Source organism: Pseudomonas sp. G166 (assembly GCF_037027455.2).
Classification (GTDB): domain Bacteria; phylum Pseudomonadota; class Gammaproteobacteria; order Pseudomonadales; family Pseudomonadaceae; genus Aquipseudomonas.
On record NZ_CP146985.1, the window covers coordinates 632,452 to 1,093,824 of the forward strand.

Annotated in this window: 385 protein-coding genes, 7 tRNA genes, 3 rRNA genes, 1 other RNA gene and 1 pseudogene (2 of these 397 cut by a window edge); 213 read left to right on the top strand and 184 right to left on the bottom strand. The window is 60.1% G+C overall.

Annotation, left to right across the window (positions count from 1 at the left end; translation table 11 throughout):
* On the top strand, positions 1–1,477 hold the 3' portion of the coding sequence (locus SGN16_RS02760; RefSeq protein ID WP_210642594.1) for a methyl-accepting chemotaxis protein. The gene continues 458 nt to the left of window position 1, outside the view; 1,477 of the gene's 1,935 nt are visible here — the last part of the coding sequence; the start codon falls outside the window, past its left edge; the stop codon is at positions 1,475–1,477.
* A gap of 481 nt (positions 1,478–1,958) precedes the next feature.
* On the opposite strand, the gene SGN16_RS02765 is transcribed toward SGN16_RS02760, so the two are convergent.
* The 4 genes from SGN16_RS02765 to SGN16_RS02780 form a co-directional block, all read right to left on the bottom strand.
* Positions 1,959–3,524, bottom strand: a complete 1,566-nt coding sequence (locus tag SGN16_RS02765) for an iron ABC transporter permease (RefSeq protein ID WP_335943830.1) — start codon at positions 3,522–3,524, stop codon at positions 1,959–1,961.
* Entirely contained in the window at positions 3,524–4,534 is a 1,011-nt protein-coding gene (locus tag SGN16_RS02770; RefSeq protein ID WP_210642596.1) for an extracellular solute-binding protein, read from the bottom strand. The genes SGN16_RS02765 and SGN16_RS02770 overlap by 1 nt, the downstream gene beginning before the upstream one ends.
* Before the next feature lie 308 nt (positions 4,535–4,842).
* Positions 4,843–4,929: transfer RNA gene (locus SGN16_RS02775), tRNA-Leu, on the bottom strand.
* A 176-nt stretch (positions 4,930–5,105) separates the two neighbouring features.
* Positions 5,106–5,192: transfer RNA gene (locus tag SGN16_RS02780), tRNA-Leu, on the bottom strand.
* Positions 5,193–5,419: 227 nt separating this feature from the next.
* On the opposite strand from SGN16_RS02780, the gene rnr reads away from it, so the two are divergent.
* The 14 genes from rnr (at position 5,420) to SGN16_RS02850 (ending at position 24,231) form a co-directional block, all read left to right on the top strand.
* The gene (gene rnr / locus SGN16_RS02785) at positions 5,420–8,056 is read left to right on the top strand and encodes a ribonuclease R (protein WP_335943831.1); all 2,637 of its coding nucleotides are present in this window, start codon (positions 5,420–5,422) and stop codon (positions 8,054–8,056) included.
* Positions 8,053–8,814, top strand: coding sequence for a 23S rRNA (guanosine(2251)-2'-O)-methyltransferase RlmB (gene rlmB / locus SGN16_RS02790; RefSeq protein WP_335943832.1), 762 nt, complete (start codon positions 8,053–8,055; stop codon positions 8,812–8,814). Before rnr ends, rlmB begins: the two co-directional genes overlap by 4 nt.
* 307 nt (positions 8,815–9,121) lie before the next feature.
* Complete coding sequence (gene rpsF / locus SGN16_RS02795; RefSeq protein ID WP_025211554.1) at positions 9,122–9,550, top strand: 30S ribosomal protein S6; 429 nt, start codon at positions 9,122–9,124, stop codon at positions 9,548–9,550.
* Positions 9,551–9,578: 28 nt separating this feature from the next.
* Complete coding sequence (gene rpsR / locus SGN16_RS02800; RefSeq protein WP_002551829.1) at positions 9,579–9,809, top strand: 30S ribosomal protein S18; 231 nt, start codon at positions 9,579–9,581, stop codon at positions 9,807–9,809.
* A gap of 36 nt (positions 9,810–9,845) precedes the next feature.
* On the top strand, positions 9,846–10,739 hold the full coding sequence (locus SGN16_RS02805) for a hypothetical protein (protein ID WP_210642599.1): 894 nt from the start codon (positions 9,846–9,848) through the stop codon (positions 10,737–10,739).
* Between the two features lie 18 nt (positions 10,740–10,757).
* Positions 10,758–11,204 (top strand): 50S ribosomal protein L9, encoded by a 447-nt coding sequence (gene rplI / locus SGN16_RS02810; RefSeq protein WP_008157007.1) that lies wholly within the window; start codon positions 10,758–10,760, stop codon positions 11,202–11,204.
* 122 nt (positions 11,205–11,326) lie between these two features.
* A complete protein-coding gene (dnaB, locus tag SGN16_RS02815; protein ID WP_027911801.1) occupies positions 11,327–12,724 on the top strand; it encodes a replicative DNA helicase in 1,398 nt (465 codons plus the stop codon).
* A gap of 250 nt (positions 12,725–12,974) precedes the next feature.
* Positions 12,975–15,275 carry a YgiQ family radical SAM protein gene (locus tag SGN16_RS02820; RefSeq protein WP_176688725.1) on the top strand — a complete coding sequence of 767 codons (2,301 nt, stop codon included), beginning with the start codon at positions 12,975–12,977 and terminating at the stop codon, positions 15,273–15,275.
* A gap of 143 nt (positions 15,276–15,418) precedes the next feature.
* Positions 15,419–16,345 (top strand): NAD synthetase, encoded by a 927-nt coding sequence (locus SGN16_RS02825; protein ID WP_335943833.1) that lies wholly within the window; start codon positions 15,419–15,421, stop codon positions 16,343–16,345.
* On the top strand, positions 16,342–16,803 hold the full coding sequence (locus tag SGN16_RS02830; RefSeq protein WP_210642601.1) for a hypothetical protein: 462 nt from the start codon (positions 16,342–16,344) through the stop codon (positions 16,801–16,803). Before SGN16_RS02825 ends, SGN16_RS02830 begins: the two co-directional genes overlap by 4 nt.
* 174 nt (positions 16,804–16,977) lie before the next feature.
* Positions 16,978–20,253, top strand: a complete 3,276-nt coding sequence (locus SGN16_RS02835) for a transglutaminase family protein (RefSeq protein ID WP_210642602.1) — start codon at positions 16,978–16,980, stop codon at positions 20,251–20,253.
* 88 nt (positions 20,254–20,341) lie between these two features.
* Positions 20,342–22,828, top strand: a complete 2,487-nt coding sequence (locus SGN16_RS02840) for a circularly permuted type 2 ATP-grasp protein (RefSeq protein WP_210642603.1) — start codon at positions 20,342–20,344, stop codon at positions 22,826–22,828.
* Positions 22,828–23,721: a transglutaminase family protein gene (locus SGN16_RS02845; protein ID WP_335943834.1), complete on the top strand. Its 894-nt coding sequence runs from the start codon at positions 22,828–22,830 to the stop codon at positions 23,719–23,721. Before SGN16_RS02840 ends, SGN16_RS02845 begins: the two co-directional genes overlap by 1 nt.
* A 132-nt stretch (positions 23,722–23,853) precedes the next feature.
* Positions 23,854–24,231, top strand: coding sequence for an NUDIX domain-containing protein (locus SGN16_RS02850; protein ID WP_335943835.1), 378 nt, complete (start codon positions 23,854–23,856; stop codon positions 24,229–24,231).
* A gap of 72 nt (positions 24,232–24,303) precedes the next feature.
* Here SGN16_RS02850 and SGN16_RS02855 read toward each other — a convergent pair whose 3' ends face one another.
* Together SGN16_RS02855 and SGN16_RS02860 are read right to left on the bottom strand one after the other, a co-directional pair.
* Positions 24,304–24,495 (bottom strand): hypothetical protein, encoded by a 192-nt coding sequence (locus SGN16_RS02855; RefSeq protein WP_210642606.1) that lies wholly within the window; start codon positions 24,493–24,495, stop codon positions 24,304–24,306.
* 68 nt (positions 24,496–24,563) lie between these two features.
* Positions 24,564–25,151: a TIGR00730 family Rossman fold protein gene (locus SGN16_RS02860; RefSeq protein ID WP_210642607.1), complete on the bottom strand. Its 588-nt coding sequence runs from the start codon at positions 25,149–25,151 to the stop codon at positions 24,564–24,566.
* A 342-nt stretch (positions 25,152–25,493) separates the two neighbouring features.
* On the opposite strand from SGN16_RS02860, the gene azu reads away from it, so the two are divergent.
* Entirely contained in the window at positions 25,494–25,940 is a 447-nt protein-coding gene (azu, locus tag SGN16_RS02865) for an azurin (RefSeq protein WP_210642608.1), read from the top strand.
* Between the two features lie 169 nt (positions 25,941–26,109).
* Here azu and nadE read toward each other — a convergent pair whose 3' ends face one another.
* The 3 genes from nadE to SGN16_RS02880 form a co-directional block, all read right to left on the bottom strand.
* Positions 26,110–26,937 (bottom strand): ammonia-dependent NAD(+) synthetase, encoded by an 828-nt coding sequence (gene nadE / locus SGN16_RS02870; protein WP_210642609.1) that lies wholly within the window; start codon positions 26,935–26,937, stop codon positions 26,110–26,112.
* A gap of 4 nt (positions 26,938–26,941) precedes the next feature.
* A complete protein-coding gene (gene pncB, locus SGN16_RS02875; protein ID WP_335943836.1) occupies positions 26,942–28,168 on the bottom strand; it encodes a nicotinate phosphoribosyltransferase in 1,227 nt (408 codons plus the stop codon).
* A gap of 144 nt (positions 28,169–28,312) precedes the next feature.
* On the bottom strand, positions 28,313–29,224 hold the full coding sequence (locus SGN16_RS02880; RefSeq protein ID WP_210642611.1) for a LysR family transcriptional regulator: 912 nt from the start codon (positions 29,222–29,224) through the stop codon (positions 28,313–28,315).
* Between the two features lie 177 nt (positions 29,225–29,401).
* On the opposite strand from SGN16_RS02880, the gene SGN16_RS02885 reads away from it, so the two are divergent.
* From SGN16_RS02885 to SGN16_RS02920, 8 genes are all read left to right on the top strand, one after another.
* Positions 29,402–30,892 carry an aldehyde dehydrogenase family protein gene (locus SGN16_RS02885; protein WP_335943837.1) on the top strand — a complete coding sequence of 497 codons (1,491 nt, stop codon included), beginning with the start codon at positions 29,402–29,404 and terminating at the stop codon, positions 30,890–30,892.
* Positions 30,893–31,061: 169 nt separating this feature from the next.
* Positions 31,062–32,345: an FAD-binding oxidoreductase gene (locus SGN16_RS02890; protein WP_335943838.1), complete on the top strand. Its 1,284-nt coding sequence runs from the start codon at positions 31,062–31,064 to the stop codon at positions 32,343–32,345.
* Between the two features lie 370 nt (positions 32,346–32,715).
* A complete protein-coding gene (locus SGN16_RS02895; RefSeq protein WP_210642614.1) occupies positions 32,716–33,849 on the top strand; it encodes an ABC transporter substrate-binding protein in 1,134 nt (377 codons plus the stop codon).
* Positions 33,850–34,050: 201 nt separating this feature from the next.
* Complete coding sequence (locus tag SGN16_RS02900) at positions 34,051–34,965, top strand: branched-chain amino acid ABC transporter permease (RefSeq protein WP_058546549.1); 915 nt, start codon at positions 34,051–34,053, stop codon at positions 34,963–34,965.
* 3 nt (positions 34,966–34,968) lie between these two features.
* Complete coding sequence (gene livM / locus SGN16_RS02905) at positions 34,969–36,252, top strand: high-affinity branched-chain amino acid ABC transporter permease LivM (protein WP_210642615.1); 1,284 nt, start codon at positions 34,969–34,971, stop codon at positions 36,250–36,252.
* Positions 36,249–37,121: an ATP-binding cassette domain-containing protein gene (locus SGN16_RS02910; RefSeq protein ID WP_210642616.1), complete on the top strand. Its 873-nt coding sequence runs from the start codon at positions 36,249–36,251 to the stop codon at positions 37,119–37,121. Before livM ends, SGN16_RS02910 begins: the two co-directional genes overlap by 4 nt.
* Positions 37,118–37,834 carry an ABC transporter ATP-binding protein gene (locus SGN16_RS02915; protein ID WP_210642617.1) on the top strand — a complete coding sequence of 239 codons (717 nt, stop codon included), beginning with the start codon at positions 37,118–37,120 and terminating at the stop codon, positions 37,832–37,834. Before SGN16_RS02910 ends, SGN16_RS02915 begins: the two co-directional genes overlap by 4 nt.
* Positions 37,835–38,690: 856 nt before the next feature.
* Positions 38,691–39,455: an SDR family oxidoreductase gene (locus tag SGN16_RS02920; protein ID WP_335943839.1), complete on the top strand. Its 765-nt coding sequence runs from the start codon at positions 38,691–38,693 to the stop codon at positions 39,453–39,455.
* A gap of 5 nt (positions 39,456–39,460) precedes the next feature.
* On the opposite strand, the gene SGN16_RS02925 is transcribed toward SGN16_RS02920, so the two are convergent.
* From SGN16_RS02925 to SGN16_RS02955, 7 genes are all read right to left on the bottom strand, one after another.
* On the bottom strand, positions 39,461–40,594 hold the full coding sequence (locus SGN16_RS02925; protein WP_335943840.1) for an AGE family epimerase/isomerase: 1,134 nt from the start codon (positions 40,592–40,594) through the stop codon (positions 39,461–39,463).
* Positions 40,595–40,872: 278 nt separating this feature from the next.
* Positions 40,873–41,445 (bottom strand): HupE/UreJ family protein, encoded by a 573-nt coding sequence (locus SGN16_RS02930; protein ID WP_210642620.1) that lies wholly within the window; start codon positions 41,443–41,445, stop codon positions 40,873–40,875.
* Between the two features lie 31 nt (positions 41,446–41,476).
* Positions 41,477–42,091, bottom strand: a complete 615-nt coding sequence (gene ureG / locus SGN16_RS02935; protein ID WP_210642621.1) for an urease accessory protein UreG — start codon at positions 42,089–42,091, stop codon at positions 41,477–41,479.
* Between the two features lie 9 nt (positions 42,092–42,100).
* Complete coding sequence (locus SGN16_RS02940) at positions 42,101–42,775, bottom strand: urease accessory protein UreF (RefSeq protein ID WP_335943841.1); 675 nt, start codon at positions 42,773–42,775, stop codon at positions 42,101–42,103.
* Positions 42,772–43,272, bottom strand: coding sequence for an urease accessory protein UreE (ureE, locus tag SGN16_RS02945; protein WP_210642623.1), 501 nt, complete (start codon positions 43,270–43,272; stop codon positions 42,772–42,774). Before ureE ends, SGN16_RS02940 begins: the two co-directional genes overlap by 4 nt.
* 282 nt (positions 43,273–43,554) lie before the next feature.
* Positions 43,555–44,187, bottom strand: coding sequence for a TetR family transcriptional regulator (locus SGN16_RS02950; RefSeq protein WP_210642624.1), 633 nt, complete (start codon positions 44,185–44,187; stop codon positions 43,555–43,557).
* Positions 44,188–44,343: 156 nt separating this feature from the next.
* Complete coding sequence (locus SGN16_RS02955; RefSeq protein WP_335943842.1) at positions 44,344–44,811, bottom strand: hypothetical protein; 468 nt, start codon at positions 44,809–44,811, stop codon at positions 44,344–44,346.
* Between the two features lie 376 nt (positions 44,812–45,187).
* Between SGN16_RS02955 and SGN16_RS02960 the strand changes: the two genes are divergently transcribed.
* Positions 45,188–47,263: an AsmA family protein gene (locus SGN16_RS02960; protein WP_335943843.1), complete on the top strand. Its 2,076-nt coding sequence runs from the start codon at positions 45,188–45,190 to the stop codon at positions 47,261–47,263.
* A gap of 113 nt (positions 47,264–47,376) precedes the next feature.
* Here SGN16_RS02960 and SGN16_RS02965 read toward each other — a convergent pair whose 3' ends face one another.
* The gene (locus SGN16_RS02965) at positions 47,377–47,907 is read right to left on the bottom strand and encodes a ferritin-like domain-containing protein (protein ID WP_210642627.1); all 531 of its coding nucleotides are present in this window, start codon (positions 47,905–47,907) and stop codon (positions 47,377–47,379) included.
* A gap of 57 nt (positions 47,908–47,964) precedes the next feature.
* Positions 47,965–48,906, bottom strand: coding sequence for a LysR substrate-binding domain-containing protein (locus SGN16_RS02970; protein WP_335943844.1), 942 nt, complete (start codon positions 48,904–48,906; stop codon positions 47,965–47,967).
* A gap of 135 nt (positions 48,907–49,041) precedes the next feature.
* Between SGN16_RS02970 and SGN16_RS02975 the strand changes: the two genes are divergently transcribed.
* The 4 genes from SGN16_RS02975 (at position 49,042) to SGN16_RS02990 (ending at position 52,394) form a co-directional block, all read left to right on the top strand.
* Positions 49,042–49,680, top strand: a complete 639-nt coding sequence (locus SGN16_RS02975; RefSeq protein WP_210642629.1) for an NAD(P)H-dependent oxidoreductase — start codon at positions 49,042–49,044, stop codon at positions 49,678–49,680.
* A gap of 93 nt (positions 49,681–49,773) precedes the next feature.
* On the top strand, positions 49,774–50,664 hold the full coding sequence (locus SGN16_RS02980; protein ID WP_335943845.1) for a triacylglycerol lipase: 891 nt from the start codon (positions 49,774–49,776) through the stop codon (positions 50,662–50,664).
* A 206-nt stretch (positions 50,665–50,870) separates the two neighbouring features.
* Complete coding sequence (locus SGN16_RS02985; protein WP_210642631.1) at positions 50,871–51,161, top strand: PsiF family protein; 291 nt, start codon at positions 50,871–50,873, stop codon at positions 51,159–51,161.
* 219 nt (positions 51,162–51,380) lie between these two features.
* Positions 51,381–52,394, top strand: coding sequence for an AI-2E family transporter (locus tag SGN16_RS02990; protein ID WP_210642632.1), 1,014 nt, complete (start codon positions 51,381–51,383; stop codon positions 52,392–52,394).
* A 130-nt stretch (positions 52,395–52,524) separates the two neighbouring features.
* Here the strand turns inward: SGN16_RS02990 and SGN16_RS02995 are convergent, their stop codons facing one another.
* Complete coding sequence (locus SGN16_RS02995) at positions 52,525–53,799, bottom strand: Hsp70 family protein (protein WP_210642633.1); 1,275 nt, start codon at positions 53,797–53,799, stop codon at positions 52,525–52,527.
* A 297-nt stretch (positions 53,800–54,096) separates the two neighbouring features.
* On the opposite strand from SGN16_RS02995, the gene SGN16_RS03000 reads away from it, so the two are divergent.
* Both SGN16_RS03000 and SGN16_RS03005 read left to right on the top strand, forming a co-directional pair.
* The gene (locus SGN16_RS03000) at positions 54,097–55,035 is read left to right on the top strand and encodes a DnaJ C-terminal domain-containing protein (RefSeq protein WP_335943846.1); all 939 of its coding nucleotides are present in this window, start codon (positions 54,097–54,099) and stop codon (positions 55,033–55,035) included.
* Positions 55,036–55,090: 55 nt separating this feature from the next.
* A complete protein-coding gene (locus SGN16_RS03005) occupies positions 55,091–55,393 on the top strand; it encodes a chaperone modulator CbpM (protein WP_335943847.1) in 303 nt (100 codons plus the stop codon).
* Positions 55,394–55,465: 72 nt separating this feature from the next.
* Here the strand turns inward: SGN16_RS03005 and SGN16_RS03010 are convergent, their stop codons facing one another.
* From SGN16_RS03010 to cbiE, 23 genes are all read right to left on the bottom strand, one after another.
* Positions 55,466–56,353 (bottom strand): RHS repeat-associated core domain-containing protein, encoded by an 888-nt coding sequence (locus SGN16_RS03010; protein WP_335943848.1) that lies wholly within the window; start codon positions 56,351–56,353, stop codon positions 55,466–55,468.
* Positions 56,354–56,479: 126 nt separating this feature from the next.
* Complete coding sequence (gene ureC / locus SGN16_RS03015; protein WP_134922658.1) at positions 56,480–58,180, bottom strand: urease subunit alpha; 1,701 nt, start codon at positions 58,178–58,180, stop codon at positions 56,480–56,482.
* Between the two features lie 141 nt (positions 58,181–58,321).
* Complete coding sequence (locus SGN16_RS03020) at positions 58,322–58,627, bottom strand: urease subunit beta (protein ID WP_014336352.1); 306 nt, start codon at positions 58,625–58,627, stop codon at positions 58,322–58,324.
* On the bottom strand, positions 58,624–59,157 hold the full coding sequence (locus SGN16_RS03025) for a GNAT family N-acetyltransferase (protein WP_210642636.1): 534 nt from the start codon (positions 59,155–59,157) through the stop codon (positions 58,624–58,626). The genes SGN16_RS03020 and SGN16_RS03025 overlap by 4 nt, the downstream gene beginning before the upstream one ends.
* A 5-nt stretch (positions 59,158–59,162) precedes the next feature.
* On the bottom strand, positions 59,163–59,696 hold the full coding sequence (locus tag SGN16_RS03030; RefSeq protein WP_335943849.1) for an N-acetyltransferase family protein: 534 nt from the start codon (positions 59,694–59,696) through the stop codon (positions 59,163–59,165).
* 9 nt (positions 59,697–59,705) lie between these two features.
* Positions 59,706–60,008, bottom strand: coding sequence for an urease subunit gamma (ureA, locus tag SGN16_RS03035; RefSeq protein ID WP_047227360.1), 303 nt, complete (start codon positions 60,006–60,008; stop codon positions 59,706–59,708).
* A 151-nt stretch (positions 60,009–60,159) separates the two neighbouring features.
* Entirely contained in the window at positions 60,160–61,011 is an 852-nt protein-coding gene (locus SGN16_RS03040) for an urease accessory protein UreD (protein ID WP_210642638.1), read from the bottom strand.
* A gap of 30 nt (positions 61,012–61,041) precedes the next feature.
* On the bottom strand, positions 61,042–61,740 hold the full coding sequence (gene urtE, locus SGN16_RS03045; RefSeq protein WP_335943850.1) for an urea ABC transporter ATP-binding subunit UrtE: 699 nt from the start codon (positions 61,738–61,740) through the stop codon (positions 61,042–61,044).
* A 131-nt stretch (positions 61,741–61,871) separates the two neighbouring features.
* Complete coding sequence (gene urtD, locus SGN16_RS03050; RefSeq protein WP_135843475.1) at positions 61,872–62,732, bottom strand: urea ABC transporter ATP-binding protein UrtD; 861 nt, start codon at positions 62,730–62,732, stop codon at positions 61,872–61,874.
* Positions 62,729–63,808 carry an urea ABC transporter permease subunit UrtC gene (gene urtC, locus SGN16_RS03055; protein ID WP_335943851.1) on the bottom strand — a complete coding sequence of 360 codons (1,080 nt, stop codon included), beginning with the start codon at positions 63,806–63,808 and terminating at the stop codon, positions 62,729–62,731. The genes urtD and urtC overlap by 4 nt, the downstream gene beginning before the upstream one ends.
* A complete protein-coding gene (gene urtB / locus SGN16_RS03060) occupies positions 63,808–65,310 on the bottom strand; it encodes an urea ABC transporter permease subunit UrtB (RefSeq protein ID WP_335943852.1) in 1,503 nt (500 codons plus the stop codon). The genes urtC and urtB overlap by 1 nt, the downstream gene beginning before the upstream one ends.
* A gap of 160 nt (positions 65,311–65,470) precedes the next feature.
* A complete protein-coding gene (gene urtA / locus SGN16_RS03065; protein ID WP_025211599.1) occupies positions 65,471–66,736 on the bottom strand; it encodes an urea ABC transporter substrate-binding protein in 1,266 nt (421 codons plus the stop codon).
* Positions 66,737–67,060: 324 nt separating this feature from the next.
* Positions 67,061–68,071, bottom strand: a complete 1,011-nt coding sequence (locus tag SGN16_RS03070) for an iron ABC transporter permease (protein ID WP_210642643.1) — start codon at positions 68,069–68,071, stop codon at positions 67,061–67,063.
* A complete protein-coding gene (locus tag SGN16_RS03075; RefSeq protein WP_335943853.1) occupies positions 68,068–69,015 on the bottom strand; it encodes an ABC transporter substrate-binding protein in 948 nt (315 codons plus the stop codon). Before SGN16_RS03075 ends, SGN16_RS03070 begins: the two co-directional genes overlap by 4 nt.
* Complete coding sequence (locus SGN16_RS03080; protein ID WP_335943854.1) at positions 69,012–69,800, bottom strand: ABC transporter ATP-binding protein; 789 nt, start codon at positions 69,798–69,800, stop codon at positions 69,012–69,014. The genes SGN16_RS03075 and SGN16_RS03080 overlap by 4 nt, the downstream gene beginning before the upstream one ends.
* A 200-nt stretch (positions 69,801–70,000) precedes the next feature.
* On the bottom strand, positions 70,001–71,380 hold the full coding sequence (locus SGN16_RS03085) for a PepSY domain-containing protein (RefSeq protein WP_335943855.1): 1,380 nt from the start codon (positions 71,378–71,380) through the stop codon (positions 70,001–70,003).
* Between the two features lie 161 nt (positions 71,381–71,541).
* Positions 71,542–73,668, bottom strand: a complete 2,127-nt coding sequence (locus tag SGN16_RS03090) for a TonB-dependent copper receptor (protein WP_335943856.1) — start codon at positions 73,666–73,668, stop codon at positions 71,542–71,544.
* 83 nt (positions 73,669–73,751) lie between these two features.
* Entirely contained in the window at positions 73,752–74,156 is a 405-nt protein-coding gene (locus SGN16_RS03095) for a DUF2946 domain-containing protein (RefSeq protein WP_335943932.1), read from the bottom strand.
* Between the two features lie 57 nt (positions 74,157–74,213).
* Entirely contained in the window at positions 74,214–74,693 is a 480-nt protein-coding gene (locus tag SGN16_RS03100) for a copper chaperone PCu(A)C (RefSeq protein ID WP_210642649.1), read from the bottom strand.
* Between the two features lie 45 nt (positions 74,694–74,738).
* Complete coding sequence (locus SGN16_RS03105; protein WP_335943857.1) at positions 74,739–75,137, bottom strand: DUF2946 domain-containing protein; 399 nt, start codon at positions 75,135–75,137, stop codon at positions 74,739–74,741.
* 245 nt (positions 75,138–75,382) lie between these two features.
* Positions 75,383–76,105: a cobalt-precorrin-6A reductase gene (locus tag SGN16_RS03110; protein ID WP_335943858.1), complete on the bottom strand. Its 723-nt coding sequence runs from the start codon at positions 76,103–76,105 to the stop codon at positions 75,383–75,385.
* A complete protein-coding gene (locus SGN16_RS03115) occupies positions 76,102–77,199 on the bottom strand; it encodes a cobalt-precorrin-5B (C(1))-methyltransferase (protein WP_335943859.1) in 1,098 nt (365 codons plus the stop codon). The genes SGN16_RS03110 and SGN16_RS03115 overlap by 4 nt, the downstream gene beginning before the upstream one ends.
* On the bottom strand, positions 77,192–78,403 hold the full coding sequence (gene cbiE / locus SGN16_RS03120) for a precorrin-6y C5,15-methyltransferase (decarboxylating) subunit CbiE (RefSeq protein ID WP_335943860.1): 1,212 nt from the start codon (positions 78,401–78,403) through the stop codon (positions 77,192–77,194). Before cbiE ends, SGN16_RS03115 begins: the two co-directional genes overlap by 8 nt.
* Positions 78,404–78,753: 350 nt before the next feature.
* Here cbiE and cobG point away from each other — a divergent pair, with 350 nt between their 5' ends.
* From cobG to SGN16_RS03145, 5 genes are all read left to right on the top strand, one after another.
* Positions 78,754–80,073 (top strand): precorrin-3B synthase, encoded by a 1,320-nt coding sequence (cobG, locus tag SGN16_RS03125; RefSeq protein ID WP_335943861.1) that lies wholly within the window; start codon positions 78,754–78,756, stop codon positions 80,071–80,073.
* On the top strand, positions 80,066–80,692 hold the full coding sequence (locus SGN16_RS03130; protein WP_047227378.1) for a precorrin-8X methylmutase: 627 nt from the start codon (positions 80,066–80,068) through the stop codon (positions 80,690–80,692). The genes cobG and SGN16_RS03130 overlap by 8 nt, the downstream gene beginning before the upstream one ends.
* Positions 80,689–81,423: a precorrin-2 C(20)-methyltransferase gene (locus SGN16_RS03135; protein WP_185057686.1), complete on the top strand. Its 735-nt coding sequence runs from the start codon at positions 80,689–80,691 to the stop codon at positions 81,421–81,423. Before SGN16_RS03130 ends, SGN16_RS03135 begins: the two co-directional genes overlap by 4 nt.
* The gene (gene cobJ / locus SGN16_RS03140) at positions 81,423–83,117 is read left to right on the top strand and encodes a precorrin-3B C(17)-methyltransferase (RefSeq protein WP_335943862.1); all 1,695 of its coding nucleotides are present in this window, start codon (positions 81,423–81,425) and stop codon (positions 83,115–83,117) included. The genes SGN16_RS03135 and cobJ overlap by 1 nt, the downstream gene beginning before the upstream one ends.
* Before the next feature lie 221 nt (positions 83,118–83,338).
* Positions 83,339–90,394, top strand: a complete 7,056-nt coding sequence (locus SGN16_RS03145; RefSeq protein ID WP_335943863.1) for a TcdA/TcdB catalytic glycosyltransferase domain-containing protein — start codon at positions 83,339–83,341, stop codon at positions 90,392–90,394.
* On the opposite strand, the gene SGN16_RS03150 is transcribed toward SGN16_RS03145, so the two are convergent.
* Positions 90,395–90,991: a MarC family protein gene (locus SGN16_RS03150; RefSeq protein WP_335943864.1), complete on the bottom strand. Its 597-nt coding sequence runs from the start codon at positions 90,989–90,991 to the stop codon at positions 90,395–90,397. It abuts the gene before it with no gap.
* Between the two features lie 252 nt (positions 90,992–91,243).
* Here SGN16_RS03150 and SGN16_RS03155 point away from each other — a divergent pair, with 252 nt between their 5' ends.
* The 3 genes from SGN16_RS03155 (at position 91,244) to SGN16_RS03165 (ending at position 93,498) form a co-directional block, all read left to right on the top strand.
* Entirely contained in the window at positions 91,244–92,053 is an 810-nt protein-coding gene (locus SGN16_RS03155; RefSeq protein WP_335943865.1) for a hypothetical protein, read from the top strand.
* Positions 92,054–92,116: 63 nt separating this feature from the next.
* Positions 92,117–92,821 (top strand): hypothetical protein, encoded by a 705-nt coding sequence (locus SGN16_RS03160; RefSeq protein ID WP_335943866.1) that lies wholly within the window; start codon positions 92,117–92,119, stop codon positions 92,819–92,821.
* Positions 92,818–93,498, top strand: a complete 681-nt coding sequence (locus SGN16_RS03165; protein ID WP_335943867.1) for a hypothetical protein — start codon at positions 92,818–92,820, stop codon at positions 93,496–93,498. The genes SGN16_RS03160 and SGN16_RS03165 overlap by 4 nt, the downstream gene beginning before the upstream one ends.
* 37 nt (positions 93,499–93,535) lie before the next feature.
* On the opposite strand, the gene SGN16_RS03170 is transcribed toward SGN16_RS03165, so the two are convergent.
* The 7 genes from SGN16_RS03170 to prmA all read right to left on the bottom strand — a co-directional run bounded on the left by SGN16_RS03170 (position 93,536) and on the right by prmA (position 103,242).
* A complete protein-coding gene (locus SGN16_RS03170; RefSeq protein WP_210642660.1) occupies positions 93,536–96,313 on the bottom strand; it encodes a hybrid sensor histidine kinase/response regulator in 2,778 nt (925 codons plus the stop codon).
* 99 nt (positions 96,314–96,412) lie between these two features.
* Positions 96,413–97,708, bottom strand: coding sequence for a phosphoribosylamine--glycine ligase (gene purD / locus SGN16_RS03175; protein WP_335943868.1), 1,296 nt, complete (start codon positions 97,706–97,708; stop codon positions 96,413–96,415).
* A 188-nt stretch (positions 97,709–97,896) separates the two neighbouring features.
* On the bottom strand, positions 97,897–99,504 hold the full coding sequence (gene purH, locus SGN16_RS03180; RefSeq protein ID WP_210642662.1) for a bifunctional phosphoribosylaminoimidazolecarboxamide formyltransferase/IMP cyclohydrolase: 1,608 nt from the start codon (positions 99,502–99,504) through the stop codon (positions 97,897–97,899).
* Between the two features lie 83 nt (positions 99,505–99,587).
* Complete coding sequence (fis, locus tag SGN16_RS03185) at positions 99,588–99,908, bottom strand: DNA-binding transcriptional regulator Fis (RefSeq protein ID WP_025211617.1); 321 nt, start codon at positions 99,906–99,908, stop codon at positions 99,588–99,590.
* Positions 99,905–100,912 carry a tRNA dihydrouridine synthase DusB gene (dusB, locus tag SGN16_RS03190; RefSeq protein WP_123345044.1) on the bottom strand — a complete coding sequence of 336 codons (1,008 nt, stop codon included), beginning with the start codon at positions 100,910–100,912 and terminating at the stop codon, positions 99,905–99,907. Before dusB ends, fis begins: the two co-directional genes overlap by 4 nt.
* Before the next feature lie 185 nt (positions 100,913–101,097).
* Positions 101,098–102,333, bottom strand: a complete 1,236-nt coding sequence (locus tag SGN16_RS03195; RefSeq protein WP_335943869.1) for a DUF3426 domain-containing protein — start codon at positions 102,331–102,333, stop codon at positions 101,098–101,100.
* Between the two features lie 30 nt (positions 102,334–102,363).
* Positions 102,364–103,242, bottom strand: coding sequence for a 50S ribosomal protein L11 methyltransferase (gene prmA, locus SGN16_RS03200; protein WP_210642664.1), 879 nt, complete (start codon positions 103,240–103,242; stop codon positions 102,364–102,366).
* Between the two features lie 191 nt (positions 103,243–103,433).
* On the opposite strand from prmA, the gene SGN16_RS03205 reads away from it, so the two are divergent.
* The gene (locus SGN16_RS03205) at positions 103,434–107,408 is read left to right on the top strand and encodes a DUF6543 domain-containing protein (RefSeq protein WP_335943870.1); all 3,975 of its coding nucleotides are present in this window, start codon (positions 103,434–103,436) and stop codon (positions 107,406–107,408) included.
* Positions 107,409–107,483: 75 nt separating this feature from the next.
* Here SGN16_RS03205 and accC read toward each other — a convergent pair whose 3' ends face one another.
* The 5 genes from accC to gcbA form a co-directional block, all read right to left on the bottom strand.
* Entirely contained in the window at positions 107,484–108,845 is a 1,362-nt protein-coding gene (accC, locus tag SGN16_RS03210) for an acetyl-CoA carboxylase biotin carboxylase subunit (RefSeq protein ID WP_210642666.1), read from the bottom strand.
* 17 nt (positions 108,846–108,862) lie between these two features.
* Positions 108,863–109,327, bottom strand: a complete 465-nt coding sequence (accB, locus tag SGN16_RS03215; protein WP_025211623.1) for an acetyl-CoA carboxylase biotin carboxyl carrier protein — start codon at positions 109,325–109,327, stop codon at positions 108,863–108,865.
* A 48-nt stretch (positions 109,328–109,375) separates the two neighbouring features.
* On the bottom strand, positions 109,376–109,828 hold the full coding sequence (gene aroQ, locus SGN16_RS03220; protein WP_210642667.1) for a type II 3-dehydroquinate dehydratase: 453 nt from the start codon (positions 109,826–109,828) through the stop codon (positions 109,376–109,378).
* Positions 109,829–110,096: 268 nt separating this feature from the next.
* On the bottom strand, positions 110,097–112,043 hold the full coding sequence (locus SGN16_RS03225) for a methyl-accepting chemotaxis protein (RefSeq protein WP_335943871.1): 1,947 nt from the start codon (positions 112,041–112,043) through the stop codon (positions 110,097–110,099).
* Positions 112,044–112,095: 52 nt separating this feature from the next.
* Entirely contained in the window at positions 112,096–113,766 is a 1,671-nt protein-coding gene (gene gcbA / locus SGN16_RS03230) for a diguanylate cyclase GcbA (RefSeq protein ID WP_335943872.1), read from the bottom strand.
* A gap of 285 nt (positions 113,767–114,051) precedes the next feature.
* Between gcbA and SGN16_RS03235 the strand changes: the two genes are divergently transcribed.
* The 6 genes from SGN16_RS03235 (at position 114,052) to SGN16_RS03260 (ending at position 120,684) form a co-directional block, all read left to right on the top strand.
* Positions 114,052–115,119: a DUF2333 family protein gene (locus tag SGN16_RS03235; protein WP_210642670.1), complete on the top strand. Its 1,068-nt coding sequence runs from the start codon at positions 114,052–114,054 to the stop codon at positions 115,117–115,119.
* A gap of 4 nt (positions 115,120–115,123) precedes the next feature.
* The gene (locus tag SGN16_RS03240) at positions 115,124–115,681 is read left to right on the top strand and encodes an NUDIX hydrolase (protein WP_210642671.1); all 558 of its coding nucleotides are present in this window, start codon (positions 115,124–115,126) and stop codon (positions 115,679–115,681) included.
* Between the two features lie 170 nt (positions 115,682–115,851).
* Positions 115,852–116,223, top strand: coding sequence for a translation initiation factor Sui1 (locus SGN16_RS03245; RefSeq protein WP_025211628.1), 372 nt, complete (start codon positions 115,852–115,854; stop codon positions 116,221–116,223).
* A gap of 211 nt (positions 116,224–116,434) precedes the next feature.
* Positions 116,435–118,348, top strand: coding sequence for an arginine decarboxylase (gene speA, locus SGN16_RS03250; protein ID WP_210642672.1), 1,914 nt, complete (start codon positions 116,435–116,437; stop codon positions 118,346–118,348).
* Positions 118,349–118,582: 234 nt separating this feature from the next.
* Complete coding sequence (locus SGN16_RS03255; RefSeq protein ID WP_335943873.1) at positions 118,583–119,890, top strand: contractile injection system protein, VgrG/Pvc8 family; 1,308 nt, start codon at positions 118,583–118,585, stop codon at positions 119,888–119,890.
* Positions 119,887–120,684, top strand: a complete 798-nt coding sequence (locus tag SGN16_RS03260; RefSeq protein WP_335943874.1) for a DUF4123 domain-containing protein — start codon at positions 119,887–119,889, stop codon at positions 120,682–120,684. Before SGN16_RS03255 ends, SGN16_RS03260 begins: the two co-directional genes overlap by 4 nt.
* 4 nt (positions 120,685–120,688) lie before the next feature.
* Here SGN16_RS03260 and SGN16_RS03265 read toward each other — a convergent pair whose 3' ends face one another.
* Positions 120,689–122,038, bottom strand: a complete 1,350-nt coding sequence (locus SGN16_RS03265; RefSeq protein ID WP_210642675.1) for an MATE family efflux transporter — start codon at positions 122,036–122,038, stop codon at positions 120,689–120,691.
* Positions 122,039–122,231: 193 nt separating this feature from the next.
* Positions 122,232–122,525, bottom strand: a complete 294-nt coding sequence (locus tag SGN16_RS03270) for a hypothetical protein (protein ID WP_123345032.1) — start codon at positions 122,523–122,525, stop codon at positions 122,232–122,234.
* 164 nt (positions 122,526–122,689) lie between these two features.
* Between SGN16_RS03270 and SGN16_RS03275 the strand changes: the two genes are divergently transcribed.
* From SGN16_RS03275 to SGN16_RS03290, 4 genes are read left to right on the top strand one after another with little or no spacing between them, the layout of a single operon-like run.
* Positions 122,690–122,995, top strand: coding sequence for a MazG-like family protein (locus SGN16_RS03275; protein ID WP_335943875.1), 306 nt, complete (start codon positions 122,690–122,692; stop codon positions 122,993–122,995).
* Positions 122,992–123,741 (top strand): methyltransferase, encoded by a 750-nt coding sequence (locus tag SGN16_RS03280; protein WP_210642677.1) that lies wholly within the window; start codon positions 122,992–122,994, stop codon positions 123,739–123,741. Before SGN16_RS03275 ends, SGN16_RS03280 begins: the two co-directional genes overlap by 4 nt.
* Positions 123,742–123,766: 25 nt before the next feature.
* Positions 123,767–124,375: a DUF4136 domain-containing protein gene (locus tag SGN16_RS03285; protein WP_210642678.1), complete on the top strand. Its 609-nt coding sequence runs from the start codon at positions 123,767–123,769 to the stop codon at positions 124,373–124,375.
* Between the two features lie 20 nt (positions 124,376–124,395).
* On the top strand, positions 124,396–124,953 hold the full coding sequence (locus SGN16_RS03290; protein WP_335943876.1) for a DUF4136 domain-containing protein: 558 nt from the start codon (positions 124,396–124,398) through the stop codon (positions 124,951–124,953).
* 232 nt (positions 124,954–125,185) lie between these two features.
* Here the strand turns inward: SGN16_RS03290 and SGN16_RS03295 are convergent, their stop codons facing one another.
* Positions 125,186–126,040, bottom strand: coding sequence for a MaoC/PaaZ C-terminal domain-containing protein (locus SGN16_RS03295; RefSeq protein ID WP_335946025.1), 855 nt, complete (start codon positions 126,038–126,040; stop codon positions 125,186–125,188).
* A gap of 2 nt (positions 126,041–126,042) precedes the next feature.
* Positions 126,043–127,395 (bottom strand): 3-oxoacyl-ACP reductase, encoded by a 1,353-nt coding sequence (locus SGN16_RS03300; RefSeq protein ID WP_210642681.1) that lies wholly within the window; start codon positions 127,393–127,395, stop codon positions 126,043–126,045.
* Between the two features lie 269 nt (positions 127,396–127,664).
* Here SGN16_RS03300 and SGN16_RS03305 point away from each other — a divergent pair, with 269 nt between their 5' ends.
* Entirely contained in the window at positions 127,665–128,942 is a 1,278-nt protein-coding gene (locus tag SGN16_RS03305) for an acetyl-CoA C-acetyltransferase (protein ID WP_335946026.1), read from the top strand.
* Here the strand turns inward: SGN16_RS03305 and SGN16_RS03310 are convergent.
* Entirely contained in the window at positions 128,929–129,957 is a 1,029-nt protein-coding gene (locus SGN16_RS03310) for a bile acid:sodium symporter family protein (RefSeq protein WP_335946027.1), read from the bottom strand. The genes SGN16_RS03305 and SGN16_RS03310 overlap by 14 nt on opposite strands.
* Before the next feature lie 79 nt (positions 129,958–130,036).
* Between SGN16_RS03310 and SGN16_RS03315 the strand changes: the two genes are divergently transcribed.
* Together SGN16_RS03315 and SGN16_RS03320 are read left to right on the top strand one after the other, a co-directional pair.
* Positions 130,037–130,828, top strand: coding sequence for a helix-turn-helix transcriptional regulator (locus SGN16_RS03315; protein WP_210642684.1), 792 nt, complete (start codon positions 130,037–130,039; stop codon positions 130,826–130,828).
* A gap of 224 nt (positions 130,829–131,052) precedes the next feature.
* Positions 131,053–131,946 carry a PA4780 family RIO1-like protein kinase gene (locus SGN16_RS03320; RefSeq protein ID WP_072410317.1) on the top strand — a complete coding sequence of 298 codons (894 nt, stop codon included), beginning with the start codon at positions 131,053–131,055 and terminating at the stop codon, positions 131,944–131,946.
* Between the two features lie 187 nt (positions 131,947–132,133).
* Here SGN16_RS03320 and cueR read toward each other — a convergent pair whose 3' ends face one another.
* The 3 genes from cueR to SGN16_RS03335 all read right to left on the bottom strand — a co-directional run bounded on the left by cueR (position 132,134) and on the right by SGN16_RS03335 (position 135,428).
* A complete protein-coding gene (gene cueR / locus SGN16_RS03325; RefSeq protein ID WP_210642685.1) occupies positions 132,134–132,547 on the bottom strand; it encodes a Cu(I)-responsive transcriptional regulator in 414 nt (137 codons plus the stop codon).
* Complete coding sequence (locus SGN16_RS03330) at positions 132,544–134,937, bottom strand: heavy metal translocating P-type ATPase (protein ID WP_335946028.1); 2,394 nt, start codon at positions 134,935–134,937, stop codon at positions 132,544–132,546. The genes cueR and SGN16_RS03330 overlap by 4 nt, the downstream gene beginning before the upstream one ends.
* Positions 134,938–135,044: 107 nt before the next feature.
* Positions 135,045–135,428 (bottom strand): hypothetical protein, encoded by a 384-nt coding sequence (locus SGN16_RS03335; RefSeq protein ID WP_210642687.1) that lies wholly within the window; start codon positions 135,426–135,428, stop codon positions 135,045–135,047.
* Between the two features lie 147 nt (positions 135,429–135,575).
* Here SGN16_RS03335 and SGN16_RS03340 point away from each other — a divergent pair, with 147 nt between their 5' ends.
* On the top strand, positions 135,576–135,773 hold the full coding sequence (locus SGN16_RS03340) for a cation transporter (RefSeq protein WP_210642688.1): 198 nt from the start codon (positions 135,576–135,578) through the stop codon (positions 135,771–135,773).
* 95 nt (positions 135,774–135,868) lie between these two features.
* A complete protein-coding gene (locus tag SGN16_RS03345) occupies positions 135,869–137,071 on the top strand; it encodes a multidrug effflux MFS transporter (protein WP_335946029.1) in 1,203 nt (400 codons plus the stop codon).
* A 1-nt stretch (position 137,072) separates the two neighbouring features.
* Here the strand turns inward: SGN16_RS03345 and SGN16_RS03350 are convergent, their stop codons facing one another.
* Together SGN16_RS03350 and SGN16_RS03355 are read right to left on the bottom strand one after the other, a co-directional pair.
* Positions 137,073–137,243, bottom strand: a complete 171-nt coding sequence (locus tag SGN16_RS03350; protein WP_210642690.1) for a hypothetical protein — start codon at positions 137,241–137,243, stop codon at positions 137,073–137,075.
* Positions 137,244–137,498: 255 nt separating this feature from the next.
* Positions 137,499–138,512: a zinc-binding alcohol dehydrogenase family protein gene (locus SGN16_RS03355; protein WP_335946030.1), complete on the bottom strand. Its 1,014-nt coding sequence runs from the start codon at positions 138,510–138,512 to the stop codon at positions 137,499–137,501.
* Positions 138,513–138,624: 112 nt separating this feature from the next.
* Here SGN16_RS03355 and SGN16_RS03360 point away from each other — a divergent pair, with 112 nt between their 5' ends.
* From SGN16_RS03360 to SGN16_RS03370, 3 genes are all read left to right on the top strand, one after another.
* Complete coding sequence (locus SGN16_RS03360; RefSeq protein ID WP_335946031.1) at positions 138,625–139,554, top strand: LysR family transcriptional regulator; 930 nt, start codon at positions 138,625–138,627, stop codon at positions 139,552–139,554.
* Between the two features lie 181 nt (positions 139,555–139,735).
* On the top strand, positions 139,736–140,470 hold the full coding sequence (locus tag SGN16_RS03365) for a helix-turn-helix transcriptional regulator (RefSeq protein ID WP_210642693.1): 735 nt from the start codon (positions 139,736–139,738) through the stop codon (positions 140,468–140,470).
* A gap of 98 nt (positions 140,471–140,568) precedes the next feature.
* Positions 140,569–141,951, top strand: a complete 1,383-nt coding sequence (locus SGN16_RS03370) for an MFS transporter (protein WP_335946032.1) — start codon at positions 140,569–140,571, stop codon at positions 141,949–141,951.
* A 121-nt stretch (positions 141,952–142,072) separates the two neighbouring features.
* On the opposite strand, the gene SGN16_RS03375 is transcribed toward SGN16_RS03370, so the two are convergent.
* The 3 genes from SGN16_RS03375 to SGN16_RS03385 form a co-directional block, all read right to left on the bottom strand.
* On the bottom strand, positions 142,073–143,026 hold the full coding sequence (locus tag SGN16_RS03375; RefSeq protein WP_335946033.1) for an adenosine deaminase: 954 nt from the start codon (positions 143,024–143,026) through the stop codon (positions 142,073–142,075).
* An 83-nt stretch (positions 143,027–143,109) separates the two neighbouring features.
* A complete protein-coding gene (locus SGN16_RS03380; RefSeq protein ID WP_335946034.1) occupies positions 143,110–144,075 on the bottom strand; it encodes a 2-oxoglutarate and iron-dependent oxygenase domain-containing protein in 966 nt (321 codons plus the stop codon).
* Between the two features lie 145 nt (positions 144,076–144,220).
* Positions 144,221–145,303, bottom strand: a complete 1,083-nt coding sequence (locus SGN16_RS03385) for a BMP family ABC transporter substrate-binding protein (protein WP_210642696.1) — start codon at positions 145,301–145,303, stop codon at positions 144,221–144,223.
* Between the two features lie 291 nt (positions 145,304–145,594).
* Here SGN16_RS03385 and SGN16_RS03390 point away from each other — a divergent pair, with 291 nt between their 5' ends.
* Positions 145,595–146,686, top strand: a complete 1,092-nt coding sequence (locus SGN16_RS03390; protein ID WP_335946035.1) for a calcium:proton antiporter — start codon at positions 145,595–145,597, stop codon at positions 146,684–146,686.
* A 105-nt stretch (positions 146,687–146,791) separates the two neighbouring features.
* Here the strand turns inward: SGN16_RS03390 and SGN16_RS03395 are convergent, their stop codons facing one another.
* The 3 genes from SGN16_RS03395 to SGN16_RS03405 all read right to left on the bottom strand — a co-directional run bounded on the left by SGN16_RS03395 (position 146,792) and on the right by SGN16_RS03405 (position 149,479).
* Positions 146,792–148,150, bottom strand: coding sequence for an 8-oxoguanine deaminase (locus SGN16_RS03395; RefSeq protein WP_335946036.1), 1,359 nt, complete (start codon positions 148,148–148,150; stop codon positions 146,792–146,794).
* A 269-nt stretch (positions 148,151–148,419) separates the two neighbouring features.
* A complete protein-coding gene (locus SGN16_RS03400) occupies positions 148,420–149,106 on the bottom strand; it encodes an SDR family oxidoreductase (RefSeq protein WP_210642699.1) in 687 nt (228 codons plus the stop codon).
* 22 nt (positions 149,107–149,128) lie between these two features.
* Complete coding sequence (locus tag SGN16_RS03405; RefSeq protein WP_210642700.1) at positions 149,129–149,479, bottom strand: MerR family transcriptional regulator; 351 nt, start codon at positions 149,477–149,479, stop codon at positions 149,129–149,131.
* A gap of 81 nt (positions 149,480–149,560) precedes the next feature.
* Here SGN16_RS03405 and SGN16_RS03410 point away from each other — a divergent pair, with 81 nt between their 5' ends.
* Positions 149,561–150,001, top strand: a complete 441-nt coding sequence (locus tag SGN16_RS03410; RefSeq protein ID WP_210642701.1) for a hypothetical protein — start codon at positions 149,561–149,563, stop codon at positions 149,999–150,001.
* Between the two features lie 66 nt (positions 150,002–150,067).
* On the opposite strand, the gene SGN16_RS03415 is transcribed toward SGN16_RS03410, so the two are convergent.
* The 6 genes from SGN16_RS03415 to SGN16_RS03440 all read right to left on the bottom strand — a co-directional run bounded on the left by SGN16_RS03415 (position 150,068) and on the right by SGN16_RS03440 (position 156,486).
* A complete protein-coding gene (locus tag SGN16_RS03415) occupies positions 150,068–150,994 on the bottom strand; it encodes an ABC transporter permease (RefSeq protein WP_210642702.1) in 927 nt (308 codons plus the stop codon).
* On the bottom strand, positions 150,994–152,100 hold the full coding sequence (locus SGN16_RS03420; protein WP_210642703.1) for an ABC transporter permease: 1,107 nt from the start codon (positions 152,098–152,100) through the stop codon (positions 150,994–150,996). The genes SGN16_RS03415 and SGN16_RS03420 overlap by 1 nt, the downstream gene beginning before the upstream one ends.
* A gap of 11 nt (positions 152,101–152,111) precedes the next feature.
* Complete coding sequence (locus SGN16_RS03425) at positions 152,112–153,665, bottom strand: ABC transporter ATP-binding protein (RefSeq protein WP_335946037.1); 1,554 nt, start codon at positions 153,663–153,665, stop codon at positions 152,112–152,114.
* Between the two features lie 528 nt (positions 153,666–154,193).
* A complete protein-coding gene (locus SGN16_RS03430; protein WP_335946038.1) occupies positions 154,194–154,781 on the bottom strand; it encodes a YigZ family protein in 588 nt (195 codons plus the stop codon).
* Positions 154,782–154,788: 7 nt separating this feature from the next.
* Positions 154,789–155,439, bottom strand: a complete 651-nt coding sequence (locus SGN16_RS03435; protein WP_335946039.1) for a TetR/AcrR family transcriptional regulator — start codon at positions 155,437–155,439, stop codon at positions 154,789–154,791.
* Positions 155,440–155,565: 126 nt separating this feature from the next.
* Positions 155,566–156,486: a LysR family transcriptional regulator gene (locus tag SGN16_RS03440; protein ID WP_335946040.1), complete on the bottom strand. Its 921-nt coding sequence runs from the start codon at positions 156,484–156,486 to the stop codon at positions 155,566–155,568.
* A gap of 123 nt (positions 156,487–156,609) precedes the next feature.
* Between SGN16_RS03440 and SGN16_RS03445 the strand changes: the two genes are divergently transcribed.
* The 13 genes from SGN16_RS03445 (at position 156,610) to SGN16_RS03505 (ending at position 177,236) form a co-directional block, all read left to right on the top strand.
* Complete coding sequence (locus SGN16_RS03445; protein ID WP_135843544.1) at positions 156,610–157,959, top strand: aspartate aminotransferase family protein; 1,350 nt, start codon at positions 156,610–156,612, stop codon at positions 157,957–157,959.
* A 71-nt stretch (positions 157,960–158,030) separates the two neighbouring features.
* The gene (locus tag SGN16_RS03450; RefSeq protein WP_210642708.1) at positions 158,031–159,524 is read left to right on the top strand and encodes a CoA-acylating methylmalonate-semialdehyde dehydrogenase; all 1,494 of its coding nucleotides are present in this window, start codon (positions 158,031–158,033) and stop codon (positions 159,522–159,524) included.
* Between the two features lie 638 nt (positions 159,525–160,162).
* A 16S ribosomal RNA gene (locus SGN16_RS03455) occupies positions 160,163–161,699 on the top strand.
* An 81-nt stretch (positions 161,700–161,780) separates the two neighbouring features.
* Positions 161,781–161,857, top strand: a tRNA-Ile gene (locus tag SGN16_RS03460).
* A 30-nt stretch (positions 161,858–161,887) separates the two neighbouring features.
* Positions 161,888–161,963: transfer RNA gene (locus SGN16_RS03465), tRNA-Ala, on the top strand.
* A gap of 247 nt (positions 161,964–162,210) precedes the next feature.
* Positions 162,211–165,104 (top strand): 23S ribosomal RNA (locus tag SGN16_RS03470).
* 149 nt (positions 165,105–165,253) lie between these two features.
* Positions 165,254–165,369: ribosomal RNA gene (gene rrf, locus SGN16_RS03475) — 5S ribosomal RNA — on the top strand.
* The 16S, 23S and 5S rRNA genes sit together here with 2 tRNA genes alongside, the layout of an rRNA operon.
* Positions 165,370–165,524: 155 nt before the next feature.
* The gene (gene recC, locus SGN16_RS03480; protein ID WP_335945859.1) at positions 165,525–168,977 is read left to right on the top strand and encodes an exodeoxyribonuclease V subunit gamma; all 3,453 of its coding nucleotides are present in this window, start codon (positions 165,525–165,527) and stop codon (positions 168,975–168,977) included.
* Entirely contained in the window at positions 168,974–172,663 is a 3,690-nt protein-coding gene (recB, locus tag SGN16_RS03485; protein ID WP_335945860.1) for an exodeoxyribonuclease V subunit beta, read from the top strand. Before recC ends, recB begins: the two co-directional genes overlap by 4 nt.
* Positions 172,660–174,750: an exodeoxyribonuclease V subunit alpha gene (gene recD, locus SGN16_RS03490; RefSeq protein ID WP_335945861.1), complete on the top strand. Its 2,091-nt coding sequence runs from the start codon at positions 172,660–172,662 to the stop codon at positions 174,748–174,750. Before recB ends, recD begins: the two co-directional genes overlap by 4 nt.
* A gap of 139 nt (positions 174,751–174,889) precedes the next feature.
* A complete protein-coding gene (locus SGN16_RS03495; RefSeq protein WP_210642712.1) occupies positions 174,890–175,465 on the top strand; it encodes a YfiR family protein in 576 nt (191 codons plus the stop codon).
* Positions 175,462–176,730: a diguanylate cyclase gene (locus SGN16_RS03500; RefSeq protein WP_210642713.1), complete on the top strand. Its 1,269-nt coding sequence runs from the start codon at positions 175,462–175,464 to the stop codon at positions 176,728–176,730. The genes SGN16_RS03495 and SGN16_RS03500 overlap by 4 nt, the downstream gene beginning before the upstream one ends.
* 2 nt (positions 176,731–176,732) lie before the next feature.
* Positions 176,733–177,236 carry an OmpA family protein gene (locus SGN16_RS03505; protein WP_335945862.1) on the top strand — a complete coding sequence of 168 codons (504 nt, stop codon included), beginning with the start codon at positions 176,733–176,735 and terminating at the stop codon, positions 177,234–177,236.
* On the opposite strand, the gene SGN16_RS03510 is transcribed toward SGN16_RS03505, so the two are convergent.
* Positions 177,233–178,180, bottom strand: a complete 948-nt coding sequence (locus tag SGN16_RS03510; RefSeq protein WP_210642715.1) for a LysR family transcriptional regulator — start codon at positions 178,178–178,180, stop codon at positions 177,233–177,235. The two genes, SGN16_RS03505 and SGN16_RS03510, sit on opposite strands and share 4 nt — an antisense overlap.
* Before the next feature lie 138 nt (positions 178,181–178,318).
* Between SGN16_RS03510 and SGN16_RS03515 the strand changes: the two genes are divergently transcribed.
* From SGN16_RS03515 to gntB, 8 genes are all read left to right on the top strand, one after another.
* Positions 178,319–179,845, top strand: a complete 1,527-nt coding sequence (locus tag SGN16_RS03515; protein ID WP_210642716.1) for a CoA-acylating methylmalonate-semialdehyde dehydrogenase — start codon at positions 178,319–178,321, stop codon at positions 179,843–179,845.
* 10 nt (positions 179,846–179,855) lie between these two features.
* Positions 179,856–180,743, top strand: a complete 888-nt coding sequence (gene mmsB / locus SGN16_RS03520; protein ID WP_335945863.1) for a 3-hydroxyisobutyrate dehydrogenase — start codon at positions 179,856–179,858, stop codon at positions 180,741–180,743.
* A gap of 323 nt (positions 180,744–181,066) precedes the next feature.
* On the top strand, positions 181,067–182,029 hold the full coding sequence (locus SGN16_RS03525; protein WP_210642718.1) for a proline dehydrogenase family protein: 963 nt from the start codon (positions 181,067–181,069) through the stop codon (positions 182,027–182,029).
* An 11-nt stretch (positions 182,030–182,040) separates the two neighbouring features.
* Positions 182,041–183,102 carry a GntG family PLP-dependent aldolase gene (locus SGN16_RS03530; RefSeq protein WP_210642719.1) on the top strand — a complete coding sequence of 354 codons (1,062 nt, stop codon included), beginning with the start codon at positions 182,041–182,043 and terminating at the stop codon, positions 183,100–183,102.
* Positions 183,099–184,403 (top strand): hypothetical protein, encoded by a 1,305-nt coding sequence (locus SGN16_RS03535; RefSeq protein ID WP_210642720.1) that lies wholly within the window; start codon positions 183,099–183,101, stop codon positions 184,401–184,403. The genes SGN16_RS03530 and SGN16_RS03535 overlap by 4 nt, the downstream gene beginning before the upstream one ends.
* Positions 184,400–185,608 carry an MFS transporter gene (locus SGN16_RS03540; RefSeq protein WP_210642721.1) on the top strand — a complete coding sequence of 403 codons (1,209 nt, stop codon included), beginning with the start codon at positions 184,400–184,402 and terminating at the stop codon, positions 185,606–185,608. Before SGN16_RS03535 ends, SGN16_RS03540 begins: the two co-directional genes overlap by 4 nt.
* 3 nt (positions 185,609–185,611) lie before the next feature.
* Complete coding sequence (locus SGN16_RS03545) at positions 185,612–186,727, top strand: aminotransferase class V-fold PLP-dependent enzyme (protein WP_335945864.1); 1,116 nt, start codon at positions 185,612–185,614, stop codon at positions 186,725–186,727.
* Between the two features lie 195 nt (positions 186,728–186,922).
* Positions 186,923–187,909, top strand: a complete 987-nt coding sequence (gene gntB, locus SGN16_RS03550; RefSeq protein ID WP_335945865.1) for a guanitoxin biosynthesis L-arginine gamma (S) hydroxylase — start codon at positions 186,923–186,925, stop codon at positions 187,907–187,909.
* 74 nt (positions 187,910–187,983) lie between these two features.
* Here the strand turns inward: gntB and SGN16_RS03555 are convergent, their stop codons facing one another.
* Both SGN16_RS03555 and SGN16_RS03560 read right to left on the bottom strand, forming a co-directional pair.
* Positions 187,984–188,328 carry a cupin domain-containing protein gene (locus tag SGN16_RS03555; protein WP_135843561.1) on the bottom strand — a complete coding sequence of 115 codons (345 nt, stop codon included), beginning with the start codon at positions 188,326–188,328 and terminating at the stop codon, positions 187,984–187,986.
* A 98-nt stretch (positions 188,329–188,426) separates the two neighbouring features.
* On the bottom strand, positions 188,427–189,308 hold the full coding sequence (locus SGN16_RS03560) for a LysR substrate-binding domain-containing protein (protein ID WP_210642724.1): 882 nt from the start codon (positions 189,306–189,308) through the stop codon (positions 188,427–188,429).
* Positions 189,309–189,538: 230 nt separating this feature from the next.
* Here SGN16_RS03560 and SGN16_RS03565 point away from each other — a divergent pair, with 230 nt between their 5' ends.
* Positions 189,539–190,303: a sulfite exporter TauE/SafE family protein gene (locus SGN16_RS03565; protein ID WP_210642725.1), complete on the top strand. Its 765-nt coding sequence runs from the start codon at positions 189,539–189,541 to the stop codon at positions 190,301–190,303.
* Here the strand turns inward: SGN16_RS03565 and SGN16_RS03570 are convergent.
* Positions 190,293–190,607 (bottom strand): putative quinol monooxygenase, encoded by a 315-nt coding sequence (locus tag SGN16_RS03570; protein ID WP_210642726.1) that lies wholly within the window; start codon positions 190,605–190,607, stop codon positions 190,293–190,295. The genes SGN16_RS03565 and SGN16_RS03570 overlap by 11 nt on opposite strands.
* Positions 190,608–190,808: 201 nt before the next feature.
* Between SGN16_RS03570 and SGN16_RS03575 the strand changes: the two genes are divergently transcribed.
* The 3 genes from SGN16_RS03575 to SGN16_RS03585 all read left to right on the top strand — a co-directional run bounded on the left by SGN16_RS03575 (position 190,809) and on the right by SGN16_RS03585 (position 193,423).
* Entirely contained in the window at positions 190,809–191,399 is a 591-nt protein-coding gene (locus SGN16_RS03575; RefSeq protein WP_335945867.1) for an NAD(P)H-dependent oxidoreductase, read from the top strand.
* 115 nt (positions 191,400–191,514) lie between these two features.
* Positions 191,515–192,426, top strand: a complete 912-nt coding sequence (locus tag SGN16_RS03580) for a LysR family transcriptional regulator (protein ID WP_335945868.1) — start codon at positions 191,515–191,517, stop codon at positions 192,424–192,426.
* A gap of 103 nt (positions 192,427–192,529) precedes the next feature.
* Complete coding sequence (locus SGN16_RS03585) at positions 192,530–193,423, top strand: NAD-dependent epimerase/dehydratase family protein (protein WP_335945869.1); 894 nt, start codon at positions 192,530–192,532, stop codon at positions 193,421–193,423.
* Positions 193,424–193,567: 144 nt separating this feature from the next.
* Here the strand turns inward: SGN16_RS03585 and SGN16_RS03590 are convergent, their stop codons facing one another.
* On the bottom strand, positions 193,568–195,013 hold the full coding sequence (locus SGN16_RS03590) for a SulP family inorganic anion transporter (RefSeq protein WP_335945366.1): 1,446 nt from the start codon (positions 195,011–195,013) through the stop codon (positions 193,568–193,570).
* 257 nt (positions 195,014–195,270) lie between these two features.
* On the opposite strand from SGN16_RS03590, the gene SGN16_RS03595 reads away from it, so the two are divergent.
* The 4 genes from SGN16_RS03595 to SGN16_RS03610 all read left to right on the top strand — a co-directional run bounded on the left by SGN16_RS03595 (position 195,271) and on the right by SGN16_RS03610 (position 199,481).
* Positions 195,271–196,620, top strand: coding sequence for a gluconate:H+ symporter (locus tag SGN16_RS03595; protein ID WP_210642731.1), 1,350 nt, complete (start codon positions 195,271–195,273; stop codon positions 196,618–196,620).
* 22 nt (positions 196,621–196,642) lie between these two features.
* On the top strand, positions 196,643–197,503 hold the full coding sequence (locus SGN16_RS03600; protein ID WP_210642732.1) for a MurR/RpiR family transcriptional regulator: 861 nt from the start codon (positions 196,643–196,645) through the stop codon (positions 197,501–197,503).
* Position 197,504: 1 nt separating this feature from the next.
* Positions 197,505–198,977 (top strand): D-aminoacylase, encoded by a 1,473-nt coding sequence (locus tag SGN16_RS03605; RefSeq protein ID WP_335945367.1) that lies wholly within the window; start codon positions 197,505–197,507, stop codon positions 198,975–198,977.
* A 135-nt stretch (positions 198,978–199,112) separates the two neighbouring features.
* Entirely contained in the window at positions 199,113–199,481 is a 369-nt protein-coding gene (locus SGN16_RS03610; RefSeq protein WP_335945368.1) for a glyoxalase superfamily protein, read from the top strand.
* 86 nt (positions 199,482–199,567) lie between these two features.
* Here the strand turns inward: SGN16_RS03610 and SGN16_RS03615 are convergent, their stop codons facing one another.
* The 4 genes from SGN16_RS03615 to SGN16_RS03630 are packed head-to-tail and all read right to left on the bottom strand — an operon-like array spanning position 199,568 to position 208,362.
* Positions 199,568–202,396, bottom strand: coding sequence for an RHS repeat-associated core domain-containing protein (locus SGN16_RS03615; RefSeq protein ID WP_335945369.1), 2,829 nt, complete (start codon positions 202,394–202,396; stop codon positions 199,568–199,570).
* Positions 202,393–204,171, bottom strand: a complete 1,779-nt coding sequence (locus SGN16_RS03620) for a toxin TcdB middle/C-terminal domain-containing protein (protein ID WP_335945370.1) — start codon at positions 204,169–204,171, stop codon at positions 202,393–202,395. The genes SGN16_RS03615 and SGN16_RS03620 overlap by 4 nt, the downstream gene beginning before the upstream one ends.
* On the bottom strand, positions 204,123–205,799 hold the full coding sequence (locus SGN16_RS03625; protein WP_335945371.1) for a neuraminidase-like domain-containing protein: 1,677 nt from the start codon (positions 205,797–205,799) through the stop codon (positions 204,123–204,125). The genes SGN16_RS03620 and SGN16_RS03625 overlap by 49 nt, the downstream gene beginning before the upstream one ends.
* 34 nt (positions 205,800–205,833) lie before the next feature.
* The gene (locus SGN16_RS03630) at positions 205,834–208,362 is read right to left on the bottom strand and encodes a Tc toxin subunit A (RefSeq protein WP_335945372.1); all 2,529 of its coding nucleotides are present in this window, start codon (positions 208,360–208,362) and stop codon (positions 205,834–205,836) included.
* 135 nt (positions 208,363–208,497) lie between these two features.
* Between SGN16_RS03630 and SGN16_RS03635 the strand changes: the two are divergent.
* Positions 208,498–208,614: pseudogene (locus tag SGN16_RS03635) on the top strand (VapC toxin family PIN domain ribonuclease); the annotation flags it as partial.
* A gap of 56 nt (positions 208,615–208,670) precedes the next feature.
* Here the strand turns inward: SGN16_RS03635 and SGN16_RS03640 are convergent.
* Positions 208,671–210,590: a methyl-accepting chemotaxis protein gene (locus tag SGN16_RS03640; protein ID WP_210642739.1), complete on the bottom strand. Its 1,920-nt coding sequence runs from the start codon at positions 210,588–210,590 to the stop codon at positions 208,671–208,673.
* A gap of 239 nt (positions 210,591–210,829) precedes the next feature.
* On the opposite strand from SGN16_RS03640, the gene SGN16_RS03645 reads away from it, so the two are divergent.
* Together SGN16_RS03645 and SGN16_RS03650 are read left to right on the top strand one after the other, a co-directional pair.
* On the top strand, positions 210,830–211,522 hold the full coding sequence (locus SGN16_RS03645) for a histidine phosphatase family protein (RefSeq protein WP_335945400.1): 693 nt from the start codon (positions 210,830–210,832) through the stop codon (positions 211,520–211,522).
* Positions 211,523–211,546: 24 nt separating this feature from the next.
* Positions 211,547–212,395 (top strand): phosphatase PAP2 family protein, encoded by an 849-nt coding sequence (locus tag SGN16_RS03650; protein WP_210642740.1) that lies wholly within the window; start codon positions 211,547–211,549, stop codon positions 212,393–212,395.
* A gap of 151 nt (positions 212,396–212,546) precedes the next feature.
* On the opposite strand, the gene katG is transcribed toward SGN16_RS03650, so the two are convergent.
* Positions 212,547–214,811, bottom strand: coding sequence for a catalase/peroxidase HPI (gene katG, locus SGN16_RS03655; protein ID WP_335945373.1), 2,265 nt, complete (start codon positions 214,809–214,811; stop codon positions 212,547–212,549).
* Positions 214,812–215,182: 371 nt separating this feature from the next.
* On the opposite strand from katG, the gene SGN16_RS03660 reads away from it, so the two are divergent.
* Complete coding sequence (locus SGN16_RS03660) at positions 215,183–215,773, top strand: hypothetical protein (protein ID WP_210642742.1); 591 nt, start codon at positions 215,183–215,185, stop codon at positions 215,771–215,773.
* 50 nt (positions 215,774–215,823) lie between these two features.
* Here SGN16_RS03660 and SGN16_RS03665 read toward each other — a convergent pair whose 3' ends face one another.
* From SGN16_RS03665 to SGN16_RS03690, 6 genes are read right to left on the bottom strand one after another with little or no spacing between them, the layout of a single operon-like run.
* Positions 215,824–217,338: an ABC transporter substrate-binding protein gene (locus SGN16_RS03665; RefSeq protein WP_335945374.1), complete on the bottom strand. Its 1,515-nt coding sequence runs from the start codon at positions 217,336–217,338 to the stop codon at positions 215,824–215,826.
* Between the two features lie 29 nt (positions 217,339–217,367).
* Positions 217,368–218,339 (bottom strand): ABC transporter ATP-binding protein, encoded by a 972-nt coding sequence (locus tag SGN16_RS03670; protein ID WP_335945375.1) that lies wholly within the window; start codon positions 218,337–218,339, stop codon positions 217,368–217,370.
* Complete coding sequence (locus SGN16_RS03675) at positions 218,336–219,322, bottom strand: ABC transporter ATP-binding protein (protein ID WP_134922755.1); 987 nt, start codon at positions 219,320–219,322, stop codon at positions 218,336–218,338. The genes SGN16_RS03670 and SGN16_RS03675 overlap by 4 nt, the downstream gene beginning before the upstream one ends.
* Positions 219,319–220,176, bottom strand: a complete 858-nt coding sequence (locus SGN16_RS03680) for an ABC transporter permease (RefSeq protein WP_335945376.1) — start codon at positions 220,174–220,176, stop codon at positions 219,319–219,321. Before SGN16_RS03680 ends, SGN16_RS03675 begins: the two co-directional genes overlap by 4 nt.
* Positions 220,173–221,120 carry an ABC transporter permease gene (locus SGN16_RS03685; RefSeq protein WP_135843585.1) on the bottom strand — a complete coding sequence of 316 codons (948 nt, stop codon included), beginning with the start codon at positions 221,118–221,120 and terminating at the stop codon, positions 220,173–220,175. Before SGN16_RS03685 ends, SGN16_RS03680 begins: the two co-directional genes overlap by 4 nt.
* 3 nt (positions 221,121–221,123) lie before the next feature.
* A complete protein-coding gene (locus SGN16_RS03690) occupies positions 221,124–222,011 on the bottom strand; it encodes a proline iminopeptidase-family hydrolase (RefSeq protein ID WP_335945377.1) in 888 nt (295 codons plus the stop codon).
* 164 nt (positions 222,012–222,175) lie between these two features.
* On the opposite strand from SGN16_RS03690, the gene SGN16_RS03695 reads away from it, so the two are divergent.
* The 7 genes from SGN16_RS03695 to SGN16_RS03725 all read left to right on the top strand — a co-directional run bounded on the left by SGN16_RS03695 (position 222,176) and on the right by SGN16_RS03725 (position 235,206).
* The gene (locus SGN16_RS03695) at positions 222,176–222,937 is read left to right on the top strand and encodes a LuxR family transcriptional regulator (RefSeq protein ID WP_135843586.1); all 762 of its coding nucleotides are present in this window, start codon (positions 222,176–222,178) and stop codon (positions 222,935–222,937) included.
* 90 nt (positions 222,938–223,027) lie between these two features.
* Positions 223,028–223,927, top strand: a complete 900-nt coding sequence (locus tag SGN16_RS03700; RefSeq protein WP_210642745.1) for a proline iminopeptidase-family hydrolase — start codon at positions 223,028–223,030, stop codon at positions 223,925–223,927.
* A gap of 234 nt (positions 223,928–224,161) precedes the next feature.
* Entirely contained in the window at positions 224,162–225,868 is a 1,707-nt protein-coding gene (locus SGN16_RS03705; protein ID WP_335945378.1) for a ShlB/FhaC/HecB family hemolysin secretion/activation protein, read from the top strand.
* A 24-nt stretch (positions 225,869–225,892) separates the two neighbouring features.
* Positions 225,893–233,257: a DUF637 domain-containing protein gene (locus SGN16_RS03710; RefSeq protein ID WP_335945379.1), complete on the top strand. Its 7,365-nt coding sequence runs from the start codon at positions 225,893–225,895 to the stop codon at positions 233,255–233,257.
* Entirely contained in the window at positions 233,247–233,882 is a 636-nt protein-coding gene (locus tag SGN16_RS03715) for a hypothetical protein (RefSeq protein ID WP_335945380.1), read from the top strand. The genes SGN16_RS03710 and SGN16_RS03715 overlap by 11 nt, the downstream gene beginning before the upstream one ends.
* A 257-nt stretch (positions 233,883–234,139) precedes the next feature.
* A complete protein-coding gene (locus SGN16_RS03720) occupies positions 234,140–234,544 on the top strand; it encodes a hypothetical protein (protein WP_335945381.1) in 405 nt (134 codons plus the stop codon).
* Positions 234,545–234,762: 218 nt separating this feature from the next.
* Positions 234,763–235,206: a hypothetical protein gene (locus tag SGN16_RS03725; RefSeq protein WP_335945382.1), complete on the top strand. Its 444-nt coding sequence runs from the start codon at positions 234,763–234,765 to the stop codon at positions 235,204–235,206.
* 165 nt (positions 235,207–235,371) lie between these two features.
* Here the strand turns inward: SGN16_RS03725 and SGN16_RS03730 are convergent, their stop codons facing one another.
* Together SGN16_RS03730 and SGN16_RS03735 are read right to left on the bottom strand one after the other, a co-directional pair.
* On the bottom strand, positions 235,372–235,941 hold the full coding sequence (locus SGN16_RS03730; RefSeq protein WP_335945383.1) for a hypothetical protein: 570 nt from the start codon (positions 235,939–235,941) through the stop codon (positions 235,372–235,374).
* A 163-nt stretch (positions 235,942–236,104) separates the two neighbouring features.
* Complete coding sequence (locus tag SGN16_RS03735; RefSeq protein ID WP_122569099.1) at positions 236,105–236,377, bottom strand: hypothetical protein; 273 nt, start codon at positions 236,375–236,377, stop codon at positions 236,105–236,107.
* Between the two features lie 155 nt (positions 236,378–236,532).
* On the opposite strand from SGN16_RS03735, the gene SGN16_RS03740 reads away from it, so the two are divergent.
* From SGN16_RS03740 to SGN16_RS03750, 3 genes are all read left to right on the top strand, one after another.
* Positions 236,533–238,014 (top strand): leucine-rich repeat domain-containing protein, encoded by a 1,482-nt coding sequence (locus SGN16_RS03740; protein ID WP_335945384.1) that lies wholly within the window; start codon positions 236,533–236,535, stop codon positions 238,012–238,014.
* 100 nt (positions 238,015–238,114) lie between these two features.
* A complete protein-coding gene (locus tag SGN16_RS03745; RefSeq protein WP_335945385.1) occupies positions 238,115–238,948 on the top strand; it encodes an oxidoreductase in 834 nt (277 codons plus the stop codon).
* Between the two features lie 21 nt (positions 238,949–238,969).
* A complete protein-coding gene (locus SGN16_RS03750) occupies positions 238,970–239,905 on the top strand; it encodes an AraC family transcriptional regulator (RefSeq protein ID WP_335945386.1) in 936 nt (311 codons plus the stop codon).
* Between the two features lie 33 nt (positions 239,906–239,938).
* On the opposite strand, the gene SGN16_RS03755 is transcribed toward SGN16_RS03750, so the two are convergent.
* Entirely contained in the window at positions 239,939–240,967 is a 1,029-nt protein-coding gene (locus SGN16_RS03755; protein WP_335945387.1) for a GlxA family transcriptional regulator, read from the bottom strand.
* A gap of 14 nt (positions 240,968–240,981) precedes the next feature.
* Between SGN16_RS03755 and SGN16_RS03760 the strand changes: the two genes are divergently transcribed.
* The 7 genes from SGN16_RS03760 to SGN16_RS03790 all read left to right on the top strand — a co-directional run bounded on the left by SGN16_RS03760 (position 240,982) and on the right by SGN16_RS03790 (position 247,257).
* The gene (locus tag SGN16_RS03760) at positions 240,982–241,995 is read left to right on the top strand and encodes an ABC transporter substrate-binding protein (protein WP_335945388.1); all 1,014 of its coding nucleotides are present in this window, start codon (positions 240,982–240,984) and stop codon (positions 241,993–241,995) included.
* 78 nt (positions 241,996–242,073) lie between these two features.
* On the top strand, positions 242,074–242,862 hold the full coding sequence (locus SGN16_RS03765; protein WP_335945389.1) for an amino acid ABC transporter ATP-binding protein: 789 nt from the start codon (positions 242,074–242,076) through the stop codon (positions 242,860–242,862).
* The gene (locus SGN16_RS03770; protein ID WP_335945390.1) at positions 242,862–243,518 is read left to right on the top strand and encodes an amino acid ABC transporter permease; all 657 of its coding nucleotides are present in this window, start codon (positions 242,862–242,864) and stop codon (positions 243,516–243,518) included. The genes SGN16_RS03765 and SGN16_RS03770 overlap by 1 nt, the downstream gene beginning before the upstream one ends.
* The gene (locus SGN16_RS03775; RefSeq protein WP_335945391.1) at positions 243,515–244,198 is read left to right on the top strand and encodes an amino acid ABC transporter permease; all 684 of its coding nucleotides are present in this window, start codon (positions 243,515–243,517) and stop codon (positions 244,196–244,198) included. Before SGN16_RS03770 ends, SGN16_RS03775 begins: the two co-directional genes overlap by 4 nt.
* A gap of 4 nt (positions 244,199–244,202) precedes the next feature.
* The gene (locus tag SGN16_RS03780; protein ID WP_335945392.1) at positions 244,203–245,630 is read left to right on the top strand and encodes an amidase; all 1,428 of its coding nucleotides are present in this window, start codon (positions 244,203–244,205) and stop codon (positions 245,628–245,630) included.
* A complete protein-coding gene (locus SGN16_RS03785; RefSeq protein WP_335945393.1) occupies positions 245,630–246,862 on the top strand; it encodes a D-amino acid dehydrogenase in 1,233 nt (410 codons plus the stop codon). Before SGN16_RS03780 ends, SGN16_RS03785 begins: the two co-directional genes overlap by 1 nt.
* A 26-nt stretch (positions 246,863–246,888) precedes the next feature.
* Positions 246,889–247,257, top strand: coding sequence for a RidA family protein (locus SGN16_RS03790; RefSeq protein WP_335945394.1), 369 nt, complete (start codon positions 246,889–246,891; stop codon positions 247,255–247,257).
* Between the two features lie 30 nt (positions 247,258–247,287).
* On the opposite strand, the gene SGN16_RS03795 is transcribed toward SGN16_RS03790, so the two are convergent.
* Complete coding sequence (locus tag SGN16_RS03795) at positions 247,288–247,797, bottom strand: Lrp/AsnC family transcriptional regulator (RefSeq protein ID WP_210642758.1); 510 nt, start codon at positions 247,795–247,797, stop codon at positions 247,288–247,290.
* 202 nt (positions 247,798–247,999) lie between these two features.
* Here SGN16_RS03795 and SGN16_RS03800 point away from each other — a divergent pair, with 202 nt between their 5' ends.
* From SGN16_RS03800 to mdeB, 4 genes are all read left to right on the top strand, one after another.
* Positions 248,000–249,016, top strand: a complete 1,017-nt coding sequence (locus tag SGN16_RS03800; protein ID WP_210642759.1) for a 1-aminocyclopropane-1-carboxylate deaminase — start codon at positions 248,000–248,002, stop codon at positions 249,014–249,016.
* A gap of 129 nt (positions 249,017–249,145) precedes the next feature.
* Complete coding sequence (locus SGN16_RS03805) at positions 249,146–249,610, top strand: transketolase (protein WP_210642760.1); 465 nt, start codon at positions 249,146–249,148, stop codon at positions 249,608–249,610.
* Positions 249,611–249,670: 60 nt separating this feature from the next.
* Positions 249,671–250,093, top strand: coding sequence for a hypothetical protein (locus tag SGN16_RS03810; protein ID WP_335945395.1), 423 nt, complete (start codon positions 249,671–249,673; stop codon positions 250,091–250,093).
* Positions 250,090–252,789, top strand: coding sequence for an alpha-ketoglutarate dehydrogenase (gene mdeB / locus SGN16_RS03815; protein WP_335945396.1), 2,700 nt, complete (start codon positions 250,090–250,092; stop codon positions 252,787–252,789). The genes SGN16_RS03810 and mdeB overlap by 4 nt, the downstream gene beginning before the upstream one ends.
* Before the next feature lie 14 nt (positions 252,790–252,803).
* On the opposite strand, the gene SGN16_RS03820 is transcribed toward mdeB, so the two are convergent.
* The 7 genes from SGN16_RS03820 to SGN16_RS03850 form a co-directional block, all read right to left on the bottom strand.
* The gene (locus tag SGN16_RS03820; protein ID WP_335945397.1) at positions 252,804–253,958 is read right to left on the bottom strand and encodes a M20 family metallopeptidase; all 1,155 of its coding nucleotides are present in this window, start codon (positions 253,956–253,958) and stop codon (positions 252,804–252,806) included.
* Positions 253,955–255,379 carry a M20 family metallopeptidase gene (locus tag SGN16_RS03825; RefSeq protein WP_210642764.1) on the bottom strand — a complete coding sequence of 475 codons (1,425 nt, stop codon included), beginning with the start codon at positions 255,377–255,379 and terminating at the stop codon, positions 253,955–253,957. The genes SGN16_RS03820 and SGN16_RS03825 overlap by 4 nt, the downstream gene beginning before the upstream one ends.
* Positions 255,376–256,365 (bottom strand): oligopeptide/dipeptide ABC transporter ATP-binding protein, encoded by a 990-nt coding sequence (locus SGN16_RS03830; protein WP_210642765.1) that lies wholly within the window; start codon positions 256,363–256,365, stop codon positions 255,376–255,378. The genes SGN16_RS03825 and SGN16_RS03830 overlap by 4 nt, the downstream gene beginning before the upstream one ends.
* Positions 256,362–257,378, bottom strand: a complete 1,017-nt coding sequence (locus tag SGN16_RS03835; protein ID WP_210642766.1) for an ABC transporter ATP-binding protein — start codon at positions 257,376–257,378, stop codon at positions 256,362–256,364. The genes SGN16_RS03830 and SGN16_RS03835 overlap by 4 nt, the downstream gene beginning before the upstream one ends.
* 15 nt (positions 257,379–257,393) lie before the next feature.
* Positions 257,394–258,296: an ABC transporter permease gene (locus SGN16_RS03840; protein ID WP_210642767.1), complete on the bottom strand. Its 903-nt coding sequence runs from the start codon at positions 258,294–258,296 to the stop codon at positions 257,394–257,396.
* Between the two features lie 9 nt (positions 258,297–258,305).
* Positions 258,306–259,223: an ABC transporter permease gene (locus SGN16_RS03845; protein ID WP_116834141.1), complete on the bottom strand. Its 918-nt coding sequence runs from the start codon at positions 259,221–259,223 to the stop codon at positions 258,306–258,308.
* Positions 259,224–259,326: 103 nt separating this feature from the next.
* Entirely contained in the window at positions 259,327–260,847 is a 1,521-nt protein-coding gene (locus SGN16_RS03850; protein ID WP_210642768.1) for an ABC transporter substrate-binding protein, read from the bottom strand.
* 183 nt (positions 260,848–261,030) lie between these two features.
* Between SGN16_RS03850 and SGN16_RS03855 the strand changes: the two genes are divergently transcribed.
* From SGN16_RS03855 to SGN16_RS03865, 3 genes are all read left to right on the top strand, one after another.
* The gene (locus tag SGN16_RS03855) at positions 261,031–261,948 is read left to right on the top strand and encodes a LysR substrate-binding domain-containing protein (RefSeq protein ID WP_335945401.1); all 918 of its coding nucleotides are present in this window, start codon (positions 261,031–261,033) and stop codon (positions 261,946–261,948) included.
* Between the two features lie 723 nt (positions 261,949–262,671).
* Positions 262,672–263,505: a hypothetical protein gene (locus SGN16_RS03860; RefSeq protein ID WP_335945398.1), complete on the top strand. Its 834-nt coding sequence runs from the start codon at positions 262,672–262,674 to the stop codon at positions 263,503–263,505.
* Positions 263,506–263,602: 97 nt separating this feature from the next.
* Positions 263,603–264,529 (top strand): hypothetical protein, encoded by a 927-nt coding sequence (locus SGN16_RS03865; RefSeq protein ID WP_335945399.1) that lies wholly within the window; start codon positions 263,603–263,605, stop codon positions 264,527–264,529.
* Positions 264,530–264,700: 171 nt separating this feature from the next.
* Here SGN16_RS03865 and SGN16_RS03870 read toward each other — a convergent pair whose 3' ends face one another.
* Complete coding sequence (locus tag SGN16_RS03870) at positions 264,701–265,162, bottom strand: NUDIX domain-containing protein (RefSeq protein ID WP_339101706.1); 462 nt, start codon at positions 265,160–265,162, stop codon at positions 264,701–264,703.
* Between the two features lie 122 nt (positions 265,163–265,284).
* Between SGN16_RS03870 and SGN16_RS03875 the strand changes: the two genes are divergently transcribed.
* Positions 265,285–266,715: an IS1182 family transposase gene (locus SGN16_RS03875; protein ID WP_339101707.1), complete on the top strand. Its 1,431-nt coding sequence runs from the start codon at positions 265,285–265,287 to the stop codon at positions 266,713–266,715.
* 515 nt (positions 266,716–267,230) lie between these two features.
* Here SGN16_RS03875 and SGN16_RS03880 read toward each other — a convergent pair.
* Both SGN16_RS03880 and SGN16_RS03885 read right to left on the bottom strand, forming a co-directional pair.
* Entirely contained in the window at positions 267,231–267,941 is a 711-nt protein-coding gene (locus tag SGN16_RS03880) for an HNH endonuclease signature motif containing protein (protein ID WP_335943925.1), read from the bottom strand.
* 664 nt (positions 267,942–268,605) lie between these two features.
* Complete coding sequence (locus SGN16_RS03885) at positions 268,606–269,415, bottom strand: hypothetical protein (RefSeq protein WP_335943924.1); 810 nt, start codon at positions 269,413–269,415, stop codon at positions 268,606–268,608.
* A gap of 293 nt (positions 269,416–269,708) precedes the next feature.
* Here SGN16_RS03885 and SGN16_RS03890 point away from each other — a divergent pair, with 293 nt between their 5' ends.
* Entirely contained in the window at positions 269,709–270,635 is a 927-nt protein-coding gene (locus SGN16_RS03890) for an FRG domain-containing protein (RefSeq protein WP_335943923.1), read from the top strand.
* A 254-nt stretch (positions 270,636–270,889) separates the two neighbouring features.
* Here the strand turns inward: SGN16_RS03890 and SGN16_RS03895 are convergent, their stop codons facing one another.
* From SGN16_RS03895 to SGN16_RS03915, 5 genes are all read right to left on the bottom strand, one after another.
* Positions 270,890–271,360, bottom strand: a complete 471-nt coding sequence (locus SGN16_RS03895) for a hypothetical protein (RefSeq protein ID WP_335943922.1) — start codon at positions 271,358–271,360, stop codon at positions 270,890–270,892.
* Between the two features lie 356 nt (positions 271,361–271,716).
* Positions 271,717–273,075, bottom strand: coding sequence for a DUF4041 domain-containing protein (locus SGN16_RS03900; protein ID WP_335943921.1), 1,359 nt, complete (start codon positions 273,073–273,075; stop codon positions 271,717–271,719).
* A 593-nt stretch (positions 273,076–273,668) separates the two neighbouring features.
* Positions 273,669–273,995, bottom strand: a complete 327-nt coding sequence (locus SGN16_RS03905) for a hypothetical protein (RefSeq protein ID WP_335943920.1) — start codon at positions 273,993–273,995, stop codon at positions 273,669–273,671.
* A gap of 346 nt (positions 273,996–274,341) precedes the next feature.
* Positions 274,342–275,205, bottom strand: coding sequence for an integrase domain-containing protein (locus SGN16_RS03910; RefSeq protein ID WP_335943919.1), 864 nt, complete (start codon positions 275,203–275,205; stop codon positions 274,342–274,344).
* Positions 275,206–276,189: 984 nt separating this feature from the next.
* A complete protein-coding gene (locus SGN16_RS03915; protein WP_335943918.1) occupies positions 276,190–277,056 on the bottom strand; it encodes a DUF5677 domain-containing protein in 867 nt (288 codons plus the stop codon).
* Between the two features lie 320 nt (positions 277,057–277,376).
* Between SGN16_RS03915 and SGN16_RS03920 the strand changes: the two genes are divergently transcribed.
* The 4 genes from SGN16_RS03920 to SGN16_RS03935 all read left to right on the top strand — a co-directional run bounded on the left by SGN16_RS03920 (position 277,377) and on the right by SGN16_RS03935 (position 278,865).
* The gene (locus SGN16_RS03920; RefSeq protein WP_335943917.1) at positions 277,377–277,934 is read left to right on the top strand and encodes a hypothetical protein; all 558 of its coding nucleotides are present in this window, start codon (positions 277,377–277,379) and stop codon (positions 277,932–277,934) included.
* 132 nt (positions 277,935–278,066) lie between these two features.
* A complete protein-coding gene (locus SGN16_RS03925; RefSeq protein ID WP_339102106.1) occupies positions 278,067–278,381 on the top strand; it encodes a type II toxin-antitoxin system YafO family toxin in 315 nt (104 codons plus the stop codon).
* Positions 278,382–278,439: 58 nt separating this feature from the next.
* On the top strand, positions 278,440–278,661 hold the full coding sequence (locus SGN16_RS03930; protein WP_335943936.1) for a hypothetical protein: 222 nt from the start codon (positions 278,440–278,442) through the stop codon (positions 278,659–278,661).
* Positions 278,662–278,691: 30 nt separating this feature from the next.
* A complete protein-coding gene (locus SGN16_RS03935; protein ID WP_335943915.1) occupies positions 278,692–278,865 on the top strand; it encodes a hypothetical protein in 174 nt (57 codons plus the stop codon).
* Positions 278,866–279,047: 182 nt separating this feature from the next.
* On the opposite strand, the gene SGN16_RS03940 is transcribed toward SGN16_RS03935, so the two are convergent.
* From SGN16_RS03940 to SGN16_RS03990, 11 genes are all read right to left on the bottom strand, one after another.
* Positions 279,048–284,126: an AAA family ATPase gene (locus tag SGN16_RS03940; RefSeq protein ID WP_335943914.1), complete on the bottom strand. Its 5,079-nt coding sequence runs from the start codon at positions 284,124–284,126 to the stop codon at positions 279,048–279,050.
* 332 nt (positions 284,127–284,458) lie between these two features.
* Positions 284,459–284,704, bottom strand: coding sequence for a hypothetical protein (locus tag SGN16_RS03945; protein WP_335943913.1), 246 nt, complete (start codon positions 284,702–284,704; stop codon positions 284,459–284,461).
* A 307-nt stretch (positions 284,705–285,011) separates the two neighbouring features.
* Entirely contained in the window at positions 285,012–286,157 is a 1,146-nt protein-coding gene (locus SGN16_RS03950) for an STY4528 family pathogenicity island replication protein (protein ID WP_335943912.1), read from the bottom strand.
* A 165-nt stretch (positions 286,158–286,322) separates the two neighbouring features.
* The gene (locus SGN16_RS03955) at positions 286,323–287,579 is read right to left on the bottom strand and encodes an integrase domain-containing protein (RefSeq protein WP_335943911.1); all 1,257 of its coding nucleotides are present in this window, start codon (positions 287,577–287,579) and stop codon (positions 286,323–286,325) included.
* Between the two features lie 183 nt (positions 287,580–287,762).
* Positions 287,763–288,161: a transfer-messenger RNA gene (gene ssrA, locus SGN16_RS03960) on the bottom strand.
* Positions 288,162–288,255: 94 nt separating this feature from the next.
* Complete coding sequence (locus SGN16_RS03965; protein WP_335943910.1) at positions 288,256–288,534, bottom strand: hypothetical protein; 279 nt, start codon at positions 288,532–288,534, stop codon at positions 288,256–288,258.
* Between the two features lie 127 nt (positions 288,535–288,661).
* Entirely contained in the window at positions 288,662–291,472 is a 2,811-nt protein-coding gene (locus SGN16_RS03970) for an FAD-binding and (Fe-S)-binding domain-containing protein (RefSeq protein ID WP_335943909.1), read from the bottom strand.
* Positions 291,469–292,140, bottom strand: coding sequence for a lactate utilization protein C (locus SGN16_RS03975; RefSeq protein ID WP_335943908.1), 672 nt, complete (start codon positions 292,138–292,140; stop codon positions 291,469–291,471). Before SGN16_RS03975 ends, SGN16_RS03970 begins: the two co-directional genes overlap by 4 nt.
* Complete coding sequence (locus SGN16_RS03980; RefSeq protein ID WP_210642782.1) at positions 292,137–293,594, bottom strand: LutB/LldF family L-lactate oxidation iron-sulfur protein; 1,458 nt, start codon at positions 293,592–293,594, stop codon at positions 292,137–292,139. The genes SGN16_RS03975 and SGN16_RS03980 overlap by 4 nt, the downstream gene beginning before the upstream one ends.
* A complete protein-coding gene (locus SGN16_RS03985; protein WP_335943907.1) occupies positions 293,591–294,415 on the bottom strand; it encodes a (Fe-S)-binding protein in 825 nt (274 codons plus the stop codon). The genes SGN16_RS03980 and SGN16_RS03985 overlap by 4 nt, the downstream gene beginning before the upstream one ends.
* A 151-nt stretch (positions 294,416–294,566) precedes the next feature.
* Positions 294,567–296,261 (bottom strand): lactate permease LctP family transporter, encoded by a 1,695-nt coding sequence (locus tag SGN16_RS03990; protein ID WP_210642784.1) that lies wholly within the window; start codon positions 296,259–296,261, stop codon positions 294,567–294,569.
* Positions 296,262–296,522: 261 nt separating this feature from the next.
* Here SGN16_RS03990 and SGN16_RS03995 point away from each other — a divergent pair, with 261 nt between their 5' ends.
* Entirely contained in the window at positions 296,523–297,290 is a 768-nt protein-coding gene (locus tag SGN16_RS03995; RefSeq protein WP_335943906.1) for an FCD domain-containing protein, read from the top strand.
* 120 nt (positions 297,291–297,410) lie between these two features.
* Here the strand turns inward: SGN16_RS03995 and smpB are convergent, their stop codons facing one another.
* Positions 297,411–297,893, bottom strand: a complete 483-nt coding sequence (gene smpB / locus SGN16_RS04000) for an SsrA-binding protein SmpB (protein WP_047229073.1) — start codon at positions 297,891–297,893, stop codon at positions 297,411–297,413.
* Between the two features lie 117 nt (positions 297,894–298,010).
* On the opposite strand from smpB, the gene SGN16_RS04005 reads away from it, so the two are divergent.
* From SGN16_RS04005 to SGN16_RS04015, 3 genes are read left to right on the top strand one after another with little or no spacing between them, the layout of a single operon-like run.
* Positions 298,011–299,414, top strand: coding sequence for a sodium-dependent transporter (locus SGN16_RS04005; protein WP_210642786.1), 1,404 nt, complete (start codon positions 298,011–298,013; stop codon positions 299,412–299,414).
* A 7-nt stretch (positions 299,415–299,421) separates the two neighbouring features.
* Positions 299,422–299,865 carry a type II toxin-antitoxin system RatA family toxin gene (locus SGN16_RS04010; RefSeq protein ID WP_210642787.1) on the top strand — a complete coding sequence of 148 codons (444 nt, stop codon included), beginning with the start codon at positions 299,422–299,424 and terminating at the stop codon, positions 299,863–299,865.
* Entirely contained in the window at positions 299,862–300,164 is a 303-nt protein-coding gene (locus tag SGN16_RS04015; protein WP_335943905.1) for an RnfH family protein, read from the top strand. The genes SGN16_RS04010 and SGN16_RS04015 overlap by 4 nt, the downstream gene beginning before the upstream one ends.
* Before the next feature lie 59 nt (positions 300,165–300,223).
* Here the strand turns inward: SGN16_RS04015 and SGN16_RS04020 are convergent, their stop codons facing one another.
* On the bottom strand, positions 300,224–300,751 hold the full coding sequence (locus SGN16_RS04020; protein ID WP_210642789.1) for an outer membrane protein assembly factor BamE: 528 nt from the start codon (positions 300,749–300,751) through the stop codon (positions 300,224–300,226).
* A gap of 97 nt (positions 300,752–300,848) precedes the next feature.
* On the opposite strand from SGN16_RS04020, the gene fur reads away from it, so the two are divergent.
* Positions 300,849–301,253 carry a ferric iron uptake transcriptional regulator gene (gene fur / locus SGN16_RS04025; RefSeq protein ID WP_210642790.1) on the top strand — a complete coding sequence of 135 codons (405 nt, stop codon included), beginning with the start codon at positions 300,849–300,851 and terminating at the stop codon, positions 301,251–301,253.
* Between the two features lie 76 nt (positions 301,254–301,329).
* On the opposite strand, the gene recN is transcribed toward fur, so the two are convergent.
* Entirely contained in the window at positions 301,330–303,003 is a 1,674-nt protein-coding gene (recN, locus tag SGN16_RS04030) for a DNA repair protein RecN (protein WP_210642791.1), read from the bottom strand.
* Positions 303,004–303,243: 240 nt separating this feature from the next.
* Here recN and grpE point away from each other — a divergent pair, with 240 nt between their 5' ends.
* From grpE to SGN16_RS04070, 8 genes are all read left to right on the top strand, one after another.
* Positions 303,244–303,810 (top strand): nucleotide exchange factor GrpE, encoded by a 567-nt coding sequence (grpE, locus tag SGN16_RS04035; protein WP_210642792.1) that lies wholly within the window; start codon positions 303,244–303,246, stop codon positions 303,808–303,810.
* A gap of 101 nt (positions 303,811–303,911) precedes the next feature.
* Positions 303,912–305,828, top strand: a complete 1,917-nt coding sequence (dnaK, locus tag SGN16_RS04040; RefSeq protein WP_210642793.1) for a molecular chaperone DnaK — start codon at positions 303,912–303,914, stop codon at positions 305,826–305,828.
* Between the two features lie 322 nt (positions 305,829–306,150).
* Positions 306,151–307,275, top strand: a complete 1,125-nt coding sequence (gene dnaJ, locus SGN16_RS04045; protein ID WP_003177841.1) for a molecular chaperone DnaJ — start codon at positions 306,151–306,153, stop codon at positions 307,273–307,275.
* A 10-nt stretch (positions 307,276–307,285) separates the two neighbouring features.
* Entirely contained in the window at positions 307,286–308,092 is an 807-nt protein-coding gene (gene dapB, locus SGN16_RS04050; RefSeq protein ID WP_335943904.1) for a 4-hydroxy-tetrahydrodipicolinate reductase, read from the top strand.
* Between the two features lie 255 nt (positions 308,093–308,347).
* A complete protein-coding gene (gene carA / locus SGN16_RS04055; RefSeq protein WP_210642795.1) occupies positions 308,348–309,484 on the top strand; it encodes a glutamine-hydrolyzing carbamoyl-phosphate synthase small subunit in 1,137 nt (378 codons plus the stop codon).
* A gap of 105 nt (positions 309,485–309,589) precedes the next feature.
* Positions 309,590–312,811: a carbamoyl-phosphate synthase large subunit gene (carB, locus tag SGN16_RS04060; protein ID WP_123342831.1), complete on the top strand. Its 3,222-nt coding sequence runs from the start codon at positions 309,590–309,592 to the stop codon at positions 312,809–312,811.
* A 2-nt stretch (positions 312,812–312,813) separates the two neighbouring features.
* Positions 312,814–313,290: a transcription elongation factor GreA gene (greA, locus tag SGN16_RS04065; RefSeq protein ID WP_210645098.1), complete on the top strand. Its 477-nt coding sequence runs from the start codon at positions 312,814–312,816 to the stop codon at positions 313,288–313,290.
* Between the two features lie 28 nt (positions 313,291–313,318).
* The gene (locus SGN16_RS04070; RefSeq protein WP_210642796.1) at positions 313,319–313,723 is read left to right on the top strand and encodes an MFS transporter; all 405 of its coding nucleotides are present in this window, start codon (positions 313,319–313,321) and stop codon (positions 313,721–313,723) included.
* Positions 313,724–313,732: 9 nt separating this feature from the next.
* Here the strand turns inward: SGN16_RS04070 and SGN16_RS04075 are convergent, their stop codons facing one another.
* Entirely contained in the window at positions 313,733–314,041 is a 309-nt protein-coding gene (locus tag SGN16_RS04075) for a YhbY family RNA-binding protein (protein WP_003197704.1), read from the bottom strand.
* Positions 314,042–314,147: 106 nt separating this feature from the next.
* Between SGN16_RS04075 and rlmE the strand changes: the two genes are divergently transcribed.
* The 16 genes from rlmE (at position 314,148) to SGN16_RS04155 (ending at position 329,691) form a co-directional block, all read left to right on the top strand.
* Entirely contained in the window at positions 314,148–314,798 is a 651-nt protein-coding gene (rlmE, locus tag SGN16_RS04080; protein ID WP_210642797.1) for a 23S rRNA (uridine(2552)-2'-O)-methyltransferase RlmE, read from the top strand.
* A gap of 192 nt (positions 314,799–314,990) precedes the next feature.
* Positions 314,991–316,901 (top strand): ATP-dependent zinc metalloprotease FtsH, encoded by a 1,911-nt coding sequence (gene ftsH, locus SGN16_RS04085; protein WP_335943903.1) that lies wholly within the window; start codon positions 314,991–314,993, stop codon positions 316,899–316,901.
* Positions 316,902–316,909: 8 nt separating this feature from the next.
* Entirely contained in the window at positions 316,910–317,761 is an 852-nt protein-coding gene (gene folP / locus SGN16_RS04090; protein ID WP_210642799.1) for a dihydropteroate synthase, read from the top strand.
* A gap of 16 nt (positions 317,762–317,777) precedes the next feature.
* The gene (gene glmM, locus SGN16_RS04095; RefSeq protein ID WP_335943902.1) at positions 317,778–319,115 is read left to right on the top strand and encodes a phosphoglucosamine mutase; all 1,338 of its coding nucleotides are present in this window, start codon (positions 317,778–317,780) and stop codon (positions 319,113–319,115) included.
* Positions 319,116–319,181: 66 nt separating this feature from the next.
* Entirely contained in the window at positions 319,182–319,937 is a 756-nt protein-coding gene (gene tpiA, locus SGN16_RS04100; RefSeq protein ID WP_210642801.1) for a triose-phosphate isomerase, read from the top strand.
* A gap of 4 nt (positions 319,938–319,941) precedes the next feature.
* A complete protein-coding gene (gene secG / locus SGN16_RS04105) occupies positions 319,942–320,325 on the top strand; it encodes a preprotein translocase subunit SecG (RefSeq protein ID WP_210645100.1) in 384 nt (127 codons plus the stop codon).
* A gap of 21 nt (positions 320,326–320,346) precedes the next feature.
* Positions 320,347–320,432: transfer RNA gene (locus SGN16_RS04110), tRNA-Leu, on the top strand.
* A 97-nt stretch (positions 320,433–320,529) separates the two neighbouring features.
* Positions 320,530–320,606: transfer RNA gene (locus tag SGN16_RS04115), tRNA-Met, on the top strand.
* Positions 320,607–320,746: 140 nt separating this feature from the next.
* Positions 320,747–321,205: a ribosome maturation factor RimP gene (gene rimP, locus SGN16_RS04120; protein WP_013692254.1), complete on the top strand. Its 459-nt coding sequence runs from the start codon at positions 320,747–320,749 to the stop codon at positions 321,203–321,205.
* A 59-nt stretch (positions 321,206–321,264) separates the two neighbouring features.
* On the top strand, positions 321,265–322,746 hold the full coding sequence (gene nusA / locus SGN16_RS04125) for a transcription termination factor NusA (protein WP_003197716.1): 1,482 nt from the start codon (positions 321,265–321,267) through the stop codon (positions 322,744–322,746).
* Between the two features lie 27 nt (positions 322,747–322,773).
* Entirely contained in the window at positions 322,774–325,296 is a 2,523-nt protein-coding gene (gene infB / locus SGN16_RS04130; protein WP_210642802.1) for a translation initiation factor IF-2, read from the top strand.
* A gap of 159 nt (positions 325,297–325,455) precedes the next feature.
* Positions 325,456–325,857, top strand: coding sequence for a 30S ribosome-binding factor RbfA (gene rbfA / locus SGN16_RS04135; RefSeq protein WP_003177871.1), 402 nt, complete (start codon positions 325,456–325,458; stop codon positions 325,855–325,857).
* A 3-nt stretch (positions 325,858–325,860) separates the two neighbouring features.
* On the top strand, positions 325,861–326,778 hold the full coding sequence (truB, locus tag SGN16_RS04140; RefSeq protein ID WP_060739216.1) for a tRNA pseudouridine(55) synthase TruB: 918 nt from the start codon (positions 325,861–325,863) through the stop codon (positions 326,776–326,778).
* Between the two features lie 143 nt (positions 326,779–326,921).
* A complete protein-coding gene (gene rpsO / locus SGN16_RS04145; RefSeq protein ID WP_003197723.1) occupies positions 326,922–327,191 on the top strand; it encodes a 30S ribosomal protein S15 in 270 nt (89 codons plus the stop codon).
* 193 nt (positions 327,192–327,384) lie between these two features.
* Complete coding sequence (gene pnp / locus SGN16_RS04150; protein WP_058543783.1) at positions 327,385–329,490, top strand: polyribonucleotide nucleotidyltransferase; 2,106 nt, start codon at positions 327,385–327,387, stop codon at positions 329,488–329,490.
* 125 nt (positions 329,491–329,615) lie between these two features.
* Positions 329,616–329,691: transfer RNA gene (locus tag SGN16_RS04155), tRNA-Thr, on the top strand.
* A gap of 10 nt (positions 329,692–329,701) precedes the next feature.
* Here the strand turns inward: SGN16_RS04155 and SGN16_RS04160 are convergent.
* Positions 329,702–330,250, bottom strand: a complete 549-nt coding sequence (locus SGN16_RS04160) for a hypothetical protein (RefSeq protein ID WP_335943901.1) — start codon at positions 330,248–330,250, stop codon at positions 329,702–329,704.
* 303 nt (positions 330,251–330,553) lie between these two features.
* Between SGN16_RS04160 and SGN16_RS04165 the strand changes: the two genes are divergently transcribed.
* The gene (locus SGN16_RS04165) at positions 330,554–330,859 is read left to right on the top strand and encodes a DUF6388 family protein (RefSeq protein WP_335943900.1); all 306 of its coding nucleotides are present in this window, start codon (positions 330,554–330,556) and stop codon (positions 330,857–330,859) included.
* Positions 330,860–330,898: 39 nt separating this feature from the next.
* Here the strand turns inward: SGN16_RS04165 and nadC are convergent, their stop codons facing one another.
* Positions 330,899–331,747, bottom strand: a complete 849-nt coding sequence (gene nadC / locus SGN16_RS04170; protein WP_210642804.1) for a carboxylating nicotinate-nucleotide diphosphorylase — start codon at positions 331,745–331,747, stop codon at positions 330,899–330,901.
* Positions 331,748–332,061: 314 nt separating this feature from the next.
* On the opposite strand from nadC, the gene SGN16_RS04175 reads away from it, so the two are divergent.
* The 4 genes from SGN16_RS04175 (at position 332,062) to SGN16_RS04190 (ending at position 337,984) form a co-directional block, all read left to right on the top strand.
* Positions 332,062–334,275 carry a DUF1631 domain-containing protein gene (locus SGN16_RS04175; RefSeq protein ID WP_335943899.1) on the top strand — a complete coding sequence of 738 codons (2,214 nt, stop codon included), beginning with the start codon at positions 332,062–332,064 and terminating at the stop codon, positions 334,273–334,275.
* A 63-nt stretch (positions 334,276–334,338) separates the two neighbouring features.
* Positions 334,339–334,899: a 1,6-anhydro-N-acetylmuramyl-L-alanine amidase AmpD gene (gene ampD / locus SGN16_RS04180; protein ID WP_210642806.1), complete on the top strand. Its 561-nt coding sequence runs from the start codon at positions 334,339–334,341 to the stop codon at positions 334,897–334,899.
* Positions 334,896–335,732, top strand: coding sequence for a regulatory signaling modulator protein AmpE (ampE, locus tag SGN16_RS04185; protein WP_210642807.1), 837 nt, complete (start codon positions 334,896–334,898; stop codon positions 335,730–335,732). The genes ampD and ampE overlap by 4 nt, the downstream gene beginning before the upstream one ends.
* Before the next feature lie 221 nt (positions 335,733–335,953).
* Entirely contained in the window at positions 335,954–337,984 is a 2,031-nt protein-coding gene (locus SGN16_RS04190) for a methyl-accepting chemotaxis protein (protein WP_335943898.1), read from the top strand.
* A 119-nt stretch (positions 337,985–338,103) separates the two neighbouring features.
* Here SGN16_RS04190 and SGN16_RS04195 read toward each other — a convergent pair whose 3' ends face one another.
* Together SGN16_RS04195 and cra are read right to left on the bottom strand one after the other, a co-directional pair.
* Complete coding sequence (locus SGN16_RS04195; protein WP_335945674.1) at positions 338,104–338,880, bottom strand: TatD family hydrolase; 777 nt, start codon at positions 338,878–338,880, stop codon at positions 338,104–338,106.
* Between the two features lie 20 nt (positions 338,881–338,900).
* On the bottom strand, positions 338,901–339,896 hold the full coding sequence (cra, locus tag SGN16_RS04200) for a catabolite repressor/activator (RefSeq protein ID WP_210642810.1): 996 nt from the start codon (positions 339,894–339,896) through the stop codon (positions 338,901–338,903).
* Positions 339,897–340,185: 289 nt separating this feature from the next.
* On the opposite strand from cra, the gene ptsP reads away from it, so the two are divergent.
* From ptsP to SGN16_RS04220, 4 genes are all read left to right on the top strand, one after another.
* Positions 340,186–343,050: a phosphoenolpyruvate--protein phosphotransferase gene (gene ptsP / locus SGN16_RS04205; protein WP_335945673.1), complete on the top strand. Its 2,865-nt coding sequence runs from the start codon at positions 340,186–340,188 to the stop codon at positions 343,048–343,050.
* Positions 343,050–343,991, top strand: a complete 942-nt coding sequence (gene pfkB / locus SGN16_RS04210) for a 1-phosphofructokinase (protein WP_335945672.1) — start codon at positions 343,050–343,052, stop codon at positions 343,989–343,991. The genes ptsP and pfkB overlap by 1 nt, the downstream gene beginning before the upstream one ends.
* Positions 343,992–344,004: 13 nt before the next feature.
* The gene (locus SGN16_RS04215; RefSeq protein ID WP_210642813.1) at positions 344,005–345,747 is read left to right on the top strand and encodes a PTS fructose-like transporter subunit IIB; all 1,743 of its coding nucleotides are present in this window, start codon (positions 344,005–344,007) and stop codon (positions 345,745–345,747) included.
* A 200-nt stretch (positions 345,748–345,947) separates the two neighbouring features.
* Positions 345,948–347,489: an alkaline phosphatase D family protein gene (locus SGN16_RS04220; protein ID WP_335945671.1), complete on the top strand. Its 1,542-nt coding sequence runs from the start codon at positions 345,948–345,950 to the stop codon at positions 347,487–347,489.
* Between the two features lie 146 nt (positions 347,490–347,635).
* Here the strand turns inward: SGN16_RS04220 and SGN16_RS04225 are convergent, their stop codons facing one another.
* From SGN16_RS04225 to SGN16_RS04250, 6 genes are all read right to left on the bottom strand, one after another.
* Positions 347,636–350,161 carry a sulfite reductase flavoprotein subunit alpha gene (locus tag SGN16_RS04225; protein WP_335945670.1) on the bottom strand — a complete coding sequence of 842 codons (2,526 nt, stop codon included), beginning with the start codon at positions 350,159–350,161 and terminating at the stop codon, positions 347,636–347,638.
* A 327-nt stretch (positions 350,162–350,488) separates the two neighbouring features.
* Positions 350,489–351,652, bottom strand: coding sequence for a type III PLP-dependent enzyme (locus SGN16_RS04230; protein ID WP_018611340.1), 1,164 nt, complete (start codon positions 351,650–351,652; stop codon positions 350,489–350,491).
* Between the two features lie 489 nt (positions 351,653–352,141).
* Positions 352,142–353,299: an ABC transporter ATP-binding protein gene (locus SGN16_RS04235; RefSeq protein ID WP_335945669.1), complete on the bottom strand. Its 1,158-nt coding sequence runs from the start codon at positions 353,297–353,299 to the stop codon at positions 352,142–352,144.
* Entirely contained in the window at positions 353,296–353,949 is a 654-nt protein-coding gene (locus tag SGN16_RS04240) for an ABC transporter permease (protein WP_210642817.1), read from the bottom strand. Before SGN16_RS04240 ends, SGN16_RS04235 begins: the two co-directional genes overlap by 4 nt.
* Positions 353,950–353,964: 15 nt before the next feature.
* Positions 353,965–354,867 (bottom strand): glycine betaine ABC transporter substrate-binding protein, encoded by a 903-nt coding sequence (locus tag SGN16_RS04245; protein ID WP_210642818.1) that lies wholly within the window; start codon positions 354,865–354,867, stop codon positions 353,965–353,967.
* A gap of 26 nt (positions 354,868–354,893) precedes the next feature.
* Entirely contained in the window at positions 354,894–355,610 is a 717-nt protein-coding gene (locus SGN16_RS04250) for an ABC transporter permease (protein ID WP_210642819.1), read from the bottom strand.
* A gap of 331 nt (positions 355,611–355,941) precedes the next feature.
* Between SGN16_RS04250 and SGN16_RS04255 the strand changes: the two genes are divergently transcribed.
* Together SGN16_RS04255 and SGN16_RS04260 are read left to right on the top strand one after the other, a co-directional pair.
* Entirely contained in the window at positions 355,942–357,525 is a 1,584-nt protein-coding gene (locus SGN16_RS04255; RefSeq protein WP_210642820.1) for a peptide chain release factor 3, read from the top strand.
* A gap of 477 nt (positions 357,526–358,002) precedes the next feature.
* On the top strand, positions 358,003–358,281 hold the full coding sequence (locus tag SGN16_RS04260; RefSeq protein ID WP_335945668.1) for a hypothetical protein: 279 nt from the start codon (positions 358,003–358,005) through the stop codon (positions 358,279–358,281).
* A gap of 228 nt (positions 358,282–358,509) precedes the next feature.
* Here SGN16_RS04260 and SGN16_RS04265 read toward each other — a convergent pair whose 3' ends face one another.
* From SGN16_RS04265 to SGN16_RS04305, 9 genes are all read right to left on the bottom strand, one after another.
* Positions 358,510–359,490, bottom strand: coding sequence for a peptide ABC transporter ATP-binding protein (locus SGN16_RS04265; RefSeq protein WP_335945667.1), 981 nt, complete (start codon positions 359,488–359,490; stop codon positions 358,510–358,512).
* Positions 359,490–360,458, bottom strand: a complete 969-nt coding sequence (locus SGN16_RS04270; RefSeq protein ID WP_210642823.1) for an ABC transporter ATP-binding protein — start codon at positions 360,456–360,458, stop codon at positions 359,490–359,492. The genes SGN16_RS04265 and SGN16_RS04270 overlap by 1 nt, the downstream gene beginning before the upstream one ends.
* 10 nt (positions 360,459–360,468) lie before the next feature.
* The gene (locus SGN16_RS04275) at positions 360,469–361,380 is read right to left on the bottom strand and encodes an ABC transporter permease subunit (protein WP_210642824.1); all 912 of its coding nucleotides are present in this window, start codon (positions 361,378–361,380) and stop codon (positions 360,469–360,471) included.
* 10 nt (positions 361,381–361,390) lie between these two features.
* Complete coding sequence (locus SGN16_RS04280; protein ID WP_210642825.1) at positions 361,391–362,401, bottom strand: ABC transporter permease subunit; 1,011 nt, start codon at positions 362,399–362,401, stop codon at positions 361,391–361,393.
* Positions 362,402–362,475: 74 nt separating this feature from the next.
* Positions 362,476–364,071 carry an ABC transporter substrate-binding protein gene (locus SGN16_RS04285; RefSeq protein ID WP_335945666.1) on the bottom strand — a complete coding sequence of 532 codons (1,596 nt, stop codon included), beginning with the start codon at positions 364,069–364,071 and terminating at the stop codon, positions 362,476–362,478.
* A 75-nt stretch (positions 364,072–364,146) separates the two neighbouring features.
* Positions 364,147–365,562: an OprD family porin gene (locus SGN16_RS04290; protein WP_335945665.1), complete on the bottom strand. Its 1,416-nt coding sequence runs from the start codon at positions 365,560–365,562 to the stop codon at positions 364,147–364,149.
* 171 nt (positions 365,563–365,733) lie between these two features.
* The gene (locus SGN16_RS04295) at positions 365,734–367,335 is read right to left on the bottom strand and encodes an ABC transporter substrate-binding protein (RefSeq protein ID WP_210642828.1); all 1,602 of its coding nucleotides are present in this window, start codon (positions 367,333–367,335) and stop codon (positions 365,734–365,736) included.
* Between the two features lie 398 nt (positions 367,336–367,733).
* Positions 367,734–369,359 (bottom strand): ABC transporter substrate-binding protein, encoded by a 1,626-nt coding sequence (locus tag SGN16_RS04300; protein WP_210642829.1) that lies wholly within the window; start codon positions 369,357–369,359, stop codon positions 367,734–367,736.
* Positions 369,360–369,615: 256 nt separating this feature from the next.
* A complete protein-coding gene (locus SGN16_RS04305; protein WP_335945664.1) occupies positions 369,616–371,217 on the bottom strand; it encodes an ABC transporter substrate-binding protein in 1,602 nt (533 codons plus the stop codon).
* Between the two features lie 1,390 nt (positions 371,218–372,607).
* On the opposite strand from SGN16_RS04305, the gene SGN16_RS04310 reads away from it, so the two are divergent.
* Positions 372,608–372,994, top strand: a complete 387-nt coding sequence (locus SGN16_RS04310; protein WP_335945663.1) for a DUF6124 family protein — start codon at positions 372,608–372,610, stop codon at positions 372,992–372,994.
* Between the two features lie 88 nt (positions 372,995–373,082).
* On the opposite strand, the gene SGN16_RS04315 is transcribed toward SGN16_RS04310, so the two are convergent.
* Positions 373,083–373,799 carry an SIMPL domain-containing protein gene (locus SGN16_RS04315; protein ID WP_335945662.1) on the bottom strand — a complete coding sequence of 239 codons (717 nt, stop codon included), beginning with the start codon at positions 373,797–373,799 and terminating at the stop codon, positions 373,083–373,085.
* A 239-nt stretch (positions 373,800–374,038) separates the two neighbouring features.
* On the opposite strand from SGN16_RS04315, the gene SGN16_RS04320 reads away from it, so the two are divergent.
* From SGN16_RS04320 to SGN16_RS04360, 9 genes are all read left to right on the top strand, one after another.
* Positions 374,039–375,301 (top strand): ATP-binding protein, encoded by a 1,263-nt coding sequence (locus tag SGN16_RS04320; protein WP_335945661.1) that lies wholly within the window; start codon positions 374,039–374,041, stop codon positions 375,299–375,301.
* On the top strand, positions 375,294–375,854 hold the full coding sequence (locus tag SGN16_RS04325) for a response regulator transcription factor (protein WP_047229017.1): 561 nt from the start codon (positions 375,294–375,296) through the stop codon (positions 375,852–375,854). Before SGN16_RS04320 ends, SGN16_RS04325 begins: the two co-directional genes overlap by 8 nt.
* 92 nt (positions 375,855–375,946) lie before the next feature.
* Complete coding sequence (locus tag SGN16_RS04330) at positions 375,947–377,674, top strand: ABC transporter ATP-binding protein/permease (protein ID WP_335945660.1); 1,728 nt, start codon at positions 375,947–375,949, stop codon at positions 377,672–377,674.
* Between the two features lie 277 nt (positions 377,675–377,951).
* A complete protein-coding gene (locus tag SGN16_RS04335; protein WP_003197797.1) occupies positions 377,952–378,698 on the top strand; it encodes a FadR/GntR family transcriptional regulator in 747 nt (248 codons plus the stop codon).
* A 631-nt stretch (positions 378,699–379,329) separates the two neighbouring features.
* Entirely contained in the window at positions 379,330–380,241 is a 912-nt protein-coding gene (kdgD, locus tag SGN16_RS04340) for a 5-dehydro-4-deoxyglucarate dehydratase (RefSeq protein ID WP_063322936.1), read from the top strand.
* Between the two features lie 127 nt (positions 380,242–380,368).
* Positions 380,369–381,814 carry an aldehyde dehydrogenase family protein gene (locus SGN16_RS04345; RefSeq protein WP_335945659.1) on the top strand — a complete coding sequence of 482 codons (1,446 nt, stop codon included), beginning with the start codon at positions 380,369–380,371 and terminating at the stop codon, positions 381,812–381,814.
* An 85-nt stretch (positions 381,815–381,899) separates the two neighbouring features.
* Positions 381,900–383,264, top strand: a complete 1,365-nt coding sequence (locus SGN16_RS04350) for an MFS transporter (protein ID WP_210642835.1) — start codon at positions 381,900–381,902, stop codon at positions 383,262–383,264.
* Between the two features lie 13 nt (positions 383,265–383,277).
* A complete protein-coding gene (gene garD, locus SGN16_RS04355; RefSeq protein WP_210642836.1) occupies positions 383,278–384,831 on the top strand; it encodes a galactarate dehydratase in 1,554 nt (517 codons plus the stop codon).
* Between the two features lie 274 nt (positions 384,832–385,105).
* Positions 385,106–386,047, top strand: coding sequence for an AEC family transporter (locus SGN16_RS04360; protein WP_210642837.1), 942 nt, complete (start codon positions 385,106–385,108; stop codon positions 386,045–386,047).
* A gap of 136 nt (positions 386,048–386,183) precedes the next feature.
* Here SGN16_RS04360 and SGN16_RS04365 read toward each other — a convergent pair whose 3' ends face one another.
* From SGN16_RS04365 to gatC, 6 genes are all read right to left on the bottom strand, one after another.
* Complete coding sequence (locus tag SGN16_RS04365) at positions 386,184–386,564, bottom strand: carboxymuconolactone decarboxylase family protein (RefSeq protein WP_210642838.1); 381 nt, start codon at positions 386,562–386,564, stop codon at positions 386,184–386,186.
* The gene (locus tag SGN16_RS04370; protein ID WP_335945679.1) at positions 386,561–387,622 is read right to left on the bottom strand and encodes a calcium/sodium antiporter; all 1,062 of its coding nucleotides are present in this window, start codon (positions 387,620–387,622) and stop codon (positions 386,561–386,563) included. Before SGN16_RS04370 ends, SGN16_RS04365 begins: the two co-directional genes overlap by 4 nt.
* Before the next feature lie 49 nt (positions 387,623–387,671).
* Positions 387,672–388,049, bottom strand: a complete 378-nt coding sequence (locus SGN16_RS04375) for a septal ring lytic transglycosylase RlpA family protein (RefSeq protein ID WP_335945658.1) — start codon at positions 388,047–388,049, stop codon at positions 387,672–387,674.
* Positions 388,050–388,198: 149 nt separating this feature from the next.
* Positions 388,199–389,644 (bottom strand): Asp-tRNA(Asn)/Glu-tRNA(Gln) amidotransferase subunit GatB, encoded by a 1,446-nt coding sequence (gene gatB, locus SGN16_RS04380; protein ID WP_210642840.1) that lies wholly within the window; start codon positions 389,642–389,644, stop codon positions 388,199–388,201.
* A 10-nt stretch (positions 389,645–389,654) separates the two neighbouring features.
* Entirely contained in the window at positions 389,655–391,106 is a 1,452-nt protein-coding gene (gene gatA / locus SGN16_RS04385; RefSeq protein ID WP_335945657.1) for an Asp-tRNA(Asn)/Glu-tRNA(Gln) amidotransferase subunit GatA, read from the bottom strand.
* Between the two features lie 16 nt (positions 391,107–391,122).
* Entirely contained in the window at positions 391,123–391,410 is a 288-nt protein-coding gene (gene gatC, locus SGN16_RS04390; protein WP_003197816.1) for an Asp-tRNA(Asn)/Glu-tRNA(Gln) amidotransferase subunit GatC, read from the bottom strand.
* Between the two features lie 214 nt (positions 391,411–391,624).
* Here gatC and mreB point away from each other — a divergent pair, with 214 nt between their 5' ends.
* From mreB to tldD, 8 genes are all read left to right on the top strand, one after another.
* The gene (gene mreB / locus SGN16_RS04395; protein WP_002555108.1) at positions 391,625–392,662 is read left to right on the top strand and encodes a rod shape-determining protein MreB; all 1,038 of its coding nucleotides are present in this window, start codon (positions 391,625–391,627) and stop codon (positions 392,660–392,662) included.
* Between the two features lie 142 nt (positions 392,663–392,804).
* A complete protein-coding gene (gene mreC, locus SGN16_RS04400; RefSeq protein ID WP_335945678.1) occupies positions 392,805–393,935 on the top strand; it encodes a rod shape-determining protein MreC in 1,131 nt (376 codons plus the stop codon).
* Positions 393,932–394,420, top strand: coding sequence for a rod shape-determining protein MreD (gene mreD, locus SGN16_RS04405; RefSeq protein ID WP_003197820.1), 489 nt, complete (start codon positions 393,932–393,934; stop codon positions 394,418–394,420). Before mreC ends, mreD begins: the two co-directional genes overlap by 4 nt.
* Before the next feature lie 37 nt (positions 394,421–394,457).
* Positions 394,458–395,054: a nucleoside triphosphate pyrophosphatase gene (locus tag SGN16_RS04410; protein ID WP_335945656.1), complete on the top strand. Its 597-nt coding sequence runs from the start codon at positions 394,458–394,460 to the stop codon at positions 395,052–395,054.
* A 55-nt stretch (positions 395,055–395,109) separates the two neighbouring features.
* On the top strand, positions 395,110–396,567 hold the full coding sequence (gene rng, locus SGN16_RS04415) for a ribonuclease G (protein ID WP_025211842.1): 1,458 nt from the start codon (positions 395,110–395,112) through the stop codon (positions 396,565–396,567).
* Positions 396,568–396,627: 60 nt separating this feature from the next.
* Complete coding sequence (locus SGN16_RS04420) at positions 396,628–400,431, top strand: YhdP family protein (protein ID WP_335945655.1); 3,804 nt, start codon at positions 396,628–396,630, stop codon at positions 400,429–400,431.
* A gap of 137 nt (positions 400,432–400,568) precedes the next feature.
* The gene (locus SGN16_RS04425; protein WP_210642845.1) at positions 400,569–401,432 is read left to right on the top strand and encodes a carbon-nitrogen hydrolase family protein; all 864 of its coding nucleotides are present in this window, start codon (positions 400,569–400,571) and stop codon (positions 401,430–401,432) included.
* 5 nt (positions 401,433–401,437) lie between these two features.
* Complete coding sequence (gene tldD / locus SGN16_RS04430; protein ID WP_135843693.1) at positions 401,438–402,880, top strand: metalloprotease TldD; 1,443 nt, start codon at positions 401,438–401,440, stop codon at positions 402,878–402,880.
* Between the two features lie 45 nt (positions 402,881–402,925).
* Here the strand turns inward: tldD and yjgA are convergent, their stop codons facing one another.
* Positions 402,926–403,450 carry a ribosome biogenesis factor YjgA gene (gene yjgA, locus SGN16_RS04435; protein ID WP_003197830.1) on the bottom strand — a complete coding sequence of 175 codons (525 nt, stop codon included), beginning with the start codon at positions 403,448–403,450 and terminating at the stop codon, positions 402,926–402,928.
* Between the two features lie 108 nt (positions 403,451–403,558).
* Between yjgA and pmbA the strand changes: the two genes are divergently transcribed.
* The 6 genes from pmbA to SGN16_RS04465 all read left to right on the top strand — a co-directional run bounded on the left by pmbA (position 403,559) and on the right by SGN16_RS04465 (position 408,940).
* Positions 403,559–404,905, top strand: a complete 1,347-nt coding sequence (gene pmbA / locus SGN16_RS04440; protein ID WP_210642846.1) for a metalloprotease PmbA — start codon at positions 403,559–403,561, stop codon at positions 404,903–404,905.
* Between the two features lie 269 nt (positions 404,906–405,174).
* Positions 405,175–405,570, top strand: coding sequence for a FagA protein (locus SGN16_RS04445; protein ID WP_210642847.1), 396 nt, complete (start codon positions 405,175–405,177; stop codon positions 405,568–405,570).
* Positions 405,563–406,939 carry a class II fumarate hydratase gene (locus tag SGN16_RS04450; RefSeq protein ID WP_210642848.1) on the top strand — a complete coding sequence of 459 codons (1,377 nt, stop codon included), beginning with the start codon at positions 405,563–405,565 and terminating at the stop codon, positions 406,937–406,939. The genes SGN16_RS04445 and SGN16_RS04450 overlap by 8 nt, the downstream gene beginning before the upstream one ends.
* A 26-nt stretch (positions 406,940–406,965) precedes the next feature.
* A complete protein-coding gene (locus tag SGN16_RS04455; RefSeq protein ID WP_335945654.1) occupies positions 406,966–407,406 on the top strand; it encodes a hypothetical protein in 441 nt (146 codons plus the stop codon).
* 2 nt (positions 407,407–407,408) lie between these two features.
* Positions 407,409–408,020, top strand: coding sequence for a superoxide dismutase (locus tag SGN16_RS04460; protein WP_335945653.1), 612 nt, complete (start codon positions 407,409–407,411; stop codon positions 408,018–408,020).
* A 29-nt stretch (positions 408,021–408,049) separates the two neighbouring features.
* Positions 408,050–408,940, top strand: a complete 891-nt coding sequence (locus SGN16_RS04465) for a ZIP family metal transporter (RefSeq protein WP_210642851.1) — start codon at positions 408,050–408,052, stop codon at positions 408,938–408,940.
* 86 nt (positions 408,941–409,026) lie between these two features.
* On the opposite strand, the gene SGN16_RS04470 is transcribed toward SGN16_RS04465, so the two are convergent.
* From SGN16_RS04470 to SGN16_RS04515, 10 genes are all read right to left on the bottom strand, one after another.
* Positions 409,027–409,302: an HPr family phosphocarrier protein gene (locus SGN16_RS04470; RefSeq protein WP_335945652.1), complete on the bottom strand. Its 276-nt coding sequence runs from the start codon at positions 409,300–409,302 to the stop codon at positions 409,027–409,029.
* 15 nt (positions 409,303–409,317) lie between these two features.
* Entirely contained in the window at positions 409,318–410,175 is an 858-nt protein-coding gene (gene rapZ / locus SGN16_RS04475) for an RNase adapter RapZ (protein ID WP_210642853.1), read from the bottom strand.
* Between the two features lie 2 nt (positions 410,176–410,177).
* Positions 410,178–410,642 carry a PTS IIA-like nitrogen regulatory protein PtsN gene (ptsN, locus tag SGN16_RS04480; RefSeq protein WP_210642854.1) on the bottom strand — a complete coding sequence of 155 codons (465 nt, stop codon included), beginning with the start codon at positions 410,640–410,642 and terminating at the stop codon, positions 410,178–410,180.
* Between the two features lie 12 nt (positions 410,643–410,654).
* Positions 410,655–410,963, bottom strand: a complete 309-nt coding sequence (raiA, locus tag SGN16_RS04485) for a ribosome-associated translation inhibitor RaiA (RefSeq protein ID WP_210642855.1) — start codon at positions 410,961–410,963, stop codon at positions 410,655–410,657.
* A gap of 76 nt (positions 410,964–411,039) precedes the next feature.
* A complete protein-coding gene (locus tag SGN16_RS04490) occupies positions 411,040–412,533 on the bottom strand; it encodes an RNA polymerase factor sigma-54 (protein ID WP_025211857.1) in 1,494 nt (497 codons plus the stop codon).
* Positions 412,534–412,696: 163 nt separating this feature from the next.
* On the bottom strand, positions 412,697–413,422 hold the full coding sequence (gene lptB / locus SGN16_RS04495; protein WP_335945651.1) for an LPS export ABC transporter ATP-binding protein: 726 nt from the start codon (positions 413,420–413,422) through the stop codon (positions 412,697–412,699).
* On the bottom strand, positions 413,422–413,970 hold the full coding sequence (gene lptA / locus SGN16_RS04500; RefSeq protein ID WP_210642856.1) for a lipopolysaccharide transport periplasmic protein LptA: 549 nt from the start codon (positions 413,968–413,970) through the stop codon (positions 413,422–413,424). The genes lptB and lptA overlap by 1 nt, the downstream gene beginning before the upstream one ends.
* Entirely contained in the window at positions 413,957–414,526 is a 570-nt protein-coding gene (lptC, locus tag SGN16_RS04505; protein ID WP_210642857.1) for an LPS export ABC transporter periplasmic protein LptC, read from the bottom strand. Before lptC ends, lptA begins: the two co-directional genes overlap by 14 nt.
* Before the next feature lie 7 nt (positions 414,527–414,533).
* Entirely contained in the window at positions 414,534–415,058 is a 525-nt protein-coding gene (locus SGN16_RS04510) for an HAD family hydrolase (protein WP_210642858.1), read from the bottom strand.
* A complete protein-coding gene (locus SGN16_RS04515) occupies positions 415,059–416,033 on the bottom strand; it encodes a KpsF/GutQ family sugar-phosphate isomerase (RefSeq protein WP_335945650.1) in 975 nt (324 codons plus the stop codon).
* Positions 416,034–416,308: 275 nt separating this feature from the next.
* Between SGN16_RS04515 and SGN16_RS04520 the strand changes: the two genes are divergently transcribed.
* From SGN16_RS04520 to hisC, 10 genes are all read left to right on the top strand, one after another.
* Complete coding sequence (locus SGN16_RS04520) at positions 416,309–417,118, top strand: ATP-binding cassette domain-containing protein (RefSeq protein WP_210642860.1); 810 nt, start codon at positions 416,309–416,311, stop codon at positions 417,116–417,118.
* Complete coding sequence (gene mlaE, locus SGN16_RS04525) at positions 417,118–417,915, top strand: lipid asymmetry maintenance ABC transporter permease subunit MlaE (protein ID WP_210642861.1); 798 nt, start codon at positions 417,118–417,120, stop codon at positions 417,913–417,915. The genes SGN16_RS04520 and mlaE overlap by 1 nt, the downstream gene beginning before the upstream one ends.
* Positions 417,915–418,382 carry an outer membrane lipid asymmetry maintenance protein MlaD gene (gene mlaD / locus SGN16_RS04530; protein ID WP_210642862.1) on the top strand — a complete coding sequence of 156 codons (468 nt, stop codon included), beginning with the start codon at positions 417,915–417,917 and terminating at the stop codon, positions 418,380–418,382. Before mlaE ends, mlaD begins: the two co-directional genes overlap by 1 nt.
* Positions 418,383–418,393: 11 nt before the next feature.
* Positions 418,394–419,047: an ABC transporter substrate-binding protein gene (locus tag SGN16_RS04535; protein WP_335945649.1), complete on the top strand. Its 654-nt coding sequence runs from the start codon at positions 418,394–418,396 to the stop codon at positions 419,045–419,047.
* An 8-nt stretch (positions 419,048–419,055) separates the two neighbouring features.
* On the top strand, positions 419,056–419,361 hold the full coding sequence (locus SGN16_RS04540) for an STAS domain-containing protein (protein ID WP_210642864.1): 306 nt from the start codon (positions 419,056–419,058) through the stop codon (positions 419,359–419,361).
* A gap of 114 nt (positions 419,362–419,475) precedes the next feature.
* Positions 419,476–419,715, top strand: coding sequence for a BolA family protein (locus SGN16_RS04545; protein ID WP_135843715.1), 240 nt, complete (start codon positions 419,476–419,478; stop codon positions 419,713–419,715).
* Between the two features lie 22 nt (positions 419,716–419,737).
* Entirely contained in the window at positions 419,738–421,003 is a 1,266-nt protein-coding gene (gene murA / locus SGN16_RS04550) for a UDP-N-acetylglucosamine 1-carboxyvinyltransferase (protein WP_025211869.1), read from the top strand.
* 127 nt (positions 421,004–421,130) lie between these two features.
* A complete protein-coding gene (hisG, locus tag SGN16_RS04555; protein WP_210642865.1) occupies positions 421,131–421,766 on the top strand; it encodes an ATP phosphoribosyltransferase in 636 nt (211 codons plus the stop codon).
* Positions 421,767–421,889: 123 nt separating this feature from the next.
* On the top strand, positions 421,890–423,233 hold the full coding sequence (hisD, locus tag SGN16_RS04560) for a histidinol dehydrogenase (RefSeq protein ID WP_210642866.1): 1,344 nt from the start codon (positions 421,890–421,892) through the stop codon (positions 423,231–423,233).
* Positions 423,230–424,282, top strand: coding sequence for a histidinol-phosphate transaminase (gene hisC / locus SGN16_RS04565; RefSeq protein ID WP_335945648.1), 1,053 nt, complete (start codon positions 423,230–423,232; stop codon positions 424,280–424,282). The genes hisD and hisC overlap by 4 nt, the downstream gene beginning before the upstream one ends.
* Before the next feature lie 251 nt (positions 424,283–424,533).
* On the opposite strand, the gene SGN16_RS04570 is transcribed toward hisC, so the two are convergent.
* The 3 genes from SGN16_RS04570 to algW all read right to left on the bottom strand — a co-directional run bounded on the left by SGN16_RS04570 (position 424,534) and on the right by algW (position 428,847).
* Entirely contained in the window at positions 424,534–425,253 is a 720-nt protein-coding gene (locus SGN16_RS04570; protein ID WP_210642868.1) for a DUF4198 domain-containing protein, read from the bottom strand.
* Positions 425,254–425,266: 13 nt separating this feature from the next.
* Positions 425,267–427,369 (bottom strand): TonB-dependent receptor, encoded by a 2,103-nt coding sequence (locus SGN16_RS04575; RefSeq protein WP_335945647.1) that lies wholly within the window; start codon positions 427,367–427,369, stop codon positions 425,267–425,269.
* Between the two features lie 317 nt (positions 427,370–427,686).
* Entirely contained in the window at positions 427,687–428,847 is a 1,161-nt protein-coding gene (gene algW, locus SGN16_RS04580) for a Do family serine endopeptidase AlgW (RefSeq protein WP_210642870.1), read from the bottom strand.
* 104 nt (positions 428,848–428,951) lie between these two features.
* Between algW and SGN16_RS04585 the strand changes: the two genes are divergently transcribed.
* The 3 genes from SGN16_RS04585 (at position 428,952) to cysN (ending at position 432,789) form a co-directional block, all read left to right on the top strand.
* On the top strand, positions 428,952–429,710 hold the full coding sequence (locus SGN16_RS04585) for a Nif3-like dinuclear metal center hexameric protein (protein ID WP_335945646.1): 759 nt from the start codon (positions 428,952–428,954) through the stop codon (positions 429,708–429,710).
* 253 nt (positions 429,711–429,963) lie between these two features.
* Positions 429,964–430,881, top strand: a complete 918-nt coding sequence (cysD, locus tag SGN16_RS04590; protein ID WP_092329398.1) for a sulfate adenylyltransferase subunit CysD — start codon at positions 429,964–429,966, stop codon at positions 430,879–430,881.
* 9 nt (positions 430,882–430,890) lie between these two features.
* The gene (gene cysN / locus SGN16_RS04595; RefSeq protein ID WP_135843723.1) at positions 430,891–432,789 is read left to right on the top strand and encodes a sulfate adenylyltransferase subunit CysN; all 1,899 of its coding nucleotides are present in this window, start codon (positions 430,891–430,893) and stop codon (positions 432,787–432,789) included.
* A gap of 182 nt (positions 432,790–432,971) precedes the next feature.
* On the opposite strand, the gene SGN16_RS04600 is transcribed toward cysN, so the two are convergent.
* The 3 genes from SGN16_RS04600 to SGN16_RS04610 are packed head-to-tail and all read right to left on the bottom strand — an operon-like array spanning position 432,972 to position 436,377.
* Positions 432,972–433,880: an acyltransferase gene (locus tag SGN16_RS04600; RefSeq protein WP_335943364.1), complete on the bottom strand. Its 909-nt coding sequence runs from the start codon at positions 433,878–433,880 to the stop codon at positions 432,972–432,974.
* Positions 433,881–435,980, bottom strand: coding sequence for a phosphate acetyltransferase (pta, locus tag SGN16_RS04605; RefSeq protein WP_210642873.1), 2,100 nt, complete (start codon positions 435,978–435,980; stop codon positions 433,881–433,883).
* A gap of 58 nt (positions 435,981–436,038) precedes the next feature.
* Positions 436,039–436,377 (bottom strand): DUF3565 domain-containing protein, encoded by a 339-nt coding sequence (locus tag SGN16_RS04610; protein ID WP_210642874.1) that lies wholly within the window; start codon positions 436,375–436,377, stop codon positions 436,039–436,041.
* On the opposite strand from SGN16_RS04610, the gene SGN16_RS04615 reads away from it, so the two are divergent.
* From SGN16_RS04615 to SGN16_RS04625, 3 genes are all read left to right on the top strand, one after another.
* Positions 436,346–436,831: a peptidylprolyl isomerase gene (locus tag SGN16_RS04615; protein ID WP_003205467.1), complete on the top strand. Its 486-nt coding sequence runs from the start codon at positions 436,346–436,348 to the stop codon at positions 436,829–436,831. The two genes, SGN16_RS04610 and SGN16_RS04615, sit on opposite strands and share 32 nt — an antisense overlap.
* Before the next feature lie 115 nt (positions 436,832–436,946).
* On the top strand, positions 436,947–437,429 hold the full coding sequence (locus SGN16_RS04620; RefSeq protein ID WP_210642875.1) for a glutathione peroxidase: 483 nt from the start codon (positions 436,947–436,949) through the stop codon (positions 437,427–437,429).
* 211 nt (positions 437,430–437,640) lie between these two features.
* The gene (locus SGN16_RS04625) at positions 437,641–438,744 is read left to right on the top strand and encodes an NADH:flavin oxidoreductase (RefSeq protein ID WP_335943365.1); all 1,104 of its coding nucleotides are present in this window, start codon (positions 437,641–437,643) and stop codon (positions 438,742–438,744) included.
* 138 nt (positions 438,745–438,882) lie between these two features.
* Here SGN16_RS04625 and SGN16_RS04630 read toward each other — a convergent pair whose 3' ends face one another.
* Positions 438,883–440,079, bottom strand: a complete 1,197-nt coding sequence (locus SGN16_RS04630) for a glycosyltransferase family 1 protein (protein ID WP_210642877.1) — start codon at positions 440,077–440,079, stop codon at positions 438,883–438,885.
* 40 nt (positions 440,080–440,119) lie between these two features.
* Complete coding sequence (cysZ, locus tag SGN16_RS04635) at positions 440,120–440,875, bottom strand: sulfate transporter CysZ (RefSeq protein ID WP_210642878.1); 756 nt, start codon at positions 440,873–440,875, stop codon at positions 440,120–440,122.
* A 312-nt stretch (positions 440,876–441,187) separates the two neighbouring features.
* On the opposite strand from cysZ, the gene trxB reads away from it, so the two are divergent.
* Positions 441,188–442,150 carry a thioredoxin-disulfide reductase gene (trxB, locus tag SGN16_RS04640; protein ID WP_030139882.1) on the top strand — a complete coding sequence of 321 codons (963 nt, stop codon included), beginning with the start codon at positions 441,188–441,190 and terminating at the stop codon, positions 442,148–442,150.
* A 185-nt stretch (positions 442,151–442,335) separates the two neighbouring features.
* On the opposite strand, the gene SGN16_RS04645 is transcribed toward trxB, so the two are convergent.
* From SGN16_RS04645 to SGN16_RS04675, 7 genes are all read right to left on the bottom strand, one after another.
* On the bottom strand, positions 442,336–443,586 hold the full coding sequence (locus SGN16_RS04645; RefSeq protein ID WP_210642879.1) for an aspartate aminotransferase family protein: 1,251 nt from the start codon (positions 443,584–443,586) through the stop codon (positions 442,336–442,338).
* A gap of 187 nt (positions 443,587–443,773) precedes the next feature.
* Positions 443,774–444,112 (bottom strand): HopJ type III effector protein, encoded by a 339-nt coding sequence (locus tag SGN16_RS04650; protein ID WP_335943366.1) that lies wholly within the window; start codon positions 444,110–444,112, stop codon positions 443,774–443,776.
* Entirely contained in the window at positions 444,105–444,401 is a 297-nt protein-coding gene (locus tag SGN16_RS04655) for a DUF1244 domain-containing protein (RefSeq protein WP_063324421.1), read from the bottom strand. Before SGN16_RS04655 ends, SGN16_RS04650 begins: the two co-directional genes overlap by 8 nt.
* Positions 444,402–444,505: 104 nt before the next feature.
* The gene (gene folX / locus SGN16_RS04660; RefSeq protein WP_003178065.1) at positions 444,506–444,877 is read right to left on the bottom strand and encodes a dihydroneopterin triphosphate 2'-epimerase; all 372 of its coding nucleotides are present in this window, start codon (positions 444,875–444,877) and stop codon (positions 444,506–444,508) included.
* Positions 444,878–445,438 carry a GTP cyclohydrolase I FolE gene (gene folE, locus SGN16_RS04665; protein ID WP_210642881.1) on the bottom strand — a complete coding sequence of 187 codons (561 nt, stop codon included), beginning with the start codon at positions 445,436–445,438 and terminating at the stop codon, positions 444,878–444,880.
* A 20-nt stretch (positions 445,439–445,458) separates the two neighbouring features.
* Positions 445,459–446,169: a dihydromonapterin reductase gene (gene folM / locus SGN16_RS04670; RefSeq protein WP_210642882.1), complete on the bottom strand. Its 711-nt coding sequence runs from the start codon at positions 446,167–446,169 to the stop codon at positions 445,459–445,461.
* A 184-nt stretch (positions 446,170–446,353) separates the two neighbouring features.
* Positions 446,354–446,914, bottom strand: coding sequence for an antibiotic biosynthesis monooxygenase (locus tag SGN16_RS04675; RefSeq protein WP_210642883.1), 561 nt, complete (start codon positions 446,912–446,914; stop codon positions 446,354–446,356).
* Positions 446,915–447,134: 220 nt separating this feature from the next.
* Here SGN16_RS04675 and SGN16_RS04680 point away from each other — a divergent pair, with 220 nt between their 5' ends.
* The gene (locus tag SGN16_RS04680; protein WP_335943367.1) at positions 447,135–448,094 is read left to right on the top strand and encodes a MerR family transcriptional regulator; all 960 of its coding nucleotides are present in this window, start codon (positions 447,135–447,137) and stop codon (positions 448,092–448,094) included.
* Between the two features lies 1 nt (position 448,095).
* Here SGN16_RS04680 and SGN16_RS04685 read toward each other — a convergent pair whose 3' ends face one another.
* Both SGN16_RS04685 and SGN16_RS04690 read right to left on the bottom strand, forming a co-directional pair.
* Entirely contained in the window at positions 448,096–448,701 is a 606-nt protein-coding gene (locus SGN16_RS04685) for a hypothetical protein (protein ID WP_210642885.1), read from the bottom strand.
* A gap of 54 nt (positions 448,702–448,755) precedes the next feature.
* Positions 448,756–449,232 (bottom strand): PAS domain-containing protein, encoded by a 477-nt coding sequence (locus SGN16_RS04690; protein WP_335943368.1) that lies wholly within the window; start codon positions 449,230–449,232, stop codon positions 448,756–448,758.
* A gap of 160 nt (positions 449,233–449,392) precedes the next feature.
* Between SGN16_RS04690 and SGN16_RS04695 the strand changes: the two genes are divergently transcribed.
* From SGN16_RS04695 to SGN16_RS04710, 4 genes are all read left to right on the top strand, one after another.
* Positions 449,393–449,848, top strand: coding sequence for a flavodoxin (locus SGN16_RS04695; protein WP_335943369.1), 456 nt, complete (start codon positions 449,393–449,395; stop codon positions 449,846–449,848).
* A gap of 169 nt (positions 449,849–450,017) precedes the next feature.
* Positions 450,018–450,800 carry a class II aldolase/adducin family protein gene (locus SGN16_RS04700; RefSeq protein WP_210642888.1) on the top strand — a complete coding sequence of 261 codons (783 nt, stop codon included), beginning with the start codon at positions 450,018–450,020 and terminating at the stop codon, positions 450,798–450,800.
* Between the two features lie 6 nt (positions 450,801–450,806).
* The gene (locus SGN16_RS04705; RefSeq protein WP_335943370.1) at positions 450,807–451,703 is read left to right on the top strand and encodes an alpha/beta hydrolase; all 897 of its coding nucleotides are present in this window, start codon (positions 450,807–450,809) and stop codon (positions 451,701–451,703) included.
* A 340-nt stretch (positions 451,704–452,043) separates the two neighbouring features.
* The gene (locus SGN16_RS04710) at positions 452,044–452,955 is read left to right on the top strand and encodes an SDR family oxidoreductase (protein ID WP_210642890.1); all 912 of its coding nucleotides are present in this window, start codon (positions 452,044–452,046) and stop codon (positions 452,953–452,955) included.
* A gap of 43 nt (positions 452,956–452,998) precedes the next feature.
* Here the strand turns inward: SGN16_RS04710 and SGN16_RS04715 are convergent, their stop codons facing one another.
* On the bottom strand, positions 452,999–453,766 hold the full coding sequence (locus tag SGN16_RS04715) for an N-acetylmuramoyl-L-alanine amidase (protein ID WP_335943371.1): 768 nt from the start codon (positions 453,764–453,766) through the stop codon (positions 452,999–453,001).
* A gap of 781 nt (positions 453,767–454,547) precedes the next feature.
* On the opposite strand from SGN16_RS04715, the gene SGN16_RS04720 reads away from it, so the two are divergent.
* From SGN16_RS04720 to SGN16_RS04735, 4 genes are all read left to right on the top strand, one after another.
* Positions 454,548–456,341, top strand: coding sequence for a DUF1302 domain-containing protein (locus SGN16_RS04720; RefSeq protein ID WP_210642892.1), 1,794 nt, complete (start codon positions 454,548–454,550; stop codon positions 456,339–456,341).
* A gap of 22 nt (positions 456,342–456,363) precedes the next feature.
* Entirely contained in the window at positions 456,364–457,731 is a 1,368-nt protein-coding gene (locus tag SGN16_RS04725; protein WP_210642893.1) for a DUF1329 domain-containing protein, read from the top strand.
* A gap of 202 nt (positions 457,732–457,933) precedes the next feature.
* Positions 457,934–460,486 (top strand): LuxR C-terminal-related transcriptional regulator, encoded by a 2,553-nt coding sequence (locus SGN16_RS04730; protein ID WP_335943372.1) that lies wholly within the window; start codon positions 457,934–457,936, stop codon positions 460,484–460,486.
* A 129-nt stretch (positions 460,487–460,615) separates the two neighbouring features.
* Positions 460,616–461,317 carry a hypothetical protein gene (locus tag SGN16_RS04735; protein ID WP_335943373.1) on the top strand — a complete coding sequence of 234 codons (702 nt, stop codon included), beginning with the start codon at positions 460,616–460,618 and terminating at the stop codon, positions 461,315–461,317.
* Here SGN16_RS04735 and SGN16_RS04740 read toward each other — a convergent pair.
* A protein-coding gene (locus tag SGN16_RS04740) for an IclR family transcriptional regulator (RefSeq protein ID WP_335943374.1) crosses the window boundary here: on the bottom strand, positions 461,282–461,373 show its 3' end. It continues 730 nt past the right edge of the window; 92 of the gene's 822 nt are visible here — the last part of the coding sequence; its start codon lies beyond the right edge, outside the window; the stop codon is at positions 461,282–461,284. The genes SGN16_RS04735 and SGN16_RS04740 overlap by 36 nt on opposite strands.

Here is a 461,373-nt window from a genome sequence, read left to right on the forward strand (position 1 = left end):
CGCTAACGGTGAGCACCTGACCCGCTACCTGAACCGGGAAAACCCGGTCAACAAGGCTCTGCTGGAAAAAGGCAAGGGCGAGCGGGCGTTGGACAAGGTATTGGATGCGGCGAAGAACGATCCGTCGGTGTATTACCTCGAAGCCTCGATCAACCCCAACGGCGTGGAGATCGGCAAAGTACTGATGGGGGTTTCCACGGCTTCCGTTGAAACCGACCTGAAGGCGCTGGATCAGCGCTTCTCGGCCTTGATCGCCAGCAGCGACCAGTTGGTTGGCGACAGTCTCAAGGGGGCGGCGGCCGACAGTGCCACCGCCATGCGTGGTCGCCTGGAGTCGGCCCAGGCCACCGCCACGAAAATGCAGGCCAACACCGCCAGTACCGTGCAGGAAGCGGCTGGCACCTTGCGCTGGCGCATCGGCATGGGCTTGGCCCTGGTGGGCTTTGGCGTGCTGGCGCTGCTGGCTGTGGTGCTGGGACGTCGGGTGGTCAATCGCTTGAAGTTGCTGATAGCTGCGATGAACGACCTGGCGGCGGGCGAAGGTGATTTGACCAAGCGAGTGCAGATCAGCAGCAAGGATGAAATTGGCGACATGGCCTCGGCGGTCAATCGCTTTGTGGATAAGTTGCAACCAATCGTGCGGGAGGCGGGTGACGTAGCCCAGCGCACTGGCCTGGAAATAGGTGCGATGACCTTGCGTAACTCCGGTGCCGATGCGGCGGCTGGCATGCAGCGTGATGAAGTGGCCGAGAGCCTGCGGGCGCTGTCGCAAATGGCTGATGAAGCGCAGTCGGAAAGCCAGGCGATGCAGGCGGCCTTGCAGCAAGTGGTGGAAATTCGTAAGGCCACCGACGAAAACACCCGTACCTCGGCCAAAGTCGGCGGTTTGATCGAAGCATTGGCCGGACAGGTCGACACTGGGGCAAAAGTCATCGAGCGGCTGGCCCAGCAGAGTGAGCAGATCGAAGTGGTACTGACCGTGATTCACGGTATTGCCGAGCAGACCAACCTGTTGGCCTTGAACGCGGCCATCGAAGCGGCGCGGGCTGGGGAGACCGGGCGCGGGTTTGCGGTGGTGGCGGACGAGGTGCGGGCGTTGGCAAGCAAGACCCAGAGTTCGACGGGCGATATCCAGGCGCATATCGTGGCCTTGCAGCAAGGCGCCCGGGAGGCGGTGGCTGCTATCGGCCAGGCTGGGCGCCAGGCCAACGAGGGCTTGGTAGTGTTGCGTGACAGCGCACGCTTGCAGCAGTCGGTGCAGGCGTCCGTGGAGCAGGTGCATGCGGCCATTGGCCTGGCGACTCAGGCGGCGGCTCATCAGGCCCAGGGTGCACAAGCGGTGCGCGGGCGGGTGGAAACCATTCACGCCCAGGCCGAGAAAGCGGCCCAGGCTGTGGTCGAGACTACGGCCAGCGGTAAGGTGCTGGATGGGTTGGCGGCGCAGTTGAAGGCGAGTTTGGGGCAGTTCAGGGCGTAGTCGCTGGGCTGGCCGGGATTTTGTTGGCTGGGTACATATCCATTACTGCGGTAACGGCTACTTAGGGTTCCGCCCTTACGGCGGCTCACTTTTGAAAAGCCCGGAAGCCGGCCCAGTCAAAAGTAAGCAAAACGCTTTTGCCCCACCACTCGGCACCTCGCCTAGGCTCGGTGTGCCCGAACGAAGGCATTGCTCCGTGGGCCCGCCGCGAAGGGCCATTCATGGCCCAGCGCGGCTATCCCGGCATCCATGCCGGGATGCCCACTGCGCAATGCCTGCGTTCGGCCATCGTGGTTAACGGGCGCCCGAGATCAACGTCCGTCGCGAGGCGGCCTGACAGCCGACCTGTCTCTCCCGGGTGTATCCCGATCCCATTGTGGGAGCGGGCTTGCTCGCGAAGGCGGCCTTACAGCCGACACCTATCTCTCCCGGGGTGTACCCCGATCCCATTGTGGGAGCGAGCCTGCTCGCGATAGCGATTTCAGCGACTCAGATACATCCGCGTCGTCAGCAAATAGACCGGCAACCCCGACACCACAATCAACAGCGCCGCATAAGGCGCCGCTGCCGCGAATTCCACATTCGACGTATGAGCCCAGACCGCTGTCGCCAAAGTATTCAGGCCGGTGGGGCTCAGCAGCAGCGTGGCCGTCAGCTCCTTCATCGCATCCAGGAACACCAGCGCGAACGCGGCGCCCAGTGCGGGGAAGATGATCGGCAGGGTCACCCGGCAAAAAGCGCTGAACGATGAAGCCCCCAGGGTGCGTGCGGCCTCTTCCAGTTGCGGCGCGGCCTTGTTCAGGGCGGTACGCACCGGTGCCTGGGCCAGTGGCAGGAACAGCAGCGCGTAGGCAATCAGCAGCAGGGCCGAAGTCTGATACAGCGCAGGTACGTAGTGCAGCGCGAAATAGACCAGGCTCAGGGCGATCACCAGCCCTGGCAGTGCATGGAGCAAGTACGGCAGGCGTTCGGCCCACAGCGCCAAGCGCCCCTTGTGACGCACCACCAGCAGGCCGACCGGTACCGCCAGCACCAGGCAGAGCGCGGCGCCGCCGAGTGAAAGCGCCAGTGATGACAACAGTGCCTCGCTGATCTCGCCGATCGGGAATGCGGCGGACGTGCCCACCGCCAGCCAATACGCCAGCATCCCCAGGGGGATGCCGCTGCCGATGATCGTCAATACCAGGCAATACACCTGCCCGAGCAGCGCCCAGGGCCCCAGTCGCACTTGTTCGGCCTGGCGCGCCGCGCCTTGGCCGGTACGCACATGGCGACCCTTGCCGCGTACCCGCAGTTCCAGCCACAGCAGCATCAGGCACAGCGCTAGCAACACCGCCGAGAGCATGGCGGCATTGGCGTTACTGAACTCCAGCTCGAATTGCTGATAAATCGCCGTGGTGAAGGTTTGCAGGCCGATGATCGACAGCGCACCGAATTCCACCAGCATGTGCAACGCAATCAGCAGTGAGCCGGCCAGCAGCGAGGGCCAGAGCAGTGGCAAGGTGACACGAAAGAATACCCCCCAGCGATTTTGCCCCAGGGTGCGGGCGGACTCTTCGAGGGAGGGGTCCAGGTTGCGCAACGTTGCCGCCACCGGAAGAAATATCAGCGGGTACTTGGACAGGGTCATTACCAGGATCGCGCCACCCAGCCCCTCGAACTGAGCGCTGAGGGACACCCAGGTGAAGCTACTGACAAATGCCGGCACCGCGAACGGCAGGCAGAGGATGACGCCCCATAGCCGCCGCCCTGGCAGATTGCTGCGCTCCAGCAACCAGGCCAGGGACAAGCCGATGATCCCGCAGGCCAGCGTAACGCCGACCATCAACGCCAAGGTGTTGCGCAACAGGCCGAATACATAGGGTCGCCACAGCAAGTGCAAGGCCTCGGCCCAGCCGGCTTGCCAAGCCTTCACGAGGACGTACAGCAGCGGCAATGCGCTCAGGAACACCAACAACAGCACCGGCAGCAGCACGCCGACTGGCGGGCGCTTGCGCCGGGGTGCGTAGCTCCCGGCCGGATGTGGGGCGCTCAGCGATGGGGTCATCAATTCAGGCCGACTTCACGTTCCAGCTCCAGCGCTTCTTCGGCGTTGCCGAGGTCGGCCGGGGTGACTTTCGGCGGCTCCAGCTCGCTGAAGGGTTTGAGGCCGCGATCCGAGGCCATGCCTTTATGCAGCGGATACTCGGCGGACGTCTGGGTAATCACCCGTTGGCCTTCTTCGCTGGCCATGTAGGCGAGCAATTGCTGGGCTTGCTGCGGGTGTTTGCTGGATTTCAGCGCAGCTGCGCTGGACACGGTCACCAGGCCGCCGGCATCGCCGCCAGTGAAGTAGTGCAGTTTGGAGTCGAGCTGGCCTTTCTCCCGCTGCAGGGCAAACCAGTAGTAGTTGTTGACCAGGACGCTGGCTACTTCGCCGTTTTCCACTGCCTTGAGGGCAACCATGTTGTTGCTGTAAACCTTACCGAAGGCGCGCAGGCCGGTCAGCCATTCTTCGGCGGCTTCCATTCCATGCAGTTTGATAATGGCAACGGCTTGTTCCTGGAATGCGCCGCTGGTCGGTACAAAGCCAACCTTGCCTTGCCATTGTGGTTGGGCAAAATCGAGGACGGTTTTCGGCAGGTCTTTTTCGTCGATCAGCTTGGGGTTATAGGCCACTACGCGGACGCGGGCGGTGACGCCCATCCAGGTGCCGTTGCCAGCGACGTAGTCTTTGGGCAGCACGTTCAGGGTGGTGTCGTCGATTTTGGCCAGCAGGCCTTGTTCGCCGAGTTTGTTCAAGGGCGGCGATTCTTCGGTGTAGATCACATCGGCCGGGGAGCGGTCGCCTTCTTCGACCACCTGGCTGGCGAGCTGATTGCTGCTGCCCTTGCGCACGTTGACGTGAATGCCGGTCTTGGCTTCGAAGGCTTTGGCCAGTTCGTCGCCGACTTCCTTGTGTTGGCCGTTGTAGAGGGTCAGTTCCACCTTGTCGGCGGCGTGGGTGAGGGGCGTTGCGAGTGTCAGGCCGAGCAGGGTGCAGGTCAGGGCGCGGCGCAGGGTGGTTCGAAACATCATTCGCGGGGTTCCTCACTGTCGTGTAGCAAAAACTTGTAACAATGATAAACGATATTGTTTCTCATGTACGGCTTGCTGAGGAATTGAGCCGGCTTCGTGGTGAGGGAGCTTGCTCCCGCTGGGTTGCGAAGGAACCCAGGCCTTGAGGTGGTGGTTTGCCTGGTTAATTGCTGGGGAGGGCTTTGCCCTCCAGTGGGAGTCAGCCCCCCATCACAAAGGTGTGTTTGCAGTTTTCAGATGGCAGAAACGCAAAAACCCGCTTTCGCGGGTTTCTGTGAGGTTCAAGGTCGTAACCTTGAAGCTTGAATTGGTGCCCAGAAGAAGACTCGAACTTCCACGACCTTGCGGTCACCAGCACCTGAAGCTGGCGTGTCTACCAATTTCACCATCTGGGCAGCATCTTCAGCGTTGCCGCTGTTGATGTCGCGCACTATACGGAGCGCGTTTTGATCTGTAAACCCCTGTTTTTGTTTTAGTAATTGCTAAACGAAATTGCAGGGGCCGGAAATGCAAAAACCCGCTTTCGCGGGTTTTTGTGAAGCTTGCAGACCGTTGATCTGCTGCTTGAAATTGGTGCCCAGAAGAAGACTCGAACTTCCACGACCTTGCGGTCACCAGCACCTGAAGCTGGCGTGTCTACCAATTTCACCATCTGGGCAGTATCGGCAACGTGTGTGCGTCGTCGATGGCGCGCACTATACGGAGCGTGTTTTTAACTGTAAACCCCTCGCGGCAAAAAAACCGCTAAATTTCACCAGTGGTGCTTTTCCAAGCGTCAAAGGGTGGTTCTAAAGGCTCTGGAAAAGGCATTGAATGCTTGAAATTTCCCGTTTCATTAAGCCTATGCCAAACTAACCCGCATATAGACAAGGTGAAAACTCTCTAATGGCCGATTGGCAGTCCCTCGATCCCGAGGCCGCTCGTGAAGCGGAAAAATATGAAAACCCTATTCCTAGTCGCGAACTGATCCTGGCGCATCTCGCCGATCGGGGTTCGCCTGCTAGCCGCGAGCAGTTGGTCGAAGAGTTCGGTCTGACCACCGAAGACCAACTCGAAGCCCTGCGCCGCCGTCTGCGCGCCATGGAGCGCGACGCACAACTGATCTACACCCGGCGCGGCACCTATGCCCCAGTGGACAAGCTCGACCTGATCCTGGGTCGCATCGCCGGTCACCGCGATGGCTTCGGCTTCCTGATCCCGGACGACGGCAGCGATGACCTGTTCATGAGCCCGGCGCAGATGCGCCTGGTGTTCGACGGTGACCGGGCCTTGGCCCGCGTGTCCGGCCTGGACCGCCGTGGTCGTCGTGAAGGCGTGATCGTCGAAGTGGTGTCCCGTGCCCACGAAAGCATTGTCGGCCGTTACTTCGAAGAGGGCGGCATCGGTTTTGTTGTGCCGGATAACCCGAAGGTTCAGCAGGAAGTGCTGATTACCCCGGGTCGTAATGGCGCGGCCAAGGTTGGTCAGTTCGTCGAGGTGAAAATCACCCACTGGCCAACTGCGCGCTTCCAGCCACAGGGCGATATCGTTGAAGTGGTCGGCAACTACATGGCGCCGGGCATGGAAATCGACGTTGCGCTGCGCACCTACGACATTCCTCATGTCTGGCCCGAGGCTGTGCTCAAGGAAGCCGCCAAGCTCAAGCCGGAAGTTGAAGAGAAAGATAAAGAAAAACGCATCGACCTGCGCCATCTACCGTTCGTCACCATCGACGGCGAAGATGCCCGTGACTTCGACGATGCGGTCTACTGCGAAGCCAAGCCCGGCAAGCTGCGCCTGTTCTCCGGCGGCTGGAAGCTGTTCGTCGCGATTGCCGACGTGTCCAGCTACGTGAAGATCGGTTCGGCACTGGATAACGAAGCCCAGGTGCGCGGCAACTCCGTGTATTTCCCTGAGCGCGTGATCCCGATGCTGCCTGAGCAGTTGTCCAACGGCTTGTGTTCGCTGAACCCGAAAGTCGACCGTTTGGCCATGGTGTGCGAGATGACCATCTCCAAAACCGGCGAAATGACCGACTACCAGTTCTACGAAGCGGTGATCCACTCCCAGGCGCGTCTGACCTACAACAAGGTCAGCACCATCCTGGAAACGCCGAAGACCAGTGAAGCCAAGGCGCTGCGTACCGAATACGCTGGCGTGGTGCCGCACCTCAAGCAGCTGTACTCGCTGTACAAGGTGCTGCTGGGTGCTCGTCACGTGCGTGGCGCGATCGATTTTGAGACCCAGGAAACCCGGATTGTCTTCGGTTCCGAGCGCAAGATCGCCGCAATCACCCCGACGACCCGTAACGATGCGCACAAGCTGATCGAAGAGTGCATGCTGGCGGCCAACGTGGCCACTGCGCAATTCCTCAAGAAGCACGAGATTCCTGCGTTGTACCGCGTGCACGACGGCCCGCCGCCGGAGCGCCTGGAAAAACTGCGCGCTTTCCTCGGTGAGCTCGGCCTGTCCCTGCACAAAGGCAAGGACGGCCCGACGCCGAAGGACTACCAGGCATTGCTGGCCAGCATCAAGGACCGCCCGGATTACCATGTGATCCAGACGGTGATGCTGCGCTCTCTGAGCCAGGCGGTGTACAGCGCCGACAACCAGGGCCACTTTGGTCTGAATTACGAGGCGTACACCCACTTCACCTCGCCGATCCGCCGTTATCCGGACCTGCTCACGCACCGCGCGATCCGCAGCGTGATCCATTCCAAGCAGAACACCCCGCACGTCAAGCGTGCTGGTGCCATGACCATTCCGAAGGCACGGATCTATCCGTACGACGAAGCGGCCCTTGAGCAGTTGGGCGAGCAATGCTCCATGAGCGAACGCCGCGCCGACGAAGCCACGCGTGACGTGGTGAACTGGCTCAAGTGCGAGTTCATGAAAGACCGCGTGGGCGAGTCGTTCCCAGGCGTGATCACAGCGGTGACCGGCTTTGGTTTGTTTGTCGAACTGACCGACATCTACGTCGAGGGCCTGGTGCACGTTACCGCCTTGCCGGGTGATTATTACCACTTTGATCCTGTGCACCACCGCCTGGCGGGCGAGCGCACCGGTCGCAGCTTCCGTCTGGGCGACACCGTGGAGGTGCAGGTCATGCGCGTCGACCTCGATGAGCGCAAGATCGACTTCGGGATGTCTGACAAGCCCGCCGAAGCGCCGACTGGCCGTAAAAAGCGTGGCGGCGAGACCGCAGCGCCTGCGACCAAGGGGAAAGGTAAAGGCGCGCCTGCCAAAACCGCAGAGCCTGAGCCAGCCAAGGCCGGTCGTCGTTCGTCCGTCAAGGACAAGGCTCCCGAAGCCTACCGCCCCAGCGACGCAGCAGCGAAGAATGCCGAGCTTCGCAAGAGCCGCGAGTTAAAGCAGCAGTTGCTCAACGAAGCCAAAAGCGGTGGTAAAGCGGCGTCTGGGGGAAAGTCCCACGGGGCGGAAAAGTCGTCGAGCAAGCCAAGCAAACACCGTAAAGGCCCGCCGAAAGCGGGCTCGGCCCCAGCCAAAAGCGGCGGGGCGCGTAAACCCAAGGCCAAGTCATGAGTCAGTTGGAAAAAATCTACGGCGTGCATGCCGTGGAAGCATTGCTGCGTCATCATCCCAAGCGGGTCAAGCAGATCTGGCTGGCCGAAGGCCGTAGCGATCCGCGGGTCCAGACCTTGGTCGAGCTGGCCAACGAAAGCCGCGTTGCGGTGGGCCAGGCCGAACGGCGGGAGATGGACGCCTGGGTTGAGGGCGTGCACCAGGGCGTTGTGGCCGAGGTCAGCCCGAGCCAGGTCTGGGGCGAGGCAATGCTCGACGAACTGCTCGATCGCACCGAAGGCGCGCCTTTGTTGTTGGTGCTCGATGGTGTGACCGATCCGCACAACCTCGGCGCCTGCCTGCGTTCGGCGGATGCGGCCGGTGCGTTGGCGGTGATCGTGCCTAAAGACAAGTCGGCAACCTTGACGCCGGTGGTGCGTAAAGTTGCCTGCGGCGCGGCGGAGGTGATTCCGCTGGTGGCGGTGACCAACTTGGCGCGCACCCTGGAAAAACTCCAGCAGCGCGGCCTGTGGGTCGTGGGCACGGCGGGCGAGGCCGAGGTCAGCATCTATGACCAGGACCTGACCGGCCCGACGATCCTGATCATGGGCGCCGAAGGCAAAGGTATGCGCCGCTTGACCCGCGAGCATTGCGACTACCTGGTCAAGCTGCCGATGGCTGGCAGCGTCAGCAGTCTCAACGTCTCGGTCGCGACCGGCGTGTGCCTGTTCGAGGCGTTGCGCCAGCGTAGCGTGAAGGTTGCTGCCAAAAGGCCTTGAGCCACGCACAGTACCCATGTGGGAGCGAGCTTGCTCGCGATGACGGCGTATCAGTGACAGAAATGTTGACTGGCACACCACTATCGCGACCAAGCTCGCTCCCACAATGTTTTGTGTGGGGAGCATAGATTGGCGGTTGTTCAAATAATCACCAATCACCTTGCGCCTCCCTCGACCCTTCTCTACAATTGCGCCCCTTGCTGTGATGGCAGGCACTTATGTGTCTAGCGTCCACAAGTCCATAAGTGTCATTCACTCCTTGTCTGACCGTTTTTGAGCGGCAGGCTACAACCCGTAAGGAGCATTCATGCGTCATTACGAAATCATCTTTTTGGTCCACCCGGATCAAAGCGAGCAAGTCGGCGGCATGGTTGAGCGTTACACCAAGCTGATCGAAGAAGACGGCGGCAAAATCCACCGTCTGGAAGATTGGGGCCGTCGTCAACTGGCCTACGCAATCAACAATGTTCACAAGGCTCACTACGTGATGCTGAACGTTGAGTGCACTGGCAAGGCCCTGGCCGAGCTGGAAGACAACTTCCGCTACAACGATGCAGTGATCCGTAACCTGGTCATCCGTCGCGAAGAAGCCGTCACCGGCCAATCCGAGATGCTCAAGGCTGAAGAAAACCGCAGTGAGCGCCGTGAGCGTCGCGACCGTCCTGAGCACTCTGACAGCGCCGAAGGCGATGACAGCGATAGCGACAGCGACAACAGCGATAACGCTGACGAGTAATCCACGGACCTTTTAAGGAGCCAATCACATGGCACGTTTCTTCCGTCGTCGTAAATTCTGCCGCTTCACCGCTGAAGACGTGAAAGAGATCGATTACAAAGATCTCAACACTCTGAAAGCCTACGTATCCGAGACCGGCAAAATCGTTCCAAGCCGTATCACCGGTACCAAAGCTCGTTATCAGCGTCAGCTGGCCACCGCTATCAAGCGCGCCCGCTTCCTGGCCCTGCTGGCCTACACCGACAGCCACGGCCGCTGAGACCGGGCAGTCGACACGTAGCAAAGGATTGAATGCATGCGCGCCATAGCTGAGTTCATCATGCGCGGTCGTATGCAGGCCACTCTGGTAGTGGCTGGATGCGCGGCATTGCCGTTGTTGTATTGGTTGGGTGCTGCCGCGGTGAGTCTTGTGCTCCTGCGGCGCGGATTGAGGGACGCCCTGGGCGTTCTTGCTCTGGGACTGCTGCCGGCTTTGTTCTGGTGGTGGTATTCCGCTGACCCGCGGGCACTCATGGTGCTGCTGGGGTCTTCGGCGCTGGCGTTGGTATTGCGCGCCAGCGAATCCTGGAACCGCGTGCTGCTGGTCAGCATAGCGTTGGGCGTGGTGTTTTCAGTGGTGCTCGGGGTGGCTTTCGAACCCCAGATCGAGATGCTCTCGCAGGCTTTGATAAAAATCCTGCCCGAGGCCCTCGGTGATCTCTACCAGCAGATGTCGGTAGAGGAGCAGGCGCGTTTCGCGTCCCTGATTGCACCGGTCCTGACCGGCCTGATTGCGGCCTTGTTGCAAATCGTCAGTGTGCTGAGCCTGATTATCGGGCGCTACTGGCAGGCGTTGTTGTACAACCCGGGTGGTTTTGGTCGTGAATTTCGCGCCATCCGATTCCCGCTTGGGCTGGCGATGTTGCTGCTGGCGGGCATGCTTCTGGGGCCGAACTTCGGTCCACAGATGGCCATGCTCACGCCGTTGTGCAGCGTACCGCTGGTATTTGCCGCACTGGCCCTGATTCACGGGCTGGTGGCGCAAAAGCGACTGGCCAGATTCTGGCTGGTGGGGTTGTACGTCACGTTGTTGCTGTTCATGCAACTGATCTATCCGTTGCTGGTGGTCTTGGCCATCGTCGACAGCCTGATTGATTTTCGCGGTCGTATGGCGCCGAAAGACGCCGACAACGCGAACGGTGAAGGTTAAAAGTTAGAGGATTTTCACATGCAACTGATCCTTCTGGAAAAAGTCACCAACCTGGGCAACCTGGGTGACAAAGTAAACGTTAAGGCCGGCTACGGTCGTAACTACCTGCTGCCTTACGGCAAAGCCACCGCTGCGACCGCTGCCAACCTGGCTGCGTTCGAAGAGCGTCGCGCTGAGCTGGAAAAAGCCGCTGCCGACCGTAAAACTTCGGCTGAAAACCGTGCTGCCCAACTGGCCGAGCTGGAAGTGACCATCACTGCCACCGCTGGCGACGAAGGCAAACTGTTCGGTTCGATCGGTACTCACGACATCGCTGACGCACTGACCGCCTCCGGCGTTGAAGTTGCCAAGAGCGAAGTTCGTCTGCCGAACGGCACCATCCGCAACGTAGGTGAATTCGACGTGGCCGTGCACCTGCACGCCGAAGTTGAAGCCACCGTACGCGTTGTCGTGGTAGCAGCCTAAGCAACACCTGTCGGCTGGCACCCTCGGGTGCTAGCCGGTAACATCGGGCACGATCCTGTTTACAGGTCGTGCCCTTTGTCTTTCTGCAATTCCTGATTCTCACCACCAGAACCCAAGTGGCCATGAACGAAATCACCGCTCCCGAGCAATACGATCTGCAAACCGCTGCCCTGAAGGTGCCTCCGCATTCCATCGAGGCCGAACAGGCCGTGCTCGGTGGCCTGATGCTGGACAACAACGCCTGGGAACGCGTGCTCGATCAAGTCTCCGATGGCGATTTCTATCGACATGACCACCGTCTGATTTTCCGTGCGATCGCCAGGCTGGCCGATCAGAACATGCCGATCGATGTCGTGACCCTGGCCGAGCAATTGGACAAGGAGGGCCAGACGTCCCAGGTCGGCGGCCTCGGTTACCTGGGTGAGTTGGCAAAAAATACGCCGTCGGTCGCCAACATCAAGGCCTATGCGCAGATCGTGCGCGAGCGGGCCACCTTGCGCCAGTTGATCGGCATCAGCACCGAAATCGCCGACAGCGCCTTCAATCCGGAAGGCCGCACCGCCGCCGAGATCCTCGACGAAGCCGAGCGGCAGATCTTCCAGATCGCCGAGGCCCGGCCGAAGACCGGCGGCCCGGTCAGCGTCAACGACCTGTTGACCAAGGCCATCGACCGCATCGATACCTTGTTCAACACTGACAATGCCATCACCGGCCTGTCCACTGGCTACACCGACCTCGACGAGAAGACCAGCGGCCTGCAGCCGTCCGACTTGATCATCGTCGCCGGTCGTCCGTCCATGGGTAAGACCACCTTTGCGATGAACCTGGTGGAAAACGCCGTGCTGCGCAGCGACAAGGCGGTGCTGGTGTACTCCCTCGAGATGCCAGGCGAGTCGCTGATCATGCGTATGCTTTCGTCCCTGGGGCGTATCGACCAGACCAAGGTCCGTTCCGGTCAATTGGAAGACGACGACTGGCCGCGCCTGACGTCAGCGGTCAACCTGCTCAACGACCGCAAGCTGTTCATCGACGACACCGCCGGTATCAGTCCGTCGGAAATGCGCGCCCGGACCCGTCGTCTGGTGCGAGAGCACGGTGACATCGCGCTGATCATGATCGACTACCTGCAATTGATGCAGATCCCCGGTTCCAGCGGCGATAACCGGACCAACGAGATTTCTGAAATCTCCCGCTCCCTCAAGGCCCTGGCCAAGGAATTCAACTGCCCGGTGGTGGCACTTTCCCAGTTGAACCGTTCCCTGGAACAGCGCCCCAACAAGCGCCCGGTGAACTCCGACTTGCGGGAATCCGGAGCGATCGAGCAGGACGCCGACGTCATCATGTTCGTGTACCGCGACGAGGTGTATCACCCGGAGACGGAGCACAAGGGCATCGCCGAAATCATCATCGGTAAGCAGCGGAACGGCCCGATCGGCTTCATTCGCCTGGCGTTCATCGGTAAATACACCCGATTCGAGAACCTGGCGCCGGGTAGCTACAATTTTGATGATGATGAGTAACCTGTTTGGCTCCTGTGGGAGCGAGCCCCTTCTCCAGGAGGTTGCACTTCCCCTGTGGGAGCGAGCTTGCTCGCGATAGCGGCGTAACAGTTAGCACATGCATTGAATGTGCTGGCCCTTTCGCGAGCAAGCTCGCTCCCACATTTGATGTGCGGTGCGCCACCGATTTCCGACCATAGCCGTCGGAATTGGTCAAATTTTGTGCTATATTCCGCGCCCGCGATTTTTCATCTTCATACCGGTCATCGACATGCAAGCAGCCAAGCCGTTATTTGACTATCCCAAGTACTGGGCCGAATGTTTCGGCCCAGCGCCGTTCCTGCCCATGAGCAGGGAGGAAATGGATCAGCTCGGCTGGGATTCGTGCGACATCATCATCGTGACCGGTGATGCCTACGTCGATCACCCGTCGTTCGGCATGGCGATCATCGGCCGGTTGCTGGAAGCCCAGGGCTTTCGCGTCGGGATCATTGCCCAGCCGAACTGGCAGTCCAAAGACGACTTCATGAAGCTCGGCGAGCCCAACCTGTTTTTCGGTGTCGCGGCCGGCAACATGGACTCGATGATCAACCGCTACACCGCCGACAAGAAAATTCGCTCCGACGACGCCTACACCCCCGGCGGCCTGGCGGGCAAGCGACCGGACCGTGCGAGCCTGGTCTACAGCCAGCGCTGCAAGGAAGCCTACAAGCATGTGCCGATCGTGCTTGGCGGTATCGAAGCGTCGCTGCGCCGTATCGCCCATTACGATTACTGGCAGGACCGGGTGCGCAACTCGATCCTGATCGACGCCTGCGCCGACATCCTGCTCTACGGCAACGCCGAGCGGGCGATCGTCGAAGTCGCCCAGCGCCTGTCCTACGGCCACAAGATCGAAGACATCACCGATGTGCGCGGCACCGCGTTCATCCGTCGCGACACGCCGCAAGGCTGGTACGAAGTCGATTCCACGCGCATCGACCGGCCGGGCAAGATCGACAAGATCATCAACCCGTATGTGAACACCCAGGACACCGCTGCTTGCGCCATCGAGCAGGAGAAGGGGCCGGTTGAGGATCCGAGCGAAGCCAAGGTCGTACAGATCCTGGCGAGCCCGAAAATGACCCGCGACAAAACCGTGATTCGTCTGCCGTCGGTGGAAAAGGTTCGTGGCGACGCGGTGCTGTACGCCCACGCCAACCGGGTACTTCACCTGGAAACCAACCCGGGCAACGCCCGTGCCCTGGTGCAGAAGCACGGCGAGGTCGATGTCTGGTTCAACCCGCCGCCCATTCCGATGACCACCGAGGAAATGGACTACGTGTTTGGCATGCCTTACGCACGTGTTCCGCACCCGGCTTACGGCAAGGAAAAGATCCCGGCCTACGAGATGATCCGTTTCTCGGTGAATATCATGCGTGGCTGCTTCGGCGGTTGCACCTTCTGCTCGATCACCGAGCACGAAGGCCGGATCATCCAGAACCGCTCCGAAGAGTCGATCATTCGCGAGATCGAAGAGATCCGCGACAAGGTCCCGGGGTTCACCGGCGTCATTTCCGACCTCGGCGGCCCTACCGCGAACATGTACCGCATCGCCTGCAAGAGCCCGGAAATCGAATCCGCGTGCCGCAAGCCGTCCTGCGTGTTCCCCGGCATCTGCCCGAACCTCAATACCGACCATTCTTCGCTGATCCAGCTGTACCGCAGCGCCCGGGCCTTGCCTGGGGTGAAGAAGATCCTGATTGCTTCCGGCCTGCGTTACGACCTGGCGGTCGAGTCGCCGGAATACGTCAAGGAACTGGTGACCCACCACGTCGGCGGTTACCTGAAGATCGCCCCGGAGCACACCGAGGAAGGTCCGCTCAACCAGATGATGAAGCCGGGCATCGGCAGCTATGACAAGTTCAAGCGGATGTTCGAGAAGTACACCAAGGAAGCCGGGAAAGAGCAGTACCTGATTCCGTACTTCATCGCCGCTCACCCGGGCACCACCGACGAAGACATGATGAACCTGGCCCTGTGGCTCAAGGGCAATGGTTTCCGCGCTGACCAGGTGCAGGCGTTCTATCCGTCGCCGATGGCCACGGCCACCGCCATGTATCACTCGGGCAAGAACCCGCTGCGCAAGGTCACCTACAAGAGCGACGCGGTAACCATCGTCAAGAGCGAGGAACAGCGCCGCCTGCACAAGGCCTTCCTGCGTTATCACGACCCCAAGGGCTGGCCGATGCTGCGCGAAGCACTGACCCGCATGGGCCGCGCCGACCTGATCGGGCCGGGCAAGAATCAGTTGATCCCGCTGCACCAGCCGGCCACCGACAGCTACCAGAGCGCCCGGCGCAAGAACTCGACGCCGGCTGGCAGCCACAAGGTGGGCAAGGAAACCACCAAGATCCTGACCCAGCACACCGGCCTGCCACCACGCGCCAGCGATGGCGGCAACCCGTGGGACAAGCGCGAGCAAGCCAAGGCCGCGGCATTCGCCCGCAACCAGCAGGCCGCCAAGGAACGCAAGGACGCCGCCAAGGGCAAAGGTCCGAAGCCAGCGCGCAAGCCTGTCGTGCCGCGCTGATCCTTGAGCGACAACGTAAAACGCCAGCCTGAGTGCTGGCGTTTTGCTTTCTAGCGACGGTGCTGGCCGTTTGTTATCGTGGCGCCCGCCACAGCTCCTGTGCTGATAAAGATTTCACCCTCCGATTCTCAAGGACGATTCATATGAGCAGCGCTTCAACGGGCATCGGCATGGACCTGAGCTTCTCTCAGTTCATGGCCCGCAAACGCATCGAAAGCCAGATCAACCTGCCGCGCCTGTTTGCTGCCATCGACGCCGATCCTGGCATCGCCGGGGCGGGTGTGGTGTATGTCGATTCCGATTACAACGTCGTGACCCTGCGCGAATTCAAGCCCATTTGCAGCATCGCGCCCAAGCGCATCATTCTGCGCGAGGCGAAAAAATACATCGCCCCGCAGCAATTCATCGATCAGGTAAAAAGCAGTCCGCGCGAGTCCAAGCTTGGCCTTGAAGCCACCAATGCCGGCTTGTCCTGTGTCGCTGCGGTGATTGGTTGGGTGGTGGTGTTCAGTGGCAGCGTTGCGGTGCCCTTTACGGCGGGGGCCAGTGCCTTTGTCGTTGCCCTGGGCGCCGCTGCCGCGACGGCCAGCACCGCGCAATGCGTCATTGGCGGGATGCGGGTGGCCAACGAGCTGACCAATCCGACTGGCAACGATGAGATGAATGATGCTGACTGGTACAACATCGTGTCGCCGATCCTTGACGGCGTTTCCCTGGTGGGTGTCGGTGGCTCGGCCCTGACCACTGTCCGGCTGCTCAAGGCCAACAAAGCGGCCGGCACTGGGAAGAGTTGGTATCAGTTGCTCAAGGGCCTGAATCGGCAAGAGCGAAGCAAGCTGACCAAGGAGCTTTTGACGCTCAAGGACCCGAGCCTGACCGCCAAGCTACTCAAGTTGCAGCAACGCGCCGGGGCCGTGCCCAAGCGTTATTCTTCAGCTGAAATCAGGCACGCGACGCTGACCCAGATAAAGGACTCCCTCGGCGGTGCGTTGGGTGTCATAGGCAGTTATACCGGCGATGGCGCGGTGAAGACTGTTGCCGTCGGCCTGTATGAGGAATTCACGGAATGATCGGTGGCGGATCGCTGAAGAGCTTCCTTGCCCGGTATTTTCCGGTGTTCATGGGCACCATTCTACTGGGGTGCTTTTCAGGATCAACGTTGCTCGTTCTGGCCGGGACGACCTACTGGCGTGACCTGGAGCCTTCAGTCAGGGTTGACTATGTTGGCCTCGGTACCCTGGCTCTGGTGCTCGTGCTGGTCTTGGGCAACCTCATGATTGCGCGCGGGCGCACTTGGGCGATCTGGTGGGTGGCGGGTTATTTCCTGGCATGTCTGGTAGCGGTGTTGCCGATGTTTGCCTACCGGCCACATCAAGGCGTTTACCTTTTCGCTGTGCTGCTGCCGCTGTTGGGGTTGTTGTTGCTCAATAGCAAACGCCACCGCGAGATGCGCAGCAAACTGGTAGAAATCCGCCGCCAACGCGAACTCATCATCCAGGCTGCCAAGGCCGCACGCACACGCCGCTGAGTCGATTCGATACCACGGCGCCACATTTATGTGCGCCTCTTTGCACCCGAATGCGAGCATCGCGCGTTTTTAGTGCTCTACTGCCTTGAGTAGACCAAGAAAGTGTCCGGCCTGCCTGCATGGCATAAGTCTTGCGCCGCTTTCGATAACGCCCAGGCTCGCAGGAGGCACGCTGTGTCGATCCATGTCGCATTGCATCATGTCACGCATTACCGCTACGACCGCGCTGTCGAGCTCGGCCCGCAGATCGTTCGCCTGCGCCCGGCAGCCCACAGCCGTACGCGGATTCTGTCGTATGCGCTGAAGGTCTCGCCGGATCAGCACTTCATCAATTGGCAGCAGGATCCCCAGGGCAACTATCTGGCGCGGCTGGTGTTCCCCGAGAAAACCCGGGAGCTGCGGATCGAAGTCGATCTGCTGGCGGAAATGGCGGTGTTCAACCCGTTCGATTTCTTCCTTGAGCCTTACGCCGAGAAAATCCCGTTTTCCTACGCCGCCGATGAGCGCAAGGAGCTGGCGCCGTACCTGGAAACCCTGCCGCTGACGCCCAGGTTCCAGGCTTATCTGGACGGCATCGATCGCACGCCGCTGCCGGCGGTGGATTTTCTGGTGGCGCTCAACCAGCGCCTGAGCGAAGACATCAACTACCTGATCCGCATGGAGCCCGGCGTCCAGACACCGGAGCATACCCTTGAGCACGCGTCCGGTTCCTGCCGCGATTCGGCCTGGTTGCTGGTGCAGTTGTTGCGCAACCTTGGCCTGGCGGCGCGTTTCGTGTCCGGTTACCTGATCCAGCTGACCGCCGATGTGAAAAGCCTCGATGGCCCGTCCGGAACCGAGGTCGACTTTACCGACCTGCATGCCTGGTGCGAGGTGTACCTGCCCGGTGCCGGCTGGATCGGCCTGGATGCGACGTCCGGGTTGTTCGCTGGCGAAGGGCACATCCCATTGGCTTGCAGTCCCGATCCATCTTCGGCGGCGCCTATCAGTGGTTTGGTGGAACCTTGCGAGTGCGAGTTCAGCCACGAAATGTCGGTGGAGCGGATCTGGGAAGCGCCGCGAGTAACCAAGCCCTACACCGAAGAGCAATGGCAGGCGATTCAGGCACTGGGTCACCAGATCGATGCCGACCTGCTGGAGGGCGACGTGCGCCTGACCATGGGCGGCGAACCGACCTTTGTGTCCATCGATGACCCGGATGGCGCCGAGTGGAACACCGCCGCCCTCGGACCGGACAAGCGCCGGCTCTCGGCCGAGCTGTTCCAACGCATGCGCAAGCACTATGCACCCAAGGGGCTGGTGCATTTCGGCCAGGGCAAGTGGTACCCGGGCGAGCAATTGCCGCGCTGGTCGCTCAACTGCTATTGGCGGCGTGATGGGGTGCCGATCTGGCACAACAGCGCATTGATCGCCGACGAGCAGCAGGACTACGGCGCCGATGGTGAGCTGGCCGGGCGTTTTCTGACGAGTGTCGCCGAACGCCTGAAAATTCCTGCGCGATTCGTGTTCCCGGCCTACGAAGACAATTTCTATTACCTCTGGCGCGAAGGCGCATTGCCGTCGAATGTCACGGCCGAGGATCCGCGTCTGGAGGACGCGCTGGAGCGGGCACGCCTGCGCAAGGTCTTCAGCCAGGGCCTGGACAAAGTGATCGGCCAGGTCCTGCCGCTGGCCCGCACCGCCAAGGGTGATCAATGGCAAAGCGGTCGCTGGTACCTGCGGGACAACCACTGCCGATTGGTGCCGGGGGATTCGCCCCTGGGCTATCGCCTGCCATTGGCATCCCAACCTTGGGTCACGGCGGCCGAGTACCCATTCATCCATCCCACCGACCCGAACCAGGATTTGCCCGAGTTGCCCGACACCGAGCGACTGGGCCGCCACGGCGAGCCGGCGACCGAGCAGGATCGAGTCCCGGAGATCGACAAGTCCGCCGATTGGCTGACCCGCACCGCCTTCTGTGCCGAGGCCCGGGAAGGTCGGTTGTACCTGTTCATGCCACCGCTGGAGCGGGTCGAGGATTACCTGGAGCTGGTCAGCGCCATTGAGGCGACGGCCGAGGAGCTGCAATGTCCGGTGCTGCTGGAAGGCTATGAGCCACCGAGCGATCCGCGCCTGAGCAACTTCCGCATCACTCCCGATCCAGGGGTGATCGAGGTCAACGTGCAGCCATCGGCGACGTGGGATGAGTTGGTCGAGCGCACTGAGTTTCTATATGAGGAGGCGCGACAGACCCGGCTGACCACCGAGAAATTCATGATCGATGGCCGGCACACCGGCACCGGCGGCGGTAACCATTTCGTACTGGGTGGGGCGACACCCGCTGACTCACCGTTCCTAAGGCGTCCCGACCTGCTGCGCAGCCTGATCAGTTACTGGCATAACCACCCGTCGCTGTCCTACCTGTTTTCCGGATTGTTCATCGGCCCGACCTCCCAGGCGCCTCGGGTGGACGAGGCGCGCAACGACGCCTTGTACGAGTTGGAAATCGCTTTCGCGCAAATGCCCCAGCCCGGCGAGCAATGCCCGCCCTGGTTGGTCGATCGGCTGTTGCGCAACCTGTTGATCGACGTGACCGGCAACACCCATCGCGCCGAATTCTGCATCGACAAGCTCTATTCGCCGGACGGCGCCACCGGGCGTCTCGGCCTTTTGGAATTGCGGGCATTCGAGATGCCGCCTCACGCGCGCATGAGCCTGGCCCAGCAATTACTGCTGCGGGCGTTGGTGGCGCGGTTCTGGCGTGAACCCTATGCGCCAGCGAAACTGGCGCGCTGGGGCACCGAACTGCATGATCGCTTCCTGTTGCCACACTTCATCGAACAGGATTTTGCCGACGTCATCGCTGAACTGAACGCCGCTGGCTACCCCCTGCGGGCTGAATGGTTCGCCGCCCATCTGGAGTTCCGCTTCCCCAAGGTAGGCGACTACGCAGTCGGCGGTATCGAGCTGCAATTGCGCCAGGCCCTCGAGCCCTGGCATGTGTTGGGGGAGGAGGGCGCGGTGGGCGGTACCGTGCGTTATGTGGACTCGTCCCTGGAGCGCCTGCAGGTCAAGCTCAGCGGCCTGGCGCCGCAACGCTACCTGCTGACGTGCAATGGCGTGCCCGTGCCGTTGCAACCCACCGGGCGGGTCGGCGAGTTCGTCGCCGGGGTGCGTTTCCGTGCCTGGCAACCGGCCAACTGCCTGCAGCCGACCATCCCGGTGCACGCACCGCTGGTCTTCGATCTGCTCGACACCTGGATGCAACGTTCCGTGGGCGGTTGCCAGTATCACGTGGCCCATCCGGGCGGGCGCAACTACGACAGCCTGCCGGTGAATGCCAACGAAGCCGAGAGCCGGCGGATGGCGCGTTTCTTCCGTCTCGGACACACGCCGGGGAAACTTCCGATTCCCAGCCTGGCAATGGATGACGAGTTTCCTCTCACGCTCGATCTGCGACGGTTCTGAGTCTTACGCGACGCCCGGATATTTCAACTATCCGGGCGTCATGCGCTTGCGCTAGTCTCACCTTTCATTGCCGTCTGCCGAGCTTTCCATGCCTGACCTGCTTGACCGTTACCCGCTGACAACGGGCACCTATCATGAACTGCTGGACGACAGCGGCGCCGTGCGTACGCATTGGCGGCGGCTGTTCGACCAGTTGCAGCGCAGCACGCCGGCCCAGTTGGCCCAGCGCCAGGCGCTGCTGGCCCGGCAGATCCAGGAAAACGGCGTCACCTATAACGTCTATGCGGACCCGAAAGGGGCGGATCGGCCGTGGGAACTGGACCTGCTGCCCCACGTGATCGACGCGCAGGAGTGGAAGCAGCTGTCGGCCGGGATCGCCCAGCGCGCTCGCTTGCTCAATGCCGTGTTGGCCGACCTGTACGGGCCGCAGCGGCTGATCAGCGAAGGGCTGTTGCCGGCGGAGCTGGTGTTCGGTCACAACAATTTCCTTTGGCCGTGCCAGGGCATCGCGCCGCCGGACGGGATCTTCCTGCATTTGTATGCCGTGGATCTGGCGCGTACGCCCGATGGTCGCTGGTGGGTCACCGCAGATCGGACCCAGGCGCCTTCTGGGGCCGGTTATGCGTTGGAAAATCGCATGATCGTCTCGCGGGCCTTCCCCGACCTGTACCGCGACCTGAATGTACGGCACCTCTCCGGTTTCTTCCGCACCTTGCAGGAAACCCTTGCACGACAGGCGCCCAGCGATGGCGAGCCGCCGCTGGTGGTGCTGCTGACGCCAGGGCGGTTCAACGAAAGTTATTTCGAACATCTTTACCTGGCGCGCCAGCTGGGCTATCCACTGGTGGAAGGCGGTGACCTGACGGTTCGGGACGCTACGGTCTATCTCAAGACCCTCAGCGGGCTGCGGCGGGTCCACGCGATCATGCGTCGGCTCGACGACGATTTCTGCGACCCCCTGGAGTTGCGCACCGATTCGGCCTTGGGCGTGCCGGGCTTGCTGGAGGCGGTGCGCCAGGGCCGGGTGCTGGTGGCCAATGCCTTGGGCAGCGGCGTGCTGGAATCGCCGGGCCTCTTGGGGTTTCTGCCGAAGATCAACCAATTTCTGTTCGGTGAGGAACTGCTGCTGCCGTCCATCGCCACCTGGTGGTGCGGTGAACCACCGGTGCTGGCCCAGGCCTTGGAGAAACTGCCGCAGTTGTTGATCAAGCCGGCGTTTCCTTCCCAAAGCTTCAGCCCGGTGTTGGGTCGTGACCTGAACGAGGCGCAGCGCGGTCAGTTGGCGGCGCGGATACAGGCAAGGCCCTATGCCTATGTCGCCCAGGAGCTGGCGCAACTGTCCCAGGCTCCGGTCTGGCAGGCCGAAGACGGTCACATCCAGCCTCGGGCCATTGGCATGCGCGTGTATGCCGTGTCCGGGAAGGATGACTATCGGGTGCTGTCGGGGGGCTTGACCCGCGTGGCCGCCGAGGCCGACGCTGAAGTGGTGTCGATGCAGCGCGGTGGCGCCAGCAAGGACACTTGGGTGCTGGGGGAGCAAGCGCCCGGCAGTGAGCAATGGACGGCCCAGCGAACCGTAGGTGTCCACGATCTGGTTCGGCGCGATCCGTACCTGCCTTCGCGGGTGGTGGAAAACCTGTTCTGGTTCGGTCGCTACTGTGAACGCTGCGACGACAGCGCGCGGCTGCTGCGGATCATGCTGGCGCGCTATGTCGATGGCGATGACCCTCAGGCCCTGGAATCGGCGGTGTCCCTGGGCGAAAGCCTGATGCTGCTGCCCGATGAGGGCGAACTGCCCGAGCGTCTGCTGGCGGCGTTGCTGGGCGAGGACTGGTCCTTCAGCCTGCGCTCCAACCTGCAACGCTTGCAGTGGGCGGCCTCGCAGGTTCGCGGCAAGCTGTCCCGGGAAAACTGGCAGGCGCTGGTGGAATTGCAGCGCGAAGCCATGGAATTGGAAACCGAGGAGCCGGATTTCGGCGAGCTGCTGGATTTCCTCAACCGATTGGTGATGTCCCTGGCGGCGTTGTCCGGGTTTGCCCTGGATGACATGACTCGCGACGAGGGCTGGCGTTTCTTGATGATCGGTCGGCGCCTGGAGCGCCTGCAGTTTCTCAGCAGCAGCCTGGCCGCGTTTCTGCGGGGCGAAGCGGTGTTCGATCAGGCCGGGCTGGAATGGCTGCTGGAGCTGGGCAATAGCAGCATCACCTACCGCTCGCGTTACCTGGCAGTCGCGCAATTGATCCCGGTGCTCGACCTGTTGCTGCTGGACGAACAGAACCCCCACGCAGTGCTCTTCCAGTTGAAACTGGTGACCCGCACCCTCAAGCGCCTGAACGATGATTTTGGCGCGCCGAAGGACATTGCGTTGCCGGAATTGGTGGCGCGTCTTTCACGCTTTGACCTGCGCTGCCTGGAAAATCCGTTGTTCGGCGAGGCCAGCCTGCGCGCAGCCCTCGACGGGCTGGCCGATCTGTTACAGGAAGTGGCCGATGTCAGTGGCCAGGTTTCCGATCGCCTGGCCTTGCGTCATTTTGCCCACGTCGATGACGTCAGCCAGCGCACGGTGTCCGTCTGATGAACGCTCGCTACCAGATCCTCCACGACACGCATTATCACTACGACAGCCCGGTATCCCTGGCCCAGCAGCTTGCCCACCTGTGGCCGCGGCCCTGTGACTGGCAGCGTTGCACCGAGCAGCAGTTGTTGATCAGTCCGGAGCCGACCACCCGTCGCGATGAGCAGGATGTGTTTGGCAATCCGCTGACGCGCCTGGCCTTTGAACGACCCCATGACGAGTTGCTGGTCAATGCCCGCCTGAGCGTCGAGGTGCTGGCTCGCCCTGCACTGGATTTCAACCTGTCCCCCACCTGGGAGTCGACCTGCAACGCCTTGACCTACAGCGGCCGCCCTCTTGCGGCGCCGCTGCTGGATGCATGCCGCTACCGTTTCGAGTCGCCCTATGTTCACCTCAAGCGTAGCTTCGTCGAGTTTTCCGAAAGTTGCTTCCCGCCGGGGCGCCCGTTGATGCTGGGTGTCCGGGCGCTGATGGAAAAGATTTTCGAGGAGTTCACCTTCGATGCCGAGGCGACCCAGGTGGCGACGCCGCTGGTGGAGGTGCTGGAGCGGCGACGGGGCGTGTGCCAGGACTTCGCCCACCTGATGCTGGCCTGCGTGCGCTCGCGTGGGCTGGCGGCACGCTACGTGAGTGGATACCTGCTGACCCAGCCACCGCCCGGCCAACCCCGGCTGATTGGCGCCGATGCGTCCCACGCCTGGGTCTCGGTGTTTTGCCCACTGTTGGGTTGGGTGGACTTCGATCCGACCAACAACGTACAGCCAGCCCTGGAGCACATCACCCTGGCCTGGGGCCGGGATTTTTCCGATGTGTCGCCGCTACGGGGGGTGATCCTGGGGGGCGGCAGCCATGATCCCGAGGTGCGGGTGACGGTGATGCCGTTGGAGTCATGAACCGATTCCTTGTGGGAGCGAGCCTGCTCGCGATAGGGGATGAACAGTCGCATTGAAGCTGGCTGAACTAACGCCATCGCGAGCAAGCTCGTTCCCACAGGTTGTGTGTCGTATTGATAATGAGGTTTCCCCATGTTCCCGGTGTCCATCAAAGGCGTGCTGCAATCCCCCGAGGGCCTGGTCGTGCTGATGCTCAACGAGCGGGATGAATGGGAGTTGCCCGGCGGACGGATCGAGCTGGGCGAAACGGCGTCGCAGTGCCTGGCACGGGAGATCGACGAGGAACTGGCCGTTGAAGTAAGCGTGGGGGAGCCGTTGGATTCGTACTTGTTCGAGGTCATTCCCGGCAAGCATGTCTTTATTTCCACTTACCGCTGCCAATTACTGGGCGGGTTCGTGCCGACGGTCAGTCAAGAGCATAAGGAAATCGGGCTGTTCGAGCCGGGCCAATTGCCGGCCAATCTGCCATTGGGTTATCGCGCGTCGATTATCAAGGCGTTGGGGTTGTGAGGGCCGGCAGCGGGGCTGCCGACCCTGGACACAAACCGTAGGGCCGGATTGCATCACCGGGCCCGGAGGGGCTCAGGCGTCGGGCGCCTGGTCTTTCGGTGCGTCAACGTGCTCTTCTGGCGTCACTTCGCCTTCGGTATCCGGGGTCAGTGCTGCTGCTTCCTCTTCAGCTGTAGCTTTCTTGCGCTGAAGCTTTTCCTCTTTCTTCTGCTCCTTGGCCAAGTCTCTCTGACGTTTGGCGAAGGAATAATTGGGTTTAGCCATGGGCGATCCTCTGGGGTCGAAGGTGAGGTTGAGCGGCGCGTATTCTGCCCTGTATCGGGGGCGAGCCGTTAGCTGGGTTTTTGCTCGGCCCACTTTGGCTGCACCGAGGGCTGCCATTCGTCCAGTGCATCGAGCAGGTTTTGCGGTGATTCGCTCACTTGCAGCATGTCACGATGTGGCGCACGGACGAAGCCTTCACCGACGATATGATCGAGAAAACCGGTGAGTTTGCTGTAGAACCCGTTCACCTCCAGCAACCCCAGTGGCTTGCCGTGGTAGCCGAGCTGCCCCCAGGTCCAGACTTCGAACAACTCCTCCAGCGTGCCGAGGCCACCGGGCAGGGCGATGAAGGCATCGCTCAGTTCGGCCATGCGCGCCTTGCGGGCATGCATGCCGTCCACCACTTCCAGGCGGGTCAGGCCGCTGTGGCCGATTTCCTTGTCTTTGAGGCTTTGCGGGATGATGCCGATGACTTCGCCGCCGGCCGCCAGGGCCGCGTCGGCGACGATGCCCATCAGGCCCACGGCACCACCGCCGTAGACCAGGGTAAGATTTCGCTCCGCCAGCGCTCGCCCCAAGGCCTGCGCCGCTTCACGATAGGCGGGGTGGCTGCCGGTGCTGGCGCCGCAAAATACACAAACAGACGCTATGGACATGCTTTACTCCATGATCGGTAACCGATCCAGAGTAAAGCCTGGCCTGGGTTGCGCAAAGCGATTAAACCTCGCGTTGGGGTTTTTCGTAGGTGCCACTGGCGCCGCAGGCATAGGCGGCAAGCAAGCTGCACAACAGGCTGTTGAGGTTCATGATGGACGCTCCAGAGAGGTGATGGGGCCAATCATAGAGAGGTGTCATACCTCTGGCTGGTTGATTGTGTCCATCAGGCTGATAGCCTTAAGTTGTATACAATCTTTGATTCAGGTCATAGGAACTTGTCTCAAATTCAGGCAGTCTTCCCCTTTGACGGAATTTTGTTAACCATGCCTTGGAGATTCACGATGTTTGCCAAACTTGTTGCAGTATCCCTGTTGACGCTGGCCAGCAGCCAACTGATGGCAGCGGAGTGCAAGACCACCATCGACTCGACCGACCAGATGTCCTTCAACACCAAGGCCATCGAGATCGACAAGAGCTGCAAGACCTTCACCGTTGAGCTGACGCATTCGGGCAGCCTGCCGAAAAACGTCATGGGCCATAACTGGGTGCTGAGCAAAGAGGCTGACATGCAGCCGATCGCCACCGATGGTTTGGCCGCTGGCGTCGACAAGAACTACCTGAAAGAAGGTGATGCTCGCATCATCGCCCACACCAAAATCATTGGTGCCGGGGAGAAAGACTCGGTGACTTTCGACGTATCGAAACTCGATGCCGCTGAAAAATACGGTTTCTTCTGCTCGTTCCCAGGCCACATCTCGATGATGAAAGGCACCGTTACCCTGAAGTAATCCGCTTCAGGCACAAAAAAGCGCCCCCGTGCAGGGCGCTTTTTTTGTGTCCGGCAATAACCGCACCTCCTGTGGGAGCGAGCTTCATCTGACACAAATTCTGTGTTTGATGAAGACCCCTGTGGGAGCGAGCTTGCTCGCGATGGCGTCAGCTCAGGCACCTTCGAAGTTACGGCGCGTAGGGCATCACCCGCTTGTGCTCGGTCTTGCGATAGGTTTCGCAAATGATCTTGAACGCCTCGTCCCGCACCGGCTTGCCGTGCAGGAACGCGTCGATCTCGGCATAGGTCACGCCGTGGGAGGCTTCGTCCGGCTTGCCTGGCGACAGGTCTTCGAGATCGGCGGTCGGGATTTTTTCCACCAGCGATTCCGGCGCGCCAAAGTCACGGGCGATGGCCCGGACCTGGTTTTTCACCAGGCCGCTCAACGGCGCCAGGTCGCAGGCGCCGTCGCCGAACTTGGTGAAGAAGCCCATCACCGCTTCGGCTGCGTGGTCGGTGCCGATCACCAGGCCCTGCTCGGTCCCCGCGATGGTGTATTGCGCCACCATGCGCATCCGCGCCTTGGTGTTGCCCAGCACGAAGTCCCGCGAGACCGCCGCCTTGCCTTCGAATGCCGCGACTTGCTCGGCCAAGGCCTTGACCGCCGGACCGATGTTGACGGTATGGCGCTCGTCGGGGTCGATGAAGTCCACACAGGCTTGTGCCTCATGCTCGTCGAACTGGGTTTCGTACGGCAGGCGCACGGCGATGAACTTGTAGGCCGCGTTACCGGTTTTCTCCCGCAGCTCGCGCATGGCACGCTGGGCAAGCAGACCGGCGGTCAACGAGTCGACCCCGCCACTGATGCCCAGGACGAGGGACTTGAGCCCGGAGTTGACCAGGCAATCCTGAATAAAGCTCACCCGGCGGGCGATTTCGGCCTTGAGGGCGGCGTCATCGGTGAACGGTGGCTGGACCTTGAGCTGTTCAGCAATCTCACGCTGTACGGCTTGCATGAATTCACTCCTTGCTTGATGTGTCAGAAAGGGCGGCAGGTACTTGGAAAACGTGTCGCATGTAGGCGACGAAATTCGGGTCTTTGCAGTGGGTCTTGCCGGGCTCGTCTGAAATCTTGGCCACGGGTTGCCCGTCACAGCTGATCATTTTAAGCACGATGCTCATCGGCTCTACACCTGGAATGTCACAAGTCAGGTTGGTACCAATACCGAAGCTGACATTAATGCGACCACGCAACGCCCGAAAAATCTCCAGGCATTTGGGCAATGTCAGGCTATCGGAGAACACCAGGGTCTTGCTCATCGGGTCGATGCCGAGCTTGTGATAGTGAGCGATGGCTTTTTCGGCCCAGATCACCGGATCACCGGAGTCATGGCGCAAGCCGTCGAACAGCTTGGCGAAGAACAGATCGAAGTCCTTCAGGAACGCGTCCATGGTGATGCAGTCGGTCAGCGCGATCCCCAGCAGGCCACGATACTCGCGCACCCAGCAATCGAGGGCGGCGATCTGGCTGTCGATCAGCCGCGGGCCCAGTTGTTGGTGGGCCATGATCCATTCATGGGCCATGGTGCCCAGGGGTTTCATATCCAGCTCTCGGGACAGGTGCACGTTGCTGGTGCCGACGAAACGTCCGGGGAAGTCGTGCTTGAGCACATTCACGACTTCTTCCTGGACGCGGTAAGAAAACCGGCGGCGGGTGCCGAAGTCGGCGACTTGCAGTTCGGCCAATTCGTCGGTACTGGCGTTGGCCGTCAGCCAGTCGAACTTGCGATACAACTGTTCCCGCGCCTGCTCCAGGACAACTTCACGGTAGCGATAGCGGTTGCGTACTTCGCTGACAATGGCCAGCAACGGCACTTCGAACAGAATCACATGCAACCACGGCCCGCGCAGGCGGATAAACAGCTCGCCATTGTCGATGCCGGTGTGGACGTAGCGCAGGTTGAAGCGAAACAGGCCTAGGAAACGCAGGAAGTCCGGCTTCAGAAAGCTGATGCGTTCCAGGAAGCCCAACTGGTCGGCGCTCAGGCTCAGCTCGGCCAGGCGTTCGATCTGGAAGCGGATCTCCGCCAGATACGGTCGCAAGTCCTCGCTGTTGCGGCAGCGAAACTCCCATTCGACTTCGACGTTGGGGTAGTTGTGCAGCACCGCCTGCATCATCGTCAGTTTGTAGAAGTCGGTGTCGAGCAGGTTCTGCACGATACGATCGGCAAACACACTCTCGCTCATAACGGGAATCTCCAGACAGGCCGCTGCGGTGGGCAGCGGGGTGCAGCGGTTGTGTTGAGGGGGTTAGTGGCGCATATCACTCATGATGATTGCCAGTTTTTTTTGGTCACTGGGGCTTTTTTGGCAAAGAGAGTTATCTGTGGCTTATTGCTGCGGTGTATCCGCGCTCTCGATCTGCTCCAACATCCACTCCACGAAAAGCCGCACCTTGGGCACTTCCGCCGAGTGCTCGGGGTAGGCCAGGTAATAAGCATTGGTGCTTGGCATCGCATGCTGCCAGGGGATGATCAGTTTGCCGTCGGCCAGTTCTTCTTCCACCAGGAACTTCGGCAGCAGGGCGACGCCGCAGCCGACCTGGGCGGCACGGATGCACATGTAGAAGGTCTCGAAGCGTGGCCCGTGGTAGCTGTGTTCGGTGTGGTAGCCCTGGCTGTCGAACCAATCGTGCCAGGCTTGGGGGCGCGAGGCATTTTGCAACAGCACCAGGTCGGCCAGTTGGGTCGGGTCGGTGAAGGGCTGGTCCGGCAGGCTGCCCGGCGCGCAGACCGGCACCAGCTCTTCGCCGAACAGCTTCAGCGATTCGGTGCCGGCCCGCGAGCCTTGGCCGAAGTAGAACGCCAGGTCGCTGCGCCCTTGCAGCAAGTCGTCGGCTTCCTGCTCGCTGCACAGATCCAGATGAATCGTCGGATGCCGCAGGCGCCAGCCCTTCAGGCGCGGGACCAGCCAGCGCGCACCGAAGGTTGGTGGTGTAGATACTCGCAGGACTTCGGTGTCGCCACCGTAGGAACGCAGGTAGTGAGTGGACATTTCTACCTGTGTGAGGATTTTTCGCACCTCTGCCAAGTACAAATCCCCTGCTGGTGTCAGCTGCAAACGGCGGCGCACGCGCCGGAACAGCAGGTGCTGCAGCAATTCTTCCAGTTGCGCGACCTGTTTGCTGACAGCGCTCTGGGTCAGGTTCAGCTCTTCGGCGGCGCGGGTGAAGCTCAGGTGACGGGTCACCGCTTCAAAGCACTGCAGCGCCGTGATCGACGGCAGGTAGCGTTTATTGAGCATGATGAGGCCTTATTTCTTGTCGCTCTGCTTATCTGGGGAGGGGCAGCATGAATAAACGGAATGATATCTCGCTTAAAGGTCGTTTGTTGGCAAGACTCAGGCCAGCTACAACTACAGGTCTGATCAGCCGTGATCGTCCGGCTGCCAATCCTTTGTCTTTCGTTTGAGGAAATCCCCATGGTTGCTGCATTGCTTGATCGTCTGGGCGTTAGCCCGGCCCTGTACCAGAACGGCGCACAACCGGTGCATTCGCCCATCGATGGCAGCCGCATCGGTGCCGTGAACTGGGAAGGTGCCGCCGAGGTCGAGCAACAAGTCAGTCGCGCCGAACATGCCTTCGATCTATGGCGCCAAGTGCCGGCCCCGCGTCGTGGCGAGTTGGTCCGTCAGTTCGGCGATCTGCTGCGCGAGTACAAGGCCGATCTCGGTGAGTTGGTGTCGTGGGAAGCCGGCAAGATCACCCAGGAAGGCCTGGGTGAAGTGCAAGAGATGATCGACATCTGCGATTTCGCCGTCGGCCTGTCCCGTCAGTTGTACGGCCTGACCATCGCCTCCGAGCGTCCAGGCCACCATATGCGTGAGTCCTGGCACCCGCTGGGCGTGGTCGGGGTGATCAGCGCCTTCAACTTCCCCGTCGCGGTCTGGGCTTGGAATACCACGCTGGCCCTGGTGTGCGGCAACGCGGTGATCTGGAAACCGTCGGAAAAAACGCCGCTCACCGCCCTGGCGTGCCAGGCGCTGTTCGAGCGTGTGCTGAAAAACTTCAGCGATGCGCCACCCTACCTGAGCCAGGTGATCATTGGTGGGCGTGATGCCGGTGAAGCGTTGGTGGACGATCCGCGCGTGGCGTTGATCAGCGCCACCGGCAGCACCCGCATGGGCCGTGAAGTGGCGCCGAAAGTCGCCGCGCGCTTTGCCCGCAGCATTCTGGAGTTGGGCGGCAACAATGCGATGATCCTGGCCCCGAGCGCCGACCTGGACATGGCCGTGCGCGCCATCCTGTTCAGCGCCGTCGGCACCGCCGGCCAGCGTTGCACCACCCTGCGCCGGCTGATTGCCCATGAATCGGTGAAAGAAGAGATCGTCACCCGTCTCAAGGCCGCCTATTCGAAAGTGCGCATCGGCCATCCGCTGGAAGGCAACCTGGTCGGGCCGCTGATCGACAAGCACAGCTTCGACAACATGCAGGATGCCTTGGAGCAGGCCTTGAGCGAAGGCGGGCGGGTGTTCGGCGGCAAGCGTCAACTCGAGGATCAGTTCCCGAATGCCTACTACGTGTCTCCGGCCATCGTCGAGATGCCGGAGCAGAGTGACGTCGTGCGCAGCGAAACCTTCGCACCGATCCTGTATGTGGTCGGCTACAAGGACTTCGCCCAGGCCCTGCAGTTGAACAATTCCGTGCCCCAGGGCCTGTCGTCATGCATCTTCACCACCGACGTGCGTGAGGCCGAACAGTTCATGTCGGCGGTGGGCAGCGACTGCGGCATCGCCAACGTCAACATCGGCCCGAGCGGCGCGGAAATCGGCGGCGCCTTTGGCGGTGAGAAAGAGACCGGCGGCGGCCGCGAATCCGGCTCCGACGCCTGGCGCGGCTACATGCGCCGCCAGACCAACACCGTGAACTACTCGCTGGAGTTGCCGTTGGCGCAGGGGATTACCTTCGACTGAGGTCGTTTGGGCCGGCTCTTCAACTCATGAAGATCCCCGGTGGGAGCGAGCTTGCTCGCGATGACGGCGGCACATCCAATAGGGAAGTGACTGAAGGACCGCTATCGCGAGCAAGCTCGCTCCCACACTGAATAGTGTGATGGTTGGGTTTCATTTCCGGAGTCTGGCAATGCCGTTACGCGAAGAATGTCTGTGGGAAAAGCTGACGCCGCAAAGGCCCGAAAACACTGCGCTGACGGGCGAAATCACCGTCGATGTCTGTGTGATCGGTGCCGGTTTCACCGGCCTGTCGGCAGCGGTGCACTTGCTGGAACAGGGCAAGCGTGTTGCCGTGTTGGAGGCCCATCGGGCCGGGCACGGTGGATCGGGACGTAACGTCGGCCTGGTGAACGCCGGCCTGTGGATTCCGCCGGACGACATCGAGGCCGGCTTCGGCGAAGCGGTGGGCAGCCAGCTCAACCGCATGCTGGGCGCCGCGCCAGCATTGGTGTTCAGCCTCGTCGACAAATACAACATCGATTGCCAACTGCGCCGCGAAGGCACCTTGCACATGGCCCATAACGCCAGGGGCGAGGCGGACCTGCGCAGTCGCGAAGAACAATGGAAACGCCGCGGAGCCCCGGTGGAATTGCTCACCGGCCAGGTCTGTGCCGAGGCCACTGGCACATCGAAAATCGCCGCGGCTTTGCTCGATCGGCGCGCCGGTACACTCAACCCGATGGCCTATACCAGCGGGTTGGCCAAGGCGGCGAAGGACCTGGGTGGCCAGTTGTTCGACCATTCACCTGTGACACGCCTGGAGCGTCAGGGCCAGCGCTGGTCGGTGCAGACCGCCCAGGGTTCGGTGCTGGCCGAGCAGGTGGTGATCGCCTCCAACGCCTATACCGAAGGCGACTGGACCGAGCTGCGGCGTAATTTCTTCCCCGGTTATTACTACCAGGTGGCCTCCGTCCCGCTGACCGATGAGGCGGCCCGACGCATTCTGCCGGGTGGGCAAGGTTCGTGGGATACGCGCCAGGTGTTGAGCAGCATCCGTCGGGACAAGGACGGTCGGTTACTGCTGGGAAGCCTGGGCAATGGCAATCGCAAGCCGACCTGGTTCCTCAAGGCCTGGGCCGACCGGGTGCAACAGCACTATTTCCCCTACCTCAAGCCGGTGGAGTGGGAATGCACCTGGACCGGTTGCATCGCCTTCACGCCCGATCATCTGATGCGCCTGTTCGAACCTGCGCCGGGCCTGGTGGCCGTGACTGGCTATAACGGTAGGGGCGTGACCACCGGTACGGTGGTGGGCAAGGCCTTCGCCGATTACCTGTGCCACGGTGACACCAAGGCGCTGCCGATTCCCTTCGCGCCCATGCAGCCATTGGCCGGGGTGGGCTTGCGCAGTTGTTTGTATGAGGCGGGTTTTTCGTTGTATCACGCGGGCCAGTGCCTGCGGATCGTGATTTGAGTGTTGAAAAATGTTGCCGGAACCGACGTTTTCCGGCGCAGCGTCTAGCCTGTTATGGTGCGGGTTGTAGCAGTCGCGCACCGACAGTGTGCAGTTCGGTGACGTAGGTTGTTACACAGTGGTTGCACGTCGTTTCATGCGATGGTTGCAATGATGGCTCATGGAGGGTTTTACCTAATTAGATGAAAGGTTGCACCTCGTGCGGTTTAGACGGTTGCACGCCCCATGAAAAAGGGCCCGAAACAGTCGAAATAACAATAAAGCAGCGACTTTTTTCAGAATAAAAAACCGATGGCACGGCCCTTGCTCTTAGCTTCTCAGTGAAATGAAGTCGCAGTGCCAACTAAAAAAAACCTTGGAGCACCACCTCATGTCCCAGACGTTTTACAAGAAAGGCTTTCTGGCCCTCGCAGTGGCAACTGCGCTGGGTGTTTCTGCGTTTGCACAGGCCGACATCAAGATCGGCGTAGCGGGTCCCATGACAGGCGCCAACGCGGCATTTGGCGAGCAGTACATGAAGGGTGCACAGGCCGCGGCAGACGAGGTCAATGCCAAGGGCGGCGTGAACGGCGAGAAGATCGTGCTGGTCAAGGGCGATGACGCTTGCGAACCGAAGCAGGCCGTTACGGTAGCCAAGGACCTGACCAACCAGAAAGTGGCGGGTGTGGTCGGTCACTTCTGCTCTTCGTCGACCATCCCGGCCTCCGAGATCTACGACGAAGCAGGCATCATCGCCATCACCCCGGGTTCTACCAACCCGGCTGTTACCGAGCGCGGCCTGAGCGCCATGTTCCGTATGTGCGGGCGTGACGACCAGCAAGGCATCGTCGCCGGCGACTACATCGTCGACGTGCTCAAGGGCAAGAAAGTCGTCGTGCTGCACGACAAGGACACCTACGGCCAGGGCCTGGCGGATGCGACCAAGGCGCAGTTGGAAAAACGTGGCGTGAAGCCGGTGCTGTATGAAGGCCTGACCCGTGGTGAAAAAGACTTCAGCACCATTGTCACCAAGATCCGCGGCGCCGGTGCCGATGTCGTGTACTTCGGTGGCCTGCACCCGGAAGCCGGGCCCCTGGTTCGTCAACTGCGTGAGCAAGGCCTCAAGGACGTCAAGTTCATGTCCGACGACGGTATCGTGACCGACGAACTGGTCACTACCGCTGGCGGCCCGCAATTTGTCGACGGCGTGCTGATGACCTTCGGTGCCGACCCGCGCCTGCTGCCAGACAGCAAGGCCGTGGTGGACGCATTCCGTGCCAAGGGCACTGAGCCGGAAGGTTACACCCTGTACGCCTACGCTTCGGTCCAGACCCTCGCGGCTGCCTTCAATGGCGCCAAGAAAAACGACGGTGAAGCCGCAGCCAAGTGGCTCAAGGCCAACTCGGTCCAGACGGTAATGGGCAAGAAGGAGTGGGACGCCAAGGGCGACCTGAAAGTCTCCGACTACGTGGTTTACGAGTGGGACAAGGAAGGCAAATATCACCAATTGGAAAAACAGAAGTGATTTGAAGGGATGACCGGCCTGCGGCAAGGGAGCCCGCTTCCTTGCCGCAGAGACTGTGTTCACCCTTTGCGGATTGGCATTAGCCAAAAGGCCCGTCTGTTTTTTCTCTACGAGCCGCACATCTTCGGGGGCGCGGAGCCTCGGGCTCGTCGTCGCGCCCTCCGAGGTTGTGCAGTCTCTCCAATTGCGTGAGATTGCGTTATGGATGGTATTTTCCTGCAGCAACTGGTCAACGGCCTGACCCTCGGGTCGGTCTATGGCCTGATCGCCATCGGCTACACAATGGTCTATGGCATCATCGGCATGATCAACTTCGCCCATGGCGAGGTTTACATGATCTCTGCGTACCTCGCGGCGATCAGTCTGGCTCTGCTGGCATACTTCGGTATTGAATCCTTCCCTCTACTGATGCTCGGCACACTGGTCTTCACCATCGTCGTCACGGCGGTGTATGGCTGGGTCATCGAGCGTGTCGCCTACAAACCCTTGCGTAACTCCACCCGACTGGCACCGCTGATCAGCGCCATCGGTATTTCGCTGATCCTGCAAAACTACGCACAGATCGCCCAGGGCGCGAAGCAGCAAGGCGTCCCCACCCTGCTGACGGGGGCCTGGCGCGTCGAAGTCGGCACGGGCTTCGTACAACTGACTTACACCAAGGTCTTCATCCTGGTCGCAGCGTTTGCCGGGATGGCCCTGCTGACCTACGTCATCAAGTACACCAAGCTCGGCCGCATGTGCCGCGCGACCCAGCAAGACCGCAAGATGGCCTCGATCCTGGGGATCAATACCGACCGGGTGATTTCCTACGTGTTCATCATCGGTGCCGCGATGGCGGCCCTGGCCGGCGTGCTGATCACCATGAACTACGGCACGTTCGACTTTTATGCCGGATTCATCATCGGCATCAAGGCATTCACCGCAGCGGTACTCGGCGGGATCGGCTCACTGCCTGGTGCGATGCTCGGCGGGATCATTCTCGGGATCTCCGAGTCGCTGTTCTCCGGCCTGGTCAACTCGGACTACAAAGACGTCTTCAGCTTCTCGCTGCTCGTTCTCGTTCTGGTCTTTCGGCCTCAAGGTCTGCTCGGCCGTCCTCTTGTGTCGAAGGTGTAAGCGATGTCATCAACCACTAAAAAAACCATTGATCTCAAAAGAAGCCTGGTTGACGCGATTCTTGCCGGTCTTGTCGCCTTGATTGTGTTCGGCCCGATTGTCGGCGTGGTCCTGGACGGCTACGGCTTCAACCTGCAACCGACCCGTGTGGCATGGATTGTCGCCATCGTCATGGCTGGTCGCTTTGCCCTGGGCCTGTTCCTGCAAACGCCCAAGGGCCTGAAAATTCTGGAAGGCTTCGAAAGCACCGGTTCCGGGGTTCATGTACTGCCGCCTGATTATAAAACCCGGTTGCGCTGGATCATCCCGCTGGTGATCGTCATCGCCGTGGTGTTCCCGTTCTTCTCCAATTCATACCTGCTGGGCGTGGTCATCCTTGGGTTGATCTACGTGCTGCTGGGGTTGGGCTTGAACATTGTGGTCGGCCTGGCCGGTCTGCTCGACCTGGGCTACGTGGCGTTCTACGCCATTGGTGCCTATGGACTGGCGCTCGGCTATCAGTACCTGGGGCTGGGGTTCTGGACGGTGCTGCCACTGGCTGCGATCACGGCGGGGCTGGCCGGTTGCATCCTCGGTTTTCCGGTGTTGCGCTTGCATGGTGACTATCTGGCGATCGTGACTCTGGGCTTCGGTGAAATCATCCGGTTGATCCTCAATAACTGGCTGAGCCTGACCGGTGGCCCGAACGGCATGCCGGCACCGTTGCCAACCTTTTTCGGTCTGGAGTTCGGTAAAAGAGCCAAGGACGGCGGTGTCCCGTTCCATGAGTTTTTCGGCATCGCCTACAACCCGGACGTGAAGTACTACTTCATCTACGCGGTGTTGTTCCTTGTCGTACTGGCCGTGTTGTACATCAAGCATCGCCTGACCCGCATGCCGGTCGGTCGTGCCTGGGAGGCCTTGCGTGAAGATGAGATCGCCTGCCGCTCAATGGGCCTGAACCACGTCCTGGTCAAACTCTCGGCATTCACCATCGGTGCCTCGACGGCCGGCCTGGCCGGGGTGTTCTTCGCCACTTACCAAGGTTTCGTCAACCCGACATCGTTCACCTTCTTCGAATCGGCGCTGATCCTCGCCATCGTGGTGCTGGGCGGCATGGGCTCGACCATTGGCGTGGTGATTGCGGCCTTCGTGCTGACCGTCGCCCCGGAACTGCTGCGCGGCTTCGCGGAGTACCGTGTGCTGCTGTTCGGAATACTGATGGTGTTGATGATGATCTGGCGCCCTCGCGGCCTGATCCGCATCAGTCGCACGGGTGTGACGCCGCGTAAAGGAGTAGCGCCATGAGCGAAGTCGTACTCTCTGTCGAAAACCTGATGATGCAATTTGGTGGGATCAAGGCCCTCAATGACGTCAGCCTGCAAGTCAAACGCAACTCGATCTTCGCCCTGATCGGCCCCAACGGCGCGGGCAAGACCACGGTGTTCAACTGCCTGACCGGGTTCTACAAGGCCACGGGCGGCAAAATCGAACTCAATGTGCGTGGTGAGCAGACCGATGTCATCAAGTTGTTGGGCGAGGCGTTTCGTCCGACGGACTTTGTATCGCCGAAATCCTTCGCCAGCCGGATGTACTACAAAATGTTCGGCGGCACCCATCTGGTGAACCGCGCCGGCCTGGCGCGCACTTTCCAGAACATTCGCCTGTTCAAGGAAATGTCGGTGCTGGAAAACCTGCTGGTGGCCCAGCACATGTGGGTCAACCGCAGTCTGGTGGCGGGCATCCTCAACACCAAGGGCTACCGCAAGGCTGAAAGCGATGCCCTGGACCATGCCTTCTACTGGCTGGAGGTGGTGGACTTGGTGGATTGTGCCAACCGCCTCGCCGGGGAGCTTTCCTACGGTCAGCAGCGCCGTCTGGAAATTGCCCGGGCCATGTGCACCCGTCCGCAGATCATCTGCCTCGACGAACCGGCCGCAGGCCTCAACCCTCAGGAAACCGAAGCGCTGAGCGCAATGATCCGGCTGCTGCGCGACGAGCACGATCTGACCGTGGTGCTGATCGAACACGACATGGGCATGGTAATGAGTATTTCCGACCACATCGTGGTGCTGGACCACGGCACGGTGATCGCCGAGGGCGGTCCCGAGGCGATTCGCAACGACCCGAAAGTGATTGCGGCCTACCTGGGTGCCGACGAAGAGGAGCTGGTATGAGTGGACCTATCCTCGAACTCAAGGAACTGGACGTGTTCTACGGGCCGATCCAGGCCTTGAAAAAAGTCTCGCTGCACATCGGCGAAGGCGAGACCGTGAGCCTTATCGGCTCCAACGGTGCCGGCAAGTCCACGCTGCTGATGTCGATTTTCGGCCAGCCGCGAGCGGCGAGCGGGCAGATCATCTACCAGGGCGTGGACATCACCCACAAATCGTCCCACTACATCGCGTCCCACGGCATCGCGCAGTCGCCGGAAGGGCGGCGGGTATTCCCTGACATGACCGTCGAGGAAAACCTGCTGATGGGCACCATCCCCATCGGTGACAAGTACGCCAGTGAAGATATGCAGCGTATGTTCGAACTGTTTCCGCGACTCAAGGAGCGGCGCAACCAGCGGGCCATGACCATGTCTGGCGGCGAGCAGCAAATGCTCGCCATCGCCCGGGCGTTGATGAGCCGGCCGAAGTTGTTGCTGCTCGACGAGCCGAGCCTGGGGCTGGCACCGATCGTGGTGAAACAGATCTTCGCTACCCTGCGTGAATTGGCGGCCACCGGCATGACCATCTTCCTGGTGGAGCAGAACGCCAACCACGCCCTCAGGCTGTCGGACCGAGCCTATGTGATGGTCAACGGTGAAATCCGTCTGACCGGCACCGGCAAGGAGCTGCTCGCCAACGAAGAGGTGCGCAACGCGTATCTGGGCGGGCATTGAGGCGGGTGCAGCAATGACAAAGCCCGGCGAGTGATCGCCGGGTTTTTTATTTCCGGAATCCACCGCTAAATCCCTGTGGGAGCGAGCTTGCTCGCGATAGCGGAGCGTCAGTCACTTGATGGGGCGCTGACCCACCGCCTTCGCGAGCATGCTCGCTCCCGCAGGGATTTTCTTTGTAGTGAAGAATTGTGGACAACAATCCTGAACCCTTGCCAAACCGCGACATAAAGTCGCCGCAAATAGTTGTTTTGTCACAGTTTTGACTTGTCCCCGTTTGCTGTGGAGCCGACTGTGGGTAACGTGGGAGTATCTGGCTGAAAGCCTTTCAAACCGTGGCCTCCAGGCCTGTGGTTGTTTTTTGAACAGTGGTTTTTGATCGGGCTGGAGCGAGGCTTGTCAACCCTTTTATGCACAGCGCCAAGGGCGCGAAAATTTGTCGGCAAGCCTGTGGATAAGTCTGTGACTAAACTCTGGAAAGACCGCGCTGAGGGCCGCCGTTACTGGCTTGGAGCCATCGCTCCCTGAGCTGTGGCTTATAGCAGAAAACTTTAGCTGCACAACCCGCGTTGTGCGGTCAAGGGAAAATAAATTTCAAATGCCCCGCAAAGCCTTGTGCACAGCGGCTTGCAGCGTTTGCACTTGCCCCCGATTACTGTGGACGTGCCTGTGGATAAGGTGCGGGCAATTGGCTGCAAGCCTTGTCTGATAAGGCTTGGCGGCAATTGATTGTTTTATGAACAGCTACTGGGCCAAAAGCTTGTTCCCGCAAGCCTTGCCGGTAGCGTGTCAGGCCGGGCATGCTGTTGGCCGATTTCCATTCAAATGGCTGCCTTAAGCCCGAAGCAAGGAGAACACGATGTCCAACACCCTGTTTATCACCGGTGCGACGTCCGGTTTTGGTGAAGCCTGTGCCCGTCGTTTTGCCGAGGCTGGCTGGAAGCTGGTGCTGACCGGTCGTCGTGAAGAACGCCTCAATGCCCTGTGCGCCGAGCTGTCGAAGCAGACTGAGGTCCATGGCCTGGTGCTGGATGTGCGTGATCGCAAGGCCATGGAAGAAGCCATTGCCAACCTGCCGCCGTCTTTCGCCACGTTGCGCGGGCTGATCAACAACGCCGGCCTGGCCCTGGGCGTTGACCCGGCGCCCAAGTGTGACCTCGATGATTGGGACACGATGGTCGACACCAACGTCAAAGGCCTGATCTATAGCACTCGCCTGTTGCTACCACGGTTGATCGCCCACGGTCGTGGCGCCGGGATCATCAACCTAGGCTCCATCGCCGGCAGCTACCCGTACCCGGGCAGCCATGTGTATGGCGCGAGCAAGGCGTTCGTCAAACAGTTCTCCCTGAACCTGCGCTGCGACCTGCAAGGTACCGGGGTGCGGGTGAGTAATATCGAGCCGGGCCTGTGCGAGAGCGAATTCTCTCTGGTGCGTTTCGGCGGCGATCAGGAGCGCTACAACGCCACCTACGCCGGGGCCGAGCCGATCCAGCCGCAGGACATTGCCGACACCATCTTCTGGGTGCTCAACACACCAGCGCACATCAATATCAATAGCCTGGAGCTGATGCCGGTAAGCCAGACCTGGGCCGGGTTTGCCATCGAGCGCAACAAGGCATAGAGGCGTTACGCCAGATAATCGGCCAACCCGCGGTAGCAGGTCAGCAGGTGATACGGCGTGGTGGACGGCATGTCCCGACGGCTGACGATGCCATCGGCGTCCAGGCATTCGTTCCAGCCCTTGGCGTGCAGGAAATGTTGCTGCAGCGCCTGCAATTGATGCAGCAACACCGCTTGGCTACCCGGGCGCAATGTGAGTGCGCGCAGGTACTCGGCCTGGGCCCAGATGCGCTGGGTTGCGTCTCGAGGGGCAGCGGGCGACACCAGGCTCAGCATGGCGCAGACAGCGCCGGACTGTGGGTTCACGCCTTGTTGCTCGGTGAGGCCGAAGCTGCGCTCCAGGGCGGTGTGCAACTTGCCGTCGCGCAGCAGGGGCGAGGAGGCCAACAGGAAATACCACTCGAACTGGTGCCCCGGCTCGAACCAGTTATCCACAGCCTTGAGCGGTTTCTCCATCATGACGCGCTGTTGCGGGTCGATGAAACGCTTGAACATGCCGTCGCACAGGCTCAGCAGCGCCTGGCGGACGTTGGCGTCTTCGCGAACCGAGAGGGTGGCGAGGAAGGCTTCGGCCAAGTGCATCAAAGGGTTTTGCAACGGGCCGGATCCGAGCGTCGACCAATCGCGCTTGAGGCTGGCTTCGTAGAGGCCGTCTGCGCTGGCAAAGCGTCGGGCGATGACTTTCAGGGCGGCGTTGAGTACCGATTCCACCAGCGGCTCGCGGACTTTGCCCCAGTAATGGGCGCAGGCGAACAGGATGAAGGCGTGGGTGTAGAGGTCTTTGCCGGTGTCCAGCGGCGTGCCTTGCGGGTCGATGCTGTAGAACCAGCCGCCGTGCTCGGCATCGTGGAAATGCCGTTGCAGCGAGCGGAACAGGGCGCCAGCTCGTTCCTCGGCCTGGGGCACTTCGCCGATCAGGCTGGCGAACACATACAACTGTCGCGCACAGGCCATGGCGCGGTAACGCTGGGGGGGCAGCGGCGTGTGTTCGGCGTCCAGGGATTCATAGGGCAATGCCAATTCGGCATTCCAGCCCGGGCCTAGCCACATTGGTACGATCACGTCGTGAAAATGCTGACGCACCGTGGCGAACAGGGCGGTCAATTCAGGCTGAGGGGCGGGGCGGGAAGCATCAGGCATTGGCGGACGTCGTCACGGCAGGGGGCGATTGCGCGACATGGTAGCAGAGTGACCGACTCCAGAGAGGTGGTGCCTGTAAGTCCGTCATCGCGAGCAAGCTCGCTCCCACAGGGGCCGGTGTACCCCGACCAAACTGTGGAAGCAGGCTGGCTTCTACCAGGGCCGGTGTACCCCGATCAAGCTGTGGAAGCAGGCTGGCTTCTACAAGGGCCGGTGTACACCGACCAAACTGTGGGAGCGAGCTTGCTCGCGATAGCGGCCGGGCAGGCGCTAAAGAATCAGCCCGCCAACAACCAAACCCCAGTCGCCGCCGAAGCCGCCCCGGCCAGCCGCACCAGAGGTGCAGCCGCGCGCGGCAACACGCGAACCAGGGCGAAACCTGCTCCATGCAGCGCCGCCGTGGCCGCGACGAACCCTGCCGCATAGGCCCACGGGCTCGACATGGCTGGCAGCTCCAAACCGTGGGCCACGCCATGGAACAGCGCAAACACGGCCGTTGCAGCAACCGCCAGGCTCAACGGCGGACGTACCGCCAATGCCACCGCCAGGCCGAGGGCCAGCACCGAAGCGGCAATCCCACTTTCCAGCGCCGGCAGGTTCATGCCTTCAAAGCCCAGCGAACCGCCGATCAGCATGGCGGCAACGAAGGTGCATGGCAGCGCCCAGCGCGCGGCACCTTGTTGCTGCGCGGCCCACAAACCAACTGCCAGCATTGCCAGCAAATGATCGAGCCCGCCGATGGGATGGCCGAGGCCGGCGATCAGGCCATTGTCGCCATGGCCGGGGTGGGCGAAGGCCAGGGCCGGCGTCAGCAGCAGGGCGAGGGCGCCGAGGATGCGTTTGAATGTCATGGATAGCTTTCCTTGTTGAAGGTCGAAAAAATCAGGCAGCGGTCAGCAGGCCCTGGCGCTCGATGAACGCAATGATGGCGTCCAGGCCCTGGCCGGTCTTCTGGTTGCTGAACACGAAAGGCTTGCCGTTGCGCATCCGCTGGGTGTCGCTGTCCATCATTTCCAGGGACGCGCCCACCAGCGGTGCCAGGTCGATTTTGTTGATCACCAGCAGGTCAGACTTGCAGATGCCCGGTCCGCCCTTGCGTGGCAGCTTGTCGCCGGCCGAGACGTCGATCACATAGATGGTCAGGTCCGACAGCTCCGGGCTGAAGGTCGCCGACAGGTTGTCGCCGCCCGATTCCACCAGGATCAGATCCAGGCCCGGGAAGCGCCGGTTCAACTGGTCCACCGCTTCGAGATTGATCGAGGCGTCTTCGCGAATGGCGGTGTGCGGGCAGCCGCCGGTCTCCACGCCGATGATCCGCTCCGGCGCCAGGGCCTCGTTGCGTACCAGGAAGTCGGCGTCTTCGCGGGTGTAGATGTCGTTGGTGACGACCGCCAGGTTGTAGCGTTCACGTAGAGCCAGGCACAGGGCTAGCGTCAGGGCGGTTTTGCCGGAGCCCACCGGGCCGCCGATACCGACGCGCAGAGGTTGTGTATTCATGAGTGTCTCCTAGGAACGGAACAGACGGCTGTACTGGCGCTCATGGGCCATGCACGCCAGGGACAGGCCAAACGCGGCGCTGCCGTAATGATCGGGGTCGAGGTTCGAAGCGTTGTGCTGGGCCTGTTGCAGCAGCGGCAGCAGTTCGCTGGTCAGGCGTTGGGCGGCTTGCTGGCCCAGGGGCAGGGTTTTCATCAGCACCGCCAGTTGGTTTTCCAGCCAGCTCCACAACCAGGCGGCGAGGGCGTCCTGAGGGCTGATACGCCAGGCGCGGGCAGCCAGGGCCCAGCCCAGGGCCAGGTGCGGTTCGCAGCGTTGTTCGAGAAAGCGCCGCGCGGCGACATCCAGTTCCGGCAAGCCGCCCAGCAACTGCTGCAACGAATAGCCCATCTGCCGGCTCTCCTGGTGCAGCTCGCGGGTTTCCCGGCTGGCGCGGTGTTCTTCGCAGTGTCGCAGCAGGGCATCCCAGTCGTCGGCGGCGGCTGCGCTGCAGTGGGCCAGCAGCAAGGGCGCTTCGAAACGTGCCAGGTTCAGCAGCAATTGATCGCTGATCCAGCGGCGCGCATCGTCGGGATTTTTGACCTGGCCGTTATCCACTGCCATTTCCAGCCCCTGGGAATAGCTGTAGCCGCCAATCGGCAATTGCGGGCTGGCCAGACGCAGCAGCGCCCAGGCCGGGTTCATGTGCGCACGCCGAATTGATGCAGGCGTGGCGCGTAGTTGAAATCTTCGTCACCGTGGCGTGAATGATGATGGCCGCCGCCATAGGCGCCATGTTCTGGCTGGAATGGGGCTTCGATGGGTTCGGCGCTGGCGCCCAGTTGTTCGAGCATCGCCTTGAGCACGTAATCGTCCAGCAGGCGCAACCAGCCAGCGCCCACTTGCAAGGCGACATGACGGTTACCCAGGTGATAGGCCGCGCGAGTCAGTTCGAACGCATTGGCGCAGGTGACGTGCAGCAGTTGTTCGGGGCGGGCGCAGACACGCACGATACGACCGTCTTCGGCCTGCAGGCATTCGCCGTCATACAGCGGCGGCTGGCCTCGCTCCAGAAACAACCCCACATCCTCACCCTCGGCACTGAAACAGCGCAGGCGGCTTTTGCTGCGGGCATCGAAGGTCAGGTGCAGCTCGGCGTCCCAGCGCGGTTGAGTATCGATTCTGCGGTGAATCACCAGCATCGGAGTGCTTCCAGCAATGAACGGTGCTGTGTTTAGAGCAAGGGGCTTGCCAATCGAAGGGAGTGTAGGAAATAGCGCTAGGAATGCTGGGATGGTGTTTCAGGAGACGTTAGGTTGTGTTCCGTATTGGTGCGTACTCTGATTGCGCGCACCATCTTGTGGCGCATGAGAAAACTGTGGGGGCGAGCTTGCTCGCGATAGCGGTGGAACAGCCAATATCAGTGTCGGCTGACACATCGCCTTCGCGAGCAAGCTCGCTCCCACAGTGAAGTAGGGTGCCAGTTACTCGGTGCTGCCTAACCCTTGCCAATGCTTGAGGCCAATAAAGATAAACCGCAGTTGTTGGGTGATTTTCACCTGCGGGGTGAGGTGCTCGGGCAAGGCTTCGGCGGGTGGGTCGATGATGTCCGGCAGGGTGGCGAACACACTCTTGACGATGAGGTCGGCCATCACGCTTAACCCGGCCAGGTCCAGGTGCTGCAGCTTGGGCATCAAGGCCAGGTCGGCAGCCAGGTCCGAGCTGATGCCTTCGCGCAGTTGGCCGATGGCTTGGCGTACCGGCAGGGAGCCGCCATATTGCTCGCGCGCCAGGAACAGGAACTGCGAGCGATTGGCTTGCACCACATCGAGAAAGATCCGCACTGAGGCATCGATAATGCCGCCCATGACGAATTCGTTGTGACGCACCAGGCGGATGGTTTCACGGAAGGTCTGGCCGACTTCGCTGACCAGTGCCAGGCCCAGTTGGTCCATGTCGTCGAAGTGTCGATAGAAGCCGGTGGGCACGATACCCGCTGTCCTGGCGACTTCCCGCAGGCTCAGGCTACCGAACCCTCGGCCGCATTCCATCAAATGACGGGCAGCATCCATCAGGGCAATTCGGGTCTGTTGCTTCTGTTCGGCGCGGGGCAGCATCGCAGGGCTGGCTTCTGGTTCACGGGAGCGACGCACTCTAGCAAATCGGCTTTGCCGGCGTCGAACGGTAGAAGGTGATCAAGCGGGGAAAACCAGGCTTTTAAAAGTCAAAAGCCCGATTGGCGGAATCGGGCTTTTTTCAGGGCCACCATGGGCTCAGCTCACTGCGCTGTTGCGTTCGATCACACGGTCACCACCGCCTTCGGCGAGGGTCTGGCCTTGTGGAGTGCGCTCGGAACCGTCAGCTGCCAGGGTTTGGCCTTGTGGAGTGCGCTCGGAACCGTCAGCTGCCAGGGTCTGGCCTTGTGGAGTGCGCTCGGAGCCGTCAGCTGCCAGGGTCTGGCCTTGTGGAGTGCGCTCGGAGCCGTCAGCTGCCAGGGTCTGGCCTTGTGGAGTGCGCTCGGAACCGTCAGCTGCCAGGGTCTGGCCTTGTGGGGTACGGTCGGAACCACCCTCGACCAGGCCTTTTTCTTCCAGGCGGTTACGACCACCTTCAGCGACAGTCTGGCTGTAGACAGAATGGCTGTCCTTGACCTGCGGCGTGGCTTGTTCGGAAGCTGGCAGCGCGAAGGCAGTGGAGGCCAGCAGCGATAGAGACAGACTCATCAGTAATTGGCGTTTCATGATCGTTGCTCCTTGGGAGGGCGATAAAGTGGGTACGAGGGCAATGCTACTCTCGATAAGTCGATATAAAAGTTCATAAACGCAATGGTAATAATCAACGGAATTGATTGTTCTGGGCGAAGGCTCTAAATCAGGCGTTTCCGAGGTGCTGTTTTGCACTGAGGTGGGTATTTTGTACCCACTGGCGCCTCGCAAAAGTGCGGCTGCGGTAACGGGTTGTTGGCTGATTGGTCAGGATTTCGGCATTTTTTTGTGCCGTTCATCGGCACCTGTTGGCCGTTTAGCCAGTCCAACCCTTCACAACGAACCGATTACAGGTTCGTGTTTCTCAGACGTCGCGATCTTGGACGCTGACTTGTCATCTGGAGCCTTGTGCATGACGCGCACCTCAAAAATCCTCGCCTGGTGCTTTGCCAGCCTCGCTGTCCTGCTGGCGCTGCTGGTAGTGGTCATCGCCTTCTTCGATTGGAACCGGATCAAGCCCCCACTCAACGCCAAGGTTTCCGAGGAGTTGCACCGCCCGTTCGCCATCAACGGCAACCTGGCGGTGGTCTGGCGGCGTGAGCCAGAGGAGGGAGGCTGGCGGGCCTGGTTACCGTGGCCCCATGTGGTGGCCGAGGACTTGAGCCTGGGTAACCCGGAGTGGTCGAAAACCCCGCAGATGGCCACGCTCAAGCGTGTCGAGCTGCGTATCTCACCCTTGGCCTTGCTGGCCCGGCGAGTCGCGATTCCCCGTATCGACCTGACCGAGCCCGACGCCAACCTGCAACGCCTGGCCGACGGGCGCGCCAACTGGACCTTCCAGTTCGACCCGAAAGACCCGGACGCCGAGCCATCCAGCTGGGTGGTGGACATCGGCGCCATCGGCTTCGACAAGGGGCACGTCACCCTTGACGACCAAACACTGAAGACTCGCCTCGACTTGCTGATCGACCCATTGGGCAAACCCATTCCGTTCAGCGATATCGTCGGTGACAAAGCCGCGAAGAAAGCTCGGGACCAAGGCGCGGTGCCTCAGGACTATGCGTTTGCCTTCAAGGTCAACGGGCAGTACCACGGGCAGAACCTCACTGGCTCTGGCAAGGTTGGCGGCTTGCTGGCATTGCAGGACGCGTCACAACCCTTTCCCTTGCAGGCCCAGGCGAAAATCGGTGACACCCGTGTTGAACTGGCCGGGACCCTCACCGACCCGAAGAACCTGGGTGCCCTGGATCTGAGCTTGAAGTTGGCCGGCAACAGCCTGGCCCATCTCTATCCCCTGACCGGCGTGACCCTGCCGGATTCGCCGCCTTATTCCACCGACGGGCGCCTGAGCGCCAAGCTCCATGAGCCTGATGGGGCGCGCTTTCGCTATGAGGGTTTCAACGGCAAGATCGGCGACAGCGATATCCATGGCGACCTGGCCTATGTTGCCAGCCAGCCGCGGCCGAAGCTCAGCGGCGCGCTGGTCTCCAATCAACTGTTGTTCAGTGACCTCGCACCGTTGATCGGTGCCGATTCCAACGCCGAGCAAAAGGCCCGTGGCGGCGCCAGCAAGCAGCCGTCCGACAAGGTCTTGCCCGTGGAAGAGTTTCGCACCGAGCGCTGGAGCGCGATGGACGCTGATGTGGAGTTCACCGGCAAACGCATCGTCCACAGCGAGCAATTGCCATTCACGGATCTCTACACTCACTTGGTGCTCAACGATGGCCAGCTAAGTCTTGAACCCTTGCGCTTCGGCGTGGCCGGTGGTCGTCTCGATGCGCAGATTCGCCTCAACGGGCACACGCAACCTCTGGAAGGCCAGGCGAAACTGACCGCGCGCGGTTTCAAGCTCAAACAACTGTTCCCGGGCTTCGAACCGATGAAAACCAGCTTCGGTGAACTGAACGGCGATGCCGATATCGCCGGGCGTGGCAATTCGGTGGCAGCGTTGCTGGGCACGTCCAACGGCACCCTGAAAATGCTCATCAACGATGGCGCTATCAGTCGTGAGTTGATGGAGTTGGCCGGGCTGAACGTCGGTAACTACGTGGTGGGGAAAATCTTTGGTGACAAGGAGGTGAAGATCAACTGCGCCGCGGCGGATTTCGACATCAAGAGCGGCCTGGCGACCACTCGCCTGTTCGTGTTCGATACCGAGAACGCGATCATCTACATCGACGGCACGGCCAACATGGCCACTGAGCAACTGGACTTGACCGTTACCCCCGAGTCGAAAGGCTGGCGGCTGATTTCCCTGCGCTCGCCGTTGTACGTGCGGGGCTCGTTCGCCAAGCCCGCCGCGGGCGTCAAGGCTGTGCCATTGATGCTGCGCGGTGCCGGGATGGTAGCGCTGGGTGTGATCGCGGCGCCGGCGGCCGGGTTGCTGGCACTGGTTGCCCCCAGTGGTGGCGAACCGAACCAGTGTGCGCCGTTGTTGGAGCAGATGAAGGCGGGCAAGGCGCCGGTGACGGTGAAGCCCACTCGATAGGCGGGTTTGCGGTGAGGCTACTGGCCCTATCGCGAGCAAGCTCGCTCCCACAGGGGACCGCATGCTGAATCAAAATGTGGGAGCGAGCTTGCTCGCGATGGGCGCCCTGGAGATTACAAGTCAGCCAGAATGTCGGCCATATCATCAGCGTGCTCTTCTTCCTGGGCCAGGATGTCTTCGAAGATACGCCGGGTGGTAGGGTCTCTGTCGCCGATGTACTGGATGATTTCCCGATAGCTGTCGATGGCGATCCGTTCCGCGACCAGGTCTTCGTAGACCATTTCCTTGAGCGTACTGCCCGCCACGTATTGAGCATGGGAGTTACGGCTCAGCAGGTCGGGGTTGAACTCTGGCTCGCCACCCAGTTGCACGATGCGTTCGGCGAGTTTGTCGGCGTGTTCGGCTTCCTGGGTCGCGTGTTCGAGGAACTCACTGGCGGCCACGCTGGCCTTGAGGCCGGTGGCCATGAAGTAGTGGCGCTTGTAGCGCAGCACGCACACCAGTTCGGTGGCCAATGATTCGTTGAGCAGGCGAATGACTTCCTGCCGATCGGCGCTGTAGCCCTCGGTTACTGCGCCGTTCTGTACGTTCTGCCGCGCGCGCTCGCGCAGGGTGGTTACATCGGATAAGTGCATGTCGCTCATCTCGTTCTCCTGGAGGCTGATCCGGTTGAGGCGTCACGCTCTGCAGGCGCGATCACTCTAAATCTGAGTGACACGGTCCTGAAAAAGTTTTACCGGGTTTTTCAGTGGGTAGCCGGACAGCCGCGCCTCTTCCCCCAGCCACTGGAAGAACGCCCGCACTGGCGGATGGCGTTCGCGGCCTGGTACGCACAGGGCGCTGTAGCCGGCGCCGTTGACCTGGATCTGCGGGCGATACCCCACCAGCAAACCGCTGGCGACGCTTTCGGAAGCCAGGATATTGCTCGCCAACACCAGGCCCTGTCCGGCAATCGCCGCTTGCAGGGCGTAATGTTCCTCGTCGTACTCGCGCACGCAGGGCTGCGAAGCGAGCCAGTTTTCTCCGGCCTGGGCGCACCAGGCATCCCAGCCGTGGGCATACAGCTTGGAGTTGTGCCAGTGCACGCTGATCAAGGTCGGCGGCCGGCAGGCCGCCAGGGCCACCTGCTCGGGTGAGCCATAGACGCCGAAGCTTTCGTCGAACAGGCACAGACCGTACAAGTTCGGGTAGCTATCGAGGCTATAGCGCACCACCAGGTCGATGCTGGCGTCCTGGTGCAGGTCGATCACTTCGCAATGGGTGTCCAGGCGCACGTTGATGTTCGGATGGCGGGCATAAAACCGGCCCAGGCGTGGCACCAGCCACAAGGCGGCAAACGCTGCAGTGGTGGAGAGTGTCAGGTGGCTGGTGCTGCGTTGCGGGCGCAGGGTGTCGACGCTTTGCGCCACCTCCAGCAAGGCCCCGTGCAGGCTGTGAAACAAGCGCTGCCCGCCTTCCGTGAGCCGGACCTGGCGTGGCAGGCGTTCGAACAGACTCAAGCCGAGCCAGGTTTCCAGCGAGCGAATCTGGTGGGAGACCGCCGTGGGCGTCACCGACAGCTCCGCGGCGGCCGCCTTGAAACTGAGCAGCCGCGCGGCGGACTCGAAGGCGCGCAAGGCGTTGAGGGGCAGGTTGGCGAACATGGCAATCTCCGGAGCTACGATGGATGAAATTAACTCATCCTGGTGAACTAACGCTCATTTGAATGCAGGCGGCGCCAAGCATCAAGCTGAAAGCCACAAGCAGTGTTGATTGTAATCGCAGCAAAGGAGATACAGATGAGCAAGATTCTTGTAGTACATGGCAGTCCCCGTGGCGAGCGTTCGCATTCCCGGCGTCTGGCGGAAACATTTTTATCTGCCTGGCAGACGGTCCATCCGCAGTCCCAACCCACTCGTCGCGAAGTGGGACGGACGGTGATTCCTCCGGTCAATGAAGCCTTCATCGCAGCGGCGTTCCACCCCGAACCCCAGGCCCGACCATTGACTATGCAGGCGGACCTGGCGCTGAGCGATGCATTGGTCGCAGAACTGCAGGCCCATGACCGGCTGGTGATTTCCGCGCCCATGCACAACTTCAGCGTACCCAGCGGTGTAAAGGCCTGGATCGACCAGATCGTGCGCATCGGGCTGACGTTCAACCACAGTCTGGACAACGGCGTGTCCCACTACGAGCCGTTGGTATTGGGCAAGAAAGCCCTGATCGTGACCAGTCGTGGTGATTTCGGCTTTGGCCCCGGAGGTCAGTTGGAGGGCATGAACCACGCCGATACGTTGCTGCGTACGGTGCTGGGGTTTATCGGCATCACCGATGTGACGGTGGTTGCCGCCGAAGGCGAAGAGTCGGCCGAGCGCAGTTTTGCTTTGTCCTGCGCCGAGGCCGAGCAGCGCTTGCTGGCGCTGGCGCAGACCTTCTGATGGTTTGGGCGGCGGGCTGAAGTGACACGACTGTCATAGACTGGTCATCATCGATACCGATGCTGACCACCTCTTGCTCACAAGGATGTCACCATGTCGCAACGCTGCGCCACTCGCTATCCGTTGGTACTGGTCCCGGGCATGTTCGGGTTCATTCGCCTGGTGCTGTATCCATACTGGTACGGGATTGTCTCGGCGTTGCGTCGGGGCGGGGCCGTGGTGGTTGCGGTGAAGGTTTCGCCGCTGCATTCCTCCGAAGTGCGTGGCGAGCAATTGCTCATGCGAATCGACGAGATCCTGCGGCAAACCGGTGCGCAAAAGGTCAACCTGATCGGCCACAGCCAGGGGAGTCTCACCGCCCGCTACGCTGCCGCCAAACGCCCGGACCTGGTGGCGTCGGTGACTTCGGTGGCCGGTACCAACCACGGCTCCGAACTGGCCGATTACCTGCAAACCCACTATCCGGCCAACAGTACCAGGGGCCGCCTGCTTAGCAGTTTACTGCGCCTGATCAACGCCTTGATGAGCCTGATGGAAACCGGCTATCGCGGGCCGAAGCTGCCGGTGGATATCCATGCATCCCATGCCTCTCTCACCACAGCGGGCGCGGCCCTGTTCAACCAGCATTATCCTCAAGGGCTGCCTGAAGCCTGGGGCGGGCAGGGGCCGGAAGAGGTCAACGGGGTGCGTTATTACTCCTGGTCCGGGACTTTGCAGCCGGGCAAGACCGATAAGGGGCGCAACTTGTTCGACGGCACCAATCGCACCTGCCGGCTGTTCGCCCGCACCTTCGTACGCGAGGCGGGGCAATGCGATGGCATGGTCGGACGCTACAGCTCGCACCTGGGCACGGTCATCCGCGACGACTACCCGCTGGACCACTTCGACATCGTCAACCAATCGCTGGGGCTGGTGGGCAAAGGGGCCGAGCCGGTCCGGTTGTTTGTCGAGCATGCCGAGCGGTTGAAGGCGGCTGGGGTGTAGCCAGTTGGACTGCGTTATCGTTCATCGCGAGCAAGCTCGCTGCCACAGGGAGGTGGGTGAACGCCATCAATGTGGGAGCGAGCTTGCTCGCGATGACGTCAGCCAAGGCACCGCAGGTCCGACTGAACTCGGATGAAGGTGTAACAGGCTTTGTCTACACTGCACCTCATCGCCCCACCCATCGTGCGGCAACCAGGAGAAATACCATGAAGATGCTGCGTGTCCCTTTGTTGATGATCGGTTTGCTGATGTGTTCCCAAGGCTTCGCCGCCACAGCGCAGCAAACCAAGATGACCACCTGCAACGCCGACGCCACCGCCAAGGCCCTCAAGGGTGACGAGCGTAAAGCCTTCATGAGCAACTGCCTCAAGGCCGCCCCTGCTGCGCCGAGTACGCCCCAGGAACGCATGAAAACCTGCAACGCCACGGCGACTGAGCAGGCATTGAAGGGCGATGCCCGCAAGGCGTTCATGAGTGATTGCCTGAAGAAAAAATAACTGGTGCCTGTGGGGGCCCCATCGCGAGCAGGCTCGCCCCCACAGTAGATTTGTGTTGCACGGTTTGTTATGGGAGCGAGCTTGCTCGCGATGAAGCCCTTGCAGGCGCATCCAGAAACTTCTGAACTGCGACCAAGGTCGGCCGATACAATCTCTAGTGCTGCTGGTGGAAGGCTGGCAGACTGCCAATCCTTTTACCTGGTTTCGTCCTGAGGCTGTATGCCAACGTTTTCTCAGCGTCATGTGTTGTTGGTGATCAGTTGGGTGATCATTTTTGGTGGGCTGCTGCTGGTGCTGCCGCTGCGCCTGTTGCCCAGCCTGCTGGCCGGGTTGCTGGTGTTCGAGCTGGTCAACATGCTCACCCCGCAGTTGCAACGACTGATCGAAGGTCGGCGTGCTCGCTGGCTGGCGGTGGCGTTGCTGGGCACGCTGGTGGTCAGTGTGCTGACGTTGATTTTCGCCGGCGCCTTCAGTTTCCTGCTGCACGAAGCGGAAAACCCTGGCGCGTCCCTGGATAAATTCATGGGTGTGGTCGATCGCGCCCGCGGGCAACTGCCGCCGTTCATCGACGCCTACCTGCCGGCCAGCGCCGCCGAGTTCCGAGTGGCCATCGGTGACTGGATCAGCAAGCACCTGAGTGACTTGCAACTGGTGGGCAAGGACGCGGCGCATATGTTCGTGACGTTGCTGATCGGCATGGTGCTGGGGGCGATCGTCGCCTTGCAGCGCATCCCCGACCTGACCAAGCGCAAACCCCTGGCCGCCGCGTTGTTCGATCGCTTGAGCCTGCTGGTCAAGGCGTTCCGCAACATCGTCTTCGCCCAGATCAAGATTTCCCTGCTCAATACCTTCTTCACCGGGATTTTCCTGGCAGTGGTGCTGCCACTGTTCGGCATCAAGCTACCGCTGACCAAGACCCTGATCGTGATGACCTTCCTGCTGGGGTTGCTGCCGGTCATCGGCAACCTGATCTCCAATACCCTGATCACCATCGTCGGCCTGTCGTTATCGATCTGGGTAGCAGTGGCGGCGCTGGTCTACCTGATCCTGATCCACAAGCTCGAATACTTCCTCAACGCCCGCATCGTCGGCGGGCAGATCAGCGCCAAGTCCTGGGAACTGCTCATGGCCATGCTGGTGTTCGAGGCTGCGTTCGGCTTGCCGGGGGTGGTGGCGGGACCGATTTACTATGCTTACTTGAAGAGTGAGTTGAAGCAGGTGGGGATGGTTTGATCCGGTGGGGGGCGCCTGATCTGGCGCCATCGCAAGCAAGCTCGCTCCCACAGTCAACCGCATTCCCTCTGAAGGAACTCGGTCACCGTGGGGGCGAGCTTGCTCGCGAAGCAGGCGTCTCGGTGTCAGGTCAGACCTGAGTGCCGTAGCGCTTCATCGCCTCGATCGCCAGCCCGCTGCCGATGCTGCCGAAGATGTTGCCTTCCACATGCCGGGCTTGGGGCAGCATCGCCGAGACGCTGTTGCGCAGGGCTGGGATGCCGCTGGAGCCGCCGGTAAAAAACACCGTATCCACTTGGTCGACGCGCACGTTGGCATCATTGAGCAGTTGCGTGACGCTGCCGCGCACCCGCTCCAGCAAGCCGTCGATGGCCGATTCAAACAGCGCCCGGCTCAGGTCCACGCTCAGGCCCGGCTCGATCCGGTCCAGGAGCAAATGGCGCTGGTCGCTGTGGGTCAGCTGGATCTTGGTTTCTTCCACTTCCATCGCCAGCCAGTGCCCGGCGCGCTGTTCGATCAATTTGAACAGCCGGTCGATGCCGCCGGTGTCCTCGATGTCGTAGCGCATGCTGCCCAGGGCCAGGGTGGATTTCTGCGAATACACCGCGTTGATGGTGTGCCAGGTCGCCAGGTTCATGTGGTGGCTGGTGGGCATGTAGGCGCCACTCTTCATGCGGCTGCCGTAGCCGAACAACGGCATCAGGCCGGCCAGCGAGAGTTGTTTGTCAAAGTCTGTACCGCCGATGTGCACGCCACCGGTGGCGAGGATGTCGGCGTGACGGTTGTCGTGGGTACGACGCTCGGGGGACAGGCGCACCAGGGAGAAGTCCGAGGTACCACCGCCGATGTCGACGATCAGCACCAGCTCTTCTTTCTCGATGGTCGATTCATAGTCGAAGGCCGCCGCGATGGGTTCGTACTGGAACGACACTTCCTTGAAACCGATGGCGCGGGCGACGTCCACCAAAGTGTTTTCCGCCTCCTGGTCGGCCAGTTCATCGTCGTCGACGAAAAACACCGGGCGCCCCAGTACCACTTCTTCGAATTCCCGACCGGCGGTGGCCTCGGCGCGTTTCTTCAGTTGGCCGATGAACAGCCCCAGCAAATCCTTGAACGGCATGGCCGTGCCCAACACGCTGGTGTCGTGCTTGATCAGCTTGGAACCCAGCAGGCTCTTGAGCGAGCGCATCAGCCGGCCTTCGTAGCCTTCGAGGTATTCGTGCAGGGCCAGGCGGCCATACACCGGGCGGCGTTCCTCGAGATTGAAAAAAACCACCGAAGGCAGGGTGATCTTGTCGTCCTCCAGCGCGATCAACGTTTCCATGCCGGGGCGCAGCCAGCCGACAGTGGAGTTGGACGTGCCGAAGTCGATGCCGCAGGCACGGGCCGGGGATGCGTTTTTCATGTGTTTCGGGTTCCAGTTGAAAAAACGGCCGCGCAGTGTATGTCAGTGCGGCGCGGATTCGAAGGCCAGTTATCCGCTAATTCGCAAACTCTGGCCTTGAAAGACTCCCCTTTACCCCCAAACTTGCTGGCATGGGCCTGGCAGCCACAGGGCGAGTACAAGAACCGCCGCAGGCTGCCGATAAACTTCTGAAGCGCCGCCCGGTCACAAACCTTGAGATCGGTCAAACCCCAGGACTTGTATCACGAGCATGCTGCGGGTGGCGGTGCGATATCGATAACGGATGGTGATCCTTCGATGGACTTCAAAGACTATTACAAGATTCTGGGTGTGGAGCCGACGGCTGATGACGCCACGATCAAGGCTGCCTATCGCAAACTGGCGCGCAAATACCACCCGGATGTGAGTAAAGAAAAGGACGCCGAGACCAAGTTCAAGGATGTCTCCGAAGCCTATGAAGCGCTGAAAAGCGCCGACAAGCGCGCCGAGTACGACGAGCTGCGCCGCTACGGTCAGCACGGCCAGCCGTTCCAGGGCCCGCCTGGCTGGCAGAGCCGTGGTGGTTTTGGTGGCCAGGACACCGGGGATTTCTCGGACTTCTTCAGTTCGATTTTCGGTAATCGCGGGCCGGGCTTCGGTGGCGGACAGTCAGGTCGCAGCGCCGGCCGTCGAGGGCAAGACGTGGAAATGGAATTACCGATCTTCCTGGAAGAAACCCTGTCGAGCGAGTCGAAAAAAGTCAGCTTCCAGGTGCCGCAGTACAACGCGGCCGGCCAGCACGTGAGCAACACCAGCAAAAGCCTGAACGTGAAGATCCCGCTGGGTGTGACCGACGGTGAACGCATCCGCCTCAAGGGCCAGGGCGCGCCGGGTATCGGTGGCGGTGCCAATGGCGATCTGTATTTGACCATTCGTTTCGCGCCGCACCCCAAGTTCGATGTCGAAGGCCAGGACCTGATCATCACCTTGCCCCTGGCACCGTGGGAGTTGGCACTGGGCACCGAGGTGGCAGTGCCGACCCTTACCGGTAAGATCAACCTCAAGGTCCCGGCCGGCAGCCAGAATGGCCAGCGCATGCGCGCCAAGGGCCACGGCCTGCGCAACAAGGCCGGCGAGCGCGGCTACCTGTTCGTACAGCTCAAGGCCGTGATGCCCAAGGCCAGCGACGAGGCGGTCAAGGCGTTGTGGGCAGAGCTGGCAAAGAAAGCGGCGTTCGATCCGCGGGAGAATTTCTGAGGACAGCGGTCTTTGGACAGCTCCTACACAGTTAAAGCATTGGGAGAAGCAGACCATGAACAACCCGATCATTGAACTGAACCTGATGGAGTTTTGCGAGGCCGCCGCCTTGCAAGATATCCATGTGATCGAAATCGTCGCCCATGGCATCCTCGAACCCCACGGCGCGGCGCCGACCGATTGGCGTTTCACCGATTACGAACTGGTCCTGGCCCGCCGTGCGGCCAAGCTGCGCCGCGAGCTGGAACTGGAATGGGAAGGCGTCGCCCTGGCGCTGGATCTGTTGGAAGAGGTGCAGCAATTGCGGGCGGAAAATAAAATGCTCAAACAGCGGCTGGGACGGTTTGTACTGGAGTAGGTGTTCTGGTACATCGATCCAAGCGTACCTGCGATGGCGACCATTGCGCCGCCATCATGGATGAATTGATAGTTAATTTGTGTTCCTGATAGTTTCGTTTGCTAGAGGCAAAAGGGTCAAGTCAAGACTGGACTGTTTGGGGTTGCCTAACTTGTCATAGCTCACAGAATACTGACGTATAGAATTCTTTCCTATCACTCTTGTAGGGGGAAGAGGAGCGGGAGTAGATTGAAAGGGTCTCCTCTTCAAGATGATACGGTAACGCGGAGGCTCGCCTGGTTTCCAATTAGGACTGATGATACCTGCCTGCCCACCCGAGTCATTAAAGCGAGGGAGAAGCTTTTGTTTTGGTGGAATCGGCGGAGGGACTTCACTGTGAAGTCGAGGAACATTAGTTTTTTTAATGGTTACGGTTGTACGAGTTTGCCCGGTGATTGTCGGTATATTTTCGTACCTTGGTATAGGCGCGGTGTCAATGAAGTGAGGATTGATTACACCCTGTCGATCAACCTCGGGGACGAGGGGGGCTAAGCTAGATGTACTAGATGCATTGGTTAAGGGTCTAAACGGAGTTAAGAGCTTTTTTAAGAACCCAATATGCCCCGTCGGATCCGAAGAGTTCACCGGATCTCCCATGCAATACATATATGCATTCAACCCACCCTTCCCAAATGGACTCCAACTGTCCGGGCTATGAAAGCGCATTAACACCGGGTTGTAAACGCGATAGCCCTTGCCCAAAAAATACCAACCAAGCCGCGCCTCCTGCAGTTCACCATTAAAGCCTAGCCTCGTCGCAATTACCTGTTGCGTGGATTGGTGTCCGTAAGCGGAATATGCGATAGAACAGGTCTGACTCTCCGAAACTTCAGCGAGGATGGAGTGTTTGTCATCCGCGGCCAGCAGAATGGTTTGGGATTGGCGCGAATGTTCATCATCGTCAGAGCGAGAGCGGGTCATGGCGGGCCTCCCTTGTCGTTAATCAACGTCTTCCGTTTTACCCTTATTGTGTAACCCTGGTAACTAGCAGAACTGTTAGTGGCTGCCGCTTTCGGCATGGCAGCCATTTCCTTTGCGAACACCGATTCAAAACAGAAAATAGCGTTGCGCCATCGGCAGCACGTCAGCTGGTTCGCACCACAGCAACACCCCGTCGGCCTTGACCTGATACGTCTGCGGATCAACGTCGATGCTCGGCAGGTAATCGTTGTGGATCAGGTCGGTCTTCTGCACATCGCGGCAGCCCTTGACCACGGCGATTCTCTTTTTCAGCCCAAGCTGTTGCGGCAACCCGGCCTCGGCGGCGGCCTGGCTGATGAAGGTCAGGCTGGTGGCGTGTCTTGAGCCGCCGTAGCTGGCGAACATCGGTCGGTAGTGCACTGGCTGCGGTGTCGGGATCGAGGCGTTGGCGTCGCCCATCAGGCTGGCGGCGATGGCCCCGCCCTTGAGGATAAGCGTCGGCTTGACGCCAAAGAACGCCGGGCGCCACAGCACCAGGTCGGCCCACTTGCCCACTTCGATGGAGCCCACTTCATGGCTGATGCCGTGGGTGATCGCCGGGTTGATGGTGTACTTGGCGATGTAGCGCTTGATGCGGAAGTTGTCGTTGCCTTCGCCATCGCCGGGCAGGGCACCGCGTTGCTTCTTCATCTTGTCGGCGGTCTGCCAGGTGCGCGTGATGACTTCGCCGACGCGGCCCATGGCCTGGCTGTCGGAGCTGATCATCGAGAACGCGCCGAGGTCGTGGAGAATGTCTTCGGCGGCGATGGTTTCGCGACGAATGCGGCTCTCGGCGAAGGCCACGTCTTCGGCGATGCTCGGGTCCAGGTGATGACAGACCATCAGCATGTCCAGGTGTTCGTCGATGGTATTGCGGGTGAACGGTCGGGTCGGGTTGGTGGAACTGGGCAACACGTTGGCGAAGCCGCAGGCCTTGATGATGTCCGGCGCGTGGCCGCCACCGGCGCCTTCGGTGTGGTAGGTGTGGATGGTCCGGCCTTTGAACGCGGCGAGGGTGGTTTCAACGAAACCGGATTCGTTGAGGGTGTCGGTGTGGATTGCCACCTGCACGTCGTACTGGTCGGCCACGCTCAGGCAGTTGTCGATGGCCGCCGGCGTGGTGCCCCAGTCTTCGTGCAGCTTCAGGCCGATGGCGCCGGCCTTGACCTGTTCGATCAACGGCTCCGGCAGGCTGGCGTTGCCCTTGCCGGTGAAGCCGATGTTCATGGGGAAGGCATCGGCGGCCTGGAGCATGCGCGCCAGGTGCCACGGCCCGGAAGTGCAAGTGGTGGCGTTGGTCCCGGTGGCCGGGCCGGTGCCGCCGCCGATCATGGTGGTGACGCCGCTCATCAATGCTTCTTCGATCTGCTGTGGGCAGATGAAGTGGATGTGGGTGTCGATGCCGCCCGCCGTGAGGATCATGCCTTCGCCGGCGATCACTTCGGTACTGGCACCGATGGCGATGGTCACGTCGGGCTGGATGTCCGGGTTACCGGCCTTGCCGATGGCTGCAATGCGCCCGTCCTTGAGGCCGACATCGGCCTTGACGATGCCCCAGTGGTCGATGATCAGCGCGTTGGTGATCAAGGTATCGACGACCTCGGCGGCCAGCAGTTGGCTCTGGCCCATACCGTCGCGAATCACCTTGCCACCGCCGAATTTCACTTCTTCGCCGTAGGTGGTGAAGTCTTTCTCTACTTCGATCCACAGCTCGGTGTCGGCCAGGCGGACCTTGTCACCAACGGTGGGGCCGAACATGTCGGCGTAGGCTTGGCGGGAGATTTTCATGTGCTTGCCTTGAGATTCAATTGAATGTTGAAACCGTTCGCTGCGCTCACTCATCGCGAGCAGGCTCGCTCCCACAGTTGATCGCATTCCCCTGTGGGAGCGAGCCTGCTCGCGATGGGGCCGGTGCTGGCACCCTATGACTTACAGGTCGCCCATGACGCGCCCGGCAAACCCGAACACCCGGCGATGCCCGGCCAGGTCCACCAGTTCCACTTCGCGGCTCTGGCCCGGTTCGAAGCGCACGGCGGTGCCGGCCGGGATGTTCAGGCGCATGCCACGACTGGCGGCACGGTCGAAGGTCAGGGCGTCGTTGGTTTCGAAAAAGTGATAGTGCGAGCCGACCTGGATCGGCCGGTCACCACTGTTGGCGACGTTCAGCGTCAGGGTGCGGCGGCCGACGTTGAGTTCGATGTCGCCGGGCTGGACCTGGTATTGGCCTGGAATCATTGCGGTTGTCCCAAAATCTTGTAGTAAATGGCGGTCGGGGTGTAGGTGCCGTCCGGGCTCTGGCAGTAGTCGGGCAGTTCACCGACGCGGGTGTAGCCCATGGCGCGGTAGAAGGCCTCGGCCTCGGAGCCAGCCTGGGTGTCGAGGTACAGCAGGCCGCGCTTGTGCTGGCGTGCGCCGAGTTCCAGGGCACTCATCAATTGCTGGCCCAGGCCACGGCGGCGGGCCTCGCCGCGCACCAGTAATTTCTGCACTTCGGCGCGGTTGAGGCCGTTGGGCTTCTGGCACAGGGCAAGCTGGACGCTGGCCTGCACTTGCTCATCCTTGACCACCACCCACAGCAGCAGGTTGCCCTGGTCAAGACTGGCCTGGACCTCGTCGAAATAGGCGCGCGCTTGCGCAGCATTGAGATCAGCCATGAACCCCACGCTGGCGCCATAGCCGACGGCGTCGAGCAACAGATCGATCAGGCCCTGGCGATAATGCGCAAAGCTCTCAGCGTGGACTCGACGCAACTGGGCGGGGTTCATAGGCATCACTCCTTGTCGAAGACGGGCGGTTGCGCCCCGGGATTGAGGACCAACTGCATGAAAGTCAGGTCAAGCCAGCGGCCGAACTTGGTACCCACCTGCGGCATCTGCCCGGTGGTGACGAAGCCGGCTCGCTCGTGCAGGCGGATCGAGGCGGCATTACCGCTTTCGATGGCGGCCACCATGACGTGTTTGTCGCAGGCCTTGGCGCGTTCGATCAACGCTGTCATCAACCGCGGGCCAAGACCATGGCCACGCTGGTCGCTGCGCACGTACACCGAGTGTTCCACGGTGTGCCGGAAGCCGTCGAACGGCCGCCAGTCGCCGAATGAAGCGTAGCCGAGTACGGTCTCCTCGGTATCGACGATGACCAGCACCGGATAACCCTGGGCTTGCCGGGCGCTGAACCACGCTTGGCGATTGCCCAGGTCGACGGGCTGTTCATTCCAGATCGCCGTGGTATTGAGCACTGCGTCGTTGTAGATATCGCGGATCGCCGCCAGGTCGGGGGCTTGGGCGTCGCGTACGAGGTAAGTCATGGCATGGCCTCAGGCGATGGGCTGGTGGACGGTGACCAGTTTGGTGCCATCGGGAAACGTCGCCTCGACCTGGATCTCCGGAATCATTTCCGGGATGCCTTCCATCACTTGCTCGCGGGTCAGCAGCGTGGTGCCGTAATGCATCAGCTCAGCCACCGTCTGGCCGTCACGGGCACCTTCGAGCAACGCTGCGGAAATATAGGCCATGGCCTCCGGGTAGTTGAGCTTCAAGCCACGGGCCAACCGCCGTTCGGCGACGAGGCCTGCGGTGAAAATCAGCAGCTTGTCTTTTTCGCGTGGGGTCAGGTCCATGTGCAATCCATAAGGGCAGATAAAAATTCTTCGCGGCAAACACATTCCACTGTGGGAGCGAGCTTGCTCGCGATAGGGGTAGAACATTCAACATGAATGGCGACTGACACTCCGCTATCGCGAGCAAGCTCGCTCCCACAGAAAAGCAAATTCATGTACTCCAGATTCTGGGAGGGACCGCCTCCCGACCGAGCAACGCCGGGCGCAAAAGCCGCCACAATTCAATCAACCAACCCCGCGCCAGCAACGCCTCGCTCGCCAGGCACCGGGCCACAACCAGGCCGGGCAATTGGGTCAGGTCGCCGCGCACGTCATGGCCCAGGGATCGGCACTGCTCCAGCAGCGCACTGTCGATTTCGCCGGTCACCAGCAGCGTGGCAAACACCGGATCGCCGCCCAGGCCGATGGGCGAGTCGAGCAAGCCATCACCACCCACAATGCGCTGGCGCTCATGCCACAGCAACTGGCCGTCGCGGCGGATGTCCAGGCGCGACTGGAAATGCCCCAGGTCGAACCGCTCGCCGCTGGCCGGTCGGCCCAGGGCAACCATGTCCCAGTAGAACAGCCGCCCATCGCCCTGCAGGTCGATGCTCGTACTGAGTTGCGCCTGGGCCGCGCTGAAGACGATGGTTTCCTGGGGCAGCCACTCCAGGGTCGCACCGGCGGCCACGCTGAGGCTAAGTTGCTGGTACGCCGGGCCGGCGGCGCGATACCACTTGGCCGCGCCGGGGCTGGTCAGCTGCGCCCAGGCGCCGGGGCCGACGTGGGCCGAGATGTCCAAGCGGTCACCCCCGGCAATCCCGCCAGGCGGGTGGACGATGATGTGCTGGCACACCTCGGGGCCTTCGGCGTACAGGTGCTTCTGCACCCGCAGCGGGCCTTTATGGCGACGTTGGACCGGGCGTGTGCAGTCGCCAAAGCGGGCGTAACCCAGTTCCAGCTCGGCATGCCAGCTGGGGGTGAAGAGGGCTGAAGGCGCCATTAAAGAAACAGGTAGATTCATGATTTCTGATTATCGTCAGGACGCTACAGACTAGATCGTAACCAGCCCGCGCACACCCTCGGCTTCCATATTTTCTCCGCGCCCCTGCTGCACGATCTCGCCCCGGGACATCACCAGGTATTGATCGGCCAGCTCGGCGGCGAAGTCGTAGAATTGTTCCACCAGCAAAATCGCCATGTCGCCCCGTGCCGCCAGTTTCTTGATGACCACGCCGATCTCCTTGATCACCGACGGTTGGATGCCTTCGGTGGGCTCATCGAGGATCAGCAGGCGTGGACGGCTGGCCAGGGCCCGGCCAATGGCGAGCTGTTGTTGCTGGCCGCCGGACAGGTCGCCACCACGGCGCTGTTTCATTTGCAGCAGCACTGGGAACAGTTCGTAGATAAACGCCGGCACCTCCTTGGCCTCAGAGCCAGGAAACCGCGACAGGCCCATCAGCAGGTTTTCTTCCACCGTCAGCCGCCCGAAAATTTCCCGGCCCTGGGGCACGTAGGCGATGCCGGCATGCACGCGCTGATGGGGCTTGAAGGTGGTGATGGCCTTGCCTTCCCAACTCACTGCGCCTTCCTTGGCCGGCAACAGGCCCATCAGGCATTTGAGCAAGGTGGTCTTGCCCACGCCGTTACGTCCCAACAGGCACGTCACCTCGCCGACCTTCACGTCGAACGACAGGCCGCGCAGGATGTGGCTACCGCCGTAGTACTGGTGCAGCTTGTCGACTTGCAGCATCTTCAGATCTCCTCGAACCCCTTGTGGGAGCGAGCTTGCTCGCGATAGCGGTGGGTCAGCTTGCTTATTTGTTGAATGTGTCGCCGCCATCGCGAGCAAGCTCGCTCCCACAGAGAGCAGTGTTTGCCGGGCTACCGACCGAGATACACCTCGATCACCCGCTCATTGTCCTGCACCTGTTCCAGCGAGCCTTCAGCCAGCACACTGCCCTGATGCAGCACGGTGACGTGGTCGGCAATCGCGCCGACGAAACCCATGTCGTGTTCCACCACCATCAGCGAGTGCTTGCCCGCCAGGGATTTGAACAGCTCGGCGGTGAACTCGGTTTCGGCGTCGGTCATGCCTGCCACCGGTTCGTCGAGCAGCAACAGTTGTGGGTCCTGCACCAGCAGCATGCCGATCTCCAGGAACTGCTTCTGCCCATGGGACAGCAACCCGGCGGCGCGATTGACCGACGACGTGAGGCGAATGGTCTCCAGCACTTCGCTGATGCGCGTGTGTTGTTCGCCGGTGAGTTTGGCCCGCAGGCTGGCCCATACCGATTTGTCGGTCTTGAGCGCCAGTTCCAGGTTTTCGAACACGCTCAAGGCTTCGAATACCGTGGGTTTCTGGAACTTGCGACCGATGCCGGCCTGGGCGATTTGCACCTCGCTCATGCTGGTCAGGTCCAGGGTTTCGCCGAACCAGGCCTTGCCATGGCTGGGCCGGGTCTTGCCGGTGATCACGTCCATCAGTGTGGTCTTGCCCGCACCGTTGGGGCCGATGATGCAGCGCAATTCGCCGACGCCGATGTACAGGTTCAGATCGTTCAGGGCCTTGAAGCCGTCGAAGCTGACGCTGATGTCTTCCAGGGTCAGGATCGTGCCGTGACGGGTGTTCAGGCCAACGCCGGCCGCCTGGCCGAGGCCGATGGCGTCGCGGCTGCTGCCCTGGTCTTTGTTGGGTTCGAGGATGGGTTCGAGCATGAAATCGGCCGTCGGTGTGATTCTCATTGTTCGCCTCTCTTCTTCAGCAAGCCGATCACGCCTTTAGGCAGATACAGCGTCACGACGATGAACAGCGCGCCAAGGAAGAACAGCCAATACTCGGGAAACGCCACGGTGAACCAGCTCTTCATGCCGTTGACTACACCGGCGCCCAGCAGTGGTCCGATCAGCGTTCCGCGCCCGCCGAGGGCGACCCACACGGCAGCTTCGATGGAGTTGGTCGGTGACATTTCGCTGGGGTTGATGATGCCCACCTGCGGTACGTACAACGCCCCGGCCAGGCCGCACAACACCGCGCTCAACACCCAGACGAACAGCTTGAAGCCACGGGGATCGTAGCCGCAGAACATCAGGCGGTTTTCCGCGTCGCGCAGGGCGGTCAACACTCGACCGAATTTACTGCGGGCCAGGCGCCAGCCGATGAACAGGCTCGCCACCAAGAGCAGTACCGTTGCCAGGAACAGCACCGCCCGGGTGCCCGGCTCGGTGATGCCAAAGCCCAGGATCGAGCGGAAGTTGGTGAAGCCGTTGTTGCCGCCAAATCCGGTTTCGTTGCGGAAAAACAGCAGCATCCCGGCGAAGGTCAGGGCCTGGGTCATGATCGAGAAATACACGCCCTTGATCCGCGAGCGGAAGGCGAAGAAACCGAACACCAACGCCAACATGCCCGGCGCCAGCACCACCAGGCACATTGCCCAGAGGAAACTGTTGGTACCGGCCCAGTACCAGGGCAACTCGGTCCACGACAAGAAGGTCATGAACGCCGGCAAGCCATCACCGGCGGCCTGGCGCATCAGGTACATACCCATGGCGTAGCCGCCCAGGGCGAAGAACAGGCCATGACCGAGGGAGAGCAAGCCGGCATAACCCCAGACCAGGTCCAGGGCCAGGGCGACGATGGCGTAGCAGAGAATCTTGCCCACCAGGGTCAGGGTATATGCCGAAACATGCAGCGGGTTGTCCGCCGCCAACAGCGACAACAGTGGCAGGCTCAGCAGCACGGCCAGGATCAGCACACCGACGGCGAGAGTGACTTTGGGGCCGGCCTTTTGCGTGGCCGTGAGCATCAGGGGCTGGTTCATCAGTCGATTACCCGTCCTTTGAGCGCGAAGAGACCTTGCGGACGCTTCTGGATGAACAGAATGATCAACGCCAGGATCAGGATCTTGCCGAGTACGGCGCCGATCTGTGGTTCGAGAATCTTGTTGGCAATGCCCAGGCCGAACGCGGCGAACACGCTACCGGCCAACTGGCCGACGCCACCGAGCACCACCACCAGAAACGAGTCGATGATGTAGCTCTGGCCCAGGTCCGGGCCGACATTGCCGATCTGGCTCAGGGCCACGCCACCGAGCCCGGCGATACCCGAGCCGAGGCCGAAGGCGAGCATGTCCACGCGACCGGTGGGCACGCCGCAGCAGGCGGCCATGTTGCGGTTCTGGGTGACGGCGCGCACGTTCAGGCCCAGGCGGGTCTTGTTCAGCAGCAGCCAGGTCAGCACCACCACGAACAGCGCGAAGGCAATGATCACGATGCGGTTGTACGGCAACACCAGATTCGGCAACACCTGGATCCCGCCCGACAGCCAGGCCGGGTTGGCGACTTCGACGTTCTGCGCACCGAACACCAGGCGCACCAGTTGGATCAGCATCAGGCTGATGCCCCAGGTGGCGAGCAGGGTTTCCAACGGACGTCCGTAGAGGTGGCGAATCACCGTGCGCTCCAGAGCCATGCCGATGGCGGCGGTGATGAAAAACGCCACCGGCAGGGCGATCAGCGGGTAGAACTCGATGGCATTCGGGGCGAAGCGCTGGAACAGCATCTGCACCACGTAGGTGGAATAGGCCCCCAACATGAGCATCTCGCCATGAGCCATATTGATCACCCCCAGCAAGCCGAAGGTGATTGCCAGGCCGAGGGCGGCGAGCAGCAGGATCGAGCCCAGGGACATGCCGCTGAAGGCCTGGCCCAACAACTCGCCCACCAGCAGTTTGCGCTTGACCTGGCTGAGGCTGGTTTCAGCGGCGGTGCGTACGTTGGCATCGGTTTCGACGCCGGGTTCGAGCAGGCCTTCGAGGCGGGTACGGGCCAGTGGGTCGCCGGTTTCCCCCAGCAATCGCACAGCAGCCAGGCGCACGGTGGGGTTAGCGTCCACCAGTTGCAGGTTCGCCAGGGCCAGGCTCAGGGCGGCGTGCACGTCTTCGTCCTGCTCGCCGGCCAGTTGCCGATCGAGAAAGGCCAGTTGGGCCGGGCGGGCACTTTTTTGCAATTGCTGCGCGGCAGCCAGGCGTACGCGGGCATCGACGGCAAGTAATTGATGGCTGGCCAGGGCGGTTTCGATAAGCCCGCGCAAGCGGTTGTTCAGGCGCAGGATCTTGGGCTGGCCGTCGACGGTCAACTGGCCTTGCTGCAAGGCATTGATCAGTTCGACACGCTCCGGCTCGGGCTGCGCGGCCCAGGTTTCCAGGAGCTTGGCCTGCTGGGTCGGGTTGGCGGCGACGAAGTCTTCGGCGTCACCGGCGTGGGCCTCCAGTGGCAACAGCAGCACCAGGGCGAGGATGAGGCGGTAAAGGGCGGTGGGCATAGAGAGTCGCCTTGCGCGGACAATGTGGGAGCGAGCTTGCTCGCGATGGCGGTGGGTCAGTCACATCAGTGTTGAACATGGGGCCGCTATCGCGAGCAAGCTCGTTCCCACAGGGGTTTGTGTCGGTCAGAGCGTCATGCTCGGACCGACACCCATGGGCTCAGTTGCTCTTCACCGCATAGTCAGGTTTCTTGTCGTTGCCGGCGATGAAGGGGCTCCACGGTTGGGCGCGGATCGGGCCTTCGGTCTGCCAGACCACGTTGAACTGACCGTCGGCCTGGATTTCGCCGATCATCACCGGCTTGTGCAGGTGGTGGTTGGTCTTGTCCATGGTCAGGGTGTAGCCCGACGGTGCGGCGAAGGTCTGGCCGGCCAGGGCTTCGCGGACTTTGTCGACGTCGGTGGACTTGGCTTTTTCCACCGCTTGCGCCCACATATGGATACCGACATAAGTGGCTTCCATCGGGTCGTTGGTCACGGCCTTGTCGGCGCCTGGCAGGTTCTTGGCCTTGGCATAGGCCTTCCAGGAATCAACGAATTTCTTGTTCGCCGGGTTATCCACGGACTCGAAGTAGTTCCACGCCGCCAGGTTGCCTACCAGCGGTTTGGTGTCGATGCCGCGCAGTTCTTCTTCGCCCACCGAGAAGGCCACGACCGGTACGTCGGTGGCCTTCAGGCCCTGGTTCGCCAGTTCCTTATAGAAGGGCACGTTGGAGTCGCCGTTGACTGTGGAAATGACTGCGGTCTTGCCGCCAGCCGAGAATTTTTTGATGTTGGCCACGATGGTCTGGTAATCGCTGTGGCCGAACGGGGTGTAGACCTCTTCGATGTCTTTGTCCGCCACACCTTTGGAGTGCAGGAACGAACGCAGGATCTTGTTGGTGGTGCGCGGGTAGACGTAGTCGGTGCCCAGCAGGAAGTAGCGCTTGGCACTGCCGCCTTCCTCGCTCATCAGGTATTCCACCGCAGGAATCGCCTGCTGGTTCGGCGCTGCGCCGGTGTAGAACACGTTTGGCGACATCTCTTCGCCTTCGTATTGCACCGGGTAGAACAGCAGGCCGTTGAGTTCTTCGAACACCGGCAACACGGATTTACGCGACACCGACGTCCAGCAGCCGAACACCACCGCGACTTTGTCCTGGGTCAGCAACTGACGGCCCTTTTCCGCGAACAGCGGCCAGTTCGACGCCGGGTCCACGACCACCGCTTCGAGCTTCTTGCCGTTCACACCACCCTTGGCGTTGATCTCATCGATGGTCATCAGCGCCATGTCCTTGAGGGACGTTTCGGAGATCGCCATGGTCCCGGACAGCGAATGCAAGATGCCAACCTTGATGGTCTCGGCAGCCTGGACGGTCCAGGCCATGCCCATCGCGGCAATGCTTGCCGAGAGTGTAAAAGCCTTGATCAAGCTACGACGCTTCATTGTGCGATCTCCGTGGTCTTTTGAGTTTTTTTCGAGGGCAGATGCAAACGCTGAAGGCGCTTTTGCAAGGGGTGTGCCCGGTTGGCAAAAGGCTTGGAAATGCGGGATGGGTGTGGCGCAGGGAAACGGGCGATGCACCATAAGCGATCGCGTTGCGGGCGTTGGTGCGAAGGGATGCGCCACATTGGGGCGAGAGAGTTGCAAGTCCCCTGTGGGAGCGAGCTGGCTCGCGATAGCAGTGTGTCAGTCACTTCTAATCTGACTGATCTACCGCCATCGCGAGCAAGCTCGCTCCCACAGGTTGTTTTGCACGTCAGGTAGAGCTCAGCGGCGGCGCATCAGGCCGATGAAGAACAGCCCGCCGATAGCGGCGGTGGCGACCCCAATGGGCAAGTCTTCCGGCGCGATCAGCGTCCGCGCCGCCACGTCCACCCACACCAGGAACAGGCTGCCCAGCAGCACGCAGGCCGGCAACAGCCGCCGATGCTCGGCACCCACCAGCCGCCGGGCAATGTGCGGCACCATCAGCCCGACAAAACCAATCGAGCCGCTGATGGACACCAGCACGCCGGTCATCAACGACGCGATCAAGAAGATCCACAAGCGCACCTTCGCCGCGTTCAAGCCCAAGGTCACGGCGGTCTGTTCGCCGGCCATCAGAGCATTCAGCGGGCGGGCCATGCCCAGCAGCAATACCAGCCCCAGCAACACACTGGCGGCCGGCACCGCCAGCAGCTCCCAGCGCGCCAGGCCCAGGCCACCGAGCATCCAGAACATCACCGCGGAACTGGCGCGATGATCACCCAGGAACAACAGCAGATTGGCCGCCGCCATCATCACGAACGACACCGCCACGCCGCAGAGCAGCAGCCGATCACTTTCCAGGCGACCCTGACGGCTGGCGATGGCCAGCACCAGCAGCATGCTCAGCAATGCACCGATAAACGCCGCCAGTGGCAGGGTCAGCAGGCCGACGATCTCGCCGACATGCAGCACCACGATGACCGCGCCCAAGGTCGCGCCGGACGTCACGCCCAGCAAGTGCGGATCGGCCAGCGGGTTACGCGTGACCGCTTGCAGCACCGCACCGATCAACGCCAACCCGGAGCCCACCAGGGCACCGAGCAGCAAGCGTGGTACGCGGATCAGCCAGACGATGTGTTCCTGGCCCGGCGTCCAATGGACGTCACCTACACCGAAAGCCTTGTTCAGCAAAATGTCCCAGACCACCGCCACCGGCACCCGCGCCGGACCGAAGCCCAGGGACACCACACACGACACCAGCATCAGCGCGCCGAGGAATGCCAGCAGGGCGCCATAGCGACGACCGTTCATTGGCCGTGGAAACCCTGCGCCAGGGTTTGCACCGCCAGCACGTTATCGATGCCCGGCGTGGCCTGCACGTAAGGGATCACGATGAAGCGTCGCTGCTTGATCGCCTCCACCGATTGCAGGGCCGGGTTGTCCAGCAGGAATTGCTGCTTCTGCTCGGCGCTGACTTCGCCGTAGTCGACGATCACGATCACCTGCGGGTTGCGCTCGACCACGTTCTCCCAGTTCACCCGGGTCCAACTGGTCTCCACGTCATCCAGAATGTTGCGCCCGCCCGCTGCGTCGATCAGGGCCTGGGGCATGCCGAGGCGGCCGGAAGTCATGGCGCGATCTTCGCCGCTGTCATACAGGAACACCCGGGGCTGGTCGGTTGGCAGGTGTTTGCGCACTTCGGCCACCTGGGCCTGCATCGTGGCGATCAGTGCGTTGGCGCGATCCTGGACGTCGAAAATCCTGCCGAGGTTGCGCAGGTCGTTGTAGGTGTCTTCCAGCGAGGCCGCCGGACGTTTCATCACGAACGCGCAGGACTCGGTCAGCTCGTACACGTTGATGCCCAGCGGTTGCAGGGTCTGAGGCGTCAGGTCGCCGCCCACCCGCATGCCGTAGTCCCACCCGGCGAAAAAGAAATCGACGTTGGCACTGAGCAGGGTTTCCACCGACGGGTACTTGGCCGCCAGTTCCGGCAGGCCATCGAGAATCTTCGCCATCTCGGGCGTCACCGACTTCCAGCCACTGATGCCGCTGTAGCCGACCATACGCGGCTTGAGGCCCAGGGCGAGCATCATCTGGGTCATGTTGATGTCGTGGCTGACGGCATGGCGCGGGGCTTCGTTGAACACCACCTGGCGGTTGCAGCTCTGGACCGTCAACGGGTAGCGGGTGGCCTCGGCCAGAGCGTGAGTACTGCCCAGCAGCAGGGCAAGCGACAGCAGGGAACGCAGGGTCATGGTTGGGTTATCCAGGTGATTCGTGGGTAGCCGGCCAGGGGATGTTCGTCCACCAGGGCGTCGATGCCGAACACTTCGCGTAGCAGCGCGGCGGTCAGGACTTCTGCCGGGGCGCCGCTGGCGACGATATGGCCGTGGTCGATCACGTACAGGCGGTCACAGAAGGCGGCGGCCAGGTTCAGGTCGTGGAGGCTGGCGAGGGTGCCGATGCCCAGCCCTTTGATCAGTTGCAGCAATTGCAGTTGATAGTGGGGGTCGAGGTGATTGGTCGGTTCGTCGAGGATCAGCAACTGCGGCTGCTGGGCCAGGGCCCGGGCGAGGATCACCCGTTGCTTTTCACCGCCCGAAAGTGTGGCGAACTCGTGGTCACCGAAGCCTTCAAGCCCGGCCGATTGCAGTGCCTGGAGGACCAGGCGGCGGTCCTCGAGGTTGTCGCCATCGAACAGGCCTTTGTGGGGTGTGCGGCCCATGGCGACCACTTCCTCTACCGTCAGGCCGAAGGCGTCGGGGAACTCTTGCAGCACCACGGCGATGCGTTGGGCGCACCAGCGCGAGGACTGTTTCCAGACGTTGTGATGCTCGAACTTGACCTCCCCCCGTTCCGGTCGGCTGAAACGGTAGGCGCAGCGCAGCAGGCTGGTCTTGCCGCTGCCGTTGGGCCCGATCAACCCGACGAACTCCCCGGCCGCCACCTGCAGCGTCACGTCACGCAGCTGGAACTGGTGATGGCAGTGGCCATGGCCCAGGGGCGTCCAGGCGAGCTGGGAGAGGGTTAGCGAGGTCATGGATCTACTCAAATCATGGGTGGCGCGCGCAACCCTTGTGGGAGCGAGCTTGCTCGCGATAGCGGTGGTTCAGCATGCATCTTTGTTGAAGTACTGCCGCCATCGCGAGCCAGCTCGCTCCCACAGGGGATGGTGTTCACAGTTCGAAAGACGGGCGCGATTGTAGAGGTTTCGCGCCGCCTTCCGTTAATGCACCGTCTTCAGCTTGAAGATGAGACGACCTCAGGCTGGCGATTGAACCGGGTGACGAGCCGGTCCAGCAACCAGACCACCACCAGTGAAGCCCCCACCAACGGGAACACCACCGCCAGTGCCAGCATGATGAAGACCCCGGTCTTCCAGGTTGGCAGATCGTGACGCAGCGGCGGTACGCCGAACTTGCCCTCTGGCCGGCGCTTCCACCAGATCACTACGCCACTCACGGCGCTGAGCAGGATCATCAGGCAAATCAGCAGCACGATGATCTGGTTCAGCGGGCCAAACATCTTGCCCTCATGGAGCATCACCCCGGTTTCGGTGGCGCGGGCCACGACGCTGTAATGCGCCCAGCGCACATCGGCCAGGACCTTGCCGGTGTACTGGTCCACGTGCAGGGTGGCGTCGTTGCGCGGGTCGTCGGCGAACACCGAGACGGTGAACACGCCGGTGGACGTGGTCGGCAGGGTGATGCTGTAGCCGGGCGTGACCTGGCGTTCGCTGGCGATGTCCTGCACCGCTTGCAGGCTGACGGTCGGAGCGGCGGGGCCTTGGTGCATACCGCCGTGGGCCATGTGTTCGGCATGGTCGCCGGACATCGGCATCGGCGTATTTTCCATGGCCCAGGGCACAGTCTGGCGGTGGGCGTTGTTGAGGCTGCCGGCCTCGACGTCGGACTTGGGCACGTCGTTCCACATCGCCGCCGGAAAGCGGTTCCAGAGGTTGGCGTATTGCTTGCCCCAGAAGCCGGTCCAGGTCATGCCACTGAGCAGCATCACCAGCAGCAACGCCGCGCCCCAGAAACCGATGACCACGTGCAGGTCGCGCCAGAACAAACGACCGCGGCTGCTCCAGCGGGGCCACAGCACGCCAGCCGAGGATTGCCCGCGCGGCCACCACAGGAACAGTCCGGACACCACCAGCACCACGCCCCAGCCAGCGGCCATTTCCACCAGGCGATCACCGACCGTGCCGATCAGCAACTCGCCGTGGATGGCCCGGGCCATGGCTTGCAGGTTGTTTTTCGCATCCTGCTCGCCGAGAACATCGCCATGGTACGGGTCGATGAACACGTTCAGTTCCCGGCCTTTGTCGATGACGACGAATTGCGCGCTGCGCTCGGCGTTGACTGGCGGCAGGTACTGTTTGACCTGGCCTTCGGGATAGGCCTGGCGGACCTGTTTGAGCAAGTCGTCCGCCGCCAGGGTGTGATGCCCGGCGGGTACGTTCAGCAGGCTGCCGTACATCAGTGGGTCGAGTTGCGGCTTGAACAGGTAAATGATGCCGGTCAGGGCCAGCATCACCATGAAAGGCGCCACGAACAGCCCGGCGTAAAAATGCCAACGCCAGGCCAGGTTGTAGAAGTTGGGTTTCGGTTGGCTCATTGAAAAGCGCTCCGCAGGGCAAATTGGGTTGAACGATGGAACCCTTTGTGGGAGCGAGCCTGCTCGCGATAACGGCGGTACATTCAGCACCAATGTGTCTGATAGATCGCATCGCGAGCAGGCTCGCTCCCACAGGTTTTATGTTTGCTTCGGGCAAGTTTTTAGAAACTCATATCCACCTTGGTCCAGAGCGTGCGCCCCGGTTCGTTGATGGCTTGCGGGTCGCTCGCCGGGTAGCCGAACCCGGCGTTACCGGCCAGGTTCAAGTGCTCGGCGTAGGCTTTGCCAAACAGGTTGTCGACGCCGCTGCTGACCTTCCAGTGCTGGTTGATGCGGTAGGCGCCGTTGAGTGAGAACACGCCGAAGCCCGAGCTCTTGCCATAGTCCTTGCCCACCACGTTGCCCTTGTTCTCGTCGACCCGGTGCTGCGCCGCCACCACACGCCACAGGGCGCCGGCACTCCAGCGGTCTTCGCTGTAGGTCAGGCCCAGGCGTGCGTCCAGCGGCGGCATTTGTGCCAGGGCGCTGCCGTCGCTGCTGTTCTTGCCCCAGGCGTAGGCCAGGGTCGCGTCGGCTTTCCAGTGTTCGGTCAGCTTGTAGGCCGCACCCAGTTCACCGCCCATGATCCGCGCATCGATGTTCTCGGCCCGGGAGGTGGTGCCCATCATCCCGGGGGTGTAGTCGAACAGGATGTAGTCGCGCACCTGCCCGACATAGCCCGATGCCCAGGCCTCGAGGGTTTCGGTCTTGTACTGCAGGCCGAAGTCGAGTTGGGTGGTTTTCTCTGGCTTGATCGAGTCGAAGGCATTCAGCGAACCGCTGGGGCCGGCGTTCGGCGAGAACAGCTCCCAGTAGTCGGGGAAGCGTTGTGCGTGACCCACGCCTGCGTAGAGGGTGGTGGGGCTGTCGTCGAGGTCGTGCTCATAGCGGACGAAACCGCTGGGCAGGGTGTCGGCGCGGGTCTCGTCGGCAGTCGGATTGGGCCGGGCCGACATGCCGGAGCCGATGCTCTGGCGATAGTCCTTGGCCGAGGCGCGGTCGAGCCGGGCGCCGGTGATCACTCTGTCGCGGTCGGCGGCGTACCAGGTCAATTCGCTGAACACGCCGTAATTGTGGAAGTCGGCGTCCTTGGTGTACGGCAGGTCCTTGTAGGTGTCGACACCCATGCTGCTGCGCTGGCGATGCTCGTTGGTCTGGGCGTCCAGGCCGCTGATCAGTTGCACATCGGCCCAGCGCCAGGTGGCCTTGATGCGCGCGCCAAGGGTGCGACGGTCGACGTTGGAAGCCATGGGCCCGGCCATCATCCCGGTGCCGGATGGCGTGCGCAGCGTGTAGTTGTCCATCACATGGTCGGCGTAGTTGTAATAGACCTGTGCCTCGATCTTATCCAGCACCTCGCCGATGTTCGAGCGCTCGAAACGCAGCCCGAGGCTTTCGCGCTTGAACTGCGAGCCGTCCATGCTGCGCCCGGCATAGCGCGCTTGGCCGTCGCCCTTGCCGGCGGTCAGCTCCAACAGGGTGTCGGCGTCCGGCGTCCAGCCCAGCGTCACGTCGCCGTTCCACTTGTCGTAGCGCGACGGCACCGTGTCGTTGTTGCCGTCGCGGTAATCGTCCGAATGGGCGGTGTTGCCGATCACTCGTACGTAGCCCAGTGGCCCGCCGGCCGCCGCATCCACGACCTTGTCGAAGCGTCCGTTGGAACCGGCCAACACACTGGCGTTGACCCGCGTGCCGAGCTCGCCGAACTGTTCCGGCTCGCGCTCGAACAGGACGGTCCCGGCCGATGCTCCTGGGCCCCAGAGTACGGTTTGCGGGCCTTTGATCACGGTGAGCTTGTCGTAGGTTTCCGGCGAGATGTAGGACGTCGGCGCGTCCATCCGGCCCGGGCAGGCGCCCAGCAACATGCTGCCGTTGGTGAGGATGTTCAACCGCGAGCCGAACATGCCGCGCAGCACCGGGTCGCCATTGGTGCCACCGTTGCGCACCAGGGCAAAGCCGGGGATGGTCTTGAGGTAGTCGCCGCCGTCACTGGCCGGCACCGGCTGACGCGGATCCTTGGGGTTGGTGACGACAGTCAAGGGTGAGCTGGGCGCGATGGCGGTGATGACCGTCGGGCTTAGCTCTTCGATCTGAGCCTCGTGATGCTCGTGCTCATCGGCAAATACATAGGGCGTGAGCAGCAGGCCGCACAGTGCGGCGACCGTATGACGTAAACGAACCGGTGGTTCGTTCGGGGGGCAGCGAACCTGGGCAGTGCCCAAAGCGATGCCAGCAGAAAACCTGGACATGATGATTCCATCGAACAGACGTAGAGGACGCGGTCGGGCAGCCTGGGGCTGTCTTGTGCGACCGAGTGAGGTAAGTGTCGGGCTTACGCGTCGAGGGGTGGTGCGCGGGTGCGGGCACCCGGAAAGAACGGTTGCCGGGCATGGCCCAGGCGCGGGGAAGGGCTGGTGTAGGTACTGGCCGACGGTGCATCGAAGGCAGCGAAGGTATGGCCGCCCGGCAACGCGGGACAGTTGAACAGCAGGCTGCAATAGCCACACTTTTCCCACAGCGCGTGATGCTCGCTCTTGGGCCGGCAGTGCTCGGCTGCCGGTGCCGCATGCTCGGCGTGGGTACCCGCCGACATGTCCATCTCCATGCTCATGCTTATAGACACAGGCATGGACGAAGACATGCGCTGATCCATCGGCATCGACTGAGAAATCAGTGGACCGATAAAGATCATCAGCATGGCGAACAGGCTGAGCCAGCTGCCGCGTGTCAGGCTCATCGGCTGACGGCGGGGCATGGTGGACCTGTTGCGGGGAAGAGCCACGGGTAGACGCGCTTAGTGCATGTGCATTTGGTTTTTGTCGCCGTCAGGCGCTTTTTTCTGCACCGCGACGTCAACGGTCACGTCGCCGGCTTTTTCGAAATGCAGGGTCATGGCAAAGCGTTTGCCATCACTGAGCAGGCTGCGGTCTTTCAGCTCCAACAGCATCACGTGGTAGGCCATCGGCGCGAAGGTAGCCGTCGCTCCGGGGGCAATATCCACAGCGGGCACCGGTTGCATTTTCATCAGGCCGCCTTGCATCACATGCTCGTGGAGCTCGGCTTTGCCGGCAATCGGCGAGTCGACGCTGAGCAGTTTGTCGGCGGTGGTGCCCTTGTTGTGAATCACGAAATACGCGGCCACGGTCGGTGCATTGGGCGGCAATTCCTGGGACCAGGGGTGAGCGATTTCGAGGTCGCCAACTTTGTATTGATGGGCGTGGGCGAAGCTCACTGGAAGCAACAGGGCAGCCAGCAGGACGAGTCTGTTCAACATGGGTGATTCTCCAGAACGATTCAGGACGCGGGTTTAATGCGGGAATCAGACCAGAGGAGAGGCGCGGGGATTGAGGCTCGGCCATTGCTGGCGCGGTGTGGGGCTGTCGAGTGTTGAGTGGGCGACACCGCGATGGGCCGGCCGTAGATCCAGATACAACCGCGGCGCGTGCCCGGCAAGCGCCACCAACGGCGCGGAACCTGAGCAGCACCAACAATGCTGCATCGTCGAATGATTGTCCTGCTGCGGCGTGCCTTGCTCGAGCTTGCCCAGGGAAATCGCCAGCATTTTCGTGCCGCTGGAGGAACAGAAGCTGCCCCACAGCACTTGTTCGGTCGGTGCACTCGCCACCGTGCCACCGTTGCCGGAAAGGGGCATGGCAAGCATGTTGAACAGCACTGCGAAGCAGGCGATCCAGGCAAATGCAAGCCGTTGTCGGGACATGGGGCAATCCGCTCGGTTGGGCGATCAGGTGGCGGTATTTAGCCTGATCGGGGTTGAGAAGTAAAAAGGCCGCGTGCGGTGTAGGGTCGCAGGGCTGGTGTTAACAGTAGCAACAGATCGTCGAGTGAGTGCTGTTGTCGCGGGGAAGCTTACCCTCGCTCGGCGACGAAGCGGTCCTCAATCCTGATACAGCGTTTGACAGGGAGTGGCATCTGCTGTTTTTGGCGTGGCAACAGAACAGACAGTCAGGCCAACTGCCGTAGCCCCTGCAACACCTCATCCACCGTCCCAAACTCCCGATCCACCCCCGGCAACACCGGCCGCTTCAACACCAGTACCGGCACGCCTCGCTCCCGCGCCACCTCCAGTTTCGGCTCAGTAGCCGTGCTGCCACTGTTCTTGCTGACCAGTACATCGATCCGCCGCCGTTCGAACAGCTCACGCTCACCCTCGATGTGAAACGGTCCACGGGCACCAATGACTTCGCAGCGCTCATTTCCGGGGTAAACGTCCAGGGCGCGCAGGGTCCAGAATTGCTCTGGCGGAATTTCGTGCAGGTGTTGCAGCGGTTCGCGGCCGAGGGTGAACAGGGGGTGGTGGAAGGGTTGCAGGGCCTGGATCAGTTCGCTCCAGTCAGCCACTTCGCGCCAGTCATCGCCGGCCTGGGGTTGCCATGCTGGACGGCGCAGGCCCCAGCAGGGAATGCTGCAGGCGCGCGCTGACTGGGCGGCGTTGTGGCTGATTTGCGCGGCGTAGGGGTGGGTGGCGTCCAGCAACAGGTCTATACCCTGGTCGCGAATGAACTGCGCCAAGCCTTCGGCGCCGCCGTAACCGCCGACGCGTACCTGGCAGGTCAGGTCGGTGGGAACGCGACCGATACCTGCCAGGCTGTAGATATGCTGGGGCCCGAGTGTGCGGGCGATGGCCAGGGCTTCGGTGACGCCGCCCAATAGCAAGATACGTTTCATTGCAAGGCTCCGGCGTGTCCAACGATACCGCCCTGGCGGTCGATGGCGAAGACTTCGACCTGGACCTGGGCCGGCACCACACTGCGAGCGAAGGCCAGCGCATGCTCACACACCGCGTCGCCGAGGGCGATGCCGGCGGCGCTGGCCATTGCCAGGGCTTGCTGGCTGGTATTGGCCTGGCGAATGCCTTGCTGCAACGCCTCATCGGCACCGATTGCAGCCGCCCATTCGGCCAGTTGTGGCAGGTCGATGCTCGAGTGTCGGCTGTGCAGGTCCATGTGGCCGGCGGCGAGTTTGCTGATTTTGCCGAAGCCGCCGCAGAGGCTGAGTTTTTCCACCGGCACCTTGCGCACATGTTTGAGCACGGCGCCGACGAAGTCGCCCATTTCGATCAGGGCGATTTCCGGCAGGTTGTAGACCCGGCGCATGGTGTCTTCGCTGGCATTGCCGGTGCAGGCGGCGATGTGCAGGTAGCCGTTGGTTTTCGCCACGTCGATGCCCTGGTGGATCGAGGCAATGTAGGCCGCGCAGGAGAACGGCCGGACGATGCCGCTGGTGCCGAGAATCGACAGGCCGCCGAGAATCCCCAGGCGTGGATTCATGGTTTTCAGTGCCAGGGCTTCGCCGCCCTCGACATTGACCGTGACTTCGAAACCGCCGGCGTAACCGCTTTCCTCGGCCAGCCGACCGAGGTGGTCGTTGATCATTTTGCGCGGCACCGGGTTGATCGCCGGTTCACCGACATCCAGCACCAGTCCTGGTCGCGTCACCGTGCCGACGCCGCGACCGGCGATGAAGCGCACACCGGGTTCGTCGATCAAGCGCACCTGGGAAAACAACAGGGCGCCGTGGGTCACGTCCGGGTCGTCGCCAGCGTCCTTGATCGTCCCAGCCTCGGCGCCCTGTTCGGTCAGCCGACAGAACTCCAGGCGCATCTGCACCTGCTTGCCCTTGGGCAGCACGATCTCCACGGCATCGGCGTGGATGCCGCACAGCAGCAAGCGGGCCGCCGCCAGGCTGGTGGCGGTGGCGCAACTGCCGGTGGTCAGGCCGCTGCGCAGGGGCGCGGGTTGTTCGGCGGTTTCGTCACGCATCGAGGGGTTTGACCAGGTCGAGCAAGGTGATTGGCAATGCCTGGCGCCAGGTATCGAACTCGCCCAATGGCTGGGCTTGGGCGATGTGGATCCGGGTCAGTTCGCCGCCGTGACGTTCGCGCCAGTTCATGAGCGTCATCTCGCTTTGCAGGGTCACGGCGTTGGCCACGAGCCGGCCGCCGGGCTTGAGCTGCTCCCAGCAGGCGTCGAGCACGCCTTCGCGAGTGACGCCGCCACCGATGAATACTGCGTCTGGCCGCTCCAGGTTTTTCAGCGCCTGGGGGGCTTTCCCGCGAATCAGTTGCAGGCCGGGCACGCCGAGGGTGTCGCGGTTACGTTCGATCAGCGCTTGACGACCTTCGTCGGCCTCGATGGCCAGCGCGCGGCAGCTGGGGTGGGCGCGCATCCATTCGATGCCGATGGAGCCGCTGCCGGCGCCGACATCCCAGAGCAGTTCACCGGGCGTCGGGGCGAGGCGGGCGAGGGTGATGGCGCGTACGTCGCGCTTGGTCAACTGGCCGTCATGTTCAAAGGCCGCGTCCGGCAAACCGGCCAGGCGCGACAGGCGCAACGCCGAGGGTTCGGCGCGGCATTCGATGGCGATCAGGTTCAGGTCGGCGACGGTGGGATCGGACCAGTGTGCCGCACTGTTGTCGAGCCGTCGTTCTGCCACACCGCCGAGGTGTTCCAGCACGGTCATGGGGCTGGGGCCGAACCCACGTTCGCGCAGCAGTGCCGCGACCGCCGCCGGACTCTGGCGGTCATTGCTCAGCAGCAACAGCCTGACGCCAGTGGATAAATGCACATTGAGCGCCGCCAGCGGGCGTGCCACCAGCGACAGCGTGACCACGTCCTGCAGTGGCCAACCCATGCGCGCCGCCGCCAGCGAACAAGAGGATGGCGCGGGGATGATCAACATCTGATCGCTTGGCACCTGCTTGGCCAGGCTGGCGCCTACGCCGTAGAACATTGGATCGCCGCTGGCCAGTACGCACACCGACTCGCCCCGTCGCGCCAGCAGCGGTTCCAGGGAGAACGGGCTGGGCCACAGCTCCCGTTCACCGCGGATACACACTGGCAACAGATCCAGCTGACGCTGTGCTCCAACGATTCGCGAGGCACCGAGCAGCGCGCGGCGAGCAACCTTGCCCAGGCCCTTGAAGCCCTCTTCGCCGATGCCCACTACGGTCAGCCAGGGTGTCATCTGTGTTCCTCGAATAGATCTGTTTGATCGGCGGCGCTGTCTCACCCGCGCACCGGGCCGCTATCATACCGTGCCCCGGCGGATCAGGCGCCTGCAGACCGCTATCGCGAGCAAGCTCGCTCCCACAGGGGATTGGTGGTGAACATAGAGTTTGGGAGCAACCTGATCAAAACTGTGGGAGCGAGCTTGCTCGCGATGGCGGCGGTCCAGACAACATCACCGGATCAGGCAACCCGTGTTCTTGAGCAATCTCGCTTCAATCCGACCGGCAAGCTTTTCATGACCCCCGGCAAAGCAGGCATAATGTCGGTCCTTCGCCGTCATGGCGTGCCTTATCTTCCGGTCTGCCCTTGAACGAACGTCCATCCTCCAACGTCATACGCCCCTCCGGTTGCCCGGGGTTGCTGCGGGTTGTCCAGGCGTTGGACGGTGGGATCTGCCGGATCAAGCTCGATGGCGGTTCCATCCTGGCGGATCAGGCTGACGCCGTGGCGTCGGTGGCCGAGCGGTTTGCCGGGGGCGTGATCGAGGCGACCAACCGTGGCAACCTACAAATTCGCGGCATCGGTCCAGGGCACGACGCGCTGATCGAGCCATTGCTGGCCGCCGGGCTTGGGCCCCGAACCCCGGCTGGCGACGACGTGCGCAACCTGATGCTCAGCCCCTCGGCCGGGATCGACCGGCAGATGCTGTTCGACACCGGCCCATTGGCCGCGCAGATCCTCGTCACCCTGCAAACCCATGCACGCTTCCATGAGTTGTCGGCCAAGTTCGCCGTGCAACTGGACGGTGGCGAAGCGTTGGCGATGCTCGAACATCACCACGACCTGTGGCTGTCGGCCCTGGTCCGCGACGGCGAGCCCTGGCTGGCCTTCGGCTTGGCTGGTGTCCCGTTGGATAAACCGGCGGGCAGGGTGCCCCTGGCCTTGGGGCATGCCCTGGTGGTAGCGGTGCTGGAATTGTTTCTCGACCTGGCTCGCCCGGACCAGATCCGCATGCGCCACCTGCTGGCTGAAATCCCCATGGATGAATTCATGGCCCGGTTGGCCCGTCGCGTGCCGCTGCAAGCTTGCCTGGATTGGCAGCGGGACATGTCCAACGACGGACTGCACATCGGCAGCCATCCCCAGCACGACGAGCGTGTCTACGTCGGCGCCGCCGCACCTCTTGGCCGGCTCGACGCCGGCATGCTGCGCGGGGCGGCGCAGTTGGCACGGGAGAAGGGCGACGGCAGCCTTCGTTTTACCCCTTGGCAAAGCCTGATGTTGCCCAACGTGCGCCGCGAGGAGGCCGAAGGAGTTCTGGCGCGGCTTGGGGGATTGGGCTTTTTTTGCACGGTCGACCAACCCCTGGCGCAACTCATTGCCTGCACCGGCTCCAGTGGCTGCGCCAAGGCCCTGGCCGACACCAAGGCCGACGCCCGCCAACTGGCCGAGCTGCTGCAAGGCCAGGGCCGGGTCCTGAAGGTCCATCTATCAGGCTGCCAGCGTTCCTGCGCGGCGGCCCATATCGCGCCCGTCACCTTGCTGGCGGTCGCTCCTGGTCGTTACGACCTGTATTTTCGCGATGCCACGCTGCCGGGTTTCGGCGCGTTGCAGGCACACAATCTGACTATTGAAGCGCTCGGCCACTGGCTCGACGCTCGCCCCCGGAGCCCCCTTGATGCTTGATTACATCCGCGACGGTCAGGAGATCTATCGCAACTCCTTCGCGATCATTCGCGCCGAGGCCAACCTGGCGCGCATTCCGGCCGACCTGGAAAAACTCGCGGTGCGAGTGATCCACGCTTGCGGCATGGTCGAGGCCGTCGATGGCCTGCAGTTTTCCGAAGGCGCGGGCACGGCGGGGCGCCAGGCGTTGGCCGCGGGTGCGCCGATCCTGTGCGATGCGCGGATGGTGTCCGAAGGCGTGACCCGGGCTCGGCTGCCGGCGAACAACCCGGTGATCTGCACTTTGCGCGACGAGAGCGTGCCGGCGTTGGCCCTTGAGCTGGGCAATACCCGTTCGGCCGCCGCCCTGGAACTGTGGCGTCCGCACCTGGAAGGCAGCGTCGTGGTCATCGGCAACGCGCCGACCGCGCTTTTTTATCTGTTGGAAATGCTCGACGCTGGCGCGCCGAAACCGGCGCTGATCCTCGGCTTTCCGGTGGGCTTCGTCGGCGCCGCCGAATCCAAGGCGATGCTGGCGGCCAACAGCCGTGGCGTGCCGTTCGTGATCATGCAAGGCCGCCTGGGCGGCAGCGCCATGGCCGCCGCGGCCGTCAATGCCCTCGCTACGGAGATTGAATGATGCAGCAGCCTGGACGTCTGATCGGCCTCGGCGTGGGCCCCGGTGACCCGGAACTGATTACCGTCAAGGCCCTGCGCCTGCTGCGCGAGTCGCCCGTGGTGGCGTACTTCGTCGCCAAGGGCAAGAAGGGCAATGCCTTCGGCATCATCGAGGCGCATTTGCAGGACGCGCAGACCTTGCTGCCGCTGGTCTACCCGGTCACCACCGAAGCCCTGCCGGCGCCGTTGTCCTATGAACAAGTGATCGCCGATTTCTACGACACCGCCGCCGAACAGTTGGCCGTGCACTTGGATGCCGGGCGCGACGTGGCGGTGATCTGCGAGGGCGATCCGTTCTTCTACGGCTCCTACATGTACCTGCACGATCGCCTGGCCGAGCGCTATGACGCCGAAGTCATTCCCGGCGTGTGCTCGATGCTCGGTGGTGCCTCGGTGCTCGGTGCGCCGCTGGTCTATCGCAACCAGAGCCTGTCGGTGCTCTCCGGCGTTCTACCCCATGAAGAACTCAAGCGGCGTTTGGCCGATGCCGATGCGGCGGTGATCATGAAACTGGGGCGCAACTTCCCCAAGGTTCGCCAGGTGCTCCAGGAACTGGGCCTGGATGGGCGCGCGCTGTACGTCGAACGGGCGACCATGGCCAACCAGAAAATCGTACCGCTGGATGACGTCGAACCGATGTCCTCGCCGTACTTCTCGCTGATCATTGTGCCGGGCGAACGGTGGCAAGGCTGATGACATCCAAGACAGCGGCCATCGTCATCCTCGGCCCGGGCAGCCTCGCCACCGCTCGGCGGATCCAGCAGCGCTACCCTGATGCCCTGATTCACGGCCTGAGCGGACGGGTCGAGGGCGCGGATCGTTCATACCTCGAATTCGGCGCGACGTTGCGCGAGCTCTACCAACAGGACACGCCGATCATCGCCTTGTGCGCGGCCGGCATCGTCATCCGCACCCTGGCGCCGCTGCTGCTGGAAAAAGGCCTCGAGCCGCCGGTGCTGGCGGTGGCCGAGGATGGCAGCGCCGTGGTCCCGCTGCTGGGCGGCCTGGGCGGAGTGAATGTCATGGCCCGGGAAATCGCCGCCGCGTTGCAAGTCGCGCCGGCGATCACCACCAGCGGTGAATTGCGTTTTGGCACTTGCCTGCTCAATCCGCCGAGTGGCTACAGCCTCGGCGACCTGGAGCAAGGCAAGCGGTTTGTCTCCGATCTGCTGGCCGGTGAATCGGTGCGCATCGAAGGCGCCGCGCCGTGGCTGGATCAGGCGCAGTTGCCTGAGGATATACAGGCACGGCTGGCGATCCGTATCGACAGTGCTGCGGGAACACCTGCGGTGGATGAGCTGCGGATTTATCCGCGCAATGTGCTGGTGGCGTTGAGTGCAGGGGCGTCGGCGGACATCGGCGCGATCCTGGAGGAGGCCGGCCTCGCGCCGCAGTCGCTGGCGTGCCTGTTGGCGGCGGACAGCGACATGGCCCGTGCTGAGTTACACGAAATGGCGTCGGCCTTGGGTGTGCCGCTGCGTTTTGCGGCGGCCAATAGCAACCTCGAAACGTGGTTGAGCGATGCCCTCGGCCAACCCGCATCGCTACAGGTCATGGGCAGTCATGCCATCGCCGTGGCCGAGCAGCCCCTCGATCCGCGGCAGATCGGTCGCCCGCGCGGGCGCCTGGCGGTGATCGGCCTCGGCCCGGGCGCTGCCGAGTTGATGGTGCCGGCGGTGCGCGCCGAACTCGACCGTGCCACCGATGTGCTGGGCTACGAAACCTATGTGCGCATGGCCGGGCCCTTCCGGGCCGATCAGGTGCAGCACTGCACTGACAACCGCGAAGAAATGCAGCGTGCCCGGCATGCCTTTGAACTGGCGGCCCAGGGGCGGTCGGTGGTGGTGGTGTCGTCCGGCGACCCGGGCGTGTTCGCCATGGCTGCCGCCGTACTGGAAGCATTGCATGAGTCGACGGATGCTCATTGGCACAACGTCGATTTGCAGATCCTGCCGGGTGTCTCGGCCTCCCTGGCGACCGCCGCCCAGGCGGGTGCGCCGCTGGGCCATGACTTCTGCGTGATGTCGCTGTCGGACAACCTCAAGCCCTGGTCGATCATCGAGAAGCGCCTCGACCTGGCGGCCGAAGCCGACCTGGCCCTGGCCTTCTACAACCCGATCTCCCGTTCCCGGCCATGGCAGTTGGGTCGGGCGCTGGAGATCGTCGGGCAACATCGCACGGCGCAAACGCCTGTGGTGCTGGGGCGCGATATCGGTCGTCCGGGGCAGACGTTGCGTGTCACCACGCTGGGGGCATTGACCCCGGATCAAGTGGACATGCGCACCATGGTGCTGATCGGTTCCTCCACTACCTGCGTGTTCCCGCGCGCGTCCGGCGCCAGCTGGGTCTATACGCCTCGCTGGTATGGATCCAAGCCAGCCTCCTGAATGAGGGCGGCCTGCCTGGCCGCCCTGTTCGATTGCAACTCTCGATTCTCGTCATTGAATCTTAAATCTTTGAAATGCATTGAAAGCCTTCCTGTTTGAGTTGTTGGGTTTTAGGCGCTAGTTTGTCTGCCTTCTATCGTTTCTTAGTTCTGCCTGGTGCGGCGGTGGATCTTTATTTATTTTAGTCTTGCTATTAGTCAAGTTGGACGAGGAGTGTTTTTATGCAGGATGCAGAAGTTAAAAACAGCGACGGCCTGGTAAAGTTCATCAGTCTTTTCAAGTTGTCGGATCTTGAACAGGCGTTGTCGCCGTATAAAAAAAGCGAACAATACGAGGCGGTCCTCCGTTATTACTTTGCCTGTATCGTTACGCCGGAATCCCACAGGCTGCTCGAACCATTGGGGCTTTTGAAACAGACGCTGGCCCAGCTATTGGGCAACCGCAGGGTCAAGCGTAGCCAGGACGGGCGTGTGTCTGGTCCCGCCGGGGCTGGTGTGGATCTGGCGCAGATATACGACAAAATCGAGCATCACGAAGCACGCCTTCAATTCAGTAGCGAGCAAATGAGAAAGTTGCCAGCGGAGGTGCCCAAGACGTTGCACTTCGTCTGGCTCGGTGGCGGACTTGGCGACATCCAGCGCGATTATCTCAATGTATGGCGACAGGTATTGGCCCGGCACGGCTATGCCCTGAATCTTTGGTATGACAGTGATGCGTTACTGGCGTGGCAAACCAATAAGCTTATTGTCGAAGCCGCCAAGGCCGATGTCTTTTTACATGATGTAGATGAGCGTATTGCCGAAGTTGATCTGGGTGCCCTGTATAACGAACGGGCCATTGTCCTGAAACAACAGATGCAAGCCCATATCAATGCCGCCGTGGCGAAGGGCGGATCAGCCGACGAAGCCCGGCTGGATTTACTGACCCGCGCCTATGGTCAGGATGCGCAAGTGCTGCGCCAACAGTTGGAACGCAATCGTCGCAGTATCCTGGGCATGGACGGCTTCAAGTTGCGTGACCTTGCTGCCGGTGCAGTTTCGTTGCAGTTGCAGGATGTCTATGACCGAGAGATGCGGTTGCTGGGCAATATGGCGTCGGCGTCGGATGTCGTGCGCGCGGAAGTCCTGTTTGCCGAAGGTGGCGGGTATACCGATATCGACCACCTTCCGCCGTTATCGGCAACCCTGGGCGGAGTCGACATCAGCGGTTTTGGCCATGATGCCCGTCTGGGGACCCTGCAATTGCTGCTGAACGAGAATCCCGAATGGATGCCCGGCCGCCAGGCTTCCTCCCGTTATCGCGCGCATATTCCCGCCGAACATCTGCCAACACTGGAAGCGTTCGCGCGAAGCCGGCCAAGCTTGAGTGAGGTCTTCGAGTTGCCGGCGCAGCGGTCGGCCCGACCTTTCGCGTTGCGTGCCCTGAGCATGGAACTGTCGTTATCCAATGCATTTCTGATGGCCCATCCGGGCGCCGAGATTCTTCAAAGCGTGATCGACCGTCTGCGCTCCAACTATGAGTTGGTTGACGCGTCGGTCCAGTTGGCTGCCCAGCGCGATGTCGCATTGAGCGACGTTGCCGGCATGTTGACCCTGGTGGAAGAAGTATTCGAAAAAAACCATGGGCCGCTGAGCCGCCTGCCGATGGGCGAAGTGCTCAGGGTGATAGCGCGGATATCGGGCGTCGCGACCCACTTCGGCGACGGCATTCGCTTCGAAAGCGAAGGAACCGTCCATCTGACGGGCCCCGGCGCCATGCGCGACGGCATGGCTGACTACGCGAACGCGCACTTGAGCGCGGCAGTTGCCAAGACTTTGCACGAGGAGGCTGGCGTTGCCCCCTATCTGACGGTCAATGGCGCCACGGAAGAGGAGCAGGATCACTCCTGGAAAGAGAATGGAAACGATCCCGAGAAATGGGTCAGCAACGAGCAGGCGCGTTGGCGCGAAGGTCAGTACAAGGCCCGCTACAAGGGCGATATCGCGCAGTTGCTCAAGCATTCGACGATTGAGTTTCAGCAGGGATGGCCGCTGATCGAAGGGCGCGCGGTGCTGCTGACCGATGTGCTTGAGCGACTGGTCGAGGGGCTCGGCGAGCCATTCATCGAGGCGATGAGGCAGGGGCATGACGGTGAGATCCGCTTCGAAAAGCCGCTGCCGCTGAGTTTCGATGATCGCGAGCTCATCAAGAGTCAGGCGCCCGACGCGCTTGTTCCGGTCTTCCTGAGTGACAAAAAAATGCGCGACCAGGGGATCGATGAGGTGCTGAGTGACATCGCCAATGGCTCTCGTCGTTTCATTGAAGCGAGTCCTTTGCAAAGACTGGCACTGGGCGTGTTGTTGGGGCTGGATTCCCTGGACAACCCACATTTCAATGCGGCCACCAGTGAGCTGGAGAACCTGGCCAATGGCGTCGCCGAGCAGGGCGTTTCCGGGCGTTACGCGGTCATCGAGCGCCAGTTGTACAAGCGCAAGGCCGCGAGGTTCATGAGTGGCCTGGGGAGTGATCCGACGTACGCGTCGATGCCATCCGACAGCGCTCTGGAACTGAAAAGAACCGCCTTGAAGGAGGCGCGGACCCTGTATCAATGGGGGCGGCATGTCGGGCGGATCCAGAAGGTGGCCACCCTTGAGCACCGTATCCAGGTCATCGAGCGGTCAGGGCAATTGCTTGATGGGTTCGGGCATAACGGTGTGCAGATGGTTCCCCAGGATTTGCTGCTCAACCGCGATGGCGAAACGATTGGTGGGCGTTGCTATCCCCTGGCGCTGGTGATGAGTGCGGCACTTGCGCAGGGTGATGCCGCCTCCGGGCACTTGCGCGAGCGCTTCTTTCTGGCGGTGCTGGAGCCAGGGCAAGACGATTCCCAAGGCTTTCTACAAGCGTTGGAAGAGCTGCGAGACGTACCGATGAGTGACGTTGGTCGCACGCTTGGACAGGCTAGCCTCGATCAGGTCACCGCCGCTCTGGAGAAACACGCCGGCCCGCGTACGCTGATGCTCAACTCTGACAATCATTCGATGCTGGTGGCCAAGACCGTCAGTGCGGAACGCGCCACCTATCATTTTTTCGACCCCAATTTTGGTTTGTGTAAATTCGAGCAGCCGGATGCGTTCCGACGTGGTCTGGAGCATTTTTTCCAGAAAGAGGGCATGGCTCGTTATTACGCCGCCTATGGCAGCGAAGCTCGGCCTGAATTCGATCTGATCGACCTGCAAAGTGAAAAGGTCGCGGCCTGGCAACTCTCCGATGGGTTCACGGTCAAGCACCTGCTGCAACCCGGGGCTTTGTCCGGACCGTCGCAACGCCCCATCAGGCAGCGGGTGGCCAACGCACGTGGGCAATCGCTGCAAAGCAATCCTCGACTGGGTAGCTGTCTGCTGGCGCTGGATGGCCATTGGTGGGGCCAGCAGATCGAGCAAGTGACGACCCATCTTCAGCAAGCCAATCAGCTGGCGCCGCACCTTGTGCCGTTGTTCGAAACCCTGGAGGTCATGTCGAACGGGTCGTACCGGATGAACCTGATCGATCCGCAAAAGCCTGAGCAGTTGGTACGGATCGTGACCGACGACCATCGACTCCTGCGGATAAAGAACTACCTCTCGGAACGCTTTTCGGTCCTGGCCAACAGACCTTCCGTGCCGAGCGATCCGACCGAGGTGGGCAGCGTCCACACCCTGAACGCCGGGTTCGCCATACAAGCGCTGATGAACGCCTTGCGGGGCCGAGAGGGGCCTGAGCGGCCATTGAGCCTGGCGGTCCGCTTGCATGCCTATGTCAATTACGCGCAATTGATGCATGGCAACGTGGCCGATATCGCCGGCCTGGTCGGCCTGGTTCGGCAGGCACTGGCCCAGGAGAAGCTGATTGCCCATACCGTCGCGCCAGTGGTCAAGGCGGCAGTGGGAAGCAGTGTGAGCGAAGCGACCGGGGGGTTGCTGCAATTGGCGAATGTCGGGTTCGACATCTACCAGCTGTCGACCACCCAAAACGAAGTCGAGCGCGCTCAGTTCGGTACCCAACTGGCGTTCGACTCGGCCAGCCTGATGTTGTCGGTGGGCGCCTACGCCGCCGGAGCCACCACCGCTGGAGCAGTGCTGGGCGGTGCTGCCGTGATGCTGGGCGGGTTGGCAGTGGGGGTGGCGGCGTTGGCCCAGGGTTTTGCCACCATTGCCGAAGAAGCCAAGCAGGTCGGGCTGTTTTTCGATGAGGTGGCAACCGCCCATCTCCAGCCCTATCGCTCTGATGCCAGCGGTGGTGCGTGGTTGCCGCGTTCATCGCTGATCGTTCATACGCTGGACCTGACCCGCGCCGAGCTGATGCTGGACAGCCCCAAGTTGTATCCGCTGCGCGATCATTTCGGGGTGCCTACCTTTGATGACGATTACGAGCGGGCGATCGATATCCGTCGTCATCTGAATCTACCGGGTCGAGCCAAATTCGCGCCGCCCGCAGGTTCAGTCATCGTCCTGCCCTGCACACCGCAAACCTGTTACCGCTACGAATACAAGGCATTACCCTTCGCCAGACTGCGCCATGACACCGGGTTCGACACGGCGCGGCGCCTGGAGAAAAAGACAGCGCAGGGAGGATGGCTGTTTCTGTTTTCCTTCTACTCGTTCCCCAGTGACTACATCCTCTATCGCCTGGTCCCGGATTATCGACCGACAGCGATCAAGGTGTTGCTCGATGGCATCGATCGCTCTCTGGTGGTGCCCGTGCTGCCACCGGATTGGCACGGAAAAATCACCTATGAGATCCAGGGCGCCGGCAAGCGCTGTGCATTGGTGCTCCATCCCGGTGTGAGCCTGACCCTCGATACGACGCGTCCGTTGAACTCGAGTTGGGTGTTGGACGCCCCTTGGGCCCAGGAGAGTGATATCCGGATCGAGCGTTACGCAAGACTGTTCATCGGTGACGTCCAGGTGACGTTCAGTGGATCGGGGCGTCATGACGTGCTGCTGCGGATCAGCCAGAACCAAGTATTCAAGATGGAGGCGGGCAAACTCGTGGTTGTCGAGCAGGAGGTGCCTGCGAGCATGGATCGGCAGGCGTTGCAGGAGCACTTCCAGACCCTGGCCAGGCAGCGCCGCCTGGTGATGCCGTATACACCGGTTCATCGTTACCTGGTGCCGTTCGAGAAGCCGGACGAACCTCGCTACGTCACGGCCTGGTATGACGCGAAGGACGACCGTTTCCTGTTCATGCGTGACGAGTTGCCGGGCGTCGATGAAGCGGTGCTGGGAGCGGTGGCGGGTGGCGCCTGTTATTTCTACGACCCACAGAACCTGATCATCTGGCAAGCCGACGCGGTCACCGGGCTGCTGAGCCATCGCTATTGGTTGCGCAGTACAAGGAATGTGACTGCCACCATCCAGCGTGTCGAGGCGGATGCGCAGGGGGTGATTCATGTCGTACAGCAAATCACTCGCGCGGATCAGACCTGCGATGTACTGGTGTATGTGATTCATGAGGGGCAATTGCTGCTCAGTTCAGTCACGCGCGATCTGGATCCGGCGCTGGAATCCATTTTCAGTGCCAGCGAGACATTGGCCGACTGGTCGCAGGTCTTGGGCGGCGAGTACCCCTTTGTCCCGACTGTGGGCACCGAGGACAGCTTTGCCACCGTCAATTGGCAACCGGCGCCCTTCGTTTCGGTCTGCTGGAAGAGTGAGGCGCAGTTACGGGACATGGCCTGGGTTCGCCACAGGGACGGCTTGATCGTTCGTCCTTCGTCCAGACGCAACCAGGACCGTGGCTGGCCCGACTCGATCAAGAATATGACTGATTTGACGCTGCTCACGCTGGCGGACGACCGCGATATGTTCGTGGTTTATGACCGGCTCAGAAAGGAGCTATGCCGCAGGCAGCGAACCTTGGTCGCGGGCAAAGGGCAGTGGTCCAACAGATGGTTGCAGTCCGACAAACTGAAGAATGTAATCGCTGTCGAGAGTGGATACGTGGCGCTGACATCCGATGGCCGGTTCTTCAACCTGACGAGCCAGGGCGACCTCGTGCTGGGCGGCGTGAACGAGGCATGGTTCAAGGATCGGGAGCATTGGTGGTCGGCGTTGGAGTCGCTGGCCCGGCAATACGCGAGCGAGCGCTTTGCCCTCATCGGCTTGAGCAACTTCAACGACGATGCCAAGTTATGTGCCTGGTATGTCGGCAACCGGCTGTTGCTGGCTGACCTGGGACATGCAAAGGAAGTCCGCCTGCTTGGCGCCACCCCGGACGGCGAGGCAGCGTGGTTATTCGATGTGTCGAGCGGCGAGGTCTATCGTCAGGCCTTTATCGATCCGCAGAAACTGGAGGCGGCTTTTGGCCAGGGTTCACGTTTGCTGCAGGCTGATGCGTTGCCCCGCGGGGAACGTGAATGGGCGCCCTGCCAGTTTGTCGAGCTGAAGGCTGAAGGTGTGGGGCTGCGTGGCGTGACATTCGAGGGGGTGGTGGTCGCGTTACGCGACCAGGAGCCGGCGTTGATTACCGGTGTCACTCGTCAATGGGTGGTCGCACAGGATGGACGGGAGCAAGAGGGGCTCAGGCAATTGGCGGCCCAGCCGTTCCATAGCGCACTGCTGTCGGTGGAAGAGCCTGAGAGCCTGAAGTGGTTCGTCGCCAGGACCGGGCGTGTGATCCGGGTTCCCAGGGCCGCCATTCCGGAATCCTTCGAGTTATTGGGAACCCAGCGGCAGACCCAGGTATTACTTCATGAAAGCAAGAATGGACAGCTGTTGACCTTGCCCGGTACGGGGCAAATGGGACCACTCAGTTATGTCCAGCGTGAAGGTGAGGTGCTGGTTGTCGAGGGCCAGGAGGTGAAGATCGATGATCTCCTGGCGCTGATGCCGGACGGTGTCACGACCCTGATCCTGCGCATGGGGCAAGGCGCGGTGAGTTACCGGCTGTCAAAAGCGGCCTGGTTGCGGGTCAAGTCGGTCATCCTCGACTGCCGCCATTCCCTGGGCAGCGCGGTGACAATCCCCGGTAAATTGATCTGGGACCTGGATGAGCCTGATCAGTTGTTGCTCAGTCGGGTCGATGAACACCTGGTGATCATTGATCCGGACAGTGGGCACAGTGTGATCGTTCGCGAGGTGTATGCGGCAGATATCAACTTGCGCGGGGAAGTCCTGCTCAGTTTTGGCAGCAATCGGCATTATGCCGTTTCGACCCTGATAGAGCGGTTGGATGCCTTGCCGGACGCCCAGGGCGGCGTCACGCTCAAGGCGTTGTCGAGCGTGTCGTCTGTGGTGGAAACCAATGAGGTGGGTTGATTACGGCACCAGATAGCCCCTGACCCCGGTAAAGATGATCTGCGCCGCCAGCGCGCAGACAAATAGCCCCATCAGGCGGCTGACGATCTGCAAGCCCTGGTCGCCCAGAATCCGCTCGATGCGGCTGGACAGGTACAGCACCACGCCAACGGTGAAGCTGGCCAGGGCGATGCTGATGATAGCCATGAGTTTGTCGTCCCAGTGCGGTTGGCTCACGCCCATCACCAGCAGGGCGCCGATGGTGCCGGGGCCGACGGTCAACGGAATGGTCAGCGGGACGATGGCCACGTCCTGCTGCACGTTGTCCGTCTGGACGGCCGACTTGCCTTGGGCCATGCCCAGTGCCGAAATGAACAGCACGCTGCCGGCGCCAATGCGAAACGCGTCCACGGTGATGCCGAACACGCTGAAAATCACCCGCCCGAACAGGTACAGCAATACGCTGGACACCAGCGTCGCGGTCGCGACCTTCCAGGCCAGGCGGCGTTGTTCCTTGCGTGAGTAGCCGCGAGTCAGGCCGATGAAACACGACAACACGAAGAAGGGGCTGTAGAGCACCAACATCTTCAAGTAAACGCTGAACAGCACATGGAGCATGGTCGAGGCTCACGACGAATGAAATTGGCGTGGAGTTTATCAGGCGCCGGGGGTGTCTGTCGGCTCGCCGTGAACATGAAATTTTCAAGTGCCGAAAACTTCGCTTTATTGTGGAAAAGCGAAGTGCCATTGAATAGTCAGTGCCGCAGGTATTATGTGTGGTTACAGTTTTGCAGTTGTTGCTTGGGGTGGGTTTGAGTCATGTTGTTCTCGGGGTCCATGGAGGGCCTTAATTAAATAAGGAATATATCTATGAGTGTTAAGTTTGATTCGGTTTTAACCTTGGCTGATCGTCTTGATCGGCTGAATAGTTATGAAATCATGCCGGAAAATGTTGTTGTTTCTTCGCGCACTGTTGCAATCAATCCTGTCGGGTATAAAGCGGCTGTGGAAAAGCCGGACCGCGCTTCGATTGTCGGGGAAAGTATCCTGGCATTCGTCTCGGGAATGACTGAGCAAAATCAGGCGGATATCCAGCATTCCTATCTGTATGCATCGCTGGCGGCGAACAGGGCGTATCCACGGGAAGATCAAGGTAGAGAGTGGTATCAATTCTTTCTGCAAGTCATGCAAGACTGCGGCTGGACGATCCTGCAACGCTATTACGACACAGTCGCGGCGTCGGGCAGGAGCTTCAAGATGGATCAACTGGTGTTGAGGATCCTGGGTTCGGCCGTGGCTGCCGCCGCTGTTCCTGGTCCAACGTCGGCACTGATGCTTAAAGTGGCAGGTGACGCAATAGCTGCGCTGCAAGGCCGTGACAAGCCACTTCAACTCTTTGATCAAAATATCAGAGAGACCGGTGCGGGTGGTTTTGGTGTGGCGACCTGCCACGAAACCCCACACGGCGAAGTCATCATGGCATTGGGGGCCGTGCGTTTCATTAATCGGACGAATCAGACCAAAGTCCTTTTTGTGAATTGGGACAGCAGTTCGGTCGATCTGTATCGCGGTGAATGTCATATGACCATGGTGCCGTCAATTATTAATCGGACCCGAGCCACCATCATTGCAAGGTTGGGTGATCGTGCGCAGAAAAAGATCGAAGAGTATGAGATTTAACCTCATGTGATCTCTTGGCGACTACGCAGTGGTCGCCATCCCTTAGCGAATCAGGTGATTATAATGAGTGATGATTGTTCGGTTTTTATCAATGCCGGAGCTGTTGTCTTGCTGTCAGCCGATATGCTGGAGCAGGAGAAGTGCGATGTAATGAATTCGGTGTTGTTTGCGCAGTTGGTAGCCAGCAAGAAGTATCCAGCTCTTTCTTCGTCGGGTGAATGGTATGGGGCATACCGGGAAGTATTACAGAACGGTTGGGTGCAAAAGGCGGTAACGTGGGACAACTTTACACTCGATACTCCATCAAAATACACCATGATGTCTTGGGTGGAAAAACGACTGGGGGCGTATGTTGGTCAAACAAAAATGACTGAATTCACGCGCCTGTTGAATCGTGTCGCTCAATTGCCTTGCGCCTTGCCGGCCATTGAAGGATTGCGCGAGTGGGTTCAGGGCCCCAAATCCCCGGAGCTTTCGTGCAGGGTCAGGCTGCAAGTCATTCTGGCCCAGCGAGGGCCTGTGCTGAACGTTGTCTGCTTGGAGTTTGACACCAGGCACAGTACCGCTAATCCTCTTGGGCCACTTTTCTCCACCGATCCGGTACCAGGCACAATTCAACTGCGGTGCTTTCAGGCGAACTTGTCCGAAGCGCTCTATGCGCCTGTTCGCGATGCAATTATCAAGAAACTCGGGGATAAGGCCGCCAGGAACATCTTTGATATTTCCGACGCAGTCGAGCATGGAGTGACGGGGGCTGTGTCTTTATGAATGACATGGGGATTCGACCGGCCAATGGGCAGGTGCTTCTGCGCAGTGACACTCCGGCAGCAGCCGTGGTGGGCGGCAGTATCGTGTCATTCGATGAGGGACTGTCCCTCCAGGATCGAGAAGATATCTACCTGAGCAACCTGTACGCGCAATTGGCAACACGTTCGGCCTACAAGGACGGTTTGGTCGGCAACTGGTTTGACTATTACAAAAATAAACTCAGGTATCTGGGATGGGATTCGGCGCGTCCTGTCAGTGCCGGGTGGGCGGGGCAGGGATTGATGGCCGATAGCGTTTCGCGGCAAATATCCCGGTCATTTGATGAACGTTTTTCCCGGCAGGCGAGCCAGGCGTTAGGAACCCTGAGGCGTAATCCCGATGCGCTCGAGGTATTCGAAAGGACGAGCCTGATGCGTGACACGGGATGCTTCCAGGTGATTCCCTGCACGCCCAAGTCTTCCGGGAGAATAGAGATAGGGCTCTACCACAAGCAGTTCCGCACCCGCAGAACGGTTTCGAGATTTCTGTTCTGGCCGATAGAGGACGTGGTGGAAAGCAGCCAGGAAGAAATGGCGGTTATTACATTCAACACGCTGCACTACGCAACGTTCAGAGAAAAAGTCGCCGCCGCGGTGATGAGCGAGACAGTCCGCCATCTGCATGCGTTGGAACTTTGAACAGAGCGGCGGGGCCCGCTGACCGCCATGTCGCCGCCTAGGATGTGTGCGCCGCCGACCTGTTCTGCTGATCACGCTGGGCCACCCAGTGCTCGATCAGCTCGCGCAATTGCGACAGCTCCACCGGCTTGGCCATGTGCCCGTCCATCCCGGCCTGACGGGCGCGCTCCTTGTGTTCGGCCAGGATGTGCGCGGTGAGCGCCACTACGGGGGTGCGGGTCCGCTGGTTGCCCATCTCCCAGGCGCGCAATTGCTGGGTGGCGGAAAAGCCGTCGAGGATCGGCATCTCGCAGTCCATCAAGACCAGGTCGTAGCGCTGCTCCTTCATGGCCTTGAGGGCTTCTTCGCCATTGCTGGCGGTGTCGGGTTGCAGGTTGAGCTTGCCGAGCATGCCGCGGATGACCTTGGTGGAAATGCTGTTGTCCTCGGCCACCAGGATGCGGAAATCGCTGGGCACTTTCACCGGGATGACCGGCCCCGCGTTCGCTGGCATGTTCGGCGCCTGGCCCTTGTTGCGTTGGTTCAGTTCGTCCGCCAGGGTGGTCTTGAGGGTATAGCCGGCCACTGGTTTGGCAAGGATGCGCTTGACCCCGCTGTTGCGTGCAACGATCTTGCTCGGCGCGTTGCTGATGCCGGTGAGCATGATCAACAGGATGTCGTGGTTCAGGCTCGGGTCTTCCTTGATCTTGGCCGCCAGTTGCATGCCGGTCATGCCGGGCATGTTCTGGTCCAGCAACACCACGTCGAAATAGTCCCGCAGGTGTGCCTTGGTGCGCAGCAGCGCCAGGGCTTCCTTGCCCGACGGCACCGCACTGACATTCAGGCCCCAGGCACTGCACTGCTGCACCAATACCTTGCGACAGGTGTCGTTGTCGTCGACGATCAGCACGCGGGCCCCTTGCAGCGGGCTGTCGAGGTCGGAGGTCGGATGTTCGAGGCGGTCCGGGTCCAGTGGCAAGGTCAGCCATAAGGTGCTGCCCTGGCTGCTGCCGCTTTTGATGCCGAATTCCCCGTGCATCAGGATGATCAGCTGGCGGGCAATGACCAGGCCCAGGTTACCGCCCAGGCGCGTGGCCGAGAGGAAGTTCTTGCTGTGCAGCTCGGCATGCATCAGCGTGTCGCGCTCTTCGGCGTCCATCGGCGATCCGCTGTCCTGCACGGCAATGCGCAGGCGCGGCTGATTGCTGCGCTCGTCGAGGGCCACGACGATCAACACCTCGCCTTCGTCGGTTTTTTTCAAGGCGTTTTCCAGCAGGCTCAGCAGCGCCTGGCGCAGCCGCGTCGGGTCGCCGCTGATGACCCGTGGTACCTGGGGTTGGATGAAGCTGATCAACTCGACGTTTTGCTGCTCCGCCTTGGCGCGGAAGATGCTCAGGCAATCCTCGATCAGGGCATTGAGGTCGAACTGCACATCGTCCAGTTCGATCTGCCCGGATTCGAGTCGGGAAATGTCGAGGATCTCGTTGATCAGGGTCAGCAGCTCATTGCCGGCGCTGTGGATCGTCTGCACGTAGTCACGCTGCTTGACCGACAGCGGCGTGCCCAGCAGCAGCTCGGTCATGCCCAGTACGCCGTTCATCGGGGTACGGATTTCGTGGCTGATCTTGGCCAGGAATTCGGCCTTGGCATTGATTTCTGCATTGCTCGCCGCCAGGTCGCGGCTGATGCTGAAACGGCTCTCGTTGATGGAGCGCTGGCGTTCACCCAGGGCAACGCTCATCAGCAGGCCGCTGATGCAGATGAATACCAGCAAGGTGACGATCAGGCCCTGTGGCGGGACTTCCGTGAGCCCTTGCAGGGCCGGCAGGATGATCAGTGTGCCGAGGTTGAAAACCACCATCGCCGCGACGAACAGCCGGGCCGGGCGGTAACCTTTTTGCCAGTGCCAGGCACTGACGAACAACATGCTCAGGCCGGCCAGGGCCACCAGTGCATAGGTCATGATATTGAGCGGCAGGGTGTTGACGAACAACAGCAACAGGCTGCACAGCATGACCAGCACAATGTCCCCCAGCAGCAGCCGGTTCAACGGATGCGGCCCCAAGGGCGCGAAAAAACGGTAGGCGAACATCAAGCCACAGGGCGCGGTGAACAGCAGCGCCAGGTAGGCCCCGGGTGTCTGGATCGCAGGCCAGTCAGGTAACCACGGCCCCGCCAGATTCAGCAGCAGTACCAGGCTCAGCATCAGCAGGCCTTCACAGGCCGCCAGCCACAAGCAACTGCGTGAACGGGTATAGGCGTAGCGGGTGAGGTTGTGCAGGATCAGCATGGCGATGCAGCCGAACAGCAAGCCATAGATCAGCGTCTGGTTCTGATTGGCCGCCGCCAGTACCGCCGGTTGCAGGGTGACGTAGGGGCGCAGTTCGTGTCGCGATGCCAGTCGCAGGTAGACGTCCAGCGGTTTATCGCTACGCGGCAGCGCCAGCATGAAATCGCTGGTGGGCACGGGGAGTTCGGTGCGTGGCAGGGTATCGCCGCTGATTTGTTGGTCAACCACGGCATCACCGTCCAGCACATAGAGATTCAGGCGAGACAGGTCGGGTGCGAAGATGCGCAGGATTTGTTCATGCTTGTCGGGGGCCAGCCGAAAACGCAACCACAGTGCCCCGCCAGGTTCGGCTGCTTTGAGCCGGTCCAGGTCGATGGGGCTGAATTGATTGGTGTAGCGGGCAGAGCGGATGTCGCTGAGCGTCAGGTCGCCCTGTTCGTCGAGCAATACCGCCCAGCCACTGCCTGGCGCGGCCTGTGCCGGGAGCATGCAGAGCAGCGTCAGCAGGGTGACGGTTAAGCCTATGGCAATCCTGAGCCAGCGCACGGCGAAATCCCTTCGTAGGTTGATGCCAGATTATAACTATGCGCGGCGCCCGAGTAGACAGGCAAGGGTCACCGACCCTTGCCTGTCTGAATGACCGGATTATTCCAGACTTTCGCCGCGCTCGCGGGCAATGGCGCGATAGCCAATGTCCTTACGGTAGAAACAGCCTTCCCAATCGAGCTCAGTGGCAAGCTTGTAGGCCTGCTGCTGGGCGGCGTCCACACTGGTACCCATGGCGGTGGCGCACAGCACGCGACCACCAGCGGTGACCACTTGGCCGTCCTTCAATGCAGTTCCTGCGTGGAACACCTTGCCTTCGAGCTGGGCCGCTGCGTCCAGACCCCGGATCACGCTACCCTTGGCGTAGTCGCCCGGATAACCGCCAGCCGCCAATACCACACCGACGCTTGGACGCGGATCCCACTGGGCTTCGACCTTGTCCAGCGCCTGGGCCAGGGCGGCTTCGACAAGCAACACCAGGCTCGATTGCAGGCGCAGCATTACCGGCTGGGTCTCAGGATCGCCGAAACGGCAGTTGAATTCGATGACTTTTGGGTTACCAGCCTTGTCGATCATCAGCCCTGCGTACAGGAAACCAGTGTAGACGTTGCCTTCTTCGGCCATGCCGCGCACGGTCGGCCAGATCACCTGGTCCATGACCCGTTGGTGCACTTGGGCAGTGACCACCGGGGCCGGGGAGTAGGCGCCCATGCCGCCGGTGTTCGGGCCGCTGTCGCCGTCGCCGACACGTTTGTGGTCCTGGCTGGTGGCCATTGGCAAGACGTTCTTGCCATCGACCATGACGATGAAGCTGGCCTCCTCGCCGTCGAGGAATTCCTCGATCACCACCCGGGAACCGGCGTCACCGAAGGCATTGCCGGCCAGCATGTCGCGCACGGCGTCTTCGGCTTCGGCCAGGGTCATGGCAACGATCACGCCTTTACCGGCGGCCAGGCCGTCGGCCTTGATCACGATCGGTGCGCCTTTCTCGCGCAGGTAGGCCAGGGCCGGTTCGATTTCGGTGAAGTTCTGGTAATCGGCGGTCGGGATCTTGTGGCGCGCCAGGAAGTCCTTGGTGAAGGCTTTCGAGCCTTCCAGTTGCGCGGCACCTGCGGTCGGACCAAAGCAATCCAGGCCACGGGAGCGGAACAGGTCGACCACACCGGCAACCAGCGGCACTTCCGGACCGACGATGGTCAGCGAGACGTTCTTCTCGGCGAAGTCGGCCAGTTGTTCCAGGGCCAGCACGTCTATGGCGATGTTTTCGCACTTGGCTTCGATGGCGGTGCCGGCATTGCCCGGTGCCACGAAGACTTTCTGTACACGCGGATCCTGAGCCACTTTCCAGGCCAGGGCGTGTTCGCGGCCACCGCTGCCAATGATCAAAACATTCATTTCAAAAACCTCGGATGACGCTGATTCTGTTTGGAGCCTAGGGCATTTTGTGCCGTAGGAGGTCGCAATGAAGTCGGTAGATGCAAGGCGGAGTCGACCTCGATGAGCGGAGTTGCCTTTTGGCAATGAGCATCATCGAGGTCGGCTCCAACGCAGCAGATACCGGCTTCAGTGCGGCCGTCGTCTTGTTAGTGACGGAAGTGGCGCATGCCGGTGAATACCATGGCGATGCCAGCCTCGTCGGCCGCAGCAATCACTTCTGCGTCACGCATCGAGCCACCCGGCTGGATCACCGCGGTGATGCCGACCTTGGCCGCGTTGTCGATACCGTCGCGGAACGGGAAGAACGCATCGGAGGCCATGACCGCGCCCTGTACTTGCAAACCGGCGTGTTCGGCCTTGATTGCGGCGATGCGGGCCGAGTTCACGCGGCTCATCTGGCCAGCGCCGACGCCGATGGTCTGACGGTTCTTGGCGTAGACGATAGCGTTGGACTTGACGTACTTGGCGACTTTCCAGGCGAAGATCAGGTCGTTGATTTCCTGCTCGCTCGGGGCGCGCTTGGTCACCACTTTGAGGTCTTCGCTGCCGATCATGCCGATGTCACGGCTCTGTACCAGCAGGCCACCGTTGACCCGCTTGTAGTCCCAGGCCGGCGCACGGTCGGCCGACCATTGGCCGCAAGCCAGCAAGCGTACGTTGGCTTTGGCGGCGACGATGGCGCGGGCTTCTTCGCTGACCGAAGGCGCGATGATCACTTCGACGAACTGACGCTCGACGATGGCCTTGGCGGTCTCGGCGTCCAATTCACGGTTGAAGGCGATGATGCCGCCAAATGCCGATTCGGTGTCGGTGGCATAGGCCAGTTCGTAGGCCTGGCGGATGCCGCCCTCGGCGTCCGGGCTGACGGCCACGCCGCATGGGTTGGCGTGCTTGACGATCACGCAGGCGGGCTTGACGAAACTTTTCACGCACTCCAGCGCGGCGTCGGTATCGGCCACGTTGTTGAACGACAGTTCCTTGCCTTGCAGCTGGGTGGCGGTGGCGATGCCGACCTCGGCAGGCTTGGCCTCCACGTAGAACGCCGCGCTCTGGTGCGGGTTCTCGCCGTAGCGCATTTCCTGGGCCTTGATGAACTGGGTGTTGAAGGTGCGCGGGAATTCGCTGCGATCTTCTGTGCTCAGGGTTTGCGCGGCCTGGTTAACGGTGCCCATGTAGTTGGCGATCATGCCGTCGTAGGCGGCGGTGTGTTCGAAGGCCTTGAGCATCAGGTCGAAACGCTGGGCGTAGGTCAGGCCACCGGCCTTGAGGTTCTCCAGTACGTTGGCGTAGTCGCTGGCGTTGACGACGATGGCCACGTCTTTGTGGTTCTTGGCCGCCGAGCGGACCATGGTCGGGCCACCGATGTCGATATTTTCGATGGCGGTCGGCAGGTCGCAGCCTGGCTTGTTGATGGTGGCTTCGAACGGGTACAGGTTGACGGCCACCAGGTCGATCGGCTTGATGCCGTGTTCGTTCATGATGGCGTCGTCGATGCCGCGACGGCCGAGGATCCCGCCGTGGATTTTCGGGTGCAGGGTCTTGACCCGACCGTCCATCATTTCCGCAAAACCGGTGTAGTCCGCGACTTCCACTGCGGCGACGCCGTTATCCTGCAGCAGTTTGAAGGTCCCGCCGGTGGAGAGAATCTCGACGCCCAGCTGTTGCAGCTCGCGGGCGAATTCGAGGATCCCGGTCTTGTCAGAGACGCTGATCAAGGCGCGGCGGATCGGCAGGCGGGTGGTCTGGTCGGTCATTTCAATTTCCATCAAAAGCAAGGGAAGTCAGCAAAAAAGGCGACCGTTTTTTATGCGGGCGCCTTTCTGGTTTGATTGAATGCTTACAGCAGATCGTACTGCTTGAGTTTCTTGCGCAGGGTGCCGCGGTTCAGGCCCAGCAGCTCACTGGCCTTGGTCTGGTTACCCTTGACATAGTTCATCACGCTTTCGAGCAGAGGCGCCTCGACTTCGGAAAGCACCAGGTTGTACACATCCGTGACGGCAGCGCCCTCAAGGTGGGCGAAATAATTGTGCAGCGCCTTCTCGACACTTCCGCGAAGGGTCTGACCTTCTTCGCTGGGCGTGTTGAGGTGCTGTTTCAAATTCACGTTGTCGCTCACGGGTGTTATTCCACTCACTAAAGTCTCGGTCATCATCGTCATGCGGCCACCCCTTCGTCCCCTGTCAGGCTCTTGTAACGCTCAGCGAAGAACGCCTGAACGTCGGCGCATTGTGCTTGCGTACCATCCAAACGATTGAAACGGGCGCGAAACTCCCTGGCGCCCGGCAGGGTTGCGAGATACCAGCCCACATGCTTGCGTGCGATGCGTACACCCATGACTTCTCCATAGAAGGCATGCAGCGCGGCCAGATGCTCTAGCAGAATACGTTCCACCTCGGACAACTGCGGCGCAGCGAGCTTTTCGCCGGTGCGCAGGAAGTGTTCGATCTCACGAAAAATCCATGGCCGCCCTTGGGCGGCCCGGCCGATCAACAGGCCGTCGGCACCGGTCGCATCCAACACGTACCGGGCCTTCTCGGGCGAATCGACGTCGCCGTTGGCAAAGACCGGAATCGACACCGCCTGCTTGATCGCGGCGATGGTGTCGTACTCGGCTTCACCGGTGTACAGGTCGGCACGGGTGCGGCCGTGGACCGCCAGCGCCGTGATACCTGCCTGTTCGGCGATCTTCGCCACCGTCAGGCCGTTCTTGTTCTCCCGGTCCCACCCGGTGCGGATCTTCAGGGTCACCGGCACATCGACTGCGGCGACGACGGCCTGCAGGATCTCGGTGACCAGGGCTTCATCTTTCAACAGTGCCGAGCCGGCGGCCTTGTTGCAGACCTTCTTCGCCGGGCAACCCATGTTGATGTCGATGATCTGCGCACCCAGCGCCACATTGGCCCGGGCCGCCTCCGCCAGCATCTGTGCGTCGCCACCGGCGATCTGTACCGAGCGGGGCTCGGGATCGCCTTCGTGGATCATGCGCAGACGCGATTTGCGGGTGTTCCACAAACTCATGTCGCTGGTGACCATTTCCGAAACCACCAGACCTGCGCCCAGTCGCTTGCACAGCTGACGAAAGGGCTGGTCGGTGACGCCCGCCATAGGGGCGAGAACCAGGCCGTTCTGCAATGTATATGGGCCGATGCGTACCGCCGACATAGGACTTCCCTGAAGTGGGGCCGGATCATGAGACTTCGAAAAAGGGTTGGCATGATACCCGCTCTCGATGACTGGATAAAGGTCGGATTGGATAAAATCTGAACAGCTATTTTGTTATCGCCAGCGGTTTGGTCTGGGTAGGCCAAGTCAGAAAGCTGTCGTCAATCGGCCGACCCTGGCCGGTTTCACTCGGGCGAATGGAAGCTCAGGCTGTAGTTCACCGCTTTAGGTCCTGGGTCGAGGATGTCCAGTGCGATGTGGATGGGTGTCTGCGGCGGCATTTCGCCGCGGCCTTCCAGATCGCCTCCCAGGTATTCCCCGGGCTTGAAGCGGCGGCTGGCGATCAGGTGCCCGTTCAGATCGGCGAAACGCAGCTCCAGCAACGGAAAAGGCTGGGAGAAGGGCGCACGGTTGTAGATGATCGCGTCCACCACCAGGGCGCCGCTGAATTCCGGATGGCTGCGTACCACCAGGTTGCTGCTCTTGATCTTGGCGATGTCGACCTTGGATGGAACGTCGCAGCCAATACTCGGGCAGATTTGCAGGAACCACGGGCGATACTGGTCCTGGCGGGCCAACTCGTCAAAATGGTAGGCAATGTACTGGCCGGCCAGGCCTGCGCTGGCGAGCAGTATCAACAGGCCCCACAACAAGCGTCGGCCCCAGGGCGAGCGGCGCTTGCGCCAGTCCAGTTGCAGCGGGTCGTCGTCCAGGTCGTGGAGGGCTTCGGCGCGTATCCCGGGCTCGTGGCGTTCGCGTGTCTTGCGCGGCGATACCGGTTGGATCGGCTCTTCGTCGTGATCGTCGTGATCATCCGTGGCGGACAGGCGTTCGAGATGTTCGAGGGGCTCGTCGTCTGGTTCCAGGCGCAGGGTGACAGGTTCTTCGTCCGGCTCCAGCGGTTCCAGCGCCAGGGACAAGGATGGCTCGGTGCGAGGTGGTCGGGCCGGCTCATGGGGCGCGAACGACTCGACGGTGGGCTGGATGACGGCTTCGGCGCGCTCGGCAGGGGATTCGCTGTACAGGCTGTCGGACCAGGGCTCCTGCTCGTCGGGGAGAGGGTCGCGTTGCGCGCTCAGGTTGTCTTCACGGCGGCGGCCGAAGGTGTCCGGTGCCCGCTTGTCGCGCCGTTCCAGGCGAGCCAGTTCCTTGTCCAGGTCATCGAGGTCCAGCTCGGCGGCGGTCCACTGCTTCTGGCTGATCGCTCGGGGTGGTGCTTCTGCGGTGGGACTCTTGATCGGCGGCGCCAGGGGCGTGACGGTTTCCTTGCTGGCATGTTGCTCCAGCAATTGCCGCGCGGCATTGAATACTTGCAGGCATGAGCCGCAACGAACCACTCCGCGAGCCACGCTCAATTGGCCATGGCTGACGCGAAAACTGGTGTGGCAATGCGGACACTGGGTGACGAAACTGTCAGTCATGCGGCAATCCGGTCGATACAGGCGGCCATTCTAGCGCCGACGTCCGGTGATGCGCACCCAGCCATCGCGATTGGCAATCGGATCCAGGTCAAAGTCCGCGGCATAAGCGGCGGCGACTTCTTCGCCCTGTTCGGCGAGGATGCCCGACAATGCCAGGCGCCCGCCCGGCTTGACCAGGCTCGACAGCTGTGGCGCCAGGGACACCAGCGGCCCGGCCAGGATATTGGCCACCAATACGTCGGCCTGGACCTGTGGCAAGTCCTGCGGCAGGTACAGCGGGAACAGTGCTTCGGCAATGTTGTTGCGCCCGGCGTTGTCGCGGGATGCTTCCAGGGCCTGGACGTCGATGTCGGTGCCAACGGCTTCCCTGGCGCCCAACAGGAGTGCGGCAATTGCCAGGATCCCCGAGCCGCAGCCGAAATCGAGGACGTTGCAGCCCGCCAGGTCCTGGCCGTCGAGCCATTCCAGGCACAGCGCGGTGGTCGGATGCGTGCCGGTGCCGAACGCCAGGCCCGGGTCCAGCAGCAGGTTCACCGCATCCGGTTCCGGCGCGGCGTGCCAGCTGGGGACGATCCACAGGCGTCGGCCGAAGCGCATTGGCTGGAAGTTGTCCATCCAGCTGCGCTCCCAGTCCTGGTCTTCGATCACTTCGCTGTGATGCTCGGGCAGCGGGCTGCCGGTCAGCAGCTCAAGATGGGCCAGCACGCTGGCGGCCTCGGTGCCGCCTTCGAACAGGGCCAGCAGGTGGGTGTGGGACCACAGCGGCGTGGTATTGAGTTCCGGCTCGAAGATCGGCTGGTCTTCGGCGTCCATGAAGGTCACCGATACCGCGCCTACTTCAAGAAACGCGTCTTCGTAGGTTTCGGCTTGTTCCGGGCTGATGGCCAGACGTACTTGCAGCCAAGGCATGGCGGGCACCTTTGGAAAAAATCTACAGGGGGCAGCGCTGGGCTGCAAAGGCGCGCAGTGTACGCCAGGTCGCGGTCAAAGTGGATAAGTGAGTCTGTGCCGGCGGGGTTGGTGTTTCGATATATATATGTATGACATGGGCGTGTTGAACGGCGGATAAGGTGCGGGTCCACACAACAGGGAGCAATGTGATGGACAACACGGCCGAGCGGCAAACAAATGTGAACGGCGCGGGGCCGGTAGCTTCCCCGCAGGTGGCAACGGCACAGGCAACTTTGGAGAAATTGTCCCGGTGGCAGGCGGCTATCGACGCGCGACTGCAAAGCCAGATGACCTTGCTGGAGGTGCTAGAAGAGTATTTGTTGGTCGAGCTGCGCACTCACTACTACCAGGGCAACATTGACCCACACTTCATCGGCACCCTGCTCGACACGGTGTTGCAATGCATGATCGACCACAAGCCTGTGGTCGCTGACGACGAGCGGGATGCGCCCTACCGCTGGCCGGACGGGGCTGACCTGGGTTTTCCGGTAGAGCGCCGGGAGGTCATCGCCCAGGCGGTGGAGGGAACTGCCGCAGGTGTTACCCAGCACTATAAGGACTATCTACGCCGCCATTGGCGAATGGCCGAGGGCGACGCTGCGCTTGAGGGGCTGATCAGGCAAAAGCTCGGCGAGCATAGCGTCGCGATCGACACGCTGTTCCAGCCTGACCAGTTGGTCGGCATGGATGTCGAGGGGCTACGGGAAAACATTGAAAAACTCCAGGACTCCTGGCGTCGGACGAATCGGTTGACCGCCTTGGCAACCGCTCGGGAGCGCCAGAGTCTCAAGGCGCTAACCCGGTTGCAATTGCCGGATTGGCTGCGGAGCCTGAGCAAAGCCGAGCGTAAACAGTTGAGGGCTTTTCAGGACCAGACCTCGCAAGCGCAGGCGCTGGTGGATGAATTGCTCGATGGCCTGGGTTCGCTGCACGCGTTCGCCCGGCATCTGGCCAAGGACTATGTCAGGCGCGAACTGGACATGGAGGTCGAGCCCGACAGCATTCGCGTGCAGTTGCAGTGGCGCTCCATCATTGACCAGCCGGTGCAAACCCACAGCCTGAGCGAGTTGCTGGCAGCAGGGCCGATAAGGCCGGACAGCGTGTCGGTATTCCTGGTGGAAAACGGCAGCATGTTGCGTAACCAGCCACTTTCGCCAGCCTTCATTACCCAACTGTTGGCGGATGTGGATGCCCCTGCCGGGTACTTGTCAGCATTGCGCAGCCAATATGACCGCGCGGATCTGAAAGACGCCATGCTCGATTGGCTCGTTGCGCGACTGGAGCAAAGCGCGTTTATCGCACGTTGTGCCGGTCATTTGCAGGCAGCCCACAACGATGCTCTCAAAACCCTGTGGGAAGACGACGCTTCGGCGCAATCGGCCAACGATTGGCGGGTGACCTGCCTTGCCCTCCCAAACGCACTGAGGTGTTCCGATCTGCTGTTGTTTTACCGCGAAGACGGGCAGGGGGAGGTCAGTGACCTGTTGTTGCACGCCCCCGGCAAGCCTGATGGCCAGGAGTGGATCGAGTTGCCCTCGCTTCGGGCCGTGAGTGCGCAAATAGGTGCATGGATTGAAAGCGAAGCGGGTCGCCAATACCTGCTGCAGCAACTCTCTGTGGCCGAGCGTGATGTGGCCCGGGAGTACTTTGCCGTCGTGACGGACAAGCCGACGACATGGGATTTGAACAAAGACCTCAGGGGCGCGACGACTGCCTTCAAGGCCTGCCTCCAAGCGTCTGTTGCAATGGGCTTGGCCAATAACCTGGCGCAGGTGGAGCAGGACGAATCGCCTCGGTGGTACGCCTCCCTGCCGCTTGAATCCCGGCGAATCATCAGCAGTTTGAGCCAGGAGTTTCGGATTCATCAGCAGGTCTTCAACGCACAGCTTGCGGGCTATGAAGTCTTTGTGGACTTCGCCAAGCGTACTGTCAGCCAAGCCATCGCGCCGTACATGCGCAGCAAGGGTGTGCTAGAAGCGGTCGACCCGGCAACGGTGCTCATCGACTACCGTCCGGGGTTGGCGGATGGCAACGCGAAGGTTGCTAGCCTGTTGGACCTTGCCGTCCATGGCTATGACGACAATTGGGGCATCGACAACCCCGGCAAAGGCGTGCGTTCATCGGTTGGGCAGGACCTTGGGCAGGTCCGCAGTGCAGATCTGGCGACCTACATTCGACGGGCTTACGTGGGCGAGCAGTATGCGCGCCAGATTCGCGCCCGGTTCCTCGATGCCGGTGCTCCCGAATACACCCAGCGGCGCAATGCTTACCGTAACCTGTTGCTGACCAGGATGGACCGCGACCTGCGCGTCGCGACGGGCAAGTCCTTGGTGAACGCTCGTGAGTTCTGGTGGCTCACCCGGCAAATCACGCTGCTGAGTGAGTCGATGTCTGTGGACGGCTCAGTGAGTTCAGAGGCTGTCGCACAGCGCGAAGGGGTGTTCAGGTTTACCGTCGGCGGTCACGTCGTATTGGGCGTATATGTCTTCGCCTACTTTGATCCGAAGGGTGCCTACTGGCTGTACACCCCCGATGCTCCGGATGACGTCATGTTTCGCAAATACCAGGACTTCCCTGGGGCGGTCGCTGCACGCCTGCGTGATTACGTGCTGGAGCGCGTGGCAGTCGGCGCCCGTGCCGACGTCAGGCGCTCGCTGGTGGGTTTGGCGGTAACGAGCACCGGTGTCGATGCGGTGCGCGAGCTCAATCGAGTGATGGATATCTCGTCGCAGTTCGATGCCTACATCGAGCGCGCTGTCACTGACGTGGAAGACGTCACCAAAAGTCGCGGCGAGATGATCAGGCATCAGGTGTTCAAGGGGCTGCTTTTTGCCTCTGCTCCCGTGTGCATGGTTTATCCGCCCTTTGCCCTGTTGCTGGATGCCGGCCTCATTGCCCTCAGTTCCAGGCAGGCGGTCGAGGCGCATGTGCAGGGCGACACGGATCGGGCGCTCGGCCATTGGCTGCAAGCGACTTGGGGGGCACTGTTCGGCATGCTTGGGGTCATGAGCATGGCCACACTGCTGGGGCGGGCTGTCAGGAGCCTGAAGCTCGCCGTAAGGCCGATGTCACTGGCCGCCCAGCGCTTGAGGCATGTGCCATCGGTCGCCGCCAAGGAGATCGGGCCGCTGATCCAGCCTATTCGTTTCAATCCGAAACAGGCGGTCAGGAAACCGCCCAAGGATTTGCAGCGGGTGACCGAGGGGGCTTTCCAGGGCACCTATCTCAGCCCGTCCAGCGCAACACGGCCGCGAAATGCCTTCTACATACGGCATAAAGGCAGGTACTACCAGGTACAGGGAAGTATCTATTTCGATGGTTTGTGCCTGGTGGATGCCCGTCGTCCCGGCGCGTTCTACAAGCCGCCCGTATTCAGAATGGCGAATGGCAAGTGGGGGCGTAAAACCGTCGGCCTGAGTGGCGGCAATGATGACGTACGCAACCTTGGGCGAGTGAGCGATCTGCGGGAGGCGTTTCCCGGGCATGTTTTCCCGGATGTGGCGCGGGGCGCGTTGCAAGGTGAGGCCGTGGTGGCGAGATTCAGCGAAGCGGCGGCGGACAATTATCTGTTCTCGCTGAACGCGCAGACCTGCGTGATTGCTTCGTTGTACAACCCGACCACCAGGGTGGGGGCGGTCATTCATTTCGATCACAATATCCGCGCTCTGATCGAACGCAGTGTTCGTGATGTGATGCAGCGTCTGGGAGGGGCCGCCAAGGATATCCGCGCCACTTTGGTGGGTGGAGACTGGTTGACGGGGGCCGATATTGGCGGGCGGGTGAGGTCGGCGATGAGGCGCAAGGGGCTGCAGCCCATCTGGGATCATTGGTCGTATTCTTCCTGCTTCGGCAATACCTACGGCGTGTCACTGGATCTGCGCAGCGGGGTCACCTCGGTATTCAAGACCTCACAAAGCCAGGTCGAGCGCTACTACATCCCGGTGCTGGCGAGGGCGAAAAAGAGTTCCGATCCGGTGTCGGTGCGTGCTCATGAGTTCATGACACGCTTGCGTAGCGAACCGCTGGTGGCCGATGCCAATGGTGCGGTTCGCACCCTGCAGGGCAGGCCGGCGACGGCGGCGCAGATCGAAGCGCACGGGTTCTCTACCGTGGCGCTGAGTTGATCCATTCGCAGGGCTGAAAACCGGCAAAAAAAGACCCCGGCCAATGACCGGGGTCTTTTTACATCACTTGAAACATCAGTGCTGGTTGCCCAGCTTGTGTTCCAGGTAATGGATGTTGACGCCACCTTTGCAGAAGCCTTCGTCACGGACCAGGTCGCGGTGCAGCGGGATGTTGGTCTTGATCCCGTCCACCACGATTTCGTCCAGGGCATTGCGCATGCGCGCCATGGCCTCGTCACGGGTCGCCCCGTAGGTGATCAGCTTGCCGATCAACGAATCGTAGTTCGGTGGAACGGCATAACCGCTGTACAGGTGCGAGTCGACCCGTACGCCATTGCCGCCCGGGGCATGGAAATGCTTGACCGTGCCTGGGCTTGGCATGAAGGTTTTCGGGTCTTCGGCATTGATCCGGCATTCCAGCGCGTGACCGCGGATGACCACGTCATCCTGGGTGAACGACAGCTTGTTGCCGGCGGCGATGCTGAGCATCTCCTTGACGATGTCGATACCGGTGACCATTTCCGAAACCGGGTGCTCCACCTGAACACGGGTGTTCATTTCGATGAAGTAGAAACGACCGTTCTCGTACAGGAACTCGAACGTACCGGCACCGCGGTAGCCGATGTCGATGCAGGCCTTGACGCAGCGTGCCAGGACTTCCTCGCGAGCCTTCTCATCGATGCCCGGTGCCGGCGCTTCTTCGAGAACCTTCTGGTGACGGCGTTGCAGCGAGCAATCGCGGTCGCCCAGATGGATCGCATGGCCCTGGCCGTCGGACAGCACCTGGACTTCGACGTGGCGTGGGTTGGTCAGGAATTTTTCCAGGTAGACCATCGGGTTGCCGAACGCCGCGCCAGCTTCGGAGCGGGTCAGTTTCGCCGAGGAAATCAGGTCTTCCTCCTTGTGCACCACGCGCATGCCGCGACCACCGCCGCCGCCAGCGGCCTTGATGATCACCGGATAACCGACTTCGCGACCAATGCGCAAAGCGGTTTCTTCGTCTTCCGGCAGCGGGCCGTCGGAACCCGGAACGGTAGGCACACCGGCAGCGATCATGGCGTGCTTGGCCGAAACCTTGTCGCCCATCAGGCGAATGGTGTCGGCTTTCGGACCAATGAAGGCAAAACCGGAGTTTTCGACCTGTTCGGCGAAGTCGGCGTTTTCCGCCAGGAAACCGTAGCCTGGGTGAATGGCGGTGGCGCCGGTCACTTCGGCAGCGGCGATGATCGCCGGAATGTGCAGGTAGGAGTGCGCAGCCGACGCCGGACCGATGCAGACGGATTCGTCGGCCAGGCCCAGGTGCATCAGTTCCTTGTCAGCCTTGGAGTAAACGGCGACGGTCTTGATGCCCATCTCTTTGCAGGCACGCAGGATCCGCAGGGCAATTTCACCGCGGTTGGCGATCAGTACTTTTTCCAACTTCGCAGGTTTCAACATCGAAAGCTCTCCGCGGTTCAAACGATGGTGAACAGCGGTTGGTCGTACTCAACCGGCTGGCCGTCTTCAACGAGGATGGATTCGATCACACCGCTGGTTTCAGCTTCGATGTGGTTCATCATCTTCATGGCTTCGACGATGCACAGGGTGTCGCCTTTCTTCACGGTCTGGCCGACTTCAACGAAGGACGGCGAGGACGGCGAGGACTTGCGATAGAACGTACCCACCATTGGCGAGCGGGCAACAGTGCCGTTGAGCGTTGGCGCGGCAGGTGCTGCTGGAGCGGCGGCGGCAACGGGCGCTGCTGCCGGAGCAGGCGCGGCGGCCGGAGCATGCATCGGCGCCGGTGCGTAGAACTGCTGGGCCGGAGTCTTGCTGTGACGGCTGATACGTACGGACTCTTCGCCTTCCTTGATCTCGAGCTCGTCGATGCCGGACTCTTCCAGCAACTCGATCAGTTTCTTAACTTTACGGATATCCATGAATCATCAACTCCCAAGGGTCGGTCAGGGGCGTTTAACGCTTGTTGTTCAAGCTGTTGCCGGTCTTTCAAGCTGCTCTAGGGCGGCCTCCAGAGCCAGTCGGTAACCGCTGGCGCCAAGGCCGCAGATCACTCCCACCGCTACATCGGAGAAGTAAGAGTGATGGCGGAAAGGTTCGCGTTTGTGCACGTTAGACAAATGCACTTCGATGAATGGGATGCTCACCGCCAGCAGCGCGTCACGTAATGCGACACTTGTGTGCGTAAAAGCTGCGGGATTGATCAAAATGAAGTCCACGCCTTCGCCGCGCGCGGCATGGATGCGGTCGATCAATTCATATTCGGCGTTGCTTTGCAGGTAGAGCAAATGGTGGCCGGCGGTGCGGGCTCGCTGCTCCAGGTCCTGATTGATCTGGGCCAGTGTCACGGCCCCGTAGACGCCCGGTTCGCGGGTGCCCAGCAGGTTCAGGTTGGGTCCATGCAGGACCAATAGGGTCGCCATCTGCTGTTCCTTGTTGTCTGTGAGCAGGTGTCAGAACCCGGAGACTATGCCGCAAAGCCTTTGTGACTGTCCAGTTCTCTGCAATAGCCAGCACGATGACCGATGTTTGCGCGAAATTTGTGACCATGCTCCTGGATCCGGTCATCCACGGTTTCGCCAGCCTGTACTGAACCCTGTGGGAGCGAGCTCGCTCGCGAAGACGGCGGCACATTCGACATTGATGCAAGCAGCCCCATCGCTTTTCGCGAGCAAAATGGGCCGGTGGTGCTTAAACCCGAAACGCCTGCACCGCCGTGTGCAACCGTCCACCCAGTACCAGCAGATTGTCGCCCTGTTCCCGCCCCTGGCCGATACGCAGCAGGTTATCTCCACCCAACTGATGAATCCGCTCGCTGTGATCGCGGATTTCGCTGACGGCGCCGCTTTGTTGGGCGGTGACATCGGCGATGCGCACTGCGGTATCGGAAATGGTCTGGATGGCGCCGACGATTTCATCCAGCGCGCCGTCAGCCGCTTGTGCCTGGCTGGCGGTGGCTTCGGCGTGCTCGACCTGAGCGCGCATACCGTCCACCGACTGGCGCGCGGCCAGTTGCAGGCGGGCGATCAGTGTCTGGATCTCGGCCGTGGCCCCAGCAGTACGTTGGGCCAGGGAGCGGACTTCTTCGGCCACTACCGCAAAGCCGCGGCCCATTTCCCCCGCGCGTGCGGCTTCGATGGCGGCGTTCAGAGCCAGCAGGTTGGTCTGGTCGGCAATCGAGCGAATGACCGTCAAGACGCCGCCGATGGTGGCGGACTCCTCCGCCAGTTGTTCGATCATTTGCGCGTTGCCTTGCACTTCCCCCACCAACGCGTGCAGGCCGGTGAGGCTCAGGCCGATGACTTTCTGTCCTTGCTCCACGGCATGTCCGGCGCTGCGACTGGCGTCGGCGGCTTGGCTGGCATCGCCGGCTACCTGCTGGATCGTCGCTTCCAGTTCGCTGAGGGAATCACGGATCAGTGCCGTGTCATCGGCCTGATCCTCTGCGCCGCTGTGCAGTTCGCCGCTCAGTTCCGCCAGGGCCCGGCTGCTGCCAGCGACCTGTTCGGCATTGACGCGGATGGTGCCCACCAGGTCCACCAGGTAAGCGCGCAGGCGATTGAGCGACGCTTCGATGTCTTGCAGCTCGCGATTGCTGGCGCCTACATGGATGTCGTGGCTGAAATCCCCTTCGGCCCAGGTCGACAGGGCCGGTGCCAGGTGCGTCAAGGTCCGGGCCAGGCGCCGCTGCAAGGTGTCGATCAGCAGCGCGATCAACAGGATCAGGCCGATCATCAGCCCCTGGATCATCCGTACCTCGCCCTGGATCTGCCCGTGTTGGGCGCGAACCGCAGGCTCCATGGCATCGATCGCTCGTTGCACATCAGCGGTTTTCAGGTGGGTAGCGTTGCTCAGCTCGGTGCGTTTCTGGATCAGTTCGCGGGTGCGCTCCAGTTCTGCGGGGTAGCGGCCAAGCAGGCTATTGAGTTCGCGCTTGAGGGCGATGCCGGCATCTTCGGCGACGGCTTTTTCCTGGGTTTCCAAGCCCATCAATGCGGCGAAGTCATCACCACCGGATTCGTTGTTGGTTGTTACGCCAAGCAGCGGCAGGTTATCCAGGCGTTCGGCTTGGGTACGGATACTGGCCAACTCTCGCTCGACATCGGCGGCCAGTTCACTGCGACCGCTGCTGACCAGTTTGTCCCGAGTGAGGGACAACCGGCCCAGATGCTGCGACGCGGCGAACAGGGGTGGCAAGTAAGCTGGGGCGCCATTGGCATATTGGGCGAGTTGCTCCAGGCTGGCGCTCAGCTCACGTTCGGCTTGTAGCAGCAATGCCTGTGGGTCGCCCGCCAGTTTGCCGGCGGCCAGCAGATCGGTCTTGCTGAAGCCGTCGAGGTTCGACAGGCTCGGGCGCAGGGTCTTGGCCAATTCCGGGGGGAATTGATCCAGGCCTTTTTGCAGCGTTTCCAAGGCCTGGGTGGCAGCGCTCAGGCGCAAGGCATCGCCGCTGGCCAGGTATTCCTCGATGTTGCGCGCCACTTCGCCTTGGAACTGCCGCGACAGGCCCAGGTAGCGCTCCATCAGAAGATAGGGGCGCTCCAGGGCGATTTGCGACCACCACAGCGTGGCGCCCAGGCCAAGACACACAGCGACTAAAAGGAGGGTGTTGAGATTGGTCAGCAGCTTCAGGCGCATCAAAGGTCTACCAGGGGCAGAATCGTAAGTGCCTGAAGTTATTGCGTTTGCGTTACAGGTTTATGACCGAATCGGTCGATTCTGATGAAAAGGTGGCACTTTGCTTTGATTGCCGGGCGCTCTGCACCCGGTTGCGTCCGGCGTGCTTGGCACGGTACAGCGCTTCGTCTGCCTGGCTGGCCATCATCAGGCTGTCGGAGTCGTCGCTCATTTCCACCACACCGGCGCTGAAGGTGCACCACAAGTCCTGGGGCTGGGCCGGGTAATGGATTTCGGCAAAGCGCTGGCGGATTTCATCGAGCACCTTGCAGGCGGCATCGATGTCGGTGTCGGGCATGACGATGGCGAACTCTTCACCGCCATAGCGGCCAATGAAGTCGGTCTTGCGCAGACGCTGCTTGAGAAACAGCGCCAGGCTCTTGATCACCCTGTCACCCATGGGGTGGCCATGGCTGTCGTTGACCCGCTTGAAATGGTCGATGTCGAGCATGGCGAAGCTCAGGGGTTTGCCTTCGCGACGAGCGCGGAAGCTGCAATCTTCGAGCAATTGCAGGATGTGGGTGTGGTTATACAGCCCGGTAAGGCTGTCACGCACCATTCGCGCCTTGAGGTTGCGCGCCCGGGCCGCCCGGTTGCGCACTGTGGTGATCAGGTGTCGGGGCTTGATCGGTTTGGTCAGGAAGTCATCGCCGCCTTCACTCATGGCGTCGAGCTGCTTGTCCAGGTCGTCTTCGGCGGACAGGTAAATGATCGGCACACTGACGTAGCGGTCGTTGTGGCGGATGACCTTCGCCAGTTCCGTGCCTGTGCAGGCGGGCATGTACATGTCGAGGATGATCAGGTCGGGCTGGAAATCCGCCAGTTCGGCCATGGCCTGGATCGGCTCGATCAATGTGCGGGTGACGATGCCGGCGCTGTTGAGCAGGCGTTCGGTGTGCAGGGCCTGGGCGCGGGAGTCATCGATGATCAACACTTTGTAGGGTTCGTACTGGGCGACGCAGGTCAGCACTTCGATCTTTTCCAGCAGGCTCGAGGCTTCGAGGGTGCCCGTGAGAAATTCCTGGCCACCAGCGCGCACCGCCGCCAGGCGTGTCGGGGTGTCGGTCTCCAGCAGGCTGAAGAACAACAGCGGCAGTGGCTGTTCCAGGCCTTCCTGGGCTTCGGCCGCCAGTTTCAGGCCGATGCCGGGGCCGCTGAAGTCCACATCCATGACAATCGCTGCCGGCAGGCGCTCGACCATTGAGGCGCGGAACGCCGCGACACTGTCCAGGGCCTGGGCGCTGAGGCCGAAGAACTCCAACTGCTTGGCCAGCCGCTCGGCGCGGTCGTGGTCCTGCAGCAGCACGTAGATAGGTTTGCGCAGCGGCGGCAGGAAGGTTTGTTCGAGCTGGTCGCCATGACGCAGGCCGGTGCGGGACAGGCGCTGCATCAGGCGATTGATTTCGGTGATCAGCTGGCTGCTCAGGCGCCCGCGATTGGCGTCCACCGCTTGCAGTGATTGGTGGATGCCCTCGGCAAGCTGGGAATGCTCCGGCTGTTCGAAGCGCTCGGCAAAGCGCAGCAGGCGCAGATTGGCTTCGCTGAGTTCGGACAGATCGGTGCTTGACCATTCTGTGCGTTGCAGGCGCTGCCAAATTTCCAGGATCTGGCGAGCCTGATGAATTACCCGCTGGGCAAAGTGGTGCTTGAGGCGCTCACGGCTGGGGTCTTCTGGCTCGGTCATATCCTGACTACTAGTTAGGGTGCATGCTGAGATCGACTGGTGGCTCTATGCTAGCACCTCTTTCCCCAGTCATGAGTGTCATACGTCAATATTATGTCTGGGCGCGAAATTCAGTTTATGACCCGTCAGTCTCATAGGCCGATGACGACGCTTCCTTTATAGTGGCAGATCGATTGCCCTGTCGTGGCCGGTATGGTTTGCGCCGCATTATCGCGTTTCAAATCAGGCACGATGGCGTAGGGTTGTGGTCGAACCGTGAACTCAAGTGATTGAAGGGACATCGCCATGCTGGACTGGAAAAACCGCGCGGGCAGCGCGCCTGAACGTGCCGCCGAACCGAAATCGGCCACCCGCAGCTACCTGGGTGGGCTGTTTTTCAGTCGGGCACTGGCCACGCTGGTCGGCCTTTACCTGCTGGTGACCATTGCTGTCGGCTGGTACTGGAGCCAGGAACCGGCGCTGTTCCCCGTGCAGCAAAATGCCCAGGCGGCGGCCGAGAAGGACGGTCGGCAAATGGTGGTGGGCTATACCACCGTCGAAACCCTCAAGACCGTGGCCGGGACCTTGCTGACCAAGCCGGGCGGCTACATTTCCAATGACCGCTTCCCGCCAGGCCTGTGGATGGACAACATGCCGAGCTGGGAATACGGCGTACTGGTGCAGGTCCGCGACCTGAGCCGCGCCTTGCGCAAGGACTTTGCCCGTTCCCAGTCCCAGTCCGCCGAGGATGCTGACCTGGCTAAGGCCGAGCCGCGTTTCAACTTCGATAACCGCAGCTGGGTGCTGCCTTCCAGCGAGTCGGAATACCAGGAAGGCATCAACTCCCTGAGCCGCTATCAGGCGCGTCTGTCCGACCCAACCCAGAAAAACGCCTTGTTCTACGCTCGCGCCGACAACCTGAACAACTGGCTGGGGGACGTCGGTACCCGCCTGGGCTCGCTGTCCCAGCGCCTGTCGGCCAGTGTCGGCCGGGTCAAGCTCAACACCTCGCTGAAAACCGAAGTTCCGGTTCCGGGTCAGGTGCCGCAGGTGGATGAAGAGGTGGTCGAAACCCCATGGATGCAAATCGATAACGTGTTCTACGAAGCGCGTGGCCAGGCCTGGGCGCTGTCGCACTTGCTGCGCGCCATCGAGGTGGACTTCGCCGATGTACTGGCGAAAAAGAACGCCACGGTCAGCGTGCGGCAGATCATTCGTGAACTGGAGGCCTCCCAGGAGCCCGTCTGGAGCCCGATGATCCTCAACGGCAGCGGCTTCGGCGTATTGGCGAATCACTCGCTGGTGATGGCCAACTACATCTCCCGCGCGAACGCGGCGGTGATCGACTTGCGGCAATTGCTGAACCAGGGCTGATTCGATGGACGAAAGCAGCCGCGAGGTCGCTCATCGGGCGGCCTCGGATGCCGAGCTGATCGCTTGGGTCGACGAACACGACAACCCGCTCGGCAGCCTGGTGCGTGCCGATCTGCGTGAGCGTGGCCTGATCGGACGCGGTACCTACATCCTGCTGTTCAACTCGGCCGGTGAGCTGTGCGTTCATCGGCGGACCTTGAGCAAGGCGATCTACCCGGGTTTCTGGGACGTGGCGGCGGGTGGCATGGTCCAGGCGGACGAGACCTACGCCGAGTCGGCCGCCCGTGAGCTGGCGGAGGAGCTGGGCGTGAGTGGTGTCGAACTTATCGCCCATGACCATTTCTACTTCGAAGACACCGGCAGCCGCCTGTGGTGTTCGGCGTTCTCGGCCGTGTGGGATGGTCCGCTGATCCTGCAACCTGAAGAAGTGCTCGAGGCGCGTTTCCTGCCCGTCGATCAAGTGCTCGATGAAATCCAGCACAAGCCATACTGCCCGGACTCCCTGGCGGCGCTTGAGCGCTATTTGCGCGCCCATGGCGATGGCGTCGCAAAGAAGCTATAAATTGGCGCCGATTGGCCCTTAGCAAGTCGGCTTTTTGCCGTTACACTGCGCGACTTTTCCAAGCTGAATCGCCTCTGCGGTCCAGTAGCGCTGCCCCTGCCTGAGTGGGGCTTCGCGGTCGAGGTACTGTCTCCCCTCGACCAGTCTTTGTCCTCCCGAGAGGATTGCCGGTGGCCAAAAAAGCCGCATCCTTCGCCGCCCTGGGCGGCCTGGTATTTTCTACCGACGCCGGTCGTCATTGCCCTGATTGCCGTCAACCGGTGGATGCCTGCATCTGCAAACAGACCGCCATCCCTGAAGGTGATGGCATCGCTCGCGTGCGCCGCGAAAGCAAAGGCCGCGGTGGCAAGACGGTGACGACGATCACCGGCGTGCCGTTGGCCGAAGACGCGCTCAAGGAACTGGCCACCACGTTGAAGAAACGCTGTGGCACCGGTGGCGCGTTGAAAGACGGCATCATCGAGATCCAGGGCGATCACGTCGAGCTGTTGCTGGCGGAACTGACCAAACACGGTTTCAAGGCAAAAAAATCCGGCGGCTAGCAGCCTCTGTGAAAACCACCCTCGGCCCGATCCGAACCCGATGTTCGAGATCGCCCACATGGTTTTCACAGAGCCTGTTCTGAACGGGCTTCTAAACTCAGCGCTGCGAGCAGGGTCTACCTTGCTGACAGACAATCCGTCATTTTCACTCTTTAGACTGCGCCAGCCTCCGACCGGATGGTGCATTTTGACTTCTTTATAGGGGACTTCGATGTCCGTACGACGCACACGCAAAGACGATGGCAGCCAATGGACAGTTGCGGACAGCCGCAGTGTTTACGGGATTCGCCATTGGGGGGCCGGGTATTTCGCGATCAATGACGCCGGTCGCGTCGAAGTTCGTCCGAATGGCCCCGACAGCTCGCCCATCGACCTGTTCGAGCAAGTCGATCAGTTGCGCCAGAGCGGCCTTTCGCTGCCGTTGCTGGTGCGCTTCCCTGACATCCTGCAAGACCGTGTGCGCCAGCTCACCGGCGCGTTCGACAGCAACATCGCGCGCCTGGAGTACCAGAGCCAGTACACCGCGCTCTATCCGATCAAGGTCAACCAGCAGGAAGCGGTGATCGAGAACATCATCGCCACCCAGAACGTCTCCATTGGCCTGGAAGCCGGTTCCAAGCCGGAGTTGCTGGCCGTATTGGCCCTGGCGCCGAAGGGCGGGACCATCGTCTGCAACGGCTACAAGGACCGTGAGTTCATCCGCCTGGCGCTGATGGGCCAGAAGCTGGGGCACAACGTTTTCATCGTCATCGAGAAGGAGTCCGAAGTCGGCCTGGTGATCGAAGAGGCCGCTGCGCTCAAGGTCAAGCCACAGGTTGGCCTGCGAGTACGCCTGTCATCCCTGGCGTCGAGCAAGTGGGCCGACACCGGTGGCGAGAAGTCCAAGTTCGGTTTGTCTGCCGCGCAACTGCTCTCGGTGGTCGAGCGTTTCCGCAGCGCGGGCCTGGACCAGGGCATTCGCCTGCTGCACTTCCACATGGGTTCGCAAATCGCCAACCTGGCGGACTACCAGCACGGTTTCAAGGAAGCGATCCGTTACTACGGTGAACTGCGCAACCTCGGCCTGCCGGTGGATCACATCGACGTCGGCGGTGGCCTGGGCGTGGACTACGACGGTACGCATTCGCGCAACGCCAGCTCGATCAACTACGACATGGACGATTACGCCGGTGTCGTGGTCGGCATGCTCAAGGAGTTCTGCGATGCCCAGAGCCTGCCGCATCCGCACATCTTCTCCGAAAGCGGTCGCTCCCTGACCGCCCACCACGCAATGCTGGTGGTGCAGGTGACCGACGTCGAGAAACACCACGACGACGTGCCTGTGATCGACAACAAGCAGGAACTGCCGGAAACCGTGCAATGGCTGGTGGACCTGCTGGGCCCGACCGACATCGAAATGGTCACCGAAACCTACTGGCGCGCTACCCACTACATGAGCGACGTGGCTGCCCAGTACGCCGACGGCAAGCTGACCCTGGCCGAAAAAGCTCTGGCCGAGCAGTGCTACTTCGCCGTGTGCCGTCGCTTGCACAACTCGTTGAAAGCCCGTCAGCGTTCCCATCGCCAGGTATTGGATGAACTCAACGACAAGCTCGCCGACAAGTACATCTGCAACTTCTCGGTGTTCCAGAGCCTGCCGGACACCTGGGCCATCGGCCAGGTGCTGCCGATCCTGCCGCTGCATCGTCTCGACGAAGAGCCGCTGCGCCGTGCCGTGCTGCAAGACCTGACCTGCGACTCCGACGGCAAGATCAAGCAGTACGTCGACGAGCAAAGCATCGAGACCAGCTTGCCGGTCCACTCCCTCAACCCGGGTGAAGATTATCTGCTGGGCATCTTCCTGGTGGGTGCCTATCAGGAAATTCTCGGCGACATGCACAACCTGTTCGGTGACACCGATTCGGTGAACATCTACCAGAATGCCGACGGCAGCGTGTACCACGCCGGTATCGAAACCCACGACACCATCGAAGACATGCTGCGCTACGTGCACCTGTCGCCGGAGGAATTGATGACGCACTACCGCGACAAGTGCGCCAGCGCCCGTATCAGCGCCGCTGAACGCACCCAGTTCCTGGATGCGCTGCGCCTGGGGCTGACTCGCTCGTCCTACCTGTCTTCCTGATAGGCAACTGAACGCCCGCCGGGACTGTCAGAAAATACTCCGTGTGCTGCGGGTTTTTTCGGATAGTCCCGGAGGGCGTTTTCATTTGTGCCACCGTTATTTCCGCATACCGCTGCGTTTAACCGGCAGTGTCCTTATTTCGTGTAGTCCCTTTCCTAACTTGTACTTGGGCCCTCTACTCGGCCATGGCTCTCAGCGAGAATCCCTGGCCGCCCCTCCTGTAGAGAAACGCCGATGTCCGATCCAGCCAGCGAGCCATCATTTCGTCTGGAGATAGCCGGTCTGCCCGAACCCTTTGTCGTCGTGGCCTTCACGGGTAGCGAAGCCATCAGTGAACCCTTCGTCTATGAGGTGGAGCTGCTGGTCAGCGACACCCGCCTGGACCTGGCGGGGCTGTTGTACCGCAACGTCTGGTTAAGTTTCGGGGCCTCGGGCGCGGGGATCCATGGGCAGCTCCACGAGCTTGTGCAGCTCCGTCACGGCGCCGGCTGCCGGGTGCGTATCGGGCCGAAGCTGGCTTGTCTGGCGCAACGTTTCAATCAACGGGTGTTCAGTGCCCGCTCGGTACCGCAGATCATCCGCCAGGTGCTCAAGGCCCATGGCATCAGCGGTCGCAGCCTGTGTCTGGATTTGAGTGGCGATTATCCACCGCAGGACTTCTGTACCCAGTATCGCGAGTCGGACCTGCAGTTTCTTCAGCGGGTGTGCGCCCAGGCGGGCATCCATTTCCATTTCGAGCAGGGCGGGGACGGGCATTGCCTGGTATTCGCGGACAGTGCGGGCAGTTTTCCTCCTCTCGGCGAGGCGGTATACGGGGGCGATGAGCAGGCCGCTGCGGTGCGCACTTTCAGTGTGCAGACCGATGTGTCGGGGGAGCAGGTCGCCCAGGGTCGCAGTGATCTGAGGCACTTGCATTGCGGTCAGGTAGTGTTGTTGACGGCCCATCCTTTTGAAGGCTGGAACCAGCGCTGGTTGTTGACGAAGGTCGAGCATCGCGGCCAGAGCGGCGTGTATGGCAATCACTTCAAGGCCATCCCCTGGGGCGTCCCGTTCGTGGCATCCAGGGTCCCTGCAAAGCCGCGCATGGTGAGCCGGCAACGTGGCTGGGTGGTCGCGGTGGATGAGCCGGCGCTGCAGATGACAGGACGGGTGGCGGTGCAGTTCGACTGGGTCTATCAGGGGGAGGGCGCCAGTCCCAGCCATTGCTGGCTGCCATTGGCACCCGAATTGGCCGCTGGCGGGCCCGGCACCATTCGTGACGGCACCGAGGTGCTGGTGAGTTTTATCGAAGGCGACCCTGATCGCCCATTGATCAGTGCGTTCCTCGACCAGCCTGCATCGGCAGAGACAGTGGATGAGCCATCTTCGAGCGAAACGCTCTGGCAGTCTGTTGTCGATCCAGCGCTGTTGTCCGCGATCCAGAATGCCGAGCCGTTGGTCTTGTTGTGCCTGTTGCCCGGCGGCGGCAGCTTCAGCCCCTGCGCTCAGGCGGTATGTACCTGCCGCATGCTCACACGACGTGGCTCGGACGTTGCGCCATGAGCGCCGCCGCCATCCCGGGAGCCTCGCCTCAATGGCTGCTGCTCGACGTGCCGGGCGCTCCCAGGGCCACGCGGTTTCTGCAGGAGCAGTTCCCAGAAACTCGACGCTTTGCGTTGTTCGAAGGCACCGAGTTGCACGGCCTGAGGGAACACGGCCCGCTGCTGGTGGATGTACGGCAATCGCCAGCGCTGATCAGCCTGTGTCATCTGGATCCACATGCCTGGCCGGGGCTGCTATTGGTAAGCGCGTCGGCAGCCGCGCCATTGCTGGCGCATTTGCGCCGTATGCTCACGGTGACCCTGGGCCTGCATCACAAAGCCTTGTTGAACTACTACAACCCGCACACCGCCAGCTATTTCTTCGACGGCTGTGACCCTCAGGAACTCAGTTGCTGGCTGGGCCCGATCAACCTGTTGCGCTGGTTCGGTGGTTCTTGGGCGGACCGGGCGATTGGCAGCCAGGGTTGGCAGCAGTTGTCCAACCCTGGGCTGCCGGTGGCGGCGCTGGAAAACGAACACGGCCTCAGCGACCGCCAGCAGCGTCAGTTGCAGCAATGCCTGCTGGAGCGTCATGCCTGGCAATGGTCTCGCTCCACCGGGCGGGATTACCGCTTGCTCTGGGGAGACTTGCAGCAGGGCCTGGCGCTGGGGTTCACCGAGCGCCCGGTGCTCGACGATTGGCTGTGGCTGCGTCTGCAATACCCTAACGCCAGGCCAATGTCGGAGCTGACGGGCGGCTCGCAACGCGAGCGGCTCGAGCAACTGCGGCGGCTGTGGCAGGACGACCAAGCTTGACGCGTTATTGGGCCTGGGCGCCGAGCCAGCTGTCGCGCCGCTGCAAGTGCCAGGCGATAGCCCCAAGGGTCAGGCTGCGCAATGCCATGAACAGCAGGAACGTAATCCACAACCCATGATTGCCCAGCCCTTGCAGCGCCCAGGCGAACGGCACCACCAGCAACAGGGTCAGCAGCATGCCGTTGCGCATTTCCCGGGCGCGGGTGGCGCCGATGAACAAGCCGTCAAGCAGATAGCTCCAGACTGCGATCAGCGGCAGGGCGGCCAGGTAGGGCAAATAGCGATAGGCAGTGTCGCGTACGTCGGGAATATTGGTCTGCATATCGATGAACAGGTGTCCGGCGAGCAGAAACAGCAGTGCAAAGCCGACGCTTGCGATCAATGACCATCCGCAGGCCACCACCAGCGAGCGGCGCAGGGCCAGTCGGTCATGGGCGCCGATGGCGTGGCCACACAGCGCTTCGACGGCATGAGCCAGGCCGTCCAAGGCATGGGCTGTCAGCAGCAGGCCGTTGAGCAGCAGGGCGTTGGCCGCCACAGTCGCATCGCCCAGGCGGGCACCTTGCACGGTGATCAGGAAAAACACCGCTTGCAGCGCCAGGCTGCGAATGAAAATGTCCCGGTTCACCGCCAGCAGCGGGCGCCAGCTCTGCCACATCCCCAACGCGGCCCAGGCGATCTGCCCCGGCCAGGCGCGTAATGTGTTGCGGGCCAGGACCAGACCGAGCAACGCCCCCGTCCATTCGGCGACTACCGATGCCCGGGCCGAGCCGGTCACGCCCCATTCCAGGCCAATCACGAACCACAGGTTCAGGGCGATGTTCACCAGGTTGGTCACCAGCAGGATCGCCAACGGCGCCCGGGCATTCTGGGCGCCGAGGAACCAGCCCACCAGCGCATAACTGGCCAGCGCCGCCGGCAGGCCGAAGAGCCGGGTGTGGAAAAAATCCTGGGTCAACTGATTGAGTTCGACGGACGGCTGCATGAAATGCAAAGCCAGCCCACTCAGCGGCACGCCGACCGCCCCGAGCACCACCGCCAACCCCATCGCCAGCAACAGGCCTTGCAGCAACACCTGGCGCAACGCTGCCCCATCTCCGCGCCCGGCAGCCTGGGCGGCGAACCCGGTGGAGCCCATGCGCAAGAAACCCATGGCCCAGGCCAACACCGTGTACAAACTCGCCCCGACCGCCACCGCGCCCAACTGATGGGCATGGGGCAAATGGCCGATGACGGTGCTGTCCACCAATGCCACCAGCGGCACGGAAATGTTCGAGAGAATCATCGGCGCAGCCAGCGCCCAGACCCGGCGATGGGTGAGGCGGTCGCGCCAGTCGGTGATCAGGTTGGGCATGGGGGCTCCTTGATGGAGCGCGATTGTAGCGGGTTCTCGTACCGATCGTTCCCACGCTCCTGCGTGGGAATGCCTCTACGGACGCTCTGCGTTCGGCTTTAGGACGCGGAGCGTCCCGGGCTGCATTCCCACGCGGAGCGTGGGAACGATCTCAACTCTGTGGGAGCTTTGCCCTCACACTGCGCCCTCGGCCCTAGTGAATAATCCAACTCAATACCCACAACCCCAGCACCAGCCAGATGATGCCCATGACGATCGACGCCCGCATGAACGCGCGGATCGCCGAGTACAGCAGCATCAGGCCGAGGATCAGCGCGAGGATGCTGATGATTGAGGCGTCCATGCCCAGGGTGCGCGACAGGCCATCGACGAAGTTGCCGCCGGCATTGGCCAGCGTGTTGAACAGGCCGCTGAGCAGGTCGACGATAAAACGGATCACCGAACCGAGTGCCTGGCCGAGCCATTCGAAAAAACTTTCTACCTGCATGTGTGCTTCCTGATGAGAGGGGGGTGAAGTCGAGCCTTTGGCTTCTGATTGTAGGAGCTGCGCAGGCTGCGATCGTTCGATTATGGGGTAAATCGTTGCTTCGTACCGAGACGCTTGCCTTCGCCCGTTATCCCCCCGAAGCTATGCGCATTCAGGAGAGCCCGATGAACCTTGTTGAACTGACCGAACGCCTGCACGCCATTCGCGACCATAACGATTGGCGGCCATTCCACAGCCCGAAAAACCTCGCCATGGCCGCCAGCGTGGAAATGGCCGAGCTGGTGGAAATTTTCCAATGGCTGACCGAGGATCAGTCGCGCCAGATGCCGGCAGACAAACTGGCCCACGCGGGGCAGGAGGTCGGTGACATCGTGTTGTACCTGTTGCTGTTGTGCAGTGAACTGGGGTTGGACATGGACGCGGTGGTGCGCAGCAAACTGGCTGACAGCGAGCGGCGGTTCGGACAATGAGCGACCGGCATTTCGACCAGCTCGCCACGCGCTTTGCTGAGAAGATCTATGGTGGGGCCAAGGGCGCGATTCGTCTGGCGGTGCTGCAGGCCGATCTGCTTGAAACCTTGCCGCAGCGTCCGTTGCGCGTGCTGGACATCGGCGCCGGCCTGGGCCACATGTCGTTGTGGCTGGCCGAGCGCGGCCATCAGGTGACCCTGGCCGAGCCGGCCGAGCCGATGCTCGAAGGCGCTCGTCAGCGGTTTGCCGATGCCGGCCAGAGCGCCACGTTCATCCAGGCGCCGTGGCAGGACCTGCTTGGCCAGCTCACCGAGCCCTATGACCTGGTGCTGTGTCACGCGGTGTTGGAGTGGCTGGCCGAGCCCCACGCGATCCTGCCGGTGCTGCATCAACTCACCGTCCCGGGTGGCTGGCTGTCCCTGGCGTTCTACAACCGCGACGCGCTGGTCTATCGCAACCTGCTAAAGGGGCATTTCCGCAAATTGCGCAAGAACGACATGGCCGGTGAAAAACAGAGCCTGACGCCGCAACAACCGCTTGATCCGCGGGAGTTGGCGGCGCAACTTGAAGGCCTGTGGCAGGTCGAAAACCAGAGTGGCGTGCGGGTTTTCCATGACTACATGCCGGTGGAGTTCCAGGGCCGCGTCGAGTTGGCGCAGTTGCTGGAAATGGAGCTGGCCCACCGTCGCCATCCGGCCTTTGCCGGGCTGGGACGCTACCTGCACTGGATCTGCCGTCCCCTCTGATCTGAAAGAACAATCGGAGAGCTAAATGAAAGGTCGTTCAGGGTTGTTGATGCTGTGCCTGGGGCTGGTGGCTTGCCAGGGCAGCAACCCGTATGTCGCCACGTCTAATCCGCTGCCACCGGCGCCGCCCGAGGCTGCCACGGTATTGGACCGCAGTGCCTACCCGGCACCGCCGCGTGACTACGGGCATTATCGCAGTTGGGCCTGGCTCAACGGGCGTCTACCGCCGGGCACTGCTTGGGCAGACTCGGCCCAGGTGGCTGAAGCGGTAAGCAATGCCCTGGACCAGCGCGGCTTGCGCCCATTGCACGATAACCGGCCGGCCGATCTGTTCGTCAGCGCCGATCTGCGCCTGGAGACTCGCGTGCGCCAGGTTCGCGATGATTACGACGCGGGTTACTACGGCGGCTATAACCGTTACGGTCCCGGCTACGGCATGTACAACACGGTGCCGGTGGTGCGCACTTATCAGGAGCAGGTTGTGGTGGTGCGAGTGGATCTGTTCGATGCCCGCAACGGTCAGCCGGTGTGGAGTGCCAGTGCCGAGACCAGCCAGCGCGGCAATCAGAGTGAACGCACCGATGCCATTCGCGAAGCGGTGGAAAAGGCGCTGTCGTCTTATCCTCCAAGTTGATTACGCAACGGAGAAAAACCATGTTTCGCCGTCTTGCTCTACTGGCGTTTGCTGTACTGCTTAGCGCCTGCGCTACCAACCAGGTGAACCACGACTTTGACCCCAGTCGCGATTTTTCCGCTTACCGCAGTTGGAGCTGGAAGGAACCGGCGCTGCAATACCGCCCCGATGATCCGCGGATCAAGAGCGACCTGACGGAGCAGCGGATCCGTCAAGCCGTTACCGACCAACTTGACCAACGCGGCCTGCGCCCGGCTGCGGCTGGCGGACGAGGCGACGTATTGGTCCAGGCTTATCTGATCGTCGAGGATCGCCAGCAACAAGTGACCACCAACTACGGTGGCGGTTGGGGCAGCCCCTGGAATGGCTATTGGGGCGGGCCGATGTACAACGAAACTCGCAACATCAGCTACAAAGTCGCCACCGTGCAGATCGACCTGCTCGATGGCAAGGACGGCAAGCTGGTGTGGCGAGGCAGCGATGAACGAATGCTCAGCAGCTCACCCAACCCGACTGACCGCGACACCGCGGTGCGTGAGACCGTGGCGCGGATCCTGGCCAACTACCCTCCGCGGTAGCTCGAGAAAAATTGTGGGAGCTTGCTCTCGATGACGGCAGCCTATCCAACATCCATGCAGGCTGACCCACCGCTATCGCGAGCAAGCTCGCTCCCACATGGGCTTCGGGGTGTCCACGGAAATTGCATCCACCACCATCCCTGTGGGAGCGAGCTTGCTCGCGATAGCGGCTTTGCAGCCGACCTATTCATCCCGTATGTAGCCGATAGAAACTGTCGCTGCATCGCCCATCTCAGCCAACCGGCCGCCATCCGCCCACCATATGCTCCAACTCCCCAGCCCCGACCAGGCGTAAATCGCCACTGGACCCTGCCGCACTCGCCAACAGCGTCACCTCACTGGGCAGGCGCACGGGTTTCTTGAAGGTCACCTCGATCTCGATGTTGGCATCGGGCAGGTGGTCGTCCAGGGCCGCCAGGGTCCTGGCCTTGTTCCACAGGCCGTGGGCGATGGCGGTGGGGAAGCCGAACAGGCGGGCGCTGAGACCGCTCAGGTGGATCGGGTTATAGTCGCCAGACACCTTGGCGTACTGCCGACCAATGTCCGCCGGTGCCGTCCAGCGTGCCACTTCAGTCAACGGCAGGCTTTCCTGCGACGAGTCTTCCACCAGGGCACCATCCAACTGCACGCCTTTGCAGAGCATCTGGCTCGTGGCTTCCCACAGTGGTCCCAATTGATCATCGATGCGGGTCACAAGGTCGAACACCGCGCCCTTGGGGTGGGCTTGCAGGTTCTCGACATTGACGCTGGCCCGCACCTGGCTGACGCCGCCCATGGGTCGCAGCACGCGGATGCGATTGCTCAAGTGAATCAATCCCAGCAGCGGGAACGGAAAGTCCCGCGCGGTGAGCAATTGCATTTGCAGGGCGAACGCCAGTACGTGGGGATAGGTCGGTGGCAGCAAGCCGTTCTCGGCGAAACCGCAGACCTTGCGATAGGCCGCCAGGCGTTGTGGGTCGACCTGGAGCATTTGGCGCAACCCTTCCTCGGGCAACGTCTTGCCGGTGACCTTGCGCCGTGTCGCGGCTTTCGCATACAGCCCGGACATGCTCGGCGCGGCACTTACCTCTTGCCATTGGATCGTCATGGTCATGCTCCCAGGAGGCTTTGCCCACAGACCCGCAACGCCTGCCCGGTCACCGCGCCCGTGCCCGGTTGCGCCAGCCAGGCCACGGCCTCGGCGACGTCCTGAGGCAGGCCGCCCTGGCCCAAGGAACTCATGCGTCGCCCGGCTTCGCGCAGGGCGAAGGGAATTTCGGCGGTCATGCGCGTTTCAATGAAGCCCGGTGCCACGGCGTTGATACTGATTCCGCGCGCCTGTAACGCCGGTGCCCAGGCCTGGGCCAGGCCGATCAGCCCGGCCTTGCTCGCGGCATAGTTGGTTTGCCCGCGGTTGCCGGCGATGCCACTGATGGACGCCAGCAACACGACACGGCCATTGTCCCGCAGGGTGCCGCTGTCAAGCAGGGCCTTGGTCAGGACCTGAGGCGCGTTGAGGTTGACCGCCAGCACCGCGTCCCAAAACTCCGGGGTCATGTTGGCGAGGGTCTTGTCCCGAGTGATGCCGGCGTTGTGCACCACGATGTCGACGCCGTCGGGCAGGTGCTCGATCAACTGTGTGGCCGCCTCTTCGGCGCAGATGTCCAGCGTCACGCTGCGCCCGCTCAAGCGTGCCGCCAGGGCGTCGAGGTCGGCTTTGGCCTGGGGAACGTCCAGCAGGATCACGTCGGCGCCGTCCCGGGCCAGGGTTTCGGCGATGGCTGCGCCGATCCCCCGGGCGGCACCGGTGACCAGTGCCTTGAGCCCGGTGAGCGGCCGGGTCCAGTCCTGGACCTGGGTGTCGCAGGCGTTGAGGCGAATGACCTGCCCGGAAACGAAGGCACTTTTGGGCGACAGGAAAAACCGCAGTGCGCCTTCCAACTGCGTTTCGGCGCCGTCACCGACATACAGCAGTTGCAGCGTCCCGCCGTGGCGCAATTCTTTGGCCAGGGAACGGCTGAAACCCTCCAGCGCCCGCTGGGCACTGGCGGCGAATGGATCGCCCAGGCTTTCCGGCGCACGACCAAGGATGACGACATGGGCGCTGCGGTCGAGGTTTTTCATCAGGGGTTGAAAGAACTCTCGCAGCTGCTTGAGCTGATCGACCTGCACCAAATGGCTGGCGTCGTACACCACGGCCTTGATTTTCGGGCCGTGGCCGGGGATCCATTCGGTGGCCAGAGTCGGCTCGCCGCCGTAGACGAAAATGGCGTCGGTCAGGCGCTTGGCGAATGTGCCGACCTGCTCGGTCAACGGCCCGCCGCCCAGCAGCAATGCCCCCTCGATCGGCCGCAGCCGCCCGGCCTGCCAGCGCTCCAGACGTACCGGTGAGGGCAGGCCCAGGGCTCCGACCAGACGCAGGCCAATGGCCGAATTGGCGAAGTCGATATAACGGTCTGACATGGAACACACTCCGGCTGATGAGGTTCAAAGTGTGGACCATGATTGGCAATCAGTCGTTCGATCGGCGAGATAAAGCCTAAGCTTGAGCTGGAGCGCTCTTTCCAGAGCCCCGAATTCCTGTGGTAGCAAGCTTGCTCGCGATGCAGACGCCTCGGTTTTTCCAGGGCGATGGCGTCATCGTTTATCGCGAGCAAGCTCGACTCCCATGGGTGATTCGGTTGAGTTTCATAAGGTGATGGGCACATTCAGACCTACACGGGGAGTTCTTCATGACACAGCTACGCCGCGTCGCGATCATCGGTGGTAACCGCATTCCCTTCGCCCGCTCCAACGGGCCCTATGCCACCGCCAGCAACCAGGCGATGCTGACTGCCGCCCTCGAGGGGCTGATCGAGCGCTACAACCTGCATGGCCTGCACATCGGCGAGGTCGCCGCCGGTGCGGTGCTCAAGCACTCCCGGGACATGAACATGACCCGCGAATGTGTGCTCGGTTCGCGGTTGTCACCGATGACGCCGGCCTATGACGTACAACAGGCCTGTGGCACGGGGTTGGAGACGGTGCTGCTGGTCGCCAACAAGATCGCCCTGGGCCAGATCGACAGCGGCATTGCTGGTGGGGTCGACACCACCTCGGACGCACCGATTGCGGTCAATGAAGGGCTGCGCAGGATTCTGCTGCAAGCCAATCGCGCCAAGACCACTGCCGACAAGATCAAGACCTTCCTGCAACTGCGCCCTCAGCACCTGGTTCCTGACCTGCCGCGTATCAACGAACCGCGTACCGGCCTGAACATGGGGCAACACTGCGAATTGATGGCGCAAACCTGGCAGATTCCCCGGGAGGAACAAGATCAGTTGGCCTTGGAAAGCCATCAGAAATTGGCTGCGTCCTACTCCGAAGGCTGGCAGAACGATCTGATGACGCCGTTTCTCGGCCTGACCCGGGACAACAACCTGCGCCCGGACCTGACCCTGGAAAAGCTCGCTTCCCTCAAGCCGGCCTTCGAAAAAAGCGCCAAGGGCACGATGACAGCGGGCAACTCCACGCCACTGACCGATGGCGCCTCGTTGGTGTTGCTGGGCAGCGAAGAGTGGGCCCAGGCCCGTGGCCTGCCGATCCTGGCGTACCTGCGCGACGGCGAAACGGCCGCGGTGGATTTCGTCCACGGCGCCGAAGGGCTGCTGATGGCGCCGGTCTACGCAGTGCCGCGACTGCTGGCGCGCAACGGCCTGACGTTGCAGGACTTCGATTACTACGAGATCCACGAAGCGTTCGCCGCCCAAGTGCTATGCACGTTGAAGGCTTGGGAAGACCCCGATTATTGCAAGACCCGCCTGGGCCTCGCCGCGCCGCTGGGGGCCATAGACCGCAGCCGGTTGAACGTGAAGGGCAGTTCCCTGGCCGCCGGGCACCCGTTTGCCGCCACGGGCGGGCGAATTGTCGCCAACCTGGCCAAGTTGCTGGATGCGGCGGGGCGCGGCCGAGGGCTGATCTCCATTTGCGCCGCCGCCGGCCAGGGCGTGACGGCGATTATCGAGCGCTGAGGATCGCGCCGTTCTGTTGGGACGCCAGTTCCCGCTGTCGGCTGGCGTAGCGCTCGGCCAGGATCGAGCAGACGATCAACTGCATCGGGTGATAAATCATGATCGGCAACAGGATCAGGCCCAAGCCAGGGTTGTTGCCGAAAATCAACGCCGCCATCGGTACCCCGGCGGCGAGGGACTTCTTGCTGGCACAGAACACCGCCGCGATTTCATCGGCGTTGCTGAACCGCAGGGTCCGGGCGGTGCGGGTGGTCATCCACAAAATGATTGCCAGCAGCACGGCGCTGCCGATCACCGCGCTGAGCAACACGCCGTGGCCCTGCTGTTGCCAGATCCCCGACACCATCGAATTGCAGAATGCCGCATAGACCAGCAGCAGGATCACCAGTTTGTCGATGACGCTGGTATAGCGTTTGTACCGACCGAAAAAACCGGCCAGCCAACGCCGCAGAAACTGCCCCAGCACCAGCGGCAGCAACAACATCATGCACAGGTCGAGCAAGGTCGAACCCAAGTCGATGCCGCCGGCGCCGCTGCCGACCACGAAACTGACCAGCAACGGCGTCAGGACCACCCCCAGCACGCTGGACAGGCTCGCGTTGAGAATCGCTGCCGGTACATTGCCGCCGGCGCTGCCGGTCAGGGCCACCGAGGAGGAAATGGTCGAGGGCAGGGCGCACAGGTAAAAGAACCCCAGCATCAGCAGTGACGGTACGTGACTGCCCAATAGCCAGTTGCTGAGCAGCCAGAGCAACGGAAACACGCCAAAGGTAAAGCCCTGCACCATCAGGTGCAGACGGGTGTTTTTCAGACCGTGGCGGATCTGCTCGCCGGACAGGTTGACCCCGTGCAGGAAGAACACCACGAAGATGCCGATATTGACCACCCATTCGGCGTGCATGGCGCCGCCGCTGGCACCAAAGGTTGGAAAGAAGTACGCCAGCAACGTGGCGATCAACATGCCGCAGAGGAACCAGTCGGTCACCATGCGTTTGAGGTGTCGGAGGATATGCATAGGGCACCGCAAGTTGTAAGAAAAGTCGACTTAGCCTAACGTCGGCCTCTACAACCGTCTTGCGACATAAGGCCAATCAATGCCGACTAACGGACACCAGCAGTTGGAAAGACGCATCCCCGACCTGACGGAGTTGCCTAGGCCGCTGTATGCCCGTGTCGAAAGCTTGAGCGCCGGTTCCTGGACCCAGGCCCACCGTCATGATTGGGTGCAGTTTTCCTACGCCATCAGCGGCGTTCTCGGCGTGCACACCGCCGCAGGCAGCTTCTTCGCTCCGCCACAACGGGGCATCTGGATCCCGGCCGACCTGGAACATCATGTCGTCACCTCCACCCGGGCGGAAATGCGCAGCCTGTATGTCCATCGCCAAGCCTGTCCATGGGCGGATGAGCGTTGCAGGGTATTGGAAGTCACCCCCCTGGCTCGGGAGTTGATCAAGGTTTTTTGTCAGCTGCCGGCCGATTATCCGCAGGACGATAGCCGGGAAGAACGCTTGGTGCAGGTATTGCTCGACCAACTGGCAACCCTGCCGGAAGTGGGTTTTTCCCTGCCGCTGCCTCGACATACTCGCCTGCTGGGGCTGTGCAACGAACTGATCGAACAGCCGGAGCAGAACGTCACCCTGCACGCCTGGGCCGAACGCTTGGGCACATCGGAAAAGACCCTGATGCGCCTGTTCCAGCGTGAGACCGGCCTGAGCTTTCGCGCCTGGCGCCAGCGCATGCGCTTATTGTCGTCCCTGGGGTCGCTGGAGAAGGGCGATAGCGTGACCAGCGCGGCGCTCTCCTGTGGGTACGATTCAACGTCCGCTTTTATCGCGGCGTTCAAGGGGATGTTCGGGTTTACCCCGGGGGAGTTGTTCAAGTCCTGAAACCGTGCAGCCGACATGACTGTCAGCTCTTGTCGCAAATACCTTCGCATTCAGTTGCCAATGCCACACCCGGTCTCGGCTATGATTCGGCTCGGTCGATCCGATCCGGCACATTGTGTGCATCGCTGGTTCATAGGTCGGCAACCCCTCCCCGTGGAGCAAGGATTGCCGTATAACGACTGTCATTCGCGTGTTTGGTAATAAAGGACCCACAATAAAAGCTGATGAAGACTCCAAAACGCATTGAACCCCTGATCGAGGACGGTCTGGTCGACGAGGTGCTGCGCCCACTCATGAGTGGTAAAGAAGCAGCTGTTTATGTGGTGCGCTGCGGCAACGAGCTACGTTGCGCCAAGGTCTACAAGGAGGCGAACAAGCGAAGTTTTCGTCAGGCGGCCGAGTATCAGGAAGGCCGCAAGGTCCGCAATAGCCGTCAGGCTCGTGCCATGGCCAAAGGCTCCAAGTTTGGTCGCAAGGAAACCGAAGACGCCTGGCAGAATGCCGAAGTGGCGGCGCTGTTCCGCTTGGCAAGCGCCGGTGTGCGCGTGCCCAAGCCGTACGACTTCCTTGAAGGCGTGCTGCTGATGGAACTGGTGGCCGACGAGTACGGCGATGCGGCGCCGCGTCTGAACGATGTGGTGCTGGAGCCGGACCAGGCCCGTGAATACCACGCGTTCCTGATTTCCCAGATCGTGCTGATGCTGTGTACTGGCCTGGTGCACGGTGACCTGTCGGAGTTCAACGTACTGCTCACGCCGACCGGCCCGGTGATCATCGATCTGCCGCAAGCCGTGGATGCTGCGGGTAATAACCACGCCTTCAGCATGCTGGAGCGGGACGTGGGCAACATGGCCTCCTACTTCGGCCGGTTTGCGCCGGAGCTCAAGCGTACCAAGTACGCGAAGGAGATGTGGGCGTTGTACGAAGCCGGTACCTTGCACCCGGCCAGCGTGTTGACTGGCGAGTTCGACGAGCCGGAAGAACTGGCGGACGTCGGTGGGATCATGCGCGAGATCGAGGCCGCCCGCCTGGACGAGGAACGTCGCCAAGCCGTGCGCGCCGCCGACGATGCCCCACCCGGCAAAACCGAAGAACCGCCTCCGCCCTGGATGCAGTGATCGGTTGACCACAAACCCGGCCAAGGCCGGGTTTTTTTATGGCTGCCAAAAAATCAGCCTCACCGCAGATCCATTGTGGGAGCGAGCTTGCTCGCTATAGCGGTGGATCAGCCTGCATCGATGTTGAATGGACTGCCGTCATCGTGAGCAAGCTCGCTCCCACAGGGGGGGAGTGTTCCAGGGGCTGTCAGGCGGGCGCGGTTTCCTGGCAACACCCCGACGCCAGTTCCTTGAGGATCGGACAATCCGGGCGGTGGTCACCATGGCAGTGTTCCACCAGGTCCTGGAGCGTGTCGCGCAGTTCGGCCAGTTCGCGGATCTTCTGGTTCAGTTCATCGATGTGCTGCCTGGCCAGGGCCTTGACGTCGGCGCTGGCCCGTTGGCGGTCCTGCCAGAGGGTCAGCAGTTTGCCGACCTCTTCCAGGGAAAACCCAAGGTCCCGGGAGCGCTTGATAAAGGCCAGGGTGTGCAGGTCCTCGGCGCCGTAGATCCGATAGCCGCTGTCGGTGCGATGGGCGGCCTTGAGCAGGCCGATGGATTCGTAATAACGGATCATCTTCGCGCTCAGGCCGCTCTGGCGGGCCGCTTGGCCGATGTTCATCGCTTGTCCTCCAGGTGCTTGGGTGTCCAGAATTTCAACAGTAACGCATTGCTCACCACGCTGACGCTCGACAACGCCATGGCCGCGCCAGCCAGCACTGGGTTGAGTAAGCCGAATGCCGCCAGGGGAATGCCGATCAGGTTATAGACGAACGCCCAGAACAGGTTCTGGCGGATCTTGGCGTAGGTCTTGCGGCTGATGTCCAGGGCCGCCGGCACCAGCCGAGGATCACCGCGCATCAGGGTGATACCGGCGGCGTGCATCGCCACGTCAGTGCCGCCGCCCATGGCGATGCCGATGTCGGCCGCAGCGAGGGCCGGCGCATCGTTGATGCCGTCGCCGACCATCGCCACCACCGAATGGCTCTTCAATTGTTGGACGATAGCGGACTTGTCCGCCGGCAATACTTCGGCATGGACCTGGGTGATCCCCAGTGCCTGGGCCACCACCTTGGCGCTGCCACGGTTGTCGCCAGTGAGCAAGTGGCTGGCGATGTGGCGTTCATTCAACGCCTGTACGGCCGCGAGGGCGCCGGGCTTGAGCGTGTCACCGAAGGCGAACAGGCCCAGTACCCGCGGCGTTGCGGTTTGTTCGATCAGCCAGGACAGGGTCCGGCCTTCAGCCTCCCACGCCTGTGCCGACTCGGCCAGCGATGCAGGGCTCAGGCCCAATTCTTCCAACAGGCGCCGATTGCCCAGGGCCAGGCGGCGACCGTCGAGGCTGCCGGCAATGCCGCGCCCGGCCAGGGACTGGCTGTCGCTGACATCCGGCACGTCCAGGCTGCGTTCGGTGCAAGCGTCCAGTACCGCTTTGGCGAGAGGGTGTTCGCTGCCGCGTTGCAGCGCCCCGGCCATTTTCAGCAGCGTGTCTTCATCACCGTCAAGAGCGCTCAAGTGGGCGATGCGCGGTGTGCCGGAGGTCAGGGTGCCAGTCTTGTCGAACACCACGGTATCGACTTCATGGGCGCGCTCCAGGGCCTCGGCGTCCTTGATCAGAATGCCGTGGCGTGCGGCCACGCCCGTGCCGGCCATGATCGCCGTGGGTGTTGCCAGACCCAGGGCGCAGGGGCAGGCAATCACCAGCACGGCGACGGCGTTGATCAGCGCGGTTTCCAGCGGCGCACCGTACAGCCACCAGCCGATCAGCGTCGCCAGGGCCAGCACCAATACCACCGGCACGAAGACCTGGCTGACTTTATCCACCAGTTTCTGAATCGGGGCCTTGGCCGCCTGGGCGTCCTCCACGAGGCGAATGATGCGCGCCAGGACGGTTTCCGTGCCCAAGGCCTGGGTGCGCACCAGCAGCCGGCCTTCGCCATTGATGGCACCACCGGTAACCTTGTCGCCAGGTTGTTTGGGCACCGGCAGGCTCTCGCCGCTGATCAACGCTTCGTCGGCATGGCTCTGGCCCTCCAGCACTTCACCGTCCACCGGGAAGCGCTCGCCGGGCTTGACCAAAACCAGGTCATTCAAGCGCAAGGCGCTGATCGCCACGTCCCGTTCCTGGCCATCGATCACCTGGATCGCCCGCTCTGGCCGCAATGCTTCGAGGGCGCGAATGGCGCTGGCGGTCTGGCGTTTGGCGCGGCTTTCCAGGTATTTGCCCAGCAAGACCAGGGCAATCACCACGGCCGAGGCCTCGAAATACAGGTGCGGCATGCTGCCAGGACCGGCGATGATCCACTCATACAGGCTCAAGCCGTAGCCGGCGCTGGTGCCCAAGGCCACCAACAGGTCCATATTCCCGGCCCCGGCGCGCACGGCTTTGAAGGCGGCGACATAAAAACGCGCGCCGAAGATGAATTGCACCGGCGTCGCCAGGGCGAACTGCACCCAGGCCGGCAGCATCCAGTACACGCCAAATGGTTGCAGCACCATCGGCAGGACCAACGGCACGGCCAGCAGAATCGCCAGCACCAGGGCCAGGCGCTCACGGTTCAAACGGTTGGCCTGCCCGTCTCGGGGCTGCTCGGCCTGCCAGACGCTGGCGTCATACCCGGCGTGCTTGACCGCATCGATCAGGCGCTGCGGATCAACCTGGCCGAGCAATTCAAGGTGGGCTCGCTCGTTGGCGAGGTTGACGCTGACGCTGCTCACGCCGGCGATTTTGCTTAAGGCCCGTTCCACTCGGCCGACGCAGGAGGCGCAGGTCATGCCCTCAATGTTCAACTCCAGGGTTTGAGCAGGGACGCTGTAACCGGCCTGTTCGACGGCCTGCCTCAAGGCTGGCAGGCTGCCCTCGGGCGCCTGGACCCGCGCCTGTTCGGTCGCCAGGTTGACGCTGACGGCGCTGGCGCCGGCAACTTTACTCAAGGCCCGCTCGACCCGCCCGGTGCAGCTGGCGCAGGTCATGCCGGCAATGGGTAGATCGAACGTGGTGGATTCAGACATCGGTCAGGCTCCCTGTAGTGAATGACTACAGGATCAACCTTGCCATGCTGGCAAGGTCAAGCGCCAATCGAAAAGCTCGCACACATCTCTAATGCGGAGCTGGCGTTTCAGTAACCGAGCCCGGTTGACTTGAGGTACATGCCTTGCCCGTTCAGGGCGATGCGGAACTTGAGGATATCGCCGGCCCTGACCGTGATCTCCTGCGACCCGGGCGCGAGCATGCCCGGGTTGCAACCCGGTACCTGGCCCGGCAGCAACTTCAGACGCAAGGAGAATTGACCCGGTGGCAAGTTGAACGAGGTGCTTTGCTCCTGGAACAGCCGGGCCGAGAGCTGATCCTGAATGTAAATGCCGATTTCGCAGGAAGTCGCCACTTCCAGGCGCTCGCGGGAAATGATCAGCACGCCGTAATCTTCGCCAGTGGCCGATGCCTGGGGGGCTACCGCTGAAAAACCGAGCATGCAAAACAGGCTGAACGCTGACCAGCGCATGGCTGAACCTCCGGTGTGAAATCCTTGATATGTGCAGCTTGGCTGAGCGCGGTGCCGATTGCCAGCCCGGCAGTTTTCGCCAGAACTTGACCTTGCCATGATGGCAAGCTTGAAGCTATTGGCAACGTCATCCAAAGGAGTCATCTCATGCAAACTTTCAATGTTCAGGGAATGTCCTGTGGTCACTGCGTCAAGGCGATCACCCAGGCTGTCCAGGCCAAGGATCCGGCGGCCGACGTGCAAGTCGACCTGAGCGCCAAGACCGTTCAGGTCCAGAGCGCATTGCCGGTCGATGCCGTGCTCAAGGCCATTCAGGAGGAGGGGTATGAGGTAAGCCCCGCCTGAAGAATTTTAATCGTTAGCGACCTATCGGAATGTTCAAAAGCGCCCGGCACAGCTAGACTGTCGGGCTGCCGACTGACGCCTGAACTGGACGCCCGATGAACCTCCGTACCATTCTGATTCTTGGCGCCCTGAGCGCTTTCGGTCCCTTGGCGATCGATTTCTATTTGCCCGCTTTTCCGGCGATGGCCACGGCCTTCGGTACCGACGAAAAGCACATCCAATTAACCCTGGCGGCTTATTTTCTCGGCTTATCCATTGGGCAACTGGCCTACGGGCCGGTGGCGGATCGGTTCGGGCGGCGCATTCCGCTACTGACCGGTGTCGGCTTGTTCACCTTGGCGTCCCTGGCCTGCGCCTACGCGCCGAGTCTCGAATGGCTGATCGGTGCCCGCTTCGTCCAGGCCCTGGGTGGGTGCGCCGGGATGGTGATTTCCCGGGCGGTGGTCAGCGATAAATGCGACGCGGTGGGTTCGGCCAAGGTGTTTTCGCAGTTGATGCTGGTGATGGGGCTGGCGCCGATTCTCGCGCCGATGCTGGGTGGGTTGCTGGTGAACCTGCATGGCTGGCAGTCAATCTTCATTGCCCTGACCGTGTTCAGCGCATTGGCGTCGACGGCGGTGGCCTTGTGGCTGCCGGAAAGCTTGCCGGACTATGTGCCTAGGCAACCGTTGTCGGGGGCGTTGCGCCAATATGGCCGGTTATTGACCGACGCCGTCTACTTCGGCCATGCGCTAACGGGGGGCATCGCTATCGCTGGGATGTTTGCCTACATCGCCGGTTCGCCTTTTGTCTTCATCAAGCTCTATGGTGTACCGGCCGAGCATTTCGGTTGGCTGTTCGGCACCAACGCGGCGGGCTTCATCCTGGTGGCACAGGTCAATGCCCGGTTGTTGTCCCGACGAGGTCCGGCGTTCCTGCTGGGCCGCGCGGTATGGATCTACCTGGCCGCCGGACTGACGCTGCTGGCTGTCAGCGCCTTGCAGCCGGTGCATTTGTGGCCATTGCTGATTCCGCTGTTTATCTGTATCTCCAGCCTGGGTTGCATCCTTCCCAACGCGTCAGCCTGCGCGATGAACGGGCAGGGCGCCCGCGCCGGCAGCGCTTCGGCGATGCTGGGTTGCCTGCAGTTTTCCGTGGCCGCCGGGGCTGCCGCATTGGTGGCGGCGCTGCACGACGGCAGCGCCGTACCGATGGCGCTGGTCATCAGCCTTTGCGGACTGTTGGTGGTGAGTGCTGCGATGCTGACCCGCCGCCTGCAAAATGCCCGGACGCTGGCCCAGGCCAGTCGCCAGGGCTGATTCAGCTGGCCGCGCGCTGCTGCTGTTCGGGGAAATGATGGGGCGCGTGAAGTCGCGCTTGCAGGGTATTGGTGAAGGCCTGGGCTTCGGCCTCGGTGCGGAAGGTCACGACGTGCTGGTCGAGGCGCACCTGCCATTGGGATTTTGCCACTTCTTTTATCAGGATCTTCATTGCTGACCTCCTCACGTAAAAGATTGCGTTGCAAAGGCCTCGAGTGTAGACCGGAATGCGATCGTAATTGTGACAAGGGTCAATTGTCGGACTGACGGTTGAATCGCCTACCAGTGACGCAAGCACCGTGGCGAGGGAGCTTGCTCGCGCTTGGGGACGCAGCAACCATATTGGAGCCGCTGCGCAGCCCAGCGGGAGCAAGCTCCCTCGCCACATTGAGTTAACAAGCCAAGAGTTCTGGCTGCCACAAAATAGTCAGAAGCCCTCAAGCACAATCTTGCCCTTGGACTTCCCGCTCTCCAGCAGCGCATGGGCCCGGCGCAGGTTCTCGGCGTTGATGGTGCCGAAATGCTCGCCGACGGTGGTTCTCAGCGTGCCGGCGTCGATCAGTGCGGCCACGCGGTTGAGCAGTTTATGTTGTTCGATCATGTCGGCCGTTTCGAACAGCGAGCGGGTGTACATGAACTCCCAATGCAACGACAGGCTCTTGCGCTTGAGCTTGGTCACGTCCAATGCCTTGGGATCATCGATCAATGCCAGTTTGCCCTGGGGCGCCAAGGCTTCGACCAATTGATCCAGGTGCTGGTCGGTCTGGGTCAGGCTGGCGACGTGAGTCACCTGAGGCTGGCCGGCTTGCTTCAGTACTTCGCTCAACGGCTGGCTGTGGTCGATCACCAGGTCGGCGCCCAAGTCACGCACCCAATCGTGGGTCTGTGCCCGGGAAGCGGTGCCTATGACTTTCAGTCCGGTGAGCTGGCTGGCCAGTTGCGTCAGGATCGAACCCACGCCTCCTGCAGCGCCGACGATCAACAGGCTCTGGCCCTGGTCGCTCTGGCCTTCCTGGATCTGCAGCCGCTCGAACAACAACTCCCAGGCCGTAATGGCCGTCAGTGGCAGCGCCGCCGCTTCGGCGAAACCGAGGGTCTTGGGCATGTGGCCGACGATGCGCTCATCCACCACATGCAATTCGCTGTTGCCACCGGCCCGGGCGATGGAGCCGGCGTAGAACACCTTGTCGCCAGCCTTGAACAGCGAGACTTCACTGCCCACCGCCTTCACCACGCCAGCCACGTCCCAACCCAACACTTTGGCAACGCCGCCTTCGGGCTGGACGTTCTGGCGGACCTTGGTGTCCACCGGGTTGACCGAGATAGCCTTGACCTCCACCAACAAGTCCCTGGGGCCTGCGACGGGTTCCGGCAGTTCGATGTCTTGCAGCGATTGCACGTCGGTGATGGGCAGCGAATGGTAGTAGGCGATGGCTTTCATGAAGCGGCTCCGTGAGATGAGTTCAATGAAGCCATGGTTAGCTATTTATCAGCGAGATAAAACCGGCTAAAAGAACAGGGTCTTTCAATATTTTTTTGATAATGGAGTCGTCATGCTTCGATTCGATGACTTGCAGCTATTCGTCCGGGCGGCAGATCTGGGCAGTCTCTCGGCTGCGGCCAGGGTCATGGACCTGTCGGCGGCGGTGGCCAGTGCCGCATTGAAGCGGATTGAGCTGCACCTGGGCGCGCGGCTGTTGGCCCGCTCAACCCGTAGCCTGCGTCTGACTGCCGAGGGGGAAGGTTTCCTTGAATATGCCCGCGCCGCGCTGGGCAGTCTCGAAGAGGGGCGACGATTGTTGACCAGCGGCCAGGATCAGGTCAGCGGGGTGTTGCAGTTGTCCGCGCCCTCGGACCTGGGGCGCAACCTGCTGCTGCCCTGGCTCGACGCATTCCAGCGCGAGCACCCCGGGCTGACTGTGCGGCTGCTGCTGGGCGATCGCATTGCCGACCTGTTCAAGCAACCGGTGGACATCGCACTGCGTTATGGCGAGCCGGAAGATTCGAGCCTGGTGGCCTTGCCTGTCGCACCAGACAATTACCGGGTGCTGTGTGCGTCACCGGATTACCTGGCACGCCATGGTGAGCCCCAACAGTTGGAGCAACTGGCCCAGCACAACTGCCTGCTGTACATGCTCGGAACCCGGGTGCATGACCGTTGGTGCTTTCATGACGGCAAACGGGAAATGAGCCTCACCGTCAGCGGGGATCGTTTCAGCGACGATGCCGATGTGGTGCGACGCTGGGCGGTGGCGGGGGCGGGGATCGCCTACAAGTCATGGCTGGATGTCTCCACCGATGTGCTGGCCGGGCGTCTGAAGATCCTTTTACCGCAGCTGCGATGCGAGCGCGCGCCGCTCAATCTGCTGTGTGCCCATCGGGCGCAATTGAGCAAACCCATCAAGCTGCTGCGGGAAATGCTCAAGGTCCGTTGCGGTCGGTTGACGGCACAATTTCCACTCTCGACGGGGGATGACTATTAGTCGCGTGCAAATAGAGACTTTTCCCTCACGAACAATCGCCTCCAAAGGTTTCCGGAGGACAGGAAAGCTTGATCGTCACGCTTATACTAGCGGCCGCCTGAGTCGGCGCGGCATTGAGTGCGGCGTCGCGCGATTTGCAGCGCCAGAGCCGTAGACGAATGATTCAACAGGGAGTGAATACATGGAACATGCACCTTGCATCAGCCAGATCGCCACGCTGCTGGCCGACCCCAAGCGCAGCGCAATGATGTGGGCCTTGATGGACGGCACGGCCCGACAGGCTGAAGAGTTGGCTTTACTGGCCGGGCTGTCGCCGTCCTCGGCCAATGCTCATCTGGGACGTCTGTCCGCTGGAGGCCTGTTGAAAGTCGAAGCCCGGGGCCGCAAGCGTTTTTTCCGTCTGGCAGCGCCCGAGATCGGTGCTGCTGTCGAGGCGTTGGCCAGCGCGACTCTGGTCAGCACGCCGCGACAGATTCCGGACGTCTTCAAGCGCGGCATCATGCCCAGCAAGGCACCGTCGGCACCTGCCTCATTGATGCGGGCCAGGCTCTGCGATGATCATCTGGGCGGTACTCTGGCGGCTGACCTGTATCAGCGACTGCTGGATGCCGGGTGGATCGAACAGTTTGACCAGCGGGTGATCGTCACCCATAAAGGCGCCAATCAGTTGGCCGGCCACGGCCTGTTCATCCAGGCGCTGGCCCACCGCAACGCCCGCATCGCTTGCCCCTGCCCGGACTGGAGCGAGCGTCGCCCGCACCTGGGAGGAGCGCTGGGGGCGGCGCTGTTGCAGCTGTTCATGCAGTCCGGCTGGCTGAGCCTGCCCAATGATTCGCGGGCGTTGCAGGTGACGGTGGTCGGCCAGCAGGAAATTCACCGGTTCGCCCGGCAGGAGACTCTGGAGATGGCGCTGTAACACGTCGCTCAGGGCTGTCGGCAGGTCGTATCCAGCAATAACCATCGGCAAGGTTCGCGCACACTCGGTCCGGGGAACTATCGGATTGGGGGATGCACATGGACACTCAAGGTTACAGCGCGGCGGAACGCCTGGAGCGGCTGCCCATCAGCGGCTATCACCGGGTTATTTTCATCATTATTGCCCTGGCGTTTTTCTTCGACTCCATGGACCTGGCGATGATGACGTTCCTGCTGGGGTCGATCAAAACCGAGTTCGGCCTGAGCAGCGCCCAGGCCGGTTTGCTGGCCAGTTCGAGCTTTTTCGGCATGGTGCTGGGGGCGTCGCTGTCGGGCATGCTGGCCGATCGCTTCGGGCGTAAACCGGTGTTCCAGTGGAGCATCGTATTGTGGGGTGTCGCCAGTTACCTGTGCTCCACAGCCCAGGACATCGAGACACTGACGCTGTTTCGTATCTTGTTGGGCGTCGGCATGGGCATGGAATTTCCGATTGCCCAGTCGATGCTCTCGGAACTGATCCCGGCCAAGCGTCGGGGGCGCTACATCGCATTGATGGACGGCTTCTGGCCGCTGGGCTTCGTGGCGGCGGGTGTGCTGTCATATTTCCTGTTGCCGGTGATCGGCTGGCGCGACATCTTTCTGGTGCTGGCGGTACCGGCGGTGTTTGTCCTGGTCATTCGTTTCTTCATCCCCGAGTCACCGCGCTGGCTGGAGCAAGCCGGACGGGGTGATGAAGCCGATGCCGTGCTCACGCGAATCGAAGACAAGGTCCGTGCCTCACTGGGGCGGGGGGACCTGCCGGAACCGATCCGCCTGCCGAGGATTGCGAGCACGCCGGGCAATTTCTTTTCGGCCCTGGCGCAGATCTGGTCACCGTTGTATCGCCAGCGCACGATGATGATCTGGAGCGTCTGGTTCTTTGCCTTGCTCGGCTTCTACGGCCTGACATCCTGGCTCAGTGCGTTGTTGCAGCAGTCGGGGTTCGCCGTGACTCAGTCGGTGTATTACACCGTGCTGATTTCTTTGGGTGGGATTCCCGGCTTCCTGATGGCGGCCTGGCTGGTGGAGCGTTGGGGACGCAAGCCGGTGTGCGTCATCACGCTGTTGGGCGGCGGGGCGATGGCGTTTCTTTATGGTCAGAGCGCGGTGTTTGGCGGCAACGTTGGCCTGCTGATCGGCACCGGCCTGCTGATGCAGTTCTTCCTGTTCGGCATGTGGGCGGTGCTCTACACCTACACACCAGAACTCTATCCCACCTCGGCCCGGGCCACAGGCTCTGGCTTTGCTTCGGCGGTCGGGCGCGTCGGTTCGCTACTCGGCCCGCTGGTGACCGGGCTGGTCTTTCCCATCACCGGGCAGGGCGGTGTGTTCGCCCTGGGCGCGCTGTGTTTCGCCGTCGCGGCGGGGGTGGTGTGGTTGTTCGGTATGGAGACGCGGGGGAGGACGTTGGAGGAGTTGAGCGAAGCGACAGTCGCCGATTGAACGCTCGCTATCCCCTGTGGGAGCGAGCTTGCTCGCGATAGCGGTCCGACATCCAACATCGATGTCGACTGATACGTCGCCATCGCGAGCAAGCTCGCTCCCACAGGAATTTCGGTGAGGCTTAAGGTTTTACCAGCCGCGCATCCAGGCTGTTCTGCGCCAGGCGCTTGGCTTGGTCCTGGGTCATGCCCAGATGGGTGTACAGGGCATGGAAGTTTTCCGTGACGTAGCCGCCGAAGTACGCCGGGTCGTCGGAGTTCACCGTCACCTTCACACCGCGCTCGAGCATGTCGAGGATGTTGTGCTGCGACATATCGTCGAACACGCACAGCTTGGTGTTGGACAACGGGCACACGGTCAACGGAATCTGCTCGTCGATGATCCGCTGCATCAGTCGCTCATCTTCGATGGCCCGCACGCCATGGTCGATGCGCTGGATCTTCAGCAGGTCCAAGGCTTCCCAGATGTACTCGGGTGGGCCTTCTTCTCCGGCGTGGGCGACGGTCAGGAAGCCTTCGTTGCGCGCCCGGTCGAATACGCGCTGGAACTTGCTCGGTGGATAGCCCATCTCCGAGCTGTCCAGGCCCACGGCCACGAAGGCATCGCGAAATGGCAGCGCCTGGTCGAGGGTTTTCTCGGCTTGCTCTTCGCTCAGGTGACGCAGGAAGCTCAGGATCAAACCGCTGGTGATACCCAGTTGCTGCTCACCGTCCTTGAGGGCGGCGGCGATGCCGTTGAGCACCACTTCGAACGGCACGCCACGGTCGGTGTGGGTCTGCGGGTCGAAGAACGGTTCGGTGTGGATCACGTTCTGCGCCTTGCAGCGCAACAGGTAGGCCCAGGTCAGGTCGTAGAAGTCCTGGGAGGTGCGCAGCACATCGGCGCCCTGGTAGTACAGGTCGAGAAACTCCTGCAGATTGTTGAAGGCATAGGCCTTGCGCAAGGTGTCGACGTCGCTCCATGGCAGGGCGATCTTGTTGCGTTCAGCCAGGGCGAACAGCAGCTCAGGCTCCAGAGAGCCTTCCAGGTGCAGGTGCAGTTCAGCCTTGGGCAGGGCGTTCAGCCAGTCGTACATGTTCTTTTCTCATCAGCGAATCGATGGTGGGCATTCTACAGGGGCTGACAGCAATGTCTGGTAAAACCTGACCGGCTGATCCACTAACCTGCCTGCTGCTCCCGTCGGTAAGCATAGGTGTCGGCGAAGCGTGACAGCAGGAATTGCGCGCAGGTGGTGGTTGGGTACTTCGGCGGATGGGCCTCGTCCTGGCAACCGGGCAAGCACTGGATCAGCGTGTCGGGGTGCGGCTCGGCAAAGAACGGCATCGAATAACGGTCCACCCCCAGCGGGCTGATCACTCGATGCGGAGTGGACAGGTAACGGTCGTTGCTCCAGCGCGCCATCATGTCGCCAAGGTTGACCACGAACGTGCCGTCGATGGGGGGCGCGTCGATCCATTGGCCGTTGACGTTGCGCACCTGCAGGCCACCGGCGGCGTCCTGGTAGAGCAGGGTGATGCACCCGTAGTCGGTATGGGCACCGGCACCTTGCTGCTCGGCGCTACTGGCAGTCTGGCGTGGCGGGTAATGGATCAGGCGCAGCACGCTCACCGGCTCGTTGAAGCGTGTGTCGAAAAAGTCCCGCTCGATGCCAAGGGCCAGGGTCATGGCCCGTAGCAGGGTTTGGGCAAGGGCCTGCATGTCGCGGTAATGCTGCTCCATCAAGGTTTGCCAACCGCTCAGGTCCGGGTGTCGGTTGGGACCACGCAGGGGCTTTTGCGCCAGCACGTCGGGATGATCGGCTGGCAGGTGCAGGCCCATGTCGAAGGTTTCCTTCAGGTCGCTGGGCTTGGCCGGGTCCAGTTGTTCCGTGGCGATGGCGCCGTAGCCGCGATGGTGGCGGGTCTGGGTGATGTCGATCTTGAGCTTTTCGTCGACGGGCAGGGCGAAGAAACGTTGGGCATTGTCGAGTACCTGGGCGATGCGCGCCGGGCTGATGGGGTGACCCTTGATATAGAAAAAGCCCCACTGGCGGCAGGCGTTGTCGATCTGCTCGGCGACGGTTTGCCAGGCGCTGGGCTCATCGCCGTAGAGAGGGCTGATGTCGATGATGGGCAGGCTGTTCATGCGGCTTTCCTGACTTAAGAATGAAGATCCCTGTGGGAGCGAGCCTGCTCGCGATAGCGATCTGTCAGTCAACATGCCTGTTGAATGTCGGTCCGCTATCGCGAGCAGGCTCGCTCCCACATTGGATCATGTGTTGAGGCCGGGATTATTTCGGAATCTCAGCCTTCATGCCTTCGACGTAATAGTTCATCGAAGCCAGTTCCGCGTTGGTGGCGCTCACGCCCGCCGGGATTTTCTCGACGCCGGCCTGATCCTTGATCGGCCCGGTGAACGGGTGGAAAGTGCCGCTCTCGATGTCGGCGATGATCTGCTCGGCCTCGCTCTTGACCGCTGCGGGCACCAGGTCGCTGATCGGCAGTTTTACCGTGCCTTCCTTCAGGCCGCCCCAGTAATCCTGAGACTTCCAGCTGTGGTCGAGCACGCTCTGGGTCGCCTGGATGTAATGCGGGCCCCAGTCGTTGACGATGGACGTCAGCACCGCCTTGGGACCAAAGTGGGCCATGTCCGAAGCGTAGCCGACCGCATAGACGCCGCGCCGCTCGGCGGCCTGGATCGGTGCCGGGCTGTCAGTGTGCTGGAACACCACATCCACGCCCTGGTCGATCAGCGCGTTGGCGGCGTCGGCTTCCTTGCCCGGGTCGAACCAGGAATTGACCCACACCACTTTGATCTCGCTGCCGGGGTTGTATTTGTTCAAGGCCAGTTGGATGGCGTTGATGTCGCGAATGACTTCCGGGATCGGGAAGGAAGCGACGTAGCCGATCTTCTTGGTCTTGGTCATCTTGGCCGCGAGGAAGCCGCCGACGTAGCGGCCCTCGTAAGTGCGAGCCAGGTAGGTGCCCAGGTTCTTGTCCTGTTTGTAGCCAGTGGCGTGTTCGAAGATCACTTTTGGAAATTGCTTGGCGACTTTGAGCGTCGGGTTCATGTAGCCGAAGGATGTGGTGAAGATCAGGTCATAGTTGTCCTTGGCCATGTTGCGGATCACCCGTTCGGCGTCGGCGCCTTCCGGCACGTTTTCCACGTAGTTGGTGGTGATCTGCTCGCCGAACTTCGCCGCCAGCTCCTTGCGCCCTTGTTCATGCTGATAGGTCCAGCCGTGGTCGCCGATCGGGCCGATGTAGACGAAGCCGACCTTCAGCGGGTCGGCGGCACTGGCACTCAAGCCGGCGCTCAGGCCGACGGCTGCGATGACGGCGCAAAGCAACTTCTTCAAGGGGCGTTTGTGCATGAACTCGAACTCCGTGTTGTTGTGAGGTTGGCTGTACGGCTTCAATGCAAAATGCTGACCAATAGGACAACAAAATCTGTGATCTTTTCGAGGCAGCCATCGCGAGCAAGCTCGCTCCCACAAGGACAACGCAATACCTGTGGGAGCGAGCTTGCTCGCGATGAGGTCCTTGAGATCGATAAAGGTGCACCTGCCACCCACTCGCCACTCCCTGGTGCGTCACTTCGCCCGAACGTTCGCCGCCCCCTATAGTCAGTAGCTCATGACCCCGCCCACGGTGATAGGCCCGCGATGCTCACTCTGCTCAAGCAAGAAAAACTGCTGTTGCTGGCGTTGATCGCCGCATTGATCGCCTACCCGCTGGAACACTGGCTACTGGGCAGCGGGCAGATAGTCGCGCTGCTTGGTGGTTTGGTCCTGATCGGCTTCATCGTCGCGGCCTCCATGCGCGTGGCCCATCACGCCGAACTGCTCGCGGAAAAAGTTGGTGATCCTTACGGCACCATGATCCTGACCTTGTCGGCGGTACTGGTCGAAGTGGTAATCCTGGCGATCATGATGAGTAACGAAGCGTCGCCGACCCTGGTGCGGGACACGATCTACTCGGCGGTGATGCTCGACATCAACGGCATTCTCGGGCTCGCGGCGCTGATGGGCGGGATCAAGCATGGCGAACAGGCTTACAACGACGATTCGGCGCGTACCTACAGCGTGATGATCCTCACCGCCATGGGCGTGTCGATGGTGGTGCCAGAGTTCATTCCCCGCGAGAGCTGGAAAATGTATTCGGCATTTACCATCGGCGCGATGATCGTGTTGTACACCCTGTTCCTACGCATGCAGGTCGGGCCTCACAGTTATTTTTTCAGCTACAGCTATCCTGAGAAACGCCGCAAGAAAGACCCGGTGGAAAACGAGCCGAAACCCATCAGCCTGACATTCTCCATCAGTGCGCTGGTGTTTGGCGTGGTGGTGATCGGTGCGCTGGCCGAAGTCATGTCCAAGGCCATCGACCTGGGCCTGGAAGGCTCGGGGGCGCCGCCGGTGGTCACGGCGATCCTGGTGGCGGCTATCTCTGCGGCACCGGAAATCCTCACCGCCCTGCGCGCTGCCCTGGCAAACCGCATGCAATCGGTGGTGAATATCGCGCTGGGCGCTTCGCTATCGACCGTGATCCTCACAGTGCCGGTGATGGAAGCCATGGCGCTCTATACCGGCCAACCGTTCCAGATGGCCATGACCCCGGTGCAGACGGTGATGATCTTCATCACCTTGATCGTCAGCGCGATCAATCTCAACGATGGCGAAACCAACGCCATCGAAGGCATGACCCACTTTGTGCTGTTTTCGACGTTTATCATGTTGTCGTTGCTGGGACTCTAGGCCCAACACAATCCCCACTGTGGGAGCGAGCGTGCTCGCGATAGCGGTCTTACTGGTTTGGCGTCATCGCGAGCAAGCTCGCTCCCACAGGGGATTTGGGGGCGGTCAGATGCCGGCGATCAATTCCCGTGCCGCCTGGCTGTGATCAGCGATCAACCCCTTCAAGTCCAAGCCTTCGACCTGCCCGTCGATCACCCGCCATTGCCCGCCGACCATCACCCGATCGGCCCGGTCCGCGCCGCACAGCAGCAGGGCCGAGATCGGATCATGGCTGCCGGAGAACCGCAGCTCATCGAGCTTGAACAGCGCCAGGTCCGCTTGCTTGCCCACCGCCAATTCGCCGATATCGCTGCGCCCGAGCAGTTGCGCCGACCCCCGGGTCGCCCAGCCCAGCACGCGTTCCGGGGTAATTGCTTGCGCGCCATAACGCAGGCGCTGGATGTAGAGCGCCTGGCGGGTTTCAAGGATCATGTTCGAGGCGTCATTGGAGGCCGAGCCGTCCACACCCAGGCCCAGTGGAGCACCGGCGGCGGTCAGTTCCAGGGTCGGGCAAATGCCCGAGGCCAGGCGCATGTTGGAACTCGGGCAATGGCAGATGCCAGTGCCGGCGGCGCCGAGACGGGAGATTTCGTCAGGGTTGAAATGAATGCCGTGGGCCAGCCAGGTGCGCGGGCCGAGCCAGCCGACGCTGTCCAGGTAGTCCACGGTGCGCAGGCCGAAGCGTTGCAGGCAGAAGTCTTCTTCATCAAGGGTCTCGGCCAGGTGTGTGTGCAGGCGTACGTCGAGCTTTTCCGCCAGCTCGGCGCTGGCACGCATGATCTCGGGCGTGACTGAAAACGGCGAGCAGGGTGCCAGGGCAATCTGGATCTGCGCGCCGTCGCCGCGTTCGTGGTACTGGGTGATCAAACGCTGGCTGTCGTCGAGAATCACCTGGCCCTGCTGCACGGTCTGCTGCGGCGGCAAGCCCCCGTCGTCCTCGCCCAGGCTCATGGAACCGCGGGTCAGCATCGCGCGCACTCCCAGCTCACGAGCACTTTGCACCTGCACGTCGATGGCATTTTCCAGGCCTTCGGGAAACAGGTAGTGATGATCGGCCGCCGTGGTGCAACCGGAAAGCAGCAGCTCAGCGAGTGCCACTTTGCTCGCCAGGGCAAGTTTTTCCGGGGTCAGTCGCGCCCATACCGGGTAGAGGGTTTTCAACCACGGAAACAGCGGCTGGTTCACCACCGGTGCCCAGGCGCGCGTCAGGGTTTGATAGAAGTGATGATGGGTGTTGATCAGCCCCGGCAGGATCACCTGCTCGCGAGCATCGAAAATGTTGTCACATGGTTGGGCCGGTTGCTGGCCGGCACTCAGCAGCTCGACGATCACACCGTCCTGCAGGACGAGGCCGCCACGGGCATCGAGGTTGTTGGCAGTGAAAATGGCGAGGGGATTTTTTAACCAGGTACGGGTCGCAGGCATGGTGGCCGGCTCCTCTGAAAGTGGGTTCAGGTTAGCCAGCTCAGTGATGCCCTGTCTGCTGATCCAGGGTCGCCGGTGGGGACAGGCGAGGTACGGAGTTTACTCAGGATGTCGGACACATTTCCAGTGCCTAACCGAGATCCAAATGTGGGAGCGAGCTTGCTCGCGATTGCGGCCTTACATTCAACATTGATGTCGACTGACCCGCCGCTATCGCGAGCAAGCTCGCTCCCACAGGATCATCGGTGTCCCACAGGGTATCGGGGTGTTTACCAGGGAATCGTCTCGCCCCTGTAGTTGACGAAATGATGCCCGCCCTTGCCGGCGAAGGCATTGACCTGGTCAATCAACCCGCGGGTACTGGTCTCGACATCGATGTCCGCCCCTTCACCGCCCATGTCGGTTTTCACCCAACCTGGGTGCAGCGATAGCACGGTCAATGCCTGCTCGCCCAGCTGGCTGACAAAGCTGTTGGTCATGGAGTTGAGCGCCGCTTTGCTGGCTTTGTATAGCGCCAGTTCCGGGGCGTCGGGCATGGTCACGCTGCCCAGCACCGAGCTCATGAATGCCAGCACGCCGCTGCCGTCGCGGATCTGGCCGACGAAACGCTGGGCCAGGTTGATCGGCGCCACGGCGTTGGTGAAGAACAACTGGCCAACTTCGGCCAGCGTCGCGCCGCCGGGGCTCTGGTTGTCCGGGCCTTTGACGCCGGCATTGACGAACAGCAGGTCGAAGGTTTCACCCTTGAGCTGTTGGCTCAGGGCGATGACGGCTTGCTGGTCGTCCATGTCGAGCTTTTCGATCCGCACCGGGCCCAGAGCCTTCAACGCCTCTGCGTTCTGCGGGTTGCGCACGGTAGCGGTCACGTTCCAGCCATCGCTGAGCAGGGTCTTCACCAGACCGAGGCCCAAGCCCCGGGAGGCGCCGATGATCAATGCGTTTTTTGCCGAATTCATGAAGGCATCCTTGAGTGAAAGGTCACGGATTTAATGGACAACGTTGCCCGAGCCGTTGTTTCAGCTCGTGACGCAACGCGTCGAGTTCGGTTATGCGGGTTTCGATCAGGTTCAACTTGTCTTGCAGCAATTGCGCTACGGCGCAGTCAGGGTCCTGCGCCTGCCACAGGGCGGCGACGCTGTTGCCGATTTCGCTCAGGGTAAAGCCCAGGCGCTGGGCCGTCTTGATGTAGAGCACCAGTTGCACCATATCGGCGGGGTAGTGGCGATAGCCATTGGCGCTGCGCTGCGCCGCGATCAGGCCGCGCTGTTCGTAGAAGCGCAGCGTGTCACGACTGACGGCGCAGGCTTGAGCGAGTTCACCGATGCGCATGGAGGGTCTCCAGAGGGCTTGACCTTGGAGCATACCCCAGGCTTTAGCCTCTTTGCTTCCCAATTATCTGGAGCAAAGTGTATGTGGACTTTGATGCAATATCGCCGGGTGGTGCGCGGCAGCGCCTGGTACGACCTTATCGTGTCGGCCGTGCTGGCCACGCCGTGGAGCTTTGCGGCGTTGCATAGTGTATTGACGAGCATGGCTCAGCTATTTGACCTGCCTGGAGAACTGCCGCCGTTTGCGCCGGCGCATCTGCTGATGGTGAATCTGCTGGGCTCGATTGTCTGCGTGTGGTCGGTGCTGCGGATTCGGGATCCGCAGCCGCTGTATGGGCGTTATGACGCGGTGGGGCGGTTTTTGTTTTCGACCTGGATGCTGTATGCATTGCTTCATGGGGCCAATGCGGTGTTGTGGGTTTTCCTGTTTCTCGAGTTGGCGTGGGGCTTGGTTCAGGTATTGCCTGTTCGGGCCTCATCGCGAGCAGGCTCGCTCCCACAAGGAGAGATGGGGCGAGCCTGAATTGACGGTTCACCTCGATCAAATGTGGGAGCGAGCTTGCTCGCGATAGGCGCGCCGCGGTCTGCCTCAGTGCCCTGCCTGCCAAGGCTGCCCTAGCGACACCGGCGCATACAGCCGGGTACGCACGGCATCCCGGGACAGCAACACCAGCACCACGATGGTCGCGACATACGGCAGCATCGCCAGCAAGCTCGATGGAATCGCCAGCCCCAACCCCTGGGCTACCAGGTGCAGGATGCTGGCGAGACCGAACAGGTAGGCGCCCAGCAGAAGGCGCCACACTCGCCAACTGGCGAACACCACCAGCGCCAGGGCGATCCAACCGCGCCCGGCGCTCATGTTCTCGGCCCACATCGGCGTATAGGCCAACGACAGGTAGGCGCCGGCCAACCCGGCCATGGCGCCGCCGAACAGCACCGCCAGGGTTCGCACCCGCAACACCGGCAGGCCCATGGCGCTGGCAGCATCGGGATTCTCGCCGACGGCCTGGATGATTAACCCCGTGCGACTTTTCACGATAACCCAGGCCACCAGGGCAAACAGCGCGAAGGACAGGTAAACCAGTAGATCCTGGGCAAACAGCATCCGCCCGATCAACGGGATGTCACTCAGGTAGGGAATAGCCAAAGGCTCGAAGCCCGCCAGCGGCTTGCCGACCCAGGCCGCGCCGACAAAGCTCGACAGGCCCACACCGAAAATCGTCAGGGCCAACCCGGTGGCCACTTGATTGGCGTTGAACACCAGCGCCACCAAGGCGAACAGAGCCGACAACAGCATCCCGGCGGCCATCGCCAGCAGTACGCCGAGCCACAGGTTGCCGCTGTTGAACGCGACGATAAAACCGATCACCGCGCCGAACAGCATCATGCCTTCCTGGCCCAGGTTGAGGACGCCGCTTTTTTCGCAGACCAATTCTCCCAGGGCCACCAGCAACAACGGCGTGCCGCAGCGGACCATGGCGTAGAAGATATTGCTCAACAGGTCGATATCCATCACAGCGCTCCTGCCTGTACGGCGGTGGTCTGGGTGCGCCGGGCCCAGCGCAGATTCAGGCGTGGTCGGTACAGGATCAGTACGTCGCAGGCCAACAGGAAAAACAGCATCATCCCCTGGAACAGTTGGGTGATCGCCTGGGGCAGGTTGAGCGACATTTGCGCGCTCTCGCCGCCGATGTACAGCAACGCCATCAGCAGGCTGGAGAACAGAATGCCGATGGGATTGAGTCGCCCCAGAAAGGCCACGGTAATCGCCGCATAGCCGTAGCCCGGCGACACTTGCGGCACCAGTTGACCGATGGGCCCGGTGACTTCGCAGACGCCGGCCAGTCCGGCCAGTGCACCGCTGATCAACAGCGCCAGCCACACCAGCGGCTTCTGGCGAAAACCGGCAAAACCGGCGGCGCGTGCGTCCAGGCCTAGCACCTTGATCTGAAAGCCGACAAAACTTTTCTGCAGCAAGACCCACACAGCCACCAGCGCCAGCAGGGCGAAATACAACCCGGCATGGACCCGGCCATCCTCCAGCAGCAACGGCAGGCGACTGGCGTCGCCGAACATCGCCGACTCCGGAAAGTTGAACCCCGCCGGGTCTTTCAACGGCCCGTGAACGCAAAACAGCAGCAGGTTCAGCGCGATGTAATTGAGCATGATGCTGGTCAGGATTTCATTGGCATTGAAGCGCGTGCGCAGCCACGCCGTCAGCCCGGCCCAAGCCGCGCCGGCCAGGGTGCCGGTCAGCAGGATCAATACCAGTGCCCAGCGACTTTGCATGCCGATGATGTTCACTGCCAAGGCACTGCCGGCCAGGGCGCCCAGCAGCAGTTGGCCTTCGGCGCCGATGTTCCAGATGCGCGCCTGATACGCCACCGCCAAGCCGAGAGCACACAGCAGGATCGGCAAGGTCTTGACCAGCCACTCGGACACGCCGTACAGGTCACTGATCGGCGCGACCAACAAGGTGTACAAGGTTTGCAATGGGTCATGCCCCAGGGCGATGAACAGCAGCGAGCCACTGCCCAGGGTCAACACGGCGGCCAGCAACGGTGAACACCAGAGCATCAGGCGCGATTGCTGGCCGCGAGGTTCGAGAGAAAGCAGCATGTAAAACTCCGTTAAACCGGCACGGGGACAGGGGATTGGGGGGCGTCGAACTGACCGGCCATCCAACCGCCGACGTCGCTGAGCCGAGTCTCGACCGTAGGGCGCAAGGTCGACAGACGCCCGCCGCACAAGGCGCCAAGGCGGTCGCTGATCTGGAATAGCTCGTCGAGGTCTTCGGAGATCACCAGAATCGCCGCGCCGGCATCGCGCAGGGCAATCAGCGCGCGATGAATGGTCGCCGCCGCGCCGACGTCCACACCCCAGGTCGGGTGAGCGGCCACCAGCAGTTTGGGTTGTTGAAGAATTTCTCGGCCGAGAATGAATTTCTGCAAGTTGCCCCCCGAAAGGCTGCGTGCTGGAGTTTTGGTGTCGGGAGTCTTCACGCCAAAGCGGCGGATGATTTCCTCGGCCAGGCGTTCGACCTTGTTTCGTCTAATCAGGCCATGGCTGACCAGCCCCTGCTGAAATGCACTGAGCAAGGCGTTATCCGCCAGGCTCAGTTGCGGCACTGCGCCGTGGCCCAGGCGTTCGGCCGGGACAAACGCCAGGCCGAGGCGGCGACGGGCATCGGGGCGCAAATGCGCCACGGGTTGCCCGTCGAATCGGATTGTTTCGCCTTGCTGGCGGGGAAGCGGCGTTTCTCCGCTGAGCAACGCCAGCCACTCGTCCTGACCGTTACCTGCCACCCCGGCAATACCAACGATTTCGCCGCTGCGCACCTCCAGGTCGATGTCGCGCAAGGAACAGCCGAACGGGTCCGGATTGTGCCAGGACAGCTTGTTGATCTGTAGAAAGGCTTTGTCTGCGTTGACCTTGGGGTAGTCCGCGATCAGCCCTGCCGCCTCGCCAACCATCAACTGCGCCAGTTCCCGGTCCGAGCATTGCGCCGGTGCGCAATGCCCCGCCACCCGTCCGCTGCGCAGCACCGTGGCGCTGTGGCACAACGCACGCACCTCACCCAGCTTGTGGCTGATAAACAAAATACTGCAGCCCTCGCTCGCCAGTCGGCGCAGGGTCACGAACAGTTCTTCGGCTTCCTGGGGGGTGAGCACCGAGGTCGGTTCATCAAGAATCAGCAAGCGAATGTCCTGCATCAAACAGCGAATGATCTCCACCCTTTGTCGCTCGCCAATCGACAGGCTGTGGACCAGTCGTTGCGGCTCCAGCGCCATGCCATAGCGCCGGGAGACTTCGCGGATCCTGGGTTCCAGTTGCGCCGGTGTACCGGCTGATGCACCCATGGCCAGGGCGATGTTTTGAGCCACGGTGAGGGTTTCGAACAGTGAAAAATGCTGGAACACCATACCGATCCCCAGGCTGCGGGCCTGGGCCGGGTTGCTCAGGGTGACCCGCTGGCCCTGCCAGATCACTTCACCTGAATCGGCATGGGTAACGCCGTAGATAATCTTCATCAGGGTGCTTTTACCCGCGCCATTTTCGCCAAGCAGGGCATGGATTTCGCCGGGCTGAATGCTCAGGTCGATGGCATCGTTGGCCAGGCAACCTGGGTAGCGTTTGCTGATCTTGCGCAATTGCAGGCGTGGTATGGAGTCAGGGTCGGACATGACAGGCTCGGGTCGATGGGCATGAATGCCTGTGGATAAAGCAATTTCCTGGCCATCAGGTCAGGAAATTGCCGTGACCCCGGGGCTCAGGCCTCCAGCGCGTTACCGTTCGGGATTCATGGACATCATTTGGCACTGTATTGGGGCATATGGATTGCAGTGAGCCCGGTTTTGCCCGCTAACAGGTGGTTAAAAAATGAACAAGCGCGTGCAAGCCATGCCCTCCTTGGGGTCGGGGGAGCCATGAACGGGTTATCCACAGGTTGCTCCACAGTTATTGTGCGCAAGCCAGACGCTTGGGCATAAGCACTGGGGGGCTTTCTTCTAAAGGTGATAAACCGATGCAAGCATCTGTTTTACTGAAAGAATTGTTAGCTGGACGAGACTTTGAATAAAAAATGAGCAACCTCCTCAAACCCGCATGACAGAAGGGTTACAGAGGGGTGTGCTCAGGTTATCCACAGCTGGGTGCACAGTGGATGTGGGCAAGTTGAACGACTGTGAGGTGCCCTGAAAAGTCGCAGGCATTCAATCGCAGCGTGTTAACAGAATCCGTCCACGGCTCAGGTCGGCGAGGTGTTTTTGCAGTGTCTGGATTTGTGCCTCACCTACGGCGAGCTGCAGTTCCACGCCATTGGCCGTAAAGCGTTCTTCATTCAGCAGCCCGCCGCATTCGGCCACTCGCAGCTTCACCAGGGGCAGTTGCGCGAACTCGCAGCTGCAATGCAGCGTCACGCGACTGATCAGGGCGATTTTCTCGGCGTTCTGCAGGCATTTGTTCGCCCCGCCGCCGTATGCACGGGCCAGTCCGCCCGTGCCCAACTGAATCCCGCCATACCAGCGGATCACCAACACCACGACCTGGTCACAATCCTGGGCTTCGATGGCCGCCAGGATCGGCCGCCCTGCGGTACCACCTGGCTCGCCATCGTCATTGCTGCGGTATTGGTCGCCAAGTTTCCAGGCCCAGCAATTGTGTGAAGCGTTCAAGTCGCTGCGCTGTTCGATAAAGGCCTGGGCATCGGCGGGGCCGGTGATGGGGGCGGCGTAAGTGATGAAGCGGCTTTTGCGAATCTCTTCGCGGTATTCGCAAAAGCCGGCAAGGGTGAAGGGCATGGGTACCTTAGAGTGCAGGTTTCAGGCCGCAGCCCTTGAGAATGATGCGGATCAGGTTGTCGCCGGCATCGAGCATGTCTTGTTTGGTCAACTTGCTGCGACCGGTCACGCGACAGATCTGGGTGGCGAAGTCGGCGTAATGCTGGGTGCTGCCCCACAACAGGAAGATGAGGTTCACCGGATCGATCGGGTCCATCTTGCCGGCGTCGATCCAGGCTTGGAACACGGCGGCACGACCGTTGAACCAGGCACGATAATCCTGGTTGAAATACTCGGTCAGGCATTCGCCACCGCTGATCACCTCCATGGCAAACAGGCGAGATGCCTGGGGCTGGCGCCGGGAGAACTCCATCTTGGCGCGGATGTAGCGGGTCAGGGCTTCGGCTGGATCGTCCTCGGCGGTGAGGGTATTGAAGGTGCTGTCCCACAATTCGATGATGTTGCTCAGCACCGCGACGTACAACCCGAGTTTATTGGTGAAGTAATAATGCAGGTTCGCCTTGGGCAGTCCGGCCTTCAGGGCGATGGTGTTCATGCTGGTGCCTTTGAATCCGTGACGGGCGAATTCATCTTCGGCGGCCTTGAGGATGGTCTCTTCGTTCTTCTGACGAATGCGACTGGTGGGCTTGCCACCGTGGGCAGGGACTTCAAAGGTCATGGACGTTTCCGGGGCTGGGGCTGTTGGGGGCAAGCAACTGCGTTGATAGCGCACCGGCGGCGATCCGACAAGTGCCATCACACTAAAAGCCTTTCGCTGATGGTCAGACCAACCCCACAAAGGGTATTAGCGAGTCGCCGCCAGGCTCTCGAGAAAACTCTCCAGCACCAGATGCGGACGGCGCCCTTTGCGCGTAACCGACGCCAGGCTCAGGTCGTAGAAACGCACGGTGGGTTTTAGCGCACGCAACCGGCCTTGCTGGACCCAGAGGTTGGCGTAATGATCCGGCAAGTAACCGATGTAGCGCCCGGTAAGAATCAGGAACGCCATGCCTTCGCGGTCCGATGCACTGGCGGTGCAATTGAGCGCCTGGTAATGGGCCTGTATTTCGGCCGGTAGGCGGAAGGTCGGCGCGATAGCGTCCTGGCTATTGAGACGCGCGTCGTCGAGTTGCTGGTCATCCACATAAAACAACGGATGCCCGACCGCGCAATAGAGCAACGACCGTTCGCTGTACAACGGTTGATACTCCAGGCCGGACAGCGCACTGGCCTGCGGCACCACGCCGACATGCAAGCGCCCATCGAGCACGCCTTGCTCGACTTCGTTGGGGGCGATCATGCGAATCTGGATCTGCACGTCGGGCCCACGTTCCTTCAGCTGAGCCAAGGCGTGGGTGATGCGCATGTGGGGCAGGGTGACCAGATTGTCGGTCAGGCCGATGATCAACTCGCCGCGCAAATGCTGGTGCAGGCCGTTGACCTCGGTGCGAAAGCTTTCCAGCGCACTCAACAATTGCAACGCCGATTGATAAACCTCGCGGCCTTCCTCGGTCAACGAAAACCCTGCGCGTCCACGCTGGCACAGACGCAGGCCAAGGCGTTGTTCAAGGTCGCTCATTTGCTGGCTGATGGCCGACCGACCGATGCCGAGCACCGTTTCGGCCGCGGAGAATCCGCCGCATTCCACCACGCTGCGGAAAATGCGCAGCAAGCGGATATCGAAGTCGCTGACCTGGGCCAGCGGATCGGGACGACGAACGCTCATAGTTTAGTGATCCACTGACTGAAGGTTAGAAAAGTTGGATTTCACCGACTTTATCGCCGTGGCAACTTAGTCGCAAGAACACCTTTCGATCCCCTGTCGCTTATGCCCTGCGAGGTTTTGTCGATGAACATGCCCGAACACGCTGCCGGTTCTCTGGCCAGCCAGCTCAAGCTCGATGCCCACTGGATGCCTTACACCGCCAACCGCAATTTCCAGCGCGATCCGCGTTTGATCGTCGCCGCCGAAGGCAGTTGGCTGCAGGATGACAAGGGGCGCAAGGTCTATGACTCGCTGTCGGGCCTGTGGACATGCGGCGCCGGGCACACCCGCAAGGAAATCCAGGAGGCGGTCGCCAAGCAGTTGGGCACCCTCGATTACTCGCCGGGCTTCCAATACGGTCATCCGTTGTCGTTCCAACTGGCGGAAAAAATCACCAGCCTGACCCCGGGCAATCTCAATCATGTGTTCTTCACCGACTCGGGCTCCGAGTGCGCCGATACCGCGGTGAAAATGGTCCGCGCCTACTGGCGTCTCAAAGGCCAGGCGACCAAGACCAAGATGATCGGCCGTGCCCGTGGCTATCACGGCGTGAACATTGCCGGGACCAGTCTTGGTGGCGTCAACGGTAATCGCAAGCTGTTCGGCCAGGCGATGATGGATGTCGACCATTTGCCTCATACCTTGCTGGCGAGCAATGCGTATTCCCGGGGCATGCCGAAGGAGGGTGGCATCGCCTTGGCCGATGAGCTGTTGAAGCTGATCGAACTGCACGATGCCTCCAACATCGCTGCAGTATTCGTCGAGCCAATGGCTGGGTCGGCGGGCGTGCTGGTGCCGCCTGAGGGGTACCTCAAGCGCCTGCGGGAAATCTGCGACCAGCACAGTATTCTGCTGGTGTTCGATGAAGTGATCACCGGTTTCGGTCGCACCGGTTCGATGTTCGGCGCCGATAGTTTTGGCGTGACCCCGGATCTGATGTGCATTGCCAAGCAAGTCACCAATGGCGCGATCCCCATGGGCGCGGTGATTGCCAGCTCGGAGATCTATCAGACCTTCATGAATCAGCCGACCCCCGAGTACGCGGTGGAATTCCCCCATGGCTACACCTACTCGGCGCACCCGGTGGCCTGTGCGGCAGGCTTGGCGGCATTGGACCTGTTGCAAAAGGAAAACCTGGTGCAGAGCGTGGCCGAGGTCGCCCCGCACTTCGAGAATGCCTTGCACGGTTTGAAGGGCTCGAAGAACGTCATCGACATTCGCAACTATGGCCTGGCCGGCGCGATCCAGATCGCGCCGCGCGATGGCGACGCGATCGTACGCCCGTTCGAGGCAGGCATGGCGCTCTGGAAAGCTGGGTTCTATGTGCGGTTCGGCGGCGACACCCTGCAGTTCGGGCCAACGTTCAACAGCAAGCCGCAGGACCTGGATCGTCTGTTTGACGCAGTGGGCGAGGTGCTGAACAAGCTCGACTGACGGATCCTTCTATATAGCTTTCATAACGGGCGTCCGATGACGGGCGCCTGTGGATAAATTCTGGAGTCCCCATGAGCCTCATTCCGCATTTGATCAATGGCGAACTGTTGAGCGACAGCGCTCGTACGGCTGACGTGTTCAACCCGTCCACTGGCCAGGCGATTCATAAGGTGCCATTGGCCGATCGCGCGACCATCCAACAGGCTATCGACGCCGCCAAGACGGCTTTCCCGGCTTGGCGCAACACGCCGGCAGCCAAGCGTGCGCAGGTGATGTTTCGTTTCAAGCAGTTGCTTGAGCAGAACGAGTCGCGTATTGCCCAGTTGATCAGCGAAGAACATGGCAAGACATTGGAAGACGCTGCTGGTGAACTCAAGCGTGGGATCGAGAACGTCGAGTTCGCCTGCGCGGCACCGGAAATTCTGAAGGGCGAATACAGCCGTAACGTCGGACCGAACATCGATGCATGGTCAGACTTCCAACCTCTGGGTGTAGTGGCGGGCATCACGCCGTTCAACTTCCCGGCGATGGTGCCGCTGTGGATGTATCCGCTGGCAATTGTTTGCGGGAACTGCTTCATCCTCAAACCGTCCGAGCGTGATCCGAGCTCGACGTTGCTGATCGCCCAGTTGCTATTGGAGGCTGGTCTGCCTAAAGGTGTGTTGAGCGTGGTGCATGGCGACAAGACCGCCGTGGATGCACTGATCGAAGCGCCGGAAGTGAAGGCGCTGAGTTTTGTCGGTTCGACGCCGATTGCCGAATACATCTATGCCGAGGGCACTCGCCGCGGCAAACGCGTCCAAGCGCTGGGTGGGGCAAAGAACCATGCGGTGCTGATGCCGGATGCCGACCTGGACAACGCCGTCAGCGCACTGATGGGGGCGGCGTACGGTTCGTGTGGCGAACGTTGCATGGCGATTTCGGTGGCGGTGTGTGTCGGCGACCAGGTCGCGGATGCGCTGGTGGCCAAGCTGGTGCCGCAGATCAAGGCGCTGAAGATTGGCGCAGGCACATCTTGCGGGTTGGACATGGGGCCGCTGGTGACAGGGCCGCATCGGGACAAGGTCAGTGGCTATATAGAAGATGGTGTGGCGGCGGGGGCTTCGTTGATCGTCGATGGTCGTGGCTTGAGCGTGGCCGGGCATGAGGAAGGCTTCTTCCTGGGTGGTTGCCTGTTTGATCGCGTGACACCTGAGATGCGTATCTATAAGGAAGAGATCTTCGGGCCGGTACTGTGCATCGTCCGGGTCAATAGCCTGGAAGAGGCGATGCAACTGATCAACGATCACGAGTATGGCAACGGTACCTGCATCTTTACCCGTGATGGCGAGGCGGCGCGGTTGTTCTGCGATGAGATCGAAGTCGGCATGGTGGGCGTCAATGTTCCACTGCCTGTGCCTGTTGCTTATCACAGCTTTGGCGGCTGGAAGCGTTCGCTGTTCGGCGACCTGCACGCCTATGGTCCGGATGGGGTGCGTTTCTATACCCGTCGCAAGGCCATTACCCAGCGCTGGCCGCAGCGTGCCAGCCACGAGGCTTCGCAGTTTGCGTTCCCGAGCTTGTAACGGGCAATAGCAGAGGCCGGCGCCCCAGGGCGCCGGTCTCTGCTTTTGCGGGGCTTTTCGACTGATATGACAGAATTGTGAAAATAGGTGTTGACGGCAAATTCTGGACGTCTATAATTCGCCCCACTTCCGGCGCAGTCGAAACGGAAAACTCCTTGAGTTTCAATGAGTTAACCATGTTTTGAAGGTGCCGGGCTTCAGTTCATCGAAGCCAGGAAGCAGTTGATAAGGCAGTGTTTGTTTGGCCTTGTCAGCGGTTCGATCTTCTCGGTCGGAAGCGGAGAAAAAGAGGTGTTGACAGCAGCGAGTAACGCTGTAGAATTCGCCTCCCGCTAACGAGAGATCGGAAGCGCAAGTGGTTGAAGTTGTTGATGTTTCCCAAACGAAACTTTGAAAACTTCTTAAAATAACCGCTTGACAGATACACCGGGCGCTGTAGAATGCGCGCCTCGGTTGAGGCGAAAGCTCTTAACCAACCGCTCTTTAACAACTGAATCAAGCAATTCGTGTGGGTGCTTGTGGAGTCAGACTGCTAGTCAACAGATTATCAGCATCACAAGTTACTCCGCGAGAAATCAAAGATGTAACCAACGATTGCTGAGCCAAGTTTAGGGTTTTCTCAAAACCCAAAGATGTTTGAACTGAAGAGTTTGATCATGGCTCAGATTGAACGCTGGCGGCAGGCCTAACACATGCAAGTCGAGCGGTAGAGAGGTGCTTGCACCTCTTGAGAGCGGCGGACGGGTGAGTAATGCCTAGGAATCTGCCTGGTAGTGGGGGATAACGCTCGGAAACGGACGCTAATACCGCATACGTCCTACGGGAGAAAGCAGGGGACCTTCGGGCCTTGCGCTATCAGATGAGCCTAGGTCGGATTAGCTAGTTGGTGGGGTAATGGCTCACCAAGGCGACGATCCGTAACTGGTCTGAGAGGATGATCAGTCACACTGGAACTGAGACACGGTCCAGACTCCTACGGGAGGCAGCAGTGGGGAATATTGGACAATGGGCGAAAGCCTGATCCAGCCATGCCGCGTGTGTGAAGAAGGTCTTCGGATTGTAAAGCACTTTAAGTTGGGAGGAAGGGCAGTTACTTAATACGTGATTGTCTTGACGTTACCGACAGAATAAGCACCGGCTAACTCTGTGCCAGCAGCCGCGGTAATACAGAGGGTGCAAGCGTTAATCGGAATTACTGGGCGTAAAGCGCGCGTAGGTGGTTCGTTAAGTTGGATGTGAAATCCCCGGGCTCAACCTGGGAACTGCATTCAAAACTGTCGAGCTAGAGTATGGTAGAGGGTGGTGGAATTTCCTGTGTAGCGGTGAAATGCGTAGATATAGGAAGGAACACCAGTGGCGAAGGCGACCACCTGGACTGATACTGACACTGAGGTGCGAAAGCGTGGGGAGCAAACAGGATTAGATACCCTGGTAGTCCACGCCGTAAACGATGTCAACTAGCCGTTGGGAGCCTTGAGCTCTTAGTGGCGCAGCTAACGCATTAAGTTGACCGCCTGGGGAGTACGGCCGCAAGGTTAAAACTCAAATGAATTGACGGGGGCCCGCACAAGCGGTGGAGCATGTGGTTTAATTCGAAGCAACGCGAAGAACCTTACCAGGCCTTGACATCCAATGAACTTTCCAGAGATGGATTGGTGCCTTCGGGAACATTGAGACAGGTGCTGCATGGCTGTCGTCAGCTCGTGTCGTGAGATGTTGGGTTAAGTCCCGTAACGAGCGCAACCCTTGTCCTTAGTTACCAGCACGTTATGGTGGGCACTCTAAGGAGACTGCCGGTGACAAACCGGAGGAAGGTGGGGATGACGTCAAGTCATCATGGCCCTTACGGCCTGGGCTACACACGTGCTACAATGGTCGGTACAGAGGGTTGCCAAGCCGCGAGGTGGAGCTAATCCCACAAAACCGATCGTAGTCCGGATCGCAGTCTGCAACTCGACTGCGTGAAGTCGGAATCGCTAGTAATCGCGAATCAGAATGTCGCGGTGAATACGTTCCCGGGCCTTGTACACACCGCCCGTCACACCATGGGAGTGGGTTGCACCAGAAGTAGCTAGTCTAACCTTCGGGGGGACGGTTACCACGGTGTGATTCATGACTGGGGTGAAGTCGTAACAAGGTAGCCGTAGGGGAACCTGCGGCTGGATCACCTCCTTAATCGACGACCGCAGCTGCTTCATGAGCTCCCACACGAATTGCTTGATTCATTGAAGAAGACGAAAGAAGCAGCCCGAAATTGGGTCTGTAGCTCAGTTGGTTAGAGCGCACCCCTGATAAGGGTGAGGTCGGCAGTTCGAATCTGCCCAGACCCACCAATTTTGTGTGGGAAACGCCTGTAGAAATACGGGGCCATAGCTCAGCTGGGAGAGCGCCTGCCTTGCACGCAGGAGGTCAGCGGTTCGATCCCGCTTGGCTCCACCACTACTGCTTCGATTGTATAAAGCTTAGAAATGAGCATTCCATCGGTTCGATGGTGAATGTTGATTTCTAGTCTTTGACTAGTTCGTTCTTTAAAAATTTGGGTATGTGATAGAAAGATAGACTGAACGTTACTTTCACTGGTAACGGATCAGGCTAAGGTAAAATTTGTGAGTTGCTCTTTGAGCATGCATGCGAATTTTCGGCGAATGTCGTCTTCACAGTATAACCAGATTGCTTGGGGTTATATGGTCAAGTGAAGAAGCGCATACGGTGGATGCCTTGGCAGTCAGAGGCGATGAAAGACGTGGTAGCCTGCGAAAAGCTTCGGGGAGTCGGCAAACAGACTTTGATCCGGAGATGTCTGAATGGGGGAACCCAGCCATCATAAGATGGTTATCTTGTACTGAATACATAGGTGCAAGAGGCGAACCAGGGGAACTGAAACATCTAAGTACCCTGAGGAAAAGAAATCAACCGAGATTCCCTTAGTAGTGGCGAGCGAACGGGGACTAGCCCTTAAGCTTCTTTGATTTTAGCGGAACGCTCTGGAAAGTGCGGCCATAGTGGGTGATAGCCCTGTACGCGAAAGGATCTTAGAAGTGAAATCGAGTAGGACGGAGCACGAGAAACTTTGTCTGAATATGGGGGGACCATCCTCCAAGGCTAAATACTACTGACTGACCGATAGTGAACTAGTACCGTGAGGGAAAGGCGAAAAGAACCCCGGAGAGGGGAGTGAAATAGATCCTGAAACCGTATGCGTACAAGCAGTGGGAGCCCACTTTGTTGGGTGACTGCGTACCTTTTGTATAATGGGTCAGCGACTTATTTTCAGTGGCGAGCTTAACCGAATAGGGGAGGCGTAGCGAAAGCGAGTCTTAATAGGGCGTCTAGTCGCTGGGAATAGACCCGAAACCGGGCGATCTATCCATGGGCAGGTTGAAGGTTGGGTAACACTAACTGGAGGACCGAACCGACTACCGTTGAAAAGTTAGCGGATGACCTGTGGATCGGAGTGAAAGGCTAATCAAGCTCGGAGATAGCTGGTTCTCCTCGAAAGCTATTTAGGTAGCGCCTCATGTATCACTGTAGGGGGTAGAGCACTGTTTCGGCTAGGGGGTCATCCCGACTTACCAAACCGATGCAAACTCCGAATACCTACAAGTGCCGAGCATGGGAGACACACGGCGGGTGCTAACGTCCGTCGTGAAAAGGGAAACAACCCAGACCGTCAGCTAAGGTCCCAAAGTTATGGTTAAGTGGGAAACGATGTGGGAAGGCTTAGACAGCTAGGAGGTTGGCTTAGAAGCAGCCACCCTTTAAAGAAAGCGTAATAGCTCACTAGTCGAGTCGGCCTGCGCGGAAGATGTAACGGGGCTCAAACCATACACCGAAGCTACGGGTATCACGTAAGTGATGCGGTAGAGGAGCGTTCTGTAAGCCTGTGAAGGTGAGTTGAGAAGCTTGCTGGAGGTATCAGAAGTGCGAATGCTGACATGAGTAACGACAATGGGTGTGAAAAACACCCACGCCGAAAGACCAAGGTTTCCTGCGCAACGTTAATCGACGCAGGGTTAGTCGGTCCCTAAGGCGAGGCTGAAAAGCGTAGTCGATGGAAAACAGGTTAATATTCCTGTACTTCTGGTTATTGCGATGGAGGGACGGAGAAGGCTAGGCCAGCTTGGCGTTGGTTGTCCAAGTTTAAGGTGGTAGGCTGAGATCTTAGGTAAATCCGGGATCTTAAGGCCGAGAGCTGATGACGAGTTACCCTTTGGGTGACGAAGTGGGGTTGATGCCATGCTTCCAAGAAAAGCTTCTAAGCTTCAGGTAACCAGGAACCGTACCCCAAACCGACACAGGTGGTTGGGTAGAGAATACCAAGGCGCTTGAGAGAACTCGGGTGAAGGAACTAGGCAAAATGGCACCGTAACTTCGGGAGAAGGTGCGCCGGTGAGGGTGAAGCACTTGCTGCGTAAGCCCACGCCGGTCGAAGATACCAGGCCGCTGCGACTGTTTATTAAAAACACAGCACTCTGCAAACACGAAAGTGGACGTATAGGGTGTGACGCCTGCCCGGTGCCGGAAGGTTAATTGATGGGGTTAGCTAACGCGAAGCTCTTGATCGAAGCCCCGGTAAACGGCGGCCGTAACTATAACGGTCCTAAGGTAGCGAAATTCCTTGTCGGGTAAGTTCCGACCTGCACGAATGGCGTAACGATGGCGGCGCTGTCTCCACCCGAGACTCAGTGAAATTGAAATCGCTGTGAAGATGCAGTGTATCCGCGGCTAGACGGAAAGACCCCGTGAACCTTTACTATAGCTTTGCACTGGACTTTGAATTTGCTTGTGTAGGATAGGTGGGAGGCTTTGAAGCGTGGACGCCAGTTCGCGTGGAGCCATCCTTGAAATACCACCCTGGCAACTTTGAGGTTCTAACTCAGGTCCGTTATCCGGATCGAGGACAGTGTATGGTGGGTAGTTTGACTGGGGCGGTCTCCTCCTAAAGAGTAACGGAGGAGTACGAAGGTGCGCTCAGACCGGTCGGAAATCGGTCGTAGAGTATAAAGGCAAAAGCGCGCTTGACTGCGAGACAGACACGTCGAGCAGGTACGAAAGTAGGTCTTAGTGATCCGGTGGTTCTGTATGGAAGGGCCATCGCTCAACGGATAAAAGGTACTCCGGGGATAACAGGCTGATACCGCCCAAGAGTTCATATCGACGGCGGTGTTTGGCACCTCGATGTCGGCTCATCACATCCTGGGGCTGAAGCCGGTCCCAAGGGTATGGCTGTTCGCCATTTAAAGTGGTACGCGAGCTGGGTTTAGAACGTCGTGAGACAGTTCGGTCCCTATCTGCCGTGGACGTTTGAGATTTGAGAGGGGCTGCTCCTAGTACGAGAGGACCGGAGTGGACGAACCTCTGGTGTTCCGGTTGTCACGCCAGTGGCATTGCCGGGTAGCTATGTTCGGGAAAGATAACCGCTGAAAGCATCTAAGCGGGAAACTTGCCTCAAGATGAGATCTCACTGGGACCTTGAGTCCCCTGAAGGGCCGTCGAAGACTACGACGTTGATAGGCAGGGTGTGTAAGCGCTGTGAGGCGTTGAGCTAACCTGTACTAATTGCCCGTGAGGCTTGACCATATAACACCCAAGCAATTTGCTGACCCGAAAGGGCACCAGATTGCGGTGTGTGAAGACGACATGAACCGAAAGTTCGCAGCAAACACACAAACTATCACATACCCATTCGCTGGAACGTGACCGCAAGGCACGCGCTGGCTACCGAATTTCTTGACGACCATAGAGCATTGGAACCACCTGATCCCATCCCGAACTCAGCAGTGAAACGATGCATCGCCGATGGTAGTGTGGGGTTTCCCCATGTGAGAGTAGGTCATCGTCAAGATTAAATTCCGAAACCCCTATCTGCTGATGCAGGTAGGGGTTTTGTTTTGCCCGCAGGAAAGTTCTTACGACAAGCGCGGACAGCTCCCGGCTGTCACAGCCCCCCGACAGTGCTAAGGTTCGGCCCTAGCTTTTGCATTTTCAAGGATGCCTTTCATGCCGGACGCGACGTCCCTTAGCCCTGCTTTCATGGTGGTTCACGGGAATCGCCTTGATGAGTTGCGCAGCCTGGTGATCAGCTTGATGCGGCGTTACCCGCTGGCCCCTCTTGAAAATGAAATCGCGCTGGTACAAAGCAACGGCATTGCCCAATGGCTCAAGCTGGCACTGGCTGAAGACCCGGAAGATGACGATACGGGTGGCTGCGGTATTGCGGCCGCCATTGATGTGCAGTTGCCAGGCAGCTTCATGTGGCAACTCTATCGTACGGTTCTGGGGCGTGACGAGATTCCGGCCAAGTCCCTGCTGGATAAGGCGCCCCTAACCTGGCGACTGATGCGCCTGCTGCCGCAATTGATCGAGCAGCCTCATTTCGAGCCGCTGCGGCGATTCCTTACCCACGACACCGACTTACGCAAGCGCTATCAGTTATCCGAACGTCTTGCCGATCTATTCGACCAATACCAGGTGTATCGGGCCGACTGGCTTGAAGACTGGGCGGAAGGTCGACACCAGACAAGAAGCGTGCGGGGCGAAATCAAGCCGCTCGCGCCAGCCAATTGTTGGCAAGCGCAACTGTGGCGAGCCTTGTTGCTGGACGTCGGAGAGAAAGGCATGGCCCAAAGCCGTGCTGGCGTTCACCAGCGCTACATCGAGCGTATCAACAGCCTGGAAGTCGCGCCGAAAGGTCTGCCCGCGCGGGTGATCGTGTTCGGCATTTCTTCGTTGCCAGCCCAAGTGCTCGAAGCGCTCGCAGGTCTGTCCCGGTTCAGCCAGGTCCTGCTATGCGTCCACAATCCGTGTCGTCACCATTGGGCGGACATCGTGGCCGACAAGGACTTGCTGCGTCATCAATACAAGCGTCAAGCACGCAAGACCGGCATGCCCGTCGTCCTCGACCCGCAGACCCTGCATCAGCATGCTCATCCGTTGCTGGCTGCCTGGGGCAAGCAGGGACGCGATTACATCAACCTGCTCGACAGCTACGATGACCCCAACAGCTATCGCTCGGTATTTCGCGATGGGCGAATCGACCTGTTCAGTGACGGGAATCCGACGACCCTCCTCAGTCAGTTGCAAGATGACATCCTTGAGCTGCGTCCCCTGAATGAAACCCGGGAACACTGGCCAGCCGTCGATACGGCACAAGACGGGTCACTCCGTTTTCATATTGCCCACAGCGCTCAGCGCGAAGTCGAAATTCTCCATGACCAGTTGCTAGCCCACTTTAGTGCCGACCTGACGCTACGCCCCCGGGACATCATTGTCATGGTCCCGGATATCGACAGTTATGCCCCGCATATCCGTGCTGTGTTCGGCCAATTGGATAGAACCGATCCCCGTTTTATTCCATTCACCCTCACCGACCAGGGCCAGCGTGGGCGTGATCCGCTGCTGATTGCGGTCGAACACCTGCTCAAGTTGCCTGACAGCCGCTTCCCGGTCAGTGAAATCCTCGATTTGCTGGATGTCCCGGCGTTGCGTGAGCGTTTCGGCATTGACGAGGCCGACTTGCCTACACTGCATCGCTGGATCGAGGGGGCTGGCATTCGCTGGGGAATGAGCGCCGAACACCGTGCCGGGTTGGGGTTGCCTGCGGAGCTTGAACAGAACAGTTGGCGCTTCGGCCTTCGGCGCATGTTGCTGGGGTATGCCGTCGGCAGTTCAGGCGCTTATGAGGGCATTGAACCCTATGATGAAATCGGCGGCCTTGATGCGGCGTTGATTGGTCCTTTGGTGGCCTTGCTGGATGCGCTGGAAGTCGCCCATCAGGAATTCACCCAGCCCGCATCACCACAGGAATGGGGTTCGCGTCTGCACGACCTGATGCAATTGTTTTTCCTGGCGAGCAACGAGCATGACGACTACCTGTTGGCCCAACTCGAGGACCTGCGCGAAACCTGGTTGGAAACCTGCGAGTCGGTGGGGCTGCACGACGAGTTGCCGCTGACGGTTGTACGGGAAGCGTGGTTGGCCGGGCTGGATCAAGGTCGACTGTCCCAACGTTTCCTGGCCGGAGCGGTGAATTTCTGTACCTTGATGCCGATGCGCGCGATCCCCTTCAAGCTGGTGTGCCTGTTGGGGATGAACGATGGCGATTACCCGCGAGCCCAGCCACCTTTGGATTTCGATCTCATGGGCAGCGACTATCGTCCAGGCGATCGTTCACGGCGGGAAGATGATCGATACCTGCTCTTGGAAGCACTGCTGTCGGCACGGGAGAAACTCTATATCAGTTGGGTAGGACGCAGCATTCGCGACAACAGTGACCGACCCGCGTCGGTGTTGATCGGCCAACTGCGCGATCACCTGGCCAGTGGTTGGCGGTTGGCAGATGACAGTAGGAATCTGCTCGAGGCACTGACCCAGGAACACCCTCTGCAGCCGTTCAGCGCTCGATATTTTCATCAAGGCGATGAGTTGTTCAGTTACGCCAGTGAATGGCGGATGCTTCACGGCGCTCACGATCACACCGACAAGACCCAGGTGCTGGAGCCCTACGTCCAGGAAGAACCCTTGGGCCTGGGGCAGTTGCAGGATTTTCTGCGCAATCCCGTCCGTCATTTCTTCAGCCAACGACTCAAAGTATTTTTCGAAGCTATCGAAGCGCCCCTGGCCGATGACGAACCCTTCGTTCTCGATGCGTTGCAACGCTACAGCCTGAGCGACAGCTTGCTCGAAGCGGCCCTGGTTCGCCTGGACCAGCCCGATCTTGCCCTGGCCGCCCACGCTCAGAGGCTCCAGAACAGCGGGCTGTTACCGATGGCCGGGTTCGGAGAGTGCATGCAGCGCGAGTTGATCGAGCCCTTGCCCGATCTGCTCCGGCGTTACCAACAGCTCCTGGCGTTATGGCCCGCGCCGCTGACCAGTGCTGTGCCGGTCAGCCTGCAATTGCATGGGGTGAGCGTCGAAGGGTGGCTCAGTGGCCTGCACCAGCGGTCCGATGGTGCGGTTCTTGCCATCACCGCGATTCCCAACAGCATTGGCTCCACCAAGACTCGCAAATGGCATCGCCTGATACGTCCCTGGGTCAACCACCTGGTGGCCTGTGCTAACGGTCTGTCTATGACGACGGCGCTGGTGGCCAGTGATGACAGTTTGCTGCTGGCACCTTTTGAACAGCCGGTGGCGCAAAGACTGCTCGGCGATCTGTTGCAAGCCTGGCAGGCTGGCATGCGCCAGCCGTTGCCGGTCGCGGTGAAGACGGCCTTTGCCTGGCTTGGCCAGAGCGATCCGGCCAAGGCCGATGCAGCTGCTCGAAAAGCCTACGAAGGCGATGGACAGACCTCTGACGGCGAGCGAAGGGAAAGTCCGGCCTTGGCCCGACAGTTTGCGGATTTCGATGCCTTGATGGCTGACGAAACATTCCCTGATTGGTGCGATGCGCTTTATCGGCCATTGCTCGAAGCGCCATGGTGTTCAGCTGCCGGAGAGGAGACACGCTCATGAGTCGGCAGACACCTTTGGCCCTGGCTTTCCCCCTACGTGGCAGCCAATTGATCGAGGCCAGTGCCGGTACCGGCAAGACCTTTACCATTTCCGCGCTGTACCTGCGTCTGGTGCTGGGGCATGGCGGCTCGGAAACCGGGTTCGGTCGTGAGCTGCTTCCCCCGCAAATCCTGGTGGTGACCTTTACCGACGCCGCCACCAAAGAGTTGCGTGAACGTATCCGCACGCGCCTGGCCGAAGCTGCGCGTTTCTTTCGTGACGAAATCCCCCCCCCGGATTTGCTGATAGCACAGTTGCGTGATGAGTTCGACACAGAGCAATGGGCTGGCTGCGCGAACCGGCTGGACATCGCCGCGCAATGGATGGACGAAGCGGCGGTCTCGACCATCCATAGCTGGTGTCAGCGGATGCTGCGCGAGCATGCGTTCGACAGCGGTAGTCTGTTTACCCAGACCCTGGAGACCGACCACAGCGAACTGCTTGGCGAGGTGCTGCGCGACTATTGGCGGCTGTTCTGCTACTCGATGCAAGGCGAGGCACTGAGCTGGGTTCGTGCTCATTGGGGAGGACCTGCTGCACTGTTGCCTCGTGTGAGAGGCTTGTTTTCGAGCGAGCGCACCAATGTTGACGGGCTTGAGCCTGCCGAGCTCATCGCTGCCTCCCTGCAGGAGCGCAGTGCCGCCTTGCTCGATCTCAAGGCGCCGTGGCGGCAATGGGCGGTGGAGCTGCTGGAGATCTGCCAGCAAGGTGTCGCGAGCAAGAGTGTCGATGGTCGCAAGATGCAGGCACGCTACTTCGAGCCGTGGTTTCAGAAAATCACGGCTTGGGTGGATGACGAAAGCCTCGAGCTGCTGGACATTGGCACCGGGTTCACGCGGTTGACGCCCGAGGGCATGGCCGAAGCCTGGAAAGGCGAAGTGCCCGACCATCCCGGGCTTGATGCCATGGCCGGTCTCAAGGCCAGCCTGGATGCCTTGCCCACCCCGGATGCCGCAGTGCTGCAACACGCCGCGCAATGGGTCGGGGCTCGCTTCGAGGCGGAGAAACGTCGCCGCGCGGAGATGGGCTTCGACGACATGCTGCTGCGTCTTGACGCTGCTCTGCAGGTCGAGGGGGGAGAGCGTCTGGCGAGCCTGATCCGCGAGCAGTTTCCGGTTGCGTTGATCGATGAGTTCCAGGACACCGACCCGGTTCAGTACCGAATCTTCGAAAGCATCTACCGCATTGAAGACAACAACCCTGAAACCGGGCTGTTCCTGATTGGTGATCCGAAACAGGCGATCTACGCGTTTCGTGGTGCCGACATCTATACCTACCTGCGAGCCCGCGAAGCCACCGTTGGCCGACTGCATACGCTGGGGAGGAATTTCCGTTCCAGCCACGCCATGGTTGGCGCCGTGAACCATATTTTCCAGAATGCCGAAGCTCGCCCGCTGGGGCGCGGGGCCTTCCTGTTCCGGGAGCCATCGGGGGCGAACCCAGTACCGTTCTTGCCCGTTGACTCCCAAGGTCGCAAGGAGTCCTTGCAGATCGCTGGGCAAGCCGTTGCTGCCTTGAATATCTGGCATCTGCCCTCGGATCAGCCCCTCTCCGGAGCGGTGTATCGCAAGCACATGGCTGCGGCCTGTGCCAGTGAGATCACGGCGTTGCTCAACGGTGGCCAGTCGGGACGCGATGGCTTTACGGACGATGAAAAAACGTTCCGGGGATTACGCCCGGCGGACATTGCCATCCTGGTGCGCGACGGTAAAGAGGCGCAGGCCGTGCGAGACGAGTTGTCTGCGCGGGGAGTGCGCAGTGTCTATCTGTCCGATAAGGATTCGGTCTTTGCCTCGCAGGAGGCGCGGGACTTGCTGACCTGGCTCAGGGCTTGCGCCGAGCCGGATGTCGAGCGACCGCTACGGGCGGCACTGGCCAGCATTACTTTGAATCTGCCGCTTACGGAACTGGAGCGTCTCAACCAGGATGAACTGGCCTGGGAAGCCCGGGTCATGCAGTTCCGAGGTTATCGCACAGTCTGGCGCACCCAGGGGGTGCTGCCCATGTTGCGCCGTCTGTTGCACGATTTCGAATTGCCCCAGGCCTTGATGGCGCGCAGTGATGGCGAGCGGATGCTGACCAACTTGTTGCATTTGTGCGAACTGTTGCAGCAGGCCGCCGGTGAGCTCGATGGTGAGCAAGCCTTGATTCGGCATTTGTCCGAGCACCTGGCGTTGTCCGGGCAGGCGGGAGAAGAGCAAATCCTGCGACTGGAAAGCGATGAGCAACTGGTCAAGGTGGTCACGATTCACAAGTCCAAGGGGCTTGAATATCCGTTGGTGTTCCTGCCTTTCATCTGTTCGACCAAACCCGTGGATGGCAGCCGGTTGCCTTTGCATTACCACGATGAGGCCGGTAAGGCGCAGATCAGTCTCAAGCCCACCGCCGAGTTGATCGCCAAGGCCGATGACGAGCGTCTGGCCGAGGATCTGCGACTGCTCTATGTGGCATTGACCCGTGCGCAACATGCCTGCTGGCTGGGTGTCGCTGATCTCAAGCGAGGCAGCAACAACAGCTCGATCCTGCATTTGTCTGCGCTGGGGTACCTCTTGGGTGGCGGTGAGCCATTGGTTGACTCGGTAGCGTTGGGGCACTGGCTCAAGGACCTGCAACAAGGCTGCGACGCGATGAGTTGCCAGGAAATGCCCCAGGCCACCGACGAGCGCTACTTCCCACCACGCAATGAAGCCGTGTTGCTCGAACCCTTGGTCCCCGTCCGAAAAGCCAGCGAAAACTGGTGGATTGCTTCCTACAGTGCGTTGCGCATCGGGGAAAGCCTGAGTGAAGGCAGCGATGCGGCGCCGGAAAATCCGCAGGCCCAGAAACTGTTCGACGATGAGCGACTAGACCCGGATGCCCCCAGGGAAGCCATTGCCGTTGGCGGTGATATCCATCGCTTTCCCCGCGGCCCCAACCCGGGGACTTTCCTTCATGGTCTTCTGGAATGGGTCGCCGGTGAAGGCTTCGCAGTTGTTCCGGCGGCCATCGAGGATGCCATTGCCCGACGCTGCAATCGCCGAGGCTGGAAAGGCTGGATCACCACGCTGAGCGACTGGTTGCAACACCTGATCAAAATGCCTTTGCCGATCGGTAACGGCCAGGCGCCGGTGGTGCTCGAGCACCTGACGCAGTTTCAGGTCGAAATGGAGTTCTGGTTCGCCAGCCATAAGGTCGATGTGCTCAAGCTCGATCAACTGGTTTGCCAGTTCACCCACGGCGGTGTGGCTCGTGTCGCCGCCGAACCGGTGTTGCTCAACGGCATGTTCAAGGGGTTCATCGACCTGACGTTCGAGCATGACGGCCGTTACTACGTGGCCGATTACAAATCCAACTGGCTGGGTGTCGATGACATGGCCTATACCGCGCAGGCTATGGAGCAGTCGATCCTGGATAGTCGCTACGACCTGCAATACGTGTTGTATCTGTTGGCCCTGCACCGCCAGCTCAAGGCACGCCTGCCCGACTATGACTATGACCGGCATGTCGGCGGCGCGTTGTATCTGTTCCTTCGTGGTACCCGTTCAGCCAGCCAGGGCGTGTATTTCACCAAACCGCCACGGACGCTGATCGAGCAGCTGGATCGTCTGTTCCAGGGGGCGCCCACACCCAAGGCCGAGCCGGCGTGGGTACAGGGAGAGTTGCTATGAGTCGTTCCTTTGCCGACCTGCTGCCCACATCGTCCGATGATGAGCGCCTGGCTGACCTGGCGCCTTTGAGCAGTACGAATGATCTGCTGTTGCTGCTGACGCGTTGGGTCGAGCGCGGATGGTTGCGCGCCCTGGACAAGGCATTCGTCGCCTTCCTCCATGAACTGGCGCCTGACGATGATCCATTGGTCCTGCTCGCCGCCGCACTTACCAGTCATCAGTTGGGCCACGGGCACGTCTGCCTGGACCTGTTTGAAACCCTCAAGGAACCTGACTTCGCCCTGTCGTTGCCCCCGGAGGGTGACTTGCAGGTCGGCGTGCTGCCGTCGCAAATACTGCGGACCCTGGACGGCGCTCATTGGTGCAAGGCCCTGGCTTGCAGCCGTCTGGTGGCCTTGGCTGCCGATGGAAGTGAACAGGCCCGGCAGCGGCCGTTGGTGCTGTCCGGCAAACGTCTTTATCTACGCCGTTATTGGGCTTATGAACGGCGGATCGACGAGGCATTGCGGCAACGGCTTGCCGGACATGACGCTTCACCCGGCGACTTGCGCGAGCGCTTGGACGGGCTGTTCGGGCCGGCCAGCATCGACGGCCCCATCGATTGGCAAAAGCTTGCCTGTGCGCTGGCGACACGGGGAGGCTTGAGCATCGTCACCGGTGGCCCTGGCACCGGCAAGACCACCACCGTGGTACGCCTGCTGGCCTTGCTTCAGGCGCCTGCCGTCGAGGCCGGCAAGCCACTGCGGATTCGTCTGGCCGCGCCCACGGGCAAGGCGGCGGCGCGCCTGACCGAGTCCATCAGCCAGCAGGTCCGCACCCTGGATGTGGACGGCGCTGTGCGCGAACGCATTCCCTGTGAGGTGACCACGGTCCATCGTTTGCTGGGCAGTCGGCCGGGGACCCGCCATTTTCGCCACCATGGGGGCAATCGGTTGCCGCTGGATGTGCTGGTGGTCGATGAAGCGTCCATGATCGATCTGGAGATGATGGCCAATTTGCTGGATGCGCTGCCGGCTCATGCGCGACTGGTGCTGCTGGGAGATAAAGACCAGTTGGCCTCGGTGGAGGCCGGTGCGGTGCTGGGTGACTTGTGTCGAGACGCTGAGGAGGGCTGGTACAGTCCGCCGACCCGCGCCTGGCTCGAGTCAGTCAGCGGCGAAAACCTGGCGGCCAGCGATCTGCAGCAAGACCTCGACGGCACCCACCCCTTGGCACAGCAAGTGGTCATGCTCAGGCATTCCCGACGCTTCGGCGAGGGCAGTGGTATCGGCCAGTTGGCCCGTTGGGTCAACCAGCAACAGCCTGAAAAGGCCCGTCAGTTACTGGTGGAAGGCCAACATGCCGACCTGTTTTGCCTGGCATTGAAGGGCGAGCATGACGGGGCGCTGGAGCGATGGTTGCTCGAAGGCGCGCCAGAAGGGCCGCAAGGGTATCGGCATTACCTGAGCTTGCTACGACAGCGCCGCCCGGCCATTTCCCGTCCGTTGGAAGACTCCTGCTGGGCCGATTGGGCCCGAGAGGTCCTGTCGGCATTCGACGAGTTCCAATTGCTCTGCGCTGTACGCAAGGGTCCATGGGGTGTCGAAGGGCTGAACCAGCGCATCACTGCCGCGTTGCTCAAGGCCCGTTTGATTGACAGCGATCACCAGTGGTACGAAGGCCGCCCGGTGTTGATGACCCGCAACGACTATGGGTTAGGGTTGATGAATGGCGATATCGGTATTGCTCTCAAGTTGCCCGAGCGTGAAGGGCCGGATGCCGGCAAACAGGTGCTGCGAGTCGCCTTTCCCCGCAACGACGGCCAGGGTGGCGTGCGTTTCGTCCTGCCCAGTCGCCTGAACGATGTGGAAACCGTGTATGCCATGACGGTGCACAAGTCCCAGGGCTCGGAATTCACCCACACGGCTTTGATACTTCCGGATGCGTTGAACCCCGTATTGACCAAGGAGCTGGTCTACACCGCCATTACCCGAGGCAAGCAATGGTTCAGCCTGATAGAGCCGCGAGTGGGGGTATTCGAGGAAGCGGTGCGACGCAAGGTCAAGCGCTTGAGCGGGCTGATGCTGGAGTTGGAGCGAGATGACTGACTGATCAGCCTTCGTGATTCCATGTCTGGGTCACGATTCTGACTGTTTTCTGTCGGATATGTCCGTAGGGCGCCCGCTCGCTGGCTTTTTGGCACTGTGCTATCGTTCCGGCACTTATCATATGGCCAAGAGATTTTCCATGAAAGTGGCGGTTCGGGAGGCAGTGCGCAGCAAGGACTGGGGGCATTATCTGCTTGCCGGTCTTCTGTGGTTGCTGTCGTCTGTGGTGGCTGCCGAAGACCCGCCCTCCACGAGCCGGGCTGAACAGCGGGCCGAGTCGGTCACTCAAGTCGTCTTGGGCATTCTCAGCTACGCTCGCTGGCCAGTAGAGCCCGCGCAGTTACAACTGTGCATTGTCGGTCCGACCCAATACACCGACGACCTGGTCAAAGGCACCACCCAGGCCACCGGTCGGCCCGTGACCGTGCAGCGATTGCTGGCCGATCACCCCAGCATCGCCACGGATTGCAACGCCGTCTACATCGGCAAGCTGACCAGCGACGAGCGCACCCGTCTGTTCGCCTCCCTGATCGGCAAACCTGTGTTGAGCATCAGCGAAGGCGGTGACCAGTGCACCGTGGGTAGCCTGTTCTGCCTGCGGGTCGGTGATGAGCAGGTATCGTTCGAGGTCAACCTCGACTCGGTCGCGCGCAGTGGCGTGCGTATCCATCCGAGCGTTCTGCAGCTTTCCCGTCGCAGGTCGGCAGCGCCATGAGCCTGGCCAAATCACGGATCCGTCCCACCCTGGGCTCGGTCATCGGGCGCGGTCACCTGATCGTCGCGTTGGTGGCAATTACCATGGCCAGTGTTTCCCTGACTTTGCTAGGCGTGCTTGCGTTGCGGGTCTACGCCGATCACAACCTGCACCTGATCGCCCGCTCGATCAACTACACCGTGGAAGCGGCCGTGGTGTTCGATGACGCGGCGGCGGCCACCGAGGCGCTGGCCTTGATTGCCTCCACCGAGGAAGTCGCCGATGCCCAGGTGTTCAATGAGCATGGCCGCCTGTTGGCGCACTGGAAACGTCCGGAAACCGGGTTATTGTCGGAACTGGAAATGCACATTGCCAAGGCGTTTTTGGAAAAGCCCATCAGTCTGCCGATCGTTCATCAAGGGCAGAACATTGGCAGCATTCTATTGGCGGGGCATGGCGGCAGCCTGTTGCGCTTTCTGCTCAGCGGTCTGGCAGGGATCATTTTGTGCACGGCGGTGAGCGCCTGGGTGGCGTTGTACCTGGCGCGACGGCAGTTGCGGGCGATCACCGGACCGCTGCGCAGCCTGGCCGAAGTGGCCCACGCGGCACGCAGTGAGCGGGCCCTGGACCGGCGCGTGCCACCGGCTGCCATTGCCGAACTGGATAACCTGGGCAATGACTTCAACGCTCTGCTCGATGAACTGGAGTCCTGGCAGACCCATTTGCAGAGCGAGAACGAAACCCTGGCGCACCAGGCCAGCCACGACAGCCTGACCGGGTTGCCGAACCGCGCGTTTTTCGAAGGGCGATTGATCCGTGCCTTGCGCAATGCCAGCAAGCTCGACGAGCAAGTGGCTGTGCTGTATCTGGACAGCGACCGCTTCAAGGGCATCAATGATAACTTCGGCCACGCGGCCGGTGATGCGGTGCTGACGGCGGTGGCGACGCGGGTCCGGGCGCAGTTGCGTGAGGATGACCTGGTGGCGCGTCTGGGTGGCGATGAGTTCGCCGTGCTGCTGGCACCGCTGCACAACGCTGAGGACGCCGAGCTGATCGCTGAAAAAATCATCGCCAGCATGGAGATGCCGATTCAATTGCCCGGCAATGCCTCTGTCCTGACGTCCCTCAGTATCGGTATTGCCGTTTACCCTGATCATGGCGCCACTCCAGGCGCCTTGCTCAACGCCGCCGATGCGGCGATGTACCAGGCCAAACGCCTCGCCCGAGGCGGCCAACACACGACGGGATCGGAGCATTCCGTCGCGGATCTTCAAACCAGGAGCTGATCGTGCATCCATATCCTCAACTTTCCTTGCGGCACTTCGCCGCATTTTTGTTTATCGCCGTCCTGGCTCTGAGCGGCTGCCAGACGGCACCGCAGAAAGGGCTTACCCCGGCGCAAGTGGCCGTACTCAAGCAGCAAGGGTTCGAGCTGACTGACGATGGCTGGGCCTTCGGTCTGTCGGGCAAGGTGCTGTTTGGCAGCGATGTGGAAAGTCTCAACCCGGCCAGCACCGAGATCGTCGAGCGAATTGGCAAGGCGCTGCTGGGGGCCGGGATCGAGCGGGTACGCGTCGATGGCCACACCGATGCGTCGGGCTCCCAATCCTATAACGAACAACTGTCGATGCGTCGCGCCAGCAGCGTGGGCAGGGTGCTCACAAGTGTCGGAATGCGGGAAGAGAACGTACAGCTGCGCGGTCTGGGCAGCAGCAAACCGGTCGCATCCAATGACACGGTCGATGGGCGTACCGAAAACCGTCGTGTCGCCATCGTGGTCATCGCCGACTAGTCGGCGAACACCATATTCCGGCTGTCACCCATCAACAGTGGCTGGTTCCGTTCAGTCACTTCGCGGATGTAATCCCACAATAATGTAATCCTCTTCAGCTTCCTCAAGTCCTCCCGGCAGTACATCCAGAACTGCCGGGTGACGTTGATTTCCCCCGGCAGCACCGGCAAAAGCCGTGGGTCCTGGGCGGCAAGGAAGCATGGCAGGATGGCCAGTGAACGGCCTTGCTGCGCCGCCACGAATTGCGCGATTACGCTGGTGCTACGCAGGTGAGCATTGGCGCCGGGCAGCACGTTGGCCAGGTAGAGCAGCTCGGAACTGAACGCCAGGTCATCCACGTAGCTGATGAACGAATGCTTGCTCAGGTCCGCCGGGCGCTGGATGGGCGGGTGACTGTCCAGGTATGGCTGGGTGGCGTAGAGCTGCAGCCGGTAGTCGCACAGTTTGCAACACACGTATGGGCCGTGCTCGGGACGTTCGAGGGCAATGACGATGTCGGCCTCGCGCTTGGAGAGGCTGATGAAGTGCGGCAGCGGCAGGATGTCCACCGAAATGGCCGGATAGGCGTCGACGAAGTGGCTCAATTGCGGGGTGATGAAGAAGCTGCCGAAGCCTTCGGTGCAGCCCATGCGCACGTGGCCGGACAGGGCGACCCCCGATCCTGAAACCTGTTCGCAGGCCATATGCAGGGTACTTTCGATCGACTCGGCGTAACCCAGCAGGCGCTGGCCTTCGGCGGTCAGGACAAAACCGTTGGTCCGGGATTTTTCGAATAGCAGCGTGCCCAATGACGTTTCCAGCGAACTGATGCGTCGCGACACCGTGGTGTAGTCGACGGCCAGGCGCTTGGCCGCCGTGCTGGCCTTGCGGGTGCGGGCCACTTCGAGGAAAAACTTGAGGTCGTCCCAATTCAGCGACCCCAGGGAGGTGATGTTTTTTTGCATGTTGGACCGGTTTTTATGTGCGTTCTTATTAGAAGTTTGCACATCTATACTCCAAAAACCGTCTCATCACCAAGGTGTCTATGCGCCTTGGCCTTTGCTGAACCAGCGCGCTCTATAAGAACAATCCCGGAGGCCAGCATGAATGTTTCCCTTACGCCCAACGACACTGCCCTGCAAACCGTCAAACTGCTGATCGATGGCGAGTGGGTTGAATCCCGGTCCAGCGAATGGCACGACATCGTCAACCCGGCCACTCAGCAGGTGCTGGCGAAAGTCCCGTTCGCCACGACGGCGGAAGTCGATGCCGCCATTGCTGCTGCCCAGCGTGCTTTCCAGACCTGGAAGCTGACCCCTATCGGCGCGCGGATGCGCATCATGCTCAAGCTCCAGGCGTTGATCCGCGAGCACTCCAAACGCATCGCCGTCGTACTGAGCGCCGAGCAGGGCAAGACCATCGCTGACGCCGAGGGCGATATTTTCCGGGGCTTGGAAGTGGTCGAACACGCCTGCTCCATTGGCACCCTGCAAATGGGGGAGTTTGCCGAGAACGTTGCCGGCGGCGTTGATACCTACACGTTGCGCCAGCCGATTGGGGTGTGTGCGGGCATTACGCCGTTCAACTTCCCGGCGATGATTCCGTTGTGGATGTTCCCGATGGCCATCGCCTGCGGCAACACCTTTGTACTCAAGCCCTCGGAACAGGATCCGCTGTCGACCATGCTCTTAGTGGAGCTGGCCATCGAGGCGGGCGTGCCGGCCGGTGTGCTCAATGTGGTACATGGCGGCAAGGAAGTGGTGGATGCACTTTGCACGCACAAGGACATCAAGGCGGTTTCCTTTGTGGGCTCGACGGCTGTTGGTACCCACGTGTATGAGTTGGCGGGTCGCCATGGCAAGCGCGTGCAATCGATGATGGGCGCCAAGAACCATGCGGTGGTGCTGCCTGACGCCAATCGCGAGCAAACCCTCAACGCCCTGGTCGGCGCCGGTTTCGGCGCGGCGGGTCAGCGTTGCATGGCCACCTCCGTGGTCGTGATGGTGGGCGCGGCCAAGCAGTGGCTGCCGGAACTCAAGGCTCTGGCACAGAAGCTCAAGGTCAACGCTGGCAGCGAACCAGGCACTGACGTTGGCCCAGTGATTTCCAAGCGGGCCAAGGCGCGGATCCTCGAGTTGATCGAGAGCGGTGTGCAGCAAGGGGCGAAGCTGGAACTCGATGGCCGTGACATCAGCGTGCAGGGCTTCGAACAGGGCAACTTCGTCGGCCCGACCCTGTTTTCCGGCGTGAAGACCGACATGCGCATCTACACCGAAGAAATCTTCGGCCCGGTGTTGGTGGTGCTGGAAGTCGACACCCTCGATCAGGCGATTGCCCTGGTCAACGCCAACCCGTTTGGCAATGGCACGGGCCTGTTCACCCAGAGCGGTGCGGCGGCACGCAAATTCCAGAGTGAAATCGACGTCGGCCAGGTGGGGATCAACATCCCGATTCCAGTGCCTGTGCCGTTTTTCAGCTTCACCGGTTCTCGCGGTTCGAAACTCGGCGACCTCGGCCCGTACGGCAAACAGGTGGTGCAGTTCTACACTCAAACCAAGACCGTCACCGCGCGCTGGTTCGATGATGACAGCGTCAATGACGGGGTGAACACCACCATCAACCTGCGTTAAGGAGCCGGACATGAACATTGCCTTTATCGGCCTCGGCAACATGGGCGCCCCCATGGCGCGCAACCTGCTCAAGGCCGGCCATTCGCTGAACCTGTTCGACTTGAACCAGACAGTATTGGCCGAGCTGGCAACATTAGGCGGCACCATCAGCGCCTCGCCGCGTGATGCGGCCCAAGGCGCGGCGCTGGTGATTACCATGTTGCCGGCCGCCGCCCACGTGCGCAGTGTCTGGCTGGGTGAAGACGGCGTGTTGGCCGGCATCGCCGCCGGTACCCCAGCGGTGGATTGCAGTACCATCGACCCGCAGACCGCCCGCGATGTCGCCGCCGCTGCCGCCAAACAGGGCGTGGCGATGGCCGACGCGCCTGTCTCGGGTGGCACCGGCGGTGCGGCGGCCGGCACGTTGACCTTCATGGTCGGCGCCAGCGCTGAGCTGTTCGCCACTTTGCAACCGGTGCTGGCGCAAATGGGCCGTAACATCGTGCGTTGCGGCGAAGTCGGCACCGGGCAAATCGCCAAGATCTGCAACAACCTGCTGCTGGGGATTTCCATGGTGGGCGTCAGCGAAGCCATGGCCCTGGGCGACGCTCTGGGGATAGACACCCAGGTGCTGGCCGGGATCATCAACAGTTCGACGGGCCGTTGCTGGAGTTCGGACACGTACAACCCATGGCCAGGCGTGATTGAAACGGCACCTGCGTCTCGCGGTTACACCGGCGGTTTTGGCGCCGACCTGATGCTCAAGGACCTGGGCCTGGCGACCGAAGCCGCGCGGCAGGCCCATCAGCCGGTGGTGCTGGGGGCGGTGGCGCAGCAGTTGTACCAGGCGATGAGCCAGCGGGGTGAGGGCGGCAAGGATTTTTCGGCGATTGTTAACAGCTATCGCAAGCCGCAATAAGCGCGCAATGCGGGTCACTTAAGGCCGTTGGCAAACCCGTGGCCAGGGCGCAAGCTCCCTGGCCACGGGTGTATCTTTTTCTATGGGCGCAGCAGTTCAAGGCCGCGTTGCGGGCGCTGGAAATAAGTCGGTTGGGCGAGATTGCCGCGAAGCTGTAATAAACGATATCTAATATGAATTTGTCCTGAGTAGTCCCGGGTTTCATATGTATGAAACGTTGTGGATGATAACGAGTTGTTATAGTTATGGAGTCTTGACAGAAAAAAATCGTTGCACAATACTCGGCGCTCAGGACGAGCAATTATTATCAAGGAGTGATAACCATGCCTTCGCAGGATACGTGCGTACTTACATCTGCCGGCCTTAAAAAGTTGGCGTTGAATCAAGAGTGTCGGGACGCATTCAATAAAGACTCACTATTCTTCAGGTTATTTGAGCAAGCGGCTCAGCGCTATATTGTCGCCTCGGATCGTGACGCACTCGCTGATAAGCTGCAATTGCTCCACGGCAAAGGCTATCGACTCGGCGTAGAGTATGTCGGCGAGGAGAACCACGATCCGCGCGTGGTCCAGGCCTTCGTCGATGAATATCTGAAGTCTATCCAGACTTTCTCCAAGGCTGGCTTAACTCCGCAGTTAGGGTTCGATCTAAGCGCAGTCGGCATGCTCATTTCCCAGGAAACTGCCTACCGCAACGCCGCTACTATCTTGTCTGCTGCCGCAGAACATAATATTCCCGTGATGATCAGCATGGAACATTCTTCGGCGGTCGATAAGATCCTCGAAGTGTATTCCCAGTTGGCCCCTGATCATTCCAATATTGGCCTTACTGTCCAAGCACACTTGCATAGAACAGTTGATGATCTATCTGAAATCATTGGTTATGGCCGTAAGATCAGATTGGTCAAAGGCGTTTATAACGAAGCGCAGGAAATAGCCCTCCCACGGGGTGCGGAATTGGATGAGCGTTATTTGAAGTTGCTCGGCGAAATCCTCGAGGCCGGGATTGCGGTGAGCTGCGCAACGCAGGATCCCAATCTGATCAAGCGCATTTTTGACCAGGGTTACCATTCGCAGATCCAGGAACTGGAAATGCTTCACGGTGTTCAACCCGAGACGTTGCGCAAAGCCAAAGAAGCAGGGTTGGCGTGTCGTATCGCGGCGGTTTATGGCGACAGTTGGTATCTGCATTTTCTGCACCGGCTCGCAGAATCGCCTGAAAACGTTCTGCAAGCCCTGGCTGACTTCTACGACCCCTCCCGCATCGTCTTTGGCGCAGGTTATTAACGGAGCAATTTATGTTTATCGATCTTAGAAGCGATACGGTAACCAAGCCAACGGAAGGCATGCGCAAGGCGATTTACCAGGCCGAAGTGGGTGATGACTGTTTCGGTGAAGACCCGAGCGTGCGTGCGCTGGAGGAATACTGCGCCACTTACTTCCAAAAGGAAGCGGCGCTTTTTACCTCGGGCGGCACCTTGAGTAACCAGTTGGCGGTCAAGGCCATGACGAATCCGGGTGACGAAATCTTCCTGGACGCCTCGTACCACATCAATTTCTATGAGTCCGCCTCGACATCGGCCTTTTCAGGGGTCAATTTTTCGCTGACCAACCATGACAGCGGCCTGTTCGATGTCAGTGACCTGGAAAAGCTCCATGCTTCCAAATGCCGCTGGAGCCAGAACTACGCCTTGCCACGGGTGGTGGTGATTGAAAACACCCTCGGCTGTAAAGGTGGGGCGATCTTTCCTTTGCAACAGATGAACAATGTCTTTGCTTATGCCAAGGATATCGGTGCCTATCGTTATCTCGATGGCGCACGCATCCTCCATGCGTCTATCGCCTCCGGCATCGATGTCACTTCATACACCGACAACGCTGATCTGCTGTCCATGTGCCTGTCAAAGGGCCTGGGCGCACCGATCGGGTCGATCATGGTGGGGTCGCAGGACCTGATACTGCGCGCCAAGAAATACCGCAAATGGTTCGGGGGCGATCTGCACCAGGCCGGCATGATGGCGGCTGCCGGGCTTTATGCGATGCAAAACCACGTTGAACGGTTGGTTGAGGACCATGAGCACGCGGCCTTGCTGCACCAGTTACTCAACGACATCGACGACGCCCCCGCGCGTTATAAGGGCACCAACATGGTGACCCTGGATGTTGCCTCGTTGGGGATTACCCCGGTGCAATTCGCCGGTGCTTTGCGCCAGAACGGGGTTGGGGGCTTGCCTTATAACGCCAGGGAAATGCGCTTCATGCCGCATATCAACATTAGCCGCGACGATATTCATAAAGCCGCCGGTATTATCAAGGACACCGTCCGAGCGCTCAGCCGGGCCGGGGAGACGGTCAAGTGATCTATAAGAAAAACATTGTGCTGATCGTGGATGCCTATTCGATCGGCAGCCTGATCGCGCCCGCCTTCATTTCTCGTGGCTTGGAATGCGTGCACGTGCGTTCCACCGCCAACGTCAACGAATTCTACAAGTCGTGGTTCCGTCCGGCCGACTTTATCCAAGACATTCTCTATCGTTCGGATTCCGAGCTGCGCCAGGCGTTATCCGAATACTCGGTACAGTTTGTGTTGGCCGGTTGTGAGTTTGGCGTCGAACTGGCCGCTCATTTGGCCGGGGTCTTTGATATTCCACGCCGTAATGATCCGGCCCACGCCATTCGCTGGCGCGACAAGTTCGAAATGCACGAAGCCTTGCAGCGCGCTGGCGTGCGCTCGATCAAGCATTTCAAATCGGATTCGCTGGCCGCCATTCTCGACTGGATCAAAGAGCAAAGAATCCTGCCGGTGGTGTTGAAACCGATCAAAAGCGCCGGGTCGGACAATATTCATATCTGCACGCAGGAAAGCGAAGTTGAACAGGCCTTCGAGGTCATCAAGTCGAGCCGGAATCTGTTTCTCGAAAGCAACGAGGAAATCCTGGTCCAGCAGTATCTGGATAACTCGGATTTTCAGTCCGAGTTGTCGGCGAGCAAATCCACTGATGTGGACATTGAATATTGTGTCAACACGGTAAGCGTCGACGGCCAGCACTATGTCAGTGAAATCATCCGGGTGTACCGCACCCGCATCGGTGATTCGCCCGTACACGACTACAACCAACTGATGTGTCCGGTGGACAATGCCGATGTCTACCGTCGTCTGTCGCAGTACATTTTTTCCGTGCTCGACGCACTGGGTATCCAGCAGGGCGTGGGCCACAGCGAACTGATGATTGTCGACGACGAGCCGGTGTTACTTGAAACGGCGGCCCGCATGCCGGGGGGTATTGATCTGTCGGCGTATACACGGGCCCTGGGGCATAACCAGCTGAGCCTGTGGATCGACTCGCTGATCAACCCCCAAGCCTTTCTCGATTACCGGCAACGACCCAGAACCAGGCTCTATTTCCATTCCAGCTGTGTGTTTCTGATTGCTCGCCAGGCCGGGCCGATCAAGCGAGCGCCAAATCTGGCTCGGTGGAAAGCGATCCCTGGGGTGCACAGCATCAAGATCCAGGATGAAGGGACGCTCAAGGAGACCGTTTCCCTGGAGAACTGCCCAGGTCATGTGTTCATTCTTGACAGCGACCGTGCCGCCATCCAGAAAAGCATCGAGTTGCTGCGCGAGGACGAGCCCGGCGTCTACAGGGAAATGCTGGCATGAAAGACGTGTCGGGTGAGCTGGCCGTGCAAGGCGGGCTCAAGGTGTATACCAGGCCCGTGGTCCTGCTGCTGTCGGCGACGTTTATCCTGACTGTCGCCCGGGCGCTGGCCTTGCCTTACCTGGTGGTTTATTTCTCCCAGGCCTTTGGCCTGGGAGTCACCGATATCGGTCTGGTGGTGGGTGGCGCGTTGATAGTCAGCTCCATCCTGGGTGTCTACGGTGGCTTTCTGGTGGACAGGTTTTCCAACTACCGGATCCTGCTCGGTGCCGCCACGTTGTTTGCCTTGGCGTTTGCCGTGGCTTATCAGGTTGCCAGCCTGGTGCCGTTCATCATCGCCATCGTGGTGGTCAACCTTTCCTATGCGGTGATCGATATCGCGGTGAAATCAGGCATCGGTTTCCTGGTGACGGTGGACAAGCGGGCAAGCGTGTTTTCCATGAAGTACACGCTGACCAATGTCGGTTATGCCATTGGCCCGTTCCTGGGGGTGCTGTGCGCGAAAATCAGTCCCGGCCTGCCGTTTGCTGTCTCGGCTCTGATCGGTGTGGCTTTTGTTGTGTTGTACAGCTGGATGGGCGAGCGACTTCCTCGCGGCGAAGGCGTAGCGCGGCCAAATAATGATTTTGTCGGCGTACTGGTCCATTTGGTGCGTAACTACAGGCTGGTGTGTTTTACGATCGGCGGCATTCTCAGTGCCATTGTGTTTGGTCAGTTCACGGCCTATTTGTCGCAATACTTGATCGTGACCAGCACCCCGGAGAACACCTACAACATCATCAACTATTTGGTGACCACCAATGCTTGCGTGGTCATTGGTTTGCAATATCTGGTCGGCTCCAGGATCAACCAAACTAACCTGTTCCGGATGTTAATGCTGGGGATGCTGTTCTTCGTGGTCGGCCTGATGGGTTTTTGTTACGCGCAGGCTCCGGTTGCCTGGGTATTGGCCATGATCGTCTTTACCGTGGGCGAGATCATTATTATCCCGGTGGAATACCTGTTCATCGACTACATCGCCCCGGAGGATATGCGCGGCGTGTACTACGGTGCGCAGAACCTGTCGAACCTGGGGGCCGCGTTGGGGCCGGTATTATGCGGCGTTGTCCTATCGCTCTATGCCCCCCAGGCGGTGTTCTACATGTTGTCCATGTGCGTGGTCGTGGCCAGTCTGTTCTATTTCCTGGGTTCAAGGCGCGAGAGGTGATTGATGATTCACTTCAATACGGCGGGCTCGGGGCTTATGTCCGGCGAGACGCTGAAGTTGATGCAACGTTATTTACAGGACGAGTTTGAGTCGGGAGCCTATGAAACCGAATTGAATTACTCGCCGGTCCTGGACGTTGAGGTCTATGAAAACATTGCCCGGCTGTTGGGTACCGATGCACGTAACGTGGCACTTTTCGATGGCGCGACCAAGGCTTGGGTGACCGCGCTGGAGGCATTGACCTGGTGCGAAGGCGCGCGCGTGCTGGTCACGCCCTATGAATACGCGGGCAACCTGATTGCACTGGCAACATTGCAGCGCTTGTACGGCGTAGTGGTTGAAGTGATGCCGCTGCTGGCCGACGGCAACCTCGACCTGCAATGGCTGGCCGGGCACATGAGCGCCGAGGTCAAGTTGGTCTCGATCGTCCATGTTCCTTCCTGCTGCGGCATCGTGAACGATATCGAGGCGGTGGGACAGATCCTGCGCGACTACCCTGCCTGGTACTTTGTCGATGCCTGTCAATCGGCGGGCATGCTGGCGCTGGATGTTCGCGCCGCCGGCTGTGATGTGTTGACGGCTGCCGGCAGGAAGTTCCTGTGCGGGCCCAGAGGAACGGGGTTTGCCTACTTGTCCGAGCGTTTCCTGGCCACCGCGCAGCCTCGTTTCACCGATCTGGGCCGGGCCACGGTCGATGCATCCGGAGTCGTCACGCGAGGGGTTGGAGATGCTCGCTGTTTTGAATACGCCGAGCGTAACAATGCGGCTGTGCTGGGGTTGAATCAGGCGGTCAAAGAGCGTTTGTCGAGCGCCTACGGGGCCGAGTCGGGACTCTATCGGGCGTTGTTCCAGCGTCTGGCTGAAACCCCCGGCGTCAACTTGATCGCCCCGGGTACCGAGCATCAGGGCATTATCGCTTTCACCCACGAGCGTTGTTCGGCGACAGACGTGGTCAGTTATCTGCGCGCCCGCGGTGTCAACGCTTGGCCGGGATATGCTGCGCACACGCCGTACTTCATGTTGAAGCACGGGCATGAGCGCTTTGTGCGAGTGTCCATCAACGCGAAGAACAGCGCTCAAGAGGTGGATCAGTTCGTCGCGTTGCTCGCCGAGTTGTAAATGATGGGTGAGGCAACAAATAGCATATAAATAAAAAGTCTATGTCGTGCGGTTTGTCGCAATGGAATGTGCGCAGTGTGTTGGCAGGTAACCGTCTGCGGCAGTGGTACTGCACTAATTGTTTGGAAAAATAATTAAGGCTGTGCAGGCGTTCGCGCTTGTATTCATTACTTCGAGTCATGAAAGGGAATTCCGATGAACGATGTAAACAGGTTTAATCCTTCTGCTGAACTCAGGCAGCGCTTGCGTCCCCTGTATAAAAAAGACAACTGGCACTGGCTGGTTGCCCTGGGCGCGGATCTACTGGTCATTGCCTCGGCAATATTTCTGGCCAATCGCTATAACGTTCTGTATCCACTGGCACTGTTGTTCATTGGCTCTCGGCAGCGGGCACTTGCTTCGCTTCTGCACGAAGCGGCGCACATGACCCTGGCGCAAAGCAAGGCGCTTAACAAATGGGTCGGTGAGTACCTGCTGGCCTATCCCATCTTCCAGGACTATGAAGCCTATCGTCGGTCCCATGTGCAGATGCACCATCACCATCTGGGCGACAAGGATAAGGACCCCGACCATCGTTTCTATATCGAGTCGGGCCTGTACAAGGCTCAGGATCGTCTGGACTTCCTGTTCCGTCACCTGTTCAGGAGCGTAACGCTGGTCAATACCTACAAGTATTTCCTCTACCTGGTCAAGAACCGGGCCGGTGATATCTTGGCCAGTCCGTTACAGGGTGTGAAACTCCTGGTGGTTCATGGCGCGATGCTGCTGCTGTTCAGCTACTTCGTCGGGCCATGGGCCTATGTTCTGTTCTGGTTGGTCCCGTACTTCACGGTATTCCAGGTGATTGGCTGGCTCTCGGAGATTTCCGAGCACTTCGGTATGTTCGGCGTGTACAAGGATGAGGTGCAGTTGACGCGCAATCGCTTCCCCAACCTGCTCGAGCGATTGTTTATCGGCATGCATGGCGACAACTATCATCTGACGCATCACTTGTTTGCCGGTGTGCCGTTCTGGAACCTGAAGCAGACGCACCAGATATTGATGGAGGACGACAGCTACGCAGCAGCCAATCGTGGCTGTGGCGGCATTTTCACGGCCAAAGGGGATGCTCGATCCAGCCTCCATCAAATATTCGATGCGTATCGAAGCGGTAAAATCAGCACCGTTGACGTGGCGATGTAGCGCAAGGTCCTATCGCGCTGTGCTCCAAGCTTGCCTTGAGCACAGCGTGTCGGCCAAAAACGTACGAGATATTGTCAGGCGAAGACGAAGTACTTACGCACAGTCTCGACCACTTCCCAAGTGCCTTTCATACCCGGCTCGATGACAAAAATGTCGCCGGCGCGCAGATGGATCGGCTCCATGCCTTGCGGGGTGATGATGCAGTAGCCTTCCTGGAAATGGCAGTATTCCCACTTCACATATTCCACATACCATTTGCCGGGTGTGCAGATCCAGGTGCCCATGATCTTGCTGCCGTCTTCGCTGGTGTAGGCGTTGAGGTTGACGGTGTGCGGATCGCCTTCGAGTTTTTCCCATTTGCAGGCATCGAGTACGGGCAGCGGGTGGGTATCGCGCAGGACGGTGATGGGTGCGGTCATGTGAGCTCCGAAAGAGGGCAGAAGAGAGCAAGCACCCTAACGCGCGACATGAACGGGTAGATGTCTGTGTTCGACACTGGGCTATCCAGAAGCGCGCATCAGTTGGCCAGGTGCCGAGCCAGGGCCCTGGCGTATGCCGGCAAACCTTCGAAGTTGCGGGCGCACAGCAACAATGCCCGGTGTGCCCAGGCCTCTTGCAACTGCACGTATTGATACGCAGCCTCCGGCGGGCGCCGGGCGATGGCCGCCTTCGGCACGATGGCGATGCCTGCGCCATGGGCCACCATGCGAATCACCCCATCGAAACCGTCGGCGCGAATGCGGATTGGCATGCGCATTCCGGTGTGCAATGCCTGTTCCTCGAGATAGATGGCCAAGGCGCTGGAAGCGTTCAGGCCGACATAATCGTGGCTGAGGGTTTCGCTGAAACTCAGCGCCCGACCGTCAGCCAAGGGGTGCCCGGACGGTAGGACCAAGACCAGTGGATCGTCGCGAAAGGGCCAGGTCTGAAGGCCGGTGGTGTCCACTGCGTCGGACACGATACCCAGGTCCGCCGCGCCCTGGCGCAGCGCGTGGGTGATCCGCGAACTGGGCAATTCCTGCAGGTCGATATCGAGGTTGGGATGGTCCTTGAGGAAACCGGCCAGCAGCTCGGGCAGGTATTCGGTCATGGCGCTGGTGTTGCACAACAGCCGCACCTGGCCTTTGACGCCTCGGGCGTACTCGGCCAGATCCTGTTGCAGATGGTCGGCGTACTGCAGCATAACCCGGGCATGCTGGGCCAAGGCTTTGCCGGCCGGCGTCGGGGTGACGCCGCGTCGGCCGCGTTCGAGCAAGTCAATGCCCAGGGACGCCTCCATGGCACGCACTCGCGCACTGGCCGCTGCCAGGGATAAATGGCTACGGGCCGCACCGGCGGTGATGTTGCCGGTGTCGAGGATGTTCAGGTAGAGGCGCAGGTCGGTGAGGTCGAAGTGCATGAGGAGATCCTGTGCCGGGTTTGTGTGGTGTCTGGAACATCGCTATCGCCAGCAAGCTCGCTCCCACAGAGGGATTGCATTCTTTCCGGAAAAGCCCGATCCACTGTGGGAGCGAGCTTGCTCGCGATGACGCCAGTAGCATCAGCAAGGGTCCAGCCTCTTGCTGAAAGAGAGGCACCCTCAGTATATGACAGCTTTTCAAGCCAAAGCCCAGGGCCCACGATAGCCCCATGGACACACTCATCGCCTTCTATCAAAACCTCGGTCTGGCCCTTTCCCTGCTGGTCATCGGCACCTTCCTGCTGGCCGGCACCATCAAGGGTGTGATCGGTCTCGGCCTGCCGACCATCTCCATGGGCTTGCTCGGGCTGGCTATGGCGCCGGCGCAGGCTGCGGCGCTGTTGATCATTCCAGCCACCCTGACCAACGTCTGGCAACTGGCTTTCGGCGGCCATCTGCAAAGCCTGATCCGACGCCTGTGGCCGTTGCTGCTGGCGATTTTTCTCGGCACCGGTCTCGGTACGTTGTGGATCGGCATGACGGGAGGCGCTTGGGTGGTGCGGGCCTTGGGTGCGGCGTTGGTGCTGTATGCATTGTGTGGTTTGTTGCTGCCAACGCTGCGGGTCGCCACGGATGCTGAGCGCTGGCTCGCCCCGTTCTGCGGCTTGCTCACTGGCATCATTACCTCCGCCACGGGGGTGTTCGTCATTCCGGCGGTGCCCTATCTGCAAGCGCTGGGCTTGAGCAAGGATGAACTGGTGCAAGCCCTGGGGCTGTCATTCACCGTTTCGACACTGGCCCTGGCCGCCGGCCTGCTGTGGCGCGGCGCCTTGGGGGCTGGCGAATTGAGCGCTTCGATGCTGACGCTGGTGCCGGCGCTGCTGGGGATGTGGCTGGGTCAATGGCTGCGGCAGCGCATCAGCGCCGTGCTGTTCAAGCGAGTGTTTTTCCTTGGCCTCGGCGTGCTCGGCGGCCATTTGCTGATCAGCGGTTAGCCGAGGACGGGCTGAGCATGTCGACGCGGCGGATTTCAAAGTCGCGCTCCAGGTAGTCCATGCGTTGCTCGAAGAACTGCTTCATGTGCGGCAGGTTCGAATGCACATCCAGGTGCGCCTGGGATGCCCAAATCTCGTAAAAGATAAACAGCGTCGGGTCTTGCTGGTCCCGCAGCATGTGGTACTCGATGCAGCCAGGCTCAGCGCGGCTCGGTTCGACATAGGCTTGGAACAGCGCTTGGAAGGCTTCGGCTTTTTCCGGACGGGTCTTGGCGTGCAGGATGAAACCGTGCAGTTCACTCATTGGGCTGGCTCCTGATATAAAAAGTGCCTAAGAGCCTACGGCAATAATCAGCCATCCATTCGTGCGTATAGGTCAAATCAGTTTTGCCGTTGCGGTGCTTATTCCGCGCGAAGCTCATCGGTACGCTGCCGCCATCGTTTTCAACCTTTCCATTCGGCGGCCACTCAAAGCACCGCGCCGTGGAACCCGATGAGGCTCCCCATGAAAAAAGTCCTGTTGCTCAATGGCGGCAAACAATTCGCCCATTCCGACGGTCGCTACAACGCGACCCTTCACGACACGGCCGTCAGTGTCCTGGACCGCGGTGGTTTCGACGTGAAAACCACCTTCATCGATGGCGGCTACGACATCAAGGAAGAAGTCGCCAAGTTCCTCTGGGCCGACGTGATCATTTATCAGATGCCTGGCTGGTGGATGGGCGCACCTTGGACCGTCAAGAAGTACATCGACGAAGTCTTCACCGAGGGCCACGGCAGCCTCTATGCCAGCGATGGTCGCACCCGCTCCGATGCCTCGCAGAAGTACGGCAGCGGTGGCTTGGTACAGGGTAAGCAATACATGTTGTCGCTGACCTGGAACGCCCCGCAGCAAGCCTTCGACGACCCGACCGACTTCTTCGAAGCCAAGGGCGTGGACGCGGTGTACTTCCCGTTCCACAAGGCCAACCAATTCCTCGGCATGACCGGCCTGCCGACGTTCCTGTGCGTGGACGTGATGAAGCGCCCGAACATCGAGGCGGATGTGGCGCGGTATGAGCAGCATTTGATTGAGGTGTTCGGCCTGAAGGCGTGACCTGTCTTTTGCTACGTATCCCGATACTATCCTGTGGCGGGTGGGGAAACCTGCGCTGTGGGAGCAAAGCGGGGATAAATTCCCTCGCCACAAAACTCAGTCGACAGGGGGATACGTGAAAGCCAGATCCGACGAATTGCAGATTTTCGTCTGCGTGATCGAGTGCGGATCCATCTCCGCCGCCGCCGAGCAGGTCGGGCAGACGCCGTCGGCGGTCAGCCGGACCTTGTCGCGCCTGGAGGCCAAGCTCGAGACCACGCTGATCAACCGCACCACGCGGCGCATGGACCTGACCGAGGAGGGCAAGTATTTCTTTGAACAGGCCAAGGGCATCCTTGACCAGATGGATGAGCTGGAAGAGCGCTTGTCGTCCCGCCAGAAAAACCCCGCCGGGCGCTTACGGATCAATGCCGCGTCGCCGTTCATGCTGCACGCCATCGTCCCGCACATCGAAGAGTTTCGCAGGCTCTACCCGGACATCCAGCTCGAACTCAACAGCAACGACCTGATCATCGATTTGCTGGAGCAAAGCACCGACATCGCCATCCGTATCGGCACCCTCAGCGACTCGACGCTGCATGCCCGCTCCCTGGGTTGCAGCCCGTTGCACATTCTGGCCAGTCCCGCTTACCTGAAGCAGCACGGCACGCCTTTGAGCGTCGCCGAGCTGGCAGGTCATGCGCTGCTGGGCTTTGCCCAGAACGAAGGGCTCAACCAGTGGCCGCTGCGTCATGTGCACGGCGATCGCTGGCCGATCCAGCCGGCCATCAGCGCCTCCAGCGGCGAAACCGTGCGCCACCTGGCGCTGCAAGGGCAGGGCATTGCCTGCCTGTCGGACTTCATGACCCGCGAAGACATTCGTGCCGGTCGGCTGAAGGCGCTGCTGGCCGACGCCAACAGTGGATATCGCCAGCCGATCAATGCGGTGTACTACCGCAACTCCCAACTGGCGCTGCGGATCCAGTGCTTCCTGGACTTCATCCAGGGCAAGCTTGCCGAATACGCCTCGCGGGAATTCAAGGGCTGATTCGTGACTTCAAGGCAAGAGTGATTTGGGCAATGTGGACTGTTTCGTCAGGAAACAGTCCTCGATACTCGTTCCATCACTTACCTGCCCAAGGAGTTTGTCCATGAACGTATTCGTCACCGGCGCTGCCGGTTTTATCGGCGGTTCCATCGCCACCGGCCTGGTACGCGCCGGGCATCACGTCACCGGTCTGGTGCGCAACGCCGAACAGGCGAGCGAACTGACCGCGCTGGGCATCCAACCGATCATTGGCAACCTGGATGACAGCGCGCTGCTCACCGCCCAAGCGCGTGCCGCCGACGCTGTGATCAATGCCGCCAGCAGCGACCATCGCGGTGCGGTCGAAGCCTTGATCGAAGGGCTCAAAGGTTCGAACAAAGTGCTGTTGCACACCAGCGGTTCGAGCATCGTCGGTGACGCTTCGGGCGGTCGCTCCAGCGAGACCATCTACTACGAAAACAAGCTGCCGCAACCCACCGCCGACAAGGCTGCCCGTGTCGCGATCGACAACCTGGTCCTGGACGCCGCCAAGCAAGGCGTGAACTCGGCAGTGATCTGCAACACCTTGATCTACGGCCACAGCCTGGGCGTCAAGCGTGACAGCGTGCAACTGCCACGGCTGCTCAAGCAGGCGCGTAAAAGTGGGGTGGTGCGGCATGTGGGGGCGGGGCAGAACATCTGGTCCAACGTGCACATCGAGGACGTGGTCGAGCTGTACAAACTGGCCCTGACCCGCAACCAGCCTGGCACGTTCTACTTCGTCGAAAGTGGCGAGGCTTCGTTCGTCGACATGACCACCGCCATGGCCCGCGCCTTGAAACTTGGCGAACCGCAGGATTGGCCATTGGCCGATGCCGAAGCCGAGTGGGGCTACGAGATGGCCAACTACGGCCTGGGCTCCAACAGCCGGGTACGGGGCAACAATGCCCGTGAGTTGCTCGGTTGGGTGCCCAAGCGGACTTCGGTGGTGGAGTGGATTCTTGATGAGATGGTGTGAGCGACGCCGATAATGCCAGCAGAATAAGCACCCTTGTGGGAGCGAGCTTGCTCGCGATGGCGCCGGGTCAGTCAGTAGTCAGGTTGGCTGACTCACCGCTATCGCGAGCAAGCTCGCTCCCACAGGTTTTTGTTTGACGCTCCGTCAGTCGTGATGCATGCCCGCCCGCTTGAGCATCTGCTTGCAGCGCTCGGACAGGTGGAACACGCGCAGGTGCTTGCCGGCCTTAGCGTAGCGCTCGCGCAGGGTCTTGAGTGCGGCAATGGCCGAGTAGTCGACGAAGCTCAAATGCCGGCAGTCCAGGGTTACCTGGGTCGGGTCGCTGGCCGGCTCGAACTGGTTGAGGAACCGCGTCGTCGAGGCGAAGAACAGCGTGCCATGCAGGCGATAGAGTTTGCTGCCGTCGGCCTCCAGGTGCGTGTCGGCGTACAGCTCCCGTGCCTGTTGCCAGGCGAAGTTGAGCGCCGCGATGACGATGCCGCAGAGCACCGCGACGGCCAGGTCGGTGAATACCGTAATGACAGTCACCGCGATGATCACCAACACATCATTCTTCGGTACCTTGTTGATCACCCGTAGCGAGGCCCAGGCAAACGTCTGCTGCGCGACCACGAACATCACGCCCACCAGCGCGGCCAGCGGGATGCGCTCGATCAACGGGGACAGGAACAACACGAACAGCAACACCATCACCCCGGCCACCACACCCGACAGCCGCCCGCGCCCGCCGGAGCTGAGGTTGATCACCGTCTGGCCGATCATGGCGCAACCACCCATGCCGCCGAACAGCCCGGAGGCGATGTTGGCCGCGCCCAACGCCACGCATTCACGGTCCGGATAACCGCGGCTCTCGGTGATTTCATCGGTCAGGTTCAGGGTCAGCAAGGTTTCCAGCAGGCCGACCATGGCCATGATTACCGCGTAGGGTACGACGATCTGCAGGGTTTCCAGGTTCCAGGGGATGTCCGGCAGCGCAAAGGTTGGCAAGCCGCCGGCGATGTGGGCCATGTCGCCCAATGTTCGGGTCGGCAGGCCAAGCAGGTAGACCGCCAGGCCGACACCGAGGATCGCCACCAGGGCCGGCGGCACGCTGCGGGTCAGGCGCGGCAGCAGGTAGACGATGGCCATGGTCAGCGCGACCAGGCCTGCCATCAGATACAGCGGTTCGCCGCGGAGCCAGGTTTCACCCTGCTTGAAATGCTCCAGTTGGGCCAGCGCAATGACAATCGCCAGGCCGTTGACGAAGCCGAGCATCACCGGGTGCGGGACCATGCGCACCAGCTTGCCCAACCGCAGCAGCCCGAAGCCCATCATGATCAACCCGCCGAGCAGCACGGTGGCCAGCAGATACTGCACGCCGTGCTGCACCACCAGTGCGACGATCACCACGGCCATCGACCCCGCCGCCCCCGACACCATCCCGGGCCTGCCGCCAAACAGCGCGGTCAGCGTGCAGAGGATGAACGCGCCGTACAGCCCCATCAGCGGGTTGAGGTGGGCCACCAGGGCGAAGGCGATGCACTCGGGGAGCAAAGCGAAAGAAGTGGTGAGGCCGGCGAGGGCGTCGGCGCGAAGGCGTGCTGGTTTCATGGTTTTCCTGACTGAGCGCCGGTGGAGAGTCGGCTGCCGGGGAGTGGTGCAAAAAAGGGGGGGATGGTACGGAATTGAACGCCGTGGGACCAATGAAAGTCTTGCGCTGAATTTTCATCAGCGCTACTTCGCGATGTCCGTCAGCGACATTCCTTGTCTGTGCACGAAAATTACTTTCAGTGGGTTTGAAGATTTCTCCTCGAAATGATTTATGAGTTTCACAACACATCGACGTGACCCCATTCGAGGAGTAACGCATGGCACCTGCTTTCGGTTATTGGCTGTTGGTCTACGCGGCCATCGCGATCATTGCACTGATCGTTCTGATCGCCCGTTATCGGCTCAACCCATTCATCGTGATTACCCTGGTGTCCATCGGCCTGGCGTTGCTGGCCGGGATGCCGCCGTCGGGTGTGGTGGGCGCATACGAGGCGGGTGTCGGCAAGACCCTGGGGCACATCGCGCTGGTGGTGGCCCTGGGTACGATGCTCGGCAAGATGATGGCCGAGTCCGGCGGGGCGGAGCGAATGGCGCAGACGCTGATCGAGCGTTTCGGCGAGCGCAACGCCCATTGGGCGATGGTGTGCATCGCGTTCCTGGTCGGGCTGCCGTTGTTCTTCGAAGTCGGTTTTGTGCTGCTGGTACCCATCGCATTCACCATCGCCCGCCGCGTTGGCGTGTCGATCCTCATGGTCGGGCTGCCGATGGTCGCCGGGCTTTCGGTGGTCCATGCGCTTGTTCCTCCGCATCCAGCGGCGATGCTGGCAGTACAGGCGTTCCAGGCTTCGGTGGGGCAGACCTTGCTCTACGCGATTCTGATTGGCATCCCCACCGCGATCATCGCCGGGCCCCTGTATGCCAAATTCATCGTGCCGCGAATCCAATTGCCGGCCGACAATCCGCTGGAGCGGCAGTTTCTCGACCGCGAGCCGCGCGCCAACCTGCCGGGTTTCGGCGTGACCCTGGGGACTATCCTGTTGCCGGTGATCCTGATGCTGATCGGTGGCTGGGCCAACCTGATCTCCACACCGGGCAGCGGTTTCAACCAGTTCTTGCTGTTCATCGGTAACTCGGTGATCGCCTTGCTGCTGGCGACCATCCTGAGCTTCTGGACCCTCGGCCTGGCCCAGGGCTTCAACCGTGAATCGATCCTCAAGTTCACCAACGAATGCCTGGCCCCGACGGCCAGCATCACTTTGCTGGTGGGAGCGGGCGGCGGTTTGAACCGGATCCTGGTGGATGCTGGGGTCACCCAACAGATTGTTGGGCTGGCCCAGGAATTCCAGTTGTCGCCGCTGGTCATGGGCTGGTTGTTCGCTGCCTTGATGCGCGTTGCCACGGGCTCGGCCACGGTGGCGATGACCACGGCCTCGGGCATTGTCGCGCCCGTGGCGATCGGCTTGGGTTATCCCCATCCCGAACTGCTGGTGCTGGCCACAGGGGCCGGGTCGGTTATCTTTTCCCACGTCAACGACGGCGGCTTCTGGCTGATCAAGGAATACTTCAATATGACCGTTGCTCAAACCTTCAAGACCTGGACGGTACTGGAAACGCTGATCTCGGTGGTCGCGTTCGGCCTGACCCTCGGGCTTGCGCGTTTGCTCTGAACGCAACCACACCGGAGCCGCCATGGACATCCTCTACCAGATCCGCTCCCGCCAGGATTCCTTCAGCGCCGGCGAAGGAAGAATCGCCCGGCTGATGCTCGACGACGTAGGCTTTGCCGCCTCCGCCAGCCTCGATGAACTGGCCCAACGGGCCGACGTCAGCAGCGCCACGCTGTCGCGCTTCGCCCGTACTGTCGGTTGCCGCGACCTGCGCGACCTGCGCCTGCAATTGGCTCAGGCCAGCGGCGTCGGCAGCCGCTTTCTCGACCCGGCCGGCGCGCCCGAGCAGTCGGCGTTCTATGGGCAGATCGTCGGCGATATCGAAGCGACCCTGCGTCAGCATCTGTCGGCATTCGAAGAGTCGCGGTTCGCCGATGCCGTGCGCCTGCTCGGCAAGGCGCGGATGATTCATGCGTTCGGCCTCGGTGGTTGGTCGGCGCTGTGTGGCGAGGAGTTGCAGGTGCGGCTGGTGCGTTTCGGCTACCCGATTGCCGCTTGCCGCGACCCGGTGATGATGCGCATTACCGCCACATCCCTGAGCGACGAGCACCTGGTCATCGCTTGCTCACTCACCGGCATCACCCCGGAACTGCTAGGCGCGGTTGAGCTGGCCCGCAGTTACGGAGCGGCCATCCTGGCGATCACCCGCGCCGACTCGCCGCTGGCCCGATTGGCCGACGTGGTGTTGCCCCTGCAAGGCGCGGAAACCTCGTTCATCTACAAACCCACGGCGGCACGCTACGGCATGCTGCTGGCCATCGATGTGCTCGCCACCGAGCTTGCGCTGACCCATCCCGAAGACAATCAAGAGCGCCTGCGGCGGGTCAAACTCGCCTTGGACGATTACCGTGGCGGCGACGATGACCTGCCGCTGGGAGACTGACATGTTGTACGACACGCTTATCCGCAACGCACTGGTCATCAATGGTCGCGACACGCCCGGCTACCGCGCCGACGTAGCGATTCGTGCCGGTCGCATCGAGCGCATCGGCGACCTGCGCGATGCCCGGGCCGTTGAGGACATCGACGCCGCCGGACGGGTGCTGGCGCCGGGGTTCATCGACGTTCATACCCACGACGATACGGTGGTCATTCGCCAACCACAGATGTTGCCCAAGCTCAGCCAGGGCGTGACCACGGTCATTGTCGGCAATTGCGGCATCAGCGCTTCACCGGTCAGCCTGCGCGGCGATCCACCGGACCCGATGAACCTGCTTGGCAGCGCCCAGGCGTTCGTTTACCCACGCTTCGCCGATTATCGCGGGGCGGTGGAGGCGGCCACGCCGGCGGTAAACGTGGCGGCGCTGGTGGGCCATACGGCCCTGCGCAGCAACCACATGGACGATTTGTTGCGCACGGCCAGCGTCGGAGAAATCACCGCCATGCGCCGGCAATTGCGCGAAAGCCTGGAGGCCGGTGCGCTTGGCTTGTCCACCGGCCTGGCCTACGCCAACGCGTTTTCGGCCTCCACCGAGGAAGTCATGCAACTGACCGAAGAGTTGGGGGTATTCGGTGCGGTCTATACCACCCATCTGCGCAGCGAATTCGAACCGGTGCTCGAGGCCATGGACGAAGCGTTCCAGATCGGCCGTCACGCCCAAAGCCCGGTGATCATTTCCCACCTCAAATGTGCAGGCGCCGGTAACTGGGGGCGGAGTCCGCAGGTGCTCGCGGCGTTGGAAAACGCTGCAAAAAACCATCCTGTCGGGTGCGATTGTTATCCCTACGCGGCCAGTTCCTCGACGCTGGATCTCAAGCAAGTGACCGATGCCCATCGCATCACCATCACCTGGTCGACGCCCCATCCGCACATGGGGGGGCGCGACCTCGCCGACATTGCCAGCGAATGGGACATATCGCTGCTGGACGCGGCGCGGCGCCTGCAACCGGCCGGCGCGGTGTACTACGGCATGGATGAAAGCGACGTACGACGGATCCTTGCCCATCCGTTATCCATGGTCGGTTCCGACGGTTTGCCCGAGGACCCGTTTCCCCATCCACGCTTGTGGGGCGCTTTCCCACGAGTGCTGGGACATTTCAGTCGCGACGTCGGGCTTTTTCCGTTGCACACCGCCGTGCACAAAATGACCGGCCTGTCGGCGGCACGCTTCGGCCTGAAGGAGCGTGGCGAAATTCGTGAAGGGCACTGGGCGGACCTGGTGTTGTTCAATCCACAGACCATTCGCGATGTCGCCGATTTCAACGACCCGCAACGGGCCGCCGAAGGCATCGATGGGGTGTGGGTCAATGGCATCCTGAGCTATAGCGATGGCCGTGCAAACGGGCGCAGGGAAGGACGGTTTCTGGCGCGCGAAGGTGATCTGCGCCAGGGATTCAGCTCATCGGATAGCGTTTGAGGAAGGGCCAGGTGGCTGAAAATATTTTAATTGGCGCCACAATAATGGCGCTTCGATACTAAAGAAGCCGGGTCCTAGGCCGAAGCACTAGGGTCAACCTATCTACACTGGGTCTTTTCAGCCAGGGAGCAACCCATGAGCTTCGGTAAAACCACTCCGATCCTGCGGATCTTCGATGAAGCCAAGGCGTTGACATTCTATGTCGACTTCCTGGGGTTTACCGTCGACTGGCAACATCGTTTCGGCGACGACTTCCCGCTGTACCTGCAAGTCTCCCGTGGTGACTGCGTGCTGCACTTGTCCGAACACCATGGCGATTGCACGCCGGGCTCGGCGCTGCGGATCGAAACCGATGAACTGGAAGCCTTCCAGGCGCAACTGCTCGCCAAACAATACCCCTTCGCCCGCCCGCAAATCCAAGCCATGCCCTGGGGTAGCCAGGACATGACGGTGGTCGATCCGTTTGGCAACCGGTTGGTGTTTACCAATGGGATCTGTGTGTAGCGGCGGCTGTTCGGGGGCGAGATGATCAATCCGTGGAACGCTTGAGTGATGGATTGATCATCTCTTGATTGGAGCGCTCATGAAGCCTAGGGGATGGAGTATCGGCCTAACGATTGGTTGTATTTGTTAAGTCGGAACAGCAGTTCCCGTCCACGTTGTATCGTCGCCCGGGTGGCGTGGATCTCGCGTTGTATTTCCGAGCGGCGTAGTGTGCGGCCCCCGGCCTTGTTGGTCATCCGGTCCAGGGTTCGATCCAGGGATCCTTTTGCACCGGGGGCATAGAATTGCTCCACACCAAGGGTATCGAATGCCGTGTTTATGGCGTTGGAGTCATGCTCCAGATTGTCATCGAGCTTAAGTAACGCGTCGTTCAACCGTTCGATTTTCTGTCCCGGGACACCGTTCGAGTTTTTGGTCGCCTGGGTAGACGCTTCGAAGTTCGGAATCCACGCGCCCGGGACCCGAAGGCCCTTTGTCAGGATAAAACTGGTCACCAACAACGATAATTTTTTTTGTCCTTTGGTGGTGCGTGGGTTCAGATCCTTCATGGCCTTATGGGACTTCCTGATCAGGTCATAGGAGGCGGTCCTGCCGTCATGCTCTATCTCCTCGGGGTCCAGTCGGCTGACCTGTGGATAGATCGACTCGGTCAGGTGCCGTGTTGCCTCTATTTTGCTGGCGACTGCGTGAATCGCTTGAGAGCTGCCGCCCATGGCGGTCAATGAGGCGATCCATCCGCCAGGCGCTGCCAGCACGCCGGCCCCGAGCGAGATCAGGTTATTGAGTGCGTTGTAGGCGTAGGTTTGAAAAACCCTTTTGGTGATGTCCTTTGTGCGCATGCTGTTGTAGAGCTGATAGTTCAGCGTGCCGACCCGGTTGTTCACCTCGGCCAGAATACCCGGGTAGGCGGCTATTTCGGCCTTGAGGTCATTGAATTCTTCTTTGTCGTGGCCGTTTGGATCGGTGTAGCGCAACGGGTTGTTCCCCACCATGCGATACAAGTTCAAGCCGTCGACCGCCCCCGCCGGATCAGGGCTGATCCAGCGCTGCAACCACGGCGCGTAGTAGCGGTGCCCGTAGTAATACAGGCCGCTGGCGTCGCGTTCCTTGCCGGAGTAGCGAATGGTCCGGTAGTCGGCCTCCTCGGCTGAACGGGAGGCCGCCCAGGCGGTTCCGCCATAAGGTAAATAACTTTCCTGGCTGATCAGCCACGCCTGGTCGTCGAGTTCCATTGAACTGGAACCCAGATGATCTTCGAGGCTGTAGCGCAGCGGGTTGGCGGCGATGCCGGAGGGTCGGCCTTCAGTCCAGTTCAGGTAGCGGACGTTGCAGCGACCGGCTTGCAGGGTAATGACTTCCAGGCGCTCGTTATGCCGGGTGCGGATTTCGAGGCCTGGCAGATAGCGGACTTCCCGGGTGTGAGTCACTGCCGACGCATAGGTCGTTTGTATCTTGCGTACCCGTTGACCCGCGCTGTCATAGCCATAGCACTCAATGTCATCGCGGCCATCTTCGCGGTGAACCAAGATCACGCTGGCAAGTTGGTTGCGGGTGTTCCATTGCAGCGCCTGGCCTGGAGACAGCATTTGCTGATTGCCGTGGACATCGAAGTTCGTGGGCACGTCGGGCATTGAGTGGCCTTTGTTCCAGGACAGGAGGCGATTGCTGGTCGCGGCAATGTTCAGTGTCCGGGTGTAGTGGTTCCGGTCACGAACGTGGCGCAGTTCGATCAGGTTACCCCCCGCGTCGTACTCGTAGTGCTCGGTAAACTTGAACAGTTGCCGAGCGTCGAACGGTGTTCGGCTGAAGGCGGGAATATCGGGGTTGCTGGTCAGTCCCGCCGCTTCGCGGCCCGTCGCGCTGATCAACTGATAGAGGCTGTCGTAGGTGAGTGTGCTGATGGCTTCGACCCGCTGGTTACTGCCGAACTGCACCGGTTGGGCGCGGTCCTCGATTTGCGTCACGTTCCCCACTGCGTCGTAGGTGTAGTGCAGGTCTTGCAAGGTGCTGGCAGACACTGTTGCGTTGAGCGAGGTCAGTCGACCATTGGCTGGATCGAACACGGCGCGACTGACCACGCCATTGCCGGCCACCTGGGATTCGACCTGGCCAAAGGCGTTGTAGACCAGGTCCTTCACGATGACTTTCTCGGTCGCCGCGTCTTTTAATTTCAGGCTCACGGACTTGAGCTGGCCTGCGACATCAAATGAATAACGTTGCTGGTGCTGGGCGGCGTCGAGTTGCACGATAGGCTCTGCGAGGGCGTCGTAGCGCCAGCGCGTCGTGTAGCCCAGCCCCTGTTCCAGCAAGGCATCGCGAGCTTTCTCATCGACGGGCCAGTCCGGCTGGGTGACATCGACGAGGAAGTGCCGGGTTTGCTCTAGCGGTTTGCCGCAGAGCGCATACCCATTGATGAGCAGGCTACCTGCGCTGTCATCGTGACGGATCAGTACACCACACAGGTTTCGCGCTGCCGACTCTGGCGAACTGTCGCCGTAGCGCAGGCATTCGACTCGACGCGGATCTTGACCAGGCACTTGCTCGTGGATGACGGTCGGCCTCAGTTGATCATCGTAGGTGGTCCGCCATTGGGTGCCGCGCTGATCCCAGCTGCGCCGGATCTGTCCCGCAGCGCCAGGCAGGGTCAGGCGCCAGCCGGCGTCGACACTGTTCACCAGCAGTGGTTTGCCGGAAAAGCTGTAGACCGTGGTCAGATTGGCCTCAGATGTGTTGCCGGACTGCCGAGGATCCCACTGCGCAACTTGCCTGCCGCTCGTGTCGTGGCGTTGGCGAGTAATGCGCGCTTGGGCAGTTTCGTCTGCGCTACGCTGGCAATAAGCGACCTGTCGCACGGGCCGGCCTCGGCTGTCGACAACGCTGATCGTCGGCGTCTTGCGATGAAGGCGTGGGTTCATGCTTCACCTCCGGTGGCCGTGGTTTGTTCGGACATGACTTCTTCCAGTGTGTCGTTCTCGTCCTCGTCCAGGGTGTACCAGGCATGGCGGGTACACCGCCGCATAGGGCTGCGACCCTCCTGTGCGGCAAGGCGCGTGCGGGTGGGGCGGCCCAGCGCATCGTAGAACTGCCGGTCGCAATGACCGAACTGGCGCAGGGACTCGTCGTTGATGCGGTGAGGCTGATCGGCGAAGTAAGGGCGGTAGCGGCGGATCGGCAAACCCTTGTTGTTGTATTCCACCCGTTCGCTGACACGCCAGCGTTTAGCGGCGGTCTGCTCCAGTGGCTTGCCGTCCTTGAGTGTCAGTGCTCCCTGCGCGTTGACGACGTAGGCCATGCCCGGTTCGACCTGCTGCTTGCTTTGCAGTGTTCGACCGAAACCATCGAAGCAGGTCATGGCGATGCGGATTTGTTGCTGCTCGTCGTCGGGATAACGGTCGGCGACCAGTACGGCGAGGTGCACCGGCTCACGGGTTGAAGCCTCGATCTGGTTCTTCAGTTTTACATCGTCGGCAGGCGGTACTTGCAGAGCCGACAACCGGGTTCGAGCCGACGCGCGGATATGCCCGCTGGGCAGCAGGTCACGGTTGGCCACGCACCGTGCCAGCCAGTCGGTGTCGGCCAATGCGGCGTCCGATACGCAACCCATCCAGCTGAAGGGCGCGTAATAGAAGGCGCTGGCGGCGTGCTGCAGGGCTTCCTTGCTCTGATTGATCGCTTGCGTCGGACTGTCGAATAACGACCGCTTGAACTGCTCGATGGGTTTGAAACCGACCGGCGCGTTGTTCTCGTTACCGTAAAACGTCGTGGCCAGGACTTGGCCGAAAGCATCGACGAGGCCTTCCTGTACGTTGCCGTTGGGATCGCTAATGCGCCGTGGCAGCAGTGAGCGGTAATCGTGGATCGCCCGGGTGACACAACCATCGGGTCGCTTGAACGCGGTGATAAAACAATGGCAGTTGTCGTAGCTGCACTCGGTCACGCCATGGCTTTCACTCGCTTGCAGGGTCTGGATTTTGTAGAAACCCTGCAAGGGGGCGTAGGTCGCGAAGCCACTTTTGACGGACCAGAGTTTTTTCAGCGATGGGGCCGCCGGCAGGAAGCTGTCCATGCGATGGTAGCCGAGTCTTTCCAGCAGTCTGCCCTTGGGGCGGGCGTCCTGCGGCAACAGATGAAAGGCTTTGAGGGCGGTTTCGTCCAGCTCGGCGCTCTCCAGATGGTCGGCCAGGGCTTCGAAGTGAGCGATGCCGTCCGGCAGGGTTTCTGCGGTTGTGGCGTCCTTGTAGCGTTGCACGGACAGACCCGTAAGCACGCTTTGGGTTGCCCAGGTGCTTTCCCGGGTGAGTTCGATGAGTGTCTCATACGTCATATCTTGCATGGCCAACCCGCCGGCTTCAGGGGCCTTGGGGCGTTCCTGCGCATTGGTCCGCTGGCGATAGGGCAAGCCCAGGCGCCAACCCTGAGGGGCTTGCAGATGGATGAATTCGGCGCGGGTTTCGTTCAGGTAGTAGACCTGTTGCGCCGGATCATGGGCGTCGCGCCACCATTGCTGTTGGTCGGCATCGCTGAACGGCGGGGTGTCGCTGGCGGTTTTGCGGCGGGCGTAATGAACGTTGACGCTGTGAGTCAGCGCGCCAAACAGGTCGTGCTGCAGATTGAAGGTGTGCTGGCATTGCGGGTCGTCGCTCAGGCCTTCGTACTGATAGCTGATGGACTCCAACAGCAATGGCAACAATCGAACAGTTCATCCAGGCTGTTTTCGGTTCGCCGGATCAGTTCTGCGGCGAACACGGTGTTCAACCTGATCGGCTGGCGTGGTTGGTCTTTGGCGTCGCTGTCATTGATCGCGGAGTTGGAAAAATCCAGCAATTGGCTGGTGCCCAGGCTTGATGTCACATAGGTGATGTCGGGTGTGAGGCGCTTGGCAGGTGGATCCTGGTCCAAGCGGATACCCGTTTCCGTTGCTGTTTCAACGCTCGCTTCTTTGATGTTCCGGTGAGCGTCAGTGGCTGCGGCCTCGGTTTGCGTGCTGTAGTAAACATCGGTGGCAGGGAGATTGCCTTGCGCACCGGCGTAAACATCAGTGGCCGGAGTCTCCTCCGTCGTTTGGAGGGGCACCTTTGCTTGAATGCGATGGGCACAGCTGTCCAGGAGCGCTTGCTCGACGCTTGGGTACTGAAGGTATTTTTTGGACCCTGGTGCTTTTGCTGTGTCTGAACGGTCGGGGTCGTGGTTGAGGTTTTTATCGATGCAAGTCGTTTCAATGAAAACGAAGTGGCTGGTCGAGTCGGTTTGGGAGCTTCTGACGCACAACGCGAGAAAGAGTAAGTGGTACGAACCTTTGCGCTGATGTGTTGCAACGGTACTCAACAACGGCTTGATGGCTTGTATGTCCTTGTCGCGCAGCACTTTGTCCTGGCAATAACCTTGCAGGCAAACACGCGGGGTGCTCCAACTGCCATCCTGTTTTCTGTAACACAAGCTCAAGCGCAACAGTGGATGGCTCGGGCCTGGCTGGGTAACGCTGGCGTCCGTTTGGGCAATGCGGGTGGCCGGATCCTGATGGATGCATTCGGCCCATATGACGAACAAGCGATTATTGAACCAGACCGGACGTATCGAGTGTTCGGCCGCGCTGTCGGGGATGGGCACGTCGGCTTTTTCCCAGTCCGACCAGGCGTATGGATCCGGCTGGTCGAGTTTGGGCGCGGTGGCGGGCGGTTGCGGCGGCGTGCCGTCGAGGGGGCGTTGAGCCATGTCCAGAGAACGCCAGAAGTAGGTGTTTTCGGACCTTGATTTGGCAATGAAGTAATAGGTGCTGTTGGCGAAGTCCTCGCCGTCGACGTAGCCATTGAGAATATTCAGGTTGGCGACTTCTTCGAGTCGGCTCAGGTAGGCCATGACTGCCGACTGAACCGCATCGGGTTGGATCCGGTGCTGGTTGAGGTCGTTTTCCAGTTGCCGGAAGTTGTCGCTCTTGTTGGTCCTGAGCGATGGGGCCAGATAGGCGGCGGGAAAGTAGAGCAGTTTTTGATGGGCGGCCCAGGTGGGGTACTGATGCATCTCGTTGCGCCACGTGCGCAGGTGTTCGGCGGTCAGGTCGGTCGAGTCGTAACCGGGTTCCAGGTTCAACAGGATGCGATGGATGTATTGCTGCAGGCTGGCGATGGCGCACGCCACGGGCGTGGTGGGCACATCCTGGCTGACCAGCACGTCGAGCAACCAGTATTCGTAGAGGTCCTGGGCCGTCTTGAGCTTCAGGTTCCTTGTCGTGGCGTTATTGGGCACGACCTTGTTCAGGTAGAACGCCAACTGTGCATCGCGCAGGCTTTCATCAAGCTGCTTTTTTATGGCAACGGTCATATTCAATCCTTGAATGTCGAAGAGGGGGCGGGTGTCAGTGGCAGGCCGCGATCAGTGCTTCACCGACGGTCTTCCAGTCCGAGCTCGCGCTGTCGGCGTTCAGTGCGGTTGCCTTGAGCAAGAGGCTTGCTGATAGTCCTGTGCTCTCGCAGCACGCCTGGCAACGCATGACCCAATCGACGGTTTCCATGGATCGGGCGCGCTTGTGCGGCAGCTGCGCGGTCAGGCAACTCACTTCGTCGGTGCTCCAGTTCAACAGCTTGGCCAGCAGGCTATTGGCATCCTCCTCCGAGTCTTGTGCCGTGCGCTGATTGGCAAGCTGTAGGTAATGCAGCAGGTTTTCTTCCGACTGCGCCTGGTGCCGAGCCCAATGACTGAAGCGTTCGAGCAGATACAGCGTGTACGGCCTCAGCGTTCCGGGGTTGTGGGAGGTCAGCCACTTTAGATTATTCATCAACTGCTGGAGCGTGCTGCTGCCCAGGTGCAACCCATGGCAGGCCTGGGCTGTACGAAGCACTGTCGCCAGAGGAAGGGGCATTTTCCCCGGTGACGCCTTGATGGCCTCGACAATCGCCATGGCGCTGGTGCCGGCCATTTGCAGCAGGCAGGGTACATATTCCGCAGACACGTCAGCCATGTCATGCAGCAGGGTTTCCACCAGGCGTTGGTCATCGAGAGCGTGGGTATCGGCCAGCAGCATCGCCAGTCGCTTTTCCAGGTTCTGATTCAGCGGCAAGTTATTTTTCGTGGTATCGAACAGGCGACACCATTGCAGCACATCACGGTTGTTTTGCCTGAGCCAGTCGACGGCCCAATCCAATGCCATCAGCACATCGAGCATGTCGGGGCTCGGGGATTTATACGTGCGCAGTGACCCGGTCACCAAGGTTTTGCAGAAATGTTCCCCGCCCAATAAATGGGCCAGTTCTGTGCATTCCAGGGGCGTGAGCCCGAACATCCGCGCGATGCGGGCCTGGCGATAGAGTGACGAGACAGTGGATAAATCATGTTTCAACGATGAAAGGTGTTTCTCGGTCTGCTTCGCAAGCAATAGCAGCGAGTCCTGCGTGATGGGAAGTCCAAGGCCGGCACTGAGATAGCTGAAGGTTTTCAGGTCCGTCGTGGCAAGGTCTTCTACCTGAGGGTGTTCAAGCAGTTGGGTGCGATTGAACACTTGGTCGAACAACGGAACCCGCTCACCACAAGCATGGGTCGGCATGTCATGCAGTAGCGAAGCAAATTCTTCAGGCGCGATGCCATGGCGCTGATTCAGGTACCGATAGACCCCCAGCGTGCGCAAGGTATTGGTGTTGAGCGCCATCGTTGTGCTGCCTTCGGCACGCAGGGCATTGACGATCAGCGTATCCAGTTCGGCAACGGGGATACCGGTCCAGCGGTGCAGTCGGATCATTCGCTGCAAGCGGGCCAGACGTTCATGGGATACGTTGGTAAAGGTCTTCGCTGAATTGAGAAACGCCAGGGCTGGTGTCGAGGCCGGCCAGTTGATGTAGGCGGCCCCATAATTGGAATGATTGGAGGATGGGCCGTTGGTTGAAGGACGAGAGCGGTAGGTGCCTTGCGCCAGCAGTTGCTCCAGCTGGTCGGTCGTCAGCCCGGTGCGTGTCTTGAAGAACTCGGGATCATCCAGCAGATTGATATTTTCAATGCCATAGCTTTTCCTCAGGACGCCGATGTTGGCATCCGGACCGGGCGGCTCGATCAGGAGTTTCTGCTGCTCTGGACTGAGCCCGGACAGCAGCTTTTGTGCCTCGATACGGGATTGTGAAACGACCCCGTAAACGGTGTCGCCTGGGGCAAACGGCAACTTCAGGCTCACCCGATAATTCAACGCGCCGAGCGTGGGTTTGTTTGCGCCCAGCCCAAGCAGGCACTGGTGATGATGCAGGTCGTAGGGCAGGGAGAAGGGGTAGTGTTCGCTGGCCAGTACTTCGTGAACGGTCTTGCCGGTGGCTGCCAGGTGCGCCTCGATCTGGGTGCGCAAGGTTTCATTGACGATGCCTAGCATCGGTTGGGCAACGAAGGTGCTCTGCCGATTGAGCCCCAGATTCTTGAGATCCGGGCGCCGTTGTTCCAAGGTGATTTTGTCGGTGGACGGGGAGGCCTTTTCCAACTGCCCGGCAAACAGATACAGCGCCCGCAGATAGGCCACGGGCGAGTCGAATGCTGCGATATCACCTTCCTTGCAGAACTGATCCCAATTCTCGTTGAACAGCGCCTGATAGCGGGTGGACTCCGATATCGTGTTCGAGCCCAGACTGCGGCGCACGCGCTGGCTGGTGTCGCTGGAGGATATTAGCTGCTCTTGATACAGGCGACTGATCTGGCCGGCATAGCACGCCGCGTTGTCATAAACCTGCCCGGCATCCACGTCCGTGTGCTTGCCAAGCTCAAGGGCGAACTGTGTCTTGCCCATGCGCATGACGTCGAAAACCGAGTTCAGCCCCATCCGCTGCAGGGCGGTTCTGAAGTCGGTGTTGGTGTAGTCCTTGCCGGTGGGGGCTTCGATGAGCCTGTGCAACAGAGAGTCGTCGCTTACGTCCATGTGTTGTCCATCTCCTGTTCGAACGAAATATTCGGGTTCAGGAAACCGTACAGGAGCGCGCAATAAAAGGCGGTAGGACGAGGGCGGAGGATTTGTACGAAAGGGCGATGCGTGGGCTGGATTCGCTCGGCAGGCATGGCCGATGCGCAAATTGCAGCTATTTGCCGTACTCACGGCGCTCTGATTGCAACTCGCAATACCAAGGATTTCGAGTTTCCAGGTGTTGAAGTTATCAATCCCTGGAACGCTTGAGTCATGGCTTCACGGCAAGCGCCCATTCCCCCGCCGGAAACGAGCGCTTGTCAGGCTCAAACCCTGAAGTGACTCACCATCATCTGCAACTGATTGCCCAACCGCGCCAGTTCAACACTGGACGCAGCGGTTTCTTCGCTGGCGGCGGCGGTCTGTTCGGAGACGTCGCGCACGTTGATGATGCTGCGGCTGATTTCCTCGGCCACGGCGCTTTGCTGTTCGGCGGCTGCGGCGATCTGCTGGTTCATCGACTGGATGTTCGACACCGTGCGGGTGATGTTCCCCAGTGACACGCCGGCCTTGCGGGTCAGGGCCACGCTGCTGTCGGTCAGGTTGCGGCTGTTGTTCATCACAGCGGCCACTTGTTGGGTGCCATTTTGCAGGCCGGCCACCAGGCCTTCGATTTCCTCGGTGGACTTCTGCGTGCGCTGGGCCAGGCCACGAACTTCGTCCGCCACCACGGCGAAACCACGGCCCGCTTCACCGGCGCGTGCCGCTTCGATGGCGGCGTTGAGGGCCAGCAGGTTGGTCTGTTCGGCCACGGCCTTGATCACGTCCATGACGCTGCCGATCTTGTCGCTTTCCTGTTGCAGCACGGTCATGGCGTCGGTGGAACGCACCACTTCGCTGGCCAGGCGTTCGATCTGGGCGATGGCTTCGCTGACCACCTGGTCGCCGGCACGGGCTTCGCCGTCTGCGGCGGCGGCTGCTTGGGAGGCTTCTTCGGCATTGCGCGCCACTTCCTGGACCGTGGCGGTCATTTCGTGCATGGCGGTCGCAACCTGGTCGGTCTCGACTTTCTGGCTGTTGACCCCGGCACTGGTCTGCTCGGTCACGGCGGACAGTTCTTCGGCGGCGCTGGCGATCTGGGTCACACCATCGCGGATGCCGCTGATCAGGTCGCGCAGGGTCACGCCCATACGGGCGATGCCTTGTTGCAGCACGCCCAGTTCATCGCGACGGGTGACGATGACCGTGTGCGACAGGTCGCCACTGGCGATGCGTTCAACCACGGCCAGGGTTTCGCGCAGCGGACGGGTAATCTGGCGCGTGATGATCACGGCCGCAATGATGCCCATCAGTAACGCCAGCAAGGTGCTGGTCAGTTGCAGGGTGCGCGCCTGGGCGCTTTCGGCGTCGCGGCGGTCGAGTTGGATCTGGTACAGCTGCTCGCTCAGGGAAACGATGCTCGCGCCCTGGTCAGTCATTTCCTTGCGCGCCTGGACCACATCGGCGGTGGCCAGCTTGAAGGCCTGCAAGGCGCTGCGGTATTGGCCCAGGGCGTTTTCCAGCTGGCGCAGTTCATCTTGGCGGGTGCTGGAGAAATGCTCATTCAACGGTTTGAGCGAAGCAATGGCGGCGTCCAGTTGGGTAACGGCCTTGCGTTCGGTATCGGCGTTGCTGTTGGCGGTGTAGCCGCGCACTTCATAGCGGGCCAGCATGAACGCCTGCTTGGCTTGGGTGATGGCCTGGAACTGGGCGAAGCGTTCATCGCTCAGAGCCATCTGCCGCACGTCGGTATCGATGGTCTCGATCAGCTTGTAGGCGATCTCGGCGTTCGCGCCCATGGCGTCACGGGCGGTGTTGCCGGTGCGATAGGCACCGCGCATTTTGTTCAGGGAAACCTGATAGGCGCTGATGACTGCGCTCTGCTCCTTGAGCAGTTTGACGTTTTCCGGGCTCTTGAAACTGCTGAGCAGCGCGTTCTGTTGCGCCACGAAACCGTCGAGGGTGGTCTGCACATTTTGTGCGGCAGTCTCGTCGCCATTGGTCAGCATGTATTGCAGGCGCGTAACCCGCAGCTTGGTCAGGCTGGCGTTGAGCTGGGTGATGTCGCTCATCCAGTTGCTACGGTCGATCAGACCGCCAAGGCTGGTCCAGCTGGTCAGGGCCAGCAGGCAGGTCAGTACCAGCACCAGGCCAAAGCCAAGGCCTAATTTCATGTTGACGCTAATGTTGCCAAACCAGCTATTCATCAAATTCCTCCAGGAACGTTGTGCTGCTTGATCATCGATTGGCTGGAAGATTGTTGTTGTTAAGAGCCAGCAAAAACCTGTAACAGGGCTATATCGGCCACCAAACCTGGATCTGTAAATTTTTTTCCGGCTATCGGGATTGCTGGGTATTGAGGTGCATGCCAAGCTTTTTTTCACATTCGTTTCACTGCCTGCCAACGTCGGTCTCTCTACTGTCGCGCCATCGAATGACTGGGTGGATGCCGTCGGGGCGGCTTGATGTGGAACTGAGACTGAGCCTTTTCGGCCTGACGCGTTCGATCGATACGCGCCGGTTTGCCCGTCACCGAAACACTGTGGTGGCCTTGGCGGCGGCACTGTTGGTGATCCCGTTGACCCTCTGGCTGCTGAGCCCGGCAGCGATACCGGATCTGGCCCACGGCAACGTCGCCGGCGCCCGGGCGTTGGCCGATGGTTGGGCCAAGGGCGAGATGATCGTGCTGGTGCGCCATGTCGAACGCTGCGACCACGCCAAGGCCGCGTGCCTGAATGATCGCGAAGGCATCACTGACCGAGCCCGTGCCGTTGCGGTGGACCTGGGCTCGCGGTTCGAGCAACTGGGCCTGGACAACGCCGACCTCTACAACAGCCCGCTGGTCCGTGCGGCCCAGACAGCGGGCTACATGTTCAACAAGGTGAGTGCGGGTGACGACTGGCTGATCAATTGCCGCCACGACCTTCTACGTAATGCCCTGGCCCATAAAGTCGCCGGGCGCAACCTGATTCTGGTTACCCACAGCGAATGCATGCAGGCGTTGGAAACCGCGCTCCAGCGGCCAACCTCGACGTTTGGCTACGGCGCATCGCTGTTCGTCTCCACCGCCCAGCCACATGCGCCGCAGTTGCTCGGTTTTATCGAAGCATCTGACTGGCGATCGATGGCGTTTAAGTGATTTTCCCCACGTTTAGGACCGCCCATGCTGACGTCTGCTCGCGCCCGTTTCTACGGGCTCAATCTTGGAATTCCCCTGGTCTGCGCGGCAGTGGTGTTCTTGCTGTTCGACATGACTCGCATCGATATCGCCTTCAGCGATTTATTCTACGACCCGCTGCACCAGGTCTTTCCGTTGGAGCACGTGCGGCTGTTCGAGAAAATCACCCATAAGTGGGCCAGGATCATCCCGAACTGGACCGGCGAGGCGGCGATTATCGGGGCGCTGTTGTCGTTTGTCTGGCCGATCTTCAAGCCAGAAAAGCGCCCGGGATTACTTCGCTTGCTGGAGAAGACCCGTTTGGCCACGCCGTTGCGTTTTGCCCACAAGCATCGGCGCGATTTTCTCTATGTGGTCTTTGCATTTTCCCTCAGCACCGGGGTCATTCATTACCTCAAAGGTCACACCAGCGTGTATTGCCCGGTGGAAACCACCCAGTACGCTGGCAAGATCGAGCACAAGGAATGGTTCCAGAACTTCAATCTGTTGAAAGTCGCCGGTGATGGGCGCTGCTGGCCAGGCGGCCACGCGTCTGGCGGCTTCACGATGCTGGCGTTGTATTTCGTGGCCCGCCGTTACCGTTGGCGTCATTCCAAAGCGGTGATGTATGGGGCGCTGGCCCTGGGGTTCGTCTACGGCACGACGCGGGTCTTGCAGGGTTGGCACTACATGTCGCACACGTTCTGGGCGGGGATTTTCGTCTGGTTGAGCTGTTGGCTGATGGCGCTGATGTTTTATGGACGGGTGGTCCTGGCGCAGCCGGTGTTGACGCGACGTCCGGTCACTATCGGGCCAGCCGTACCCGAGTTGGGTAACGCGCAATCGCCGGCTTGAATGGCAGGCAAAAAAAAGCCCGCGGGAGGGCGGGCTAAAACCTTAGTTTCTTGAATGAGCGAGGGGACTTTACCCAATCACACGGGGGTGTGGGGTGAAGAAAAGTTCATGAGGCCGCCTCCTTGCCAGGCCTCATGCCCTCGGACTCTGTTCACCGAAGCTCAAACCGATCCAGGTTCATCACCTTGACCCACGCGGCGATGAAGTCTTTGACGAACTGCTCCTGGGCATCCGAGCTGGCATAGACTTCGGCCAAGGCCCGTAGCTGCGCGTTGGAGCCGAAGACCAGGTCGACGCGAGTGCCGGTCCATTTGACTTGGCCGGTCTTGCGGTCACGGGCTTCGAAGGTTTCCTGGGTATCGGAGAGCGGTTTCCATTCCACGCCCATGTCGAGCAGATTGACGAAGAAGTCGTTGGTCAACGCCCCTGGCCGTTGCGTAAAGACGCCGTGCGCGGTGTGGCCGACATTGGTATCAAGTACTCGCAGACCGCCGATCAATGCTGTCATCTGCGGTGCGCTAAGGGTCAGCAGCTGTGCCTTGTCGATCAGCAGCGCCTCGGCGGATACGCGGTACCTGCCCTTGAGGTAGTTGCGAAAGCCATCGGCGATGGGCTCCAGAAAACCGAACGACTCGACATCCGTCTGCTCCTGGCTCGCGTCCATGCGCCCCGGCGAGAACGGTACCGTCACGCTGAGCCCGGCATTTTTCGCCGCCTGTTCAATGCCAGCGCTGCCGCCGAGCACGATCAGATCCGCCAACGAGATCTTCTTGCCGCCGGACTGGGCGGCGTTGAACTCGTTCCGGACCTTTTCCAAGGTCGCCAGCACCTGAGCCAGTTGTTCCGGCTGGTTGGCGGGCCAATCTTTCTGCGGGGCCAGGCGCAGGCGTCCACCGTTGGCGCCGCCGCGTTTGTCGGAACCGCGGAAGGTGGATGCCGCGGCCCAGGCAGTGGACACCAGCTGTGAAACCGACAGGCCAGAGGCCAGCAGCTTGCCCTTGAGGGCGCTGACGTCGCCGTCGTTGACCAGGGCATGGTCAACCGCCGGGATAGGGTCTTGCCACAGCAGTTCTTCATTGGGCAGTTCCGGGCCCAAATAGCGCGAGAGCGGGCCCATGTCGCGGTGGATCAGCTTGAACCAGGCGCGGGCGAAGGCGTCGGCCAACTGATCTGGGTTCTCCAGGAAACGCCGCGAGATCTTCTCGTAGATCGGGTCGAAGCGCAGCGCCAGGTCGGTGGTCAGCATCGTTGGGTTACGCCGTTTGGACGGGTCGTGGGCATCGGGGATGATGCCGGCGCCTGCGCCATTTTTTGGTGTCCATTGGTGCGCACCGGCCGGACTTTTGGTCAATTCCCACTCAAAGCCAAACAGGTTTTCCAGGTAATTATTGCTCCAGCGGGTGGGCGTGGTGGTCCAGGTCACCTCCAGGCCGCTGGTGATGGTGTCGGCGCCTTTGCCGGTGCCGAAACTGTTCTTCCACCCCAGGCCTTGCTGTTCCAGGCCTGCGGCTTCGGGTTCGGCACCGACATTGTCCGCGGGCCCGGCGCCGTGGGTCTTGCCGAAGGCGTGGCCACCGGCAATCAGCGCCACGGTTTCTTCATCGTTCATGGCCATGCGGGCGAAGGTTTCGCGGATATCCAGCCCGGCAGCGACCGGGTCCGGCTGGCCCTCGGGGCCTTCCGGGTTAACGTAGATCAGCCCCATCTGCACCGCTGCCAGCGGGTTCTCCAGGTTGCGTCCCTGGTCGGTACGGCTTTCTTCGTTGCCCGGTTCGGCCACCAGTTGTCCTTCACCGGGATCCTGCATGGCGGCTTTATCCGGTTTGCCGTAGCGGACATCGCCGCCCAGCCATTTGTTTTCGGAACCCCAATAGACGTCTTCATCCGGTTCCCAGACGTCCGCACGACCACCGGAAAAACCGAACGTCTTGAAGCCCATGGACTCCAGCGCGACGTTGCCGGTGAGGACGATCAGGTCGGCCCAGGAGATGTTGCGGCCATACTTCTGCTTGATCGGCCAGAGCAGCCGACGGGCCTTGTCGAGGCTGACGTTGTCCGGCCAGCTGTTGAGCGGGGCAAAACGCTGCTGGCCGGAACCTGCCCCACCGCGCCCGTCACCGGTGCGGTAGGTGCCGGCACTGTGCCATGCCATGCGCACAAAGAGCGGCCCATAGTGGCCGAAGTCCGCCGGCCACCAGTCCTGGGAGTCGGTCATCAGCGCCCGCAGATCTTCCTTCAGTGCTTGAAAATCCAGGCTTTTGAAGGCTTGGGTGTAGTTGAAGTCCTCGCCCATGGGGTCGGACAGCGACGAGTGCTGGTGCAGGATCTTCAGATTCAGTTGGTTCGGCCACCAGTCGCGGTTGGTCGTGCCACCGCCGGCGGCGTGATTGAACGGACATTTCGATTCGTTTGCCATGAGGAGCTACCTTTGGTCGTGTTCATCCAGCTATCCGGCCCGGTCGGGCTTTTTTAGCGGTAGGTGAAATCAAGGACGTAGGGCAGGGCTCACTGTTCGCTCAACTGATCGTCATGACCACGCGCAACGTGAGAGCGGTCTAGTTGCCAGTACGGTGGCCCACGGCAAGCCCAGTACGTTTCTGAACGTTTCGTATCTCTTGTCAGGTTCAGGTCTCAATGGGCCGGATTACACCAGCCTGAATTAAGGCTAGCCCCCCTCTGCCAGATAGCTAATAGGCGCAGTATTAACGGTCGATAGGGACAATCTTTTATCGGGCCCCAGAGGTGAGGCAGATGATATGAGTGGCGCCTGCCGTGACGGACCCAATAATGAATAAATGCCCGCGCAGCACGGCCTTCCATGAAGCGGGTCATGCCCTGGCCTTCTGGTGGAACGGCCAACCGATAAAACGCATCACCGTGCGTACCAAGGCCCAAGCCTGCACGGGGCCTCTGTTCGACCTGTGTGGTAACCCCCTGTACGCAGAAGGGATGGTGGAAGCGGATTACCTTGTCCCGCGCCCGGCCTTCAACGCTCCGGGAATCGCTGAATACCTGCCCTCGATGGTCGATGCCATTGAACGCGACCTGCTCCATTGCTTCGCGGGGCCCGTGGCCGAGGCGGTCTACCGGCACCGCAGGTCCGACCGGTTGATCAGGGGCAGCGGCCGGGGAGACCTGGACCGGGGGCTCGAATTGATCAGCCTGCTGCCGCCGCGCAAGCTACTTGATGCCGAATCCCAGGCCATTGCCCGCTGCAGCTGTCTGGTGCATCGCTACTGGCCGGCTGTCAGCGCCGTGGCGGGCTTTCTGCAAGAGCACGGCACGGTTGAGGGGAGCGCCGTCACAGCGCTGCTGTGCGAGATGACCGGGGAGCGACCGATGTTGCTTGGCCATCAAGTGGCAAGCCTCGACTCGTGATCAAGGCGTTGCCACTGGCCCTATCCGACACGGATGAAAGCCACTGCTCGCTAGCGCTTCACCGTTTCCTCAAGAGAGAAACGCCCCAGTGGGTTTTGCTGGAAGTGCTCGATGTTCTTGCGCGAAATATTGATGTACGGGCTGTAGTAGAGATCGATCCAGTTGACGTCCTGCTTGGCGATCGCCTGAAGGTCGGTATACATCTGCTTGCGCTTGGTCGGGTCCACTTCTACCCGCGCGGCCGCGACCAGATCCTTGACCTTGTCGTTCTTGTAGCGGGTCATGTAATTCATGTTGGTGTCATGCCCCAGCACGAAGGTGGTCTTCTGGTCCGGGTCGAGGATGTCGTTGGTCCAGTACATCACGGACAGATCGTAATCGCCGTCGATCAGCATTTGCCAACTCTGGGTCGGGTCGACTTTCTGTAACGTGGCTGTCACGCCGACCGCTGCGAGCTGTTGCTGGACCAGCACAGCGATCTGCTCGTCGGCTTCATTGCCCGCATTGACCACATAATTGAGCTTCAGGCCTGAGGCGCCTGCATCCGCCAGCATTTTCCTGGCTTTTTCCGGGTCGTACGGGCGCTGCAGATTATCGGCATTGTGATAAAGCGCGCCTTTAGGGATGTAGGAATAAGCCACTTGGCCATGGCCGAAGGTCACGGTATCGACCAGGGATTTTTTGTTGATCGCAAGGTCCAGGGCCTGACGTACTTCAGGCTTGCCCAGCAGTCCGTGCTCATGGTTGATCAGCAGATGGTCCTCGCGGGTGGAGGGATCCATGTGCACGACCAGGTTGGGATCTTTCTTCAGGGTTTCGACGCGCGAGAAGGGCACGAAGATCGCCGAATCCAGTTCACCGGCCTGTACCTTCAGCATCCGCGTATTGTCATCCGGGATGGAGATCCATTCCACGCCATCCAGGCTCACCTTGTCGGCCTGCCAGAAGTTGGGGTTTTTCTCCAGCATCACGCGATCACCGCGTAGCCACTCCTTGACGATAAAGGCGCCAGAGGCAACGGGGTCCTGGGCGTAGGCTTCCTCACCCATTTTTTCCATGGCCTTTTGCGACAGGATGGAGACGTTGGGCAATGCCAGCTGCGCGAGGAAGGGTACTGAAGGGCCCGTGAGTGTCACCACCAGTGTCTGCGGGTCGGTTGCTTGGGCCTTGTCGATAATCTTGTAGGAGTCGCTCCACAGCGACCCTTTGTTGTCGCGAATGCGCAACAGACTGAACGCTGCATCGCTGGCGGTAATCGGTGAGCCGTCGGAGAACTTGGCCGAGCGTAGTTTGAAGGTATAAGTCAGGCCATCGTCGGAAACGTGCCAGCTTTCGGCCAGCCCCGGTACCAGCTTGGTGCCGGTGTTGTCGACGCGCACCAATACGTCGTAAACATTGGAGAACACCCAGTTATCACGGTTCTGCGCGCTTTTGATCGGGTCGAACGTCGTACTTTCTTCACGGCAACCGATGGTCAGCACGCCCGCAGCCTGGGCGACACCGGCCGCCAGGGTACAAACGGTCAACGTCGCGGCGGTCAGCAACTTCAAATGTTTCGATCGCATGGTCAAACTCCCTATTGATGAATGTTTTTTTAGAGCAATGGCTCTCCGAGCACACAGCTATAACGATGTCCATTGATGTCATGGATGGGGGGCGGCGTTTTTGCGCAGATGGGTTGTGCATACCGGCAGCGCGGGTGAAAAGCGCAGCCGGATGGAAGGTTCAGGGGGCTGGGGGGCTCGCCAGGCAGGGGGGCGCTCAGCAACGATCGAGTCGGGTCGATGTGTGGAATGGACTGGATCAGCGCGACGGTATAGGGATGCCGCGGGCTGCTGAACACGGCCTCCGTGGGCCCTTGCTCGACGATCTCGCCGAGGTACATCACGGCGACCCGATCACATAGCCGCCGAACGATCGCCAGGTCATGGGCAATGAACAGAATCGCCAGGTTCATGCGCTGCCGCAGCTCCAGCAGCAGGTTGATGATCTGTCCCTGGATGGAAACGTCCAGCGCGGCCACGCATTCATCGGCGATGATCAACCGTGGCTCGATGGCCAGTGCCCGAGCGATTCCCACACGTTGGCATTGACCGCCACTCAACGAACCCGGTTTGCGGTTGGCCAGCTCCGGCCGCAGGCCGACCAGGGTCAGCAATTCATCGACCCGATGGCGAATCAGCGATGCAGGGATCGCACATCGCACTCGCAGCACTTCAGCCAGGGTGTCGCCAATGCTCAATCGCGGATTGAGGGCGGTATAAGGATCCTGGAAAATCATCGCGGTTTCGTGGCGCAATCGCTCGATGTCGATCCGCTTGCCTTGAGCCATATCCACGCCATCGAACAGGATTTGTCCGGCGCTGACGTCAGTGAGGCGCAAGATGGCCCGACCCAGGGTACTCTTGCCGCTGCCCGACTCACCCACCAACCCAAGCACTTCCCCGGTGGCCAGACTCAGCGATACACCGTTGACGGCTTTCACCCATTGCCTGTTGATCCCGAACGGACCACTGCCAGGGGCGGCGAAGCGCACCTGTAGATCCTTCACTTGCAACAGGGTCATGACGAGGCCCCCTCAGGCAGCGGGTAATGGCAGGCGATTCGGTGTGTCTCGGTCGTGACTTGCATCTGTGGCAACAGCCGCGTGCACTGGCTGCCCTGCTGAAGGCAGCGTGGATTGAAGCGGCAACCGGTGGGCAGCGCATCCAGCAGAGGCGGCTGGCCGGCGATGGTTTTGAGCATGGCATGGCCGGTGCTGGTAGCCGGTTGGCAGTCGATCAGGGCCGCCGTATAGGGATGTCGGGGATGAGCCAGCAGATCAAGCTTGGTGCCGTGCTCGCAGAGCCGACCGGCGTACATCACCGCGATCGAGTCACAGGTCTGGGCGACGACCCCCAGGTCGTGGGTGATCATGATGATTGACAGGCCACGTTGGTCGCGCAAATCCAGGAGCAGGCGCAGGATCTGTGCCTGTACCGTGACATCCAGGGCTGTGGTCGGCTCATCGGCGATCAGCACCTGAGGGTTGCAACCTAATGCCACGGCGATCATGGCGCGTTGACGCATGCCACCGGAAAACTCATGGGGATAACTGTCGACCCGCCGTAGCGGATCGGGAATGCCCACCTGGCGTAACACATCAATGGCCTTCGCCCGAGCTTCACGTTTGGACGCCCCCTGATGCAGGCGTATGCCCTCGCCGATCTGTTCGCCGATACGCATCAACGGGTCAAGATGACTGCCGGGATTCTGAAAAATCATCCCCAGCCGCCGACCTCGTATGCCCCGCATGCCGGCTTCATCCAGCGACAGCAGGTCCTCACCGGCAAGGCGTACGGCCTTGCCCTGGACCCGGAGGTTTGAAGAGGGTAGCAAGCGCATCAAGGCCCGGCAGGCCATCGTCTTGCCTGAGCCGCTTTCACCCACCAGACCGAGGATTTCGCCTTCGGCCAGGTCAAATGACACACGATCCACCAGCGTGACTTCGCCCTCACCGTGGCCGGCGATTACGCTGAGGTCCTCGACGTGCAACACCGGTGTACTCATGGACGCTCTCCGAGGTGCTCGGCGACACCGTCGGCCAGCAGACTGAAGCCCATGGCCAGGGTGACGATCGCCAGTCCCGGGAAGGTGCAGATCCACCAGGCGTTGGTGATAAAACTCTGGCCCTCGGCGACCATCGTGCCCCACTCGGCGGTGGGGGGCTGAACCCCCAGGCCGAGGTAGCTGACCGCCGCCCCATTGAGCAGTACCAGCACCGCGTCGGACATGGAGAACACGATCGAACCGAACATGGCATTGGGCAACAGGTGCCGAAACAGAATGCGTCCATGACCGAAGCCCAGGCTTTTTGCTGCCAAGGCGAAATCGCTTTCCTTGAGCACCAGAATCTGCGAGCGGATCAGCCGTGCATAGGACACCCAACCCACCAAAGCCATCGCAATATAAAAACTGCTCAGGCCGGGGCCGAGGATGGCCATGATTGCCAACATCAGCACCAGGAAGGGGAAGGCCAGAATAATATCGATCAGGCGCATGCAGATCGTGTCGAACCGGCCACCGATATAGCCGGCCAAGGCGCCGACGCAAGTGCCGATCAAGAACGGGAAAATCACCCCGATCACGGAAATCTGCAAGTCGATGCGCGCGCCCCAGATCACTCGGGAAAGAACGTCGCGACCGAAATTATCCGTGCCGAAAGGATGGGTCAGGCTCGGCCCCAGCAGGCGGATATCGGTGTTCTGGGCAATCGGATCGAAGGGCGCGACCCAGGGGGCCAAGAGAGCGAGCAACAGCCAGCCAAACAGAATCGCCAGACCCAGCACGGTGGCCGGGCGACCGTTGCGCAAGCCGAAACGCAGCGCAAGACGCCAGGCGGGACTGAGGGTCTGGCCGCTCATCGCATGTTCACCCGCGGATCAATCATCACGGTCAGCACATCGGCGAGAAAATTGACCGTGACGGTGGCGAGGGCCAGCACCATGGCCACGCCCTGGACCACCATGTAGTCACGGGTAAAGATGCCGCGTACCAGCAATTGGCCGATGCCGGGAATGGCAAACAGACTTTCGATGACCACCGTGCCGCTGATCAACCAGCCGATGTTCACCGCCAGCAGGTTGACCGCCGGCACCAGGGAGTTGGGCAGCACATGCCGATGAAATATCGCCCGCTCGGACAGGCCCCGGGCCCGTGCGGCGGTGGCATGATCGGCTTGTAGCTCCATGAGCATGCTGGCGCGCAGATTGCGCACCAGAACGGCGGAGAGTGCCAAGGCAATGGTCAGGCACGGCAAAATCATGTGATGCAGTTTGTCCCACCCTGTACGTCCATAGCCTGAGACCGGGAACAGCCCCAACTGCACGCTGAGCAGCAGGATCAACATGATGCCTAGCCAAAACGCCGGCATGCCGAGCCCTGCCGTGGTGAACAGACGAATCAGGTGATCCTGCCAGCCGCCCTTGTTGCGCGCCGCCACCGTTGCCAGCGGCACGGCAATCAGCAGCGCCAGCAGTACGCTGCCGAGCACCAGGAACAGGGTTGGCTCAATGCGGGTACTGATCAACTTCAAGGCATCGACTTTGTAGAGCAGCGATTGGCCGAGATCGCCTTTGAGCAGGTTCTTGAGAAAGTAGAAGTACTGCATCCACAGCGGCTGGTCGAGACCGTACTGGGCACGAATCCTGATCAGCGCCTCCGGTGTGCTGCGCGAGCCCAGCAGTGCCCGGGCGGGATCCCCGGGAATTGAGCGCACAAGCACAAAGGTGATCATGCTGATGCCAAACAGCACCGGCAATAGCTGTAGCGGGCGCGACAGTATGAAACGGTAGCGCGCCAGGTTCATGGGTTAGTTCCGATGGCGGTGCAGAAAATCCAGCAGGACTGGAAAATAGGCTTGGGGCTCTTCGTAGAAGGGCATGTGGCTGCTGTTGGGGAACACATTCAGTTGTACATCCTTGAGCGCCATTTTCATGCGCATTGCGCAGGCTGGCGTCAGTTCATCATGTTGACCGGTGGTGATCAGCACGGGCATTTCGAAGCCGGCCATCTGCTCGATGCGATTCCAGTCCTTGAGATTGCCGGTATAGAGAAATTCGTTGGGGCCTTGCATGGTCATGTAGGGCCCCATGTTCCAGTCGCCCAGGGAACGTGTCACCGGTGCTGGCCACTCGTCCAGACGGCAGACATGGCGATAGTTGAGCAGGGTGATGGCCGCCTGGTATTGCGGATGATCCAGGGTGCCCAAGGCTTCATGGCGCTGCATCATCGCGACGGTCTCACTGCCCAGGGCCGCCCGTAGACGCTCGAGCTCCCGGGACAGGTGAGGGATATCGCCGGCGGTATTTTCCAGGATCAGGGTTTTCAGCGATTGGGGATGATGAATGGCGTACTCGATCGCCAGCCAGCCACCCCAGGAGTGCCCTAGCAGGTGCACTTTGCCCAGGTCGAGGGCTTGGCGGACGGTCTCTACCTCCGCCACATAACGGGTGATGTCCCACAGGGATTCGTCAGTAGGCCTGGCCGAGGCACCGGTACCCAACTGATCGAAAGCGATGACCCGCAAGCCCTTTTCCTTGAGCCAGCCGTGGCTGTCACGCAGATAATCGCAAGGCAATCCCGGGCCGCCATTGAGGCACAACAGCACCTCGTCGCCGTCGCCAAAGCCATAGGCCACCAGATGATGACCGTCGACTTCCAGGTCGTATCGCTGGTCCGGCTCGATCTCACGCCACATCATTGCTCTCCTGCCCAGGTGCCGCTCTTTGGCTAAACCTTACCGAGGAAGCTACGTGCCCATAAGCTAGCAATTCTTATAGGTTTGATCTGGCATTCCCTCGCTCAGGCGTGGCATTCTACTTGCACGATTTCAGGATTGAAATTAATAAGGGAGCTGAATGGATGCAGGCCAAGCTGTCTGACTTCAATACCCGTCTTTTGTCTGGCAGGAGCCTGGACGAGCAGATGGATAACGCCCTGGGGATGGCCCAGGCGTTAGGCTTTGAAGCCTTGGTGTACGACTACAGTCCGGTGCCGCTGGATCATGATGGGGCACTGATCACCCCGACTGTGCTGAAGTTGCGCAATACCCCCCGTGATTGGCACTCGCTCTGGTGTGAAGAAGGTTATTACCAGATCGACCCCGTCCAGCATCTGGCAATCAATGCCATTTCTCCTTTTGTCTGGTCCTATCGACCGGAGGCCGACACGGTGCTGCAGCCGTTCATCGGCCAGAGTCATGCACCGGTCGTGAGCTATCTGCAGGATTCGCGCATGACCTGTGGCGTGACGGTGCCGATGCATTTGCCCAAGGGCGGCTTTGCGACATTGACCGGGCTGCGCGCCGATACGAAGGGCAGCACCCTGCAGGATGTCCGGCAGACGCTGGGCGACTTCAGCCTGATTTCCCATGCCCTGCAAGAGGCGGCTTTTCCGCTGCTCGTCAAGGAAGCCCGCACATGCCCGGTTCGCCTGACCAAACGCGAGCGTGAGTGCTTGAGATTAGCCGCTGAGGGGTTGACGGCGGCGGACATTGCCAGGCAACTCAATCGCTCCTTGGCCACCATCACCCTCCACCTGACTTCTGCAATGCACAAGCTCGGCGCCAGGAATCGGGTCCAGGCCGTGGTCAGGGCAGTGCATTATCGGTTGCTCGATAGCTGAAGTCGGGCAAAAACCTATCTGTTTCTCTAGTTATTCCGCCGGCCAGTCCCCGGTATCGTGTGCCGCAGGATTTCTAGGGGGCGGCACGAAATGGATCTTCCCGTAACACACGAAGGCTTTGCACCTTTTGGTCCGTATCAGACCTGGTATCGCATCACTGGCGATTTCAGCAGTGGCCGTACGCCGCTGCTGATCCTGCATGGCGGCCCGGGCTGTACACACGATTATGTCGATGCTTTCAAGGATATTGCCAACAGTGGCTATCCGGTGATTCATTACGACCAACTGGGTAATGGGCGTTCCACCCATCTTCCGGAAAAAGACCCCTCGTTCTGGAACGTGGCGCTCTTTCTCGATGAGTTGGGGAACCTGCTGGATCATCTGGGCATTCGCGACAATTACGCACTTTTGGGGCAATCCTGGGGCGGCATGCTGGCCAGCGAACACGCGGTGCTCCAGCCTGCGGGCTTGCGCGCGCTGATCATCGCCAACTCCCCGGCGGACATGTCCACCTGGCTCCTTGAAGTCAATCGCTTGCGCCAGCTTCTACCCATTGAGGTGCAGCAAACACTGCTCAAGCACGAGCGGGCTGGAACCTTGACGTCTACCGAGTACTTTGAGGCCGCTCGGGTTTTCTACGACCGTCATGTCTGCCGTGTCACGCCCTGGCCCGACGAAGTCGCCCGTACCTTTGCCCAGATCGATGCCGATCCTACCGTTTATCACGCCATGAATGGCCCCACCGAGTTCCATGTCATCGGCAGCATGAAGGACTGGTCCATCACCGATCGTTTGTCTCGCGTCAGGGTGCCAACCCTGTTGATTTCAGGCCGATACGATGAAGCGACGCCGTTGGTGGTCAAACCCTATGTGGATCATGTTCCCGACATTCGCTGGGCGTTGTTCGAGCACTCCAGCCATATGCCCCATATCGAGGAGCGGATGGCTTGCATGGGAACTGTGGTGAGTTTCCTGGATGAGTGTTTGTAGGCCGTCTGCGCAATCCGAGCCGTCGTTTTTGTTGTTTTTTTCGACGCGTCCTGTGAGACGCGTCTCTTTTTTTGAAAGGAAAATTCCGCTCTCTTGAACCGAAAGCGATATGCAAGGTCTGGTATGCGCGTGGTTTTACGCATCAGCAATGTGAGTGTTTCGTAGGGGTAAGCCGGCATTCGGCTCTTCGTCCGCTTACGAGCTTGCTGTCATATCTGTATCGAGGGATCGAACATGTTCTTACCCGCCCATTGGGCGAGGTTATGCCTGGCTCTGCTGTGCCTTTCTCCGCTAACGCTCGCTTACGCTGCACCCACCCCTGGCGATACAGACCTGATCCGCGAGCGCCAGAATCGCTTGCTCGAAGAGCAGCGTCGACGCCTGGAAGAACTCAAGGACCTGCCCGGCAAGGAAGCTAAGCCGACTCAGCCGACAGCGCCTGTCGATACCCGCTGCTTCCCGATCAAGACCATCGAACTCAAGGGCGCCGACAGCCTTTCGGCCAGTGAGCGCGAGCGGCTGCTCAAGCCCTACGTCAACCAGTGCCTGGGCGTGCCACAGCTTAACCAGCTGCTCAAGGTCATCACCGACCACTACCTGGAAAAAGGCCTGATCACCAGCCGCGCTTATCTGCCGCAGCAGGATCTGTCCAGCGGTCACTTGCAAGTGCTGGTGGTCGAGGGGCGGCTGGAGGGGCTCAAGGGCGCCGAGGGCAGCAAGTTGTCGGACCGCGAGTTGGCGATGGCCTTTCCCGGCAAGACCGGCGACCTGGTCAACCTGCGGGAGATCGAGCAGATGGTCGATCAGCTCAATCGTTTGCCATCGAACCAGGCGACGATGGAGCTGACCCCCGGGCAGAACATCGGCGGCAGTGAAGTGCTGGTCAAGAACACCCCGCAGAAACCTTGGCGCGCCGGCCTGTCGCGGCATAATGATGGCCAGAAGAGTACCGGCGAGCAGCAATGGGGCGCTTCCCTGGACTGGGACAGCCCCCTGGGCCTGGCCGATCAACTGGCCTTGCGCGGCGGCCACGATGCCGTCAGCGATCACCAGAAAACCTCGCGCAACGCCATGCTCTATTACAACCTGCCCTTTGGTTGGTGGAACCTGAGCTACACCTACAGCCAGAGCGAGTACCGCGCCCTGGGCCAGGCCAACGGCTTCAATTTCAAGCAGAGCGGCGACAGCCAGAACCATCAGGTGCGCCTGGAACGGGTGATCCATCGCGACGCCGTGAGCAAGACCTCGCTCAATACCGGCCTTGCGTACCTGCGCACCAACAACTTCATCGAAGACAGCAAACTCGCTGAGAGCAGCAATCGCATCAGCGAGGCGCAGTTCGGCATCAACCATGGGCGGCGAGTCGGCAATGCCTTCGTCAACCTTGATCTGGGCATGCAAGAGGGTATCGGAGCCCTGGATGCTCAGGGCGATCACGACCCGGGGCCTGGGCTACCGGATGCGCGCTATCGCAAATACACCGCCACCCTCAGCTACTTGCAGCCCTTCATGCTGGGCGGCGAGTCCTTCAGCTTCAGCAGCCTGATGACCGGCCAGCGCAGCGAGGATGCGTTGTTCGCCCCGCAGCGCATGAGCCTGGGCGGCCTGTCGTCGATTCGCGGCTACAAAGACCAGACGCTGTCTGGCGACAGCGGCGGCTACTGGCGCAACGACCTGCGCTGGAGCCGCCCGGTGACACTGGAGTGGCTGCGCCCAGTGTTCGCCGAGTACGGCACCAGCCTCGGTTATGACCAGGGCGTGATTCGTGGCAATCGCTACAACGGCGACGAGCACGGGCGCATGTCGAGCAACTCGCTGGAGTTGTTCGCCCGCGGCGAGCACCTGAGCGCCAGCGTGACCTTCGCCCACTCCCTGGAACGTCCGGATGCCCTGACCGAGCGCGAAGCGCCGATCTACTTCCGCGTGGATGTATCTATCTAATTTTTGCTGTAACGAGACCTGATCATGGACGACCGCCAATACGCCTTCCTGGCCCGCCAGCCTTCTGCTGCCCTGAAAACCCGCGACGCCTTCTGGGGCATGCCCAAGCGCGGCCTGGCATTCCTGCTGGCCAACGTCATGTTCTGGCAACCGCTGTGGGCCCAGGCGGACGGGATCGTGGTCAGCGCGCCGGGCACCAGTCTCGGTAAGGCCGGCAATGGCGTACCGGTGGTCAACATCGCCAAGCCCAACGGCAACGGTCTGTCCCACAACCAGTTCAAGGACTACAACGTCGGCAGCAACGGCGTGATCCTCAACAACGCCACCAACCCCGCCCAATCCACACAACTGGGCGGGATCATCCTTGGCAACCCGAACCTCAAGGGCACGGCCGCCAGGGTCATCCTCAACGAAGTCAACGGCGGCAACCCGAGCCAGCTGCGCGGCTACACCGAAGTGGCGGGGCAGTCGGCCCATGTCATCGTCGCCAACCCTTATGGCATCACCTGCAATGGCTGCGGGTTCATCAACACCCCGAAGGCGACCCTGACCACGGGTAAGCCGATCATCGAAAACGGCCAGGTGAACCGCTATCAAGTGGATCAAGGCAGCGTCACCATTGAGGGCGCGGGCCTTAACGCCAACAACGTCGACCGCTTCGAAATCATCACCCGCAGCGCCAAGATCAACGCCGAGATTCAGGCCAAGAACCTGACCATCGTCGCCGGGCGCAACGACGTTAACGCTGGCACCCTGAATGCCACCGCCCGCGTCGACGACGGCAGCGCCAAGCCGGAACTGGCTATCGATTCTTCGGCGTTGGGTGGCATGTACGCCGGCGCGATCAAGCTGGTGGGGACTGAAGCTGGGGTTGGGGTGAAGCTGGACGGCAAGATGGTCGCCAGTGGGGGGGATATTCAGCTTGATGCCAATGGGCATTTGAGCATGGCGCAAACCACGGCGGCGGGTGCCGTCGATATCAAGGCTCAAAGCCTGGAAGCCAAAGGGACGATCTATGCCGGCAGCCATGTCCAAGCGACGACCAAGGGCGCTCTCAGAAACCAGCGCGCCATCGCGGCGCGCGAGAAGGTCACGCTGACCACCGACGGCCAGCTCAACAACCTCGGCATCATCGAAGCGGGCGTCAACGTCGATAACACCCGCAACCAGATTGGCGATGTCGTGCTGACCGCGGCGAATATCGACAACCGCGGGCAGAGCGTCATCGCCAGTCGCGACTTGAAAGCCACGGCCACGCAGACCCTCGACAATCGCGGCGGCACTTTTTCCGCTGGCAAGACCCTGACGCTGGACAGTAAGGACATCGATAACCGCGCCGGCACGCTGGTCAGCCAAGGCGGCATTCAGGCACAGGTCACTGGCGCGTTGGATAACCGTGATAAAGGGATCATCGCCAGTGACGGCGAGCAGACCCTGGTCGCCGGGACGCTAAAGAACAGCGCAGGCGTTATCAGCAGCAACAATCTCCTGACGCTCGAAGCGAAAACCCTGGATAACAGCGGCGGCAAAATTGCGTCCGACGCCGCACTGACCCTTGGTGGCGGCAATGCTGAAAATAGCGGAGGACAAATCACCAGCCAGGGTGATCTCGTTGTCACGCTGAAAAGCTTCAACCAGCAGGACGGCAAGTTGGTCAGCCAGGGGAAACTGACCCTGACCGCAGACCACATCAACAACAGCGCCGACGGCTATATCGCCTCGGTCAAGGCGATGAGCCTGACCGCTTACCAGCAACTGCTCAATAACGGCGAGGCGATCATCAGCACTGAGCAGGGGCTGACGATCAGTGGCGGCGGTCTCGATAACACCAAAGGCAGCCTGCTCAGCCAAGGTGATCTGAAGGTCGATATCACCGGGGATTTCCTCAACCAGAATGGCAGCGCCATCACCCAGGCTGGGAACGTGGATATCGAGGCGAGCAGTCTCGATAACCGTGGCGGTGTCCTTGCCAGTGTCGGCGGTTGGCTGAAAGCCACGCTGGACACGGTGTTGGATAACGGCGAGTCGCTCACCTCGGCCGACGCAGATGGGTTGATCCAGGCACAGTCCGTCGATCTCGATGCGAAACAAGCGGTGCTCAACAATGGCGGGCAGGTTTCGGCTTTGTCCGATGACGTGGATATCACCACCGCCACGCTTGAGAACCGCAACGGTGCAGTGCTCGCCAAACAGGTCTTGACTGTACGCGCTCAGAATCTGGACAACAGCGACGGACGCGCAGCGGCAAACGCCATTGATTTCGGTTTGACCGGGGCGCTGATCAACCAGCGTGGTCTGGTGGAAGGCTCCAATGGCCTGCTGATCCGTGCTGCGTCGGTTGATAACCAGGGCGGTAAGTTGCGCTCGGTGGGCAAGCTGGGGACCGCGACGCTAACGGTTGATCAACTGCTGGACAACCAGGGTGGCATCGTTGAAGCAGCCACCCAGGACCTGTCCCTGCAGATGGCCGACTTCAAGAATGCTGGCGGCAATGTTCGTCATGTGGGCACCGGCACTTTAGGTGTGGACCTCGCCAGGTTCAGCAACATCGGCGGCAGCCTGATGACCTCTGGCACCCTGACCGTCGACGCGGCGCGTTGGGACAACAGCTCGGATATCCAAGCCAATGTCCTGAACCTGAAGGTGGGCCAGCTCAATCAGACCAGTAGCGGCAAGTTGGTCGCGGTGCAAAGCCTCTCGGCCACGGGCGGTACCTGGAACAACGCGGGCACCATCAGCAGCGACGTTGATTTTGATCTGAAGCTGACCGGCGCTTACGTTGGCACCGAAAACAGCCGCCTCAGCAGTGTCGATCAATTCGATCTAAGCGCCGCGAGCCTCGATCTCTCCAGCGGCTCACGCCTGGCTGGCGGTGGCATGACCACCATCACCAGTCTCGGTGCGCTGAATAATGCCGGACGGATCACTGGCGGCGGCAAGTTCTCCCTGGCCGCCACGAGCCTGGTCAATACGGGCACGCTGGGTGGAGCCGACACCGTCGAACTGGTTGCCAACGAAGCCCGTAACGATCGCGGCCTGATCTTCAGCGGCGCGGACATGGCCCTGCGTTTCAATCGCTTCACCAACTATCGTGCGGACGTCTATAGCCTGGGGGCACTGAATGTCGCGGCACGCGATGGCGTCGCTCGCAGCGTGTTGCTGGAGAACATCTCCGGCACCCTTGAGTCGGCAAAGGACATGTCGCTGCGCAGCGACACCCTGATCAATCGCAAGGACGTCTTCTCCACCGTCGATGAGCTGGTGTCGGGCTCCATCAGCGTCACATGCTATGACTGCGGCGGCGATCATCACAACGTCGACTATGTGGCCAGGGAAACCTACCAAAGCACAGTGCTTGAAGATTCTGCCAGCGCCACTCTGATGAGTGGGGCGAAGCTGACCGTTGATGGCTCTGCGGTGACCAACCAATACAGCGTGATGGCCTCGGCCGCCGACCTGTTGATCACAGCGGACAACTTCGCCAACGTTGGCGCCGCTTCCGGTACCAGCGTCAGGACGCGGACCTGGAACACCGGCAGGGTCACCGACGGCACCGACGAGCGTTTCCGCGCCAGGTTCATTGTCCCCTACAACGCCCAGGCCAATCCGAAACAAGTGCCCGTCGATGCGCTCAACAACTTCCGTCAGGTGGGTGACATCACGATTGTGACGCCAGGGGAATCGCTGGCTCCGGCGGTCGTTCAATCGGGCGGTAACATCAGCATCCAGGCTACGCAGCGCCTGGAGAACAACACTGTCGTGAAGTTCCAGGCACCGCTGGCAGGCGCAACCCGGTCAGCGGCCACCGATGTGGCCAACTCCGCGCAGCCAGCGGTCGTGGTGCTCAACCCGCAGTTGCCGCCGGACCTGGCCCAACAACAAGTCAACCCGACCACCATGCCCGGGTTCACCTTGCCGACTGGCGAGAATGGCTTGTTCCGTGTCGTCGACAGCGCGGCCGCAGCGCAAGACAGCCACGACCAGAGTCGGGCCACTGTCCAGGGCTCGGACGCCAGCCGGGTCATCACCGGCCCCAAATACCTGATTGAAACCAACCCCGCGCTGACCGACCTCAGGAAGTTCATGAGCTCGGACTACTTGCTGGATAACCTGGGTTATGACCCCGATACCAGCTGGAAGCGCCTGGGCGATGGTTTGTACGAACAACGCCTGATCCAACAGGCGGTGCTGGCCCGCACTGGGCAGCGTTTCATTGCCGGACAGACCAGCGACGAAGGCATGTTCAAGTACCTGATGAACAATGCCATCGCCAGCAAGGAACAACTGAACCTGGCCCTTGGCGTGACCCTGACTTCGCAACAAGTCGCCGCGCTGACCCACGACATCGTCTGGATGGAAGACCAGGTCGTCAATGGCCAACATGTCCTGGTGCCGGTGCTTTACCTGGCACAGGCCAACAACCGGCTGATGGCCGATGGCGCGTTGATCCAGGGCAAAAACCTCACCCTGATTGCGGGCACCGACCTGAAGAACGCCGGGACGCTGCGTGCCAGCGAGAACCTCTCGGCGGCAGCCGGGAACAACCTGATCAACACGCGCCTGGCCGAGGCTGGCGAGCGGCTCAAGTTGGTCGCGGGCAAAGACCTGGTCAACATGCAAGGCGGCATCCTCAAGGGCAAGGACGTCGACCTGTCGACTTTGACTGGCGATATCCGCAACGACCGGACCATCACCACCCTCGAGAACAGCGGCAAGGGCTTCAGTTCGAAAACCTCCGTTGTCGACAATGCCGCGCGCATCGAGGCCGGTAACAACCTCACCATGCGTGCAGCGGGCGATTTGCTCAACGTGGGCGGCGCGATCACTGCGGGCAACAACGCGGACTTGAGTGCGGGCAAAGACGTCGTCATCTCCGCGGCTCGCGAAGAAAGCGGCTCGATGCGTCAGGACAAACGCCACTTCTGGGAGCAGAGCCAGACTGTTCAGCACGCCAGTGAAGTCAAGGCGGGCGGCAACCTGAACGTCACCGCCGGCAACAACCTGACCGTAGTCGCCAGCCATCTCCAAGCCAAAGGCGATATCAACCTGAGCGGTAACGATGTCGCCCTGATCTCGGCGGCGAACGAGAACTCGAGCGAGTACCGCTACAAGCGCAGTGGCAAGAAGATCAACAAGGAAGAAGACCATGTCTCGCAGCAGGCGACCACCCTCGATGCCGGGGGGGATGTAAGGGTTGCTGCGCGCAATGATCTGTTGATGGTCGCGAGCAAGATTGCGGCGGGTAACGAGGCGTATCTGGTGGCGGGTAAGCAGCTAAGTCTGCTGGCTGAGCAGAATCGTGATTACTCGCTGTATGACATGAAGAAAAAGGGCAGCTGGGGCAGTAAAGCCGCGCGGCGCGATGAGGTGACGCAGCTCACCCATATCGGAAGCGAGATCAACACCGGGGGCGACCTGATGTTGGTCAGCGGTGGCGATCAGACCTATCAAGTGGCGAAGCTGCAAAGCGGCAACGACCTGATCATCGACAGCGGTGGACGCATCACCTTCGAAGGGGTCAAGGACTTCCACGACGAGAGCCATACCAAGAGCAAAAGCGACCTGGCCTGGTACAAGATGAAAGGCGAGGGGCGAACCGACGAAACCTTGCGCCAGAGCGCTCTGGTTGCCCAAGGAAAGTTGGTGATCAAGGCCGTCGATGGGCTGCGCATCGATGTCAAACAAGTCGATCAGCAGAGCGTCAGCCAGACCATCGATGCAATGGTGAAGGCTGAACCGGACCTGGCCTGGATGAAAGAGGCTCAGGCGCGTGGCGACATTGACTGGCGCCAGGTGAAGGAAATCCACGACAGCTTCAAGTATGAGAACTCCGGTCTGGGAGCCGGGGCCAAGATCGCCATCGCGATTTTGATGTCGTTCATCATGGGGCCGGCAGGTTTCGGGCTGTCGGGCACCAATCTTGCGGTCGCCACCAGCCTGAGCACCACGGCGGTCACCAGCACCATTGAGAACAAAGGCAACCTGGGACGTGCGTTGAAGGAAACAGTCAGCGCCGATAGCCTGAAAAGTGCGGCGATTGCCGGTTTTACCGCCTATGCATTCGAATACGCGGACAAAGAATGGTTTACCAGTGCCGACAGCGCCAGTACTACCACTCAAGGTGTCGAGCCGTCGGCGGGTTCAGCGGGTTCGGCATCGAGCGCCAGTAATTCCTCCAAGGATATCTTCCGTTGGAGTAACGCGACTGACACGGCAATCCGCACCACTGGGCGAGCGGTGATCTCCAGCAGTATCTCCACCGCTATCGGTGGTGGCAGCTTGGGCAGCAACTTCAATGCTGCCCTGCTGGGAGAGGCCGGCAATGTGGCGATGGCGACCGGCTTCAACTGGGTGGGCGATACCATCAAGTTCCCGGATGGCGGCCCACAGAAAATTGTTGCCCACGCGATCATGGGTGGCCTGCTGGCTGAGCTGACGGGCAGCGACTTCAAGACCGGCGCGGTCGCCGCCGGTTTGAACGAAGCGCTGATTCCCGGCATGGCCAAAGTTGCGGATGGAAACGAACAACTGCAACTGATGCTGTCGCAGCTTACGGGGTTACTGGCGGCGGCCGCAGTCGATGGCGACCTGAATACAGGCTCGAAGATCGCCGAGAAAGCAACGACGTTCAACTACCTGTTCCATGCCGAGCTGGTCGAAAGAGAACAGAAGCTCAACACCTGCGCCTCCCCAGCGGATTGCCAATCCGTCAGGGACTACTACAACAACCTCGATACGGCTCGGAACAAAGAGTTCGGACGGTATTGCCAGCAGAGCCCGGCGAGCTGTGCGCAGGTCACCAAGCAACTGGCAGATGAGATTCCGGCCAACGAGAAATTGCTGCATGACGGCAGAAGCTCCGGGTTCACCCGCTCGGCGACACTTTGGGAGATTACTCGAAGTAACGAACGGGCCATCAATACCGGCATCGTCGAGACGACGCGCACCGAAAATGGCAATGGCGCTGCATTACTGGCGGAGCTTGCGTCGGAGGGATTGAATCCTGATCGGGACTTGTTCGCGTCGACGGCTGGGGGTAAGGGTGGTACAACCGGGGTTAAGGTTGGGGTTGTAGGGGATAAAGCAAAGGGCACGGCTCCTGAAAATATGGCTCCTATAGGAGCGGGGCGAAGCGGTGCATTTAATGAGGCTAAGCGTCAATCAGGTATTCCCACCAGCCAGCAACCAAGCAGGGTTTTACCGAATGTCGATAAGCGAGGTAACTCCCAGCCGGGAACAATTTATGAGTTCGAGGTTCCTGCGTCAGGTGGCGGTACCAAAACGGTAAGGATCCGAGATGATGCGGGAGGACATGATTTTGGTGTTGGAAATCCCCAAAATCGAGGCTCCCACTTTAATGATGAAATCGGAAATCATTATGACTACTGACATTAAAGTTGAAAGCGCACCTGATTTATTAGTAAATAATGAGGTTTTTAATATTCGCTGTGCTAGAAAGCGGGAAGGCGAGGTGCTCTCGGTGGCAAGTTTCTTGACTGCGGGGGCATCATGCGAACTCGTATCCTCAGTGTTAAATTATTTGTATGAGCTGATTGAAAAAAAACTTCCTGATTACGATTTGTGGCTTTTTATAGGTAGTTCGGCATGGCAGCCAGATACACGGATTGTCCGCCATCGAAAGTTGTGGGGGGCATTGAAGTCTAGGGGGTATGAGATTGTAGGCGGCAGTAATTCGCAAGAGTACATTGTCGAGGAGGAAGGGAAAATTAAGTTCTTTGGTGCATTACGCCTGTCGAAAATGTCTATTGGAACCGTCGCCAATGTGCTTGAGGCAGAGCGTTGCTCATATGTGATCGCGCTCCCTAAGGGTTTTAATGTTCAAGTTGCTCTTGATAAGGGGTGGTCGGGGGATGTAGAGGAAGATTTGAGTTTTCATTATTTACTATCTGAAAAACAAGGTTTACTGTTTAAAAAGGTGGGTGAGTTTGATGACGGTGAACGGGGGTTCATAACTGTTGGCTCGTCGGAGCTGATAAGGGTGTTGTTGCATTAAAAAGCTCTGTGGATTTACAAGCGACAAGAGGGCAGCAAAAGGGGGAGGGGATCCCCCATGGAAAAAGGGGACAGATTTATTTTTAAGCGTAAGCGGGCTGATGTTCTGCTTCCTAAGTAAATAAAACTGTCCCCTTTTTTGCTTTAGATTTGAGCCTCAACTGGATATTTTGGTGTCATGCGAAATGGAAAGATTAATACTTTCTTTAGGCCTGATGACGACGCCGCCGCACGGCTAAAATATTTCAAGGAACAGTTGTGAAAAATGAAAATATTTTTGAGCTTTGCTCAGCAGTTTTGAACAAGCTTGATTTTGGTAATGAAACCTTGATGTCTTTGGTTCAGAAGTGGCAGTTTTTTATTGAGGAGTGTCAGGAGGGATATAGTTGGGACTATTCTGAATATAAAAATGAGCTTCGGGTAAGGGGGTTAATAGAGGAATTGCTGAACGATCCAAGGATTTCCAATGCTGATGAGTTGGGACCTCTTTTTTCGGAGGTATTCTGCCTTGACGAGAAATTTAAGTGTTTATTGCAGTCAGGCGTATCTGTACTTGAAGGGAGATATTGGTGGGAGCAAGGTGTTTTAATTCGCGCAGGGGGCGAATATTGTCATTATATGAAAAGCGCATACGGAATTTGTGTGGAGAGTGTAGAGGGGTAAATGTCGGAGAGATTAAAGAGGGGGTCTTTTTGAGACGTAAGCGGGACTAATATTCTGTTTTTCTAAGCATGTAAGTAAAACTGGTTCCTGTTCTTGCCCCCTTCTTTAATCGAGATATCTGTAAGCGGGGCAGACTATTGTAAGGCCTAGAGGAATGGAGGTTGTTTTCTGGGGTTGTAATAGTTTTTCTAGATAAAACGTGCCTTGGAGGGCCATTGATGCAACACGATGTTGTTTTACGCTTTATAGCGATGATTTTGCTCTGCTTCACTCTGACAGGATGCATCCATTACGAGCATAAAAGCGCCGAAGGAAAACCCTGGACCGAGGTCGCGACCATTCGGCAGTTCGACAAGCATTTATCGATAGACAAGATCGATGACGATACATCGCTATATTGGCTAGCCCGCCAAACCGAGTATCGACTCGGAGCAGGAAGGCATAAGCTTTCCGTTAAATACGCTATTGGAACCGAATACTCACGTCCAATTGAAATGACCGTGGATTTGGTCGGTGGCCGTACCTATGGGCTTTATGGCATTTCTTCGATGAAATGGTGGTATTACGAAATTCGCGATACCGAGACAGGGCGTTCTGCGAAAGTTGTAGAGCCGGCCGTCACAACTACGCCTTCTGGATCAGCTGGGCAGGCGGTCCAATGACGGAAAAGGGGACACCCATTAGACTTGACTTGAGACCGGCTAATGGGTGTCCCCTTTTTAATATTTTTTGGGGTAGGTCAGGTTTCTAAGTAAGTAGCATTGCTTCTTTGATAAAATATGACCTGTCTTCGTTTGTTCTATATGCCCTTTCCTCTAAGTTGCTTTTCAACCGGCGCCAACAGTAACACTCACCTCTTTACGTTCACCCGTCGCGGATATCTCATAAACCTTCATGATGTAGTTGTCCGCGATCACCGTTTCAATGAGGTAGTTTTTTTGCGGTTCAGGTGTGAATACCTGTGGGGCAGGCTGCGGCGTTATGGCGTAGCCGAATAAGGAATGCATGGGAATGCCATTGAGGGTAGCTATCTGCCTCTTCACCGCCGCATTCACTTTCAGAGGTTTTTCGGCCTCTACCAACTTATCGATACTGTCCGTGCCACCTGCCATTTTCTTCAGGTAACCCGGGATGCGTTTGAAGTAGTTTGCATCGTAGACAGGTTCGCCAGCGGAAGACATGGCGTACTCACTCGCGTTGGCAGGCCCCAGGGAATAGCTGACCGGATGATCGCCTGCGCCGCCGAGGGTGCGGAAGGTAAGGCTTGCATGATGCTGATCAGATGCCAGTGGGATAACAGGCTTGGAGGAGGGCTCAACGCTTGCCTGACGGCTGCCACAGCCGGTCATTACAAAGGCGAGGGTCATTGCTAACGGAAGAGCGAGATATGTTTTCATTCGATCCATGAACTGAATGGGTTGGATATTTGGGCTTGTGAAGCGGGCCAAGTATACCGAGAGAACCATTGGCTGGGGCGATGCGAGCGAATTGGCAGGGGGCTGTCGACAAGGGCCGCTATTGGAGCGTGAAACGGGCGACCTTATCGTCGCCCGTTTTCAATTACTCCGCCGCCTGCGACCGCAACCGCCTGCCAATCACATCCATCACATCACACCCATCGCGCAGCGCGATCGTCAGCATTTTGCAGAAGTCGGAAAGCACCAGCGTGTCGGAACTGATCTCCGAGCGGAACGCGATGTTTTCCAGCAGTTGGGTCACCGTGCGGATGCGGTAGTCAGCGGTTTCGAAGAGGACATCAAGCGGGGCTTCGGTGTCGATCAGCAGGGTAGCGGGGACGCAGTCGACGCCGGTGATAGGCATGTATCGGTTCATCGGTAGGACCTCATTCAGTTGAAGCTCCCTCGCCACAAAGGGTGAAAACGATAGCTGAGTCGCAATGGCGCAACCCAGTCTTGGCAGCCTCTTCAGCAAGACCCTTTTTTATGCTTCCCTACCGGTCATATTCTCTTTTCGCAGACTCCTAGACCGTGCAGACCCCCAACCGCAACGCTCTAATCACCCAACTCACCACCAACCCCGATGACATCACCGCACGCGCATCGCTCTATCGCGATCTACTCGACACCGGGGAGGCGTCACTGGAAGGTTTACGCGTCGCGGCGGGCCTGGGCGATCCGGCCGCAAACGTGGTGATGGCTCAACTGAACACCACGGCCCATACAAATCGCCCCGGGCCAATGCTCTCGCAACTGCGTGGCCTGCCGGTAGACCATCTGGAGTTGAACAACGCCGAGCCGCAGTGGTGTGACGCCCTGGCCGGGCTGCCCTTGCGCACGTTGGTGCTCAACAGCCCGAGGTTTATCTGCGACCCGGAGATGTGGCAGCGTTTGCCCGCCAATGCCCTCGAAACCTTGGAGGTCAGCAACTTTTCCCGCGACGACAACGCCAACTGCCTCCCGTCGCCCACACGCTTGCGCCGGCTGAAGTTGCAAACCTACGGTGAGGACTTCGACGACGGTTTTCTCCGTCAACTGAGCGACAGCCCGTTGCAGGAATTGTCGTTGAACCGTTGCGATGAGATGACCGACGACGGCCTTCGCGCACTGTCACGCCCCAAGCTGCGATCACTGACGTTGCAACGGGTGGGTGAATTGACGTCCCGTGGCATGGCGCACCTGGCAAGTCATCCCCTCGAACAGTTGTCCCTTAGTGGCAGCGGCGCGATCCTCGACGATTCGTGCTGGCTTCGCGACCTGACGGGGTTGCGCTCGTTGAGTCTGGATGACTGTTACGCAAGTGAGAGCGTGTTGCAGGCGATTCGGGAGCTGCCTCTTGAAAGGCTCTCGCTCCAATCTGCGTTCATCTGCGAAGACGATCTGGAAATACTGGAAGGCATGCCGCTTGCGGACCTGGACCTCAAGTGCCTACGACAGGTGATCGAGCGGCTCGACGTGCTGCACGGGTTTCCACTTAAGCGGCTGGGACTTTCCGATGTGCAAGGTGTCTGCGCAGATACGTTGAGCGACCTTCGCGGTTTGGACTTGGAGTCCCTGGACCTGTCCTTGAACGACATCACCTGGAAGGAACTGAAACAACTGGCCGGGCTACCACTGAAGCGGCTCAATCTGAGTTTTTGCCGAGGCGTCGACGGCAAGGTTTTGCGTAAGCTCACCGAGTTGGGATTGCCGTTGGAACAACTTGAAATAAGTGGTCTGGACCTGCGCGATAGTGACCTCGCTTGCTTGCGGGATCTGCCGTTGCAGCGCTTGGGCTTGTATGACAGCCCATGGCTCACAGACGCCGGCGTGGCCCACCTCGTGCGTATGCCGTTGCGAGACCTGACGCTTGGCGCTGACCCAGGGGAGTCGCGGATCACCTCGGCCGTGGTGCCGATGCTGGAGCAATTGCCGTTGCGCACATTGTGGTTGCCTAACTGCGCCGGAATCGATGCAGGCGGTTGGGATCGTTTGGCCAGGTTGCCAGCTCAAGTAACGGGGCCCGGTATCTGATGCGTTGATAGGAATAGGCAATGCTCCAAGGCGAACCGGCATAGGTGAGCCCGTTTTCGATAGCTACCATGGCCTTGTACCTACAGATGGGAACCTCGCCATGCACAGCAGAAAAACCTTATTCATCACGGGCGTGAGCAGTGGCTTGGGCAACGCCCTGGCGCAAGAAGCACTCGCAGCGGGCCACCGTGTCATCGGTACCGTGCGCAGTGAGGCGGCGTTGCAAGCCTTCGAAGCGCTCTCCAAGGAGCGTGCCTGTGGCGTGATCCTGGATGTCACCGAGTTCGACCGGATCGACAGCGTCGTGGCGGCGACACAAGCCACTCACGGTCCGGTCGATGTGCTGGTCAACAATGCCGGTTACGGTCATGAGGGCATCTTCGAAGAGTCGCCGCTGGAGGAGATGCGTCGTCAGTTCGACGTCAACGTGTTCGGTGCGGTCGCAGTGACCAAGGCTTTCCTGCCTTATTTTCGCGAGCGTCGTGCTGGGCATATTCTCAATATCACTTCCATGGGCGGCACCATCACGATGCCGGGTATCGCGTACTACTGCGCGAGCAAGTTTGCGCTCGAAGGGATCTCCGATACGCTGAGCCAGGAACTGCGACCGTTCAACATCTTCGTCACCGCCGTGGCGCCTGGCTCGTTTCGTACTGACTGGGCGGGGCGTTCGATGCAGCGCACGGCGCGCAGCATTGCCGACTACGACGCCAGTTTCGACCCGGTGCGTAAAGCGCGGGAAGAGAAAAGCGGCAAGCAACTGGGCGACCCGCGGAAAGCGGCGCAAGCAATGTTGCAGGTCATCGCCAGCCCGACGCCACCTGCACACTTGCTGCTGGGCAGTGATGCACTGAACCTGGTACGCGACAAACTCAGTCGTGCCGCCAGTGAGATCGATCAATGGGAAGCGCTGACCCGTTCGACTGACGGTTGAACGATCAGCAAAGGGGCATCAATGACTCAGGCCTCAAACACCTCGTCCATGGTGCAGCTGATGGAGCAGCTCGCGCCGGTGGAGGGCTACAACCTCAGCGCGCTGGACGACATTCGTTTTCTGCGTTCGAACCGGCCACTGACGCGCACGCCGGTCTTGTACGACCCTGGCATCGTCATCCTTTGCCAGGGGCGCAAGCGCGGTTATCTGGGGGATGACGTCTACGTGTATGACGCCCAGCACTACCTGGTGGTGTCCGTCCCCGTGCCCTTCACCATGGAGACCGACGCCAGCGCTGCCGAGCCGATGCTGGCGATCTACATGCGGCTCGACTTTCAACTGGCCAGCGAGTTGGTACTGCAAGTCGATGAGGTGCTGGGCCCAAGTGATGCGCTGCCCAAGGGCATGTATGCCTCCCCCATGGACGATTTGCTGCGCGCCTCGACCCTGCGTTTTCTTGAAGCCATGAGCCGCCCGGGCGAAGCGCAAATACTCGGGCCATCGCTGATACGAGAAATCTACTACCGCATCCTCTCCGGCGAGCAGGGCGGCTCACTGCGTGCCGCACTCAATCGCCAGGGGCACTTCGGCAAGATCACTCGCGTGATCCGCAAAATCCACAGCTGTTACCAGCAGCGCCTGGACGTCGAGTCGCTGGCTCACGAAGCCGGCATGAGCGTGCCCAACTTTCACCGGCACTTTCGCGGCGTGACCGACTCTTCGCCCATGCAGTACTTGAAATCGACGCGCCTGCACCAGGCACGCCTGCTGATGCTGCGTAACGCCATGAGCGCTTCGGCGGCGGCGTTCAGCGTGGGTTACGAAAGCGCCTCGCAATTCAGTCGCGAGTTCAAACGCTTCTTTGGCCGCACGCCTCAGGCCGAGATTGAGTGGATGAAGGCGACCTATGCGTTGCCGGCGCCTGCCACGCCGTCGGTCTATGTTTCGTCGCATTAGCGATGTGGCGAAGTGTTGGAACCCTGTGCAGCGCTACTTCCCCTCTTGTTGCATCAAGGCCTTGCGTAACTTCCCTGGCGACAGGCCAAACATGCTCTGGAAGTGTCGAATAAAATGCGGCGCATCAGCGAAGCCACATTCAAAGGCGATCTCGCCGATCTGGCGATCGGAACTCACGAGCAACCATCTGCCGAACCTGAGTCGGACCTGGCGGTAGAACTGGGCCGGGCTGTTGTTGGTTTCAGCGACGAACAGGCGTTCCAATTGCCGCTTGCTGGTGCCGACCAGATGCGCAATGGCCTCGATATCCAGGGGTTGGGCCATGTGTTTTTCCATCAACATCACGGCTTCGTGCAGCCGACGGTTGGAGGAGCTGGCGTAGCCGAGCGCCTTGCGTCGGTCGACGAAACTGTTGGACGTGTTCTTCGCCACCGTCATTTGATGCACGACTTTGCCCGCACGATCCGGTCCGCAATGCAGGCCGATCAGATGAAGGGCCAATTCGATCACTGACACACCGCCTGCGCAGGTGATCCGGTCCTGGTCGATCAGAAAGTCCCTGTTGATGACAAAGCGCAACGAGGGAAACAGCCGCTTCCAGTCGTCGCCATGGTAGGCGTGGACACACGCCGTTCGCCCCTCCATCAGGCCATGTCGCGCGAGCACGAAGCTGCCGGTGCACAGGCCGATCAACGGCACCTGTGCCGCCGCGGCCTGGTGGAGGAACGCGGGATAGGTTTTCGGCACCGCCTCGATGGAGTCGAGCAATCCACCAATCACCACGATGTAGTCGAAACGATCCGGGTCAGCGAGTTCGCTGTCGATCGGCACGTCCAGTCCGCTACTGGAAATGACTCTTTGCCCGGGCGTGCCGAGTACTTTCCATTGGCAGCGTATGGGGCGGCTTTGATCACCGGTATCGGCGGCGTGCCGCAAGGCATCGGTCAGTCCTGACAGTGACAGCAAGGGGAAGCGTGGCCACAACATGATGCCAATAGACAGCTCGGCGGTGCCGCGGCGGATGGGCGGGTGACGCGCCTGCCCATGATCGAGCCCGTCCACGAGGCTTGCCTGGGATGTCCCGTTCTCTGCACCGCCAGAATGTCGCAAATATTCAATCATTCGTGCAAAGCATCCAACCAGTTATAGCGCCGGTCCCACTACGATGGGGCCATGCGAAACGTTCTGCTGCCACAATAAAAACTATCGAGGAGCATCCGATGAAGACGTCCAAGGTTCAGCGTTTTTCCGGTATTTGTGCCGGTTTTCTGGTGTCTGTGCTGGCTGCGGCACCGGTGTTCGCATTGGAGACAGTAGAGCCGGGAAGCCTGACCATCGCCTTCAGTGGTGATATGCCAGGAACAGGGTATCAAGATAGTCGGATGGTCGGCTATGACGGTGAAATCCTTCAACAAATTTCCGAAAAGCTGGGGCTTAAGGTCAAGCCGGCATTGATGGAGTGGTCGGGGACGATTGCGTCGGTGCAGTCCAAACGAGTGGATGTCATGGCAGGCACCATGGGCTGGACCGAACAACGCTCGAAAATCATGGCCTTGAGCGATCCTATTCACTACTTCAAAAACGGCATCACCCAGACAGACAAGACCAATTGGAACAGCCTCAAGGATTTGCAAGGCAAGAAAGTCGGGACCATCACCGGCTTTTCGTTCATCCCTGAGATGCGCAAAATCGATGGCCTGCAAGTCGCCCTGTACGACACGTCCGACGCGGCCGTTCGCGATCTGCTCGCCGGACGCATCGATGCGGTGATCGGCGATCCACCGGTCATGCAATACGCCATTTCCCGCAATGAGCAATGGCACCTGCACTTCAACGCTTTTGTCGACAACGATCCGAATTTCCCGCTGCTGACGGGCTTGGGTCAGGTGGTGTTCGGCTTCAACAAGGCCAGCCCGGAACTGGTGACGGCGGTCAACGCACAGATTCAGACGCTCTGGAAAAACTGTGAGATGCGCAAGATCGGCGCTCGCTACGGCCTGACTCAGGATGTCTGGTTCATGCCCGAAGGCAAGGACCTGCGGCTCGGCGTCGATCGCCCAGCGGACTGGACGCTACCTGGCTGCAAATAAGTGTGTGCGGCGATGGGCCGGGCTCATGCAGATGCACCGACTCATCGCCATGCCTACAACAAAAAGAGGTTAGCCGAAATGTCGAACCCGTCTGACGCCGCGTTGCTGCGCGTGCACGAATTACACAAGAACTATGGCGACCTGGAAGTGCTCAAGGGCATCAGCCTGGAGTTGAAGCCCGGTGAGACCCTGTCGCTGATTGGCCCGAGCGGATCTGGAAAGTCCACCTGCCTGCGTTGCATCAATTACCTGGAGAAACCTACCCGTGGCGAGATCTGGCTGGGGGACGAGTTGATCGGGCAGGTCAAGGACGGCAGGCGTTTGCGTCTGATGAGTGACCGGGAGATGGCTCCGCAGCGCCGCGAGATCGCCATGGTGTTCCAGTTGTTCTACCTCTGGCCGCACTTGAGCGTGCGCGATAACGTCGCCCTCGGTCCCATCAAGGCCCAGGGTATGCCGCGCAAGCAGGCGTATGAGTTGGCCGACGCGATGTTGGAAAAAGTCCATTTGCGGCACAAGGCCGAGTCTTATCCCGAGCAATTGTCCGGTGGTCAGCAACAGCGGGTCGCCATCGCCCGGGCCTTGGCTCAGCAACCGAAAGTGATTCTGTTCGACGAACCGACCTCGGCGTTGGATCCCGAGTTGGTGGGCGAAGTGTTGGCGGTGATTCGCGAGCTGGCGGAAGAGGGTCGCAGCATGATCATGGTCACCCACGAAGTGCGGTTTGCCCGCGATGTGGCGGATCGGGTGATCTTCATGGACGGCGGGCGCATTGTCGAACAAGGGCCGTCGGCGCAAGTCATCGACAGCCCTCGTCACGAACGTACCCGCAGCTTTCTCGGGCGTATGGCTGTGGAGAGCGCTTGATGGCGAATCTGGAAGCTTTCCTCGGGCTATTGCCCTTGCTGTTGAAAGGCGCAATCAGCGCGCTGGAAATCGCCCTCTGCACCTTGGCGCTGGCCAGCGCCGGTGGCCTGGTGCTGGCGGTTTTACTGACGTTCAGCCGATCGCGACTGGTGCACGGCGCCATTGCCTGTTTCATCGAATGGATGCGCAACGTGCCTGCACTGGCGCACCTGTTTCTGATCTACTTTGGGCTGTCCTACCTGGGCATCAATTTGCCCGCGTGGCTGGCGGCCATCGTCGGTTTGAGCCTGGTAGGCAGCGCAGTGCTGGCCGACACTTTCCGCGCCGGCCTGCAATCGCTGCACGTCGGCCAGCATGAAGCCGGGCAGGCCGTCGGCCTGAACCGTATGCAGATTCTGCGCTACATCCTCTTGCCCCAGGCCCTGCGCGTTGCGTTGCCGGCGTATGCCAACTATGTCACGCAACTGATCAAGGATACGTCCATCGCCTCGGCCATTGCCGTGCCGGAAATCATGTTCCTGGCCCGCAATCTGGTGACCTCCACGTTCCAGACCTCGCTGATTTATCTGGCGGTGATGTGCATCTATGCGGCGATGATCCTGCCAATTGGCGTGGGATTCATCCGACTTGAACGTCATCTGGGGGCGGCGCGATGATCAGTTTTTTCCAGCAATACCCGGAATACTGGAGCGACTGGATCGCTCGCCTGCTACTCGGCGCACGGGTCAGCGCCGAGTTGTCCCTGACAGGCTTCGCCCTGGCGGCGCTGTTGGGCGCGTTACTGGCCTGGGCGATGAAGAGTCCCAGCGTATTGCTCAAGCGTCTGGCCGTGTTTTTTATTCAAGGTATGCGCGCGGTGCCGCTTCTGGCGTTGCTGCTGGCGCTGTATTTCACCTTGCCCAGCCTCGGGCTGACGTTGTCGGGTTACTGGGCCGGAGCCATCGGTTTGGGGTTGCAGGGCAGCGCCTACGTTGCGGAAATCCTGCGCGGTGGACTGGACTCCTTGCACCGAGGCCAACGTGAGGCGGCCATCGCCACCGGCCTGACGCCATTGCAAGCCTTCACCGCCGTGATCTTTCCGCAAGCCATTCGCGGCATGTTGCCGCCGTTGCTCAATGCCTACGTGTCGATCCTGAAGGACAGCTCTCTGTGCGCCCTGATTGCCACCGATGAGTTGATGCTGGCGGCCAGGGCCATCGCCTCCGAGTCCTTTTTGCCCATGCATATTTTCCTGTTGGTGGGGCTGTTCTATTTCGTCATCGCTTTCCCTCTTTCTCTGTTGTCGCGAGCGTTGGAAGCACGATTTTCTCGCGGACGCAAAACCATTCGAGGTTGAACACATGAGCATCATGGATCGAACCGCTTCCCACAACATTGGCCAGTTGCGGCAAGCACTGGAGTCCGGAACACTCACGAGCGAGTCCCTGGTTTGCGCGCAACTGGAGCGGATCGAGCGCTTCAACGGGCAACTCAATGCTTATGTCGAGGCCTATCCTCAGCGCGCGCTCGGTGCCGCCATCGCTGCCGATCGGCAGCGGGCCGCAGGTATCAACCTGGGCCCGTTGCATGGCATTCCGATCGCGATCAAGGATTTGTTCGAGATCGACGGCAAGGCCATAACCGGTGGTTCGCTGGCGCAGACGCCGCGTATCTCGCGGCTCACCGCCACGGCGGTCCAGCGACTGGAACGCGCCGGGGCGATCATCATGGGCAAGACCCACACCGTTGAATTCGCTTTCGGCGGGTGGGGCACCAATGCCGTGATGGGCACGCCGTGGAACCCATGGGACCGCGACGTGCATCGTGCTCCAGGGGGTTCCAGCAGTGGTTCAGCGGTGGCCGTGGCCGGCGGGTTGGCAAGCGCGGCATTGGGCACCGACACCGGCGGCTCGGTGCGGATTCCTGCGGGCATGTGTGGTCTGGTTGGGTTGAAAACCACGCGTGGGTTGGTCAGCCGTCACGGTTTGATTGAGTTGTGCCCATCGCTGGATTCGGTGGGGCCGATTACGCACACCGTCGAAGACGCTGCGTGGATGCTTGACGCGCTGCTGGGGCCGGACCCGCTGGACCCGGTCTCGGCCAAATCGCCAGTTTTCAGCGCCGCAGCAGGCTTGAATCTTCCGGTGGCCGGTCTGCGCATCTGGGTGCTGCCACAGGCCGAACGCGTACACATCGCGCCTGGCGTATTGGCAGCCTATGACCGGGGGCTGGAGCAATTGGCCGCACTGGGCACGCACCTGGTCGAACAGCCGCTACCGACGTCGCTGGATCAGTGCATGCGCGTCGCCGGTGGCCTTATGAGCGCCGAAGGCTACGCCAGCCTTGGCAGTTTGTTCGAGCGCGATGATCTGCGCTTCGATCCTCATGTGCAGCGTCGGGTGCTGAGCGGACGCGCCGTCGACGCGGCGGCCTATATCCATTTGCACAACCAGCGACGTGTTGCCCGTCGAGCCATGGACGAGGCCATGTCCAATGTCGATGCCTGTGCGTTTCCGACCAACGCCATTGGCAGTGTGCCGTTGAGTCAGGTCGATGAGTACGGGACGCCGCTGGCCCTGCTCGGCCGTTTCGCCAACCTGCTCAATCTCTGCTCCGTGGCGCTGCCGGTGGGCTTCGACGAGCAACGCATGCCGGTCTCGATGCAGATTGTCGGTCGTGCTTTTGCCGAACCATTGGTCCTGCGGATCGCCCACGCCTATCAGCAAGTCAGTGATTGGCACCAATTGCGGCCTGTGGGTTGGGACCTGTCGGACAGAGTGGTGGCGTAATGGAAATCTGTGTCGTCGGCGCTGGAATTGTCGGCTTGAGCAGTGCCTGGTTTTTACACAAGGCGGGTCATAACGTCACGGTTATCGATCGTGCGGGGGAGGCGGGCATGGGGGCCAGTGCGGCCAATGGGGCGCAACTGAGCTACAGCTACGTGCAACCGTTGGCGGATCCCTCGCTGTTGCCGGGCATTCCAAAGATGCTGCTGGAGCGCAACGGCCCGCTGAAGTTTTCGCCGCAATGGAGCTTGGAACAATGGCGCTGGTGTATGGAATTTCTCGCAGCCTGCCGTACATCCATTTCGCGTCAGACCACTGTCGAGTTGCTGGAACTGGCGCATGAAAGTCGGCTGGCGCTGGACGCCTTCATCAGTCAGGAAAAGGTGCACTGCGATTTCGCCCGTACCGGCAAACTGGTTCTGTACCCGGATGCTGAAAGCCTGCGCAAGGCCGGCGAGCAGGTGAAATTCCAGGCCGCCCAAGGCTCCAGGCCACAAAAAATAGTGAGCCCGGCCGAAGCCGTGTCGATCGAGCCTGCGCTTGAGGGCTATAAGAAGGCGTTTCATGGTGCGATCCATACCGACAGCGAATGCGCGGTCGATGGGCGCAAGCTTTGTCAGGAGCTTGCAAGGTTACTGAGCAAGCAGGGTGTGCGTTTTCTGTTCGACAGCGAGGTTGCCGCTTTCCGACGTGAACGCGGGCGAATTACCGCGTTGGAGATCCACGACGCCATCGACGGCCCTGGTCTCTTAGGGACGCAGGCAGTGGTGCTGGCGGCTGGCGCTTACAGTGCACGGTTGTTATCAGCATTCGGTGTGCGTATGCCGGTCTACCCGCTCAAGGGATACAGCATTACGTTGCCGATCACTGATTCGATGAATGCGCCGACGGTCAGCGTTACTGACATGCGGCGCAAAACGGTGTTCGCCCGGATCGGTGATCGCTTACGCGTCGCGGGGATGGTCGAGTTGTGTGGGCTGGATGCGTCGATTCCCGTCAAGCGTATCGAACAACTGAAAGCCTCGACGCAGGCATTGTTCGGCCAGGGATGGAACGCCGAGGATTGTCAGCCCTGGACCGGTTGGCGTCCGGCGACCCCCACCGGGCGGCCGATTCTGGCCGTCAGTGGTTGTGACAATCTGTACGTCAATTGCGGCCAGGGTGCGCTGGGCATGACCTTGGCATTTGGTAGTGCCCAGCGTCTGGTCCGGTTGATCGGCAGCACAACCCCTTAACTTTCTCATTTCATGGATTAAACCCGATGGCAACGATTCAACGTTTTCAGAGCAGTGCGCGGATGTCCGGCGTGGTCAGTTACGGCGATCTGCTCTACCTCTCCGGCCAGGTGCCCACTGATCTACAGGTTGGCATCGAAGAGCAGACACAGCAGGTGCTGGCCAAGATCGAAGCCTTGTTGTCGCTGGCGGGCAGCGACAAGGGGCAGCTTTTGAGCGCGCAGATCTGGCTCAAAGACATTGATCGTGATTTCGCGTTGATGAATTCGGTGTGGGACGCCTGGTTGCCAACCGGCAGTGCTCCGGCACGGGCCACTGTTCAGGCAAATCTGGCGCGGCCTGATGTGCTGGTCGAGATCATGGTTATAGCCGTGAAACCTGCTGCTGGTGTTTGAGAGGGCAGAGCCGACTCTCTCTTTCAGGCTTCAAAGGGGGATTTGGGTGGTCGACAAGACCTGGCGCAACCCCATGAACGAGCGAATCTGGCGAACCCCGGGCAGGTAAAGCAATTGCTCGGCGTGGAGCCGGTTGAAGCTGTTGCTGTCCTTGGTTCGTATCAACATGAAGTAGTCGAACTCCCCTGTCACCACATGGCATTCCATGCAGCCGGACACCTTTTGCGCCGCGGCTTCGAAGGCTGCGAAGGATTCCGGCGTCGAGCGGTCCAGCACCACGCCAATCAACACCACCATCCCTGCATCGAGCGCTTGATTGTCCAGTAACGCGACAATGTCCTTGATCAGGCCCGCCTGCTTGAGGCGTTCGACGCGTCGCAGGCAGGCCGGCGCGCTCAGTTTCACCTTCTCGGCGAGCGCCACATTGGAGATGGAGGCGTCTCGCTGCAGGGTCTTGAGAATGGCTCGGTCGGTTCGATCCAGCGGGTGCGGCTCTGTGCCTGGGCTGCCGGGTTTCTTGTGGTTGTTTGTTGCGTTCATATTGGATTCTGCACAATAAAAATATGTTTTAAATGAAACTCGATGATTTATGTTTCTTTAGTTGATTGAAACTTGCAACACATATTTTTGGCTTTGTTCTTAATATTGAACTCATCGAAGCCCCTCTGAAAGAACCTGGAACGCAGCCTTTTTTGCCTTTCGGTCTGGCGCTTGGATATTCAATAAACAAGGAGCAGAGATCATGAACCTGAATCGTTTTAAACGTTATCCGCTGACCTTCGGTCCTTCTCCCATCACGCCCTTGAAACGCCTCAGCGAACACCTGGGCGGCAAGGTCGAGTTGTATGCCAAACGTGAAGACTGCAACAGTGGCCTGGCCTTTGGCGGCAACAAGACGCGCAAGCTTGAATACCTGGTTCCCGAGGCACTCGAACAGGGCTGCGACACCCTGGTGTCTATCGGTGGGATCCAGTCGAACCAGACCCGCCAGGTCGCTGCCGTCGCCGCACACCTGGGCATGAAGTGCGTGCTGGTCCAGGAAAACTGGGTGAACTACTCCGATGCGGTGTATGACCGCGTAGGCAATATCGAGATGTCTCGCATCATGGGCGCGGATGTACGACTGGACGCTGCAGGGTTCGACATCGGCATCCGGCCCAGTTGGGAGAAGGCCATGAACGATGTGCTGGAGCGCGGTGGCAAGCCGTTCCCGATACCGGCGGGTTGTTCCGAACATCCCTACGGCGGCCTCGGGTTCGTCGGCTTTGCCGAGGAAGTGCGGGAGCAGGAAAAACAACTGGGGTTCAAGTTCGACTACATCGTGGTCTGCTCCGTGACCGGCAGTACCCAGGCCGGCATGGTCGTCGGTTTCGCCGCGGACGGCCGTTCGAAGAACGTTATCGGCATCGATGCCTCGGCCAAGCCAGAGAAAACCAAGGCACAGATCCTGCGCATCGCCCGGCACACCGCTGAGCTGGTGGAACTGGGGCGTGAGATCACCGAAGACGACGTGGTGCTCGATACACGCTTCGCCTACCCCGAATATGGTTTGCCCAACGAAGGTACGCTGGAAGCCATTCGTCTGTGCGGCAGCCTTGAAGGTGTGTTGACCGACCCTGTGTATGAAGGCAAATCCATGCACGGGATGATCGAAATGGTCCGCCGTGGCGAATTCCCCGAAGGCTCGAAAGTGCTTTACGCACACCTGGGTGGCGCACCTGCGCTGAACGCCTACAGTTTCCTGTTCCGCAACGGCTGATCAGCGCCAACAACCTGTAGCAGCGAGCTTGCTCATGAAACGGTGGGTTAGTCGGCATCAATGTTGAATGTCTAAGCCTCATCGCCATCCGGAGCAAGCTGCTCCTACCAAGCCGCCGGGAGTACCGCCATGCATGCGATATCGCAATCCGCAGTCTGGATCAAGGAACCTTCGGCGGATGCCGGAGTGGTCATCGTTACCAGCGCCGCGTTGCCCAAATACATGATCGACAAGCTGCACGTAGCGATAGATGACTGGGATCAGGTGGCTTATCTGGCCGTCCAGCAATCCGAGGCGTTGATGGTCGACTGGTTGCGGGGCGGGTCTGCCCCTGAGCAATCGGCTGGTGGGGACGCGTGTTATGCCAGCCAGCTGTTGCGCGCCGTCTCCCACGGCAGTTTTTTACTGGATGTCGAAGTCGGCACGGTGCCCGGCTTGACCTGGCTGGGGTCCGTGCACGGCCACCCGTTGCGCGTCGTCGAACTGGGAACGATAGCCTCGTCCACCGCAGCGATGGATCAACAGGTAGAGCAAGTGCTTTCGGCGACCCGCAGTCTGGCGAAAAGCGTGCTGCAGGCGCACGGCGTCATTTAGCCAGTGTCGGCGCCGATTCGCCTGTTGAATCAACCGCTCCAAACAACAAAGGCAACGCCTATGAGCCAAGCTGCCGGCTGTCGTACCAATGCCCTGAAGTGGATGCGCGAGCCTTCGAATTGCACACGTATCGTGGTCATCGCGTGCGGGCTTGATAGCGACCATATTGATTTGATCCATCAGGGTTTCAGCTGTTTTGACAATGTGGCACTGATCCGTGTCGATGCTGTGAACCCGGTGCCTGGCCAGCTCGCTGAAGTGGGAGTGGCCAAGGGGGACTACTGTTTTGTCGTGCTCGGTGAACTGGATGAGCGTTTATTGCACGACCTTTCCATTAGTCCGCCCTGCATCTACCCGATTGCTTCAGACGGAGCGACCGAACGTTCGGTCATTGCCGCGGTAGAACAGGTGAAAAGCCTCGCCCGAGTGAACCGTTCGCACCACCTTGAAGTGTTGCCCGACACCTGCAGGAGTTGCTCATGAGCCGGTCCGATAGCCAGACCCAATTGCTGGGCCAGATAGCTGAAGATGTACAGGAAATGACTGAGTGGCAGGAGGCGCTGCTGTCCGTCATCGCCCACGGCGGCACGGCCCGGGCAAAACAGATCCTCGACATGCTGGTGACCGTGGCCAGCACTTCCAGGATCGGTTGGCGGCCCAGCCATGGCACGCCGTATATCAATACGATCAGCGTCGAGCAGCAGCCGGTGTTTCCGGGCGACCTGGCGCTGGAAGAGCGACTGGCTTCGATCATGCGCTGGAACGCGCTGGTCATGGTCGCCAGGGCCAACCAGGCCTATGGGGAACTGGGTGGCCACATCGCCAGTTATGCCAGCGCTGCGGATTTGTTCGAGGTGGGTTTCAACCACTTCTTCAAGGCGCGCACCGACACCCGTGGCGCCGACCTGGTGTTCTATCAACCGCACTCGGCGCCAGGCGTCTATGCACGAGCCTTTCTGGAAGGGCGCCTCGAGGAGCAGGACCTGCAACATTATCGGCAAGAGATCAGCGCACGTACCAATGGCGCCCGGGGTTTGTCGAGTTACCCGCATCCGTGGCTGATGCCGGACTTCTGGCAGTTCCCGACCGGCTCGATGGGCATCGGTCCGATCAGCTCGATCTACCAGGCGCGGTTCATGCGTTACCTGCAGCACCGTGGTTTACAGGACACCACCGGGCGCACTGTGTGGGGGGTATTCGGCGACGGTGAAATGGATGAGCCGGAAAGCATGTCGGCACTGACCCTGGCGGCGCGTGAAGGGCTGGATAATCTGGTGTGGGTGGTCAACTGCAACCTTCAGCGCCTGGACGGTCCGGTGCGTGGCAACGGTCGCATCATCGATGAGTTGGAGGCGCTGTTCGGCGGGGCCGGCTGGAACGTCATCAAACTGGTCTGGGGCTCCGACTGGGACGGATTGTTTGCCCGGGATAAAGACGGCGCGCTGGTCCGTGCATTGTCGGCCACGGTCGACGGCCAGTTCCAGACGTTCGCGGCCAAGGATGGGCGCTTCAACCGCGAGCACTTCTTCGGCCAGGACGAAGCCCTGGCGCATTTGGCCCAAGGCTTGACCGATGAACAGATCGATCGCCTCAAACGGGGTGGTCATGACCTGGTGAAAATCTTTGCCGCGTACCAAAGCGCGATGCTCGAGGGCAAGAAACCTACGGTGATCCTGGCCCAGACCAAGAAGGGCTTCGGCATGGGCGACGCCGGGCAGGGCAAGATGACCGTGCACCAGCAGAAGAAACTCGACAAGGACGCCTTGATCGCTTTCCGTAACCGTTTCAATTTGCCGTTGACCGATGAACAGGCCGCCTCGCTGAGCTTCTTCAAACCCAGCGACGACAGTGCCGAAATGCGTTACCTGCATGAACGTCGCCGGGCATTGGGCGGGTACATGCCGTCGCGGCCCACCACTTCGGCATCGTTGGCTGTACCTGACGTCAACAGCTACGCCGGGTTTGCCCTCACCGCCGAAGGCAAGGAAATGTCCACCACCATGGCTTTCGTGCGCATGCTCAGCGGTTTGCTGCGGGACAAGCAACTGGGGCCGCGAATCGTACCGATCGTGGCGGATGAAGCCCGTACCTTCGGCATGGCCAGCCTGTTCAAGCAGATCGGCATCTACTCCAGCGTGGGGCAACGTTATGAGCCGGAAGACATTGGTTCGATCCTGAGTTATCGAGAAGCCCTGGACGGGCAGATTCTCGAAGAGGGCATCAGCGAGGCCGGCGCCATCAGTTCCTGGGTGGCTGCCGCGACCAGCTACTCGGTGCATGGCCTACCGATGTTGCCGTTCTACATCTACTACTCGATGTTCGGCTTCCAGCGCATCGGCGACCTGATCTGGGCAGCGGCCGACCAGCGCGCTCGCGGGTTCCTGCTCGGCGCCACCGCGGGGCGTACCACGCTGGGCGGCGAAGGTTTGCAACATCAGGATGGCAACAGCCACTTGATGGCGTCGATGGTGCCCAATTGCCGTGCTTACGATCCGGCGTTCGCCAGTGAGTTTGCGGTGATTCTGGATCACGGCATGCGCCAGATGCTGGAGCGTCAGGTCGACGAGTTTTACTACGTCACGTTGATGAACGAGAACTACCCGCAGCCGAGTCTTGCCAAAGGTGTCGAGCAGGCGATCATCAAGGGCATGTACCGGTTCGCCCGGCATGAAGGCAAAGACGCGCGCGGCAGCGTCCGGTTGTTGGGTTCCGGCGCGATCCTGCTGGAGGTGATCGCGGCGGCCGAGTTGTTGGCCGGCGATTGGAACATCGGCAGCGAAGTCTGGAGCGTCACCAGTTTCACCGAACTGGCTCGAGATGCGCGGGAAGTGGAGCGCTGGAATCGCCTGCACCCCGGACAACCTGCGAAATGCAGTCATGTTCAAGAATGCCTCGACGATTCGGCGCCGATCATTGCCTGTACCGATTACGTGCGCGCCTTGCCCCAGTTGATCGCCAGTTACCTCGATGCTCGTTACACCGTGCTCGGCACTGACGGGTTTGGCCGCAGCGATACCCGCAACCAACTGCGCAGGTTCTTCGAAGTGGACCGCCACCAGATTGTCTTGAGTGCGCTGACCTCACTGGTGCATGAGGGGCGCCTGGACGCCAGTGTCTGTGCCCAGGCCATTGAACGCTACGCCATTGACGTTGACGCCGTAGTCCCTTGGGAGGCTTGAAACCGGGCAATGACCTAACGGTTCTCGCCGACAGCCAGAATGGTTGCCACCAAGGCCTGAGCACGGGGCACCAGCGTGTCCAGCTCCAGGTATTCACGATCGGTATGGACCTTGCCACCCACCGGCCCGAGGCCACACAGGGTGGGAATGCCCAGGCTGGCGGTGAATCCGGAGTCGGCGCAGCCGCCGGTGAATTCGCCTTCGACGCTGAAACCCAGCGCCAGCGCTTGTTGTTGATAGATGTGCAGCAGCCGTTCGCTGTGATGGGCTTCCATCGGTAGAAAGGTTGTCGCTTCCTTGAGGATGGCGCTGGTGCCGATCAGTTCTTCTTCTGCGACGATGGCCAGGATTGCGGTAAGGATCCGGTCCCAGTGCTTGAGTTCGATGAAGCGCACGTCCAGCCGCGCGCAGGCGCTGGGCGCGACGGTGTTGCTGGACGTGCCACCGGATATCAGGCCGACGTTAGTGGTGATGCCTGCCGGGTAGTCGGTCAAGGCATGGAGCTTGACGATCTTGCGTGCCAGGGCCTCGATGGCGCTGGCTCCGTCGGCATGATTGACCCCGGCATGCGCCGCGCGGCCGCTGACTTCGATGATCAGCGTGGCACCGCCTTTGCGTGCGCTGACCACGTTGCCGCTGGCCCGGCCGGGTTCGGTATTGAGCACCGCACGCGCGCCACGGGCGGCTTTTTCGATATGGGTTCTGGCGCTGCCGGAACCGATTTCTTCGTCACCGGTGTACAGAACCTGTACCGGATAGGGCAACTGACCGGCGCGTTTGAGAGCCTTGAGCGCGAAGCAATTGAGCACCAGGCCGCCTTTCATGTCGGCGACGCCGGGGCCGTAGGCGAGGTTGGCGTCGCGGCTGTAGCCGCGAGTCGTGGTGGTGCCTTTGGGAAACACCGTGTCGCGGTGGCCGAGCAACAGCACCGGCTTTCCTGCTGCGCCCGGCACTTCGGCGAGCATCACGTCGCCAAAACCATCGACCGGCATGCGCTTGAGCAGGATGCCGTCGGCTTCCAATTCAGCCGCCAGCAGCGCGCCCACAGCGTCGACGCCGGCCTTGTCATAGCTGTTGGAGTCGGTGTCGACGATACGCTGCAGCAGCGCTTCCATGGCTGGGCGCTGGTCGGCGAGCCAGTCCAGCGCCTGTTGTGGATTGGCACTCATTGCGCCTGCTCCCGTAACTGATGTTCCTGGGTCAGGCGTGCCGCGTCGTTGCCCAGGTCCCAGAATAGCCCTGCCATGATTTGCAGGCTTTCCTTGACCACCGGTGCCAGCAAGTGCTCGTTCGGCGCATGTTGTGAGCAGGCCGGGTACGAGTGCGGCACCCACAAGGTTGGCAGGCCGAGCACGTCCGCGAACACATCGTTGGGCAGCGAGCCACCGAGGTTTGGCAGCAGCGCAGGCTTTTTGCCGGTGGTCTGTGCCAAGGAGCCGAGTGCCCAATTGACCCATGGGCTTTGCGGGTCCAGCCGAGTGGCATGCATCACATCGATGCGGCTTTGCTTGACCTCGACATTGCTGAAGCCATGAGCGTCCAGGTGGGCACGAACAGCCGGGATAAAGGTCGTGTAGTCGCTGTTCACCACGAAGCGGATGTGGCAGTGGGCATTGGCTTTACCTGGGATCGCGTGCACGGGGGCGTCCGGGTTGCCGGTCTTGAAGGCGATGACATCGAGGGTGTTCCAACCGAACACCTTTTCGCTCAGCGACAGCTGCGGGTTACCCCAGTTGGCGTCGATTTCCGGATCGCCCGGCCCGCCACCAACATCAATATCAGCCAATGCCTGCCGAACCGGCTCCGGCAGTGTTTCGGGCTGCAGGCCTGCTACTTTCACCCGACCGTGTTCATCGACCATGCTCGCGATGGCATTGGCCAGAATGATGCCAGGGTTGGCCAGCAACCCGCCCCAGTTGCCAGAGTGATGGGCGCCCTCGCGCAAATTGACCACCAGCTCGAAGTTGAACACTCCACGTGAACCCAGAAAAATCGTCGGTCGTGATGCCGCCAGGCGTGGGCCGTCCGAGGCGATGAAAATATCCGCCGCGAGCTCTTTGCTGTGCGCGGCGCAGAACGCATTCAAGCCCGGCGAGCCTTCTTCTTCGCCCATTTCCAGCAGCAGCTTGACGTTGAAACCCAGCTTGCCGTCGCGAGCCTTGAGCGTTTGTTCAAGCGCGGTCAGGTTGATCAGGTGCTGGCCTTTGTTATCCGCTGTGCCGCGGCCGTACCAGCGATCGCCTTCCACCGTGACTTGCCACGGCGACAGGCCTTCACGCCATTGCGCTTCATAGCCGCGCACCACATCACCGTGGCCGTAGCTGAGCACGGTCGGCAGTTCTGGATGTTCAATGCGTGTGGCGATCATGAAAGGGCCGCGCTCTGCCACCGGGTTGTCATAGATTTTGACGCTGAAGCCCATCGCTTCGACGTGGGGGGTGATGAAGTCATTGAGGTAGCGATACAACTCGGGCTGGCTGTCCGCTGCCTGGCTTTCGGTGGGCAAGGCGACGCTGCGTTCAAGCAGATTGAAAAATTCGCCGTTGTTAAATTGCTCTGTGGTGTTGCTGATGGCCAGTGAACGACTCATGAGTGGACAAGCTCCAGTGTTTGGGCAGGATTGTCGTGAAGGTGGCAACGCACGTTGCCCCCGATAATCGAATCATTGGCCGGGTAGGCCGTTTTGCACGGTGCGAAGCAGCTCGGGCAGCGCGGATGGAAGGCGCAACCGGACGGCGGTGACATCGGATTGGGGAAGCTGCCGTGCAGGCCGATTTCGGGAATGCCCAGGCGCGGATCGGGCGTGAGCACCGAGTCCAGCAAGGCGCGGGTATAAGGGTGGCCGGGTTTGGCGAACAACGATTCGCGAGTGCGTTCTTCGACGATGCGCCCCAGGTACATCACCGCTACCCGGTCGGCGAGGTGTTCGATGACCGCGAGGTTGTGGCTGATCAGCAGATAAGTCAGGCCGAATTCGCGCTTGAGGTCTTGCAGCAGGTTGAGAATCTGCGCCTGCACCGACACATCCAGTGCTGATGTGGGCTCGTCGCAAATCAATACATCGGGGCGCATGATCAGCGCCCGTGCGATCGCGACCCGCTGGCGTTGTCCGCCGGACAGCTGACTCGGGTAACTGTCGATCACCCGTTTGGGCAGGCCGACCACATCAAGCATCTCTTGGGTCTTCTTGCGGCGCTCGGCAGGGCTGCCGATGTCATGCACGATCAGCGGTAGGGTAATGATTTCGCGCAGGGTCTTGCGTGGGTTCAGTGATGAGTACGGGTCCTGGAATATCGGCTGAATGTGCCGGGACATTTCCTTGCGATCAGTCGCCGCCAGATGTTTGCCATTGACCAGCACATCGCCGCTGGTAGGCGGCAGCAGGCCGAGCAGGAGCTTTGCCAGGGTACTTTTTCCGCAACCGGACTCACCTACCAGGCCGAGGGTCTCGCCACGCATCAGGCGCAGGGAAACGCCATCCACGGCCTTCAGGGTGGCGGCGGGTTTGAAAAAGCCCTTGTTGATCCGAAACTCGCGACGGATGTCACACAGCTCCAAAGCGATGTCTTTTTTCATGACCATGCACTCTTCTGATGGCGGATCGGTGCTGGGTCCGGAGCGGCGAACAGGCAGCGCGCCATGTGTCCGTCCTGCTCGACTTCGGGGATGTCTTGCGCGCAGGCCGGTATCGCCTGAGCGCAACGATTGCGGAACGCACAACCGTGCTGTTCGCCTACCAGGCTCGGCACCAGGCCCGGAATAGAACCCAGCGCCTCACCCGGTTTGGTCCGGCCAGGGATGGGAATACTGGCCAGCAGACCACGGGTGTAGGGGTGCTGCGGGTTCTCGAACAGTTGCAGGGCAGGGGCCGTCTCGACGATTTCCCCGGCATACATCACGGCGACCCGATCGGCGATCCGTGCCACCAGCCCAAGGTCGTGGGTGATGAAGATCACCGCCAGGCCGAGTTCTTTCTGGATGTCGCGGATCAAGCGCAGGATCTGCGCTTGAATGGTCACGTCCAATGCAGTGGTGGGCTCATCGGCGATGATCAGGTCCGGTTCGCACATCAGCGCCATGGCAATGATCACCCGCTGACGCAAGCCGCCCGAAAGCTGATGCGGATACTGACGCAAGCGTTCGGTGGCATTGCTGATACCGACTTTCTCCAGCATCTGCGCGGCGCGAGCCAGGGCATCCTTGCGGGACACCTTACGATGCTGAATCAACACTTCGCTGAGCTGATCGCCAATGCTGTAGGCCGGGTTCAGCGAGGTCATCGGTTCCTGGAAGATCATCGCCAGGCGGTTGCCGCGCAGGTCGCACATGCGCCGCTCGCTCTGGCCCAGCATGTCGATACCGTCCAGCGTCAGCCGGGACGCAGTGCGTTGGGCCTTGCGTGGTAACAGGTCCATCAGCGCCAGCGAGGTCAAGGATTTGCCGCAGCCGGACTCACCGACGATGCACAACATTTCACCGCGCTCGACTTCAAAGTTCAGACCGCGCACTGCATGCAGCATGTCATCCGGCGTCGGGCTGTTGCCCATGGGGATATCCACGCGCAGGTTTTCTACATGGAGTAGTGCCATGTTCGGTACCCTCTATCAGTTACGGCCGTCGGGCAGGATCAGATCGCGCAGGCCGTCGCCGACCAGGTTGATGCCCAGTACCAGAATCATCAGGGCGACACCGGGAATGGCGATGACCCACGGGGAAAAGAACATGTAGGGTTTGCCTTCGGCGATCATCAAACCCCAGGACGGTGTCGGCGGCTGCACACCCACGCCGAGGAATGACAGTGCCGACTCCAGTAGGATCGCGTGGGCCATTTCCAGCGTCGCGACGACGATCAGCGCGCCGACCAGATTGGGCAGGATTTCGCTGACCAGAATGCGCAGGGTCGAGCAGCCAAGCGCCTGGGCCGAGGCCACATATTCAGCATCGCGAATCTGTTGCACCGAAGCCCTGACCACCACCGCGAAACGGTCCCATAACAGGCAGCCGAGCAGCACGATCACCACTTTCAGTGAGCCGCCCATCAGCGAGGCCGAGGCGAGCGCGACCATCACGACCGGCATCGCCAGCCGGGTGGTGATCAGGTAGCTGATAAGCGCATCGACCTTGCCGCCGTAGTAACCGGCCAACAGCCCCATGACGGTGCCGATAAAGCCGGAAATCAGCGCCGCCGCAATGCCGATGAACAGCGAAATACGTGCGCCGTAGAGCAATCGCGACAGGTAATCACGGCCCAGCTTGTCGGTTCCCAGGGGGTACTCCCAGGTGCCGTTGGCCATCCATACCGGTGGTTTCATGCGCAGCATCACGTCTTGCGCATAAGGGTCGTAAGGTGCCAGCCACGGCGCGAACAGTGCACCCGCGAAGATGATCAGCAACAGCACCGCGCCAATGGCGAAACCACGATGACGAAAGCTCTTGCCAAGTACTCGGCTCAGGCTGCTCGGTGGTGGCAGGTAGTCATTGATCGCGAGGGTCGTGGGGGTGCTCATGTAAACCTCCTAGCGCACGCGAATGCGCGGGTCGAGCAGTGCGTTGAGCACATCGGCCAGCAAGGTGAGGATGATGTAGATCACCGCAATCAGCAGGACCACGGCCTGTACCACCGGAAAGTCGTCACGGGCGATGGCGTCCCAGGCAAGCTGTCCGATGCCTTGCAGGGAGAACACGGTTTCGATCACCACCGAGCCGCCGAGCATGAAGCCAAACTCCACCGCCGCCAGTGCGACGACCGGAATCAAGGCATTGCGCAGGGCATGCTTGAACAACACGCGGGCAGGGCGCAGGCCCTTGGCGCGGGCGGTGCGGATGTAATCGGAACTGAGCACATCAAGCATGCCTGCGCGCGTCAGACGCATGATTGCCGGAGTCGCGTAGTAGCCCAAGGCAATGGCCGGCATGACGAAGTGCAGCATGGTCGAGTTACCGGACACTGGCAGCCACTTGAGCGTCACCGCAAACACCACGATCAACATCAGCGCAAACCAGAAACTGGGCATTGCCTGGCCCAGCACCGCAATGCTCAAGGCCAGTCGGTCAACCCAGGTGTCGCGTTTGACCGCGGCCAGCACGCCCAGCGGAATCGCCACCAGCAAGGCGATACCCAGCGCCATGGCCCCTAACCCGAGGGTAATCGGCAAGCGGCTGGCGACGAGGTTGTAGACCGATTCCTGAAAGAAAAAAGAGTTGCCCAGGTCCAGCTGCAACAAGTCTCCCAGCCAGTTGAAGTACTGGGTCGGCAGCGGTTTGTTCAAACCGTACTGCACGCGGATCTGTTCGATCTGTTCGCTGGTGGCTTCCGGTCCGCCAATGGCAGTGGCCAGGTCGCCGGACAGGTGCAAAAGAGAAAAGCTGATCACCGACACGGTAATGGCAACGCAAATGGCGATGCCCAGACGGCGCAGAAGGAATCCAAGCATGGCAAGTTTCCTCATATCCAATGGATGACAGGTGTGAGGACGTGTCCGTGGTGCGGTTTAGTCCGCACCACGGCACCTCTCGATCGATCCGCTCGGTTGCGGATTACTTCCAGCTGGACTGAACGAAACGCGGCAGCTCATCCGGGTACGACGTGAACGCGAGTTCGGAGGTGTAGGCGTAGTTCATCGAGTAGTTGAACAGCGGCGCCCAGTACGCCTGTTCGCTGATGCGCTGCAGCGCCTTGCGGTAGTTGTCCTTGCGCAATTGCGGGTCGAGGGCGTTGTCAGCGGTCTGCAACCAGCTCTGGACTTGCGGGTCTTTGATGTTGTCGTCCGGATTGCCCTTGAACCAGGTGCCGGCCGACGCCGAGGTGTCGAGGATCGAGAACGAGCCCCAGGCCTGAAACGACATGGGCACCTTGCCGCCACGTTGCTGATCGCGCAGTGCGGCGTACTTCAAGAAGCGCAGCTTGGCGTTGATGCCCACGGCACGCAGGTTGCCGATGATGGCTTCAACGTAATCACGGTCGCGATAAGCGAAGATTTCTGTCTCGAAGCCATTTGGGTAACCGGCTTCGGCGAGCAGCGCCCTGGCCTTGGCCGGGTCGTAGTTGTAGACCGTGGCCGCGGAGGTATCGCAGCCGAACTGGCCTGGATAACAGGCAACCTGCAAGGGTTTGGCTTCACCCCCCACCATTTGCGTGGCCAGTGCATTGCGGTTGATCGCATGGTTGATGGCCTGACGCACCTTGAGGTTCTTCATCGGCGAGTTTTCAGTGGAGGTGCCCCGGGCATCGAGAATCAGGAAGCCGATGCGCATGGTTTCGCCGCTGGTCACGGTCAGGTTCGGCATACCTCTAAGGTCGACTGCCTGATCCGAAGTCACACGCCAAGTCCAGTCGACACCGTCGGTCATCAACTCGGCCAGGCGGGTTTCTGCATCCGGAATCACCCGGAACTTGAGGTGGCCGATATGGGGCTTGCCTTGAGGGCTGTCCGGAAAGTAGTCCTTATTGATCTCCATGGTCACGCCTTCGCCAGCCACCACCGACGTCGCTTTATACGGCCCGGTACCCACTGGCTTGCGGCTGAATTCGGCCAGGCCGACTTTCTCGAAGTACTGCTTGGGGAACATCGGGACGGCGTTGGACAGGTATTCCAGTGCCGGAGGGAAAGGCTTCTTCAAATACAGGCGGACGCTGTAGTCACCGGTTTTTTCGGCGCCCTTGATCCAGTCTACGTTTTGCACGGTAACGACTTTCGCTTCGGGCGACACCACGTAGTTGAGGGTGAACACCACATCGTCAGCGGTGAAGGCGTCGCCGTTGTGAAATTTGACGCCTTTGCGCAGCTCAAAATCGATGGTGGTGTCGTCGACCTGTTTCCAGCTGGTGGCCAGCATGGGTTTGTATTCGCCGCTGCTGGGATCGCGGTAGATCAGGTTGTCCCAGATCAGCCGGCCGAGAATTACACCTTCGCGTAAATCATTGTGGTAGGGGCTGATGTTTTCAGGTTCGCTGTCGGAAGCGTAAACCAGGGTGTCGTTGGCTTTACCGGCATGAGCCGGGAAACTGCTGATGAGGCCCAACAGCGCAATGCTGCAGGCGAAACCTTTGATGCCCATGCCGTCGTCTCCGTTGGCGAGAGTGGTTGAATCAAAGGGCAGCGAATCGCAAATGCGTAAAGGAGGATGAGAAGCTCAAGTAATGTTTTTGGTCTAGACACGAATGTAGGGAAAGGCTATCAATGCCACAAGAATAATATTTCGATACTTGCATTGCCAAAAAGGCAAACCTTGGGGGTGCCGATGCAGTTGTATGGTGTGCAGTCCACGGCACTGCGTTATTTTCTGGAAGTAGCGCGATGCGGATCGATCAGCGAAGCTTCCGTGCGCTTGAATGTCGCAGCGTCAGCGGTGAGCCGGCAAATTTCCAAGCTTGAGTTGGCTCTGGACGCCAGCCTGTTTGAGCGTCGTGCCCGCGGCATGGTGCTCAGCGAGGCGGGGACGCGACTGGCGGCTTATGCGCGCAAGTCGCAGCTTGAGGCCGAGCAGGTGGTGCTGGAAATTACCGAGCTGCATGGCTTGCAACGAGGTCATGTGCACGTTGCCTGCTCGGAAGGATTTGCACTGGAATACATGCCCAGGACCATCAGCGCGTTCAGGCGTGAGTACCAGGGCATTCATTTCACATTGGAGGTCTGTGCACCGGCGGAAGCGACCGAAAAGGTTCGTTCCGGTGAAGCCGATCTGGCGATGACCTTCAGCCTGACGCCGCAAAAGGAAATCAAGGTCGAACATGTCCTGAGCGGGGCGATTTTTGCCGTGATCGCCAATTCCCATCCCTTGGCCGGGCGTGAAGCGGTCAGCCTCGCTGAGCTACAACCCTGGCCCATTGCGTTACCCAAGGCCGACACCACGATACGGCAACTGTTCGACATCTGTTGCGGTGTACAGGGGTTGTTGTTCGACCCGGTGTTGACCACCAACTACGTTGCAGCGCTCTATAGCTTCGTCCGCGAAGAAGGCGTCATCAGCCTGGCCAGCGAGATGACCTTGCAAAAGCAGGTGGCGGACAAGGCCCTGCGATGCGTGCCGATCCTCGACGAAGGCATGCAGGCACGACGCATCGAACTGCAAAGCATGGCTGGCCGCAATTTACCGGCAGCGGTTTCTGCGTTCAGGGATTTTCTGATTGCTGATCTGGGGAAAGCGAAGGGGCGTTGAAAAGGTGGGGGTGCTTGAGGGTTTGGGTTGGTGGGCATATCCACGCAAGTACTGTTGAAGCCTCGAGCTCACTGGGTCTCAGGCACAAAAAAAGACGTCCGTGGACGTCTTTTGAGCCGGGGTAATCTGAACTGATCGTATATCTATCTGATTTTTAGTAATAAATTGGGTAATATTTTTCTGATGGAATACGTTATGGAATACCACTGAGCGCGCTGTGGTTGTGTAACCAATAATGGCTACGATGGCATGCTCGCAAGAGGGCACCATTATCTCCCAAGCTACGTCGCCTAGAAGGACCCATTGTCGGTAGCAACCGATCCGTATCTGACGTTTGCCAAAGGTAGAAAACGGTCAGAAGCGGCCTCTCGGTGAACGCAGCTAATACCTCGTCAAGAGGGGTAGTAACCGGCCAAAAACAGGCCATGGACACGCTGCTAGCGATTTTGTAATCTCCGTGCAGGCCATGTCGCTTTTTCTCCCGCCACATGTCGCGCTTCCATCGCGACTATCAAGCTGCTGAAGGAGTCATCCATGTACAAGGAACGTTCCCAGACACACATGGCGGAAAATATTATCCCCCCTCCCCCCCCCCGCTTGTACCGTCTACTTATAGTTACTTATTGCGTTCTTATCACAATGCGCTCAAATCACTTGCTTTACTCGGTGGAGGGCGAAGTTGGTCATTTAGCTTAATTGTTATATTTTGGAGCAATCTAGTCAATGAAAAATAAATCAATAATGGCGTTTGCCTTGCTGTCAGGAAACTGTCTTGCAGCCGATATGGCGTCAGAGGCACCGAGAATTTACCAACTAGATTTGTTCTCACTAATATCCTTTGGGCTAGCTATTGCTGCTTTTGCTGTTTCCATATTCATGGGGTGGCTTTCATGGGAGTTTTATAAAAAGTCAAAAGAGTCATCGGATCAAACACAGCAAGCTGTAACAAAAATTGAAACAGCGGTTCTCAGTATTCAGTCAGAGATAACTGAAATCGTTCGTAGGGCTGTTGGATACTGGACGGGCGGCGACTCCAATCAAGAAGCCATTGATCTCAGTGCAGTACTAAACAATAGAGTCGATGAGTTATCCTCTCAAATAAAAGAGCTGGCCGGGGCTAACGGAGAAAAAGAAGGTCTCGATTCAAAAATCACCGAACTAATCCAACTTCAAAGAGATCAAGTTGCAAATTTAACCTCGTCCATGGTTGAGGCAAAGGTAAAGGCAATATTCCCATCAATAGATAGAGGCCCTGCTGCCCAGATTACTCAGAGCATACAAACGAATACTGATATAGAAAAATCAGGTGAATTGATAATAAACGTTCTAAGGCCAGCAAAGAATGCAACTGCAACAGGTAAGTTTACCCCTCCCTTTACAAGCTTGCCCGACTTGAAAGTTGAGCTAATCGGTGCCCCAACCTCCGACTTAAGCAGACTATTCCTTTCCTCAGGAGTTGGGAGAACAAGTGATTTTAACGTTCATCTAATAGGGAGGTCTGGCTTATTAGAGGTCGGAACCTACGTCGTAAAATACACAGCAAAACAGGCCGAATAAAATATAACAATACGCTCAAATAGCTAACTTCGTTCGGTGGGGCCGACCAAGGCCGGCCCTTAGCATAATCGCTAGCTGGCATTGCCAATGGGATCACATGAACTACTACTTCCCGCTGCTAGGCCTCACGCCTTCATTCACAAGCGAGTGCTTAGTAAGTGCACCATTCACGCTATCCCGCCGCCTACGGAAGGCCAATCTCCCTGACCTCTCTACTTTGGGCGCGAAACACAAACTGCATCTTCCATTTCAGCTTGCCGATGCCCTTCTGACGGGATGCCTCTTGGAGCTTTGCGTAGATGCTCCCTCATTAGATGTCGCAAAGCGACATGTCAGTCAGCTTCGGGTAGGCCTATACCTGAATGGTATAACGCCATTTATTGTCCCATTTGCCGCCAGTCATTCGTCAGACGAATACGCGGGCATAAGCTCTCGCGACCGCCCCTCGCTGGCCGCTAGGTTGCCACCAGAACTTCAGTCCGGCCCAAAGTCAGAAGACATTCAGGTTGAGATGTGGCCGCACGAGCTTTCATTTTCCTTCATCTATCTCGAAGAAAAGGCACAGATATCTGAATCGGCATTTGAACAAGCAGCCGAAAGCGCTAAAACATGGAAAATTATGGAGGGCAGACAGAAGGAACTTGTGGCATTTCGTGATGCAGCAGAATCTGCGCCGATGCTGATGTCAGCCTCTCAATCATATCTACACATTTGGTGTGGCTTAGAAGCGCTCTTTCCGAAAGTTGGGAGCGAACTGTCGTTCCGGCTATCTATTTATCTTGCTCAGCTTGTAGATGCCGCCGGGGACAGGCGAAGCTACCATGCTCGCTTCAAAAAATCGTATGACATCAGAAGCAAAATAGCGCACGGGTCTCGTAATGATATTACCCACGAAGAGTGGGAAGAAGCCTGGAATCTTCTTATCGAAGCTGGCAAGGCTATCCTTATACGCAAAGAACTACCTAGTGACGACGCGCTTCTTTCTGATCTTTTGCAACCGCCCAGCATGATAATTAAGGGGTGAGTATCGAACTGAAGTAGCTAACGGAGTTTGAGCCGTTCGTTTCGCTTGAGGAACCAGCCAAAGTTTGCTCCTTAGCCAAACGGTAGGGCCGCCCGGGGTCGAAGGTTAAGTGCGCAAACGACAGCGTCTGGCCCAGAGTGTGTAAAAACGCATATGGATTCGCGGTGACGGTTACGCAGCCGGTTCGAAGACACCTGCATCCACGAGCATCTCAACTAACGCCTCAGGCCATACCTTTTCCCCAGTAGCTCTCAGCTCCTGAGCGGACCACCAGTGATGATCTGCCATGACCTGAGTCTCGTGTAAGGTCCATTCGGAGCTAGAAAGGGTCTGGCTTTGCGCATGCACAACGAAATACTGCTCAACTGCGAACACCGTCTCGCCGCTGGGCAGGAGCATTGAAAACCTCCGATCTGCCACAGGCCCTACAACTGTGTTGACCTGAATACCGGTCTCCTCACGCAGTTCACGTATTGCAGCGGCGTGGAATGTTTCTCCATCTTCAAGACCACCGCCAGGGGTGGCCCAGTAATTTCTACCGGCCAAAGCCCCATCTTTATGGATAAATCTGAAAAGGAGGACATCTCGAGAGGGGCTTATAACTAGTAATCGTGCAGCCTTTCGCTCACGCATTTGACGTATATCTTCCCTGAAATTTTTGAAATGTGGGGTGCCGCCCTGATCAGTCGGAGGTCTCCCACATGGCTCGTAGCGTTACGATAGGATAGGATAATGATACTTCAGCAGGGCTACCCATGAAGCGCTTCATCCAAGGTGAGCATCGAGGCCAAGGCACCTTACTTCCCGAGAGCCTCGACGACTACGTCAGCGATACCAATCCGGTGCGCGTAGTCGACGTCTTCGTCGACGAACTCGACCTGGTCAATTTGGGTTTTGAAGGTGCCATTCCAGCCGATACTGGCCGGCCTGCTTACCACCCCGCGATCTTGCTGAAGATCTACATCTACGGTTATCTCAACCGCATTCAATCGAGCCGACGTTTGGAGCGAGAAGCCCAGCGCAATGTCGAACTGATGTGGTTGACCGGGCGTTTGATGCCGGACTTCAAGACCATTGCCAACTTCCGAAAAGACAACAGCAAGGCTATCCGAGGCGTCTGTCGCCAGTTCGTTGTGTTGTGTCAGCAGTTGGGACTGTTCGGAGAACATCTAGTCGCCATCGATGGCAGTAAATTCAAGGCAGTCAACAACCGCGACCGCAATTTCACCAGCGCCAAACTGAAGCGGCGAATGGAAGAAATTGAATCGAGTATCAACCGCTACCTGACGGCACTCGATGCTGCCGATCGGCAAGAACCAACCGCTTCCGAGCCCAGTGCCGTGCGGCTGGAAGAGAAGATCGCCAAGCTCAAAACTCAAATGAAAGAGCTTCAGGCGATCGAAATCCAGCTCAATGTATCGCCGGACAAACAGGTCTCACTGACCGATCCAGACAGCCGCTCCATGATGACGCGCGGCACGGGAATCGTTGGCTACAACGTGCAGACAGCGGTCGATATGCAGCACCATTTGATCGTTGCGCATGAGGTGAGCAACGTCGGTTCCGACCGTGATCAACTCAGCTCGATGGCCAAGCAGGCCCGCGAGGCGATGGCGTCAGATACGTTGTCGGTAGTGGCTGACCGAGGTTACTTCAAAAGTGAACAAATCCTAGCTTGTCACGATGCAGGCATCACCGCCTATGTGCCCAAGCCGATGACCTCTGGAGCCAAGGCTGACGGGCGTTTCAATAACGATGCCTTCATCTATGACGCGGCAAAAAACGAATACATTTGCCCGGCTGGAGAAGCGCTCATTTGGCGCTATACCAACGTTGAAAAAGGCCTGAAACTGCACCGTTACTGGAGTTCGAAATGCCAAGGCTGCGCCTTGAAATCGCAGTGCACACCGAGCACGGAGCGACGAGTTCGGCGCTGGGAACATGAAGCTGTACTAGAGGAAATGCAGAACCGGTTGCGCAACGCGCCAGAGATGATGCGAGTCCGAAAACGAACGGTTGAGCATCCCTTCGGGACGCTCAAACAATGGATGGGTGCGACGCATTTCCTAACACGAAAGTTGGCAGGGGTGAGCGCCGAGATGAGCTTGAACGTGCTCGCCTACAACATGAAACGGGTCATGAAAATCATCGGCACCACTAGCTTGATGAAGGCTTTAACGGCGTAAAAACCGGTATTTTTACCATCCAAAAGGACTCCAAGAGGCTGCTGAGCCGTTTCAACTGTTCTTGGAAACGTCGTGGCCTTTATCGGTTGCAAAACCTGAGCACCGTCTACTAGCGTCGCTGTAGAAAACCCTATTTAGTGTTTTTACACACTCTGGGCCGGTAGTGGTCGCTTGTGAGCGTCCTTTTATGGCCGTTTTCAGCCCTTCGCGACAGGCAGAAATCGGCCGATTCTGTTGAAAAAATCGGTCCGCCCAAACTGCCTGGTCATTGAGTGGTGAAAACGCCTTTTTTGCACGCCGCTACGTGAAATCCGAGTCCGAAAGCCCCTGCAAAAAGTGAAGTTTTCAATCGCGGACGCGTACTTTTCTGACGCGTAAACCAGGGCCGATTTTTTCAACAGAATCGGCCAAAAGCAGACAGTGAGCTTAAAATTCTATCCGAGATTCTTCCTTTGCCGGAGTAGTACGGGTGACGGAAGCAAGTTCTTGGTCCAAGTTCACTGTTATGAACCACCCTAAACAGGTCTCCTTTCAACATAATCCCAAAGCTCTAATACCAGCTTTTGAATTTCTAGCAATTTCTGAGATACATTTTCTTTTTGCAGTTTAATTTCATTGTCGTACTTCGACGCGCCTGGAGTATTTGTCGGCACAAATGTTGCGCAATACCCTCCGTTATATACGTAATTTCCCTCATCTCGAGTAATAAGAATTTTTTGCAATAGATCGACTATTCTATCTTGTCTGTTTCTCGCACTTAAGTCATAAGACCTCAGCTCTAGATTATATACTTGTATGTTTTGGCAAAAATTTGAGAGCTTTAAATAAATTTCTTGCTCAAACCAATAGCCTGTTTCCGAACCAGCCCAGGAGGTTTTACCTTCGTCATCATATGAAAGTACATTGTTCACAATATTTAGGAATCGATAAACCCTATCGCCCTCCTGTCCTCTAATATATCCATTTTTACTCAGGTTGATATTGAGGATCTCTTTGTAGCTACGCAGTGACTTTCTATCAATTACTTGAGCGTGCGCCATTTTATGATGCTTGTCGCACAGGAGAATCAAATTCTCTTTGCGATTATCTTCTCTATCATGATTGATGTGATGAATTTCTAAATAGGTATGCTCTGAACAAGTTGTTATAGAGCATTCATGCCCTGCTTCTACCTCTATCTCTCGTCTAATATTTTCAGGAATATCTGGCCTGCGTGATTGGTACATAACTTAGAAATTCCTTATTGCGCAATTTATCCTTAGGTTTGGAGGCAACCCATATCCGCCGCAAGATTTCTGAACGACGGGTATGCATGATCGACGAATGCACTCGCTACGATCACTATAGCGTCCCCGCTCGAAAATGGCTCGCTCGGATAGGGTGTGTTTTTTTGTCCAGCGGCAGTTCGATGGCGGCTTTCGGCGAAACCTGCGATCGCTTATATAGAGCGATGGCTGTCTGCCGCAGTAAAGCTCTAGAAAACGCTACCGTCTTCAGCAGTGCAAAGGATACTCGCTAGCAGACCTGCTTGTGTGACGAAACCAGCGATGCCGCCGGTCCAAAACTGACGCCCTGATTGCGTAGGCGTGTTTGCATGGCTGATTATGGGATACCACTGCTGGGCTGGACGCCCGCTTTTTGCTGTGCATCCACTGGCTGAATCATGAGCCTCTATCTGCCTTTCCAAAAAAGACAATTAACCCATAGCGATGTGGGCCGCCGAGAGAATTTCAATGGTGCATAACTAGTACACACGAAACCCCGCGCCTCTGGAAGCCTTGGCTTTAGAGATGTTGAGCTTTAGAAGCTCCAATCCATTACCGACAAACTTGTGATTTCTGATCGTGGCTGATAGGAGTCGACTGAAATCTGGTAGTTATATATAGGTGGTTAATTTACAGATTTACCATTTTCTATAGTGCAACAGATGCCAAGCCGTCTAAATTTTGACTCCATGACAGTATATATTTCAATGGGCACATAATCTGCTATCAGGATCTCTTCTATTAGATTTGACCAGTTGAATGGCAGTTTGCAGAGATTGTTTTTAACTTTTACTCTATCAATTACGAATTGAGTTTCCGGCGTATGCGAATATATAATTCTTATCTCTCTTTCATGCTCTAGGCTGTCACTTAGGGTTGCAGCTAATAGCGCGCCTCTTTGTCCTAATGAATCGAGAAATTTGGTGTAGTCGTTGCTCGCTCTTAAAGCATCCAATATCTGGTCGTCTTCATAGATGACCTTAACTGCAAAATAATGCAGCATGAAATAATTATCTCTTGTGTCCATCAGCCTGTTCATGAGTTTCTGAAGAGATACCTTTATGCGTACTCCCGTTCGCCCCTTAAGGAATTCTGTCCACCGCCACTTTTTATTAACAGGGTCATTTGTCCAGCATGAGGCATAGTAATTTTCTAGAAAGCCGAGGGTAAAGGTCTCATTTCCCTCTGTAAACTGTTTGTTTAGCAGTGGGTTTTCTAAAGGGTCCGCGAAAGAGTCCGGATCGACTCTAACAAGAGTTATCTCAGAATTTTGTATATCCTCCAGTAAATAATCCGCTCGACAGATCCTGTATATGAAGGATTCGGGATCGACATTGAGTGAGTTTCTTTTTATATATAAGCTTTTCAGCTCTTTATCGCTTTTGCCTTGAAAGTTTAGCTTGCATATCTCATTATTAATTGCTTCGTTGATCAAGGGCTTTTCTCTGTGAAGTTGGCGTAAAAATAAATTTGATTTATGTTTTTTCGCAGAGTATATCATTTTGTAAATATGGGTCTACTTCCAAGCAAATGCTTCGCAGATCGCTTCTGGTTTCTTAGGCAGGAATGTAGGTCGGCTATTGGCCGCAATCGACTCTGGACGGATAGGCATACGTGCTGTACCTCCGTCCGTTCAAGGGCGGCCATAGGCCAGAGTGAACTGCAATAGCCTGCCTATCAAAAGGCCATTACACTGGAAATCGCCAAACGGAGCGGAGTCAAGGAACGATGGCAAATCCAACAGAGATACCTTTCCACACTGCACGCCAGTTGCTGGACCACTTGTCCCCTCTAAACCCTATTTGGGATGCTGGAAGATTCATCTTTAGAGGTCAGCCAAGTGATGAGTACAAGCTGACACCATCAGTGTGCAGGCGTGGAATAGGCTCATTCGCTTATGGCTCGCCAAGGAGGATGTTTGATGCCTCAACGGCTGGGCAAGTGGCCTTTGAGCTGGAGATATTGAGGAAATTCCTGATTGGCTGTGATCGGTCAGGGCTAAATGTTCCGGGTTACACCGAACAGTTGAGCGGATCACTAGCCGATGGTTGGGGGGCGTTCCAAAGTCCGCATATCCCTTGGCCGTCTACTCAACTATACGAAATCATGGCCGTAGCTCAACATTACGATGTGCCCACTCGCCTCCTAGACTGGACTGAGAGAAGCTTTGTCGCCTGCTACTTCGCTGCCTCATCGGCAAACCTTGAGATTGATAGCAGGGAGATGCCGAGGCTGGCTATCTGGGCTCTGGACACCACTTATGCGATGCACTGGAAAACAGTGAAGGTGATTAGGACTCCAGGGGGAACGAGCAAAAATCAGGCGGCTCAGTCTGGTTTATTCACCACGCATGAGGTTAAAGGATATAATCCAGACGACTTGTATCAGGTAGAAGCGCTAGAGGATGTTGAAGAGATTTACAGCATGACAGGGAGCCACACACCACTTGTCAAAATGACCTTGCCGATTGAGGAGGCCCCCGCTTTACTAGACCTTTGTTCGCGACTTGGCGTTGATGGCTCAACGCTCTTTCCCGGCTTCCATGGTGTGGCAAAAAGCGTAAGAGATTGGGCTAACGTTGAGGTTGGTGTGAGGCCGTCTCAGTCACTCATTCAGGAATACAATGAAGACGGCTACGATCCAGACTTCCATTAAATTAAATAGCGGTCGCCTGCGTGGTATTCGAAGCAACAAACTGAATCGCCTCTGACTTCCTAGACGCCTTCGACTGGCTCCTTTTTGCTGAAAATTGTCGTTCATGAACGGCAGTAATAGGCCGAATTCCGCCGGTCATAACAGGCTTATACCGACTCATAGCTACCGGTCACTCAAGGTAATTTCAGATCTGCGGTGGCCGTCGCAGCCTTTCAATACCCACTCCTGCTCCTGCGCGAGTACCGTCTAGCCAGTTATAGCTTTTTCTTAATAGCTTCGATAGCTGCCACATAAGCATCATTGCCGATCCCGACTTGGCCCCACACCTCACGCTCTTCTCCGCCTTGACGGTCATATTGTTCATCAGCATCCCAAAGCGTGAGAATCTGATTCGGAAAGCAGTACTCATACCGGTCGAACTCATGAGGGCCGGAATCGTCCGAGGCAGCCATTAGTGAAAACAATTCAGTCGCTGATATAGCAAAAACATCAACCCCTCTAAACGTGAAGTTGAGCTGAGAGTTCCCAGAGACGCCTATAAACTGGACTTCATCGCCAGGGCCGTACTCAAGCTGGATGGAAGCTTCGCAGAAATAATCGACGCGGCCATCGGGTCGTTCAAGCGGGAATCCATTCACAGACATTGCTTCCCTTGCTGCTGCGCGTGAAGCGCCAAGCCGTGCGGGGCCGATTGCTTCCAGCGGCAAAATTTCGAAAACAGGCATTCACAATGCTTCCTGAAAATGAACAACGTAATCATTAACCGGGTGCGATTTCAACATGTTAAAGCGTCGTTCCCGAAGACCGCTTTTGGCCGATTCTGTTGAAAAAGTCGGTCTGCCCAAACTGCCTGATCATTGAGTGGTGAAAACGCCTTTTTTGCACGCTGCTACGTGAAATCCGAGTCCGAAATCCCCTGCAAAAAGTGAAGTTTTCAATCGCGGACGCGTACTTTTCTGACGCGTAAACCATGGCCGACTTTTTCAACAGAATCGGCCAAAAGGGGATATTTCCGTCTTTGTGCTTGTTGGATGGGCCCGTCGCAATACGAGCCCAACAAACGTGCTTCCAATCGGTAATTTCAGCTTTGTGCAGCAAGTCGTTCCGATTGCTGGATTGTGGGTTTTGGCAATGCCATGCGCAGGCTTTCGCGATACTGTTCCGCCGGTGCTTCATGGATAACCTCGACAACAGCATCGTAGTTTTCTCGAATGACCGACTCAATCTCAGCAATATCCGCGCGGAAGAACTCCTTGCGCCCGTTAACCTTGTTGAGGCGACCTACGGCAAAGCGTTCGTGCAGTTTTGCTTCCAATGCGGGAGCGTTATTCGAGAAGATCATCGCATGCACGTCAAACCAAAACGGTACCGACGCATCACCCAGCTCATCAACCCGATCCATGGGCTCCAAGCGGCGCGTCATACCGATCTTGTAAATTCCTTCTCCGAACGCCCCTAGGTTCGAGATCACGTACACATAGCCTGCCTTGGCATTCTGTTCGCGATAGTCAATGAGCTTTTCTTCGCTCTCTAGCTCGGCTCGGCCCGCTTCGACCTCGGCTAGCTTCGCCAGCAAGGCGGCACGCTCTTCTTCAGATTCTACTTTGTCCAGGCGAGCCTGGAGGTCGCGCATCGCGGTCGTAAAGTGTTTGCGCTCCTTGGCTATCTTCTCGCGGGCTGCGCGAATCTCCTGCTCCAGCTTCTGTTGTTCCCGCAACTCTTCTCGGGCGCGCTTCGCTTCTTCCTTTTCCTCTTGCTTCTTGATCTGAAACTCTTGGGCAAGGTGCAGTTCATCGAGCTTGAGGCTCAGATAAGTGCGCGATATCTCTACGCTCATAATCTTGCCAAGGCGGTTGCAGGTTTCGAACGATTTGAGAATTCGTTTCTCGCCCAGTTCGATGTTGTCAAATTTAACGTTGTCCACGCAGACATCGGCTTCGTTGTTGAACGAGCGAATCACGAGCTTGATCATGTCGTTAACGAGCTTCCGACCTTGGGCCTTGCTGTCATTGACCGTCCACTCCATGTTCCCGGTCGCTGCCTCCCCGCCCTTAATCATCGCTTTCTGACGCTCGCGGACGCTTTCCAGTCGGGATTTGTATTCTTGGCTGGTGGTTAGCTTGAACTTGGGCTCATAGAGCGCAAAGCTTTCCAGCAGTAACGTCTCCTCCCACACGAGTATCTGCCCCTGCAAATCAGAGGAGCGTTGCGCTAGCGCAGCCACCTCCCGCTCAGCGCGCTGAGTTTCTTGGCGGACGGCAGTAAGCTTCTCTTTCTCTTGTTCGATTAGCCTCTGAACCTCCAAAACGTCCATGGCACCGATCTTCGTAGTGAGCGCTTGGAGCTGAGCATATTGCGTTTGGAGATTCGTAAGCTGGGCTTCCAAATCATCCGCGCGTTGCCGGTGGGCGGGGCCTTTCCAATAGTCGCTAAGGGACACGGGTTCCTTCCTCGTTCTGAATCAAATGGTCGTTCAGTTCCAAACCAACGCAGGCGCCTTTACAGCGCAAAGCGTGAAGGCTGGCTGCGTAGTGATTCAATCGCTTTCAGCGTTGATATGCATCGGGTCGGGGTGGGGCTCGTCAGGAAGGAAGGCGAAAATGCAGAGACTTCTTTCCTTGTGGGGTGAGCCATTATTAGGCCATCCCTGGCTAGAATGAGCTGAAACAGCCATTCGTGCAAATCGTTGACGTACTCGGGCCGACAACCTTCCATGATGGAATGCGCGGTGCAGCAAGCAAGTTTTCAGGTTGACTCCCGACCGGGAACGTTGCCCAGCCCAAATTACTCAACGGCAGGAGAAGCTCTTAAAGAGTTGGTAGATAACGCATGGGATGAGGATGCAGAAGAGGTGGGACGTACATAAAAAAAGCGGCGTCCGATCAAAGGCAGGGAAGGGGGCGGAAAATTTGCTGGGTTGATGTCCGCTGTGGGAGGGGCAAGCTCGCTGTCTTGCCCGTTGCCAAGAACCGCGAAAAAAATCACCTGTCGAAGGACAGGTGATTTTCGTGGTTTCAGTAATCTCTAAGAAAACTATAAGAAGACTTTCATCGCCCCGATCAAGATGCCGATCGTCACGGCGAGCATGGAAGCCATACGAATGGACAACTTGAGATCGGATTTAGCGATCTCTGCAGTCAGCCGATGATTAGTATTAGCAATCTCAGCGCTCGCCTTGCCGATTTCAGCAGTTGCTCTACCAATCTCTGCCGTCAACCGCTGGTCAAGGTTTGTGAGATCACTTTTCGTCGCGAGTAGTGTGAGCATGTCAGATTCCAATGCTTGGATAACAGCTTCGGCTTTGAGCTCAGGTACGTCGATTGCGCGCAGTGCCTGATACATCGCCAGTTCCATTTTCATTAAGGCCTCCTAAAACAAAAAAGGCCTTCCCCACGACGGGAAAGGCCCGTCGTGGGTGGGAAAGTCATGCTTCCATCGACATTCAAGTCGACTGTCCGCGCTGCCGGAAGCTATGCGGTCATATGATGGATCCTGCGGAGAACCGCAGCGCCGTCTCGAAGATCCTGGCGGCTGGGGTGCTGAACGAATCAGCTAGATGCATAGCAAAAATGCCCCTGAGGCCTTTTGCTGTCAATCTGGTAATCGGTTTTCGACTGTTTCCTAATGTTGTGTGAGGCTTCTCACTGCCTGTGGCCACCACACCTTCAGATTCGGATTGTTGAGGATCGACGTCGAACGCCCTGAGTTATCGGCCAAGGTATGTCGCAGTAATTTGTGTTCTCTCATGGCCAAGTTCACGGCTGATAATTTGTCGAGCGACACTGTCTTGAGAGCGCTGCACTGGACTCAATTCCCTGGAAGAGATTCCTCCTGCCGCCGGAGCTTTCCACCCTGTCAAAGCTGCGTAACGGCTTTGTGCATAATGATGACGTAGCCCATGCATGTGGCTCAGGCCTGCTGCCTTGCACTGACCGTCGTAAGTGTTTCTCTGCTGGATATACGTTTTCTGAGCCGGGATTAATGAGCCGGCTCCCGCTAGACGATGCGCCGCGTTCAATACCTCGCGCTGTAGCGAAGTGGTGACCGGCACAGAGCGATCACGTCCACCCTTCGTCCACGAGCCCTTGAGGAGAATGTGATCTCCTTGATCCGCATACTTGGGCTGAAACTTGATCGCTTCCTCACGGCGTAGTCCAAACGCCGACTGAAGCTGGAGGCTCATGTGCACATGAGCGTCAGTGATCTTGCCAAGGCCTGTTCCCAGTTCCTGGGCTTTGCTGACGTTAGTGACGAAGCGCCGGTCGGCCACTCCCAGTTGCATGTTGTCCGCGGGGAGAATGCCAGCCTTGCCGATTTTTTCAGCCCACCATCGAAGGTGCGCAAGCCGATTTTTGATGGTGCCAGGTGACAGGCCTTCGCCTTGCCAGCGATCCAGCAGTGCCAGTACGTGTTTGCCCTTGAGCGAGGGCGCTTTCATCTGCCGGAAACCAGACTCGCGCAGTTGGCGTGCGATCAGCCCCAGTGAGCGGATACGGTCGGCCTGAGTGTTGTGACTGCCATCGCGATTGCGTCGGCAAAGTTGCCGCAGGGTGTAGGTCAAATCGTCCATATCCCATCTACGCTCACGGGCTTTGATTTGTGTTGTTGTTCAATCCTGAAAATCATTGGTAAGTGTTGGTGCCAACTCGCTAGGCGAGATCCCCGAAGGGCAGGGGCATGGTGTTCAGGAAACACCGGTGTCTCGACTGAGACGTCCGTCTTTCTTCCTGCTGGAAGGCCGGACGGAGATGGAGCGGGATGAACGAGTTTTTAGCGTCGATGAGAACTCCAAAGAAATGGGTGGGATAGTTAAATGGGAGCAGTTGGCGTTGCACAAAGGATCGCTGCCTAGGACGGTGCAGTAGCGGTACATCGCGGAATAAATCCGATAGAACAAAAGTGGCTCCGCCTCATCGGGTATGGGTCGGTATGCTTTTGGAGCCTTGCTTACCTGGCTAACTCCATCCAGCTGGATCAGCGCTTGCAGGAGTCTTGCGCTGTTGGGATGACGACGTTCGAACCTGTCGTCTTAGGTTTTGCTGGGCCAGTGTATGGGGGCATCATCATGTATGCCGCACTCTTTAGGGTTCAGGATTTGCCCGTGATGTTGGGGCGTCGGCTGGGCCGTCACTGCGGATTGCAGTGACGGCCCGGCTCATGACTTGCGCGATGCCGGGCAAAGACGGGCTCTGCGGCAGGTGCATATTTATTCATTGCTTGTGGTGCTGACGCGGCCTTCGGCCTTGTCGGCTCCCAGCGCAGGAGCGGCATGGTTCCCATGCCACGCCTGCGCTGGGAGCTTGTGTGAAAAGCGGAGCTGGGAACTACGTCGTCCATGCACGCCCATGCGAGTGGCTGTATGTCGCTCGTCATCAAGCTGTATCGACTATGTCGGGACAATTAGCAGCCGCAATGGGGCGGCTACGATCCATTGCGTTGGGCAACGATCGATCTGTACCTGCAGTTTGCCAAGGGCAGAAAACGGCCAAAAGCGGTCATTGTCCGAGCAGAGACAGCCCACTCAAAATCTTTGCTGGGATACGCCCACTCCGGCTCAATCCTGCTCTTTAGCTGACGATGAACTGCCCCGGTCGAAGTCTTCACTTTGGGCTGCTTTATACAAACGCTTGAACAGCTTACGTTCAACGTCGATCAGTGGCTGGCAGTTGTGAATCTGCGCGAACGCGGCGAGAAAGCCACTGGCCGCATGGCTGACAGCAGAGAGAATATCGACCACTTGGCTCTCTGTATTGGCAAGAAAGCCCTCGACGTTCATTTCGCCGGGGTTGTGTGCGCTCATGAAGTAGCTCATTCCGTACACTGACCCGTGGATGATCTCAGAAGAGATGGCGTATATCAGTCCATAAGCGCCGAGCAAGGCCCCTCCAGCTGACCGGACTACTTTCCCTATGCGATCAATCTTCGATGGCGCATCCAGCATGCTCCATGAGCCCTGTCCTTTACCAGCAAACTCAGGAAACATCAGCGCTGCCCATGCCTTCGAATCAGGGCTTGTGCTCAATGTGAATGCGAACTCGCCGGTGCCAATCACGCGGTTCATATGCTTCCAGGCGGCATAATCTTTATGCTTCAAAGCGCGTTGCGATACTTCGACCGGCTGAGTTACGAAGAAAGCAGCATTGATAAACCCCTCTATCACACCGCGGGCAATTGGGTAGAGATCACGAATGGGGATACCGACGGAGCTTGATCCTTTTAGGATTGTGTTGAGCGACTGACCAGCGCCAAGCGATGTGGCGCTCACTGCCCGCACCTGATCCCATTCGAGGACGGATTTCAGCTTCTGCCCCTGAAAAACGATAGGCCCCTGCGACATTACCCACAAAATCAAGCGCAAAAGTTCCTGCTGCTCTTCAATGACGGCACGTAATTCTATTATTGCTAATGTGTTCTCGCTCATGTCCTTTCCTTAGGTTGCTGGCTCCTTCAAGAGCATCCGCCTTGGGTCGATCAAAGCCATCCTCGTGAACCCAAGAGCATCACAGCTGCCGACATTCCTGCATCGATCGTGGACTTGTTACGCTACGGCGGCACAGCTTGAAATGCGGAGTTGGCCCTGTTTTTGCAGGGCTGTTGCCGCCTGTCTGATATGTCTGGCCGTTACAAAAATGTGGTGACATAACGGTGGCACATTTGGTCAGACGATATAGAGTCACTTTTGAACACCGACCTGAAACGCAAGCAACAACAGACCAAAGCACGCCCAAGAGGGCAAAGGCCATGAAGCGCGACCAACATCATCACCGTCAAGACCCTTATTCTAAAGAGGTCATGCTTTCCCTTACTTTGCATGTGTCGCTGTATTGCGCACAGGTTGCGGCTGCCCCCAGTGCTGAGTCGAGCGCTCGCCTGGAAGTCGCACGTGAGAGAAATGTTGTTGAAGACGCAAAAATTCGTACCGCGATCAAAGAAGCTATTGTTAGTTTGAATGAGCTCAATGACTTTGTGTTTGACGCAGGTCGCTCCATGCTCACAAACATGCCCCCACGACACGTGATAGAAGATGAACGGTTCTCCGAGGTAGCGAGCACATTGCGCGAGTTGGAATTAGTGTTATCCACTAAGGCTGAGCTGTATTCGAACTTGCCAACTATGAGCGACGAATACAATGCGCTTCGGCGCAATCTGGCTACTACGCGTTCGCGGACAGCACAGAACGCCATGATTCTTAAACAGATGTTTCACGCGCCCAAAAGCTACGAGAGCTCAATAGATATGAAAGGGCTGGAAGCCTTGGCTTCCGTTTCGACAGAGCGCCTCCATCAACTTGTGAGCTGATGGCGTATGACAATAATTGTCGAGTATAGCCCCGACACATACGATGACCTTTTCAAAGATGTTTTGTCCAATCACCCTACAATCTTGAACTCTTTGCGCGACGACTTTTATACCTACATCGCGTCCAACAGAATGACGCTCCCGTCATATTTCGGTTGCGACGTGCCATACACTCATCCACATGAAGCTTATGTCGTGGGCTTGATGCACATTCACATCGCCATCCCGCCGTCAGTGTTCCCAACGAGTAAACCGCAGTTTGACCGAAAGTGTCCCCTAGGTGACCCCACCAAAGATGCTGCGTTGGTATACGCACAAGGGCTCTACGATGAAGATAGATACGTTCTCATCGCCATGCTTCACCCCGGCGCCCACGACAAAGCCCGCACCGAAAAAATAATCAAGCGACTAGCGGGAGTGGCAAAGCGCTTTCGCGATATCTATTAGTCTGACTTTCCGTTTCTTCGCTGCTACGCTTTCGGTTTTCTCGAATGGAGTCGAAGCCATTCCCACCGAATACTCGCTGCCTGACACCCTAGAACGTATGTATGAAAATCAGCTCGCACTTGAAGCGGCGTTGATGGAGGTTGTGCTTTGGGTCGAGCAGCGCGGATCAAGTGACGTTGGCGAGAACATGCGCAGTTCGCTGGACCTAATCGGCGAGAACGCTGGGCACATCAAACAAGGCCTGGCCAAGTTGCCTCTACAGCACCGTGGTGACGCCTGAAAGGCAGATGGAGAGACTAATGGCAAATCGATGGTTTTCGCTGCTGCGCTGAAGCTATACCCGCCGCAGAAAGAAAAGATTCATCAAAACGGTTTTTTATGGATCTGCGGCAGTCAGGCCAGCTCACCGATGATTTTTTCTCCCAGTCGCAGCTCCATCACCACAATGCTCATCGGCGGTGTGGTCTGGTCAGAAAATCTCTGAGGACCAAAGCGGTAAAGCATCAACGTCTGCCTTGTATTGTTTCTGCCTGTCGCAACTGGCTGAAATCGACCCGATGCTGCCGTTCGCTACCGGCAGTAGTCGGCCAGAATCGGTCATCGGCTGTCTAGGGAATCCGCGGCGATTCACCTCTCAGCCAGTTCCTAGGCAAAAAATAGTGAGCGTCAGGTAGCCGGTGTTACGAAGTCGTCCCGCATTCTGAACGCTGCAGAAGAGCCGCTTTCTACAAGCACATCGAGCACATACAGAATCGCCTCGCGCAGGGTGGGATCACGCTTGAGTTCTAGCGGGCGTGAGTAGACATGCCGCTGGAGCAGGCTTTCGAGTATGAAAACGGTGTTGGACTCGCGCAGCATGTCGGCGTTGTTTCCCAGTCTGAGCGCATTTGCGATGTGTACAAAAGCTGTTGGCATGGAGCGCTCGCCTATGTGGTAGAGAAAACGGGCGTAGCTGTCCAGTACGATCGAGACCGGCGGCAGAGCATTGAACAGCAAGTCGACGTTATGGGCGTAGCCTTCCAGGCTCCGCCAGTGCCGGACATCGTCCTTCCAATACGCGGTCAGGAAGATCGTCGAGAGTACCTCACTGCCGTATGGATGCTCATTTTCCAGATGGGCAAGCCACTTGGCGTGCTTAACCCTCTCGGCAAACAGGTTCCACAAAAACCAGTACTGCTTGGTGTTGGGGTTGCGATCCTCGCTGCTGGTCAATCCTTGGACGACGCTATGGATTTCGCGTGGATGCCTGTCAACCGCATCCAGGATGGGCTGCAGGACTTGTGCCGCATCGATATCTGCCACACGCATGACAAATTCTTGCACGCAGTCGGATATCGACTGTTCACTTTCGAAGTTTCGGTCACGCCGACCGTTAGAGCGGCCGTACTCGCGGCTCCAGCAGTCGACCAAGTATTCACTGGCGCGTCTGTACACAGCCACAGCGAGGTCGTTGGGGGCCTGGCCGAGAATCACGAGGACTTTTGCGAACGCCTTAGCACCAAATGTCTCGGTGATTTCGAGCCGGATGTGCGCATCTTCGGCGATGGCTCCGTCAGTCCAGAAACGCTCGCGAACCTCTGAGGCTGCGGCAGCGACGATTGCTTCCAGCGGATTCCGTTTGTCGTAACGCTTCTTCTCTTCGGCTGTCCAATGACAATTGGAAATAGAGGCCTCTGTAGAAATAGCATTGACAGTGAGGAGGGCGAGAGCTGGATTTGCTGTCCAGAAATGGTCGTCAATGCCCCTGGTGGCATACCAACGGACTTCGTCAATCGGGTGGGTTATTGCAGTGATAAAGGCCAGGCGCACGCGCGGTGTTTGGCTTTGGGTCAGGGGCTTGGATAGAAGCAGCGGCACCACAAAAGCACACGGACGATCTGCCTGCATCGAGAACCTCTGCATCCGGTTTATGGTTCCCCATGCGTCCGCGTGCCTGGAGATTTCCGAGCAGATGACATCAATGCACCAGTCCTGCTCTTGCGGTGACATCTCCTCCCAGTGATCGCGGACGCAGACCGCAGCGACGAAGCCGGGGGCATTTCGGCTGCCGTCCGGGTGTTCATTGGTGCGGTCCATCTCCAGCGCACCTGCCAGTATCTCCCTCCATTGTGCCGGTTCGACAGAGCCTAGTTTATATTGGAAGATCTGGAGTCCCCAGTTGTAGATGCCTAGTAGGGCATTCGTTTCTTCCGTGCCTTTTGCGCTCTCCTCAATGAATTGCTGCACTTCCGGGGCCGCTGGTTTGGGTTCCAGACTGATGTAACTCTTCGTTGGCTTTTCGCTGTCCACTATGGATGTCGCGCCCAATGCTGGTTGGGCTTCAGATACGACATACTGGCGCAAGTCCATCCGATGAAGGGCGAGTTGCCATATGAGGTCATCTTCTTTGCGCTTGTCCAATGCAGGCAGTTCAGCCAGGTGCCTGTCGATGACCGCGTGAACCCTTGGGGCAAGAGAGCCGAATTGCAGGTTTGCGATAGCTACTTCGAGGTCATGTTGACGATGCGGTAGCTCGTTCGACTGCTTCCTTTCCTCTTCGTAGATTTTGTTCTCGGCGTTCAGGATCGGGAACATTCCCGCAAGCATGGAAGTCTGGTGCTCGCTGGCCATGCGACTGCGGTCGATAAGGATGTAGTCTTGCACTGAAAGCAGTATCAGAAGGGCCTCTCCGGACTGGTGAGGATGGGCGGTTGCCACGCTTGCAACGACTGCTGCGAGTGCTGCCGAATCACTGCGCTGCAGGATTTCGAGCAACACCGCATCTAACCTTTCGGGATAGGACTTGGCATAGTCGAGCAGCCATTTCTCGAGAGCCATCAGCAGCGACTGAAGCACATAAGGGCTGACACCCAAGCCTCGGTACATACCCCAGAGCCGCGGGTTTACCCATTGTTTCCGCACTAGCCCATCTGCGAGCGTCAGCTCGACTTCCCAAGCAGGTTCCAGTCGGTCACCAAGGCGTGGATGCGCGTACCACTCGGCACTGTGATTGAATACTTGTACCAGGAAATCGAGGCCCTTTCCCGGATGGCGCGTGAGCAGGTTGACCCATGGTCCTCGGAACGCACTGGCAGGGAGAGAATGGCGGCTCAGGTGTTCCTTGATGCCAAAGTAAAGCTCAATGTCGAGGGATGAACGGCCGAAGGGCTCCTCGCTCAGGTACTCCTCCGTGGCGAGAAAGTTATCTAGTGCGATGGAGATCAAAAGATCCGGCAGGTCGCGGGCCGCAGGTGCGCCGTCGAGACCCGCAAGAAGAATGTCGCGGAACTCTTCGGCGACGGGGTCGTGATTCCAGCCGTCCCTGATCTGTCCGCGCATAACAGCTTCGAAGCGAACAGGGTTGGCCTTCGGAATCTTGGCAATGACCTTGAGAACGCGTTTACGTGCATCGCCCCTTCTGTAGCTGTCAACGCGCGGGAGGAGCCAATGAGCAATCCCGGCGATCTGTTCGGCTCCTTCGATGTCCGGTGCCCACCAACTGACGCCGCGTACGGCATCCTCGATCAATGCAAGTAGCAGTGGAGAATCTTCCGAACCAAAACTGCCAATGTTGCGATGAACAAGCCCTGCAACGGTCGCCCAGACCACGCCGTCCGGCACGTTCAGGATCGAATTATGGCCGCGCACGCCGACAAGCCAGGCAGGCGATGTCATGCAGGCAACCCGCAGTAGATGGATTACTCGCTTGAGTACAGCGCGGTCATTGGCGAGCAAATCAGCCTCGTGTCGCGCCAGAAATTCGGGGGCAGACGGTGCCTTCAACAGCGAAACCAGCGTGTCGTCGCGGAATTGAGCGGGAGCATCTGCTTGCGTGATGGCTGCTCGGAAGATCCGATCTGCAGCAGGCTCATCGCGGTCGACCAGTTCGGCAACCCACTTTCGGTAAGAGCGGCGCAGTGCGGGATGCGGACCAATCGCGGAGGAGAGCGCCTTGAATGCCATTTCATCCGTGAGGTGCTGCTCCTCAATCCATTGCAGGATGGCCCAGTCTTCAAGTACGTCGTGCGCCGTCGCAACGAGCAGTGGCTTCCCGTCCGGAGAAACAACGAGGGAGTCCTGTTTCAACAGAGTGATGGCTACAGGGTCGAGTCCAGAAGCGGATACATGATCTGAAAGGGCACGCGCCCGGCGTACAGCCAGCTCCTGCAAAGCCTCTTCGCGCAGACGCGGCATGCCGTTGGCGGGGTTGTGATCCGCACGTACGATCTGCCGCCAAAAAACAGCCCGGAAATCCCGCTCGCTCTCTGGAAGTGGACGTCCTGCATCCCAGGGAATCTGGCGTGCCTTGTCGATAAAGTACGGGTTGCGCAGGATCTTGCGCAGAGCTGGATTGCCCAGCGGGATCGCCATTGATGGAAACGCTGTCTGGATCTCTTCTAGTTCGGAGTCGTCGAGTGCTGGGACCTCGATGACAGCGTGATCAATTCCTGCAGGTAGAAGGAAGCTGGCCTGTACTTGCTCCACGGAATAGTCGCGACAGGTCATGACGATGCCGAGACCGTTGTCTCTCTGGGCAAGCGTCATCAGATCACTGAAGGCGTCGCGTGTGGGTTTTTCGAGCAGGCGTTCGACGCTCTCGATGACGAGTACCTTGCGGTCCTGCGCTCCGAGAATGGCCTGTAACTCTGTAGCGCGTGCAGGAATTTGACTGTTGTGCAGGGTTTCATCAATGTGGGCGACGGCGAACTCTTCAACCCGAAAGCCAAAGGCGAAGAATTCGCGAGAAAGAAAAGACACTGCTTCCTCGCCAATGACCGACTTGCCACTACCGGCTGGCCCCGTGATCAGGACAACTTGCTTCGCTTCGAGGGCTTCAAGAACTTTCTGGATAATCCCAGCGCGCTGCAGGTGTAAGGTCGGTCCAATCGTTTTGCGGATTTTCCTCAGGACGAAATCCGTATGGTTTCGCAGAGCTATCAGTACGTTTTTCTCGTGCGCTCCCACCTCGCTGTATGAAAGGACAAGAGCATCTGGAAGGTCAGTGCGTTTCAGGCTTCGAGCGGCTGGATTGGCGTCGCTGGTAAAGGACAGAAGCCTGTTCCAGGCTGCAGTCGCGCTTGCGAGCGGATCTGAGTCAGTGGACTTGAGAGCGAGCAGTGTCTTGATATGTGCTTCGGTCTGACGGGTCGATGTGTGCAGATCGAGGCTCAAGACGTGTAACACGCACAGGAAGGGCCACAGATCTTCGGCAGTGACAGGCGTGTCTTCCAGTGCGCTGACAATCGTGCAGAGTTCGTTACAGTGGAAGACTGACTTCTTGGAGATGAATCCGTTTAGAGACAGTCGCCGCTGGAATTCTTTGCCATCGGCGGCCCCCCTGGCGCAGTCGAGCAGCCCAGAGAAGTTTTCGAGGAGCGTGTTCGTGCCGCGTAGAGTGACGAGGACAAAGCGATCGTACTGGGGGTTGAAAGGGTCGGCTTTCTTGAAGTCTTTCCAGAAATCCCCAACAGCTTTCTTGCACTCATCGTCGGCAGCACTGATCGTGAGGCTGCGCTTCACTTGCCCAACAAGTTGTGCCGGTGCTTCACCTTCCCGCTCGCAGACGACGAGGAAATCATCTGTATTGAACCCGAGATGCTCTGTCTGAAAGTGGACCTCTGCAACACCTCTATCAGTCAGTATTGGTGGGATGCTGCGGACGAGCAGTTGCGCCAGCCAATACGCCTGAACATGTTGCTCGAAGTAAACGCCTGCGCCCCCGGTGGCAGCTGGACTTGAAACTCGCTCCTGGTTTTGACCATCCATAGTGTCCACCTAATATGTTCTCCGTCTTCCTAATCGGGACGGCGGCTGCGTTCAAGGCCTACCTCGATGACAACATCATGCGAGCGCTCACACGGCCCGCGCTACGTTCAAGCTGATCAAGAATAACAAGAATGTAGGAATATCATTAGTTTGATGGGGGTTCTACTGCGAGTCCGCTTTTGGCCGATAGCCGCCCTTGCCGAAGGTCTGTACCTGGTCTAACGCCAGCACCTAGAAAACATGGCCTACGCAATCCAGCGACAGGTACGCGAGAAAAAAACCACCTGCCCTAGAACAGGTGGCTCCTGGTACCAACGGAAAAGGTGATCTCGTTAACGAATAAACGCGACTGCGGCGAACAGAATCGCCACCGCGAGGAAAATCATCACGCCAATATTCATAGTAAGACTCACCTCAAGCTGAGATAACGCTGCCCGAAACTGTGCTATGTCGGAATCGGACTTAACTGCAGGAGATGGGTGCAGAGCAGGCTCCATGGCTTGGATTACTGCTTCGATTTTCGGCTCGGGCACGTTAATCGCTTTCAGTGCTTCATACATTGCCAGTCGAATTTTCATTAAGGCCTCCAAAAACAAAGAAAGGCCTGCCCCAGGACGGGGAAAGGCCCGTCGTGGGTGGGGTGGGAATAGCGTGCTTCCATCGACACTCAAGTCGACTGTCCGCGCTGCCGGAAGCGATACGGTCATTGGCAGGATCCTGCGGAAAACCGCAGTGCCGTCTTGATGATCCTGACGGCTGGTATGCACTTGTAAAATTGCATCCACGGACGTTTTGCTGTCAATCCACAAACCGGCTATCGAGTGTTACCTGATGTTAGGTAAGAGCACCGGACATTCATGAGTTACAGGCGTTGTGTACGCGTCCCTAGGCGGGACACGGCTGCCACCCTTTGCCTTCCATCACCTGTGCAACCAAGTCTCCAGCGACCCTTGGACCGGCCAGGATTTTGCGCATGTTGGCAATATGTGGCCGGCCAATTTCGCGCCATGCCGAGCGCTGTGGGGACTTCTTGCAGACTTCTGTGCAAACGCGAGGTGCGGACTGAATCGCGACTGGCTCGTCAGCCGGGCGCTGTTTTTTGCGGCCAGCCCACAAGCGAAACTCGCCGACCAAAACACGCTTCACCAGGGCGAAGAAGTAGGCGACGACATTGCGTACTGTGCCGCTTTGGCTGCGTGCCTGTAGTTCGTCCAGCACGTCCTGGCGATGGTGTGACGGCAACCGTTTCAAGGCCGCCAGCACGTCTCTTTGCTGATCTGCTTTGGCGCTGGCCAGGCATGGCGGCAATGCTAGGGGCGCTGATGGTGAATCGCTTTCCTCACGCGTATGCGCGCGGTACGTACGTTCTTTTTTATACAAATACGGCTTATACGTAGGGTCTTGCTCTTGAGGTATCTGGCGGGTCTGTTTGGTCTGCTGCGTAACGGTCGATCTGTTTGCGGATGTTCGATTGACCGTTGGACGCTTCCGCGATGGCGCCGAGGGCGGTGGTTCATCGTCTTTGTTCCGTTGCTCCCGGATGGCAATGGAGAGATGTTCAGGCGTGTCCTCAGAGGTCGCCAGAATGTACTCGGCAAGGTGCTTGATCTGCTTGTTCTCGTGGCCGATGCAGGTAGCCATCAGCTCCTCCAGGCTGTCGTCGAGAGCACAAGCTTCATGGAAGCTTAGAGCGCGCTCATTGACCCGATACAACACGCTTTGAACATTGCCAGTCAGGAGATCGCAATGCTGCCCCACAAAGCTGATCCATCCTGTAAGTCGTAGCACCGCTAAAGCGCGCCTAGCCGTTGCAGCGCCAGCGCGCTGTCCACAGGGAGTACAAGTGAGGTAGCGGCGCAGTTGCCCCATGTTCACGAGCGGGCTTAGGCCATCTGCGGTGCGGAGCATGCGCAAGACCTGCCAGCCATTGCGCTCCAAGGGGGTGAGGCGTACGTCGAGCATTAGCGCGGTCAGGGTGGTGCACAGAGCATCTTGGTCTTGCGAGTTCTGGTGAGTGCGTAGGTCTGCCATGAGATGACTCCGAGGTATGGACCACGACGGCCCGTTCCCCTGCATCTCATCGCGGATCACCCTGCGTGTAAGTCGACAATGCGATTTGCATCACCACCGTATTGTTCGGGGGCTGACAGTTCGATTGTGAAAAGCTGTTCCGTATCAGCCGATGGCACTCCTTCATCAGCGTATGGCAACCACTTTCCGATCGCTGCTTTCGATGGTTGCTGATACCGAGAGATTGCCGGTAGCTGCTCCCTGTATGTGTTCACTCCACCACTTCATCATCGGGCGTCTGCGCTCAATATAGTCCGCTCGGTTATAGGCGCTACGAACCTCGTCCTTATCAACGTGGGCAAGCGCAACTTCGATCAGCTCAGGGTCCCAACCCTTTTCATTGAGGATGGTGCTCGCCATCGAGCGCATTCCATGACTGACCAGGCGCCCCTCAAAGCCCATCCGTTTCAGCGCCATGTTGGCGGTCTGGCTGTTGCAATGGGTGCGCGGATTACGGTCGGAGGGAAACACGTACTCCCTGTGTCCGCTATAGGGCTTGATGGTCTCCAGGAGCGCCAAAGCGTGCTCCGTGAGCGGGATGATGTGTGTGCGGCGTTTCTTCATTCGCTCCGGTGGAATCGTCCAGATCTTCTTCTTGAAGTCGATGTCAGCCCATCGGGTGGTCGCAGCTTCGGATGGCCGAGTCATCGTGTGTAGCTGCCACTCGATGAGGCACCGGGTGGTTCTTTTGATGCTGGCGTTGGCAATCGCCACCATGAGTTCATTGAGCTCATCGGGGGGCAAGGCCGCCATGTTTTTCTTCTTGGGCTTTTTGAAGACCGATCGAATTCCGCTCAGGGGGTTGGCATGAATGAGTCCGTAGTTCACCCCGTAAGTCATGATTTCGTTGAGGCGTTGGGTCAGGCGCTTGACCGTTTCCAAGCTGCCTTTGGTCTCAAGTGGCTTAAGCAATTTGATGACCTGAGGAGCGCTGATTTCAGAAATTGGAGTCGCGTGCAAATCGGGGAAGACGTGAAGCGTGAGCGATCGCCAAATGTCTTCAGCGTAGGCGGTTGTCACGGAGTCTTTCTTCAGTTCAAACCATGCCGTCGCCACGTTTTGAAAGGTGTGCTCTGTCGCAGCTTTTTTCGCTTGGCGATCTGCATCGCGTTGCTCTTTCGGGTCCAGTCCTTGGGCAACCAGCTCCCTGGCCTCAACCGTGCGTTTTCGCGCATGAGCCAGGCTGAGTTCCGGGAACGTCCCCAGTCCCATGTTGATCCGTTTCTTGGTCACGGGATGGATGTAGTTGAAATTCCAAAGCCTCGAACCGTTGGTTCGGACTCGTAACTGAAGGCCGTCGCCGTCGGTCAATGTGTAGTCCTTGTCCTTGGGCTTGGCGGCTTTGATTTTCAGGTCTGAAAGGCGTGTGGCTCGGGCTCCCATGGGTACTCCAACGCTGTTTGTGTATTCCAAAATTTACCAGTCACGGGCTTGGAATACGCCTTGGAATACATTTCAAAATGGATCTGCCTGAAGCGCTGTGGAGCTCAATGGCCCTGAAACCCCCGTATTTACTGGATTTCAGGCACAAAAAAAGACGTCCGTGGACGTCTTTAGATGATGAAATGGTGGAGCCGGGGGGATTTGAACCCCCGTCCGCCAGTACTCCGCTGTCGGTACTACATGCGTAGCCGTGTCTATTAAGTTAACCCTCAGCGACCCGACGGGCAGGGTGCTTTGGGCGAGTTGTGTAAGTTTTAGCCGCTTCGTCCACAACGTACTGCACGGCGATTCTGTTCTATATGACAATCACTTTGGGTTTACAGACATCCCCTGGTGATTGCTGGGCCCGAAGGCGCCAGAAGTGTTTTAGGCAGCAAACGCCATTTGGTCGTTCGAAGCTTCAACACCGTAGGTTTCGTCATTGGCAACTATAGGAAGTTGCAACAGTGGATTTACGAGTTCTGTTACCAACTCGGCATGCACCTAAAGTTTCGCAACCGGCGTCGAATCCTAAACGGCCCCGAGCCTGGCGCTTCTTGAAGCTGTTGAAGCGGCAAGCAGCTGCAGTGTACGCCAATCCGCGTCCGAGGCCAACCCGAAGGTTGGCCCGCGGTGGTCAGGAGCTTTTACCGTCTTTGCTGACCTTCTGGATCTCCTGGATGGTCTGGGTGGTCTCGGAGATGCATTTTTCGGTGCCTTCCTTGGTGTTCAGGGCTTGCTGGGCCTTGGCCTGCTGGATGCTGGCCTCGACTTTAGCCTCGATATCCGAGCCCTGATATTGGGTCTTCGCGTTCTCAAGGGTTTTCAGGTTGGTATCACAGAGATCGGCGGCAAACGAAGACGACGCCAGCATGGAGGCAGTAACGAACAGACCTAGCAGTACAGAGCGTTTCATGTGTCTCTCCTTGAACTGAGGGCGCAGGCATCGCCGGCCATCAGTACGGCTACCAATTTAGGGACGGTCCCGCATTTGCGGGACTTGATCAGTGGACTGCGACCCTACGCCAGGGTTCTATTTTTCTTCAGGTCGCCCTGGCCTGGGTCACCCGATCGATCAGGTAGACCAGCCCGTGGTAGTCAATGGCGGCGTGCTGCGTAAGACCGATCTCGCAGGTGCGGCTGGTGGAAATCCCTTCGCTGCAATGCTGCACCGCGTCCTTGAGCGTACGCAGCGAATGGGCATTCAGCTCCGGCGTGGTGAAGCCCTTGTCGCCAGCGAAACCGCAGCAGTGAATGCCTTCGGGGATGACCACGTTCTTGCTGCACTTGCGCGCCAGGTCGATCAGCGCCTGGCTTTCGCCAAGGTGCTGCGTGCTGCAGGTGACGTGTACTGCGATGGGCGCCTCTTGGGGGGTGAAGTCGAGACGATCCATCAGATGAGTGCGGATGAAACGCACCGGGTCGTATAGATCGAGGCGCACGTCGCCAAGGTCCTGAACCAACCGCAGCGTGCAGGGGCTGGTGTCGCAGTAGATAGGATCGAGCCCGCCGCGACTGGCATGCAGCAGTGCGCCGATCAGTTCCTGGCGCTTGTGCTCGGCCTGTTCCGCGTAGCCTTTGGAGGCGAAGGGCTGGCCGCAACAGAGGCTGTCCACATTGTCGGGAAAGACGACCTGGTAGCCGGCCTTTTCCAGCAGCCGTTGGGTTTTTTCGTACAACGACATCTGCTCCTTATCCCCTGCCGCCGGGCCCATCACCCGCGACACGCAGGCCGCCAGGTAGACCACTCTGGGGCGTTCATCCGATACGGCAGGGCTGAAGCGGATGGCCTTTTCCGGCTGGGGCATGGCGCTGGTCCACTGCGGAACCTGGCCTTTGGACAGACGCGTCAACGAGGCCGAAAGCTTTGCCAGGCGTGGCGCGCCCAGCAGCATGCGTGCGCCGTTGGCGACGTGCAGGGTGAAGCGCACGCCTTGCAGGGTGGTGGCGAAATTTCCTTCAATCCAGTTGGCGGTTTTCGTATTTGTCGCCTCACGGCTGCGCAGCTTTTTCACCAGCTCGCCGGTATTGATGCCAACCGGGCAACGTTGTGCGCACAAACCTGTGGCGGCGCAGGTGTCGATGCCCTGGTATTGGTAGGCGCGTTCCAGTTCGGTGGTGTCGGTGCCGGCGCGTTTCTTCGCTTGGATATCCCGCCAGATCACGATGCGCTGGCGCGGGCTCAAGGTCAGGTCCTTGGATGGACACACCGGTTCGCAGAAACCGCACTCGATGCACTTGTCCACAATCTCGTCGGCGGCCGGCAGCGGTTTGAGGTGTTTGAGGTGGATCTGCGGATCTTCGCTGAGCACCACGTCCGGGTTGAGGATGCCGTTGGGATCGAGCAGGCGTTTGAGCTGCCACATCAATTGATAGGCATCGCTACCCCATTCCAGCTCGACGAACGGCGCCATGTTGCGCCCGGTGCCGTGTTCGGCTTTCAGCGAACCGCCGAATTCCACCGCCACCAACTGCGCCACGTCATCCATGAACGCCTGGTAACGTGCGACTTCTTCTGGGTTGTTGAAGCCTTGGGTGAAGACGAAGTGCAGATTGCCTTCCAGCGCGTGTCCGAAAAGGATCGCTTCGTCGTAGTGATGTTTGTCGAACAGCTCGATCAGGCGGTTCACCCCGATGGCCAGTTGTTCCACCGGAAAGGTCACGTCTTCGATGATTACCGTGGTGCCGGTTTTGCGTACCGCGCCCACGGCTGGAAAGGTGTCTTTACGGATCGCCCAGAGCCGGGCGTTTTCCCGTGGGTCTTCGGTAAAGTCGACCTGTTTTTCCACTGGGAAGCCGGCCAGCGATGCCATGATTCGGGTCAGTTGTTCTTGTAGCAACGAGGAGGACGCGGCGCGGGATTCGATCAGCAGGGCGCAGGCATTGATCGACAGATGCTGTACGAAATCCGGCATGCCCGGCTTGTCCTGCACCGAGCGCAGGCTGCGCCGGTCCAGCAGTTCCACGGCCGAGACTGGCTGGCTTTTCAGCACGGTGACGGCGTTGCAGCAGGTTTCCACATCCGGGAAGACGATCAGTGCCGAGGCTTTGTTCGGGTGGTCGATGACTGTGTTGTAGGTCACCGCACTGATGAAGCCCAAGGTGCCTTCGGAGCCCACCAGCAGATGGCTCAAGATATCCACAGGCTCGTCGAAATCCACCAGGGCATTGAGTGACAGGCCGGTGGTGTTTTTCAGACGGTATTTGTGGCGAATTCGCGCAGCCAGTTCGGTATTGGCGCGGGTTTCGCGGCCCAGAGTCGCGAGGCGGTCCAGCAGTTCGCCATGGCTTGTACGAAAAGCCGCCACGCTGGCTTCGTTTTCGGTATCCAGACGCGTGCCATCGGCCAGCACCAGGCGGATACCGGCCAGGGTGTGATAGGTGTTCTGCGCGGTGCCGCAGCACATGCCGCTGGCGTTGTTGGCGACGATACCGCCGATCTTGCAGGCGTTGATCGAGGCTGGATCAGGGCCGATCTTGCGCCCGAACGGTGCCAGCCAGGCATTGGCCTGGGCGCCGATCACGCCGGGCTGCAAGCGAATCTGTGTGCCGTGTTCGCGAATCTCGCGGCCGTTCCAGTTGTCCCCAAGCACAATCAGCACCGAGTCGCTGATGGCTTGCCCGGACAGGCTGGTGCCGGCGGCGCGGAAGGTGACCGGGACTTGGTCCCGTTGGGCCAGTTTCAGCAGGGCGATCACTTCATCTTCGGATTCGACGCGTACCACCAGTTTCGGAATCAGCCGATAGAAACTGGCGTCTGTGCCGAAGGCCAAGGTCGACAGCGGATCGTCGAAACGTCGTTTTGGCGGAATCAGTTGCTGGACATCACGCAGGAAAGGAGCCGGAAGAGTCATTGGTCCTCCAGAATCAAAACCACCAGATCCTTCGGACCATGGGCGCCATAGGCCAGGACTTGCTCGATGTCGGCGGTCTTCGACGGGCCTGACACCAACAGGGCGTTGGTGGGCATGCCTTGGGCCCATTCGAATTCCTGTTGCACTTCATAGAAGTTGTCGCGGATTTCGCTGGCCTTGAGCAGGGCGAAATGCACCGGTGGCACCAGGCTCATCAGCCGCGGCTCTTCCCGCGTTGGCCAAAGAATCAGGCTACCGGTGGCGGCGATGGCGCCGAGGGTTCCGGTCAGGCTGGCAGGCGTGTCGTTGAACAGTTCGGCTTTCCATTCCTCTACCGGGCGGTCGTAGGCCTTGAGAGGTGGCAGGTCGGGATTGTTCGCCCAAAACTGTGTGATTTTTTGCCCGTGCGCAGTAGTCGGGGCGATGAGCAAACTCGGCAACTGGCGGTCACGCAGCAACTGCGCCAGCAGCGCCGGCCAGCCTTCACCGGACGTCAGATGGATTTCGGTGTGCACCGCTTCCATCAATTTGCGCAATTGTGGAATGCGCTGCTCGGGCGCGTAGCGGTAGGTTTGCGTCACCAGCTCGACATCGAAGTTGTCGGCAACCGGCGTGGCGCCCGTCAGACTTTTGCGCAGCTTGGCGAGGATATTGTTTTTGGCGCTCATCGGCGGTCTCCCTGCTGGTTCAGGTGTTCGCGAGCCAGGTCATGCAATGAGCGGGCGGCGGGTTTGGGGGCGCTGTGGTTCTGGGTCCATGGGCCGATGTTTTGGGGTGTCAGGGCGCGCAGGCGCGTGGCGAGGAAACCGAACAGCCGATACAGTCGCGGCGAACTGTTGAGCCGGGCCCAGGCATTCCAGATGAACCGTTCCTTGGGCGAGTATTTGCTGCCCTGGCCGCGCATCACTTGGTTCGGGCTGTCCGGCGCCTTGACGTTTTCTTCTCGCAGCCGCCGCAGTAGCGCGGGAATCGGGATTTTCACCGGACACACCTCACCGCAGGCGCCACACAGCGAAGACGCGCTCGGGTGGTCCGGGACTTTGGCGAGGCCGACCATGTGCGGCGTGATGATTTTTCCGATAGGTCCCGGGTACACCTCGCCGTAGGCATGACCGCCGATTCGGGTATAGACCGGGCAATGATTCATACAGGCGCCGCAGCGGATGCAGTTCAGGGTCTGGCGCAATTCGCTGTCGGCAAACGCCTGGCTGCGACCGTTGTCCAGCAGCACCAGGTGAACCTCCTGGGGACCGTCCAGTTCGTCAGGCTTGCGCGGGCCGGAGATCATGTTGACGTAGGTGGTGATCGGCTGGCCGAGGGCCGAGCGGGTCAGCAGCGAGAGCAGCGGCACGACATCGCGCAGGTTTTCCACGACTTTTTCGATGCCGGTTACGGCGATGTGCACCGGCGGTACGGTGGTGGACATCCGCCCATTGCCTTCGTTTTCCACCAGCAGCAGCGTGCCGGTTTCGGCCACGGCGAAGTTGACGCCCGAGACGCCGATATCAGCTTCGAAGAATTTCTGCCGCAATACCTTGCGACCGATCTGAATGAGTTGGTCGACGTCCTTGGTGTACTCCACACCGAGTTTGTCGTGGAACAAGGACGCGACCTGACCGGCGTTCTTGTGGATCGCCGGCATAATGATGTGTGAAGGCTTCTCGTGATCGAGCTGGACGATGTACTCCCCCATGTCGGATTCGAGACATTCAATGTCCCGAGCCTCGAGGAAATGGTTCATCTCCATCTCTTCGCTGACCATCGATTTGCCCTTGATCACTTGCCGCGCCTCGTGAGCCCGGATGATCGAGAGGACGATGCCATTGGCCTCGTCCACCGTCTCCGCCCAGTGCACGTTCACACCGTTGCGGGTCAGGTTGGTTTCAAGTTGCTCGAGCAGGTCGGGCAGCTTGGATAACGCGCGGGCGCGGACGGCATTGCCGAGCACTCGCAGGTGTTCTCTTTCGTGGGCATCGCTGAAGGACGTTGCCCGCTTGGTCATCAGTGAATCCATCGCGCTGCGAAAGTTGTTTCGCAGTTGCGTGTCGTCCAAAGCCTTGTGGGCCCGGGCGCGAAAATCTTCCTGCACCTCAATGGTCGGAATCAGCGTCGGCGTGCTCATGCGGCACCTCCGGTACGCTGCCAGAGGAAGCTCGCCAGGTGTTGACCGCGTAACGCCTCCTGCTGTTTTTCCAGCGCGCCGTTGATGTTCATCAAACAGCCGCAGTCGGCGCTGACGACCTGATGCGCGCCGGATTCCTTCAGCGCGCGGGTCTTGTCGGCCACCATCGCGCCGGAAATATCCGGCATGCGCACGCTGAACGTGCCACCAAAACCACAGCATTCACTTTCATGGCTGTGCTCGACGCGCTCCACGTTGCCCAACTGCGCCAATAACGCACGACCATGCAGGTGGGTGTTCATTTCACGTCGGGCCGAGCAGGACGTATGCAGCGCGATTTTCACCGGCTCGCCGCTGTCCTGCAGCTGCACCTTGCAGACAAACAGCAGGAACTCGGCCAGTTCATAGGTTCGGGCCGCCAGGGCCCGAACCTGTTCAAGCGTGTCGGGCTCGTCCTTGAACAAGTCGGCGTAATGCTCGCGCAGCATGCCAGCGCAGGAGCCCGAGGGCACCACCACCGGATAATCGCCAGCAAACAGGGCAAGTTGCGCTCGCGCTACCGTCCGTGCCTGTTCGGTGTATCCCGAGGTGTAGGCCGGTTGGCCGCAGCAACTTTGCCCTTGCGGGTAGTCCACCCGGATTCCTTCGCGCTCCAGCAGGTGAATCGCATCCATCCCGGCTTCGGGATAGAACAGGTCCACCACGCAAGTGCCGAACAGGTAGACCCGTTGCGGTTTTTCGCTAGGGTACTGCCGAGGCTCGGGCAATGGCGGGGCGACACGGGTCGCGTTCGGCACGGCGTTGTAAAAAAGCTCGCTCATCAGGCGTGTCTCCGGGTGGTCCCGGTTATCCGTCCGCTGAGGCTGCTGAAATATAGACAGGAAATCTTTCAGCAGCCTTGCAGACCCGGTGATCAATAGCAGACGCCGAATCGAAGTTCGGCGTCGGTTTTTTCGGTATTGCCTGTAGTACTCAGTGCACCAACATGCCGGTGAACCAGTAGGCCTGGGCCAACGTGATCAGGCCGACGATCGTTGCAAAGAATAGGCTGTGTTTGAGGGTGAAACGGAACAGATCCGATTCCTTGCCCACCAGCCCGGTCGCCGCGCACGCCACCGCAATCGATTGTGGCGAAATCATCTTGCCAGTCACGCCGCCACTGGTGTTCGCAGCTACGAGCAAGGTGTCGTTGACGCCGATCTGGTGCGCAGTAGTGGCTTGCAAGGAGCTGAACAGAGCGTTGGACGAGGTATCGGAACCGGTCAGGAATACCCCCAGCCATCCCAGGAAGGGCGAGAAGAACGGGAACGCCGCGCCGGTGCCGGCCAGCACCAAGGCCATGGTCGACGACATGCCCGAGAAGTTGGTAACGAAGGCGAACGCCAGCACCATACCGATGGACAGGATCGGCCAGCGCAGTTCGTAGAAGGTCTCTTTTAAAGTGGTAAGACCAGTTTTAAGGTTGATCTTCAACACCAGCATCGAGATCAATGCCGAGAAAAAAATTGCCGTGCCGGTAGCGGAAATCGGATCAAGCTTGAAGACCGCCGGGATGGCTGTCGGATTGACCACGATTGGCGCGACCTTGATCACCATCTGGTCCAGGTGCGGGATGGCGAAGTTGAACACCCAGCCATACATGGAGCCGCCGGCGGCAAACATCGCCTTGAACGGTTTCAGGGTCCAGATCGTCACCAGCACGGTTAGGATCAGGAAGGGCGACCAGGCCTTGATGATTTCCCCCAGGCTGTAGGGTGAAGCCACGGTGCTGCGCGGTTGGCCGAAACCTCCGACGCTGGCGGTGACCGTTGCGCTCGAGGTGGCGCCGGCAATCTGCGCGCCTGCGGTGCGCTTGGGCTGCCAGACTTTCAGGAACAGCGTCAGGGAAATCAACGCCGCCAGGGCCGAGGTGATGTCTGGCAGTTCCGGGCCGATGAAGTTGGAGGTGAAGTACTGGGTGACGGCGAAGCTCAAGCCGGCAACCAGCGCCGCCGGCCAGGTTTCCCGCACGCCGCGCAGGCCGTCCATCATGAACACCAGCCAGAACGGCACGAACAGCGACAGCAGCGGCAACTGGCGACCGGTCATGGCGCCGATCTTGAACGCATCGATCCCAGTGACCTGGCCGGCCACGATGATCGGAATACCCAGCGCGCCGAACGCCACTGGGGCGGTGTTGGCGATCAGGCACAGGCCTGCGGCATATAGGGGGTTGAAGCCCAGGCCGACCAACAACGCAGCAGTGATCGCCACCGGCGCCCCGAAGCCTGCGGCACCTTCAAGGAATGCGCCAAAGCAAAAGCCGATCAGCAACACTTGCAGGCGTTGGTCATCGGTAATCGACAGCACCGAGCTGCGGATCACCTCGAACTGGCCGCTCTTGACCGTCAGTTTGTAGAGAAACACGGCGGCGACGATGATCCAGGCGATGGGCCACAGGCCGTAGGCAAAGCCGTAGCCGGCGGCAGCGAAGGCCATGTCGGCGGGCATCTGGAACGCAAAGATTGCGACGGCAATCGCCAGGGCCAGGGTGATGCTGCCGGCCACATGCCCCTTGAGGCGAAACACCGCCAGGGCCAGGAAGAAAAATACGATGGGAATGACGGCCGCGAGTGCGGACAAGCCGAGGCTGCCGAGCGGGCTGTAGAGCTGTTGCCAGGTTTGCATAGTGGGTGGGCCCCTAATTGTTGTTGGTCAGGCACTGCCAGCGCTTTGGTTAATTGGTAATACCAATTTACAATCGCTGTTGGCTAGGGTAAAAGCCTTGGTTGTCGTGTGTCAATTTGCCGCCCTGAAACTTTCGTCGAATAAGCGGTGCAGAGAGCATCTGATCCGTGAGTGAAAGCGGCTTTTGGTGGGTGTGGACTGGGCCCGGATGGGCCAGAATAGAGAGCCCGGCGAGCCGTCGGGACTGTGGAGAATCGAGTTATGGGGTTTGATCAGATTCGTCAGCGCCGTTTGTCTGACGATATTGTCGAGCGGCTTGAAGGAATGATCCTTGAGGGCACGCTGAAATCCGGTGAGCGGCTGCCGGCTGAGCGGACCCTGGCCGAACAGTTCGGTGTGTCACGCCCTTCGTTGCGCGAGGCGATCCAGAAGCTGGCGGCCAAGGGCCTGTTGGTCAGCCGCCAGGGCGGCGGCAATTATGTAGTGGAGTCGCTGGGTTCGACATTCAGTGATCCGCTGTTGCAACTGTTGGAAAGCAATCCCGAAGCGCAGCGTGACCTGTTGGAGTTTCGCCATACGCTGGAAGCTTCTTGTGCTTATTACGCTGCGCTGCGAGCTACGGATGTGGACCGCGAGCGGCTCAAGGCAGCATTCGAAGAATTGCAGGATTGCTATTCCCGCCACGATGAAGTGAGCCGGGCAGAGGAGGGTGCGGCCGATGCCCGGTTCCATCTGGCGATCGCCGAGGCCAGTCATAACGCGGTGCTGCTACACACGATTCGGGGGTTGTTCGACTTGCTCAAGCGCAACGTGGTGACCAACATCGGCGGTATGTACAAGCAGCGCAGCGAAACCCGCGACATGCTGATCAGTCAGCACCGAGAATTGTATCAAGCCATTATGGACGGGCAGGCCGAGCAGGCGCGGGAAGTGTCCAGCCGGCATATTTTGTATGTGCTGGAAGTCTTGGAAGAGGTACGGCAGGAAGTGCAGCGGGTGGCGCGGGCGGAGCGGCGCAAGGGGATGTAGTGCTCGGACCCTGCGGGACTGAGCTTGCTCGCGAAAGCGGCCTGTCTGGCACATCAATGCTGGATGTGTCGCCGTCATCGCGAGCAGGCTCGCTCCCACAATGGTCTCAAGGCGAAAGAATCAGTCTTCCTTGCCCTTGTTGCGCACCGCGCGCTGCAACTCGCGACCGGCGTCGCGTTCGCGTTCGGTATCGCGCTTGTCGTATTCCTTCTTGCCCTTGCCCAGCGCAATCTCGCACTTGATCAAGTGCTTGCTCCAGTACAACGACGTACAGACGCAGGCGTAACCCTTCTGCTGCACAGACGCGAAGAGTTTTTCCAGCTCGCGTTTGTTGAGCAGCAGTTTGCGCGATCGCGTCGGGTCGGCAATCACGTGGGTGCTGGCGGTGGTCAACGGCGTGATATGGCTGCCCAGCAGCCAGGCTTCGCCGTCCTTGAGCAGGACATAACTGTCGACCAGTTGCGCCTTGCCGGCACGCAAGCTCTTTACTTCCCAGCCGGCCAGGACCATGCCAGCCTCGAAACGTTGTTCGATGAAGTAATCGTGTCGCGCCTTTTTATTTTGCGCGATGGTCCCTGTGGGGTGTTTCTTCTGTTTAGCCATAGGGGCGGCATTATAGGCAGTTGCGTGCGTGTCGGCTACGGTGAAGCTGCGTGCTTGAGCACGTTGAGTGAATCCCGGACAATGCGGCCTCTTTTTCGAACGCTGGGCGTGATCACGATGTCGACAGACAAGGTTTCTGTCCACGGCAGTTGGGCTAGCCGCTGGGTCTTTATATTCGCTGCAACCGGTTCGGCGGTGGGGCTGGGCAGTATCTGGAAATTCCCCTACATGGTCGGCGTCTACGGTGGTGGCGCCTTCGTACTGATGTTTCTGGCCTGCATTGCGCTGATCGGGGCGCCAGTGATGCTGGCCGAAACCCTGATCGGCCGTCGTGCCCGGCAAAGCCCGGCCAATGCCTTGAAGGTGCTGGCGGTGGCAGCGGGGCATTCGCCCAAATGGTCGTGGGGCGCGTTCGCCGGGATGATCACGGCGCTGCTGATCCTGTCTTTCTATAGTGTGGTGGGTGGCTGGTCGCTGGACTACATCATCGACATGGGGCGTGGGGACTTTCAAGGTGTGACGCCTGATCAGGTCGGTGCCTACTTTGGCAACGTGATTGCCGATCCCTGGAGACTGACCCTCTGGCATACGATCTTCATGGTGCTCTCTGCGGTGGTGATTGCCCGAGGCGTCGTCGCGGGGCTTGAGCGCAGCCTGCGGATCATGATGCCGCTGCTGTTCGTGATGATCCTGGTGCTGCTGGGGTACAGCATGACCACCGGGCATTTCATGGAGGGCCTGCACTTCATGTTCGATTTCCAGCCGCAGAAAGTGCTGGACGGTCTGTTGCCCGCCATGGGGCATGCCTTCTTCTCCCTGAGCGTTGGGGTCGGCTCGATCATGATCTACGGCGCCTACATGCCCAAGGGGGCGTCCCTGACCCGGACCGTTGTCGGCGTCGCACTGTTGGATACCTTCGTGTCGCTGCTGGCGGGTGTGGCTTTGTTTCCAATTGTGTTCGCCGCCGGCCTGAACCCCAGCGAAGGGCCAGGACTGATGTTTGTCAGTCTGCCCTTTGCCTTTGGCAGCATGGCGTTCGGTCAGGTGATGGGCGTGGTGTTTTTTGTCCTGGTGGCTATTGCGGCATGGAGTTCGGCCATTTCCCTGCTGGAGCCGATGGTGGCCTACCTGGTTGAACGGACCCGGCTCAGCCGCGCCTGGGTAACGTTCTGGCTGGCGTTTACCTGCTGGTTCGTGGGTCTGGGTACGGTGTTTTCCTTCAATATATGGAAGCAGGCCAAGTTTTTCGTGAACGAAGACGGGCTGTTCCACCTCTACCAGTGGGGAGCAACCGGAGGGCTGGACTTCTTCGGCGTGATTGATTTCTTCACATCACGGATCATGCTGCCACTGGGTGGTTTGTGTTTCGTGGTGTTTGCAGGATGGATCATGGGGCGTGAGGCGGTGCGTGATGAGTTGTCGCTGCGCAGCCCTGTCTTGTTCGCCTTGAGCCTGTTCTTGATGCGCTATGTGGCGCCCATCGGCATTCTCGTAGTGTTTGCCGCCCAGCTGTGGAAGTGACGCTTACATGACGACACACATTCAACGCTCAGCCTTGCTGCCCTATCCGGCACAGGCCCTGTATGACTTGGTCAATGATGTGGCGAGTTACCCGGAGTTCTTGCCTTGGTGTTCCTCCGCCGAGGTGCTTGAGAGCTCCGAAATCCATATGCGCGCCGGCCTCAACATCGCCAAGGGCGGGTTGAGCCAGCGCTTTGTCACGCGCAATACCCTGGTGCCTGGGCAGTCCATCGAGATGAATCTGGAAGAGGGGCCTTTCAATCAGCTCCACGGTGTCTGGGTGTTCAAGCCGCTGGGTGAGAAGGCCTGCAAGATCAGCCTCGATCTGTCGTTCGATTATGCGGGGCCGTTGGTACGAGCCACATTGGGGCCGCTGTTCAATCAGGCGGCCAATACCCTGGTCGACGCGTTCTGCCAGCGTGCCAAGCAGAATGCCGAGCTCAAGCGTTGATCGAAGTAGAAGTGGTATATGCCAGCGTCGACCGCCAAGTCTTGCGCACATTTGCAGTGCCGCAAGGCACGAGTGTTCGCGCAGCGCTGAAGGCATCGGGCATTACTGATGCGTTCCCGGAGCTGGATCTGGCGACTTGCCCGGTGGGGATTTTTGGCAAAGTGATCGCCGATCCTGATCGGCGGGTGGTGCAGGCGGCTGATCGGCTGGAGATTTATCGACCTTTGCTGGCCGATCCGAAAGAAATTCGTCGCTTGCGTGCGGCCAAGGCTGCTCAAGCACGCCAATCTGATCAATAGCCAAGCCTGAATCGCGGGCAATAAAAAACCCGGCATGCCGGGTTTTTTTACGTCGCGTTTTATTGCGGCGAGGTATCCAGAGGTTCTGGAGTCGGGACCGGTACGGTTTCGACTTTGTCCACATCCTTCTGGATCTGGTCCAGCAACGAACCTGGCTTGGCCGGTTTTTCCGGTTTTGGCTGTTCGGCCTTCTGGGTCGGATCGGTCACGGTGGTGCCGCTGTCCTTGCCCATGATGGCCTCGTCGCGGCTCACGCCAGGCATGAAATCGCCCGACAGGCTGACGAGTTGGTCATTGGGGCTGAAGATAACGCTGATGCGTTCCTGTTGGCGCTCGCCGCCGCCAGGCTGCAAGCTGTACAGGTAATCCCAGCGATCGGCATGGAACGTGTCGGTCAGCAGAGGGTTGCCCATGATAAACCGTACTTGCCGGCGGGTCATTCCCGGGCGTAACTGGTCTATCATGTCCTGCGTGACGACATTGCCCTGCTGGATGTCGATTTTGTAAACCCCGGGGAATGAACAACCGGCGAGTGCGAGCAGTCCCACAAAGGTGAAACTGGTTAGCAAGAGCTTGGTGTTTTGCATCGGTGGGCGACTTCCACTATCTTGGCTGGGACAACGTAAACGCCGATCATACCCGCATTAAGAGAAGCTGCGAAGCAGCATCGCGAGAAAGCTGACCATGGTTGAAAATAGCGAACTACGCAAAGCCGGCCTCAAAGTGACCCTGCCACGGGTCAAGATTCTACAAATGCTCGATTCCGCAGAGCAGCGTCACATGAGTGCCGAAGACGTCTACAAGGCGCTTATGGAGGCTGGCGAGGACGTTGGTCTGGCCACGGTTTACCGTGTTCTGACTCAGTTTGAGGCTGCGGGTCTTGTGGCTCGTCATAATTTCGATGGCGGTCATGCGGTCTTTGAATTGGCTGACGGGGAACACCACGATCACATGGTGAACGTGGATACCCGTGAGGTTATCGAATTCATCAGTCCGGAAATCGAAGCGCTGCAAAAAGAAATTGCTGAAGAGTATGGCTTCGAGCTGATCGATCACCATCTCGTCTTGCATGTACGCAAGAGGAAGTAAGCTCGTTGCGTGAGCCCACAGCTCCCAAAACGAAAGAAGGCGACCCTAGGGTCGCCTTCTTGCTGTGCGGCTTTTATTAGATTTTTGCGGCGACGACCATTTTTTTCGCGTGAGCCAGGGATTCCTTGGTGAGATCGATCCCCCCGAGCATTCGGGCCACTTCTTCCACACGCTCGTTTTTGTTGAGTTTGGACACTGCTGTGCGCGTGGCGTCTTCGCCGCGCACTTTGTGCACGAATAAATGTTGGTGTCCCTGGGCGGCGACCTGGGGCAGGTGAGTCACCGTCAGCACTTGGCCACGCTCACCCAGCCGGCGCAGCAACTGGCCGACAATCTCCGCCGTGGGGCCGCCAATGCCCACGTCCACTTCGTCGAATACCAGCGTCGGTACGCGCGAGGTCTGCGCCGTGATGACCTGGATGGCCAGGCTGATCCGTGACAGTTCGCCACCGGATGCGACCTTGGCCAGGGCCTTGAGCGGTTGCCCGGGGTTGGCACTGACCAGTAGCTCCACCTGCTCCAGCCCATTGGGTTGAAGCTCGTCGCCAGCGTTGCGGCGCAGCTCGATGGTAAAACGCCCGCCCGGCATGCCCAAGCGCTGGATTTCCTGTTCCACGGCACTGGCCAGGCCGGTTGCGGCTTGGTGGCGCAGTGCGCTGAGCTCGTTTGCCCTTTCCTGATAATGACGGGCATAGGAGGCCAGTTCGTCTCCCAGGCGCTCGATGGATTCATCGTTGGCGTTCAGGGTTTCCAGCTCTTCCAGTAACCGCTGCTGGAGTTCGGCAACGTCGGTTGGCTGGACTCGGTGTTTGCGTGCCAGCGTATAAATAGTGTCCAGACGCTCTTCCAGATACTGGAGGCGCGCCGGGTCGGCGTCGAAATGATCAAGAAACCGGTTCAGTTCCCCGACGGCTTCTTCGACCTGGATCTGCGCGCTCGTCAGCAGGTTGGTCGCTTCGCTCAGGGCGCCCACCGAATTGTTTACGCTGGAGAGGCGGTTCAGGCTCGCCGTCAGCGCATTGAGCACATTGCCCGAATCGCTCTCGCTGCATTGCTCGACCACTTGGCGACAGATGCCCAGCAGGGTTTCGGCGTTGGTCAGGTTCTTGTGTTCCTGCTCCAGTTCTTCCAGTTCATTTTCGCCCAGGGCCAGGTTTTCCAGCTCTTCGAGCTGATAGCTCAACAGCTGGTGCCGTGCCCGCTGTTCGTCGCCGGAGTTGGAGAGGCGGTCCAATTCCTGTCGGGTCTGGCGCCAGCGCTGGGCGGCCAGTTGCACCTGGCGCGCCAGATCGGTGGCGCCGGCATATTCATCCAGCAGGCGGCGATGAGTATCCGTCTTGAGCAGGGACTGGTGTTCATGCTGGCTATGGATATCGATCAACAGTTCGCCGAGGGCCTTGAGGTCGCCCAAGGGGCAGGGCGTGCCGTTGATGTAGCCCCGGGAGCGGCCTTCGGCAGTAATGACCCGGCGCAAGATGCACAGGCCATCGGTGTCCAGATCGCGTTCGGCCAGCCAGGTGCTGGCCTCGGGGATGTCGACCAGGTCGAATGTCGCCAGGATGTCGGCTTTGTCCGCACCGGGGCGCACCACGCCACTGTCGGCGCGATCGCCCAGCGTAAGGCCCAGGGCGTCGAGCATGATCGATTTGCCGGCACCGGTTTCACCGGTGATCACGCTCATGCCTCGATCGAGCTCGAGGTCGAGGTGTTCGACGATGGCGTAGTTATGTACGGACAGGTGCACCAGCATAAGGCCGCTCCCAGGCTTTAGGTCTGGTTATTTATACAGTGTTTTGTTTCGGGCTGACAATGCCTTCGCTTAGCTCGATTTGCTTGAGGCAATGAGTTTCTTAGCGCGGCGAGGAATGAAAAGCAGCTGTTTTTTGTAAGGTTAATTCGTCGGACGGCCCTTGAAGCTTAAAAACCCGGCCCCATATACCGGGGCAGAAGCGCGAGTCGAGCTCGCGGACGAAGTTGAAAGGAGAAATCTATGGCTGACGAACAGACGCAGGACACGCAAAATCTAGACGCCAATCAGGCTCCCCAGGGTTCGGGTGACGACCTGGCGGCGCGTGTACAAGTGCTCGAGGAGCAACTGGCCGGTGCGCAGGATCAGGCGTTGCGTGTAGCAGCCGACCTGCAGAATGTCCGCCGTCGCGCCGAGCAGGATGTAGAGAAGGCTCATAAATTCGCCCTGGAACGTTTCGCAAGCGACCTGCTGCCGATCATCGACAGCCTGGAGCGCGGTCTGGAACTGTCCAATCCGGACGACGAGAACATTCGTCCGATGCGCGAAGGCATCGAACTGACCCTGAAAATGTTCCAGGACACCCTCAAGCGCTACCAGCTCGAGGCCCTTGATCCACACGGCGAGCCTTTCAACGCCGAGCACCACCAGGCCATGGCGATGCAGGAAAGCGCAGACGTCGAGCCTAACAGCGTCCTGAAGGTTTTCCAGAAAGGTTACCTGCTCAACGGTCGTCTGTTGCGCCCGGCCATGGTGGTGGTCAGCAAGACGCCGGCACCGGTTTCGCCTTCTATTGATGAGCAGGCTTGAAATCGGCCATAACGGCCCCATTAAGAAGTCAAGCGTTTAAGTGCTACCGCAGTTAGCCACCACTGCTGCGGCAACAAAATCCAAGTTCCGGGAGAGTTAACATGGGCAAGATTATCGGTATCGACCTGGGGACCACCAACTCGTGCGTCTCCGTGCTGGAAAACGGCAAGGCCAAAGTGATCGAAAACGCTGAAGGCGCGCGTACCACGCCGTCGATCATTGCGTACGCCAACGATGGCGAGATTCTGGTTGGCCAGTCGGCCAAGCGTCAGGCAGTGACCAATCCGCATAACACCCTGTACGCGGTGAAGCGTCTGATCGGTCGCAAGTTCGACGAAGAAGTCGTTCAGAAAGACATCAAGATGGTGCCTTACAAAATCGCCAAGGCTGACAATGGCGACGCCTGGGTTGAAGTGAACGGCCAGAAAATGGCGCCGCCACAGATCTCGGCTGAAATCCTGAAGAAAATGAAGAAGACCGCCGAAGACTATCTCGGCGAGGCGGTGACTGAAGCGGTCATCACTGTTCCTGCCTACTTCAACGACAGCCAGCGCCAGGCAACCAAAGACGCCGGCCGCATTGCGGGCCTGGACGTAAAACGTATCATCAACGAACCGACCGCGGCCGCTCTGGCCTACGGCATGGACAAGGCCAAGGGCGATCACACCGTGATCGTTTATGACCTCGGTGGCGGTACCTTCGACGTCTCGGTAATCGAGATCGCTGAAGTCGATGGCGAGCACCAGTTCGAAGTGTTGGCCACCAACGGTGACACCTTCCTCGGTGGTGAAGACTTTGACATCCGCCTGATCGACTACCTCGTCGACGAGTTCAAGAAAGAAAGCGGCATGAACCTCAAGGGTGACCCGCTGGCCATGCAGCGCCTGAAAGAAGCTGCTGAAAAAGCCAAGATCGAACTGTCCTCGAGCCAGTCGACCGACGTGAACCTGCCGTACATCACTGCAGATGCCACCGGTCCGAAGCACCTGAACGTGAAAATCTCCCGCGCCAAGCTCGAAGCGCTGGTGGAAGACCTGGTTCAGCGCACCATCGAACCTTGCCGCATTGCGATGAAAGACGCCGGTATCGACGTTGGCGCAATCAACGACGTGATCCTGGTGGGCGGTCAGACCCGTATGCCACTGGTTCAAAAGCTGGTGACCGATTTCTTCGGTAAAGAAGCGCGTAAAGACGTTAACCCGGACGAAGCCGTTGCCATGGGTGCTGCCATCCAGGGCGCCGTTCTGGCTGGTGATGTGAAGGACGTTCTGCTGCTCGACGTCAGCCCGCTGACCCTGGGTATCGAAACCATGGGTGGCGTGATGACTGCGCTGATCGAGAAAAACACCACGATTCCTACCAAGAAATCCCAAGTGTTCTCGACCGCCGACGACAACCAGGGCGCCGTGACCATCCACGTGCTGCAAGGCGAGCGCAAGCAGGCTGCCCAGAACAAATCCCTGGGCAAGTTCGACCTGGCCGAGATTCCACCGGCTCCACGTGGTGTGCCACAGATCGAAGTGACCTTCGACATCGACGCCAACGGCATCCTGCACGTCGGCGCGAAAGACAAGGCCACTGGCAAGACCCAGTCGATCGTGATCAAGGCCAACTCCGGTCTGTCCGAGGAAGAAATTCAGCAGATGGTTCGCGATGCTGAAGTCAACGCCGAGGAAGACCGCAAGTTCGAAGAGCTGGCCAGCGCTCGCAACCAAGGCGATGCCCTGGTGCACTCGACTCGCAAAATGATCGCTGATGCTGGCGAAAAAGTGACTGCGGAAGAGAAAACCGCCATCGAAGCGGCCGTGGTTGCCCTGGAAGCTGCCGTCAAAGGCGACGACAAGGCTGCCATCGAGGCGAAGATCGAAGAGTTGTCCAAGGTCTCTGCTCCAGTGGCTCAGAAGATGTACGCCGAGCAGGCCCAGCCCGCGGAAGGCGCTGCGCAGCAAGGCGAGTCGGCTGAAAAGGCTGACGACGTCGTCGATGCCGAGTTCGAAGAAGTGAAAGACCACAAGTAATCGCTTGTTGGTCGGCCGGTTGACTGCATTTGTGCGGTGGCTGGTAGGATGTCGCCGCGCGGGAGCTTGCTCCCGCGTTGGCGTGTCTGGAGTCAGTGAATTTTTACAGCATGCGACAGCGCTCGGATGCTGGTGGTGTGATCGGGAATGCTCCTGCTTTCCGAACGACATACACCGCGTTTTGGCCGGGTACCTGGCTGAAAGATTAAAGACCAGGATCGTTGAATCGACGTGAGTTGGGTCCGGGCCTGTATTGGGGCTCAACGAGTTTGGCAAGGTTCAGGAGAGGTTTGCCGGACGTCCTATAAGAGTGCAAAGACTAATGGCAAAGCGTGACTTTTACGAAGTATTGGGTGTCGAGCGGGGGGCCAGCGAGGCAGACCTGAAAAAGGCCTATCGTCGCTTGGCGATGAAGCACCACCCGGACCGTAATCCCGGCGACAAAGCGTCGGAAGAGATGTTCAAGGAGGCCAACGAGGCCTACGAAGTACTGTCCGATTCGAGCAAGCGCGCGGCTTACGACCAGTACGGTCATGCCGGCGTCGACCCAAGCATGGGTGGCGGCGGCGCCGGTTTTGGCGGTCAGAATTTCTCCGATATTTTCGGCGATGTGTTCAGCGACTTCTTCGGCGGTGGTCGCGGCGGTGCTCGAGGCGGCGCGCAGCGTGGCAGCGATTTACGCTACACGTTGGAGTTGAACCTGGAAGAGGCGGTGCGCGGTACTACCGTCAATATCCGCGTTCCAACGCTGGTCAATTGCAAGCCGTGCGATGGTTCGGGCGCCAAGAAGGGCTCCTCGCCTGTGACGTGCCCAACCTGCGGTGGCATCGGTCAGGTCCGCATGCAGCAGGGCTTCTTCTCGGTGCAGCAGACCTGCCCGCGTTGCCATGGCCAGGGCAAGATCATTTCCGACCCGTGCGACTCCTGCCACGGCGAAGGGCGTGTCGAAGAGTACAAGACGCTGTCGGTGAAAGTGCCGGCCGGTGTCGATACCGGTGACCGCATTCGTCTGTCCGGCGAAGGCGAGGCGGGCGCCCAGGGTGGCCCGACCGGCGACCTGTACGTTGTCATCAATGTGCGTGAGCACGCGATTTTCCAGCGCGATGGCAAGCATCTGTTCTGCGAAGTGCCGATCAGTTTTGTCGATGCAGCCTTGGGCGGCGAGCTTGAGATCCCGACCCTTGACGGTCGCGTCAAGCTGAAGATCCCTGAGGGTACGCAAACCGGCAAGCAGTTCCGGATTCGTGGCAAGGGCGTTGCGCCAGTGCGTGGTGGCGGTGCGGGTGACCTGATGTGTCGTGTGGCGGTGGAGACTCCGGTCAACCTGAGCCGGCGCCAGCGTGAATTGCTGGAGGAGTTCCGCAGCTCGCTGGCGGATGACAACAGTCACTCTCCGAAAACCACCGGTTGGTTCGAAGGCGTGAAGCGCTTCTTCGGCGATCTGTAAGGAGGTCGCCATGCGACGTATAGCTGTGATGGGCGCTGCGGGGCGCATGGGTAAGGCGTTGGTCGAGGCGGTGCAGCAGCGCTCGCCGCTTTCTGGCCTGACGGCTGCCATCGTTCGGCCTGACAGTACGCTGGTCGGCGCCGATGCTGGCGAGCTGGCATCGCTGGGGCGTATCGGCGTGCCGATGTCCGGTGGTCTGGAGCGTGTGCTCGATGAGTTTGATGTTCTGATCGACTTCACGCTGCCGGAAGTGATGCTGAAAAACCTCGCCATTTGCCGCAAGCATGGCAAGGCCATGGTCATCGGCACCACCGGGTTGGACGCTGCACAAAAGCAACTGCTGGCCGAGGCGGGTAAAGACATTCCGATCGTGTTCGCGGCGAACTTCAGCGTGGGCGTGAACCTGTCGCTGAAGCTGCTGGACATGGCGGCTCGGGTCTTGGGTGACGATGCGGATATCGAGATCATCGAGGCGCATCACCGGCACAAGATTGACGCGCCTTCGGGAACAGCCTTGCGCATGGGTGAGGTGATTGCCGATGCGCTGGGTCGTGATCTGCAGAAAGTGGCTGTGTATGGGCGCCAGGGGTATACCGGTGCTCGAGAGCGCGACACCATTGGTTTCGCTACTGTGCGCGGTGGTGACGTGGTGGGCGACCACACCGTGCTGTTCGCCACAGAAGGCGAGCGCCTGGAGATTACGCACAAGGCTTCCAGCCGGATGACCTTCGCCAAGGGGGCCGTGCGTGCCGCGTTGTGGCTGGATGGTCGCGAGCCTGGCTTGTACGACATGCAGGACGTTCTCGACCTGCGTTGATGCCATTGGCAGGGGGTTCAGTTATACTGAGCCCCCCGTTTTACACCGCTTCGCGACGACCTGTCGCATTCCCCTGCCTTTAAGGCTCATTAGCGGTGGACCAAAAAAGCCTTTTTCTGTAAGCTACAGCTTTAGTGTGTCCACTAAAAGCGCGCAGAATAATTCAGTGAAGAAGCGGGGTGACGTGTCCATACGTCACTCCGCTTTTTTACAACCTGCGATCGCCCTTTCAGGCTTTATTTACGGGAGGTCTTCTTGACTAAGCCAGCCATACTCGCCCTTGCTGATGGCAGCATTTTTCGCGGCGAAGCCATTGGAGCCGACGGTCAGACCGTTGGTGAGGTGGTGTTTAACACCGCAATGACCGGCTATCAGGAAATTCTTACCGATCCTTCCTACGCCCAGCAAATCGTTACCCTGACTTACCCACACATCGGCAACACTGGCACCACGCCAGAAGACGCCGAGTCTGATCGTGTCTGGTCCGCCGGCCTGGTCATTCGTGACTTGCCGCTGGTAGCGAGCAACTGGCGTAACACGATGTCCCTGTCCGATTACCTGAAAGCCAACAATGTTGTGGCGATCGCCGGTATCGACACCCGTCGCCTGACCCGCATCCTGCGGGAAAAAGGCGCGCAGAACGGCTGCATCATGGCCGGTGACAACGTTTCCGAAGCAGCCGCCATCGCTGCCGCCCAGGGTTTCCCGGGTCTCAAAGGCATGGACCTGGCGAAAGTCGTCAGTACCAAGAAGCAGTACGAGTGGCGCTCCACGGTCTGGGATCTGAAAACCGACAGTCACGCGACGATCGAAGCGTCCGAGCTGCCGTATCACGTGGTTGCGTATGACTACGGCGTCAAGCTGAATATCCTGCGCATGCTGGTAGAGCGTGGTTGCCGCGTGACCGTGGTGCCGGCGCAAACCCCAGCGGCGGACGTCCTGGCCCTCAAGCCCGATGGCGTGTTCCTGTCCAATGGCCCGGGTGACCCCGAGCCTTGCGACTACGCGATCCAAGCGATCAAAGACGTGCTGGAAACCGAGATCCCGGTATTCGGTATCTGCCTCGGCCACCAGTTGCTGGCCCTGGCTTCGGGCGCCAAGACCTTGAAGATGGGGCACGGCCACCACGGTGCAAACCACCCGGTGCAGGACCTGGACACTGGCGTGGTCATGATCACCAGCCAGAACCACGGTTTTGCGGTGGATGAAGCGACCCTGCCAGCCAACGTGCGAGCGATCCATAAGTCGCTGTTCGATGGCACGCTGCAAGGCATCGAGCGTACCGACAAGAGCGCGTTCAGCTTCCAGGGCCACCCTGAAGCCAGCCCGGGCCCGAACGATGTGGCGCCGCTGTTCGATCGCTTCATCAATGAGATGGCCAAGCGACGCTGACGGCGTGAAGCCCGAAGGCGGCCCCGAGTGCGGCGGCCCCTTCGGGCGCTACAAAGATTGTTCGACGGCCTAGCCGACTGACCTGCGGATTTGAGTGACAAACCCATGCCAAAACGTACAGACATAAAAAGCATCCTGATTCTCGGCGCTGGCCCGATCGTGATCGGCCAGGCCTGCGAATTCGACTACTCCGGCGCCCAGGCCTGTAAGGCCCTGCGCGAAGAGGGTTACCGCGTCATCCTGGTGAACTCCAACCCGGCCACCATCATGACCGACCCGGCCATGGCCGACGCCACCTACATCGAGCCGATCAAGTGGCAGACCGTTGCCAAGATCATCGAGAAAGAACGCCCGGACGCACTGCTGCCGACCATGGGTGGCCAGACCGCGCTGAACTGCGCCCTGGACCTGGAGCGCGAAGGCGTCCTGGAGAAATTCGGTGTGGAAATGATCGGCGCCAACGCCGACACCATCGACAAGGCCGAAGACCGTTCGCGTTTCGACAAGGCGATGAAATCCATCGGCCTGGACTGCCCGCGCTCGGGTATCGCCCACAGCATGGAAGAGGCCAATGCGGTCCTGGAACGCCTGGGCTTCCCATGCATCATCCGTCCATCCTTCACCATGGGTGGCACCGGTGGCGGCATTGCTTACAACCGTGAAGAATTCGAAGAAATCTGCGCCCGTGGCCTGGACCTGTCGCCGACCAAAGAGCTGCTGATCGACGAATCCCTGATCGGCTGGAAAGAATACGAAATGGAAGTTGTCCGCGACAAAAAGGACAACTGCATCATCGTCTGCTCCATCGAAAACTTCGACCCGATGGGTGTGCACACCGGTGACTCGATCACCGTCGCACCGGCCCAGACCCTGACCGACAAGGAATACCAGATCCTGCGTAACGCCTCCCTGGCGGTATTGCGTGAGATCGGCGTGGAAACCGGCGGCTCCAACGTCCAGTTCGGCATCTGCCCGAATACCGGCCGCATGGTGGTCATCGAGATGAACCCGCGGGTGTCCCGTTCCTCGGCCCTGGCCTCGAAAGCCACCGGTTTCCCGATTGCCAAGGTCGCTGCCAAGCTGGCCGTGGGCTACACCCTGGACGAGCTGTCGAACGACATCACCGGCGGCAAGACCCCGGCGTCCTTCGAGCCGTCCATCGACTACGTCGTCACCAAGCTGCCACGTTTCGCCTTCGAGAAGTTCGCCAAGGCTGACGCCCGCCTGACCACTCAGATGAAGTCGGTCGGTGAAGTCATGGCCATCGGCCGGACCTTCCAGGAATCCCTGCAGAAAGCCCTTCGCGGCCTGGAAGTGGGTGTCTGCGGTCTCGATCCGAAGCTGGACCTGAATGATCCGGAAAGCATGAGCGTGCTCAAGCGCGAGCTGACCGTGCCGGGCGCCGAGCGCATCTGGTACGTGGCTGATGCCTTCCGTGCCGGCATGACTGTCGAGCAGATCTTCGGCATGAACATGATCGACCCTTGGTTCCTGGTACAGATCGAAGATCTGATCAAGGAAGAAGAGAAGGTCAAGACCCTGGGCATGTCCAGCATCGACCACGACACGATGTTCCGCCTCAAGCGCAAGGGTTTCTCCGACATGCGCCTGGCCAAGCTGCTGGGTGTGACCGAGAAGAGCCTGCGTGCTCATCGCCACAAGCTGGAAGTGTTCCCGGTCTACAAGCGCGTCGACACCTGCGCGGCCGAGTTCGCCACCGACACTGCTTACCTGTACTCCACGTACGAAGAAGAATGCGAAGCCGCGCCGTCGACCCGCGACAAGATCATGATCCTGGGTGGCGGTCCTAACCGGATCGGTCAGGGTATCGAGTTTGACTACTGCTGTGTGCACGCGGCACTGGCCCTGCGCGATGACGGGTACGAGACCATCATGGTCAACTGCAACCCGGAAACCGTATCCACCGACTACGACACCTCCGATCGCCTGTATTTCGAACCAGTGACCCTGGAAGACGTGCTGGAAATCGTCCGCGTCGAGAAACCTAAAGGTGTGATCGTCCAGTACGGCGGCCAGACCCCGCTGAAACTGGCTCGCGCCCTCGAAGCTGCCGGTGTGCCGATCATTGGTACCAGCCCGGATGCGATCGACCGCGCCGAAGACCGTGAGCGCTTCCAGCAGATGGTCGAGCGCCTGAACCTGCGTCAGCCGCCGAACGCCACCGTGCGCAGCGAGGACGAAGCGATTCGTGCCGCAGCCAAGATCGGTTACCCGCTGGTGGTGCGTCCGTCCTATGTATTGGGCGGTCGTGCGATGGAAATTGTGTACCAGGAAGACGAACTCAAGCGTTACCTGCGTGAAGCGGTCCAGGTGTCCAACGACAGCCCGGTGCTGCTGGACCACTTCCTCAACTGCGCCATCGAAATGGACGTGGATGCGGTCAGCGACGGCAAGGACGTGGTGATTGGCGCGATCATGCAGCACATCGAGCAGGCCGGTGTTCACTCCGGTGACTCTGCCTGTTCGCTGCCGCCTTACTCGTTGCCGGCCCACATCCAGGATGAGATGCGCGAGCAGGTCAAGAAAATGGCCCTGGAGCTGGGTGTCATCGGCCTGATGAACGTGCAGCTCGCCCTGCAGGGTGAGGATATCTACGTCATCGAAGTCAACCCGCGCGCTTCCCGGACCGTACCGTTCGTCTCCAAGTGCATCGGTGTTTCCCTGGCGATGATCGCTGCACGGGTCATGGCCGGTAAGACCCTGAAAGAGCTGAACTTCACCAAGGAAATCATCCCGAACTTCTACAGCGTGAAAGAGGCGGTATTCCCATTCGCCAAGTTCCCTGGCGTGGACCCGATCCTCGGCCCGGAAATGAAGTCCACCGGTGAAGTGATGGGCGTGGGCGATACCTTCGGCGAAGCCTTTGCCAAGGCCCAGATGGGCGCCAGCGAAGTGCTGCCGACTGGCGGTACGGCGTTCATCAGCGTGCGTGATGACGACAAGCCACTGGTTGCAGGCGTGGCCCGTGATCTGATCAACTTGGGCTTTGAAGTGGTCGCCACGGCCGGCACTGCCAAGCTGATCGAAGCGGCAGGCCTGAAAGTGCGCCGCGTGAACAAGGTGACCGAAGGGCGTCCGCACGTGGTCGACATGATCAAGAATGACGAAGTCACGCTGATCATCAACACCACCGAAGGTCGTCAGTCGATCGCTGACTCCTACTCCATTCGTCGCAATGCGCTGCAGCACAAGATCTACTGCACCACGACCATTGCTGCCGGCGAAGCGATCTGCGAAGCGCTCAAGTTCGGTCCCGAGAAGACCGTGCGTCGCTTGCAGGATCTACATGCAGGATTGAAGGCATGAGCATAACCAAGTACCCGATGACTGTTCAGGGCGCGAAGGCCCTGGAAGAAGAACACGCTCACCTGACCAAGGTCATTCGTCCGAAGCTCAGCCAGGACATTGGCACCGCCCGGGAGCTGGGTGACCTGAAGGAAAACGCCGAATACCATGCTGCTCGCGAGCAGCAGGGTATGGTCGAGGCGCGTATCCGCGACATCGAAGGCCGCATGCAGAATGCGGTCGTCATCGATGTCACGACGATCCCGCACACCGGCAAGGTAATCTTTGGTACTACCGTGGAAATCGCCAACGTCGAGACTGATGAAAGCGTCACTTACCAGATCGTTGGTGAGGACGAGGCAGACATCAAGCTTGGCAAGATCTCTGTTGGTTCGCCTATCGCTCGCGCCTTGATTGCCAAGGAAGAGGGAGATGTGGTGGCTGTGAAGACGCCAAGTGGCGTCATCGAGTATGAGATTGTCGAAGTCCGTCATATCTGAGCGAAGGCGCCCGCTGCGTGCTGGCGCCATGATCTGGCAGCTCACCCAGATGTTATGGGTGGGCGGCGTCTGGTTGTTGCACGTCGGTTTGCTGCCGGTGCTGGGCCGAATCGGCCTGGCGCCGCTGCTTATCGATGAAATTGCCGGCATGCTGACGGCGCTGTTGGTGGGATTCTGCGCGGTGTGTGTGGTGTTCCAGGCTTTGGTGCTGGTTCAGGCCGAGGGCCTTGCCAGTCTATGGCGCGACATTCGTGGGCAATTGCTGCTCATGGCGTTGTACGCGTGCGGGATGTTTTTTGCGGTGCGTCTTGGCTGGCCGCAAGCGAGCCAGTGGCAGGTATTCAGTTACCTGGTGCTGGGGTTTTCCGGATTGGTGCTGGTGTTGCAGCCGGTTCCCGGATGGAGTGGCAGGGTGTGCGAAGCACACCCTTGACCCTTGGTATCACTTGAAGCGGTGAACGTTCGACAGTTGCTTGTTGACGCTGAAATTCTTGCGATAAATCAGTGCCATTTTGCCGATGACCTGTACCAGGTCTGCCTTGCCGGTCTTGCACAGTTCAGCAACGGCAGCCAGGCGGGCTTCGCGATCGAGGATGTTGAGCTTGATCTTGATCAGCTCGTGATCGCTCAGCGCGCGTTCCAGTTCGGCGAGTACGCCTTCAGTCAAACCGTTGTCAGCCACAGTCAAAACCGGTTTCAGATGGTGGCCAATGGATTTGTATTGTTTCTTCTGCTCTTGAGTGAGCGGCATAATCTGACCCCTGCGTCTGATCTTGTAAAAAGCGGCGGCCAGTTTACCCGAGCAAGTCCGGGACCGCCCACTTAATCACGACCCGTTTTATTTTTAGAGGTGGCCCGTGGCCCGTTCCAAGACTAGCCAGAACTGGCTCAGAGAGCATTTCAACGATCCATACGTCAAAATGGCGCAAAAAGACGGCTATCGCTCGCGTGCCAGCTATAAATTGTTGGAGATTCAGGAAAAGGATCGTTTGATCCGTCCAGGCATGACTGTGATCGACCTCGGCGCGGCGCCAGGTGGGTGGTCCCAGGTGACCAGTCGTCTGATCGGCGGTCAGGGCCGCTTGATCGCTTCCGATATCCTGGAAATGGACAGCATCCCCGATGTGACCTTCATCCAGGGGGATTTCACGGAAGACGCCGTCCTGGCAAAAATTCTGGAGGCCGTCGGAAATACGCAGGTTGACCTTGTGATTTCCGATATGGCCCCCAATATGAGTGGATTAGCGGCTGTCGACATGCCTCGTGCAATGTTCCTCAGCGAGCTGGCCCTGGATCTTGCCGGGCGGGTTTTGCGTCCGGGCGGTGATTTTTTGATCAAGGTCTTCCAAGGTGAAGGCTTCGACGAGTACCACAAGGGCATGCGCAAACTGTTCGACAAGGTGCAAATGCGCAAGCCATTGTCGTCCCGCGACCGCTCTCGCGAGCAGTATCTGCTGGCGCGAGGCTTCCGCGGGATTGAAGGCGCAGCCAGCGATGAGCGTCTTTGATACGGGGCGATAGTTTTTTTTGTCTCGCGTTGCGAAAGTTGCGTAACGAAAATTACGCGACCAAAGTTTCACAAAGGGTTACAGACGGCGCCTGCCAGAGTCGTAGGTAATGTAGTAAGTTAGGCCGGTGAATATCATGCGAAGCGCGCGCCAGTAGCGGAGCTTGCTTCAGAGGGTAGTTAATTGAACGATATGGCAAAGAATCTGATCCTGTGGTTGATCATCGCCGCTGTCCTTGTGACCGTGATGAACAACTTCTCCAGCCCTAACGAGCCGCAGACCCTCAACTATTCCGACTTCATCCAGCAGGTCAAGGATGGCAAGGTCGAGCGCGTGGCCGTCGATGGCTATGTGATTACCGGCAAGCGCACCGATGGCGACAACTTCAAGACCATTCGTCCGGCAATCCAGGACAATGGTCTGATCGGCGACCTGGTGGACAATCATGTCGTGGTCGAAGGCAAGCAGCCTGAGCAGCAAAGCATCTGGACCCAACTCCTGGTGGCCAGCTTCCCGATCCTGGTGATCATCGCGGTGTTCATGTTCTTCATGCGCCAGATGCAGGGCGGTGCCGGCGGCAAGGGCGGGCCGATGAGCTTTGGTAAAAGCAAGGCCCGGCTGCTCTCGGAAGATCAGGTAAAGACTACCCTGGCCGACGTTGCAGGTTGCGACGAAGCCAAGGAAGAGGTCGGTGAACTGGTCGAATTCCTGCGCGATCCGGGCAAGTTCCAGCGATTGGGCGGCCGCATTCCACGCGGCGTTCTGATGGTCGGCCCGCCGGGTACCGGTAAAACCTTGCTGGCCAAGGCTATTGCCGGCGAAGCCAAGGTGCCGTTCTTCACCATTTCCGGTTCCGATTTCGTTGAAATGTTCGTTGGCGTGGGTGCCAGCCGTGTTCGTGACATGTTCGAGCAGGCCAAGAAACACGCCCCTTGCATCATTTTCATCGATGAAATCGACGCCGTTGGTCGCCATCGTGGCGCCGGCATGGGTGGCGGTCACGACGAGCGCGAGCAGACCCTCAACCAGTTGTTGGTCGAGATGGACGGTTTCGAAATGAATGACGGCATCATCGTGATCGCCGCCACCAACCGTCCGGACGTACTCGACCCTGCGCTGCTGCGTCCTGGCCGTTTCGACCGTCAGGTTGTGGTGGGGCTGCCGGACATTCGTGGTCGTGAGCAGATCCTCAAGGTCCACATGCGCAAAGTGCCGATGGGTGACGATGTTGCTCCGGCAGTGATCGCTCGCGGTACGCCGGGCTTTTCCGGTGCCGACCTTGCGAACCTGGTCAACGAAGCGTCGCTGTTCGCCGCTCGTACCGGCAAGCGCATCGTGGAAATGAAGGAATTCGAACTGGCCAAGGACAAGATCATGATGGGCGCGGAGCGCAAATCCATGGTCATGTCGGAGAAAGAAAAGCAGAACACGGCTTACCACGAGGCGGGTCATGCAATCGTCGGTCGTGTGGTGCCCGAGCATGATCCGGTCTACAAGGTCTCGATCATTCCGCGCGGTCGTGCCCTGGGTGTGACCATGTTCCTGCCGGAAGAAGATCGCTACAGCCTGTCCAAGCGAGCGCTGATCAGCCAGATCTGCTCGTTGTATGGCGGTCGTATTGCCGAGGAGATGACCCTGGGCTTCGACGGTGTGACCACTGGTGCCTCCAATGACATCATGCGTGCCAGCCAGATTGCTCGAAACATGGTCACCAAGTGGGGGCTGTCCGAGAAGCTGGGGCCGTTGATGTATGCCGAGGAGGAGGGCGAGGTGTTCCTCGGTCGTGGCGGTAGCGGCCAGCACGCCAGTTTCTCTGGCGAGACGGCCAAGCTGATCGACTCCGAAGTTCGTAGCATCATTGACCAATGCTATGGCACTGCCAGGCAGATTCTCACGGACAACCGTGACAAGCTCGATGCCATGGCTGACGCCCTGATGAAGTACGAAACCATTGATGCCGACCAGATCGACGACATCATGGCCGGTCGTGTACCCCGTGAACCGCGGGACTGGTCTGGTGGTACCGGTACCTCGGGTACGCCTCCTGCGGTACAGGGCGAGCGTCCTGAAACGCCGATCGGCGGTCCGGCTGCTGACGTCTAAGGCTTGAAATGACTTCTGTTCAGTCCTCGACCCGGTTGCCTTGCGGCAACCGGGTTCTTGATTTGGCCCATGTGCATGTCATGGGCATTCTCAATGTCACTCCCGATTCCTTTTCCGATGGTGGTCGATTCAGCCAGCTCGACGCTGCGTTGCGGCATGCCGAGGCGATGGTGGCCGCCGGTGCGACGCTGATCGACGTTGGTGGCGAATCGACCCGGCCGGGCGCACGGGCAGTCTCGCCTACCGAAGAGCTGGAGCGAGTTGCGCCAATTGTCGAGCGTATACACCGCGAACTCGATGTCATTATATCGGTCGATACCTCCACGCCGGCGGTCATGCGCGAAACTGCGCGACTGGGCGCGGGCTTGATCAACGATGTACGATCCTTGCAGCGCGATGGCGCCCTGGATGCTGCCGCCGCCACTGGTTTGCCGGTTTGCCTGATGCATATGCTCGGCGAGCCCGGGACCATGCAGAACGACCCGCACTATCAGAATGTGACCAGGGAAGTCGGTGAGTTCCTGGCGGAGCGTCTGGATCAGTGTGCTGCTGTGGGCATTCCGGCCGAGCGGGTCATTCTTGATCCAGGGTTCGGCTTTGCCAAGACGCTGGCTCATAATCTGAGCCTTTTCAAACATATGGATGCCTTGCATGCGCTGGGGCGGCCCCTGTTGGTCGGGGTTTCGCGAAAGAGCATGATAGGCAATGCCCTGGGTCGTCCGGTGGGAGAGCGCCTGTATGGTGGTCTCGCGCTCGCTGCCTTGGCCATTACAAAAGGTGCGCGCATATTGCGGGTGCACGATGTGGCCGAAACGATGGACGTTGTGCGGATGATCGCAGCAGTGGATTCAGCCGAATAAGAATGACGGAGCACTTATGAGCAAGAAATACTTTGGCACCGACGGTATTCGTGGTCGGGTCGGCGAATACCCTATTACCCCTGATTTCATGCTCAAGCTCGGCTGGGCGGCCGGCATGGCATTCCGCAAAATGGGAGCCTGCAAGGTGCTGGTCGGCAAGGACACCCGAATTTCCGGCTACATGTTCGAATCGGCGCTCGAGGCCGGCCTGACGTCGGCGGGCGCCGATGTGATGCTGTTGGGCCCGATGCCGACGCCGGCCATTGCCTACCTGACGCGTACATTCCAGGCCCAGGCTGGCATCGTGATCAGTGCTTCGCACAACCCGCATGATGACAACGGCATCAAGTTCTTCTCCGGCCAGGGTACCAAGCTGCCGGATGATATCGAGCTGATGATCGAAGAGCTGCTGGACACGCCGATGACGGTGGTTGAGTCGAGCAAGATCGGCAAAGTGTCGCGGATCAACGATGCGTCGGGGCGCTACATCGAGTTCTGCAAAGGCAGCGTACCGACCGGTACCAGCTTTTCGGGCCTGAAAATCGTGGTCGATTGCGCTCATGGTGCAACCTATAAAGTCGCGCCGAGTGTATTTCGCGAGTTGGGTGCCGAGGTGGCTGTGCTCTCTGCCCAGCCAAACGGGCTGAACATCAATCACAACTGTGGCTCCACCCATACCGAGGCGTTGCAGGCAGCGGTGCTGGCCGAACAGGCAGATCTGGGGATTGCCTTCGATGGCGACGGTGATCGAGTCCTGATGGTCGATCACACCGGTACGGTTGTCGATGGTGATGAGTTGCTGTTCATCATTGCTCGCGATCTGCACGCGCGCGGCAAGCTGCAGGGCGGAGTGGTCGGTACGTTGATGAGCAACCTCGGGCTCGAGTTGGCCTTGGCGGACCTGGATATCCCCTTCGTGCGGGCCAATGTGGGTGACCGCTACGTGATCTCGGAGTTGCTGGAGCGCAGTTGGGTGATTGGGGGCGAGAACTCCGGTCACATCGTGTGCTTCGACCATACCACCACGGGTGATGCGATCATCGCTGCCTTGCAGGTACTGATGGCGCTCAAGGCGCGCAATGAAGGGCTCGCACAGTCGCGCCAGGCTTTGCGTAAATGTCCTCAGGTGCTGATCAACGTGCGTTTCGGTGGTGGTGAGAACCCGATCGAGCATGAGACGGTCAAGCAGGCCAGCGAGCGTGTAACGCAGGCGATGGGCGGGCGCGGGCGTGTGTTGTTGCGCAAGTCCGGCACTGAGCCATTGGTGCGTGTCATGGTCGAGGGCGAGGATGAGGCACAGGTTCGCGGTTATGCCGAAGAGCTGGCAAAACTTGTTACTGAAGTTTCTGCCTGAATTCGGCTTGCCAGTCATGAATCGGTTGGGTAACATCTGCGCCCACTTTGACCGACGAGGTACAGCATGCGTCGCCCTATGGTAGCTGGTAACTGGAAGATGCACGGTACCCGCGCCAGCGTCGCTGAGCTGATCAATGGCCTTCGTCATCTGGCCTTGCCAAGCGGTGTTGATGTCGCGGTATTCCCGCCCTGCTTGTATATCAATCAAGTGATTGATGGCTTGAAGGGTAAGTCGATTTCGGTCGGCGCGCAGAATTCTGCGGTGGAGCCCATGCAAGGCGCGTTGACCGGTGAAATTGCGCCGAGTCAGTTGGTGGATGCAGGTTGTTCCCTGGTCTTGGTCGGGCATTCAGAGCGTCGCCTGATCATGCGCGAGCAGGACAGCACCTTGATTCGCAAATTTGCTGCGGCTCAGGCCTGTGGTCTGATTCCGGTGTTGTGTGTAGGGGAAACCCTCGAGCAGCGTGAAGCTGGGAAGACCCTTGAAGTTGTCGGGCGTCAGCTGGGCAGCATCATAGAAGACTTGGGTGTCGGTGCTTTTGCAAAGGCAGTCATTGCTTACGAGCCGGTCTGGGCCATTGGCACCGGGCTGACTGCTTCGCCGCAACAGGCGCAGGATGTGCACGCCGCCATTCGCGCGCAGTTGGCGGCAGAGAATTCTGAAGTGGCACGAGGTGTGCGGCTTCTATACGGCGGCAGCGTGAAGGCGGCCAATGCGGTCGAACTGTTCGGCATGCCGGATATCGATGGGGGGCTCATTGGTGGAGCGTCCCTGAATGCAGATGAGTTCGGTGCGATTTGTCGCGCCGCGGGAAACTGAAAAAATGCTGGAAACAGTCGTAGTCGTTTTTCATCTGCTGGGTGCACTGGGCGTAGTTGCTCTCGTATTGCTGCAGCAGGGTAAAGGTGCGGATGCTGGTGCGTCTTTCGGTGCAGGTGCTTCAAATACTGTGTTCGGAAGCCAAGGTTCCTCTACCTTTCTTAGTAAGTTTACTGCTATACTTGCCGCCGCTTTCTTCATGACCAGCTTGGGGTTAGGTTACTTTGCTAAAGAGAAGGCTCATGAGCTGACTCAAGTAGGTTTGCCAAACCCAGCAGTGCTGGAAGCGCCAAAGCAACAACCGGCTTCTGATGATGTCCCGGTGCTTCAAGAGCAAAAGTCGGCCAACCCGGCGACTGACGTACCTCCAGCTCAAGAGCAGAAGTAAGAAGGTTTCAAACGCTGTATTGCCGAGGTGGTGGAATTGGTAGACACGCAACCTTGAGGTGGTTGTGCCCATAGGGTGTAGGGGTTCGAGTCCCCTTCTCGGTACCAATTATCAGGAGAGCCCGCGATTGCGGGCTTTCTTGTAGGTGGAAGGGTTACATTGACCCTGTAAGGGATCGGTCGTATACTTCCGCCCCAGCTTTGTCGCGGGATGGAGCAGTCTGGTAGCTCGTCGGGCTCATAACCCGAAGGTCGTCGGTTCAAATCCGGCTCCCGCAACCAGTTTCAGGGGCCCCTTCCAAGGGGCTTTTTGTTAGCTGGACACTTTACAACGCCGCTATTCGACGGCGTTTCAGGGATGGGCGATTCGCCCATTTTTTTTTATTTGCACAGCATGCACAAACATGCACGAGGGGGTTCAGGTGTCGAGCAAGCTAGAACAGTTGCAGGCCTTGTTGGCCCCGGTGGTCGTGGCCCTTGGCTATGAATGCTGGGGTATTGAGTTTTCGGCTCAAGGTCGCCACTCACTGTTGCGCGTTTATATCGATAAGGAAGGCGGCGTGTTGGTGGATGATTGCGCCATCGTCAGCCGTCAGATCAGCGGTGTACTGGATGTCGAAGATCCAATCACCTCCGAATACACCCTTGAAGTTTCCTCGCCTGGCATGGAACGCCCTCTGTTCACCCTTGAACAGTTTGCTTCGTTTGCCGGTGAACAAGTGAAGATCAAGCTGCGCTCGCCTTTCGAAGGTCGACGCAACTTTCAAGGCCTTCTGCGCGGTGTAGAAGAGCAGGACGTCGTGGTGCAGGTAGATGACCATGAGTTCCTGTTGCCGATCGATATGATCGACAAGGCCAACATTATTCCCAGTTTTGACTGATACGTGCCAGATACTGCGGATCCCGCGGATCCAATGGCTTGCGAAAGGCGAGGCGTACGATGAGCAAAGAAGTACTGCTGGTTGTTGAGTCGGTATCCAATGAAAAGGGCGTACCGGCTAACGTTATTTTTGAAGCGCTGGAGTTGGCTCTGGCCACTGCCACTAAAAAGCGATTTGAAGACGAAGTTGATTTGCGTGTGGAAATCAATCGCCACACCGGTGCCTATGAGACTTTCCGTCGCTGGACGGTAGTCGAGGAAGCCGACCTGGACGATCCGGCTATCGAAACCTGGCCGAGCAAGGTTGCAGAAACGCATCCTGGCGCCAAGGTTGGTGATGTCGTCGAAGAAAAAATCGAATCCATCGAGTTCGGTCGCATTGCTGCACAGACTGCCAAGCAAGTCATTGTGCAAAAAGTTCGCGAAGCAGAGCGTGCACAAGTTGTCGACGCCTATCGCGAGCGCCTGGGGGAAATCATCTCCGGCACCGTGAAAAAAGTTACCCGCGACAACGTGATCGTCGACCTGGGCAACAACGCCGAAGCGTTGCTGGCCCGTGAAGACATTATTTCTCGCGAAACTTTCCGAGTTGGCGTGCGCCTGCGCGCGTTGCTCAAGGAAATCCGCACCGAGAACCGCGGCCCGCAGCTGATCCTGTCGCGTACCGCGCCGGAAATGCTGATCGAGTTGTTCCGCATCGAAGTGCCGGAAATTGCTGAAGGCCTGATCGAAGTAATGGCTGCCTCCCGTGATCCGGGTTCGCGTGCCAAGATCGCGGTCCGCTCCAAGGACAAGCGCATCGACCCGCAGGGTGCTTGCATCGGCATGCGTGGTTCGCGTGTCCAGGCCGTATCCGGCGAGTTGGGCGGCGAGCGTGTGGACATCGTCCTGTGGGACGATAACCCGGCTCAGTTTGTGATCAACGCCATGTCGCCTGCTGAAGTGGCGGCAATTATCGTCGACGAAGATGCCCATGCCATGGACATCGCCGTTGGCGCAGACAATCTCGCTCAGGCCATCGGTCGTGGTGGTCAGAACGTGCGTCTGGCTAGCCAACTGACCGGCTGGACCCTGAACGTGATGACCGAATCGGACATCCAGGCTAAGCAACAAGCTGAAACCGGCGACATCCTGCGCAATTTCATCGACGAGCTGGAAGTCGATGAAGAGTTGGCACAGGTGCTGGTGGATGAAGGCTTTACCAGCCTGGAAGAGATTGCCTACGTACCGGTGGAAGAAATGCTCAACATCGACGGCTTTGACGAGGAGATCGTCAACGAGCTTCGCGCTCGGGCCAAGGATCGTTTGTTGACCAAAGCTATCGCTACTGAGGAAAAGCTGGCAGACGCCCATCCGGCCGAAGACCTGCTCTCGCTTGAGGGCATGGACAAGGATTTGGCGATGGAACTGGCGGTGCGCGGCGTAATTACCCGCGAAGACCTGGCCGAGCAGTCTATTGACGATCTGCTCGACATCGACGGCATTGACGATGATCGTGCCGGCAAGTTGATCATGGCCGCCCGAGCCCACTGGTTCGAGTAATTAGGCGCGGCCTGAGGAGAGAAGTGCATGACGCAAGTCACGGTGAAACAACTGGCCGATGAGGTCAAAACACCGGTAGAGCGCCTGTTGCAGCAGATGCGTGAGGCAGGTCTGCCGCACACCGCCGCCGAGGAACATGTGACCGACAGTGAGAAGCAGTCCCTGCTGACTCACTTGAAGAGCAGTCACAAGGCGAAAGTGGAAGAACCGCGCAAGATCACTCTGCAGCGTAAAACCACCAGCACCCTGCGTGTTGCCGGTAGCAAAAGCATCAGCGTTGAAGTACGCAAGAAGAAAGTCTTCGTACAGCGCAGCCCGGAAGAAATCGAAGCCGAGCGCAAACGCGAACTGGAAGAACGTCGCGCAGTAGAAAATGCTGCACGTCAGAAGGCTGAAGAAGAAGCCAAGCGTCGCGCCGAAGAAGAAGCGCGTCGCCAGCCTGCTGCTGCGCAATCGGCTCCGGTCGAAGCTGTTGCGGCACCTGCCGCAGTCGCCGAGCCTGTGCGTGAAAGCGCACCGGTCGTGGCGCCAGCGCCTGCACCTGCGGCTGATACTCGCAAGCGCGACGAACAGCGTCGTCCGGACAAACCACGTGCCGACGACAACCGTCGTGGCAGTGGTGATGGCGAGCGCAAAAATGCTCCTCATCGTGCTTCGGTCAAGGAAAAGGCGCCGGCACCACGCGTTGCGCCACGTACCACCGACGAAGAAAGCGATGGCTTCCGTCGCGGCGGTCGCGGCAAGGCCAAGCTGAAGAAACGCAACGCCCACGGTTTCCAGAGCCCTACCGGCCCTGTCGTGCGTGAAGTGAAGATCGGCGAGACCATCACTGTGGGCGATCTGGCCCAGCAGATGTCGGTCAAGGCTGCTGAAATCATCAAGTTCATGTTCAAGCTGGGTACGCCGGCCACCATCAATCAGGTACTGGATCAGGAAACTGCCCAACTGGTTGCTGAAGAGCTGGGCCACAAAGTGACCCTGGTCAGCGACACTGCCCTGGAAGACTCCCTGGCCGAGTCCCTGAAGTTTGAAGGTGAGGCGGTTTCCCGTGCGCCGGTCGTGACCGTAATGGGCCACGTTGACCACGGTAAAACTTCCCTGCTCGACTACATTCGTCGTGCGAAGGTTGCGGCAGGTGAGGCTGGCGGTATTACCCAGCACATCGGTGCCTACCACGTTGAAACCGACCGCGGCATGGTGACGTTCCTCGACACCCCGGGTCACGCCGCGTTTACCGCGATGCGTGCCCGTGGTGCCAAGGCGACTGACATCGTGATCCTGGTGGTTGCGGCGGACGACGGCGTGATGCCGCAAACCATCGAAGCCGTTCAGCATGCCAAGGCTGCTGGCGTACCGCTGGTGGTTGCGGTGAACAAGATCGACAAGCCGGGCGCCGATCTCGATCGCATCCGTAGCGAACTGTCGGTTCACGGCGTGACCTCCGAAGAGTGGGGTGGCGACACTCCATTCGTACCGGTCTCGGCGAAGATGGGTACCGGTGTTGACGAACTGCTCGAAGCTGTTCTGTTGCAAGCCGAAGTCCTGGAACTGACTGCGACACCTTCGGCTCCTGGCCGTGGTGTGGTCGTTGAATCGCGTCTCGACAAGGGCCGTGGTCCGGTTGCGACCGTCCTGGTTCAAGACGGTACCCTGCGCCAAGGCGACATGGTACTGGTCGGTTCGAACTACGGCCGTGTACGTGCCATGCTCGACGAGAACGGCAAGTCCATCAAGGAAGCCGGTCCGGCTATCCCGGTCGAGATCCTCGGCCTGGACGGCACCCCGGACGCTGGCGACGAGATGAGCGTTGTGGCTGACGAGAAGAAAGCCCGTGAAGTGGCTCTGTTCCGTCAAGGCAAGTTCCGCGAAGTCAAACTGGCTCGTGCTCACGCAGGCAAGCTGGAAAACATCTTCGAGAACATGGGTCAGGAAGAGAAGAAGACGCTCAACATCGTCCTCAAATCCGACGTCCGTGGTTCCCTCGAAGCGTTGAACGGCGCCTTGAATGGCCTGGGTAACGACGAAGTGCAAGTGCGTGTGGTCGGTGGCGGTGTCGGTGGTATCACCGAATCCGATGCCAACCTGGCACTGGCCTCCAACGCTGTACTGTTCGGCTTCAACGTGCGTGCCGATGCCGGCGCTCGCAAGATCGTCGAGCAGGAAGGCCTGGATATGCGTTACTACAACGTGATCTACGACATCATCGAAGACGTCAAGAAAGCCCTGACCGGTATGTTGGGCAGCGACGTGCGGGAGAACATCCTGGGCGTGGCTGAAGTACGTGACGTGTTCCGTTCGCCGAAGTTCGGCGCGATCGCCGGTTGCATGGTGATCGAAGGTGTCGTTCACCGTAACCGTCCAATCCGCGTACTGCGTGAAGACATCGTTATCTTCGAAGGCGAGCTGGAATCCCTGCGCCGCTTCAAGGATGACGCTTCCGAAGTTCGTGCCGGCATGGAATGCGGTATTGGCGTCAAGAGCTACAACGACGTCAAGGTCGGCGACAAGATCGAAGTCTTCGAGAAGGTCCAGGTTGCTCGCAGCCTCTGACTCGCGTACTTCAAGAGCCGCACCGGGCAGCCGCATGAACATGCGCTGCCTCGCTGGCGGGCTCTAAACGCAACGCCCGGTCTGGCTTTTGTCAGGCCGGGCGTTTGCCGCTTTCAGACCTCACGGGTTTGACCGTGGGGCAGTAACAGGTAACAAGACATGGCAAAAGAATATAGCCGTACCCAACGAATCGGCGATCAGATGCAGCGTGAGCTGGCCCAACTGATCCGCCGCGAAGTCAAAGACCCGCGCGTCGGCCTGGTCACCATTACCGCTGTGGAAGTCAGCCGTGACGTCGGTCATGCCAAGATTTTCATCACGGTGATGGGGCAGGACAGCGCCGAAGAAATCGCCCAAAGCATCAAGGTGCTCAACTCGGCAGCCGGTTTCCTGCGTATGCAGTTGGCCCGGGAGATGAAGTTGCGCAGCGTTCCACAGCTGCACTTCCATTACGACGAAAGCGTCGTGCGGGGGGCGCACCTGTCGGCGTTGATCGAACGTGCCGTGGCTGAAGACAGTCAGCACCCGGTTGCGGCTGAACCCGAAGACACCAAGGAGTAATCGGTGGCTCAGGTCAAACGTATCCGTCGTAACGTCAGCGGCATCATCCTGCTCGACAAGCCGTTGGGGTTCACTTCCAACGCGGCGTTGCAGAAGGTTCGCTGGCTGCTCAATGCCGAGAAGGCCGGGCACACCGGTAGCCTCGATCCGTTGGCCACCGGCGTATTGCCGCTGTGCTTCGGTGAGGCGACCAAGTTCTCCCAGTACCTGCTCGATTCCGACAAGGGTTATGAAACCCTGGCGCAACTGGGCAAGACCACCACCACGGCGGACGCCGAGGGTGAGGTTTTGCTGGAGCGCCCGGTGACCGTTGGTCAGGCTGATATCGAAGCTGTGCTGCCAGGATTTCGCGGGCAAATCAGTCAGATACCGCCGATGTACTCGGCCCTCAAGCGTGATGGCCAGCCGTTGTACAAGCTGGCTCGTGCAGGCGAAGTAGTGGAGCGCGAACCGCGTTCTGTTACTATTGCGCGCTTGGAATTGCTGGCCTTTGACGGTAACACTGCGCGGCTGGCCGTGGATTGCAGCAAAGGCACCTATATCCGTACCCTGGTGGAGGATATCGGCGAGCAGCTCGGTTGTGGCGCATACGTGGCAGAATTGCGACGGACCCAGGCCGGGCCTTTCACGTTGGCCCAGACGGTCACGCTCGAAGAGCTCGAAGCGGTACATGCCGAAGGCGGCAACGAAGCGGTCGACCGTTTCCTGATGCCATCGGACAGCGGGCTGCTGGACTGGCCGCTGTTGCAGTTCTCGGAACACAGCGCGTTCTACTGGCTCAACGGCCAGCCGGTACGTGCCCCGGACGCGCCGAAGTTCGGCATGGTTCGGGTGCAGGATCACAATGGTCGCTTCATCGGTATCGGTGAAGTGAGCGAAGACGGGCGTATTGCGCCGCGTCGACTGATTCGGTCGGAATGACCGGAACCAGTCTGCGTAACAGCAGGCTGGCGAGTGTGGCTGTTAACAGGCACGGTCACTACTCATTTATAGATACAGGGATTTGTCCCTGGCCTGTTGAAGCTGTTTCTTTGAAACAGCTTCCTGACTAAAAGGATTGCCTCATGGCTCTCGACGTTCAAGAAAAAGCTCAAATCGTAGCTGACTACCAGCAAGCTGTTGGTGACACTGGTTCGCCAGAAGTGCAAGTTGCACTGCTGACCCACAACATCAACAAACTGCAAGGTCACTTCAAGGCCAACGGTAAAGATCACCACTCCCGTCGTGGTCTGATCCGCATGGTAAACCAGCGTCGTAAGCTGCTGGACTACCTGAAAGGCAAGGACGTGAGCCGTTACAGCGCTCTGATCGCTCGCCTGGGTCTGCGTCGCTAATCAGCGATTGCGCTAGAGGTTGGTTGTCTGTCGTGCGTCAGGGGGTTCCCGCTGGCGTATGGCAGGCTCCCAGCCTCAAGTTTTATCTGGATACACGTTTTACCCTGGACAGACGTCGGGCCGATTCCCGCCATTGCCCAAGAATTTCGCAAGAAGACAAGTTCCCCAAGAGCCACAAAGAAGGTAGGACACCGTGAACCCGGTAATCAAAAAATTCCAATTCGGTCAGTCGACCGTTACCCTCGAGACTGGCCGTATCGCCCGTCAGGCCTCCGGCGCAGTGCTGGTCACCGTTGACGACGACGTCAGCGTATTGGTGACCGTTGTCGGTGCCAAGCAAGCCGATCCAGGCAAAGGCTTCTTCCCTCTGTCTGTTCACTACCAGGAAAAGACTTACGCTGCCGGTAAGATCCCTGGCGGTTTCTTCAAGCGTGAAGGCCGTCCTTCCGAGAAAGAAACCCTGACTTCCCGACTGATCGACCGTCCGATCCGTCCGCTGTTCCCAGAAGGTTTCATGAACGAAGTGCAGGTTGTCTGCACCGTCGTTTCCACCAGCAAGAAAACCGATCCGGACATCGCTGCGATGATCGGTACCTCGGCTGCCCTGGCCATCTCCGGCATTCCTTTCGATGGCCCGATCGGCGCTGCCCGCGTCGCGTTCCACGAAAGCACCGGCTACCTGCTGAACCCGACCTACGAGCAACTGAAGGCGTCGAGCCTGGACATGGTCGTGGCCGGTACTTCCGAAGCGGTGCTGATGGTTGAATCCGAAGCCAAGGAGCTGACCGAAGACCAGATGCTGGGCGCCGTACTGTTCGCCCACGACGAGTTCCAGGTGGTGATCAACGCTGTCAAGGAACTGGCCGCCGAAGCAGCCAAGCCAACCTGGGCCTGGGCTCCACAAGCCGAAGCCACCGAACTGCTGGGCGCGATCCGTGCCGAGTTCGGCGAAGCGATCTCCCAGGCCTACACCATCACCGTCAAAGCCGACCGTTATGCACGTCTGGGCGAGCTGAAAGACCAGGTGGTCGCCAAGTTGTCGGGTGAAGAAGGCCAGCCATCGGCCAGCGACGTCAAAGCCGCTTTCGGTGAAATCGAATACCGCACCGTTCGCGAAAACATCGTCAACGGCAAGCCGCGTATCGACGGTCGCGACACCCGCACCGTACGTCCGCTGAACATCGAAGTTGGCGTCCTGCCAAAGACCCACGGTTCGGCATTGTTCACCCGTGGCGAAACCCAGGCCCTGGTCGTTGCCACACTGGGTACCGCCCGTGACGCGCAACTGCTGGACACCCTGGAAGGCGAAAAGAAAGACCCGTTCATGCTGCACTACAACTTCCCTCCGTTCTCGGTAGGCGAGTGTGGCCGCATGGGTGGCGCCGGTCGCCGCGAAATCGGTCACGGCCGTCTGGCCCGTCGTTCGGTCCAGGCCATGCTGCCAGCCGCTGACGTGTTCCCGTACACCATTCGCGTGGTATCGGAAATCACCGAGTCCAACGGTTCTAGCTCCATGGCTTCGGTCTGCGGCGCTTCCCTGGCCCTGATGGACGCTGGTGTGCCGATGAAGGCGCCGGTTGCCGGTATCGCCATGGGCCTGGTGAAGGAAGGCGAGAAATTCGCCGTCCTGACCGACATCCTGGGTGACGAAGACCACCTGGGCGACATGGACTTCAAAGTGGCTGGTACCGCCAAAGGCGTCACCGCACTGCAGATGGACATCAAGATCAAGGGCATCACCGAAGAGATCATGGAAATCGCCCTGGGCCAGGCCCTGGAAGCGCGCCTGAACATCCTCGGCCAGATGAACCAGATCATCGGTCAGTCCCGTACCGAGCTGTCGGAAAACGCTCCGACCATGATCGCGATGAAAATCGACACCGACAAAATCCGTGATGTCATCGGTAAAGGCGGCGCGACCATCCGTGCGATCTGTGAAGAAACCAAGGCTTCGATCGACATCGAAGACGACGGCTCGATCAAGATCTTCGGCGAAACCAAGGAAGCGGCAGAAGCAGCACGCCAGCGCGTCCTGGGCATCACCGCAGAAGCCGAGATCGGCAAGATCTACGTCGGCAAGGTTGAACGCATCGTCGACTTCGGCGCCTTCGTCAACATCCTGCCGGGCAAGGACGGCCTGGTTCACATCTCCATGCTGAGCGATGCTCGCGTCGAGAAAGTGACTGACATCTTGAAAGAAGGTCAGGAAGTGGAAGTGCTGGTACTGGACGTGGACAACCGCGGCCGTATCAAGCTGTCCATCAAAGACGTGGCAGCAGCCAAGGCATCGGGCGTTTAATCAGCCCTTCGCTTAGCCGCTGAACAAGCAAACGCCCCGACTGGTTCGGGGCGTTTTGCTGTGTGGTGAAAATCCCTGTGTCGCAGGTTGCCTGGCTACGGGGGACGGTGCTAGTTTTAGCCACCGCCCGTGTAGCTCAGCCGGTAGAGCAGCGCACTCGTAACGCGAAGGTCGCAGGTTCGATTCCTGTCTCGGGCACCATCCCCCCTCATTATTTCACCTTCCTGCTCAGTTCCTCGACCGTGCGTTTGAGCTGGTCCATCTGACTGTCCTGATCGCTGAGCTCCCGTTTCAGGGACGAAATCTCGCTGTTGCTCGAACTCGAACTGGAGCCGCTATTGCGCTTGAGTTCTTCCACCTGCTTGCCAAGGTCCTTCAGATCGTCTTCCTGTTCCTTGATCGTACGCTTGAGCTCGTCAATCTCCTTGCTGCTGGAGTTGGAGCTGGATCCACTGTTGCGCTTGAGCTCTTCGATCTGACGGGCCTGTTCGCCAAGGACGCGCTTCTGGTTTTCCAGTTCGTCAGTATTGTTTTTCACGGTTTTTGGCAGGCTTTCCAAGGCGCTGGCGCTGACGTTGGTCTTGACGAGCTTGTACTTATCAAATTGGTCATGATGAAGGGCAGGAATGGCGTCGTCGTAAGACGGCGTAGCGGAGGAGACTTCGACAGCCGCTTGAGCAGCACCAGCCAAGGTCAGGCTGCCGAGTAGCAAAGCCGCGGTAGCAAGCCGGGTCGACGAACGTTTCGAAAAGCTGCGCATCACTGGGGTCCTTGTGAAGTGCCGGCATGGCACATGGCTATGACTGGTTATTTTGACAGATGTTCCCAGGCTCCCCTGGTTTCTCATGCGCATGGTTTTTTGTGGGATAGATGTAAAGAACCGTGTAAATCGTCAGCAAAACGTCCTATATTCGTTGCCTGCATGTGCATCGCCCAGCAGTTTTCAGATGATCCCCGAATGGTTCTGAAGGCCAGATAAACCGGGCTTCACACGGTTTTTTGCGTCAGAGAGATCCTTGATGATCCAGATCCATCTTCCATTCCCCAGATCAACGAGAACGCCATGACTGTTAAAGAATTGAGCCAGGAAGCCAGACACGAAGAAGCGCTGAAGAAGTACGTGCTGGACGCGCCCCAACTGCTGGAAGAGATCAAGGACTTGTCCGCCGACGATCAAAAAGACCAGATCCAGTGGGCATTCGAGGATGAGGCTGAAGCCCAGGGGCTGCAGCCTTGGGAGTTGACGCTCAAGTACACCAGCACGCCTGAAGAGTTCGAGGCGCAGCGCCTTGCGTTGCACAAGGAAGCGGCCGAGGTGTTGGGTGTGGAATGGGATGAATACTGCGAGATGAATAATCTGGTGGTCTGAAAAAAACGCCAGCCTTTTCGAGGCTGGCGTTTTTTGTTGTCAGAGGCTCAGTCGCATCGACAGGTCCACCGCCTTCACATCCTTGGTCATCGCCCCGATCGAGATGTAGTCCACCCCGGTCTCGGCAATCGGGCGCAACGTGCTTTCGTTGATCCCGCCGCTGGCCTCCAGTTTCGCCTTGCCGCCATTCAGGCGCACGGCTTCACGCATGTCGTCCAGGCTCAGTTCGTCGAGCATGATGATGTCGGCATTGGCCGCCAGCGCTTCTTTCAATTCCGCCAGGCTTTCCACTTCTATTTCCACCGGCTTGCCCGGCGCAATCTTGTGGGCGGCGGTGATGGCCTGGGCGATGCCGCCGCAGGCAGCAATGTGGTTTTCCTTGATCAGGAACGCATCGTAGAGCCCGATGCGGTGGTTATGGCAGCCGCCGCAGGTGACGGCGTATTTCTGGGCCAGGCGCAGCCCGGGCAGGGTCTTGCGGGTGTCCAGCAGCTTGACCTGAGTGTCGGCGACGAAATCGGCCAGGTAGCGGGCCCGAGTGGCGACCCCCGAGAGCATTTGCAGGAAGTTCAGCGCACTGCGTTCGCCGGTCAGCAGCGAGCGGGCCGGGCCTTCGAGGTGGAACAGCGCCTGGTTGGGATTCACCCGCTCGCCATCGCGCACTTGCCAATGCACTGCGACGCGCGGGTCCAATTGCCGGAACACCGCATCGACCCAGGCAGTGCCGCTGATGATCGCGGTTTCGCGGGTAATGATGGTGGCCTTGGCCAAGCGTTCGGCGGGGATCAGTTGCGCAGTGATGTCGCCGCTGCCGATGTCTTCGAGCAACGCACGGCGCACGTTGGCTTCGATTTCGGCGGTCAGATCGGCGAGGCGTAGGTTCGGCATAACGGGCTCCACAAACAAAGTGGCCCGATTATAGGCCTGCAGGCCAGTCTCACAAACATTGTTGCTTTTTTGAGCGCGTCTATTGCCGGTCACCAAGCCAAAAGTGAGCGGACCCAAGTGCGGGTACCGAAACCTGCATTTGGTCGCATGCACGCAACATTTACCCGATTCCCCGGTCACTTATTGCGAAGTATTTCGAGCTGGGTCACAGAGTCTGCTGGTACGACGGGGTTCTTTTGCCAGATAATCCGCCTTTCGATTGACGTCATAGCTTTGACGTTGCGAGCCGAAGAATGCCGTTTCAGGAGGCTTGGATGCATAACGACGGGAATGTAGTGCCTTTGCACAAGGTTTCTACCGATCAGGCGAATCATTCGCCGCTCGCCCGCCTGCCTGTGATTCTGCTGCAGGTTCGCGACAAGGCTGCGCAGCAGTTGCGCTTCGGTTTGCAGGGGCTGTTCGATAATGCCGACGATACACTGTTCGAAATGGCAGACCGGGCGCGCAACGATGTCGAACAGAACCTGTTCTTCGAAGCCATGCGCGACTTGCGCCTGAAACGCAAAAGTATTGAGCGCGGGTTTATCGAGCAGTTTTTCGAGGCTTTTGTTGGCCTGGCCCAATACGATCTGACTCAAGCCACCTTGGCCCCCGTTCTGGCCCCGGGCCTCCAGGCTCAGCCGACGCATGACGACCTGGAGCGCCATCTGGCGGTCGAGACCATGGTCACGCGGGTGCTCGGGCGCGATGGTGTGTCGCTCGATCAATTGACGGCCCGCCTTGGCGCATTGCTGGACCGGCCGTTGACGACTCAGCAGAATCCCCTCAGTCCGGCGTTGTTATGTGAGAGCTTTCTCCAGGCCGGACGCAACCTAGGGGTGGGGATCAAGGTCAAGCTGATCCTGCTCAAACTGTTCGAACGCTATGTGCTTAGCGAGTGCGACCAGCTCTATACCGAGGCCAATCAGTTGCTTGCTGCCACTGGGGTCTTGCCGGATCTCAAGGTCTTGCCGTCCCGCCGTGCTTCGGATCGTGTCGACGATAGCCCCCTGCCCCCGGTCGACAACGCTGCCAAGCCCAGGGCTGCGGAGGTGGATGACAGCGTGCACGAGGTATTCGCCGCGTTGCAGAAGCTGCTACGGCAAGTGCGTGGCAGTGTGGCGCCGACGCTGGAGGCCAGCGCTGCGGCCCAGCCGATCTCGACCCGTGACCTGCTGCGACTGCTCTCTCATTTGCAGCAATATGTTCCGGCGCCAACCCTTCAGGACGAATTTGATCTGCGTAGCCAGCTCGAACAACTGCTGACCCGGGTCAGTGTCAGGAGTGGCAAGTCTCGGGTGGTCGAAGGCGCCGACGAGGACGTGATCAACCTGATTTCGATGATGTTCGAGTTCATCCTCGACGACCATAACCTGCCGGACTCCCTCAAGGCCCTGATCGGTCGCCTGCAGATCCCGATGCTCAAGGTGGCGGTGCAAGACAAGAGCTTCTTCAGCCGCGGCAATCATCCGGCCCGGCGCCTGCTCAATGAAATTGCCGCCGCGGCCATGGGCTGGGGCGCTTGCGACGATCATCAGCGCGATAGCCTGTACCTGCGCATCGAGCAGGTGGTGCAGCGCTTATTGAATGATTTCGTCGACGATCCGGCGATTTTCTCCGAACTGCTGGCCGACTTCCTGGCCTTCACCAGCGATGAGCGGCGTCGCAGTGAACTGCTTGAACAGCGCATTCGTGATGCTGAAGAGGGGCGGGCCAAGGCCGAGCTGGCGCGCCAGCGAGTCGAGGGGGCGCTGAATCAGGTCATGCTGGGCAAGGTGTTGCCGCAAGCGGTGGTGGAGTTCGTGCAACACGCCTGGAGCCAGGTGTTGTTGCTGACCTGTTTCAAGCACGGCAAGTATTCGGCCGAGTGGCAGGCCGATGTATCGACCCTGGAACAGTTGGTCTGGAGCGTCCAGCCGCATGATGAACCCGATGCTGGGCTGCGTTTGCTGGCGATAGTGCCAGAGCTGCTCAAGGCCTTGCGCGAAGGCCTGAACCGATCGGCGTTCGACCCGTTTGCCACCAGCGAATTTTTCAGCGAACTGGAGGCTCTGCACGTGCAGGCCCTGGAGCGCATGGGGCAGGCAACGGAGCAGGCCCAGTCGTTCGATTCGCCGGTCATGGTCCAGGTGCAGGAGAAAATTGTCCTGCGTCCCGCTCACAATGCTCCGGCGGACAACGCCGAGGTACGTTTGCCGGCCGATGACGTTGGCCTGATGCAGGTGGATCAATTGCGCCTGGGCAGCTGGGTTGAGTTCCAGGAGGACGATGAAAACAGCCTGCGGTGCAAATTGGCGGCGATCATCGAGGCCACCGGCAAGTACATCTTCGTCAACCGCACCGGCCTGAAAGTGCAGGAGCATAGCCGCACCAGCCTGGCCCTGGAGTTTCGCCGGGGCGCAGTGCGCCTGTTGGACGATACCCTGCTGTTCGATCGGGCGTTGGAGTCGGTGCTGGGCAATCTGCGTCAGCTCAATCGCGGCAAGTGATCGCGCGATCAGGTCCGATCACGGCATACTGGTGGCATCACGGTCGTCTTCGAAGGAACCTGTATGCAGCTGGACCCCGCGAGCGGTTGGTGCGATGGCGTGCGTCATTGCCCATCACCCAACTTCAATGCGCGCCCCGAGGGTGAGATCTCTCTGCTGGTGATCCACAACATCAGCCTGCCGCCGGCACAGTTCGCCACGGGCAAGGTGCAGGAATTCTTCCAGAATCGTCTGGATGTCACGGAACATCCCTACTTTGCCGGTATTGCCGACCTGCGCGTGTCTGCGCATTTCCTGATCGAGCGTGACGGCAACGTGACCCAGTTTGTCTCCTGTCTGGATCGTGCGTGGCATGCAGGCGTCTCGTGCTTTGAGGGGCGGGAGACGTGTAACGATTTTTCCATAGGCATCGAGCTTGAAGGCACCGATGATCTGCCTTTCACCGACGCACAATATGCCGTACTGGTGGACCTGACCCGGCAGTTGCAGGCAGCGTTCACGGCGATCACGGTGCAGCGTATCTGCGGGCACAGCGACATTGCCCCTGGGCGCAAGACCGATCCGGGGCCGGCATTTGACTGGGCGCGCTATCGCGTGGCCCTGACAGAAGGGGAAGGACAATGAGTTTTCTGGTGTTGCTGCTGGCGGTCTGGATCGAGAAGTTCTCGGCCTTGCGCCAGCGGATCCAGCGCGACGGCGGTTGGTTGCGTGAACTGAACAAGCTGGAGGCGAGCCCGCGTTGGGCTAACCGGCCCTGGTTGGTGCTGGTGGTGATGGTTCTGCTGCCCGTGGCAGTGCTGGCGCTGCTGCTGTGGGTGCTGGAGCCGGTGGCCTATGGGCTGCTGGCGTTGCCGGTGCATTTGCTAGTGGTGATTTACAGCCTGGGGCGCGGCGATCTATTGGCAGACCTGGGGCCGTTTCGCGATGCGTGGCGTCGCGAAGACCTGCAAGCGGCGGCCCATGTGGCCAAGCGCGACCTGGGTATTGAAGCCGATGACGGCGAGCGGTTGCTGGAGCGGGTCCAGGGGCATTTGTTGTGGCAGGCCTACCAGAGCTTTTTTGCGGTGATTTTCTGGTACTTCCTGTTGGGCCCGGTCGCGGCCCTGAGCTATCGCCTGCTGGCCCTGGCCGCCGAGCACAGCCAGAACGCCGGCGTGGCCGAGCGGGCCGCGCAGATGCGCCATGCCTTCGACTGGGTGCCGGTGCGGCTGCTGGCGGCGAGCTTCGCCCTGGTGGGCAACTTCGTGGCGGTCAGCCGGGTCATGCTCCATGAGCTGTTGAACTGGAACATCAGCGCCGCCGACCTCATCGACAAGGTTGGCCTGGTGGCCGGCGAGATTCCCGCGCCCGTCGCCGGGCCGGATGGCATCAACAGCCTGGATCGGCTCTGGGAGTTGCTGCTGCGTTCGGCGGTGCTCTGGTATGCCGGGTTTGCGTTGTGGACGGTGTTGGCTTAGGCAAGCACGTTCTCTGGTGGCGAGGGAGTTCTGTGGGAGCAAGCCCTGCTCCCACAGATAAACGGCCTCGCCACAAAATCATGTCAGGCCTTTCTCGTTAACCTTAAGTTACAAATCTCCCCATCGATTTAAGCTATACAGAGACAGCGCCCGAATAGTGGCTTTCTGCTGTCCCTGCGCGCCTGCCCATAAAAATAAAAAACCTACCGGGAGACTTCCTAGTGAAGAGTTTGCTCTGGCCCGCCGTCGCGCTGATGAACCGCCTGAGCTTCGGCATGAAGTTCAGCCTGATCAGCGTGTTGTTTTTGCTGCCGATGCTGGTGACCAATTTCTTTCTGGTGCGTGATTCCTATCGGGAGTTCCAAGGTACCCAAGTGGAGCTGCAAAGCCTCGACCTGCTGGGCAGTAGCCTGACCCTGCGGCGGGACCTGGAAACCCTGAACAACCTGGTGCAAATCAACGCCAGCCTGGGCCAGTCCGGCAAGGCCGGTGATGTGGAAGCGCAGATTGGCACCCTCGAGCAACACGTGCTTGCGCGCCTGCAAGGCATGACGGCCATGGCGGTCGAGCCTGAGCAGGTCAGCGCCTTCGATGCCAAACGCGACGAAATGATTGCCGCGTTCAAGACCCAGCAGGCCGAAAGCTCCCTGCAAAGCAAAAGCGCGTCGATTGGCAAGCTGCTCAACAGTGCGCAGGTGTTCAACCAGATCATCGCCAGCCAGGCGGGTCTGAGCCGCGACAACCAGAGCGATATTCGTCAGGTCACCGAACTGATTATCGGCATTACCCCCAAGGTCACCCAGCTCCTCGGCGATGGCCGGGCGCTGGGGGCTTCCTCGCTGGGATTGGGGTTTCTCAATTCGGCGTCGAGCACCCGGTTCGACGAGTTGCTGGCACAGATCGAAAAACTCCAGGGTGAATATGACTTGAAGCTGCAGGATGCCCTGGGCTCCAGCAAGGCCGCCGGGCAGGCTCTTGCCGATCAGGCCAGCGGCAGCAAGAGCACCCTTAAAAAGGCCAGTGAGCTGATCGAAGAGCAGGTGGTGATGGCCGACACCCTCGATGCGCCATGGCCGGCATTTTATGAGCAGGTCAGCAGCCTGATGGAGCAGACTTACCGGCTGAATGAGGCGACCCAGGGCTTTCTCGGTGTCCAGTTGCAGCAGCGTCTGGAACAGAATCGCAGCCATATGGTGTTGCAAGCCGCCGCGTTGGCGTTGGTGTTTCTATTGATTTTTTATCTGTATGCCGGCTTCTACGCTTCGACCCGCACCACGCTCCAAGACCTCGGCCAGATGATGGACAAGGTCGCCGCAGGGGACATGACGGTCAATTTCGTGGCTCGCAGCAAGGATGAGCTGGGCGAGTTGGGCGAAGTGTTCAACGGCACGGTGGCGAAGATCCATGACTTGATCGAGCAGGTCGGCCGCACCGTTGCTGAAGTCGAACGCCAGGCCGGGCAGGTGGAAACGGTATCGGCCCAGAGTAACCAGGCCGTCGCCGGGCAGCGCAGCCAGATCGAACTGGTGGCCACGGCGATGAACCAGATGTCGGCCACGGCCCAGGAAGTGGCGCGCAGTGCCGCCGCAGCGGTGAGCAGCGCCCATAGTGTGAACGACGAAACCCTCAGCGGGCGTGGGCTGGTGGAGTCCCAACAGGGCAGCATCGCCCGGTTGGCCAGCGAGATCGATCAGTCGGTGCAGGTGATCAATCAACTGGCGACTGACAGCCAGGCCATCAGCCGGGTACTGGACGTGATCAAGAGCATCGCCGAGCAGACCAACCTGCTGGCCCTCAACGCCGCCATCGAGGCGGCTCGGGCTGGAGAACAGGGGCGCGGCTTTGCGGTGGTGGCCGATGAAGTGCGGACCCTGGCCAAGCGAACCCAGCAATCGACCGAAGAAATCGAAGCGATGATCAGCCGTCTGCATGGCGGCGTGGGGGCCGCCGTCAAGGCCATGGGTACCAGTCATGAGATGGCCAGCGGCACGGTCGGTCAGTCGGAAAAGGTCCAGCAGGCCCTGGAAAATATCCTCGGTGCTGTCGGCATGATCGTTGACCAGAACCAGCAGATCGCTGCTGCCGTGGAGCAGCAGACAGCAGTGGCCCACGACATCGACCAGAACATTGTCGAAATCAACCGTGCCGGCGAACGTACCGCGCAAGGCGCGCACCAGACCGAAGACGCCAGCCGAGAGTTGTCCGCGCAGGTGGTGCAGCTCAAGCAGTTGATCAATGCGTTTCGGGTGTAATTTTTAGGCCTGTCACAGCACCATTGTGGGAGCGAGCTTGCTCGCGATGGCGGAGCATCAGTCGACAAATAGTTGCCTGACACTCCGCCATCGCGAGCAAGCTCGCTCCCACAGGTGTTTCACCAGTTGAACAGTTCGCGGGCGTTGGCGGTACTGGCCTCGGCCAGACGCTCAGGCGTCACCGCCATGACCCCCGCCAGCGCCGCGCAAATCGCTGGCAAATGCGCCGGGCTGTTGCGCTGTCCGGGAAACATCGCCGGGGCCATGTCCGGTGAGTCGGTTTCCAGCACCACCGCTTGCAGCGGCAATTTCGCCAGCACCCGGTGCATGCGCAAGGCCTGGGGCCAAGTGGCGGCACCGCCGAGGCCGAGCTTGAAGCCAAGCTTGATGTACTCGCGGGCCTCTTCAAAACTGCCGGCGAAGGCGTGGATAATCCCCGCACGCTTGAGGCCAATGCGCTTGAGGGTGGCGATCACCGCGGCATGGCTGCGGCGCACGTGGATCAGCGCCGGCAGTTCGAATTCCGCCGCCAGTTGCAGTTGCGCTTCGAACAACGCCTGCTGGCGCTCACGGTCCAGGGCTTCGATGTAGTAATCCAGGCCGATTTCCCCCACCGCACACAGCTGTCGATGCCCAGCCAGGCGGGTCAGCCACTCGCGCAATTGCGTCAGGTCTTCGGGGCGATGCTGGTCCAGATAAACCGGGTGCAGGCCCAGGGCGGCGTGCAGGTCGGGGTCGCCTTGCACCAGGTCCCAGACCCGCTGCCAGTTGTCCCGATACACCCCCAACACCACCATTTGCCGGACGCCCAAGGCGCGGCTTGCGGCCAGCAGCGCCGGGCGGTCCGCGTCGAAGTCCGGGAAATCCAGGTGGGTGTGGGTGTCGATCAGCTCCACGCTTCAATCCTAAAAAATGCTCAGCCCTGATGAATGCGCTGCTTGAAGGTCCGCGCAATGGCCTGCACACCGGGGCGGTAGTCATCGTTTTCGATGGCCGCCAGTGCCAACTCCAACGCCTTGTCGGCGATCAGTTGATGTTGTTGGGACATGGCGTTGACCGGCAGCGGCAGGAAGTCCAGCAATTGCGTGTCGCCAAAGGTGCCCAGGCGCAGCGGGCGCGACTTGAGCGGGAAATCGTGCAGGGCGTCGAACACCCCTTGCAGCAGCACATAGGAAGTGGTGATCAGCGCATCGGGCAGGTGCCCCAGACGCGCGAGCATTTCATTCATCAACTGGCGACCGCACTCACGGCTGAACGACTCGCCGTGCTCGATCAGCACCTGGCCTTCGAACCCGGCCAAAGCCTCGCGAAAGCCAGCGGTCCGTTCCTGGCTGATGCTCAGCTCGGGGCGGGCGCTGATCAGCGCGATTTGCCGAGGATGGGTCTCCAGCAGGCTGCGGGTCAGTTGCAGGCTGGCCTGGCGGTCGTCGCTGATGACCGAGCAGAAGTGCGCAGGCTCCATCACCCGGTCGATGGCGATGATCGGAATGCCCTTGGCCTGCAATTGACGGTAACTGTCGTCACCGCTTGGCAAACAACTGGCAACGATCAGCGCATCGCAGCGCCGGGCGCGGAACAGCTGCAGCAATTGCCGCTCGCTGTCGGGAGCGTCGTCGGAGCTGGCGATCAGCAATTGATAGCCCCGTGCCCGTGCGCCCTGTTCCAGCAGCTTGGCGATACGCGCGTAACTGGGGTTTTCCAGGTCCGGCAGGATGAAACCCAGGGTACGGGTGTGCCGGCTGCGCAGCCCGGCGGCCTGGGGGTTGGGGGTGAAACCATGTTCTTCGACCACCGCCCGCACCCGTTCGACGGTGGCGCTGCTGATGCGTTGTTGTTCGGCCTTGCCATTGATGACATAGCTGGCGGTGGTCACGGACACACCGGCCAACTGGGCAATATCACTGAGTTTCAACCCGGTTTTCCTTATTTTTTCGAGTTTGCCCCGACAATAAGGGCCATCCTACCCGATTCGAGATGACGGTCACCGTCCAAGCGCTTACGACAAGTTGCACTTCAAGGATGAGAGATTATCGAGTAACGTGCCAATCTTTCTAGATTAAACGTTTCAGCAAGCGTATTTTCAAGGTTAGCAGGATTTTTTGGCCGTGCTGCCGCGATACCGCCAAAAGCCATCCTGTAACGCTAAGCTGATTCATTCAAAACAATACCTGGCGCCAACCGGACGCCAAAAAGGAGAAAGCATGCTCGAGCTCACTCTAGAGCAGATATCCATGGCTCAGACGGCTGTGGATAAAGACGCTGCGCTGCAACTGCTCGCTGACAAACTGGTGGCCGATGGCCTGGTGGCTGAGGGCTACCTCGCCGGCTTGCAGGCCCGCGAAGCCCAGGGCTCGACCTTTCTTGGCCAAGGTATTGCCATTCCCCACGGTACTCCGCAAACCCGCAGTCTGGTTAATTCGACCGGCGTGCGCCTGCTGCAATTCCCCGAAGGCGTGGACTGGGGCGATGGCCAGATCGTTTACCTGGCCATCGGCATTGCGGCCAAGTCCGACGAACACCTGCGCCTGTTGCAACTGCTGACCCGTGCCCTGGGTGAGACCGACGTCGGCCAAGCCCTGCGCCGTGCCGGTTCCGCCGAGGCCTTGTTGAAACTGTTGCAAGGCGCGCCGCAGGAACTGGCCCTGGACGCGCAGATGATCGGCCTCGGTGTATCGGCTGACGATTTCGAAGAGTTGGTGTGGCGCGGCGCTCGGCTGCTGCGCCAGGCTGACTGTGTCAGTAACGGCTTTGCTGGCGTGCTGCAGCAAGTCGAAGCGCTGCCCCTGGGCGATGGCCTGTGGTGGTTGCATAGCGAACAGACCGTCAAGCGCCCGGGCCTGGCCTTCGTGACCCCGGACAAACCGATCCGCTACCTCGGCCAGCCGTTGAGCGGGCTGTTCTGCCTCGCCAGCCTCGGCGAAGCCCACCAGGCCTTGCTGGAGCGGCTCTGCGCGTTGCTGATCGAAGGCCGTGGCCACGAGCTGGGCCGCGCCACCAGCAGCCGCAAAGTATTGGAAGTGCTCGGCGGTGAACTACCCGCCGACTGGCCCAGCGCGCGCATCGGCCTGGCCAATGCCCATGGTTTACATGCACGCCCGGCGAAGATCCTCGCGCAGTTGGCGAAAAGTTTCGAAGGCGAAATCCGCGTGCGCATCGTTGACGGCCAGGACAGTGCCGTGTCGGTCAAGAGCCTGAGCAAACTGCTGAGTCTGGGCGCTCGTCGTGGTCAGGTCCTGGAGTTCATTGCCGAACCGAGCATTGCCAACGACGCGTTGCCGGCGCTGCTGGCGGCCATCGAGGAAGGTCTTGGCGAAGAAGTCGAACCGCTGCCGCCACCGAGTGCGCCGCGAGAGCCCGCGATGGCCGAAGTCGCCACCGTCATGCTCGCGCCCGAATCCGGCAGCCTGATCCAGGCCGTCGCCGCCGCCCCGGGCATTGCCATCGGCCCGGCCCACATCCAAGTGCTGCAAGCCATCGATTATCCGTTGCGCGGTGAGTCGGCGGCCATCGAACGCGAGCGCCTGCAAAACGCCTTGAACCAGGTGCGCCGCGATATCCAAGGCCTGGTCGAACGCGCCAAGGCCAAGGCTATTCGCGAAATTTTCATCACCCACCAGGAAATGCTCGACGACCCGGAGCTGACCGACGAAGTTGACACCCGTTTGAAGCTGGGTGAAAGCGCGCAAGCGGCGTGGATGGGCGTGATCGAAGCCGCCGCGAAAGAGCAGGAGGCCTTGCAGGACGCGCTGCTCGCTGAACGAGCCGCCGATCTGCGGGACGTTGGCCGTCGGGTGCTGGCGCAATTGTGCGGTGTCCAGACCCCGAACGAACCCGATCAACCCTACATCCTGGTGATGGATGAAGTCGGTCCGTCTGACGTGGCCCGTCTGGACCCGACCCGGGTGGCAGGGATTCTTACCGCGCGCGGCGGCGCCACCGCCCACAGCGCCATCGTTGCCCGGGCCTTGGGTATTCCGGCGCTGGTAGGTGCCGGTGCGGCCGTGTTGCTGCTGGCGCCGGGCACGTCGTTGTTGCTGGACGGCCAGCGCGGGCGCCTGCACGTCGACCCGGATGCGTCCACTCTGCAACGGGCCGCTGAGGAGCGCGACACCCGCGAGCAGCGCCTCAAGGTCGCCGCCGAGCAGCGCCATCAACCGGCGCTGACCCGTGACGGCCACGCCGTGGAAGTGTTTGCCAACATCGGTGAGAGCGCCGGCGTCGCCAGCGCGGTGGAGCAGGGTGCCGAGGGCATCGGCTTGTTGCGTACCGAACTGATTTTCATGGCCCACAACCAGGCGCCAGACGAAGCGACCCAGGAAGCCGAATATCGCAAGGTCCTCGATGGCTTGGGCGGGCGGCCATTGGTGGTGCGCACCCTGGACGTGGGCGGTGACAAACCGCTGCCATATTGGCCGATCGCGAAAGAAGAAAACCCGTTCCTCGGCGTGCGTGGCATTCGCCTGACACTGCAACGTCCGCTGATCATGGAAGCACAATTGCGCGCGTTGCTGCGCTCGGCCGACAACCGTCCATTGCGGATCATGTTCCCGATGGTCGGCAGCGTCGATGAGTGGCGCCAGGCCCGGGCCATGACCGAGCGCCTGCGCCTGGAAATCCCCGTGGCGGACCTGCAACTGGGGATCATGATCGAAATCCCGTCCGCCGCGTTGCTGGCGCCGGTGCTGGCCAAGGAAGTCGACTTTTTCAGCGTCGGCACCAACGACCTGACGCAATACACCCTGGCCATCGACCGTGGTCACCCAACCCTTTCGGCCCAGGCCGATGGCTTGCATCCGGCGGTGCTGCAACTGATCGACATCACCGTGCGTGCCGCCCATGCCCATGGCAAATGGGTCGGCGTGTGCGGCGAATTGGCGGCCGACCCGTTGGCGGTGCCGGTATTGGTGGGCCTGGGTGTGGACGAGTTGAGCGTTTCGGCCCGCAGCATTGCCGAGGTCAAGGCGCGGGTCCGCGAACTGAGCCTCGCGCAGGTACAAACCCTGGCCCAAGAGGCCTTGGCCGTGGGCAGCGCCGATGACGTGCGCGCATTAGTGGAGGCGCTGTAATGGCGAAGATTCTTACCCTGACCCTGAACCCGGCGCTTGACCTCACGGTGGAGTTGGCGCGCCTGGAACCGGGCCAGGTCAACCGCAGCGACGCCATGCACGCCCACGCCGCCGGCAAGGGCGTGAACGTGGCCCAGGTGTTGGCCGACCTCGGCCATACACTGACGGTCAGTGGTTTTCTTGGCGAAGACAACGCCCAGATGTTCGAGGCGCTGTTCATCCAACGCGGGTTTGTCGACGCTTTTATCCGCGTGCCCGGCGAAACCCGCAGCAACATCAAGCTGGCCGAGCGGGATGGCCGCATCACTGATCTCAACGGTCCGGGCCCAGTAGTCGACGAAGCCGCGCAGCAGGCGTTGCTGGAGCGCCTGGAGCAGATCGCTCCCGGCCACGACGTCGTGGTGGTGGCCGGTAGCTTGCCCCGTGGTGTCAGCCCGCAATGGTTGCAGGCGTTGATCACACGCTTGAAAAAACTCGGCCTGAACGTGGCCCTCGACACCAGTGGTGAAGCGTTGCGCGTTGCACTGGCAGCGGGGCCGTGGTTGATCAAGCCGAACACCGAAGAGCTGGCCGATGCGCTGGGTTGCGAAGTGGTGAGCGAATTGGCCCAGGCCCAAGCGGCGCAGCGTCTGCATGCCCAGGGCATCGAGCATGTGGTGATTTCCCACGGTGCTGATGGCGTGAATTGGTTCAGCGTCGGTTCGGCCCTGCATGCCTCGCCACCCAAGGTCAGCGTCGCCAGCACCGTGGGCGCCGGGGATTCGCTGCTGGCCGGCATGCTGCACGGCCTGCTCAGCGCCGACACGCCGGAGCAGACCCTGCGCACCGCCACGGCCATTGCGGCCATGGCAGTCACGCAGATCGGTTTTGGTATCCACGACACCGCGTTGCTGGCGTCGCTTGAACAGGGCGTGCGCGTGCGCCCCCTGACAGAACAATAAGAGGGTTCGCAAGATGAAATTAGCCATTGTGACGGCCTGCCCCAACGGCATGGTCACCAGTGTGTTGTGCGCCCGCCTGCTGGACGCGGCGGCTCAGCGCCAGGGTTGGAGCACCAGTGTCGAAGTACATGATGCGGCTCACCCGGAACGCCAGTTGTCGGCCGCGACCCTTGAAGCGGCCGAGTGGGTGTTGCTGGTCGCCAGCGGCCCGGTGGATATGTCGCGCTTCGTCGGCAAGCGCCTGTTCCGCAGCACCCCGGCGCAAGCCCTGCAAGATGTCGATTCGGTGCTGCGTCGCGGCGCCGAAGAAGCCAAGGTTTTTGTCGAGTCGGATGTACTGGAAGAGGTTGCACCGGTATCGGCTGACCGCGCTCCGCGTCTGGTTGCCATCACCGCTTGCCCAACCGGCGTTGCCCACACCTTCATGGCCGCCGAGGCGTTGCAGCAGGCGGCGAAGAAACTTGGCTACGACCTGCAAGTGGAAACCCAGGGCTCGGTGGGCGCACGCAATCCGTTGAGCCCCGAGGCCATCGCCGAGGCCGATGTGGTGCTGCTGGCCACCGACATCGAAGTCGCCACCGAGCGTTTTGCCGGCAAGAAGATCTTCCGCTGCAGCACCGGCATCGCCTTGAAACAAGCCGAAGCGACGCTGAACAAGGCGTTGGTCGAAGGCCGTCAGGAAAGCGCCGCGAGCGGTGCCTCAGGCCCGGCCAAGTCGGAAAAGACCGGCGTCTATAAACACTTGCTGACCGGCGTGTCGTTCATGCTGCCGATGGTGGTGGCCGGTGGTCTGTTGATTGCCTTGTCGTTCGTGTTCGGCATCACCGCGTTCAAGGAACCTGGCACGCTGGCGGCGGCGCTGATGCAGATCGGCGGCGACACCGCGTTCAAATTGATGGTGCCGCTGCTGGCCGGTTACATCGCCTATTCCATCGCCGACCGCCCGGGCCTGGCGCCGGGGATGATCGGCGGGATGCTCGCGAGCACCTTGGGCGCCGGTTTCATCGGCGGGATCATCGCCGGTTTCCTGGCCGGTTACGTGGCCAAGGCGATCAACCGCTACGCACGTCTGCCCCAGAGCCTGGAAGCGCTCAAGCCGATCCTGATCATCCCGCTGCTGGCGAGCCTGGTCACCGGGCTGGTGATGATTTACATCGTTGGCAAACCGGTGGCGGGCATGCTCGAGGCGCTGACCCACTTCCTCGACAGCATGGGCACCACCAACGCGATTCTGCTGGGCGTATTGCTGGGGGCGATGATGTGCGTCGATCTTGGCGGGCCGATCAACAAGGCCGCCTATGCGTTTTCGGTGGGGCTGTTGGCTTCGCAAAGTTATGCCCCGATGGCCGCGACCATGGCCGCCGGGATGGTGCCGCCGATTGGCCTGGGCATCGCCACCTTCATCGCCCGGCGCAAGTTCGCCCAGACCGAGCGCGAGGCCGGTAAAGCCGCGCTGGTATTGGGGCTGTGCTTCATCTCCGAAGGGGCGATTCCGTTCGCCGCCAAGGACCCGCTGCGGGTGATCCCGGCCAGCATTGCCGGTGGCGCGCTGACCGGTGCGCTGTCGATGTACTTCGGCTGCAAACTCATGGCCCCCCATGGAGGCCTGTTCGTGATGCTGATCCCTAATGCCATCAACCATGCGCTGTTGTACTTGCTGGCGATCGTGGCGGGGAGCCTGCTGACGGCCGTGGCGTATGCACTGCTCAAACGGCCTGAGGTGGTGGAGATGGCGTTGGAGCCGGCAAAGGCCTGACCCCTCCCTTGAAGCAATGAAATCCCCTGTGGGAGCGAGCTTGCTCGCGATAGCGGAGTGTCAGACCACATTTTTGTCGGCTGATACACCGCTATCGCGAGCAAGCTCGCTCCCACAATGGTTTTGGGGTGTTCACAAGATCCCTGTCACACCCGATTAACACTGCCATGCTTAAGTCTCCCCATTTAAGGGAGAGCACCATGAGCGAATTCGACCTGGGCCGTCGCCGTGTGATGCAGGCTGTGGGGGCGGGGTTGTTGTTGCCGGGGCTGGCGCCGGCGGTGATGGCTTCGGTCAAGGATCGTCCGGTGCTCACCGATGGTGTGCAATCGGGCGATTTGCAGGGCGACCGGGCGATGATCTGGAGTCGCAGCGACCGCCCGGCACGGATGGTGGTGGAGTGGGACACCCGCAGCAAATTCAGTAATCCGCGCCGCATCGTCTCGCCACTGGTCGACTCGCGCAGCGATTTCACCGCCCGGGTCGAACTCACGGGGCTGCCACCGGACCAGGCGATTTTCTACCGCGTGCATTTCGAAGACGCCCGGAGTGGCGTTGCCAGCGAGCCCTGGCTCGGTCATTTGCGCAGCGTGCCGCAGTTCAAGCGCAACATCCGCTTTGTCTGGAGCGGCGACACCGTCGGCCAGGGTTTCGGGATCAACCCGGACATCGGCGGCATGCGCATCTATGAAGCCATGCGCCTGCGCCTGCCGGACTTTTTTATCCACAGCGGCGACACCATCTACGCCGACGGCCCGGTACCGGCGCAGATCCCCACGGAGGGCGGTCGCGTCTGGCGCAACCTCACCACCGACGCCAAGAGCAAGGTTGCCGAGACCCTGGATGAGTATCGCGGCAACTACCGCTATAACCTGATGGATGAAAACGTGCGCCGCTTCAATGCCGAGGTGCCGCAGATCTGGCAATGGGACGACCATGAAGTGGTCAACAACTGGTCGCCAGGCAAGCAACTGGACGAGCGCTACCAGAACAAGGATATCCACAGCCTCGTTGGCCGGGCGCGGCAGGCCTGGCTGGAGTACGCGCCGATGCGCTTGCAGAAGGCCGACCACGGCGGGCGAATTTATCGCAAGCTCGGTTACGGGCCGATGCTGGATGTGTTCGTGCTGGACATGCGCAGTTATCGCGCAGCCAATGACGCCAACCTCGGCGCGGCCAAGCCCTTCCTGGGGCGCGAACAGTTGGATTGGCTCAAGCGCGGATTGAAGCACTCGCGCGCCCAATGGAAGGTCATCGCCGCCGACATGCCCATCGGTCTGGGCGTGCCGGATGGCGAGGTCAGCCCCGGCGTGCCGCGCTGGGAGGCGGTCGCCAACGGTGACCCGGGCCCGGCCCAGGGGCGCGAACTGGAGATCGCCGAGTTGCTCGGTTACTTGCGCAAGCACCAAGTGCGCAACTACGTCTGGCTCACCGCCGATGTCCACTATTGCGCCGCCCACCACTACCACCCGGAACAGGCCGCGTTCCAGGATTTTGAACCGTTCTGGGAGTTCGTCGCTGGGCCGTTGAACGCCGGCAGCTTCGGCCCCAATGCCCTGGACAAGACCTTCGGCCCCGAAGTGGTATTCCAGAAGGCACCACCGGCCCAGAACACCTCGCCGTTTGCCGGGTATCAGTTCTTTGGCGAGGTGAATATTGACGGACAGAGCGGGGAGATGAGTGTGGTGTTACGGGACTTGGAAGGCGTGGCGGTGTTCGAGAAGAAGTTGCAGCCGGTTTGATCCGGAGCCCAGCACAAGACCCATGTGGGAGCGAGCTTGCTCGCGATGAGGGCGGGTCAGTCGACATCATGGTCGGCTGACACTCTGCTATCGCGAGCAAGCTCGTTCCCACAGGGGGATGAGGTGTTACTTGCAATTGGGGGCCGTCAGTAGACATCCCGCCGATATCGCCCTTGCTCGATCAGCCGTTCCACTTCCTCGCGTCCCAGTACCATGTTGAGCACGTGATCCACCCCTGACGCCATACCCTGCAGGCTGCCGCAGACATAGATCACTGCGCCGTCGGCGAGCCATTGCTTGAGCAGTGCCGCCGATTCCAGCAGGCGATCCTGGACGTAGATTTTTTCTTGCTGGTCCCGGGAAAACGCCAGGTCCAGGCGTTCCAGGTCGCCGGAGGTCACCCATTCCTGCAGTTCGTCGCGGCAGTGGAAGTCGTGTTCGCGGTTGCGCTCGCCAAACAGCAGCCAGTTGCGTTGCATGCCTTCGGCGACGCGGCCCTTGAGCAGGCTGCGCAGACCGGCCAGGCCCGTGCCATTGCCCAGCAGGATCATCGGTACGCCTTGGGGCGGCAGGTGGAAGCCGCTGTTGCGGCGCACCCGCAGGCTGATGGCGCAGCCCAACGGCGCGTGTTCGGTGAGCCAACCGGAACCGACGCCCAGGCTGCCGTCGGCGTGGCATTCCTGACGCACGATCAGCTCCAGTACGCCGTCGGCCGGGATCGAGGCAATGGAGTATTCGCGCAGCGCCAGCGGCGCCAGTGCATCCACCAATGCCTGGGCATGCAGGCCGACCAGATGGGCGCGGTTTTCCGGCAGGTGGCGGGTCGCCAAGGCCTGGTCGAGGCTTTGTGGCAAGCCGTCGACCTGCACGCGCGCGTTACCGGAGATACCCAGGCCGTCGAGGAAGTGTTCGATGGCCCCCAGGTCATTGCGCGGCAGGATCTCCACCAGGTCGCCGGCCAGCCAACTGCTCGGGCTGGGGGGCGTGAGGCCCAGCAGGTAGACGCCCGAGCCACTGCTGTCAGGGTTGAGCAAGGTGCGTTGGCTGAGTGTCCAGTTATCGAAGCTTGGTGCCTGCCAGGTGTCCAGCGGAGCTTGGCCGGTCAGCTCAGCCAATTGTTGTTGCCAGTGACGCAAGGCGTAAGGGTCGCCGCTGTCGACTTCCACCGGTGCGAACAGGGTTTTGCCACCTTGCTCCGCCAGCCAGGCGTGCAGGCGCCGGGCAAAACCGCAGAAGTTTTCGTATTGTCGGTCGCCCAGGCCCAGTACGGAATATTGCAAGCGCTCCAGGCTCAGGGCCTGGCCCAGCACCTTGCGCTCGAAACCCCGGGCGCTGTCCGGCCCCTCACCGTCACCAAAGGTGCTGACAACGAACAAAGCGTGGGTGGAACTGCTCAGGTCTTGCTCGCTGACACCCGCCAGCGGCTGGACCTTCACCGGCAACCCGGCGGCCTGGAGCTGGCCGGCGGTCTGCCAGGCCAATTGTTCGGCGAAACCGCTCTGGCTGGCGAAACCGATCAGCCACGCCGGCGCATCGCTCGGGTTGGCGGCGAGTGCCTGGCGTGCCTGCTTGACCTGGCGCTTCTTGCGGCGACGGTCCAGGTACAGCAACCAGCCGGTGATGAAGAACAGCGGCATGGTCAGCGCGGCGACGGTCACCAGGATCCGCCCGAGCAGGCCAAAATAACTGCCGACATGCAAGGCATAGATGCTGGTCAGCAACTGCGCCTTGAGGCTCTTGTCACTGTAGCGGCTGTGTCGGCTGACGACACCGGTGACCGGGTCGAGGATGAGTTGGTTCAGTGCCCGGTCGTGGGGGGAGTTTTTCAGCAGGTAGAACACCGTGGCCGGTTGCCCGGCCACAGGTGGCATGCGCACGTTATAGGCGGACAGGTCCGGACCGGCGGCGCTATAGATGCTGCTCCACATCGCCCGGTAATCGGCGACCGGCGCTGGGCCCTCAGGAGCCGGGCCGCGGTTGCGCACCCGTTCCTCCTTGGGTGAATCCGAAAGCAGGCGGGTCACGCCTTTGTTGTACCACTCGTAAGACCAGGTCAGCCCGGTCAGTGCCGCCAGCAGATAAAACACCAGGCACCAGGTACCGGCCACCGAATGCAGGTCCCAGTTGAAGCTGCGGCCTTTTTTTGCCCAATCGAGGGTCAGCCAGGCGCGCCAGCTTTGCCACTGGCGCGGCCAGCGCAGGTACAGCCCGGACAGGCAGAAAAACACCAGGATCAGCGTGCAGGCCCCGGTGATCTGCCGGCCCACGTCGTCCAGGGCGAGGATGCGGTGCAACTTGAGCATCAGGCCGAAGAAGTCCTGGCCCACCACATCGCCCATGAACCGGCCGTTGTAGGGGTTGAAATAGCGCATTGGGCCGCGTTTCTCCCCGGGTGGGGCGGCGAAGATCGCCCGGGCGGCGTTGCCGCTGTCGGTCTCGACCCAGAGCATGGCGACGGTTTTACCGGAAGCGGCCTCGATCTGTTCCACCAGTTCTGCAGGCGGCAGGACGCCGGCCGGTTGTTTCTCGACCATCAACACCTGCGGGTTCAACGCCCGCAGGATCTCGTCCTGGAACGATACGGCCGCCCCGGTAATGCCCATCAATGCCAGGACCAGCCCGGCACTGATGCCAAAAAACCAGTGCAACTGGAACAGGGTTTTCTTCAACACGTCACTCGCCTTTGAGTCATTACTGTTCATCACGGCGCGCATGTTATCGAGAATCATTCATAAACACACATAAAAGCTATGTTTTATGGGGATGAGCGAGGCTTTTTGTGCCCGATAGCCAAGTGGATGATGTATCGAGCACCTCCTTGTGGCGAGAGGATTTATCGAAACGTCGCATCACCCCGCCGGGCTGTGGGAACAAAGCTTGCTCGCGAAACAGGCGCCTCGACTTCTGAAAAACCGCATTGCCTGCATCGCGAACAAGCCTTGCGCCCACAAAAAAGCCCGTGACACAGTCACGGGCTTTCGGGTCCGGCGAACAGCGCGTTATACGTAGAACGACTTCAGCGGCGGGAAGCCATTGAATTCCACGGCGCTGTAACTGGTGGTGTAGGCACCGGTCGAGAGCCAGTACAGGCGGTCACCGATGGCCAGGTTCAGCGGCAAGCCATACTTGTAGTTTTCGTACATGATGTCGGCACTGTCGCAGGTTGGGCCGGCGATAACCACTTCTTCCATCTCGCCTTTCTTCTCGGTCCAGATCGGGAACTTTATGGCTTCGTCCATGGTTTCGATCAGGCCGGAGAACTTGCCCACATCGGTGTACACCCAACGCTCGACAGCGGTACGGGACTTGCGCGCCACCAGCACCACTTCACTGACCAGGATGCCGGCGTTGGCGATCAACGAACGGCCCGGCTCCAGGATGATTTCCGGCAGGTCGTCGCCGAAGTCTTCCTTGAGGAAGCGGATGATTTCTTCGGCGTAGGTTTCCAGGCTGTTGGTGCGGGTGATGTAGTTGGCCGGAAAGCCGCCGCCCATGTTGATCAGCTTCAGGACGATGCCGTCTTCTTCTTTCAGGCGTTCGAAGATCACCTTGACCTTGGCGATGGCCGCATCCCAGACGCTGATGTCGCGCTGTTGCGAGCCGACGTGGAACGAAATGCCATACGGCACCAGGCCCAGGTCACGAGCCAGGATCAGCAGGTCCATGGCCATGTCGGTCTGGCAGCCGAACTTGCGCGACAACGGCCAGTCAGCGGTGGTCGAACCTTCGGTGAGAATACGCACATAGACTTTCGAGCCCGGCGCGGCCTTGGCGATGTTGCGCAGGTCGGCTTCGGAGTCGGTGGCATACAGGCGCACGCCCTTCTCGTAGAAGTAGCGGATGTCGCGGGATTTCTTGATGGTGTTGCCGTAGCTGATCTGGTCCGGGCCGACGCCGCGGCTCATGACCTTGTCCAGCTCATAGATCGAGGCGATGTCGAAGTTCGAGCCTTTATCCTTGAGCAGGTCGATGATTTCCACCGCCGGGTTGGCCTTGACGGCGTAGTAGACCTTGGCGAATTCGAAACCAGCGCGCAGGTCGTCATAGGCCTTGGAGATCATCGCGGTGTCGATCACCACGAACGGGGTTTCCTGCTTGTCGGCGAACGCTTTCATTTTCTGGAAGGTTTCGCGCGCGAAATAATCTTCGACCTGGATCGACATACTTGGGACTCCTACTGGCAAACATCAGGATCAATGGGTGTGAGGGCAAGCAGCCCTCGTGAACGTCCTCCGTATCCCCACTTTGGTTCGCCTACTTCCCAAGGCATGTCGCCGAAAGCAAAAAGGCCATGGGATGCATGATGCCCTTGGCCTTGCTGTCTCGTCGTCAGTACTTGAGCCGGATGGATCGTTTCCAGCATGGACGTTCGGCGCGAACTTTAGGGCGTGAGGGGCCTGAGATCAACTAAAAATGTCGCGTTTTTGCACACATCCGTCGTGCGGCCCGCGACAGCTCATGATGTAACCGACCTGCGTGACAGATTGATGTTCCCTTGGATCGGTTTTTCAAGGAGGCTGATGATCGTGCCCACGCTCTGCGTGAGCACGCAGCCCGGGACGCTCCGCGTCCCCAAAGCCGAACGCGGAGCGTCCGTGGAGGCATCCCCACGCAGAGCGTGGGAACGATCAGTCGAAGGCTGCTGTGCCCGATCAGGCCAACGCTGTCTCGGCCGGCGAAACAATGCTGGTCTTGCCGCCACGGGACTTGCCGGAGCTCAGGTACTCGGCGATCGATTCCTGGGTCACTTCGCCAAGGAACACCCGCTCGGCATCCATCACCGGCAGCCACGAACGGTTGAATTCGTACATGCGCGACAGCAGGATCCGCAAATGCTCGTCGTAGGCCGCCGTGGAGTTGAACTCGCGCAGGAACTGCGCGCAGGTGCCGGTCTGGCGGTACAGGTCGCGACGGCGGACGTACCCCAGGGCCTTGTTCTCGGCGCAGGTGACCACCACATAGCGGCGGTCATGTTCGTCCATCAGCTCCAGTGCTTCAGCTACAGGCGTCTCCGGGCTGACCGACGGGGCGTTGTCCGCCGCGTCTTCGGCCTTGACCAGCAACAGGCGCTTGAGCGTGCTGTCCTGGCCGACGAAACTGCTGACGAACTCATCGGCCGGATGCGCGAGCAAGGTGTCCGGGTGATCGAACTGGACCAGCTTGCCGGCGCGGAAGATCGCGATCTTGTCGCCCAGCTTGATGGCTTCGTCGATGTCGTGGCTGACCATGATCACGGTCTTGTTCAGCGCCCGTTGCATCTCGAAAAACTCGTTCTGGATCATCTCGCGGTTGATCGGGTCCACCGCGCCGAAGGGTTCGTCCATCAACAGCAGCGGCGCATCGGCCGCCAGGGCGCGGATCACGCCAATTCGTTGCTGCTGGCCGCCCGACAGTTCACGGGGGTAGCGATGCAGGTATTGCTTGGGTTCGAGCTTGATCATGCTCATCAGCTCGCGAGCACGGTCGTGGCATTTCTGCTTGTCCCAGCCGAGCAGGCGCGGAACCACAGTGATGTTTTCCTCGATGGTCATGTTCGGGAACAGGCCGATCTGCTGGATCACATAGCCGATGTTGCGGCGCAGGGTCACTTCGTCCAGGCCGGTGGTGTCCTCGCCATTGATCAACACCTTGCCCGAGGTGGGCGGGATCAGGCGATTGATCATCTTCAGCGTGGTGCTTTTGCCACAGCCCGACGGCCCGAGGAACACACAGATCTCGCCTTCGTTGACGATCAGGTTCACCGAGTCCACGGCCTTGACGTCCTTGCCGTTGCTCTTGAAGGTTTTGCTGAGGTTTTGAAGTTCGATCATTTCAGTAATCCTTTTGGGGTCAGCGAGCGTTGCAGCCATTGCAGAAGCAGGTCGGCGAAGATGGCCAGGAGACTGACCAGCACGGCGCCGACGATCAGCATCGACATGTCGCTGCGGCTGATGGAAGCGAGGATGAGCACGCCCAGGCCACCGGCACCGATGGTGGCGGCGATGGTCATGACACCGATGTTCATGACCACGGCAGTGCGCACGCCGGCCAGGATCACCGGCACGGCGATGGGCAGTTCGACCATGCGCAGGCGCTGGCCGAAGGTCATGCCGATGCCGCGGGCGGCCTCACGGATGCCCGGTTCCACGCCGGTCAAGGCCAGGTAGGTGTTGCGCATGATCGGCAGCAGGGAATAGAGGAACACGGCGGTGATCGCCGGCATCGGGCCCAGGCCCTGGCCGAATTTGGAATAGAACGGCAGCAGCAGGCCGAACAGTGCAATCGACGGAATCGTCAGCAGCACCGTGGCGCTGGCCTGTAACGGGCCGGCGAGCGCCGGGAAGCGGGTCATGAAGATGCCCAGCGGCACGCCGACCACAATCGCCAGGGTTACGGCGATGCCCACCAGGGTGATGTGCTGCCAGGTCAGGTTCAGTACCAGCGGCCAGTCCAGATGGGAAAAGGCGTCAAGAAAATCCATGGCTTTTCCTCCAGGTCATTGGGTTGAGAGCAGGGAATGCTGGCGCAGGAAATCGGCGGCAACGGTGGAAGGGCTTTCGTGGTTGACGTCCACGCGGGCGTTGAGCTGGCGCATGGTTGCGTCGTCGAACAGCTCGGCCAGGGGCTTGAGCTGTTCGGCCAGTTGCGGATGCGCGTCGAGGAACGCCTGGCGCACCACTGGCGCGGCGGTGTAGTCGGGGAAGTAATGCTTGTCGTCTTCCAGCAACTTCAGCTTGAACGCGTTCAGACGGCCGTCGGTGGTGTACACCAGGCCGGCAAATACCTGGCCGTTGCGCAGGGCGGTGTAGACCAGCCCCGCATCCATCTGCCGGATGTTCTTGCGAGTCAGGTTCATGCCGTACTGCTCGACCATGCCCGCCAAACCATCGGAGCGGTTGGCGAACTCAGTGTCCAGGGCCACCAGGTGGTTATCGTCGGCTTCGGCCTGCAGCACCGTGTTCAACTGGCTGATGCTGTTGATCTGCGGGTATTGGCGGGCGATTTTTTCCGGCAGGGCCAGGGCGTAGGTATTGCTGAATTTCGACGGGGTCAGCCAGACCAGGCCTTTTTTCGCGTCCAATTCCTTCACTCGGGCGTAGGACTGGGCGCTGTCGAGTTTCTCGGTGACGTGGTTGTAGGCCACCAGCGACACGCCGGTGTATTCCCACAGCATGTCCAGTTGCCCGGTTTCATGGGCACTGCGGGCCAGGTTACTGCCCAGGCCACCGGTGATCTGCGCGTCGTAGCCCCTGTTGCGCAGGTATTGCGCGGTGATTTCCGCCAGCAGCGTCTGTTCGGTGAACACCCGGGCGCCGAGGCGGATCAGGGGTTTTTCAGCAGCGTGGGCGAATCCTGCGAACAGCAGGACGCAGCCCAGTATCAAGCTCAACTTCTTCATAAACGATTCCTTTAATCCGGTCAGGCTTATGACGGGCGCAGACCGCGCTCCAGCCAGAGGCGGCTGGCCAGTGTCACCAGACCGTCGAGCAGCAACGCCAGCAGGGCGGTGCAGGCCGCGCCGAGCAGCAGCTGCGGCTGGTTGTTCAAGGCGATGCCGGGGAAGATCAGGCTGCCGAGGCTGTTGGCGCCGATCAGGAACGCCAGAGGCGCGGTACCGACGTTGATCGCCAGCGCCACCCGCACGCCACCGATGATGATCGGCACGGCATTGGGCAATTCGACTTTCCACAGCACCTGGCGCGGGGTCATGCCGATGCCGACGGCGGCTTCCTTGAGCGAACCCTGGACGTTTTTCAGGCCTTCATAGGTGTTGCGCACGATGGGCAGCAACGAGGCGAGGAACAGGGCGAAGATGGCGGGCCCGCTGCCGATGCCCAGGATACCCAGGGCGATGGCCAGTACGGCCAGGGGCGGTACGGTGTTACCGATGTTGAACACTTGCATGAAGCGCTCGGCGCGCCCGACCAGGCTGGGGCGGCTCAAGGCGATGCCGGCCGGGATGCCCACGAGCAGGGCAGCCAGCATGGATGCCAGGACAAGCATCAGGTGCGCTTGCAGGTAAAACAGCAGATCGTCGTGGTAGCGTTGGATCGTATCGATGCCGATCCAGTGGACCAACAGGGCCAGGAGAGCGACGACGACCGCACCTCCGATAAGCCCTTTGCCATAGCGGATAGCCACAGGCGGACTCCTTTGTCTTTCAGTCGGCGCACGCCTTCCCGGGCGGCGAACCATCACTGGTTGCCGGGAAAACGTTCGCGAGAAGCAGCTCTTTTCAATGCCGGTAAACGGCCTGTCATTCGAGCCATGAGCGCAGCCTCGTCAGGCTAACTTGCTGATTTTTCAGACCCTGACGAATAGCCGTAGCAGGGTGGTGGACGCCTCCACGCTGCAAAAGGTTCCCATGTCGGGGAAGATCTGGCCACCCTGGATGTGCTCAACGGTTCGGTTCCTGGCACAAGTTGAGCTATAATCGCCGCCCTTTTTTGAATCACCTGCCAGGCGATTTCCCATGACCAAACAGGCCGCCGAAGTCGCGAAACGCCGCACTTTCGCCATTATTTCCCACCCCGATGCCGGTAAGACCACCATCACCGAGAAGCTCTTGCTGATGGGCAAGGCGATTGCGGTCGCCGGCACGGTGAAATCTCGCAAGTCCGACCGCCATGCCACCTCCGACTGGATGGAAATGGAAAAACAACGGGGTATTTCCATTACCACGTCGGTCATGCAGTTCCCGTATCGCGATCATATGATCAACCTGCTCGATACCCCGGGCCACGAAGACTTCTCCGAAGACACCTATCGCACCCTCACGGCGGTGGACTCGGCGCTGATGGTCCTCGACGGCGGTAAAGGCGTCGAGCCACGCACCATCGCGCTGATGGACGTCTGCCGTCTGCGGGACACGCCGATTGTCAGTTTCATCAACAAACTCGACCGCGACATCCGCGACCCGATCGAACTGCTCGACGAGATCGAAGCGGTCCTGAAGATCAAGGCGGCGCCGATCACCTGGCCGATCGGCTGCTACCGCGACTTCAAGGGCGTGTACCACCTGGCCGACGACTACATCATCGTCTACACCGCCGGTCACGGCCATGAGCGCACCGACGTCAAAATCATCGAGAAGCTCGACTCCGACGAGGCCCGCGCGCACCTGGGCGACGAGTACGAGCGCTTCGTCGAACAACTGGAACTGGTGCAGGGCGCCTGCCATGAGTTCGACCAGCAGGAATTTCTCGACGGCCAACTGACCCCAGTGTTCTTCGGTACCGCGTTGGGCAACTTCGGTGTCGACCATGTGCTCGATGCCGTGGTCGACTGGGCCCCGCGCCCGCTGGCCCGCGTCGCCAATGAGCGCACCGTGGAGCCGGTGGAAGAGAAGTTCGCAGGCTTCGTGTTCAAGATCCAGGCGAACATGGACCCCAAGCACCGCGACCGCATCGCCTTCATGCGCATCTGCTCGGGCAAATACGAAAAAGGCATGAAGATGCGCCACGTGCGCACCGGCAAGGACGTGCGCATCGGCGACGCCCTGACCTTCTTCTCCTCGGAACGCGAGCAACTGGAAGAGGCCTTCGCCGGCGACATCATCGGTTTGCACAACCACGGCACCATCCAGATCGGCGACACCTTTACCGAAGGCGAGACCCTGAGCTTCACCGGCATCCCGCACTTCGCTCCAGAACTGTTCCGCCGCGTGCGCCTGAAAGACCCGCTCAAGTCCAAGCAACTGCGCCAGGGCCTTCAGCAACTGGCCGAAGAAGGCGCCACCCAGGTGTTCTTCCCGGAACGCAGCAACGACATCATCCTCGGCGCAGTGGGTGTGCTGCAGTTCGACGTGGTCGCCAGCCGCTTGAAAGAGGAATACAAGGTCGAGTGCTCCTACGAGCCGATCACCGTGTACTCCGCTCGTTGGGTGGAATGTGGCGACAAGAAGAAATTCGAAGAGTTTTCCAACAAAGCCGTGGAAAACCTTGCCTTGGACGGCGGCGGTCACCTGACTTACCTGGCGCCAACCCGGGTCAACCTGGCGCTGATGGAAGAGCGCTGGCCGGATGTGAAATTCCGCGCGACGCGTGAGCATCATTAAGCGCTGAGCTATACACCCAGAACCCCGCACCGAAAGCTGCGGGGTTTTTTATTTCCACCTGGGCGCCACCCATCCCCTGTGGGAGCGAGCTTGCTCGCGATAGCAGACTGTCAGGCAATTCAGCGCTGGCTGACCCACCGCTATCGCGAGCAAGCTCGCTCCCACACTGGATCTTCAGTGGGCGAAAAACTTGTGTTTGGCACAGATCCCCTCGTGGAAGCGAGCTTGCTCGCGATGGCGGTGGGCCAGCTTGCCTGGATGTTGGATGTGTCGGCCTCTTCGCGGGCAAGCCCGCTCCCACATTGAATGTTGGGTGTTAGTTGGTTTGGAAATAACACTTATTCGAAACCAATCTGTCGCGTTGCGGCATTTCTGTCTGTTCTGAAGCGTCCTATCTGGTGACCCGGCCTGTTCAGAACTAGATTTTCTTGAGCGCCATCAGGCCCCCGGCTTTATCCGGAAAAGAAGGAATTGGCTATGAACAAGCTTCTACGCATGATGTTTTTGCTGAAGGTTTTGGTAATGCTGTCCCTGGGCTCCACGGCCGTGTGGGCGGAATGCGATGAGCACGAGCAGCACGCGTCGAGTGGGCAAGTGACGCAGGGCGGGTTGATGCTTGCCGCGACCACCACAGAGGAACCAGGCGATCAGGATAATGATGACTCCACCATAGACGATCCTGACACCGACGACGGTGGCGATAGCGGTGATGGTGGTGAGGGCGAAGATGCCGACGAAGGCGATAGCCAGACGTAGGTTCTGACCTAAAGAAAAACCCCTCCAGCGCCAACGGATACTCAGTTGGCGCGGGAGGGGTTTTTTATGCAGGGTGCATAACCCCAGGCGAAGACTTTGCTGATCGTTCCCACGCTCCTGCGTGGGAATGCAGCCAGGGACGCTCCGCGTCCCAAGAGCCGAACGCGGAGCGTCCGTTGAGGCGTTCCCACGCAGAGCGTGGGAACGATCAGGTGATGGGGTGAATGGCTACGCCGCGCCTTCGAGGAATTGCTCAGCGTAGTGACACGCCACCTGCCGGTTATCCAGCAAGCGCAGGGCCGGTTCTTCGGTTTTGCAGCGCTCGGTGGCGTAGGGGCAGCGCTTGTGGAAGGCGCAGCCAGACGGTGGGTTGAGCGGGTTGGGCAGTTCGCCGACGATCTTGATCTTCGGCTTGTTCGGGTCCGGGTGGATGGTCGGGGTGGCCGACAGCAGCGCCTGGGTGTACGGATGCAGCGGGCGGCTGTAGATCGACTCGTTAGGGCCCATTTCCACCGGGCGGCCGAGGTACATCACCATTACGTCGTCGGCGACGTGTTGCACCACTGCCAAGTTGTGGGAAATGAACACGTAGGCGGTGTTGAATTCCTCTTGCAAATCCATGAACAGGTTCAGCACCTGGGCCTGGATCGACACGTCCAGCGCCGACGTCGGTTCGTCCGCCACCAGCACCTTGGGTTGCAGCATCATGGCGCGGGCCAGGGCGATGCGCTGGCGCTGGCCGCCGGAAAACATGTGCGGGTAACGCTGGTAATGCTCGGGGCGCAGGCCCACCTGCTTCATCATCGCCTGGACTTTTTCCCGCCGCTCGGTGGCCGAGAGCTTGGTGTTGATCAGCAATGGCTCGGCCAGTTGATCACCGATCTTCTGTCGTGGGTTGAGGGACGCGTACGGGCTCTGGAACACCATCTGCACGTCTTTGCGCAATTGCTTGCGTTCGGCCTTGTTGGCGCCGGTCACTTCCTGGCCGGCAATTTTCAAGGAGCCGGAGGACGGTTCTTCGATCAGCGTCAGGGCCCGGGCGAGGGTGGATTTGCCGCAACCGGATTCACCAACCACGGCGAGGGTCTTGCCGGCTTCCAGTTCGAACGACACACCGTTGAGGGCACGCACGGTCGCATGGCCCTTGAACATGCCACGGGACACTTCGTAATGACGGGTCAGGTCACGGGCGGTAAGTACGACGGCCATCACGCCACCTCCTGGTTCAACGGGTAGAAGCAGCGGGCGAGGCTGTTGGATTTCGGGTCAAGAGCAGGGCGTTGCTGGCGGCAGTTATCCTGCACGTACGGGCAGCGCGGCGACAGCAGGCAACCTTGCGGACGGTCGTAGCGACCGGGGACGATACCGGGCAAGGTCGCCAGGCGCTCGGCACCCATGCTGTGTTCCGGAATCGCCGCCAACAGTGCTTCGCTGTACGGGTGGGCGGGGATGTCGAACAGTTCGGGCACCTTGCCCACTTCCACCGCTTGGCCGGCGTACATCACGCACACGCGCTGGGCGGTTTCAGCGACCACGGCCAAGTCGTGGGTGATCAGCACCAGGCCCATGTCCTGCTCTTTTTGCAAAGCCAGCAGCAGGTCCATGATCTGCGCCTGGATGGTCACGTCCAGGGCGGTGGTCGGTTCGTCGGCGATCAACAATTTTGGCTCGCCGGCAATGGCCATGGCAATCGCCACGCGCTGGCTCATGCCGCCGGACAGTTGGTGCGGGTAGGCGTCCATGCGGCTGGCGGCACCCGGGATCTCGACTTTTTCCAGCAGCTCGATGGCGCGCTTGCGGGCGGCCTTGCTGGACATCTTCAGGTGCAGGCGCAGCACTTCTTCGATCTGGAAACCTACGGTGTAGCTGGGGTTGAGCGCTGTCATCGGGTCCTGGAAGACCATCGCCAGGTCTTTGCCGACGATCTGCCGGCGCTGGCGGTTGCTCAGCTTGAGCATGTTTTTGCCGTCGAAGTTCACGGCGTCGGCGGTGATGATGCCAGGGTGCTCGATCAGACCCATCAGCGCCATCATGGTCACCGACTTACCCGAGCCCGATTCGCCAACGATGGCCAGGACTTCGCCTTTTTCCACGGTCAGGTCCAGGCCGTCGACCACCGGCACGGCAGTGGCGTCGCCGAAGCGAACGTTGAGATTCTTGATTTCTAGCAGTGACATGGGAATCTCCTCAGGCGGCATTCTTGAGTTTCGGGTCCAGCGCATCGCGCAAACCGTCGCCCATCAGGTTGATTGCCAGCACGCTGAGCAAAATGGTCAGGCCAGGCAGGCTCACCACCCACCAGGCGCGTTCGATGTAGTCGCGGGCCGAGGCCAGCATGGTGCCCCACTCCGGGGTAGGCGGCTGCACGCCCAGGCCGAGGAAGCCCAGGGCGGCGGCGTCGAGGATCGCCGAGGAAAAGCTCAGGGTCGCCTGGACGATCAGCGGCGCCATGCAGTTGGGCAGCACAGTGATGAACATCAGGCGCGGCAGGCCGGCACCGGCCAGGCGGGCGGCGGTCACGTAGTCGCGGTTCAGCTCGCCCATCACGGCAGCGCGGGTCAGGCGCACGTAGGACGGCAACGAGACGATGGCGATGGCGATCACGGTGTTGATCAGGCCAGGGCCGAGGATGGCGACGATCGCCACGGCCAGCAGCAGCGAGGGCAGGGCGAGCATGATGTCCATCAGACGCATGATGGTCGGGCCGAGGATGCGCGGGAAGAACCCGGCGAACAGCCCCAGCAGGATGCCCGGGATCAGCGACATGACCACCGACGATAAACCGATCAGCAGCGACAGGCGCGAACCCTGGATCAGGCGCGAGAGCAAATCGCGGCCCAGTTCGTCGGTGCCCAGCAGGAACTGGATTTGCCCGCCTTCGAGCCAGGCCGGCGGGGTCAGCAGGAAGTCGCGGTACTGCTCGCTCGGGTCATGGGGGGCGACCCAGGGTGCGAAGAGCGCACAGAACACCACCAGGATCATGAACATCAATCCGGCCACGGCACCCTTGTTGCGGGAAAACGCGTGCCAGAATTCTTTGTACGGGGACGGGTACAGCAGGCTTTGATCGACTGCTACCGAGGTAGTTGGAGTACTCATTGTTTTGATCTCAGCGCTGGTGACGAATGCGTGGGTTGGCAAAGCCGTAGAGGATGTCCACGACGAAGTTGACCAGAATCACCAGGCAGGCGATTAACAGGATGCCGTTCTGCACCACGGGATAGTCCCGGGCGCCGATGGCTTCGATCAGCCACTTGCCGATGCCCGGCCAGGAGAAGATCGTTTCGGTCAGGACCGCACCGGCCAGCAGCGTGCCAACTTGCAGGCCGACCACGGTCAGCACCGGGATCAACGCGTTGCGCAGGCCGTGCACGAACACCACGCGCGACGGCGACAGGCCTTTGGCGCGGGCGGTACGGATGTAGTCTTCGCGCAGTACTTCGAGCATTGAAGAGCGGGTCATGCGGGCGATCACCGCCAGCGGAATGGTGCCCAGCACGATGGCCGGCAGGATCAGGTGGTGCAGCGCGTCGAGAAATGCCCCAGGCTCATCGGCCAACAGGCTGTCGATCAGCATGAAACCGGTTTTGGGCTCGATGTCGTAGAGCAGGTCGATCCGCCCGGACACCGGGGTCCAACCCAGGGACACCGAGAAGAACATGATCAGGATCAGGCCCCACCAGAAGATCGGCATCGAGTATCCCGCCAGGGAGATGCCCATCACCCCATGGTCGAACAGGGACCCTCGCTTGAGTGCCGCGATCACCCCGGCCAAAAGGCCCAGGATACCGGCGAACAACAGGGCGGCCATGGACAGTTCCAGGGTCGCGGGAAACAGGGAGCTGAACTCGGTCCATACGCTTTCACGGGTACGCAGCGATTCGCCGAGGTCGCCGTGGGCCAGTTTGCCGATGTAGTCCAGGTACTGGGCATACAGCGGTTTATTCAGGCCAAGGCGTTCCATTGCCTGAGCATGCATTTCGGGATCGACCCGACGTTCGCCCATCATCACTTCCACGGGGTCGCCGGGAATCATGCGAATCAACGCGAAAGTCAGCAAGGTGATGCCGAAGAACGTGGGGATCAGTAATCCCAGTCGGCGGGCAATAAAACTAAACATCTTCAGGTGTACCTCATCAGCCGGTTAGGCGTGCCCGGCAACCCTCGGATAAGGGATGCCGGGCGTCTTCTTATCTACTTCACCTGGGTGGTGGCGAAGTTGTTGGTGGTGAGCGGGCTAATCACATAACCCTCTACGTTGTTGCGCATTGCCGTGAACATCCGGGTGTGGGCCATGCTGATCCATGGTTGGTCCTGGTTGAAAATCACCTGGGCCTGCTCATAGAGCTTGATGCGCTCCTCAGGGTTCACTGTGGCGCGAGCCTGGTCGATCAGTGCCTGGAATTTCTCGTTGCACCAGCGCGCGTAGTTTTCGCCGTTCTTGGCGGCCTCGCAACTGAGCATAGGCGTCAGGAAGTTATCCGGGTCGCCGTTATCGCCCGCCCATCCGGCGGAGACCATGTCGTGCTCGCCGTTTTTCGCGCGCTTGAGCATTTCGCCCCATTCCATCACGCGGATGTCGACCTTGATCCCGACCTTGGCCAGGTCGGCCTGCATCATCTGCGCGCCGAGCATCGGGTTGGGGTTGGTCGGACCGCCGCCGTTGCGGGTGAACAGGGTGAACACGGTGCCTTCCGGCACGCCGGCTTCCTTGAGCAACTCGCGGGCCTTGTCCAGGTTGCGAGGTGGGTTCTTCAGGTCATGGTTGAAGCCCAGCAGGGTTGGCGGATACGGGTTGACCGCGACGGTGGCGTTGCCCTTGCCGAACAGCGCGCTGACGTAGGCTTCCTTGTCGAAGGCCAGGTCGATGGCTTTGCGCACCCGCACGTCGCTCATGTATTTGTGGCTGGTGTTCAGGGCGGTGTAGGAGACGGTCATCGCGTCCAGCTCGGCGACCTTCAGGTTAGGGTCTTTCTTGATGCTGGGGATGTCATCCGGTTTTGGATACAGCGCGATCTGGCACTCGTTGGTCTTGAGCTTTTGCATGCGCACGTTGTTGTCGGTGGCGATGGCCAGTACCAGGGTATCGGCCGGCGGCTTGCCACGGAAGTAGTCCGGGTTGGCCTTGAAGCGCACCTGGGCGTCCTTGTTGTAGCGCTGGAAGATGAACGGCCCGGTGCCGACCGGTTTGCTGTTGAGATCGCCGGCCTTATTGGCCTTGAGCAACTGGTCGGCGTATTCGGCCGGGTAGATCGAGGAGAAGGCCATGGCGATGTCGGCCAGGAATGGCGCTTCGCGACGGGTCAGGCTGAACTTGACCGTGTGTTCGTCGACTTTCTCGACGCTCTTGAGCAGTTCTTTGAAGCCCATGCTTTCAAAGTAGGGGAAGCCCACGCTCGACAGTTTGTGCCAGGGGTGATTCGGGTCCAACTGACGCTGGAAGCTCCAGACCACGTCGTCGGCGTTCATGTCGCGGGTCGGCTTGAAGTAGTCGGTGGTGTGGAACTTGACGCCCTTGCGCAGGTGGAAGGTGTACGTCAGGCCGTCATTACTGATGTCCCAGGATTCGGCCAGGGCCGGAATCACTTCCGTGGTGCCGGGCTTGAAGTCGGCCAGGCGGTTGAAAATGGTTTCTGCCACGGCGTCGGCAGTGACTGCAGTCGTGTACTGGACCATGTCGAAGCCTTCCGGGCTGGCTTCTGTACAAACCACCAGGGGTTTGGCCGTGGCGCCAACAGCGACACTCAGCAGCGCGGCAGCGATGGCGGCGCGTAGGGGGATCATGTTCATCGTCAATCCTCTGCAATCGGGTAAATGGCAAAAGACCGGACGGCCGACCTTGTGAGTCGACCGCCCGGTGGGAGTTTAGAGAATGTTGAACGGGATGGTGGTGACCAGGCGGAACTCGTTGAGGCTGCCGTCGGCCTGGTTTTCGCTGGCGCGGTGAGCGGTGTAGGTCGCACGGATCGCAGTGGCTTTCAGTGGACCGCTCTGTACGGCATAGGATGCGCCGATGCCGTATTCGTAGTGGTGTTCACCGTCCATGGCCTTCACATCGCTATAACCGGTGCTGTTGTAGTGAGTACCGTCGATGCCCCAACCGCGAGCCTGGTACACGTTGAATTTCAAGCCAGGCACGCCGTATTCGGCCATGTTCAGGCCGTAGGCGATCTGGAAGGATTTTTCGTTCGGGCCGTTGAAGTCCGAAAGCAGGGAGTTGGCCAGGTAGATGCCGTTGGTTTCGTGCAGGTAGTCGAAGTACTCGTTACCGTTCACTTCCTGGTACGAGAAGGTCAGGCTGTGAGCCTGGTGCGTCAGGCCGAACGACAGGGAGTAGGTGTCGTTGTCGATCTCGCCCAGCTTGCTTTTGCCCGAATCCACGGTCTTGTAGTAGTTCAGGCCGGTGGTCAGGCTCAGCACCGAACTGTCGCCCAGTTCATGGGTGGCGCCGAAGTAGTACTGGTTCCAGAGGTCTTCGGCCTGGGTCGCCCAAAGGCTGGTTTTCAGGCTGGCCAGTGGCTGGTAGGTGATACCGGCGGTGTTGACGTGATCGGTTTCAACGGTGCTGTCGCCGTATTCGGAACGGAACTTGCGCTGGCTCTCTTCGGTACGTGGCGAGTTGCGGTCGAAGGTGGCGATGTCGAAACCCAGGTTCTCGAATTCTTCGCTGTGCAGGCTCACACCCTGGAAGCTCGAAGGCAGGGCACGGTTACCGATGACGTCGACCATCGGGCTGCTGAAGTTCTGGCGGCCGGCAGTCAGGGTGGTGTTCGACACGCGAGCCTTGACGTTGGCCAGACCCAGTTTGCTCCATTGGCCGACGGCGTCGCCGCCTTCGCGGGTCAGGGTCCGGTTGTTACCAGCGCCAGGACGGGTGGTCGGCGCGCCGCCGTTGTTGGACGCCAGGTCCTTGCGATCCTGATCCAGGGCAATGGCGTTGTAGGCGGCCACTTCGGTGCTGAAACCCACGGTGCCTTCAGTGAAGCCCGAGTTGTACTTGATGATGGTGCCTTGCAACCAGTTGATACGGCGGTCGGTCTCACGGGCTTCGCCGTTCTTGCGGTAAGTGAGCTTCGCGCCGCGCTTGAACTGCTCATTGGCGTACCAGTTGCGGGTCGAACCCGTCACTGACTGGCCTTCGACGAAACCTTTGGCTTCGCTTTGCTCACTGGTGGTCTTGAGGGCCACCGGAGTGACCGCCTGGCTCTGGGATTCGGCATACGCCGTCGCGGTGATGCTGCTGATGGCCAGGGCCAATATCGCGGTACTGCTCAGTTTCATGGGTAACGCTCCTTTCTTTCTTTTTTAATGCCGGTCTTTTTTGGTGATACGGCTATGGGTTTTTACAACTCATTTACAGATCGCAAACGTTTGCATGGCGCCTAATCGACGAATTCAGGCAAGACGTCTGCGTGAGGGCCCACGTGGGCCCCCAGACTGTATGGCTATCGGTTATGGGGTCAGGCTGACGCCTGAGAACACGTTGCGACCGAAGGGGCTGACTTTGAACCCTTCGACTTTGGCACTCAGCGGCTGGTTGACCGTCGAGTGGGCAACAGGGGTGATCGGCACTTGCTGCTTGAGCAACTGCTGGGCCTGTTTGTAGAGCACGGTGCGCTGGTCTCGGTCGGTAACGACCTTGGCCTGCTTGATCAGCTTGTCGTAATCCTGGTCACACCACATGGAGTAGTTGTTGCCGCCGATGGCGTCGCAGCTGTACAGCGTGCCCAGCCAGTTGTCCGGGTCGCCATTGTCGCCGGTCCAGCCGATCAGGCTGATGTCGTGCTCGCCGTTCTTGGTGCGCTTGATGTACTCGCCCCATTCGTAGCTGACGATCTTCACTTTCAGGCCGATCTTGGCCCAGTCGGCCTGGAGCATCTCGGCCATCAGCTTGGCGTTGGGGTTGTACGGGCGTTGCACGGGCATGGCCCAGAGGGTGATTTCGGTGCCGTCCTTGACCCCGGCGGCCTTGAGCAACTCCTTGGCTTTTTCCGGGTTGTAGGTGGTGTCCTTGATCGTGTCGTCGTAGGACCACTGGGTCGGCGGCATGGCGTTGACCGCCAGTTGCCCCGCGCCCTGGTACACGGCGTTGAGGATGCTTTGCTTGTTCACCGCCATGTCCAGCGCCCGGCGTACTTCGACCTGGTCGAACGGTTTGTGGCGGGTGTTATAGGCGATGTAGCCAAGGTTGAAACCGGGCTTCTCGATCAGTTGCAGCTTAGGGTCGTTCTTCAGGGCCGGTACGTCGGCCGGACGCGGATGCAAGGTGATCTGGCATTCGTTGGCCTTGAGCTTTTGCACCCGTACCGAGGCATCGGTGTTGATGGAGAAAATCAGGTTGTCCAGCTTGACCCGCTCCGGCGCCCAGTACTGCTTATTGGCGACGTAGCGGATGTTGGAGTCTTTCTGGTAGCTCTTGAACTCGAACGGCCCGGTGCCGATCGGCTTCTGGTTGATGTCGCTGGGTTTGCCGTTCTTGAGCAACTGCTCGGCGTATTCGGCCGACAGGATCGCGGCAAAACTCATGGCGATGTTCTGGATGAAGGCGGCGTCCACGCTGTTGAGGGTCATGACCACGGTCAGCGGCCCGGTCGCTTCCACCTTGGCGATGTTCTTGTTCAGGCTCATGCCGTTGAAGTACGGAAACTCAGTGGGGTAGGCCTTGCGGAACGGATGCTGCGGGTCAAGCATGCGGTTGAAGGTGAACAGCACGTCGTCGGCGTTGAAGTCCCGGGTCGGTGTGAAGTAATCGGTGGTATGAAACTTCACCCCTTCGCGCAGGTGAAAGGTGTACTTCAGCCCGTCTTCGGAGATGTCCCAGCTTGTTGCAAGGCCCGGGACGACATTGGTCGCGCCTTTTTCGAACTCGGCCAGGCGGTTGTACAGCGGCTCGGCGGCGTCGTTGTCGGTAGCCGTGGTGTATTGCGCGGTGTCGAAACCGGCCGGGCTGCCTTCGGAACAGAACACCAGGTTGCTGCCGGCGGCCTGGGCCATGGACGCCGCGGCCAGCATGCCAGTGCCCAGCAAGGTGGATAAAACCAAGGTATGGCGCATGACGCTCCCTCTCTCGTTCGGGGTGTTGTAACAGTGAACCGGCGTCCTTCCGGGGACATTTCCGGGGCACTGAGTTCAATCCATTGCGCAGTGATGCCGCAGGGCCAGCAAACCGATCAGGCCCTGACGGTATGAGCCGTGGGCCAGACAGTAAATGCGTAATGCCTGAAAGACTTGTGGGAAAAGGCGATACGTCCTAAACCAACTGCTGTGGTACGCAGTGCTTTTGGATGCGGGCGATTTCCTGAGTCTTGGCCTAAAGCAACGGTATGCCGTGGGAGCGAGCCCTGCTCGCGATGGCGTTGTTGGTACACCGCCATCGCGCTCACAAGAGGGGCCGTTACGCCCGAAGATTCGGACCGGCCCAGCGGGAGCAAGCTCCCTCGCCACAGGTCACCTTAGTTGCTGACGCTGACGCCGTAGAAGGAGTTCAAGCCAAAGGGGCTGATCTTGAAGTCCTGCACGTTGGTGCGCATGGGTTGGAACACCGTCGAGTGAGCGATGGGTGTCATTGGGACAGCATCTTTGAGGATGTGTTGTGCTTGCTTATACAGCTCGGTGCGTTTGGATTGATCCGAAGTGCGCTTGGCTTGCTTGACGATGTCGTCGAACTTCTTGTCGCACCATTTCGAGAAGTTGTTGCCCTGCAGCGAGTCGCAGCCAAACAACACGTTGAGCCAGTTGTCCGGGTCACCGTTGTCGCCGCTCCAGCCGATCAGCATGGCGCCGTTTTCACCACCCTTGGAACGCTTGATGTACTCGCCCCACTCGTAGGTGACGATCTTGGCCTTGATCCCGATCTTGGCCCAGTCCGATTGCAGCATTTCGGCCATCAGCTTGGCGTTCGGGTTATACGGACGCTGGACCGGCATCGCCCACAGGGTGATCTCGGTGCCTTCCTTGACGCCCGCTTCCTTGAGCAGCTCCTTGGCTTTCTCCGGGTTGTATGGTGCGTCCTTGATGGTGGTGTCGTAGGACCATTGGGTGGGTGGCATGGCATTGACGGCCAGTTGGCCGGCGCCCTGGTACACCGAATCGATGATCTGCTGCTTGTTGACGGCCATGTCCAGTGCCTGGCGCACTTTCAGCTGGGCCATCGGGTTGGGCTGGTCGCTGCCCTTGATCTTGTCCATCACGTTGTAGGCGATGTAGCCCAGGTTGAAGCCCGGTTGGTCCGGCATCTTCAGGTTCTTGTCTTCCTTGATCGCCTTGAGATCGGCCGGACGTGGGAAGAGGGTGACCTGGCATTCGTTCTTTTTCAGCTTCTGGATGCGCACCGATGGGTCGGTGGTGATGGCGAAGATCAGGTTGTCGATCTTCACGTCATCCGGCTTCCAGTATTCCTTGTTGCCCGTGAAGCGGATGTTCGAGTCTTTCTGGTAGCTCTTGAAGACGAACGGACCGGTGCCGATGGGCTTCTGGTTGATATCGGGGGCCTTGCCAGCCTTGAGCAACTGGCTGGCGTACTCGGCGGACTGGATGGAGGCAAAGTGCATGGCCATGTTCTGGATGAACGCGGCGTCAACGGCGTTGAGGGTGAACTTGACGGTCTTGTCGTCGAGCTTCTCGACCTTGGCGATGTTGGTGTCCATGCCCATGTCGGTGAAGTACGGGAATTCGGTCGGGTACGCCTTACGGAACGGGTCATCCTTGCTGATCATGCGATTGAAGGTGAACAGCACGTCGTCGGCGTTGAACTCGCGGGTTGGCTTGAAGTACGGGGTGGTGTGGAACTTGACGCCTTCACGCAGGTGGAAGGTGTAGGTCAGGCCGTCTTCGGAAATGTCCCACTTGGTCGCCAGGCCAGGAATCACAGCGGTGCCGCCACGTTCGAACTGGGTCAGACGGTTGAATACGGTTTCTGCGGAGGCGTCGAAGTCGGTTCCGGTGGTGTACTGACCAGGGTCAAAACCGGCCGGGCTCCCTTCGGAGCAGAACACCAGGTTAGTCGCGGCTTGGGCGAAAGATGCGCTGGCTAATAAGCTCGCGCCGACTAAAAACGGAATGACCGCTTGTTTAAGCATGTTGGCCTCATGATTTGTTGTCATTTTTGGATTTGAGGGCGACCTCGTGAGTCGTCCTGCGGATACTTATGCAGGCCCCATACCCAATGCAAGATCCAGAGCGGTCACAAGTCCGATTCAGTGGCACGAACGTACCTTAATGTCGCATCTGTATAACTTCTGACGCAGTTGACCGTTTGCGCAGGGTTTTTTGGAGCAAATCACGCTCCGCGCCGGTGCGTCGCGGGGGTCTCTACGCACCGGTTTGGAGCAGGTTCTACCTCTTCAAACCCACGCCGTAGAAGGGTGTAAGGCCGAACGGGCTGAGTTTGAAGTCCACCACTTGCCTGTTTATCGGTTGGAAGACCGTGGAGTTGGCGATGGGCGTGATGGGCACCTGTTGCTTGAGGATTTGCTGCGCTTGTCGATACAAATCGATCCGCTGCTGGCGGTCGGTGGAGACCTTGGCCTGCTGGATCAGTCGGTCATAGGTCGGGTCGCACCACTTGGCGTAGTTGCTGCCCTTGACCGCCGCGCAGCTGTACAGCACACCTAGCCAGTTGTCCGGGTCGCCGTTGTCGCCGGTCCAGCCGTAAATCATTGCATCGTGCTCGCCATTTTTTGCGCGCTTGATGTACTCGCCCCATTCATAGCTGACGATGTTGGCTTTGATGCCGATCTTGGCCCAATCCTGCTGGATCATCTGCGCAGACATTCGCGCATTGGGGTTGGAGGCGCGTTGCACTGTCATTGCCCATAAATTGATGGTTGTACCGGGCGCAACTCCGGCTTCCTTGAGGAGCGCCTTGGCCTTGGTCACGTCATGGGGCGCGTCCTGGATGGCCGGGTCGAACGACCATTGGGCTGGCGGCAAGGCGTTCTGCGCCAGTTGGCCGGCGCTCTGGTACACGGCCTTGATGATCGCCGGTTTGTCGATGGCCATGTCCAGCGCCTGGCGCACTTTAAGCTGGTCCAGGGGCGGGTGCGTGACGTTGTAGGCCAGGAAGCCCAGGTTGAAGCCTGGCTGCTTGAGCACTTGCAAGTTCGGGTCTTGCTCGATCACCTCGATGTCAGCCGGACGCGGGTAGCCGCTGACCTGACATTCGCCGCGCTTGAGCTTCTGCAAGCGCACGGCGGCGTCCGGGGTGATGGAGAAAATCAGGTTGTCGAGCTTCACGTCCTCGGGTTTCCAGTACGCGGTGTTGGCGGCGTAGCGGATCTGCGAGTCCTTCTGGTAGCGCTTGAACACGAACGGACCGGTGCCGACGGGTTTTTGGTTAATGTCCCCGGCCTTGCCTTCCTTCAACAACTGCTCGGCGTATTCGGCGGACTGCACGGAGGCGAAACTCATCGCCAGGTTCTGCACGAAAGCGGCATCGACGTTGTTCAGGTTGAAGCGCACGGTGTGCTCGTCGACTTTCTCGACGCTTTTGATCGTGGTGTTCAGGCCCATGTCGGTGAAATACGGCGACTCGGTGGGGTAGGCCTGGCGAAATGGGTGTTGCGGGTCGAGCAGGCGCTGGAAGGTGAACAATACGTCGTCGGCGTTGAAGTTGCGGCTGGGGGTGAAATAGTCGGTGGTGTGGAATTTCACGCCGTTGCGCAGGTGGAAGGTGTAGACCAGGCCGTCGGGTGACACGTCCCAACTGGTGGCCAGCCCGGGTTCGACCTCGGTGCCGCCGCGCTTGAATTGGGTGATGCGGTTGAACACGGTTTCGGCTGAGGCATCGAAGTCGGTGCCGCTGGTGTATTGGCTGGGGTCGAACCCGGCGGGGCTGGCTTCGGAGCAGTAGACCAGGGTGGTGGCGGCTTGGGCCATTGGGGCGCTGCTGATCAGGGCGAGGGTGAGTAGGAGTGGTTTGAAGGTGGTTCTGTCCATGAAATCCCTTGGGGGGTGGTGAGGTTTTCAGGAGAGTAGCGTTGCGGGTGGGGGTGTTGGAAATATCGAAAAGTGAGGGGGACTGTTGGGTTTGGGCATAGCGCTCTGGACGAGGCGGCCTTATAGCCGACCTGTTTCTCCCGGTTGTACTTCGATCAAACTGTGGGAGTGAGCTTGCTCGCGATGGCGGCCTGGTAGCCGGCCAGGATGTTGTTGACCGGGTACATATCCATTCCTGCGGTAACGGCCACTTATGGTTTCGCTTTTACAGCGACTCACTTTTGAGAAGCGCAAAAGTAAGCAAAACGCTTTTGCCCCACCACTCGGTGCCTCGCTTAGGCTCGGCATGCCTGAACGAAGGCATTGCTCCGTGGGCCGCCGCGAAGGGCCATCCATGGCCCAGCGCGGCTACCTCGGCATCCATGCCGAGGTGCCCACTGCGCAACACCTTCGTTCAGCCAGCGTGGTTAACGGGGCGCCAAAATCTACGTCCGCCGCGAGGCGGCCTGACAGCCGACCTATTTCTTATGGCTGTACTCCGACCCAATTGTGGGAGCGAGCTTGCTCGCGAAGAGGCCGACAAATTCAACATCTTCATCGACTGTGACACCGCCTTCGCGAGAAAGCCGCTCCCACAGGGGAAACGCGGTCTCACCAAGAGCCAGGTCGGCTATAAGGCCGCCTCGCGGCGGACGTAGATTTTGGCGCCCCGTTAACCACGCTGGCCGAACGCAGGCATTGTGGAGTGGGCATCCCGGCATGGATGCCGGGATAGCCGCGCTGGGCCATGGATGGCCCTTCGCGGCGGGCCCACGGAGCAATGCCGGAGTGAGGGCACACCGAGCCTAAGCGAGGTGCCGAGTGGTGGGGCAAAAGCGTTTTGCTTACTTTTGCGCTTTTCAAAAGTGAGCCGCCGTAAGGGCGGAACCATTAGTCGTCGTTACCAAAAAAACGGATATACACACAACTTTGAAAAGGGCCGCTGCCGCAGCCCAGCGGGAGCAAGCTCCCTTGCCACGGGTTTTGCAGCGGCCTGAGAGGCGGCATGAGTCATTCATTTGTATCGGAAGGATCACCGGCCCCGAAACGAAACATCCCACAGCTTTTTAGGGTTGCCGCTCGGAAATACGCTCTCTAACCTTTTTCCTGTCGCTGCCATTGAGCGGCCGGGCGTGAGAAACCCGAATAATAGGCATCCAGCCTCTGTACCTGCATAATTGCCGCCAGCTTATCCGCTGCCTGTAGATGCGTTATGGCGGCTGTGTGCGGGCAGGCTTCGGTCTGGCCGAGTACCTATTCTCGGATTTCTCACCCCTGCACATAGCTGCCACCACTTTGCCGAGTGAGAAACGGCAAGTGATGGTCCTCATCACTAAATAGGTACAAATAAATGGATAAGTCAGTCCCCGACCCACCCTTCAACAAAACCAACCCCCTTTACGGCTTCGATTCCATCGAAGACCTGCTCAAAGACCGCGACGCCACCGAGCGCGCACTCAACCATTACCTCAATCCAAAAAAACCAGAGTCAAGCACCGACCCGCGCATCGACAGTCTGTTTTCAGTCACGGCCAAAGCCGACACCGACACGCTGCTGACCAGCACCTCCGAAACCCTGGCCTCGGTAAAAGCCATGGCCGAAGACCTGGCCTTTGAAGTGGAGGGCACGCGGCGCAGTGTGGCGCTGGGGATTCATCAGTTGGTGGAGTTGTGCCAGTTGCTGGTGGACAAGGCGTTGGATCAGCTTGAGGCACCGGCCAGCCCGGCCGAAGTGTAGCGAGAGGAGGGATGCGTCCGACCGGTCAACTCAAGTCGGACATACCTGTGGCGAGGGGCACTGGGCTGGCGTCTCTGTCAGCCCATCATTACGGTATCGATACCTCAATCACCCCATCCGCCGTCATCGTCACTTGGCTGGTACCCGCTTCCACTTCCGGCGTGACCGACTCAGCATCCATGGACGCGGCTTTCATCATCATCTGCGGGCGCATGAACGGTTGTGGGTAACCGTTGGTGTTGAAGTTCAGGTTGACGATTTTGTAGCCCTTGCCGCCCAGGGCGTCGGTGGCCAGTTGGGCGCGGGCTTTGAAGGCGTTGACGGCGTCCTTGAGCAGGGCGTCTTCGCTGCTTTGGCGCACGGCGGTGGAGATGGCGAAGTCCATGCCGCCCATTTTCATATCGGTGAGCAATTCGCCGGTGAGCTTGGACAGGGCGGCGAAGTCGGCGCTTTCCAGGCGCAGTTCGGCGCGTTCGCGCCAGCCGGTGATTTTCCCGCCTTTGTTGTCGTAGATCGGGTAGCTGCTGCGGCTGCCCTGGCGCAGGGTAATGTCCTTGACCTGTTTGGCCTGGCCGATGGCTTTGTTCAGCGTGGTGCTGACGGTGGCGGCGAGTTTGGCCGGGTCGGTGTTCTGTTCCTCGGTGTAGAGGGTGACGATCATCAGGTCGCGCGCCACGTCCTTGTTGACTTCGGCACGCAGGGAAATCTGGTTGTAGTGCAGCTCATCGGCGGCCAGGGCCGGCAGGCTGGCGAGAGTGCCGAGGCTGAGGGCGAGCAGGGCAGCGGGGCGACTGAACGTGTGCATGAAAGCTCCTTGGGATGAGGCGCAGGGGTAAGGTCCGGGCCTGCGTGAACGGTAAGACTCTAGCTTTTATGAGCGGGTTCGCACAGTTACAACTTCTATACAGATACGAGGGGGCGTGGAGCTTTTGTGGCGAAGTGTGTCATTTCGAGGCTGTGGCGCTTTGCCGCACAGTTGTCTGTGCAACCCACGCCTTGGTTATACTCCGTGCGATCCGCCTGGAGCGCTCATCAGGAGAGCTCATGCTCGCCCCTTTGCAACTGACTTCCGCCTCTCGCCAGAACCTCTGGCGCCTGACGTTTATCCGCATTCTGGTCCTGGCTGCCCAGGCCGGCTCGGTGGGGCTCGCCTATTGGTTCGACCTGCTGCCGCTGCCTTGGCTGCAGCTGGCGATCACCCTGGCCTGTTCCAGCGTGCTCTGTGCGCTGACGGCCATCCGTCTGCGCACCTCGTGGCCGGTGACTGAGCTCGAATACGCCGTGCAGCTGGCCTGTGACCTGTTTATCCACAGCGCGCTGCTGTATTTCTCCGGCGGCTCCACCAACCCCTTCGTCTCCTATTACTTGGTGCCGCTGACCATCGCCGCCGTGACGTTGCCATGGCGGTTTTCGCTGATCCTTTCCGGTATAGCCCTGGCGCTGTACACCTTGCTGCTGGCACGCTTCTACCCGCTGGAGACCTTCCCCATCGCCCGGGAGAACCTGCAGATCTACGGCATGTGGCTGAGTTTCGCGCTGGCGGCGGCGGTGATCACGTTTTTTGCCGCGCGCATGGCCGAGGAACTGCGTCGCCAGGAAGAACTGCGGGCCATCCGCCGTGAAGAGGGCCTGCGGGATGAGCAATTGCTGGCCGTGGCGACCCAGGCCGCTGGCGCCGCCCATGAATTGGGTACCCCGCTGGCGACCATGAGCGTGCTGCTCAAGGAGATGCGCCAGGATCACCACGACCCGGCACTGCAAGAGGACCTCAGCGTGTTGCAGGATCAGGTCAAGCTCTGCAAGGAAACCCTGCAGTACCTGGTGCGTGCCGCCGAGGCCAATCGCCGGCTGGCCATCGACATGCAGGATGTCACTGACTGGCTCGACGAGGCGCTGAACCGCTGGCACCTGATGCGCCCGGAGGCCAGTTATCGCTTCCAGCGCATGGGCCAGGGCCCGGTGCCGCGCATGGCGCCGCCGCCGGACCTGACCCAGGCGTTGCTGAACCTGTTGAACAACGCTGCCGACGCCTGCCCCGAAGGCCTGGAAGTGGCGCTGGACTGGAACGCCTATGAGCTGACCATCAGCATTCGCGACCATGGCGCTGGTGTGCCGCTGGCGATTGCCGAGCAGATTGGCAAGCCGTTCTACACCACCAAGGGCAAAGGTTTCGGCCTCGGCCTGTTTTTGAGCAAAGCCAGCGTGACACGCGCCGGCGGCTCGGTGAAACTCTACCCCCATGAGGAAGGCGGCACGCTCACCGAGCTGCGCCTGCCCCATGCCGACCGAGGAGACGAACATGAGTGACGAGATCCAAGTCGACGGCGAAGAACTGCCGCACCTGTTGCTGGTGGATGACGACGCTACTTTTACCCGCGTGATGGCCCGGGCCATGTCCCGTCGCGGCTTTCGCGTGAGCACTGCCGGTTCCGCCGAGGAAGGCCTGAGCATCGCCCAGGCTGACCTGCCGGACTACGCCGCCCTGGACTTGAAAATGGACGGTGACTCGGGCCTGGTGCTACTGCCCAAGCTGCTGGAGCTGGACCCGGAAATGCGTGTGGTGATCCTCACCGGTTATTCGAGCATTGCCACCGCGGTCGAAGCCATCAAGCGCGGTGCCTGCAATTACCTGTGCAAACCGGCTGACGCCGATGATGTGCTGGCGGCGCTGTTGTCCGAGCATGCCGACCTCGACACCCTGGTGCCGGAAAACCCCATGTCGGTGGATCGCCTGCAATGGGAGCACATCCAGCGGGTGCTGACCGAGCACGAAGGCAATATCTCCGCCACCGCCCGCGCCTTGGGCATGCACCGGCGGACTTTGCAGCGCAAATTGCAAAAGCGTCCCGTGCGTCGCTGAACCTGCGCTGAACAGGTGTTGTCCACCCTCGCGACACATCGGGCCGTTGTTCTATGATCGGCCCGAGTCTTTTCTTTATTTGAGCCTTAACCATGAATCAGAACGCTGAATATTCCGCGGTCAATGACGCGGTGCGCGGGCAGTTTTTCCGCCGTGTCTGGCAAATGACCACGCCGTACTGGCGCAGTGAGGAGAAGGGCAAGGCCTGGACGTTGTTGATCGCTGTCATCGCGCTGTCGCTGTTCAGCGTGGCGATTTCGGTGTGGATCAACAGTTGGTACAAGGATTTCTACAACGCCCTGCAAGAGAAGGACAGCGCGGCGTTCTGGCAGTTGATCCTGTATTTCTGCGGCATCGCCGCGGTGGCGATCCTGGGCGCGGTCTACCGTTTGTACCTGACGCAGATGCTCACCATTCGCTGGCGGGCCTGGCTGACGGAGCAACACTTTGCCCGTTGGCTCAATGACAAGAACTATTACCGACTGGAGCAGGGCGGTTATACCGATAACCCGGACCAGCGGATTTCCGAAGACCTCAACAGCTTCACCACCAATACCCTGAGCCTGGGCTTGGGGCTGCTGCGCACTGTGGTCAGCCTGGTGTCGTTCTCGATCATTTTGTGGGGGGTGTCGGGCAGCATCGAAGTGTTCGGCTACACCATCCCGGGCTATATGTTCTGGTGCGCACTGGTGTATGCGGCGGTGGGCAGTTGGTTGACGCATCTGATCGGCCGTCGCTTGATCACCCTGAACAACAACCAGCAACGCTTCGAAGCCGACCTGCGTTTCTCCATGGTGCGGGTGCGCGAGAACGCCGAAAGCATTGCGCTGTACAACGGCGAACCGAACGAGAACCGCCGCCTGAGCGGGCGTTTTGGCCTGGTCTGGCATAACTTCTGGGACATCATGCGGGTGTCCAAGCGCTTGACGTTCTTCACCTCTGGCTACGGCCAGATCGCGATCATCTTCCCGTTCATCGTTGCGGCGCCGCGCTACTTCGCCGGCAAGATCCAGTTGGGCGAGCTCATGCAGATCAACTCGGCGTTCGGCAATGTGCAGGAGAACTTCAGCTGGTTCATCAGCGCCTACGCCGACCTCGCCGCGTGGCGTGCCACCTGTGATCGTTTGCTGAGCTTCCGCCAGGCCATGAGCGAGAACGAAGACCGTGTGCCGGCCATTGATGTGCAAAACCAGGGCGACGCATTGAAGGTGCGTAACCTGGGGCTGGACCTGGCTGACGGTCGTCATCTGCTCAGCAACACCGACATGACCGTTGAACCGGGTGAGCGGGTGATGCTCAGTGGTCGCTCGGGCAGTGGTAAATCCACGCTGTTCCGCGCAATGGGGCATTTGTGGCCCGCCGGGCATGGCCATATTCTTCTGCCAGCGGCGCGTTATCTGTTCCTGCCGCAAAAGCCTTATCTGCCGATTGGCAGCCTGCGTGAAGTGTTGAGTTATCCACAGGCTGGCGACGTCTATCCCAACGAGCGTTATGCACAGGTGCTGGAAACCTGTCGCCTGCCGCACCTGGTTGCGCGGTTGGACGAAAGCAACCACTGGCAGCGCATGCTCTCGCCTGGCGAACAACAACGCCTGGCCTTTGCCCGTGCATTGCTTTATGCACCGCAATGGTTGTACATGGACGAAGCCACGTCGGCGATGGATGAAGAAGACGAAGCGACGCTGTACCAGGCGCTGATCGACCAATTGCCAGGCCTGAGCATCGTCAGCGTTGGTCACCGAAGCAGTTTGAAACGTTTCCACCCGCGACATGTGCGTATTGAAAATGGCCAACTGGTGGAGCGCACCGTAACCGCCTGAACACCTCAAAACCTGTGGGAGCGAGCTTGCTCGCGATAGCAGTAGGTCAGTTGATGTTGCTGTGGCTGACCCGCCGCCATCGCGAGCAAGCTCGCTCCCACACGGGTTTGTGGTGAATCGGATGTTCATGCCTACAACCGATCCAATGTGGGAGCGAGCCTGCTCGCGATGAAGGCGACTCGGTGTCAGCTCCAGACTCGCCATTGCACCCACGGTGATCATACAACCACGTTGCGCTATGATGACGCCATTCAGCCGTTTGCCGAGACACAGACCCATGGAAAACCCGATCGAAGTACCACGCTTTCCCCGCAAGCGCCGCAGCCTGGCGCAGGAGCTGGTGACGGTGTTGACCGAGCAGATTCGCGACGGCCTGCTCAAGCGTGGCGATAAATTGCCCACCGAGTCGGCGATCATGGAAGCCCATGGCGTCAGCCGTACCGTGGTGCGCGAGGCGATTTCCCGCTTGCAGGCCGCCGGCCAGGTGGAAACCCGCCATGGCATCGGCACCTTCGTGCTGGACACGCCGAGCCCGAGCGGTTTTCGCATCGACCCGGCCACGGTGGTCACCTTGCGTGACGTGCTGGCGATCCTCGAATTGCGCATCAGCCTGGAAGTGGAATCAGCCGGGCTGGCGGCACAGCGCCGCAGCGACGAGCAGTTGGCGGCGATGCGCGCCGCCCTCGACGCCTTGAACGAAAGCGCCGCCCACGCCAGCGATGCAGTCGCCTCGGACTTCGCCTTCCACCTGGAAATCGCCCTGTCCACCGGCAACCGCTACTTCACCGACATCATGACCCACCTGGGCACCAGCATCATTCCGCGTACCCGGGTGAACTCGGCGCGCCTGGCCCACGATGACCAGCAACGCTACATGAACCGCCTGAGCCGGGAGCACGAAGAAATCTACGACGCCATCGCCCGCCAGGACTCCGAGGCGGCCCGTGCGGCCATGCGTTTGCACCTGACCAACAGCCGCGAGCGGCTGCGCCAGGCTCATGAAGAGGCGCAAGCGCAGGGTTAGTTTCTGTCAGTTGAGATGAAGTCACTGTTCCTGTGGCTAGGGGATTTATCCCCGCTGGGTTGCGCAGCAACCCCCAAAGGCGGTGACTCAATCCAACCTGGCACACAGAGGTTTCAGTTTCAGGGGCTGCTTCGCAGCCCAGCGGGGAAATGGTGGCCGGCTTTGTATTGGGTGCCTGTCTGATAGTAGGCGCGCAGCCCTACGTCTCAATCCGCAACATTTGCGGCTCGGATTTATCGGGATCCCAACTCTCGTAGCTAACCTCGTAACGAAGCTCAACCAATTTGCCGCTGAACGCTTTCAAGTCGGCGTTGGTTACAGTCAATGTCACATTCTTGCGTGGCTAGCCTCCTCGAACTCAGTCAGTGGGGCAAAAGCGCCTACCCGAGTAGGGGGATTCGAGCCGACGCCCAGAGCGGTTCGGGCGTCCTCGAGCCGCAAGATCCATCAGTCTTCCAGCGATGTTCAACGGCCGACCTGCAAGGCCTCAAGAAAAAATCCTCGCGTTCCACACCCGACAAAAGACGAAATGCAGTTGACGTTCGTATTTTAAGTTGTACGATGACCTACAACTTCACTTGAAGCTGAACCGTTTCCTACAACACATCATTGCGTCCAGGGTGTTCGAATAATGAATCCACAAGAACTGAAGTCCATCCTCTCGTCTGGCCTGCTGTCGTTCCCGGTCACCGATTTCACAGCACAAGGCGATTTCAATCGCGCCAGCTATATCAAGCGCCTCGAGTGGCTGGCCCCGTATGGCGCCTCTGCACTGTTCGCAGCGGGCGGCACCGGTGAATTCTTCTCCCTGGCCGCCAGCGAGTATTCCCAAGTCATCAAGACCGCTGTCGATACCTGCGCCACCAGCGTGCCAATCCTCGCCGGTGTCGGTGGTGCGACTCGCCAGGCCATCGAATACGCCCAAGAAGCCGAGCGTCTGGGTGCCAAGGGTTTGTTGCTGCTGCCACACTACTTGACCGAAGCCAGCCAGGACGGTGTTGCCGCCCACGTTGAAGCCGTGTGCAAATCGGTGAAGATCGGCGTGGTGGTGTACAACCGCAACGTCTGCCGCCTGAACGCCACGCAACTGGAACGCCTGGCCGAACGCTGCCCGAACCTGATCGGCTACAAGGATGGTCTGGGCGATATCGAATTGATGGTGTCGATCCGTCGTCGCCTTGGCGATCGCTTCAGCTACCTGGGCGGCCTGCCGACCGCCGAGGTCTACGCCGCGGCCTACAAGGCCCTGGGCGTACCGGTCTACTCCTCGGCGGTGTTCAACTTCATCCCGAAAACCGCGATGGACTTCTACCACGCCATTGCTCGTGACGATCACGAGACCGTCGGCAAGATCATCGACGACTTCTTCTTGCCGTACCTGGACATCCGTAACCGCAAGGCCGGTTACGCGGTGAGCATCGTCAAGGCAGGCGCGAAGATCGTCGGCTATGACGCAGGCCCTGTGCGCACGCCGCTGACCGACCTGTTGCCGGAAGAATACGAAGCCCTCGCCGCGCTGATCGACAAGCAAGGCAAGCAGTAACCGACCCGACAAGGCCGCTGAGCAATCAGCGGCTTTTTGCAAGGCTTGATCGTTCCCACGCTCGGCGTGGGAACGCAGCCAGGGACGCTCTGCGTTCCTAGACAGCTTTTGTAAAAGGAGTAGCTCCGTGGCAGATTCAAAGCGTTTCGATAACTACATCAACGGTCAATGGGTGGCCGGTGCTGACTATTGCACTAACGTCAACCCGTCCGACTTGTCCGATGTCATCGGTGAATACGCCAAGGCTGACGCAGCGCAAGTCAATGCCGCCATCGAAGCCGCCCGCGCCGCGTTCCCGGCCTGGTCGACCTCGGGCATTCAGGCCCGTCACGATGCGTTGGACAAAGTCGGCAGCGAGATCCTCGCTCGCCGTGAAGAACTCGGCCAATTGCTGGCCCGGGAAGAGGGCAAGACCCTGCCCGAAGCCATCGGCGAAGTGACCCGCGCCGGTAACATTTTCAAATTCTTCGCCGGCGAGTGTCTGCGCCTGTCCGGCGATTACGTGCCGTCGGTGCGTCCGGGCGTCAACGTTGAAGTCACTCGTGAAGCCTTGGGTGTGGTTGGCCTGATTACCCCGTGGAACTTCCCGATCGCCATCCCCGCCTGGAAAATCGCCCCAGCCCTGGCCTACGGCAACTGCGTGGTGATCAAGCCCGCCGAGCTGGTACCGGGTTGCGCCTGGGCCCTGGCGGAAATCATTTCCCGCGCCGGTTTCCCGGCCGGTGCGTTCAACCTGGTGATGGGCAGCGGCCGTGTGGTCGGCGAAGTCCTGGTCAACAGCCCGAAAGTCGACGGTATCAGCTTCACCGGATCCGTAGGCGTGGGGCGGCAGATCGCTGTCAACTGCGTGTCGCGCCAGGCCAAGGTGCAGTTGGAGATGGGCGGCAAAAACCCGCAGATCATCCTCGACGACGCCGACCTCAAGCAGGCCGTCGAGCTGGCGGTACAGAGCGCGTTCTACTCCACCGGCCAACGTTGCACGGCCTCGAGCCGTTTGATCGTCACCGCTGGCATTCACGACAAGTTCGTCGCGGCCATGGCCGAGCGCATGCAATCGATCAAGGTCGGTCATGCCTTGAAGGCCGGCACTGACATCGGGCCGGTGGTTTCCGAAGCCCAGCTCAACCAGGACTTGAAGTACATCGACATCGGCCAGAGCGAAGGTGCACGGCTGGTCAGCGGTGGTGGCCTGGTGACGTGCGACACCGAAGGTTATTTCCTGGCGCCAACCCTGTTCGCCGACAGCGAAGCCTCGATGCGCATCAGCCGTGAAGAGATCTTCGGCCCGGTGGCCAACGTCGTGCGTGTGGCTGACTACGAGGCGGCGTTGGCAATGGCCAACGACACCGAGTTCGGTCTGTCTGCCGGTATCGCCACCACCTCGTTGAAGTATGCCAACCACTTCAAGCGCCATTCCCAGGCGGGAATGGTGATGGTCAACCTGCCGACTGCCGGCGTGGATTACCACGTGCCGTTCGGCGGGCGCAAAGGTTCGTCCTATGGTTCGCGTGAGCAAGGTCGCTACGCGCAAGAGTTCTACACCGTGGTAAAGACCTCTTACATCGGATCGTAAATGCAACACCGGCCGGGCTGGTCATCCAGTCCCGGCCGTACAATCTGCTGACCCGCATAAAAATAAATAGTGGGAGTACTTTTACATGCAAGCGACCAAGCCGACTCACGTCCGCTATTTGATCCTGCTCATGCTGTTTTTGGTGACGACGATCAACTATGCCGACCGTGCCACCATCGCCATCGCAGGCTCCAGCCTGCAAAAAGACCTCGGCATCGACGCCGTCACCCTCGGTTATATCTTCTCCGCTTTCGGTTGGGCCTACGTGGCCGGGCAGATCCCCGGCGGCTGGCTGCTGGACCGTTTCGGGTCGAAAAAAATCTATGCCTTGAGCATTTTCACCTGGTCGCTGTTCACCGTGCTGCAAGGCTATGTCGGTGAATTCGGCCTGTCCACGGCCGTGGTTGCCCTGTTCATGCTGCGCTTTATGGTTGGGTTGGCCGAAGCGCCATCCTTCCCAGGCAACGCACGTATCGTCGCGGCCTGGTTCCCAACCGCAGAGCGCGGCACCGCCTCGGCGATTTTCAACTCGGCGCAATACTTCGCCACGGTGCTGTTCGCGCCACTGATGGGCTGGATCGTCTACCGCTTCGGTTGGCAGCATGTGTTCATCGTGATGGGCGTGATTGGCATCGTGTTTTCGCTGATCTGGCTGAAAGTGATCCACAGCCCGCGCCAGCATCCGATGATCAATGAAGCCGAGTTCAATCACATCGCCGCCAACGGCGCGATGGTCGACATGGACCAGGACAAGGGCAAGGATAAGAAAACCGACGGTCCGAAGTGGGATTACATTCGCCAATTGCTGACCAACCGCATGATGCTCGGCGTGTACCTGGGCCAATACTGCATCAACGGCATCACTTACTTCTTCCTGACCTGGTTCCCGGTGTACCTGGTGCAAGAACGCGGCATGACCATCCTCAAGGCCGGTTTCATCGCGTCCTTGCCGGCGATCTGCGGTTTCATCGGTGGCGTGCTGGGCGGGGTGATTTCCGACTACCTGCTGCGCAAGGGCCACTCGCTGACCTTCGCCCGCAAGGCGCCGATCATCGCCGGCCTGCTGGTGTCCAGCAGCATCGTGGCGTGCAACTACGTCGACATCGAATGGATGGTGGTGGGCTTCATGGCCCTGGCTTTCTTCGGTAAAGGTGTGGGTGCATTGGGCTGGGCCGTGGTTTCCGATACTTCGCCAAAACAGATCGCCGGCTTGAGCGGTGGCCTGTTCAATACCTTCGGCAACCTGGCGTCGATCACGACGCCGATCGTCATCGGCTACATCATCAGCGCCACCGGCTCGTTCAAGTGGGCACTGGTGTTCGTTGGTTGCAACGCGCTGGTGGCGGTGTTCAGCTACCTGGTCATCGTGGGGCCGATCAAGCGTGTCGTGCTCAAAGAACCAACGGCCAAGGATGCCGACATCTCCAGCCTGTCTGAAGTCAAATCCTGAAGGAGCGGCGTCAATGCAACTGATTGAACATGCCGATTCGCCCCGTTACATCCGCCTGCACGAGCGGGACAACGTGGTGATCGTCGTCAATGACCAGGGCGTGCCGGCCGGGACCGAGTTCCCGGATGGCCTGGTCACCGTGGACTTCGTACCGCAGAGCCACAAGGTCACCTTGGAAGACATTCCCGAGGGTGGCGAGGTGATCCGCTACGGCCAGGTCATTGGCTACGCGCTGCAACCGATCCCCCGTGGCAGCTGGGTCAAGGAAGACCAACTGCGCATGCCCACCGCGCCGCCGCTGGACAGCCTGCCGCTGTCCACCGATGTGCCGGCGGCCGATGCGCCGCTGGAGGGCTACACCTTCGAGGGCTATCGCAACGCCGACGGGACCGTCGGTACGCGCAACATTCTTGGCATCACCACCACGGTGCAGTGCGTGACCGGGGTGTTGGACCACGCGGTCAAGCGTATCAAGGACGAATTGCTGCCCAAGTACCCGAACGTCGATGACGTGGTGGCGCTGACCCACAGCTACGGCTGCGGCGTGGCGATCACTGCCACCGACGCGTACATCCCGATTCGTACCGTGCGCAATCTGGCACGCAACCCGAATTTGGGGGGCGAAGCGCTGGTGATCAGCCTGGGCTGCGAGAAATTGCAGGCCGGGCAGGTGATGCATGAGAACGACAGCTCGGTGGACCTCAGCGAACCGTGGTTGTATCGCTTGCAGGATTCCAGCCACGGCTTTACTGAAATGATCGAGCAGATCATGGAACTGGCCGAGACCCGCTTGAAGAAACTCGACCAGCGCCGCCGCGAAACCGTGCCGGCTTCGGAGCTTATCCTGGGCATGCAGTGCGGCGGCAGCGATGCGTTTTCCGGCATCACCGCCAACCCGGCGCTGGGCTATGCCTCGGATCTGCTGTTGCGGGCGGGGGCGACAGTGATGTTTTCCGAAGTCACCGAAGTGCGTGATGCGATCTACCTGCTGACTTCCCGGGCGCAAACCAGGGAAGTCGCCCAGGAGCTGGTGCGCGAAATGGACTGGTACGACCGTTACCTGGCCAAAGGCGAGGCGGATCGCAGTGCCAATACCACGCCGGGCAACAAGAAGGGCGGGCTGTCGAACATTGTCGAAAAATCCCTGGGTTCGATCGTCAAGTCCGGCAGCAGCGCGATCAATGGCGTGCTCGGCCCGGGCGAGCGGTTCAAGCAAAAGGGCCTGATCTTCTGCGCCACACCGGCCAGCGATTTCGTCTGCGGCACGCTGCAACTGGCGGCGGGAATGAACCTGCACGTCTTCACCACCGGCCGTGGCACGCCGTACGGCTTGGCCATGGCCCCAGTGGTGAAGGTCTCGACCCGCACCGAACTGGCCCAGCGCTGGCCGGACCTGATCGACATCGACGCCGGCCGGATCGCCACCGGACGGGCGACGATCGAAGAGCTCGGTTGGGAGCTGTTCCACTATTACCTGGATGTGGCCAGCGGCAAGAAACAGACCTGGGCCGAACGGCACAAGCTGTACAACGACATCACGTTGTTCAACCCGGCGCCGATTACCTGATCCTGCGGCGAACGCAGATTTTGCGATCGTCAAAGATCCAATGTGGGAGCGAGCTTGCTCGCGATGGCCACGGTACATTCAGCATTAATGCAGGCTGACGCACCGCTATCGCGAGCAAGCTCGCTCCCACAGGGACTGGAGTGAATTCAGTTTCTGTGAGCACCCCAAAAAAAATGTGGGAGCGAGCCTGCTCGCGATAGTGCTCTACCAGACGCCAGTGCCGTGAGTGGCTTATTATTAGCCACCTAACGACACCCTCTGAAGGTCACCCGGCATGCTGGCAATTTTCCTCGAAACCCTGAACATCACCGCGCCGGTGTTTGCCATGCTGTTTCTGGGGGTGTTGCTCAAGCGCATCTACTGGATCAACGACAACTTCATCCACATCGCCTCGTCCCTGGTGTTCAACGTCACCATGCCGGCGCTGTTGTTCCTCGGCATCCTCCATGCCGACCTGCACGCGGCATTGCAGGCGGACCTGTTGATCTATTTCTCCGTGGCTACCCTGGTGAGTTTTGCGATGGCCTGGGGCTGGGCGATCTGGCGATGCCCGCGCGAAGATCGCGGCATCTATACCCAAGGTGCGTTCCGCGGCAACAACGGGGTGATCGGCCTGGCGCTGGCGGCGAGCATGTATGGCGACTACGGGATTTCCTTGGGGGCGATTCTCGCGGCGCTGGTGATCCTGTTCTACAACACCTTGTCGACCATCGTGTTGGCGGTCTACAGCCCGGTGATCAAGTCCGACCCGTGGAGCATCTGCAAAAGTGTGATCAGCAACCCGTTGATCATCAGCGTGATCGTCGCCGCGCCATTCGCTTATTGGCAGATCGGCCTGCCGAACTGGTTCGAGACTTCGGCCAAATACCTGTCGCAAATGACCTTGCCCCTGGCACTGATCTGCATCGGTGGCACGCTGTCGCTGGCGGCCTTGCGCAAGAGCGGCAAGATGGCCCTGAGTTCGAGCCTGGTGAAGATGGTCGGGCTGCCGCTGCTGACCACCCTTGGGGCCTGGCTCTGGGGCTTTCGCGGAGCGGAGCTGGGGATTCTGTTCCTGTACTTCGGCAGCCCGACCGCAGCCGCCAGTTACGTCATGGCCCGGGCAGCCGAGGGCAACCATGAACTGGCGGCGGCGATCATCGTCATCACCACGTTGATGGCGGCGGTTACCACCAACCTGGGGATCTTTGTGTTGCAGTGGGGTGGGTGGATCTAGGTTCTGGGGTTGTAGTGTGCTTTAGGGCCAATCGCGAGCAAGCTCGCTCCCACAGTGGATCTGCGGTGTATACAAGTTTCCGGTACACCCGCGATCACCTGTGGGAGCGAGCTTGCTCGCGATAGCGATCTTCCAGTCACTCAGATTTCTGATAACTGTCGATCACTTCCTGCGCCGCCCGAAACGCATCGATCGCCGCCGGCACGCCTGCGTACACCGCGCAATGCAGCAACGCCTCGCGAATCTCTTCCACCGTGCAGCCATTGTTCAGCGCGCCACGTACGTGGCCTTTCAATTCCTGCGGGCATTTGAGGGCGGTGAGGGCGGCGAGGGTGATCAGGCTACGGGTTTTCAACGGCAAACCTTCGCGGCTCCAGACGCTGCCCCAGGCATGTTCGTTGACGAAGTCCTGCAGCGGCTGGGTGAAGTCCGTGGCATTGCCCAAGGCGCGATCGACGAACGCGTCGCCCATGACTTGGCGGCGCATGTCCAGGCCGGTCTTCGGAGTGTCGGTCATGGCAAATCCCTCTTGTGATGTTGGCGGCGCCAGGCGCGCAGGGAGGTGAACAGCAAAAACGCGAGCAAGGCCGGCAGCACATAGAACAGCATCAAGCGTTCCAGTTGGCCGGCCAAGGGCATGCCGGTGGTGAACGACACCACGTGCAGCCCATAGGCCAGGTACAAGCCCAGAAACAACAGGCCTTCGGCGCGGGTGACGCGGTAGCCGGAATAGAACACTGGCAGGCACAGTACAGCTACGCCGAGCATCACCGGCAGGTCGAAATCCAGGGCGTTGGGCGAGACCGAAAGTGGTGTCGGCGCGGCCAGGGCGGTTACCCCGAGCACGCCCAGCAGGTTGAACAGGTTGCTGCCGATGACGTTGCCCACCGCGATGTCGCGCTGGCCGCGCAGGGCGGCGATCAGCGAGGTGGCGAGTTCCGGCAACGAGGTGCTGACGGCGACGATGGTCAGGCCTATGACGCGTTCCGACAACCCCAGGTCCGTCGCCACTTCCACCGCCGCGCCCAGTAGCAGATGCCCGGCGAAAATCAGCATCGCCAGGCCCAGTACAATCATCGCCAGGCTCTTGGGCCAAGACCCTTGCGCCACATCGACACCCACCGGATGCGGTCGTCCTGAGTGTCGCGACTGGCGCAGCAAGAGGCCCAGGTACACCGCCAGGGCCATCAGTAGCAGCACGCCGTCCAGTTGCGTCAGTTCCTCGTTCCAGGCCAGCACGAACACCAGCAGGCTTGCGCCGATCATCAATGGGATGTCCAGGCGCACCAACTGGCGCGAGACGCGTAACGGAATGATCAGCGCCGACAACCCGAGGGTGACGAGGATATTGAAGATGCTGCTGCCGATCACGCTGCCCACGGCGATGTCAGCGTTCTGCGCCAGGGTCGCCTGCAGGCTGACGGCCATTTGTGGTGCGCTGCTGCCGAAGGCGACGACGCTCAGGCCGATGATCAGCGGCCGCACTTGCAAGCGTATCGCCAGGCCGATGGCGGCCCGCACCAGCAGCTCGGCGCCAGCGATCAGCAACAGCAGGCCGCCGAGCAATTCGAGCAGGCTGAGCAACGGTAGGGCGGTAATCAGGGAAATGGCCAGGCTCCGTCTATCAATCGTCGAGGGCTTGCACGCGTACACGTGCGGTGCCGCTGCGTAGCATGCCCAATTGCTCGGCTGCTTCGCGGGATACATCGATCAGACGGCCTCGGGAGTATGGGCCACGGTCGTTGATGCGCACCACCACGCTGTCATTGTTACCCAGGTTGGTGATTTTCACCCGTGTACCGAACGGCAACTGGCGATGGGCGGCGGTCAGGCTGTGCTGGTCGAAACGCTCGCCGCTGGCGGTGCGTTTGCCGTGGTGTTTTGCACCGTAATAGGAGGCGACGCCGGTCTGGTCGTAGCCGTGTGGATCGACCGTCCCGCTCTGGCTGGCGCAACCGGCCAGCAGGGACAGCAGGGCGCAGGCGCCAAGCAGACGCTTCATGGTGGGTTTTCCAGATCCAAATGTGGGAGCGAGCTTGCTCGCGATGACGGCGTCACATTCAGCATCAATGCAAGCTGAACCACCGCTATCGCGAGCAAGCTCGCTCCCACAGGGAATTGAGCCAGACAGCAAGACTGGCTCCATGGCAATCAGCCCTCGAGCTTGCTTTTAAGCAGTTCGTTGACCTGTTGCGGGTTGGCCTTGCCTTTGGAGGCTTTCATGGCCTGGCCGACGAAGAAGCCGAACATCTTGCCGCGCTTGGCTTCGTCTGCGGCGCGGTACTGTTCGACCTGCTCGGCGTTGGCCGCGAGCATTTCATCGAGCACGGCGGAAATGGCGCCGGTATCGGTGACCTGCTTCAAGCCGCGCTTTTCGATGATCTCGTCGGCGCTGCCTTCACCATTGGCCATGGCTTCGAAGACCATCTTGGCGATCTTGCCGGAAATGGTGTTGTCCTTGATCCGCAGCAGCATGCCGCCCAGTTGCTCGGCCGAGACCGGCGACTGGTCGATTTCCAGGCCCTGTTTGTTCAACAGGCTGCCCAACTCCACCATCACCCAGTTGGCCGCCAGTTTGGCGTCGCCGCTGATGCTCACGACTTTTTCGAAGTAATCGGCTTGTTCGCGGCTGGTGGCCAGGACGTTGGCGTCATAGCTCGACAGCCCGAACTGCGCCTGGAAGCGCTCGCGCTTTTGCGGCGGCAGTTCCGGCAGGGTTGCGCGTACGTCATTGAGGAACGAGTCCTCGATGACCACTGGCAGCAGGTCCGGATCAGGGAAGTAACGGTAGTCGTTGGCTTCTTCCTTGCTGCGCATCGGACGGGTTTCGTCCTTGTTCGGGTCGTACAGGCGGGTCTGCTGGATGACCTTGCCGCCGTCCTCGATCAGTTCGATCTGGCGCTGGATCTCGCTGTTGATCGCCTTCTCGATGAAGCGGAACGAGTTGACGTTCTTGATCTCGCAGCGGGTGCCGAACTCGACCTGGCCCTTGGGCCGGATCGATACGTTGCAGTCACAGCGCAGCGAGCCTTCGGCCATGTTGCCGTCGCAGATGCCCAGGTAGCGCACCAGCGCATGGATCGCCTTGACGTAGGCCACGGCTTCCTTGGCGCTGCGCATGTCCGGCTCGGAGACGATTTCCAGCAGCGGCGTACCGGCACGGTTCAGGTCGATACCGGTGGCACCGTTGAATTCTTCGTGCAGGCTCTTGCCGGCGTCTTCTTCCAGGTGCGCCCGAGTGATGCCGACGCGCTTGACCGTACCGTCTTCCAGGGCGATGTCCAGGTGGCCCTTGCCAACGATCGGCAACTCCATCTGGCTGATCTGGTAGCCCTTGGGCAGGTCCGGGTAGAAGTAGTTCTTGCGGGCGAATACGTTGTGTTGGCCGATCTCGGCGTCGATCGCCAGGCCGAACATCACCGCCATGCGCACCGCTTCAGCGTTGAGCACCGGCAGCACACCGGGCATGCCCAGGTCGATCAGGCTGGCCTGGGTGTTGGGCTCGGAGCCGAACGTGGTGGAGCTACCGGAAAAAATTTTCGACCGGGTGGTGAGCTGAGTATGAATCTCCAGCCCGATCACGACTTCCCATTGCATGTGTTTCTCCTCAGAAGCCGGTTGGGGTGCGAGTGTGCCAGTCAGTGTTCAACTGATACTGGTGGGCCACATTGAGCAGACGACCTTCCTGGAAATACGGTGCGAGCAATTGTACGCCCACTGGCAGGCCATCGATGAAGCCGGCCGGCATGGACAGGCCCGGCAGCCCCGCGAGGTTGGCGGTGATGGTGTAGACGTCTTCCAGGTACTCGGCGACCGGATCGCTGTTCTTGGCGCCGAGTTTCCAGGCCGGGTTTGGCGTGGTCGGGCCGAGGATGATGTCGACCTCGTTGAAGGCGGCCATGAAGTCGTTCTTCACCAGGCGGCGGATTTTTTGCGCCTTGAGGTAGTAGGCATCGTAGTAGCCGGCGGACAGCGCGTAGGCACCGACCATGATCCGGCGCTGTACTTCGGCACCGAAGCCTTCGCCGCGGGAGCGTTTGTACAGGTCGATCAGGTTTTCCGGGTTCTCGCAGCGATAGCCGAAGCGCACGCCGTCGAAGCGCGACAGGTTAGAAGACGCTTCTGCCGGGGCGATCACGTAGTACGCGGGAATCGCATGCTGCATGTTCGGCAGGCTGATTTGCTTGACCACCGCGCCGAGCTTCTCCAGCTCCTTGACGCTGTTGTGGACCAGCTCGGCGATGCGCGGGTCGAGACCGGCGCTGAAGTATTCCTTCGGCACGCCGATGCGCAGGCCCTGCAGCGAACCGCTGAGGCTGGCGCTGTAGTCCGGTACCGGTTCATCGATACTGGTGGAGTCGTTCGGGTCGAAGCCGGCCATGCCTTGCAGCAGGATCGCGCAGTCTTCGGCGGTGCGGGCCAGCGGGCCGCCCTGGTCGAGGCTGGAGGCGTAGGCAATCATGCCCCAGCGCGAGACGCGGCCGTAGGTCGGCTTCAGACCGGTGAGGTTGGTGAACGCCGCCGGCTGGCGAATCGAGCCGCCGGTGTCGGTGGCAGTGGCGGCCGGCAGCAGGCGCGCGGCCACGGCGGCGGCGGAACCACCGGACGAACCGCCTGGTACATGTTCCAGGTTCCACGGGTTTTTCACCGGGCCGTAGTAGCTCGATTCGTTGGCCGACCCCATGGCGAATTCGTCCATGTTGGTCTTGCCCAGGGTCACGGCCCCGGCGGCGGCCAGCTTGGCAACCACGGTGGCGTCGTACGGCGCCTTGAAGTTGTCGAGCATCTTCGAGCCGCAGCTGGTGCGGATGCCCTGGGTGCAGAACAGGTCCTTATGGGCAATCGGCGCACCGAGCAGGGCGCCGCTCTCACCGTTGGCGCGACGGGCGTCGGCGGCCTTGGCCTGGCTCAGGGCCAGTTCTTCGGTGACGCTGATGAAGCTGTTTATCTGCGGGTTGAGCTGGGCGATACGCGCCAGCAAAACCTTGGTCAGCTCTTCGGAGGAAAACTTTTTATCGGCGAGTCCGCGGGCGATCTCGGCCAGGGTCATGTGATGCATGAGAGGCTCTTTCCCTTTAGTCGATGACTTTCGGAACCAGGTACAGGCCGTTTTCGACCGCTGGTGCGATGGACTGGTAGGCCTCGCGGTGATTGGACTCGGTCACGACGTCGGCGCGCAGGCGCTGGCTGGCTTCCAGTGGGTGAGCCAGTGGTTCGATACCGTCGGTATTGACCGCCTGCATCTCGTCGACCAGCCCCAGAATGCTGTTCAGGGCAGAAGTAATGTGTGGAAGATCGGCTTCATTGAGGCCCAGACAGGCCAGATGAGCGATTTTTTCCACGTCGGAGCGTTCAAGCGCCATGGGATTCTCCAGTGGAAAACAAAACGGACGCAGTCTGTCCGTGTGTTAGATTGTCGGAACACTACCGCATTTCTACGGCCTTACGGCCGCGATTGTGGGGTTTGGTGCACAGAAAAGCGGCCAATTTAACATATTGGCGCCTTGCCCAAAATCCCTGTCGTTGTTAGAGTTTGCCGCACTTTTTTACCCACGCGTTGCCTAGGGTCCCTTTCCCATGTTCAAGAAACTGCGTGGCATGTTTTCCAGCGATCTCTCCATTGACCTGGGCACTGCCAACACCCTTATTTACGTGCGCGAGCGCGGTATCGTCCTGAATGAACCCTCGGTCGTGGCTATCCGTACCCACGGTAACCAGAAGAGCGTCGTGGCTGTCGGTACCGAAGCCAAGCGCATGCTGGGCCGTACACCGGGCAATATTGCCGCCATTCGTCCGATGAAGGATGGCGTGATCGCCGACTTCAGCGTCTGCGAAAAGATGCTGCAGTACTTCATCAACAAGGTTCACGAAAACAGTTTCCTGCAGCCCAGCCCTCGTGTGCTGATCTGCGTTCCATGCAAGTCCACCCAGGTGGAGCGTCGTGCCATCCGTGAATCGGCCCTCGGTGCCGGTGCCCGTGAAGTGTTCCTGATCGAAGAGCCGATGGCTGCTGCCATCGGTGCCGGCCTGCCGGTCGAAGAGGCACGCGGCTCGATGGTCGTCGACATCGGCGGCGGTACCACTGAAATCGCCCTGATCTCCCTCAATGGTGTGGTCTATGCCGAATCCGTACGTGTGGGCGGCGACCGTTTCGACGAAGCGATCATCACCTACGTGCGTCGCAACTACGGCAGCCTGATCGGCGAGTCCACCGCCGAGCGCATCAAGCAGGAAATCGGCACGGCTTACCCGGGGGGCGAAGTGCGTGAAGTCGACGTACGCGGTCGCAACTTGGCCGAGGGCGTTCCACGGGCCTTCACCCTCAACTCCAACGAAGTGCTCGAAGCGCTGCAAGAGTCGCTGGCGACCATCGTCCAGGCGGTCAAGAGCGCCTTGGAGCAGTCGCCGCCGGAACTGGCGTCGGACATCGCCGAGCGCGGCCTGGTGCTGACCGGTGGTGGTGCGTTGCTGCGTGACCTCGACAAGCTGCTGGCCCAGGAAACCGGCCTGCCGGTGATCGTGGCCGAAGACCCGTTGACGTGCGTTGCCCGCGGCGGTGGCCGTGCATTGGAAATGATGGACAAGCACACCATGGACCTGCTCTCCAGCGAATAAATGTTGCCGCAGTAGTCTATGTTGTTCGCTCCCGGGCAGCACTTTGCAGTGCTGCCCGTTGGCGTTTATCTTCTGTCATTCGTATCCAGGCCGGTTTGATGCCGTATGAATAAAGAGAACATTTGCCTGGGAGGAGCGGCCTATTAAACCGCTTTTCGCCAAAGGCCCCTCATTGGGTGTGCGCCTGTTGGTGCTGACCGTGCTATCGGTTGCGCTGATGGTGGTCGATGCCCGTTTCACGCTGCTCAAGCCCGTGCGCAGCCAGATGTCGCTGGTGTTGATGGAGTCCTACTGGATTACCGACCTGCCGCAGCGGTTGTGGCAAGGTGTGGCCAGCCAGTTTGGCAGCCGGACCGAGCTGGTCGCCGAAAACGAAAAACTCAAGACCGAAAACCTGCTGTTGCAGGGGCGCATGCAGAAGCTGGCGGCCCTTACCGAGCAGAACGTGCGGCTGCGTGAGTTGCTCAACTCTTCTGCGTTGGTCAACGAGAAGGTCGAAGTGGCCGAATTGATCGGCATGGACCCCAACCCCTTCACCCACCGCATCATCATCAACAAGGGTGAGCGCGACGGCGTGGTCCTCGGCCAACCGGTGCTCGACGCCCGCGGCCTGATGGGCCAGGTGGTGGAGTTGATGCCCTATACCTCCCGGGTGCTGCTGCTGACCGATACCACCCACAGCATTCCCGTGCAGGTCAATCGCAACGGCTTGCGCGCGATTGCCAGCGGCACCGGTAACCCGGAGCGCCTGGAACTGCGGCACGTGGCCGATACCGCCGACATCAAGGAAGGCGACCTGCTGGTCAGCTCCGGTCTTGGCCAGCGGTTCCCGGCCGGTTATCCGGTGGCGACGGTCAAGGAAGTCATCCATGATTCCGGCCAGCCGTTTGCCATCGTTCGCGCGGTGCCGACGGCCGCATTGAATCGCAGCCGTTACCTGTTGCTGGTCTTCAGCGACAACCGCACACCCGAAGAACGCGCAAACGACGCCGCCGTGGCTCAGGAAGCCCAGGACCGGCAGGGCGGCGAGTCGGCTGCCCCGGCCACGACCAACCCGGCGCCAGTCCCTGCCATCGTGCCTAAACCACAAGTGCCTGCACCGGCTGCCCCGACACCGGCCCCCGCGCCGGCCGCTGCACCGGCTACGCCTGCTGCGAAACCGACCCGCTCGACCACTCATGCGCCGGCGTCCCAGCCTGCCCGGCCCGCAGCCAAACCACCTGTCTCCACGCCGGCCACCGCGCCAGCCACCAGGGGAGCACGAGAAGAATGAGCAGTACTCAATCCGGTAACGGTTGGATGGTCTGGCTGACCTTCGCCATCGGCCTGTTGCTCAGCGTTTCGCCACTGCCGCAGTTCATGGAAATCCTGCGGCCGCTGTGGCTGGCTTTACTACTGGCATTCTGGGCGCTGGCGCTGCCGCACAAGGTCGGCATGGTCACCGCCTGGTGCCTGGGGCTGGCCGAGGACGTGCTTTATGGCACGTTGCTGGGGCAGAACGCGCTGATCCTGACGCTGATTACGTTCCTGGTGCTGTCGCTGCAACAACGCTTGCGGATGTTCCCCATGTGGCAACAGTGCCTAGTGATCCTGGTGATCTTCGGCCTGGCGCAACTGGTGCAACTGTGGCTCAGCGCACTGACCGGCAATCGTCAGCCGACCCTGGCCCTGGTGCTGCCGGCTCTGGTCAGCGCCTTGCTCTGGCCTTGGGTCAGCTTCGGTTTGCGTGGTCTGCGCCTGCGTTTCAAAATCAACTGATTTGGTCAGGCATTGGCCTTGATAGGGAGATGTCTTGATGAAACCGCTTTACCTCGCCTCAGGCTCGCCGCGTCGGCGTGAACTGCTTACGCAGATCGGCGTGCCGTTTACCGCCGTCAGTGCGGACATCGACGAAACTCCCTTGGATCACGAAAGCCCTTCGGCCTATGTCGAGCGCCTGGCGCGCGGCAAGGCCGAGGCCGGGCGATGCGCCCTGCACGCCGATGTGGATGGCTGCGTGCTGGGCGCCGACACCGCTGTGGTGCTGGACGGGCGCATTCTCGGCAAACCACTGGACCAGGCTGACTCCATGACGATGCTCTTGAGCCTGTCCGGTCGCGAACATGAAGTATTGACTGCCATTGCCATACGGGATGGGCGGCGTTGCGAGTCCCGCGTTGTGCGCAGCCTGGTGCGCTTTCGTTCGATCACGGAGCAGGAAGCGGCGGCCTACTGGGCCAGCGGTGAACCCCGGGACAAGGCCGGCGGCTATGGCATCCAGGGCTTGGGGGCGGTGTTTGTCGCCGGGCTTGAGGGCAGTTATTCGGCCGTGGTCGGCCTGCCGCTGTGCGAAACCGCAGAACTACTGGGCCATTTCGGCATACCCTGTTGGCAAACTTTGAGCGCGCGCTGAGCGCCGTCTGACTGATGCGGCCATAATCGTGAATATGCCTGAACGAGACCCTGCCATGAGTGAAGAGATCCTGATCAACATCACGCCGATGGAATCGCGCGTGGCGGTGGTTGAAAACGGTGTGCTGCAAGAGGTCCACGTTGAGCGCACGCAAAAGCGTGGCATTGTCGGAAACATCTACAAAGGCAAGGTGGTGCGGGTGTTGCCGGGTATGCAGGCAGCCTTCGTCGACATCGGTCTGGATCGGGCGGCGTTCATTCATGCCTCGGAAATTTCCATGCGCGAAGGGCCCGCCGTGGAGAGCATCAGCGCGCTGGTCCATGAAGGCCAGAGCCTGGTGGTGCAGGTCACCAAGGACCCCATCGGCTCCAAGGGCGCGCGCCTGACCACCCAACTGTCGATTCCGTCGCGCTACCTGGTGTACATGCCGCGCACCGCCCATGTCGGCATCTCTCTGAAGATCGAAGACGAAGCCGAGCGCGAGCGCCTCAAGCAGGTGGTCAGCGACTGCGTGGAAAAAGAGGGCATCAAGGAAGCCGGTGGTTTCATCCTGCGCACCGCCGCCGAAGGGGCCGGGGCCGATGAAATCCTCATGGACATCCGCTACCTGCGAAGGCTCTGGGACCAGATCGCCGCGCAGATCAAGACCATCGCCACCCCCAGCGTGATCTACGAAGACCTCGGCCTGGCCCTGCGCACGCTGCGGGATCTGGTCAGCCCCAAGATCGAGAAAATCCGCATCGACTCCCGGGAAACCTTTCAGAAGACCACCCAGTTCGTCGCCGAGCTGATGCCGGAAATCGCTGATCGCCTTGAGCATTACCCTGGCGAGCGACCAATTTTTGACCTGTACGGGGTCGAGGACGAAATCCAGAAAGCCCTTGAGCGCAAGGTGCCGCTCAAGTCCGGCGGCTATCTGGTGGTGGACCCGGCCGAGGCCATGAGTACCATCGACGTCAATACCGGGGCGTTCGTCGGCCATCGCAACCTCGAAGAAACCATCTTCAAGACCAACCTGGAGGCGGCCACGGCCATCGCTCGCCAACTGCGCCTGCGTAACCTGGGCGGGATCATCATCATCGACTTCATCGACATGGAGCATGAAGAGCACCAACGCCAGGTGTTGCGGACCCTGGAAAAACAGCTCGAGCGCGACCACGCCAAGACCAACATCATCGGCATCACCGAGCTGGGCCTGGTGCAGATGACCCGCAAGCGCACCCGCGAAAGCCTCGAGCAAGTGTTGTGCGAGCCGTGCAGCAGTTGCCAGGGCCGAGGCAAGCTCAAGACTCCCGAAACCGTGTGTTACGAAATCTTCCGGGAAATTCTCCGGGAGGCGCGCGCTTACCAGGCTACCGGCTATAGAGTGTTGGCCAACCAGAAAGTGGTGGATCGCCTGCTCGATGAAGAGTCGGGCAATGTCGCCGAACTGGAAGCTTTTATCGGCCGTACGATTCGTTTTCAGGTGGAAACCATGTATTCCCAGGAACAATACGACGTGGTGTTGCTCTGAAGGGCTTGGGAAGCGGCGGGCATGCGGATTTGACCGGCTTTGCCCAGGGAGCCCACTGACATGGAGCGCTTGACACGCATTTTGGCTGCGCTGACCCGCTGGGGGCTGGGCCTGTGTGCTCTTCTTTTGGTGCTGCTGGCCTTATACGTCAGCCTCGGCCGGGAATTGGTCCCGCTGGTGGCCGAATATCGCGCCGAGGTCCAGACTCGGGCCAGCCAAGCGCTGGGCATGCCGGTGCACATTGGTAGCCTCGAGGGCAGCTGGAGCGCCCTGGCGCCGATCCTGGCAGCGCGCGACGTGGTGGTCGGCGAGGGCGCCAATGCCCTGCACCTGGATCAGGTGCGGGCCGTGCCGGACTTGTGGGGTAGCCTGCTGGCACGTCAGGTGCGCATTGCGCACCTGGAGCTCAGTGGCCTGAAGATCAGCCTCAAGGAGGGCGCCGACGGTAAGTGGGCCTTGGAAGGTCTGCCGGTGCAAGACGATCAGCCCCTCGATCCGCAACAATTGCTCGATCGCATGCAGGTGATTTCCAAGCTGTCGCTGCTCGATAGCCAAGTGACCTTGCAGCCCCTTGAACAATCACCGTTGACCCTGACCTACGTCGGTTTGAGCCTGCGCACCGGCGCCACCCGTCAGCGCCTGGACGCCCGCTTGACCCTGCCCGACGGCCAGCCCGTGGCGATCAACCTGCGCACCCGCATCCGCGCCAGCGATTGGAAGAATGGCCAGGCCGATGCCTACCTGAGCCTGCCGCAAAGCGACTGGTCCAAATGGCTGCCGAAACGCCTGACCCAGCAATGGAATTTTTCCCGGATCAAGGCCGGTGGCGAGTTCTGGCTGAGTTGGGGGGACGGTACGCTGCAAAGCGCGGCCATGCGCTTGGACGCCCCTGACATCCAGGGTGCCTACGCCGAACGCAAGCCGGTGCAGATCCATAACCTGGCCCTCAATGGCTATTTCCAGCGTGGTAACCAGGGGTTTACCGCGACCTTCGACTCCCTGGCGATGAACCTGGGCGAAACCCGCTGGGAGTCACGCCTGCAACTGCAACAGAGCAGCGCCACTGAAAAGACCGAAGAGCTTTGGCACCTGCAAGCCGATCGCCTTGACCTCGCGCCGCTGACCCCATTGCTGCATGCCCTGGCGCCGTTGCCCGAAGGCGTCGCGACGACCATCGACCGGCTCAAGGTCACCGGTGGCTTGCGTAATGTGCTGGTGGATTACCGACCGCAGAACACCGGTGATCAAAAAATCAGCTTCGCCACGAATCTGGACACGGTAGGTTTCGATGCCTACCGCGGTGCCCCAGCGGCGCGCAATGTATCGGGGAGCCTGAGCGGCGACCTCGGTGGCGGCGAGCTGCGCATGGACAGCAAGGATTTCTCCCTGCACCTGGACCCGATCTTCGCCAAGCCCTGGCAATACCTGCAGGCCAATGCCCGGCTGACCTGGAAGCTGGACAAACAAGGCTTCACCCTGATCGCCCCGTACCTGAAGGTGCTGGGGGAGGAGGGCCGGATTGCCGGCGATTTCCTGATCCGCCTGCATTTCGACCATAGCCAGGAAGACTACATGGACCTGCGGGTCGGCCTGGTGGACGGCGACGGGCGTTACACCGCCAAGTACCTGCCCGCGGTCTTGAGCCCGGCGCTGGATGAGTGGCTGCGCACGGCAATCGTCAAAGGCGCCGTGGATGAGGGCTTTTTCCAGTACCAAGGCTCGCTGAACCATGGTGCCGAAGACGCAGCTCGCAGTATCAGCCTGTTTTTCAAGGTGCACGATGCCGAACTGGCGTTCCAGCCGGGCTGGCCTTCGGTCAGCAAGGTCAGTGGTGACGTGTTCGTCGAAGACAGCGGTGTGCGCATCTATGCCAGCCAGGGGCAATTGCTGGAGACCCAGGTCAAGGATGTTTCGGTGAACATCCCCCACGTACCCAGCGGGCAGAGTTCCCATCTGTTGCTGGACGGCGGGTTTGCCGGTGGGCTGGGCGACGGTCTGAAAATCCTCCAGACGGCACCGATCGGTACCGCCGAAACCTTCGCTGGTTGGGAAGGCGAGGGCGCCCTGCAAGGCAGCGTGAAGCTCGATATCCCGCTGGTCAAGGGCGAGCAGCCGAAGATCCTGGTGGACTTCGCCACCGACCAGGCCCGGCTCAAACTCAGTGAGCCGGCACTGGAGCTGACCCAACTCAAGGGCGACTTCCGTTTCGACAGCAGCAAAGGGCTGAGCGGCAAGGGTATCAGCGCCCGGGCCTTCGATCGCCCGGTGACGGCGCAGATTTTCGCCGAGGGCCGTGCCGGTGCGCTCAACACGCGAGTCGCCGCGTCCGGGCAGGTGGAGATCAAGAAACTCAGCAGTTGGCTGAACGTCACCCAGCCGTTGCCGGTCTCCGGGGTGGTGCCTTACCAGCTGCAAGTGGTTCTCAACGGCGCCGACAGCCAGTTGTCGGTCAACTCCAGCCTCAAGGGCGTGGCAGTGGACTTGCCGGCACCCTTTGGCATGGCCGCCGATGTCGGGCGCGACACGGTGTTTCGCATGACCCTGCAAGGGCCGGAACGGCGTTACTGGGTCAATTATGGCGATCTGGCCAGCTTCACCTATGCGGCGCCGAGCGGGAAGCTCGCCGACGGTCGTGGCGAGTTGTTGCTGGGGCAAGGCGACGCCGTCCTGCCTGGCGCCAAGGGCTTGCGACTGCGGGGAACGCTATCGGAACTGGACGTCAACCCTTGGCAGACCCTGGTGAGCAAGTACGCCGGCCAGGACCCTGGCAGCAGCGCCAAGCAGTTGCTCAGCAGCGCCGATCTGAAAATCGACAAGCTCACCGCCATGGGAACGACCCTGGACCAGGCTTCGGTACTGCTTGATCGTAAGCCCGACGCCTGGGGCCTGCGGCTCGACAGCCAGCAGGCCAAGGGCAGCGTCAGCCTGCCAGACGCCAAAGCCGCCCCGATTGGTATCAAGCTTGACTATGTGCGCCTGCCAGCCGTGGACCCAACGGTGCAGTCCGACGAAAACGCACCGGATCCTCTGGCTTCGGTCGATCCCTCTGCAATTCCGGCGATGGATATCGCCATCGGTCAGTTGTTCCAAGGCCCGGACCTGATCGGTGCCTGGTCGTTGAAGGTACGTCCGACCGGTAAGGGCATCGCACTGAACAACCTGGACATGGGGCTCAAGGGCATGGTCTTGCAGGGCAACGGCGCCTGGGAAGGTGCACCCGGTGCCACCAGCAGTTGGTACAAGGGCCGCATCGGCGGCAAGAACCTGGCTGATGTACTCAAGGGCTGGGGCTTCGCTCCGAGCGTGACCAGCCAGGAGTTCCACATGGACGTCGATGGGCGCTGGCCGGGTTCGCCGGCGTGGGTCGCGACCAAGCGTTTCTCCGGCAGTCTCGATGCGTCGCTGAGTAAAGGGCAGTTCGTCGAGGTCGAAGGCAGCGCCCAGGCTTTGCGGGTATTCGGTTTGCTGAACTTCAACTCCATCGGTCGACGTCTGCGCCTGGACTTCTCCGACCTGTTCGGCAAGGGCCTGAGCTATGACCGGGTCAAGGGGCTGCTGGTGGCGAGCAACGGTGTGTACGTGACCCGTGAACCTATTACCCTGACAGGGCCTTCCAGCAACCTGGAGCTCAACGGAACGCTGGACATGGTGGCCGACCGGGTCGATGCCAAGTTGTTGGTGACGTTGCCGGTGACCAACAACCTGCCGATCGCCGCGCTGATCGTTGGCGCACCGGCCGTGGGAGGGGCGCTGTTTTTGATCGACAAACTGATCGGCGACCGCGTGGCGCGTTTTGCCAGCGTAAGATACGACGTCAAGGGCCCGTGGAAAGAGCCGAAGATCACCTTCGACAAGCCGTTCTGACAGGCGATGACAAACCCCTGTGGGAGCGAGCTTGCTCGCGATGAGGCCGGTGCATCCAACATTTATGTTGACTGATCCACCGCAATCGCGAGCAAGCTGGCTCCCACAGGGGCACTACCAAACAACGGGGAACTGCCATGCCAGTCGCAGTGATTCAAATGGTCAGCCAGAGCGATGTGCTCGCCAACCTGGCACGTGCCCGGGAGCTGCTGGAGCAGGCTGCCGCCGCCGGTGCAAGGCTGGCGGTGTTGCCTGAAAACTTCGCGGCCATGGGCCGACGGGACATCGCCGACATCGGTCGCGCCGAAGCCTTTGGTCAGGGCCCGATCCTGCCCTGGTTGAAACAGGTCGCCCGCGACCTCAAGTTATGGATTGTGGCCGGTACGTTGCCGTTGCCGCCGGTGGATCAGCCCGAGGCCAAGGCCCATGCCTGTTCGTTGCTGGTCGATGATCAGGGCGAGATCGTGGCGCGCTACGACAAGCTGCACCTGTTCGATGTGGACGTGGCGGACAATCGCGGGCGCTACCGCGAGTCTGATGACTATGCTTATGGCAGCCAGGTAGTGGTCGCTGATACCCCCGTAGGAAGGGTTGGCCTGACGGTTTGTTATGACTTGCGATTCCCTGAGCTGTACAGCGAGTTGCGCGCGGCCGGCGCTGAGCTGATCACGGCGCCCTCGGCGTTCACCGCAGTGACCGGTGCCGCCCATTGGGAGGTACTGATTCGCGCCCGGGCCATCGAGACCCAGTGCTATGTGCTGGCGGCCGCCCAAGGGGGCTTGCATCCGGGGCCAAGGGAAACTTTTGGTCATGCCGCGATTGTCGACCCGTGGGGGCGTGTGCTGGCGCAACAGGATCAAGGCGAGGCCGTGCTGCTGGCCGAGCGCGACAGCAGCGAACAGGCGTCCATCCGGGCGCGCATGCCGGTGGGTAGCCACCGGCGCTTTTTCTCGCAGGGCGCACGACAGCGGCCTGTTCAAGACGACGAATTCAAGGCGTAAAACATATGAGCGGGTTGTTGTCCTCAGTCAGTGAACACCTTTTAGCCCCCGGCGGCGTTACCCTGGACAGCCTGCAAGGCGTGCTGGGCGACTTGGCCGGCCCGGGCATCGATGCGGCCGACCTGTATTTCCAGGGGCAGATCTCCGAGTCCTGGTCGCTGGAAGATGGCATCGTCAAGGAAGGTAGTTTCAACCTTGACCAAGGCGTGGGTGTGCGGGCCCAGTCCGGGGAAAAAACCGGCTTTGCCTACAGTAATGCCATTACCCTCGAGGCGCTTGGCGCCGCTGCCCGTGCTGCTCGCTCGATCTCCCGGGCCGGGCAGAATGGCACGGTCCAGGCCTTCAGCAGCCAGGATGTGGCGCAACTGTATGCGCCGGACAACCCGCTGGAAGTCATGAGCCGCGCCGAAAAAGTCGAGTTGCTCAAGCGCATTGACGTTGCCACCCGCGCCCTGGACCCGCGTATCCAGCAAGTGACGGTAAGCATGGCCGGGGTCTGGGAGCGGATTCTGGTGGCTTCCACCGACGGCGGCCTGGCGGCGGACGTCCGGCCGCTGGTGCGGTTCAATGTCAGCGTGATCGTCGAGCAGAATGGACGACGCGAGCGTGGCGGCCATGGCGGCGGCGGGCGTACCGACTACCGTTATTTCCTCAGCGAAGACCGCGCCATGGGTTACGCCCGCGAAGCGTTGCGCCAGGCGCTGGTCAACCTTGAGGCGATTCCGGCCCCGGCCGGCACGTTGCCGGTGGTGTTGGGTTCCGGTTGGTCCGGTGTGCTGCTGCACGAAGCGGTGGGCCACGGCCTGGAAGGCGACTTCAACCGCAAGGGCAGTTCAGCCTACAGCGGGCGCATGGGTGAAATGGTTGCCTCGAAACTCTGCACCATCGTCGATGACGGCACCCTGGCCGGGCGTCGCGGTTCCCTGAGCGTCGACGATGAAGGTACGCCGACCGAGTGCACCACGCTGATCGAGAACGGCGTACTCAAGGGCTACATGCAGGACAAACTCAACGCCCGGCTGATGGGCGTGGCCCGCACCGGCAACGGTCGTCGCGAGTCTTATGCGCACCTGCCGATGCCGCGCATGACCAACACCTACATGCTGGGTGGCCAAAGCGATCCGGCGGAAATCATTGCCTCGGTGAAAAAGGGCATTTACTGCGCCAACCTCGGTGGCGGCCAGGTGGATATCACCAGCGGCAAATTCGTGTTCTCCACCAGCGAGGCCTACCTGATCGAAGACGGCAAGATCACCGCCCCGGTCAAGGGCGCGACGCTGATCGGCAACGGGCCGGAGGCAATGAGCAAGGTGTCGATGGTCGGTAACGACCTGGCGCTGGACAGTGGCGTGGGGACGTGTGGCAAGGATGGGCAATCGGTGCCGGTAGGCGTCGGTCAACCGACCCTGAAGATCGATGCGATTACCGTGGGTGGCACGGGCGCATGACGGGAGCGCTGGGTGGAGTGCGAGGCCTCCACCCGGGGTCGTTACTCAGCGCAGGCCGCGTTGAGTCTCGTCCAGCTCACGGATGTACTTGAAGATTTTACGGCTCGAGGCCGGTGGCTTGTTTTGCGCCAACTCGTGCTGGGCCTGACGGATCAGGGAGCGCAGTTGCTGGCGATCAGCCTCCGGGTAGTCGATGACGAATTTTTCCAGCACGCCGTCATCGCCTGCGATCAAGCGATCGCGCCAGCGTTCCAGGTTATGGAAGCGTTCGTTGTACTGCCGGGTGGAGGCATCGAGTTGATCGAGCAGAACCAGAATGGCGTCAGTGTCCTGATCGCGCATCAGTTTGCCGATGAATTGCAGGTGCCGTTTACGCGCGATATTCGCGGTGTGCTTGGGCGCATCGGCCAGGGCCCGGCGCAAGGCGTCGGTCAGGGGCAGTTTGGCCAGCAAGTCAGGCTTGAGTGTTGTCAGGCGCTCGCCGAGGTCAACCAGAGCATGCAGCTCGCGTTTGACCTGGGATTTGCTTTTTTCACCCTCGTAGAGGGAGTCGTCGTAAGAATCAACCATGGTGGCAGTCCGCAAAGAAACGCCGCCATGATAACCAGTCGGGGGCCGCTTGTCCGGCCCGGTCGCTCGAAGGCCATCACCGAAAGCAGAATTTGAGTGGAGAACACCATGAGTGCAGTTCAGAGCGTCGGCCCGCAAGCATTGCCGGCACTGCAGGAACAAGTCGAGCAGATCCTTGCCGAAGCCAAGCGCCAGGGCGCCAGTGCCTGTGAGGTGGCGGTATCGCTGGAGCAGGGCCTGTCGACCTCGGTGCGCCAGCGCGAGGTGGAAACCGTCGAGTTCAATCGCGACCAGGGCTTTGGCATTACCTTGTACGCAGGCCAGCGCAAGGGGTCGGCCAGCACCTCGGCCAGCGGCCCGGAGGCCATTCGCGAAACCGTCGCTGCTGCACTGGCGATTGCCAAGCACACCTCCGAGGACGAAGCCTCGGGCCTGGCCGATGCCGCACTGATGTGCAAGGAGTTGCGGGACTTCGACCTGTTCCACGCTTGGGACATCACACCTGAACAGGCCATCGAACAGGCACTGCGTTGCGAAGCAGCGGCGTTCGATGCCGACCCGCGCATCAAGAACGCCGACGGCACGACGCTCAATACCCACCAGGGCTGCCGGGTCTACGGTAACAGTCACGGTTTCATCGGCGGTTATGCATCGACCCGCCACAGCCTCAGTTGCGTGATGATCGCCGAAGCCAACGGCCAGATGCAGCGCGATTACTGGTACGACGTGAACCGCCAGGGCACCTTGCTGGCGGACCCGGTGAGCATTGGCCAGAAAGCCGCGCAACGAGCGGCCAGCCGTCTGGGCGCGCGACCGGTGCCGACCTGTGAGGTGCCGGTGCTGTTTTCTGCCGAGCTGGCCGGTGGCTTGTTCGGCAGCTTCCTCTCGGCGGTGTCCGGCGGCAACCTGTACCGCAAGTCGTCGTTCCTCGAAGGCGCGCTGGGCCAGAAACTGTTCCCGGAATGGATGACCATCGACGAACGTCCGCACCTGATGCAAGCCATGGGCAGCTCGGCATTCGACGGCGATGGCCTGGCGACCTACGCCAAGCCGTTCGTGGAAAACGGTGAACTGGTGTCCTACATCCTCGGCACCTATTCGGGCCGCAAGCTCGGCATGCCGAGCACCGCCAATGCCGGTGGCGTGCACAACCTGTTCGTGACCCATGGTGACGAAGACCAGGCTGCCTTGCTGCGGCGGATGGGGCGTGGCCTGCTGGTGACCGAGCTGATGGGCCATGGCCTGAACATGGTCACCGGGGATTACTCGCGCGGCGCGGCGGGGTTCTGGGTCGAGAACGGCGAGATTCAATTTGCGGTCCAGGAAGTGACCATCGCCGGTAACATGCGCGACATGTTCAAGCAGATCGTGGCCGTGGGCAACGACCTGGAACTGCGCAGCAACATCCGCACCGGCTCGGTGCTGATCGAGCGGATGACGGTGGCGGGTAGCTAACGCACATTGCGTAAAAAAGGCGCGTCATTCGCTTGGATGACGCGCCTTTTTTTGTGCCCCGCAGAACCCTTGTGGCGAGGGGATTTATCCCCGCTGGGGTGCGTAGCGCTCCCCAAGACATCGGATACTGCGTTGTGTCTGGCTGAAACTCGGGGCTGCTTCGCAACCCAGCGGGGATAAATCCCCTCGCCACAACGTGAGCTCACGGACTTGTGTTGGTTCTTATTATCATCTAATAATGAATCTCATTTGCCGAATGAGCCGCGGTCATGAGTTCTGCCCTGCACGAGCAACCCTACCTTGAAAGCTGGCGCTGGATGAGTCGCCAGATCCGTTGTGCGCTGAGCCCGGATGAACCGCGGTTGATCGAGCACTACCTGGCCGAAGGGCGCTATCTGGCCTGCTGCACTGGCACTTCGCCGTGGATGATTTGCGAAACCGAGTTCCGCTTGTTGCTCGATACCGCCGCCGATGTCGCGTTGCCCTGGCACTGGCGCTCTCTCTGTCTCGACCAGGCCTGGCGCCCACTGCGTGACCTCGAACGACAATCACTTTGCCGCTGCCGCCTCAAGCGCTGGCAGAGCCATGCCTGGGCGCTGGCGACCTGCGTCCTGGAACCGTCGATTCCTCTTATTGAACTGGTGCAAGGAACTCCCGATGAGTAATACCCGTATCGAACGCGACAGCATGGGCGAACTGCAAGTCCCGGCGGACGCACTCTATGGCGCGCAGACCCAGCGTGCCGTGGGCAACTTCCCGGTCAGCGGTCAGCGCATGCCGGCGCAGTTCATTCGTGCCCTGATCCTGGCCAAGGCCGCCGCCGCCCGGGCCAACGTCGAACTGGAACAAATCAGCGTGGCTCAGGGCAAAGCCATCGTCGACGCGGCCCAGGGGTTGCTCGAAGGCCAGTTCATGGAGCATTTCCCGGTGGATATCTTCCAGACCGGCTCCGGCACCAGCTCCAACATGAATGCCAACGAAGTGATCGCCACCCTGGCCAGTCGTCTGCTGGGGGAGACGGTCAACCCGAACGATCACGTCAACTGCGGCCAGAGCAGCAACGACATCATTCCAACCTGCATTCATGTCAGCGCTGCACTGGCCTTGCATGAGCAATTGCTGCCGGCGCTGTTGCACCTGGTGCAGGTGATCGAGCGCAAGGCCGTGGAGGTCCATCCGTTCATCAAGACCGGTCGTACTCATTTGATGGATGCCATGCCGGTTCGCTTGAGCCAGGTGCTCAATGGTTGGGCGCAGCAACTCAAAGCCAATATCGGCCACTTGCAGGACTTGCTGCCGAGCCTGCAAGCCTTGGCCCAGGGCGGTACGGCAGTCGGCACCGGGGTCAACGCTCATCCTCGATTCGCCGAGCTGTTCAGTCAGCAACTGACGCAACTGACGCAAGTGCAATTTACCCCGGGCAAGAATCTGTTTGCGCTGATCGGTTCCCAGGACACCGCCGTAGCGGTCTCCGGGCAGCTCAAGACCACGGCAGTGTCGCTGATGAAAATCGCCAACGATCTGCGCTGGATGAATTCCGGACCGTTGGCCGGCCTGGGGGAGATCGAACTCGAAGGCCTGCAGCCGGGCTCCTCGATCATGCCCGGCAAGGTCAACCCGGTCATTCCCGAAGCCACTGCGATGGTGGCGGCCCAGGTGATTGGCAATGACACGGTGATCACCATCGCCGGTCAATCGGGCAATTTCGAATTGAACGTGATGCTGCCGATCATCGCCCAGAACCTGCTGAGCAGCATCGCCCTGATGTCCACCGCCAGCCGTTTGCTGGCCGACAAGGCCATCGCCACATTCAAGGTCAACGAGGCCAGGCTCAAGGAGGCGTTGTCACGCAACCCGATCCTGGTCACCGCGTTGAACCCGATCATCGGTTACCAGAAGGCCGCTGAAATCGCCAAGAAGGCTTATCAGCAGGGCCGGCCGGTCATCGATGTCGCCCTGGAACACACCGACCTGACGCGCAGCGAACTGGAGGTCCTGCTGGACCCGGAAAAGCTCACGGCTGGCGGCGTGTAACCCGACACCTCTATGGAGGACTCATCATGGAACATTGGAAACGCACGATCGAACGGGCCAATCGCTGTTTCATGCTTGGCGAGCTGGTGGATGCCCGTGAGGGCTATCTGCAAGCGCTGGCCCTGGCCCAAGTGTTATTCGGGCGTTGGGCCGACGCCGACGAAGCCGTGGCTGCTTGCGTCGTCTCCCACCACAACCTGGCGGATCTGCACCTGCGCCTGAACCAGCCGGAGGAGAGCGCCGAGTACCTGTGCGCCATCCATCAGCGGTTGCTGCAGACGATGCAGGACGAGCGCCAGGCGCCAGCGTTGCGTGCGGCGGCGATGCGCCAGAGTCACAAGACCTATGTCGAGCTGCTGAATTTCATCAGCGAGCATGGTGAATACCCACGCACCCAGCGCCTGCTGCACGGCAATACGGCTTCGGCTCGGCCGCGTACTGCCCCTCTTCATTATGGAGTTCATTGAACATGGCTTTCACTTTGCCTGCATTGCCCTACGCCTACGACGCCCTGGAGCCGCACATCGATGCGCAAACCATGGAGATCCACTACACCAAGCATCACCAGACTTACATCAACAACCTCAACGCCGCAGTGCAAGACACTGAATACGCCCAATGGCCGGTCGAAAAACTGCTGTCCAGCGTGGAGCAATTGCCGCAAGGCCTGAGGGCCGCCGTCATCAACCAAGGTGGTGGGCATGCCAACCACTCGTTGTTCTGGGAAGTCATGTCACCCCAGGGCGGTGGTCAACCTGACGGTGCCCTGGCGGCGGCGATCGAGGCGCAACTGGGTGGTCTGGAACAGTTCAAGGAAGCCTTCACCAAAGCGGCACTGACCCGTTTCGGCAGCGGCTGGGCCTGGTTGTGCGTGACCGCGCAAAAAACGCTGGTGGTGCAAAGCAGTGGCAACCAGGACAGCCCATTGATGCATGGTCATACGCCGATTCTTGGCCTGGACGTCTGGGAACACGCTTATTACCTGCTGTACCAGAACCGTCGGCCCGAATACATCAACGCTTTCTACAACGTGATCAATTGGCCTGAAGTGGCGCGTCGCTATCAGTCTGCGCTGGTCTGAATCTTCATGAAAACAATCCAAGGCTGACTATGGATACTCAAACCCTGGCGGTTGGAAGCGCACGGATGTTCCGCTACGCCTTGGGGTCGCTGTTGATGTTGGCCGGGCTGACATTGCTGGTGGCCCAGGGCCTGGCGTGGCTGGATCTGGAGCCGAAACTGCTGCGTGCGTTGCAGGGCGGTGGCCTTTGCGCCTTGGGTACGGCGTTGGGCGCCGTGCCGGTGTTGGTCATCCGGCGCATGCCCGAGGCCGTGAGCGATTCGCTGCTGGGCTTCGGTGCTGGGGTGATGCTGGCCGCCACGGCATTTTCGCTGATCGTGCCGGGCATTGCCGCCGCTGAACAGCTGGGGCTCACACCTTGGGCGGCCAGCGGGCTGATCAGTTTCGGCATCCTGCTGGGGGCGTTCGGGCTGTATCTGGTGGATCGCAAGGTGTCCGCCAGTCCTGAGCGGCTGGTGGAGGCACCGGGACGTCCGATCATTGCCCCGCGGATCTGGTTGTTTGTATTTGCCATCGTGGCCCACAACATTCCCGAAGGGATGGCCGTCGGCGTGTCAGCGGGCGGCGGCATGCCCGATGCCGACAGTCTGGCGATGGGCATCGCCTTGCAGGATGTACCTGAGGGGCTGGTGATCGCACTGGTGCTGGCCACCGCGGGGATGTCGCGAATCAAGGCCTTTATGATTGGCGCCGCGTCAGGGTTGGTCGAACCGCTGTTTGCGCTGCTGTGCGCGTGGCTGGTCAGCCTGGCGGAGATGTTGTTGCCCCTGGGGTTGGCGCTGGCGGCCGGGGCGATGCTGTTGGTGGTGACTCATGAGGTCATCCCCGAATCGCGCCGCAATGGTCACGACAAGCTGGCGAGCCTGGGGTTGTTGGTGGGGTTTTGCCTGATGATGGTGATGGATACGGCGTTGGCGTGACGCAATCGACGGGCTATGAGCTTTGGCTTTTGTGGCGAGGGAGCAAGCTCCCTCGCCACAAAAAATCCGCCCTGAGCCTGGGGCAGTTATTCGCCTTCGTCGAAATAGTTGTTGATCAGCGCCACCAACGCATCCAACGCTTCCTGTGCCTGTTCGCCTTCAGTCTGTAGGTGGATCCTGGTGCCCTTGCCAGCGGCGAGCATCATCATCGCCATAATGCTTTTACCGTCGATCATGGACTCAGGCGTGCGCCCGACCCGGATGGTGGTGTCCTTGAATTGGCCGGCAATCCCGACGAACTTGGCCGACGCACGGGCATGCAATCCCAGCTTGTTGATGATTTCGATTTCCAGAGCAGGCATCGCGATGTGAATCCTTTAGCTGAGGTCGCGGTGGCGAACCTGGACGTTCTTCAGGGATTGTTGCAGGAGCTGACCCAGGCGTTCGGTCAGGTAGACAGAGCGGTGATGACCGCCGGTGCAGCCGATGGCGATCGTGACATAGGCGCGGTTGCTCGCGGCAAAGCGGGGCAGCCATTTGAGCAGGTAGGTGGAGATATCCTGAAACATTTCCTCGACGTCCGGCTGGGCCGCCAAGTAGTCGATCACTGGCTGGTCAAGCCCGGACTGCTCGCGCAATTCCGGTTTCCAATAAGGGTTGGGCAGGCAGCGCACATCGAACACCAGGTCGGCGTCTACCGGCATGCCACGCTTGAAGCCAAAAGATTCCACCAGGAACGCAGTGCCTGGCTCCGGCTGGTTCAGCAGGCGCAACTTGATAGTGTCGCGTAGCTGATACAGGTTCAGGTTCGTGGTATTGACCTTCAGGTCCGCCAGGTCGGCAATCGGACTCAGCAGTTGGCTTTCGTCATGAATGGCTTCGGCCAGGGAACGGCTGGCGTTGCTCAAGGGGTGGCGCCGACGGGTTTCGGAAAAACGCTTGAGCAGCGTCTCTTCATCGGCATCCAGGTACAGCACATCGCACTGGATATGCCGGCTGCGTACTTCCTCTAGCAGTTCGGGAAAGCGCGACAGATGGCTCGGCAGGTTACGTGCATCTATGGACACCGCTACTAGCGGCTGTGCCAGTTCGGTGTGGATCAGGGCTCGTTCGGCCAGTTCCGGCAGCAGGCCGGCCGGCAGGTTGTCGATGCAATAGTAGCCGCTGTCCTCAAGCACATTGAGCGCCGTGCTTTTACCGGAGCCGGAGCGGCCACTGACGATGATCATGCGCATGTTTAATGACCGTTCTGCTCGTCCAGGACAACCTGATACAAGGCTTCGTTGCTCGGTGCGCTGCGCAGTTTTTCGCGAACTTCCTTGCGGTCCAGCATGCTGGCGATCTGGCGCAGCAGCTCAAGATGCGCATCGGTTGCCGCTTCCGGGACCAGCAGTACAAACAGCAGGTCGACCGGGGCGCCGTCGATGGCGTCGAAATCTATGGGGGCTTCAAGGTGCAACAGTGCGCTGATGGGCGCGCTACAACCCTTGAGGCGGCAGTGGGGAATGGCAATGCCGTTGCCAAAACCGGTGGAACCGAGTTTTTCACGGGCAACCAGGGCCTCGAAGACGTCCTGCATTTCCAGATCCGGCACTTCGCGGTGGATCAGGTTGGCAATTTGTTCGAGGGCTTTCTTTTTACTGCCGCCCGGCGCGTTCACTTGGGAACGGCCGGGGGTCAGGATGGATTCTAGTCGGATCATGGATTGGGGGGGTTAACGACCGGTCGCGCCCTGGAGGAGGCTCTGGGTCTTTTCCTTATGCTTTTTAAGTTGGCGATCCAGCTTGTCGGTCAGCAGGTCAATTGCGGCATACATGTCTGAATGCTCCGCGTTGGCAACCACTTCTCCGCCGGGGATATGCAACGTGGCTTCGATTTTCTGCAGCAGCTTCTCGACGGTCATCGTCACTTGCACGTTGGTGATCTTGTCGAAATGCCTTTCCAATCGGTCGAGTTTTTCGCCGACGTAGGTGCGCAGGGGTTCGGTCACTTCCAGTTGGTGTCCACTGATGTTGACTTGCATACAGCTTCTCCTTCGTTGCCAGTGCATAAAGCGGCAGGCAGAAATGCCTGCCACTGGAACGCTGTGGCGTGGCCCGTTACATCAACCGCTTGCGTTCGCTCGAAGGTGCGATCCCGAGGGATTCGCGGTATTTGGCGACGGTACGGCGGGCCACCTGAATGCCTTGTGCCTCCAGTAAACCAGCGATCTTGCTGTCACTCAACGGCTTTTTCTGATTTTCCGCCGCCACCAGTTTTTTGATGATCGCGCGGATGGCTGTGGACGAGCATTCGCCGCCTTCGGAGGTGCTGACGTGGCTGGAGAAAAAGTATTTCAGTTCATAGATACCTCGGGGGGTATGCATGAATTTCTGGGTGGTTACCCGGGAAATCGTCGACTCGTGCATGCCCACCGCCTCGGCGATGTCATGCAGGACCAACGGTTTCATCGCTTCGTCGCCATACTCCAGGAAGCCGCGCTGATGCTCGACGATCTGGGTGGCGACTTTCATCAGGGTTTCGTTGCGGCTTTGCAGGCTCTTGATGAACCAGCGCGCTTCCTGCAACTGGTTGCGCATGAAGGTGTTGTCGGCGCTGGTGTCGGCGCGCCGGACGAAACCGGCGTATTGGGCATTGACCCGTAGCTTGGGCACCGACTCCTGGTTGAGCTCCACCAGCCAGCGATCGTTGTGCTTGCGCACGATCACGTCGGGGACCACGTATTCGGGTTCGGTGGATTCGATTTGCGAGCCTGGGCGCGGGTTGAGGCTCTGGACCAGTTCGATGACCTGGCGCAGCTCATCTTCCTTGAGCTTCATGCGGCGCATCAGCTGGCTGTAGTCGCGACCGCCCAGCAGGTCGATGTAGTCGGTGACCAGGCGCTTGGCTTCGGCCAGCCAAGGTGTCTTGGCGGGCAGCTGGCGCAGTTGCAGCAGCAGGCATTCGCCCAGGTTGCGGGCGCCGATGCCGGCCGGTTCGAATTGCTGGATGCGATGCAGGACGGCTTCGATCTCGTCCAGCTCGATGTCCAGCTCGGGGTCGAAGGCTTCGAGGATTTCTTCGAGGGTCTCGTCCAGGTAGCCCTGGTTGTTGATGCAGTCGATCAGGGTCACGGCGATCAGGCGATCGGTATCGGACATCGGCGCCAGGTTCAGTTGCCACAGCAGGTGGCTTTGCAGGCTCTCGCCGGCAGAGGTGCGGGTGGTGAAGTCCCACTCGTCGTCGTCACTGCTCGGCAGGTTGCTGGCGCTGGTCTGGTAGACGTCCTCCCAGGCCGTGTCCACCGGCAGGTCGTTGGGGATGCGTTCGTTCCATTCGCCATCCTCGAGGTTGTCCACCGTCGGGGCGGCTTCCTGGTAGGACGGTTCCGGGATTTCGGTGTTGGTCTTTTGCTCGACGTTGTCGGCCAGCGGATCGGTATTGTCGAAGTCGTCGCCTTCTTCCTGGCGTTCGAGCATCGGATTGGACTCCAGGGCCTCCTGGATTTCCTGTTGCAGGTCCAGGGTCGACAATTGGAGCAGGCGGATGGCCTGTTGCAGCTGCGGTGTCATCGTCAGCTGCTGGCCCATTCTCAAGACTAGCGATGGTTTCATGGCAGGGGCTTAACACCTTATTCGCCGGCGCACATGCGCCATCCACTACAGGGCGCCGAAGCGCCAAACTTAAGCAAATTATATGCCTGAAACTGAAGTGTTTGCCTAGAGCGCCGCCATAATAAATTAGCGGCGCCAGGGCGATTCGCCAGACACTTTGCGCTTACAGGCGGAACTCGTGGCCCAGATACACTTCCTTGACCAGCTCATTGGCCAGGATGGTGGCGGAGTCGCCTTCGGCGATCAACTGGCCATCATTGACGATGTAGGCGGTTTCGCAGATATCCAGCGTCTCGCGCACGTTGTGGTCGGTGATCAGCACGCCGATCCCCTTGGCCTTGAGGTGGTGGATGATCTGCTTGATGTCGCTCACTGAAATCGGATCCACGCCGGCGAACGGTTCGTCGAGCAGGATGAATTTCGGTGCAGTGGCCAGGGCGCGGGCGATTTCCACGCGGCGCCGTTCGCCACCGGACAGGCTCATGCCCAGGTTGTCGCGAATGTGGCTGATGTGGAATTCCTGCAGCAGGCTTTCCAGTTCCTGACGGCGACCGGCCTTGTCGAGCTCCTTGCGGGTCTCGAGGATGGCCATGATGTTGTCGGCAACCGACAGCTTGCGGAAGATCGATGCTTCCTGGGGCAGATAGCCGATACCGGCCTTTGCCCGGCCGTGCATGGGCTGGTGGCTGACGTCCAGGTCGTCGATCAGCACGCGCCCCTGGTCGGCCTGGACCAGGCCGACGATCATGTAGAAGCAGGTGGTCTTGCCCGCGCCGTTAGGGCCGAGCAGGCCGACGATCTGGCCGCTGTCGATGGACAGGCTGACATCACGCACGACTTGACGGCTCTTGTAGCTCTTGGCCAGATGCTGAGCTTTCAGAGTTGCCATTACTGGGCCTTCTGCTCGTCGGTTTTCTTTTTCGGCTGGATCACCATGTCGATGCGAGGACGGGATTCAGTGATTTTGCTGCCCGTAGCGCGACCGGCGCTGGCCAGCTTTTTGTTCGTGTCATAGACGATTTTCTCGCCTTGGGTAACGTTGCCGTCCTTGTCCACGACCTTGGCGCGGTCGATCAGCACGACGCGATCCTGGGAGGCGTGATACTGGATGGTCACCCCGTAGCCTTGCACCGGCTTGGTGTCGCCCGCGGTCTGGATCTGTTCGAAGTAGGCCAGGTTGCCCACCGAGGTCACTACGTCGATATCACCGGACTGGGTGCGGGTGATGGTCACGGTGTTGCCGGTGACCTTCATCGAGCCCTGAGTGATGATCACGTCACCCTTGTAGGTGGCGACACCGTTCTTGTCATCCAGTTGCGCGTCGTCGGCCTGGATGCGGATAGGTTGGTCGCGATCGTTGGGAAGAGCCCAGGCGCTCGCGCTTCCCAGTGCTGCGCCCAGACTGAGCAAAATAGGGAGGGTTTTAGCGAGCTTCATACTGTCCTCTTACGTTCGATAGCAGGTGTATCCTGCTTTCCTTCAAATACGCTTTCATTCCCGTGCCGGTCGATACACCCCCGGCGCCGTCGATTCTAACGGGTTGCTCGGTCTGCGCATATTCTTGCTGTGGGAACACGGTCATACGACTGCTGGTGATGATGGTCGTACGGTTTTTTTCATCGGTTCGGGCCACGCGTACCGAATCGATCAGTTCCACTTCGGTGCCCCCGGAGTTGACTTCGGCGCGCAGGCTCTGCACATGCCAGGGGAACTCGGTGCCGCGGAACATGTTCAGGTCCGGTTTGGTCACCAGCGTAATATCGGTGGCCTTTACATGGTCGACCTTGTCGGACGTCATCTCATACTGCACCTTGCCATCGGGCAGGTATTGCAGGGTATGCGTGTTGGTCGCGTACCAGTCGATATTTTCTTCGACCGTGGCTGCCGGTTGATCGAGGAAGCGTTCCGGGCTGATGTTCCAGTAGCCCACCGCGGCAAAGATCGCCGCGATACTGCCGAACACCACAATGGTGCGAATCTTCTTGCTCAGCATAATTGGCTCACAGGTATGCGGCGTTGGCCGCTTCGAGGCGGCCCTGGGCGCGCAGGATCAATTCGCAGAATTCACGGGCCGCGCCTTCGCCGCCGCGTGCTGTGGTAATGCCGTGGGCGTGCTCGCGTACGAAGGCCGCCGCGTTGGCGACCGCCATGCCCAGGCCGACCCGGCGAATCACCGGCAGGTCCGGCAAATCATCGCCGAGGTAGGCGACCTGTTCATAGCTTAGGTTGAGTTGGCCCAAAAGTTCGTCCAGTACCACCAGTTTGTCTTCGCGACCCTGGTAAAGGTGTGGAATGCCGAGGTTTTTCGCGCGCCGCTCGACCACTGGCGTCTTGCGGCCGCTGATGATGGCGGTCTGGACCCCGGCGGCCATCAGCATCTTGATGCCCTGGCCGTCGAGGGTATTGAAAGTCTTGAACTCGCTGCCGTCTTCGAGGAAATACAGCCGACCATCGGTCAGTACGCCGTCGACGTCGAATACGGCCAGTTTGATCGCTTTGCCACGTTGCAGCAGGTCTGTGCTCATTTACATGACTCCCGCACGCAGCAAGTCGTGCATATTCAGGGCGCCTACCGGGCGGTCTTCGTCGTCGACCACCACCAGGGCGCTGATCTTATGGTCTTCCATGATTTTCAAGGCCTCGGCGGCGAGCATCTCGGCGCGAGCGGTCTTGCCATGGGGTGTCATGACTTGCTCGATGGTCGCACTGTGGATGTCGATGGTACGGTCCAGGGTGCGGCGCAGGTCGCCGTCGGTGAAGATCCCGGCGAGCTTGCCGTCGGCTTCAAGCACCACCGTCATGCCCAGCCCCTTGCGCGTCATTTCCATGAGCGCGTCCTTGAGCAGCGTGCCGCGCTGTACCTGCGGCAACTCCTGGCCGGCGTGCATCACGTTTTCGACTTTCAGCAGCAGGCGCCGGCCAAGGGCGCCGCCGGGATGGGAAAAGGCGAAATCCTCAGCGGTGAACCCTCGGGCTTCCAGCAGGGCGACGGCCAGGGCATCGCCCATGACCAGGGCGGCGGTGGTGGAGGAGGTCGGCGCCAGGTTCAACGGGCAGGCTTCGTGCTCGACATGGACATTGAGGTTCACTTCAGCGGCCTTGGCCAGCGGCGAATCCGGATTGCCGGTGATGCTGATCAACTGGATGCCCAGGCGTTTGATCAGGGGCAACAGGGTGATGATCTCATTGGTGGAACCGGAATTGGACAGGGCCAGGATGACGTCGTCGCGGGTGATCATGCCCATGTCACCGTGGCTGGCTTCGGCCGGATGGACGAAAAAGGCCGTGGTGCCAGTGCTGGCCAGGGTGGCGGCGATCTTGTTGCCGATGTGCCCGGACTTGCCCATGCCGACCACGACCACGCGGCCCTTGCTGGCCAGAATCATCTCGCAGGCGCGTACGAAATCAGCGTCGATATGAGGCAGCAAGCCTTGTACGGCTTCGAGCTCGAGGCGGATGGTACGTTGTGCCGATTGAATCAGGTCGCTGGATTGGCTCATGTCAGAAATCGTATAGCCCGATGAAAAGGCGGCGATTATAGCGGCAATGAACAATTCCCTCACGTTAGTTCGTCATGCTTTGTTCGAACGATCCGCAAGTCCTGACACAAAGTGACGCGTTTTACCTTGTTCAGACTGAACAGGCGCGGGCTTGGGCCTTGGGCGCTTGGCTGTTGCAGTGATATAGTTCGCCGCCGGTTCGCATGCCCGGCGGTACCGGCGTTTATCGGTTGGCCAGGGCATTCGGATGTGAGGCTGCATCGCAAGGAGTTTAGATGAGTGCCGACAACGCCTACGCGGTCGAGCTGAAGGGACTGTCCTTCAAGCGAGGGACGCGCAGCATTTTCAATGACATCGATATTCGCATTCCGCGCGGCAAGGTGACCGGTATCATGGGACCTTCCGGGTGCGGCAAGACCACGCTGCTGCGGCTGATGGGCGCGCAATTGCGGCCCAGTGCCGGGGAAGTCTGGGTCAATGGCCTGAACATTCCAAAGCTCTCGCGCAGTGACCTGTTCGATGCGCGCAAGCACATGGGGGTGCTGTTCCAGAGCGGCGCCTTGTTTACCGATCTCGATGTGTTCGAGAACGTGGCGTTCCCCTTGCGGGTCCATACCGACCTGCCGGAAGAAATGATCCGTGACATCGTCCTGCTCAAGTTGCAGGCGGTCGGGCTGCGTGGCGCCCTCGATTTGATGCCGGACGAGCTTTCCGGTGGCATGAAGCGCCGCGTCGCCCTGGCGCGGGCGATTGCCCTCGATCCGAAAATCCTCATGTATGACGAGCCTTTCGTCGGGCAAGACCCGATCGCCATGGGCGTACTGGTGCGGCTGATCCGTCTGCTCAACGATGCGCTGGGCATCACCAGCATCGTGGTCTCCCACGACCTGGCCGAAACGGCCAGCATCGCCGACTACATCTATGTGATCGGCGACGGCCAGGTGCTGGGGCAGGGCACGCCCCAGGAGCTGAAGGATTCGGGCAACCCGCGCATTCGCCAATTCATGAAAGGTGATCCGGACGGGCCGGTGGCGTTCCATTTTCCGGCCACGGATTACCGTACCGATCTGCTGGGGAAGCGCTGATGCGCAAGAAATCACTGATAGAAAGAATTCGCCTGTTCGGCCGTTCCGGCATCGACGTGGTAGCGATACTGGGGCGTTCCTCGCTGTTCCTGATGCATGCCTTGCTGGGGCGCAACTCGACGGGCGGCAGTTTCGGCCTGCTGGTCAAGCAGTTGCATTCGGTTGGGGTGATGTCCCTGGTGATCATCGTGGTCTCGGGGATCTTCATCGGCATGGTGCTGGCGCTGCAGGGCTTCAATATCTTGTCCAGCTACGGTTCGGAGCAGGCGGTCGGGCAGATGGTTGCCCTGACATTGCTGCGCGAACTCGGGCCCGTGGTGACTGCGCTGCTGTTCGCCGGGCGCGCTGGCTCGGCGCTGACGGCCGAAATCGGTAACATGAAGTCCACCGAGCAGTTGTCCAGCCTGGAAATGATTGGCGTCGACCCGCTCAAATACATTATTGCCCCGCGTTTGTGGGCTGGCTTCATTTCCCTGCCGGTGCTGGCGATCATTTTCAGCGTCGTGGGGATCTGGGGGGGCTCATGGGTGGCCGTCGACTGGCTGGGGGTCTATGACGGTTCCTACTGGTCCAACATGCAGAACAGCGTCGATTTTGTCGACGATGTGCTCAACGGTGTTATCAAAAGTGCCGTATTCGCTTTCGTGGTGACCTGGATCGCCGTCTTTCAAGGCTATGACTGTGAGCCCACGTCAGAGGGGATCAGCCGTGCCACAACCAAGACCGTGGTGTACGCCTCGCTGGCAGTCCTGGGCCTTGACTTTATTCTGACCGCCTTGATGTTTGGAGATTTCTGATGCAAAACCGCACCCTGGAAATCGGTGTCGGCCTTTTCTTGCTGGCTGGCATCCTGGCTTTGCTGCTGCTGGCCCTGCGAGTCAGTGGCCTGGCGCCGACGGCAAACACCGATACTTATAAACTTTATGCTTATTTTGACAATATCGCCGGTTTGACGGTCAGAGCCAAGGTGACCATGGCCGGTGTCACCATCGGCAAGGTCACGGCAATCGATCTGGACCGTGACAGTTTCACTGGCCGAGTGACGCTGCAGTTGGAGAAGCGCGTGGATAACCTGCCGACTGACTCCACTGCATCTATCCTCACCGCTGGGTTGCTGGGCGAGAAATACATCGGTATCAGCGTGGGCGGGGAAGACACCCTGCTCAAGGATGGCGGGACCATCCACGACACGCAGTCGTCGCTGGTGCTCGAGGACCTGATCGGTAAATTCCTGCTCAATACCGTTAGCAAAGACGCCAAATGAGGAGCTTTTGAATGATCTCTATCTTGCGACGTGGCCTGTTGGTGTTGCTTGCAGCGCTGCCGCTGATGGCGAACGCCGTGGCTGCGCCTTCGGCCCACGAAATCATCCAGGACACCACGAGCCGGTTGCTGGCCGATCTTGCCGCCAACAAAGAGAAGTACAAGCAGGACCCGGGTGCCTTCTATGACGCACTGAACGGTATCGTCGGCCCGGTGGTGGACGCCGACGGCATCTCCAAGAGCATCATGACTGTCAAGTACTCGCGCAAGGCGAGCCCTGAGCAGATGACTCGCTTCCAGGAAAACTTCAAGCGCAGCCTGATGCAGTTCTATGGCAATGCCTTGCTCGAATACAACAACCAGGGCATCACCGTTTCGCCAGCCAAGGACGAAAGTGGCAACCGCACCAGCGTCGACATGCAGGTCAAGGGCAGCAATGGCGCGGTCTACCCTGTGTCCTACACACTCGAGAAAATCAACGACGAGTGGAAAGTGCGCAACGTGATCATCAACGGCATCAACATCGGCAAGTTGTTCCGTGATCAGTTCGCTGACGCGATGCAGCGCAATGGCAACGACCTGAACAAGACCATCGACGGTTGGGCCGGTGAAGTCGCCAAGGCCAAGGAAGTGACCGAAGAAGCCAAAGAGAAGCAGGCACAATGATTGAGTCGGTGAGTGAGTCGGCCGTTCGTCTGAGTGAGGCCGGTGAGCTGATGCTCAGTGGCGTGCTGGACTACCGCACCGGCCCGGCCTTGCGCAAGCAGGGCCAGGCGCTGATCAAGTCCTCCAGGAGTGCCGAGCTGGTCATTGATTGCTCGGGCGTAGAAAAGTCCAGTAGTGTCGGCTTGTCGCTGCTGCTGTGCTTCATGCGTGACGCCAAGGCTGCCGGTAAAACGTGGAGCATCCGAGGGATGCCCGAAGACATGCGCGAGATAGCCCAGGTCAGTGAACTGACCGAGCTGCTGGCGCACCCCTGACCCACATCATTGAAAAAGCCCCCCGTCAGAGTCCTGCTTCGCGGGGTTCGCAGGCGCGGGGCTTTTTTGTATGATGTGCGACCCGTGCGCACAGGGCGCCGATAGAGGTTGAGCATGCAGGCCGTAGAAGTGAAGAGCTTCCTTGAAGGAAAGCTGCCCGGAACTGTCATTGAAGTTGAGGGCGAAGGCTGCAACTTTCAGCTGAACGTGATTAGCGATGAACTGGCGGCATTGAGCCCAGTCAAGCGTCAGCAGAGCATCTATGCCCATTTGAACCCGTGGATCGCCGATGGCAGCATCCATGCGGTCACTATGAAATTTTTCAGCAGCGCGGCCTGGGCCGAGCGCACCTGAGCCCAAGGGCGTCGAGATTCTTATGGATAAACTGATTATTACCGGCGGCGTTCGTCTTGATGGCGAAATCCGCATCTCCGGGGCAAAGAACTCCGCCCTGCCGATCCTGGCCGCGACCCTGCTGTGCGATGGCCCGGTGACCGTGGCCAACCTGCCGCACCTGCACGACATCACCACGATGATCGAGCTGTTCGGCCGCATGGGCATCGAGCCGGTGATCGACGAGAAGCTCAGCGTCGAGATCGACCCACGCACCATCAAGACCCTGATCGCCCCGTACGAGTTGGTGAAAACCATGCGTGCGTCGATCCTGGTGCTGGGCCCGATGGTTGCCCGTTTCGGTGAAGCGGAAGTTGCGCTGCCTGGCGGTTGCGCCATTGGTTCGCGTCCGGTGGACCTGCACATTCGTGGCCTGGAAGCCATGGGCGCGGTGATCGACGTCGAAGGCGGCTACATCAAGGCCAAGGCCCCTGAAGGTGGCCTGCGCGGCGCGAACTTCTTCTTCGACACCGTCAGCGTGACCGGTACCGAGAACATCATGATGGCCGCCGCCCTGGCCAAGGGCCGCAGCGTGCTGCAAAACGCCGCGCGTGAGCCTGAAGTGGTCGACCTGGCGAACTTCCTGATCGCCATGGGCGCCAAGATCAGCGGTGCCGGCACCGATACCATCACCATCGACGGTGTCGAGCGCCTGCATTCGGCCACCTACAAAGTGATGCCGGACCGGATCGAAACCGGCACCTACCTGGTGGCTGCTGCGGTTACCGGTGGCCGCGTCAAGGTCAAGGACACCGATCCGACCATCCTCGAGGCCGTTCTGGAAAAACTCAAGGAAGCCGGCGCTGAAGTCACCTGCGGCGAAGACTGGATCGAAGTGAACATGCACGGCAAGCGGCCAAAAGCCGTCAACGTGCGGACCGCTCCGTACCCGGCGTTCCCAACCGATATGCAGGCACAGTTCATCTCCCTCAACGCCATTGCCGAAGGCACCGGTGCGGTGATCGAGACGATCTTCGAAAACCGTTTCATGCACGTGTACGAACTGCACCGCATGGGCGCCAAGATCCAGGTTGAAGGCAACACCGCCATCGTCACTGGCACCGAGAAGCTCAAGGGCGCGCCAGTGATGGCCACCGACCTGCGGGCTTCGGCCAGCCTGGTGATCTCGGCCCTGGTGGCCGAAGGCGATACGCTGATCGACCGCATCTACCACATCGACCGTGGCTACGAGTGCATCGAAGAAAAACTGCAGATGCTCGGCGCCAAGATCCGCCGCGTACCGGGCTAGTCCCGGCTGCATGGCACAAGGATGTGCCGGTTGAATAGTTTCAAATCGAGGGTGTTTGCACCCTCGATGTGTGTCCGGCGCCGTTTGCGACCGGGCATGAGTACCTTGATAAGGACTGACGTTTCCCATGTTGACCATCGCACTGTCCAAGGGCCGCATCCTTGACGACACCCTGCCGCTTCTGGCTGAAGCGGGCATCGTGCCGACCGAGAATCCGGACAAGAGCCGCAAGCTGATCATCCCCACGACCCAGGCCGATGTGCGCTTGTTGATCGTGCGTGCCACCGATGTGCCGACTTACGTGGAACATGGTGCCGCCGACCTGGGCGTTGCCGGTAAAGACGTGCTGATGGAATACGGCGGCCAGGGCCTGTACGAGCCCCTGGACCTGAAAATCGCCCGCTGCAAGCTGATGACCGCCGGTAAAGTCGGCGCGCCAGAGCCCAAGGGCCGTTTGCGCGTGGCGACCAAGTTCGTCAACATTGCCAAGCGTTATTACGCCGAGCAGGGTCGTCAGGTCGATATCATCAAGTTGTACGGTTCGATGGAGCTGGCGCCGCTGATCGGCCTGGCAGACAAGATCATCGACGTGGTCGACACCGGCAACACCCTGCGGGCCAATGGCCTGGAACCCCAGGACTTCATCGCCGACATCACCTCCCGGCTGATCGTCAACAAGGCATCGATGAAAATGCAGCACGCCCGTATCCAGGCTCTGATCGATACCCTGCGCAAGGCAGTGGAATCGCGACACCGCGGCTGATTCACCTGCGCGACCTTGAGTCGCGCCCGTCTATCCGTGTCATAGCCAATTTTCTCAGGTGCCCACGCGAATGGACTGGTAGCTTAGGGCGCCTGAGCATTTGCCATTAATGAGGCCCTCGCTATGACCGCTCCCACTTCGATTCGCCGACTCAACGCTGCCGACCCGGATTTTGCACATCATCTGGATCATCTGCTGAGCTGGGAAAGTGTGTCTGACGACTCGGTCAATCAGCGGGTGCTGGACATCATCAAGGCCGTGCGCGAGCGTGGCGATGAAGCATTGGTGGAGTTCACCCAGAAATTCGACGGCCTGCAAGTGGCGTCCATGGCCGACCTGATCCTGCCGCGCGAGCGCCTGGAACTGGCTCTGACCCGGATCACCGTAGCCCAACGCGAAGCCCTGGAAAAAGCCGCATCGCGGGTACGCGACTATCACGAAAGACAGAAACAGGACTCCTGGAGCTACACCGAAGCCGACGGCACGGTGCTGGGCCAGAAGGTCACGCCGCTGGATCGCGCCGGCTTGTACGTGCCAGGTGGCAAGGCGTCCTATCCGTCCTCGGTGCTGATGAACGCGATCCCGGCCAAGGTCGCTGGCGTGACCGAAGTGGTCATGGTCGTTCCGACTCCGCGCGGTGAAATCAACGAACTGGTGCTGGCCGCCGCCTGCATCGCTGGTGTGGACCGGGTGTTCACCATCGGCGGCGCCCAGGCCGTTGCCGCGCTGGCCTATGGCACCGAGAGCGTGCCGAGGGTCGACAAAGTGGTCGGGCCGGGCAACATCTATGTCGCCACCGCCAAGCGCCACGTGTTCGGCCAGGTAGGCATCGACATGATTGCCGGCCCGTCGGAAATCCTTGTGGTGTGTGACGGGCAGACCGATCCGGACTGGATCGCCATGGACCTGTTTTCCCAGGCCGAGCACGACGAAGATGCCCAGGCGATCCTGGTCAGCCCGGACGCCGAGTTCCTCGACAAGGTGGCCGCCAGCATCGATAAGCTGCTGCCGACCATGGATCGCGCCGAGATCATCAACACCTCGATCAACGGCCGTGGTGCGTTGATCAAGGTCGAGAACATGGAGCAGGCCATCGAGGTTGCCAACCGCATTGCGCCGGAACACTTGGAACTGTCGGTTGCCGACCCACAGGCCTGGTTGCCGCAGATCCGCCACGCCGGTGCGATCTTCATGGGCCGCCACACCAGCGAAGCCTTGGGCGACTACTGTGCCGGCCCGAATCACGTGTTGCCGACGTCCGGCACCGCGCGTTTCTCGTCGCCGCTGGGGGTGTATGACTTCCAGAAACGTTCGTCGATCATCTTCTGCTCCGAGCAGGGCGCGTCCGAACTGGGCAAGACCGCTTCGGTGCTGGCCCGTGGCGAATCGCTGAGCGCCCACGCTCGCAGCGCCGAATACCGCATTCTTGATGAGCGCTTCATTGACGAGCAGGGGAAATTGAAATGAGTAAATTCTGGAGCCCGTTCGTCAAGAACCTGGTGCCCTACGTGCCAGGTGAACAGCCGAAGTTGACCCGCCTGGTCAAGCTCAATACCAACGAGAACCCCTACGGGCCATCGCCCAAGGCGTTGGCGGCGATGCAGACCGAGCTGAATGACAACCTGCGCCTGTACCCGGACCCCAACAGCGACCTGCTGAAAAACGCCGTGGCCCGCTATTACGGCGTGCAGAACAACCAGGTGTTCCTGGGCAACGGTTCGGATGAAGTGTTGGCGCACATTTTTCACGGCTTGTTGCAACACGACCAGCCGTTGCTGTTCCCGGACATCAGCTACAGCTTTTATCCGGTGTATTGCGGGCTGTACGGCATTGAGTTCGATGCGGTGCCGTTGGACGCGCAGTTCCGGATCGACCCGGCGGACTACGCCAAGCCGAACGGCGGGATCATCTTCCCCAACCCGAACGCCCCCACCGGCTGCCTGCTGGCGCTGGAGGCGGTGGAGCAGATACTCAAGGCCAACCCGGATTCGGTGGTGGTGGTCGATGAAGCCTATATCGACTTCGGCGGCGAGACAGCCATCAGCCTGGTGGACCGTTATCCGAACCTGCTGGTGACCCAGACGTTGTCCAAGTCCCGCTCACTGGCGGGGCTGCGGGTGGGCCTGGCGGTGGGGCACCCGGACCTGATCGAAGCGCTGGAGCGGATCAAGAACAGCTTCAACTCCTACCCGCTGGATCGCCTGGCGAATGTCGGCGGTGCCGCTGCGTTCGACGACCGCGAGCACTTCGACCGGACCTGCCGGTTGGTCATCGAGCACCGTGAATGGGTCGTGGCGCAGTTGCAGGCCAAGGGCTTCGAAGTGCTGCCCTCGGCCGCCAACTTCATCTTCGCCCTCCACCCCCGGCACGATGCGGCAGGGTTGGCGGCCAAATTGCGCGAGCAAGGAGTCATCGTGCGGCACTTCAAGCAGGAGCGGATCGCCCAGTTCCTGCGAATCAGTATTGGCACGCCGGAGCAGAACCAGGCGCTGATCGAAGCCCTCGGCGAGCTCTGAAACCACCGCTGAACCTGTGGGCGCGGGCTTGCTCGCGAAAGCGAAGTGTCAGTCACTTTTATGTTGGCTGATCTGACGTCTTCGCGAGCAAGCCCGCTCCCACATTTGTTTTGGGGCGTTCACGAGATTGGCGTTTCACCGCAAATCCCTTGTGGGAGCGAGCTTGCTCGCGATGGCATACTTTCAGTCGACTTCAGTGCTGGCTGATCCACCGCAATCGCGAGCAAGCTCGCTCCCACAGGTTTTGTGCCTTACTCGTGATGCGGCTCACCCAGGAATGTCAGCGAAGTAAACACCCCCCGCGTCGCCACGTCCTTATTGTCCTTGAGCGCCATTTCCATCTGTGCGGCAATTACATTCAAACCCTCATTACGTACCAGCACCTTGGCCCGCCCTTCAGCGTCGGTTTCAGTCGACACGGTGTTCGGCGCGCTGCGGTAGTCGCCCACCAACTTCACCCCAGCCGCCGGTTTACCGTCGAGCAGCACCCGTACCGGCAATGATTGGCCTGGGCCTATGGTCAGTGGGTCGACTTCCGGCAGGATCAGGAACTTGACCTGATCGAGTTTCGGCAGCTTCGCCCCCGGCTCATAGATCGCCAGGCTGTATTTGAAGGTATGGGTCGATTCAATCGCGCCGGGCACCTTGCTGCGGCCTTCGTTGATCCACTTTTTGTCGGCGGTCTGCGACCACATGCCGTTGTCCAATGCCACCGCCATGACTGCCGGCGGCTTGAGGGGGTGCAGGCGTGCGTGGTCGGGCAGGCGCTCCACGGTCACCGGGATCATTTTGCCGTCTAAGTCATAGGCCCAGGCGCCATTGATTTTCTGCGCCTTGAACGCATTGTCCTCGGCACCGTGGCCGTAGATCACTTCGATGTTGCCGCGCCGTTGTTCGGTCCACAGGCCATGGGCCGAAGCTTGTGTGGCCAGGAGCAGGCCAAGCAGGGCGAAGGTCTTGGGGTATTTCATGCAGATTTTCCTTTTACAGATCGAGGGTGAGGCTGACGGTAAAGTTGCGCGGCTCGCCGGGGGCAACCCAGTAGTTGCTGTAGGAGCGCTCGTAGTATTTTTCGTCGAGGACGTTGTTCAGGTTCAGGCCTACGGTGACGTTGTCGCTGGCCTTGTAATGGGCCAGCAGATCCACGGTGTGGTAGGCCGGCAGTTCGAAATCCTTGCCGGCTTCGCCCGAGCGATCTCCGACATACGTGAACGCCGCGCCGACATCCGAGCCGCGCAGGTGTCCGTCCTGGAATTCGTAGACGCCGAGCAGGCTGCCGCTGTGCTTGGCGACGCCGAGGATCCGGCTGCCTGTGGGAATGGTTTCGTCACCCTCGGTCACTTCTGCGTTGATGTAGGCGAAGGCGCCGATCACCCGAATGGCGTCGGTCAGTTGCCCAGTCACTTGCCAATCGAAACCCTGGCTGCGTGCCTTGCCCATGGCGCGGTTGGTATTGGTGGCCGGGTCCAGCGCCAGGACGTTTTCCTTCTCGATATGGAACGCTGCCAGGGTGGTACTCAAGCGATCGTCGAACAGCTCGCTTTTGATTCCGACTTCATAGCCGACGCCTTCTTCCGGGTCGAAGGATTTACCGCCGGCATCCAAGCCGTTGTTGGGCTTGAACGAGGTGGAGGCGTTGGCGAACAGTCCGAGCGTGGGTGTCAGTTGATACAGCAGGCCGGCCCGTTGTGTGACGGCGTCATGACGCTGGCGGCTGGTGAGCGGCGTGGTGTGGTCGTCGATGCTCTGCTCGAAATGCTCATAACGCACGCCGATCATCCCCCGCAGTTTGTCGGTGAAGACGATCTGGTCCTGGAGGTTCAGGGCACGGCTTTGCACACGCTCGAAAAAGTCTGTGCCGGAGCGCGTGCCGTTGGGTTTCGGCTGGCCGTAGACCGGCTGATAGATATCGATGGGATAAGCGCCGGCGATGGTGGTCACGCGCTCGTTCTTGCGGTAATCCTCGTATTCAGTGCCGATCAACAACTCATGCTGCCAGGGGCCGAGGTCAAACAGCCCACGCAACTCCAGTTGGGTGATGCTGTCGTGCCAATTGTTGTCGCGCTCGCGGTAACGGCGGTTCACCGTGTGGCCGTCGGCGTTCAGTGGGCGCGCCTCGGAAGCGAAGCCCCAGAGTTCGCCCTGCTTGTAATGGCTGGCCAGGCGCAGTTGCCAGGTATCGTCGAGCTGATGTTCGAGGGCCGCCTGGAGCATGTTGTTGTGATTGTCGATGTCGCCGTCGTTGGGTTCGCCCAAAAAGGTCGAGCGGGAAACGCCGCTCCAGCGGTTGTTCGGTGCGACGATGCCGCGGTCGAACGTCGAGCTGTGGCGCACGATTTCGCTTTCCACCAACAGACGCGTGTCAGGGCTCAGTTGCCAACTGATGGACGGGGCTACGAATAAGCGCTTGCTGTCGACGTGATCGCGAAAGCTGTGATTGTCCTCGACCGCCAGGTTGACCCGCGACAACAGGTTGCCTTCGGTGTCCAGTGGCGTGTTGACGTCCAGCGCGGTGCGGTAGCGATCCCAGCTGCCGGCGCTGGTTTGCAGGGTGGTGAAGGCTTCGGGCTGGGGTTTCTTGGTGACAATGTTCACCGTGCCGCCCGGATCGCCGCGTCCATACAGGCTGGCGGCCGGCCCCTTCAGCACTTCAATGCGTTCGATGTTGGCCGCGTCCGGCGTGCTCGGATAGCCGCGGTTGGCACTGAAACCGTCCTTGTAGAACTCCGAAGTCGTGAAGCCGCGCACGCTGTATTCGTAGAGCGTCAGGCCGCCGAAGTTGTTTTGTTTCGACACGCCACCGGCGTATTCCAGCGCCCGTTCGACGTTGGTGCTGCCCAGGTCCTTGAGGACGCTGGCGGGAATCACGCTGATCGATTGCGGGATATCGCGCAGGGCGGTGTCGGTTTTGGTGGCGCTGGCCGAGCGGATAGCGCGGTAGCCCATTACGGGGCCGGTGGGCGATTCGTACTCGGACGTGACGCTGATGGCGTCCAGCTCCAGTGGTTGGGATTCTTCGGCGTAGACGGGATCGCCCAGCAGGCCGAGGGCCAGGCTGGCGAGTGACATCCGTTTCAGAGATGACATGTTATGTTGTTCCAAATCTTATATTTGAAACAATATAACACTACTAATGAGAATTTATGCTATTTCTGATTTGCAGAAAAAGTAGAGCCAGGCGCTGTTTTTGTGGCGAGGGGAGCAAGCGCTCATGGAACAAATCACAACCCTGTGATTTTTAAGGCTGGAAATCGATCGTTCCCACGCTCCTGCGTGGGAATGTCGCCAGGGGCGCTCCGCGTTCCGCTTCTGAAAGGTGACGCAGAGCGTCACGGGATGCATTCCCACGCAGAGCGTGGGAACGATCAAAGACGGGCGCAAGGCCGCCCAAGAAGTAGCCGCAGTTACTGTTCTTCCTTGACCGCCACCGGTGCTGGCGGTGGGCGCAGGCCGATTTCAGCGGTGAGCTTGAGCTCCTTGCCATTGCGCATCACCTGGATGGTGACTTTGTCGGTGGGCTTGATCCGCGCCACCTGGTTCATCGAGCGGCGGCCATCGCCGGCCGGTTCGCCGTCGATGCTCAGGATCACGTCACCCAGTTGCAGGCCGGCCTTCTGCGCCGGGCCGTCGCGGAAAATCCCCGCTACGACGATCCCGGGCCGCCCGGACAAGCCGAAGGATTCGGCCAGTTCCTGGGTCAGCGGCTGGACCTCAATGCCCAACCAGCCACGAATCACCTGACCGTGCTCAATGATGGACTTCATCACTTCCATGGCCAGTTTCACTGGAATGGCGAAACCGATGCCCTGGCTGCCACCGGACTTGGAGAAGATCGCCGTGTTGATCCCGGTGAGGTTGCCGTTGGCATCCACCAGCGCACCGCCGGAGTTGCCAGGGTTGATCGCGGCATCGGTCTGGATGAAGTCTTCGTAGTTGTTCAGGCCCAGCTGGTTGCGCCCGGTGGCGCTGATGATGCCCATGGTCACGGTCTGGCCGACGCCGAACGGGTTGCCGATGGCCAGGGCGACGTCGCCGATGCGGATACTGTCGGAGCGGCCGATGGTGATGGCCGGCAGGTTCTTGAGGTCGATCTTCAGCACCGCGAGGTCGGTTTCCGGGTCGCTGCCGATCACGCGGGCCAGGGTTTCACGGCCATCCTTGAGGGCGACCACGATCTGGTCGGCACCGGCGGTGACGTGGTTGTTGGTCAACAAATAACCTTCGGGGCTCATGATCACGCCCGAACCCAGGCTCGACTCCATGCGTTTCTGCTTGGGCGAGTTGTCGCCGAAGAAACGCCGGAATTGCGGATCTTCGAACAGCGGGTGGCTGGGTTTGTTGATGACTTTGGTGGTGTACAGGTTGACCACCGCCGGTGCTGCGGTGGTCACGGCGTCGGCATAGGACACCGGCCCCTGTTGCACCGCCTTGGTTTGCGGCGCCTGCTGCAGGTTGACGTCCAGGCTCGGCAGGCCGACCCATTCCGGGTAGCGCTGGATAATCAGTAGAGCGACAAGCACGCCAGCCAACAGCGGCCAGCCGGAAAAACGCAGCGCCTTGAGCATTAAGCACGTCCTACAAAGGTTGCAGGCGGTATGAGACCGCCCATAATGACGCGCATTATACGAGGCCGCGCGTGCCTCTGAACGGGATATTTAGGAGTCTTTTCATGGCCGTAGCCCTGAACACCCTGGTCGAAGAAGCGGACCGCTACCTGGCAAGCAGCCGGATTGCAGATTATTGCCCCAATGGCCTGCAGGTCGAAGGCGCGCCCCAGGTGACGCGCATCGTCAGCGGCGTCACCGCCAGCCAGGCGTTGCTCGATGCCGCCGTGGAGGCCGGTGCCGACCTGATCCTGGTGCATCACGGCTACTTCTGGAAAGGCGAGAACCCCTGTGTCACGGGCATGAAGCAGCGTCGCCTGAAAACGTTACTCAAGCATGACATCAGCCTGCTGGCGTATCACTTGCCGCTGGATTTGCACGCTGAGGTAGGTAACAACGTGCAATTGGCCCGTCAGTTGGACATCACCGTCGAGGGGCCGCTGGATCCGGAAAATCCCAAGGTCGTCGGCCTGGTCGGTTCCCTGTCCGAACCGATGACGCCCCGGGATTTCGCCCGCAAGGTCCAGGAGGTCATGGGCCGCGAGCCGTTGTTGATCGAAGGCGAGCAGATGATCCGCCGGGTCGGCTGGTGCACCGGCGGTGGCCAGGGTTATATCGATCAGGCGGTGCTGGCCGGGGTTGACCTGTACCTCAGCGGCGAGGCGTCGGAGCAGACCTTCCACAGCGCCCGGGAAAACGGCATCAGCTTCATCGCCGCCGGGCACCATGCGACCGAACGCTATGGTGTGCAGGCGCTGGGCGAGTACCTGGCGCGACGCTTTGCTTTGGAACACATCTTTATCGATTGCCCGAATCCCATTTGATCACGTGTAATCCCCTGTGGGAGCGAGCTTGCTCGCGATAGCGGAGGGTCAGTCAACTTCAATGCCGACTGATACACTGCTATCGCGAGCAAGCTCGCTCCCACAAAAGTCTGTTGCAACGCCCGAACCACCAGGCATATCCATATGCTGTTTCGATCTAGTTGGCGCCCTGATTAGAAGAGGTCGCTGTGCTAGGATTCCCCGCTCGAACACGGCCCGCTGGCCGTTCATAAGAAAGTTTTCGTGAGTAGCCATGGTCGACAAACTGACGCATCTGAAACAGCTGGAGGCGGAAAGCATCCACATCATCCGCGAGGTGGCCGCCGAGTTCGATAACCCGGTGATGCTGTACTCCATCGGTAAAGACTCCGCCGTGATGCTGCACCTGGCACGCAAGGCGTTCTTCCCCGGCAAGCTGCCGTTTCCGGTGATGCACGTCGACACCCGCTGGAAATTCCAGGAAATGTACAAATTCCGCGACCGCATGGTCGAGGAGCTGGGCCTGGACCTGATCACTCACGTTAACCCGGATGGCGTGGCCCAGGGCATCAACCCGTTCACCCACGGCAGTGCCAAGCACACCGACATCATGAAGACCGAAGGCCTCAAGCAGGCCTTGGACAAATATGGTTTCGACGCTGCGTTCGGCGGTGCCCGTCGCGATGAAGAAAAGTCCCGTGCCAAGGAGCGCGTGTACTCGTTCCGCGACAGCAAGCACCGCTGGGACCCGAAGAACCAGCGCCCGGAGCTGTGGAACGTCTACAACGGCAAGGTCAACAAAGGCGAGTCGATTCGCGTGTTCCCGCTGTCGAACTGGACCGAGCTGGACATCTGGCAGTACATCTACCTCGAAGGCATCCCGATCGTGCCGCTGTACTTCGCCGCCGAGCGTGAAGTGATCGAGAAAAACGGCACGCTGATCATGATCGACGACGAGCGCATCCTCGAGCACCTGTCCGACGAAGAAAAAGCTCGCATCGTCAAAAAGAAAGTGCGTTTCCGTACCCTTGGCTGCTACCCGTTGACGGGCGCGGTGGAGTCCGAGGCTGAAAGCCTGACGGACATCATTCAGGAAATGCTCCTGACGCGAACTTCCGAGCGCCAGGGCCGGGTCATCGACCACGATGGCGCAGGCTCGATGGAAGATAAGAAACGTCAGGGTTATTTCTAAGGGGTTGTCATGTCGCACCAATCTGATTTGATCAGCGAGGACATCCTCGCCTACCTGGGCCAGCACGAGCGCAAAGAGCTGCTGCGTTTCCTGACCTGCGGTAACGTCGACGACGGCAAGAGCACCCTGATCGGGCGCCTGCTGCACGACTCCAAGATGATCTATGAAGATCACTTGGAAGCTATCACCCGCGATTCGAAAAAAGTCGGCACCACCGGTGACGACATCGACCTGGCGTTGCTGGTCGATGGCCTGCAGGCCGAGCGCGAGCAAGGCATCACCATCGATGTTGCGTACCGCTACTTCTCCACCGCCAAGCGCAAATTCATCATTGCCGATACGCCCGGCCATGAGCAGTACACCCGCAACATGGCCACCGGTGCGTCCACCTGTGACCTGGCGATCATCCTGGTAGATGCCCGCTACGGCGTGCAGACCCAGACCCGTCGCCACAGCTTCATTGCCTCGTTGCTGGGCATCAAGCACATCGTCGTGGCCATCAACAAGATGGACCTCAAGGACTTCGACCAGGGCGTGTTCGAGTCGATCAAGGCCGACTACCTGAAGTTCGCCGAAGGCTTGAAGATGAAGCCCACCAGCATGCACTTCGTGCCGATGTCTGCCCTCAAGGGCGACAACGTGGTGAACAAGTCCGAGCGCTCGCCGTGGTACACCGGCCAGTCGCTGATGGAAATCCTCGAGACCGTGGAAGTGGCGGGCGACCGTAACTTCACCGACCTGCGCTTCCCGGTGCAGTACGTCAACCGTCCGAACCTGAACTTCCGCGGTTTCGCCGGCACCCTCGCCAGCGGCATCGTGCACAAGGGCGACGAAGTGGTGGTGTTGCCGTCGGGCAAGAGCAGCCGCGTGAAATCCATCGTCACCTTCGAAGGCGAGCTGGAGCACGCCGGCCCTGGCCAAGCGGTGACGCTGACCATGGAAGACGAAATCGACATCTCCCGTGGCGACTTGCTGGTGCATGCCGACAACGTGCCGCCGGTGACCGACAGCTTCGAAGCGATGCTGGTGTGGATGGCCGAAGAGCCGATGCTGCCGGGCAAGAAATACGACATCAAGCGCGCCACCAGCTATGTGCCGGGCTCGATTGCCAGCATCGTCAACAAGGTCGATGTGAACACCCTGGAAGAAGGTCCTGCCAGCGCGTTGCAGCTCAACGAAATCGGCAAGGTGAAGATCGCCCTCGATGCACCGATCGCCCTGGACGGTTACGAGAGCAACCGCACCACTGGCGCGTTCATCATCATCGATCGGCTGACCAACGGTACGGTCGGCGCCGGCATGATCGTGGCCCAGCCGTTGGCCCATGGCAGCAGCACGCACCACGGAAAACTGGCCCATGTGTCGGTAGAAGAACGCGCCCAGCGCTTCGGCCAGCAACCGGCCACGGTGCTGTTCAGTGGCCTGTCGGGCGCGGGCAAAAGCACGCTGGCCTATGCGGTGGAACGCAAGTTGTTCGACATGGGCCGTGCGGTCTTCGTCCTCGATGGCCAGAACCTGCGCCATGACTTGAACAAAGGCCTGCCGCAGGACCGTGCCGGGCGTACCGAGAACTGGCGCCGTGCGGCCCACGTTGCCCGTCAGTTCAACGAAGCCGGCCTGCTGACCCTCGCCGCGTTCGTTGCGCCGAATGCCGAAGGACGTGAGCAGGCCAAGGACCTGATCGGTCGGGAGCGTCTGTTGACGGTCTACGTCCAGGCCTCGCCGACGGTGTGTGCCCAGCGTGATCCGCAAGGGCTGTATGCCGCTGCTGGCGACAACATTCCAGGCGAATCCTTCCCGTACGACGTGCCGCTGGATGCCGACCTGGTGATCGACACCCAGTCGCTGACGCTGGAAGAGAGCGTCAAGCAAGTGCTGGATCTGCTGCGCAAGCGTGGGGCGATCTAAGTAACGCCGCTGTAACTGAAAGCCCGCAGATGAGTGATCATCTGCGGGCTTTTTGGTGTCTGGAGGGACGCGATCGCGGGCAAGCTCGCTCCCACAGGGGATTGTCAGTGAACACAAGATTGGCGTTCACACCAATCCTGTGCGGGAGCGAGCTTGCTCGCGATGAGGCCAGGGCAACCACCTCAAGACTTGGCGGGATACTCGCGATGCATCTGCCCAAGCAACGCATCCTTGTCCTGCCACAACTGATTGATCCAGCCCTGGAACTCCAGGCGATACACACCATCCTGATCGTAGTTCTTGCCGATGAACTGCGGCGGGATCTGCAGTTCCTGGAAATGCACCACCACCTCGTCCACCTTGCCGCAGAGCAAATCCCAATACCCCGGACGTCCGCCCGGATAATGGATCGTCACGTTGATGATCGACTCCAGTTGCTCACCCATGGCATCGAGTACAAACGCGATGCCGCCGGCCTTGGGCTTGAGCAGGTAGCGAAACGGTGACTGCTGCTGGGCATGCTTGTCTTCGGTGAAACGCGTGCCTTCGACGAAGTTGAAGATGCCCACCGGGTTGTCGCGAAACTTCGCGCAGGTCTTGCGGGTGGTTTCCAGGTCCTTGCCTTTCTTTTCCGGGTGCTTTTCCAGGTACGCCTTGGAATAACGTTTCATGAACGGGAACCCCAGCGCCCACCAGGCCAGGCCGATCACCGGCACCCAGATCAACTCCTGCTTGAGGAAAAACTTCAATGGCCGGACGCGCCGGTTCAGCACGTACTGCAACACCATGATGTCGACCCAGCTCTGGTGGTTGCTGGTGACCAGGTACGAGTGCTGGTAGTCCAGGCCTTCCAGGCCGCTGAGGTGCCAGCGGGTATGGCGCAGCAGGTTCATCCAGGCTTTGTTGTTGCTGATCCAGGTTTCGTGGATGTGGCCCATCAGCCAGTCGGTGCAGCGCTGGGCGGCGGGGAAGGGCAGCAACAGTTTGAAAATCGCCACGATGAACAGCGGCGTGCAGCAGGCGATAGTGTTCAGTGCCAACAGCAGCGAGGCAATCACGCCGCGCAGTGGGGCAGGCAGGAAATCCAGCATTTAAATATCCAGGGGTCGGTTGGCGGCTTGGATCGCGGTCAGGGCGATGGTGTACACGATGTCGTCGACCTGGGCGCCGCGCGGCAAGTCGTTCACCGGTTTGCGCAGGCCTTGCAGCATCGGCCCGAGGCTGACGCAATCGGCGCTGCGTTGCACAGCCTTGTGGGTGGTGTTGCCGGTGTTCAGGTCCGGGAAGATGAATACCGTCGCCCGGCCAGCCACCTGACTGTTGGGCGCCAGTTGCCGCGCCACGGTTTCATTGGCGGCGGCGTCGTACTGCAGCGGGCCGTCGATCAGCAAGCCGTGTTGCGCCTCGTGGGCCAGCAAGGTGGCTTCGCGGACTTTCTCCACTTCCTCGCCACTGGCCGATTCGCCGCTGGAATAGCTGAGCATCGCCACCCGTGGGGTGATGCCGAACGCGGCGGCCGAGTCGGCGCTTTGCAGGGCGATCTCCGCCAGTTCCGCCGCACTGGGGTGCGGGTTCATCACGCAGTCGCCGTACACCAGCACTTCTTCGGGGAACAGCATGAAAAACACCGAGGACACCAGGGAGCAACCCGGCGCGGTCTTGATCAGTTGCAAGGCGGGGCGGATGGTGTTGGCGGTGGAGTGGATGACTCCGGACACGAGGCCGTCGACCTCGTCGAGCGCCAGCATCATGGTGCCGATCACCACGGTGTCTTCCAGTTGCTGCTCAGCCATCGGCGCGTTCAGGCTCTTGCTCTTGCGCAACCGCACCATGGGCTCGACGTAACGCTCGCGAATCGAGTCCGGGTCGAGAATCTCCAGCCCCGGCGGCAGTTCGATGCCTTGGGCACGGGCCACTGCTTCGACGTCGGCCGGTTTGGCCAGCAGCACACAGCGGGCGATGCCTCGGGCCTGGCAAATCGCGGCGGCCTGTACGGTCAGCGGTTCGCTGCCTTCAGGCAGCACGATGCGTTTGTTGGCGGCCTGGGCTCGCTGGATCAACTGATAGCGGAACACCGCCGGCGACAGGCGCATTTCCCGGGGTGTGCCACAGCGCTGGTGCAGCCACTTGGCGTCCAGGTGGCTGGCGACAAAGTCGGTGATGATCTCCGCGCGCTCGCGGTCGTCGATCGGGATTTCCTTGTTCAGGCTGTTGAGCAGGTTGGCGGTGTCATAAGAACCGGTGCTCACCGACAGCACCGGCAACCCGGCCTGCAAGGCGCCTCGGCACAGGTCCATGATACGTGGGTCGGGCAGGGTGTCGCTGGTCAGCAACAGGCCGGCCAGCGGCACGCCATTGATCGCGGCCAGGCTCACCGCGAGGATGATGTCGTCGCGATCGCCGGGGGTCACCACCAGTACGCCGGGTTTTAGCAATTCCACGGTGTTGCGCATGGTGCGCGCGCAAATGATGATGTTGCTCATGCGCCGGGTTTCGTAATCCCCGGCGTTGAGCACCTGCGCGCCCATCAGGTCGGCCACGTCGCGGGTGCGCGGGGCGTTGAGTTCGGGGCGGAAAGGGATGCAACCGAGCAGGCGGAAATCGCCGCTGCGCAACAGCGGCGAGTGTTCCTTGAGGCGTGCGGAAAACGCTTCCATGCTTTCGTCGGTACGGACCTTGTTCAGGATCACCCCGAGGACCTTCGGGTCCTTCGGTCCACCGAACAACTGGGCCTGCAATTCCACCCGGCCGGACAGCTCGGTCAGCACTTCGTTTTCCGGGGCCGACACCAGGATGACCTCGGCGTCCAGGCTCTTGGCCAGGTGCAGGTTGACCCGGGCGGCGTAACTGGCGTTGCGGGTCGGGACCATGCCCTCGACGACCAGCACGTCCTTGCCAATGGCGGCCTGTTGGTAAAGGGTGATGATTTCTTCCAGCAGTTCGTCGAGCTGGCCGTCGCCCAGCATGCGCTCGACGTGAGCCAGGCCCAGGGGTTGTGGCGGCTTGAGGCCGTGGGTCCGGGCCACCAGCTCAGTGGAGCGCTCCGGCCCGGTATCGCCGGGGTGGGGTTGGGCGATGGGTTTGAAAAAGCCGACTTTCAGCCCGGCCCGTTCGAGGGTACGCACCAGCCCGAGGCTGATGGAGGTCAGACCCACACCAAAATCGGTGGGCGCGATAAAAAAAGTTTGCATGCGGATTCTCTAAGGGTGCATGGCAAGGGCGAGGCTATAACTGCCGTCTACCGTCAATTCAGTCGCCAAGGTTATCGCTAACCGGGGCCTGTGCGCACCAGCCACAGTCAAAGGGCTGGCCTATTTTTTCAATGCGTTGCGCGGGGTCCAGCACCCAGGCACGGGACTGCCACGGTGGCTGGTGGCGCAGATGCTGGGTGTGGCCACAGGACAGCTCGGCCACCCAGTGTCCGTCTTCGTCCTGATGCAAACCCGTGACCGTCGGTCTGTTCGAGCAAGCCCGTTTGTCCGGGTTCCGTTCGCTTTCGGGCAAATCCTTGTTTAGACTTGTCCGTTCTTCATTCTTATGCAAAAGGTCTCGCCCCATGCTGATCGCCGCCAATAAGGCTGTCTCCATCGACTATACCCTGACCAACGACGCTGGTGAGGTCATCGACAGCTCTGCCGGCGGCGCTCCGCTGGTCTACCTGCATGGCGCAGGCAACATCATCCAGGGCTTGGAAAAAGCCTTGGAAGGTAAAACTGTCGGTGACGACTTGAACGTGACCGTTGAACCCGAAGACGCTTATGGCGAGTACTCCGCCGAACTGGTCAGCACCCTGAGCCGCAGCATGTTCGAAGGCGTGGATGAACTGGAAGTGGGCATGCAGTTCCACGCGTCGGCACCCGATGGCCAGATGCAGATCGTCACCATCCGCGATCTGGAAGGCGATGACGTTACCGTTGACGGTAACCACCCACTGGCCGGCCAGCGCTTGAACTTCAAAGTCAAGATCGTTGACATCCGCGACGCCAGCCAGGAAGAAATCGCTCATGGTCACGTCCATGGCGAAGGTGGCCATCACCACTGATTTCTGCGCTACGCTCAAGTGAACTGGAGAGGCGCCATACGGCGCCTTTTTAGTCGGTTGCTGTTAGCATCGTCCCAAGGCTGTTTCGAAAAGATATGCAAACCTGGAGTTCGTCATGAGTGCTTTTCACGACCTTAATCTGAAAGCCCTGGATGGTCAGGACCTTCCTCTGGCGCCTTTCAAGGGGCAAGTCGTGCTGGTGGTCAACGTCGCCTCCAAATGTGGCCTGACGCCGCAGTACGCTGCGTTGGAAAATCTCTACCAGCAATACAAGGCCAAAGGCTTCACCGTGCTGGGCCTGCCCTGCAATCAGTTCGCCGGGCAAGAACCGGGGACGGAGCAGGATATCCAAGCGTTCTGCAGCCTCAACTACGGCGTGTCATTTCCGCTGTCCAGCAAGCTGGAAGTGAACGGTCATGGCCGTCATCAGTTGTACCGCCTGCTGGCGGGTGAGGGCGCCGAGTTTCCCGGGGACATTACCTGGAACTTCGAAAAATTCCTGCTCGGCAAGGACGGTCGGGTGTTGGCGCGTTTTTCGCCACGCACGGCGCCTGATGATCCGGCCGTGATCCAGGCGATCGAAAAAGCGTTGGTCTGAAAGCCAGGCAGCAAACCCTGTAGCGAGGGGATGAATCACCTCGCCACAGGTCATGCGCCTGGCTTACGTTGGATTCAGCCCACCGAATGTCGATCATCTTGGCTACCTTCTGATCCTTGATCACCCAAATCAATAGTGCTACCCAGCACTGGGCATGCCACATATTATCGCCGTCATATCGACCTGCGACCTTGTCCCGTGGAGTGCCCCCATGCCTGCAAAAGCCTTGTTCAAACCCTTCCACCTCGGCACATTCGAGCTGCCGACCCGGGTGGTGATGGCGCCAATGACTCGTTCGTTTTCGCCCGGCGGCGTGCCCAATGCCAAGGTCGTCGAGTATTACCGTCGTCGCGCGGCGGCCGGGGTCGGCTTGATCATCACCGAGGGCACGACCGTTGGGCACAAGGCCTCCAATGGTTATCCGAACGTCCCGCATTTCTATGGCGATGCTGCGCTGGCCGGTTGGAAAAAAGTGGTGGATGCCGTGCACGCCGAAGGCGGCAAGATCGTTCCGCAGTTGTGGCATGTGGGCAACGTGCGACGCCTCGGCACCGAGCCGGATGCCAGCGTGCCGGGCTATGGTCCGACCGAAAAGCTCAAGGACGGTCAGGTGGTGGTCCACGGCATGACTCAGGCCGATATCGACGAGGTCATCGCCGCGTTCGCCCAGGCAGCGAAAGATGCCCAGAGCATCGGCATGGACGGTGTGGAAATTCATGGCGCCCACGGTTACCTGGTGGACCAATTCTTCTGGGAAGGCAGCAACCAGCGCACCGACGGCTACGGCGGTAGTCTGGCCAACCGTTCGCGCTTCGCGATCGAACTGATCCGTGCCGTGCGCGCAGCAGTAGGCGAGGGCTTTCCAATCATTTTCCGTTTCTCTCAATGGAAGCAGCAGGATTACACTGCGCGCCTGGTGCAAACCCCTGAAGCCTTGGGCGAGTTTCTCAAGCCGCTGTCCGAAGCCGGCGTGGATATTTTCCACTGCTCGACACGGCGCTTCTGGGAGCCGGAGTTCGAAGGCTCCGAGCTGAACCTGGCCGGCTGGACCCGCAAACTCACCGGCAAGCCCACCATCACCGTCGGCAGCGTCGGCCTGGATGGCGAGTTCCTGCAGTTCATGGTCAACACTGATAAAGTCGCGCAACCGGCCAGCCTGGAGAAACTGCTGGAGCGCCTGAACAATGATGAGTTCGACCTGGTGGCGGTGGGGCGTGCACTGCTGGTGGATCCGGACTGGGCGCAAAAAGTGCGTGAAGGCCGGGAACAGGAGATCTTGCCGTTCAGTCGTGAGGCGTTGATGACGTTGGTCTAAGCGATACCTGAACGGACGCTATCGCGAGCAGGCTCGCTCCCACAGTGGTTCTGGGTTGAACACAAGATATGTGTCCGCCGGAGATCGAATGTGGGAGCGAGCCTGCTCGCGATGGCGATCTAAAAAACACTGAACAACTCAGGGCACGGTCGGCGCAGCAGGCATCACCTGTTCACCCACACAAACCCCGCGCAACTGCGCCTCGAATTGCTCGATCACTGACGCCCAGCCCTGGCGGCTGGCATGTTGGCGGGCGTTGAGCCGCACGCAACGCAACGCCTCGCGCTCCTCCAGCAGCCAACGGGCTGCATCGCAGAACGCTTCCTCGTCCCCTGGCATCGCCAGCACGCCGTTGTAACCATGGCGGATGTGCTGCGCCGCCGCGGCTTGATCGTAGGCCACCACGGCCAGTCCGGATGCCAGCGCCTCCAATACGACATTGCCGAAGGTCTCGGTCAGGCTCGGAAAGACAAACACATCCCCTGACGCATAGTGGCTGGCCAGCGCTTCGCCGCGCTGGGCCCCACAAAAGATCGCACCGGGCAGTTGCTGTTCCAGCACGACGCGTTGCGGGCCGTCACCGACCACCACCAATTTCATCCGCCGCTGTGGGAAAGCGCTGCACAGCGTGTCGAAACTGCGCTTGAGTAGCCCGAGGTTTTTCTCCTGGGCCAGACGCCCGACATGGATTACCGCGATGTCGTCATCGCCCAGGCCCCAGGCCTCACGCAGGCTTGCCGAGCGTTTGACCGGATGAAACAGCTGACTGTCCACGCCGCGCGACAACAGCGCTACGCGTTCGAAATGGCGCCGTTCCAGTTCCAGGCGCTGGCTGAGGCTGGGTACCAGGGTCAGGGTGGAGCGGTTGTGAAACCAGCGCAGGTAATGGGTGAGCACACGACTTAACAATCCAAAGCCGTATTGCTGGGTGTATTGCTGGAAATTGGTGTGGAAGCCGCTGACCACCGAGATGCCCAGGCGCCGTGCCGCGCGCAACGCCGATAAACCCAGCGGGCCTTCCGTGGCGATGTACAGCACATCTGGACGATGACGTTTCCAGCGCCGCAACAGTTTGTGCACCGAAGCCTGGCCCCACTGCAAGCCCGGATACCCCGGCAGCGGCCAGCCCCGGCACAACAACTGATCGTCGCTGGCCTGGCGTGGATCGCCGGCCTGGCGCGGACGTATCAGTTCCACTTGGTGTCCGCGTGCGCGCAGGCCGTCGTACAGGCGGCCCAGGGTATTGGCCACACCGTTGATTTCGGGCGCGAAGGTCTCGGTGACGAGCGTGATGTGCAGGTGTGTGGTCATGACCCCAGTGTCGACCGGGGCCATTTCGTCATTGTGACGCGAGGATGATGGATTTGTGACCGCTTCAGCCCTGACGGGCCAACGCGGTCTCGGCGCCTTGCTCGCGCACCCAGAACAAGGTCGCCCCGGCCACTGCCGCCGGCATCATCAGGATGTTGACCACCGGGATCAGCAGCACCAGGTACACGCTGCCGCCAAAGCCCAGGCTCTGCCAGCGTTTCTCCCGCAGCCAGGCGAGCATTTCGTTCCAGCCCAGCTTGTGGTTGTCCGCCGGATAGTCGATGTACTGGATCGCCATCATCCACACGCCGAACAACAACCACAGCGGTGCGGCGACGATATTGATCACGGGGATGAATGACAGCACGAAAAGCCCCAAGGCACGGGGCAGGAAATAGCCGAGCTTGCGCGCCTCCCGGGACAATGTACGGGGGATCATGGCGACCAGTTCGCCCCAACTGAAGTCCGGAAAGTCGTCGGTGCCACGGATGACCACTTCGACTTTCTCCGCGAGAAAGCCGTTGAATGGCGCGGCGATGATGTTGGCGAGCATGGTGAAGGTGAAAAACACCATCAGTACCACGAGCACCACGAACAGCGGCCAGAGGACGTAGCTGAGGAAGCTCAGCCAATCCGGCAGTGACGGCATCAGTGTGTCGACCCACAGGCTGAATTGATGGCCGGCCAGGTAGATCAACCCGACGAACAGCACCAGGTTGATTGCCAGCGGCAAGAGTACGAACAAACGCAGGCCCGGGCTCAGGACCAGCTTGAGGCCCTCGCGCAAATATTGCGGGCCGGACAGGACGGGGGCGGGCATGACAAGCTCCAAGCGAAGGTGAACGCGCCGACCTTACCGGCTTTGCCCTGTGTGGGAAAGCGGCGACATGGCGTGTAACAAAGGTTTATGGAAAGGGGTGCCCTATTGAACGGTCGTCTGCGGATAGAGCTCACCTATGAGCTGGATTGTTAATCCGTATTTCCTTAATCTTCCCACCCTCGATACGCTGCACCCATTCTTTTTCAGGACTGTCGAACCCAAGCCTTCCCCAAGTGCATCAACGGTCCTTTTTTATTTGCGCCGCTCACCCCGGCGTTCCGGCCCGCAAGGTCCGGTCAACAGGAGCAGGTCATGTCTGAAGTGCGTCATTCGCGAGTGATTATTCTCGGTTCCGGCCCTGCCGGTTACAGCGCTGCGGTGTATGCGGCCCGTGCCAACCTCAAGCCACTGCTGATCACCGGCATGCAGGCCGGCGGTCAATTGACCACCACCACTGAAGTCGACAACTGGCCGGGCGACGTTCACGGCCTGACCGGCCCGGCGTTGATGGAGCGTATGAAAGAACACGCCGAGCGCTTCGAGACCGAAATCGTTTTCGACCACATCAATGCCGTGGATTTCGCCGCCAAGCCGTACACCCTGACTGGCGACAGCGCGACCTACACCTGCGATGCCCTGATCATCGCCACCGGCGCCAGCGCTCGTTACCTGGGCCTGCCGTCGGAAGAAACCTTCATGGGTAAAGGCGTTTCCGCCTGCGCCACCTGCGACGGTTTCTTCTACCGCAACAAGCCAGTGGCCGTGGTTGGTGGTGGTAACACCGCCGTCGAGGAAGCCCTGTACCTGGCCAACATCGCCAGCACGGTCACCCTGATCCACCGCCGCGAAACCTTCCGCGCCGAGAAGATCCTGATCGACAAGCTCAATGCCCGTGTCGCCGAAGGCAAGATCATCCTCAAGCTCAACGCGACCCTGGACGAAGTGCTGGGCGATAACATGGGCGTGACCGGTGCCCGCCTGAAAAACAACGACGGCAGCTTCGATGAGATCAAGGTCGACGGCGTATTCATCGCCATCGGCCACACCCCGAACACCTCGTTGTTCGAAGGCCAGCTGGAGCTCAAGGACGGCTACCTGGTGGTCAAGGGCGGCCGCGACGGTAACGCCACCGCCACCAGCGTCGAAGGCATCTTCGCTGCTGGTGACGTGGCCGACCACGTCTACCGCCAAGCCATCACCTCCGCCGGCGCCGGTTGCATGGCAGCCCTGGATACCGAGCGTTACCTGGACGGCCTGCAGAACGCTTCGTTCTGATCCGTCAGGCATGAAAAAACCGGCTTCGGCCGGTTTTTTCATGCCTGGATTCTGTCGGTGCCCCCTGTGGGAGCGAGCTTGCTCGCGATGGCGCCAGGTCAGTCGACATCGATGTTGACTGATACACCGTCATCGCGAGCAAGCTCGCTCCCTCAGGTTTTTTGTGTGGTCAGAAACACCGCATTTCAGGCGAGCTTCGCCAGGCATGTTTCCAGAATATCCAACCCTTCCTCCAACACCACCGCCTCGGTCGTCAACGGTGCCAGCAGCCGGATGATGTGCCGCGATTTACCGCTGGGCATCAGCAGCAAGCCCGACTCTCGCGCCAGGGCCAGCAGTTGCGTCAGTTGCGCCGATGCCGGGCTGCCGTCGGCGTGGGCCAGTTCGAGGCCGCGCATGGCGCCGACGCCGGTCAGGCGGCCCAGGTATGGCGTCAGGCCACGGCTGCGCCAGGATTCGTAGCGGCTGACGATCGCTTCTTCCTGTTGCGTGCCCCAGGCTTGCAGGTTCGCGTCGCTCATTTCGTCCAGGGTTGCCAGTGCGGCGGCGCAGGCGATGGGGTTGCCGGAATAGGTGCCGCCCAGTCCACCCTTGGGCAGGTTGTCCAGCAGCGCCTTGCGCCCCACTACTGCGCCGAGGGGCACACCGCCGGCGATGCTTTTGCCCAGCAGAATCAGGTCGGGCTCAATGCCCAGTCGCGAGAACGCAAAACGCTTGCCGGTGCGGCCGAAGCCGGACTGGATTTCATCGATGATCAGCACAATGCCTTTGTCATCGCAAAACTGCCGCAGGGCTTGGGCGAAAGGCACATCCATCGCCAGGAAACCGGCTTCGCCCTGCACCGGCTCGACGATGAAACAAGCGACGTCGTTCACGTCGATCTCGACGCTGAACAGCCGCTCCATGGCCTTCAAGGCCTCTGCGCAGGTGACGCCGTTGTCCTGGCTAGGGTAGGGCAGGTGATACACCGGTCCAGGCAGTACGCCGACTTTCTGCTTGTAGGGCGCGACCTTGCCGTTGAGATTGAGAGTGGCCAGGGTGCGGCCGTGGAACCCTCCATCAAACGCGATGACGGCGGTGCGGCCCGTGGCGCCGCGTACGATCTTCAAGGCGTTCTCCGCCGCCTCGGCGCCGCTGTTGGTGAGCATGCCACTGACCGGGTAATCCACCGGGACAAACGCCGTCAGGCGCTCCATCAGTTCAATGTAGGGGGCGTGGGGCGCGGCATTGAACGCGTAGTGGGTCAGTCGGGTGGCTTGTGCGCGGATCGCCTCGACGATGCGTGGATGGCAATGGCCGAGGTTCAACACGCCGATGCCGCCGACGAAATCGATGTAGCGCTTGCCGTCGGTGTCCCAGACCTCGGCGTTTTTGCCGTGGCTGAGGCTGACGGGATGCACGATGGAAATCGATTGGCTGATGGTTTCGCTGCTCATGGATGACGGCTCGGAGGAAGGAAAGATTTCCTGTATCTAAGCCGCGAGCAGAGGGGCCCGGCAAACGAAATAAAGTTGCCGGGTCAATCTTAAAAGTCGGGATGTGGGTAGGTGTTGGTCAGCAAGGATGAATGCGGCCCTTGTGGCGCGGGCATAAACCCCCTCACCACAAAAAGCCGGGCTCAGATCAGCGCCGTTGCAATGGCTGCGCGTCGAACTTCACACCCGCCAACCCATGGCCCATCAACGCCCGGATATTGCCGTGATCACTGCCCTCGGGCGTGGCCAGTACCGAACGATAGTGTTCGCCAAACGCCAGCAGCGCCTCTTCATCGCTCAAGCCCTCGAGCAGGGCCAGGCCCAGGGTCTTGCAGGAGCCTTCGTTCTGCCCGGCGGCGTTGTGCACGCCACCGTTGTCGAATGCTTGGGGCTGGTAGTCGTAACCGGCGGTGATAAAGGCCAGGGTGTCGGCGAAGACGTGTTCGCCACTCTTGAGACTGGCGCGCAGGGTGTTCAGGTCAGGCATCGGGTTTTCCTTTGGCGAACGCCGCTTGCTGTTCGGCGCTGGCTTCTTTTTGGTATTGGGCTTTCCACTCGGCGTACGGCATGCCGTAGACCACTTCGCGAGCGTCGTCGAGGCTGACCTCGATCTGGCGTTCATCGGCGGCGGCCTTGTACCACTTGGACAGGCAGTTGCGGCAGAAACCGGCGAGGTTCATCAGGTCGATGTTCTGTACATCCTTGCGGCTGTCCAGGTGGGCAACCAATCGGCGGAAAGCGGCGGCTTCAAGCTCGAGGCGTTGTTGATCGTTCATGGTGTTCTCTGGCGAACAGCTTCAAGCGGCGTGCTTCAAGCTGCGGGATGGATTGCTGTGGTGACAAGCTTACCGCTTGAGGCCTGCGGCTGAAAACGTGCAGCTCAGCGGCTCGCCGCAAGGGTGATCGACACCGACTCGGCAAATCGCAGTGCGTGGGGCTTGTCGACTTCGACCTCGGCATACAGCACCGACTCGTTGGCCATGACCAGGTCGAGCAATTCCTGGGTCAGGCGTTCGAGCAGCGCGAAACGGTTACCTTCCACATGGGCGATGATCGCCTTGGTGATAGTGCGATAGTTCAGCGCGTGGTCGATGTCGTTGTCACGCACCGCTTCCTGGGCGGCGTAGAGGATAGTCAGGTTGATCAGCACATCCTGCTTGTTGAGGATTTCATCCTCGTTGATACCGATGAAGGTGCGCAGGCGCAGGTCCTTGACCTTGATGCGCGCCATGGCGGGCTGAAGTTGTGGCATTTATTGGCTCCGTCGAATCAATTGCAGGAACTCCTGGCGGGTGGTGCTGGACTCGCGAAAGGCGCCGAGCATCACCGAGGTGTTCATGGTCGAGTTCTGTTTTTCGACACCGCGCATCATCATGCACATGTGCTGGGCTTCGATCACCACCGCCACGCCAGCGGCCTGGGTGACCTGCTGCACCGCGTCGGCGATTTGCCGGGTGAGGTTTTCCTGGATTTGCAGGCGGCGGGCGAACATGTCCACCAACCGGGCAATTTTCGACAACCCCAGGACCTTGCCCGTAGGAATATAAGCCACATGGGCCTTGCCGATGAAGGGCAGCAGGTGATGTTCGCACAGGGAATAAAGTTCGATGTCGGCGACAATCACCATTTCATCGCTGTCCGAGGCGAACAGGGCGCCATTGACGATCTGCTCGACGCTCTGTTCATAGCCGTGGCAAAGGTACTGCATGGCCTTGGCCGCGCGCACCGGGGTGTCCAGCAAGCCTTCGCGTTCCGGGTCTTCGCCCAGGCCGATGAGGATCTCGCGATAGTTCTGGGGCAGGGATAACGCCATGGGGCATCCTCGAAACAAGGCTATTTGACGTGCCGCCCGCCGTTGACGGTCAGGGTCGTGCCGGTGACATAGGGATTGTCCAGCAGATAACGCAGGCTCTGGTAGATCACTTCGCTGCCGGGTTCGATACCCAGCGCCGACTTGGCCAGGGCCTTGGCACGGTAAGCCGCGTCGTCTTCGGGATTGAACAGTAGCAGGGCCGGGGCGATACCGTTGACCTTGATGGCCGGCGCGTACTTCGCCGCAAACGACAGGGTCAGGCTTTCGAGACCGGCCTTGGTGGCGCAATAGGCGATGTGTTTGCTGCTGCCTTTGCGTGTCACATCATCGCTGATGTGCACGATATCCGCCGGGGTTGAACGTTGCAGCAGCTCGGCGCAATGCAGGTTGATCAGGTAAGGCGCGAGCATATGCACGCCGAACATGGCATTGAAAGCGTCCGCTTCGTCGCCCGGGGCTTCGGCCAGCCACGCCGAGGCGTTGTGCACGATGGCCCGCAGGCGTTGGGTGTGCTGCTTGAGCTGTTCGATAAAACTCAGGATCCCGGCTTCGCTGGATAACTCGGCGAACAGCACGGTCGCCCCCATGTCACGCAGCGTCTGCACGCCCGGGCGTTCGGTGCGGTAAGTGGCGATCACCGGTTGGCCGTCTTCGAGCAATCGCCGGGCGCAATGCAGGCCGACGCGCTGGGCGGCGCCAGTGATCAGGATCGGAGCGGTGGCGCTGGACATAGGGCGGCTCGGTTCACGGCAAGAGCGAAACTATAACAGCGACGCGGGGCGGGTCCTATGTACAAAGGTGAATCCAGTGCTGTCTTGTGGGAGCGAGCTTGCTCGCGATAGCTGTGTGACCGTCAGCGAAGATATTGAAGGTCAGGCCGCTATCGTGAGCAAGCTCGCTTCCACAGTGGCGGCATCAGTGATTCTGAGCCGCCGGCAACGTCCGCTGTGGCGCGCCGTTGAGCCAGTTCGCCAGCAGATGGGTCGACATCGGGATAAACAGGTAGACCATCAGCGGCGTCAGGATCAGCGTGCTGATGAACACGCGGCTCAACAAGCCCAGTTCGCCCAGCAGTGGCCCCAACAGGAAATTGAACAACAGCGACACGGGAAAAAACGCGAGCCATATGGCCACGGCTTGTTTCCAGCGCGGCGGACGCTGGCCAACGGTGCCAAACCAACCATCGATACCACGCACCCGGTGTTCGGAGGGGTGGGCGAACAGATCGCTGCCACGTCCCAGCCAGGCCGTGCGTGAGGCGGAATGTTCCCAGGTGTGCAGGGTCTGCTCGTCGGCGAAGCGGAAAATGATCTGGAACTCATCGTCCTGAGGCGGTGGTGCAAGTACACCGGAGCCCAGGTAGCCAGGAAAGTCAGTGGCCAATCGTTCGCCTTCACGCAACCAGGCGATCAGGTCCTGATAGCGTCCATTGGCGACGCGGCGGGCAACCATCAGGGTGACGGGTGAGGTAGACATCATGCATCTCCGTAAGACAGGCGCGGCACTCCGGGTAGGAGGTTCGCGGGGGACGCCCCGGGGTGGTGGGTAGCGTCTGGTCACCAAAAAACAGGCAAGGATTATTCCTGATCGAACGAAATACAACAAAACTGCATATCGGTAATGTTTCTTGTTGTCATCATATGACTCGGAGGGAGTAAACTGGGATCCAATTTGCCAGCCGGACTTGTCTGCCAAAATGAGCGTAATCACAGAAGATAACTTCGTTTTCCAGGCGTCGGGTGCCTTCAAGCGGGAGGATTTGTTCCCCATCCGCGAAGTGGCGCGCTTGACCGGTGTTAACCCGGTGACCCTGCGCGCATGGGAGCGTCGCTACGGTCTGATCCAGCCCACCCGCACCGAAAGCGGGCATCGCCTGTATTCCTTGGGCGATATCGAAAAGGTACGTAGCATCCTGGCCTGGATCGAGCGCGGGGTGGCTGTCAGCAAAGTGGGAAAGATCCTGGCGAAGACCGAGTCGGTGCAGCCGGTCTCTGTATTGATTTCATCGGAGCTGATAAGAGCCGACTACGCCCAGTGGCAACAACAGGTGGCGAACGCGGTTGGCAACTTTGACGATATAGAGCTGGATCGCATCTACGGACAGATTTTTTCCACCTACGCGGTCCCGATCATCTTCCAGGACATCCTGATGCCGCTCTGGCGACAACTGCTGCAACGCCAGCAGGAGTTCGGGCAAACCAGCGAATGGGTGTTCTTTGATGGTTTCCTGCGTTCGCGCATCATCCAACGACTCTTGTTCAAGCGCGAGGGCCATTCCCGACGAGTCCTGGTCAGCGCCATCTCTGGTCAATGTCGCGAACTCGAGTTGCTGCTCACGGCGCTGTTCTTGTCCAAGGCGGAAATCGGCGTCAGGGTACTGACGATCGGCCTACCGTTCGACGAGCTGACCCTGGTGTGCCAGAAGGTCCAGCCTTTGGCGCTGGTGCTGGTGTCCAATCATGCACCGGTTCCCGAGCTGCCCAAGCGCCTGGAAAAACTGGCCCTGAGCCTGGATTGTCCGTTGATGTTGGCCGGCGATGCGTCCGACCTGGCGCAGGACTGCCTGGCTGGATCGTCGATCGCATGTCTGGGCAATGAGGGGACCGTGATGCCCAAGCGCCTGCGTCAATTTCTGTCAGGCAACCTGGACACCTGAGCTAGAGATGCATGCTCGGATGGGTCAAGCGATGTTGTTGCAGGATGTATTGGCGCAAGCGTTCAGTCTCGTCCTGATCATTCTGACTCAGATGGTAGGCAAATAACCCTTGGGCCGTTTCCCGCTCGAAGGTGCCTCGCAACGAAATTCTCTCGTAGCCTGACGGGCTGAACCACAAGGCGAATTGCTTCGGTGGCCTGGTACGGCTGCGGCTTTCCAGCAACACGCCTTTACAGGACACCTCATGAACCCAGAGAGGTCCTGGCTGGTTCCTGGCATCTTCCAGCGCCACTGGCTCCTCAAGCACCAAGCGCCATGGGCGTACCTTCGGTCCGTCCTCATAGATACTCGGCACACCCAGGCGCAAGTGCATCGCATGGAATTCGTCTTCCACCAGATGCAACGGGAAGGTCATCTGCTGGTTTTCGAAATTGGCTTGCAGCGTGACCTGCTCATTTGCCGCCAGGCGTGTCAGCAAGTCACGGATCTGCGATCCACCGTTTACCAACAAGCTCGACGTGACATCCCGCTCATTCAACTGCGGGTTGTGCTGCATGGTCCGGATGAAATCCAGTTCATCCTGGGTCAGTAGGGCATCGCGCTGCATGGTCTGCTCGAAATGATGATTTACATTTTCACTGGTGATTGTAGTGACTGACCGTTAATTCGTGGTTTTGTTTGCGCCGTTCGTCGCCTCGAGCCGGGCAATCGTCTCCCGCGCTTCGGCCAGTTCCTTTTCCAACTGGGCGACGCGCTGTTGAGCCTTGACCTGGGTCGTGACGTCTTTCTGTACACCGACGAAGTAGGTGTGCCCATCCGCCTCGTTTTTTACCGTGGACAGAGACAACTCATTCCAGAATGGCGTGCCGTCCTTTCGATAATTGCGCAGTACCTCGCGGCAGGCGCCGCCGTCCTTCAAGGTCTTGCGAATGTGTTCGAGGGGAGGTTGGTCGCGATCACCCGACTGCAGGAACCGGCAATCCTGATAAAGGATCTCATCGCGGCTATAGCCGGTCAGCCGTTCGAAAGCCGGGTTCACATAAATCAGGATATTGTCTTCATCGCCTTCTTTTTCGGCGACGACAATCCCATCGTTCGAAGCATTGATGACCAGTTGCATCAGTTGCGCGTTGATCATGGAGAGAGTCCTTTGAACGTCCTTGTTGAAGCAGCATTCTAGAAGAAACCGTCTGGCTGTCCACTGGCCATTATGGGGCGCGGATTAAGAGCGATTCGCGCTCCCTGAAGGCGTAACTGTTACCATCTCGGTTCTTTTATTCAAGTTCAGGACCCGATTGATGAAAGTCGCCATCCTTTCCGGCTCGGTATACGGCACCGCCGAAGAAGTCGCCCGGCACGCTGCCAAGCTGTTTCGCGATGCGGGCCTCGAAGCCTGGCACGACCCTCGCGCCACCCTGGCGGATATCCAGGCATTCGGCCCACAGGCTTTGCTGGCGGTGACCTCTACGACCGGCATGGGCGAGTTGCCGGACAATGTGATGCCGTTGTATTCGACCCTGCGCGACCAGTTGCCGGCGTTGTTTCGCGGCCTGCCCGGCGCGGTGATCGGCCTGGGTGACGCCAGCTATGGCGACACCTTCTGCGCAGGGGGCGAGCAGATGCGCGAGCTATTCGCCGAGCTGGGCGTGGACGAGGTGCTGCCGATGCTGCGCCTGGACGCCAGCGAAAGCGTCACCCCGGAAGCCGATGCAGAGCCATGGCTCGGCCAGTTGATCGATGCCTGGCGTGGTTGACGCCGTTGGCCGGGCATCTGGGCTACCGCTGCGCTGACCCGCTCGGCCAGTAAGCTGGCTGCCAATGCAACTACCGGCCCCGCTGGAGCTGACTAGACTGGATTTCTTGTGTATCAAGTTTCTATGACGAAACTCATATAAATAATAAGAAACCAAGAGGGGCCGAGCCGTGAGCGTAGCACCCATCCAATCGACACTCAGCATCAAAGACCAGGTCAGTGCAGCCGAATGGCAAGCCCGGGTGGACCTTGCCGCCTGTTATCGGCTTGTCGCCCTGCACGGCTGGGATGACCTGATCTTCACCCATATTTCCGCCAAGGTCCCCGGAACCGAAGACTTCCTGATCAACCCATTCGGGTTGATGTTCCATGAGGTGACCGCATCGAGCCTGGTCAAGGTCGATCAGGCCGGCAATAAGCTGATGGACAGTCCCTACGAGATCAATCCGGCCGGCTACACCATCCACAGTGCGGTGCATGAGGTGCGTCATGATGTGGCTTGCGTGTTGCACACCCACACCGCTGCCGGCGTCGCGGTTTCGGCACAGAAACAAGGGGTGCTGCCGATCAGTCAACAATCGCTGTTCGTGCTATCGAGCCTGGCTTATCACGCGTATGAAGGGGTGGCCCTGAATCATGAAGAAAAAGCCCGTTTGCAAGCGGATCTGGGCGACTGCAACTTCCTGATGCTGCGCAACCATGGCCTGCTGACGTGCGGCGGCACCATCGCCGATACCTTCCTGATGATGTTCACCTTCCAGCGCGCCTGTGACATCCAGGTCCTGGCTCAGAACGGTGGGGCCGAACTGATTGCCATCGAGCCGCAGATCCTGGCTGGCGCCCGGGCGATGATCGCCGGGGTGACCAGAAGCGCCCAAGGCATGGGCGGCGCACTTGCCTGGCCGGCACTGCTGCGCAAGCTCGATCAGCAAGATTCGGGCTACAGGAGCTGATGCCAAATGACCCAGATTCCCCTGCGTATCTGGCGCCAGCGCGGCCAGACCTTCATGTTCCAAGGCCATGCCATCCATTACTGGGTGGCGGGGCAGGGCGAGCCGCTGCTGCTGATCCACGGTTTCCCTACCGCCAGTTGGGATTGGCATTACCTGTGGCAGCCGTTGGCGCAGCGTTATCAGGTGATCGCGTGTGACATGCTCGGTTTCGGCGACTCCGCCAAGCCTACGGATCATGTCTACAGCCTGCTGAAACAGGCCGATCTGCAGCAAGCCTTGCTGGCGCATCTGAAGGTGAAGCAAGCCGTGCATGTGCTGGCCCATGATTATGGCGACAGCGTGGCCCAGGAACTGATCGCCCGACATGGCGAGGCGCGCGTGCAAATCGCCAGCTGTGTATTTCTCAATGGCGGTCTGTTCCCGGAAACCCATCGCCCGGTCCTGGCGCAAAAACTGTTGCTCAGTCCCCTGGGTTGGCTGCTGGGGCGGGCGTTCTCCCGGCAAAGCCTGGTTAAAAGTTTTCAGCAGATTTTCGGCCCCAACACCGCCCCCACCGAAAGTGAGCTGGATGATTTCTGGAGCCTGGTGCAAACCCATCGCGGTCCGCGGATCATGCACAAACTCATCGCCTATATCCCCGAGCGGCGGGTGCAGCGTGATCGCTGGGTGCAAGCGATGCAGCGCGGCGAAGTGCCGATGCGGGTGATCGACGGAGCGTTCGATCCGATTTCCGGTGAGCACATGGTGGCGCGCTACGAGGCCTTGATTCCAAACCCGGACACCGTGCTGCTGCCCGACATCGGTCACTACCCGCACACCGAAGCGCCGGTGCAAGTGCTCAAGCATTACCTGGAATTTCGCGAAGCTATCGCCATGCCGAGCAGGCAAATGGCTTGTTCATGACGATTTAGCACTGCAGGAGCAGACTTGTGGGAACGGGCATGCTCGCGAAGGCGTCGGCATCCATCACATGGGTTGACTGAAAGACCGCTTTCGCGAGCAAGCTCGCTCCCACAGGATGACAACAGGCCTTCCTCTTGCGCTCCCCCAAAAACTATGTGGAGCCGGCTTGCGATAGCGGTGCTGCTGCCAGCAGGAAAATCGAATATGCCGCTGTGGCCTGGGCCTGCATCATCCCCCCACCTTATCGGCCACCATTCACTCTCAATCGTGTTGATTGTGACCGGCCGACTTGTGCCGGACACTCGTGGTCAATGTCCTGTCGGCCTGCTGGAGTTCTGCCATGAATGAGTCTGTGCGCTTCGAAGATAAAGTCGTGATCGTCACCGGAGCGGGCGGTGGCCTGGGGCGCGCCCATGCGCTGCTGTTCGCCAGGCAGGGCGCGAAAGTACTGGTCAACGACCTGGGCGGTTCGGCGCAAGGGGAAGGGGCCAATGCTTCGGCCGCGGACCGGGTCGTGGCCGAAATTCGCGAAGCCGGCGGCATTGCCGAGGCCAATCACGACTCGGTGACCGATGGCGACAAACTCGTTCAGAATGCGCTCGACGTGTTTGGCCGGGTCGATGTGGTGGTCAACAACGCCGGGATCCTGCGGGACAAGACCTTTCACAAAATGGACGACGCCGACTGGGACCTGGTCTACCGCGTCCACGTCGAAGGGGCCTACAAAGTCACCCGCGCCGCCTGGCCGCACCTGCGTGAGCAAAACTATGGACGGGTGATCTTCACGGCTTCCACGTCCGGTATCTACGGCAACTTTGGCCAATCCAACTACGGCATGGCCAAGCTCGGCCTGTATGGCCTGACCCGCACCCTGGCCATCGAAGGCCGCAAGAACAATATCCTGGTCAATGCCATCGCCCCCACCGGCGGCACCCGCATGACCGAAGGCCTGATCCCGCCACAGGTATTCGAACAGCTCAAGCCAGAACTGGTCAGCCCGTTGGTGGTGTACCTGGCCAGCGAAGCCTGCCAGGAAACTTCTGGGTTGTTCGAAGTGGGCGGCGGCTGGATGGGCAAGGTGCGCTGGGAGCGCAGCCTGGGGGCCGGCTTTGACCCGCGCAAAGGTTTCTCGCCCGAAGACGTCGCCGCCCATTGGCAGCAGATCTGTGATTTCGAAGATGCGGTACACCCCAATGACAACCTGGAAGCGTTGAAGGAAATGATGGCGAACCTGCAGCGCTACAGCATCTGACTTCGCTACCTCGCCCCGTTGCCGTCAGGCGCGGCAACGGTGGTCAGGGGAAGTATTTTTTCACCAGCGCCGCCAGGTTGGCGGCAGTCTCGATATCCATCACACCGTCATATTTCGCCTGCCGAAAGTGCAGCTGGAAGGCCCGCACCAGGCGCTGGAAACCCGCAGCGGTGGTGGCTGCCGAGGTGTCATAGCCATATTTCCTGAACAGCCCGAGCAGTTGCTCGCGGGTCGGCAATCCGTTGCATTGGTAGGCCTGCGTGTAGGCCCTTTGCGTCGGCTCATCGAACCAGGCGCCAATGCCTTTGGCGTACAACGCCTGCCAGGGAAACATCGGACCGGGGTCGCTTTTTCTGCCGGCAGCAATGTCCGAATGCCCCACCACGTTGACCGGGCTGATGTCGGGATAGCGCTCGAGGATGTTCAACGCCAGGTATTGGATTGCCTCGATTTGCTCGGGTTGATAAGGCGGGAAAGTAAATTGCCCTTGGTTGTCGGTGGCAAGGTTGACGATTTCTACGCCGATCGAGGTGTCATTCAAGTTATTGCGACCGCCCCAACTGCTCACCCCCGCGTGCCAGGCACGCTGGTTCTCGTCCACCAGATTGAAAATCTGCTGTTCCTTGAAACCTGCTTTCACATAGCTCGGATCGCTGATGTCCGGAATAAGGTAATGGGCGCTGACCGAAGCACCGGTCAATGCGTTGATAGAGGATGAAAAGTTAGCGGCGGTGTAATGAAAGACCAGGAAACGAACTCGGCTGTTATAACCTTTTATTGATCGATAGCTGCTGTAGTCGATTGGCGTCATAGAGAACTCACTGAAGTTTAAAGTCGAAGCAGAATGCGGCGACTGACTTTCAGCCTATCAGTGAATTTTTAACGGGCACGTAGTGGGTTTCTCGCTTTGTTGTAGGAACAGGCGTTTGGATATCTGGGAATTGATCATTAATGGAAGCAGGGTGTGTACGCCATTTCTTATGGCGAACTCTGGCGGTGATGTAGGGAGTGAGAAACTTTAGTTGCGGATAAGTCGGCATACTAAAACTGCAGTTTTAGCACGACATTACAGAGGCTGACTCGCGTCAGAATTCATGCGGTGTATCGAGGTTCGTTTAACGAATCCTTGATGTGCGCCAGCAAATAACCACACATAAAAAAGGCCGCTGCAAAAGCAGCGGCCTAAACATGACGTTGCAAAGGAGCTACAAATCAACGTCGGTGTACACGGGATGATGGATCGATACGCCAATCCATCCGAAGGACGGTGCGTCAGGCACGAGGGGAGCCATGACGACTTGTGCTTGCAGGCCCGTTGCTCTGCAAGCCCGGCCAGCATAGGGATCGAGCCCGCTGGGAAACAGCCCGGATCCGGACATGCACCTTTGCAGGGCGTGCAACAGTCAAAAAAACGCGATGAATATGCGCGGCGCTGATAGTCCATCATCCAGTCCGTTCATGCCCGGCGCAAAGGCCCGTACCGCAAGGCCTGTCATCCTTTCGAGGTACAGCACGAATACCTCCTTGGTGCGCTTATCGCCCATGGCGGGCGGCAGTAGGGTGAAGCCTCTGTCACTCACCGGGGAAGACGCATGACAACAATAACAATGCGCGCCATCTTCAAGCCGCAGGCGCTGGCCGTCGCGGTGGCCTTGGGTTGCTGTGCCCAGGCGCAGGCCGTTTCATTCAACATTGGCGAGATCGAGGGGCAGTTCGACTCCTCGCTGTCCGTGGGCGCGAGCTGGGGCATGCGCGATGCGGACAAGGACCTGATCGGCACGGTCAACGGCGGTAGGGGCCAGTCCTCCACCGGTGACGATGGGCGACTGAACTTCAAGAAGGGCGAGACCTTTTCCAAAATCTTCAAGGGCCTGCACGACCTCGAACTCAAGTACGGCGACACCGGTGTGTTCGTGCGCGGCAAGTACTGGTACGACTTCGAACTCAAGGACGAGAGCCGTCCGTTCAAGGACATCAGCGACAGCAATCGCAAGGAAGGCGCCAAATCGTCAGGGGCGCAGATCCTCGATGCCTTCGTCTACCACAACTATTCCATCGCCGATCTGCCGGGCACGGTGCGCGCCGGCAAGCAGGTGGTCAGCTGGGGTGAGAGTACCTTCATCGGCAACTCCATCAACAGCATCAACCCGGTGGACGTGTCTGCGTTCCGTCGTCCGGGTGCAGAGATCAAGGAAGGCCTGATTCCGGTGAACATGTTGTTCGCCTCCCAGGGCCTGACCGACAAGCTCACCATTGAAGGGTTCTACCAACTGGAGTGGGACCAGACGGTTGTCGACAACTGCGGCACGTTCTTCGGCAATGACGTGGTGGCCGATGGTTGCACCAGCGGCTACACCGTGGGCAGCCCGGCGATTGCGCCATTCGTACCACTGACCCAGGCGTTCGGCCAGGGCATTGAGGTGTCCAGCGAAGGGGTCGTTATTCCCCGCGGCGGTGACCGCGATGCACGGGATTCCGGCCAGTGGGGCACGGCGTTGCGCTGGCTCGGCGATGACACCGAATATGGCCTGTACTTCATGAATTACCACAGTCGCACGCCCACTGTTGGTACTACCACTGCCGGGCTCTCTACGCTGGCGGCCCTGCCAGGGATGATCGCGGTTGCCAACGGTATCTCTCCCGGCAGCGGTGCGGGCCTGGCGCAAAGCGTGATGCTGGGACGCGGTCAGTACTACCTCGAGTACCCCGAGGACATCCACCTGTACGGCGCCAGCTTCTCCACCACGCTGCCTACCGGCACCGCGTGGACCGGGGAAATCAGCTATCGCCCCAACGCACCGGTACAGCTCAACACCAATGACCTGACCCTGGCCCTGCTCAACCCGATTGCCGGTGGCGCGGCCTCACCTATTGCCACCTCGGCAGGTGCGGACAACACCGGCTACCGCCGCAAGGAAATTACCCAGGTCCAAAGCACCATGACGCACTTCTTCGACCAGGTACTGGGCGCCGATCGCCTGACCTTGGTGGGCGAGGCCGCGGTGGTGCACGTCGGCGGGCTGGAGTCCAAGGACAAGCTGCGTTACGGCCGCGATTCGGTCTACGGCCAGTACGGCTTCAATGGCGACACCGACGGCTTTGTCACTTCGACCTCCTGGGGTTACCGCGCCCGGGCGATTCTCGACTACTCCAACGTGATCGGTGGTGTGAACTTCAAGCCTAACGTGTCCTGGTCCCATGACGTGGCCGGCTACGGCCCCAATGGCTTGTTCAACGAAGGCGCCAAGGCCGTCAGCCTCGGCGTCGATGCCGATTACCGCAATACCTACACCGCCAGCCTCAGCTACACCGACTTTTTCGGCGGCGATTACAACGTTCTCAAAGACCGCGATTTCCTCGCGTTGAGCTTTGGCGTGAACTTCTGATCTGGCTGACAAGGAAAACCCTATGCGCAAGATGATTCTGCAATGCGGTGCCCTGGCCCTGAGCCTGCTGGCCGCGAACGTGATGGCGGCAGTCTCGCCGGATGAAGCGAACAAGCTGGGCACCACGCTCACGCCAATCGGTGCGGAAAAGGCCGGCAACGCCGATGGTTCGATCCCGGCCTGGACCGGCGGTATTCCCAAAAACGCCGGTGCGGTGGACAGCAAAGGCTTCCTCGCGGATCCGTTCGCCAATGAAAAACCACTGTTCACCATCACCGCTGCGACCGTGGACAAGTACAAGGACAAGCTGTCCGAAGGCCAGGTCGCGATGTTCAAGCGCTACCCGGAAACCTACAAGATCCCGGTCTATCCGACGCACCGCAGCGTGGGCCTGCCGCCGGAAATCTACGAAGCGGCCAAGCGCAGTGCGCTTAATGTGAACGCGATCAACGATGGTAACGGCCTGGCCAATTTCACTGGCAACCGCTACTACGCGTTCCCGATTCCCAAGAACGGCGTGGAAGTGCTGTGGAACCACGTTACCCGCTATCACGGCGGCAACTTGCGGCGGGTCATTACCCAGGCCACCCCGCAAACCAATGGCAGCTTCACGCCGATCCGCTTCGAAGAAGAAATCGCCGTGCCATTTCTGATCAAGGACGCCGATCCGGAAAAGGCCAGTAACGTGCTGACCTATTTCAAGCAGTCGGTCACCGCCCCGGCGCGTCTGGCCGGTAACGTATTGCTGGTGCACGAGACTCTCGACCAGGTGAAGGAGCCGCGCCTGGCCTGGATCTACAACGCCGGCCAGCGCCGTGTGCGTCGCGCTCCGCAAGTGGCCTACGACGGCCCGGGTACCGCCGCCGACGGCTTGCGCACCTCGGACAACTTCGACCTGTTTTCCGGCGCGCCGGACCGCTACGACTGGAAGCTGATCGGCAAAAAGGAAATGTACATCCCGTACAACAGCTACAAGCTCGATTCGCCAAACCTCAAGTACGACGATGTGATCAAGGCCGGCCACATCAACCAGGACCTGACCCGCTATGAATTGCACCGGGTCTGGGAAGTGGTTGGCACGGTCAAGCCCAGCGAACGGCACATCTACGCCAAGCGCCACATGTACTTCGACGAAGACAGTTGGCAGGCGGCGCTGGTGGACCACTACGACGGTCGCGGCCAATTGTGGCGGGTGGCCGAAGGTCATGCGCAGTTCTACTACGACCACCAGAACCCGGGCTACACCCTCGAAGCACTCTACGACATCATCGCCGGTCGCTACATCGCGCTGGGGATGAAGAACGAAGAGAAGCACAGCTACGAGTACGGTTTCGAAGCCAGGGCGGCGGACTACACGCCGGCGGCGCTGCGTTCGGAGGGGGTGCGTTAAGGACTGGCGGTTGGAATGACAACTGTGGCGAGGGGGTGAAATCCCCGCCACAGAGTGGTGCCTGGCTGAAGGAAATCATGATGACCGGCAGTGAACCTGCCGGTCATTTTTTATGGGCGCCAATCAACGCGCTGAATACTTCTCCAAAGGTGAGCAACACAGGACTAGGGTGATGAAACAATAATAAACAGGATCCTCGCACATGACCGCCATGACTCCGTGTCCGGATCGTCCTGGATTGTTGCCTCGCCTGTCCTCGACGCATGTACCACGGCGGTCCTTGAGCGAGCCTTTGCTGACCTCCGAGGCGCGGGTAAAACTGCTTTGCGCGCCGGCGGGCAGTGGCAAGAGTGCGTTGTTCGCCGAATGTTTCCTCCAGGCCCCCGCCGGATGTCGGCTGCACTGGCTGCCCCTGGGCGGCGCGGCGCTGGACACGCCGCAGATGTGCGAGCGCTTGGCGCATACCCTTGGCTTGCCCACGCTGGATGAAACCGGGCTGTTGGCGCATCTGGCGCGCTTGCAGACGCCGACCTGGCTGTTCCTGGATGATTATTGCCGGGTACCGAATCCCGAACTGGACCAGTTCCTGGACCGTCTGTTGAACGTCAGCAGTCCGGCGCTGCACTTGTGGATCAATAGCCGTCGCCGTCCGCACTGCAATTGGCCGCGTTTGTTGCTCGACGACGAGCTGCACGAGTTCGACACCCAGGCCCTGGTTTTCACCCTCGACGATGTCCAGCAATTGCTCCGTCATCTGCCCACTCCCCAGGCAGCCCGCACGGCCCGCGAAGTGATACAGCGCAGTGGTGGCTGGTGCGCCGGGGTACGCATCGCCCTGCTTGAACGCTGTGAATGGGCGCGCCGTCACGCATCGCCGGGGCGGCCAGGGACCTTGCATGATTACCTTGAGTACGAGCTGTTCAGCACGTTGACCCCGGACCTCGCGCAGGCCTGGCGCGTGCTGGCCCATTTACCGCGCTTCAATGCCCGACTTTGCGAGCACCTGTTCGGCGACACGGTGGGCGCCGAATGCCTGCCTTTGTTGCTGGACCTGGGGTGTTTTATCGAGCCGTGGGAGCAGTCTTGCGACTGGCTGCACATTTTTCCACCCCTGGCCCGCCTGGTCCGTGACGAGCCTTGGCCGCAGGGGCGCTCCTGGCATCGACGGGCCTGTCAGTGGTTTGCTGCCGAGCAGGACTGGCAAATGGCATTCGAGCAAGCCATGTTGGCTGAGGAGTTTGAGACCGCCGTCAGCTTTTTGCAGCACCTGAGCTTCGAGCACGTATTGCAGCGCAACAACGTCGTGCTGTTGCTGAACCTGCATGACCAACAAGGCGAAGCGTTGATGCTCGGCACGCCGCAGTCGGTCGGGTTGGTGACCGCCGCCCTGCTGTTCGCCGGGCGCTTCGATCAGGCCTCGGCGTGCATCGAACAACTGGCCAGGTTCGTGCCGCAACCCCAGGCTTGCCAGCAGCGACAGGTGCTGGCGCGCTGGCAGGTGTTGCGGGGGTGGCTGTTGCACCTCGCGGGTGATGGCGAGCCGGCACGCGAGCATTTCCTCCAGGCCCAGACCAGCCTGGATCCCGAAGCCTGGGCCCTACGGCTGCTTTGCCTGTCAGGGCTGACGCAGCAAGCGCTGCTCAAAGGTGAATTGGCTTCTGCCCAATGGATCAACCGGCAGGCGTTATGCCTGGCACGGGCCCATGGCTCGCTGGTATTTGAAGGGTTGCTGGAGTTGGATCACGCCCAGGTGCTGGAACAGCGCGGCGCTCCCCATCGGGCCGATCATCTGCTGGACGCAGTCCAGGCATTGCTCGATAGGCCAGGCCAGGATTTTTCCGCGTTGTCGGGGCGTATTGCCCTGCGACGCGGGCGCCTGGCATTGCGCATGGGGTTTGAAGAGTTGGCCGCCGAGCAGTTTCAAGCCGGCCTGGAAACCGGCCTGCACAGCCAGGACAAGCAAGTGCTCTATGGCTTTCTCGGTAAAGCGACCCTGGCCGCCAACCAAGGCGACTACGGCGAAGCGTTCATGCAACTGCGCGATGCTGAGCGGATCATGCAGCAGCGGCACATCCCCGACACGGTGTACCGCGGCGTGTTGCTGCAAACCAGCTGCCAGTTCTGGTTGCAGCAAGGGCGCCCGGAACTGGCCCATGAGGCCTTGACCCGCGTGTTGCGGCATTTTCACGGACCGCAGGCCAAGCATGCGCCTCCTGCGACACTGGAGTTGATTCCGCGCCTGGAATACCTGCTGGTGCTGACCGAGGTCTACTTGCATCGGGAGCGGGACCCGCAAGCTCGCCTGGAGACTATGATCGCCCAGGCGCGGCAGCTGGAAATGCATGGCCTGGAAACTGAATTGCAGTTGGCGCTGGCTGAAGTGGTCTGGTTGTCTGCCGACCGTGCCCAGGTTCACACGCTCATGCAGGAGGGCCTCAAACGAGTCGCTTGTTATCGGGCGCAGCAAGCGTTGTGTGAGTTGCGTTTGCGCCAACCCGACCTGTTGCATTGGACCCAGTCGGCCGCGCCCATCGAGCCGCTGGCGCCAAGCGCTGAAGAGACGTTGCTCAGTCACCGGGAACTTGAAGTGTTGGAATTGATTGCTCAAGGTCATTCAAACCAACAAATTGCCGAACAACTGTTCATATCGTTGCACACGGTAAAAACCCATGCGCGTCGGATACACAGCAAGTTGGGGGTGCAGCGGCGTACTCAAGCGGTGGCGAAGGCTAAAGTCATGGGGGTGATGAGTTAGATCGAGAATAACGAGTGGCGGTCTTTACGCGCTCTTACATTTGTCTCTTTACAGTAACGGGATTGGCTGATGTATAACTGAGCCGACGGATCGAGCAGGAAGTTCGACCATGACATGAAAAGGATGTTTATGAATACTCAGTTATTTTCTTCTTACTCTGAAAAACTGCTCGCATTGAAGAAAACTCGCGTGGATTTTGCCGTGCAGGTACTGTTGGGTCGCTATCTGGAAGCGCTGGGCGTCGACCCGTTCAGGAGTTATCTGAATACATTGGCGGACTTTCCAAATCCTCAAGTGGGCGCATCCGAAACCCTGTTCGATGAGGCGCTGGCCTGGGTTGAGAAACAGCAGGTGCCCAATTATGCGCAAGGCATCAGTAACGTTTTCAGCAAGCGTTATTCCTTTGCCGCGCAAGACCGTATCAAGTCGCTGGATTTAATCATGTTTGAAAAAATCGTAGCGGATATCGTCACCAGCCTGACGGCAAAACCGGCAATGGATTTATCCCGGCGTTCCATCAGGACTTTGTCCGTCGAGGAACTTCATGGCGCATTGAAAGTGCACTTGCCCGGGGTCGATCTGGATAAAGTCTACGTCACCGGTTTTGTAACCCATGACACCGGTGAGCGAGTGGTGTCATCTTCTCAAGCACTGATCGACTATCTACTGGAGCATTTCAGCAATAACGACATTCCCTATCACTGCAAAGGTGATCACCAGGCTATTTATATGGTCGCCTTCAGCGGTGAAGAACGTGATCTCCATCCACGGCTGGCGCCCGCTCACCTCAATGATTTATTGATCAGGATTGTCCCGGATTTGCTGATCTGATCCTGGACCTGCCTCATACCCCATCCGCCAACTCACGGCCCGGCTCGCCGCCAGCA

Coding starts and splice junctions, on each gene's coding strand:
- SGN16_RS02765 (WP_335943830.1), bottom strand. CDS start 3,524: ATGACCCCATCGCTGAGCGCCCCACATCCGGCCGGGAGCTACGCACCC.
- SGN16_RS02770 (WP_210642596.1), bottom strand. CDS start 4,534: ATGATGTTTCGAACCACCCTGCGCCGCGCCCTGACCTGCACCCTGCTC.
- rnr (WP_335943831.1), top strand. CDS start 5,420: ATGGCCGATTGGCAGTCCCTCGATCCCGAGGCCGCTCGTGAAGCGGAA.
- rlmB (WP_335943832.1), top strand. CDS start 8,053: ATGAGTCAGTTGGAAAAAATCTACGGCGTGCATGCCGTGGAAGCATTG.
- rpsF (WP_025211554.1), top strand. CDS start 9,122: ATGCGTCATTACGAAATCATCTTTTTGGTCCACCCGGATCAAAGCGAG.
- rpsR (WP_002551829.1), top strand. CDS start 9,579: ATGGCACGTTTCTTCCGTCGTCGTAAATTCTGCCGCTTCACCGCTGAA.
- SGN16_RS02805 (WP_210642599.1), top strand. CDS start 9,846: ATGCGCGCCATAGCTGAGTTCATCATGCGCGGTCGTATGCAGGCCACT.
- rplI (WP_008157007.1), top strand. CDS start 10,758: ATGCAACTGATCCTTCTGGAAAAAGTCACCAACCTGGGCAACCTGGGT.
- dnaB (WP_027911801.1), top strand. CDS start 11,327: ATGAACGAAATCACCGCTCCCGAGCAATACGATCTGCAAACCGCTGCC.
- SGN16_RS02820 (WP_176688725.1), top strand. CDS start 12,975: ATGCAAGCAGCCAAGCCGTTATTTGACTATCCCAAGTACTGGGCCGAA.
- SGN16_RS02825 (WP_335943833.1), top strand. CDS start 15,419: ATGAGCAGCGCTTCAACGGGCATCGGCATGGACCTGAGCTTCTCTCAG.
- SGN16_RS02830 (WP_210642601.1), top strand. CDS start 16,342: ATGATCGGTGGCGGATCGCTGAAGAGCTTCCTTGCCCGGTATTTTCCG.
- SGN16_RS02840 (WP_210642603.1), top strand. CDS start 20,342: ATGCCTGACCTGCTTGACCGTTACCCGCTGACAACGGGCACCTATCAT.
- SGN16_RS02845 (WP_335943834.1), top strand. CDS start 22,828: ATGAACGCTCGCTACCAGATCCTCCACGACACGCATTATCACTACGAC.
- SGN16_RS02850 (WP_335943835.1), top strand. CDS start 23,854: ATGTTCCCGGTGTCCATCAAAGGCGTGCTGCAATCCCCCGAGGGCCTG.
- SGN16_RS02855 (WP_210642606.1), bottom strand. CDS start 24,495: ATGGCTAAACCCAATTATTCCTTCGCCAAACGTCAGAGAGACTTGGCC.
- SGN16_RS02860 (WP_210642607.1), bottom strand. CDS start 25,151: ATGTCCATAGCGTCTGTTTGTGTATTTTGCGGCGCCAGCACCGGCAGC.
- azu (WP_210642608.1), top strand. CDS start 25,494: ATGTTTGCCAAACTTGTTGCAGTATCCCTGTTGACGCTGGCCAGCAGC.
- nadE (WP_210642609.1), bottom strand. CDS start 26,937: ATGCAAGCCGTACAGCGTGAGATTGCTGAACAGCTCAAGGTCCAGCCA.
- pncB (WP_335943836.1), bottom strand. CDS start 28,168: ATGAGCGAGAGTGTGTTTGCCGATCGTATCGTGCAGAACCTGCTCGAC.
- SGN16_RS02880 (WP_210642611.1), bottom strand. CDS start 29,224: ATGCTCAATAAACGCTACCTGCCGTCGATCACGGCGCTGCAGTGCTTT.
- SGN16_RS02885 (WP_335943837.1), top strand. CDS start 29,402: ATGGTTGCTGCATTGCTTGATCGTCTGGGCGTTAGCCCGGCCCTGTAC.
- SGN16_RS02890 (WP_335943838.1), top strand. CDS start 31,062: ATGCCGTTACGCGAAGAATGTCTGTGGGAAAAGCTGACGCCGCAAAGG.
- SGN16_RS02895 (WP_210642614.1), top strand. CDS start 32,716: ATGTCCCAGACGTTTTACAAGAAAGGCTTTCTGGCCCTCGCAGTGGCA.
- SGN16_RS02900 (WP_058546549.1), top strand. CDS start 34,051: ATGGATGGTATTTTCCTGCAGCAACTGGTCAACGGCCTGACCCTCGGG.
- livM (WP_210642615.1), top strand. CDS start 34,969: ATGTCATCAACCACTAAAAAAACCATTGATCTCAAAAGAAGCCTGGTT.
- SGN16_RS02910 (WP_210642616.1), top strand. CDS start 36,249: ATGAGCGAAGTCGTACTCTCTGTCGAAAACCTGATGATGCAATTTGGT.
- SGN16_RS02915 (WP_210642617.1), top strand. CDS start 37,118: ATGAGTGGACCTATCCTCGAACTCAAGGAACTGGACGTGTTCTACGGG.
- SGN16_RS02920 (WP_335943839.1), top strand. CDS start 38,691: ATGTCCAACACCCTGTTTATCACCGGTGCGACGTCCGGTTTTGGTGAA.
- SGN16_RS02925 (WP_335943840.1), bottom strand. CDS start 40,594: ATGCCTGATGCTTCCCGCCCCGCCCCTCAGCCTGAATTGACCGCCCTG.
- SGN16_RS02930 (WP_210642620.1), bottom strand. CDS start 41,445: ATGACATTCAAACGCATCCTCGGCGCCCTCGCCCTGCTGCTGACGCCG.
- ureG (WP_210642621.1), bottom strand. CDS start 42,091: ATGAATACACAACCTCTGCGCGTCGGTATCGGCGGCCCGGTGGGCTCC.
- SGN16_RS02940 (WP_335943841.1), bottom strand. CDS start 42,775: ATGAACCCGGCCTGGGCGCTGCTGCGTCTGGCCAGCCCGCAATTGCCG.
- ureE (WP_210642623.1), bottom strand. CDS start 43,272: ATGCTGGTGATTCACCGCAGAATCGATACTCAACCGCGCTGGGACGCC.
- SGN16_RS02950 (WP_210642624.1), bottom strand. CDS start 44,187: ATGCTGCCCCGCGCCGAACAGAAGCAACAGACCCGAATTGCCCTGATG.
- SGN16_RS02955 (WP_335943842.1), bottom strand. CDS start 44,811: ATGAAACGCCAATTACTGATGAGTCTGTCTCTATCGCTGCTGGCCTCC.
- SGN16_RS02960 (WP_335943843.1), top strand. CDS start 45,188: ATGACGCGCACCTCAAAAATCCTCGCCTGGTGCTTTGCCAGCCTCGCT.
- SGN16_RS02965 (WP_210642627.1), bottom strand. CDS start 47,907: ATGAGCGACATGCACTTATCCGATGTAACCACCCTGCGCGAGCGCGCG.
- SGN16_RS02970 (WP_335943844.1), bottom strand. CDS start 48,906: ATGTTCGCCAACCTGCCCCTCAACGCCTTGCGCGCCTTCGAGTCCGCC.
- SGN16_RS02975 (WP_210642629.1), top strand. CDS start 49,042: ATGAGCAAGATTCTTGTAGTACATGGCAGTCCCCGTGGCGAGCGTTCG.
- SGN16_RS02980 (WP_335943845.1), top strand. CDS start 49,774: ATGTCGCAACGCTGCGCCACTCGCTATCCGTTGGTACTGGTCCCGGGC.
- SGN16_RS02985 (WP_210642631.1), top strand. CDS start 50,871: ATGAAGATGCTGCGTGTCCCTTTGTTGATGATCGGTTTGCTGATGTGT.
- SGN16_RS02990 (WP_210642632.1), top strand. CDS start 51,381: ATGCCAACGTTTTCTCAGCGTCATGTGTTGTTGGTGATCAGTTGGGTG.
- SGN16_RS02995 (WP_210642633.1), bottom strand. CDS start 53,799: ATGAAAAACGCATCCCCGGCCCGTGCCTGCGGCATCGACTTCGGCACG.
- SGN16_RS03000 (WP_335943846.1), top strand. CDS start 54,097: ATGGACTTCAAAGACTATTACAAGATTCTGGGTGTGGAGCCGACGGCT.
- SGN16_RS03005 (WP_335943847.1), top strand. CDS start 55,091: ATGAACAACCCGATCATTGAACTGAACCTGATGGAGTTTTGCGAGGCC.
- SGN16_RS03010 (WP_335943848.1), bottom strand. CDS start 56,353: ATGACCCGCTCTCGCTCTGACGATGATGAACATTCGCGCCAATCCCAA.
- ureC (WP_134922658.1), bottom strand. CDS start 58,180: ATGAAAATCTCCCGCCAAGCCTACGCCGACATGTTCGGCCCCACCGTT.
- SGN16_RS03020 (WP_014336352.1), bottom strand. CDS start 58,627: ATGATTCCAGGCCAATACCAGGTCCAGCCCGGCGACATCGAACTCAAC.
- SGN16_RS03025 (WP_210642636.1), bottom strand. CDS start 59,157: ATGAACCCCGCCCAGTTGCGTCGAGTCCACGCTGAGAGCTTTGCGCAT.
- SGN16_RS03030 (WP_335943849.1), bottom strand. CDS start 59,696: ATGACTTACCTCGTACGCGACGCCCAAGCCCCCGACCTGGCGGCGATC.
- ureA (WP_047227360.1), bottom strand. CDS start 60,008: ATGGACCTGACCCCACGCGAAAAAGACAAGCTGCTGATTTTCACCGCA.
- SGN16_RS03040 (WP_210642638.1), bottom strand. CDS start 61,011: ATGAATCTACCTGTTTCTTTAATGGCGCCTTCAGCCCTCTTCACCCCC.
- urtE (WP_335943850.1), bottom strand. CDS start 61,740: ATGCTGCAAGTCGACAAGCTGCACCAGTACTACGGCGGTAGCCACATC.
- urtD (WP_135843475.1), bottom strand. CDS start 62,732: ATGAGAATCACACCGACGGCCGATTTCATGCTCGAACCCATCCTCGAA.
- urtC (WP_335943851.1), bottom strand. CDS start 63,808: ATGAACCAGCCCCTGATGCTCACGGCCACGCAAAAGGCCGGCCCCAAA.
- urtB (WP_335943852.1), bottom strand. CDS start 65,310: ATGCCCACCGCCCTTTACCGCCTCATCCTCGCCCTGGTGCTGCTGTTG.
- urtA (WP_025211599.1), bottom strand. CDS start 66,736: ATGAAGCGTCGTAGCTTGATCAAGGCTTTTACACTCTCGGCAAGCATT.
- SGN16_RS03070 (WP_210642643.1), bottom strand. CDS start 68,071: ATGAACGGTCGTCGCTATGGCGCCCTGCTGGCATTCCTCGGCGCGCTG.
- SGN16_RS03075 (WP_335943853.1), bottom strand. CDS start 69,015: ATGACCCTGCGTTCCCTGCTGTCGCTTGCCCTGCTGCTGGGCAGTACT.
- SGN16_RS03080 (WP_335943854.1), bottom strand. CDS start 69,800: ATGACCTCGCTAACCCTCTCCCAGCTCGCCTGGACGCCCCTGGGCCAT.
- SGN16_RS03085 (WP_335943855.1), bottom strand. CDS start 71,380: ATGAGCCAACCGAAACCCAACTTCTACAACCTGGCCTGGCGTTGGCAT.
- SGN16_RS03090 (WP_335943856.1), bottom strand. CDS start 73,668: ATGTCCAGGTTTTCTGCTGGCATCGCTTTGGGCACTGCCCAGGTTCGC.
- SGN16_RS03095 (WP_335943932.1), bottom strand. CDS start 74,156: ATGAGCCTGACACGCGGCAGCTGGCTCAGCCTGTTCGCCATGCTGATG.
- SGN16_RS03100 (WP_210642649.1), bottom strand. CDS start 74,693: ATGTTGAACAGACTCGTCCTGCTGGCTGCCCTGTTGCTTCCAGTGAGC.
- SGN16_RS03105 (WP_335943857.1), bottom strand. CDS start 75,137: ATGTCCCGACAACGGCTTGCATTTGCCTGGATCGCCTGCTTCGCAGTG.
- SGN16_RS03110 (WP_335943858.1), bottom strand. CDS start 76,105: ATGAAACGTATCTTGCTATTGGGCGGCGTCACCGAAGCCCTGGCCATC.
- SGN16_RS03115 (WP_335943859.1), bottom strand. CDS start 77,199: ATGCGTGACGAAACCGCCGAACAACCCGCGCCCCTGCGCAGCGGCCTG.
- cbiE (WP_335943860.1), bottom strand. CDS start 78,403: ATGACACCCTGGCTGACCGTAGTGGGCATCGGCGAAGAGGGCTTCAAG.
- SGN16_RS03130 (WP_047227378.1), top strand. CDS start 80,066: ATGCTTGATTACATCCGCGACGGTCAGGAGATCTATCGCAACTCCTTC.
- SGN16_RS03135 (WP_185057686.1), top strand. CDS start 80,689: ATGATGCAGCAGCCTGGACGTCTGATCGGCCTCGGCGTGGGCCCCGGT.
- cobJ (WP_335943862.1), top strand. CDS start 81,423: ATGACATCCAAGACAGCGGCCATCGTCATCCTCGGCCCGGGCAGCCTC.
- SGN16_RS03145 (WP_335943863.1), top strand. CDS start 83,339: ATGCAGGATGCAGAAGTTAAAAACAGCGACGGCCTGGTAAAGTTCATC.
- SGN16_RS03150 (WP_335943864.1), bottom strand. CDS start 90,991: ATGCTCCATGTGCTGTTCAGCGTTTACTTGAAGATGTTGGTGCTCTAC.
- SGN16_RS03155 (WP_335943865.1), top strand. CDS start 91,244: ATGAGTGTTAAGTTTGATTCGGTTTTAACCTTGGCTGATCGTCTTGAT.
- SGN16_RS03160 (WP_335943866.1), top strand. CDS start 92,117: ATGAGTGATGATTGTTCGGTTTTTATCAATGCCGGAGCTGTTGTCTTG.
- SGN16_RS03165 (WP_335943867.1), top strand. CDS start 92,818: ATGAATGACATGGGGATTCGACCGGCCAATGGGCAGGTGCTTCTGCGC.
- purD (WP_335943868.1), bottom strand. CDS start 97,708: ATGAATGTTTTGATCATTGGCAGCGGTGGCCGCGAACACGCCCTGGCC.
- purH (WP_210642662.1), bottom strand. CDS start 99,504: ATGACCGACCAGACCACCCGCCTGCCGATCCGCCGCGCCTTGATCAGC.
- fis (WP_025211617.1), bottom strand. CDS start 99,908: ATGACGATGATGACCGAGACTTTAGTGAGTGGAATAACACCCGTGAGC.
- dusB (WP_123345044.1), bottom strand. CDS start 100,912: ATGTCGGCGGTACGCATCGGCCCATATACATTGCAGAACGGCCTGGTT.
- SGN16_RS03195 (WP_335943869.1), bottom strand. CDS start 102,333: ATGACTGACAGTTTCGTCACCCAGTGTCCGCATTGCCACACCAGTTTT.
- prmA (WP_210642664.1), bottom strand. CDS start 103,242: ATGCCTTGGCTGCAAGTACGTCTGGCCATCAGCCCGGAACAAGCCGAA.
- SGN16_RS03205 (WP_335943870.1), top strand. CDS start 103,434: ATGGACAACACGGCCGAGCGGCAAACAAATGTGAACGGCGCGGGGCCG.
- accC (WP_210642666.1), bottom strand. CDS start 108,845: ATGTTGAAACCTGCGAAGTTGGAAAAAGTACTGATCGCCAACCGCGGT.
- accB (WP_025211623.1), bottom strand. CDS start 109,327: ATGGATATCCGTAAAGTTAAGAAACTGATCGAGTTGCTGGAAGAGTCC.
- aroQ (WP_210642667.1), bottom strand. CDS start 109,828: ATGGCGACCCTATTGGTCCTGCATGGACCCAACCTGAACCTGCTGGGC.
- SGN16_RS03225 (WP_335943871.1), bottom strand. CDS start 112,043: ATGCGCCTGAAGCTGCTGACCAATCTCAACACCCTCCTTTTAGTCGCT.
- gcbA (WP_335943872.1), bottom strand. CDS start 113,766: ATGACCGAGCCAGAAGACCCCAGCCGTGAGCGCCTCAAGCACCACTTT.
- SGN16_RS03235 (WP_210642670.1), top strand. CDS start 114,052: ATGCTGGACTGGAAAAACCGCGCGGGCAGCGCGCCTGAACGTGCCGCC.
- SGN16_RS03240 (WP_210642671.1), top strand. CDS start 115,124: ATGGACGAAAGCAGCCGCGAGGTCGCTCATCGGGCGGCCTCGGATGCC.
- speA (WP_210642672.1), top strand. CDS start 116,435: ATGTCCGTACGACGCACACGCAAAGACGATGGCAGCCAATGGACAGTT.
- SGN16_RS03255 (WP_335943873.1), top strand. CDS start 118,583: ATGTCCGATCCAGCCAGCGAGCCATCATTTCGTCTGGAGATAGCCGGT.
- SGN16_RS03260 (WP_335943874.1), top strand. CDS start 119,887: ATGAGCGCCGCCGCCATCCCGGGAGCCTCGCCTCAATGGCTGCTGCTC.
- SGN16_RS03265 (WP_210642675.1), bottom strand. CDS start 122,038: ATGCCCAACCTGATCACCGACTGGCGCGACCGCCTCACCCATCGCCGG.
- SGN16_RS03270 (WP_123345032.1), bottom strand. CDS start 122,525: ATGCAGGTAGAAAGTTTTTTCGAATGGCTCGGCCAGGCACTCGGTTCG.
- SGN16_RS03275 (WP_335943875.1), top strand. CDS start 122,690: ATGAACCTTGTTGAACTGACCGAACGCCTGCACGCCATTCGCGACCAT.
- SGN16_RS03280 (WP_210642677.1), top strand. CDS start 122,992: ATGAGCGACCGGCATTTCGACCAGCTCGCCACGCGCTTTGCTGAGAAG.
- SGN16_RS03285 (WP_210642678.1), top strand. CDS start 123,767: ATGAAAGGTCGTTCAGGGTTGTTGATGCTGTGCCTGGGGCTGGTGGCT.
- SGN16_RS03290 (WP_335943876.1), top strand. CDS start 124,396: ATGTTTCGCCGTCTTGCTCTACTGGCGTTTGCTGTACTGCTTAGCGCC.
- SGN16_RS03295 (WP_335946025.1), bottom strand. CDS start 126,040: ATGACGATCCAATGGCAAGAGGTAAGTGCCGCGCCGAGCATGTCCGGG.
- SGN16_RS03300 (WP_210642681.1), bottom strand. CDS start 127,395: ATGTCAGACCGTTATATCGACTTCGCCAATTCGGCCATTGGCCTGCGT.
- SGN16_RS03305 (WP_335946026.1), top strand. CDS start 127,665: ATGACACAGCTACGCCGCGTCGCGATCATCGGTGGTAACCGCATTCCC.
- SGN16_RS03310 (WP_335946027.1), bottom strand. CDS start 129,957: ATGCATATCCTCCGACACCTCAAACGCATGGTGACCGACTGGTTCCTC.
- SGN16_RS03315 (WP_210642684.1), top strand. CDS start 130,037: ATGCCGACTAACGGACACCAGCAGTTGGAAAGACGCATCCCCGACCTG.
- SGN16_RS03320 (WP_072410317.1), top strand. CDS start 131,053: ATGAAGACTCCAAAACGCATTGAACCCCTGATCGAGGACGGTCTGGTC.
- cueR (WP_210642685.1), bottom strand. CDS start 132,547: ATGAACATCGGCCAAGCGGCCCGCCAGAGCGGCCTGAGCGCGAAGATG.
- SGN16_RS03330 (WP_335946028.1), bottom strand. CDS start 134,937: ATGTCTGAATCCACCACGTTCGATCTACCCATTGCCGGCATGACCTGC.
- SGN16_RS03335 (WP_210642687.1), bottom strand. CDS start 135,428: ATGCGCTGGTCAGCGTTCAGCCTGTTTTGCATGCTCGGTTTTTCAGCG.
- SGN16_RS03340 (WP_210642688.1), top strand. CDS start 135,576: ATGCAAACTTTCAATGTTCAGGGAATGTCCTGTGGTCACTGCGTCAAG.
- SGN16_RS03345 (WP_335946029.1), top strand. CDS start 135,869: ATGAACCTCCGTACCATTCTGATTCTTGGCGCCCTGAGCGCTTTCGGT.
- SGN16_RS03350 (WP_210642690.1), bottom strand. CDS start 137,243: ATGAAGATCCTGATAAAAGAAGTGGCAAAATCCCAATGGCAGGTGCGC.
- SGN16_RS03355 (WP_335946030.1), bottom strand. CDS start 138,512: ATGAAAGCCATCGCCTACTACCATTCGCTGCCCATCACCGACGTGCAA.
- SGN16_RS03360 (WP_335946031.1), top strand. CDS start 138,625: ATGCTTCGATTCGATGACTTGCAGCTATTCGTCCGGGCGGCAGATCTG.
- SGN16_RS03365 (WP_210642693.1), top strand. CDS start 139,736: ATGGAACATGCACCTTGCATCAGCCAGATCGCCACGCTGCTGGCCGAC.
- SGN16_RS03370 (WP_335946032.1), top strand. CDS start 140,569: ATGGACACTCAAGGTTACAGCGCGGCGGAACGCCTGGAGCGGCTGCCC.
- SGN16_RS03375 (WP_335946033.1), bottom strand. CDS start 143,026: ATGTACGACTGGCTGAACGCCCTGCCCAAGGCTGAACTGCACCTGCAC.
- SGN16_RS03380 (WP_335946034.1), bottom strand. CDS start 144,075: ATGAACAGCCTGCCCATCATCGACATCAGCCCTCTCTACGGCGATGAG.
- SGN16_RS03385 (WP_210642696.1), bottom strand. CDS start 145,303: ATGCACAAACGCCCCTTGAAGAAGTTGCTTTGCGCCGTCATCGCAGCC.
- SGN16_RS03390 (WP_335946035.1), top strand. CDS start 145,595: ATGCTCACTCTGCTCAAGCAAGAAAAACTGCTGTTGCTGGCGTTGATC.
- SGN16_RS03395 (WP_335946036.1), bottom strand. CDS start 148,150: ATGCCTGCGACCCGTACCTGGTTAAAAAATCCCCTCGCCATTTTCACT.
- SGN16_RS03400 (WP_210642699.1), bottom strand. CDS start 149,106: ATGAATTCGGCAAAAAACGCATTGATCATCGGCGCCTCCCGGGGCTTG.
- SGN16_RS03405 (WP_210642700.1), bottom strand. CDS start 149,479: ATGCGCATCGGTGAACTCGCTCAAGCCTGCGCCGTCAGTCGTGACACG.
- SGN16_RS03410 (WP_210642701.1), top strand. CDS start 149,561: ATGTGGACTTTGATGCAATATCGCCGGGTGGTGCGCGGCAGCGCCTGG.
- SGN16_RS03415 (WP_210642702.1), bottom strand. CDS start 150,994: ATGGATATCGACCTGTTGAGCAATATCTTCTACGCCATGGTCCGCTGC.
- SGN16_RS03420 (WP_210642703.1), bottom strand. CDS start 152,100: ATGCTGCTTTCTCTCGAACCTCGCGGCCAGCAATCGCGCCTGATGCTC.
- SGN16_RS03425 (WP_335946037.1), bottom strand. CDS start 153,665: ATGTCCGACCCTGACTCCATACCACGCCTGCAATTGCGCAAGATCAGC.
- SGN16_RS03430 (WP_335946038.1), bottom strand. CDS start 154,781: ATGCCCTTCACCCTTGCCGGCTTTTGCGAATACCGCGAAGAGATTCGC.
- SGN16_RS03435 (WP_335946039.1), bottom strand. CDS start 155,439: ATGACCTTTGAAGTCCCTGCCCACGGTGGCAAGCCCACCAGTCGCATT.
- SGN16_RS03440 (WP_335946040.1), bottom strand. CDS start 156,486: ATGAGCGTTCGTCGTCCCGATCCGCTGGCCCAGGTCAGCGACTTCGAT.
- SGN16_RS03445 (WP_135843544.1), top strand. CDS start 156,610: ATGAACATGCCCGAACACGCTGCCGGTTCTCTGGCCAGCCAGCTCAAG.
- SGN16_RS03450 (WP_210642708.1), top strand. CDS start 158,031: ATGAGCCTCATTCCGCATTTGATCAATGGCGAACTGTTGAGCGACAGC.
- recC (WP_335945859.1), top strand. CDS start 165,525: ATGCCGGACGCGACGTCCCTTAGCCCTGCTTTCATGGTGGTTCACGGG.
- recB (WP_335945860.1), top strand. CDS start 168,974: ATGAGTCGGCAGACACCTTTGGCCCTGGCTTTCCCCCTACGTGGCAGC.
- recD (WP_335945861.1), top strand. CDS start 172,660: ATGAGTCGTTCCTTTGCCGACCTGCTGCCCACATCGTCCGATGATGAG.
- SGN16_RS03495 (WP_210642712.1), top strand. CDS start 174,890: ATGAAAGTGGCGGTTCGGGAGGCAGTGCGCAGCAAGGACTGGGGGCAT.
- SGN16_RS03500 (WP_210642713.1), top strand. CDS start 175,462: ATGAGCCTGGCCAAATCACGGATCCGTCCCACCCTGGGCTCGGTCATC.
- SGN16_RS03510 (WP_210642715.1), bottom strand. CDS start 178,180: ATGCAAAAAAACATCACCTCCCTGGGGTCGCTGAATTGGGACGACCTC.
- SGN16_RS03515 (WP_210642716.1), top strand. CDS start 178,319: ATGAATGTTTCCCTTACGCCCAACGACACTGCCCTGCAAACCGTCAAA.
- mmsB (WP_335945863.1), top strand. CDS start 179,856: ATGAACATTGCCTTTATCGGCCTCGGCAACATGGGCGCCCCCATGGCG.
- SGN16_RS03525 (WP_210642718.1), top strand. CDS start 181,067: ATGCCTTCGCAGGATACGTGCGTACTTACATCTGCCGGCCTTAAAAAG.
- SGN16_RS03530 (WP_210642719.1), top strand. CDS start 182,041: ATGTTTATCGATCTTAGAAGCGATACGGTAACCAAGCCAACGGAAGGC.
- SGN16_RS03540 (WP_210642721.1), top strand. CDS start 184,400: ATGAAAGACGTGTCGGGTGAGCTGGCCGTGCAAGGCGGGCTCAAGGTG.
- SGN16_RS03545 (WP_335945864.1), top strand. CDS start 185,612: ATGATTCACTTCAATACGGCGGGCTCGGGGCTTATGTCCGGCGAGACG.
- gntB (WP_335945865.1), top strand. CDS start 186,923: ATGAACGATGTAAACAGGTTTAATCCTTCTGCTGAACTCAGGCAGCGC.
- SGN16_RS03555 (WP_135843561.1), bottom strand. CDS start 188,328: ATGACCGCACCCATCACCGTCCTGCGCGATACCCACCCGCTGCCCGTA.
- SGN16_RS03560 (WP_210642724.1), bottom strand. CDS start 189,308: ATGCACTTCGACCTCACCGACCTGCGCCTCTACCTGAACATCCTCGAC.
- SGN16_RS03565 (WP_210642725.1), top strand. CDS start 189,539: ATGGACACACTCATCGCCTTCTATCAAAACCTCGGTCTGGCCCTTTCC.
- SGN16_RS03570 (WP_210642726.1), bottom strand. CDS start 190,607: ATGAGTGAACTGCACGGTTTCATCCTGCACGCCAAGACCCGTCCGGAA.
- SGN16_RS03575 (WP_335945867.1), top strand. CDS start 190,809: ATGAAAAAAGTCCTGTTGCTCAATGGCGGCAAACAATTCGCCCATTCC.
- SGN16_RS03585 (WP_335945869.1), top strand. CDS start 192,530: ATGAACGTATTCGTCACCGGCGCTGCCGGTTTTATCGGCGGTTCCATC.
- SGN16_RS03590 (WP_335945366.1), bottom strand. CDS start 195,013: ATGAAACCAGCACGCCTTCGCGCCGACGCCCTCGCCGGCCTCACCACT.
- SGN16_RS03595 (WP_210642731.1), top strand. CDS start 195,271: ATGGCACCTGCTTTCGGTTATTGGCTGTTGGTCTACGCGGCCATCGCG.
- SGN16_RS03600 (WP_210642732.1), top strand. CDS start 196,643: ATGGACATCCTCTACCAGATCCGCTCCCGCCAGGATTCCTTCAGCGCC.
- SGN16_RS03605 (WP_335945367.1), top strand. CDS start 197,505: ATGTTGTACGACACGCTTATCCGCAACGCACTGGTCATCAATGGTCGC.
- SGN16_RS03610 (WP_335945368.1), top strand. CDS start 199,113: ATGAGCTTCGGTAAAACCACTCCGATCCTGCGGATCTTCGATGAAGCC.
- SGN16_RS03615 (WP_335945369.1), bottom strand. CDS start 202,396: ATGAACCCACGCCTTCATCGCAAGACGCCGACGATCAGCGTTGTCGAC.
- SGN16_RS03625 (WP_335945371.1), bottom strand. CDS start 205,799: ATGACCGTTGCCATAAAAAAGCAGCTTGATGAAAGCCTGCGCGATGCA.
- SGN16_RS03630 (WP_335945372.1), bottom strand. CDS start 208,362: ATGGACGTAAGCGACGACTCTCTGTTGCACAGGCTCATCGAAGCCCCC.
- SGN16_RS03640 (WP_210642739.1), bottom strand. CDS start 210,590: ATGAATAGCTGGTTTGGCAACATTAGCGTCAACATGAAATTAGGCCTT.
- SGN16_RS03645 (WP_335945400.1), top strand. CDS start 210,830: ATGCCGTCGGGGCGGCTTGATGTGGAACTGAGACTGAGCCTTTTCGGC.
- SGN16_RS03650 (WP_210642740.1), top strand. CDS start 211,547: ATGCTGACGTCTGCTCGCGCCCGTTTCTACGGGCTCAATCTTGGAATT.
- katG (WP_335945373.1), bottom strand. CDS start 214,811: ATGGCAAACGAATCGAAATGTCCGTTCAATCACGCCGCCGGCGGTGGC.
- SGN16_RS03660 (WP_210642742.1), top strand. CDS start 215,183: ATGAATAAATGCCCGCGCAGCACGGCCTTCCATGAAGCGGGTCATGCC.
- SGN16_RS03665 (WP_335945374.1), bottom strand. CDS start 217,338: ATGCGATCGAAACATTTGAAGTTGCTGACCGCCGCGACGTTGACCGTT.
- SGN16_RS03670 (WP_335945375.1), bottom strand. CDS start 218,339: ATGACCCTGTTGCAAGTGAAGGATCTACAGGTGCGCTTCGCCGCCCCT.
- SGN16_RS03675 (WP_134922755.1), bottom strand. CDS start 219,322: ATGAGTACACCGGTGTTGCACGTCGAGGACCTCAGCGTAATCGCCGGC.
- SGN16_RS03680 (WP_335945376.1), bottom strand. CDS start 220,176: ATGAGCGGCCAGACCCTCAGTCCCGCCTGGCGTCTTGCGCTGCGTTTC.
- SGN16_RS03685 (WP_135843585.1), bottom strand. CDS start 221,120: ATGAACCTGGCGCGCTACCGTTTCATACTGTCGCGCCCGCTACAGCTA.
- SGN16_RS03690 (WP_335945377.1), bottom strand. CDS start 222,011: ATGTGGCGTGAGATCGAGCCGGACCAGCGATACGACCTGGAAGTCGAC.
- SGN16_RS03695 (WP_135843586.1), top strand. CDS start 222,176: ATGCAGGCCAAGCTGTCTGACTTCAATACCCGTCTTTTGTCTGGCAGG.
- SGN16_RS03700 (WP_210642745.1), top strand. CDS start 223,028: ATGGATCTTCCCGTAACACACGAAGGCTTTGCACCTTTTGGTCCGTAT.
- SGN16_RS03705 (WP_335945378.1), top strand. CDS start 224,162: ATGTTCTTACCCGCCCATTGGGCGAGGTTATGCCTGGCTCTGCTGTGC.
- SGN16_RS03710 (WP_335945379.1), top strand. CDS start 225,893: ATGGACGACCGCCAATACGCCTTCCTGGCCCGCCAGCCTTCTGCTGCC.
- SGN16_RS03715 (WP_335945380.1), top strand. CDS start 233,247: ATGACTACTGACATTAAAGTTGAAAGCGCACCTGATTTATTAGTAAAT.
- SGN16_RS03725 (WP_335945382.1), top strand. CDS start 234,763: ATGCAACACGATGTTGTTTTACGCTTTATAGCGATGATTTTGCTCTGC.
- SGN16_RS03730 (WP_335945383.1), bottom strand. CDS start 235,941: ATGAAAACATATCTCGCTCTTCCGTTAGCAATGACCCTCGCCTTTGTA.
- SGN16_RS03735 (WP_122569099.1), bottom strand. CDS start 236,377: ATGAACCGATACATGCCTATCACCGGCGTCGACTGCGTCCCCGCTACC.
- SGN16_RS03745 (WP_335945385.1), top strand. CDS start 238,115: ATGCACAGCAGAAAAACCTTATTCATCACGGGCGTGAGCAGTGGCTTG.
- SGN16_RS03750 (WP_335945386.1), top strand. CDS start 238,970: ATGACTCAGGCCTCAAACACCTCGTCCATGGTGCAGCTGATGGAGCAG.
- SGN16_RS03760 (WP_335945388.1), top strand. CDS start 240,982: ATGTCCCGTTCTCTGCACCGCCAGAATGTCGCAAATATTCAATCATTC.
- SGN16_RS03765 (WP_335945389.1), top strand. CDS start 242,074: ATGTCGAACCCGTCTGACGCCGCGTTGCTGCGCGTGCACGAATTACAC.
- SGN16_RS03770 (WP_335945390.1), top strand. CDS start 242,862: ATGGCGAATCTGGAAGCTTTCCTCGGGCTATTGCCCTTGCTGTTGAAA.
- SGN16_RS03775 (WP_335945391.1), top strand. CDS start 243,515: ATGATCAGTTTTTTCCAGCAATACCCGGAATACTGGAGCGACTGGATC.
- SGN16_RS03780 (WP_335945392.1), top strand. CDS start 244,203: ATGAGCATCATGGATCGAACCGCTTCCCACAACATTGGCCAGTTGCGG.
- SGN16_RS03785 (WP_335945393.1), top strand. CDS start 245,630: ATGGAAATCTGTGTCGTCGGCGCTGGAATTGTCGGCTTGAGCAGTGCC.
- SGN16_RS03790 (WP_335945394.1), top strand. CDS start 246,889: ATGGCAACGATTCAACGTTTTCAGAGCAGTGCGCGGATGTCCGGCGTG.
- SGN16_RS03795 (WP_210642758.1), bottom strand. CDS start 247,797: ATGAACGCAACAAACAACCACAAGAAACCCGGCAGCCCAGGCACAGAG.
- SGN16_RS03800 (WP_210642759.1), top strand. CDS start 248,000: ATGAACCTGAATCGTTTTAAACGTTATCCGCTGACCTTCGGTCCTTCT.
- SGN16_RS03805 (WP_210642760.1), top strand. CDS start 249,146: ATGCATGCGATATCGCAATCCGCAGTCTGGATCAAGGAACCTTCGGCG.
- SGN16_RS03810 (WP_335945395.1), top strand. CDS start 249,671: ATGAGCCAAGCTGCCGGCTGTCGTACCAATGCCCTGAAGTGGATGCGC.
- mdeB (WP_335945396.1), top strand. CDS start 250,090: ATGAGCCGGTCCGATAGCCAGACCCAATTGCTGGGCCAGATAGCTGAA.
- SGN16_RS03820 (WP_335945397.1), bottom strand. CDS start 253,958: ATGAGTGCCAATCCACAACAGGCGCTGGACTGGCTCGCCGACCAGCGC.
- SGN16_RS03825 (WP_210642764.1), bottom strand. CDS start 255,379: ATGAGTCGTTCACTGGCCATCAGCAACACCACAGAGCAATTTAACAAC.
- SGN16_RS03830 (WP_210642765.1), bottom strand. CDS start 256,365: ATGAAAAAAGACATCGCTTTGGAGCTGTGTGACATCCGTCGCGAGTTT.
- SGN16_RS03835 (WP_210642766.1), bottom strand. CDS start 257,378: ATGGCACTACTCCATGTAGAAAACCTGCGCGTGGATATCCCCATGGGC.
- SGN16_RS03840 (WP_210642767.1), bottom strand. CDS start 258,296: ATGAGCACCCCCACGACCCTCGCGATCAATGACTACCTGCCACCACCG.
- SGN16_RS03845 (WP_116834141.1), bottom strand. CDS start 259,223: ATGCTTGGATTCCTTCTGCGCCGTCTGGGCATCGCCATTTGCGTTGCC.
- SGN16_RS03850 (WP_210642768.1), bottom strand. CDS start 260,847: ATGGGCATCAAAGGTTTCGCCTGCAGCATTGCGCTGTTGGGCCTCATC.
- SGN16_RS03855 (WP_335945401.1), top strand. CDS start 261,031: ATGCAGTTGTATGGTGTGCAGTCCACGGCACTGCGTTATTTTCTGGAA.
- SGN16_RS03860 (WP_335945398.1), top strand. CDS start 262,672: ATGAAAAATAAATCAATAATGGCGTTTGCCTTGCTGTCAGGAAACTGT.
- SGN16_RS03865 (WP_335945399.1), top strand. CDS start 263,603: ATGAACTACTACTTCCCGCTGCTAGGCCTCACGCCTTCATTCACAAGC.
- SGN16_RS03870 (WP_339101706.1), bottom strand. CDS start 265,162: ATGCGTGAGCGAAAGGCTGCACGATTACTAGTTATAAGCCCCTCTCGA.
- SGN16_RS03875 (WP_339101707.1), top strand. CDS start 265,285: ATGAAGCGCTTCATCCAAGGTGAGCATCGAGGCCAAGGCACCTTACTT.
- SGN16_RS03880 (WP_335943925.1), bottom strand. CDS start 267,941: ATGTACCAATCACGCAGGCCAGATATTCCTGAAAATATTAGACGAGAG.
- SGN16_RS03890 (WP_335943923.1), top strand. CDS start 269,709: ATGGCAAATCCAACAGAGATACCTTTCCACACTGCACGCCAGTTGCTG.
- SGN16_RS03895 (WP_335943922.1), bottom strand. CDS start 271,360: ATGCCTGTTTTCGAAATTTTGCCGCTGGAAGCAATCGGCCCCGCACGG.
- SGN16_RS03905 (WP_335943920.1), bottom strand. CDS start 273,995: ATGAAAATGGAACTGGCGATGTATCAGGCACTGCGCGCAATCGACGTA.
- SGN16_RS03910 (WP_335943919.1), bottom strand. CDS start 275,205: ATGGACGATTTGACCTACACCCTGCGGCAACTTTGCCGACGCAATCGC.
- SGN16_RS03915 (WP_335943918.1), bottom strand. CDS start 277,056: ATGAGCGAGAACACATTAGCAATAATAGAATTACGTGCCGTCATTGAA.
- SGN16_RS03920 (WP_335943917.1), top strand. CDS start 277,377: ATGAAGCGCGACCAACATCATCACCGTCAAGACCCTTATTCTAAAGAG.
- SGN16_RS03925 (WP_339102106.1), top strand. CDS start 278,067: ATGACGCTCCCGTCATATTTCGGTTGCGACGTGCCATACACTCATCCA.
- SGN16_RS03935 (WP_335943915.1), top strand. CDS start 278,692: ATGGTTTTCGCTGCTGCGCTGAAGCTATACCCGCCGCAGAAAGAAAAG.
- SGN16_RS03940 (WP_335943914.1), bottom strand. CDS start 284,126: ATGGATGGTCAAAACCAGGAGCGAGTTTCAAGTCCAGCTGCCACCGGG.
- SGN16_RS03945 (WP_335943913.1), bottom strand. CDS start 284,704: ATGAAAATTCGACTGGCAATGTATGAAGCACTGAAAGCGATTAACGTG.
- SGN16_RS03950 (WP_335943912.1), bottom strand. CDS start 286,157: ATGGCAGACCTACGCACTCACCAGAACTCGCAAGACCAAGATGCTCTG.
- SGN16_RS03955 (WP_335943911.1), bottom strand. CDS start 287,579: ATGGGAGCCCGAGCCACACGCCTTTCAGACCTGAAAATCAAAGCCGCC.
- SGN16_RS03965 (WP_335943910.1), bottom strand. CDS start 288,534: ATGAAACGCTCTGTACTGCTAGGTCTGTTCGTTACTGCCTCCATGCTG.
- SGN16_RS03970 (WP_335943909.1), bottom strand. CDS start 291,472: ATGACTCTTCCGGCTCCTTTCCTGCGTGATGTCCAGCAACTGATTCCG.
- SGN16_RS03975 (WP_335943908.1), bottom strand. CDS start 292,140: ATGAGCGCCAAAAACAATATCCTCGCCAAGCTGCGCAAAAGTCTGACG.
- SGN16_RS03980 (WP_210642782.1), bottom strand. CDS start 293,594: ATGAGCACGCCGACGCTGATTCCGACCATTGAGGTGCAGGAAGATTTT.
- SGN16_RS03985 (WP_335943907.1), bottom strand. CDS start 294,415: ATGAGCGAGCTTTTTTACAACGCCGTGCCGAACGCGACCCGTGTCGCC.
- SGN16_RS03990 (WP_210642784.1), bottom strand. CDS start 296,261: ATGCAAACCTGGCAACAGCTCTACAGCCCGCTCGGCAGCCTCGGCTTG.
- SGN16_RS03995 (WP_335943906.1), top strand. CDS start 296,523: ATGGGGTTTGATCAGATTCGTCAGCGCCGTTTGTCTGACGATATTGTC.
- smpB (WP_047229073.1), bottom strand. CDS start 297,893: ATGGCTAAACAGAAGAAACACCCCACAGGGACCATCGCGCAAAATAAA.
- SGN16_RS04005 (WP_210642786.1), top strand. CDS start 298,011: ATGTCGACAGACAAGGTTTCTGTCCACGGCAGTTGGGCTAGCCGCTGG.
- SGN16_RS04010 (WP_210642787.1), top strand. CDS start 299,422: ATGACGACACACATTCAACGCTCAGCCTTGCTGCCCTATCCGGCACAG.
- SGN16_RS04020 (WP_210642789.1), bottom strand. CDS start 300,751: ATGCAAAACACCAAGCTCTTGCTAACCAGTTTCACCTTTGTGGGACTG.
- fur (WP_210642790.1), top strand. CDS start 300,849: ATGGTTGAAAATAGCGAACTACGCAAAGCCGGCCTCAAAGTGACCCTG.
- recN (WP_210642791.1), bottom strand. CDS start 303,003: ATGCTGGTGCACCTGTCCGTACATAACTACGCCATCGTCGAACACCTC.
- grpE (WP_210642792.1), top strand. CDS start 303,244: ATGGCTGACGAACAGACGCAGGACACGCAAAATCTAGACGCCAATCAG.
- dnaK (WP_210642793.1), top strand. CDS start 303,912: ATGGGCAAGATTATCGGTATCGACCTGGGGACCACCAACTCGTGCGTC.
- dnaJ (WP_003177841.1), top strand. CDS start 306,151: ATGGCAAAGCGTGACTTTTACGAAGTATTGGGTGTCGAGCGGGGGGCC.
- dapB (WP_335943904.1), top strand. CDS start 307,286: ATGCGACGTATAGCTGTGATGGGCGCTGCGGGGCGCATGGGTAAGGCG.
- carB (WP_123342831.1), top strand. CDS start 309,590: ATGCCAAAACGTACAGACATAAAAAGCATCCTGATTCTCGGCGCTGGC.
- SGN16_RS04070 (WP_210642796.1), top strand. CDS start 313,319: ATGATCTGGCAGCTCACCCAGATGTTATGGGTGGGCGGCGTCTGGTTG.
- SGN16_RS04075 (WP_003197704.1), bottom strand. CDS start 314,041: ATGCCGCTCACTCAAGAGCAGAAGAAACAATACAAATCCATTGGCCAC.
- ftsH (WP_335943903.1), top strand. CDS start 314,991: ATGGCAAAGAATCTGATCCTGTGGTTGATCATCGCCGCTGTCCTTGTG.
- folP (WP_210642799.1), top strand. CDS start 316,910: ATGACTTCTGTTCAGTCCTCGACCCGGTTGCCTTGCGGCAACCGGGTT.
- glmM (WP_335943902.1), top strand. CDS start 317,778: ATGAGCAAGAAATACTTTGGCACCGACGGTATTCGTGGTCGGGTCGGC.
- tpiA (WP_210642801.1), top strand. CDS start 319,182: ATGCGTCGCCCTATGGTAGCTGGTAACTGGAAGATGCACGGTACCCGC.
- secG (WP_210645100.1), top strand. CDS start 319,942: ATGCTGGAAACAGTCGTAGTCGTTTTTCATCTGCTGGGTGCACTGGGC.
- nusA (WP_003197716.1), top strand. CDS start 321,265: ATGAGCAAAGAAGTACTGCTGGTTGTTGAGTCGGTATCCAATGAAAAG.
- infB (WP_210642802.1), top strand. CDS start 322,774: ATGACGCAAGTCACGGTGAAACAACTGGCCGATGAGGTCAAAACACCG.
- rbfA (WP_003177871.1), top strand. CDS start 325,456: ATGGCAAAAGAATATAGCCGTACCCAACGAATCGGCGATCAGATGCAG.
- rpsO (WP_003197723.1), top strand. CDS start 326,922: ATGGCTCTCGACGTTCAAGAAAAAGCTCAAATCGTAGCTGACTACCAG.
- SGN16_RS04160 (WP_335943901.1), bottom strand. CDS start 330,250: ATGCGCAGCTTTTCGAAACGTTCGTCGACCCGGCTTGCTACCGCGGCT.
- SGN16_RS04165 (WP_335943900.1), top strand. CDS start 330,554: ATGACTGTTAAAGAATTGAGCCAGGAAGCCAGACACGAAGAAGCGCTG.
- nadC (WP_210642804.1), bottom strand. CDS start 331,747: ATGCCGAACCTACGCCTCGCCGATCTGACCGCCGAAATCGAAGCCAAC.
- SGN16_RS04175 (WP_335943899.1), top strand. CDS start 332,062: ATGCATAACGACGGGAATGTAGTGCCTTTGCACAAGGTTTCTACCGAT.
- ampD (WP_210642806.1), top strand. CDS start 334,339: ATGCAGCTGGACCCCGCGAGCGGTTGGTGCGATGGCGTGCGTCATTGC.
- ampE (WP_210642807.1), top strand. CDS start 334,896: ATGAGTTTTCTGGTGTTGCTGCTGGCGGTCTGGATCGAGAAGTTCTCG.
- ptsP (WP_335945673.1), top strand. CDS start 340,186: ATGCTCGAGCTCACTCTAGAGCAGATATCCATGGCTCAGACGGCTGTG.
- pfkB (WP_335945672.1), top strand. CDS start 343,050: ATGGCGAAGATTCTTACCCTGACCCTGAACCCGGCGCTTGACCTCACG.
- SGN16_RS04215 (WP_210642813.1), top strand. CDS start 344,005: ATGAAATTAGCCATTGTGACGGCCTGCCCCAACGGCATGGTCACCAGT.
- SGN16_RS04220 (WP_335945671.1), top strand. CDS start 345,948: ATGAGCGAATTCGACCTGGGCCGTCGCCGTGTGATGCAGGCTGTGGGG.
- SGN16_RS04230 (WP_018611340.1), bottom strand. CDS start 351,652: ATGTCGATCCAGGTCGAAGATTATTTCGCGCGCGAAACCTTCCAGAAA.
- SGN16_RS04235 (WP_335945669.1), bottom strand. CDS start 353,299: ATGATCGAACTTCAAAACCTCAGCAAAACCTTCAAGAGCAACGGCAAG.
- SGN16_RS04240 (WP_210642817.1), bottom strand. CDS start 353,949: ATGGATTTTCTTGACGCCTTTTCCCATCTGGACTGGCCGCTGGTACTG.
- SGN16_RS04245 (WP_210642818.1), bottom strand. CDS start 354,867: ATGAAGAAGTTGAGCTTGATACTGGGCTGCGTCCTGCTGTTCGCAGGA.
- SGN16_RS04255 (WP_210642820.1), top strand. CDS start 355,942: ATGACCAAACAGGCCGCCGAAGTCGCGAAACGCCGCACTTTCGCCATT.
- SGN16_RS04260 (WP_335945668.1), top strand. CDS start 358,003: ATGAACAAGCTTCTACGCATGATGTTTTTGCTGAAGGTTTTGGTAATG.
- SGN16_RS04265 (WP_335945667.1), bottom strand. CDS start 359,490: ATGGCCGTCGTACTTACCGCCCGTGACCTGACCCGTCATTACGAAGTG.
- SGN16_RS04270 (WP_210642823.1), bottom strand. CDS start 360,458: ATGTCACTGCTAGAAATCAAGAATCTCAACGTTCGCTTCGGCGACGCC.
- SGN16_RS04275 (WP_210642824.1), bottom strand. CDS start 361,380: ATGAGTACTCCAACTACCTCGGTAGCAGTCGATCAAAGCCTGCTGTAC.
- SGN16_RS04280 (WP_210642825.1), bottom strand. CDS start 362,401: ATGTTTAGTTTTATTGCCCGCCGACTGGGATTACTGATCCCCACGTTC.
- SGN16_RS04285 (WP_335945666.1), bottom strand. CDS start 364,071: ATGAACATGATCCCCCTACGCGCCGCCATCGCTGCCGCGCTGCTGAGT.
- SGN16_RS04290 (WP_335945665.1), bottom strand. CDS start 365,562: ATGAAACTGAGCAGTACCGCGATATTGGCCCTGGCCATCAGCAGCATC.
- SGN16_RS04295 (WP_210642828.1), bottom strand. CDS start 367,335: ATGCGCCATACCTTGGTTTTATCCACCTTGCTGGGCACTGGCATGCTG.
- SGN16_RS04300 (WP_210642829.1), bottom strand. CDS start 369,359: ATGCTTAAACAAGCGGTCATTCCGTTTTTAGTCGGCGCGAGCTTATTA.
- SGN16_RS04305 (WP_335945664.1), bottom strand. CDS start 371,217: ATGGACAGAACCACCTTCAAACCACTCCTACTCACCCTCGCCCTGATC.
- SGN16_RS04310 (WP_335945663.1), top strand. CDS start 372,608: ATGGATAAGTCAGTCCCCGACCCACCCTTCAACAAAACCAACCCCCTT.
- SGN16_RS04315 (WP_335945662.1), bottom strand. CDS start 373,799: ATGCACACGTTCAGTCGCCCCGCTGCCCTGCTCGCCCTCAGCCTCGGC.
- SGN16_RS04320 (WP_335945661.1), top strand. CDS start 374,039: ATGCTCGCCCCTTTGCAACTGACTTCCGCCTCTCGCCAGAACCTCTGG.
- SGN16_RS04325 (WP_047229017.1), top strand. CDS start 375,294: ATGAGTGACGAGATCCAAGTCGACGGCGAAGAACTGCCGCACCTGTTG.
- SGN16_RS04330 (WP_335945660.1), top strand. CDS start 375,947: ATGAATCAGAACGCTGAATATTCCGCGGTCAATGACGCGGTGCGCGGG.
- SGN16_RS04335 (WP_003197797.1), top strand. CDS start 377,952: ATGGAAAACCCGATCGAAGTACCACGCTTTCCCCGCAAGCGCCGCAGC.
- kdgD (WP_063322936.1), top strand. CDS start 379,330: ATGAATCCACAAGAACTGAAGTCCATCCTCTCGTCTGGCCTGCTGTCG.
- SGN16_RS04350 (WP_210642835.1), top strand. CDS start 381,900: ATGCAAGCGACCAAGCCGACTCACGTCCGCTATTTGATCCTGCTCATG.
- garD (WP_210642836.1), top strand. CDS start 383,278: ATGCAACTGATTGAACATGCCGATTCGCCCCGTTACATCCGCCTGCAC.
- SGN16_RS04360 (WP_210642837.1), top strand. CDS start 385,106: ATGCTGGCAATTTTCCTCGAAACCCTGAACATCACCGCGCCGGTGTTT.
- SGN16_RS04365 (WP_210642838.1), bottom strand. CDS start 386,564: ATGACCGACACTCCGAAGACCGGCCTGGACATGCGCCGCCAAGTCATG.
- SGN16_RS04375 (WP_335945658.1), bottom strand. CDS start 388,049: ATGAAGCGTCTGCTTGGCGCCTGCGCCCTGCTGTCCCTGCTGGCCGGT.
- gatB (WP_210642840.1), bottom strand. CDS start 389,644: ATGCAATGGGAAGTCGTGATCGGGCTGGAGATTCATACTCAGCTCACC.
- gatA (WP_335945657.1), bottom strand. CDS start 391,106: ATGCATCACATGACCCTGGCCGAGATCGCCCGCGGACTCGCCGATAAA.
- gatC (WP_003197816.1), bottom strand. CDS start 391,410: ATGGCGCTTGAACGCTCCGACGTGGAAAAAATCGCTCATCTGGCCTGT.
- mreB (WP_002555108.1), top strand. CDS start 391,625: ATGTTCAAGAAACTGCGTGGCATGTTTTCCAGCGATCTCTCCATTGAC.
- mreD (WP_003197820.1), top strand. CDS start 393,932: ATGAGCAGTACTCAATCCGGTAACGGTTGGATGGTCTGGCTGACCTTC.
- SGN16_RS04410 (WP_335945656.1), top strand. CDS start 394,458: ATGAAACCGCTTTACCTCGCCTCAGGCTCGCCGCGTCGGCGTGAACTG.
- rng (WP_025211842.1), top strand. CDS start 395,110: ATGAGTGAAGAGATCCTGATCAACATCACGCCGATGGAATCGCGCGTG.
- SGN16_RS04420 (WP_335945655.1), top strand. CDS start 396,628: ATGGAGCGCTTGACACGCATTTTGGCTGCGCTGACCCGCTGGGGGCTG.
- SGN16_RS04425 (WP_210642845.1), top strand. CDS start 400,569: ATGCCAGTCGCAGTGATTCAAATGGTCAGCCAGAGCGATGTGCTCGCC.
- tldD (WP_135843693.1), top strand. CDS start 401,438: ATGAGCGGGTTGTTGTCCTCAGTCAGTGAACACCTTTTAGCCCCCGGC.
- yjgA (WP_003197830.1), bottom strand. CDS start 403,450: ATGGTTGATTCTTACGACGACTCCCTCTACGAGGGTGAAAAAAGCAAA.
- pmbA (WP_210642846.1), top strand. CDS start 403,559: ATGAGTGCAGTTCAGAGCGTCGGCCCGCAAGCATTGCCGGCACTGCAG.
- SGN16_RS04445 (WP_210642847.1), top strand. CDS start 405,175: ATGAGTTCTGCCCTGCACGAGCAACCCTACCTTGAAAGCTGGCGCTGG.
- SGN16_RS04450 (WP_210642848.1), top strand. CDS start 405,563: ATGAGTAATACCCGTATCGAACGCGACAGCATGGGCGAACTGCAAGTC.
- SGN16_RS04455 (WP_335945654.1), top strand. CDS start 406,966: ATGGAACATTGGAAACGCACGATCGAACGGGCCAATCGCTGTTTCATG.
- SGN16_RS04460 (WP_335945653.1), top strand. CDS start 407,409: ATGGCTTTCACTTTGCCTGCATTGCCCTACGCCTACGACGCCCTGGAG.
- SGN16_RS04465 (WP_210642851.1), top strand. CDS start 408,050: ATGGATACTCAAACCCTGGCGGTTGGAAGCGCACGGATGTTCCGCTAC.
- SGN16_RS04470 (WP_335945652.1), bottom strand. CDS start 409,302: ATGCCTGCTCTGGAAATCGAAATCATCAACAAGCTGGGATTGCATGCC.
- rapZ (WP_210642853.1), bottom strand. CDS start 410,175: ATGCGCATGATCATCGTCAGTGGCCGCTCCGGCTCCGGTAAAAGCACG.
- ptsN (WP_210642854.1), bottom strand. CDS start 410,642: ATGATCCGACTAGAATCCATCCTGACCCCCGGCCGTTCCCAAGTGAAC.
- raiA (WP_210642855.1), bottom strand. CDS start 410,963: ATGCAAGTCAACATCAGTGGACACCAACTGGAAGTGACCGAACCCCTG.
- SGN16_RS04490 (WP_025211857.1), bottom strand. CDS start 412,533: ATGAAACCATCGCTAGTCTTGAGAATGGGCCAGCAGCTGACGATGACA.
- lptB (WP_335945651.1), bottom strand. CDS start 413,422: ATGGCAACTCTGAAAGCTCAGCATCTGGCCAAGAGCTACAAGAGCCGT.
- lptA (WP_210642856.1), bottom strand. CDS start 413,970: ATGAAGCTCGCTAAAACCCTCCCTATTTTGCTCAGTCTGGGCGCAGCA.
- lptC (WP_210642857.1), bottom strand. CDS start 414,526: ATGCTGAGCAAGAAGATTCGCACCATTGTGGTGTTCGGCAGTATCGCG.
- SGN16_RS04510 (WP_210642858.1), bottom strand. CDS start 415,058: ATGAGCACAGACCTGCTGCAACGTGGCAAAGCGATCAAACTGGCCGTA.
- SGN16_RS04515 (WP_335945650.1), bottom strand. CDS start 416,033: ATGAGCCAATCCAGCGACCTGATTCAATCGGCACAACGTACCATCCGC.
- SGN16_RS04520 (WP_210642860.1), top strand. CDS start 416,309: ATGAGTGCCGACAACGCCTACGCGGTCGAGCTGAAGGGACTGTCCTTC.
- mlaE (WP_210642861.1), top strand. CDS start 417,118: ATGCGCAAGAAATCACTGATAGAAAGAATTCGCCTGTTCGGCCGTTCC.
- mlaD (WP_210642862.1), top strand. CDS start 417,915: ATGCAAAACCGCACCCTGGAAATCGGTGTCGGCCTTTTCTTGCTGGCT.
- SGN16_RS04535 (WP_335945649.1), top strand. CDS start 418,394: ATGATCTCTATCTTGCGACGTGGCCTGTTGGTGTTGCTTGCAGCGCTG.
- SGN16_RS04545 (WP_135843715.1), top strand. CDS start 419,476: ATGCAGGCCGTAGAAGTGAAGAGCTTCCTTGAAGGAAAGCTGCCCGGA.
- murA (WP_025211869.1), top strand. CDS start 419,738: ATGGATAAACTGATTATTACCGGCGGCGTTCGTCTTGATGGCGAAATC.
- hisG (WP_210642865.1), top strand. CDS start 421,131: ATGTTGACCATCGCACTGTCCAAGGGCCGCATCCTTGACGACACCCTG.
- hisD (WP_210642866.1), top strand. CDS start 421,890: ATGACCGCTCCCACTTCGATTCGCCGACTCAACGCTGCCGACCCGGAT.
- hisC (WP_335945648.1), top strand. CDS start 423,230: ATGAGTAAATTCTGGAGCCCGTTCGTCAAGAACCTGGTGCCCTACGTG.
- SGN16_RS04570 (WP_210642868.1), bottom strand. CDS start 425,253: ATGAAATACCCCAAGACCTTCGCCCTGCTTGGCCTGCTCCTGGCCACA.
- SGN16_RS04575 (WP_335945647.1), bottom strand. CDS start 427,369: ATGTCATCTCTGAAACGGATGTCACTCGCCAGCCTGGCCCTCGGCCTG.
- algW (WP_210642870.1), bottom strand. CDS start 428,847: ATGCTCAAGGCGCTGCGTTTTTCCGGCTGGCCGCTGTTGGCTGGCGTG.
- SGN16_RS04585 (WP_335945646.1), top strand. CDS start 428,952: ATGGCCGTAGCCCTGAACACCCTGGTCGAAGAAGCGGACCGCTACCTG.
- cysD (WP_092329398.1), top strand. CDS start 429,964: ATGGTCGACAAACTGACGCATCTGAAACAGCTGGAGGCGGAAAGCATC.
- cysN (WP_135843723.1), top strand. CDS start 430,891: ATGTCGCACCAATCTGATTTGATCAGCGAGGACATCCTCGCCTACCTG.
- SGN16_RS04600 (WP_335943364.1), bottom strand. CDS start 433,880: ATGCTGGATTTCCTGCCTGCCCCACTGCGCGGCGTGATTGCCTCGCTG.
- pta (WP_210642873.1), bottom strand. CDS start 435,980: ATGCAAACTTTTTTTATCGCGCCCACCGATTTTGGTGTGGGTCTGACC.
- SGN16_RS04615 (WP_003205467.1), top strand. CDS start 436,346: ATGCTGATCGCCGCCAATAAGGCTGTCTCCATCGACTATACCCTGACC.
- SGN16_RS04610 (WP_210642874.1), bottom strand. CDS start 436,377: ATGGAGACAGCCTTATTGGCGGCGATCAGCATGGGGCGAGACCTTTTG.
- SGN16_RS04620 (WP_210642875.1), top strand. CDS start 436,947: ATGAGTGCTTTTCACGACCTTAATCTGAAAGCCCTGGATGGTCAGGAC.
- SGN16_RS04625 (WP_335943365.1), top strand. CDS start 437,641: ATGCCTGCAAAAGCCTTGTTCAAACCCTTCCACCTCGGCACATTCGAG.
- SGN16_RS04630 (WP_210642877.1), bottom strand. CDS start 440,079: ATGGCCCCGGTCGACACTGGGGTCATGACCACACACCTGCACATCACG.
- cysZ (WP_210642878.1), bottom strand. CDS start 440,875: ATGCCCGCCCCCGTCCTGTCCGGCCCGCAATATTTGCGCGAGGGCCTC.
- trxB (WP_030139882.1), top strand. CDS start 441,188: ATGTCTGAAGTGCGTCATTCGCGAGTGATTATTCTCGGTTCCGGCCCT.
- SGN16_RS04645 (WP_210642879.1), bottom strand. CDS start 443,586: ATGAGCAGCGAAACCATCAGCCAATCGATTTCCATCGTGCATCCCGTC.
- SGN16_RS04650 (WP_335943366.1), bottom strand. CDS start 444,112: ATGCCTGACCTGAACACCCTGCGCGCCAGTCTCAAGAGTGGCGAACAC.
- SGN16_RS04655 (WP_063324421.1), bottom strand. CDS start 444,401: ATGAACGATCAACAACGCCTCGAGCTTGAAGCCGCCGCTTTCCGCCGA.
- folX (WP_003178065.1), bottom strand. CDS start 444,877: ATGCCACAACTTCAGCCCGCCATGGCGCGCATCAAGGTCAAGGACCTG.
- folE (WP_210642881.1), bottom strand. CDS start 445,438: ATGGCGTTATCCCTGCCCCAGAACTATCGCGAGATCCTCATCGGCCTG.
- folM (WP_210642882.1), bottom strand. CDS start 446,169: ATGTCCAGCGCCACCGCTCCGATCCTGATCACTGGCGCCGCCCAGCGC.
- SGN16_RS04675 (WP_210642883.1), bottom strand. CDS start 446,914: ATGTCTACCTCACCCGTCACCCTGATGGTTGCCCGCCGCGTCGCCAAT.
- SGN16_RS04680 (WP_335943367.1), top strand. CDS start 447,135: ATGAGCGTAATCACAGAAGATAACTTCGTTTTCCAGGCGTCGGGTGCC.
- SGN16_RS04685 (WP_210642885.1), bottom strand. CDS start 448,701: ATGCAGCGCGATGCCCTACTGACCCAGGATGAACTGGATTTCATCCGG.
- SGN16_RS04690 (WP_335943368.1), bottom strand. CDS start 449,232: ATGATCAACGCGCAACTGATGCAACTGGTCATCAATGCTTCGAACGAT.
- SGN16_RS04695 (WP_335943369.1), top strand. CDS start 449,393: ATGAAAGTCGCCATCCTTTCCGGCTCGGTATACGGCACCGCCGAAGAA.
- SGN16_RS04705 (WP_335943370.1), top strand. CDS start 450,807: ATGACCCAGATTCCCCTGCGTATCTGGCGCCAGCGCGGCCAGACCTTC.
- SGN16_RS04710 (WP_210642890.1), top strand. CDS start 452,044: ATGAATGAGTCTGTGCGCTTCGAAGATAAAGTCGTGATCGTCACCGGA.
- SGN16_RS04715 (WP_335943371.1), bottom strand. CDS start 453,766: ATGACGCCAATCGACTACAGCAGCTATCGATCAATAAAAGGTTATAAC.
- SGN16_RS04720 (WP_210642892.1), top strand. CDS start 454,548: ATGACAACAATAACAATGCGCGCCATCTTCAAGCCGCAGGCGCTGGCC.
- SGN16_RS04725 (WP_210642893.1), top strand. CDS start 456,364: ATGCGCAAGATGATTCTGCAATGCGGTGCCCTGGCCCTGAGCCTGCTG.
- SGN16_RS04730 (WP_335943372.1), top strand. CDS start 457,934: ATGACCGCCATGACTCCGTGTCCGGATCGTCCTGGATTGTTGCCTCGC.
- SGN16_RS04735 (WP_335943373.1), top strand. CDS start 460,616: ATGAATACTCAGTTATTTTCTTCTTACTCTGAAAAACTGCTCGCATTG.